General features: G+C 60.0%; 434 protein-coding genes, 3 tRNA genes, 4 pseudogenes and 2 riboswitches (2 of these 443 running past the window's edge). Of the genes and pseudogenes, 252 read left to right on the top strand and 189 right to left on the bottom strand.

Annotation, left to right across the window (positions count from 1 at the left end):
- The 5 genes from QOL81_RS04775 to dhbA form a co-directional block, all read left to right on the top strand.
- On the top strand, positions 1–1,352 hold the 3' portion of the coding sequence (locus QOL81_RS04775) for an anion permease (RefSeq protein ID WP_004940821.1). 112 nt of this gene lie to the left of the window's left edge; only the last 1,352 of its 1,464 coding nucleotides appear in the window; its start codon lies off the left edge, out of view; it ends in the stop codon at positions 1,350–1,352.
- A gap of 146 nt (positions 1,353–1,498) precedes the next feature.
- Positions 1,499–2,728: a bifunctional glucose-1-phosphatase/inositol phosphatase gene (gene agp, locus QOL81_RS04770; protein ID WP_283439688.1), complete on the top strand. Its 1,230-nt coding sequence runs from the start codon at positions 1,499–1,501 to the stop codon at positions 2,726–2,728.
- A gap of 161 nt (positions 2,729–2,889) precedes the next feature.
- Positions 2,890–3,582 carry a 4'-phosphopantetheinyl transferase family protein gene (locus QOL81_RS04765; RefSeq protein ID WP_187322571.1) on the top strand — a complete coding sequence of 231 codons (693 nt, stop codon included), beginning with the start codon at positions 2,890–2,892 and terminating at the stop codon, positions 3,580–3,582.
- A 189-nt stretch (positions 3,583–3,771) separates the two neighbouring features.
- Positions 3,772–4,962 (top strand): isochorismate synthase, encoded by a 1,191-nt coding sequence (locus tag QOL81_RS04760; RefSeq protein ID WP_283439687.1) that lies wholly within the window; start codon positions 3,772–3,774, stop codon positions 4,960–4,962.
- A 100-nt stretch (positions 4,963–5,062) separates the two neighbouring features.
- On the top strand, positions 5,063–5,821 hold the full coding sequence (dhbA, locus tag QOL81_RS04755) for a 2,3-dihydro-2,3-dihydroxybenzoate dehydrogenase (protein WP_283439686.1): 759 nt from the start codon (positions 5,063–5,065) through the stop codon (positions 5,819–5,821).
- A 1-nt stretch (position 5,822) separates the two neighbouring features.
- Here dhbA and rarD read toward each other — a convergent pair whose 3' ends face one another.
- The gene (rarD, locus tag QOL81_RS04750) at positions 5,823–6,701 is read right to left on the bottom strand and encodes an EamA family transporter RarD (RefSeq protein WP_283439685.1); all 879 of its coding nucleotides are present in this window, start codon (positions 6,699–6,701) and stop codon (positions 5,823–5,825) included.
- 139 nt (positions 6,702–6,840) lie between these two features.
- Between rarD and alkB the strand changes: the two genes are divergently transcribed.
- Positions 6,841–7,488 (top strand): DNA oxidative demethylase AlkB, encoded by a 648-nt coding sequence (gene alkB / locus QOL81_RS04745; RefSeq protein WP_049199131.1) that lies wholly within the window; start codon positions 6,841–6,843, stop codon positions 7,486–7,488.
- On the opposite strand, the gene QOL81_RS04740 is transcribed toward alkB, so the two are convergent.
- Positions 7,471–8,406 (bottom strand): LysR family transcriptional regulator, encoded by a 936-nt coding sequence (locus QOL81_RS04740; RefSeq protein ID WP_060439549.1) that lies wholly within the window; start codon positions 8,404–8,406, stop codon positions 7,471–7,473. The genes alkB and QOL81_RS04740 overlap by 18 nt on opposite strands.
- A gap of 85 nt (positions 8,407–8,491) precedes the next feature.
- Here QOL81_RS04740 and QOL81_RS04735 point away from each other — a divergent pair, with 85 nt between their 5' ends.
- The 3 genes from QOL81_RS04735 (at position 8,492) to nadS (ending at position 9,844) form a co-directional block, all read left to right on the top strand.
- Complete coding sequence (locus QOL81_RS04735; RefSeq protein ID WP_283439743.1) at positions 8,492–9,121, top strand: alanyl-tRNA editing protein; 630 nt, start codon at positions 8,492–8,494, stop codon at positions 9,119–9,121.
- Positions 9,122–9,186: 65 nt separating this feature from the next.
- A complete protein-coding gene (locus tag QOL81_RS04730) occupies positions 9,187–9,510 on the top strand; it encodes a type II toxin-antitoxin system RelE/ParE family toxin (RefSeq protein WP_283439684.1) in 324 nt (107 codons plus the stop codon).
- A gap of 37 nt (positions 9,511–9,547) precedes the next feature.
- A complete protein-coding gene (gene nadS / locus QOL81_RS04725; protein WP_060420390.1) occupies positions 9,548–9,844 on the top strand; it encodes a NadS family protein in 297 nt (98 codons plus the stop codon).
- A 7-nt stretch (positions 9,845–9,851) separates the two neighbouring features.
- On the opposite strand, the gene QOL81_RS04720 is transcribed toward nadS, so the two are convergent.
- Positions 9,852–10,094 carry a hypothetical protein gene (locus QOL81_RS04720; protein ID WP_025303447.1) on the bottom strand — a complete coding sequence of 81 codons (243 nt, stop codon included), beginning with the start codon at positions 10,092–10,094 and terminating at the stop codon, positions 9,852–9,854.
- A gap of 303 nt (positions 10,095–10,397) precedes the next feature.
- Here QOL81_RS04720 and QOL81_RS04715 point away from each other — a divergent pair, with 303 nt between their 5' ends.
- Complete coding sequence (locus tag QOL81_RS04715) at positions 10,398–11,306, top strand: WaaZ-like lipopolysaccharide core biosynthesis protein (protein WP_283439683.1); 909 nt, start codon at positions 10,398–10,400, stop codon at positions 11,304–11,306.
- A complete protein-coding gene (locus tag QOL81_RS04710; RefSeq protein ID WP_060439553.1) occupies positions 11,284–12,507 on the top strand; it encodes an O-antigen ligase family protein in 1,224 nt (407 codons plus the stop codon). The genes QOL81_RS04715 and QOL81_RS04710 overlap by 23 nt, the downstream gene beginning before the upstream one ends.
- Here QOL81_RS04710 and QOL81_RS04705 read toward each other — a convergent pair.
- The 9 genes from QOL81_RS04705 to QOL81_RS04665 all read right to left on the bottom strand — a co-directional run bounded on the left by QOL81_RS04705 (position 12,431) and on the right by QOL81_RS04665 (position 21,529).
- Positions 12,431–13,546 (bottom strand): glycosyltransferase family 9 protein, encoded by a 1,116-nt coding sequence (locus tag QOL81_RS04705; RefSeq protein ID WP_087763152.1) that lies wholly within the window; start codon positions 13,544–13,546, stop codon positions 12,431–12,433. The two genes, QOL81_RS04710 and QOL81_RS04705, sit on opposite strands and share 77 nt — an antisense overlap.
- A gap of 134 nt (positions 13,547–13,680) precedes the next feature.
- Complete coding sequence (locus QOL81_RS04700) at positions 13,681–14,874, bottom strand: ABC transporter substrate-binding protein (protein ID WP_102984416.1); 1,194 nt, start codon at positions 14,872–14,874, stop codon at positions 13,681–13,683.
- Between the two features lie 30 nt (positions 14,875–14,904).
- Complete coding sequence (locus QOL81_RS04695; RefSeq protein WP_283439682.1) at positions 14,905–15,933, bottom strand: CobW family GTP-binding protein; 1,029 nt, start codon at positions 15,931–15,933, stop codon at positions 14,905–14,907.
- Complete coding sequence (locus tag QOL81_RS04690) at positions 15,930–16,241, bottom strand: hypothetical protein (RefSeq protein ID WP_283439681.1); 312 nt, start codon at positions 16,239–16,241, stop codon at positions 15,930–15,932. The genes QOL81_RS04695 and QOL81_RS04690 overlap by 4 nt, the downstream gene beginning before the upstream one ends.
- Before the next feature lie 17 nt (positions 16,242–16,258).
- Positions 16,259–17,005, bottom strand: a complete 747-nt coding sequence (locus tag QOL81_RS04685; protein WP_283439680.1) for an SDR family NAD(P)-dependent oxidoreductase — start codon at positions 17,003–17,005, stop codon at positions 16,259–16,261.
- A gap of 14 nt (positions 17,006–17,019) precedes the next feature.
- Positions 17,020–17,799: an SDR family NAD(P)-dependent oxidoreductase gene (locus QOL81_RS04680; RefSeq protein WP_141959684.1), complete on the bottom strand. Its 780-nt coding sequence runs from the start codon at positions 17,797–17,799 to the stop codon at positions 17,020–17,022.
- 42 nt (positions 17,800–17,841) lie between these two features.
- A complete protein-coding gene (locus tag QOL81_RS04675) occupies positions 17,842–19,182 on the bottom strand; it encodes an MFS transporter (RefSeq protein ID WP_087763148.1) in 1,341 nt (446 codons plus the stop codon).
- A 35-nt stretch (positions 19,183–19,217) separates the two neighbouring features.
- Entirely contained in the window at positions 19,218–20,099 is an 882-nt protein-coding gene (locus QOL81_RS04670) for a polysaccharide deacetylase family protein (RefSeq protein ID WP_025303429.1), read from the bottom strand.
- 62 nt (positions 20,100–20,161) lie between these two features.
- A complete protein-coding gene (locus QOL81_RS04665) occupies positions 20,162–21,529 on the bottom strand; it encodes an amidase (protein WP_283439679.1) in 1,368 nt (455 codons plus the stop codon).
- A 346-nt stretch (positions 21,530–21,875) separates the two neighbouring features.
- Between QOL81_RS04665 and QOL81_RS04660 the strand changes: the two genes are divergently transcribed.
- Positions 21,876–22,886 (top strand): GntR family transcriptional regulator, encoded by a 1,011-nt coding sequence (locus QOL81_RS04660; RefSeq protein WP_087763146.1) that lies wholly within the window; start codon positions 21,876–21,878, stop codon positions 22,884–22,886.
- Positions 22,887–22,900: 14 nt separating this feature from the next.
- On the opposite strand, the gene QOL81_RS04655 is transcribed toward QOL81_RS04660, so the two are convergent.
- A complete protein-coding gene (locus tag QOL81_RS04655; RefSeq protein ID WP_283439678.1) occupies positions 22,901–23,536 on the bottom strand; it encodes a flavodoxin family protein in 636 nt (211 codons plus the stop codon).
- Positions 23,537–23,651: 115 nt separating this feature from the next.
- Between QOL81_RS04655 and QOL81_RS04650 the strand changes: the two genes are divergently transcribed.
- The 3 genes from QOL81_RS04650 (at position 23,652) to QOL81_RS04640 (ending at position 25,629) form a co-directional block, all read left to right on the top strand.
- The gene (locus QOL81_RS04650; protein WP_070914582.1) at positions 23,652–24,548 is read left to right on the top strand and encodes a LysR substrate-binding domain-containing protein; all 897 of its coding nucleotides are present in this window, start codon (positions 23,652–23,654) and stop codon (positions 24,546–24,548) included.
- A 69-nt stretch (positions 24,549–24,617) separates the two neighbouring features.
- On the top strand, positions 24,618–25,205 hold the full coding sequence (locus QOL81_RS04645; protein ID WP_033635168.1) for a nitroreductase family protein: 588 nt from the start codon (positions 24,618–24,620) through the stop codon (positions 25,203–25,205).
- A 130-nt stretch (positions 25,206–25,335) separates the two neighbouring features.
- Positions 25,336–25,629, top strand: coding sequence for a DUF2623 family protein (locus tag QOL81_RS04640; protein ID WP_038878018.1), 294 nt, complete (start codon positions 25,336–25,338; stop codon positions 25,627–25,629).
- 13 nt (positions 25,630–25,642) lie between these two features.
- Here QOL81_RS04640 and QOL81_RS04635 read toward each other — a convergent pair whose 3' ends face one another.
- Positions 25,643–26,212 (bottom strand): helix-turn-helix domain-containing protein, encoded by a 570-nt coding sequence (locus tag QOL81_RS04635; protein WP_060420404.1) that lies wholly within the window; start codon positions 26,210–26,212, stop codon positions 25,643–25,645.
- 38 nt (positions 26,213–26,250) lie between these two features.
- Here QOL81_RS04635 and QOL81_RS04630 point away from each other — a divergent pair, with 38 nt between their 5' ends.
- Positions 26,251–26,769 (top strand): GNAT family N-acetyltransferase, encoded by a 519-nt coding sequence (locus tag QOL81_RS04630; RefSeq protein ID WP_060420406.1) that lies wholly within the window; start codon positions 26,251–26,253, stop codon positions 26,767–26,769.
- 17 nt (positions 26,770–26,786) lie between these two features.
- On the top strand, positions 26,787–27,227 hold the full coding sequence (locus QOL81_RS04625; RefSeq protein ID WP_060420408.1) for a DMT family transporter: 441 nt from the start codon (positions 26,787–26,789) through the stop codon (positions 27,225–27,227).
- Between the two features lie 57 nt (positions 27,228–27,284).
- Here the strand turns inward: QOL81_RS04625 and QOL81_RS04620 are convergent.
- Positions 27,285–27,360: transfer RNA gene (locus QOL81_RS04620), tRNA-Asn, on the bottom strand.
- A gap of 337 nt (positions 27,361–27,697) precedes the next feature.
- On the opposite strand from QOL81_RS04620, the gene nac reads away from it, so the two are divergent.
- A complete protein-coding gene (gene nac, locus QOL81_RS04615) occupies positions 27,698–28,621 on the top strand; it encodes a nitrogen assimilation transcriptional regulator NAC (RefSeq protein WP_049196750.1) in 924 nt (307 codons plus the stop codon).
- Positions 28,622–28,657: 36 nt separating this feature from the next.
- Here the strand turns inward: nac and QOL81_RS04610 are convergent, their stop codons facing one another.
- Positions 28,658–30,121, bottom strand: a complete 1,464-nt coding sequence (locus QOL81_RS04610; RefSeq protein ID WP_070914583.1) for an AMP nucleosidase — start codon at positions 30,119–30,121, stop codon at positions 28,658–28,660.
- Between the two features lie 138 nt (positions 30,122–30,259).
- A complete protein-coding gene (gene opgB / locus QOL81_RS04605) occupies positions 30,260–32,563 on the bottom strand; it encodes a phosphatidylglycerol--membrane-oligosaccharide glycerophosphotransferase (RefSeq protein WP_070914584.1) in 2,304 nt (767 codons plus the stop codon).
- A gap of 286 nt (positions 32,564–32,849) precedes the next feature.
- Here opgB and QOL81_RS04600 point away from each other — a divergent pair, with 286 nt between their 5' ends.
- Positions 32,850–33,590, top strand: coding sequence for a transporter substrate-binding domain-containing protein (locus QOL81_RS04600; RefSeq protein WP_070914585.1), 741 nt, complete (start codon positions 32,850–32,852; stop codon positions 33,588–33,590).
- Here the strand turns inward: QOL81_RS04600 and QOL81_RS04595 are convergent, their stop codons facing one another.
- From QOL81_RS04595 to QOL81_RS04580, 4 genes are read right to left on the bottom strand one after another with little or no spacing between them, the layout of a single operon-like run.
- Positions 33,591–34,526, bottom strand: a complete 936-nt coding sequence (locus QOL81_RS04595) for an ABC transporter substrate-binding protein (RefSeq protein WP_060420414.1) — start codon at positions 34,524–34,526, stop codon at positions 33,591–33,593.
- 35 nt (positions 34,527–34,561) lie between these two features.
- Positions 34,562–35,329 (bottom strand): ABC transporter permease, encoded by a 768-nt coding sequence (locus tag QOL81_RS04590; protein ID WP_060420416.1) that lies wholly within the window; start codon positions 35,327–35,329, stop codon positions 34,562–34,564.
- Positions 35,326–36,066 carry an ABC transporter ATP-binding protein gene (locus QOL81_RS04585; protein ID WP_060420418.1) on the bottom strand — a complete coding sequence of 247 codons (741 nt, stop codon included), beginning with the start codon at positions 36,064–36,066 and terminating at the stop codon, positions 35,326–35,328. Before QOL81_RS04585 ends, QOL81_RS04590 begins: the two co-directional genes overlap by 4 nt.
- A complete protein-coding gene (locus QOL81_RS04580) occupies positions 36,063–36,746 on the bottom strand; it encodes a TenA family protein (RefSeq protein WP_060420420.1) in 684 nt (227 codons plus the stop codon). Before QOL81_RS04580 ends, QOL81_RS04585 begins: the two co-directional genes overlap by 4 nt.
- Positions 36,747–36,808: 62 nt before the next feature.
- Positions 36,809–36,911: riboswitch (TPP riboswitch) on the bottom strand.
- Positions 36,912–37,061: 150 nt separating this feature from the next.
- On the opposite strand from QOL81_RS04580, the gene QOL81_RS04575 reads away from it, so the two are divergent.
- The 4 genes from QOL81_RS04575 to gap all read left to right on the top strand — a co-directional run bounded on the left by QOL81_RS04575 (position 37,062) and on the right by gap (position 41,021).
- Positions 37,062–38,084, top strand: a complete 1,023-nt coding sequence (locus QOL81_RS04575) for an LLM class flavin-dependent oxidoreductase (protein WP_060420422.1) — start codon at positions 37,062–37,064, stop codon at positions 38,082–38,084.
- Positions 38,085–38,097: 13 nt separating this feature from the next.
- A complete protein-coding gene (locus QOL81_RS04570; RefSeq protein ID WP_060420424.1) occupies positions 38,098–38,832 on the top strand; it encodes an SDR family NAD(P)-dependent oxidoreductase in 735 nt (244 codons plus the stop codon).
- 126 nt (positions 38,833–38,958) lie between these two features.
- The gene (locus QOL81_RS04565) at positions 38,959–39,933 is read left to right on the top strand and encodes a GlxA family transcriptional regulator (RefSeq protein WP_060420876.1); all 975 of its coding nucleotides are present in this window, start codon (positions 38,959–38,961) and stop codon (positions 39,931–39,933) included.
- Positions 39,934–40,010: 77 nt separating this feature from the next.
- A complete protein-coding gene (gap, locus tag QOL81_RS04560; protein ID WP_060420426.1) occupies positions 40,011–41,021 on the top strand; it encodes a type I glyceraldehyde-3-phosphate dehydrogenase in 1,011 nt (336 codons plus the stop codon).
- A gap of 54 nt (positions 41,022–41,075) precedes the next feature.
- On the opposite strand, the gene QOL81_RS04555 is transcribed toward gap, so the two are convergent.
- Positions 41,076–41,151, bottom strand: a tRNA-Asn gene (locus QOL81_RS04555).
- Between the two features lie 99 nt (positions 41,152–41,250).
- Positions 41,251–42,051, bottom strand: coding sequence for a DgsA anti-repressor MtfA (gene mtfA / locus QOL81_RS04550; protein WP_038872331.1), 801 nt, complete (start codon positions 42,049–42,051; stop codon positions 41,251–41,253).
- A 92-nt stretch (positions 42,052–42,143) separates the two neighbouring features.
- Between mtfA and QOL81_RS04545 the strand changes: the two genes are divergently transcribed.
- A tRNA-Ser gene (locus tag QOL81_RS04545) sits at positions 42,144–42,233 on the top strand.
- 159 nt (positions 42,234–42,392) lie between these two features.
- On the opposite strand, the gene QOL81_RS04540 is transcribed toward QOL81_RS04545, so the two are convergent.
- Positions 42,393–43,142 carry an AraC family transcriptional regulator gene (locus QOL81_RS04540; RefSeq protein ID WP_070914586.1) on the bottom strand — a complete coding sequence of 250 codons (750 nt, stop codon included), beginning with the start codon at positions 43,140–43,142 and terminating at the stop codon, positions 42,393–42,395.
- A 219-nt stretch (positions 43,143–43,361) separates the two neighbouring features.
- Between QOL81_RS04540 and QOL81_RS04535 the strand changes: the two genes are divergently transcribed.
- From QOL81_RS04535 to QOL81_RS04515, 5 genes are all read left to right on the top strand, one after another.
- Complete coding sequence (locus tag QOL81_RS04535) at positions 43,362–45,452, top strand: TonB-dependent siderophore receptor (protein WP_230458207.1); 2,091 nt, start codon at positions 43,362–43,364, stop codon at positions 45,450–45,452.
- A 21-nt stretch (positions 45,453–45,473) separates the two neighbouring features.
- Entirely contained in the window at positions 45,474–46,313 is an 840-nt protein-coding gene (locus QOL81_RS04530) for an iron-siderophore ABC transporter substrate-binding protein (RefSeq protein ID WP_230200944.1), read from the top strand.
- Entirely contained in the window at positions 46,306–48,291 is a 1,986-nt protein-coding gene (gene fhuB, locus QOL81_RS04525) for a Fe(3+)-hydroxamate ABC transporter permease FhuB (RefSeq protein ID WP_070914587.1), read from the top strand. Before QOL81_RS04530 ends, fhuB begins: the two co-directional genes overlap by 8 nt.
- Before the next feature lie 28 nt (positions 48,292–48,319).
- Positions 48,320–49,945: a cyclic peptide export ABC transporter gene (locus tag QOL81_RS04520; protein ID WP_283439677.1), complete on the top strand. Its 1,626-nt coding sequence runs from the start codon at positions 48,320–48,322 to the stop codon at positions 49,943–49,945.
- Between the two features lie 162 nt (positions 49,946–50,107).
- Positions 50,108–50,740 (top strand): ECs1377 family protein, encoded by a 633-nt coding sequence (locus QOL81_RS04515; RefSeq protein ID WP_038872328.1) that lies wholly within the window; start codon positions 50,108–50,110, stop codon positions 50,738–50,740.
- 57 nt (positions 50,741–50,797) lie between these two features.
- On the opposite strand, the gene QOL81_RS04510 is transcribed toward QOL81_RS04515, so the two are convergent.
- A complete protein-coding gene (locus QOL81_RS04510) occupies positions 50,798–51,232 on the bottom strand; it encodes a DoxX family protein (RefSeq protein ID WP_060420434.1) in 435 nt (144 codons plus the stop codon).
- A 1,676-nt stretch (positions 51,233–52,908) separates the two neighbouring features.
- Here QOL81_RS04510 and QOL81_RS04505 point away from each other — a divergent pair.
- From QOL81_RS04505 to QOL81_RS04420, 18 genes are all read left to right on the top strand, one after another.
- Positions 52,909–53,874, top strand: a complete 966-nt coding sequence (locus QOL81_RS04505) for a type VI secretion system protein TssA (protein WP_060420436.1) — start codon at positions 52,909–52,911, stop codon at positions 53,872–53,874.
- 24 nt (positions 53,875–53,898) lie between these two features.
- Positions 53,899–54,456: a type VI secretion system contractile sheath small subunit gene (tssB, locus tag QOL81_RS04500; RefSeq protein WP_038872309.1), complete on the top strand. Its 558-nt coding sequence runs from the start codon at positions 53,899–53,901 to the stop codon at positions 54,454–54,456.
- Positions 54,453–55,979, top strand: coding sequence for a type VI secretion system contractile sheath large subunit (tssC, locus tag QOL81_RS04495; protein WP_019456177.1), 1,527 nt, complete (start codon positions 54,453–54,455; stop codon positions 55,977–55,979). Before tssB (QOL81_RS04500) ends, tssC (QOL81_RS04495) begins: the two co-directional genes overlap by 4 nt.
- A 231-nt stretch (positions 55,980–56,210) precedes the next feature.
- A complete protein-coding gene (locus tag QOL81_RS04490) occupies positions 56,211–56,735 on the top strand; it encodes an Hcp family type VI secretion system effector (protein ID WP_004935369.1) in 525 nt (174 codons plus the stop codon).
- 81 nt (positions 56,736–56,816) lie between these two features.
- The gene (locus tag QOL81_RS04485) at positions 56,817–57,263 is read left to right on the top strand and encodes a type VI secretion system baseplate subunit TssE (RefSeq protein ID WP_038872306.1); all 447 of its coding nucleotides are present in this window, start codon (positions 56,817–56,819) and stop codon (positions 57,261–57,263) included.
- A gap of 11 nt (positions 57,264–57,274) precedes the next feature.
- Positions 57,275–59,116 carry a type VI secretion system baseplate subunit TssF gene (gene tssF, locus QOL81_RS04480; protein WP_055317104.1) on the top strand — a complete coding sequence of 614 codons (1,842 nt, stop codon included), beginning with the start codon at positions 57,275–57,277 and terminating at the stop codon, positions 59,114–59,116.
- Positions 59,109–60,137 carry a type VI secretion system baseplate subunit TssG gene (gene tssG / locus QOL81_RS04475; protein WP_060420438.1) on the top strand — a complete coding sequence of 343 codons (1,029 nt, stop codon included), beginning with the start codon at positions 59,109–59,111 and terminating at the stop codon, positions 60,135–60,137. The genes tssF (QOL81_RS04480) and tssG (QOL81_RS04475) overlap by 8 nt, the downstream gene beginning before the upstream one ends.
- 16 nt (positions 60,138–60,153) lie before the next feature.
- Complete coding sequence (tssH, locus tag QOL81_RS04470) at positions 60,154–62,739, top strand: type VI secretion system ATPase TssH (RefSeq protein WP_060420440.1); 2,586 nt, start codon at positions 60,154–60,156, stop codon at positions 62,737–62,739.
- A 64-nt stretch (positions 62,740–62,803) separates the two neighbouring features.
- Positions 62,804–65,065: a type VI secretion system tip protein VgrG gene (vgrG, locus tag QOL81_RS04465; RefSeq protein ID WP_060420442.1), complete on the top strand. Its 2,262-nt coding sequence runs from the start codon at positions 62,804–62,806 to the stop codon at positions 65,063–65,065.
- Positions 65,066–65,077: 12 nt separating this feature from the next.
- Positions 65,078–67,303 carry a DUF2169 family type VI secretion system accessory protein gene (locus QOL81_RS04460; protein WP_283439676.1) on the top strand — a complete coding sequence of 742 codons (2,226 nt, stop codon included), beginning with the start codon at positions 65,078–65,080 and terminating at the stop codon, positions 67,301–67,303.
- Positions 67,293–68,447 carry a pentapeptide repeat-containing protein gene (locus QOL81_RS04455; protein WP_283439675.1) on the top strand — a complete coding sequence of 385 codons (1,155 nt, stop codon included), beginning with the start codon at positions 67,293–67,295 and terminating at the stop codon, positions 68,445–68,447. Before QOL81_RS04460 ends, QOL81_RS04455 begins: the two co-directional genes overlap by 11 nt.
- The gene (locus QOL81_RS04450) at positions 68,440–69,054 is read left to right on the top strand and encodes a DUF3540 domain-containing protein (protein WP_019456420.1); all 615 of its coding nucleotides are present in this window, start codon (positions 68,440–68,442) and stop codon (positions 69,052–69,054) included. The genes QOL81_RS04455 and QOL81_RS04450 overlap by 8 nt, the downstream gene beginning before the upstream one ends.
- A gap of 6 nt (positions 69,055–69,060) precedes the next feature.
- Positions 69,061–69,426 carry a PAAR-like domain-containing protein gene (locus tag QOL81_RS04445; protein ID WP_038872288.1) on the top strand — a complete coding sequence of 122 codons (366 nt, stop codon included), beginning with the start codon at positions 69,061–69,063 and terminating at the stop codon, positions 69,424–69,426.
- A gap of 9 nt (positions 69,427–69,435) precedes the next feature.
- Positions 69,436–69,942: a type VI secretion lipoprotein TssJ gene (locus QOL81_RS04440; RefSeq protein ID WP_060439596.1), complete on the top strand. Its 507-nt coding sequence runs from the start codon at positions 69,436–69,438 to the stop codon at positions 69,940–69,942.
- 1 nt (position 69,943) lies between these two features.
- Entirely contained in the window at positions 69,944–71,302 is a 1,359-nt protein-coding gene (tssK, locus tag QOL81_RS04435; protein WP_038872282.1) for a type VI secretion system baseplate subunit TssK, read from the top strand.
- Positions 71,299–72,810 carry a type IVB secretion system protein IcmH/DotU gene (gene icmH / locus QOL81_RS04430; RefSeq protein ID WP_089186149.1) on the top strand — a complete coding sequence of 504 codons (1,512 nt, stop codon included), beginning with the start codon at positions 71,299–71,301 and terminating at the stop codon, positions 72,808–72,810. The genes tssK (QOL81_RS04435) and icmH overlap by 4 nt, the downstream gene beginning before the upstream one ends.
- Before the next feature lie 35 nt (positions 72,811–72,845).
- Positions 72,846–76,325 (top strand): type VI secretion system membrane subunit TssM, encoded by a 3,480-nt coding sequence (tssM, locus tag QOL81_RS04425; protein ID WP_060439600.1) that lies wholly within the window; start codon positions 72,846–72,848, stop codon positions 76,323–76,325.
- Between the two features lie 25 nt (positions 76,326–76,350).
- Positions 76,351–76,704 carry a DUF6277 family protein gene (locus tag QOL81_RS04420; protein WP_004935323.1) on the top strand — a complete coding sequence of 118 codons (354 nt, stop codon included), beginning with the start codon at positions 76,351–76,353 and terminating at the stop codon, positions 76,702–76,704.
- Positions 76,705–76,968: 264 nt separating this feature from the next.
- Here the strand turns inward: QOL81_RS04420 and QOL81_RS04415 are convergent, their stop codons facing one another.
- Positions 76,969–77,196 carry a hypothetical protein gene (locus tag QOL81_RS04415; RefSeq protein WP_019453435.1) on the bottom strand — a complete coding sequence of 76 codons (228 nt, stop codon included), beginning with the start codon at positions 77,194–77,196 and terminating at the stop codon, positions 76,969–76,971.
- Positions 77,197–77,434: 238 nt separating this feature from the next.
- Here QOL81_RS04415 and QOL81_RS04410 point away from each other — a divergent pair, with 238 nt between their 5' ends.
- The 18 genes from QOL81_RS04410 to QOL81_RS04325 all read left to right on the top strand — a co-directional run bounded on the left by QOL81_RS04410 (position 77,435) and on the right by QOL81_RS04325 (position 100,843).
- The gene (locus QOL81_RS04410; RefSeq protein WP_038872271.1) at positions 77,435–77,725 is read left to right on the top strand and encodes a hypothetical protein; all 291 of its coding nucleotides are present in this window, start codon (positions 77,435–77,437) and stop codon (positions 77,723–77,725) included.
- A 704-nt stretch (positions 77,726–78,429) separates the two neighbouring features.
- Positions 78,430–79,005, top strand: a complete 576-nt coding sequence (locus tag QOL81_RS04405) for a helix-turn-helix transcriptional regulator (protein WP_060420452.1) — start codon at positions 78,430–78,432, stop codon at positions 79,003–79,005.
- A 106-nt stretch (positions 79,006–79,111) separates the two neighbouring features.
- Positions 79,112–79,981 carry a hypothetical protein gene (locus QOL81_RS04400; RefSeq protein ID WP_060420454.1) on the top strand — a complete coding sequence of 290 codons (870 nt, stop codon included), beginning with the start codon at positions 79,112–79,114 and terminating at the stop codon, positions 79,979–79,981.
- Positions 79,982–80,015: 34 nt separating this feature from the next.
- Positions 80,016–85,802 carry a non-ribosomal peptide synthetase gene (locus QOL81_RS04395; protein ID WP_283439674.1) on the top strand — a complete coding sequence of 1,929 codons (5,787 nt, stop codon included), beginning with the start codon at positions 80,016–80,018 and terminating at the stop codon, positions 85,800–85,802.
- Position 85,803: 1 nt separating this feature from the next.
- Positions 85,804–86,631: a Cof-type HAD-IIB family hydrolase gene (locus tag QOL81_RS04390; RefSeq protein WP_060420458.1), complete on the top strand. Its 828-nt coding sequence runs from the start codon at positions 85,804–85,806 to the stop codon at positions 86,629–86,631.
- A gap of 105 nt (positions 86,632–86,736) precedes the next feature.
- A complete protein-coding gene (locus QOL81_RS04385) occupies positions 86,737–86,970 on the top strand; it encodes a hypothetical protein (RefSeq protein ID WP_038872255.1) in 234 nt (77 codons plus the stop codon).
- A 78-nt stretch (positions 86,971–87,048) separates the two neighbouring features.
- Complete coding sequence (locus QOL81_RS04380) at positions 87,049–87,447, top strand: hypothetical protein (protein WP_060439610.1); 399 nt, start codon at positions 87,049–87,051, stop codon at positions 87,445–87,447.
- A gap of 71 nt (positions 87,448–87,518) precedes the next feature.
- Positions 87,519–88,997 (top strand): PhoPQ-activated protein PqaA family protein, encoded by a 1,479-nt coding sequence (locus QOL81_RS04375; protein ID WP_149571209.1) that lies wholly within the window; start codon positions 87,519–87,521, stop codon positions 88,995–88,997.
- A 645-nt stretch (positions 88,998–89,642) separates the two neighbouring features.
- Positions 89,643–90,182, top strand: a complete 540-nt coding sequence (locus tag QOL81_RS04370; RefSeq protein ID WP_038872246.1) for a fimbrial protein — start codon at positions 89,643–89,645, stop codon at positions 90,180–90,182.
- 56 nt (positions 90,183–90,238) lie between these two features.
- Positions 90,239–90,922, top strand: coding sequence for a fimbrial biogenesis chaperone (locus tag QOL81_RS04365; RefSeq protein ID WP_084827581.1), 684 nt, complete (start codon positions 90,239–90,241; stop codon positions 90,920–90,922).
- A 55-nt stretch (positions 90,923–90,977) separates the two neighbouring features.
- Complete coding sequence (locus QOL81_RS04360; protein ID WP_197657834.1) at positions 90,978–93,560, top strand: fimbria/pilus outer membrane usher protein; 2,583 nt, start codon at positions 90,978–90,980, stop codon at positions 93,558–93,560.
- A 43-nt stretch (positions 93,561–93,603) separates the two neighbouring features.
- Complete coding sequence (locus QOL81_RS04355; protein WP_197657835.1) at positions 93,604–94,545, top strand: fimbrial protein; 942 nt, start codon at positions 93,604–93,606, stop codon at positions 94,543–94,545.
- A gap of 136 nt (positions 94,546–94,681) precedes the next feature.
- Positions 94,682–95,041 (top strand): hypothetical protein, encoded by a 360-nt coding sequence (locus tag QOL81_RS04350; protein WP_060420470.1) that lies wholly within the window; start codon positions 94,682–94,684, stop codon positions 95,039–95,041.
- Positions 95,042–95,114: 73 nt separating this feature from the next.
- A complete protein-coding gene (locus QOL81_RS04345) occupies positions 95,115–96,410 on the top strand; it encodes an HlyD family secretion protein (RefSeq protein ID WP_060439614.1) in 1,296 nt (431 codons plus the stop codon).
- The gene (locus QOL81_RS04340) at positions 96,397–98,514 is read left to right on the top strand and encodes a peptidase domain-containing ABC transporter (RefSeq protein WP_100396942.1); all 2,118 of its coding nucleotides are present in this window, start codon (positions 96,397–96,399) and stop codon (positions 98,512–98,514) included. Before QOL81_RS04345 ends, QOL81_RS04340 begins: the two co-directional genes overlap by 14 nt.
- Before the next feature lie 95 nt (positions 98,515–98,609).
- Positions 98,610–98,810, top strand: coding sequence for a hypothetical protein (locus tag QOL81_RS04335; RefSeq protein WP_016927170.1), 201 nt, complete (start codon positions 98,610–98,612; stop codon positions 98,808–98,810).
- Between the two features lie 86 nt (positions 98,811–98,896).
- On the top strand, positions 98,897–99,295 hold the full coding sequence (gene gspS, locus QOL81_RS04330) for a type II secretion system pilot lipoprotein GspS (RefSeq protein WP_060420474.1): 399 nt from the start codon (positions 98,897–98,899) through the stop codon (positions 99,293–99,295).
- A 114-nt stretch (positions 99,296–99,409) separates the two neighbouring features.
- Complete coding sequence (locus QOL81_RS04325) at positions 99,410–100,843, top strand: EmmdR/YeeO family multidrug/toxin efflux MATE transporter (RefSeq protein ID WP_060439618.1); 1,434 nt, start codon at positions 99,410–99,412, stop codon at positions 100,841–100,843.
- Positions 100,844–100,899: 56 nt separating this feature from the next.
- Here QOL81_RS04325 and QOL81_RS04320 read toward each other — a convergent pair whose 3' ends face one another.
- Complete coding sequence (locus QOL81_RS04320) at positions 100,900–101,163, bottom strand: FaeA/PapI family transcriptional regulator (RefSeq protein WP_060420478.1); 264 nt, start codon at positions 101,161–101,163, stop codon at positions 100,900–100,902.
- A gap of 774 nt (positions 101,164–101,937) precedes the next feature.
- Between QOL81_RS04320 and QOL81_RS04315 the strand changes: the two genes are divergently transcribed.
- From QOL81_RS04315 to QOL81_RS04270, 10 genes are all read left to right on the top strand, one after another.
- Positions 101,938–102,462, top strand: a complete 525-nt coding sequence (locus tag QOL81_RS04315; protein ID WP_060420481.1) for a fimbrial protein — start codon at positions 101,938–101,940, stop codon at positions 102,460–102,462.
- A 128-nt stretch (positions 102,463–102,590) separates the two neighbouring features.
- Positions 102,591–103,094: a fimbrial protein gene (locus QOL81_RS04310; protein WP_080432905.1), complete on the top strand. Its 504-nt coding sequence runs from the start codon at positions 102,591–102,593 to the stop codon at positions 103,092–103,094.
- A 56-nt stretch (positions 103,095–103,150) separates the two neighbouring features.
- Positions 103,151–105,691 carry an outer membrane usher protein gene (locus QOL81_RS04305; RefSeq protein WP_060420486.1) on the top strand — a complete coding sequence of 847 codons (2,541 nt, stop codon included), beginning with the start codon at positions 103,151–103,153 and terminating at the stop codon, positions 105,689–105,691.
- Between the two features lie 33 nt (positions 105,692–105,724).
- Positions 105,725–106,483, top strand: a complete 759-nt coding sequence (locus QOL81_RS04300; RefSeq protein ID WP_060420489.1) for a fimbria/pilus periplasmic chaperone — start codon at positions 105,725–105,727, stop codon at positions 106,481–106,483.
- A 30-nt stretch (positions 106,484–106,513) separates the two neighbouring features.
- Entirely contained in the window at positions 106,514–107,122 is a 609-nt protein-coding gene (locus tag QOL81_RS04295) for a fimbrial protein (RefSeq protein WP_060420492.1), read from the top strand.
- 9 nt (positions 107,123–107,131) lie between these two features.
- Complete coding sequence (locus tag QOL81_RS04290; RefSeq protein ID WP_060420495.1) at positions 107,132–107,623, top strand: fimbrial protein; 492 nt, start codon at positions 107,132–107,134, stop codon at positions 107,621–107,623.
- Between the two features lie 15 nt (positions 107,624–107,638).
- Positions 107,639–108,130, top strand: a complete 492-nt coding sequence (locus tag QOL81_RS04285) for a fimbrial protein (protein WP_060420498.1) — start codon at positions 107,639–107,641, stop codon at positions 108,128–108,130.
- 14 nt (positions 108,131–108,144) lie between these two features.
- Positions 108,145–108,699 (top strand): fimbrial protein, encoded by a 555-nt coding sequence (locus QOL81_RS04280; RefSeq protein ID WP_369819288.1) that lies wholly within the window; start codon positions 108,145–108,147, stop codon positions 108,697–108,699.
- Positions 108,700–108,738: 39 nt separating this feature from the next.
- Positions 108,739–109,581, top strand: a complete 843-nt coding sequence (locus QOL81_RS04275; protein ID WP_060420501.1) for an MrpH family fimbial adhesin — start codon at positions 108,739–108,741, stop codon at positions 109,579–109,581.
- A gap of 121 nt (positions 109,582–109,702) precedes the next feature.
- Positions 109,703–110,308 (top strand): helix-turn-helix transcriptional regulator, encoded by a 606-nt coding sequence (locus QOL81_RS04270; RefSeq protein WP_060420504.1) that lies wholly within the window; start codon positions 109,703–109,705, stop codon positions 110,306–110,308.
- A gap of 44 nt (positions 110,309–110,352) precedes the next feature.
- On the opposite strand, the gene QOL81_RS04265 is transcribed toward QOL81_RS04270, so the two are convergent.
- The 4 genes from QOL81_RS04265 to pqqU all read right to left on the bottom strand — a co-directional run bounded on the left by QOL81_RS04265 (position 110,353) and on the right by pqqU (position 115,608).
- The gene (locus QOL81_RS04265; protein ID WP_038872213.1) at positions 110,353–110,532 is read right to left on the bottom strand and encodes a hypothetical protein; all 180 of its coding nucleotides are present in this window, start codon (positions 110,530–110,532) and stop codon (positions 110,353–110,355) included.
- Positions 110,529–110,714 carry a hypothetical protein gene (locus tag QOL81_RS04260; protein WP_060420507.1) on the bottom strand — a complete coding sequence of 62 codons (186 nt, stop codon included), beginning with the start codon at positions 110,712–110,714 and terminating at the stop codon, positions 110,529–110,531. The genes QOL81_RS04265 and QOL81_RS04260 overlap by 4 nt, the downstream gene beginning before the upstream one ends.
- A gap of 229 nt (positions 110,715–110,943) precedes the next feature.
- Positions 110,944–113,316 carry a glucose/quinate/shikimate family membrane-bound PQQ-dependent dehydrogenase gene (locus QOL81_RS04255; RefSeq protein ID WP_060420510.1) on the bottom strand — a complete coding sequence of 791 codons (2,373 nt, stop codon included), beginning with the start codon at positions 113,314–113,316 and terminating at the stop codon, positions 110,944–110,946.
- Positions 113,317–113,463: 147 nt separating this feature from the next.
- Positions 113,464–115,608, bottom strand: coding sequence for a TonB-dependent receptor PqqU (pqqU, locus tag QOL81_RS04250; protein ID WP_060420512.1), 2,145 nt, complete (start codon positions 115,606–115,608; stop codon positions 113,464–113,466).
- A gap of 527 nt (positions 115,609–116,135) precedes the next feature.
- Here pqqU and QOL81_RS04245 point away from each other — a divergent pair.
- The gene (locus QOL81_RS04245; RefSeq protein WP_283439673.1) at positions 116,136–126,152 is read left to right on the top strand and encodes a non-ribosomal peptide synthetase; all 10,017 of its coding nucleotides are present in this window, start codon (positions 116,136–116,138) and stop codon (positions 126,150–126,152) included.
- 130 nt (positions 126,153–126,282) lie between these two features.
- The gene (locus tag QOL81_RS04240) at positions 126,283–127,272 is read left to right on the top strand and encodes an aldo/keto reductase (protein ID WP_060420518.1); all 990 of its coding nucleotides are present in this window, start codon (positions 126,283–126,285) and stop codon (positions 127,270–127,272) included.
- Here the strand turns inward: QOL81_RS04240 and QOL81_RS04235 are convergent.
- Positions 127,269–128,162, bottom strand: coding sequence for a LysR family transcriptional regulator (locus QOL81_RS04235; RefSeq protein WP_060420891.1), 894 nt, complete (start codon positions 128,160–128,162; stop codon positions 127,269–127,271). The genes QOL81_RS04240 and QOL81_RS04235 overlap by 4 nt on opposite strands.
- Positions 128,163–128,335: 173 nt before the next feature.
- On the opposite strand from QOL81_RS04235, the gene QOL81_RS04230 reads away from it, so the two are divergent.
- On the top strand, positions 128,336–128,731 hold the full coding sequence (locus QOL81_RS04230; protein WP_041035762.1) for a (R)-mandelonitrile lyase: 396 nt from the start codon (positions 128,336–128,338) through the stop codon (positions 128,729–128,731).
- 6 nt (positions 128,732–128,737) lie between these two features.
- Here the strand turns inward: QOL81_RS04230 and QOL81_RS04225 are convergent, their stop codons facing one another.
- The 3 genes from QOL81_RS04225 to gabD all read right to left on the bottom strand — a co-directional run bounded on the left by QOL81_RS04225 (position 128,738) and on the right by gabD (position 131,119).
- Positions 128,738–129,106, bottom strand: a complete 369-nt coding sequence (locus tag QOL81_RS04225; RefSeq protein ID WP_172668132.1) for a glyoxalase superfamily protein — start codon at positions 129,104–129,106, stop codon at positions 128,738–128,740.
- A gap of 22 nt (positions 129,107–129,128) precedes the next feature.
- Positions 129,129–129,542, bottom strand: coding sequence for a GyrI-like domain-containing protein (locus QOL81_RS04220; protein WP_041035758.1), 414 nt, complete (start codon positions 129,540–129,542; stop codon positions 129,129–129,131).
- A 101-nt stretch (positions 129,543–129,643) separates the two neighbouring features.
- Positions 129,644–131,119 carry an NADP-dependent succinate-semialdehyde dehydrogenase gene (gabD, locus tag QOL81_RS04215; RefSeq protein WP_060420548.1) on the bottom strand — a complete coding sequence of 492 codons (1,476 nt, stop codon included), beginning with the start codon at positions 131,117–131,119 and terminating at the stop codon, positions 129,644–129,646.
- A 211-nt stretch (positions 131,120–131,330) separates the two neighbouring features.
- Between gabD and QOL81_RS04210 the strand changes: the two genes are divergently transcribed.
- A complete protein-coding gene (locus QOL81_RS04210) occupies positions 131,331–131,546 on the top strand; it encodes a glycogen synthesis protein (protein WP_049201387.1) in 216 nt (71 codons plus the stop codon).
- Between the two features lie 38 nt (positions 131,547–131,584).
- On the opposite strand, the gene QOL81_RS04205 is transcribed toward QOL81_RS04210, so the two are convergent.
- Together QOL81_RS04205 and QOL81_RS04200 are read right to left on the bottom strand one after the other, a co-directional pair.
- Positions 131,585–132,499, bottom strand: a complete 915-nt coding sequence (locus tag QOL81_RS04205) for a pyridoxamine 5'-phosphate oxidase family protein (protein ID WP_283439672.1) — start codon at positions 132,497–132,499, stop codon at positions 131,585–131,587.
- Positions 132,500–132,503: 4 nt separating this feature from the next.
- Entirely contained in the window at positions 132,504–133,121 is a 618-nt protein-coding gene (locus QOL81_RS04200) for a glutathione S-transferase family protein (protein WP_060439647.1), read from the bottom strand.
- Between the two features lie 98 nt (positions 133,122–133,219).
- On the opposite strand from QOL81_RS04200, the gene QOL81_RS04195 reads away from it, so the two are divergent.
- The 5 genes from QOL81_RS04195 to QOL81_RS04175 all read left to right on the top strand — a co-directional run bounded on the left by QOL81_RS04195 (position 133,220) and on the right by QOL81_RS04175 (position 138,112).
- Positions 133,220–134,131: a LysR family transcriptional regulator gene (locus tag QOL81_RS04195; RefSeq protein ID WP_047730355.1), complete on the top strand. Its 912-nt coding sequence runs from the start codon at positions 133,220–133,222 to the stop codon at positions 134,129–134,131.
- A 147-nt stretch (positions 134,132–134,278) separates the two neighbouring features.
- Positions 134,279–135,076 carry an alpha/beta hydrolase gene (locus tag QOL81_RS04190; protein ID WP_283439671.1) on the top strand — a complete coding sequence of 266 codons (798 nt, stop codon included), beginning with the start codon at positions 134,279–134,281 and terminating at the stop codon, positions 135,074–135,076.
- 1 nt (position 135,077) lies between these two features.
- Positions 135,078–135,449 (top strand): RidA family protein, encoded by a 372-nt coding sequence (locus QOL81_RS04185; protein ID WP_060420560.1) that lies wholly within the window; start codon positions 135,078–135,080, stop codon positions 135,447–135,449.
- Positions 135,450–135,506: 57 nt separating this feature from the next.
- Entirely contained in the window at positions 135,507–136,694 is a 1,188-nt protein-coding gene (locus QOL81_RS04180) for an amino acid aminotransferase (protein ID WP_060439655.1), read from the top strand.
- A 20-nt stretch (positions 136,695–136,714) separates the two neighbouring features.
- Entirely contained in the window at positions 136,715–138,112 is a 1,398-nt protein-coding gene (locus QOL81_RS04175; protein ID WP_060420565.1) for an amino acid permease, read from the top strand.
- A 37-nt stretch (positions 138,113–138,149) separates the two neighbouring features.
- On the opposite strand, the gene paaY is transcribed toward QOL81_RS04175, so the two are convergent.
- The 13 genes from paaY to paaA form a co-directional block, all read right to left on the bottom strand.
- Complete coding sequence (gene paaY, locus QOL81_RS04170) at positions 138,150–138,746, bottom strand: phenylacetic acid degradation protein PaaY (protein ID WP_060420568.1); 597 nt, start codon at positions 138,744–138,746, stop codon at positions 138,150–138,152.
- Between the two features lie 12 nt (positions 138,747–138,758).
- Positions 138,759–139,697 (bottom strand): phenylacetic acid degradation operon negative regulatory protein PaaX, encoded by a 939-nt coding sequence (gene paaX, locus QOL81_RS04165; protein ID WP_060420571.1) that lies wholly within the window; start codon positions 139,695–139,697, stop codon positions 138,759–138,761.
- 79 nt (positions 139,698–139,776) lie between these two features.
- A complete protein-coding gene (gene paaK / locus QOL81_RS04160; RefSeq protein WP_049201370.1) occupies positions 139,777–141,084 on the bottom strand; it encodes a phenylacetate--CoA ligase PaaK in 1,308 nt (435 codons plus the stop codon).
- 15 nt (positions 141,085–141,099) lie between these two features.
- The gene (gene pcaF / locus QOL81_RS04155; protein ID WP_038872173.1) at positions 141,100–142,305 is read right to left on the bottom strand and encodes a 3-oxoadipyl-CoA thiolase; all 1,206 of its coding nucleotides are present in this window, start codon (positions 142,303–142,305) and stop codon (positions 141,100–141,102) included.
- Complete coding sequence (paaI, locus tag QOL81_RS04150; protein ID WP_047730362.1) at positions 142,302–142,742, bottom strand: hydroxyphenylacetyl-CoA thioesterase PaaI; 441 nt, start codon at positions 142,740–142,742, stop codon at positions 142,302–142,304. Before paaI ends, pcaF begins: the two co-directional genes overlap by 4 nt.
- Complete coding sequence (locus tag QOL81_RS04145) at positions 142,739–144,268, bottom strand: 3-hydroxyacyl-CoA dehydrogenase (RefSeq protein WP_060420574.1); 1,530 nt, start codon at positions 144,266–144,268, stop codon at positions 142,739–142,741. Before QOL81_RS04145 ends, paaI begins: the two co-directional genes overlap by 4 nt.
- A gap of 2 nt (positions 144,269–144,270) precedes the next feature.
- Positions 144,271–145,062, bottom strand: a complete 792-nt coding sequence (paaG, locus tag QOL81_RS04140) for a 2-(1,2-epoxy-1,2-dihydrophenyl)acetyl-CoA isomerase PaaG (RefSeq protein ID WP_060420577.1) — start codon at positions 145,060–145,062, stop codon at positions 144,271–144,273.
- A gap of 3 nt (positions 145,063–145,065) precedes the next feature.
- Entirely contained in the window at positions 145,066–145,839 is a 774-nt protein-coding gene (paaF, locus tag QOL81_RS04135; protein WP_060420580.1) for a 2,3-dehydroadipyl-CoA hydratase PaaF, read from the bottom strand.
- Positions 145,840–145,847: 8 nt separating this feature from the next.
- Positions 145,848–146,906, bottom strand: a complete 1,059-nt coding sequence (gene paaE / locus QOL81_RS04130) for a 1,2-phenylacetyl-CoA epoxidase subunit PaaE (RefSeq protein WP_060420583.1) — start codon at positions 146,904–146,906, stop codon at positions 145,848–145,850.
- A 13-nt stretch (positions 146,907–146,919) separates the two neighbouring features.
- Complete coding sequence (gene paaD / locus QOL81_RS04125; RefSeq protein ID WP_060420586.1) at positions 146,920–147,417, bottom strand: 1,2-phenylacetyl-CoA epoxidase subunit PaaD; 498 nt, start codon at positions 147,415–147,417, stop codon at positions 146,920–146,922.
- 9 nt (positions 147,418–147,426) lie between these two features.
- The gene (paaC, locus tag QOL81_RS04120; RefSeq protein WP_060420589.1) at positions 147,427–148,185 is read right to left on the bottom strand and encodes a 1,2-phenylacetyl-CoA epoxidase subunit PaaC; all 759 of its coding nucleotides are present in this window, start codon (positions 148,183–148,185) and stop codon (positions 147,427–147,429) included.
- An 8-nt stretch (positions 148,186–148,193) separates the two neighbouring features.
- Positions 148,194–148,481 (bottom strand): 1,2-phenylacetyl-CoA epoxidase subunit PaaB, encoded by a 288-nt coding sequence (paaB, locus tag QOL81_RS04115; protein ID WP_004935173.1) that lies wholly within the window; start codon positions 148,479–148,481, stop codon positions 148,194–148,196.
- 21 nt (positions 148,482–148,502) lie between these two features.
- Positions 148,503–149,441, bottom strand: a complete 939-nt coding sequence (gene paaA / locus QOL81_RS04110; RefSeq protein WP_060420592.1) for a 1,2-phenylacetyl-CoA epoxidase subunit PaaA — start codon at positions 149,439–149,441, stop codon at positions 148,503–148,505.
- A 317-nt stretch (positions 149,442–149,758) separates the two neighbouring features.
- On the opposite strand from paaA, the gene paaZ reads away from it, so the two are divergent.
- Positions 149,759–151,825 carry a phenylacetic acid degradation bifunctional protein PaaZ gene (paaZ, locus tag QOL81_RS04105; RefSeq protein ID WP_060420595.1) on the top strand — a complete coding sequence of 689 codons (2,067 nt, stop codon included), beginning with the start codon at positions 149,759–149,761 and terminating at the stop codon, positions 151,823–151,825.
- Between the two features lie 43 nt (positions 151,826–151,868).
- Here the strand turns inward: paaZ and kdoO are convergent, their stop codons facing one another.
- Together kdoO and QOL81_RS04095 are read right to left on the bottom strand one after the other, a co-directional pair.
- Positions 151,869–152,762 carry a Kdo hydroxylase KdoO gene (kdoO, locus tag QOL81_RS04100; RefSeq protein WP_060420598.1) on the bottom strand — a complete coding sequence of 298 codons (894 nt, stop codon included), beginning with the start codon at positions 152,760–152,762 and terminating at the stop codon, positions 151,869–151,871.
- A gap of 494 nt (positions 152,763–153,256) precedes the next feature.
- The gene (locus tag QOL81_RS04095; RefSeq protein ID WP_060420601.1) at positions 153,257–154,810 is read right to left on the bottom strand and encodes a sensor domain-containing diguanylate cyclase; all 1,554 of its coding nucleotides are present in this window, start codon (positions 154,808–154,810) and stop codon (positions 153,257–153,259) included.
- A 161-nt stretch (positions 154,811–154,971) separates the two neighbouring features.
- Here QOL81_RS04095 and QOL81_RS04090 point away from each other — a divergent pair, with 161 nt between their 5' ends.
- Positions 154,972–155,166 (top strand): hypothetical protein, encoded by a 195-nt coding sequence (locus QOL81_RS04090; RefSeq protein WP_060420604.1) that lies wholly within the window; start codon positions 154,972–154,974, stop codon positions 155,164–155,166.
- Between the two features lie 15 nt (positions 155,167–155,181).
- On the opposite strand, the gene QOL81_RS04085 is transcribed toward QOL81_RS04090, so the two are convergent.
- Positions 155,182–155,601 (bottom strand): VOC family protein, encoded by a 420-nt coding sequence (locus tag QOL81_RS04085; protein ID WP_047730371.1) that lies wholly within the window; start codon positions 155,599–155,601, stop codon positions 155,182–155,184.
- Positions 155,602–155,778: 177 nt separating this feature from the next.
- Positions 155,779–156,699, bottom strand: coding sequence for a Kdo(2)-lipid IV(A) acyltransferase (locus QOL81_RS04080; RefSeq protein WP_060420607.1), 921 nt, complete (start codon positions 156,697–156,699; stop codon positions 155,779–155,781).
- Between the two features lie 627 nt (positions 156,700–157,326).
- On the opposite strand from QOL81_RS04080, the gene QOL81_RS04075 reads away from it, so the two are divergent.
- From QOL81_RS04075 to QOL81_RS04065, 3 genes are all read left to right on the top strand, one after another.
- Positions 157,327–157,524, top strand: a complete 198-nt coding sequence (locus QOL81_RS04075) for an ElaB/YgaM/YqjD family protein (protein ID WP_033635087.1) — start codon at positions 157,327–157,329, stop codon at positions 157,522–157,524.
- Positions 157,525–157,538: 14 nt separating this feature from the next.
- Positions 157,539–157,787, top strand: a complete 249-nt coding sequence (locus QOL81_RS04070) for a GlsB/YeaQ/YmgE family stress response membrane protein (RefSeq protein WP_019453501.1) — start codon at positions 157,539–157,541, stop codon at positions 157,785–157,787.
- Between the two features lie 95 nt (positions 157,788–157,882).
- Entirely contained in the window at positions 157,883–158,275 is a 393-nt protein-coding gene (locus QOL81_RS04065) for a YidB family protein (protein WP_049201337.1), read from the top strand.
- A gap of 3 nt (positions 158,276–158,278) precedes the next feature.
- Here the strand turns inward: QOL81_RS04065 and QOL81_RS04060 are convergent, their stop codons facing one another.
- Entirely contained in the window at positions 158,279–159,211 is a 933-nt protein-coding gene (locus QOL81_RS04060) for a LysR family transcriptional regulator (protein ID WP_283439670.1), read from the bottom strand.
- A gap of 110 nt (positions 159,212–159,321) precedes the next feature.
- On the opposite strand from QOL81_RS04060, the gene QOL81_RS04055 reads away from it, so the two are divergent.
- Positions 159,322–160,374 (top strand): SDR family oxidoreductase, encoded by a 1,053-nt coding sequence (locus QOL81_RS04055; RefSeq protein WP_197826939.1) that lies wholly within the window; start codon positions 159,322–159,324, stop codon positions 160,372–160,374.
- Between the two features lie 44 nt (positions 160,375–160,418).
- On the opposite strand, the gene QOL81_RS04050 is transcribed toward QOL81_RS04055, so the two are convergent.
- The 3 genes from QOL81_RS04050 to QOL81_RS04040 form a co-directional block, all read right to left on the bottom strand.
- Positions 160,419–161,426: an NAD(P)H-quinone oxidoreductase gene (locus QOL81_RS04050; protein ID WP_070914609.1), complete on the bottom strand. Its 1,008-nt coding sequence runs from the start codon at positions 161,424–161,426 to the stop codon at positions 160,419–160,421.
- 154 nt (positions 161,427–161,580) lie between these two features.
- Positions 161,581–161,790, bottom strand: coding sequence for a hypothetical protein (locus QOL81_RS04045; RefSeq protein WP_004935132.1), 210 nt, complete (start codon positions 161,788–161,790; stop codon positions 161,581–161,583).
- 509 nt (positions 161,791–162,299) lie between these two features.
- Entirely contained in the window at positions 162,300–162,677 is a 378-nt protein-coding gene (locus QOL81_RS04040; RefSeq protein WP_060420619.1) for a hypothetical protein, read from the bottom strand.
- A 378-nt stretch (positions 162,678–163,055) separates the two neighbouring features.
- Here QOL81_RS04040 and cspE (QOL81_RS04035) point away from each other — a divergent pair, with 378 nt between their 5' ends.
- Both cspE (QOL81_RS04035) and dsrB read left to right on the top strand, forming a co-directional pair.
- Positions 163,056–163,268 (top strand): transcription antiterminator/RNA stability regulator CspE, encoded by a 213-nt coding sequence (gene cspE, locus QOL81_RS04035; RefSeq protein WP_049201327.1) that lies wholly within the window; start codon positions 163,056–163,058, stop codon positions 163,266–163,268.
- Between the two features lie 320 nt (positions 163,269–163,588).
- Entirely contained in the window at positions 163,589–163,789 is a 201-nt protein-coding gene (gene dsrB / locus QOL81_RS04030) for a protein DsrB (protein WP_038877309.1), read from the top strand.
- Between the two features lie 219 nt (positions 163,790–164,008).
- Here the strand turns inward: dsrB and rcsA are convergent, their stop codons facing one another.
- The gene (rcsA, locus tag QOL81_RS04025) at positions 164,009–164,638 is read right to left on the bottom strand and encodes a transcriptional regulator RcsA (protein WP_033635078.1); all 630 of its coding nucleotides are present in this window, start codon (positions 164,636–164,638) and stop codon (positions 164,009–164,011) included.
- Between the two features lie 794 nt (positions 164,639–165,432).
- Here rcsA and QOL81_RS04020 point away from each other — a divergent pair.
- Positions 165,433–166,074: a GNAT family N-acetyltransferase gene (locus QOL81_RS04020; RefSeq protein WP_213873390.1), complete on the top strand. Its 642-nt coding sequence runs from the start codon at positions 165,433–165,435 to the stop codon at positions 166,072–166,074.
- Positions 166,075–166,085: 11 nt separating this feature from the next.
- Here QOL81_RS04020 and QOL81_RS04015 read toward each other — a convergent pair whose 3' ends face one another.
- Positions 166,086–167,501 carry a pyridoxal phosphate-dependent decarboxylase family protein gene (locus tag QOL81_RS04015; protein WP_070914612.1) on the bottom strand — a complete coding sequence of 472 codons (1,416 nt, stop codon included), beginning with the start codon at positions 167,499–167,501 and terminating at the stop codon, positions 166,086–166,088.
- Positions 167,502–167,603: 102 nt separating this feature from the next.
- Here QOL81_RS04015 and QOL81_RS04010 point away from each other — a divergent pair, with 102 nt between their 5' ends.
- Positions 167,604–168,479 carry a LysR substrate-binding domain-containing protein gene (locus tag QOL81_RS04010; protein WP_213873338.1) on the top strand — a complete coding sequence of 292 codons (876 nt, stop codon included), beginning with the start codon at positions 167,604–167,606 and terminating at the stop codon, positions 168,477–168,479.
- Here QOL81_RS04010 and QOL81_RS04005 read toward each other — a convergent pair.
- Entirely contained in the window at positions 168,476–169,861 is a 1,386-nt protein-coding gene (locus QOL81_RS04005) for a CoA transferase (protein WP_187322536.1), read from the bottom strand. The genes QOL81_RS04010 and QOL81_RS04005 overlap by 4 nt on opposite strands.
- A 61-nt stretch (positions 169,862–169,922) precedes the next feature.
- A complete protein-coding gene (locus tag QOL81_RS04000) occupies positions 169,923–172,106 on the bottom strand; it encodes a glycoside hydrolase (protein WP_213873337.1) in 2,184 nt (727 codons plus the stop codon).
- Between the two features lie 501 nt (positions 172,107–172,607).
- Here QOL81_RS04000 and QOL81_RS03995 point away from each other — a divergent pair.
- Positions 172,608–173,306 (top strand): MgtC family protein, encoded by a 699-nt coding sequence (locus tag QOL81_RS03995; RefSeq protein ID WP_025303346.1) that lies wholly within the window; start codon positions 172,608–172,610, stop codon positions 173,304–173,306.
- A gap of 243 nt (positions 173,307–173,549) precedes the next feature.
- Positions 173,550–176,249, top strand: a complete 2,700-nt coding sequence (mgtA, locus tag QOL81_RS03990; protein WP_038876668.1) for a magnesium-translocating P-type ATPase — start codon at positions 173,550–173,552, stop codon at positions 176,247–176,249.
- Positions 176,250–176,297: 48 nt separating this feature from the next.
- On the opposite strand, the gene QOL81_RS03985 is transcribed toward mgtA, so the two are convergent.
- The 7 genes from QOL81_RS03985 to fdhD form a co-directional block, all read right to left on the bottom strand.
- Positions 176,298–177,071 carry a DUF3307 domain-containing protein gene (locus tag QOL81_RS03985; RefSeq protein WP_070914616.1) on the bottom strand — a complete coding sequence of 258 codons (774 nt, stop codon included), beginning with the start codon at positions 177,069–177,071 and terminating at the stop codon, positions 176,298–176,300.
- A gap of 2 nt (positions 177,072–177,073) precedes the next feature.
- Positions 177,074–177,670 carry a hypothetical protein gene (locus tag QOL81_RS03980; RefSeq protein ID WP_283439669.1) on the bottom strand — a complete coding sequence of 199 codons (597 nt, stop codon included), beginning with the start codon at positions 177,668–177,670 and terminating at the stop codon, positions 177,074–177,076.
- A gap of 213 nt (positions 177,671–177,883) precedes the next feature.
- Positions 177,884–178,063, bottom strand: a complete 180-nt coding sequence (locus QOL81_RS03975; protein ID WP_060420648.1) for a hypothetical protein — start codon at positions 178,061–178,063, stop codon at positions 177,884–177,886.
- A gap of 95 nt (positions 178,064–178,158) precedes the next feature.
- Positions 178,159–179,268, bottom strand: coding sequence for a YbdK family carboxylate-amine ligase (locus tag QOL81_RS03970; RefSeq protein WP_283439668.1), 1,110 nt, complete (start codon positions 179,266–179,268; stop codon positions 178,159–178,161).
- A gap of 72 nt (positions 179,269–179,340) precedes the next feature.
- Positions 179,341–180,303, bottom strand: coding sequence for a Dyp-type peroxidase (locus QOL81_RS03965; protein WP_047730421.1), 963 nt, complete (start codon positions 180,301–180,303; stop codon positions 179,341–179,343).
- 34 nt (positions 180,304–180,337) lie between these two features.
- Positions 180,338–181,255, bottom strand: a complete 918-nt coding sequence (locus tag QOL81_RS03960) for a bestrophin family protein (RefSeq protein ID WP_060420654.1) — start codon at positions 181,253–181,255, stop codon at positions 180,338–180,340.
- Positions 181,256–181,312: 57 nt separating this feature from the next.
- Positions 181,313–182,155: a formate dehydrogenase accessory sulfurtransferase FdhD gene (gene fdhD, locus QOL81_RS03955; RefSeq protein ID WP_060439688.1), complete on the bottom strand. Its 843-nt coding sequence runs from the start codon at positions 182,153–182,155 to the stop codon at positions 181,313–181,315.
- 307 nt (positions 182,156–182,462) lie between these two features.
- Here fdhD and QOL81_RS03950 point away from each other — a divergent pair.
- The 9 genes and pseudogenes from QOL81_RS03950 to umuC all read left to right on the top strand — a co-directional run.
- A pseudogene (locus QOL81_RS03950) lies at positions 182,463–182,654 on the top strand (S24/S26 family peptidase); the annotation flags it as partial.
- A 213-nt stretch (positions 182,655–182,867) separates the two neighbouring features.
- The gene (locus QOL81_RS03945; RefSeq protein ID WP_157800463.1) at positions 182,868–183,239 is read left to right on the top strand and encodes a hypothetical protein; all 372 of its coding nucleotides are present in this window, start codon (positions 182,868–182,870) and stop codon (positions 183,237–183,239) included.
- Between the two features lie 302 nt (positions 183,240–183,541).
- Positions 183,542–183,721: pseudogene (locus QOL81_RS25785) on the top strand (SOS response-associated peptidase family protein); the annotation flags it as partial.
- A 188-nt stretch (positions 183,722–183,909) separates the two neighbouring features.
- Positions 183,910–184,344 carry a translesion error-prone DNA polymerase V autoproteolytic subunit gene (gene umuD, locus QOL81_RS03935; protein WP_283439667.1) on the top strand — a complete coding sequence of 145 codons (435 nt, stop codon included), beginning with the start codon at positions 183,910–183,912 and terminating at the stop codon, positions 184,342–184,344.
- Between the two features lie 95 nt (positions 184,345–184,439).
- Positions 184,440–186,977, top strand: a complete 2,538-nt coding sequence (locus QOL81_RS03930) for a TonB-dependent receptor (RefSeq protein ID WP_369819298.1) — start codon at positions 184,440–184,442, stop codon at positions 186,975–186,977.
- 167 nt (positions 186,978–187,144) lie between these two features.
- Positions 187,145–187,657, top strand: a complete 513-nt coding sequence (locus QOL81_RS03925) for a sigma-70 family RNA polymerase sigma factor (protein WP_025303329.1) — start codon at positions 187,145–187,147, stop codon at positions 187,655–187,657.
- A gap of 17 nt (positions 187,658–187,674) precedes the next feature.
- Positions 187,675–188,592 (top strand): FecR domain-containing protein, encoded by a 918-nt coding sequence (locus QOL81_RS03920; protein WP_283439666.1) that lies wholly within the window; start codon positions 187,675–187,677, stop codon positions 188,590–188,592.
- 270 nt (positions 188,593–188,862) lie between these two features.
- A complete protein-coding gene (locus QOL81_RS03915) occupies positions 188,863–189,573 on the top strand; it encodes an energy transducer TonB (protein WP_283439665.1) in 711 nt (236 codons plus the stop codon).
- Positions 189,574–189,753: 180 nt separating this feature from the next.
- The gene (gene umuC, locus QOL81_RS03910) at positions 189,754–191,040 is read left to right on the top strand and encodes a translesion error-prone DNA polymerase V subunit UmuC (protein ID WP_283439664.1); all 1,287 of its coding nucleotides are present in this window, start codon (positions 189,754–189,756) and stop codon (positions 191,038–191,040) included.
- 8 nt (positions 191,041–191,048) lie between these two features.
- On the opposite strand, the gene QOL81_RS03905 is transcribed toward umuC, so the two are convergent.
- The 5 genes from QOL81_RS03905 to QOL81_RS03885 all read right to left on the bottom strand — a co-directional run bounded on the left by QOL81_RS03905 (position 191,049) and on the right by QOL81_RS03885 (position 195,875).
- Positions 191,049–191,465 carry an RbsD/FucU domain-containing protein gene (locus QOL81_RS03905; RefSeq protein WP_063990307.1) on the bottom strand — a complete coding sequence of 139 codons (417 nt, stop codon included), beginning with the start codon at positions 191,463–191,465 and terminating at the stop codon, positions 191,049–191,051.
- 49 nt (positions 191,466–191,514) lie between these two features.
- Positions 191,515–192,276 (bottom strand): SDR family NAD(P)-dependent oxidoreductase, encoded by a 762-nt coding sequence (locus QOL81_RS03900; protein ID WP_060420684.1) that lies wholly within the window; start codon positions 192,274–192,276, stop codon positions 191,515–191,517.
- 20 nt (positions 192,277–192,296) lie between these two features.
- On the bottom strand, positions 192,297–193,532 hold the full coding sequence (locus tag QOL81_RS03895; RefSeq protein ID WP_170310536.1) for an MFS transporter: 1,236 nt from the start codon (positions 193,530–193,532) through the stop codon (positions 192,297–192,299).
- A gap of 270 nt (positions 193,533–193,802) precedes the next feature.
- A complete protein-coding gene (locus QOL81_RS03890; protein ID WP_060420687.1) occupies positions 193,803–194,840 on the bottom strand; it encodes a LacI family DNA-binding transcriptional regulator in 1,038 nt (345 codons plus the stop codon).
- Between the two features lie 159 nt (positions 194,841–194,999).
- Positions 195,000–195,875 (bottom strand): cupin domain-containing protein, encoded by an 876-nt coding sequence (locus tag QOL81_RS03885; protein WP_060439696.1) that lies wholly within the window; start codon positions 195,873–195,875, stop codon positions 195,000–195,002.
- Positions 195,876–196,012: 137 nt separating this feature from the next.
- Between QOL81_RS03885 and rclC the strand changes: the two genes are divergently transcribed.
- The 5 genes from rclC to sbmC all read left to right on the top strand — a co-directional run bounded on the left by rclC (position 196,013) and on the right by sbmC (position 199,893).
- Positions 196,013–196,585, top strand: a complete 573-nt coding sequence (rclC, locus tag QOL81_RS03880) for a reactive chlorine resistance membrane protein RclC (RefSeq protein WP_149571171.1) — start codon at positions 196,013–196,015, stop codon at positions 196,583–196,585.
- A gap of 68 nt (positions 196,586–196,653) precedes the next feature.
- On the top strand, positions 196,654–197,037 hold the full coding sequence (locus tag QOL81_RS03875) for a DUF302 domain-containing protein (protein ID WP_060420898.1): 384 nt from the start codon (positions 196,654–196,656) through the stop codon (positions 197,035–197,037).
- 37 nt (positions 197,038–197,074) lie between these two features.
- Positions 197,075–198,412, top strand: a complete 1,338-nt coding sequence (gene rclA / locus QOL81_RS03870; protein ID WP_197826949.1) for a reactive chlorine resistance oxidoreductase RclA — start codon at positions 197,075–197,077, stop codon at positions 198,410–198,412.
- Positions 198,413–198,559: 147 nt separating this feature from the next.
- Positions 198,560–199,402 carry a tryptophan 2,3-dioxygenase gene (gene kynA / locus QOL81_RS03865; protein WP_025303311.1) on the top strand — a complete coding sequence of 281 codons (843 nt, stop codon included), beginning with the start codon at positions 198,560–198,562 and terminating at the stop codon, positions 199,400–199,402.
- Between the two features lie 23 nt (positions 199,403–199,425).
- A complete protein-coding gene (gene sbmC / locus QOL81_RS03860) occupies positions 199,426–199,893 on the top strand; it encodes a DNA gyrase inhibitor SbmC (protein ID WP_060420699.1) in 468 nt (155 codons plus the stop codon).
- 166 nt (positions 199,894–200,059) lie between these two features.
- Here sbmC and QOL81_RS03855 read toward each other — a convergent pair whose 3' ends face one another.
- The 39 genes from QOL81_RS03855 to QOL81_RS03665 all read right to left on the bottom strand — a co-directional run bounded on the left by QOL81_RS03855 (position 200,060) and on the right by QOL81_RS03665 (position 241,908).
- On the bottom strand, positions 200,060–200,812 hold the full coding sequence (locus tag QOL81_RS03855; protein WP_102984475.1) for an Ivy family c-type lysozyme inhibitor: 753 nt from the start codon (positions 200,810–200,812) through the stop codon (positions 200,060–200,062).
- Positions 200,813–201,069: 257 nt separating this feature from the next.
- Positions 201,070–201,420, bottom strand: a complete 351-nt coding sequence (locus tag QOL81_RS03850; protein ID WP_072265415.1) for a hypothetical protein — start codon at positions 201,418–201,420, stop codon at positions 201,070–201,072.
- A 22-nt stretch (positions 201,421–201,442) separates the two neighbouring features.
- Positions 201,443–201,982, bottom strand: a complete 540-nt coding sequence (locus tag QOL81_RS03845; RefSeq protein ID WP_127554720.1) for a hypothetical protein — start codon at positions 201,980–201,982, stop codon at positions 201,443–201,445.
- Positions 201,933–202,463 (bottom strand): hypothetical protein, encoded by a 531-nt coding sequence (locus tag QOL81_RS03840; protein ID WP_154618172.1) that lies wholly within the window; start codon positions 202,461–202,463, stop codon positions 201,933–201,935. The genes QOL81_RS03845 and QOL81_RS03840 overlap by 50 nt, the downstream gene beginning before the upstream one ends.
- Positions 202,464–202,562: 99 nt before the next feature.
- A complete protein-coding gene (locus QOL81_RS03835) occupies positions 202,563–204,491 on the bottom strand; it encodes a type VI secretion system Vgr family protein (RefSeq protein WP_060420708.1) in 1,929 nt (642 codons plus the stop codon).
- Positions 204,492–204,634: 143 nt separating this feature from the next.
- Positions 204,635–206,080 (bottom strand): serine/threonine protein kinase, encoded by a 1,446-nt coding sequence (locus tag QOL81_RS03830; RefSeq protein ID WP_070914626.1) that lies wholly within the window; start codon positions 206,078–206,080, stop codon positions 204,635–204,637.
- A 49-nt stretch (positions 206,081–206,129) separates the two neighbouring features.
- Positions 206,130–208,784 (bottom strand): type VI secretion system ATPase TssH, encoded by a 2,655-nt coding sequence (gene tssH, locus QOL81_RS03825; RefSeq protein WP_070914627.1) that lies wholly within the window; start codon positions 208,782–208,784, stop codon positions 206,130–206,132.
- 56 nt (positions 208,785–208,840) lie between these two features.
- Positions 208,841–209,911, bottom strand: a complete 1,071-nt coding sequence (gene tssG, locus QOL81_RS03820; RefSeq protein WP_283439663.1) for a type VI secretion system baseplate subunit TssG — start codon at positions 209,909–209,911, stop codon at positions 208,841–208,843.
- Complete coding sequence (gene tssF, locus QOL81_RS03815) at positions 209,908–211,794, bottom strand: type VI secretion system baseplate subunit TssF (RefSeq protein ID WP_060420717.1); 1,887 nt, start codon at positions 211,792–211,794, stop codon at positions 209,908–209,910. The genes tssG (QOL81_RS03820) and tssF (QOL81_RS03815) overlap by 4 nt, the downstream gene beginning before the upstream one ends.
- 4 nt (positions 211,795–211,798) lie before the next feature.
- Positions 211,799–212,374 carry a type VI secretion system baseplate subunit TssE gene (locus QOL81_RS03810; protein WP_038876749.1) on the bottom strand — a complete coding sequence of 192 codons (576 nt, stop codon included), beginning with the start codon at positions 212,372–212,374 and terminating at the stop codon, positions 211,799–211,801.
- A 2-nt stretch (positions 212,375–212,376) separates the two neighbouring features.
- Positions 212,377–213,198, bottom strand: a complete 822-nt coding sequence (locus QOL81_RS03805; RefSeq protein ID WP_060420720.1) for a type VI secretion system accessory protein TagJ — start codon at positions 213,196–213,198, stop codon at positions 212,377–212,379.
- A gap of 15 nt (positions 213,199–213,213) precedes the next feature.
- Positions 213,214–214,200 carry a double-strand break repair protein MRE11 gene (locus tag QOL81_RS03800; protein WP_084827629.1) on the bottom strand — a complete coding sequence of 329 codons (987 nt, stop codon included), beginning with the start codon at positions 214,198–214,200 and terminating at the stop codon, positions 213,214–213,216.
- Positions 214,201–214,228: 28 nt separating this feature from the next.
- On the bottom strand, positions 214,229–215,002 hold the full coding sequence (locus tag QOL81_RS03795) for a PP2C family protein-serine/threonine phosphatase (protein ID WP_015378289.1): 774 nt from the start codon (positions 215,000–215,002) through the stop codon (positions 214,229–214,231).
- Complete coding sequence (gene tagH, locus QOL81_RS03790; protein WP_060420725.1) at positions 215,002–216,738, bottom strand: type VI secretion system-associated FHA domain protein TagH; 1,737 nt, start codon at positions 216,736–216,738, stop codon at positions 215,002–215,004. The genes QOL81_RS03795 and tagH overlap by 1 nt, the downstream gene beginning before the upstream one ends.
- Positions 216,739–216,981: 243 nt before the next feature.
- Positions 216,982–217,329: a T6SS amidase immunity protein Tai4 family protein gene (locus tag QOL81_RS03785; RefSeq protein ID WP_207188331.1), complete on the bottom strand. Its 348-nt coding sequence runs from the start codon at positions 217,327–217,329 to the stop codon at positions 216,982–216,984.
- 18 nt (positions 217,330–217,347) lie between these two features.
- Positions 217,348–217,806, bottom strand: a complete 459-nt coding sequence (locus QOL81_RS03780; RefSeq protein ID WP_060420901.1) for a T6SS amidase immunity protein Tai4 family protein — start codon at positions 217,804–217,806, stop codon at positions 217,348–217,350.
- A 159-nt stretch (positions 217,807–217,965) separates the two neighbouring features.
- Positions 217,966–218,325, bottom strand: a complete 360-nt coding sequence (locus QOL81_RS03775) for a T6SS amidase immunity protein Tai4 family protein (RefSeq protein WP_060420730.1) — start codon at positions 218,323–218,325, stop codon at positions 217,966–217,968.
- Positions 218,322–218,807 carry a type VI secretion system amidase effector protein Tae4 gene (locus QOL81_RS03770; RefSeq protein ID WP_072265414.1) on the bottom strand — a complete coding sequence of 162 codons (486 nt, stop codon included), beginning with the start codon at positions 218,805–218,807 and terminating at the stop codon, positions 218,322–218,324. Before QOL81_RS03770 ends, QOL81_RS03775 begins: the two co-directional genes overlap by 4 nt.
- 60 nt (positions 218,808–218,867) lie before the next feature.
- Positions 218,868–219,350, bottom strand: coding sequence for an Hcp family type VI secretion system effector (locus QOL81_RS03765; RefSeq protein WP_038876771.1), 483 nt, complete (start codon positions 219,348–219,350; stop codon positions 218,868–218,870).
- A 195-nt stretch (positions 219,351–219,545) separates the two neighbouring features.
- Positions 219,546–219,974, bottom strand: a complete 429-nt coding sequence (locus QOL81_RS03760) for a T6SS amidase immunity protein Tai4 family protein (protein ID WP_060420904.1) — start codon at positions 219,972–219,974, stop codon at positions 219,546–219,548.
- A 26-nt stretch (positions 219,975–220,000) separates the two neighbouring features.
- Positions 220,001–220,492 carry a T6SS effector amidase Tae4 family protein gene (locus QOL81_RS03755; RefSeq protein ID WP_060420731.1) on the bottom strand — a complete coding sequence of 164 codons (492 nt, stop codon included), beginning with the start codon at positions 220,490–220,492 and terminating at the stop codon, positions 220,001–220,003.
- On the bottom strand, positions 220,489–220,872 hold the full coding sequence (locus tag QOL81_RS03750; protein ID WP_060420734.1) for a Rap1a/Tai family immunity protein: 384 nt from the start codon (positions 220,870–220,872) through the stop codon (positions 220,489–220,491). Before QOL81_RS03750 ends, QOL81_RS03755 begins: the two co-directional genes overlap by 4 nt.
- A gap of 67 nt (positions 220,873–220,939) precedes the next feature.
- A complete protein-coding gene (tssC, locus tag QOL81_RS03745; RefSeq protein ID WP_019452990.1) occupies positions 220,940–222,445 on the bottom strand; it encodes a type VI secretion system contractile sheath large subunit in 1,506 nt (501 codons plus the stop codon).
- Positions 222,446–222,448: 3 nt separating this feature from the next.
- Positions 222,449–222,985, bottom strand: coding sequence for a type VI secretion system contractile sheath small subunit (gene tssB, locus QOL81_RS03740; RefSeq protein ID WP_047730442.1), 537 nt, complete (start codon positions 222,983–222,985; stop codon positions 222,449–222,451).
- Between the two features lie 121 nt (positions 222,986–223,106).
- Complete coding sequence (gene tssA / locus QOL81_RS03735; protein ID WP_060420740.1) at positions 223,107–224,138, bottom strand: type VI secretion system protein TssA; 1,032 nt, start codon at positions 224,136–224,138, stop codon at positions 223,107–223,109.
- A 23-nt stretch (positions 224,139–224,161) separates the two neighbouring features.
- Positions 224,162–224,881 (bottom strand): type VI secretion system-associated protein TagF, encoded by a 720-nt coding sequence (tagF, locus tag QOL81_RS03730; RefSeq protein WP_060420743.1) that lies wholly within the window; start codon positions 224,879–224,881, stop codon positions 224,162–224,164.
- Between the two features lie 18 nt (positions 224,882–224,899).
- Entirely contained in the window at positions 224,900–228,535 is a 3,636-nt protein-coding gene (gene tssM, locus QOL81_RS03725) for a type VI secretion system membrane subunit TssM (RefSeq protein WP_283439662.1), read from the bottom strand.
- Positions 228,535–229,737 carry a DotU family type VI secretion system protein gene (locus tag QOL81_RS03720; RefSeq protein WP_080432899.1) on the bottom strand — a complete coding sequence of 401 codons (1,203 nt, stop codon included), beginning with the start codon at positions 229,735–229,737 and terminating at the stop codon, positions 228,535–228,537. Before QOL81_RS03720 ends, tssM (QOL81_RS03725) begins: the two co-directional genes overlap by 1 nt.
- Positions 229,738–229,758: 21 nt before the next feature.
- Positions 229,759–231,105: a type VI secretion system baseplate subunit TssK gene (gene tssK, locus QOL81_RS03715; RefSeq protein WP_033638522.1), complete on the bottom strand. Its 1,347-nt coding sequence runs from the start codon at positions 231,103–231,105 to the stop codon at positions 229,759–229,761.
- 40 nt (positions 231,106–231,145) lie between these two features.
- Positions 231,146–231,676, bottom strand: a complete 531-nt coding sequence (tssJ, locus tag QOL81_RS03710) for a type VI secretion system lipoprotein TssJ (RefSeq protein ID WP_060420751.1) — start codon at positions 231,674–231,676, stop codon at positions 231,146–231,148.
- A gap of 29 nt (positions 231,677–231,705) precedes the next feature.
- On the bottom strand, positions 231,706–232,206 hold the full coding sequence (tagV, locus tag QOL81_RS03705; protein WP_019452982.1) for a type VI secretion system accessory protein TagV: 501 nt from the start codon (positions 232,204–232,206) through the stop codon (positions 231,706–231,708).
- 47 nt (positions 232,207–232,253) lie between these two features.
- On the bottom strand, positions 232,254–232,646 hold the full coding sequence (locus QOL81_RS03700) for a DUF4150 domain-containing protein (protein ID WP_004934933.1): 393 nt from the start codon (positions 232,644–232,646) through the stop codon (positions 232,254–232,256).
- Between the two features lie 16 nt (positions 232,647–232,662).
- On the bottom strand, positions 232,663–233,298 hold the full coding sequence (locus QOL81_RS03695) for a DUF3540 domain-containing protein (protein ID WP_283439661.1): 636 nt from the start codon (positions 233,296–233,298) through the stop codon (positions 232,663–232,665).
- 30 nt (positions 233,299–233,328) lie between these two features.
- Positions 233,329–234,396 carry a pentapeptide repeat-containing protein gene (locus tag QOL81_RS03690; RefSeq protein WP_060420755.1) on the bottom strand — a complete coding sequence of 356 codons (1,068 nt, stop codon included), beginning with the start codon at positions 234,394–234,396 and terminating at the stop codon, positions 233,329–233,331.
- Positions 234,393–236,939: a DUF2169 family type VI secretion system accessory protein gene (locus tag QOL81_RS03685; protein ID WP_283439660.1), complete on the bottom strand. Its 2,547-nt coding sequence runs from the start codon at positions 236,937–236,939 to the stop codon at positions 234,393–234,395. The genes QOL81_RS03690 and QOL81_RS03685 overlap by 4 nt, the downstream gene beginning before the upstream one ends.
- Before the next feature lie 173 nt (positions 236,940–237,112).
- Positions 237,113–237,613, bottom strand: coding sequence for a hypothetical protein (locus tag QOL81_RS03680; protein ID WP_060420760.1), 501 nt, complete (start codon positions 237,611–237,613; stop codon positions 237,113–237,115).
- A 102-nt stretch (positions 237,614–237,715) separates the two neighbouring features.
- Entirely contained in the window at positions 237,716–238,105 is a 390-nt protein-coding gene (locus QOL81_RS03675; protein WP_038876796.1) for a DUF3592 domain-containing protein, read from the bottom strand.
- 12 nt (positions 238,106–238,117) lie between these two features.
- Positions 238,118–240,463, bottom strand: coding sequence for a type VI secretion system Vgr family protein (locus tag QOL81_RS03670; protein ID WP_060420763.1), 2,346 nt, complete (start codon positions 240,461–240,463; stop codon positions 238,118–238,120).
- Positions 240,464–240,975: 512 nt separating this feature from the next.
- Complete coding sequence (locus QOL81_RS03665; RefSeq protein WP_283439659.1) at positions 240,976–241,908, bottom strand: LysR family transcriptional regulator; 933 nt, start codon at positions 241,906–241,908, stop codon at positions 240,976–240,978.
- Positions 241,909–242,005: 97 nt separating this feature from the next.
- On the opposite strand from QOL81_RS03665, the gene pcp reads away from it, so the two are divergent.
- Positions 242,006–242,653: a pyroglutamyl-peptidase I gene (gene pcp / locus QOL81_RS03660; RefSeq protein ID WP_283439658.1), complete on the top strand. Its 648-nt coding sequence runs from the start codon at positions 242,006–242,008 to the stop codon at positions 242,651–242,653.
- Positions 242,654–242,687: 34 nt separating this feature from the next.
- On the opposite strand, the gene curA is transcribed toward pcp, so the two are convergent.
- The 3 genes from curA to ydgT all read right to left on the bottom strand — a co-directional run bounded on the left by curA (position 242,688) and on the right by ydgT (position 244,637).
- Positions 242,688–243,719 carry an NADPH-dependent curcumin/dihydrocurcumin reductase gene (curA, locus tag QOL81_RS03655; RefSeq protein WP_060420772.1) on the bottom strand — a complete coding sequence of 344 codons (1,032 nt, stop codon included), beginning with the start codon at positions 243,717–243,719 and terminating at the stop codon, positions 242,688–242,690.
- An 85-nt stretch (positions 243,720–243,804) separates the two neighbouring features.
- Positions 243,805–244,224, bottom strand: a complete 420-nt coding sequence (gene uspC, locus QOL81_RS03650) for a universal stress protein UspC (RefSeq protein WP_187322523.1) — start codon at positions 244,222–244,224, stop codon at positions 243,805–243,807.
- Between the two features lie 197 nt (positions 244,225–244,421).
- The gene (ydgT, locus tag QOL81_RS03645) at positions 244,422–244,637 is read right to left on the bottom strand and encodes a transcription modulator YdgT (RefSeq protein WP_004934895.1); all 216 of its coding nucleotides are present in this window, start codon (positions 244,635–244,637) and stop codon (positions 244,422–244,424) included.
- A gap of 1,348 nt (positions 244,638–245,985) precedes the next feature.
- Here ydgT and flhD point away from each other — a divergent pair.
- The 17 genes from flhD (at position 245,986) to QOL81_RS03560 (ending at position 262,755) form a co-directional block, all read left to right on the top strand.
- Positions 245,986–246,336: a flagellar transcriptional regulator FlhD gene (flhD, locus tag QOL81_RS03640; protein WP_033643537.1), complete on the top strand. Its 351-nt coding sequence runs from the start codon at positions 245,986–245,988 to the stop codon at positions 246,334–246,336.
- Positions 246,336–246,920, top strand: a complete 585-nt coding sequence (gene flhC, locus QOL81_RS03635; protein ID WP_019452971.1) for a flagellar transcriptional regulator FlhC — start codon at positions 246,336–246,338, stop codon at positions 246,918–246,920. The genes flhD and flhC overlap by 1 nt, the downstream gene beginning before the upstream one ends.
- Positions 246,921–247,065: 145 nt before the next feature.
- Positions 247,066–247,953, top strand: coding sequence for a flagellar motor stator protein MotA (motA, locus tag QOL81_RS03630; protein ID WP_197836927.1), 888 nt, complete (start codon positions 247,066–247,068; stop codon positions 247,951–247,953).
- Positions 247,950–249,029: a flagellar motor protein MotB gene (gene motB / locus QOL81_RS03625; RefSeq protein ID WP_283439657.1), complete on the top strand. Its 1,080-nt coding sequence runs from the start codon at positions 247,950–247,952 to the stop codon at positions 249,027–249,029. The genes motA and motB overlap by 4 nt, the downstream gene beginning before the upstream one ends.
- The gene (gene cheA, locus QOL81_RS03620) at positions 249,026–251,047 is read left to right on the top strand and encodes a chemotaxis protein CheA (protein ID WP_060420780.1); all 2,022 of its coding nucleotides are present in this window, start codon (positions 249,026–249,028) and stop codon (positions 251,045–251,047) included. Before motB ends, cheA begins: the two co-directional genes overlap by 4 nt.
- 32 nt (positions 251,048–251,079) lie before the next feature.
- On the top strand, positions 251,080–251,580 hold the full coding sequence (gene cheW, locus QOL81_RS03615) for a chemotaxis protein CheW (RefSeq protein ID WP_025303271.1): 501 nt from the start codon (positions 251,080–251,082) through the stop codon (positions 251,578–251,580).
- A gap of 195 nt (positions 251,581–251,775) precedes the next feature.
- Positions 251,776–253,446, top strand: coding sequence for a methyl-accepting chemotaxis protein (locus QOL81_RS03610; protein WP_070914636.1), 1,671 nt, complete (start codon positions 251,776–251,778; stop codon positions 253,444–253,446).
- A gap of 76 nt (positions 253,447–253,522) precedes the next feature.
- The gene (locus QOL81_RS03605) at positions 253,523–255,139 is read left to right on the top strand and encodes a methyl-accepting chemotaxis protein (protein ID WP_047730456.1); all 1,617 of its coding nucleotides are present in this window, start codon (positions 253,523–253,525) and stop codon (positions 255,137–255,139) included.
- A 37-nt stretch (positions 255,140–255,176) separates the two neighbouring features.
- Complete coding sequence (gene cheR / locus QOL81_RS03600) at positions 255,177–256,049, top strand: protein-glutamate O-methyltransferase CheR (protein WP_025159837.1); 873 nt, start codon at positions 255,177–255,179, stop codon at positions 256,047–256,049.
- The gene (locus QOL81_RS03595; RefSeq protein ID WP_015378262.1) at positions 256,049–257,098 is read left to right on the top strand and encodes a protein-glutamate methylesterase/protein-glutamine glutaminase; all 1,050 of its coding nucleotides are present in this window, start codon (positions 256,049–256,051) and stop codon (positions 257,096–257,098) included. Before cheR ends, QOL81_RS03595 begins: the two co-directional genes overlap by 1 nt.
- A 102-nt stretch (positions 257,099–257,200) precedes the next feature.
- Complete coding sequence (cheY, locus tag QOL81_RS03590) at positions 257,201–257,590, top strand: chemotaxis response regulator CheY (protein WP_004934862.1); 390 nt, start codon at positions 257,201–257,203, stop codon at positions 257,588–257,590.
- Positions 257,591–257,600: 10 nt separating this feature from the next.
- The gene (gene cheZ / locus QOL81_RS03585) at positions 257,601–258,245 is read left to right on the top strand and encodes a protein phosphatase CheZ (protein WP_004934858.1); all 645 of its coding nucleotides are present in this window, start codon (positions 257,601–257,603) and stop codon (positions 258,243–258,245) included.
- A gap of 125 nt (positions 258,246–258,370) precedes the next feature.
- On the top strand, positions 258,371–258,604 hold the full coding sequence (gene vapB / locus QOL81_RS03580) for a type II toxin-antitoxin system VapB family antitoxin (protein WP_041035628.1): 234 nt from the start codon (positions 258,371–258,373) through the stop codon (positions 258,602–258,604).
- Positions 258,604–259,002 carry a type II toxin-antitoxin system tRNA(fMet)-specific endonuclease VapC gene (gene vapC, locus QOL81_RS03575; protein WP_033640020.1) on the top strand — a complete coding sequence of 133 codons (399 nt, stop codon included), beginning with the start codon at positions 258,604–258,606 and terminating at the stop codon, positions 259,000–259,002. The genes vapB and vapC overlap by 1 nt, the downstream gene beginning before the upstream one ends.
- Before the next feature lie 126 nt (positions 259,003–259,128).
- Positions 259,129–260,280 (top strand): flagellar biosynthesis protein FlhB, encoded by a 1,152-nt coding sequence (flhB, locus tag QOL81_RS03570; RefSeq protein WP_047730459.1) that lies wholly within the window; start codon positions 259,129–259,131, stop codon positions 260,278–260,280.
- Positions 260,273–262,351, top strand: coding sequence for a flagellar biosynthesis protein FlhA (gene flhA / locus QOL81_RS03565; RefSeq protein ID WP_038876828.1), 2,079 nt, complete (start codon positions 260,273–260,275; stop codon positions 262,349–262,351). Before flhB ends, flhA begins: the two co-directional genes overlap by 8 nt.
- A complete protein-coding gene (locus QOL81_RS03560; protein WP_187322520.1) occupies positions 262,351–262,755 on the top strand; it encodes a flagellar protein FlhE in 405 nt (134 codons plus the stop codon). The genes flhA and QOL81_RS03560 overlap by 1 nt, the downstream gene beginning before the upstream one ends.
- A gap of 2 nt (positions 262,756–262,757) precedes the next feature.
- Here QOL81_RS03560 and QOL81_RS03555 read toward each other — a convergent pair whose 3' ends face one another.
- From QOL81_RS03555 to flgA, 5 genes are all read right to left on the bottom strand, one after another.
- Positions 262,758–263,060 carry a helix-turn-helix domain-containing protein gene (locus QOL81_RS03555; RefSeq protein ID WP_038876832.1) on the bottom strand — a complete coding sequence of 101 codons (303 nt, stop codon included), beginning with the start codon at positions 263,058–263,060 and terminating at the stop codon, positions 262,758–262,760.
- Positions 263,057–263,428, bottom strand: a complete 372-nt coding sequence (locus QOL81_RS03550) for a type II toxin-antitoxin system RelE/ParE family toxin (RefSeq protein WP_033647787.1) — start codon at positions 263,426–263,428, stop codon at positions 263,057–263,059. Before QOL81_RS03550 ends, QOL81_RS03555 begins: the two co-directional genes overlap by 4 nt.
- 228 nt (positions 263,429–263,656) lie before the next feature.
- Positions 263,657–264,091: a flagella synthesis protein FlgN gene (locus tag QOL81_RS03545; protein WP_033634998.1), complete on the bottom strand. Its 435-nt coding sequence runs from the start codon at positions 264,089–264,091 to the stop codon at positions 263,657–263,659.
- A 40-nt stretch (positions 264,092–264,131) separates the two neighbouring features.
- The gene (flgM, locus tag QOL81_RS03540; protein ID WP_019452957.1) at positions 264,132–264,443 is read right to left on the bottom strand and encodes a flagellar biosynthesis anti-sigma factor FlgM; all 312 of its coding nucleotides are present in this window, start codon (positions 264,441–264,443) and stop codon (positions 264,132–264,134) included.
- A gap of 129 nt (positions 264,444–264,572) precedes the next feature.
- Entirely contained in the window at positions 264,573–265,226 is a 654-nt protein-coding gene (gene flgA / locus QOL81_RS03535; RefSeq protein ID WP_060420907.1) for a flagellar basal body P-ring formation chaperone FlgA, read from the bottom strand.
- A 160-nt stretch (positions 265,227–265,386) separates the two neighbouring features.
- Between flgA and flgB the strand changes: the two genes are divergently transcribed.
- From flgB to flgL, 11 genes are all read left to right on the top strand, one after another.
- Entirely contained in the window at positions 265,387–265,800 is a 414-nt protein-coding gene (gene flgB, locus QOL81_RS03530; protein ID WP_033634995.1) for a flagellar basal body rod protein FlgB, read from the top strand.
- A 5-nt stretch (positions 265,801–265,805) separates the two neighbouring features.
- Positions 265,806–266,210, top strand: a complete 405-nt coding sequence (gene flgC / locus QOL81_RS03525; protein WP_004934826.1) for a flagellar basal body rod protein FlgC — start codon at positions 265,806–265,808, stop codon at positions 266,208–266,210.
- A gap of 12 nt (positions 266,211–266,222) precedes the next feature.
- Positions 266,223–266,900 (top strand): flagellar hook assembly protein FlgD, encoded by a 678-nt coding sequence (gene flgD / locus QOL81_RS03520; RefSeq protein WP_016927297.1) that lies wholly within the window; start codon positions 266,223–266,225, stop codon positions 266,898–266,900.
- 54 nt (positions 266,901–266,954) lie between these two features.
- Entirely contained in the window at positions 266,955–268,178 is a 1,224-nt protein-coding gene (gene flgE / locus QOL81_RS03515) for a flagellar hook protein FlgE (protein ID WP_004934822.1), read from the top strand.
- A 12-nt stretch (positions 268,179–268,190) separates the two neighbouring features.
- A complete protein-coding gene (locus QOL81_RS03510; RefSeq protein ID WP_060420794.1) occupies positions 268,191–268,946 on the top strand; it encodes a flagellar basal body rod protein FlgF in 756 nt (251 codons plus the stop codon).
- Between the two features lie 18 nt (positions 268,947–268,964).
- Positions 268,965–269,747: a flagellar basal-body rod protein FlgG gene (gene flgG, locus QOL81_RS03505; protein WP_004934819.1), complete on the top strand. Its 783-nt coding sequence runs from the start codon at positions 268,965–268,967 to the stop codon at positions 269,745–269,747.
- Positions 269,748–269,830: 83 nt separating this feature from the next.
- Positions 269,831–270,532: a flagellar basal body L-ring protein FlgH gene (gene flgH, locus QOL81_RS03500; RefSeq protein WP_004934817.1), complete on the top strand. Its 702-nt coding sequence runs from the start codon at positions 269,831–269,833 to the stop codon at positions 270,530–270,532.
- A 10-nt stretch (positions 270,533–270,542) separates the two neighbouring features.
- Positions 270,543–271,643 carry a flagellar basal body P-ring protein FlgI gene (locus QOL81_RS03495; RefSeq protein ID WP_004934816.1) on the top strand — a complete coding sequence of 367 codons (1,101 nt, stop codon included), beginning with the start codon at positions 270,543–270,545 and terminating at the stop codon, positions 271,641–271,643.
- Positions 271,643–272,587, top strand: coding sequence for a flagellar assembly peptidoglycan hydrolase FlgJ (flgJ, locus tag QOL81_RS03490; protein ID WP_049200258.1), 945 nt, complete (start codon positions 271,643–271,645; stop codon positions 272,585–272,587). Before QOL81_RS03495 ends, flgJ begins: the two co-directional genes overlap by 1 nt.
- Before the next feature lie 285 nt (positions 272,588–272,872).
- Positions 272,873–274,522, top strand: coding sequence for a flagellar hook-associated protein FlgK (gene flgK, locus QOL81_RS03485; protein ID WP_060425883.1), 1,650 nt, complete (start codon positions 272,873–272,875; stop codon positions 274,520–274,522).
- 59 nt (positions 274,523–274,581) lie between these two features.
- Positions 274,582–275,541 (top strand): flagellar hook-associated protein FlgL, encoded by a 960-nt coding sequence (gene flgL, locus QOL81_RS03480; protein ID WP_060420803.1) that lies wholly within the window; start codon positions 274,582–274,584, stop codon positions 275,539–275,541.
- Positions 275,542–275,813: 272 nt separating this feature from the next.
- Here flgL and sra read toward each other — a convergent pair whose 3' ends face one another.
- The 14 genes from sra to fliF form a co-directional block, all read right to left on the bottom strand.
- A complete protein-coding gene (gene sra / locus QOL81_RS03475; protein ID WP_087763075.1) occupies positions 275,814–275,948 on the bottom strand; it encodes a stationary-phase-induced ribosome-associated protein in 135 nt (44 codons plus the stop codon).
- Between the two features lie 359 nt (positions 275,949–276,307).
- Positions 276,308–277,090: a flagellar biosynthetic protein FliR gene (gene fliR / locus QOL81_RS03470; protein ID WP_033632754.1), complete on the bottom strand. Its 783-nt coding sequence runs from the start codon at positions 277,088–277,090 to the stop codon at positions 276,308–276,310.
- A gap of 2 nt (positions 277,091–277,092) precedes the next feature.
- Positions 277,093–277,362: a flagellar biosynthesis protein FliQ gene (fliQ, locus tag QOL81_RS03465; RefSeq protein ID WP_004934803.1), complete on the bottom strand. Its 270-nt coding sequence runs from the start codon at positions 277,360–277,362 to the stop codon at positions 277,093–277,095.
- A gap of 21 nt (positions 277,363–277,383) precedes the next feature.
- On the bottom strand, positions 277,384–278,145 hold the full coding sequence (fliP, locus tag QOL81_RS03460; protein ID WP_261990632.1) for a flagellar type III secretion system pore protein FliP: 762 nt from the start codon (positions 278,143–278,145) through the stop codon (positions 277,384–277,386).
- Complete coding sequence (gene fliO, locus QOL81_RS03455; RefSeq protein ID WP_060425879.1) at positions 278,142–278,546, bottom strand: flagellar biosynthetic protein FliO; 405 nt, start codon at positions 278,544–278,546, stop codon at positions 278,142–278,144. The genes fliP and fliO overlap by 4 nt, the downstream gene beginning before the upstream one ends.
- The gene (fliN, locus tag QOL81_RS03450) at positions 278,546–278,962 is read right to left on the bottom strand and encodes a flagellar motor switch protein FliN (protein ID WP_038876868.1); all 417 of its coding nucleotides are present in this window, start codon (positions 278,960–278,962) and stop codon (positions 278,546–278,548) included. The genes fliO and fliN overlap by 1 nt, the downstream gene beginning before the upstream one ends.
- Positions 278,955–279,959: a flagellar motor switch protein FliM gene (gene fliM, locus QOL81_RS03445; protein WP_025303254.1), complete on the bottom strand. Its 1,005-nt coding sequence runs from the start codon at positions 279,957–279,959 to the stop codon at positions 278,955–278,957. The genes fliN and fliM overlap by 8 nt, the downstream gene beginning before the upstream one ends.
- Positions 279,960–279,964: 5 nt before the next feature.
- Positions 279,965–280,450, bottom strand: coding sequence for a flagellar basal body-associated protein FliL (gene fliL, locus QOL81_RS03440; protein ID WP_004934797.1), 486 nt, complete (start codon positions 280,448–280,450; stop codon positions 279,965–279,967).
- Positions 280,451–280,615: 165 nt separating this feature from the next.
- A complete protein-coding gene (locus tag QOL81_RS03435; protein WP_283439656.1) occupies positions 280,616–281,848 on the bottom strand; it encodes a flagellar hook-length control protein FliK in 1,233 nt (410 codons plus the stop codon).
- The gene (gene fliJ, locus QOL81_RS03430) at positions 281,845–282,291 is read right to left on the bottom strand and encodes a flagellar export protein FliJ (protein ID WP_033647768.1); all 447 of its coding nucleotides are present in this window, start codon (positions 282,289–282,291) and stop codon (positions 281,845–281,847) included. Before fliJ ends, QOL81_RS03435 begins: the two co-directional genes overlap by 4 nt.
- Before the next feature lie 21 nt (positions 282,292–282,312).
- Positions 282,313–283,674, bottom strand: coding sequence for a flagellar protein export ATPase FliI (gene fliI / locus QOL81_RS03425; RefSeq protein ID WP_004934781.1), 1,362 nt, complete (start codon positions 283,672–283,674; stop codon positions 282,313–282,315).
- Entirely contained in the window at positions 283,674–284,378 is a 705-nt protein-coding gene (gene fliH / locus QOL81_RS03420) for a flagellar assembly protein FliH (RefSeq protein ID WP_038876881.1), read from the bottom strand. The genes fliI and fliH overlap by 1 nt, the downstream gene beginning before the upstream one ends.
- Positions 284,371–285,363: a flagellar motor switch protein FliG gene (gene fliG / locus QOL81_RS03415; protein WP_060420814.1), complete on the bottom strand. Its 993-nt coding sequence runs from the start codon at positions 285,361–285,363 to the stop codon at positions 284,371–284,373. The genes fliH and fliG overlap by 8 nt, the downstream gene beginning before the upstream one ends.
- Positions 285,360–287,066 carry a flagellar basal-body MS-ring/collar protein FliF gene (gene fliF / locus QOL81_RS03410; RefSeq protein WP_149571144.1) on the bottom strand — a complete coding sequence of 569 codons (1,707 nt, stop codon included), beginning with the start codon at positions 287,064–287,066 and terminating at the stop codon, positions 285,360–285,362. Before fliF ends, fliG begins: the two co-directional genes overlap by 4 nt.
- Before the next feature lie 314 nt (positions 287,067–287,380).
- Here fliF and fliE point away from each other — a divergent pair, with 314 nt between their 5' ends.
- A complete protein-coding gene (fliE, locus tag QOL81_RS03405) occupies positions 287,381–287,695 on the top strand; it encodes a flagellar hook-basal body complex protein FliE (RefSeq protein WP_025159836.1) in 315 nt (104 codons plus the stop codon).
- Between the two features lie 117 nt (positions 287,696–287,812).
- Here the strand turns inward: fliE and QOL81_RS03400 are convergent, their stop codons facing one another.
- Positions 287,813–288,412, bottom strand: coding sequence for an FMN-dependent NADH-azoreductase (locus QOL81_RS03400; RefSeq protein ID WP_087763073.1), 600 nt, complete (start codon positions 288,410–288,412; stop codon positions 287,813–287,815).
- 129 nt (positions 288,413–288,541) lie between these two features.
- Between QOL81_RS03400 and QOL81_RS03395 the strand changes: the two genes are divergently transcribed.
- Positions 288,542–289,471: a LysR family transcriptional regulator gene (locus tag QOL81_RS03395; protein ID WP_060420822.1), complete on the top strand. Its 930-nt coding sequence runs from the start codon at positions 288,542–288,544 to the stop codon at positions 289,469–289,471.
- A 478-nt stretch (positions 289,472–289,949) separates the two neighbouring features.
- Here the strand turns inward: QOL81_RS03395 and QOL81_RS03390 are convergent, their stop codons facing one another.
- The 4 genes from QOL81_RS03390 to fliD form a co-directional block, all read right to left on the bottom strand.
- Positions 289,950–290,810, bottom strand: coding sequence for a helix-turn-helix transcriptional regulator (locus QOL81_RS03390; protein ID WP_060420825.1), 861 nt, complete (start codon positions 290,808–290,810; stop codon positions 289,950–289,952).
- Positions 290,811–291,118: 308 nt separating this feature from the next.
- The gene (gene fliT / locus QOL81_RS03385; RefSeq protein ID WP_038876898.1) at positions 291,119–291,487 is read right to left on the bottom strand and encodes a flagella biosynthesis regulatory protein FliT; all 369 of its coding nucleotides are present in this window, start codon (positions 291,485–291,487) and stop codon (positions 291,119–291,121) included.
- Positions 291,487–291,897 carry a flagellar export chaperone FliS gene (gene fliS, locus QOL81_RS03380; protein WP_038876901.1) on the bottom strand — a complete coding sequence of 137 codons (411 nt, stop codon included), beginning with the start codon at positions 291,895–291,897 and terminating at the stop codon, positions 291,487–291,489. The genes fliT and fliS overlap by 1 nt, the downstream gene beginning before the upstream one ends.
- Positions 291,898–291,929: 32 nt before the next feature.
- Entirely contained in the window at positions 291,930–293,345 is a 1,416-nt protein-coding gene (fliD, locus tag QOL81_RS03375) for a flagellar filament capping protein FliD (protein WP_060420827.1), read from the bottom strand.
- On the opposite strand from fliD, the gene QOL81_RS03370 reads away from it, so the two are divergent.
- The 8 genes from QOL81_RS03370 (at position 293,339) to tcyN (ending at position 299,784) form a co-directional block, all read left to right on the top strand.
- The gene (locus QOL81_RS03370; RefSeq protein WP_249105950.1) at positions 293,339–293,509 is read left to right on the top strand and encodes a hypothetical protein; all 171 of its coding nucleotides are present in this window, start codon (positions 293,339–293,341) and stop codon (positions 293,507–293,509) included. The two genes, fliD and QOL81_RS03370, sit on opposite strands and share 7 nt — an antisense overlap.
- Before the next feature lie 117 nt (positions 293,510–293,626).
- Positions 293,627–294,862, top strand: a complete 1,236-nt coding sequence (locus tag QOL81_RS03365; RefSeq protein WP_060420830.1) for a flagellin FliC — start codon at positions 293,627–293,629, stop codon at positions 294,860–294,862.
- Positions 294,863–295,044: 182 nt separating this feature from the next.
- Positions 295,045–295,767 (top strand): RNA polymerase sigma factor FliA, encoded by a 723-nt coding sequence (locus tag QOL81_RS03360; RefSeq protein ID WP_004934752.1) that lies wholly within the window; start codon positions 295,045–295,047, stop codon positions 295,765–295,767.
- 55 nt (positions 295,768–295,822) lie between these two features.
- Positions 295,823–296,332 carry a flagella biosynthesis regulatory protein FliZ gene (fliZ, locus tag QOL81_RS03355; protein WP_025303240.1) on the top strand — a complete coding sequence of 170 codons (510 nt, stop codon included), beginning with the start codon at positions 295,823–295,825 and terminating at the stop codon, positions 296,330–296,332.
- A gap of 125 nt (positions 296,333–296,457) precedes the next feature.
- Positions 296,458–297,450 (top strand): D-cysteine desulfhydrase, encoded by a 993-nt coding sequence (locus tag QOL81_RS03350; protein WP_025303239.1) that lies wholly within the window; start codon positions 296,458–296,460, stop codon positions 297,448–297,450.
- Positions 297,451–297,565: 115 nt separating this feature from the next.
- Complete coding sequence (gene tcyJ / locus QOL81_RS03345; RefSeq protein ID WP_049197982.1) at positions 297,566–298,366, top strand: cystine ABC transporter substrate-binding protein; 801 nt, start codon at positions 297,566–297,568, stop codon at positions 298,364–298,366.
- Positions 298,366–299,028: a cystine ABC transporter permease gene (tcyL, locus tag QOL81_RS03340; RefSeq protein ID WP_025303237.1), complete on the top strand. Its 663-nt coding sequence runs from the start codon at positions 298,366–298,368 to the stop codon at positions 299,026–299,028. The genes tcyJ and tcyL overlap by 1 nt, the downstream gene beginning before the upstream one ends.
- A gap of 3 nt (positions 299,029–299,031) precedes the next feature.
- Positions 299,032–299,784, top strand: a complete 753-nt coding sequence (gene tcyN, locus QOL81_RS03335; protein WP_060424097.1) for an L-cystine ABC transporter ATP-binding protein TcyN — start codon at positions 299,032–299,034, stop codon at positions 299,782–299,784.
- 29 nt (positions 299,785–299,813) lie between these two features.
- Here tcyN and QOL81_RS03330 read toward each other — a convergent pair.
- Positions 299,814–299,909: pseudogene (locus QOL81_RS03330) on the bottom strand (type II toxin-antitoxin system HicB family antitoxin); the annotation flags it as partial.
- Positions 299,910–300,120: 211 nt separating this feature from the next.
- Positions 300,121–304,092, bottom strand: a complete 3,972-nt coding sequence (gene putA, locus QOL81_RS03325; protein WP_055312424.1) for a trifunctional transcriptional regulator/proline dehydrogenase/L-glutamate gamma-semialdehyde dehydrogenase — start codon at positions 304,090–304,092, stop codon at positions 300,121–300,123.
- A 571-nt stretch (positions 304,093–304,663) separates the two neighbouring features.
- Between putA and putP the strand changes: the two genes are divergently transcribed.
- The 6 genes from putP (at position 304,664) to lpxO (ending at position 312,350) form a co-directional block, all read left to right on the top strand.
- Positions 304,664–306,148, top strand: a complete 1,485-nt coding sequence (gene putP, locus QOL81_RS03320; RefSeq protein ID WP_283439655.1) for a sodium/proline symporter PutP — start codon at positions 304,664–304,666, stop codon at positions 306,146–306,148.
- 245 nt (positions 306,149–306,393) lie between these two features.
- Positions 306,394–307,239, top strand: a complete 846-nt coding sequence (efeU, locus tag QOL81_RS03315) for an iron uptake transporter permease EfeU (RefSeq protein WP_060423658.1) — start codon at positions 306,394–306,396, stop codon at positions 307,237–307,239.
- Positions 307,240–307,259: 20 nt separating this feature from the next.
- Positions 307,260–308,396: an iron uptake system protein EfeO gene (gene efeO, locus QOL81_RS03310; RefSeq protein ID WP_047730479.1), complete on the top strand. Its 1,137-nt coding sequence runs from the start codon at positions 307,260–307,262 to the stop codon at positions 308,394–308,396.
- A gap of 11 nt (positions 308,397–308,407) precedes the next feature.
- Positions 308,408–309,706 carry an iron uptake transporter deferrochelatase/peroxidase subunit gene (efeB, locus tag QOL81_RS03305; protein WP_283439654.1) on the top strand — a complete coding sequence of 433 codons (1,299 nt, stop codon included), beginning with the start codon at positions 308,408–308,410 and terminating at the stop codon, positions 309,704–309,706.
- Positions 309,707–310,424: 718 nt separating this feature from the next.
- A complete protein-coding gene (gene phoH, locus QOL81_RS03300) occupies positions 310,425–311,213 on the top strand; it encodes a phosphate starvation-inducible protein PhoH (protein WP_015378226.1) in 789 nt (262 codons plus the stop codon).
- A gap of 234 nt (positions 311,214–311,447) precedes the next feature.
- On the top strand, positions 311,448–312,350 hold the full coding sequence (lpxO, locus tag QOL81_RS03295) for a lipid A hydroxylase LpxO (RefSeq protein ID WP_025303230.1): 903 nt from the start codon (positions 311,448–311,450) through the stop codon (positions 312,348–312,350).
- Positions 312,351–312,386: 36 nt separating this feature from the next.
- Here lpxO and chaA read toward each other — a convergent pair whose 3' ends face one another.
- Together chaA and QOL81_RS03285 are read right to left on the bottom strand one after the other, a co-directional pair.
- On the bottom strand, positions 312,387–313,490 hold the full coding sequence (chaA, locus tag QOL81_RS03290) for a sodium-potassium/proton antiporter ChaA (protein WP_060424093.1): 1,104 nt from the start codon (positions 313,488–313,490) through the stop codon (positions 312,387–312,389).
- Positions 313,491–313,784: 294 nt separating this feature from the next.
- Complete coding sequence (locus tag QOL81_RS03285) at positions 313,785–314,603, bottom strand: siderophore-interacting protein (RefSeq protein WP_070914671.1); 819 nt, start codon at positions 314,601–314,603, stop codon at positions 313,785–313,787.
- 130 nt (positions 314,604–314,733) lie between these two features.
- Here QOL81_RS03285 and chaB point away from each other — a divergent pair, with 130 nt between their 5' ends.
- From chaB to cbl, 3 genes are all read left to right on the top strand, one after another.
- Positions 314,734–314,961, top strand: a complete 228-nt coding sequence (gene chaB, locus QOL81_RS03280; protein WP_049202016.1) for a putative cation transport regulator ChaB — start codon at positions 314,734–314,736, stop codon at positions 314,959–314,961.
- A 249-nt stretch (positions 314,962–315,210) separates the two neighbouring features.
- On the top strand, positions 315,211–315,906 hold the full coding sequence (locus QOL81_RS03275) for a gamma-glutamylcyclotransferase (protein WP_049202018.1): 696 nt from the start codon (positions 315,211–315,213) through the stop codon (positions 315,904–315,906).
- 302 nt (positions 315,907–316,208) lie between these two features.
- Positions 316,209–317,162 (top strand): HTH-type transcriptional regulator Cbl, encoded by a 954-nt coding sequence (gene cbl / locus QOL81_RS03270; RefSeq protein ID WP_033634950.1) that lies wholly within the window; start codon positions 316,209–316,211, stop codon positions 317,160–317,162.
- 42 nt (positions 317,163–317,204) lie between these two features.
- On the opposite strand, the gene QOL81_RS03265 is transcribed toward cbl, so the two are convergent.
- Together QOL81_RS03265 and QOL81_RS03260 are read right to left on the bottom strand one after the other, a co-directional pair.
- Positions 317,205–317,396 carry a hypothetical protein gene (locus tag QOL81_RS03265; protein WP_033634949.1) on the bottom strand — a complete coding sequence of 64 codons (192 nt, stop codon included), beginning with the start codon at positions 317,394–317,396 and terminating at the stop codon, positions 317,205–317,207.
- A gap of 73 nt (positions 317,397–317,469) precedes the next feature.
- Entirely contained in the window at positions 317,470–318,033 is a 564-nt protein-coding gene (locus QOL81_RS03260) for a hypothetical protein (RefSeq protein ID WP_197657888.1), read from the bottom strand.
- A 279-nt stretch (positions 318,034–318,312) separates the two neighbouring features.
- Between QOL81_RS03260 and QOL81_RS03255 the strand changes: the two genes are divergently transcribed.
- From QOL81_RS03255 to QOL81_RS03225, 7 genes are all read left to right on the top strand, one after another.
- Positions 318,313–319,881: an ABC transporter substrate-binding protein gene (locus QOL81_RS03255; protein WP_049271726.1), complete on the top strand. Its 1,569-nt coding sequence runs from the start codon at positions 318,313–318,315 to the stop codon at positions 319,879–319,881.
- Positions 319,881–320,936 (top strand): ABC transporter permease, encoded by a 1,056-nt coding sequence (locus tag QOL81_RS03250; protein WP_060424087.1) that lies wholly within the window; start codon positions 319,881–319,883, stop codon positions 320,934–320,936. The genes QOL81_RS03255 and QOL81_RS03250 overlap by 1 nt, the downstream gene beginning before the upstream one ends.
- Positions 320,933–321,802 carry an ABC transporter permease gene (locus tag QOL81_RS03245; RefSeq protein ID WP_060424085.1) on the top strand — a complete coding sequence of 290 codons (870 nt, stop codon included), beginning with the start codon at positions 320,933–320,935 and terminating at the stop codon, positions 321,800–321,802. Before QOL81_RS03250 ends, QOL81_RS03245 begins: the two co-directional genes overlap by 4 nt.
- Entirely contained in the window at positions 321,792–322,634 is an 843-nt protein-coding gene (locus tag QOL81_RS03240; RefSeq protein ID WP_060424083.1) for an ABC transporter ATP-binding protein, read from the top strand. Before QOL81_RS03245 ends, QOL81_RS03240 begins: the two co-directional genes overlap by 11 nt.
- Positions 322,631–323,302, top strand: a complete 672-nt coding sequence (locus QOL81_RS03235) for an ABC transporter ATP-binding protein (protein WP_060424081.1) — start codon at positions 322,631–322,633, stop codon at positions 323,300–323,302. The genes QOL81_RS03240 and QOL81_RS03235 overlap by 4 nt, the downstream gene beginning before the upstream one ends.
- Before the next feature lie 132 nt (positions 323,303–323,434).
- Positions 323,435–325,009 (top strand): ABC transporter substrate-binding protein, encoded by a 1,575-nt coding sequence (locus QOL81_RS03230; RefSeq protein ID WP_070914675.1) that lies wholly within the window; start codon positions 323,435–323,437, stop codon positions 325,007–325,009.
- A 230-nt stretch (positions 325,010–325,239) separates the two neighbouring features.
- A complete protein-coding gene (locus tag QOL81_RS03225; protein WP_197657889.1) occupies positions 325,240–326,850 on the top strand; it encodes a hypothetical protein in 1,611 nt (536 codons plus the stop codon).
- Here the strand turns inward: QOL81_RS03225 and QOL81_RS03220 are convergent.
- Entirely contained in the window at positions 326,847–327,515 is a 669-nt protein-coding gene (locus QOL81_RS03220) for a prepilin peptidase (protein WP_060424076.1), read from the bottom strand. The genes QOL81_RS03225 and QOL81_RS03220 overlap by 4 nt on opposite strands.
- A gap of 425 nt (positions 327,516–327,940) precedes the next feature.
- On the opposite strand from QOL81_RS03220, the gene QOL81_RS03215 reads away from it, so the two are divergent.
- The gene (locus QOL81_RS03215) at positions 327,941–329,452 is read left to right on the top strand and encodes a YchO/YchP family invasin (RefSeq protein WP_283439653.1); all 1,512 of its coding nucleotides are present in this window, start codon (positions 327,941–327,943) and stop codon (positions 329,450–329,452) included.
- On the opposite strand, the gene narL is transcribed toward QOL81_RS03215, so the two are convergent.
- Positions 329,449–330,099, bottom strand: coding sequence for a two-component system response regulator NarL (narL, locus tag QOL81_RS03210; RefSeq protein WP_016927346.1), 651 nt, complete (start codon positions 330,097–330,099; stop codon positions 329,449–329,451). The two genes, QOL81_RS03215 and narL, sit on opposite strands and share 4 nt — an antisense overlap.
- A 10-nt stretch (positions 330,100–330,109) precedes the next feature.
- The gene (gene narX / locus QOL81_RS03205) at positions 330,110–331,894 is read right to left on the bottom strand and encodes a nitrate/nitrite two-component system sensor histidine kinase NarX (protein ID WP_283439652.1); all 1,785 of its coding nucleotides are present in this window, start codon (positions 331,892–331,894) and stop codon (positions 330,110–330,112) included.
- Positions 331,895–332,245: 351 nt separating this feature from the next.
- On the opposite strand from narX, the gene QOL81_RS03200 reads away from it, so the two are divergent.
- From QOL81_RS03200 to QOL81_RS03070, 27 genes are all read left to right on the top strand, one after another.
- Positions 332,246–333,640, top strand: coding sequence for a NarK family nitrate/nitrite MFS transporter (locus QOL81_RS03200; protein ID WP_060424071.1), 1,395 nt, complete (start codon positions 332,246–332,248; stop codon positions 333,638–333,640).
- Between the two features lie 773 nt (positions 333,641–334,413).
- On the top strand, positions 334,414–335,313 hold the full coding sequence (locus QOL81_RS03195; protein ID WP_283439651.1) for a transcriptional regulator: 900 nt from the start codon (positions 334,414–334,416) through the stop codon (positions 335,311–335,313).
- Between the two features lie 181 nt (positions 335,314–335,494).
- The gene (locus QOL81_RS03190) at positions 335,495–336,457 is read left to right on the top strand and encodes an NAD-dependent epimerase/dehydratase family protein (protein WP_060424066.1); all 963 of its coding nucleotides are present in this window, start codon (positions 335,495–335,497) and stop codon (positions 336,455–336,457) included.
- A 174-nt stretch (positions 336,458–336,631) separates the two neighbouring features.
- Entirely contained in the window at positions 336,632–337,681 is a 1,050-nt protein-coding gene (wecA, locus tag QOL81_RS03185; RefSeq protein ID WP_060424063.1) for a UDP-N-acetylglucosamine--undecaprenyl-phosphate N-acetylglucosaminephosphotransferase, read from the top strand.
- Between the two features lie 45 nt (positions 337,682–337,726).
- Positions 337,727–338,860 carry a polysaccharide export protein gene (locus tag QOL81_RS03180; protein ID WP_060424060.1) on the top strand — a complete coding sequence of 378 codons (1,134 nt, stop codon included), beginning with the start codon at positions 337,727–337,729 and terminating at the stop codon, positions 338,858–338,860.
- Between the two features lie 27 nt (positions 338,861–338,887).
- Entirely contained in the window at positions 338,888–341,068 is a 2,181-nt protein-coding gene (locus tag QOL81_RS03175; RefSeq protein WP_060424057.1) for a polysaccharide biosynthesis tyrosine autokinase, read from the top strand.
- Between the two features lie 4 nt (positions 341,069–341,072).
- Positions 341,073–342,371, top strand: coding sequence for a flippase (locus tag QOL81_RS03170; protein ID WP_038876976.1), 1,299 nt, complete (start codon positions 341,073–341,075; stop codon positions 342,369–342,371).
- The gene (locus QOL81_RS03165; protein WP_060440674.1) at positions 342,352–343,200 is read left to right on the top strand and encodes an ATP-grasp fold amidoligase family protein; all 849 of its coding nucleotides are present in this window, start codon (positions 342,352–342,354) and stop codon (positions 343,198–343,200) included. Before QOL81_RS03170 ends, QOL81_RS03165 begins: the two co-directional genes overlap by 20 nt.
- A gap of 6 nt (positions 343,201–343,206) precedes the next feature.
- Positions 343,207–344,361, top strand: a complete 1,155-nt coding sequence (locus QOL81_RS03160) for a hypothetical protein (RefSeq protein ID WP_102984511.1) — start codon at positions 343,207–343,209, stop codon at positions 344,359–344,361.
- Between the two features lie 3 nt (positions 344,362–344,364).
- Entirely contained in the window at positions 344,365–345,270 is a 906-nt protein-coding gene (locus QOL81_RS03155) for a glycosyltransferase family 2 protein (protein ID WP_038876980.1), read from the top strand.
- A gap of 1 nt (position 345,271) precedes the next feature.
- Positions 345,272–346,327 (top strand): glycosyltransferase family 4 protein, encoded by a 1,056-nt coding sequence (locus QOL81_RS03150; protein WP_283439650.1) that lies wholly within the window; start codon positions 345,272–345,274, stop codon positions 346,325–346,327.
- Between the two features lie 7 nt (positions 346,328–346,334).
- Positions 346,335–347,078 carry a glycosyltransferase family 2 protein gene (locus tag QOL81_RS03145; protein ID WP_060424048.1) on the top strand — a complete coding sequence of 248 codons (744 nt, stop codon included), beginning with the start codon at positions 346,335–346,337 and terminating at the stop codon, positions 347,076–347,078.
- An 11-nt stretch (positions 347,079–347,089) separates the two neighbouring features.
- On the top strand, positions 347,090–348,949 hold the full coding sequence (locus QOL81_RS03140) for a carbohydrate binding domain-containing protein (RefSeq protein ID WP_502950663.1): 1,860 nt from the start codon (positions 347,090–347,092) through the stop codon (positions 348,947–348,949).
- A 292-nt stretch (positions 348,950–349,241) separates the two neighbouring features.
- Positions 349,242–353,003 carry a nitrate reductase subunit alpha gene (locus tag QOL81_RS03135; RefSeq protein ID WP_197785851.1) on the top strand — a complete coding sequence of 1,254 codons (3,762 nt, stop codon included), beginning with the start codon at positions 349,242–349,244 and terminating at the stop codon, positions 353,001–353,003.
- Positions 353,000–354,544, top strand: a complete 1,545-nt coding sequence (gene narH / locus QOL81_RS03130) for a nitrate reductase subunit beta (protein WP_197757032.1) — start codon at positions 353,000–353,002, stop codon at positions 354,542–354,544. The genes QOL81_RS03135 and narH overlap by 4 nt, the downstream gene beginning before the upstream one ends.
- On the top strand, positions 354,541–355,263 hold the full coding sequence (gene narJ, locus QOL81_RS03125) for a nitrate reductase molybdenum cofactor assembly chaperone (RefSeq protein ID WP_060439744.1): 723 nt from the start codon (positions 354,541–354,543) through the stop codon (positions 355,261–355,263). Before narH ends, narJ begins: the two co-directional genes overlap by 4 nt.
- Before the next feature lie 2 nt (positions 355,264–355,265).
- Complete coding sequence (gene narI, locus QOL81_RS03120; RefSeq protein ID WP_025303199.1) at positions 355,266–355,943, top strand: respiratory nitrate reductase subunit gamma; 678 nt, start codon at positions 355,266–355,268, stop codon at positions 355,941–355,943.
- 273 nt (positions 355,944–356,216) lie between these two features.
- Positions 356,217–357,224, top strand: a complete 1,008-nt coding sequence (locus QOL81_RS03115) for a 3-oxoacyl-[acyl-carrier-protein] synthase III C-terminal domain-containing protein (RefSeq protein ID WP_060424041.1) — start codon at positions 356,217–356,219, stop codon at positions 357,222–357,224.
- A complete protein-coding gene (locus tag QOL81_RS03110; protein WP_089186086.1) occupies positions 357,221–358,237 on the top strand; it encodes an NAD-dependent epimerase/dehydratase family protein in 1,017 nt (338 codons plus the stop codon). Before QOL81_RS03115 ends, QOL81_RS03110 begins: the two co-directional genes overlap by 4 nt.
- On the top strand, positions 358,230–359,036 hold the full coding sequence (locus tag QOL81_RS03105) for an MBL fold metallo-hydrolase (protein ID WP_060439746.1): 807 nt from the start codon (positions 358,230–358,232) through the stop codon (positions 359,034–359,036). The genes QOL81_RS03110 and QOL81_RS03105 overlap by 8 nt, the downstream gene beginning before the upstream one ends.
- The gene (locus tag QOL81_RS03100) at positions 359,033–360,319 is read left to right on the top strand and encodes a F390 synthetase-related protein (protein WP_060424034.1); all 1,287 of its coding nucleotides are present in this window, start codon (positions 359,033–359,035) and stop codon (positions 360,317–360,319) included. The genes QOL81_RS03105 and QOL81_RS03100 overlap by 4 nt, the downstream gene beginning before the upstream one ends.
- Positions 360,316–360,933 carry a phosphatase PAP2 family protein gene (locus QOL81_RS03095; protein WP_084827675.1) on the top strand — a complete coding sequence of 206 codons (618 nt, stop codon included), beginning with the start codon at positions 360,316–360,318 and terminating at the stop codon, positions 360,931–360,933. The genes QOL81_RS03100 and QOL81_RS03095 overlap by 4 nt, the downstream gene beginning before the upstream one ends.
- Positions 360,930–362,063 carry a sterol desaturase family protein gene (locus tag QOL81_RS03090; RefSeq protein ID WP_169318512.1) on the top strand — a complete coding sequence of 378 codons (1,134 nt, stop codon included), beginning with the start codon at positions 360,930–360,932 and terminating at the stop codon, positions 362,061–362,063. Before QOL81_RS03095 ends, QOL81_RS03090 begins: the two co-directional genes overlap by 4 nt.
- On the top strand, positions 362,056–363,138 hold the full coding sequence (locus tag QOL81_RS03085) for a fatty acid desaturase family protein (protein ID WP_197826974.1): 1,083 nt from the start codon (positions 362,056–362,058) through the stop codon (positions 363,136–363,138). The genes QOL81_RS03090 and QOL81_RS03085 overlap by 8 nt, the downstream gene beginning before the upstream one ends.
- The gene (locus tag QOL81_RS03080; RefSeq protein ID WP_060424024.1) at positions 363,135–364,220 is read left to right on the top strand and encodes an acyl-CoA desaturase; all 1,086 of its coding nucleotides are present in this window, start codon (positions 363,135–363,137) and stop codon (positions 364,218–364,220) included. The genes QOL81_RS03085 and QOL81_RS03080 overlap by 4 nt, the downstream gene beginning before the upstream one ends.
- A gap of 106 nt (positions 364,221–364,326) precedes the next feature.
- Positions 364,327–364,551, top strand: a complete 225-nt coding sequence (locus tag QOL81_RS03075) for a hypothetical protein (RefSeq protein ID WP_004934623.1) — start codon at positions 364,327–364,329, stop codon at positions 364,549–364,551.
- Positions 364,548–364,814, top strand: coding sequence for a hypothetical protein (locus QOL81_RS03070; protein ID WP_060424021.1), 267 nt, complete (start codon positions 364,548–364,550; stop codon positions 364,812–364,814). The genes QOL81_RS03075 and QOL81_RS03070 overlap by 4 nt, the downstream gene beginning before the upstream one ends.
- A gap of 9 nt (positions 364,815–364,823) precedes the next feature.
- On the opposite strand, the gene QOL81_RS03065 is transcribed toward QOL81_RS03070, so the two are convergent.
- From QOL81_RS03065 to QOL81_RS03055, 3 genes are read right to left on the bottom strand one after another with little or no spacing between them, the layout of a single operon-like run.
- A complete protein-coding gene (locus QOL81_RS03065) occupies positions 364,824–364,976 on the bottom strand; it encodes a DUF2474 domain-containing protein (protein ID WP_071605360.1) in 153 nt (50 codons plus the stop codon).
- A 14-nt stretch (positions 364,977–364,990) separates the two neighbouring features.
- Positions 364,991–365,998 carry a cytochrome d ubiquinol oxidase subunit II gene (gene cydB, locus QOL81_RS03060; protein ID WP_049202081.1) on the bottom strand — a complete coding sequence of 336 codons (1,008 nt, stop codon included), beginning with the start codon at positions 365,996–365,998 and terminating at the stop codon, positions 364,991–364,993.
- Positions 365,999–366,000: 2 nt separating this feature from the next.
- Positions 366,001–367,401: a cytochrome ubiquinol oxidase subunit I gene (locus QOL81_RS03055; RefSeq protein ID WP_004934615.1), complete on the bottom strand. Its 1,401-nt coding sequence runs from the start codon at positions 367,399–367,401 to the stop codon at positions 366,001–366,003.
- A 144-nt stretch (positions 367,402–367,545) separates the two neighbouring features.
- Here QOL81_RS03055 and QOL81_RS03050 point away from each other — a divergent pair, with 144 nt between their 5' ends.
- The 6 genes from QOL81_RS03050 to QOL81_RS03025 all read left to right on the top strand — a co-directional run bounded on the left by QOL81_RS03050 (position 367,546) and on the right by QOL81_RS03025 (position 374,708).
- Positions 367,546–368,964 (top strand): aminotransferase-like domain-containing protein, encoded by a 1,419-nt coding sequence (locus QOL81_RS03050; protein ID WP_060424120.1) that lies wholly within the window; start codon positions 367,546–367,548, stop codon positions 368,962–368,964.
- 187 nt (positions 368,965–369,151) lie between these two features.
- Positions 369,152–370,807 carry an ABC transporter substrate-binding protein gene (locus QOL81_RS03045; RefSeq protein ID WP_060424019.1) on the top strand — a complete coding sequence of 552 codons (1,656 nt, stop codon included), beginning with the start codon at positions 369,152–369,154 and terminating at the stop codon, positions 370,805–370,807.
- A 48-nt stretch (positions 370,808–370,855) separates the two neighbouring features.
- Positions 370,856–371,812, top strand: a complete 957-nt coding sequence (locus QOL81_RS03040; protein WP_048234726.1) for an ABC transporter permease — start codon at positions 370,856–370,858, stop codon at positions 371,810–371,812.
- Between the two features lie 4 nt (positions 371,813–371,816).
- Complete coding sequence (gene opp4C / locus QOL81_RS03035; protein WP_060424016.1) at positions 371,817–372,767, top strand: oligopeptide ABC transporter permease; 951 nt, start codon at positions 371,817–371,819, stop codon at positions 372,765–372,767.
- The gene (locus QOL81_RS03030; RefSeq protein ID WP_060424013.1) at positions 372,764–373,750 is read left to right on the top strand and encodes an ABC transporter ATP-binding protein; all 987 of its coding nucleotides are present in this window, start codon (positions 372,764–372,766) and stop codon (positions 373,748–373,750) included. Before opp4C ends, QOL81_RS03030 begins: the two co-directional genes overlap by 4 nt.
- On the top strand, positions 373,740–374,708 hold the full coding sequence (locus QOL81_RS03025) for an ABC transporter ATP-binding protein (RefSeq protein WP_060424011.1): 969 nt from the start codon (positions 373,740–373,742) through the stop codon (positions 374,706–374,708). Before QOL81_RS03030 ends, QOL81_RS03025 begins: the two co-directional genes overlap by 11 nt.
- Before the next feature lie 2 nt (positions 374,709–374,710).
- Here QOL81_RS03025 and QOL81_RS03020 read toward each other — a convergent pair whose 3' ends face one another.
- Entirely contained in the window at positions 374,711–375,685 is a 975-nt protein-coding gene (locus tag QOL81_RS03020) for an alpha/beta hydrolase (protein WP_100395664.1), read from the bottom strand.
- Between the two features lie 665 nt (positions 375,686–376,350).
- Between QOL81_RS03020 and QOL81_RS03015 the strand changes: the two genes are divergently transcribed.
- From QOL81_RS03015 to ompC, 6 genes are all read left to right on the top strand, one after another.
- The gene (locus tag QOL81_RS03015; protein WP_060424005.1) at positions 376,351–377,565 is read left to right on the top strand and encodes an aspartate aminotransferase family protein; all 1,215 of its coding nucleotides are present in this window, start codon (positions 376,351–376,353) and stop codon (positions 377,563–377,565) included.
- Between the two features lie 52 nt (positions 377,566–377,617).
- Entirely contained in the window at positions 377,618–378,652 is a 1,035-nt protein-coding gene (astA, locus tag QOL81_RS03010) for an arginine N-succinyltransferase (RefSeq protein ID WP_038877029.1), read from the top strand.
- The gene (gene astD, locus QOL81_RS03005; protein ID WP_283439742.1) at positions 378,652–380,124 is read left to right on the top strand and encodes a succinylglutamate-semialdehyde dehydrogenase; all 1,473 of its coding nucleotides are present in this window, start codon (positions 378,652–378,654) and stop codon (positions 380,122–380,124) included. The genes astA and astD overlap by 1 nt, the downstream gene beginning before the upstream one ends.
- A gap of 52 nt (positions 380,125–380,176) precedes the next feature.
- Positions 380,177–381,517, top strand: coding sequence for an N-succinylarginine dihydrolase (gene astB / locus QOL81_RS03000; RefSeq protein ID WP_070914722.1), 1,341 nt, complete (start codon positions 380,177–380,179; stop codon positions 381,515–381,517).
- A 10-nt stretch (positions 381,518–381,527) separates the two neighbouring features.
- Positions 381,528–382,511 carry a succinylglutamate desuccinylase gene (astE, locus tag QOL81_RS02995; protein ID WP_060424002.1) on the top strand — a complete coding sequence of 328 codons (984 nt, stop codon included), beginning with the start codon at positions 381,528–381,530 and terminating at the stop codon, positions 382,509–382,511.
- Positions 382,512–383,079: 568 nt separating this feature from the next.
- Entirely contained in the window at positions 383,080–384,162 is a 1,083-nt protein-coding gene (ompC, locus tag QOL81_RS02990) for a porin OmpC (RefSeq protein ID WP_084827681.1), read from the top strand.
- Between the two features lie 241 nt (positions 384,163–384,403).
- Here the strand turns inward: ompC and QOL81_RS02985 are convergent, their stop codons facing one another.
- Together QOL81_RS02985 and QOL81_RS02980 are read right to left on the bottom strand one after the other, a co-directional pair.
- On the bottom strand, positions 384,404–384,628 hold the full coding sequence (locus QOL81_RS02985; RefSeq protein WP_060423997.1) for a biofilm development regulator YmgB/AriR family protein: 225 nt from the start codon (positions 384,626–384,628) through the stop codon (positions 384,404–384,406).
- A gap of 121 nt (positions 384,629–384,749) precedes the next feature.
- A complete protein-coding gene (locus QOL81_RS02980) occupies positions 384,750–384,941 on the bottom strand; it encodes a YdfD/YebW family protein (RefSeq protein ID WP_038877040.1) in 192 nt (63 codons plus the stop codon).
- 228 nt (positions 384,942–385,169) lie between these two features.
- On the opposite strand from QOL81_RS02980, the gene lysM reads away from it, so the two are divergent.
- From lysM to QOL81_RS02955, 5 genes are all read left to right on the top strand, one after another.
- Positions 385,170–385,616, top strand: coding sequence for a peptidoglycan-binding protein LysM (gene lysM, locus QOL81_RS02975; protein WP_016927389.1), 447 nt, complete (start codon positions 385,170–385,172; stop codon positions 385,614–385,616).
- 264 nt (positions 385,617–385,880) lie between these two features.
- A complete protein-coding gene (locus QOL81_RS02970; RefSeq protein WP_016927390.1) occupies positions 385,881–386,036 on the top strand; it encodes a hypothetical protein in 156 nt (51 codons plus the stop codon).
- 23 nt (positions 386,037–386,059) lie between these two features.
- Positions 386,060–386,224, top strand: coding sequence for a hypothetical protein (locus QOL81_RS02965; RefSeq protein ID WP_164491940.1), 165 nt, complete (start codon positions 386,060–386,062; stop codon positions 386,222–386,224).
- 107 nt (positions 386,225–386,331) lie between these two features.
- Complete coding sequence (locus QOL81_RS02960; RefSeq protein ID WP_060423995.1) at positions 386,332–387,273, top strand: pirin family protein; 942 nt, start codon at positions 386,332–386,334, stop codon at positions 387,271–387,273.
- 433 nt (positions 387,274–387,706) lie between these two features.
- Positions 387,707–388,054, top strand: coding sequence for a DUF1304 domain-containing protein (locus QOL81_RS02955; protein ID WP_283439741.1), 348 nt, complete (start codon positions 387,707–387,709; stop codon positions 388,052–388,054).
- 21 nt (positions 388,055–388,075) lie between these two features.
- Here the strand turns inward: QOL81_RS02955 and QOL81_RS02950 are convergent, their stop codons facing one another.
- Positions 388,076–388,462 (bottom strand): helix-turn-helix domain-containing protein, encoded by a 387-nt coding sequence (locus QOL81_RS02950; protein WP_004927697.1) that lies wholly within the window; start codon positions 388,460–388,462, stop codon positions 388,076–388,078.
- A 447-nt stretch (positions 388,463–388,909) separates the two neighbouring features.
- Positions 388,910–389,122 (bottom strand): YccJ family protein, encoded by a 213-nt coding sequence (locus QOL81_RS02945; RefSeq protein ID WP_004927694.1) that lies wholly within the window; start codon positions 389,120–389,122, stop codon positions 388,910–388,912.
- Between the two features lie 183 nt (positions 389,123–389,305).
- Here QOL81_RS02945 and QOL81_RS02940 point away from each other — a divergent pair, with 183 nt between their 5' ends.
- Complete coding sequence (locus tag QOL81_RS02940; protein WP_025303170.1) at positions 389,306–389,545, top strand: DUF2766 family protein; 240 nt, start codon at positions 389,306–389,308, stop codon at positions 389,543–389,545.
- Positions 389,546–389,585: 40 nt separating this feature from the next.
- Here the strand turns inward: QOL81_RS02940 and QOL81_RS02935 are convergent, their stop codons facing one another.
- Positions 389,586–389,819: a YobH family protein gene (locus tag QOL81_RS02935; protein ID WP_038877047.1), complete on the bottom strand. Its 234-nt coding sequence runs from the start codon at positions 389,817–389,819 to the stop codon at positions 389,586–389,588.
- Between the two features lie 176 nt (positions 389,820–389,995).
- Between QOL81_RS02935 and mgrB the strand changes: the two genes are divergently transcribed.
- Both mgrB and QOL81_RS02925 read left to right on the top strand, forming a co-directional pair.
- The gene (gene mgrB / locus QOL81_RS02930) at positions 389,996–390,139 is read left to right on the top strand and encodes a PhoP/PhoQ regulatory lipoprotein MgrB (RefSeq protein WP_016927395.1); all 144 of its coding nucleotides are present in this window, start codon (positions 389,996–389,998) and stop codon (positions 390,137–390,139) included.
- 81 nt (positions 390,140–390,220) lie between these two features.
- Positions 390,221–390,499, top strand: coding sequence for a YebO family protein (locus QOL81_RS02925; protein ID WP_060423990.1), 279 nt, complete (start codon positions 390,221–390,223; stop codon positions 390,497–390,499).
- Between the two features lie 39 nt (positions 390,500–390,538).
- Here the strand turns inward: QOL81_RS02925 and fos are convergent, their stop codons facing one another.
- Positions 390,539–390,946 (bottom strand): fosfomycin resistance glutathione transferase, encoded by a 408-nt coding sequence (fos, locus tag QOL81_RS02920; RefSeq protein WP_038877053.1) that lies wholly within the window; start codon positions 390,944–390,946, stop codon positions 390,539–390,541.
- Positions 390,947–391,116: 170 nt separating this feature from the next.
- Between fos and QOL81_RS02915 the strand changes: the two genes are divergently transcribed.
- From QOL81_RS02915 to QOL81_RS02905, 3 genes are all read left to right on the top strand, one after another.
- Positions 391,117–391,419 carry a phage protein NinX family protein gene (locus tag QOL81_RS02915; protein WP_038877055.1) on the top strand — a complete coding sequence of 101 codons (303 nt, stop codon included), beginning with the start codon at positions 391,117–391,119 and terminating at the stop codon, positions 391,417–391,419.
- Between the two features lie 74 nt (positions 391,420–391,493).
- The gene (locus QOL81_RS02910) at positions 391,494–391,730 is read left to right on the top strand and encodes a DUF4060 family protein (RefSeq protein WP_004927680.1); all 237 of its coding nucleotides are present in this window, start codon (positions 391,494–391,496) and stop codon (positions 391,728–391,730) included.
- Between the two features lie 175 nt (positions 391,731–391,905).
- Positions 391,906–393,267, top strand: a complete 1,362-nt coding sequence (locus tag QOL81_RS02905; protein ID WP_038877059.1) for an amino acid permease — start codon at positions 391,906–391,908, stop codon at positions 393,265–393,267.
- 47 nt (positions 393,268–393,314) lie between these two features.
- Here the strand turns inward: QOL81_RS02905 and QOL81_RS02900 are convergent, their stop codons facing one another.
- The gene (locus QOL81_RS02900; RefSeq protein ID WP_044031054.1) at positions 393,315–393,605 is read right to left on the bottom strand and encodes a hypothetical protein; all 291 of its coding nucleotides are present in this window, start codon (positions 393,603–393,605) and stop codon (positions 393,315–393,317) included.
- Between the two features lie 222 nt (positions 393,606–393,827).
- Between QOL81_RS02900 and QOL81_RS02895 the strand changes: the two genes are divergently transcribed.
- The 4 genes from QOL81_RS02895 to cspE (QOL81_RS02880) all read left to right on the top strand — a co-directional run bounded on the left by QOL81_RS02895 (position 393,828) and on the right by cspE (QOL81_RS02880) (position 395,912).
- The gene (locus tag QOL81_RS02895) at positions 393,828–394,862 is read left to right on the top strand and encodes an MBL fold metallo-hydrolase (RefSeq protein ID WP_283439648.1); all 1,035 of its coding nucleotides are present in this window, start codon (positions 393,828–393,830) and stop codon (positions 394,860–394,862) included.
- Between the two features lie 446 nt (positions 394,863–395,308).
- Positions 395,309–395,476: a hypothetical protein gene (locus QOL81_RS02890; RefSeq protein ID WP_154618193.1), complete on the top strand. Its 168-nt coding sequence runs from the start codon at positions 395,309–395,311 to the stop codon at positions 395,474–395,476.
- Between the two features lie 68 nt (positions 395,477–395,544).
- Entirely contained in the window at positions 395,545–395,661 is a 117-nt protein-coding gene (locus QOL81_RS02885; RefSeq protein WP_002211058.1) for a DUF2627 domain-containing protein, read from the top strand.
- Positions 395,662–395,702: 41 nt separating this feature from the next.
- Complete coding sequence (gene cspE, locus QOL81_RS02880; RefSeq protein ID WP_002221949.1) at positions 395,703–395,912, top strand: transcription antiterminator/RNA stability regulator CspE; 210 nt, start codon at positions 395,703–395,705, stop codon at positions 395,910–395,912.
- A 52-nt stretch (positions 395,913–395,964) separates the two neighbouring features.
- On the opposite strand, the gene QOL81_RS02875 is transcribed toward cspE (QOL81_RS02880), so the two are convergent.
- Entirely contained in the window at positions 395,965–396,681 is a 717-nt protein-coding gene (locus QOL81_RS02875) for a purine nucleoside phosphorylase YfiH/LACC1 family protein (protein WP_283439647.1), read from the bottom strand.
- Positions 396,682–396,842: 161 nt separating this feature from the next.
- Here QOL81_RS02875 and rlmA point away from each other — a divergent pair, with 161 nt between their 5' ends.
- The gene (gene rlmA / locus QOL81_RS02870) at positions 396,843–397,661 is read left to right on the top strand and encodes a 23S rRNA (guanine(745)-N(1))-methyltransferase (protein ID WP_084827685.1); all 819 of its coding nucleotides are present in this window, start codon (positions 396,843–396,845) and stop codon (positions 397,659–397,661) included.
- Positions 397,662–397,725: 64 nt separating this feature from the next.
- On the opposite strand, the gene mntP is transcribed toward rlmA, so the two are convergent.
- The 5 genes from mntP to manX all read right to left on the bottom strand — a co-directional run bounded on the left by mntP (position 397,726) and on the right by manX (position 401,895).
- On the bottom strand, positions 397,726–398,295 hold the full coding sequence (mntP, locus tag QOL81_RS02865; RefSeq protein ID WP_004927615.1) for a manganese efflux pump MntP: 570 nt from the start codon (positions 398,293–398,295) through the stop codon (positions 397,726–397,728).
- An 11-nt stretch (positions 398,296–398,306) separates the two neighbouring features.
- Positions 398,307–398,490, bottom strand: a riboswitch (yybP-ykoY riboswitch).
- 218 nt (positions 398,491–398,708) lie between these two features.
- Complete coding sequence (locus QOL81_RS02860; RefSeq protein WP_159318113.1) at positions 398,709–399,167, bottom strand: DUF986 family protein; 459 nt, start codon at positions 399,165–399,167, stop codon at positions 398,709–398,711.
- A 54-nt stretch (positions 399,168–399,221) separates the two neighbouring features.
- Positions 399,222–400,064, bottom strand: coding sequence for a PTS mannose transporter subunit IID (locus tag QOL81_RS02855; protein ID WP_033634889.1), 843 nt, complete (start codon positions 400,062–400,064; stop codon positions 399,222–399,224).
- A 15-nt stretch (positions 400,065–400,079) separates the two neighbouring features.
- Positions 400,080–400,880, bottom strand: a complete 801-nt coding sequence (locus QOL81_RS02850; RefSeq protein ID WP_033634888.1) for a PTS mannose/fructose/sorbose transporter subunit IIC — start codon at positions 400,878–400,880, stop codon at positions 400,080–400,082.
- Between the two features lie 55 nt (positions 400,881–400,935).
- A complete protein-coding gene (gene manX / locus QOL81_RS02845; protein WP_033654424.1) occupies positions 400,936–401,895 on the bottom strand; it encodes a PTS mannose transporter subunit IIAB in 960 nt (319 codons plus the stop codon).
- A gap of 562 nt (positions 401,896–402,457) precedes the next feature.
- Between manX and QOL81_RS02840 the strand changes: the two genes are divergently transcribed.
- Entirely contained in the window at positions 402,458–404,002 is a 1,545-nt protein-coding gene (locus QOL81_RS02840) for a TerC family protein (RefSeq protein WP_049195011.1), read from the top strand.
- A 16-nt stretch (positions 404,003–404,018) separates the two neighbouring features.
- Here QOL81_RS02840 and QOL81_RS02835 read toward each other — a convergent pair whose 3' ends face one another.
- From QOL81_RS02835 to pabB, 4 genes are all read right to left on the bottom strand, one after another.
- Positions 404,019–405,605, bottom strand: a complete 1,587-nt coding sequence (locus QOL81_RS02835) for an EAL domain-containing protein (RefSeq protein ID WP_283439646.1) — start codon at positions 405,603–405,605, stop codon at positions 404,019–404,021.
- A 268-nt stretch (positions 405,606–405,873) separates the two neighbouring features.
- The gene (sdaA, locus tag QOL81_RS02830; RefSeq protein WP_060423975.1) at positions 405,874–407,238 is read right to left on the bottom strand and encodes an L-serine ammonia-lyase; all 1,365 of its coding nucleotides are present in this window, start codon (positions 407,236–407,238) and stop codon (positions 405,874–405,876) included.
- 446 nt (positions 407,239–407,684) lie between these two features.
- On the bottom strand, positions 407,685–408,263 hold the full coding sequence (locus QOL81_RS02825; RefSeq protein ID WP_060423972.1) for a CoA pyrophosphatase: 579 nt from the start codon (positions 408,261–408,263) through the stop codon (positions 407,685–407,687).
- Positions 408,260–409,633 carry an aminodeoxychorismate synthase component 1 gene (gene pabB / locus QOL81_RS02820; RefSeq protein WP_060424112.1) on the bottom strand — a complete coding sequence of 458 codons (1,374 nt, stop codon included), beginning with the start codon at positions 409,631–409,633 and terminating at the stop codon, positions 408,260–408,262. The genes QOL81_RS02825 and pabB overlap by 4 nt, the downstream gene beginning before the upstream one ends.
- Positions 409,634–410,162: 529 nt before the next feature.
- On the opposite strand from pabB, the gene QOL81_RS02815 reads away from it, so the two are divergent.
- Positions 410,163–411,164, top strand: a complete 1,002-nt coding sequence (locus QOL81_RS02815) for a glycosyltransferase (RefSeq protein WP_060423969.1) — start codon at positions 410,163–410,165, stop codon at positions 411,162–411,164.
- Positions 411,165–411,234: 70 nt separating this feature from the next.
- Entirely contained in the window at positions 411,235–411,480 is a 246-nt protein-coding gene (locus QOL81_RS02810; RefSeq protein ID WP_049202444.1) for a YoaH family protein, read from the top strand.
- Between the two features lie 34 nt (positions 411,481–411,514).
- On the opposite strand, the gene purT is transcribed toward QOL81_RS02810, so the two are convergent.
- Entirely contained in the window at positions 411,515–412,693 is a 1,179-nt protein-coding gene (gene purT, locus QOL81_RS02805; protein ID WP_060423968.1) for a formate-dependent phosphoribosylglycinamide formyltransferase, read from the bottom strand.
- 246 nt (positions 412,694–412,939) lie between these two features.
- Between purT and cspE (QOL81_RS02800) the strand changes: the two genes are divergently transcribed.
- The 5 genes from cspE (QOL81_RS02800) (at position 412,940) to yebF (ending at position 415,869) form a co-directional block, all read left to right on the top strand.
- Positions 412,940–413,149, top strand: coding sequence for a transcription antiterminator/RNA stability regulator CspE (cspE, locus tag QOL81_RS02800; RefSeq protein ID WP_004927572.1), 210 nt, complete (start codon positions 412,940–412,942; stop codon positions 413,147–413,149).
- Between the two features lie 147 nt (positions 413,150–413,296).
- Entirely contained in the window at positions 413,297–414,679 is a 1,383-nt protein-coding gene (dbpA, locus tag QOL81_RS02795; protein WP_060423966.1) for an ATP-dependent RNA helicase DbpA, read from the top strand.
- An 88-nt stretch (positions 414,680–414,767) separates the two neighbouring features.
- Entirely contained in the window at positions 414,768–415,091 is a 324-nt protein-coding gene (locus tag QOL81_RS02790; RefSeq protein WP_060423963.1) for a YebG family protein, read from the top strand.
- A gap of 39 nt (positions 415,092–415,130) precedes the next feature.
- On the top strand, positions 415,131–415,439 hold the full coding sequence (gene yqfB / locus QOL81_RS02785) for a N(4)-acetylcytidine aminohydrolase (protein WP_060423960.1): 309 nt from the start codon (positions 415,131–415,133) through the stop codon (positions 415,437–415,439).
- Positions 415,440–415,509: 70 nt separating this feature from the next.
- Positions 415,510–415,869 carry a protein YebF gene (gene yebF / locus QOL81_RS02780; RefSeq protein ID WP_060423958.1) on the top strand — a complete coding sequence of 120 codons (360 nt, stop codon included), beginning with the start codon at positions 415,510–415,512 and terminating at the stop codon, positions 415,867–415,869.
- Between the two features lie 56 nt (positions 415,870–415,925).
- On the opposite strand, the gene QOL81_RS02775 is transcribed toward yebF, so the two are convergent.
- From QOL81_RS02775 to mdtH, 5 genes are all read right to left on the bottom strand, one after another.
- Positions 415,926–416,489, bottom strand: coding sequence for a lipoprotein (locus tag QOL81_RS02775; RefSeq protein WP_004927555.1), 564 nt, complete (start codon positions 416,487–416,489; stop codon positions 415,926–415,928).
- Between the two features lie 152 nt (positions 416,490–416,641).
- Entirely contained in the window at positions 416,642–418,282 is a 1,641-nt protein-coding gene (locus QOL81_RS02770; RefSeq protein WP_283439645.1) for an ABC1 kinase family protein, read from the bottom strand.
- Between the two features lie 35 nt (positions 418,283–418,317).
- Positions 418,318–418,965: a glutaredoxin 2 gene (grxB, locus tag QOL81_RS02765; protein ID WP_197826980.1), complete on the bottom strand. Its 648-nt coding sequence runs from the start codon at positions 418,963–418,965 to the stop codon at positions 418,318–418,320.
- A gap of 127 nt (positions 418,966–419,092) precedes the next feature.
- Positions 419,093–419,341 (bottom strand): hypothetical protein, encoded by a 249-nt coding sequence (locus tag QOL81_RS02760; protein ID WP_048234303.1) that lies wholly within the window; start codon positions 419,339–419,341, stop codon positions 419,093–419,095.
- A gap of 72 nt (positions 419,342–419,413) precedes the next feature.
- The gene (gene mdtH, locus QOL81_RS02755) at positions 419,414–420,619 is read right to left on the bottom strand and encodes a multidrug efflux MFS transporter MdtH (RefSeq protein WP_060423950.1); all 1,206 of its coding nucleotides are present in this window, start codon (positions 420,617–420,619) and stop codon (positions 419,414–419,416) included.
- Positions 420,620–420,964: 345 nt separating this feature from the next.
- Between mdtH and rimJ the strand changes: the two genes are divergently transcribed.
- From rimJ to murJ, 4 genes are all read left to right on the top strand, one after another.
- Positions 420,965–421,549, top strand: a complete 585-nt coding sequence (gene rimJ, locus QOL81_RS02750; protein ID WP_025159814.1) for a ribosomal protein S5-alanine N-acetyltransferase — start codon at positions 420,965–420,967, stop codon at positions 421,547–421,549.
- Between the two features lie 9 nt (positions 421,550–421,558).
- Positions 421,559–422,203 (top strand): YceH family protein, encoded by a 645-nt coding sequence (locus QOL81_RS02745; protein ID WP_169318497.1) that lies wholly within the window; start codon positions 421,559–421,561, stop codon positions 422,201–422,203.
- On the top strand, positions 422,196–423,116 hold the full coding sequence (locus QOL81_RS02740; RefSeq protein ID WP_197826982.1) for a Gfo/Idh/MocA family protein: 921 nt from the start codon (positions 422,196–422,198) through the stop codon (positions 423,114–423,116). The genes QOL81_RS02745 and QOL81_RS02740 overlap by 8 nt, the downstream gene beginning before the upstream one ends.
- A 106-nt stretch (positions 423,117–423,222) precedes the next feature.
- Positions 423,223–424,758 carry a murein biosynthesis integral membrane protein MurJ gene (gene murJ, locus QOL81_RS02735; protein ID WP_033647656.1) on the top strand — a complete coding sequence of 512 codons (1,536 nt, stop codon included), beginning with the start codon at positions 423,223–423,225 and terminating at the stop codon, positions 424,756–424,758.
- Positions 424,759–424,820: 62 nt separating this feature from the next.
- On the opposite strand, the gene argS is transcribed toward murJ, so the two are convergent.
- Positions 424,821–426,551: an arginine--tRNA ligase gene (gene argS, locus QOL81_RS02730; protein WP_060423941.1), complete on the bottom strand. Its 1,731-nt coding sequence runs from the start codon at positions 426,549–426,551 to the stop codon at positions 424,821–424,823.
- A gap of 827 nt (positions 426,552–427,378) precedes the next feature.
- On the opposite strand from argS, the gene QOL81_RS02725 reads away from it, so the two are divergent.
- Positions 427,379–427,945 carry a VOC family protein gene (locus QOL81_RS02725; RefSeq protein WP_060423939.1) on the top strand — a complete coding sequence of 189 codons (567 nt, stop codon included), beginning with the start codon at positions 427,379–427,381 and terminating at the stop codon, positions 427,943–427,945.
- Here QOL81_RS02725 and QOL81_RS02720 read toward each other — a convergent pair.
- Positions 427,942–429,090, bottom strand: a complete 1,149-nt coding sequence (locus QOL81_RS02720; protein WP_060423937.1) for a MalY/PatB family protein — start codon at positions 429,088–429,090, stop codon at positions 427,942–427,944. The genes QOL81_RS02725 and QOL81_RS02720 overlap by 4 nt on opposite strands.
- A 101-nt stretch (positions 429,091–429,191) precedes the next feature.
- On the opposite strand from QOL81_RS02720, the gene cutC reads away from it, so the two are divergent.
- Positions 429,192–429,950, top strand: coding sequence for a copper homeostasis protein CutC (cutC, locus tag QOL81_RS02715; RefSeq protein ID WP_047730909.1), 759 nt, complete (start codon positions 429,192–429,194; stop codon positions 429,948–429,950).
- A 178-nt stretch (positions 429,951–430,128) separates the two neighbouring features.
- A pseudogene (locus tag QOL81_RS02710) lies at positions 430,129–431,384 on the top strand (IS3 family transposase).
- 12 nt (positions 431,385–431,396) lie between these two features.
- On the opposite strand, the gene QOL81_RS02705 reads toward QOL81_RS02710, so the two are convergent.
- Positions 431,397–433,217, bottom strand: a complete 1,821-nt coding sequence (locus tag QOL81_RS02705; protein ID WP_087762684.1) for a putative phage tail protein — start codon at positions 433,215–433,217, stop codon at positions 431,397–431,399.
- Positions 433,218–433,653: 436 nt separating this feature from the next.
- Here QOL81_RS02705 and QOL81_RS02700 point away from each other — a divergent pair, with 436 nt between their 5' ends.
- Both QOL81_RS02700 and QOL81_RS02695 read left to right on the top strand, forming a co-directional pair.
- Positions 433,654–434,058 (top strand): YuaE family lipoprotein, encoded by a 405-nt coding sequence (locus tag QOL81_RS02700; protein ID WP_060425843.1) that lies wholly within the window; start codon positions 433,654–433,656, stop codon positions 434,056–434,058.
- On the top strand, positions 434,055–436,016 hold the full coding sequence (locus tag QOL81_RS02695; protein ID WP_283439644.1) for an FKBP-type peptidyl-prolyl cis-trans isomerase N-terminal domain-containing protein: 1,962 nt from the start codon (positions 434,055–434,057) through the stop codon (positions 436,014–436,016). The genes QOL81_RS02700 and QOL81_RS02695 overlap by 4 nt, the downstream gene beginning before the upstream one ends.
- A 36-nt stretch (positions 436,017–436,052) precedes the next feature.
- On the opposite strand, the gene cmoB is transcribed toward QOL81_RS02695, so the two are convergent.
- The 5 genes from cmoB to QOL81_RS02670 all read right to left on the bottom strand — a co-directional run bounded on the left by cmoB (position 436,053) and on the right by QOL81_RS02670 (position 439,806).
- Positions 436,053–437,024, bottom strand: coding sequence for a tRNA 5-methoxyuridine(34)/uridine 5-oxyacetic acid(34) synthase CmoB (cmoB, locus tag QOL81_RS02690; protein WP_060423921.1), 972 nt, complete (start codon positions 437,022–437,024; stop codon positions 436,053–436,055).
- Positions 437,021–437,764: a carboxy-S-adenosyl-L-methionine synthase CmoA gene (gene cmoA, locus QOL81_RS02685; RefSeq protein WP_049202466.1), complete on the bottom strand. Its 744-nt coding sequence runs from the start codon at positions 437,762–437,764 to the stop codon at positions 437,021–437,023. The genes cmoB and cmoA overlap by 4 nt, the downstream gene beginning before the upstream one ends.
- Positions 437,765–437,866: 102 nt before the next feature.
- The gene (locus tag QOL81_RS02680) at positions 437,867–438,262 is read right to left on the bottom strand and encodes an MAPEG family protein (protein ID WP_004932387.1); all 396 of its coding nucleotides are present in this window, start codon (positions 438,260–438,262) and stop codon (positions 437,867–437,869) included.
- Between the two features lie 102 nt (positions 438,263–438,364).
- A complete protein-coding gene (locus tag QOL81_RS02675) occupies positions 438,365–439,180 on the bottom strand; it encodes a DUF72 domain-containing protein (RefSeq protein WP_100395852.1) in 816 nt (271 codons plus the stop codon).
- Between the two features lie 47 nt (positions 439,181–439,227).
- Positions 439,228–439,806 carry a hydrolase gene (locus QOL81_RS02670; RefSeq protein ID WP_060424110.1) on the bottom strand — a complete coding sequence of 193 codons (579 nt, stop codon included), beginning with the start codon at positions 439,804–439,806 and terminating at the stop codon, positions 439,228–439,230.
- A gap of 214 nt (positions 439,807–440,020) precedes the next feature.
- On the opposite strand from QOL81_RS02670, the gene QOL81_RS02665 reads away from it, so the two are divergent.
- The 7 genes from QOL81_RS02665 to ruvB all read left to right on the top strand — a co-directional run bounded on the left by QOL81_RS02665 (position 440,021) and on the right by ruvB (position 445,650).
- Positions 440,021–440,251 carry an FmdB family zinc ribbon protein gene (locus QOL81_RS02665; RefSeq protein ID WP_320204121.1) on the top strand — a complete coding sequence of 77 codons (231 nt, stop codon included), beginning with the start codon at positions 440,021–440,023 and terminating at the stop codon, positions 440,249–440,251.
- Positions 440,252–440,325: 74 nt separating this feature from the next.
- A complete protein-coding gene (gene aspS / locus QOL81_RS02660) occupies positions 440,326–442,110 on the top strand; it encodes an aspartate--tRNA ligase (RefSeq protein WP_060423918.1) in 1,785 nt (594 codons plus the stop codon).
- The gene (nudB, locus tag QOL81_RS02655) at positions 442,110–442,556 is read left to right on the top strand and encodes a dihydroneopterin triphosphate diphosphatase (protein ID WP_019452808.1); all 447 of its coding nucleotides are present in this window, start codon (positions 442,110–442,112) and stop codon (positions 442,554–442,556) included. The genes aspS and nudB overlap by 1 nt, the downstream gene beginning before the upstream one ends.
- Before the next feature lie 20 nt (positions 442,557–442,576).
- Entirely contained in the window at positions 442,577–443,320 is a 744-nt protein-coding gene (locus QOL81_RS02650) for a YebC/PmpR family DNA-binding transcriptional regulator (protein ID WP_033647638.1), read from the top strand.
- 57 nt (positions 443,321–443,377) lie between these two features.
- Positions 443,378–443,899: a crossover junction endodeoxyribonuclease RuvC gene (ruvC, locus tag QOL81_RS02645; RefSeq protein ID WP_004932367.1), complete on the top strand. Its 522-nt coding sequence runs from the start codon at positions 443,378–443,380 to the stop codon at positions 443,897–443,899.
- 112 nt (positions 443,900–444,011) lie between these two features.
- A complete protein-coding gene (gene ruvA, locus QOL81_RS02640) occupies positions 444,012–444,626 on the top strand; it encodes a Holliday junction branch migration protein RuvA (protein ID WP_060423916.1) in 615 nt (204 codons plus the stop codon).
- A gap of 19 nt (positions 444,627–444,645) precedes the next feature.
- Positions 444,646–445,650: a Holliday junction branch migration DNA helicase RuvB gene (gene ruvB, locus QOL81_RS02635; protein WP_038877130.1), complete on the top strand. Its 1,005-nt coding sequence runs from the start codon at positions 444,646–444,648 to the stop codon at positions 445,648–445,650.
- A 219-nt stretch (positions 445,651–445,869) separates the two neighbouring features.
- Here ruvB and znuB read toward each other — a convergent pair whose 3' ends face one another.
- A complete protein-coding gene (gene znuB, locus QOL81_RS02630) occupies positions 445,870–446,655 on the bottom strand; it encodes a zinc ABC transporter permease subunit ZnuB (protein ID WP_038877132.1) in 786 nt (261 codons plus the stop codon).
- Positions 446,652–447,410 carry a zinc ABC transporter ATP-binding protein ZnuC gene (znuC, locus tag QOL81_RS02625; RefSeq protein WP_004932357.1) on the bottom strand — a complete coding sequence of 253 codons (759 nt, stop codon included), beginning with the start codon at positions 447,408–447,410 and terminating at the stop codon, positions 446,652–446,654. The genes znuB and znuC overlap by 4 nt, the downstream gene beginning before the upstream one ends.
- Positions 447,411–447,488: 78 nt before the next feature.
- On the opposite strand from znuC, the gene znuA reads away from it, so the two are divergent.
- The 3 genes from znuA to lpxM all read left to right on the top strand — a co-directional run bounded on the left by znuA (position 447,489) and on the right by lpxM (position 450,895).
- On the top strand, positions 447,489–448,433 hold the full coding sequence (gene znuA / locus QOL81_RS02620) for a zinc ABC transporter substrate-binding protein ZnuA (RefSeq protein WP_060424108.1): 945 nt from the start codon (positions 447,489–447,491) through the stop codon (positions 448,431–448,433).
- Positions 448,434–448,454: 21 nt separating this feature from the next.
- Positions 448,455–449,777, top strand: a complete 1,323-nt coding sequence (mepM, locus tag QOL81_RS02615; protein WP_038877136.1) for a murein DD-endopeptidase MepM — start codon at positions 448,455–448,457, stop codon at positions 449,775–449,777.
- A 149-nt stretch (positions 449,778–449,926) separates the two neighbouring features.
- Positions 449,927–450,895, top strand: a complete 969-nt coding sequence (gene lpxM / locus QOL81_RS02610; protein ID WP_015378127.1) for a lauroyl-Kdo(2)-lipid IV(A) myristoyltransferase — start codon at positions 449,927–449,929, stop codon at positions 450,893–450,895.
- Positions 450,896–450,944: 49 nt separating this feature from the next.
- Here the strand turns inward: lpxM and QOL81_RS02605 are convergent, their stop codons facing one another.
- The 3 genes from QOL81_RS02605 to QOL81_RS02595 form a co-directional block, all read right to left on the bottom strand.
- Positions 450,945–451,826 (bottom strand): leucine-rich repeat domain-containing protein, encoded by an 882-nt coding sequence (locus QOL81_RS02605; protein WP_169318492.1) that lies wholly within the window; start codon positions 451,824–451,826, stop codon positions 450,945–450,947.
- Positions 451,827–451,911: 85 nt separating this feature from the next.
- Complete coding sequence (gene pyk, locus QOL81_RS02600; RefSeq protein ID WP_019452801.1) at positions 451,912–453,354, bottom strand: pyruvate kinase; 1,443 nt, start codon at positions 453,352–453,354, stop codon at positions 451,912–451,914.
- 190 nt (positions 453,355–453,544) lie between these two features.
- Positions 453,545–454,417: a MurR/RpiR family transcriptional regulator gene (locus QOL81_RS02595; RefSeq protein ID WP_038877144.1), complete on the bottom strand. Its 873-nt coding sequence runs from the start codon at positions 454,415–454,417 to the stop codon at positions 453,545–453,547.
- A 448-nt stretch (positions 454,418–454,865) separates the two neighbouring features.
- On the opposite strand from QOL81_RS02595, the gene zwf reads away from it, so the two are divergent.
- The 4 genes from zwf to mdtI form a co-directional block, all read left to right on the top strand.
- Positions 454,866–456,341: a glucose-6-phosphate dehydrogenase gene (gene zwf, locus QOL81_RS02590; RefSeq protein WP_019452799.1), complete on the top strand. Its 1,476-nt coding sequence runs from the start codon at positions 454,866–454,868 to the stop codon at positions 456,339–456,341.
- Positions 456,342–456,495: 154 nt separating this feature from the next.
- Positions 456,496–457,137 carry a bifunctional 4-hydroxy-2-oxoglutarate aldolase/2-dehydro-3-deoxy-phosphogluconate aldolase gene (locus QOL81_RS02585; protein WP_060439782.1) on the top strand — a complete coding sequence of 214 codons (642 nt, stop codon included), beginning with the start codon at positions 456,496–456,498 and terminating at the stop codon, positions 457,135–457,137.
- A 552-nt stretch (positions 457,138–457,689) separates the two neighbouring features.
- Positions 457,690–458,058 carry a multidrug/spermidine efflux SMR transporter subunit MdtJ gene (gene mdtJ / locus QOL81_RS02580; RefSeq protein WP_004932327.1) on the top strand — a complete coding sequence of 123 codons (369 nt, stop codon included), beginning with the start codon at positions 457,690–457,692 and terminating at the stop codon, positions 458,056–458,058.
- Positions 458,045–458,337, top strand: the 5' portion of a protein-coding gene (mdtI, locus tag QOL81_RS02575) for a multidrug/spermidine efflux SMR transporter subunit MdtI (protein WP_016927446.1). 37 nt of this gene lie beyond the right edge of the window; only the first 293 of its 330 coding nucleotides appear in the window; the start codon lies at positions 458,045–458,047; its stop codon lies beyond the right edge, outside the window. Before mdtJ ends, mdtI begins: the two co-directional genes overlap by 14 nt.

Raw genomic sequence — 458,337 nt, 5'->3', positions numbered from 1 at the left:
TCGCCATCTTCGTGGCGATGATCGTCGGCATGATTCTGGAGCCGATCCCGGCCACCGCCATCAGCTTTATCGCAGTGACCGTCAGCGTGCTGAGCGCCAACTGGGTGCTGTTCGGCGCGCAGGAGCTGGCGGAGCCGGGCTTCAAGGCCGGTAAAGAGGCGCTGAAATGGGGGCTGGCGGGCTTCTCCAGCACCACCGTCTGGCTGGTGTTCGGCGCCTTTATCTTCGCGCTGGGCTACGAGGCCACCGGGCTGGGGCGGCGCATCGCGCTGTTCCTGGTGAAGTTCATGGGCAAGCGCACGCTGACGCTGGGCTATGCGGTGGTGATCATCGATATCCTGCTGGCGCCGTTCACGCCGTCCAACACCGCGCGCACCGGCGGCACGGTATTCCCGGTGGTGAAAAACCTGCCGCCGCTGTTCGATTCCTTCCCCAACGATCCCTCTTCACGCCGCATCGGCGGTTACCTGATGTGGATGATGGTGGTCGGTACCAGCATCAGCTCCTCGATGTTCGTCACCGGCGCCGCGCCGAACGTGCTGGGCATCGAGTTCGTCGGCAAGATCGCCGGGGTGCACATCAGCTGGATGCAGTGGTTCCTGGCGTTCCTGCCGGTCGGCCTGCTGCTGTTGATCATAGCGCCGCTGATCTCCTACTACCTGTACAAACCGGGCGTGACCCACAGCAGCGAAGTGGCCGCCTGGGCGGATACCGCGCTGGGGGAAATGGGCAAGCTGACGCGCAAGGAATACACCCTGATCGGCCTGGTGCTGCTTAGCCTGTGCCTGTGGGTGTTCGGCGGCAAAATGCTGGACGCCACCGCGGTGTGTCTGCTGGCGGTGTCGCTGATGCTGGCGCTGCACGTGGTGTCGTGGAAAGAGATCACCAAATATTCCAGCGCCTGGAACACGCTGGTTAACCTGGCGACGCTGGTGGTGATGGCCAACGGCCTGACGCGTTCCGGCTTTATCGACTGGTTCGCCCAGACCATGAGCACCCACCTGGACGGCTTCTCGCCGAACATGACGGTGGTGGCGCTGGTGCTGGTGTTCTACTTCGCCCACTACCTGTTCGCCAGCCTCTCGGCGCACACCGCCACCATGCTGCCGGTGATCCTGGCGGTCGGCAAAGGGTTGCCGGGCGTGCCGATGGAGCAGCTGTCGATGCTGCTGGTGCTGTCGATCGGTATCATGGGCGTGCTGACGCCGTACGCCACCGGCCCGGGGGTGATCATCTACGGCTGCGGCTACGTGAAGTCGAAAGACTACTGGCGCCTGGGCGGTATTCTCGGCGTGGTGTATATCGCCGCGCTGCTGCTGATCGGCTGGCCGATCATGAGCCTGTGGTACTGAGTTGAAGCCACGCGGCCACCGCCCGGTGGCCGCGGTTACGATCCTTTCCCGTGAACCCTGTCACACACTTGTCACACTAACCCCGCCATCATACTCGGGCAAACGCTAACACCTTAAAAATAATCATTTTCCGGGAGCCTCTGCGGATGAGAAAAAAAACGCTATTGCTGTGCCTGCCTTTGTTATTCACCGGGAGCGCGCTGGCGGACGCCGGCGGTTATCAGTTGGAACAGGTGCTGGTCATGAGCCGCCATAACCTGCGCGCGCCGCTGGCCAACAACGGCAGCGTGCTGGCGCAGTCTACGCCGAAGGCCTGGCCGGCCTGGGAAACGCCGGGCGGCCAGCTGACCACCAAGGGCGGGGTGCTGGAAGTGTATATGGGGCACTACTTCAACGGCTGGCTGAAGCAGACCGGCCTGTTGCCGCAAGAGGGCTGCCCGACCGCCGGCAGCGTGTACGTCTACGCCAACAGCCTGCAGCGCACGGTCGCCACCGCGCAGTTCTTCAGCAACGGCGCGTTCCCCGGCTGCGACGTCAGCGTGCACCATCAGGACAAGATGGGCGAGATGGATCCGACCTTCAACCCGATCATCACCGACACCAGCGAGGCCTTCAACCAGCAGGCGCTGGCGGCGATGAACGCCGCGCTGGGCTCGCTGAAGCTGGACGCCTCTTACCAACAGCTGGCGAAGATCATCGACTACAAGGATTCCGCCGCCTGCAAGACCGACAAACACTGTGACCTGACCAAAGAAGCCAGCGTGATGAGCGCGGTGCCGGGCAAAGAGCCGGGCGTCTCCGGCCCGCTGCGGGTGGGCAACTCGCTGGTGGACGCCTTTATGCTGCAGTATTACGAAGGTTTCCCGATGAAAGAGGTGGCCTGGGGCAAAATCGCCACCCCTCACCAGTGGCAGCAGCTGGCGCAGCTGAAAGACGGCTATCAGGACTCGCTGTTCACCTCGCCGGTGGTGGCGCAGAACGTCGCCAAGCCGCTGCTGACTTACATCAACAACGCGCTGCTCGGCGAGCGCAAATCGGACGCGCCGAAGCTGACGGTGCTGGTCGGCCACGATTCCAATATTGCCTCGCTGCTGTCGGCCATGCAGTTCCAGCCGTATCAGCTGCCGCAGCAATACGAGAAAACGCCGATCGGCGGCAAACTGGTATTCCAGCGCTGGCGCGACGCGCAAAACGACCGTGAATTGCTGAAGATCGAGTACGTCTATCAGTCCACCGAACAGCTGCGCAAGGCGACGCCGCTGACGCTGCAAACCCCGCCGCAGCGGGTAACGCTGGCGCTGAAAGGCTGCCCGATCGACAAGGACGGCTTCTGCGCCTGGAGCGATTTCGAAAAGACCATGAAAGGCATCTTGTAATGCCCAGCCTCTCTCCCGCGCGCGGGGGAGAGGCCTCTCCCCATCCCGGCTAACGCGCCGCCACGCAGGCCTTAACGCCATTTATTTTGCCCAGGGTCATTGTTGCAGGCCGTTTCGGGGGCTAACATCATCAGCCTGCCTGTTTATCATGGATACCGCCGTTGCCCACTTTTATCCGCAATATCGAATTTTTCACGCCGGACGGCTATCCGGGCCAGGTGGCGCGCTGCCATTTTGCGCTGGCGGAGTATCGTGACGAGCGTTTTCCCGAGGCGGGCTTTGCGCTGCCGGATCATCTGGCACGTGCGGTGCCGAAGCGCCGCGCGGAGTATCTGGCCGGGCGTGTTCTGGCGCGGCAACTGTTGGCGCCGCTCGGTTTTGCCGACTTCACCCTGGCGCGCGGCGAAGATCGCGCGCCGCAGTGGCCACCGGGCATCGCCGGGGCGCTGAGCCATAATTCGGATACCGCGCTGTGCGCCGTGCACCGCGAGAGCGGGCTGGGCGGCGTGGGGCTGGATGTGGAGACGCTGCTCTCCGACGTGCGGGCGGAGGAGCTGTGGGGGGCGATCGTTTCCCCGGCGGAGCGCGAGGCGTTGCTGCGCGAGGCGCTGCCGTTCAATGAACTGCTGACGCTGACGTTTTCCGCCAAAGAGAGCCTGTTCAAGGCGCTTTATCCGCAGGTGCGCTGTTACTTCGATTTTCTCGATGCGCGCATGGTCGCCGTGGATATGCAGCGGCAGACGTTTGTATTAGCGCTGCTTAAGACGTTGACGCCAGATTGCCCCGCCGGCCGCCGGTTTAACGGGCGTTTTTGGCGTGAAGGTGACGATGTCACGACTTTTATTTTCTGCTAAAACACAATAATAACAGTGTGTTATTTCTTACTTTGCCGTAACGCGGATTTGCCGCAGCGGGCGGAAAGATTCATTCATCGGAGATTGACCCACGGTGGGGATCCGGTGTAATTTATCCTCCTTTTATAGCTAATGATAATTATTCGCATAAACATTATCATTGGTAAGGCGCAACAAAGGAGTGGTCTAGTGGCGACACTGACGACAGAAAACCAAACCTTCCCCGGGTTTGTGTACGCCGAACAATCGACCTTTTTGTACCGGTCCGAATTCCGTTCCCTCTCCGCCGATGGCGTGTTCGAGCGTATCGAGACGCCGGCGTTCGGCGGTGAGCAGGAAGGCAGCGCGCTGGCGCAGCATATCCGCCAGGCGCTGGCGCGCGCCAAAGCCGCCGGCCAGGAGACGCCGGTGGTGGTGGGCGCCATTCCGTTCGATACGCGCCGGCCTTCCAGCCTGTACGTGCCTGAAAACTGCCAGTTTGTCGCCAACGACAGCTTTACCCGCGCCGCGCGCCCGATGCTGCAACAGCCGCATCGCCTGGCCGCCTGCACCAGCATTCCGGACGAGCCGCGCTTCAAGCATGCGGTGGCGGAAGCGGTCAGCCGCTTTAAACAGGGCAAGCTGGACAAGGCGGTGCTGTCGCGCATCCTCGACATTGAGCTGGAGCAGCCGGTGGCGGGCCACCAGATCCTCAATAACCTGATGGTGCAGAACCCGACCGGTTATCACTTTTCCCTGCCGCTGGCCGATGGCGGCGTGCTGATCGGCGCCAGCCCGGAACTGCTGATCCGCAAGCAGGGCGGCGAGATCCACACCAATCCGCTGGCGGGCTCCGCGCGCCGTCAGGACGATCCGCAGCAGGATCGCCTCGGCAGCGAGCGCCTGATGCGCTCGACCAAAGACAAATACGAACACAAGCTGGTGATCGACGACATTCGCCGCCACCTGGCGCCATTGTGCGCCAGCCTGAGCGTGCCCAGCGGCCCGTCGCTGCTCAGCACCGGCACCATGTGGCACCTGTCCACCCGCATTCGCGGTGAGCTGCTGAACCCGAATCTCAACGTGATGCAGCTGGCCTGCCTGCTGCATCCGACGCCGGCGCTGTGCGGCTTCCCGACCGAGAGCGCCCGCCAACTGATCGTCGATCTGGAACCGCACGATCGCGGCCTGTTCAGCGGCATCGTCGGCTGGTGCGACGCCAACGGCGACGGCGAGTGGGCGATCGTCATCCGCAGCGGCCTGCTGCGCGGCAACCGGGTACGGCTGTTCGCCGGCGCGGGCATCGTCGCCGCTTCGACACCGCAGTCCGAGTGGATGGAAACCGCCGCCAAACTGGGCACCATGCTCAACGCTTTCGGCCTGAACAGCGGCGCGCTGTAGGCCTCTTTGCGGCGCAGTGCGCGCCGCGTCATACGCTTTCGCAGGAGACAACGATGAACAACAACATGACCCGGCAGCGTGCCCGGATGGCGGTGTGCGCATGAGCATTCAAATGGATTTCACCGGCAAACGCGTGTGGGTGACCGGCGCGGCGCGCGGCATCGGCGAGCAGATCGCCCGGCATTTTTTGACGCAGGGCGCCGAGGTGGTGGGATTTGACCGCGAGTTCGCCAACCCGGATCTGCCTTACCCTTGCGTGACGCTGGACATCAGCCGGCCGGAGCAGGTGGAGGCGGTGTGCCGCCAACAGCTGGCGGAGAACCCGCGACTGGACGTGTTGGTCAACGCCGCCGGCATTCTGCGCATGGGCAATACCGAAGATCTGAGCGTGGATGACTGGCATCAGTGCATCAACGTCAACGCCTCGGGGGCGTTTTACCTGTTCCGCGCCGTGCTGCCGCACTTCAAGGCGCAGCGCAGCGGGACGATCGTCAGCATCGGCTCCAACGCCGCGCACGTGCCGCGCGCGCAGATGGCGGCCTACTGCGCCTCCAAGGCGGCGCTGACCAGCCTGAACCACTGTGTGGGGTTGGAGATGGCGCCGTTCGGCGTGCGCTGCAATCTGGTGTCGCCGGGCTCGACCGACACGCCGATGCAGCGCGGCATGTGGCAGACCGACGACGCGCAGCAACGCACCATCGCCGGCTTCCCCGAGATGTTCAAGCTGGGGATCCCGCTGGGCAAAATCGCCCGCCCGGATGAGATCGCCAACGCGGTGTTGTTCCTGGCCTCCGATTTGGCCAGCCACATCACCATGCAGGACATCGTGATCGACGGCGGCGCCACGCTGGCCGCCTGAGTCAGACCCGCTGGCGGCGCAGCAGGTGCTGCGCGCCTTCCGCCGCCAGCAGCAGCACCGCCAGCCAGATCGCCAGATAGGTCGGCCATTCGCTTTGGCCGATGCTTTCGCCGAGCAGCAGCGCGACGATCACCAGCAGCACCGGTTCCACATAGCTCAGCAGGCCGAACAGGCTGAACGGCAGCAGGCGGCTGGCGAGGATGTAGCACACCAGCGCCACGGCGCTGATGACGCCGAGCAGCGGAATGCGCCAATACAGCTCGGCATTGATCTGCAGCGCCGCTGCGCCGCCGTCGCCGAAGGCGAACCAGGCCGCCGGCAGCAGCATCAGCGCCAGCTCGCACCACAGCCCGCCGAGATTGTCGGTGCCGAAACGCCGCCGCAAAATAAAGTAGAGCGGATAGCCCAGCGCCACCACCAGCGTCGGCCACGAGACGCCGCCCGCCTGATACAGCTCATTGCCCACCCCCACCATGGCGCACGCCACCGCCAGCTTTTGCAGCAGCGACAGCCGATCGCGGTAGATCAAACGGCCCGCCAGCACCATGGTCAGCGGCAGCAAAAAATAGCCGAGCGACACGTCGAGCGCCTTGCCGTGCAGCGGCGCCCACAGGAACAGCCACAGCTGCACCCCCAACAGCGCCGAGGTGAGCAGCAGGCCCAGCAGGCGCTGCGGCCGTTGGCCGATCCAGGCCAGCGTGTCTCCCACCTTGCGCCAATCGCCGGACAACGCCATAAACAGCGTCAGGAACGGCAGCGTCAGCAGCGTGCGCCAGCCGTAGACCTGCTCGCCGTTCAGCGGGGTGAGGGTAGAGGTGAAGTAATACATCGCGCCGAACAGGATGGAGGCGACGACCGAAAGAGTGATGCCCTTAATCACACGCATTCCTGGTGAGTGATTGATTTTATGGCGGCTACTGTAGAGAAATTTGCCGCCAACGACAATGGCATTGCCGGGCGCTGGACAATCGGCGGCGGCGGGTTACAATGATTACTGTGTATTCATACAGGCTTTGGCGATGACAATCGATCTTTTTGAAGACGCGCTGCCGCCGCCGTGGCGCGAAGAGATCGCCCCCGGCGCGGTGGTGATGCACGGCTTCGTGCGCGATCACGGGCCGGAACTGCTGGCGGCGGTGCAGGGCGTCGTCGCCCAGGTGCCGTGGCAGCATTTGACCACCCCCGGCGGGCACGTGATGTCGGTGGCGATGAGCTGGTGCGGCAACGGCTGGACCAGCGACAGCCGCGGTTACCGCTATTCGGAACGCGACGCGCGCAGCGGTAAACGCTGGCCGGCCATTCCCCCCATCCTGATGGCGCTGGCGGACGAAGCCGCGCAGCAGGCGGGCTTCGGCCCCTTCGTGCCGGATTCTTGCCTGATGAACCGTTACGATCCGGGCAGCAAGCTGTCGCTGCATCAGGATAAAGACGAGCACGACTTCGGTGCGCCGATCGTCTCGGTGTCGCTCGGGCTGCCGGCGGTGTTTCAGTTCGGCGGGCTGCAACGCAGCGACCGGGCGCGGCGCATCCCCTTGGCGCACGGCGACGTGGTGGTATGGGGCGGCCCGGCGCGGCTCTGTTTTCACGGCATCCTGCCGGTCAAGGAAGGCTACCACTCGCTGGTGGGGCCGCACCGCATCAACATCACGCTACGCAAGGCGCTTTAGCTGTGGCTCCTGCGCCAGGCAGGCGACGAGATAGTCGATAAACACCCGCAGTTTGGGCGGCAGATACTGGTTAGGCGCGTAGAGTAACCACAGGCCGCCGTGATAGCTGCTGAGGAAATCCCATTCCGGCAACACCTGCACGATCTCGCCGTCGTCGAGCGCCTGGCGGGCGGTAAAATACGGCAGGCTGCCGATGCCGATATGCTGTTTCACCGCGTCCAGCCGCACGCCGGTGTGGTTGGCGGCGTAGCGGCCGCGCACGTTGACCGTCACCGTTTTGCCGCTGCGGCGGAACTTCCATTGCGCGTCGCTCGGCGTTTCGCCCAGATAGATGCAGCTGTGCGCCGCCAGATCGTGCGGGTGCTGCGGCGTGCCGTGCTGCACCAGGTAGTGCGGCGTGGCGCACAGCAGATGGTCTATTCTCATCAACTGGCGGCCGATCAACCCGGGCGACGGGCGATCGGTGATGCGCAGCGCCAGATCGACCCGATCGTCGATCAAATCCATGTAGCGATCTTCCAGCCGCAGCCTCACGTCCACCTTCGGGTAGCGGCGCAGGAACTCCGGCATGTGCGGATGCAGCACGAAGCGGCCCACCGCCTTGGGCACGCTGACGCTGACCAGCCCTTCGGGCTCCACGGCGCCGCGCCCGCCGATCGCCATGACCGCGTCGGCCGCCGCCAGCAGGGTGCGGCAGTGCGCAAACGCCTCTTCGCCGCTTTCGCTCAGTCGCAGTTTGCGGGTGGTGCGGTGCAGCAGCTGCAGCGCCAGCGCCTGCTCGAGCTTCGCCACGCTGCGGCTGACGGCGGAAGGCGAGGTGCCCAGTTTACGGGCGGCGGCGGAAAAGCTGCCGCTCTCTACCACCTGAACGAAAACGGCCATTTCGGGCAACAGGGCGTAAGAAAGATTTGTGCTCATGACGCAAAGGTCCATTGTGATGGCGGCGGATTATCCCTCGATTATGACATGAATATAATGGCTCTTCGAACCGAGGAGAAAAATGATGACCGAACGACGTTATTACTACAGCGACGATGTACAGGGCCAGGCGCAGGTGTTGAGCTGCGCGCCGGCCGAGGCGGGCGCTTACGCCGTGGTGCTCGACGCCACGCTGTTCCACCCGCAGGGCGGCGGTCAGCCGTCCGACGTGGGGACGTTAGGCGGCGTCGTCGTGCTGCGGGTGCAGCAGCAAGGGGATACCGTGCTGCACTTTACCGCCGCGCCGCTGCCGCTCGGGCCGGTTACGATGCAAATCGATGAAGCGCAGCGCCGCCTGCACGCCCGCTGGCACTCCGGCGGGCATCTGATCGGCTGGCTGGGAGAAACCCGAGGCTGGCGGCCGGTCAAGGCGCATCATTGGCCGGGGGAAGGGCGCATCACGTTTACGCCAGGGCCGGATGCGCAGACGGTAGAAGCGGACTTTTTGCAGGCGGAGCTGGCGCGTTTGATCGCCGCCGATTTACCCCGCCGCCAACAGGCGGTGGAGGGGATGCGCCAGGTCGGCTTCGGCGAACTGCCCGCCTACGGCTGCGGCGGCACCCATGTCGCCACGCTGGCGGAGGTGGGGGCAATTGCGATCACCGGCGTAAAGATGAAGAAAGGGCAGCTGATCGTGCAGTATGAGCTGGGGTGAACCCCCTTGATTATCGTACCCCGTACGAGTAGGCTGGAGGGAACGCCTCGCAGGAGGCGATGATAATGGACTATCTGGAGTTTATCGAAACGACCGTTTTCAGCCGAAAGCGGGCTGAATTGATGAAGGATGATGACTTTCAGGCTTTCCAAAGCTATTTGCTGTTGAACCATCATGAAGGGGATACGATCAGCCACACGGGCGGATGCAAAAAGATACGCTGGGGGCTGGACGGAAAGAGAAAACGCGGCGGCGTAAGAGTGATTTATTATCTGACGGCGCCCAGCGGCCGAGTCTATTTATTGTTGATATACCGTAAAAATGAAAAGGATGATTTATCCGGACAGGAAAAGGCGATATTGAGATCCATCGTTCAACAACTTGATTAACGATGGCGAAATGGCGTGACGAAGGAATTAAAGCATTATGAAAAAAGAACTTTTCGACGATTTGGTCAGCAGTATGAACGAAATGGTGGCGATCGAAAAGGGTAAGATGACGCCAAAATCCGAGCATGTTCACCGTCATGCTATTCCAGACGTCAAGCTGCTGCGCAAATCCCGTGGGATGAAGCAGGCGGAGTTTGCCAAGGCTGTGGGGGCCAGCGTGGGACTGGTGCAAAGCTGGGAGCAGGAACGCCGCATACCCTCGGGGTCGGCACTGAAACTTCTGCTGCTGATTGAGCGTAACCCGGCATTGCTCGATGAGTTGCTGGTGATTTAAATCATACTCAGCGCCCGGCCTGCCGCAGCTGGGTGCAGAACGCGCATTGGCATCCCGCTACCGGCACCGCCGCGCAGCTGCCGATGTTCACCGGCTGGGCGTCCATGGCGTGAAAGCCGTAAAACAGATTTTCGATGTTTTGTTCCGCCGCGCGCGCCTGTTCCGGGCGCGGTTCGGGCACTTTTGACTGAAACGCCGCGGCCTTGCCGGCCAGCAGGCTGAGAAACAGCAGCGACAGCTGGATTTTCATCGTCGTCTTCCTTTGGCTGAAGTTGTGATACGTTATAACAAAACCCCATCAATGCCAAGCGGCGGTGCCGCTGTCACTCACGTTATTTTTACGCGCTGCAACAGTTTCTCATTCAATTAACACTTCGACATAGCTCTTGTCGATACGCTGACTAATAATTCAAATTACAAAAATTGCCTCATTAAACGAATATTTAGATACTCGCTGTGCGGCCTGGCCAGTGCTGACACGTTTTAAATTCTGAGCATACAGAAAGATGCCTCTGTAGGTATCGTCACGCACTCTGGATAGGACATCGCCACCATGGGCTCTTTTTTTAAGCAGGTCTACCGCTATTCCCACGCGCGCCCTTATCGGCATAACGAAAACCTCTGGCCCTATGTGAAGATCGCGCGCGGCGAAGGCGGTGAAATCGCCGCCTTATGGTACAAGCACCGGCCGGTGCCGATCGTCCCGTTGAGCGAACTGCGCAGCAGCTGCCGGGGGGAGGCGCTGCTGACGGCTACCGGCCCGTCGGTGAAGGCGCTGCGCTTCGAAAATATTCCCGCCATGCCCGCCATCGGGGTCAACGGCGCCTATTGCCTGCATCGGCAGGTGGATTTTCGCTTCTACGTCATCGTGGATATGGGGTTTATCGACAGCCGCCCGGAGATCGTGCGCGACGTCATTCAACGGCCTGAGCTGACGCTGTTCACCACCGTGCACGGCGTGGCGCGCATTCTCGATCGCTTTGGCCCGGCGGCGATCGGTTGCCGATTGGCGATCGTCGAAGACGCGGCCTGCAAGATTTACCGCCCCCGGATCGACAGCGGCGCGCTATGGGAGCACTACTGCCGGGAAAACGGCGTGGTCTTTGCCGCCGAGAGCCGCATGCTCGGCTTTAGCCAGGATATCCGCTGCGGCATTTTCGATGCCGGCACCGTGGCCTATTGGGCGCTGCAAATTATCGCCTATCTCGGCTTCAAGCAGCTGTTTATCGCCGGGCTGGACATGAACAACTTCCACCAGCCGCGCTTTTACGAAACGGAGCAGGATCGGTTGCCCACGTTCCTGGCGGACAAGGTGGAGTCGCTGGTGATCCCCGCTTTTCGACACGCCGGCGCGATCATGAAAAAGCAGCAGATCGCGATAAAAAACCTCTCCCTGCACAGCGCTATCGGCAGCGATATCTTCGAGAAGGTGGACGGCAATGTTTACTTTCAGCAAGCCTGAGCGGTGTTATCGCTTCGGCAGCGCGCTGTTTTTAGCCTTCGCGTTTTTCAGCGCGATCTTTTGCGGGCAGACCCGCGTCAACAACCTGTTTCATTTGGCGGCGCTGCTATGGCTGGCCGCCGTATTCACCTGGCCGCCGCTGCGGCGGCAGCTGTGGGCCAATCGTCAGGCGCGCTGGGGTGGCGGGCTGGCGCTGATGTTTTTGCTTTATTATTCCCTCAGCGCGCTGTGGGGCGAGACGCCGGGCGACATGCCGTCGGCCCTGACCCACAGCGCCTATATCCTGCTCTACCTCGCCTGGCTGGTGACGCTGCTCGACGGTGAGCGGCGTCACCAACTGCAGTGGGCGATGCTGGCCGGCATGACGGCGCTGTGTCTGTATCTGACGCTGGTCGACGCCCCGTCGATTTATCATCTGCGAGAAACCACCGCCCGCAATCCGGGGCCGAGCAACGTGATCGATCTGGCCGGTTACGCCGCCATCGCCATTTTGTTGAGCCTGATGATTTTCCGCGATACCGGGCAAAAAGCGGCGCTGTGCTTTATCCCGCCGCTGCTGGCATTCATGGTGCTGACGCAAAGCCGCGGCCCGCTGATCGCACTGGCGCTCGCGGTGGTAGTGGCGATGCCTTATCGACACCGGCCGGGACGGTGGCTGTGGTTTCTGTTGCCCGGCGCGCTGGCTGTGGTTCTTGCCGTCGTTTACAGCGCGATCGGCGAAATGTTGCTGACGCGTTTTGGCGAGCTGTATCAACAGAGCTTTGTTCGCATCAGCATTTGGCGCCACAGCCTGGCGCTGATCGAACAGGCGCCGTTCTTCGGCTACGGCTTTGATAAGCAGCTTAACTTTCTCAATTACACCGGCGAGCTGAACCACACCACGCACAGCCTGTACCTCGGCGCGTTGCTGAAGGGCGGCTGCGTGGGTTTCCTGTTGCTGCTGGCGCTGCTGGGATATGGCGCGCGGCTCGCCATCGCACACTGGCGCGCAGGGCGGCGCTGGGAGGCGGGCCTGTTTCTGTTTATGCTGGTGTTCTACAGTTCGCAGGGCATGTTTGTGATCGCCAATCCGGCGGAGTTTTGGTACCTGTTTTGGCTGCCGCTGGCGCTGCTGCTGTCGCAGCCTAAACGGCGGCCGATCGGGACTGTGCAGACGACAGCGCCGCCAGCGTCTTCTCCCACACCTGTTCCGCCGCGATAATACTAAGCGGTTGGCGGCGCTCAGCGGCACTCAGCGCGGCGCTGTCAACCGGCACGTGCATCACCTGATGCCGTTCGCTGTCCTGATAGGGGCCGGTATGCCGCGGGTTAGCGGTGACGAACAGGCTGACGGTGGCGGTTTTCAACGCCACGGCGAGGTGAAGCGGCCCGGTATCGCCGGTTACCAGCACCTGCAGATTGGCGATAGTCGCCAGCAGTTGCGGTAACGTGGTCGCGCCGATATGGCTTACCACCCGCTGTTGCTGTTCCTCGCTCAAACCTGCCATAAATTCCCGTTCGAGGCTGCGCTCCGCCTTGCTGCCAATCAACGCGATCTGACAGTCGGGGGAGTGCGCCAGCAGCCGTTGCGCCAGCTCAACAAAGCGATCGACCGGCCAGCGGCGCAGCGTTTCGGAGGCGCCCATCTGAAAGCCGATCAGGATCTTGCCCGCCGGTTTCGCCAGCGCGGGAAAAGCGACCGGGATGAACATGTCAGGATTGTCGGTACGGCACCCCAATTGCCCCACCATATCCAGCTTGCGCTGAATCAAATGGCCGTCGCTGCTGTGGCTGACGCCGGTCAGCCAGCGCTCCATGCCGCTCGGTTTGTTGCCGTAAACGTCTTTGAACAGGTATTGGCAACCGGCGGCGATGGCGACCAGCACGTCGTAAGGCGCCTTCGAGTGCAGGATGACCGCCAGCTGTGGCCGGTTTTTTCGCAGGCGCCGGATAACGGCCAACATGTCTTTGGCCTTGTGGTCCCAGTAAATCACGTCATGAAAGCAGGGGCTGCCTTCGACCAGCTGCCGGTTTTTATGGCTGGAGACCAGCGTGATTTGCGCGCTGGGATAGCGTTCGCGCAGTGCGCGGATGGCGGGCGTATTGAACATCAGATCGCCGAGGGCGCTGGTGGAGAAAATCACGATGCGTTCAAAGGATTGCTGCGGATCGAAGCTCGCTGCGGGCCGGAAATTGCCCGCGATGCGGGTATAGAGACGTAAACCGGCGTTGGCCGCCGCTATTTTCCACTGTTTAGACATTGCAGTTCGCTTCCGCTTGAGATCGGCGGCCACCGTCTGGCGCCGCGTCGTATCATACAAGCGCGGCAACGGCGGGCCAATGGCCCGCAACAGATTGCGACAGATGCTAACGTTATGTTTGCAATTGCTGCCGGTCAGGCGCGAAGAAAATCCTGCCAGCGTCGTACCAGATAGTTATGTTCATCCATCACGGAGTTCCAGACGGCAATGTGACTCATGCGCTGCTCATAGCTACCGCCATCGCGGATTTCTCCTTTAGCGATGAGCGGGTTGCCGTAAGCGTCCGGCAAATCTTCACTGGCGGCTTTGCCGGCATACCAGTAATCCCATTCGGCGGCCGACAGGTAAGGCCGGCTGCGCTGGGGATTGGAAATATAGTACCCCTGCCTGGCCATCACTGCGCCCGGCCATCCGGATTGCCACCAGTTGAGGTAAGCGTAGGCGGCGTCGAGCGTTTTACCGGTGGCGCAGCGTGAAAGCGACAGGCCGCCGTACCAGGCGCGGTAGCCTTCACGCGGTGTCGCCAGCCGGTAATCTTTTTGCCGCGAGTGATGACGAAAATACGTCGGTGCCCACAGGCTTTGGATATTGACGCGCGGATCGTCAATCAACCGGCAGGCTTCGTCCTGGCTGGTCCAAAATGCGGCGAAGTGCCCCTGGCGATGCAGCAGGGACAGTACGTCGGTCAGGCTGTCTATCTCCTCCAGGCTGAGGTTGCCGACGTTGGCGAAACGCGCGAGCCCTGCGCCTTGCGCAGCCAGAGCCGCATCCAGCCCGCCCATCGCCGCATCGTCCTGCAGCGCCGACTGGCCGGAAAATGCCGGGTGCAGCAACCATCCCCAGCTTTCTTCTTCGTCGTGAAGCGCAGGCGGCAAGCGAGCTTCATGATAGGCGAAGCTGTCGGCGTTATGCGTCAGCGGCAGCATGCTGATGTGATCGGTGGGCCGGCTGTTCAGACTACGGTCATGTTGGACATACAGGCGGTTTACCGGCACGCTGCCGTCACCCAATCGCCCGCCGGGAAACAGGGCGCCGAGTTTAGGCAAATCGTTAATCTCGTCCCAGTAAGCCAACCTTTTAATTTCCAACGGCTGGATGGCTCGTGCTGGCCAGACAAAATCCACGTTGTGAAACCATTGGTCGTAGAGATCGTAACGCTCCGGGTGCATAACGGCGATACGCTGGGCGTCTTGCACATCGTGAATGTGATATTCGATATGCAATCCCAGGTCCTGCTCTGCCCGTTGACGCAACAGTTCGAGCAAGGTCACCGAAGTACCCAATACCCGTAACGTAGGGCGACCGCGGGGAGAAGGTGTCGAGGTCATGAGGTGGCAGCTCCGTCAAAGGGGGGGCCATCAGAAGGATGGCTGCGTAAAAGGGTGTAGAAAACGTTGAAATGCGTTCTGCAGCCGCTTGGGGTCAAGGCCGCGCAGAATGAAGACCAACTGCGTGTGCCGCTGGCCGTCCGGCCAGGCGGCAAGATGTTCCGGGGGATGCAGACTGTGCTGCACGCCGTGGATCACCACCGGCGTATCGCTTTCCAGCACGTTCAGCATGCCTTTTATCCGCAGTATAGATTGCCCGTGACAATGCAGCAGCATCGACAGCCAGACGGTGAAAGCCGACCAGTTTATCTGTTGCTCGAAGGTGATGATACAGGTCTCGGTGGTAGGGTGCGTCTGCTGTCCTGGCGGGCTGTGACGTGTTGCCCCCTGTTTGGGGGGAACGGCCGGCCAGCGCCGAAAGCGCATAGGCACCTGTGGGCGGGATGGGGTATCGAACAGACTGAGATCGCCCTTGGCCAATTGGTGGCTCATGGCGGTTTGCGCGAGCGGATTCAATTGCTGCAGGTACGCCAGTAACGCAGGCCCTTCGTCGGCCGGCACGCGATCGGTCTTGCTCAGCACCAGCCAATCGGCGGCGCTGACCTGGGCCAACCATTCGGGATGATGGTTGGCTTGCTGCCAGGCATGTTCGCTGTCGATCAGCGTGACCATGGTACCGGGAACGAAATGGTACTGTAACTGCCGGTCCTGCAGCAGTGTGGCAAATATCGGTGCCGGATCCGCCAGGCCGGTGGTTTCCAGGATCACTTTGTTGAATGGCGGCACCTCGCCACGTTGACGGCGTTCATGCAGCGCCAACAACGCCTGTTTCAGCTCGCCGCGGATCGCGCAGCAGACGCATCCTCCGGGCAACAGCACGGTGTCCGGTGCTATCTCCCCCAGCAGCAAATGGTCGATGCCGACCTCACCGAATTCGTTGACCAGCAGGGCGACATCATCCAGGTTCTGCCCTGCCAGCAAACGTTGGAGCAAGGTGGTTTTACCGCTGCCCAGGAAACCGCTCAACACGTGTACCGGCAGTTTATCTTCTGGGTTCATGGCGCCTCCGCAGAAGAGATGAGGGCGGTGAGATAGCGTTCATCGAGCGGGTCAATCGGCCGTTTCAGCAGCCGTTCGGCCTCTTGCCAAAGCTGATCCAGGCGGGTAACGATCGCCTGCTGCCCGGTAGCGCCGGCCAGCAGCCAACTGCTGCCGTGGATGTCGCTTAGCGTCAGTTTTAAGGGGGCCAGAGCGCGATTCAGTATCGCCAGCTGTTGCAGCCGACGCTGGCGCATGGGCAGGCCAGAATGCCGCAACGGATCGCTCCATTGCGGCGTATCGTTCAACAGTCCGCAGAGTCCGCACATCGTTCGGGGTTCTCCTCTCAGGGCATCACATCGCCGGCGTTAGGCCCCAGCGTTTGGCCGACGAACAGGTTGCCGCCCGGCTCACTGGCCAGCAGCAGCGCCACCGGCGCGATTTCCTCGGCGAGGCCGAACCGTCCCAGCGGCAGTTCATTCGCTTTGGCCTCTTTCCAGGCGTCGCTGATGCCGGCTACCAACGGGGTCATGATCGGGCCGGGGGCAATGGCGTTTACCAGCACATTGTCGCAGGCTACTTCAAGCGCCAGCGACTTGGTGAAGCCGATCACGCCGGCCTTGGCGGCGGCATAGTGGCTCAGTTCGGCGCCGCCTTTAATGCCCAATTGCGAAGCGATATTGATGATGCGCCCCCAGCGTTGTCGGCGCATATAAGGCAGGGCGTGCTGCGAAGCGAGGAAAACGCTGCGCAGATCGACCGCCATCATCTCGTCCCACATCTCCAGCGTCAGTTCGCTGCAGGGTGCCTGGGTTAGCATGCCGGCGTTATTAATCAGAATGTCGATACCGCCTAACCGCTGCAGGCATGCCTCCACGCCCCGTCGGGCGCCCTCCGGTTTGCCGACGTCGGCGACGGTGCCATGGCAGGTTGCGCCCTCTGTCCGACAGCGTTCGACGATAGCGTTCAGCCCGGCGCCGTCGCGGTCGCTCAGCATCAGCGCCGCCCCCTCCCTGGCAAACGACAGGGCAATCGCGGCGCCTATGCCGCTGGCGGCGCCGGTGATCGTTGCGCGGCGGTGTTTCAATATCATATTTTCCTCCCCGCTCATTCTGGCCAGCGAACCGTCAGGCCGCCGTCGATAATCAGGCTTTGCCCGGTGATGTACGAGGCTTCGTCGCCGGTCAAGAAGCGTATCAGGGCGGCGACCTCCTGCGGCCGTCCTACGCGCCCCAGCGGAATGCCTCGTGCGGCTTTGGCCAGGCCCGCCGGCCCCAGCGAGTGGGTTTCATCCAGCGACTGCGGCGTTTCAATCAAACCGGGGATCACCGCGTTGCAGCGAATGCCGCGCGGGGCTAACTCCACCGCCAGTGAACGACAGATGCCGGGGATACCGGCTTTAGCGGCGGCGTAGTGGGCATGATCTTGCCAGCCGTAGACCCCACCGGCGATGGAGGATACCGCCACCAGGCTGCCGCCGCCGCGCATCTGGCCGATCGCCGCGCGAAACAGCCGCATCACGCCGCTGAGATCAACATTGAGCATTTCATGCCACTGTTGGTCGCTCATCTCTTCCAGCGGTGAGCGGCGCAGCAGGCCGGCGTTGGCCACCGCATAGTCGACGCGGCCGAAGTGTTCTGCCGCGCGCAGGGCAAAGGCTTCCACCGAGGCGGTGGAGGCCACGTCCAGTTCCAACCACAGGGCATCGCCGCCGGCGCTGGCGACGCGCTCCGCCGCTTGCCGATAGTCATGCGGATCCTGGGGAAAATAGCCGGCGGCGATCCTGACGCCACGGCGAGCATACTCTTCTGCCAGGGCCAATCCTATGCCACTGGCTGCACCGCTGATCAGCGCCACCGGTTGAGATGAAGATAATTTTTCAGTCATAAACGAGTCCTCGAACATGAGGGGACTCCCCCCCTCGATGACTTAGTGCACGCTGTGCGGCGCCACATGGCGGGCGAACAGCATGATGATGCCGGAAGCGAAGCAGGGCACGGCGCCGAACCACAGCGCGGCGGTTTGCCAATGGCCGCCGTCACTGAGCACGGTGGTGGTACCGATGCCGGCGATAATGGCGCCGATCGGCCCCATCGCGCCGATAAGCGCCCCGGCCGTGGCGCGGATGGCGGTAGGGAAGCTTTCGCTGATGAAAAACAGCGCCGCCGCATAGGGGCCGATCAGAAAGAACAAACCGATGCTGTACAGCGCGACGATCGTCGGGAGGTTGCTGGGGCAGAAAAGCATCACGGCGAATGACACGCCGCCGATCATCCAGCCGACGGCGATGGTATTGCGGCGACCGAAACGATCGCCTAACCAGCCGTGCGTCAGGTAGCCGCAATAACCCACCAGGTTGGACAGCACCAGAATCAGCAGCGAGTTGGCGAAGGAGACGCTGTGCACTTTAGTCAGAACCGTCGTGCCGAGCACGCTGAAGATTTGGATGGCGAACCAGTTGATCAGCACGGCGCCGCCCAGCACCAACGTGGCGCGCAACGAAGCGCCGCGGAATGCGGCTGACAGCCCGGCATGCTGATGCGCGTCATAATCGACCTGGTAATCGCGAGCGACCTGCCGAGCTTGCTCGACATCACCGAGATGGCGCAGTTGATGGATGTGCCGGTGGATTTGAAACTGCGGGGTCTCTTTCAGTTTCAACGCCAGCAACGCGATGATAAACGACGGCAGTGCGGCGAAAATAAAACTGCCTTGCCAGCCTATGATCGGCATCAGTAATGCTGTCAGCGCCGAAGCGACCAGCGCGCCGACCGGCCAGCCGCCCTGGACCAGACTGTAAATGAATCCCTTGCGGCGATTGAGGGCCGGATCGTCGAGAGCGGCGTAGATCTCGGTGAGGTAGGTGGCGTTAACGGTTTGTTCCGCGTAACCCAGCCCGGCGACGGAACGGATGCCGATCAGCGCACCTTTCCCCCAGGCACCGCCGATCGCAGTCAGCAGCGAGCAAACGGCGGCGCCACCGACGGTAACGACGATGCCCAGCCGCCGGCCGAGTTTGTCGACCAGCGGGCCGATAGCCAGCGCGATGATCGCGCCGCCTACCGCCACCCAGGTGGCCAGTTCGGCCTGTTCTACTTCGCTCCAGCCAAAGTGATCGCCGATTTCCGGCAGCAATGTGCCGAAAAGAATGAAATCATAGACGGCGAAGACCCAGGCGAAGAAGGCGATCCATGTTGCGAATTTGGCGTCCCTGATGGTTAATTGCTGGGGTTGCCAGCCGTTGACCGTTGTCTTTTTATAGAGGCTCATGTTTGCTGTCACTCATGCGGTGGAAAGCGGCAGTTTCAGACTTTGCGCGGCATACGGCGCAGGTAGTCGTCGGCGATTTCATCAAAGGTCACGAAGCGAACCCCTTGATGGCTCTGGATATGTTTGATCAGGCGCTCCAACATCAACAGCACCTGCGGGCGGCCGGAGACGTCGGGGTGAATGGTCATGGTGAAGACGGCATAGTCGTGCTCGCGGTAGACCCAGTCGAACTGATCGCGCCACATTTCTTCGAGATGGCGAGGGTTGACGAAGCCGTGGCTGTTGGGGGATTTTTTGATGAACATCATGGGTGGCAAATCGTCCAGATACCAGTTGGCCGGGATCTCCACCAAATCGGTCTCTTCACCGCGCACCAGCGGTTTCATCCAGCTGTCGGGATGTTGGCTGTAGTTGATGCGGGTCCAGCTGTCGCCGACGCGAACATAATAAGGGTGGAAGTCGTTGTGCATCAGGCTGTGGTCATACTTGATGCCTTTCTTCAACAACAGTTCGTTAGTGACGTTGCTGAATTCCCACCAGGGCGCGACATAGCCGGTAGGGCGCTTGCCGGATAATTGTGTCACCAGCTCAATACAGCGATCGAGGATTGCCTCTTCTTGCGCCGGCGTCATGGCGATCGGGTTTTCGTGGCTGTAGCCATGCACGCCGATTTCATGCCCGGCATCCGCGACCGCTTTCATCTGTGCCGGGAAGGTTTCGATGGAGTGACCGGGAATAAACCAGGTGGTGCGCAGGTTGTGATCGGCGAACAGCTTAAGCAAGCGCGGCGCCCCCACTTCACCGGCGAACATGCCGCGTGAAATATCGTCGGGTGAATCTTCACCGCCGTAAGACCCCAGCCAACCGGCAACGGCGTCCACATCGACGCCGAATGCGCAAAGTATTTCTTTAGCCATGTCGTTATCTCCTTAGTGTGCGAACAATCGCGAGAGCCGGCCGCAACAGCGGCCTGCGTGGGTTAATTCTGTTGCGTCAACCGATATTCGATACTGAGTGCCATTCGGAGCAGACGCTCATCGTCGCCGGCCGGCAGCGACAGCAGTGCGCTGGTCGCCAGACCATCGCCATCATGGCCGGTAGGCATGGCAATCCCCGGCATGTCCAGCAGGCTGCCTGGCATGGTGAGCCGCAAGGTGGCCAGATTGGCTTGGGCAAACAGCGCCGCGTCGTTTTCCAGTGCGGCCAGCGGAGGGGCGACGTGGGCGACGGTCGGCGTTATCAGCAGCGCACCGGCCAATTCATCGCGCATTTGCTGCTGCCAGCCGGCGCGCTGGCGCAAAAACTGCGCCAGCAGATCGGCGGGGAGCGTTTCCGCCGCCAGTAAACGGCTGCGCACGCGCGGATCCATACTCTCGGCCAAGGGGCTGTGCAGGCGTTCCCGATGCTGTTCCAGCGCTTCTGCGGCGCCCGGCCACCCTCGTTCGGCTATCCAGATGAGCGCCTGACGCAGCGCGGCGACCGGACGCTCGTCAATACGTGCGCCGGCCGCGCTCAGGTGCGCCAGAGCCGCCTGCAAATTTTGGCGGACTGCGGGTTGTACATGCGGATCGTGCAAGACGTCGGGATCGACCCGCAGCGTCATGCCCGTGAGCGGATAGGGCGACAGCGGATGGGGTGCGGGTACCAGCACCCGGTCGAGAGCGATCGCGTCGCGAACGCTGCGGCAGAGGGGGCCGAGGGTATCCAGGCTGGGGGACAACGGAAAAACGCCGTGCCGACTATAGCGTTGGCGACTGCTGCGGTAGCCAATCAGTCCGTGAAAGGCGGCGGGTATGCGAACGGAACCGGCGGTATCGGTCGCCATGGCTATGGGGACGATACCGCGCGCGACCGCGCTGGCCGAACCGCTGGACGATCCGCCTGGTGCGCGAGCCGTGCCGTGGCGATCCAAGAGAGCAGGGGTGCCGAAGTGTGGGTTAAGGCCAAGACCGGAATAGGCGAACTCGTTGAGATTGGTTTTGCCGATGCTGACCAGCCCGGCCTTCTGAAGCTGCGCGATCGTCGCCGCATCGTGTGTCGCCGGCGGGGCGGTGGCTCGGGTCGCGGACCCGGCGCTGGTTTGCGTTGCGGCCATATCGAACAGATCTTTCACGGCCATGGGAATCCCATCCAGCTCGCTGAGCGGCGCATTGCGGCGCCAACGTCGGGTCGCTTCAGCCGCTTCGCGGCGGGCGCGATCCGGGGTCAGACAGATGAAAACCGTTGGCGCTTCGGCGGCTGATGACAACGCGTGTTCCACAAGTTCGCTCGGTGTCAGCGTTCCTTTGCGAAACGCGCTCGTCAGCTGAATGGCATCAGGGAGGGCATGCCAAGGCGTGTGATTCATAGAATTACCCTAAAATGTATGTTTTGGTAAAAGGTACATTTTAAGGTAGCAAGCTGAATGCCAGGTTGTCATTATCCTTGGTTAAAATTCGTGCTGAGTTGTGATCGAAATGATAAATAACGCGTTATTTAGGCTGAAAAAGGTGATGGGTAGCGCGTTTTTCGTTGGTCGAGCACGGTATTGAAAATGTATTTTTATTTAAATTAGCCGTTATGGTGCAAACCAGGGGGCAATTGCCCTCTGGAGGGGCAATGACGGGATAACAACGAGTGAGCGCCAACTTGGTGGGTGGAGTGTGCCATAATGCCAGTCACTCCATGGGGAACGGTGGTTGAGTGACGAGCTAATGGAAAAAACGAGAGTGGAGAAAAGCAGCGGTGAAGTGCGCGCCGGCGCGCGTTATGAAATGATCCGACAAACCCTGGATGAGGCCATTCGTGCGGGGTCGGTGCCCGCAGGATTGGTATTGCTTGAAGGGCCGCTGGCGGACATGTTCGGTACCAGCAGGGTACCGGTTCGCAAAGCGTTGGGGCTGCTCCATCAAGAGGGGCTGATAGCGCGTTTCGAAGGCCGAGGTTTTATCGTGACGCCTGAAGGGGGCGAAGTAGAGCCGCAGCGTTTGCCGCTTAACCGAGCCGTGTTGGGATTGTGCTCGCAGGAAGAATTGGTGGATACCCGTAGCACGAGTGAGAAGGTATTCAGCGATCTGCAGGAGGCGTTGTCTACCTGCATGGTGTTTGGCCACTACCAGGTCAATGAAGCCAGCGCGGCGGAATTTTATAATGTCAGCCGCAGTGCCATTCGCGAAGCGTTGATGAGGCTGCGCGATCAAGGGCTGGTAGAGAAAGAGCCCTATGCGCAATGGCTGGCCGGGCCACTCACCGCCCGAGAAATCACCGATCATTATGAAATTCGAGCCTGTCTGGAGCCCGCGGCCTTGCTCAAGGCGGCACCCCATCTCTCGCGCCAGCATGTGTTAGACAGCCTGGAACGCCTGACTCAGCTGGAACAGGGCACATTTTCCCTGGCGAGCCTGGAGCGGGTAGAGGAAGACTTGCATATCCATTGTCTGGCGCCGGCGGGGAATAAAACCCTGCTGGGGGTGTTGCGTCAAAGCCAGTCGCCGCTCATCGTCACGCGTATTTTCTACGATATGCTGGGGATTAAGGTTGAGGAAGCGATGTTGAATGAACACCGCCTGGTGTTGCAGATGTTGTTGCAGGGTGCCAACGACGCGGCGGCGCTGGGGCTGCAGGAGCATCTGCGTCGCGCACAGATGCGTACCTTGCAACGGCTGAAGGTCATTTCGGTATTGCCGGAACCCGCCTTGCCGCCTTATCTGTTGCGGCTGAGTTAGGCCGGGCGCCGCGCTTACTCCTCCCAGACCTGCGTACTGCGCGGGCTGTCCATCTGATAATCCGAATAGGGGCGAGTGAAGAACTCGCGCCCCAGTTCGCGGGCGGCCTGCAGCGGATTGCGCGGATCGCGGGCGATCTCGCCGCGCTGGTTGCCGGCGCCGTGCACCATGCCGACGAACGCGGAATGGGTGTAGCGGCTGAACTCCTGGATCTGATGCACGATGCCCAGCGCCGCGCCGGGGTAGGTCTCTTCCGACGCTACCGCCAGCCCGATACGCTTGCCGCTCATGCGCTGGTGTACCTGTTCCGCCTGAGGGTAGGCGTTGGAATAGAAGCTGAACGAGCGATCGAAAAAGGCTTTGGTTTGCGCCGACATGCCGTACCAGTAAATCGGCGTGCAGAATACCGCGCCATCGGCCGGCAGGAAGTGCTCCAGGAACAGCTCGGCGTAGCGATCGGCCGGCGGCGACGTGTGGCGTTCATCGCTCAGAAAACCGCTCAGGTAATCATCGAGAAAGTGCAGGCTGGCGGACGAGCCGGCTTCGGCGGCGCCCGCCAGGATCGCCTGCGCCAACGTGGCGCTGTTGCCGTCGCGGCGCGGGCTGCCGACTAGCACCACCAGACGTTTGGATTGATGAGTTGTATTCATGTCATGTTCCTCGGTATGAAGTGGATTCAGCCCTACTCTAGAAACAAGTGCCGGCGGGCGACAAATGACCGCTTTTCTGCCAGGATGATTTCAACTCATCTCAAGAGGCTTCGCCATGTTTGCCACGCTGCCCGTCAACGCATTACGCACCTTTGAATCCGCCGCTCGCCTGCGCAGCTTCAAGCTGGCGGCGGCCGAGCTGGCGGTGACGCCGACGGCGATTTCGCACCAGATCAAAGCGCTGGAACAGCAGTTGGGGTTTGCGCTGTTCGAGCGGGTGCCGCGCGGCGTGCGGCTGACGCCGAAGGGAGAAACGCTGTTTGCCGGGGTGCACGGCGCGCTGCTGGACATCGCCGCCACGCTCGAGGGCCTGCGGCCGCAGCCCAGCACCGGGTCGCTGTGCGTCTCGGTCACGCACTCTTTCGCGGCGCTGTGGCTGGTGCCGCGCCTGGGGCGTTTCTACCAGGCGTACCCACACTATCTGGTGCGCCTGGAGGCCTGCGCCGAGGTGATCGATCTGCAGCAGGACGCCAGCGTGGACGTGGCGGTGCGTTACAGCCGCGCGCAGTATCCCGCGCTGCATCAGACGGCGCGGCTGGAGGAAAGCTTTGGCGTCTACGCCGCGCCGGATCTGGCCGCCGCCGAGCCGGAAAACCCGGTGCTGATCACCGTCAAGTGGGGGGATTCGGCGCTGTACGACAGCGGCTGGCGCGACTGGTGCCGGGCCGCCGGCGTAGACTGGTGGCAGCGCCATGCGGCGATGCGCAGCTATCACGAGGAGCATTACGCCCTGCAGGCAGCGGTGGCCGGGCAGGGGCTGGTGCTCGCCAGTTCGGTGATGGTGTCCGATATGGTGGACAACGGTCTGTTGGTGGCGTACCGGCCGGAGGTGCGCGTACCGGGCGCCGCCTACAGCGTGCTGTGCGCGCCGGGGCGCGAGCGGCATCCGCCGGTCAGGGCGTTTCTCGCCTGGCTGCAGCAGGAGCTGTCGCAGGGCAATGGCACGAAATAAAAGTTTTATCGTCCTAAGCTGTGGGAATATCAGCGAACTTTTGTTTTTACTTCACTGCGAGAACCTATCATGAGCCAGCCAAGAACCTCCGATTACCCGATTGATGCGCAATTTATCGAACGCTGGTCGCCGCGCGCGATGGCCAACGACGCCATCGACGATCAAACGCTGCTAAGCTTTTTTGAAGCGGCGCGCTGGTCGCCATCGGCCTACAACATTCAGCCGTGGCGCTTTGCCTACAGCAAGCACGGTTCCGACAGCTGGGAGAACTACCTGGAATTCCTGATCGACTTTAACCGCGGCTGGGCGCAACACGCCTCGGCACTGGTGGTGATCGTCTCCAAAACCACCAGCCTGAACGGCGAGCGGCTGGTGGACAACCCGACCCACGCGTTCGACACCGGCGCCGCCTGGGCCAGCCTGGCGCATCAGGCGCACCTGAAAGGCTGGTTGACCCACTGCATGAGCGGCATTCACCACGACAAGATTAAGGCGGCGCTGCAGCTGCCGGACGACTATGCGGTGCACGCCATGGTGGCGATCGGTAAACCGGGCGACAAGGCCCGCCTGCCGGATTTCCTGCAGGAAAAAGAGGCGCCGTCGGGCCGCCTGCCGCTGGGCAAGACCGTCAGCGAAGGGCTGAATTTCACGCTGTGATTGCCCGCTTTCCCTCAGGCCCGCTTGGCGGGCCTTTTTTATGCGGCGAGTAAAACTTAGGGAGTATGTTCTCGTTCGCCCATTCGCTGTATATTTTATTATATAGCGATGGCGTAATGAGGAGGAAACCGTGGGTGACCATTTTGGCAAAGGGCTGTTGGCGGGGCTAAAGGCGGAAAACCTGAAGCCGGAGACGGAGCTGTCGCGCTTTTGCTCCGACTACAAGCGCGGCTTTGTGCTCGGCTATGCGCATCATTTGGCGCAGCGCTGCGGCGACGAAAACCGGGCGGCGTTCGAAGCCGGGCAGCTGAGCCGCGCCTATGGCCTCGGCAGTGAGCCGATGAGCGAGTTCTTTTCCGGCGGCGACAGCCGGCTGGCGGAGAAGTTTTTCCGCGCCGGCTATAACCGGCCGACGCAGGGCTAGCGCGGGCGGGGCGTCAGGCGGCGCTCAGCACCGCCACCATATACACGCACGGTTGGTCGCTCTGGTTTTCAAAGCGGCAGTCCGCCGGCGGGCCGAGCTCCAGGCAGTCTCCCTCGGCCATGTCATGGCGCGCGTCACCTTCCACAAAGACCAACTCGCCGGATAAGACCCAGATCAGCTGGCGCTTGAAGGCATACACCGAAGCCGGCATCGGGATCGTCGCGCCGGCCGGCAGTTCGATACGCACCAGATCGAGCGGCAGATCGGTGCGCGGCGAAACGTGGCGCCGCACGTAGCCGCTCTCCGGATCGACCCAGATCGGTTGATCTTCCCGGCGCAGCAGCCGGCCTTCCTGCGTTTCCGCCCGGGCGATCAGCTTGGACATGCTGAGGCCGAACGCCCCCGCCAGCCTGCCCAGCAGCATCGCCGTCGGGCTGCTCTCGCCGCGCTCGATCTTATGAACCATCGCCCGTGAAACGCCCGCCTGCTCAGCCAGATCGGACAGCGACCAGTGGCGCGCCTCGCGTTCAATGCGAATGCGTGCGCCGATCAGCTGATTTAGATTGTCTAATTTAATATTCATATCGTAGTATTATAGTGGACAATTGGCCGGGGTAAACCATGATTATACGAAATGCGACGCTCAACGATAGCGCGGCGATTGCCGCCATCTATAACGACGCGGTGTTGAACAGCACCGCCATCTGGAATGAACAAACGGTGGATGCGGCCAATCGCGCGGCGTGGATCGGCGAACGGCAGGCGGCGGGCTACCCGGTGCTGGTGGCGGTGAACGGCGCGGACGAGGCGATCGGCTACGCGTCGTTCGGCGACTGGCGCGCCTGGGACGGCTATCGCCATACCGTAGAACACTCGGTGTATGTCCATCAGGCGCATCGCGGTGAAGGGATTGGCAAAGCGCTGTTGATCGCCCTGATCGCACGGGCGCGGGAGATCGGCAAGCACGTGATGGTGGCCGGCATCGAATCCGGCAATCAGGCCTCCATTCAGCTGCATCTGGCGCTCGGGTTCCGCGAGGTGGGGCGCATGGAGCAGGTGGGCGCCAAATTTGGCCAATGGCTGGATCTGACCTTCCTGCAGCTGACGCTCGACGAGCGGGCCACGCCGCCCGCACGCTGATCCCGGGAGACAGAGCGATGAATATGCTGTTGCTGCTGGTGGCGGCGGGAATGGGGCTGGTGGTGCAGAATCTGCTGATGGTGCGCATTACTGAAAGCGTCTCGACCATCCTTATCACGCTGGTGATCAACTCCAGCGTCGGTTTGCTGCTGCTGGTGGGGTTGCTGCTGGCCAAAAACGGCCTCGACGCGGTGGCGGAAGTGACCGGCGCCGCCAGGTGGTGGATGCTGCTGCCGGGGCTGCTGGGATCGCTGTTCGTGTTTGCCGGTATCCTTGGCTACCAAAAACTGGGGGCGGCGGCCACCATCTCGATCCTGGTCGCCAGCCAGCTGTGCATGGGGCTGCTGGTGGACGTCTACCGCGCCGGCCCGGCGGCGCTGCGCGAGAATCTGCCGGCGCTGTTCGGCGCCCTGCTGTTGGTGGCGGGCGCCTATCTGGTGGCGAAACGCAGCTTTTGACGGCGGCTGAAATACAAAAAGCCCGCTCGGGTTTCCCTGAGCGGGCTTCTCTAAATATGGCTCCTCTGACTGGACTCGAACCAGTGACATACGGATTAACAGTCCGCCGTTCTACCGACTGAACTACAGAGGAATCGTGTGAACGGGGCGAATAATAGCGGGGCGGTTGCGGCTTGTAAAGCGTGAAAGCGCCCGATGCGTTCGTTTGCTGCAAGATTGCCCAACCTGCTGCTTTTTCTCGCTTTTGTCGCTTATCCCGCGCGCAGCGCCGCCGAATTGCCCTCTGGTCGGCGCCGTTGCTTGCCTGTGGTGCAACGTCTGCCCTGCGCGGTGGCGCTCGCCGCCCGACGAACGGCCGTCGGCCGCCGTGTATCCCGCTTCCATGGCCGTTTACCGACTCTGGCCCGGATCTTGCTGCGGTGCCTGACCGGATTTCGGCATTCTCAATTTAGCGGCTCGCTGGAGGCACTATGAATTTCAGACGTCTGAAGTACTTCGTGAAAATCGTTGATATCGGCAGCCTGACCCAGGCGGCGGAGGTGTTGCATATCGCCCAGCCGGCGCTCAGCCAGCAGCTGGCGACGCTGGAGGGGGAGCTGAAGCAACAGCTGCTGATCCGCACCAAGCGCGGCGTACAGCCGACCGAGGCCGGCAATATTCTCTATGCCCACGCGCAGACCATTCTGCGCCAGTGCGAGCAGGCGCAGAGCGCGGTTAACAGCGCCGGGCAGGCGATGAGCGGCCAGGTGTCTCTCGGGTTGGCGTCGGGCAGCACCGCGGCGCAGCTGGCGCTGCCGCTGCTGCAGAGCCTGCGCGATCAGCAGCCGGGTATCCTGCTCAGCCTGCATGAGAACAGCGGCGCGGCGCTGGCCGGGCAGGTGGCCAATCAGACGCTGGACATGGCGATGGTCTACGGCGCCAAGATGCCCGCCGGGCTGCACGCCATCGCACTGATGCGGGAAGATCTCTATCTGGTGGCGACGCGCGCGGTGCCGCATCCCGGCAACAGCGTCGAGCTGCTGGACGTGGCGCGGCTGAACCTGTTCCTGCCGCGCGAGGGCGATGCGGTGCGCAACCTGCTGGAAGAGGCGATGGCGCTGCGCAAGCTGGCGATCAACGTGGTGGGGGAGATCGAATCCTCGGGCGCGCTGAGCGCCGCGATCGCCGGCGGGCTGGGGGCGACCGTGCTGCCGGAATCGGTGGCACGCGCGATGATCGGCCCGGCCAAGGCCTGGATGGCGCGCATCAATGCGCCGACGATGTCGGTGCCGCTGGCGCTGTGCATGTCGGGCCAACAGGCGCTGTCCGCCCCAGCGCTGCTGGTCAAAGACATGCTGCTGTCGATCGCCGGCGGCCGCAGCCAGGAGAAACGCGCGCTGGCGCTGGTGCGTTGAGGAAAAAACGGCCCGCCGCAGCGGGCCTGATAACCGTTATCGGAACGGCGGTTCGTTGAAGGTGCGCAGCTTGCGCGAGTGCAGGCGGTCGCCCTCGGCGCGCAGCAGATCGATGGCGCAGATGCCGATCTGCAGGTGCTCGGAGATCGCCCCCTCATAGAAGCGGTTGGCCTGGCCCGGCAGTTTTATTTCGCCGTGCAGCGGTTTGTCGGAGACGCACAGCAGCGTGCCGTACGGCACCCGGAAGCGGTAACCCTGAGCGGCGATGGTGGCGCTCTCCATGTCGACCGCCACCGCGCGGCTGAGGTTGAAGCGCCGCGCCGAAGCGGAATAGCGCAGCTCCCAGTTGCGATCGTCGGTGGTGACCACGGTGCCGGTACGCAGGCGCTGTTTGACCTCTTCGCCGGGCATGCCGCTGACCATCTTGGTGGCGTCGTACAGGGCGCGCTGCACCTCGGCGATGCTCGGGATCGGAATATCCGGCGGCAGCACCGCATCCAGCACGTGATCGTCGCGCAGATAGGCGTGGGCCAGCACATAGTCGCCGATCGACTGGCTTTCGCGCAGGCCGCCGCAGTGGCCGATCATCAGCCAGGCGCTCGGGCGCAGCACCGCCAGGTGATCGCAGATGGTTTTGGCGTTGGAGGGGCCGACGCCGATGTTGATCAGCGTGATGCCCTGGCCGGTGCGCGAAATCAGGTGATAGGCCGGCATCTGGTGGTTTTTCCACGCCAGATCGGACACCGCCTGTTCGGGCGCGCTGGTTTCCGGCGTGATATAGGTGCCGCCGGCGCTGGAGAGCGCGATGTACGGGCTGGCCGGATCGGCGATTTGCGCGCAGGCCCAGCGCACGAACTCATCCACATAGCGGGTGTAGTTGGTGAACAGCACGAACGGCTGGAAGTGCTCCACCGGCGTGCCGGTGTAGTGCCGCAGCCGCGCCAGCGAGAAATCCGCGCGCAGCGCATCGAAATGCGACAGCGGGAAATGGTTGTCGGTGGTGTGGTACAGGCCGTCGGCGGTTTCGTCACCGATCTGCGCCAGCTCGGTGGTGGGGAAATGCTGCGCGATGCCGGCGCTCATCGAGCGATCGAGCGCCAGGCTGGAGCCGTCGATCACGTAAGGGAACGGGATCTCCTGCTGCGACGGCGCCACTTCGATATGGGCGGCGTAATCGTGCTCCAGCATCGCCAGCTGTTCGGCCAGATAGTGGCGGAACAGCTGCGGCCGGGTCACGGTGGTGCTGTAGCTGCCGGGATGGGTGAAGCGGCCGAAGGCGCGGGTTTTGCTCGGGCCGGATTGCTGCCCGTCCCAGCTGACGCGCAGTTCGGGATACACGAACAGCCCGGCGGCGCGCGCCTGCACATCCGGCAGCGTGCCGTGGCTGATAAAGTCGCCGACCGCCTGACGCAGCGCGTCTACCGCGGCGTCATACAGGGCTTCCAGTTGATCGAGTGCCTGATCGGCGCTGAGGCCGCTGCGAGGTGGGGCATAGCTCATACTTTCTCCTTGGATGTCCCGGCTCTGTGGCGGGGTTGCGGCGTTTTACCGTCACAGGTTAGCCGAAGAAGGGCGTAAAAGCTTGGTCGAAATGACGGGCGCGGCAAAGAAAATACCGCGCCCGTGAAGGCGCGGGGATCAGGAGGCGGGGTCGGCCGCCTCGACCTTCAACGACACCAGGCCGATGCCCAGCTTCTTCGGCGTAAAGCCGCCGCTGGCGCTCTCTTTCGGCTCGGTGGGGGCCGGCGGGGTAATGCTGATCTTCTGCGCGCCGCGCGGGTTGTCGAAGCGCAGGGTGACGGTGCTGTCCTGTTCGCCGAGCGACACGAAGCGCTCTTCGTCGCCGACGCGCACCGAAATCGGTTCGCCGACGTTATTGCCGTAGGCGCGGGCGCGCAGCACCAGATCGAAGCGCTTCGGCAGCGGATCGACGTAATCGATGTCGACCGCCGGCGCCAGGTTGGCATCGGACCAGCGGCCCCACTCCTCGACGCCGGAAACGCCGGTGATGGCTTTCACCTGCTCCGGCAGGCCGGGCAGCATGAACTCGATGCTGTCCGCCCGGTACTTCATCGCCGCGTCGTCCACCTGCAGGCGAGCAACGGCGTTTTGATAATCGGCGACGCTGTCCGCCGCCGGGGCGGTAAAGCTCACCTTGCCGCGGAAGCGTTCGCCGCTGGCCTGCACGATCTGCGGCGGTGAGGCCAGGGTGCCGGAGGCCACGCAGATGTCGGTGCTTAGCGCCAGCTGCGGTGCCCAGACCCGGCCGATCTCGTAGCATTTATCGACCCAGACGAATTTTTCCCCCGCGCCCAGCCCGGCCAGCTGCTTGCGCAGCGGGGTGGAGAGGTAGACGTTGAACATCGGTTCGATGCGGTTATCGCCTACCCGCAGAATGAACGGCACCTTGTAGGTGACGCCGGAGAAGCTGAAGCTGCGCTGGCGCGTATCCACGCTGTAGTCGCTGATGCGGTTCGGCAGGCCCCACTGGTTGATCACCGCCGGTTTCCAGCCGTTGATCTTCTCTTCGATGTTCAGGAACACCGTAGACAGCGACGGCGCCGACAGGCTGCTGCGGCCGAGGCCGATGTAGTTGTCGCCGCCCATCACGTCCAGCACCGTGGCGCCGTTGTCCAGCGTGCTGCGCTTCTCGTTGCGCTGTTCCGCCAGCGGCCGGGTGCCGTCGATGATGAAGAACAGGTTGCGGCGCTTCTGTTTGGTCAGGATATCGTAGGCGGTGTTGTTCATCGCCAGATGATCGGAGGACACCACGATCACGGTGTTGCTGAAATAGGGCGAGCGTTTGATCTTGTCGATCAGCGCGGCGATGTGTTGCTGGCTGCAGGCCACCGCGCTTAGCGAGCGATTTTCTTTATTCTGCCAGGCGTAACTTTTCTTGCTGCAGCCGGCGGAGATAAAGCCGTCCGGGTGATGGGTGTCGACGGTCAGGGTAAACAGCGAGAACGGTTGGCGCTGCCTGGACAGCTCGACGAACTTGCCGTACACCACGTCCAGCACGCTGTCGTCGTACCAGCCCCAGTCGTTTTTGTAGCTCGGATCGGCGACCTGTTCGCGCAGCTCTTTGAAGCCGTAAACGTGGTCGAAGCCGTGGGATTTCAGGAAGGTGTCTTTACCGGCGAACGCCAGCTCGGCGCCCTGATAGAAATAGTTGCTGTAGCCGGCGGCCTTCAGCACGTCGCCCAGGCAGACGTTCTCCGGGTAGAAGGTGGAGACCGCGCTGGAGGCGTTGCCGTCGAAGGGCGCGAACAGCGGAATGCCGCACTGCGAGGCGACCATGCCGGCGATGGTGTAACCAGTGCCCGGCAGCTGCTGGGTGTTGCTGAAATCGATGCTGTCCGTGCGCAGGGCGTTCAGCTCGTCGGCCAGGCCGGGAAACAGCTCGGTATCGAAGTAGGTGCGCTCCAGACTCTCGGCATAGATGTACACCAGGTTCGGCCGCTTGCCCTGTACGGTCTTTTTCGGCGCCTTGTAGTAGGTGGTGAAATCGGCGGTATCGCCGACGATCTGGCTCTTGACCAGCAGCGAGATGTCCTGAAACGCCGGGGTGGTGCCGACCGAGAACAGCGCCAGCAGCACGGCGACGACGCTGTAGGCCACGCTGCTGCCTTTGGCCTTGCGGCGCAGCAGGCTGCGGGCCAGCACCGCGAAGATAAGCCCCAACGCCGCCAGCAGGCCGATAAACGGCAGCACGTATTTGCTGATGCCCGCGCCTTTGAGGCTGCTGGTGACGGTGTAAATCACCGCGTCGGTGATGCCGTCGCCGGTGAAGTAGTTGCTGGCGATCAGGATGACGTTCAGCACCAAATAGCTGCCGAGCAGCGTCAGCAGAATGGCGAACCACCAGCGGTTGGCGGCGGCCCGGGTGCGATAAATCAAAATCGACGCCAAAAAGAGAACAAACGAAACGACTGCTAAAACCATCCGCCAAACCTTGTCTGATTGAAATAAAACCGTTGCTGCCCTGGTTTGCGCCGCCGAGCGTGCCGCGGCGCGAAAAGTGAAGGGTATAGCCTATTGCCGGCGGCGGAACAACGCGCGATCTCCCGCTACGGCCGACGAGCGGCGGCTATTGTACATTTTTATGACAATAGTGTGACGTTAATCACGCCGACGGCGGCCTCGGCGGCGAAAGCTTGCTGGTCGGAGGTTTCGCTCTACGCTTAATGAGCGCCACGACGGTGCGCCCATCAGCCATTCAGGAGGAAGTATGCAGACGATTCCCGCCGCGGTACTCGACGATCTGGCCCCGCAAGGCGTGTTGCGCGCGGCGATCAACTACGGCAATCCGGTGCTGGCACAGGCCGGGGCCGGTGGCAAACCGCAAGGCGCTTCGGTGGAGTTGGCCGCCGCGCTGGCCCAGGAACTGGGCGTGGCGCTCGAACTGGTCACCTATGACGCGGCGGGCAAGGTGTTCGCCGACCTGGACAGCGGCGCCTGGAACCTGGCGTTTATGGCCATCGAGCCGGTGCGCGCGGCGCAGATCGCCTTCAGCGAGCCCTACGTGATCATCGAGGGAACCTATCTGGTGGCGAACGACGCGCCTTACTTTGAGGTGGCGCAGCTCGACAGGCCGGAGGTGCGCATCGCGGTCGGCCAGGGGGCGGCGTACGATCTGTTTTTATCGCGCACGCTGCAGCAGGCGCAGCTGGTGCGGGCGGCAACCTCCGCCGAGGCGATCGCGCTGTTTTTCGAACGGGGGCTGGAGGCGGCGGCCGGCGTGCGCCAGCCGCTGTTGGCCGCTGCGGCCGCCCATCCCGGCTACCGGGTGCTGGAGGGGCACTTCACCGCCATCCGGCAGGCGATGGCGGTGCCGCGGCAAAAAACTCAGGGCGCCGCCTACGTGAACGATTTTATCGAGCGCTACAAGGCCAACGGGTTGGTGAAGGCGGCCTTGCAGCGCAGCGGCCAGGGCGAGGTGACGGTGGCGCCACCGGCCGCCTCGGCGTGATCAGTCCAGCTCCACCGCGTACTGTTCCACCGGCGTGATTTTCTTGATCAGCTTGTTGTCGAACAGGAACTGTTCGTAAGCCTGGTAGCGTGCCCGATCCAGCTTGGCCGGATCGCGTGCGAACAGCGGCAGGCTGGCTTGCCACGCCTGTTTGTTCAGCTCGGTATTCAGCTCCGGGTGCGCCTTGGCGAACGCCAGCCAGGTGTCCTGCGGGTGCGCATGCAGGTAGTCGCTGCCTTGCTTCAATGCGGCGAGGAACTTGCGGATTTTCGGCTCGTTCACCGCATCGCGGTGGGCGACGATGATCAGCTCGTCGTAGGCCGGCACGCCGTAATCTTCGACGTTGAACACCACCGGCGTCTTGCCCTGCAGCTTCAGCTCCAGCGCTTCGATGTTGCGGTAGCCGCCGATCACCGCATCGACCTGGCCCGCCAGCAGGGCGCTGGTCAGCTGGAAGTTGACGTTGATAAGCTTGATGTCCTGCGGCTTGAGGTGCTCGTGTTCGACCATGGTGGCCAGCGTCGCCTGTTCGATGCCGCTGACCGAGTAACCCACCGTTTTGCCCTTGAGATCCGCCGGCGACGTGATGTTTTTATCCAGCGCGATCACCGTATTCAGCGGCGTGTTGATCAGCGTGCCGACGCGCATCAGCGGCAGGCCCTGATCGGCGAAGAAATGCAGCTGCGGCTGATAGGTGATGGCGAGGTCGGCCTGTTTGGCGGCCACCAGCCGCGGCGGCAGCGCCGGATCGGACGGCGGCACGATCTTGACGTCCAGCCCTTCGGCCTTGAAGGCGCCGATCTGCTCGGCCACCATAATCGGCGCGTGATCGGGGTTGATATACCAGTCGAGCACCAGCGTCAGCTTTTCGGCCGCGCCGGCCTGGCCGGTGATGGCGGCGCCGAGCAGCAGCCCGCAAACGGTTTGTTTGATCATGGTCGTTCCTTTATCCCTGGTTATGGTTGCAATCATCAGTCGTTTTCCGGCGCCCAGGCGATCAGGCGCCGCAGCAGCGCATCCACCGCAGCCCACAGCAGCACGGTCATCAGCACCAAAATAAACAGCGCGGCGAAGCAGACGTCGGTCTGCATGCGCGCGTTGGCGTTCAGCATCACGTAGCCCAGCCCTTCGGCCGAGCCGACCCATTCGCCGATGATGGCGCCGATCGGCGCGACGGCGGCGGCCATGCGCAGGCCGGAGCCGAAGGCCGGCAGCGCCGCCATCAGCCGTACGTGCCGCAGCTGCGCCCAGCGCGAAGCGCGCATCGTGCGTGCCAGATCGAGATAGTCGTTGTTGACCCGGCGCAGCCCGTCGAAAAAGGCCGACACCACCGGGAAGAAAATGACCAGCACCGCCATCGCCACCTTGGCGCTCATGCCGAAGCCGAACCACAGCACCAGCAGCGGCGCCAGGGCGAACACCGGTATCGCCTGGCTGGTGAGCACCAGCGGCATCAGCCAGCGCTGCAGGCGCGGCGAGAAGATCATGCACAGCGCCAGCGCCGCGCCGAGCAAGACGCCCAGCGCCAGCCCGCTGACGATCTCCGAAGCGGTGACCAGCGTGTGCCAGGCGAAGTAGCCGCGCCCGTCCCACAGCGCCTGCGCCACCGCGCTCGGCGTGGGCAGCAGAAAGGCCGGAATGCCGCTTTGCGCCGCCAGCCACCACAGCAGCAGCAGGCCGGCAAACACCGTCAGCCCACGCCGCAGGCGGGTAAGCCCACGCTCTTTGGCAATCTTCATTGCGCGGCCCTCACCAGCTGTTGCAGCAGCTCGGCCTGGCTTTTCAGCAGGTCGGCGTCATCCGGCGCGCGCGGCGGTTGCCCGCTGATGCGGTGGGTATCGTCGAGGCCCAGCGGCCAGGGCGACAGCACCAGCAGCCGGTGGCTCAGGCGGCAGGCCTCCATCGGATCGTGGGTGATCAGCAGCACGGTGTTTTGCGCCAGCAGTTCGGCGGCCAGGCTCTGGATCTCGGCGCGGGTAATGGCGTCCAGCGCGGAAAAGGGTTCGTCCATCAGCACGATCGGCTGGTGTTCGTAGAGCGTGCGGGCGATGGCGGCGCGCTGGCGCATGCCGCCGGACAGCGCGGCGGGCAGGCTGCGGCCATGCGCGGCCAGGCCCACGCGCTCCAGCAGGTGCGCCACCCACGCCCGATCCGTCACTTCGCCGCGCAGCCGCGAGCCGAGGGCGACGTTCTCCTCGACGGTCAGCCACGGGTAGAGCAGGTCTTTTTGCCCCATGTAGGCGATGCGCCCGGCGATCGGCAAACCGTCGCTGCCGGTCACCGTGCCCGAGGTAGCCCGTTCCAGGCCGGCGATGATCTTCAGCAGGCTGGTTTTGCCGGCGCCGCTGGCGCCGAGCAGGGCGACGAAGCTGCCGCCGACGATGTCGAAGCTCAGCCGGTCGAAGACGATTTGCTGACCGAAACGCAGGCTGAGATCCCGCACCTGGATGCCGGGCGGGAGAAGCGGGGAGGTCATGAGGCGTTCAGCCCCATCTGCCAAAATGCCGATTCCAGCTGGGTGGCGGTGGTGAAAATCTGCGCCAGCTCGGTGAAGCGGCCTGGTGCGCCGCGCTGGTGGCCGACGGTTTCCAGCAGCTCGATGGCGGCACGCACGCCGGCCAGATAGCCCTCGTCGCCGTAGTTGCGGATCCAGGAGGCGTAAGGATTGCCCTCCATTTTGGTGGCGGGGTCGTGCAGCAGCCGCAGGCCGATTTCGGCATAGCCGGCCACGCAGGGCAGCAGGCCGGCCAGCAGGTCGAGGGCGTCGCCGGCATGGCCGATATCCAGCACGTAACGGGTGTAGTTCATGGTCTCCGCCGCTTCCGGCTGGGCGGCGATCTGCGCTTCGCTCAGCCCCCATTCGGCGCAATAGGCCACGTGCAGCGGCAGTTCGGCGACGATGCCGTTGAGCGACGCCGTGGCGGCGCGCATTTCCGGCAGGGTGCGTAGCTTGCTGACCAGCAGCGCGTAGGCGCGGGCGAAGTGCAGCAGGAACAGGTAGTCCTGGGTCAGGTAGCGGCGAAAAGCGCGTTCGGGCAAGGTGCCGGCGGCCAGCTGCTGCAGAAACGGGTGATCGACGTAATCTTGCCAGTGGCTGCCGGCATGTTGGCGCAGCCGGCCGTAAAGGCCGCTTTCGAACAGGGTGGTGATGGACATGGGACCTCCTTGAGTCAGTGGAGATCCGGGCACGCTGGGGTATGAACAGGCAACGGGTGAGAGTGTTGTTGCCTAACCGTCCCTTCGCTGGCATGACCCAGATCAGGTTCAAAGGGTTCGGCTTGCGCCATCTCAGCCCGTAACAGGACACCCCTCGGAGCTGCTTGTTATACGACATTTGTTTTTTGATTACAATCGCCGGGCAGCGCGGCGGCAATCGGTTCGTTTAGTGCGATCGGGGGCGATTTTGCTGGCGCAGAGCGCGCGATTTTTGTCACTGTAGGCCGATGATTTTGCCTTTGAGGACGATTCCCGATGAAAAAGATTGGTTTTCTCTCGTTTGGCCACTGGTCGCCTTCCGCCCAGTCCGGCACCCGTTCCGCGGCGGATGCGCTGCTGCAGTCCATCGATCTGGCGGTCGCCGCCGAAGATCTGGGGGCGGACGGCGCCTATTTTCGCGTACACCACTTTGCACGCCAGCTGGGGTCGCCGTTCCCGCTGCTGGCCGCCATCGGCGCCAAAACCCAACGCATCGAGATCGGCACCGGCGTGATCGACATGCGTTATGAAAACCCGCTGTACATGGTGGAAGACGCCGGCGCGGCGGACCTGATCGCCGGCGGGCGGCTGCAGCTCGGCATCAGCCGCGGCTCGCCGGAGCAGGTGATCGACGGCTGGCGCTATTTCGGCTATGCTCCGGCCGACGGCGAGACCGACGCGGACATGGCCCGTCGCCATACCGAAGTGTTCCTGGAAGCGCTGCGCGGCGAAGGGTTCGCCGAGCCCAATCCACAGCCGATGTTCCCGAATCCGCCCGGGCTGCTGCGGCCGGAGCCGTTTTCCGCCGGGCTGCGCGATCGCATCTGGTGGGGCGCCGGTTCGAACGCCACCGCCGTCTGGGCGGCGAAGCTCGGCATGCACCTGCAAAGCTCGACGCTCAAGAACGACGAGACCGGCGAACCCTTCCACATCCAGCAGGCCAAGCAGATCCGCGCCTACCGCGCCGCCTGGCAAGAGGCCGGCCACGCGCATGAGCCGCGGGTTTCCGTGAGCCGCAGCATCTTCGCGCTGGTGGATCAGCGGGATCGCAACTACTTCGGCGGCGGTGGCAAGGAGGGCGATCAGCTCGGATATATCGACGCGCAGACCCGGGCGATCTTCGGCCGCAGCTATGCCGCCGAGCCGGACGTGCTGATCGAGCAGCTGGCGCAGGACGAGGCCATCGCCGAAGCGGATACGCTGCTGCTGACCGTGCCTAACCAGCTGGGCGTGGATTACAACGCCCACGTGATCGAATCGATTTTAACCCATGTCGCGCCGGCGCTCGGCTGGCGCTAAACGGAGGAGTGACATGTCACGCATTTTCATTACCGGTTCGGTAGACGGGCTGGGCCGCGCCGCCGCGCAAACGCTGTTGGACGAAGGGCATCAGGTGATTTTGCATGCGCGTGAGCCCGGCCGTTTGGACGCGGTGCGCGATCTGCTGGATCGCGGTGCGCAGGCGGCGATCGGCGATCTGTCCGATGTGCAGCAGATCCGGCAGCTTGCCGAGCAGGTCAATCGCCTCGGCCGCCCGGACGCGGTGATCCACAACGCCGGTATGTTTACCGGGCCGCAGGTGATGCCGGTGAACGTGATTGCGCCTTACCTGCTGACGGCCCTGATCGAACGCCCCAAGCGCATCGTCTACCTGAGCAGCAGCATGCACTTTGACGGAGCGCCGGAACTGAACGGCGTAGACTGGCTCGGCGGCGCTGCGGGCTCCTATTCGGACAGCAAGCTGTTCGTCACCGCGCTGGCCGCCGCCGTGGCGCGCCTGTGGCCTGACGTGATCAGCAGCGCGGTCGATCCCGGCTGGGTGCCGACCAAAATGGGCGGCGCGGATGCGCCCGACGATCTGGCGCTGGGGCATGTGACGCAGGCGTGGTTGGTGACCAGCGATGAGCCGCAGGCCCTGGCGTCCGGCGGCTATTGGCACCATCAGCAACGGTTCGATCCCCACGCGGCGGTACACGACGAGGCGTTTCAAACGGCGCTGCTGGCGCAGTTGGCGCGCGCCGGCGGGGTGAACCTGCCGCAGGCTTGAGGGCAGTGCTTTGTTGGCCCGTCGGCGCTTGCCTGCGGGCTTTTTTATGCCCGCAGGGTGAACCGGCGAGGCTTTTCTTATACAGTGGCTGTCTGACCTGTTTTGCTCGTTCTTCTTATTATCGCCATGCATACATTCCTGATTATCGTCCCTGAAGGGGGCATGCTGTTCGAAGCGGCGGGTATCGCCGATATCCTGATGCAGGCTAACCGTCTGAGCCCTGCCGAAGCGCCGCTGTATCAGATCGCGGTCGCCACCACGCAATCCCATCGGGTGGTACACGGCCTGTCCGGGCTGGGCCTGTTGGCCGACCATCGCCTGGCGGATCTCGATCCGGCCCTGCCGCGCGATACCGTCATTGTTGCCGGCAAGGGGGCGACCGAAGAAGAGGGCGCCCTGGTGGCGGATTGGCTGCGCCGCGCGGCCCCGCAGGCGCGCCGTATTGCTTCCGTTTGCGGCGGGGCTCTGCTGCTGGCCGAGGCCGGATTGCTGGACGGGCGGCGGGCGACCACTCACTGGCGGCTGGCGGAAACGCTGCAGGCGCGCTTCCCGCGGGTGCAGGTCGAGAACGGCCCGATCTACGTGCAGGACGGTCCGATTTGGACCTCCGGCGGCGTCAGCTCCGGCTTCGACCTGACGTTGGCGCTGGTGGAGGACGACTACGGCTTCGTGCAGGCGCGCGAAGTGGCGCAGGATCTGGTGATGTTTCTGCGCCGCCCCGGCGGGCAGGCGCAGTTCAGCCGCTACCCGCTCAACCAGGCCAAATCGCCGGGCCCGATCCGCGACCTGCAGTCCTGGATCCTGGAAAACCTCGCCGACGATCTCAGCGTCGATCGGTTGGCCGAACGCGTGGCGATGAGCCCGCGCAACTTTACCCGGGTGTTCACCCGCGAGACGGGCATTTCTCCCGCCAAATTCGTCGAAGAAGGGCGGTTGCATACCGCCAGGCAGCGCCTCGAGCAGAGTGCGGAGGGCATCGAACAGATCGCGCTGGCCACCGGTTTCGGCAACGGCCTTAACCTGCGGCGGGTGTTTGAGCGCAAACTGCAGCTGACCCCGAGCGAATACCGCGAACGCTTCCACGCGCGCAATTTGGCGTAAATTGATCGGTAAACGTCATTTACGCCGCCTCGTGGCAGGGCTAGATTTGAGGCAAAGCCCAAAACGAGGAGAGCATCATGGTGAAAGTAGGCATCAACGGCTTCGGCAGGATCGGGCGCAACGTGCTGCGCGCGGCGCTGGGGCGCAGCGATTTTGAAGTGGTGGCGATCAACGATCTGACGGACAGCAAGACGCTGGCGCATCTGCTGAAATACGACACGCTTTCCGGCACGCTGGCGGCCAGGGTGGAAGCCGGCGACAACCAGCTGCTGCTGGACGGCCGGCCGATTCAGGTGTTTTCGCAGCGCGATCCCGCCGAGATCCCGTGGAGCAGCGTGGGCGTGGACGTGGTGATCGAAGCGACGGGCTTCTTTACCGATAAAGCCAAGGCGGAAGTGCACATCACGCACGGCGGCGCCAAGCGGGTGATTATCTCGGCGCCGGCCAAGAACGACGATATCACTATCGTCATAGGGGTTAACGACCAGCTCTACGATCCGGCGCTGCATAAAGTGGTCAGCAACGGCAGCTGCACCACCAACGGGCTGGCACCCGCCGCGCAGGTGCTGCATCAGGCGTTCGGCATCGAATACGGGCTGATGAACACCACCCACGCCTATACCAACAGCCAGGCGCTGCACGATCAGCCGGAAAAAGATCTGCGCGGCGCGCGGGCGGCGGCAGAGTCTATCGTGCCTTACTCCAGCGGCGCGGCCAAGGCGCTCGGCAAGGTGATCCCGGATCTCGACGGCCGCCTGACCGGTTACTCGCTGCGGGTGCCGGTGCCGGTCGTCTCGATCGTCGATCTGACGGTGACGCTGAAACGCCCGGCGACGGTGGAGGAAATCAACGCCGCTTTCCGCGCGGCGGCGGCGTCCGGCCCGCTGAAAGGAATTTTGGGGTACAGCGATGAACCGCTGGTGTCGAGCGACTATCGGGGCGACGCGCGTTCATCGATTATCGATGGTTTGTCTACGCTGGTCATCGGCGGCAACCTGGTGAAAGTGCTCGCCTGGTATGACAACGAATGGGGGTTCTCCAATCGGTTGGTCGATCTGGCGCTGCTGATGGAAAAGCGCGGGCTGTAAATGCCCGATAGCAAAAAGCCCGCTTAAGTTTCCTTAAGCGGGCTTCTCTAAATATGGCTCCTCTGACTGGACTCGAACCAGTGACATACGGATTAACAGTCCGCCGTTCTACCGACTGAACTACAGAGGAATCGTGTGAACGGGGCGCATGATATCCAGCGGCCCCGGGTGTGTCAACGCTAAATTGCCTTGAGTGGTGCGACTGCTCGGTATCTGAGCAATGTGTCCGTCAATCAGCCCATTGCGCGTCGTTTTCCGCCTGGCTGCGCAGCAGGCGCGCCAGCGGATCCTGGCGGTAGAAGCGGCAAAAGTGCTGATACAGCGCCGGGAAGCGTTCGGCCAGCAGCTCGGGGGCGCTGAAGAAATACTCCGACAGCACGGCGAAGCACTCGGCCGCATCGGTGGCGGCGTAGGCATCCATGCTGGCGGCCTCTTCACCGACCATGTCTATCTCGTCCTGCAGGCTTTCCATCGCGGCGTGCAGATCGTGCTCCCAGGCGGCCACCTCGCGCAGCGGGATCGGCGGCACGCCGGTAGCGACGCCGCCGTTGCGCATATCCAGTTTGTGCACTGCTTCGTGGATCACCAGATTGAAACCAGAAAGATCGAAAGAGTCCTGCACGTCTTGCCAGTTGAGCACGATCGGCCCCTGTTCCCAGCTTTGGCCGGACTGCACCACCGGCCCCGAGTGCACCAGGCCAATTTCGTCCTGCCATTCGTCTTCCACCACGAACGGAGTGGGATAGAGCAGAATTTCGTTGAAGCCGTCGAGGCACTCCGCGCCGAGTTCCAGCACCGGCAGGGCGAACAGCAGGGCGATGCGCGCCTGCATTTGCGAGGTGAGCTGCAGCCCCTGCAGCGGCACGATGCGCTTTTGCTGCAAGATCTGCCCGGCAACGGCCACCAGCCGCTGCTGCTCCTGCTCATTCAGCGGCGAGAGCAGCGGGATCGCCAACGCGTCCTGCCACTGGGCCTGAGTGTCTGCCTGGGGTTGAGAGGGTTGAGTCGCTTTCCACGGCCATTTAATCATCAGGTTGCTCGTAAACTCATCACTTGAACGTTCAGCGGTATGCTAATGCTGTAAAAATGCCGTAAAAGCGGGCATGATAGCAAGCGTTGTTAGGAGAGATGCCGGAGCGGCTGAACGGACCAGTCTCGAAAACTGGAGTAGGGGCAACTCTACCGGGGGTTCAAATCCCCCTCTCTCCGCCACTATTCAATCACTTACGAATAAATCTTTCAACGATCCCCATCACAGATAGCGCTGGCCTGGCGCCAAATCACTGAACGACAATCCACTGCCTGCCGTTGATTTTCAGCGTGTATTCGCGCGCCATATTGGCATTCCGTCATCTGAAGCTTGCCCGACTTTCACGCTTCCAGCGCGCTGTGAATATAGCGTTGCGGCGATACGCCCAGTTTTTTGCGAAACATGGCGATGAACGCGCTAGGGCTGGCGTAACCCAGTTCGTGGGCCAGTTGACCCACGGCTACGCCGCGCGCCAGATTGCATACCGCCTCCAGCAGGCGAATTTGCTGGCGCCATTCGGAAAAGCTCAGCGCGGTCTCTTCGCGAAACAGCCTCGCCAGGGTGCGTTCGCTGGCGCCGACCTTTTTCCCCCACCAGGCGAGCGTTTCGCCATGGCCCAATTCGCGGCACAAAGCATCGCATACCTGGCGCAGGCGCCGGTCGCTCGGCAGGGTCACGTGACACAGTTGGCCTGTCTGCATGCGTTGAAACTCATCGCTCAGCAGATTTTGAATGAGCGTAAGCCGTTCGGCGGAAATGGCGTTTTCAAGCCCGGCGGCAATCAGGGGATGTAGCAGGGGAGTGGCGCTCAACCCCTGGGGGCGTGCGCCATAGCGACGAGAAAAGGGCGGCGTAAAATAGATGTTGTGCGTCACGACGTCATTGATGGCTTCCAAACCGTGCGGTGTGCCGCTGGGGAGCCAAATGGCGCGGCCCGGCGAGAGCAGCCAGATATGCTGCGCGGTGGCGATTTTCGCCACGCCGCGCAGCGGCAAAATCAGCTGCCCCTGCTCATGCTGATGGACGGGCTCTTGGCTGCCGGGGCTGTAGCTCAGTTGACGCAGGCCTTCAATACCGTGATGGGATGTCATGTTTACCTGCCTCTGTCCGGTTCTCACCATTTGTGCCTATTGCTGCGATAACGGACAACGTTTGTCCGTCTGGCGACATCCTGACTGTCGGTAGCGCCATTCTGCCATGAACGGGCTTCTCTTTTAAAGTTGAATAATTATCATTTCCATCAAATTCTACTAACAGTCGGAAAGGCGAAGAGACAGATGGGCAAATTTTTCAGGGAAAAACCGTTGAAAGTGCTGGTATATACGATAATCGCAGGCTATAGCGGGCAAGCCTTTACCGCGGATGGCGGGCAGAATACCACAAAAGAAGAGACGCTGGTGGTGAGCGCGGCGGCGTCTCAGGATCAGGATGACGAGAGCACGCTGGTGGCGCACGGCGCCGCCTCCGCGACGAAGTCAAACCAGCCGATTAGCCGCACTTCACAGAGCATCTCTGTGGTGACGCAAGCAGAGATTGACGCGCAAGCGGCGAAAAACGTCCCGCAGGCGCTGCGCTATGTTTCCGGCGTCAACTCGGAGAGCGCCGGACCGGATACCCGTTTCGACACCATCATCGTGCGCGGTTTTGAAGCCGACGAATACCTTGATGGCCTGCGGCTGCCGCGCGAAGCGTGGTGGAGCCGTCCGGCGTGGGATCCGTTCCTGCTGTCGCGCATCGAAGTGGTCAAAGGCCCTTCCTCGGTACTGTATGGCCAGGCGAATCCCGGCGGGATCGTCAACCTGGTCAGCAAAACGCCGCAGGCGTCCCCGTCCGGTGAGGTGTATGTCAGCGCGGGCAACGAAAACCAGTTTGGCGCCGGCATAGACGCTACCGGGCCGCTGAACGATAACGGCACGCTGTTGGGGCGCGTGGCGGGGACCTTTTTTGATACCGAAACCCAGGTCGATCATACCCGCTATCAGCATTATGACATCGCGCCGTCGCTGACGTGGCAGCCGGATGCGCACACCAGCCTGACGATTATTTCGCAGCTGCGCAAAGATCCGGACAGCGGATTTTACAACCAGATGCCGCTTTCCGGCACCTTGACGCCCAACCCGTACGGCCACATCTCGACCCGTTTTTATGGCGGCCAGCCGGGCTTCGACAAGTACGAACGCCAGCAGGGCAGCATCGGTTACCAGTTCCGGCACGATTTCAACGATACGGTGACTTTCCGCCAGAATCTGCGTTACCTCAGCAGCACCGGCGACTATCTGATGGTCTATCCATGGGGTGTGCATGCGGATGCGCCGCTCATCGATCGCTATTCGATGAACCTGAAGGAGAGCATGACCAACTTCGCGGTGGATAACCAGGCTGAATTCCACTTTGATACCGGTCGGGTGAAACATACGCTGCTGACCGGGATCGACCGGATGCATACCTCGGTGCGCAGCCAGTCGGGCTACGGCGACGCCAGCCCGATTAACTTCCTCAACCCGGACTATAGCGTGCCGGTGGCCATACCGCCGCTCGATAGCAGTACGCACAATACGCTCGATCAAACCGGGCTCTATCTCCAGGACCAACTCGAACTGGGGAGCTGGATCCTGAACCTGGCCGGCCGTTACGACGCGGCGAAAACCAAAAGTATCGATCTGCTGAACGACGCTCGTACCGAGCGCAATGACTATGCAACGAACGGGCGCGCCGGACTGCTGTACCACTTCGATAACGGATTGGCGCCTTACATCAGCTATTCCACTTCGTTTGTGCCGAGCAGCAGCAATGACTTTTACGGCCACGCCTTTAAACCGACCGAAGGCAAGCAGACGGAAGTGGGGTTGAAATACGATCCGGTCGGGCTGGATGCCTTGTTTACCCTGGCGTTGTACGACCTGCGGGAAACCAACGTGGCGACCGCCGATCCCGATCACCCGAACTTCAGCGTGCAGACCGGCGAAGTGCGCTCGCGCGGAGTTGAGCTTGATGGCCGCATCAATATCACGCCGGCGTGGTCGGTGCTGGCATCGTACAACCTGACCGATCCGAAAGTGCTGAGTGCCAACGACGATACGCAGGGCAAGCGTCCGGTGGGCATTGCGCGCAATACCGCCAAGCTCTGGAGCCAGTATGCCTTTGACGGCGCGCTTGACGGTGTGACGCTGGGCGGCGGCGTGCGCTATGTCGGCACCAGCTACGCCACCACGGACAACAGCCTGAAGGTGCCGGCGGCCACGGTCTACGATGCGCGCGTCGGCTATCAGTGGCGCCAATGGCAGCTGGCGCTGAATGCCGCCAATCTCGGCAACAAAACCTATCTGGCTTCCTGCTCCAACAATGGCTGCGAGTATGCGCTGAAACGCCAGTACATCGCGACCCTCAGCTATAAGTGGTGACCGATGCTGTCGCGACGCAGGTTGTTGACCGCTCTCCTGTTGGCCCCGCTTTACGCGCGGGCTGACGCCGGCCGGCCGCCGCAAAAGCTGGCCGTGTTGGATTGGGGACTGACGGAAATTCTGTTGGCGCTGGGGGTGACTCCGGCGGGCGTCTCGGCGCCGGATTGGTATCGCAAGCTGATCCCGACGCCTGCGCTGCCTGCTTCGGCGTTGGATCTTGGCCTGCTGTTTCAGCCCAATCTGGAAACGCTGTACGCACTGCGGCCGGACGCGATTGTCATCACGCCGCAGCATGCGTTGCTGAAGCCGGCGCTTGAACGCATCGCGCCGACGATCGCGCTGCCGACTCATGGGCTGGCGGAACTCATCAGCGCCGCCCGGCAATTGGGCGAACGGCTTCAGCGGCAGCCTCAGGCCGCGCAGATATTGGCCAGCCTGAACGGCAAGCTGAGCCGCGCCTCGCTGCTGGCGCGGCAGGTTGAACGTCCGGCGCTGCTCGCCGCCCCGGTAGATGCGCTGCACCTGCGGGTCTACACCGCAGGCAGTCTTCCCGGCGACGTATTGGCCGCCTGCGGGCTGCGCAACGGATGGCATGGCGGCGCGGGAGCGGAAGGCAGCGTGCTGGTGGAGCTGACCCGCATTGCCGATCTGAATGCGCGGCTGATGCTGTTGACGCCTGACGATCAGCGGGAGTCGGTGTCTCAATGGCGCCAAAGCCCGCTGTGGCAACGTCTGCCGCTGACCGCAGCGCACAACCTGAACCTGATAGAAGAAAACATCAGCGATGCCGGCGCCCTGATAACCGCTGGGCGCTTTGCCGATATTTTTACCGGGATGATGATGAGGTGGCGTGATGCATGAATCTTTTTCCCGCCGTCTTTCCTGGGGGGTAATCGCCGCGTTGTGGCTGACGTCGTTGCCGTTGGCGCTGACCGATATTCATCGGCAGGGCGGCATTGTCGCGTTGTTCTCCGAGCATAATCTCGATCCGGCGGCCATTATCCTGCATAGCATGTGGTTGCCGCGTCAGGGTATGGCGATGGTGGGGGGCGCTACGCTGGGGCTGTGCGGCTGGTTAATGCAGCGTGCGCTGCGCAATCCCTTGGCGGAGCCGATGACGCTCGGCATGACCGCCGGAGCGACGTTGGCGATGGGGCTGGCATCGTTGTGGCTGCCGTCGCTGCTGGTCGGCGCGCGCACCGCCGTGGTGATTGCCGGTGAGATTGCGGCGCTCGCGTGCGTGCTGGCGCTCAGCTGGCGTCAGCGCATGTCGCCGCTGGCGATGGTGCAGGCGGGCATCATGATCAATTTGTGGTGTGGGGCACTGACTTTGCTGATCGCCATTATCAACGATCGCTTTTTACTTCAGGTGCTGATGTGGGGAGGCGGTTCGCTGGCGGTGGAAAACGGGCAAATTCTGCTGCGGATGTTGCCGTGGCTCGCGGTCTGCGTAATGGGCCTGTTGTTCTTGCTGCGCCCGCTTGAACTGCTGCAACTGCCGGAAACCGTGGTCAGCAGCCTTGGTGCATCGCCGGTGCGCATCCGCGCCGCCGCGGTGCTGCTGGCGCTGACCATGAGCGCCCTCATCATTAACGCCGTCGGCGTCATTGGTTTTTTGGGGCTCGCAGCGCCCCACCTTGCGCGCTTTGGCGGCGCGCGAACATCCCGGCAAATGGTGCTGCATACGGCGCTCATCGGTGCGGGCCTGCTGTGGCTGACCGATCTTTGCGTCTCTCGCGTGTCGCTGGAGAGCGGCCAGCTGCTGCCCGTCGGCATGCTGACCGCCCTTACCGGCGGCCCGTTGCTGATGCTGTTGGCGCGTTTTGCACGGCAGCAAAGTATCGATCTTGCGCCGCCGTTGCCGGTGTCGCAGATCTCGCATCAACGGCGGTTCATCTGGTTGTCGGCCGGCATTCTGGCTGCGGGGATCGTGGTCTCTTTATGTTTCGGCCACGGATTGCAGCATTGGCACTGGGCGGAAAGAGGGGAGCTGGCGAACCTGCTGCCATTGCGATTGCCACGACTGCTGGCGGCGATGAGCGCCGGTGCGCTGCTGGCGGGGGCCGGCGTGTTGATGCAGCGGGTGAGCGGGAACCCGCTCGCCAGTCCGGAAGTGCTGGGTATCGGCGGTGGCGCGGCCATGGGGGTTACGGCCTTCGTGTTTTTGCTTCCCGCTGGCGGCAGTGGCTGGCTGCTGGCGAGTAGCCTGGGGGGCGCGCTGATAAGCCTGTTGCTGACGTTGTGGAACAGCCGTCGCAGCGACTTTAATCCGCAGCGGGTATTGCTCAATGGTTTGGCGCTGAATGCACTATGCCAGGCCGCGGTCAGCATCGTTATGCTCAACAATCTTGCCGCAAGTGCGGTGTTGTTGCCGCTGATGACGGGCAGTACCTATTACGTCGGCGCGTCGTTGGCCCAAGGTGTGTTTGTCATCACGCTGCTTCTCCTGGCGCTGATGCCGCTGTTCCGCCGCTGGCTGGTGCTGTTGCCGATGGGTAACGTCGCCGGCGCGCTCGGGGTGCCACTGCCGCGCGCACGTTTCAGCGTGTTGGCGATGGCGGCAGTCATGACCGGGCTTGCGACGTTGCTGGTCGGCCCGGTGTCTTTCATCGGCCTGCTGGGGCCGCATCTGGCGCGCAAGATGGGCGCGAAAGGGCCACTGATGCAGCTCTATACCGCCGTGCTGTTGTCATCCGCCATCATGACCGTTGCCGACTGGCTGGGGCGCAATGCGCTCTACCCGCGCCAGCTGCCGGTCGGGTTGGTGGCGTCGCTGATCGGCGTCCCCCTGCTGGTATGGCCGTTAATTCGTAATAAGACATCCCGGTCAAAACCATAAAAAGTGTGAGTATGAGCAAGGAATTTGCATGTCGGTATTAATGATGTTGTTTCGTATGGTGCGCGGTTGGGTACTGCTCGCCGTGGTCGCCGTGGTCGCCGGTGTCGTCAGCGGGCTGTGCAATGCCTCTTTGCTGGCGATGATCAATCACGGTCTGACGCAATCCAATGAGGCTTCATGGCTGAGTCCGGGAGGCGATTTTGCGTTACTGACGCTGTTGATGCTGGCGGCGCGCGTGGTTTCTCAAACCACGTTTATGGCGCTGGGACAAAAGGTGAAGGCGCGCTTGCGCAGCGAACTGGTGCAAGACGTCAGCGAAACGCGCTGGCTGCTGTTGGAGAAAGCGGGGATGGCAAGAACGCTGTCCGTGCTGACACAGGATCTCGATACGCTGGTGGTGTTTTTCGTCAACCTGCCCAATCTGCTGATTTTTGGCGCCGTTATCGTTGGCTGCCTGATTTACCTTGGCAGCCTGTCATTGAGCGTATTGGCGCTGGCATTGGCGGTGATTGTCTGCGGCAGCCTGGGCTACCGCGCCGCGCACGGCCCCGCGATGCGTTTGTTGCGCCGATCGCGTCAGCGGGAAGATACGCTGATTCAGCAATGCAAAAAATTGTTTGACGGTGCGAGGGAGTTTCGGCTTAACGCGGTGCGCCGCCGTCAATTCGTCAGCGGTGAACTGGCGCAAAATATTGACGCGGTTCGCCGGGAGAGAACCCGCGGTTATGTGTTGTACGGTTTGGCGAGCAGTTGGGGAAGCGCGCTGTTTTTCGCTTTCATCGGCCTGGTGTTGTTCAGCTTGCGCGACGGGCTGGCTTTGGACGAGCGGGCGCTTACCGGCTATATCATGGTGTTTCTGTATATGATTGTGCCGGTCGAAGGGCTGTTATCCGCGCTGCCCACCCTGGCCGGTGCGCGGGTGGCCATGCAGCGGGTACAGTCGCTGCGCGTGCAACTCAGGCCCGAAGTTCCACAGCGCCATTTTACGGCCCCTCCTTTTGCTTCGTTAGCGTTGGATAATGTCCGTTACCAATATCAGAACGAAGAAGGGGAGCATTTCACCCTTGGCCCGCTGAATATGCACATTGCGCCCGGTGAACTCATTTTTATCGTCGGTGGCAATGGCAGCGGCAAGACGACGTTGGCGAATCTGCTGGTGGGAATTTATCCTCCCGATAACGGCGCGATTTTGCTTAACGGCGAGCCGGTCAGCGACGATCTTCTGGAAATATACCGTCGGCATTTTTCGGTGGTGTTCAACGACTTCTTTCTTTTTGACGATGTGGCGTTCGTCACTGAGCGCACGCCAAAGCAGGTCGAACATCTGCTGCGCCTGCTGAAGTTAAGCCATAAAGTCAGTTTTGCCCACGGCCGTTTTTCAACAATCGCGCTCTCTCAAGGGCAGAGAAAACGGCTGGCTTTACTGCAGGCGTGGTTGGAAGAGCGCCCGGTTTATCTGTTTGATGAGTGGGCCGCCGATCAGGATCCGGAGTTTAAGGCGGTGTTTTATCTTGAACTCTTGCCGATGCTGAAGGCCGAAGGCAAAACGGTCATCGCGATTACTCACGACGATCGCTATTTCTACCTGGCGGATCGCATCATCAAGCTGGAATCGGGGCTGGTGGTCCCATCGACGCATGGCGTGCCGTCATGATGCGCATTGCTTTCACCCAGCACGATATTGGGCTTTTTTCCCTCATGCTTGATGATTCGCCCCGGCTTTCCTCTGCGCAGTGAACGCGGTGATAGTGTACTGTTGCCCGCGGGTAAGGTAATTTGCTGATGGCAATGACGACTGACGCGGGGGCTAACGGGCATGAACGAGAAAATCGACTATCACATCGAGAAATACCATTTCGCGCCGCTGGATGAGGCCCCCAGGCTCGCGCACCAGTGGAGCGAGGTGCTGAACGAGTGCCGCGAGACGCAGGCCGGAGCGGAGGAGCGTCTGCGCATTGCGCTGCTCAACGTGGATTATGTGACCAGTTTCGAACTGCCTTTCCGGTTATTGCTGGTGCGGGCGCCGCAGCTGATCGCCGGAATACGTGAGGAGCTGCCGCTCAGCCAGAAGAATGTGGTGTTCAACGGCAAGCGTTTCGGCTGCGTCTACAGCCTGAAAAGCGATTTGAGCGGCGTGCCGGAGGCCTTTCAGTACAGCCTGTCGACCCGCATTCACCGCCGGGCGGCATCGGGCGTGGACGCGCTGCCATACCGGGAAATCGCCAAGGCGCTCAAGGCGCCGCGTGAGCGGCTCAGGTTGGCGCTCGAGCAAGGGCTGCCGGTAACGGCGCTGGACGGATTGTTCTGGTTCGGCATCCAGCGCATTGCCGCCGAGGTGCGCAGGCTAAGAAAAACCGGCATGGCGATCGTGACGGCGGAAACGGAGATCTTCGACACCCTGACCGGCACGACGCGCAAGGTCCCGGTGTACCGCCTGGCCGAGAGTTAATTGTCGTTTCCGCACAAAGGAGGTTCGAATCAGGAACCTCCTTAATTATGGTATCGCTTACCGATAGGCTTCATTGCGCGCAATCGCGTATTTGCCGCTGCCCAGCAGCAGGATGGCAAGCCCGCCCATAAAGAACACCAGTTCGTTTTCAATGCCCCAGGCGCCGACGTCGGTAACGGTGAACACCTTGCCAGTGCCCACCATCAAAAACGCCACCACCAGCGTAAAGGCGTAAACCAGCGCGGCGGGGCGGGTGAACAGCCCCAAAATGATCAGTATCGGCGCCAGGATCTCGCCCACGTACACGCCATAGGCGATGAAGGCGGGCAGCCCCTGTTCCTGCAGCGCGCCGGCGATCCAGCCGACGCCATGCTGAATTTTCGCTACGCCGTGAAACAGCATCAGCCCGCCGAAGGTCAATCTGAGCGCCAACTTGCCGGCGTCCGGGCGATCAAAAAGACGAGTGAATGCCGCATTCAGTGATTTAACCATGGCCTTTTCTCCTGAATAGGAATGATTTTCAATCAATGTACCAGTCAGGTGAATGCGAAAGATGTCCTGGATCAGTAAAACGGTGGGCTTCGCGCCGACTTTTCGCGTGAGGTGGAGGGATAGTTGAAAGGCGGCGGCTCTCTCAGGGAGCGCACGTTCAAGGCGGCAGGTGAGGTTGCGCTCCGCTTTTTCACCCGCAATAACATTCTCACACCGGCTGAACGTAGGGTGAAAAAAGTCTCTGGGCCGTTTTCACGCGTTACCTGGTTATGCGGCTGCACATTCTTTTTATGTCTGTTTTTACCCCCGGAGTCGCGGCGGCGGCACCGTGTGAGGATGGCGGCAACATAAAGATCAATAAGGTTTTTTTCCTTAATAATAATCGACGACGCGCGTGTGATATAACCCTATAGGGTTAATCTTGTTTTTATTTTGTACTGCTAACTAATTAGCGGTTCTTTTTCGCCATCTTATTGGGAATTATCTTGCTTATTTTGTTTTGCGAAAGTTGATCCTGTGGGAAGGAATGTTGCCCGTTGCATTTATTTCCGATTTTTTCCTTGTTTTTTGATGTGAATTCAACGGTGAAGAGATTTCGACTCATTTTATGAGTGGCATTATGAACGGCTGTAAACTTTGGTGAACTATTTTTATCAGACTAAAAATAATAGAAATACTGATTTTTCAAGCTATTGAATTGTTTAATAATTGTATATTATTTTGTTAATTTTTTATTAAAAAAATAATATTTTTCCTTGATATTGGTTTTGGCTTTGCTAGTATCAAATTAGTGGTCTTATCAGTTAGGAAAACATCCCTTGAGCATGGAGTGGATCGCTGGCCATAACGGGGTTATCGCCGTCACAAGATTGAAGTGGTTATTTTGCCGGCAGGTGAAATGATATTATTTATACCACTTTATCGAACCCGGCGATTTTTTAGATGCTGACTCAGTGCTGGCCTGGCGTAAAAGAATACGTCGGTGAATGGGGGATGAATCTTAAGTTAATCTGATCATTACCCTGGGTTAACTATAAAAAATGTGCTTTATCAACCCAGCTGTTTGCGCGCCAATACCGTGTTAGGTGCGCCACGGCGGAATGTTAACTCAGAACCTAAGCTTTAAAATTAATAATCAAAACTCTCGCCAAATTGTTTATTTTCACACCAGGTTTCGCATTTGTAAGTACTGAGTGCTGGAAATGAAAGTCACACTGTCATCGTGTTCTCATGATCATTGCGTGCTACGCGATCGCAAGAAACGAATGACTGTCATGCTTGTATGAAAAAATTTCACTATTTACCATAGTTACCATTTGATTGTTAAATTATTTGTATTCTGATGTTTTATTGGAATTATCCTACCAACGGAGAAACGTTGTTTTTAGGGCATTTTTTGATTTTTTTCCTATTATTAGCTTGCATAATTATTGTCTGTAACTTATTGATTTTAAAATGAAAAAATAAATATGTAAATGTAAAATAGTTTAAACCGATCACTGAGTTTTTATTGATAGGTTTAATCTATTATTGTTGTTAATATTAATACATCTAAACAATTTGCGGGCTTGGTGACGACTAATTACGCTAAAAGGACTCTGGGAAAGACTGGCGAATGTAAAAGCCCATTTTTATAGGCTTTATGTTTGTAGTGCTGATGAAAAGGATATCAGGCCATGAATGAAGTCATCTCAACAGCAGTTAACGGCGTCGAATTTGACCCTCGATACAGTGAAATTGAATTCACGTTATCGGAATTTGACAGCCAAACCGATCCGCTGAATGCCGTGGATAATGCACGCGACATCAATTGGCATGCTATTCGCGAGCAATCCGCCGCCTTACTTGAACAGTGCTTCGATTTACATGTCGTGCTGTGGTTTATGCGCGCTAACCTTCATATCGATGGTTTTTCGGCTGTCTATCAAGGCATCACGACTATCGACGGCAAATATGCCGAAGAGGGGAGCACCATTTTCCCTCAGGCCGATATGGAGCCGGCGACGGACAGCTTCCATGCGGCCGCGTTAGGCTGGCTCGCCACCTCGTCCTGCCTGCACGAAATCAAAAACAGCAAGATCTTCCCCGATACGCCGTTAACCACCGATGAACTGCTCAATATGCGAATGGACGAGCAGGAAGGCAAAAGCCTGCATTTTTCGGAAGTGGTGAAGGTGTTGGGGCAGGCTGACAGCTATTTTGCCGGCAGAAATATGCCGTCATTAAAAGAACAGCTGTCGCAGGGAATCGACGCCCTGGAGCGCGTGGAAAACTACGCCAACCTGCAGGCTGAAGATTACCGGCTGGACTGCCGCCAGGTACGCGACTATTTAGCGCTCTTCAGCCGCCAATTACTCTCTCTCGAACAGCAGGAATTGCCGGAGGAGATCGGCGCTGCGCCGGCCGACGCGGAAGCGGCGGAGGCGCCGGCCACCCTGCCTGGCAAATATATCCGTTCCCGGCAGGATGTCATCTTGCTGTTGGACCAGGTTTTGGACTATTTCCAAAACTATGAGCCCAGCCATCCGGCCCCCATTCTTATTCGACGTTCACAAAAAATGATCGGTATGGACTTCGCGACGATTGTTGAGGAGCTTTTGCCGGAATCTCTGGCCTCGTTAAATCAATTGTCCGGGAAGTAATTTTTCTCACAAAGGAGTTTTCCAATGGCTAAGGACTCAAGCTCTCAGAAATTTATCGGTAAAAATAACGCGCCCCGCGTGCAAATTGAATATGACGTAGAGCTCTACGGTTCACAAAAGAAAGTAGAGTTACCTTTTGTCACGGGGGTCATGTCCGATCTCTCTGGGCATCGGAAAAAACCTTTGCTGCCGATCGAAGAGCGAAAATTCCTGACGTTCGATCAGGACAATTTCAACGATCGCATGCGGGCCATTAAACCTCGTCTTCAATTTTACGTGGAGAATACCTTGAGTGAGGACGATGCGCTGCTGGACGTGGAATTAGAGTTTGAATCGATGGAGGATTTTTCGCCCGGCGCCATCGCCAAACGGGTTCCGCAGATGCAACGCCTGCTGGAGGCCCGCGAACATCTCACGGAACTGATCACGTATATGGATGGCAAATCCAGCGCGGAAGAGGTGGTGAAGAATCTGCTGGAGAAGCCCGATTTTCTGCATCGTTTGGTGACGGATGCACGTAAAACGGTCGCGGATGCGGAACAGGATGTGCAGGATTCCGGGAATAAAGGAGATGAGGAATGAGAGCGAGGCAACGACGCTATTCAGCTAAGCAGCAGGCAACGGCGGTCGCTGAAGTTGAAACGCAGGAAACGGAAAACGAGCTTGACGGTCTGCTCAAGCGTTCGTTCCGGCCCAGAACGAACGAGGCCTCAGAAGCGGTTCGTCGGGCCATCGGCACGCTGTCCGAATATGCCAACCAGGGCAAGGTCAAGGTCAGCCAGGATGTCGTATTGACCATTGAATCGCTGATCGCCCAGATCGACGAGCAGCTTTCGCAGCAGATGAACAATATCTTGCACCATAAGGAGTTCCAGAAGCTGGAGTCCGCCTGGCAAGGTCTGAGTTATCTGGTCGACAATACCAACGTCAGCGAAACGCTGAAGATTCGGGTATTGAACATCAGCCAGGATGAGCTGACGCGCAATCTGCGGCGCTACCGAGGATCGGCCTGGGATCAAAGCCCGGTGTTCAAACAAATTTATGAACAAGAGTATGGCCAGTTTGGTGGCGAGCCGTTCGGCTGCATCATCGGCGATTTTGAGTTCGATCACAGCCCGATGAGCGTGACGCTGCTGACGGAGCTGGCGAAAATTTCCGCCGCCTCGCACTGTCCGTTTATTTCCGCCGCTTCGCCGTCGCTGCTGCAGATGAGCAAGTGGAACGAATTGGGCAACCCGCGGGATATCGGCAAGATTTTCACCACGCCGGAATACGCTTCCTGGCGCCGCCTGCGCGAAAGCAACGATTCGCGTTATCTGGTGCTGACCATGCCGCGTTTCCTGTCGCGTTTGCCTTACGGTGCGAAGACCAACCCGATCGAAGAGTTCGCTTTCGAGGAGGCCGTCAGGCCGGATATGGATGATGATTTCTCCTGGGCCAACTCGGCGTATGCGATGGGCGTCAACATCAACCGCGCCTTCCATGAGTACGGCTGGTGTTCGAAAATCCGCGGCATCGAATCCGGCGGCTCGGTGGAGGAACTGCCCGCCTACGCGTTCCCTTCCGATGAGGGCGGTTATGAGCTGACGTGCCCGACGGAGGTCGCCATTTCCGATCGGCGCGAGCAAGAGCTGTCAGACGCCGGGTTCTTGCCTTTGGTGTATCGCAAACATTCTGATTTCGCCGCCTTTATCGGTTCTTGCACCATGCATGCCCCGGCGAAATATGAAGATCCGGATGCGACGGCCAACGCCAAGCTTTCCTCCCGGCTGCCGTACATTTTTGCCACGTGCCGCTTTGCACACTATTTGAAATGCATCGTACGCGACAAAATCGGTTCTTTCCGTTCCAGAGACGATATGCAGCTGTGGCTGAATGACTGGCTGATGAATTACGTGGATGGCGATCCTTCCGTGTCGACGGAAGCGACGAAAGCGCGTCGTCCCTTGGCCGCCGCCGAAGTTCGCGTTGAGGATGTTGAAGACGATCCGGGTTATTACCGCGCACATTTCTATTTGCGCCCGCATTACCAGTTGGAAGGCATGACCGTGTCCTTGCGATTGGTATCAAAACTTCCGTCAGCCAAAAAAGATGGGAGCAGATAAGTCACGGCTGGTCATTGGTTTGGATATTGCCGACGTTAATTATTAAATGGCGTGGGTGAGAATTGATATTTCATTGAAATTTAGCGGCGTTATTCTCTGCGTCATGGCTATTTATTAATGGCTAATGGGTTCCCATTGTCGCTATTTCAATGATTGCGTAGGCAATATAACGACTTATCTGAGTAGACATTTCAATTAACGTAGTAGGACCTATCAGTCAAGGAGACAAAAATGAGCACTAAAGCTTTAGTAGACTATTTTTTGAAGATTGAAGGTGTTGACGGTGAATCCCCTGACCAAACTTATCCGGGATGGATTCAGCTGCAAGCCTGGCAATGGGCGGAGGAAAATGCCGGGCGCTGGGGATTCGGCAGCGGCGGTGGTTCCGGCAAAGTCGAAATGAAAGACTTTGAATTCCGTATGGTGAGCAATAAGGCTTCGCCGAAGCTGTTTCTGATGTGCGCCACCGGCGAGCATATTCCTCAGGCAAAACTTGTTTGCCGTAAATCAGGCCAGGGTCAGCAAGATTTTATTGCCGTGACCTTCAGTAACTGCCTGGTTTCCTCATTCAAGACCGTGGGTAATATGCCGCTGAACTCCACCATCGGTACTGAAATCGATACCGTGCTGCCCACCGATGTTATCAAGCTGAATTTCGCACGTATCGAAGTTGAGTACAAAGAGCAAAACAACGATGGCTCCATGGGTGCGGTGATTAAGACGGGGTATGACCTCAAGCTTAACGCCCGCATCTGATCATTGATGTCGTAACACTTATTGCAGGCCGTCTGCCCGCAGATCTTGCGGGCAGACACACTCATTACCGCGAGGTGTTAAATGAAAGCGTCATTACCCATGCTATTCGATAAGCTCAGCGTGAGAAGTCAAAGCGGCAGCGCCGATAATTGGCGGCGCGTCCTGGTGCGCGATATCGAATTCTTATTGAATGACGCATCGCGCAGCGCAGATTTAAAACTTCACGATTATGCGCACAGCGAAAGCTCGGTATTGAATTATGGCCTGCCGTCGCTGAGCCAACGAATACCGATTAATACCGATCCGCTAACGCTGGCGAGACATATACAAAGAATCATTACGTCTTTTGAGCCACGGCTGGATCCGAAAACGATTCGCGTGGTGCCGGTAGTGAATGAGCGTCAATCGTATGTATTGGCGATCTTATTCGATATCTATGGCACCTGTTCATTACCGGGTGACGAAATGCTGGTGAATTTGCGCATAGCTCTTGATTATTCCTGTGGCGCCGTACACGTATTTGATTAATAGAGGTGACTATGTTCAGTGAGCGTTTTCTCCAATTATATAATGATGAGCTGCGTTATTTTCGCGAGGCCGGCCGTCAGTTCGCCTCTTCGCATCCCCAGGTCGCTCAGCATTTAGGCATGCATATCGACGGCGTGCTGGATCCTTTCGTCGAGCGCCTGTTGGAGGGCTCTGCTTTTCTTTGCACCCGCATCCAGGAAAAGCTGAACAACGAGCAGCCAGAATTCGCCTTGCAAATGCTTTCGCGCCTGGCGCCCTTGTGGTACACGCCGGTTCCCGCGATCGCCACCGTCGCGATTAAGCCCGATCTCTCTTTTCCCCAGTGGCATAGCCAGGTCGACCTGCCGCGCGGGAGCCGAATGACCCTGAACGATATCTCGCTGAACAACAAACCCGCCACGTTCACCACGGCGCGGCATATTAAAGTGCAGCCCGTTGAGATTGCGCTGGCGGAATGCGAAATCCTGCCGCCTCACCATTTGCCCGACGGCGCCGCCAGGCATATGCAAGACTGTTCGGCCTACGTCAGAATCGGCCTGACCACGCACGGCGTGTTGCCCGTCTCGGAACTGGATCTCGAGCCGTTGCACCTGACGTTGGCGGAAGATACGGTGCGGGCCAACCAGCTGATGGCCGCGCTGCTTAATCGCACCTTGCGCATCGTGCTATGGGCGAAAAACGACGATCGGCCGGTCATCAAAGTCTTGCAACCGGAAAGCCTGCGTCTGGGCGGCGTCGGCGACGAAGAGGCGCTGTTGCCCACCGCGGTGGGGGAATTGCCCGGCAACCGCCTGATGCGCGAGTACTTTGCGGCGCCGAGCCGCTTCTTCAGCCTGGAGCTGCATGGCGTGCGGGACTTTCTGCGCCAATGTGAACGCGTCCATGAATTCGAGATTTTGTTCGCGCTTGAGCAACGCCCGCTAACGCTGATCGGTCGCGTCAACGCCAGGGATTTTCATCTTTTCGCGACCCCGGTCATCAACCTGTATCGCCGCCATTGCTCGCCGGTGCTGCTGACGGGAGAGCGCACGGAGCATCAGCTGGTGGTCGATCGTTTGAACACCTCGCTGTATGAGATTCATAGCGTCAAACAGGTGAAGGGCATGCTGCCCGACGGCAACCCGGTGATTTTCTCTTCGCTGCAGGCCGACGTGCACTACGACTGCGAGCGGGAGCCGGCCGGCTATACGTTACACCGCCGCCGGGAACCGTCCCCATCCAAATACAACAACCCGCACCTGCCCAACGAAGATACCTTTATCGCCATTTCGCCGGGCAAAAGCGGCATCGACATCGATGACATCACGTCGCTAAGCGTCGAGGCGCTGGTCTGCGAACGGCATCTGGTGCCTGCGCACCTGCAGCAACCGCATTTTCAGCTGGAAACGGCGATGCCGATCCACCAGGTGGAGATCGTCCGCTATCCGAGCAACCCTGTCGCGGTGCCGAACATCAGCCAGGCGTGGCAAGCGATCCAGATGCTGGCCTCCAATCCTTTGCGCCATGCGCGCCCTGACGTGCAGGATTGCTCGGCGCTGTTGCGCGACTGGCTGTCGTTGTTCTGCCATCAGGATGACTCCAGCCAGCGCAAACGCATCGCCAGCATCAAAAACGCCTGGGTGGAGCACCACTTCGAACGCAATCAGGGGCCGGGGCCGCTGGCCTGGATCCGCGGGGCCGAGATCGCCGTCAACCTAAGCGCCAACCATCATGCCGATCACGGCGCCTATCTGTTCGGCAAAATATTGCACCACGCGCTGAGCCAATACGGCGATCTGAACCAAACGTTGAGCATGAAGCTGTTGCTGGATGGGGAAACCCACGCCGACTGGGGGGCGCTCTACTATGGCTGATATGTCGCTGATGCGCGAAACGGCGCTGTCATTGGAACAGGCGCCGGCGCCGGGGGCCCAAGGCGAAAGCGTGGGCCAGGCCGAAATCCGCGGGCTGTCCAATCGGCAGGATTTCTTCGAGCTGTTGCGGCGCATCGAGCGTGCGCAGCCGGATGCGCCGCGGCTCGGCGTCTCCAACGATCGCAGCCGCGAAAGGCTCTGCATCACTCAGCCGGCGGATATGGGCTTTGCCTCGCGTGAAATCGCCTCCATCGTACAACGCCCTACGCAGGTGCTGATTCAGGCGCGGCATTTCGGCATGTTCGCCCCTTACGGCCCGCTGCCGATCCATGTGACCGAGCATGCGCGCACCGAAGTCATCGCCAGGCGTAATCAGGCGTTCCAGCAGTTCGTCGGCATCGTCAGCCAGCGCTTCGCCGTACTGCATTACCGGGCCTGGGCGCAGCTGAAGGCGATGATCGGGCATGACCATGACGATGACAAAAACCCGTTCTTGCATCATCTGCGGCAGACGGTGGGCGTCGACACCACGTTGGCCGTGAACCCGCATATCCAGAGCCTGCGCGAAGCCTACCCCGGCATTTATCTGCCGGGCCGCCGCTCGCTGCGCCAGCTTAACAAGATGCTGGCGGCCTACTTCGCCGTTCCCATCGAAATTACGCCGCGCTACGCCAAATGGATCGACGACGGCAAAAAAAACGGCAGCCAAAAGCTGGGCAAGCTAGGGAGCACGCGCATCGGTAGCCGCTTTTTCGATGCCCAGTACGGCGCGCATATTCAAATCGGGCCGCTGGGGGCCCCGCATTATCAGCAGTATCAGCGCGGCAGCCGGCGGCTGCAGGCGCTGGTGAGCATCTGCCATGACTTCACGAGCCATCAGCTGATGTTGGACGTCAGCCTGCTGATCGCCACGGAGCCGGGCATGGCGGCGCAGCTGGGCGGCAAGTCGCTGAGTAAAGACAGCTGGCTGAAACCTAAGACAGGGACGTTTAGGCAGCTGGTTTATCAATCAACAACTTAATATAAGGAAATTTAAGGTGTATCAACGAGAACGTCTTTTTTCGCGATTGGGCCACTTTGCTTATCAGTCCTTCGTTGAAGCCACCAAGCTGTGCCGGACCTTCAGGCACGAATACGTGGAGCTTGAACACTGGCTGAAAGTCCTGGTGGACAAAGAACGCGGCGATTTGCCGCTGATCCTGGCGCACTACGCGATCAATATTCAGCGCGTAAGCGATGCGTTGGATCGCATTCTCCATACCTTGCCAAACCGGACGAATGCGGTGGTGGATCTGTCGACGCAGTTGGAAACGGTGGTGGAAAGAGGGCTGCTGATGAGCCAGCTCGCCGAAACGCCGTCCGGCGGCGTGCGCACCATCCATATCCTGGTCGGCATTCTGCAGGATCCCACGCTGCAGCGCAGCCTGTACCGGCTGAGCGAAGAGTTTAAAAAACTGCCGATCCCGCAGCTGTTCGACGACTACCCGGCGATTCTGGCGGAGTCTGTCGAACACGAGGAGGAGGAAGAAGAAAGCTACGGCGCGCTCGGCGAGGCGCCGGATGCGCCCGAGACGGTCGAGATACTCGATAAATGGTGTGCGGACCTGACTCGTCAGGCGCGCGACGGTGAAATTGACCCGGTGATTGGCCGCGAAGCGGAGCTGCGCCAGGTGATCGACATTTTGCTGCGCCGTCGGCAGAACAACCCGATTTTGGTGGGCGAAGCCGGGGTCGGCAAAACGGCCGTGGCGGAAGCGCTGGCCTGCAAGATAGCCCAAGGGCAGGTGCCGCCGCTGCTGCAGGGCGCCCGGCTGCTGTCTTTGGATCTGGGGCGCATGCAGGCCGGGGCGAGCATGCGGGGCGAATTCGAATCGCGCCTGAAAGCGCTGATCGACGCCATTGCGCATTCGGCCGTGCCGGTGATTTTGTTCTGCGACGAGGCGCATACGCTGGTGGGCGCCGGCGGGCAGGCCGGCACCGGCGACGCCGTCAACCTGTTGAAACCGATGCTGGCCAGGGGCGCGCTGCGCATGGTGGCGGCGACCACCTGGTCGGAATACAAACAGTTCATCGAGCCGGATGCCGCGCTGACGCGCCGTTTCCAGTACGTGCTGGTTTCAGAGCCGGACGAAGAGAATGCGGTGAACATGATGCGCGCCATCGCCCCGCATTTTGCGCAGCACCACAGCGTCAAGATCCGCGAGTCGGCGCTGCAGGCGGCGGTGCACTTGTCGCTGCGCCATCTGCCGTCGCGGCAGCTGCCGGACAAGGCCATCAGCCTGCTGGACACCGCCTGCGCGCGGGTGGCGCTGAGCCAACATGCGCAGCCTGAAAAAATCGAGTCGCTCGAGGCCGGGCTGGCGGTGAAGCGTACCGAAATGCACGGCCTGCAGGAAGAAAGCAAATTCGACGATCTGGCGCTCACCCGCATCAGCGAATTGCAGCAGACGCTCAGCGAGATGGAAGGAGAGCTGGATGCGCTGCGTCAGCGGCAGGCGCAGGAGCAGCAGGCGGTCACCACCTTGCTCGATGCAGAGCAGCAGTCGCCGGATCGTTTGCCGCAGCTGGCTACCGAGTTGGGCGAGCTGCAGGGCGGCGGTCTGCCGCTGGTGTATCCGTGGGTGGACGATCGCGTCGTGGCGGAGGTGCTGTCGGATTGGACCGGCATCCCCACCGGCCGCATGCTGCAAAGCGATCTGGACAATGCGCTCAACCTCAACCAACTGCTGAGTCGCCAGATTTTCGGCCAGCAGACGGCGATCGACGAAATCGCGCAGGCGGTGAGGATCTCCCGCGCCGGCATCCAGGCGCACGATCGGCCGTTGGGCGTTTTCATGCTGTCCGGCCCGAGCGGCGTCGGCAAAACGGAGACCGCGTTCGCCCTGGCGGAGGCGATGTACGGCGGCGCGCATAACCTGATCGTCTTCAATATGAGCGAGTTTCAAGAGTCGCACACCGTCTCCACGCTGAAGGGGGCGCCGCCGGGCTATGTCGGCTATGGCAAGGGCGGCAAATTGACGGAGGCGGTGCGGCGCAAACCCTATTCCATCGTGCTGCTCGACGAATTCGACAAGGCGCATCCCGATATCCATGAAGCGTTCTATCAAGTCTTCGACAAGGGCGTGATGGAGGACGGCGAGGGCCGCATGATCAGCTTCCGCCAGTGCTTTATTTTGATGACCAGCAACATCGGCGCCGGCGAAATAGAAGCGACGCTGGCGGAAACGCCGGAGCTGAAAACCGAGGCGCTGCGCCCGATGCTGCACGACGTCTTGGCGCGCTTTTTCCCGGCGGCGCTGTTGGCGCGCATGAACGTCATTCCTTACGTGCCGCTTTCCACCGAAGCGATAACCCATATCGCCACCAAACAGATTTCACGTTTACAGCAGCGTTTGCACAAAGAAGTGGGCGTGTCGCTGGTGCTGGAGGGCGACATCCCAGGCTGGATCGCCAAACGCATCAGCGCCCATCCATCGCGCGGAAGAGCGGTCGAGTCGCTGCTGCAGCAGGCGATCTTGCCGCCGATCAGCAATGAAGTGCTGCAGCGCAAACGGACGGGACAGGAACTGCAAAATATCCAACTCATGGTCGAGAACGATAGCTTAAGTGTTTATTTCGACTGATTTTTAATTTACCGCCGGCCCGCAAACGCGGGGCGGGGTTCGATATCGGATCAGAGAGGTTGTTATGCCTTTAATCGAAATTGATAACCCGGTGTTAGCCGAATTAAATGCGTTTCCACTCAGCTTCACCACCCAAGAAGGGTTGTCGAGCAACTCGCAATATTCGCTCGAATTCGAATGCGAACAGGCGGACGTGGATTATGAATCCTTGCTGGGTGAAGGGATCCGCATCCAGATAGAAAGGCCGGATTTCGGCTCGCGGCCTTTCTATGCTTACGTGATCGGCGCGTCCGATGCGGGGCAGCATCAGGATAAGTTCGTGTACAAACTGGAGCTGAGCACCTGGCTGTGGTTTTTGATGCAGAACCGCAACAGCCGTATTTTCCAGGATCTGAACGTGCTCGATATCATCGAGCAAATCTTCTCTCGCTATGGCTTTGCCGACTACCGTCTGGATATTCAAGGCACCTATCCGACGCGTGAGTATTGCGTGCAATTTTCCGAAACGGATTTTGCGTTTATCAGCCGCCTGCTGGAAGACGAAGGCATCTGGTATTACTTCGATCACGCCGAGGATAAGCACACGCTGGTGATCACCGACCGGCAGGATTTCGACGATCTGGATTTCGGTTACGCCGTGTTGCCGTTCATGCCGGACAGCGAAGAAAACCGCGCCATCCGCGAAGGGATCCAGCGCATCCAGCGTTCCCGCAAAGTGCGTCCGAATGAAATCGTGCTGCGCGACTTCGACTTCCAGAACCCGCGCAAGAACCTGCAAACCAAGGTGGAAGAGAGCCGCCTCGGCCTGCAGAACACGCCGCTGGAGTGGTACGACTACGCGGCGGGCTATGTGGATACTGAACGCGGCGAGAATCTGGCGCGTTTGCGCCTGGAAGAAATGCAAAGCGACGGCCACCTGCTGTTTGGCGAGAGCAACGCCGTCGGGTTGATGGCCGGCAAGGACTTCTCCTTGATTTTGCACCCGGACGCCAACCGCAACCGCCGCTTCAAACTGACCCGCTGCGACTATGTGTTCGTGCAAGATGGCCCCGACAGCAGCAGCGACGGCCGCAACGTGACCTGCCGTTTCAACGCGTTGAACGACGACGTGGCGTTCCGCCCGCTGCGCGAGACGCCCAAGCCGCAGATGCCGGGCATCCAGAGCGCCACCGTGGTCGGCGCGCCCAATTCCGAAGTGCATACCGACAAGTTTGCGCGCATTCGCGTGCACTTCCACTGGGATCGCTACAAAACCACCGAGGAAGACAGCTCGTGCTGGATCCGCGTGGTGCAGGCCTGGGCGGGGAAAGGCTGGGGCGTGATCGCCATGCCGCGCGTCGGCCAGGAAGTGTTGGTGACCTATGTCGACGGCGATCTCGATCGCCCGATGGTGACAGGTATCGTTTATAACGGCGATAACCCGCCGCCTTATCAACTGCCTGAATACATCAACTACTCGGGGATGGTGTCGCGCTCGCTGCGCTTCGGCAAACCGCAGCATGCCAGCCAGCTGACCTTCGACGACAACCGCAACAACGAACGCGTCATGCTGCACGCCGAACGCGATCTGCAAACCACGGTCGAGCGCAACCAGGCCACCGAGGTGGGGATGGACAAGTTCGACATCATCCGCCGCACCTTTACGGACTGGTTCACCAACCACGTTTCTTACAAGGATTATGTCTTCAGCATTACCGGATTTAACGCGTCGATCACCGGCGTCAGCGCCTCACTGACCGGCGTCAGTCTTAGCGCCACCGGGGTCAGCACCTCGTTTACCGGCGTCAGCACCTCGTTCACCGGCGTGAGCACGTCGTTTACCGGCGTCAGCACGTCGTTCACCGGGTTGAGCACGTCATTTACCGGGCAGAGCACCAGCTGCACCGGCGTCTCCAACTCGATGACCGGCGAAAGTAACTCCTTCACCAGCATCAGCAACAGCATGACCGGCGAGAGCAACAGCTATACCACGGTCAGCACCAGCCAGACCGGCAGCAGCACCAGCTTTACCGGCGTGAGCGTGAGCACCACCGGCTCATCGACCAGCACCACCGGCTGCAGTATCAGCACCACCGGTTCCTCGACCAGCACCACCGGCTGCAGCATCAGCACCACCGGCAGCAGCGTGAGCACCACCGGCAGCAGCGTCGGCACCACCGGCAGCAGCGTCAGCAGCACCGGCAGCAGCGTCAGCAATACCGGCAGCAGCGTCAGCAATACCGGCAGCAGCACCAGCACGACGGGGGTGTCCATCAGCTACACCGGCGCGTCACTGTCCGAGACCGGCGTCGATTTGAAAAAAGTCGGGATGCAAAGCAAAAACTAACGAGGCGCGGCAATGAGAATCATACGGCCACAGCAATTGGTAGTGATTAAAGGGGGTTACCAGATCGGCGCAGACAGCCGGCTCGGCATCAGCGTCGTGGCCGGATGCTACCTGTCCCGACCGGAACACTTCGTGAACGAAGCCGAAATCTGGGAGGCGTGGAAGCGTGCGCCGCTCAGTCTGCCGGTGTTGGACGTTGCTGAGCCGAAGCCGTTCGCCGAATACCTGATCGCCGGCCATGCCGGCGTCGGGCAGCCGGTAAAAACGCTGGACGTCAGCGCCGACATCGGCGGGCTTAAGCGCCGTTGGCGGGTGGAGGGCGAGGGGCGACGCGGCGCGATGGGGGCGGAACCGTTCCTCAGCGTGCCGCTGGACCACACCTCGGCCTGGGGCGGTAAAGACAGCAAGGAGAACCCGGTGGGGCGCGGTTGCAATGATGGGCTGCGGCCGCTGCTGATGACCTTGTCCGCCGAGGGTTCCGCACAGGAGCGTTCCCCGCTGGCGGCGCCGGCGCCGGTGCCGCACGAGTTTTCGCTGCGCAAGGCGCATATCGATAAGGTGGCGGGCCAGATCGCGAGCAAAGCCTACCTCGAGAAGGCGTTTCCCGGGCTGCCGGCCGATATCGATCGGCGCTATTACCAGATGGCGCCGCCGGCGCAGTGGCTGCCGGAAGCGGCGTGGCCGGATAGGGTGCCCTTCGAACTGCAGGGCGTCGGCGCGCAGAGCCAGGCGATTCGCGGCGAGCTGCCGGCGGTGCGCGGGCGGGCATTCATACGCCGCCACGATAGCGAAGGCCTCGAGGAAATCGAACTGCAGCGAAAAACGCTGTGGTTCCTGCCCGACAGCGACATGGCGCTGATTATTTTCACCGGCAACGCGCCGCTGACGCATCTTCTGGACGAGTCCATCGAGTCCCTGATGCTGGCGTTGGATCGTTGCGACGCGCCGCGCCCGTTCGATTATTTCCGGCAGGTGCACCATAAACGCAGCGACGACGACGCTTCGCCTTTCGAGTTCCTGTTCGATCCGGATCTGATGCCGGCGGAGATGGGGCTGAACGTCATCCAGGCGGCGTCGGATCACCCCAGCGATCTGCGTTACGATCCGTCGCCCACGTCTTTGGGCGACTCTGCCGTTTTCTATCAACGCATTCGCGAGGCGATTGCCTTGCACCAGCAACAGACGACGGCGGAGCCCGCTACCGTGACGCTGCCCGATTTGCCGGATCTGCCTGCCGAAGAGGGTAACGACGCGTTTTTCCCCGCTAGCGCGACCGTGGAGGGGAAAACCTTCACCGGATTGCGCGGCCCTGCGCTGTCGGACAAGCATTTTCTGCAATGCCGTTTTGAGCGCTGCGACTTTTCACAGGCCGTTCTGGAGAACTGCACCTTCGAAAACTGCGTTTTTGATGCGGTCAACCTGACGCAGGCGGCGCTGCGCCGGATCCGCATGGTGTCGTGCACCCTGCAAAAGCCGCTGATGGCGGAAAGCGTATGGCAGGAGGCGGTCCTCGAAAAAGTGACGCTGGAAGAGCCGCAGGGGCAAGGCATGCGGGCCGAGGGCGTGAAGCTCGATTACTGCGTCTTCGAGCGGGGGGATTTCACCGCGAGCCGCTTTGAGCGCGGGGCGATTGGCAACGGCATGTTCAACGGCTCGACGCTGATCCGCGCGCAATTCCTGCAAGGGGAGCTGGACGCCTGCGTCTTCAACCGCTGTCTGGCCGAGGGGGCGGTGGCGCTGGATATGGCGTTAACCAAGAACTCGTTTCTTGGCGGCAATTGGCGCGGCGTGCGCTTCGAACGTTGCCGAATCGAGAGCATGACGGCGGGGATGCAGGTGAATTTCTCCCACGGCGTGTTCAGCGACTGCGGCTTCACCAAAGTGGGGCTGAAAGCGGCGCGTATGGAGAGGTGTCAGCTGCAGTACAGCGTTTTCACCGAATGCAATTTCGACGAGGCCGACCTGACGGCTTGCGCGATCGTCGGCTGCGACCTGGCCGGCGTGCGGTTTAAAGACAGCGTGCTGACGCACGCCCGCTGGCAAAACAGCAGCGCCCAGCAAGCGATGTTTTATAACGCCGATTTGCGCGATGCGGGATTTGAGCAGTGCAACCTGGCGGCGGCGAATCTGGCGATGACCTGGCAGGACGCCGGCACCCGTTTCAGCGGGTGTTTGCTGGAGCGGGCGTGCTGGGTACCGCGCAGAATTATTCAGGGGGACTATGCGCATGAAAACTGAAAGCCGCGTGATTCAGCAGGCCCTGCCTGACACCGAGGTGATTGAGCTGGAGGTCGCTCAGGCGGTGTCGCAGACGCCGCCCCTGCCGCGAACCTTCAAAAAGCGGCGCTTCCACGATCGCGAGCTGAAAGGGCTGACGCTGAGCGACTGTTTTTTTATCGACTGCCATTTCGAGCGCGTCACGTTTGAAGGATGCGATTTGCGGGCGGTGCGCTTTGAGGGCTGCACCCTGAACCAGGTCAACGTGGTCGGCGGCAGCTTGCTGCGCCTGTCGTTCAACGAATGCCGGTTTGACAACCTGACGCTGCAACGGGGGCTGCTGTGCAATCTGGCGTGCAACGACACCACGCTGCGTGGGTGCTACATCGGCGACTGTCTGCTGGACGACTGCAGTTTGATCCAGTGCGAGGTCAACGGGGCGGAAGTCGAGCGCAGCAGCCTGGGGCACCTGGCCGTGCAGTCCAGCATCCTGACCAACCTGATGTTCCAACAGGACATCATTCAGGACGCCAATTGGTATGCCTGCCAACTCACGCAGTGCCTGTGGCAGGCATCGACCCTCGAACGCCACATCATGGGGAGTTGCCGGCTGGAGAAATGCAGCTGGCAGACGATCGAGGGGCAGGCGCGCATCTGGTTCACCTGCCGCCTGTCGGGCTGCAACCTGGCCCAGCTGAGGCTGCAGGGCGCCAGCTTTCACCGCAGCGAGCTGGAAGGGTGCTCGTTCGCCGACAGCGATCTGACGTCGGCGATCTTTGCCGAAGCGCAGGCGCTGCGCTGCGATTTCGAGCGCGCGACGCTGACCCTGGCGCAGGCGCAGAAGGCCCGGTTCAGCGAATGCGCGATGAACGGCGCCCACTGGGGGCGCGCCATGCTGACGCAGGCGGAGTTCAGGGCGTGCGATCTGGCGCTGGCCAACATGGAGCTGGCCGAGATGCGGGAGGCGAACCTGATGGAACAGCCGTTGACCGCCGCCCAGCAACAGAGCGCCCGCCTGCATGGGGCGAAGCGTCATCGCGCCGAAAATGTGCCGCTTACCGCCGATCCGTTCTTGAGTGCGATCGACGCCTGGTATGCGCATCAACAACCGGGACCGCGGCAACCGTCGTATCAACGGCCAACAGGAGTAAGCAGATATGTATAAGTCCAGAAGAGAGCATCAGAAGGTCTATGCCAACGCCAGGGTGACGCCTTTGCAGTTGGTGCGCAGCGCTCCGCTTGCCGAACAAGGGGGGCGCAAGGTGGTAACGCTGGCGGCCGACGCCAATGGCGGCCTGTATGTCGATGGCATGCGCGCCCACTGCCTGGCGGTCGCCACCAGCTGCCTGGTTCAGCCGCTGGCGGGCGATCGCGTTTGCGTCATCGTCGACGGTGACAAATTGGTCATTACCGAGATCCTGTCGCGGCAACAGGCGCACGCCGTCATGACGCTGGACAGCCGCAGCGCCAACTTGCGCATCGTGGCGCCGGAGATCGAACTGCAGGGCGGCAAGCGGCTGACGTTGCGCAGCCCGCACTTTACGCTGCTGACGCGCAGCAGCCGCTGGGTCGCCGAAACGCTGCACCAAATCTCTCAACGCCTGTTTGTGCGCAGCAAGCACGCAAGCCGGCGGGTGGAGGAAACCGACGAGGTGCTGGCGAAGCACATCATTCAGGATGCCCGGCAATCCCTCGTCATCAACAGTGAAATTGGTTCCCTGAAGTCTTCGGCGGTGCTGAAGATCGACGGCGGCCAGATACATATGGGGTAAGTCATCATGACCGCAGCCAACAACAACACGGCCGGGATCAGCTTCGCCGGCTGTGACCCGATGATCCCGGCGCCGGGCCCGAATACCGCGCCCAACAATACCGGCATACCGAACGTGCCTAACTATTTCCTTTGCGGCGGCAATGAACAGAACATCGGCAGCATTCGCGTGGCCACCGTCGATTCGGGCGGGGTGATCGGCGCCGCCTCGGGGACGCATTCGGCACAGATGCAGCCGATGCAGGGGTCGGGGAAGTATTTCACCGGCGGCATGCCGGTCACGCGGTTAGGTGATTCCAGCACGACGAACAACAACAACATGGTCGCCACTCAGGTCGCGCCGAGCCAGACCAAATGTTTCGTTAATGCATAGGAGTTCAGCATGGTGAAAACGCTCCGGGGGATCGCGGCAGGGGGACTGTTGGCGGTGGGGATGCTGAGCGGGTGCAGCTGGTTTTCTCACGACGAGGCTGCCGATGCGGGGCGTCGATTGCGGTTTATCGATGTCGAGGTGACCGCCAACGACAACGTGAACCCGAATGCGGCCGGGGAGGCGCAGCCGGTCAAGGTGTGCGTCATCGAAACCAATCGCTCGGGGTGGATGCCCGAGGGGATTGGCGATGGCGCCCCTTGCCGGGAGACGGCACCGTCGGAAGGGGCGCTGAGCCGGCACCAGAGCATTTTGCAACCGAGGGAGACGCTGCGTTATCGCTTCGAGGTGCCGGCGGGGCAAGAGCGATGGGTCGTCGTGGGGGCGGAATTTCAGCAAATCAGCGGGGTATTGCCGCTCGCCGAGCAAAAATCGCCCGCGCAGGCTGATTCGCAAATGAAGGTGATGGTGGGGATGACGTCACTCAGCATAGTGACTAACGACAAAATGGATGAATGACATGTTACCTAAACAACGCGTCGCCTGGGTAGAAGGCATGTTGATGGAACCGCAGCATTTCCAGCAGCAGGAACGTTTTTTCGAGCACTTGATTGAAGCGCGCTTGCGCAGCGTCGAAACCTTTACCTGGGGGTTCCTGACGCTGGAAATCGACAACGGGCTATTGGAGCAGGGCAAGTTTGCGCTGAAGAAAGCCAAGGGCGTTTTCCCCGACGGCACGGCGTTCAGCATGCCTGAGGATATTCCGCTGCCGCCTCCGCTGGTGCTGGGAGAGGGCTGCCAGGGGAAAGTGGTATGCCTGTCCGTGCTGATGGACATTGCCGGCAATGCCCAGATCGATCTTATCCAGGATGAGCGGAAAAGCAGCCGTTTTCGCACCATGGACGCCGACGTGCCGGATCGCAACCACGGCGTCAGCCTGGAGGGAACGCCGCGCGTGTGCACGATGCAGCTGGGGAGTCTGGTGACGCGGCTAAGTCTGGAAGATGCGGTCAGCAGCGCGGAAAGCGTGCTGCCGGTCGGCTTCGTGCGCGAACTCACCAGCGATCGTCGGGTGCTGCTGGATGAGCGCGCCCTGCCGCCGATGTTGGACTTCCGCGCCATCGGCTGGCTGCCCGCGTTCACCACCGAATTGCTTGGGCTGATCAGCCAGCGTCTGGAGTCGGTGTTCCGCCCGGACGTGCACATGACGATCGGCGGGCTGTCCGAGCTGTTGGAATTGCTGCTGCTGCAAACCCTGAGCGAGTTCAATTTGCGCATCAGCCAACTGTTGGCCAGCCCGCAGGTGCATCCAGAAACCCTGTTCGACACGTTGTTGAGCCTGCTGGGGCGGCTCAGCATCATTCCCGGCGGCGAGCGGCTCTGGGACCGGGCCGACTTGGTGTATCTGCACGATGAGCCGCACAACTGCTATTTCCAGCTGTTCGCCTCGATTCGCCGCGCGCTGTCGCTGGTGATCGAAGCGCCGGCGGTGGCGCTGCCGTTTATCGATCGCGGCGACAGCATCTACCTGTGCCCGAACGACTCGCAGCTGCGGCTGGAAAAACTGGTGTTTGCCGTCAGCTGCGGTTTGTCCATCGAGCATCTGCGTTCGTACTTCCCCGCGCAGGTCAAGCTGGGGCCGGTCGAGAAAATCATTCAGCTGATCGATCTCCAATTACCGGGCGCTCGCTTGCTGCCGATGGCTTCGCCGCCGCGGCACATACCGTATTACCCGAACAGCATCTATTTCGAGGTGGATCATGCCGACCCGATTTACAAGGAAATGATGGGCGGCTCGGCGATGGCGCTCAGCATCGTGGGTGATTTCCCGGACCTGCGTTTTGACGTCTGGGGATTAAGGCAAGGGAGGGTGGGATGAACGAATTCGAGAGGAAAATCCGCGAGGCGATGGCGGTAACGCGCAACAACGCGACCCCGCGTCTCCCCACGTCCGGCTCGGTGGGCAAAACCACGGCGGAAATCGCCGCGCTGTCCTTCGGCGCGCGGGCGTTGGCCGCCAAGCTGCGGCCGGGAAGCGCCGGGGTGGCGGCGCCCCCCGAACCCAAACCTTATGAAGCAGAAACCGCCGTCCCGGAAAGCGTCGAACCCGCGCCTGGCGATCGCCAGGCCGATGCGGCGCCGACCTCGAGCGGGCTGTTTGGCCGCGCCGCGCTGAGCAAGCCCGGCGTAATGATGGGCCACTGGGACAACCCGCTGATCGCCGCCGCCATTCCGGTATTGCTGCAGGTGGAGCGGGTGCGCGATCAGAAACAGCTGAACCCGGCGGCGGTGCGTGCGCAGATCGTGCGGGAGATCCAACAATTCCAGCAGACGTTGCTGGCGGATCACGTTGCGCCGGGCGATGTGGACAAGCTGGCCTATCTGCTGTGTTCCTACGTGGACGAGTGCTGCATGAGCACGCTGGAGTCCGGGGAACTGAACCTCAGCCTGCTGGTGGAGTTTTATCGCGATGCCTGGGGCGGGGAAAAATGCTTCGAGCACCTGCAAGAGTATCTGGCCGCCTCGCCGCGCAACAAGGAGATCCTGGCGTTTTACGATCTGATCCTGTCGCTGGGGTTTGAGGGGCAGTTCCACGTGATGGAGCGCGGCGCGGTGCTGTTGGCCGACGTGCGCAATCGCCTTGACGGTTATCTGTACAGCCAGAATCCGACGCAGACGCTGGCCGATGCCGAACCGAGCAAAGTGGTGCGCAAGGCCACCCGTATCACGCCGCTCAAACTGCTGTGCTACGGCCTGGCGATAGCGCTGCTGGCGTATGCCTCGGCCGCCTGGTATCTGCATGACCAGTCCCGCGCGCTGCGCAACGCCATTCTGGCCTGGACGCCGCCGCAGCCGCGCAAAATCAACATTATGGAGACGCTGCCGCAGCCGCTGCCGCAAATCCTCAGCGAAGGGTGGCTGGAGGTGCGCGCCGATCCGCGCGGCTGGCTGTTGATCTTCACCTCCGACGGCGCCTTTGCCACCGGGCAGTCGAAGCTGTCGGAAGAGTTTAAAAAGAAACGCAATATTGAGCGTCTGGGGGAAGCGCTGGCGCCGTGGCCAGGCGATCTGGAGGTGATCGGGCATACCGACAACAAACCGTATCGCAACACCTCCAACAACTCCAACCTGAAACTGTCGGAAGCCCGCGCGCAGACGGTGGCCGACAAGCTGCGGGAATCATTGGCCAACAGTAAATACAACCGCACCGTGACGTCGGTCGGCAAGGGCGATCAGGAGCCGCTGGACGACAACGCGACGGAAGAAGGGCGCCGCCGCAACCGCCGGGTGGACATCCTTTGGAAAATCGGCGAGAGGGAGATGGCTTCACCGTCTGCCACGTTGAATCAGGCAGGGGTAGCCGCCGAGGTCCCCGAGGATAACTAAGACATCCGTCGGCGTAGAGATAATAAGGAAATTATATGATACGTAGATCATTCATATTGGTGATTGCCTTGCTGCTGTGTGCGGTGGTGTGGTGGATTGGGCCGCTGATCGCCATCGGCACCTACCGGCCGCTGCTGTCGGTCTGGGTCAGAGGCATCATCATCGCCCTGATCCTGTGCTGGGCGCTGTGGCCGTTCGTGGCGACGTTTTTATCCTGGGTGTTCCGCCACGCGCGGGCGCCGGCCCCGGCTAAAAGAAAAACCGCGCAGCGAGATCGCGTGACCTCGCGTTTTTACGACGCCTTGCGCACCTTGCAATACGTCGGCACGTCGAAGCAGCGCACCCCCTGGCAGCGTTTCAAATACCGCCTGACGCGCCGTTATATCAGCGAAAAGCCCTGGTTCCTCGTCATTGGGCCGCCGGGCAGCGGCAAAACCTCGCTGATCGGCGAAAGCGGCGAACGTTTCTTGCTGGCTGAACACTATGGCCTGCAGCAGACCGTGGACGTCGGGCCGACCCAGGATTGCAACTGGTGGCTGGCGGAGAACTCGGTGTATGTGGACACCTCCGGTGAATGGCTGCAGCTGAACGGCCTTGGCGAAGACGGCGCCAGGGCGCGCGATACCCTGTTCAAACTGATCCGGCGCCACCGCCGCCATCCGGGCATCGACGGCATCATGCTGTGCCTGGATGCACGCTGGCTGCTGCATGCCTCGCTGACGGAAAGAAAATCCGTCGCCGATGCGCTGCGCGTGCGCCTGCTGGAAATGGCCTCATGGTTCCGCTGCGAGCTGCCGGTCTATCTTACCATCAGCCACCTCGATCAACTGGTCGGCGGCGAGACCTTCCTGTCGATGCTGGGCGACGACCTGTTGCAAAAAGGGATGGGGTTCAGCCTGAACCGGGCCGAACAGGGCGAAACCCCGTTCGAGCAGTATGAAGATCTCTACCGGGAGATGGTGGCGCGCGTCAGCCATCACGTGCTCGAACTGCTGCACGATGCGCCGGACGGCCAGAACCGCCAACAGCTGCTGTTCTTCACCGAGTCGTTGGGATCGCTGGGCAACCCGCTGTATTCGCTGCTGGAGCAGATTTTCCCGCAAACGCCGGTGGGCTACGCCTGCCATTTGCAGCAGGTATGGCTGGGCAGCACCATCGCCTTGCCGCCGCAGGGCGCGATTTATAACGCGGAAGCGGCGGATATCTATGAAGCCCGTCCCACCGGGCGCATTTACCACCCAGAGCTGAATTACGCCAGGCAGGAGCGCGGGGTGCTGCAGCAGTCTTCTCACGCCAGGCCGCTCGGCAGCCGCATGAGTTCCCTGGGCCGCTATGTGCTGGTGCTGGTGCTGCTGGCGGTCTCTTTTAACCTGCTGGCGATGCGTTACCTGTGGGAGAGCGATTACATCTCTTACATTGCGGCGCGCTTTGACGAAACGAAGCGCATCGTGCGCGAAATACCGGTCACGAACCGCGTCAGCGACGATGTCATCTCCGCCTATGAGCAGTTGGGATACATGAACGCGCAGCTGGGCGGTGAGGTTTCGCCGGTGCCGAATCCCTATTTCGAGCACAAGCTGATCAACAGCGCGGCGCAAAAGACCTACCAACGCCATTTGCTGCAGATCTTCTGGCCGGCGGTGGAAAACTATATCGCGGACGAACTCAAGAATGACGTTTCGGCGTCCAATAAGGACGTCTACGGCACGCTGAAAGTGTATCTGATGATGGGTGAACCCTCGCACCGTTCTGCCGAGGCGCTGGTCGACTGGTTCATGACGCGCTGGGATAGCTTTATGCCGCAGGGCTACACCGACATGAACAAAGGCATTTTCGCTTACCACCTGCGGGAAATGTTCTCTCTGCCGAATGCGCCGGTCATGAAAATGAACGGTGACCTGCTGCGCCTGGCGCGGGTGAAAGCGATGAATATTCCGATGCAGGTCAGGGTGGTGCGCCGCATCGAAGAGAAACCGCTACCGGCGGCGATCAACGACATTTCATTGGCCGACGCCGCGGGGCCGAACGTGTCATTGATGCTGCGCCGCAAGAGCCAGGCGACGGTCACCGATACCGCCGTGCCGGGGTTCTATACCCGCGCCAGCTACCGCGATGTCTTCCTGGCACAGCTCGATGACGCCGCCAAAGACATGATCGAAGAAGAGTCCTGGGTGCTGCGCGACAGCGCGGAAGGGAAAAACGCGGTGAACTCGCTGGCCTCGGCGCAGAAGCTGGCCGACGAGGCGAGGAAGCTTTACCTCATCGAGTATGCGGACAAATGGGATGCTTTCATGCGCGACGTGCGCGCCCGGCCGGTCAACGGGCTGGAGGATGCGGCGATATTGGCGCGCCAGCTGTCCGATCCTTCATCCCCGCTGGCCAACCTGGTGCGTTTCGCCGCGCGTGAAACCAGCATGACCGGCACCAACCAGGGCGATGCGGCGAGCTGGTTCGATCGCCAGCGCAATCGTATTGAACAGCAGCGGCGTGACATCCTCGGCGAGATTTCCGGCGAGCGCGCGCGTTTTCGTCTCACGCCGGAACGCGCGGTGGAAGACCGTTTTGAGCTGCTTCGCCGCCTGGGGTATCAGCTGTTGCAGACCACCAACGCCAGCAACGATCCGCTGAGCCGCAGTTTCGAAGCGCTGTACAGCCAGCTGACCACGCTCTCCACCTCATTGCGCGGTGGCCAGGTGGTGCCCGCCGGCGGCACGCTGAAGCGGCTGCAGCTGGATGCGGCGCGTCAGCCGGAACCGGTGCGCAGCGTCATGATGGATCTGTTGCAGGTCGGCGACAGCCAAACGATCCAGCAGAGCCAGAAGAACCTGAGCAAAGGCGCTTCATCGCTGGCTTCCGGGCTGTGCAAGGGCAGCATCAGCGGGCGCTATCCGTTCTCGCGCAACGCCAGAGCGGAGGTCGGCATCGAGGACTTCTCGCGCATGTTTGGGCAGAACGGCGCCATGCAGCAGTTCTTCGATGAAAACCTGGCCGCTTACGTGGATGTCAACGCGCAGAAATGGAATGCCAAACCGGGGTCTGAGGGGATCGTCAATGCGAGCACGCTCGGCGCATTTGAAAATGCCCGTTTGATTCGCGACACCTTCTTCACCGCCGGCGACAAACTCTCGTTTTCCATGTTCATCAGGCCGCTGTCCCTGACGCCGACCATCACGGAAGCGACCCTGGACATCGATGGGCAGGTGATTAACTACAGCCATGGTTTTAGCCAACCCACGCGTATCGACTGGCCCGGCCCGAAAGGCGGCAGCTATGTTCGGCTGACCTTCCGCACCGGCACCGGCCAGATCCAGGTCGCCAGTTTCGACGGGCCCTGGGCCCTGTTCCGGATGTTCGACGCCAGCAATCCCGTGCCGCTTTCCAGCGACAGGCGAGAGCTGACGATGTCGATGTCTTCGGTGGTGGGCGTGCTCAAACTGGAACTGCGCTCGACGATGAAAGATTTCCCACTTTGGTCACGGGCGTTGCGAGGATTCTCGTGCCCGAAAGCGATGTAAACACAACCGTAAAGAGGTGATAAACATGTTAGATCCAGCCAAAATTTTAGAAACCATGAAGGCCGGCGGCAATTTGGGCACCAACTCCCAATCGTCGCTGAGCCAGCCGTTTATGCAAGGCGTCAGCAATATTCAAATGTCGGGGCCGGATGCGGCCAAGTCGGTCATGAGTAACGTGACAAAATCTTGCGATGATATGTTCGGCAATATGAAGGGCATTTTTAATGGGCTGCAGTCGAATGTGAACGCACACCAAAAAATGCAAACGGGCGAACAGCCGAAAGATTTTAATGTTTCTATGGACGATCTTCGCCCGGCGATTGCGAAAGGGTTCCCGCACGAAATGGCGGACTTCTTTTCCAAAGTGCCGAAACTGTAATCTGCAACTCGGTGGGTAATTTACCGGGGGGCCGAAATGCCCCCTGGTATTCACAAGGAGAGGTGAGATGATCAACGAATGGATGTTAAAAAATGCCAACAAACGCATGGGCTTTTTTATTGTGGTGATCCCCAGCCTGTTTTTTTGGATGATGCTTTTTCTGACCTTTTATCTTTTTTGATTCTTTGAGGTAAAAAAAAAGCACCCGCTAAGGTGCTTAAAGTGAAACGAATTAAAAAAATAGGAAGGGATGAAAATGCGTTATTACAGTTTTGAAATGATCTGCAATCCGCTGGAGATCAGCGCATCGACGGCCAGACCAATACCTTTACCGATGGTGCCGACAACGGTTTTGGCATCCGGGTTAACACCGGCAATCGCGGAAATGGTATCAATACCGGTTCCCACTGCACTGCCAATCAGTGTCCCTACGTCACCAAAAAAACCAGCACCGTTCACTTGTTCAATTTCAATTGCGGATAGTTCTTTCATGATTGAAACTCCTTTTTCAGTTAGCCCTTTACTTCAGGCAATTTCATTATTGCAAATCAGGTCTTTTTTTCAACAGAAGTATTACTATTTTTTATACTATTCTGTTGTCTGTTATTTTAATTTCGTATCGTTAGAGTATATATTGCCGAAGCCTGATTTTCGTCTCCCCCGTTCGTGCTGAATGAGGGATGCCGGTTTTTATTTTCAATCTGAATGACCTATATCTGAAGGGGAATTTATGAAGGTTTTGACGACACCGGAAAGACCTTTCCGCTATGAAGATCTGGCGGAAAAAATTGTCACCGAGGCCAGAAGCCGCTTGGGCTGCGCCGCTCTGCGGTTTTTAGACTGCCTGATCCAGGGATATGGCCCGCCGGTGATTGTCTTTGATATCTATAATAATCACGGTAAGTTGCAAACGGTGAAACTGATTCTCCCCATCGGAAGTCATAAGCAGTTAAAAAAAGATCACCTCGGGCTGATCGCCTGCCTGGAGGCTAAAAAACTGGTGAGATTAAAAAAGATATAAACAATGTTCCGCATCGGCAACGCCGACTGAGTTCTTCTTGTTTTTCGTCACACCGCTGAATAATCTCTGTCCCTGCCTGGATTCTCTTATATCCGCGGACGATGCGTTCGCCTTTTTTCAACCCATCAACGCATTTTTTTGGAATCACTTATCGTCATAAAGTGTAGCTTTTCTTTATGCATTTTTTTTACAATAGGATTAATATGGTTATAGAGGGTTTTTTAATATGGCCAGCCAGGATGACGGCACATCTCGAGATAAAGCATTATCCCGCCTTTCTTCTAAGTAAAGTCCTAATACATAATCGGATGCTCTTAACAATCAATACAGAGCCGTGTTATGTTCTATATTATGTTTTTTTTCGATATTTATCTGGATATATTGCGCTCTTGGAGTAAAATTAACTTATCAGAGAAAATTCTTGGCACCGTATCACGGATGGCAATGATGCACTATAAATATAACTTACGGTAACCCATTACCTTGTAAAACGCGGTACTTCCCCGCGTCTTGCTTTTGTGTGCTCTCCAGGGCTGATGAGTTTATATCATTATATATAAAATACACTTTTTGCGAGGCGAAGACGTTTCCGCATCGCATATAACGCTTTTTTATTAAAAAGCATCTCAAAACTAAAAAATAATCACAGCAATCATATTGCAGTAAGGAGAGTGGGCAAGCGTAGTCAAAAGGGAGGTTTGTTAATGGAGCGCGTCAATATTGCTATCGTCGATCAAAATCAATTTTTCAAGCTTGGGTTGGGGCTCGCCTTGCAAGAGGGTTTTCTCCAGAATGGTGTCAAGGCCAAGATCACGGGAGAGGAACGGGCCAACATTATATTCCGGGCACCGGATAAGCGGGTGTCCATCAATTTTTGCCATACCCAGCTTTTGCAGGGCAATTTTTCTTCTATTCCGCTCTATTTTTCAATACTGGAGCATAAAACGATTTTTCCAAAAATCCATTGCAATCTAGAGGCCGGAAGCATTACGCGCAAAGACGGCGTGGCGGCGATCGTGGATAAGGTCATGGTTTGCTATCGCAAGAAAAACAGTTTGGTTTCAAGCTATTGCCCACGTTGCCGCACCCAGTTGACCTTTAGCGAAGGGAAGGTGTGCCGTCTGATTCATCTGGGATACTCGCAAAATCAAACTGCGATGTTGCTCGGCATCAGCCCGAAAACGGTCAGCATTCATAAACGCTCTGCGATGAGAAAACTGAATATCGATAACAATATTGAATTCTTGCGCTGGTTAAAAATGCACAGCGACTCTTGTTAATGGAGAGGGGGAAAGTGACGATCTGATTCGGTATTTTTACCGGCGCAGGCGGCGATCGTTCATGGTTGCCGCCTGGCATGGAATAGGTTTTATAGGGAGATAAAACATGGCTGATTTTGTAAGGGAAACGGTTTCCAAAAATCATTTCAAATTATTACAGGATCTTTATGGCAGAGATCTGGGCGGGGAACGTTTCCTGCACTGGAAGCATCTGCTCGATCCGCATTGTGGCGCGCCAAGGGAGAAGACGGGCATATTTTACAAGGATCGGGAACGTTATCTCGGGATGTTCGTTTCCAGCTTTTATCCCTTTAAGATCAACGGTGTTAATGTCAATGTCAATATGCTTGGCGATCTTGGCATCCATCGTCAGGTAAAGTCCGCCACCGTACTGAAAGATTTTTTCCTGCAGGCCAGACGGTCGGACGTGGCGGCGGATATCTGCTTTTCCGATGACAGGAAGATCCGGGTTTACGAAAAAATATTTAGAAAGTATTTAACAACCAATACCCAAATCTATCCTTATGTCGAATTAACCTTAAAGCCTGACAAGTTTATGGCATTTCGTTTTGCTGAAAGTGGGCTCGCACAGCAGGCAAGCTTCATCAATAATTTAGGGCGGGAAAAAGATCGCCGCGCCTTTGAGTATATTGAAAAACACCCCCTGTACCATAAAATTCATTATATCAACAAAGGCAGCCACTACGCCGTGATTGGCTGTTCTCATGAATGTGCCGAACTCTTGGATATTTCCAACCCTTCCAGGGAGTGTTTTTCCTGGGCCATCGGTGTGTGTCGGCATCTGCATAACCGTTGCAAAGTAATGATCCCCCTCGCTTTTTATAAGTCGGTTTGCGCTCAGGCGGCGGAGGTCATTTCAGAAAAACGCATCAACATGCTTATCGGCTATTACTCACAAAAGATAAGCGATCTGATGCCGAAAGAGGTTTGGGTATGCCGCATGGATCGCCGTTAAGCAGGGCTTGTGTCTTCTAAATGGAGTGTTTGTCATGGAAGAAATTCCTGTATCACCCTACTCAAAAGTTTTTATCGATGAATATGATCGCCATCCTGAAGGCTGCAATTACAACGTATTGGTGCTGCAGCGAATTGAGGGCGCGCTGGATCCCATCCGGTTGCAAGCCGCGCTGAATGCGCTGGTGCAAGATCATGTACTGCTGAACAGCCATATTCATGAACAGGATGGCGAGCTGTATTGGCGCCGCAATGACGCAATCCATCCGTTGCAGCATTACACGGACCGCACGCTGCTGACGCAAGTGATTCGCCGGCCCTTCGATATTTACCGCGGGCCGCTTTATCGCTGGGCGCTATTCGCCGAGGGAGAGCGGCGCTATACCTTGGCGTTGGTCGGCCACCATCTGGTGATTGACGGCGCCTCTTCCGACGAGTTTTTCTCCCTGGTGAGCCAGTACTATCGCCAACAGCGGCTGGCGACGCGCGTCGAGGCGGCCGAGATCGCCGCCGTTAACCGGCAACTGCAGCAGGAGGTGAAGCAACTGGCCGCCGATGGGGCGCTGGCGCATTGGCGCGCCGAAGCGGAAAGTTTGGGCGCGCTCGAGGTGCCGTTTGAGCGAAGCGGCGCTGGCCGTGAAGACGAAGCGGGCGAGCTGCGCTTCCACTTTCCCAAAGCGCAATGGAAAGCGCTGAAACAGGCCTCGGGGATTCGGCGAGTGAATGATTTCCTGGCGCTGCTGGTGCTGTGGGGCATCTTGATGGCGCGCAGCGGCAATCAGGAAACGGTCTACATCAGCTATCCGGTGTCGATAAAGAAGGGGCAAAAATTTGCGCTCGGCGGCCATGTGAACACCAGCGTGTTGCCCCTCTCTTTGCGTGACGGCGCGAGTTTTTCCGACGTTTATCGACGGGCGCTGGCATTTATTACCGCCGCGCCGCCGCAGTCGCGCCAACGTTTTAACCAGCTGCCCACGCAAGAGGTGGTGCGGGCGTTGGGGATCCGCGCGTTACCGATCTCCTTTGCCCAAACCAACTTGCGCGATGCGGCATTGCCGCTGGCCGATTGCGCCACCTGGCCGCTATTCGAAGCCAATCACGATATGGCCAGCGCGGCGCTCTCGCTGGAATACGAAGACCGGGCCGATATTGATGCGTTGCAGTTCCGGTTGCGCTTTCGCCAGGGCATGTTTGACGAGGAAGACATGCGCGACTGCGCGGCGCATTTTACTCGCCTGATGCAACAGGCGATGAGCGCGCCTGACGCCCCGTTAAGCCACATGGCCTTTTATCCCGCCGCCGACAGGTCGCCGCCGGATAATGAAAGTCTCCCGCTGCCAGGGGAGACCCTCAGCGCCCGTTTTGAAGCGATCGCGCAACGCTACCCGGAAAACATCGCGCTGGAGTATGAGGGGCTGCGCGTCAGCTACCGTGAGTTGAACGGCATGGCGAACAGCCTGGCGCGCGAGATCGTGCTTCGCTATGCGTCGCTGACCGGGGCCGAGCCCCAGGTCGACGCGCCGATCGCGCTATACAGCGAAAAAAGCCTGGAAATGGTCGTGGCGCTGCTGGCGGTGCTGAAAACCGGCGCGGCCTATGTGCCGATCTCCTGCCATTATCCCCAGGCGCGTATTCAACATATTCTTGCGGAAACGCGGGCGGCCTTGGTGATTGCCGGGCCCTCTATGCAGACGGCGGCGGAAGCGTTGGCGGCGATGATGCCGCATCCCCAGGCCGTGCTGACACTGGGCGATCTGAGCCGCCTGCCGCATGAACGGCATAATCTGCCGGTGGTCACCGCCGCCGAACGGCTTGGCGCGATCATTTATACCTCGGGGTCGACGGGAGTGCCGAAAGGCGTGATGCTCGAGCAGCAGGCGATGTGCGGGTTGGCGACCGCGTCCGGCATCGCGATTACGCCCGAAGATGTCTTGTTGTTCCTGTCCAGCCCGGCGTTCGACGCGGCGACGTTCGAAGTGTGGGGCGCCTTGCTCAACGGCGCCAAACTGGTGGTCATCCGCGACACGGAAGATATCGCCGGCGATGTGCCGCAGCTGGAAGCGCTGCTGCGTCGGCAGCAGGTGTCGATTCTTTGGGCCACGCGCAGCTTGTTCGATCATCTCTACCTCAGCAACCCCGATCTGTTTGCCGGGCTGCGCTATCTGCTGGTGGGCGGGGAGGCGCTGACCGCCACGCTGATGCAGCGCTTGGTGCGGCAACCTCACCGTCCGCAGTGGGTCATCAATGGCTATGGCCCCACCGAATGCACCACGTTTACCACGATGTACGCTATCGCTCAGGACGAAGCGCGCAGCAGCATTCCCATCGGCAGGGCGATACCGGGGCGTGAGCTCTACGTGCTGGATCGCTGGCGGCAACCGCTGCCGCCGGGCTTGGCCGGCGAGTTGTATATCGGCGGTTCGGCGCTGGCGCGCGGTTATCTCAACCAGCCGCAGCAAACCCAGGCGAGTTTCATCGAGTTGCACGGCCGGCGCTTATACAAAACCGGCGATCGGGTGCGTTGGCTGCGCGACGGCAATCTGGAATATCTCGGCAGAAATGATTGCCAGGTGAAAATTCGCGGATTCAGGATTGAACTCAGCGAGATAGAAAATGCGATCAATGCCCTGGAGGGCGTCGAGAAAGGCGTAGTGGTGGATGTCGTCCATCGGGAGAGCAAGCGCCTTGCCGCCTATTTGCTGATGGCGCGGGGCGTGGCCTGGGATCCTGCCGAGCTGCGCTCCCGGCTTGAGCGCAGTTTGCCGGATTATATGGTGCCGTCCAGCTATGTCGAGATTGACGAGATACCGCTGACGGTTAACGGCAAGTTGGATCGCTCGGCCTTGCCCGCGCCGCAATTCGCGCAAAGCGGGCGTTATGCCGCGCCGGAGAACCCGCTGGAGGCGCTGATTTGTTCCCTGTGGTCGAACATTCTTGGCGTGGAGACCGTGGGCATCGACGACGACTTTTTCCGATTGGGCGGCGATTCGATCCAAAGCATTGTGTTCACCAGTGAATTGAGCAAGTCGGGTTACCACAGCAACTCGCGTGCGGTGTTCGAAACCAGAAATGCGCGGGCTCTGGCCCAGCGCATTCTGCGGCAGCAAGACGCGGTTACCGCGCTCAACGAACAGGGCGAACTGCAGGGCGAATTCGAGCTGCTGCCGATTCAGCGCTGGTACCGTGAGCTGGCGCCGAATCGCAGCGCTTTCTTCAACCAGACTTTTTTGGTGCGGGTACCGCCGATGTCCGCCGAACAGGTCGCCGATCTGGTGGCCGCGCTGGCGGATCAGCATGACATGCTGCGCGCGCGTTTTAGCGTCGACGACGCCGGCGTCATCGTGTCGCAGCGCTACCTGTCAGCGGCCGACGGCGGCCCTTCATGGGGCTACTATGACCTGGCGCTTTGTCGCCAAAGCCGCGCCGAGCTGCTGCGTCAATGGCAATCGGGGTTTGATCCGGCGGCAGGGCCGATATGCCGCTTCGTTTACATCTTTGACAGCCGCGCCCCCGGCTACGCACTGATGTTCTGCGCGTTTCATCATCTGATCGTCGATGTGGTTTCCTGGCGCGTCATCGTCAGCGACCTGCAGCGGTTGCATCAGGGGGAATCGCTGCCGGCAAAAGGCACCAGCTACCGCCAATGGGGAGAACGGTTAAGGCAATACGCGGCAACCCGGCAAGACCAATGCGCTTACTGGCTGGCGATGATCGCCGGGCAGCCCGATTACGCCACGCTCAGCGGCGTGGTGCAGGCCCCTGAATTTTGCCGCTTCGAGTGCGATGTGGCGTTGACCGCGCTGCTGATGGACGGTTGCCATCAGGCCTACAACACCTCGGTGCGCGAAGTGCTGTTAGCGGCCCTGGCGCCGGTGCTGCAGGCATGGCACGGCAGTGCGGACAGTTACCTCACGCTGGAACACCATGGCCGCGATATCAATGACGATAAGATCCGGCTTGAGGGCACCGTCGGCTGGTTCACCGCCTTGATGCCCTTGCGCATCACCGCGCACGAGTGCCAAAAAACCACGCTGCGCGCCATCAAGGACCGGCTGAGAAAGATGCCTGACCACGGTATCGGTTATTCGGCGCTGAAATACGCTTCAGCGCCGGGCGATGAGGTGCCGGCTTGCCTGCGGCGCCACCGCCTGCCGGCCATTTCGTTCAATTATCTCGGCGCGTTCAACGAGCAGGCCGACGACGCGTTATGGGCCTTGATCGACCAAACGGCGGATTTGGAAAATGGCGCGATGCCGGTCAGCGGCAACGTATTGGATCTGGTGCTTTATGTTCACGACGATCGGCTAAGCATCGTCATGTCAGGTTTGCTGCCGCATGAAACGCTGTCGCGGATCGGGTCGCACTATGTCGACAGCCTGTCGGCGCTGGTCGAGCACTGCTGCCACGAAGCCAGCAACGGCGTTTGTCTCGCCAGCCCGGGTGACTTCCCCCATGCCGACGTCAGCCTCGCCGAATTGGATCGCTGGCAGCAAAAGCATCGTCTCGCCGCCGTTTTCGAAGCCACGGTAACCCAGCGAGAGTTGATGTATTTCAACCGACTCAACCGCGAGTATCAGATCGACCAGGCGGTTTATGAGATCGCGGGGCCGTTGCAGCCCGAGGTGTTGAATCAGGCATGGGCGCTGGCGCTGCAGCGGTTTGAAATGCTGCGCGCCGGATTTGACGATCAAACCCGCCGCGGCCGGCCCAACGTCTTTATCTGCGAGACGCTGCAGGCGCCGATCGCGATGGACGATTGGTCGGATGCCGCGCCAACCTCTCTGGAGGAACGGATGGAGGCGCTGCTGGCCCGGGAGAGGGAGACCGCGTTTGAGCTGGATGCGCCGCCGTTGATTCGCTGGCGCCTCATCAGGTTGCATGCGGACGAGCACTATCTGGTGCAGACCTTTAACCACATTCTGTTTGATGGATGGTCGCTGGGGGTCTTGTTCGGTCAGTGGTTCAACGATTACCTCGCCCTGTTGGCGGGCCGGGTGCCGGCGCTGGAGATTAACCGATTCGAGCCTTTTGCCGCCCATGTGCGCACGCACGGCAATGATCCTGAGGCGCGGGCCTTCTGGGCAGACTATTTGCGGGATGCGCCGGTCAATCAACGCTTGCCGCTGACTGCCGCACCGCAGCTCGTACCGCAGGGGCGCCGGATGCGTCAGCATGGCGACGAATTCTCCAGCGCGCAGATGGCGCGCCTCACCGCGTTTTGTCGGCGGCAGGGGATCACGGTCAACCAACTGACGCAGCTGGCCTGGATGCTGGCGCTGGCCGAGGCGCTGGCTTGCGATGATATCGCCATCGGCACGACCATGAGCGAGCGCCCGGCCGACATTGAGCAGGTGCAGACGCTGTTTGGCCTGTGTGTCGCAAGCCCGGTGCTGCGGCTGCGGGCGATTCGCCGCCGCCCCCTTTATGAGCTGCTGGATGACATCGCGGATTCACAAACCTTCCGGCAGAAATACGCCTTTTCCGAACTGAATCGATACGACGAGAATTGGGTGCCCACCTCGCCGTTCGGCAGCCTGTTCGTGTTCGAAAACATGCCGAAACCGGCGATGGATCCACGGCTGCCGTTTCAGTGCCGCGTGATGGATATCGTCAGCGGCAGCAATCACCAAACGGTGCTGTGCCTGTTCCCCGAGGCGGAACGGCTCGCCATTTCACTGTTTTATGATTCCCACGAGATCGCTCGGGAAAACATCGTCGAATTGGGCCGACGTTTTCTGATTATTGCGCTCGCGATCGCCAATCTCCCGCCCGACAGCGACATCTGCGCTGAGGACGGGATTATCCAGGCTGAGGAGGCATGATATGTGGCTGGCAGTCGACGGCAAAATAAAGTACCGGGCGATCGTGAGCGATCTTGACGGCACCTTGCTCGATCCGTCCGGGAATTTATCCGATGTGACGGTGGAAACGCTCAACATTTTACAGCGTCGGGGGTTGGAAATCGTCATTGCAACGGGGCGCTGCGATGCGGATGCGCGCGGGATCGTGGACGGGTTGGGGTTCTCGCCGGTGATCGTTTCTTGCAACGGCGCGATGGTCAACATCGAAGGGCAGGCGGTGGCGGATAGAAGCTATTTTTTGCCCGCAGAGCTGCAAACCGGGCTGATCGATTTTTTATTCGCCAGCCCGTTCCACGTGACCCTGTTCACCCGAGAGGGCTGGATGATGGCCGAAGAGAACCCGCATTTTTCTGACTACGTCAAAACGTCGGGCGTGGCCTGCCGCTATGTCGAGCCTGAGGCCATGAAGCGGCAGCGGATATTGAAGGTACTGGTGCATGGCGACGCGGCGCCGATCGAGACGCTCTTTGACCAGGTCAACCAGGCCTTCGGCAAAACGCTGTCCATCTGTAAGTCCTCCACGGAAACGATAGACATCATGGATAAGCATATTTCCAAGGCCAGAAGCGTGGCCGACTATTTGAATTCCAAACAGATAGCGATGCGCGATTGCCTCTCTTTCGGCGATGCGATGAACGATCTGGACATGCTGCGCTGGGCCGGAACGGGCGTGGTCATGGGCAATGCCATGAGCGAATTGAAACGCGCTCTGCCGTTGAATCCGGTGGCGTTGCCCAATAGCCGCAATGGCGTCGCAGACTATCTCTGTCGTGAATTCGGTCTGTTCTGACGTTTTCACCGGGCGAGGTTTATTGGCAGACAAAAGGAGGTGAACGAACAGTGAGGGTTTCATTTTCTCAAAACGGAACACTTAGATTAATGCAAAGGAGCGAGTATGAAAGAACTGACTGAAGCAGAAGTTATGGCGGTATCCGGCGCGGGCATCGCTTCCGACGCCGGCAAAATCCTGGGTACGGGTATTGGCGCCATCGTGGATGCCGGCACCGGTCTTTTCGGTATCCATGCGGATGCGTCAAACGCCGGCGCAAAACTCGGTGAAGGCATTGGCGCCGTCATCGATGCCGGGATTAGCGCGTTCTCGCAGTTGTTTGGCCGCAAATCCTCTTGAGCCTCTAATGAAAAGTGCCCGCAAGGGCACTTTTAAATCAACCGCGAGCGCGGTGCAGGGAACGGGGCGGGAGGATGAATGGCAAATAAAATCATGCTGATTATGGTTATCAATCTTTTTGTGGCGGTGGCATTGGCGGTGTTTAACGTCATCTATATCCAAAAGAAGATGGATATCCGCTACCCCAGTGACGCCACCCCCTTTCAGGTCGCGGAGAAAGCGCAGGCCAGAATCCTGTCTATGAGACAGACCGCGGTGTTTTTAAACAACAATCCCGTGGTGGCGTTTACGTTGGAAATTACTGCCAAGCGCAGGCAGTTCACCCTGACGGATCATCGCGAGGTCGTGCTCTACGTCGCCATGAGTCGTTATCAGGAGAACCGCATTTATAGCGTGCTGGTGGGGGAAAACGAGAACGATGTGATGTTCGAAAAAGACAGCTTCGGCTACCCGATATTATTTCATCACGCCTCGTGAGGCTGTTGATGCCCGTTTGCCGCCGCGCCGGCCTGCGAGGGCGGGGCAACGCTAACTATCGTGGGGGAAAAATGTTAAAGATCTCCGCTTATATTACCTTGATTTGGCTGGCGTTGGCCGTCTGCCGGTACGCCGCGGCCAAGGAGGAAGACACCTGCTTCGCCGATGAGCACCCAGCATTACAGACGGTGATCCCTTGCTATAACCAGCAACTGGCCACGCTGCCCCTGTCATTTTCGTTAAAAAGCGTGGAGAGCGGCCAACACACGGAAATTCGTCATTATCGGCTGATGTCGCAATCCTGGTCGCCGCAAGACGCGATCCGGCCGACGCAGTGGTGGCACGACGTGGACATTTATATTCCCAACGGGGCATTCACCGGTAAAGCGTTGCTGGTGATGAGCGAAGACTGCGCGTGCAGCGCCGCCGGCCCGGGAACGTCGGGCAATCAAAAGCCGGCGTTTTCAGCTGAGGCGCTGGCGGCGCAGAGCAAAACGGTGGTGGTGGTGGTCAATCGGCTGCCTTACCCGTACCTGGAATACCAAAATGAGGGACGGCGCCGTTCAGGGGCGGATAGCCGGGCGAGGGGATGGCGATTGTTCCTGGATGATGCCGATGAATATTTGATGATGCCGCTGCATATCCCGATGACGGCGGCGCTGTCGCAAACCATGACGCTGGCGCAGCGCGAATTGCGCCAGTGGGGGATAGACAAATTTATCGTCGCGGGCGTGTCTGAGGGGGGAACCACGGCCATGCTGACGGCGCTTTCAGATGAGCGCATCGATGCCGTGGCCGCCATTTTCCCTGAGGGGATCGCGGCGCGGCAGGTGATGAAGCATACCTATCGCACGTATGGCGGGCGTTGGCCTTTGGCGTTTCATCCTTATTACCAACTGGGCATCGATCGGCGCATAGAGACCCCGGCGTTTGACAAGCTGATGCAGATTGAAGATCCCATCGAATATCCCCCTCTGGCCGAGCGCGGGCGGCCTCCGGCACCGAAGTATTTCATCGTCGCCGGCGGCGACGAACGCTATCCGCCCGACAGCACGCGGTTTTATTTGAATAAGCTGCCGGGGGAGGTCTCGATGCGAGCCATCGCCGGCGACGAGCGCACGGTCCCCGAACGCGCTGTTCTGGCCTTGGTCAACCGTCGTCAGCGTGATATTGCGCTACCGACGATCGAGGTGCAGAGCAACGCCTCAGAGACGGCGCTGCGCACGCTCCGCTTTTCCGAGCCGCCGATCAGGGTGTTGCGCTGGACTGCGCATAACCGCACGGCCCGAGATTTTCGCTACTCGTGCGGCGTGCGTTATACCTCGGCGCCGCTGGAGGCGAACCGCGGTGAATTTCGGCTGAACGCCCCTGCACAGGGTTGGGAGGCCACCTTTATCGAAGCCGAGTTTAGCGACGGGTATATCGCGACCTCGCCGGTCTTTATCACCCCTGACGACCGCTACCCGATCGCCGCACCGGCGGGCGATGGCCTGGCGTGTGAAACCTTACCGGGCCGAGGGCTGGGGGAGGATTATCGCCATGACGATTAATCCCACTGAAAATAAGACGGAAAAGCGTTTACTGTGAATTGAACGTCAAGAGAACGCGGCTACATCGCTGAATTAACCTGCGTCAGAAGGGAACCGTTGATGATCGGCGGCGCCCTTTCTGCAGCATGATTACGCTGATTTATTGTCGGCGTTTTCTTATTTAAGAGAAAACTTCCCTTCATATTTCACCTCTTCTGAACGCTTAATCGTTATTGCCCTATCCGGTTTCGCCGTCGACGCGCCGCAGCCCCTTAGCAAGAATCAAAAAACTCTCCAGTCATTGGCTCCCGCGCGGCGTCTTTCATTTTTGTGACAACTCATCCTTACGCACATTCATTGAAGAGGAAATGAGTGGTTTATCTTGTGGATGGTGTATGAAGCATGCTGATAAACCTTTCCTTTTCGGCCAGAGGAATGAATCAAGAAACGCTTTTTTTTTGGTTTTTTTAAAATAAAAATAAGAATGATGCCAATTCGATTCGGGGTAATTATCTTTTCTCATCTTTACATTGATTTTATGTATTGCTAAAGAGGGAAAGCCAAGCATAATTAACTGTGAAAGGGGCGGAGCTCCTATTCGCCTTATCACGGATTAGCCGTGATAGGAATATTTTTAAGTTTGTCCAATCAAAAGGAGAAGTACCCATGATGGAAAAAAAAGTGATTATGTTGGCATTGGTTGCGGCGAGTTTTTCGAGTGCTTTGCCGGCCCTGGCGGCAGACGGGCAGGTTAATTTTACCGGGAATATTGTTGATGCCGCGTGCAAGGTCACAAATGACTTGAGTAATCCATTAAATGTTGTTCTGGGCGATGTGGCCCGAACGGCATTTGCGGGGGGCAAGGGATCCACTTCCTCGGCGACTAAATTTACGCTGGAAGTGACGGATTGTCCGGATACGGTAAAAAGCGCCACCGTTAAGTTCGACGGCGCGGCCGATAATGGTGACAACAACGTATTGCAGCTGACCCAGGAAACGGATGTCGCCACGGGCGTTGGCATCCAGCTGTCTGATATTTCTAATAATGTTCTTCCGCTTTACACGGCCTCAACGGCCTATCCGCTGGCTTCCGGCAGCGGCGTGAAAAACAATCTTGATTTTACCGCGCGTTATATTTCCACGCTTGCAGATGTGACTGCCGGTAAAGCCAATAGCGTCGCGACCTTCACGCTGAATTACAACTGATAATATTTTCTTGCCCGCTGGTTTCCAGCGGGCCGTATTGCCTCGGAGATAATATTATGCGGTTTAATTGCTGCAGTGCCCTAATGGGATTCATTTTATTATTATTTTTTTCTACGGCGCAGGCCGGTGTGGTTGTCGGTGGAACGCGAGTAATTTTTAACGGTGAAAAAAAAGAAGCCTCAATCAGCGTCGACAACCCGGACAACGAACCTTATTTAATCCAGTCCTGGCTGGATAATCAACAGAGCGGCGTGGATAAGATAGCCTTTATCATTACGCCGCCTTTATTTCGTCTGGATGGGCATCAGGAGAATATGCTGCGCATCGTCCGCGTCGGCGATGACTTGCCGAAGGATAAAGAGAGCCTGTATTGGATGAATATAAAGTCCATTCCTTCGACAGAACACACGGGTAAGTCGAACACGTTGCAAATCGCGGTAAAAACGCGCCTCAAACTGATTTATCGCCCTGCGGCGCTGCTCAAACAGGTTCCCGAGGATGTGACTCAACGGTTGACGTGGCAGCGCGTCGGCAAGGAATTAAAACTCACCAACCCCACGCCGTATTATATGAATTTTCATTATGTTCGCATCGGCGGGCGCGAAATGAAAGAGGTGACTTATATCGCGCCGATGAGTAGTGAAATGTTTTCATTGCCGGTTTCTGGCGCGTCGTCGGTCAGTTGGAAATTAATTAACGACTACGGCGGCACCGGCAAGGAGCATCAGTCAGGTATTTAACCGCCAGGGGATAGGCGGCAGAAGGGAATAACGAATTCAATAATGGAGCTAATGAATGATAACTCGTCAGCGTAGAGCAGCGAAGCGGGATGCTTGGCTGAAGCGCATCGTCTTATTCACGGCAACCACGGCGGTATGCGGCAACATGGCCAACCCTGCCTTTTCCCGTGACTATTTCAATCCGGCGTTGCTGGAAACGGGGCGTTCGGGCCAACAGCCTGTTGACCTGTCGGTGTTTGAAAACGGCAACCAGGTGCCCGGCAAGTATCGGGTGGATATTTGGGTGAATGACATGCTGATGGAGACGCGTGATGTTCGGTTTGTCATCAAGCCCGGCGGCGACGATAAAGCCGGCCTGCAGCCTTGCCTGACGGGGGAGGATTTACAACGGCTCGGCGTGAAGATCGAGCGGTTTCCCGCATTGAACCGCGCGGAAGAGTGCGCGAATTTGGCCGCCATCCCGCAGGCCTCGGCGCAATTTCAATTTAACCGCCAGCGGCTGGTGCTGAGCATTCCCCAGGCGGCGTTGGAAAATCGGGTGCGTGGTTATGTACCGCCCGAACTGTGGGACGAAGGGATGCCGGCGATGCTGCTTAATTACGGTTTCACCGGCAGCAACAGCAAGGGGCGCGATCGTTTTACCCAGAGCGCAAGCAGCTACTACCTCAACCTGCGGCCGGGGTTCAATCTGGGGGCCTGGCGGGTGCGGAATTACACCACCTGGAGCTACAACAGCGGCGGTGGCGGGCGGCAGTCGGAAGATCGCTGGGACACCGTCTATACCTACGCCCAGCGCAATATCATCAGCCTGAAGAGCTTGCTCACGCTCGGTGAAAGCAGCACTCCGTCCGATGTGTTTGACAGCGTGTCGTTTCGCGGCGCGCAGCTGGCCTCCGATGACGACATGTTGCCGGAAAGCCTGCGCGGCTATGCGCCGGTGGTGCGCGGCATTGCGCGCAGCAACGCGCAGGTGGTCATTCGCCAAAACGGTTATGTCATCTACCAGAGTTATGTCGCGCCGGGCGCGTTCGAGATTTCTGACATGTATCCGACCGGCGGCAGCGGCGATTTGGACGTGACGATCAAAGAGGCGGACGGCAGCGAACAGCATATGACCGTGCCTTTTGCCAGCTTGCCGGTATTGCAACGCGAAGGGCGCCTGAAATACGCACTGACGTCCGGCCAATATCGCACTTACGATCACAGCGTGGAGAAAAAGGTTTTCTCGCAGGGCAGCCTGATTTACGGCTTGCCGGCCGGCTTTACCCTCTATGGCGGCGGGCAATTCGCCGGCCCGTATCAATCCTTGGCCTTGGGGGTGGGTAAAAACCTGGGCGAGTTCGGCGCCCTGTCGGTGGACGCGACTCAGGCCTGGGCGAAACAGGAACATCAGCCGAAAAGCGACGGCCAGTCGTGGCGCGTGCGCTACAGCAAAAACATCGTAGCGACCGGCACGAACTTCGCCATTGCCGGCTACCGCTATTCGACCAGCGGCTATTATGGGCTGCAGGAAGTGCTGGACACCTACCGCAGCGGCAACCGCTACGCCCTGACAGACCGCCGTAAAAACCGCGCCGAGATTACGCTCAACCAGAATTTATGGGAGGGGGCGGGGTCGCTTTCCCTCAGTGCGGTCAGCGAAGATTACTGGAATTCCGAGCGCAACATGCAATCGCTGAGCGCGGGTTACAACAATAGCTGGAATGGCATCAGTTACGGTTTTAACTACAGCTACAACCGTAATTCACAGGCGATTTACGGTGACTCAGACCGGGGACAACGGCGTATTTACGATCGCGACCAACTGTTTGCCTTCAATATCAGCGTGCCGTTGGAGAAATGGCTGAGCAACACCTACGCCACCTATAGCCTCAATACCAGCCAAAAAGGCAATACCAGCCATACGGCGGGGCTCAACGGCACGGCGCTGGCCGGCAACAACCTCAACTGGAGCGTACAGGAAGGGTATGGCAATCAGGGCCAGGGCAACAGCGGCAATGCCAACCTTGACTGGCGCGCCACCTACGGCGAACTCGTCGCGGGATACGCTTACGATCGCAGCCAACAGCGCGTCAACTATGGCGTGAAAGGGGGCGTGATTGCCCACGAAGACGGCGTCACCTTCGGCCAGCCTTTTGGCGAGACGGCCGCCCTGGTGACGGCGGCCGGCGCCAGCGATGTGGCGGTCGGTAACCAGGTCGGGGTGAAAACCGATTGGCGCGGCTATGCCATCGTTCCTTATGCCACCCCTTATCGCAACAACTCGATTCGTCTTGATGTGGAGAGTTTGCCTGATGATGTCGATCTCGCGCTGACCAACCAGTCGGTCACGCCTACCCGCGGCGCGGTAAGCCGGGCGAATTTCAAGGCGCACGTCGGCAAAAGGATCCTGATGAGAATCACGGATCCACACGGGGTGCCTCTCCCTCTGGGGGCCAGTGTCCGCGATGCGGATCATTCGGCGCAGCCGTTCCTGATTGGCGGGGATGGGTTGGTTTATCTGTCCGGCATGGCGGAACAAGGTCGGCTCATCGTGCAGTGGGGGCGAAATGCCGAGCATCAGTGCCGCATCAGCTATCAACTGCCGGCGGAGAAACCCGCTGCAGGGATCCAAACCCTCGATGGCGTTTGCCAATAGATCTCGCTCCGTATCCATCATGACTTGTTAAGTGAGAGTGAAAATGAACGTTTTTATCAGGATATTCGGTTACGGCGCTCTGCTATGGCTGGCGACGCTGACGACGGTGGCGTATGCCGGCACCTGTACCACCAACGCGAAAACCATCCGCATGGGGTTGCTGACGCTGGCCGTGGATCCGCGTATTGAAATCGGCGAACAGTTGGCTGTCCGTACGGAAAACAGCATCAGCGGCACGACGTTTTCTTTTCTTTGCTCGGGATCGGTGGCCTATCGTTCCATGTCGCCGCTGACGCCGAGTGCGCTGCCCGGCGTGTTTGAAACGGGCATCGACGGCGTAGGCGTGACGATTTCGGACCTGTGGCAGAGCAATAAGAACGTGCCTTTCAATACGGCGATTTCGCCCAACCTGCTGACGCCGTGGATCAACCGCAATGATGTCAGGCTGACGTTTATCAAAACCGGCCCGATTAAAACCGGCGGTGATATGGGGGGGAAGATTATCGCCAGATATTATCTGGACTCGACCTCGGTATTGGATTTGAGCATTTCCGGCATGAAGGTCATTCAGAAAAGCTGCCTGGTGGATTTGAATTATAAAAATCAAACGGTGGACTTAGGCAGCCCAAAACGCAGCGAATTTAATGGGGTCGGCAGTAGCGCGGTGTCTTCCGAACGTAACTTCTTCGTGGTCCTGCAATGCCAGGAAGACAATATTCCGGTACAGGTGACGTTTGAAGCGGCCGGAAATTCGCCGGGCGTAGGCATGATCGCTATTGCCGACGGTTCTGATGCGGCAAAGGGCGTTGCCGTGGAAGTCTTGGACGAGAACCGTAATCCGCTCACGTTTTCCCGGCCGATTAACTATCACACCGCTGCCGAAAAAGAGATCAGAATTCCCTTAATGGCGCGTTATAAGCAGACGGGGGACATTAGCCCCGGGCAGGCCGATGCCGTCATGACATTCACCATTACGCAGAATTAAGGGAGCCGTATCAAAAATATAATGCCGTCTTTTCCCGCGGCATTATTGGTGGCATCCGGCGCTGCAGGCCGATGCCAATGCAATGACAACACGCATGTATGGCTGTGTTTGTCCGTTTAAATATGGAGATTAACCAATGAAAGAACTGTCTGTTATCGAAATGAATGAAGTGTCAGGCGCCTATTCCTGGGATATGAGCAATGGGCTGGCCGGCCTGATTGGCAGCGCCGTCACCAATGCCGCGGAAGCCGTTTCGTCCGTTGCTTTGGGCGCCGCGGTCGGCAGCATGGCGGGCGCCGTCATCGGCGGTAAACATGGCGGCGACGGCGGCGGTCTGCTGGGCGTCGGCTCCATTGGCCAGGGCGTTGGCATGGTCGCTGCGGGTATTCTGGGTGGCGTGGCCAGCGGCGTGGCCGCGGCCGTTGTTGGCTGGGATACCACCCTGGAATACTCCAAAAAAGGCCTCGATGGGCTGATTAACGGCACCATCAGCTAAATCAATATTGCTGTCCAAGGCCGCAGCGCTCGCGCTGCGGCTGTCTCCCGGTCAGGCATGCGCAGGTCTTCCTATGAGTGATAATAAGAGTAGAAATATTTTCCGCCAGGAGGCGGTCAATTATCAACGTCAAAGATGGACCGGCAGAGCGCTGCTGATTTCCGGCGCGTCCAGCTCTGTGATTGCCGTGACGTGCCTCGTTTTTATTCTTATTTTGGCGAGCGCGCTCTATTTTTGTGAATATACGCGCAGGGTGGATGTCGAGGGGGAGGTGATCAGCATTCCGCATTCGACGAACGTTTTTTCTTCCCAATATGGCTATGTGAATCGGTCTTTCCACCAGGCCGGTGATGTGGTGGAAAAAGACGAGCCGCTGTATATCATCGATGTTTCCAGAAGCACGGCCTCGGGTAATGTCAGCCATATTGCCGCGGGTGAAATCAACAAGCAGATCGGCAATCTGGATTCGATCATCAGCAAGCTGAAAAAAAACAAAGACGCGATGCTGGAGAACCTGAGAAAACAGATCGACAGCTATGAGATAGCGTATAAAGAAACGGAAAAACTTAACCTCAGTGCCAGAGACGGCATGGAAAAAATGAGGGAGAGTTTGAAAAACTATGAGCATTACCTGACGAAAGGGCTGATTACTAAGGATCAGTTGAATTATCAGCGTTCGCTCTTTCAGCAACAGCAGAGTTCCTATCAGGCGCTCAACAGCCAAAAGATTCAGCAGAATATCCAGCTGTCGCAGCTGCGCAGCGATCTGCTGATTCGCGCCGCCGATTACGACAATCAAATATCGCAAAGCGAATCGCAACGCAGCGAGCTGCAACGCCAATTGGCGGAATCCAACGCCGGCGACCAGGTGATTATCAAGGCGCCGCTGAAGGGGAAAATCGAGTCGCTGAGCGTGACCGCCGGGCAGGTGGTCGAGAGCGGCAGCAGCCTGGCGCAGATCAAGCCGATTGAAAACATCAAATATTACCTGGTGTTGTGGCTGCCGAATAACAGTTTGCCCTACGTGAAAATCGGCGATGGCATCAACATTCGCTACGAGGCTTTTCCCTCGGACAAGTTCGGCCAGTTTCCGGGGCGCATTGAATCCATCTCTTCGGTTCCGGCTTCTCCGCAGGAGATGGCGGAATACAGCAGCGGCAATAAAAGGGAGCGGAACGCCTACTACAAAGTGTTGGCGTCTATCAGCGACACGCAATTCAGCGACAAAGGGAAATATCTGGAGATCAGCAGTGGGCTGCAGGCCAGGGTGATTGTGTTCCTGGATAAGAAACCGCTTTATCAATGGGCGGTCGCGCCTTTGTATGACATAAAAAACAGCGTGGTGGGGAGAGTCGATGAAGGATCATAATCTTTTTGAACGGATCAACGAAAAGTTAACGTTCTCTCTGCGTAAACGGGTGCCGAGCATCTTGCAGTCGGAGTCATCGGAGTGCGGCCTGGCCTGCCTCGCGATGATCTCTTCTTATTACGGATTTAATGTGGATATGCTGAGCCTGCGACAGCGATTCGGCATTTCCACCCAGGGCGCGACCCTGGGCACCCTGTCACAAATCGCGGCGCAAATTCAGCTGAAGACGCGGGCCTTGTCGCTGGACATCGATGAAATCAATCAGCTGAAAACGCCCTGCGTATTGCATTGGAACATGAACCATTTCGTGGTGCTGGTTAAGGTTCAGCGCGCGGGCTTTGTGATTCACGACCCTGCCTTCGGGCGCCGAGTGATTGGCCTGCAAGAGATGTCGAACCATTTTACCGGCATTGCGCTGGAGCTGTGGCCCGACAAGGCTTTTCAGCAAGAGACCTTAAAAACCCGTTTACGCCTGCTGGATTTGATGAAAAATATCGAGGGGCTGCCGGGGACGCTGCTCAAGATTTTTGCCTTATCGCTCGTCATTGAGTCGGTCAACCTGCTGCTGCCCGTGGGGACCCAGCTCGTGACCGACCATGTCATTCAGGCTCATGACTACAGCTTGCTGACGGTCATCTGTTTGGGGCTGATCTTCTTCACCCTGTTTCGCGCCGTGGTCAGCATCGCCAGGGCCTGGATTTCCATCGTGCTGGGGACGCTGACCGATATCCAGTGGAAGACGACGCTGTTCGAACATCTGCTGAAGCTGCCGCTGGACTTTTTCGAGAAACGGCACCTGGGGGATATCCAATCGCGGTTTTCCTCATTGGATGCGATCAGAACCACCTTTACCAATAATATCGTCGGCGGGATCATCGACGGCATCATGACGGTCGGCTTGTTCGTGATGATGATGGTCTATGGCGGCTGGCTGGTCTGGGTGGTGTCAGGCTTCACCCTGGTCTACATCCTCATCAGGATGATGACCTACCGCACCTACCGCCAATTCTCGGAGGAACAAATCGTCAAGGCGGCCAAGGCCAACTCGCATTTCATGGAGACGCTGTACGGTATTTCCACGGTCAAAGCGCTGGGCATCAAGGAAACGCGCTCCAGCTATTGGCTCAATTTGAATGTCGATGCCGCCAATACCAATATCAAAATCACCCGTTTCAATATGATGTTCGGCGGGATCAATACCTTTATCACCACGCTCGATCAGGTGGCGATACTTTGGCTCGGCGCCATGATGGTCATCGACAATTCTATGACGCTCGGCATGTTCATGGCGTTCAACGCCTATCGCGGCCAGTTCTCGCAGCGGGCTTCCAGCCTGATCGATCTGGCGATCGGCCTGCGCATGCTGTCGCTGCACAATGAGAGGATATCCGACATCGTCTTTACCGATGCGGAGGCGGAGTCCGCGCCGCGGCAGGTCTTCGAACCGGGCAAGGGGGTTGCCGTTGAGGTTAAAAACCTCACCTATCAATATGACGCGCTGTCCCGGCCGATCTTTAAAGACCTGGATATCCGCATCGCCGCCGGCGAGAGCGTCGCCATCGTCGGGGCGTCAGGCGTGGGGAAAACCACCTTGCTGAAGGTCATGTGCGGCTTGCTCAACCCGACCTCGGGAGAGATCCTGGCCGACATGATGGATATCCATAAAATCGGCGTGAATAACTACCGCAATGCGATCGCCTGCGTGTTGCAGGACGACCGGTTATTCTCCGGCTCGATCGCGGAAAACATCAGCGGCTTCGAGGTCAACGCCAATAAAGAGTGGATTGTGGCCTGTGCGATGCACAGCAACATTCACGAGGAAATCATGCAGATGCCGATGGGGTACGAAACCCTGATCGGAGAGTTGGGGAACGGCATCTCCGGCGGGCAAAAGCAACGTCTGTTTATTGCACGCGCCCTCTACCGGCGACCAAGCGTGCTGTTTATGGATGAAGCGACCAGCCATCTGGACGTTGAGAATGAATTGGCGATCAATCGGGCGATATCTTCGCTGAATATCACGCGCGTGATTGTCGCCCACAGAAAATCGACGATCGACTCGGCGGATAGGGTGGTGGCGCTGGGGGCCGCGAGCGGCGGCTAACGCTCGCCCGGCAACCCAGGCTGTCCCCGCGGCCAAAATCGCGGTAAAATGCAGCAGTTGACCTTATCGCACGCCATCAGGCCGCCGTACTCGCTATGAAAATGCGCAAACCGCGCCGTCCGCCCGGGCGGTGGATCTATTACATCCTGCATGAAGACATGCTGTGGCCCTGCCCGGTCAAATGGGAGTGGGAGAGCGGCTATAACGCCTGGCTGCCGTTTTACTATTCCCCCACGCTGGAGTTCGTCGCCGGCAACCCCGCCCGCGCCACCAAGGTCAGCAGCGGTCGGCGTTAAGCGGGCAGCGCGTGCTGCTCGCCTTGCCGCCCGGCATCCGCTCACCTAAGATCATTGCATCACCCACAGGTTTTCCGGGAGCTCCCATGTCTACTCTGTTTCGCACTTCTCTTTGCGGCGCGGTGGCGTTGCTGCTGCTGGCGGGCTGTCAGCAAACGGCGCATAAACCGACGCCGCCGCTGCAGGCGCAGTTGGATCACATCGCTTCGATGCTGGCCGGCGGGCACTTCCTGCGCGTGGACTGCGGGCGCAGCGATGTGCCGGACGATGTCAAATTGCAACGCACCGCGATGCGAGCGGCGCAGCATCGCGGCTGGGATACGCAGGCGGCAGGGTATCGGCAGCTGCCGGCGCTCACCCAGGCGCGCTACCTGACTCTGCAGCAGGACAATCAGCTGCTGACGGACAAATGCACCACGCTCAGCCGCAGCACCGCACGCTTTATCGCGGCGGCGCAGGCCGATCAGGAAGACTACATGGAGTAGCGCGACGGTGTGCCTTTCGGGCGCTCGTCGCGGGCGCCCAAAAATTCTTTGCAGGATAACGATTTATCGCTCATCATTTGAAATGATGTTTCACTTTTATCCATCGAGCCCACCTTGAACCTGTATGCCGCCCTGCGTCAGCGCGTGGAAAATACGCCCTGGTACGCCAAACGGAAAAGCTACCGCGTGCTGTTCTGGCGCGAAATCACGCCGCTGGCGGTGCCCATTTTTCTGGAGAACGCCTGCGTTCTGTTGATGGGGGTGCTGAGCACCTTTCTGGTGAGCTGGCTCGGTAAAGAGGCGATGGCCGGGGTGGGGCTGGCGGACAGCTTCAACATGGTGATCATCGCCTTTTTCGCCGCGGTAGATCTCGGCACCACCGTGGTGGTGGCCTTCAGCCTCGGCAAGCGCGATCGTCGGCGCGCGCGCGCGGCGGCGCGTCAGTCCCTGGTCTTGATGACCGGCGTGGCGCTGCTGTTGGCGGCAGGCATCCATCTGGCGGGCGAACCGATCATCGATGTGATCGCCGGGGCGGCCTCGCCGGAGGTGAAGGCGCTGGCGCTCTCTTACCTGCAGACCACGGTGTGGAGCTACCCGGCGGCGGCGATTGCGCTGATTGGCAGCGGCGCATTGCGCGGCGCGGGCAACACCAAGATCCCGCTGCTGATCAACGGCGGCATGAATATCCTCAATATCATCATCAGCAGCATTCTGATTTACGGCATGCTCGGCTGGCACGGGCTGGGCTTCGTCGGCGCCGGGCTGGGGCTGACGATTTCCCGCTATATCGGTGCCATCGCCATTCTCTATGTGCTGGCGATCGGTTTTAACCCGGCGCTGCACATCACGCTGAAAAGCTATTTCACGCCGCTGAAGATGAGCATCCTGTGGGAAGTGCTGGGGATCGGCATTCCCGCCAGCGTCGAATCGGTGCTGTTCAACGGCGGCAAGCTGCTGACGCAGATGTTCGTCGCCGGCATGGGCACCAACGTGATCGCCGGCAACTTCATCGCTTTTTCTATCGCTTCGCTGATCAACTTGCCGGGCAACGCGCTGGGCTCTGCCTCGACCATCATCGTGGGGCGGCGGCTCGGCAAAGGCGAGATCGGCCAGGCGGAGCGGCAGCTGCGCCATATTTTCTGGCTGTCGACCCTCGGGCTGACCGCCATCGCCTGGGGCACGGCGCCGCTGGCCGGCGTCTTTGCCGCGTTCTATACCTCGCAGGATGACGTAAAAACGGTAGTGAAAACCCTCATCTGGCTCAACGCCGCCTTTATGCCGATCTGGGCTGCTTCCTGGGTGTTGCCCGCCGGGCTGAAAGGCGCGCGCGACGCCCGCTTCGCCATGTGGGTGACGATGCTGGGCATGTGGGGCTGCCGCGTGGTGGCCGGCTATGTGCTGGGCATTGAACTGGGCATGGGCGTGGTGGGCGTCTGGCTGGGGATGTTTCTCGATTGGGCGGTGCGCGGCGCTTTGTTTTACTGGCGCATGGTCAGCGGGCGCTGGCTGTGGAAATATCCGCGGGTCAGGCGCACGGACGCCGGATAGTCTCGTCCGTGCGAAGCCTGCCGGTAGCCTGGGGGACACCGGCAGGAAAAACGCGTTCAGAGGGAAGGGTACCAGCGCAACGACTTATTGACCGGCCCCGGCGTGACCAACACTTTGCCCCGGCCGGCCAGATTCAACAGCAGGTTGCGCGCCTGATAGATGGTGATGTCGTTAGACTCGGCCAGCTGGCGAGTGGTGGGCCACTCGCCGGGGGGCGGGGGGGCCGCACCGTTGGCCACAGGGCAGAGGCGGTGCAGCGTGGTTAATAAATGCTGCTGCAGGTTTTGTAATTCTTGTTGTTTTGGCGTGCGTTTTATCATGTCAGCCTCCCTTAAGCCTCAGCCGAGTTTTGATATAACGGTAAGCGTCTCCCGGACAATAATGCTCTGTTCCGGCAATACCCTTCTTGAACCGGTCGCGAACGCCTGCCTGAACCCGATATTTCCGTTGCGATAATCCCGCGGCACTCACCGATCAGAAGGGGTAACGGGGTGGCTAAATGCTCAGCCTGCTGTATGTAATGGCTGTAATTCATATCTTTTCTCCATTATTTACTGCCCGGTGCCGGTTTTTACCGGACCGAATTGATAAGCCTCCCTTTCCTTTTCCGGATCATTATAACGCAAATAGAAAAAAGGCGATCAATAATGTCGCATGATATATATTTTACGAGATAATTGACTGGCGTTGTTAATTTTACGATCTGTTGTTTCGCAAAAATATATTTGCCCTGTGGTTTTTGGGCTTATATCTCGTATTTATTGCTTTTGCTGGAAATGACTTTTCAAATTGTCGCGGTTTTTGTAACAATATTCGGGCCAAGACAAGCGAATAAGTTAAATCTTAGTGTAATTTTCATGATGGGTAGTAAATTTTGTGGAAATTTAAAGATTTGATTTTTTTCTTTCTCGTCAGCGTGAGTTTTGCTGAATACCTAAAATGGGTAATGATGAAATAAAATACGCGGTTTAATTATCGTGAGGGTTTGCTTTGTCTGCGGATAATACCGTTTTCATTCTGGATTATATAAATAACTGTTAAAGGAACGGGAGCGATCCTGCGCTTTTTACATAAATTAAAGGAATAAGTGAATTATGAAACTGAACAAAATCATGCTGGCAGCGGCTCTGGCGTTTGGCGTTTCTTCTCTGGCGCATGCCGGCGATCAGGGGCATGGCAAAGTGACGTTTACCGGTTCCATTATTGATGCGCCTTGCTCCATTTCTCCTGAGACCGTGGACCAGACCGTGGATATGGGCCAGGTTTCCAACGTTGCGTTGAAAAATGGCGGCAAATCGGCGCCACGCCAGTTCGATATCAAACTGGAACAGTGCGACAACTCGACGCTGAAAACCGTCACGACCACCTTCGAAGGCAAAGCCTCTGCCGCCAACAAGGATCTGCTGGGCATCGTCGGCACCGCCAGCGGCGCCAGCATCGCCATCACCGACACCGCCAGCAATCCGATCAAGCTGGGCACCGCCACGGCTCCGCATAACCTGGGTGCCGGTACCAACACGCTGCGCTTTGCGGCTTACCTGCAGGGCGACGGCGCTTCCGCCAGCGTGGTTCCGGGTGATTTCACCGCCGTAGCCGACTTCAAGCTGGCTTACCAGTAAGCCTGCGCCATTGGCGTGACTTTTTGCATGCGGGGGTTCCCCGCATGCATTTTTCCAAGATGGAAGGGCAGTTGTCAGGAGGTTCAGTGCGCCGATTTATTCACCCTTTAGTGTCTCCTTGCATATTGATGGCCACGCTGATGAGCCCGGCCGTGTCGGCGGCGCCCAGCTCTCAAGGCTGGGGGCGCGTAAATATGCAAGGAGCCATTATTGATACCGCTTGCGCGATCGCCGCCGGCAGCCGCGAACAGACTATCGATATGGCCGTAATGCCGACGGGAAATATGATGCGTGACGGTTTGGGCAATACACATGCCTTCACCATTGAATTAATCAACTGCACGCTTGAGCGCCCGAAGCCGAATTTACCGGACTGGCGGCAGTTTCAGGTGGTTTTCGACGGTGATGCCGAGGGCGATTTATTCGGCGTGCACGGCGAAGCGAAAGGCATCGCGCTGCAAATATCCGATGGCCTGGGGAATATTGCCGCGCCAGGTCGGCCGTTGCCGCTTGGCGATATAACGCCAGGCAGCATGTCGCTTAATTATTCCATAAAGCTGGTTGCCAATAATCAACCGATGCGTGCAGGGGATTATTTTTCCGCCGTGCGTTTTAAGCTGGATTATTACTGAGCGCTGCGATTGCGGCGAGCCGCAACGCCAGAATTATACGATATAAGGTTAGGGATATGATGTTGTCGCCTGCTGGGAAGCTATTTCGTTTTCAGGTGCTGGGGTTATGTATCACGCTGGCGCTGGGAAGTTCATCAACGTGGGTATATGCCGAAGACGGTATTCAGTTTAATGCCGACATTTTGGACGTGAACGATCGCAAAAATATCGACCTAAGCCAATTTTCCCGCAGTGGATACATTATGCCGGGAAGTTACAGCATGGTGGTTCATCTCAATAAAAGCGAGTTACCCGAGCAGAAAATCCCTTTTTATCCGCCGGACAACGAACCTGACGGCAGCCGCGCCTGCGTCGGCAAAGCGCTGGTCGATCAGCTGGGGCTGAAATCGGCGGCGATGCAAACGCTCACCTGGTGGCATCAGGGAGAGTGTCTGGATGAGTCCAGCCTGAAAGGGATGGTGTCGCGCGGCGATCTGGCGACGGGCGCGCTGTATTTAAGCGTGCCGCAGGCCTACCTGGAATACAGCTCGGAAGACTGGGATCCGCCGTCGCGTTGGGATGAAGGCATTCCGGGCCTGCTGTTCGATTACAACGTCAACGCCCAGAGCCGGCAGCAGCAGCAGGGCGGTACGCGGGGGTACAGCGTCAGCGGCAACGGCACCGCCGGCGCCAACCTCGGCGCCTGGCGCCTGCGCGCCGACTGGCAGGGGCAGGTGAACCATCAGACCGGCAGCGGGCAATCGACCGACAAACGGTTGGACTGGAGCCGTTACTACGCCTATCGGGCCGTTTCCGCGCTGCGCTCGCGCCTGACGTTGGGTGAGGATTATCTGGATTCGGGCATTTTCGACAGCTTCCGCTTCTCCGGCGTGAGCCTGGTGTCGGACGACAACATGCTGCCGCCTAACCTGCGCGGCTATGCGCCTGAGGTGGTCGGGGTCGCCAAAACCAACGCCAAGGTGACGATCAGCCAACAGGGGCGGGTGATCTATGAAACTCAGGTGGCGGCGGGGCCGTTTCGCATTCAGGACATCAACGACGCCATCAGCGGCGAACTGGACGTGCGGGTGGAGGAGCAGGATGGCAGCGTGCAGGCGTTCAAGGTCAACACCGCCAGTATTCCGTACCTGACGCGCCCCGGCTCGTGGCGCTTCAAGCTGGCCGCCGGCAAACCTTCGGACTGGCAGCACCATTCGCGCGGGCCGCTGTTCGGCACCGGCGAGTTCTCCTGGGGCGTCAGCAACGGGTGGTCGCTGTATGGCGGGGCGCTGCTGGGCGGCGACTATAACGCGCTGTCGCTGGGGATAGGCCGCGACCTGATGATGTTCGGTGCGCTGTCGTTCGACGCCACTCAGTCACGGGCGCGGTTGCCGCAGCGGGATGAGACGCTGAGCGGCGGCTCTTATCGCGTGAGTTATTCGAAAACCTTCGACGAGCTGGACAGCCAGGTCACCTTCGCAGGCTATCGCTTCTCGGAGGAGGACTTCATGAGCATGGGCGAATACCTTGATGCGCGCTATTACGGCAGCCGGGTCGGCAACAACAAGGAGATGTACACCATCACCTTCAACAAGCAGTTCCGCGACTGGGGGCTGAGCAGCTATCTCAACTACAGCCACCAGACCTATTGGGATCGTCCGTCCAACGATCGTTACAACCTGACGCTGTCGCGCTATTTCGATCTCGGCGAGATAAAAAACCTGAATCTGTCGCTGTCGGCCTACCGCAACCGCTACAACGAAACCAACGACGACGGCGTGTACCTGTCGCTGTCGATGCCGTGGGGCAACGGTGCCACGCTCAGCTACAACAGCACGGTGAACCGCAATGACAACACGAACCGGGTGGGGTACTACCAGCGAGTCGATGAGCACAACAACTATCAGCTGAGTGCCGGCAGCTCGCGCCGCGGCGCCAACCTGAGCGGCTACTACAACCACGAGGGCGATGCGGCGCGCCTGAGCGCCAACGCCAGCTATCAGGAAGGACGCTACAGCGCCGTGGGGCTGTCCGCGCAGGGCGGCATGACGCTGACGCCGGAAGGCGGCGCGTTGCACCGCGTCGGCATGATTGGCGGCACGCGCCTGCTGCTGGACACCAACGGCGTGGCCGGGGTACCGGTGCGCGGCTACGGCAGCACCGTCAGCACCAACCGCTTCGGCAAGGCGGTGGTGGCGGACGTCAACAGCTACTACCGCAACAAGGCCAGCATCGATCTGGACAAGCTGGGCGACAACGCCGAAGCCACCCGCTCGGTGGTGCAGGCCACCCTGACCGAAGGCGCGATCGGCTACCGTCAGTTTGACGTCATCGCCGGCGAGAAGGCAATGGCGATCGTCAAACTGGCGGACGGCAGCACGCCGCCGTTCGGCGCCACGGTGCTTAACGCCCGTAAACAAGAAACCGGCATCGTCAACGACGGCGGCAGCGTCTACCTGAGCGGCATCAACGCCGGCGAGATCATGACGCTTCACTGGAGCGGCGCGGCGCAGTGTCAGGTGCAGCTGCCTGCCACGCTGCCGGCCGACATGCTCACGCGTACGCTGCTGCTGCCTTGCCGGCCGATCGCCGCGGCGCCGGCCGAGCCGGTTGAATAAATTCATCATCCTGAATTTGGAGTTATCGACAACATGCAAACTTTTTCTCTGAAAACCGCGGCGGTGCTCGTGTTGCTGGGCGCCACGGTGTCGCAGCACGCGCAGGCGGCGATCGCGCTCGACCGCACCCGGGTGATCTTCGACGGCGGCCAGAACTCGGTCAGCCTCAATCTCAGCAACCAGAACAAACAGCTGCCGTACCTGGCGCAGGGCTGGCTGGAGGACGAGCAGGGCAACAAGATCCAGAGCCCGCTGGTGGTGTTGCCGCCGGTGCAGCGCATCGAGCCGGGCAAACCGAGCCAGATCAAGATCCAGGCGCTGCCGGCGGCCAAACAGCTGCCGCAGGACCGCGAGACGCTGTACTACTTCAACCTGCGCGAGATCCCGCCGAAGAGCAACAAGCCCAATACGCTGCAGATCGCGCTGCAGACGCGCATCAAGCTGTTCTACCGCCCGGCCGCTATCGTGCCGAGCCGTACCGACATGGCGACGCCGTGGCAGGAGCAGTTGACGCTGACACGGCAAGGAGAGCGCTACCAGGTCAATAACCCGACGCCGTACTACATCACCATCGTCGATGCGGGCAGCAAAAAGGGCGGCGAGGGCGTGAAGGGGTTTGAGCCTTTCATGATCGCGCCGAAAAGCCAGGCGAGCCTGACCGTCGGCGCAGCGGCGCTGGGCGGCAGCCCGGTGCTGACCTACATCAACGATTACGGCGGCCGGCCGCAGCTGAGCTTCAGCTGCAGCGGCACGAGCTGCAAGGTGGTGCCGGAGAAGCGGACGGCTTCATAACCCGCGCTGTGAGCCATTCAGGGGTAAAGGATGAAACGAGAACGGAAAAAAATCGGCGCAGGCGCGTTGCTGCTGGCGCTCAGTCTGGGCGTGATAGCGATGCCGCCGGCGCAGGCTGACGAGGTGGACAACTGGCAGGTAGAGGGCGCCAATGGCGTGCTGCAGGTGTACGGCGCGCTGACGGAGAGCGCCTGCCGGTTGGAGATGACCAGCGCGCGGCAGGACATCTGGCTGGGTGAGACCGGCACCGCACGGTTGCGGCAGGTCGGCGATCGCGGGCAGCCGGTGGCGTTCGAACTGCGCTTGCAGGATTGTCTGCGCACCCCGGGCGGCCAGCGTGATGCGCGCACCGGCGCGTTGACCTGGGCGCCGAATCAGCCGGCGGTGACGGTCAGCTTCGGCTCGACGGCGGACAGCGACAACCCGCAGCTGGTGAAAGCGCAGGGTACCACCGGGCTGGGGCTGCGCCTGCTGGACGGCCGCGGCCGCGACGTTCGTCTGGGCAGCCGCGGGCAACCGCTGCTGTTGACGCCGGGGCAAGATGCATTGAGCTACAGCGTGACGCCGGAGCGAACCGCGGCGCCGCTGATGGCCGGCGCGTATCGGGCGACGGTGGATTTTAGGCTGAGTTATGACTGAGGCGAGGCGATGGCACAGAAGATAACGCGTTGCCGGGCAGCGTTCTGGCTGGCGGGGATGCTGGCGCTGGGCCAACTGCCGGCGCAGGCGACCACGGTGAACGTGCGGGTCACCGTGCTTTCGCCCCCCTGCATCATCAACGGCGGGCGCCCGATTGAGGTGGACTTTGGCGATGAGGTGATGACCACCCGCATCGACGGCGCCAATTATCGGCGGGCGGTGAATTACACGCTGACGTGCAGTGGGCAGAGCAGCAACGGGCTCAAGCTGCAGGTGCAGGGGGCGGCGAGCGGTTTCGACGGCCAGCTGCTGCGCACCAGCAAGGACGGGCTAGGCATTGCGCTGCTGAACGGCGGCCGCCGCTGGCCGGTCAATCAATGGCTGAGCTTTACCTATCCGGCCGCGCCGACGCTTGAGGCGGTGCCGGTGAAATCGGCTTCCGCCAGGCTGACGGCGGGCGAGTTCACCGCCGGCGCCACCATGAAGGTGGATTACCAGTAACGCGGGAGCGAGAGCATGAAACAACGTTTTACGGCGAGCGTGCTGCTGTGCGCCGCGATGGCGTGCCCTTTCGCCTGGGCGGAAAAAACGGTCGACATGCAGTTTCGCGGCACGCTGATCGCGCCGCCGCCCTGCACCCTTAACGACGACGGGATCATCGACGTGGACTTCGGCGATCGCGTCGGCATCAACAAGGTTGATGGCGTGAACTACCGACAAACCATCGGCTACCGCATTCGCTGCGAACCGGGGATCGGCAAATGGGACATGTTGCTGAGCCTGACCGGCACCGCCGCGACGTTCGACGAAGCGGCGGTGCAAACCAATCGGCGCGCTCTGGGGATCCGCATTTACCAGAACGCCCAACCGTTCAAAGTGGGCAGCGCACTGCCCGTCGATCCCGCCAAACCGCCGTTGCTGGAAGCGGTGCCGGTCGGCAAACCGGGCGAAGCTTTGACGGAAGGCGCATTCGAGGCCGCGGCGACGCTGCGGGCCGACTACCAATGAACAAGGAGGCGCGCGTGAAAACAATACAAGCCCGCCGCCGGCCAGGCGGCCACGGAGCCATCGGCCTGCTGTTGCTGACGCTGGGCGTGAACGGCGCGGCGCACGCGGTGGACAACCTGCGCATGCACGGAGCGCTGGTGGCGGAGCCTTGCGTCATCCAGCCGGGCGACGAAGACATCGAGCTGGATTTAGGCACGCTGGTCGACAAATACCTGTACCTGAACCAGCGCACGCAGGGGCAACCGTTCGAGCTGCGGCTGACGGAGTGCGATCTCAGCCTGGGCAAGACGGTCTCGATCACCTTCAAAGGCACGGAGAATGCGCAGCTGCCGGGGCTTTTGGCACTGGCGGCGAGCAGCCAGGCGCGCGGGATCGCCATCGGCATGGAAACGCCGCAGGGGCAGCCGTTACCGCTCAACAGCGCCGGCGGCAAGTACCCGTTGCAGAACGGCAGCACGGTAATCGGCGTGCAGGCTTATGTGCGCGGCGAACCGGAAGCGATCGCGAAGCGAACTATCGGTCGCGGCGCTTTCAGCGCCATTGCGACTTTCAGTCTGGATTACCAATGAGCGCCGGGCTCCGGCACCACAGAATAAGGATATGACGCGATGCAGCGTGTTCACTTCAGATGGATGTACTTACTGCTTGGCCTGCTGCCGGGGCTGTGCTCGGCGCAAATATACTCGTACGTGACCAAGAGCACCGGCTCCCCCAGCAACGCGTCCTATGAATTTGTGCTCGAAAGCTGGGATACGGACGATTCGTCGCCCAATCCCTGTTTCCAGCAGGCTCAGTGCGCGATTGGGATTAACCACCGGCATACCAGTTCTAACACCGGCGGTAATGCAGGCGTGTCGCCATCCGCTTATGTCGTCGGTTCGGCACGTTATCCGCAAATTACCAAATTGGCGACGATGGGCGAGCTCAGTCGCTTTTACCAGAGCATCAATGCGCTGCCAATAAAAGGCTCGACTTTCCACAATGGCGAAGCCATTACCCAAGAGTGTGTTGGGCTGTTTTACAACACTCGTTCAGGCTCTGGGGTCGGTGACAGCAATGCGATCCTGATGCCCGGTAGCATCTGCGGCATCGTACCGCCGCCGGTCGGCGTGTGTGGCATCGATGAGCAACAGCTCGATCTGAACCACGGTGTGTTGTCGGACACCGAACTGACGGGCAACACGGCGCGCGGCAGCCTGCGCGTGGTGTGTTCGCAGAAGATGACTATCGTCATGTATATCCGCGTCGGCAGCAATGGCCGCCTGGAGCTGGGGAATTCCGGTGTCTACAGCACGCTACGGGTCAATGGCGCTCTGGGTAACCAAGGTTACCAGTTCACTGCGGATCCGCGTGGCGTCACGGTGCCAATCACTTCCACGCTCGGCGTGACCGGAACGGTCAAGGCCGGCGATTACTCGGGGCAATCGGTCGCCATTCTGGCGCTGCCGTAGCCGCATTACCCCCGCCGCGCGCCGGTGCGATACCGCGTTATGTCGTTGAGCCGCCCGCCATCGGGGGGATGGCTCACGCTCGGCGGCGGCCGGGAAGGATTATTTCAAAGGGAGCGTGCCGATGGAAAGCACCATCACTCTGGCGTTTATCGATAATGACCGTTTCTTTATCGAAGGATTGCAGCGGCTGCTGCTGGCGTATTTTTCGCGCCGAGGTATGCGGGTTCAACTGCTGGACGCCGCACAGGCGCACCGGGCGGATATGGTGTTCCAGTCCGTGGAGCGAGACTGGCAGGCGCGTTTCTGCCTGCGTTCAGTGAGCGGCAGCCGACCGATCAACTTTGCGCTGCGTGAGCCGGGCGATATTCGTTGGCGCGATAAGCCGCGTTGCATCAGCGAAACGGGGGTGATCTTCCGCAATGACTCGCCGGACAGCGTAGTCAGACAGCTGGACCTGGCGCTGGCGGCGCGGGCGCAAAGCGGGGCAGCGCACCGCTGCCATTGGTGCGAACGGCAGCGCATTACCCGCCGCGAGCAGGACGTGATGCGCTATCTGGCCTGTGAATTGCCGCAGACCACCATTGCGCGCAACCTGCACCTGAGCGTGAAAACCGTCAGCAACCACAAACAGGCGGCGATGAGAAAACTGGGTTTCAAACGCAACGCGGATCTCTACCACTGGCTGCGAATGGGCGGGTTGAAAACCGTAGAGCGGCCGCGAGGGTGACGGCGCGGCTCAGGCGCCAGACCTACGCCTGAGCCGCTGCGGCGTCAATACAGCAGGGTCATCGCGCTGAAGAACAACAGCGTCAACGCGATGATGATGACGTTTTGCGTGGCTTTGCGCACCAGCTTACCGGCGCTCAGACGGCTGTCGATGACGTAGAGCAGCGGCACCATCAGTAGCACGTAGGCAAACATCAGCATGGCGGTAAAAGGCTGCACATTCATTCCGGCGGCTCCTGTGGGTCATCTTGGCCGATCAGGTGCACCAGCACGGCCTCTGTTTGATGGGGAAGCCCGACAAAGGGCGAATGGACGGGGTGAGCCGGCTCGAACGGCAGGCCGGCGCGCCGCGTCTTCACCGCCGCTTGCAGGATCTTCTTTTGGTGTCTTTGCGTGTGGTCGACCATGCGCCTCCGAATAGGGCCGCCCGCAGGCGGCCGACTGCCATATTGCCCATTAAGGTGGAGAAGGATTGCGGGCCACTGCCGGGGCCACGCACTCATAATATTGCGAATGATAATTATTATCAATAATGAAAATGAAAAAATTAAGGGTATTGCGGGCGGCGCATCAGGCGGGGCGTAAAAAGAAAAAGCACGCCTTGCGGCGTGCTTTGCAGGGTATTACCGGTGGCGGTTACTTCTGATCGGGCAGCGCGTAAGCGACCACATAGTCGCCCAGCTTGGTGCCGAAGGAACCGTGGCCGCCGGCGTAGATCAGGACGTACTGCTTACCGTTGACCTCATAGGTCATCGGCGTCGCCTGGCCGCCGGCCGGCAAGCGCGCTTCCCACAGTTTCTCACCGTTGGTCACGCTGAAGGCGCGCAGGTAGTTGTCTGCGGTGGCGCCGATGAAGAACACGTTACCGGCGGTGGTCACCGGGCCGCCCAGCATCGGCATGCCCATTTTGAACGGCAGTGGCAGCGGGGAGCTGTCGCGCACGGTGCCGATGCGTTTTTTCCACACGATGTCGTTGGTTTTCAGATCAACGGCGGAAATGTAACCCCAGGCCGGCTGTTTGCACGGCAGGCCGAACGGTGACAGGAACGGGTTCAGGGTAACGCCGAACGGCACGCCATACTGCGGCTGGATACCGGTTTCGGTACCGCTGCCGCCCTTGTCGCCTTCCGGCGGCTCAATCGGGTTGCCTGGGCCGCGTGGGATCAGTTTGGACACGAACGGCAGCGCGATTGGGTTGGCGATGGCGATTTCGCGATCGGTATCGACGGCCAGCCCGCCCCACTCGAACATGCCGAGGTTACCCGGGAACACCAGCGTGCCCTGCTCGGAAGGCGGGGTGAAGGTGCCTTCATAACGCAGGCTGTGGAACATCACGCGGCAGACCAGCTGGTCATAGATGGTCGCGCCCCACATGTCTGCACCGGTCAGTTTCTTCTCAGGGCGGAAGGTCAGCTCGGAGAACGGTTGGGTCGGTGACAGGCGATCGCCTTTGGCCGGCCCCTGCGGTACCGGTTTCTCCGGCGCCGGCACCACCAGTTCGCCGTTGGTGCGGTTCAGCACGAAGATGTTGCCGGTTTTGGTCGGCACGTAGATGACCGGCACTTTTTTACCGCTCTTGTCGGTAATGTCCGCCAGGGTCGGCTGCGCTGGCACGTCCATGTCCCACAGGTCATGGTGAACCGTCTGATAGAACCAGGCCAGCTTGCCGGTGGAGGCGTTCAGCGCCAACAGGCCGCTGGCGTAGCGCTCCATTTCCGGGGTGCGGTTGCCGCCCCAGATGTCCGGCGTGGCGACGCCCATCGGCAGATAGACGATATCCAGCTTGGCGTCATAAGCGGCCGGTGCCCAGGAGTTCGGTGAGTTCGGCACGAAGTGATGCTCGTCCGCCGGGATGGCGTTCGGATCTTTCGCGCCCGGATCGAAGGCCCACAGCAGCTTGCCGCTGTTGACGTCGAAGCCGCGGATCACGCCGGAAGGCTCACGGGTGGAGTAGTTGTCGGTCACGGCGCCGGCGACGACGATCACTTTATCGGTGATCACCGGCGGCGAGGTCGGCTCGTAGTGGCCCGGCGTCGCATACGGCATGTTGCTCTGCAGGTTCAGTTCGCCGTTGTTGGCGAAGTCCGGGCACGGTTTGCCGGTTTCGGCGTCCAGCGCGAACAGGCGGCCGTCGTTGACCGGCAGAATGATGCGGCGTGCGCACATCGCCGGTGCTGCGTTGCCGGCAGCGTCTGCGGCGGCAGCGGTTTCGTGGTAAGACACGCCACGGCAGGTGATGTGCTGGAAGGTCGGGTTGTACTTCAGCTGCGGATCAAACTTCCATTTTTCTTTACCGGTGGCGGCATCCAGCGCAAACAGCTTCTGGTGCGGCGTACACATGTAAAGGGTATCGCGGATCTTGATCGGCGTGACTTCGTTGGTGATTTCACCCGGATCGTTGGCGGTCTTCAGATCGCCGGTCTGGAAACGCCAAACCTCTTGCAGCTGGCCAACGTTTTTGTCGTTGATCTGGCTCAGCGGCGAGTAACGGGTGCCTTCCTGGGTGCGGCCATAGGCCGGCCAGTCGGCGCCGGTGGTGTCTTTAGGCTGCACCTGCGCGGCGTCGAGGGTGCCGTTGATCTCTTGCGGATCGTTGAACACGGCATAGGCCAGCGCAATGACGGTGATGACCAGCGCGGCGCTCAGCGCACCGTAGGCGAACTTGCCGTTGGCGACCAGCTTACGGTAGATAAACGGCAGCACCAGCCACAGGCCGAAGAAGAAGGTGACGTCCAGACGCGGCGTCAACGCCCAGAAGTCCGGGCCGACTTCCCACAGGGCCCAAACGGTGGTGCCCAACAGGAACACGGCGTACAGCAGCAGCGCGGTGGCGCGGCGGCGGAACAGCAGCCAAGAGGTCGCCAGCAGCACCAGCCCGGCGATGATGTAATACAGCGAACCGCCCAACTTGGCCAGCCAAATGCCGCCGCCGAGCAGATAAAGCCCGCTCAGGGCGGCAAACAGCGCCGTTATGACGATAAGCGGCGATAGTGACGCTTTATTTTGCATAGCAATACCCTTACCAAAAATGAAAGTCCCCGATTTAGAGATTAAGCCAAATCGGAAAAAACACGCGGTTTCTCCCTAATATTTCAGCGGGAAGCCGCTAGGGTGACGTAAAACCCATCCCGTCTTTTAACCTTAAGGTGCTTTGCCTTATTCAAAGCGGTAAGACAAGGTGGCGCCGCCACCCCAGTTGCGACCCGGCGCCGGCTCGAAATAGCGGCCGTTGCCTTCGTTGACGATCACCGAACCGACGTAACGGCGATCGAACACATTATCTACCCGGCTGAACACGTCCAGCGCCCAGCGGTTCCAGGTAAAGCGATAGCCGGCGTTTACGCCGGCCACGGTGTAAGAGGGGGCCTGCGCGCTGTTGGCGTCGTTGGCCTGAATGTCGCTCATGTAGCGCAGCTCCGCGCCGGCGTGCCAGCCTTCCGGCGGCGCAAAGGCCAGCGAAGCGTAGCCCATGTTGCGCGCGATGCCCGGCAGGCGATTGCCGGCGGGAATGGTCTGGGCCGGGGTACAAACGGCTTTGCCGCACATATCGCTGCGGTAGGTGGCGTCCAGCAGCGTCCAGGCCATATGCAGGCGCCAGTCCAGCGCAAACTCTTGATCCAGCGCCAGCTCCAGGCCGCGCCGCCGGGTTTTGCCGGCGTTGGCATAGCTGGTGCGTCCGCCGCTGCTTTCCGCTACCACCAGCTCGTTATCGGTATCGGTCTGGAACAGGGCCGCGCTCACCAGGCCGTTGCCGAGGCGCAGTTTGCTGCCCAGTTCGACGGTATCGCTGGTGGAAGGCTGTAGGCCGATGTTGAGGCCTGACTGGCCGTCGGGACGGTAGGAGAGCTCGTTGATGGTGGGGGTTTCAAAGCCGCGGCCGGCGGAGAGATAAACGTTCCACGCCGGATTGATCTTGTAGTTGAGCGAGCCCATCGGCAGCCACTGGTGGTAGCGTTTGCTGCCGCTGTCGTCGCCGTTGCGCGGCGTGATGTAGTAGTCGGTCGAGTCGAAGCTGACCGTGCTGTAGCGCAGGCCGGCGTCCAGCGTCCAGTGCGGCGTCAGTTGCCAGGAGGTTTGCAGGTAAGGATCCAGGTTCCAGATGCGGTTCTTCTCGTTGCGCCGCTGGTCGCCTTTCTCGCCGTAGTCCACTGTGCCGTCTCGCAGAATAAAGTTTTCGAACCCCTGGCGGCGTTCGGTCATGGTTTCATAATCCAGACCGCCGATCAGTGTTACCGGTAACGATGCGAGAGTATCCTCATGCTTCCAGCGAGTGTCAATGCCCTGATATTTTCTTTCCAGCACGATCACCCCGCCGGCGTGGGTGGGGTTGAGCTGCGGCCCCATCGGGATTGATTGGTATTGCGTGGTGTGGCGCTCGCCGTGGTAGGCGGTCAGGGTCAGTTCATCGCGCTCGCTCATCTGGCGTTGATAGCGCAGGCCGGCCTGGGTCTGGTCGAGCGATTTGCGGGTGTTGTATTGATCCGCGCGCGGCGCCTGGCGCGGGTTGGCCTTCCATTCCGCCTCGGTCAGGCCGCCCGGATCGCCGGCGTCAATCGAGACGCTGTTGAACATCAGCGTCAGGGTGCTGACGTCGTCCAGCCGCACGCCGAGCTTGCCGTTGCCGAGGTTTTTCCGCGCGGCGCTGTGATCGCGGTAGCCCTGGGTGGTAAAGCGGGTGCCGGAGATGGCGTAGTTGACGTCGCCGGCCTGGGTACCGTCGCCGGTGGCGCCGGTCGCTTTCACCCCGTAGCGCCAGGTGTTGTCGCTGCCGAAATAGCCGCCGGCTTCCAGCGTCGGCGGCTGGGTGCCGGTTATCGTATCAACATTGATAACCCCGCCCGAGGCGTTGCCGTACAGCGCGGAATAAGGGCCGCGCAGCACCTCGATGCGTTCGACGGAATTGATGTCGATATTGGAGGTTTGCCCCTGGCCGTCGGGCATGGTGGCGGGAATGCCGTCGACGTACATGCGCACCCCGCGCACGCCGAACATCGAACGGCTGCCGAACCCGCGTATCGACATCTGCAGATCCTGCGCATAGTTTTGCCGATTTTGGATCTGCAGGCCCGGCACGCTGCCGAGGTTTTCCGACAGGTTAATCTGCGGCGCGGCGTTGCGCAGGGTTTCGCCGTCGATCACGCTAACGGAGACCGGCGACCCCAGCTCGGTCAATCCGGTGGGTTGCGCCATCACCACCAAGGTGTCGCTGTCTTTTTGCTCCGCCGCCAGGGCCGAGCCGATACAGATCGGCTGCAGCAATAACAGGGTTGCCGGGGTCAAGGCGGGACGTTTTTTATTCATCAGATAATTCTGCCAATAATGCTGAAAGAGTTGCCCGCAAAGGGGCGAAAATAGCCATTTTTGACTCCCTGTACTGGCATTCAATGGGAAGGAAACTGCATCCTGCAAAGAGTATAGGATATTCCGACATCGTGCGCTTTGGAATAGCGCAGCAGAAAGAGGTGTGTTTTTAATTAAGAAAATTCTCTATTCAATAGTGATTTTCTGGGCGTTTTTAAATTACCATCACTTATCTTAAATATAATCCTATTTGTTTTTTTAATTTGTTTCTTTCATTTATTTTATTAATGAATGTAATGTGGTTAATCCATTGGTAGAAAATAAAAATAAATCCTATTTGGTTGTTTTTTATGATGTTTATTTATTTGTATTTTTGTGGCTTTATTTTTTATAAAAATAAAATAATATTCGCACTTATGTTTTTAGCTTTTCAGCTAACAGCTCAATCGCATAACGACCACGCTATTTATTTAATGCATAAGTAGTGGTTGATATATTTTGGGAATATATTAAAAGGGAATTGCTTTATGAACGTGCTCATCGCTTCACCCTATACCCACACGTTTTGGAATGAGTACGTGCTCAATCCACACTCCTGCGAGTACAACCTGGTGCTGGATCAGACGATTGAGGGAGAGCTGGACGTCGGACGATTGCGCGCGGCGATCGACGGGGTTTGCCGGGACTATATTCTGTTTCACCACGTTTTGGATGACAGTTCCTCGCCACTGCACTGGGTAAAGACGGCAAAAAAAATTGCGTTGGAAACGCTCGATGCCGATTGTGATATCGGTAAGTTAATCAACACGCCGTTCGATCTCCGGGAAGGGCCGCTGTGCCGCTTCTACCTGATTGAGCTGGCCCCTCAGCGCTATAACCTGATCATTGTCGTTCATCACATCCTGATCGACGGCCTGTCGGGGCAGGAGTTCTACAGCGCCGTTTCCGCCTATTACAATCGCGGCGCGGCGGTGGCGCCGCCGCAGGCGGATGAAACGGACATCTGCACATTGTACGAGCGTTATGAGGCGGATGTCGCGACGTTGAAGCACGAGTTCGGCTCTGCGTCATTCTGGGGCAGCCTGCTGGCTGAATGCGCTCCGCGCGTGGCGTTGCCTTATCTTCCCGGCGCAGCCCCCGAAGCGCCCGGTGCCGGTGAAGTGCGCTTTAGGTTACCGTTCGCCGAGTGGCAGGCGCTGAAATCCGGCGTCAGGTATGCCAATCCTTTCCTGATATTCAAAACGCTGTGGGCGTTGCTGATCGCCCGGCAATCCGCGCAGGAAACGGTGCATATCGGTTATCCCGTCGCGCCGGAGGGCGGCGAGGCGCTGTTCTTCGGCGCACAGGTCAATACCGCCGTGTTCCCCTTGACCCTCGCCCCGGGGGCCACGTTCAATCAGCTGTACCGCGCGACGCTGGCCTACAGCAAAGCGCTCAAGGCGGCAGGCAAGCTGCGGCACAGCCAGTTGCCGGTTTATGACATGCTGAGCCTCAGCCCGGTGCGTCAGCTGAACGTCAACTTTACCCAGGCTTACCTGAAAGATGCGCCGCTGGCGCTCGACGGTTGTCGCATCGGCGTCAATCATCGCTTCAACGTCGATCTGGCCGGTTCGGAACTGCTGCTGGAGTACCAGCCTACCGAGCAGGCCTTTGAGTTTCGTCTGCGCTACCGCCCCGATCTGTTCGACGCGACCCAAATGACGGAGATGGCGGAGCAGTATCTCTGGCTGTTGCAGCGCGCGTTAACCGAACCGGACGCGCCGATTGCCGCTTGGCCACAGCTGACGGCGCAGCAGGTTTTACGCTGCCGCGACGGCTGGGAGAGCGGGCCGGCAACGGCCGATGCGGAAGCGACGCTGCTCGAGGGCGTGGCCAGACAGGCGCGCCGTCACCCGGAGCGCATCGCCGTGACCGATGCCAAAGGATCGCTCAGCTACCGCCAGCTGGCGCAGCGCAGCGATCGTCTGGCGCTGCGGCTGCGGGCGGAGTATCAACGGCTGTGCGGCGTGGCCATGCCGCCGGAGACGCTGATCCCGCTGTATCTGCAGCGCAGCGCGGAGGCGGTGGTGGCGATGCTGGCCATCATGAAGGCGGGCGGTGCCTATGTGCCGCTGGATCCCGCCGCGCCGGCACAGCGGCTGGATTATATCCTGCAAGAGGTCAACAGCCCGATCGTCTTGACCGAAAACGCGTTGCAGGCTGCGGCGCAGCGATTGGCGCCAGGCGGTCTTTGCCTGTCGGCAGATGAACCGCTCGCCGACGCGGATGCCGCAGCCTTGCCGAGTGTGGACGCCCGGCAGTTGGCCTACGTGATTTACACCTCCGGCACTTCCGGGCGGCCAAAAGGCACGCTGTGCGAGCACCGGGGCGCGGCCAATATGGTGCGGGGCCACACGCAGCGTTTGTTGTGCAATGAGCCGGATGCGCTCAACTGCCTGCAGTTCGCGTCGCTGGCGTTTGACGCGCACGTCTTCGAAGTGTTCGTGGCTCTGGACAATGGTCACCGGCTGTTCATCGCGAGCGAAGCGCAGCGGCGGGATCCGGCGAAGTTGTGCGAACAGATGGCGGCCTGGGGCATCGAGGCCTGCTTCCTGCCGCCGGCGCTGCTTGGCACCTTGCCTGAACTTCCGGCTTCGGTGCGCTATCTCGCGACCGGCGGTGAGGCGACCGCGCAGGAAGCGCTCGACCATTACCTGGCCAGCGGCATGCAGGTCGCGAACATGTATGGCCCGACCGAAGCCTCGGTCAGCGCCAGCCTGAATATCTATCGCCGCAACGGCGCGCGCAATATCGGCCACGCTATCGCCAATATGCGTTGTTATGTGATTGACGAGAAAGATAATTTGTTACCGTTGGGCGTAGAAGGCGAGCTGTGCCTGGCCGGCGTGGGGTTGGCGCGGGGATACCTGAACCTGCCGGCGCTGACGGCGTCCACGTTCGTCGCCAACCCATTTGAACTGCGGGAACCGTACCGGCGCCTGTATCGCACCGGTGACAGAGTGCGGCGCTTGGCCGACGGCGGTCTGGAGTATCTCGGGCGGCACGATCAGCAAATCAAGATCAACGGCTATCGCATCGAATTGGGCGAAATAGAAATGCAGCTGCGTGCGCTGCCTGAGGTGGCCGAGGCGGTGGTGAGTCTGCGTCCCGGCACTACGGACCAGCTGGCGGCCTGGTATGTGCCGCAAGCTGGCGCGGAGCCGGAGGCCGGCGACATCTTGCAACGCCTGGCGGCGCAGCTGCCGCACTACATGTTGCCTTCGGCGATGCGGGCGCTGGCGGCGCTGCCGCTGACGGTGAGCCGCAAGGTCGATTACCGGGCATTGCCGGAACCGCTGCCGGTCGAGCCGCAAACGGCGTTTCGCCGGCCGGGCACGCCGCTGGAGACCCGTCTGTCGGCGCTGTTCAACCGGCTGCTGGGGGGCGATGTTGGCGTGGACGACAACTTCTTCCGCCTCGGCGGCAACTCCATTATGGCCATCAGGCTGTGCCACGAAGTGAATAAACTGCCGGGGGCAAAGATCTCGGTACTGACGTTGAATCAGCATCCGACGGTGGCCGCATTGAGCGAGCACATCGCCGCCCAACGGCAGGCGCCGCCGGATGAGCTGCCGATCCTCTCCGGCGGGCTGCGGGAGGCGCCGCTGTCGCTTCAGCAGTCGCGGCTGTGGTTTGTTCAGCAACTGTCGGTGAATGCCACGCATTATCTGTCGCCGGTGCTGCTGCGGCTGCCGCCGGATGTCGATGACGAACGCTTTGCGGCGTGTCTGCAGGCGATCGTCGAGCGCCACCAGATCTTGCGCAGCCTGATCCGCCAGAATGACCGGGGCGAAGCCAGTCAGTGGGTCAGCGACACCGTGCTGCCGGTACCTTTGCTGACGCTGAGCGCCGATGAATTTGACGCTGCGCTGGCGCAAGCCTGCAGCCAGCCGATGGATTTGACGCGCGAGCTGCCGCTGCGCGCCACGCGCTACCGTTATCGCGATGCGGCGGAGCGGGAAACGACCGTTTGCCTGTTGGTGTTCCATCACATCGTCTTTGACGGCTGGTCGCTTGAGGTGCTGTTGCAGGAATTGGACGCGCGCTATCGCGGGACGTGGCGTGAGGCGACAGAGCCGGCGTTGCAATACCTCGACTATGCGTGCTGGCAACAAGCGCCGGAAAATGTGCAGCGCCGGGCGGACGAATTGGCCTTTTGGCGGCAAGCGCTGGCAGGTTGCCAGCAACTCGATCTGCCGTTGGACTTTTTGCGGCCGGCGGTCTTCGACGAGCGCGGTGACAACAGCGAAGTACCGTTGCCGGCGGCGCTGGTGAAGGCGCTGGATGCGCTGGCACGCAGAGAGGGGGTGACGCTGCATGCGGTGATGCTGGCGGGGTTCATGCTGCTGTTGTCCCGCTACAGCGGCCAGAACGATGTCATGGTCGGTACGCCGCTGGCGAACCGCAACCGCCCCGAACTGGAGAATCTGATTGGGTTCTTCGTCAATACGCTGCCTTTACGCCGGCGGCTCGATCCGCGTCATCGCGTCGCCGAGTTTGTGCGGCAGGTGGCGGCCACGACGCTGCAGGCGCAGCAGCATCAGACGCTGTCGCTGGAAGCGCTGGTGGACGATCTGGCGCTGCCGCGCGATTTTTCTCGCCATCCGCTGTTCCAGGTCATGTTCGCGCTGGAGAGCGAGGGCGGCGCGCAGGCGCGCCCGGACTGGCTGTCGGTGGTCGATCTGAGCGCTTATGAGCGCACCGCCAAGTTCGACCTGACGCTCACGCTGACGCCGCAGGGCGAGCAGATGCGTGCGCGCTTCAACTTCGCTTCGGCGTTGTTCAGCAAGGCGTCGATGGATCGGCTGGCCGGCTACTATCTCGCCGTATTGCAGCAGATGGCTCACCACGACGACTGGCCGCTGGAAAACATCCGCTTGCAACCGCAAAGCCAGGCGCTGCCAGCCGGATCCCCCTTCGGCTATGCGTTTGAACGCAGCCTGCAACAGGATTTCGTGCAGCATGCGCGGCGCAATCCGCAGGCCGTGGCGGTAGTCGACGAGCAGGGGGAGATGACTTACGGCGAGCTGCACGAGGCGGCGTTGACGCTGGCCACTCAGCTGCGCGTGCAAGGACGGGTGACCGGCGACGCCATCGCCGTCATCGCCGGCAAAGGGCGCCGGCAGCCGGTAGCCCTGCTGGCGGCGCTGATGTGCGGCAAGGCGTTCTTGCCGATGGAGGCGGCATGGCCACCGCAGCGGCGGCTGAAAGTGATGGCGCAGGCCGGCATCAATACGCTGCTCAGCGATGCACCCTGGGCCTGCGCCGAGATCAACCTGATCGAACTGAATGCCGCAGGGCTGGCGGCGCAGCTGCCGCTGCCGGAACAGCGCCTGCCGGCGCTGGATGCCGGGCCTGACAGCCTGGCCTATATCATTTTCACCTCAGGATCGACCGGCACACCGAAGGGCGTGGCGATCGAACATCGCAGCGCGGTGAACATGCTGGAGGGCGTGCGGCGGTATTTCGGCCTCAACGAGCGGGATCGCAGCCTGGCCCTCAGCGCGTTGAGCTTCGATCTGGCGATCTTCGACATTTTCAGCCCGCTGAGCGCCGGCGGTGCGGTCGTGATGCCGGCCGAGCGGGACAGGAGCAATCCGCAGGCCTGGTATCAATTGATGATGGCCCATCGGGTGACGCAATGGCTGAGCGCACCGGCGCTGATGGAGCTGTTGCTGGATTACGTGAACGGCGCGGGGTTAACGGCAGGGCCGGCACCGGCGCTGCGGGCGGTGATGGTGGGGGGCGACTGGATCGCCACCTCGCTGCCGGAACGCTGCCTGGCCTGGGCGCCGCACGGCCGTTTTTGCAGCGCCGGCGGCGCTACGGAGGCGGCGATCTTCACCATGCTGTACGAGGTCCCGCGCGGTCAGAACATTCGGTCGGTCAGCATTCCTTACGGCAAACCGTTGCCGCACCAGCGTTGCTATATCCTGGACGCCGGGCGACGGCCCGCCGCGCCGGGGGTGCGAGGGGAAATCTATCTGGCGGGTGAGGGCTTGGCGCGCGGGTATTACGGCGATCCGCAACGCACCGCCGAGAGTTTCTTCTGGCATGACGAGCTGCAGGAGCGGGTGTACCGCACCGGCGACGCGGGCCGATGGCTGGAGGATGGCAACGTGGAGTTCATGGGGCGCCTCGATCAGCAGATCAAGCTGAACGGCTATCGCATCGAGCTGGGGGAGATAGAACATGCGGTGCTCGCCTATCCGGGCGTGACCGCCTGTTGCTGCGTGCTCGTCACGCAACCGCAGCCCTGCCTGGCCGCGTACTACGTTGCCGATGAGACGATCGCCCCCCAGGCGCTGGCTCAGCACTTGAGCAGCCAACTGCCTCCGTACATGGTGCCGCAGGCGCTGATGCAGCTGGCGCAGCTGCCGCTGACCGAAAACGGCAAGATAGCCCGACAGGCCTTGCCGCAGCCGGAAAGGGCGGTGCGTGAGTTCGTCGCGGCGCAGGGCGAATGGGAGAACGCCTGTCTGGCGGTGTGGCGCGATTTGCTGCAGCGGCAGGATATCGGCGTGGAGGACAACTTCTTCTCGCTGGGGGGCAACTCTCTTCTGGCTATTCAGGCCTGTTATCAGATCGGCCGGCGGCTGGCGCGTGAGGTAACGCTGAGCGAGCTGGGGCGGTTCCCGACGATCCGTTCGCTGTGTCGCGTGTTGCAGCAACAGGAGCAGGGCGCCGCGCCGGTGTCGATCCCGCCGCTGCGGCAACGCGAGTATCCGCTCTCTTCTTCACAGCTGCAGCTGTGGTTTATCGAGAATCTGAACGGCGGCGGCAATCTTTACCATGTGCCGATGCTGTTCCGTCTCGGCGACGAGGTGTGTCTGGCGGCTTACGAGCGCAGTTTACAGGCGGTCGTCGCCCGGCATCAGGTTTTACACAGCCTGATTGTCCAGATGCCATCCCAAAGCGCCGTATCCCGAGCCTGTGAACTGACGCTTTCGCTGGAGCGCGTGACGTTGGAGGCGGCGCACTGGCCGGACAGGCTGCGGCAGGATATCGACCGGCCGTTCGCGCTGGGGGCGGAATTGCCGATCAGGGCGGCCGTTTACCGGGTGGCGCAGCCGGATGGCGGGTGGGTGAATTACAGCCTGATTCTGGTGCATCACCTGGCGTTTGACGGCTGGTCGCAGCCGGTGCTGCTGCAGGAGCTGGACGTGCTGTATCAGGCGCAGCGGCAAGGGCGAGAGGCCGGGCTGGCGGCGTTGCCGTTGCACTATGGCGACTATGCCGTCTGGCAGCGGCGCTGGCTGGATTCCGTTCAGGCGGATGAGGCGAAAGCCTATTGGCGCCAAGCCCTGGCGGGGTGGCAGGCGCTGGAAATGCCGCTCGATTTCGTGCGGCCGGCTCGCTTCGATCATCGTGGCGCCAACCACGTCATCGCGCTGCCGGAGGCGCTGGTGGTGCAGGCGGCGCAGTTCGCCCGGCAGCAGGGCGTCACGCCGTTTGCGCTGTATCTTGCGGCCTTTAATTTGCTGCTCGGTTACTTCAGCGGCCAGCAAGACATTCTGGTCGGTACGCCGGTTGCCAACCGACCGGCGGCAGAGACCCGCTCAGCGATCGGATTCTTCGTCAACACGCTGCCGCTGCGCTCGCAAATAGACGATGCGGCGTCGCTGAACGATTATGTGCATCGCGTCTTTGACGGCGTGCTGCAGGCGCAGCGGTATCAGAATTTGCCGTTGGATCAGCTGATCGAACTGCTGCAGGTGCCGCGCGATCTGTCGCGCCATCCGCTGTTCCAGGCGCTGTTCGCGCTGGAGGAGGTGGGGGCCGCGCCGGCCTGGCTGGCGCCGCAGGATCTGCTGGCGCACTACCAGGCGGCCAAATTCGATTTGACGCTGAGCATCCAGTCGGCGCCGCAGGGCGGGCGGGCGATCTTCAACTATGCCACCGCCTTGTTTGCACCGGCTACGCTGGCGCTGCTGGGGGAGTATTATCTGACGATCCTCACGCAGATCGTCAATCACGGGGAGCAGCGCGTCAGCCAGTTGGCGCTGATCTCGGAGAGTGAAATGGCGCGGCAGCGCGCCTTCCATCAATCCTGTCCGCCGGCCTACGATTTCGAACGCGCCATCCATCATGACTTCATCCGTCAGGCTGAGCGCGATCCGCAGCGGGTGGCAATCGTCGATGAATGGGGCGAGCTGAGCTACGGTGAGCTGTATCGGCGGGCGCTGACGCTGTCGTTGCAGCTGCGTGAGCACGCGGACATGCGCGCCGAGACCATCGCAGTGATGGTGGACAAAGGGCGGGCGCAAATCATTGCGGTGCTGGCGATCCTGATGGCCGGCAAGGCCTATTTGCCGCTGGACGGTGCCTGGCCGGAACGCCGCCGCCTCGATATCGTCGCGCAGTCGCAGACCCGGGTGATTCTGAGCAGCCGGGAGTGGGGGGCCAGCGGCGAGGCCAGGCTGTTGACGATCGATCCGCAGGGGGCCGTCATGGGGTTGCCGCCGGCTCCGCCGGGCGAGGCTGTTTTGCCGGCACCTTCCGCGTTGGCCTATGTGATCTTCACCTCCGGCTCTACCGGCGCGCCGAAAGGGGTGGCGATAGAACATCGCGGCGCGGTGAACAGCATCATCGATACGTTGCACCAGCTGGAACTCGGCGCGGACGATCGCGGGTTGGCGCTCAGCGCGTTGAGTTTCGACATTTCGGTGTTCGATATTTTCGGCCTGCTGTCGGTGGGGGGCGCCATAGTGATGCCGTCCGAAACCGAACGCTACCAGCCTGAGGCCTGGCATCGGCTGTTGATGACCCAGGGCGTAACCTTCTGGAATTCCGCGCCTTCAGTGATGACGCTGCTGGTGGAGCAGTTGGAGTCCGCCGCGTCGCAGGCGCAGTGGCCGCAGCTGCGCAATGTGGTGCTGGTGGGCGAGGTGATCTCCCGCCAACTGCCGGCGCGTATTCGCCAATGGCGGCCAGGGTGCCGGATCGTCAGCGCCGGGGGCGCGACCGAGAGCTCCATTTGGTCGATCCTGTACGACATCCCGGAAACGCCGATCCTGGCGCCCAGCGTGCCTTACGGCCAGGCGATGGCGCATCAGCGCTTTTACGTGCTGGATCGCCATCAGCGCGTACTGCCGCCTTGCTTGCCGGGAGAGCAATACATCGGTGGGGCCGGCGTGGCGCGCGGCTATTACCGCAATCCGTCGCTGACCGAAGAGAAGTTCATCTACCATCCGGAACTGGGGGAGCGGCTTTATCGCACCGGCGACGCCGGCCGCTATTTGCCGGACGGCAACCTGGAGTTCCTCGGCCGTATGGATTTTCAGGTGAAAATCAACGGCTACCGCGTTGAGCTGGGAGAGGTCGAGCAATGTGCGCTGGCGTTCGGCGCGATCAAATCCTGCTGCGCGGTCGTGCTGTCGGAGGCGCATCGGCAGCGCCTGGCGCTGTATTACGTCAGCGAGGCGCCGCTGGATGAATCGGCGCTGCTGGCCTTTATGAGCGGGAAACTGCCGTTGTACATGCTGCCTGCGGCGCTGATGCGGCTGGACGCTCTGCCATATAACTCCAGCGGCAAACTGGATCGCAAGGCGTTGCCTGCGCCGGCGGCGAGCGAACCGCAGGCCTATGTCGCTCCCGCGAACGAGCTGGAACAGCAGCTGTGCGCGCTGTGGCAGGCGGCGCTGCAGTGCGGGCAGGTCGGCATGACGGACGATTTCTTCCTGCTGGGCGGCACCTCGATCAAGGCCATTTCCCTGTGTGTCGGCATGGGGGAACTGATGGCCGGGCCGGTGCCGGTGGTGCAGCTGTTGCAAAGCCGCACCCTGAAAAACCTGCTGGCCGCCAACGAACGCCGCCTGGTCTTGCCGCTTAACCGTTGGGCAGAGGGCGCGCCCGTCGTATGGATGATCCACCCGGCGCTGGTGGGGGCGGAAGCGTTTCACGCTTTCGCTCAGCCGTTGCAGGGGCGATTCAACTGTTACGGCGTCGACAACCATAACCTTTACCATCAACCGGCCATCGACTCGCTCGGCGATCTGGCCGAACGGTATCTGAACGACATGATCGCCGCCGGCCTGCTGCAAGGCGCCGGGCCGGTGCGCATTCTCGGTTGGTCGCTGGGGGGCATCATCGCGCTGGAGATTGCCGCCCGGCTGGAGGCGCGCGGCTGCCGTAACGTGCAACTGTATCTGCTGGACAGCTTCTACCGGCAGGCCACGGCGGAGTTGCCTTTGGAGCAGCTGTTGCCGGCGTTGGGCATCGAGGGCGAGGCGGCGACACGCGCCATGGCCGCAGGGCAGGCGGAGCGACGGCTGTCTGAGGGGAGTCTGAGCCGCAGGCTGCAAACCACGAAGGTGACGTTGTTCAAGGCGATGGAGGGTAACCCGCAGTTGCCGGAAGCGGTCACGGCGCCGCTGCTGGCGGTGAAAGATAATGGGCTTGGCGCCGCCTGCGAGCGGCTGCAGGTCATCCCGCTGGCTTGTCATCACCACAACATCCTGCTGTGTGAGGCGAAGATCGGGCAAGCGCTTAACGAGAGTCTCTGATTCATGAGCCTGGCTCATAAGCCCAAGCGTATTTCGCCCCATAGTCATGGCGGCGGTTGCGTTTTACAGTCATCACACCGGAGCGGCTCCGCGCCAGGCGGGGCCGGTATCAATCAGCGGGAGAGTGAAGATGCAAACACGCAAGTTGGGGCGAGAAGGGCTGGAAGTATCGGCGTTGGGGTTGGGCTGCATGGGGCTGAGTTTTGGCTACGGCCCGGCCACCGACAAACGGCAGGCGATCGAACTGATCCGCGCCGCGGTTGACGAGGGGGTGACGCTCTTCGATACCGCCGAGATTTACGGTCCGTTCACGAACGAGGAGCTGCTGGGCGAAGCGCTGGCGCCGGTGCGCGATCGGGTCGTCATCGCCACCAAATTCGGTTTCGATCTGCCGCAGCCGGCGGGGCAACAGGTGTTGAACAGCCGTCCGGAGCATATTCGCCGGGCGGTGGAGGGTTCGCTGAAGCGCCTGCGGATAGAGACGATCGATTTGCTGTATCAGCACCGCGTCGATCCCGAGGTGCCTATCGAGGAGGTGGCCGGTACGGTGCAGCAACTGATCCGCGAAGGGAAAGTAAAGTATTTCGGCCTGTCGGAAGCCGGTGCACAAACCATTCGGCGAGCTCACGCGGTGCAGCCGGTCACGGCGCTGCAAAGCGAATATTCGCTGTGGTGGCGCGAGCCTGAGCGTGAAATCTTGCCGACGCTGGCAGAGCTGGGCATCGGTCTGGTGCCGTTCAGCCCGCTCGGCAAGGGCTTTCTCACCGGCGCCATTACCGAGAACACCACTTTCGACAGCGGCGATTTTCGCAACGTGGTGCCGCGCTTCAGCGCCGAGGCGCGCCGGGCCAATCAGGCGCTGGTGGATGTGCTGGGGCAGATAGCGCAGCGCAAGGGCGTGACGCCGGCGCAGATCGCTCTGGCCTGGCTGCTGGCGCAGCAGCCGTGGATCGTGCCGATCCCGGGAACCACCAAGCGTCACCGGCTGGAAGAAAACCTCGCGTCGGCGGCGGTCGCGTTGGCGGCGGACGAGCTGGGCGAGATTGAGCGCGCGCTCTGCGCGATCGACGTGATCGGCGATCGCTACCCGGCGCATCTGCAGAAAAACGTCGGGCGTTAAGCCCCGCGCCGCAGCGCCTCAATCAGCAGCGCAAAGGCGGTGGTGTGCTGCCTGCGGCTCGGATAATAGAGGTAATAGCCGGGAAACGGTGGGCACCAGTCGTCCAGCGCCATCTGCAGCCGGCCGTCGGCCAGCGGCTCGGCGACGGTATCTTCCGGCACGAAGGCGATGCCGAGGCCGAGCTGCGCGGCGTCGATCCGCTGGCGCAGGCTGTTGAAGGTCAGTTGCCCCTCCACCCGCACTTTAATCTCCCGGCCATCGCGGGCAAATTCCCAGGCATACAGCCCGCCGAGGGTGGGGAGCCGCATATTGATGCAGCGATGGTTTTGCAGCGCTTGCGGCGTGGCAGGGAGGCCGTAACGGGAGAAATAGTCAGGGGAGGCGACGGGCACCATGCGCATGTCCGGCCCGATGCGCACCGCGACCATGTCCTTCGCCACCTGTTCTCCCAGCCGGATGCCGGCGTCGAAACGCCCGGCGACGATGTCGGTCAGGCTGTTGTCGACGGTGATTTCCACGTTGATATCCGGGTAATCGACGAGAAAAGTGCGCAGCACCGGCCACAGCACCGCATCCACCGCGTGTTCGCCGGCGGTGATGCGGATGTTGCCGGCGGGCCGATCGCGCATTTCACCCAGCGCGTTCAGCTCGCTTTCAATCTCCGCCAAGCGCGGGCCAATGCTGTTGAGCAGCCGCTCACCGGCTTCGGTGGGGGCGACGCTGCGGGTGGTGCGCGTGAGCAAGCGCAGCGCCAGGCGCTCTTCCAGCCCACGAATGGCGTGGCTGAGCGCCGATTGGGAAACCCCAAGCTGCGCCGCCGCTTTGGTGAAGCTGCGCTCCCTGGCCACCATCAGGAAAGCGATCAGATCGTTAAAGTTTTCTTTCAACATACCGGCACCGAAGAGGAAGGTGAGCGCACTGTCGCGCGTAGATTTATGAATTGAGCTCATAGCTCCTTGCGCATTTTACCCGCTAGTCGCCGGAAAAGCATGGCGCTATCTTGGCATCACTGACTCATGACGATCAGCGCCGGCGGTGAGAGCCGGCGCGGAGGACACGACAGATGAAAATACAACGCAGCGGTTCGATCCCATCACAGCGCGGTTCGGCGGAATATTTTACCGGGCAGGTGCGCATCGACGCGCCGTTCGCCGGTGACGCGCCGGCCAGGGTGGGCGGCGCGACCGTCACCTTTGAACCCGGCGCCCGCACGGCCTGGCATACGCATCCGCTCGGCCAGACGCTGATCGTCACCCAGGGGCGCGGGTGGATCCAAATGTGGGGCGAGACCACGCAGGAAATGTACCCCGGCGATATCGTCTGGATCCCGGCAGGCGTCAAACACTGGCACGGCGCGACGCCGGACACCGCCATGACCCATATCGCCATCGCCGAAGCGGTGGACGGCAGCCCGGTGACCTGGCTGGAGGCGGTCAGCGAGGCGGAGTACCGGCAATAAGGCCGCTCAGGCCTCGTGGCTCTGCTCGCAAAACCGCAGGCGGTTGCCGAACGGATCGGTCAGGTTTAGCTCTTTGCCCCAGTCGACAACCTCCAGCCCCGGCCGGGCAAAGCGGTAGTTTTTGGCCGTGAGCTCCCGGTGCAGCGCGTCGATATCGTGCACCGGGATGAAAATAGCGGCGCCGGGCGTGCTATCGCCATAGTGTTCGCTCAGGTGCAGCGTCAATCCGGCGCGGGTCACCTGCATGTACAGCGGCAGATCTTCGCTGAAACGGTGCTCCCACTCCAGCGTGAAGCCGAGAAAGTCCAGATAAAACTCTTTGGCCTTGTCGACCGCAAAAATGCGCAGGATCGGAATGGCAGGGGAGAAGGTGATCATCGTCGATCTCACTGTTACGTTAGCGGCAGCCGATATGGATATCGACCGCCTCGGGGCCGGTATAGGCTTCGAAGTCGGTCAGGAAGCGGCGTTCGATTTCCGGGTGTTGCTCGAAGTAGGCCCAGATGGCTTGCCAGCCTGCGATAACCGCCTCCGGCATGGCGCCACGGGCCTGGAACACCAGATAGCGGCCGGGTTGGATGTGCAAACCGCTCTCTGCCGCGCTGCCGGCGGTGACGTCAAACGGCCCGCCGGCGTCGGAGGCGTAGTTGGAGTAGACCCCATAGACCGGCGTGGCGGGCGAGGTGGCGAAAAAGTCTGACCACAGCGCCGGGATTTTTGCCGTCTCGGGCCGGGTTTCGTCCTGATTGGTGGTTCTGACCGTTTGGCCGGCGACGTAAAAGCCGGGCAGCTGTATCACGAGAGGTTGCATACTGGAAATTCCTTTTAACCGTTCGAACGAGAGGCCTAAAGGTAGCAAAGGCTTTCCGGATCCGCCAGACAGGGCCCCCGCAGACGCGGAGGCCGATCGCATCAAGCGCCCAAACCGCCAAGGCACAGGTATTTGATCTCGAGATAGTCCTCGATGCCGTATTTTGAGCCTTCGCGGCCCAAACCGGAGTGCTTCATGCCGCCGAACGGCGCCACCTCGGTGGAAATCAGCCCTTCGTTGATGCCGACGATGCCGTACTCCAGCGCTTCGGCCACGCGCATCACCCGGCCGATGTCGCGGCTGTAGAAGTAAGCGGCCAGGCCGAACGGCGTGTCGTTGGCCAGTTCGATGGCTTCCGCTTCCTGGTTGAAGCGGATCAGGGGCGCCACCGGGCCGAACGTTTCCTCGCGGAAGATTTTCGCCGTGCGCGGTACGTCGGTCAGGATGGTCGGGGTGAAGAAATTGCCGCCCAGCGCGTCAGGCTTGCCGCCCAGCAGCACCGAGGCACCGTGCTCGACGGCGTCGGCGATATGCTCGCGCACTTTCTCCACCGCGTCCGGGTTAATCAAGGGGCCGATGGTGACGCCGTCATCCAGGCCGTTGCCGACTTTCAGCTTGGCGACGGCGGCTTTCAGTTTGGCGGCGAAGGCGTCGTACACGCCGTCCTGCACCAGAAAACGGTTGGTGCAGACGCAGGTCTGGCCGGCGTTGCGGTATTTCGAGGCGACCGCGCCGGCCACGGCGGCGTCCAGATCGGCGTCGTCGAACACGATAAACGGCGCGTTGCCGCCCAGCTCCATACTGGTTTTCTTGATGGTGGGCGCACACTGGGCCAGCAGCTGCGCGCCGACTTCGGTGCTGCCGGTGAAGGAGAGTTTACGCACGTCCGGGTTGGCGGTGAGCTCGCCGCCGATGCCTTTACTGGGGCCGGTGATCACGTTGCACACCCCAGCGGGCAGCCCGGCGCGCTCCGCCAGCACGGCGATCGCCAGCGCCGAGAACGGGGTCTGGCTGGCAGGACGGATCACCCCGGTACAGCCCGCCGCCCAGCCGGGGCCGGCTTTGCGGGTAATCATCGCCGCCGGGAAGTTCCACGGAGTGATGGCGGCGAACACGCCGATCGGCTCTTTCTGCACGATGATGCGGCGGCCCGCCTGGGGCTGCGGAATGGTGTCGCCGTAGACCCGCTTGCCTTCCTCGGCGAACCATTCGATAAAGGAGGCGGCATAGGCGATCTCACCGCGGCTTTCGGCCAGCGGTTTGCCCTGTTCCGCCGTCATGATGCGCGCCAGATCCTCCTGATTTTCCATCATCAGCTCAAACAGCCGCCGCAGTTTGCCGGCGCGTTCTTTGGCGGTCAGCGCACGCCAGGCGGGCAGCGCCTTCTTGGCGGCGGCGATGGCGCGCGCGGTTTCTTCGGCACCGAAGGCCGGCACATGGCCAACCAGCTCGCCGTTGGCGGGGTTATGGATGGCGATCGCGTGGCCTGCTTTGGCCGGCAACCATTGCCCGTCGATGTAATTGGCCTCGCGGAACAGCGTGGGGTCCTTGAGGGTAGCGCTGATGCTGGTGCTCATTGGTCTCTTCCTTTGCTGAGTTCAACAGAATGGTCTATCCCATACGGCTACCCTTTACCCTAGCAAACTTTGCCGTCGCCGTTTGCCAGCATGGCGACAAGATGAGCGTTTTCTTCATGCGCACCTTCTGTACAAAAAATATCCGCCGCCGGGCCGATACTGAAAGAGCAGGCATATGACCCTTTTCGATGTGATTAAAAGGAGTGTGCGAATGATGAAATCAGTGGACAGACATCTCGCGGCCTACGGCAGCGAAATGGATTTTTTGGCGTCGAGTATCGCCCTGATGGAATGGCAAGGGCGGCAGATTGACGCCGGGCAGGTGGCCGGCAATATGTCGGAACAGCAAAGCCGCCTGTTCTTTGCGCGGTTGAGTTATTTTCGTCAGCTTTATCAGGCCGCAGCGGCGGCCGAACACAGCCTGTAATTTCCCGATTCAGCCCCGCCGCAGCGGGGCTTTTCATTTCAGCGGTGCCACACTCCGGTCGCCAGCGTCGCCGGTGAATACTCCAGATCGCGTCCCCGCCACGGCAGCGCCGCCGCAAAACGCCAGGCGCGGTGAACGTCAAACCGCCAATAGCGTTCCGCCCCTTCAACGCCGGGATCCCCTTGCGCCTGCCAGAGGATCTGCGTTTTTCCTTGCAGGTGCAGCACGTCGCCGCGATCGAAATCGATGAACAGCAGCGCCGCCCGCGGTTCGGCCAGCAGGTTGCCCAACGTATTCATATAGCGGTTGCCGCGAAAGTCCGGCATCCACAGCGTGTCGCCTTCCAGATGGATAAAGCCGGGGCGCCCGCCGCGATGGGAAATATCGACGCCGCCCTGCGTCAGTTCCAGGTGCGCACCGCTGGCGACGAAGCTGGTGTCTGCGGTGCGGATCAGCGCCTGCGCCGCCGCATCGAGCGACGCTAAATGCTCAACCGGCTGTGGCCGGCTCTCCACCGGGTAGAGTTCGCGGCGCTGAATGTACTGCGGGCAGTTGCCGAAGCTTTGGAGAACGACGATCTCCACCCGGTTTTTGTCGGTGCGGCCGACGGTGCCGTTGGCGCGGTTGCGCCGCCGGTTGCTGAAGTCGAGCCCGAGCGCGCCGACCGGTTTGCCGGGCAGCAACAGCGCCTGGGCGGGATCGTCGCTGCGGCGCGGCGCGCTGATGCGCAGGTGCGTGTCGTCCGGCGTGCGTAAAAATCCGGGCGGGCCGCTGAACAGGGTGGCGATGGGCCAGCCCTGGTCGTCCAGCGTGGCGACGAACAGGTAGGGCAGTGCGGCAAAAAACGCACGGTGCTGATCTGGCATCGCGGGGTAGATGCCTCCGCCTACGCGATCGAAACCGGCCAGCGTCTGCGCGCGCAGCTCATCGGGGTGGAACCGTTGCGGGATCATGGCGTCAGCTCGCCGCCGGTGCCGGCAGGGCCGGCATGGCGAAGAAGCCAGGAAGCGCCGCGATGCTCGCCACCCAACGCCGTATGGCGGGGTAAGGCGCCAGCGAAATGCCGCCTTCGGCCGCGACCGCCACATAGCTGTAGCAGGCCAGATCGGCGATGGTCGCCTGTTCACTGGCCAGATAGCCGCGCTCGCTCAGGTGCTGTTCCATCTGCGGCAGAAAACGATCGCTGATTGCCCGCGCCGCCTGATAATCCTCCGGCACCGCGAACTGGGCGATCAATCGGCAGGAGGCCGGGCCGTAGCGGACTTCGCCGGCGGCTTTGGAAAGCCAGGCCTGCACCCGTGCCGCCGCCGCCGGCTGTTCAGGCAGCCAGTGGCTGTCCGGCGCATAGCGTTTCGCCAGATAAACCAGAATGGCGTTGCTGTCGGCCAGCGTCAGATCGCCGTCCTGCAAGACCGGGATCTGGCCAAACGGGTTGAGCCGGCGAAAGGCCGCGCTCTGCCGCACGTCCGCCGAGGCCTCTACCCATTCATAGGGCAGCGCCAGCATGCGCAGCAGCAACGCCACGCGGTGAACGTGGCCGGAAAGCGGGGTGCCGTAGAGGGTGATGGTGGACATGGCGTTTCTCCTCAGTGTTTTTTTTCAGCATACTCTTGCGGTGAATGAGCGGAATCCGGCAATGTGGAAATTGATAATTTCACTTATCGGAAGAGTCTATGGATCGGTTAGACGAGTTGGCCATCTTCGTGGCGGTGGTGCAGCAGGGCAGCCTGGCGGCCGCCGGGCGCAAACTACGGCGTTCGGCGCCGGCGATCACCCGGGCGATCGCCGCGCTGGAACAGCGGTTCGGCACCCGGCTGGTGGAACGTACCACCCGGCGGCTGGCGCCCACCGAGGCGGGCGTGCGGTTGCTGGAGCGCGCGCAACAGCTGCTGCAGGATTATCAGGCGGTGGTGCAGGATACCGCCGAAGCGCAGCTGAGTGGCTTGCTGCGCGTCACTTCGCCGGTGCAGTTCGGCCGCCGCTACGTGGCGCCGGTGGTGATGGCGTTTCTCGATGACTACCCGCAGATGCAGATCGAAATGGTGTTGAACGATCGCAATCTCGATCTGATTGACGAAGGGCTGGATATCGCGGTGCGCATCGGCCATCTGCAGGACTCTTCGCGCGTGGCACGGCGGCTGGGGCAGGTCAGCCGGGTGACGGTCGCTAGCCCGGCTTACCTGGCGCGCTGCGGCGAGCCGCGCTCACCGGCGCAGCTGGCGGAGCATGCCACCATCGTCGGCACTCAGCGGCCGTCGCTGCGTGAATGGCGCTTCGGCCCGCAGGAAAACGGCGAGCGGGTGCGCTTGGCCCCCCGACTGTTGCTCAACGATGTGGAAGCGCAACTGCTGGCGGTGCGCGCCGGCAAAGGCATCGCCCGCCTGCTCTCGTATCAGGTGGCGGACGATGTGGCCGCCGGTACGCTGGTGCGGCTGCTGGCGGACCATGAACCGTTGCCGATGCCGGTGCAGCTGGTGGCGCAGCAGGCGCAGCGCATGCCGCTGAAGGTGCGTGCCTTTTGGGATTATGCGTTTGAGCGGCTAAGCGCATTGCCGCAAATTCAGCCGGACGGGCGGGGAAAATAAGCGCAAAAAGTTTCATGGGTTAAACTTTTTCGCCGCCGGTGTTGTTTTATTTTACCGGGCGCGCATTGCTGATAGACCCATCTTGACAATAATGTTGCCGGTGCTAATAGTTAATTCATATTTTAAATGATAAACGAAGTTTAATATATGAAACTACTTGCGGGGAGCTATGACAACGGCGCTGCGGTGGATAATGAAGACGCTATTTTGGCTTCATTTCAGACCCGCAGTGCGGCTATTTATCATCAGACGAAACATGAAAAGAATATTGCGTATGGCGAAAGCGAACGCGAGACGATGGATTGGCTCTATTCTGCAAAGCAGCACCAGGGGACGTTAATTTTTATTCACGGCGGCTATTGGCAATTCTGCGATAAGGCGGATTTCGCCTTTATCGCTGCCGGGCCGTTGGCGTTGGGTTTTGACGTGGTGCTGGTGGAATATGCGCTGGCGCCGGCGGTTAATCTTGACGCTATTTGTCGCCAGGTGGGGGCGGCGCTTGATGCTATTCGGCGCCGTCTGCCGCCGCACTATGCCCATCCGGTGCATCTGTGCGGCCATTCCGCCGGCGGGCATCTGGCGGCGTTTTGGCAGCAGCATGCGTTGGTGGAGGCGGTCTTTCCCATCAGCGGCCTGTTCGAACTGGCACCGCTGCAAGAGAGCTATGTCAATCGGGCGCTGCAGCTGACCGAGCGGCAGATTGAAACGCTAAGCCCGGCGCGCCACCCGCCGACGCGCAGTAAGCCGCTCACGCTGTATTACGGCGCAGCTGAGCTGCCGGAGCTGATCGGTCAGTCGCAACACTATCACGCGGCGCTGCGCCAACGCGGGTTGCCGGCCGAACTGGTCGCGGTGCCCGGCGCCAATCATTTCACCATTCTGGATGCGTTGTTCGCCGCCGACGGCGCGCTGCTTCGCCAACTTGACCACCACGGGAACCACTGATATGCGCGAGATCGTAGAGACCGGGCTGCCGGACATCGGCCAGCCTTTTTCCTGGGCCACCCGGGGCGGCGGCATGCTGTTTACCGCCCATGGCCCGGTGCGGGCGGACGGCAGCATCGAGACCGGCGCGCCGGAGCAACAGATTGCGTTAACCTTCGATAACCTGGCGCAGACGTTGAAGGCGGCGGGCAGCCACAGCGATAAGGTACTGCAGGTGATCGTTTATCTTACCGACGTCAACGACGTTAAATTGCTCGATGATATTTACCGGAAATACTTTAATTATCCTTATCCCAATCGTTCCACGGTTATTGTCGAAAAACTGGTGGTGCCGGGAATGAAAATAGAAATCACCGTCAGCGCCATCGCCTGATTTAATTTTTATTAAGTCTGTCTTCATATTAATTCAATAACGAGTTAAGGATGCGTCATGTTTAAACAGATTGCACCTTCTGCAGCCGATCCTATTATGTCGCTGATGGAAGCCTATTTGCAGGACCCCAATCCGAAAAAAGTGAATTTAGGCATTGGACTCTATTACGACCGGCAGGGGAATATTCCGCTGATGCAGGCGGTGGAGGCCGCCGAGCAGCGGTTGCTGGCGCTGCGTCGCCCGCACGGTTATCCGCCGATCGAAGGTTCGCCACAGTTCGCTCGCCAGGTGCAGGTGCTGCTGTTCGGCGAGCAACAGGCGGCCGAGATCGCCACGGTGCAGACCGTCGGCGGCTCCGGTGCGCTAAAGTTGGCGGCGGATTTTTTGCGCCACTTTCTGGCGCGCGGTGACATTTGGGTGTCCGATCCCACCTGGGCCAATCACTGGGCGATATTTGAAGGCGCCGGGCTGCGGGTGAATACCTATCCCTACTTTGACGAAGCGGCGGGCGGCCTGCGTTTCGCCGCCATGCTCGACGCGCTGGACAGCCTGCCGCCCGGCAGCGTAGTCCTGTTGCATCCTTGCTGCCATAACCCGACCGGCACCGATCTGACGGCGGAGCAGTGGCGCGCCACGCTCGCCGTGCTGCAGCGGCGTAAGCTGCTGCCGCTGTTCGATATCGCCTATCAGGGCTTCGGCGACGGGCTGGAGGAGGACTGCTTGGCGTTGCGCGAAGCGCTGAAAACCGATCTGCCGTTTTTGGTCTGCAACTCGTTTTCCAAAAACGTGGCGCTGTACGGCCAGCGGCTGGGCGCGCTGTCGGTGCGCTGCGCCGATGCGGAAAACGCCGCTAACGTCAAAGGCGCGTTAAAAACGCTGATCCGCCGCAGCTACTCCTGCCCGCCGACGCACGGCAGCCAGATCGTGGAAACCCTGCTCGGCGACGCCGAACTCGGTGAGCTTTGGCGCAATGAGCTGGCGGAAATGCGCGTGCGCATCAAGCAGATGCGTGAGCAGCTGGCCGCCGGCCTGGCGCGGGGAGGTTCTTCGCTGGATCACCGGCGCATACGCGATCAGCGCGGCATGTTCAGCTATACCGGCCTGAACGAAGCGCAGCTGCAGACCCTGCGGCAGCGCTATGCCATCTATCTGGTTTCGCCCGGCCGCATGTGCCTGCCGGGGCTCAACCCCGGCAATATCGACTACGTGACCGCCGCCATTCTCGACGTCACCCGTACCGCCTAACTTCGCTCGGGAACACAGCCATGCCACAGATGAATGATTTTGAGCATATCGCCCGCCGTCAGGACGGGTTGAACAAGCATCTTACCGCCGGGCAGATGTCGATGCTGGCGATCGGCGGCGCCATCGGCACCGGGCTGTTTCTCGGCAGCGCCTACGCCATTCAGATGGCGGGGCCGTCGGTATTGCTGAGCTACCTGATCGGCGGCGTTATTGCGCTGCTGTTGATGGGCAGCCTGGCGGAAATGACCTCCGAACACCCGACGCCCGGCTCGTTCGGCGACTACGCCGAATTCTATCTTGGCCCGCTGTTCGGTTTTCTGGTGCGTTATTCCTACTGGTCTTGCGTGGTGCTGGCGGTGGGCACCGAAGTTACCGCCATCGGCATGTACATGCAGTTCTGGTTCCCGGCGACGCCGACCTGGCCGTGGGTGCTGCTGTTCTCGGCGGCGGTGATCGTCATCAATGTGATCGGCGTGAAGTCGTTCGGCCAGGTGGAATACGCGCTGTCCACCGTCAAAGTGACGGCGATCGTGGCGTTCATTCTGATCGGCATCGGCATTCTGGCGTTCTCGGGCAACCCGGCCTACGGCCTGCGCAACCTGACCGCCGGCGGCTTCATGCCGTTTGGCGTCAAGGGCATGTGGTTCGCGGTGATCGTGTCCATTTTCAGCTATCTGAGCATTGAAATGATCGCGGTGGCCGCCGGCGAGGCGAAAAATCCGGTGATTGCGGTGAAGGCGGCGTTCAAGGGCACCATCGTGCGGCTGTTCATCTTCTACATGCTGTCGATCGCCCTGATGCTGGCCATCGTACCCTGGCGGCAGTCCGGCACCGGCGAAAGCCCGTTCCTGATGGCGATGAACGTGATCCATCTGCCCGCCGCCGCCGGTATTTTCAACTTTATCGTGCTGGTGGCGGCGCTGTCGGCGATGAACAGCCAGCTGTATATCACCACCCGCATGATGTTCTCGCTGTCGCGCGCCGGGCAGGCACCGGCGGCGTTGGGGCGCGTCAGCCGGCGCGGCATTCCGGTCAATGCGCTGGCGATGTCGTGCATCGGCATCGTGGTGTCTATCGTGCTGAGCCTGGTGGCACCGGAAACGTCGTTCGCCGCCATGATGTCTATTTCGGTGTATGGCGCCTGCTTTACCTGGCTGATGATTTTCGTCACCCACCTGTTCTTCCGCCGCCGGCACCGGCAGACCCACCTGAAGTTCCGCATGTGGGGGTTCCCCTATACCACCTTGCTGGGCGCCGGGCTGATGGCGGCGCTGATGATCTCGACGGCGTTTACCGAATTTTTCCGCATGACGCTGTGGTTCGGTATTCCGTTCACCTTGCTGCTGGTGGTGGCTTATCACGTCCAGAGCCGCCGCGCGGCCGTGCCGTCGCCGTTCAAGGCGCCGGAGGTGGAGTAATAAGGGAAGGGGCTGAGGCGTGCCTCAGCCCCGGGGATTACAGCTGGCTTTTCGGGATCAGGTGGTCGCCGAAGCTCAGGCGTTGGCGGCCCGGTTCGATTTCGGTCAGCGGCGCCACTTCGTGCAGCGAGGATTTGCAGCGCTGTACCAGATCCTGATACTCGCGGGTGCCGGCGATCTTCCAGGCCAGCTCCTGTTCGGTCAGATCGCGCAGCACGCGTGCCGGGCTGCCGACCACCAGCTTGTTGGCTTCGATCACCGCCGCGGCTTTGACGAACGCCATCGCGCCGATGATGGTGTTCTCGCCGATCTCCGCGCCGTCCATCACCACCGCGTTCATGCCCACCATCGCATTGCGGCGAATGCGGCAGCCGTGCAGGATGGCGCCGTGGCCGATATGGCCATCTTCTTCCACCACCGTGTCCTGCTGCGGGAAGCCGTGCATCACGCAGTTATCCTGAATGTTGGCGCCGTCACAGATCACCAGGCGGCCAAAATCGCCGCGCAGGCTGGCATTCGGGCCGATGTACACGTGCTTGCCGACGATCACGTCGCCGATCAGCACCGCCGTCGGGTGCACGTAACTGCTGGGGTCGACGACCGGCGTCAGGCCGTCAATCTGATACACAGGCATAGCGTGAGTTCCTTAAAATGTAGGGTCGCGCGGCAGGCCGCCGAAGCGCCGATAGTAGCCGGCGGCCGGCGCGGGCAGGGCGCCGATGGTGGTTTCCGCCAGCGCGCTGACATACTCCGTCGCGGCGCGATCGACCTGCTGATAAAGATTGATGCACAGGTTGCGGGCGATCTGGCCCTCCCACTGCGCGGGCAGCAGCGCGTCCGGCAGCAGCGGATCTTTCAACACCACGCGACGGAAGAAGTGAATCAATAATAGCTTAATCTGGAAACAGCGCAGCGGCGTCAGCGCCGACGGATCGACTTCGCGCAGCAGCGCCATCAGCGGCCGGAAGGAGACGATAAACTCGTGATAGCCGGCCGCCACTTCGTTTAGCGACCAGCAGTCGGCCACCAAGTTCTGCAGGGTTTGCTCGGAGCGGTTATAGGGATAATCGGCGCGGAAGTAAATCACCTGCTCGCTGGCGTTCAGCTCGCCGAGCAGCGCCGTCACGTCGGTTTGCGCATGGGTGGGGGCGGCCATCAGGTTGCTGGCGATTTGCCCGAACCCGAGCCAGCCCAGCTCTTTTTTCAGCCGCGCGCGCTCGTTTTTTTCGGCGCTTTCCAGCAGCAACAGCTCCCACTTGCCGTCCCAGGCGGGCTGCTCGCGCAGATAGATTTTCGATTCGGCGTGGCGGAACTGGCGCATCCCCTGCTCGGTCACGCGGTAGAAGCTGCGGCGGCCTATTTTCTCCACCGCCAGCCAACCCTCTTTCTGCAGGCGGAACACCGAGGTGCGCACGAAGCGATCGCCGAAGCCAAAGGCCTCCAGCAGCGCGCTCAGGCTGCCGAGCCACACTTCGCCGCCGCGGTGGCTGAGCGCGTCGCCGTACAGCGAAATGATCAGCGAGGTGCCGCTGATCGGCTGCGCGTCGACGGCATGGCGAATGAACTCATCCAGTTTATGTTCCATATTTTTCCATGGGTTAGCCTTCGATGAGCCATAACATTACGCCTAATTTGGGGCGGCGTCATCCGTGACGCCGTGCGTCTCAGCGCGGCCGCAAATCGACCACGCGCTGCGCTTTGCCTTCCGAGCGCGGAATATCGCCGCAGTTGGCGATGCTGACGTCGGTGCTGACGCCCACGATCGATTTGATGTGGTGGCGCAGCTGGTGGCAGATGTCGCAACGCTGCTGGTGGCTGAGGCTGAGCGCCGACTCCTTGAGCTCGACGCGCACCGCCAGCGTGTCCAGGTGCCCGCTGCGGCTGACCTGCAGCTGGTAGTGCGGCGACAGCTGCTCGAACTGCATGATCTGCTCTTCCACCTGCGACGGGAAGACGTTGACGCCGCGGATGATCAGCATGTCGTCGGAGCGGCCGGTGATCTTGCCCATGCGGCGCATCTGGCGCGCGTCGCCCGGCAGCAGCCGGGTGAGATCGCGGGTGCGGTAGCGGATCACCGGCAGCGCCTCTTTGGTCAGGGTGGTGAACACCAGTTCGCCGTGTTCGCCGTCCGGCAGAGCAATGCCGGTTTCCGGGCAGATGATCTCCGGCAGGAAGTGGTCTTCCCAAATGGTAGGGCCGCCGCCGCTCTCCAGACACTCCATCGCCACGCCCGGCCCCATCACTTCCGACAGGCCGTAAATATCCAACGCCTTGATGCCCATGCGGGTTTCGATCTCGTGGCGCAGGGCTTCGGTCCAGGGTTCAGCACCGAACACGCCGAGCCGCAGCGAGCAGCCGCGCGCGTCGCCGCCCATCTTGCGCTCCAGCTCGTCGATCAGCGTCAGGCAATAGGACGGCGTCACCATGATGATGTCGGGTTTGAAATCGAGGATCAGCTGCGCCTGGCGTTCCGTCTGGCCGCCGGACATCGGGATCACCGTCGCGCCGAGCCGCTCTGCGCCGTAGTGTGCGCCCAGGCCGCCGGTGAACAGGCCGTAACCGTAGGCGACGTGCACCTTGTCTTTGGCGGTGGCGCCGCCGGCGCGCAGACAGCGGGCGACGATATCGGCCCAGTTATCGATGTCGCGTTGGGTGTAACCCACCACCGTCGGGCGGCCGGTGGTGCCCGAGGAGGCGTGGATGCGCACCACCTGTTCCATCGGCACCGCGAAGGTGTCGAACGGGTAGTTGTCGCGCAGATCCTGCTTGGTGGTGTAGGGGAAGCGCGCCAGATCGCTCAGCTGTTTGAGATCGTCGGGGTGCACGCCGGCCTGGTCAAATTTGCGTTTGTACATCGGCACATTGTCGTAGGCGTGGTGCAGCGTCCACTTCAGACGCGTCAGCTGCAACGCTTCAATCTCATCGCGCGAGGCGAATTCGATCGTTTCGAGGGGCTGTGGATTTATTGTCATGGTTAGCCTCAGGGGTCAGACACGCTCAATGATCATGGCGATGCCTTGGCCGACGCCGATGCACATGGTGCAAAGCGCGTAGCGGCCGGCTCGCCGTTCCAGTTCAAACAGGGCGGCCAGCGCCAGGCGCGCGCCGCTCATGCCCAGCGGATGCCCCAGGGCGATCGCGCCGCCGTTGGGGTTGACCTGCGGGGCATCGTCCGGCAGGCCAAGCTGGCGCATCACCGCCAACGCCTGGGCGGCGAACGCTTCGTTCAGTTCGATAACGTCCATCTGCGCCAGGCTCAGCCCGGCGATTTCCAGCACCTTGCGGGTGGCCGGCAGCGGGCCGATGCCCATCAGCCGCGGCTCCACGCCGCAGGTGGCGGTGGCAACGATGCGCGCGCGCGGCGTCAGCCCCTGGCGCGCCGCCATCGCTTCGGAGGCGACGATCAGGGCCGCCGCACCGTCGTTCAGGCCCGAGGCGTTGCCGGCGGTGACGCTGCCGGGCTGACGGAACGGGGTTTTCAGCGCCTGCAGCTGATCAAAGGTGGTGTCGGGGCGCGGGTGTTCATCCTGGCTGAACAGCGTCACCGCGCCTTTTTTGCCGGTGAGGCTGACCGGGGCTATCTCCTGCGCAAGGTGGCCCAGCGCCTGCGCCCGGGCGGCGCGCTGCTGGCTGCGCAGCGCAAAGGCGTCCTGATCGGCACGGCTGATGTTGAACTGCGCCGCGACGTTTTCGGCGGTCTCCGGCATCGAATCGGTGCCAAACTCGGCCTGCATCCGCGGATTGACGAAGCGCCAGCCGAGGGTGGTATCGTACAGCTGCGCCTGGCGGCTGAAGGCGCTGTCGGCCTTGCCCATCACCAGCGGCGCGCGGGTCATCGATTCCGCGCCGCCCGCCAGCAGCAGCCCGGCGTCACCGGCCTTGATGCTGCGCGCCGCCATCGCCAGCGCATCCAGGCCCGAACCGCACAGGCGGTTCACCGTGGTGCCGGACACGCCGACCGGCACGCCGGCCAGCAGCAGCGCCATGCGTGCCAGGTTGCGGTTGTCTTCCCCGGCCTGGTTGGCGCAGCCGAGGATCACGTCGTCCAGCTGCGCCCAATCGACCTGCGGATGGCGTTCCAACAGCACGCGCAGCGGCAGGGCGGCGAGGTCGTCGGCGCGCACCTGGGCCAGCGCGCCGCCATAGCGGCCGATCGGGGTACGCACGCCGTCGCAGATAAATGCCTGATTCATGCCTGATCTCCTAAAATGCTGTGGCCGAGGCGGTGTGCGCGGCCGCGGAACCAGGCGACGGTTTTGCCCCGTTGGTTAACGATTTCGACGTCATACAGCCCGGTGGCTTTGCCCTGATGGCGCATCTCCGCGCTGGCGGTGAGGCGATCGCCGGCCAGCGCCGGGCGGACGAAGTCGATGCTGCAGCCGGAGGCCACCGCCGCCAGCCCCTGGCTGTTGCAGGCGTAGGCGAAGGCGGTGTCCGCCAGGCTGAACAGCTGGCCGCCGTGGCAGGTCTGGTGGCCGTTGAGCATCTGCGGGCCGACGGTCATGCTGACCTGAGCGTACCCGGCGTCGACGGCATCGATGTGCATCCCCATCGCCTGAGCGCAGGTATCTTGTTGGAACATCTGTTCGGCGCAGCGCTGAGCCAGCGCGCGCGGCGTATTGGCGTTCATCGTTCGGCTCCTGGGAAAGAGGCGGGGGAAGCGTAGCGGCGCAGCAGCGGCATCGGGCGATAGCGCGCTTCGCCGTAATAGCGTTGCAGGTTTTCCAGCGTCGCCAGAATGTGGCGCCAGCCGAGCGCGGCGCCCCAGGCAAGCGGCCCGCGCGGATAGTTGACGCCGCGCAGCATCGCCAGATCGGTATCTTCGGCGTTTGCGACGCCTTTGTTCACCACGTCGAGCGCTTCGTTGGCCAGCATGGCCAGGGTGCGCATCGTCAGCAGGCCGGGGTAATCCGGCAACGGAATGACCTGCTTGCCGAGGGACTGCAGCAGGCGAATCGCTTTGGCATTGTGTTGCGCATCGTTTTGCGCCGCGCAGCTGATGGCGATGGCGGAGGCGTGCGCATAGTCGGCACAGAGATCGAACAGCACCACGGGCGTTCCACGTTCGTCGGCCAGTTGGCCGGCGGTTTTACCATTGGTTAACATCAGTGTAACGTCGTCGATCGTGACGTGTGGGCTGGTCTGGCCAGGTTGTTTGATCGCCCCCGCATTTTCGCTTAACAGCTGCGCCAAATCGGCCAGCGAAGACCAGTCGCCGTGCAGCGTAACGCGTTGCGGCAGTGCGGCCTGCGCCGGTGGCGCAAAGGCGATCGCGGCGGCGGATCGCGGGGCGTCGTAGCGGTAGAAACCGCGGCCGGATTTACGGCCGAGGTGCCCGGCGGCCACCAACTCCTGCTGCACCAGTGAGGGCGTGAAGCGCGGATCCTGATAGAAGGCCTGATACACCGATTCGGTCACGGCGTAATTGACGTCCTGGCCGATCAGATCGGTCAATTGCAGCGGGCCCATGGCGAAGCCGCCGGCGTCGCGCAATACCGTATCCAGCGTGGCGGCGTCGGCCACCTGTTCCTCCAGCGCGCGCAGGGTTTCGGCATAGAACGGCCGCGCCACGCGGTTGACGATAAATCCCGGCGTCGAGCGGCACACGACGCTCTGCTTACCCCAGCGCTGTGCCAGGGCCTGCAGCGCGGCGAGGGTCTCGGCGCCGGTCTCCAGGCCGCTGACGATCTCCACCAGCTTCATCAGCGGCGCCGGGTTGAAGAAGTGCAGCCCGGCCATGCGGGCCGGGTGTTGCAGTGCCCCGGCGATGGCGGTGATCGACAGCGAAGAGGTATTGCTGGCGAACAGCGTCGTGGGTGCGCAGAGCGCCTCCAGATCGCGGAACAGGCCCTGTTTGATCGCCAAATTTTCCGCCACCGCTTCAATCACCAGCGTGCAGTCGGCCAGCTGCTCGAGCGAGTCGGCGCATTCGAGGCGCGCCAGCAGGGCTTCGGTGGGCGCGGCGTCGGCCTTGCCGTCGTCGACCCGCTGGCGCAGGCGGCGAGCGAGATCGTCGATCGCGCGCTGGGCGGCGGCGGGCGCGATATCGAACAGCCGCACCGGGTGGCCGGCGGCGGCGGCCACCTGGGCTATGCCGATACCCATGGTGCCGGCGCCGATCACCGCCACCTGGCCGTTAAGAAGGGGCGCGTTCATGGCTATTTCCCGCTGAAGTTTGGCGTGCGTTTGGCAAAGAACGCGCTGACGCCTTCGCGATAGTCGTCGCTGCGGCCGCCCAGGCGCTGCAGATCGCGCTCCAGATCGAGCTGCTGATCGAGGCTGTTGGTGGCCGAGCTGTAGAGGGCTTTCTTGATCAGCCCCAGACCGTAGGTCGGCTGGGTGGCCAGATGGCGCGCCAGCGTTTGCGTGCGGTCGGCCAATTCATCCGCCGGCACCACCTGCCAGATCATGCCCCACGCCAGCGCCTGTTGGGCGCTGATTTTGTCACCCAGCATGGCCATGCCCATCGCGCGGGCGTGGCCGGCCAGCCGCGGCAGGAACCAGCTGCCGCCGGAGTCAGGTACCAGCCCAAGACGGCAGAACGACTGAATGAAGCTGGCATTGTCGGTGGCGATGACGATATCGCACGCCAGGGCCAGCGCGGCGCCGGCGCCGGCCGCCACGCCGTTGACCGCGCACACCACCGGCTTCGGCAGGGCGGTCAGGCGACGGATCAGGGGGTTGTAGAAACGTTCGACCGACAGGCCGAGATCCGGCGCCTGTTGATCGGCGCTGACGTTGCGATCGTTGAGATCCTGCCCGGCGCAGAAACCGCGCCCGGCGCCGGCGATCAGCAGGCAGCGCACGCTGTCGTCGCGCTCGGCTTGCGTCAGCGCTTCACTCAGCTGGCGATGCATCTCGTCGTTAAAGCTGTTGAGCCGATCCGGCCGGTTAAGGGTCAGCGTCAACACGCCGGCGTCGAGATGGCTGAGAATCAATGCGTTATCCATAAATCAGCGCCCCTGATAGTTTGGCGTACGTTTTTCGAAAAAGGCGGCGATGCCTTCGCGGCGATCGTCGGTGGCGGCCAGGGTGACGAACTGCTGACGCTCCATCGTCAGCCCCTGGCTAAGGCCGATTTCCTCGGCCTGTTTCAGCGCCTGTTTGGCGGCGCGCAGCGCCAGCGGCGCCTGACGGCTGATGCGATCGGCAATCTGCTGCGTGCGTTCCAGCGTCAGGGCATCGACGCACACTTCGCTGATAAGGCCGGCCTGCAGCGCGGTGCGGGCGTCGATGGGCTCGCCGGTCAGCACCATCTGGTTGGCGCGCGACTTGCCGACGCAGCGGATCAGACGCTGGGTGCCCCCGGCGCCCGGCATCAGGCCGAGGGTGATCTCCGGCAGGCCGAAGCGGGCGCTTTCGCCGCCGATGACGATGTCGCAGGCCAGCGCCAGCTCGCAGCCGGCGCCCAGGGCATAACCGTTCACCGCCGCCAGCAGCGGCTTGCTGAACTGCGCCAGCCGCTGCCACAGCTGCGGACGGCGATCCGCCAGCGCGGCCGGCAGATCCTGCTGTTGCAGTTCGCGCAGATCGGCGCCAGCGGCGAAGAAGCGCACCGCACCGGCGATCACTACGGCGCCCACGCCGCTGTCGGCGTCGGCCTGCTCCAGGCGAGCAACCAGCTGTTCCAGGCACGGCGTGCTCAGAGCGTTGCGCGCCTCCGGGCGATGCAGCGTCAGCGTGACCACGCGGTGCTGCTGCTGATGCAAAATAAAGGGGGTGTCCATCGCGGCTCCTAGACGTCGAAGTCCAACACCACGCCGTCGCCTTTCGGCCACGACTGGCAGCTCAATACGTAGCCTGCCGCCAACTGATCCGGCTCCAGGCTGTAGTTGACGCCCATCTCCACCTGGCCGGCCTTCAGACGGCATTTGCAGGTGGCGCATACGCCGCCTTTGCAGGCGTAGGGCAGGTCGGCGCCCTGGCGCAGCGCGGCGTCGAGAATGCTGTCGTCCTGTTCGCCGACCTCGATATCCAACCGGCGGCCGTCGAGCAGGATCGCCACCCGGGTGGCGTTGCGATCGCCGCTGCTTCGCGGGCGGACGACCAGGCCGCTGGTGTTGAAGCGTTCGCTGTGGATGTGGTTGGCCGGGACGCCGGCCTGTTCCAGCACGGTTTGTGCGTCGTCCATCATCGATTCCGGCCCGCAGATAAAGGCGTGGTCATAGTCGCGGAAATCCAGCAGCGCGCCGCCGATCGCCGTCAGGCGTTCACGGTCGATGCGGCCGCTGAGCAGCGGGCTGTCGAGACTTTCCTGGCTGAACAGATACAGCTGCTGAAAACGCTGCGGGTAGCGGTTTTTCAGATCCGACAGCGCCTCTTTGAACATCATCGAACGGCTGTTGCGGTTGCCGTAGATCAGGGTGAAGCTGCTGCCCGGTTCGAGCAGCAGCGTCGCCTTGATGATCGACAGCATCGGCGTGATGCCGGAGCCGGCGGCGATCGCCAGGTAGTTGCCGTGGCGCTCTGCCTGCGGCTGGTAGCCGAAGCGCCCCTGAGGCACCATCACCTCCAGCGCGTCGCCGACCTTCAGCATGCGGTTGACGAAGCCGGAGAAGCGCCCCTGGTCAATCGCCTTCACGCCGATCTGCAGCAGGCCTTCCTGCGGCGAACTGCAGATGGAGTAGCAACGCCGCAGCTCTTCGCCGTTGACCAACGCCTTGAGCGTCAGGTGCTGGCCGGGGGTATAGCGGTATTGGTTTTGCAGCTCTTCGGGCACCCGCAGGGTGATGGCTACGGCGTCCGGCGTTTCGCGCTCGATGGCGGCGACGTTCAGGCGATGAAAGACCGTCATGGTGTCAGCGCTCCTATATGCATTTGAAATAATCGAACGGTTCCCGGCAGTCGCAGCAGCGGTACAGCGCTTTACAGGCGGTGGAGCCGAACTCGCTGACCTTCTCGCTGTGGGTGCTGCCGCAGCGCGGGCAGGCTACCGGGCCGTGGGCGTGCGGCCGATCGCAGGTGTGCCCCTGCGGGGGCGCTACGCCGTATTGCCGCAGCCGCTCGCGGGCGTCGGCGTTCATCCAGTCGGTGGTCCAGGCCGGGCTGAGGCGAATGTCCACCTGCACCGGGCTGAAGCCGGCGGCCGCCAGCCGCTGCTCGATGGCGTTGAGCAAAAATTCGGTGGCCGGGCAGCCGGAATAGGTTGGGGTGAAGGTCACGCGCCAGCCCGCGCCGTCGCGCGCTACGTCGCGCACCATGCCCAAATCGGTGATCGACAGCACCGGCAGTTCGGGATCGCTGATCTGCTGCAGGCAGTGCCAAATCTGCGGGATTTCGGCGGGTTGCAAACGGGTGACGTTCATCGTGGCCTCCTACCATTGACCGTTTGGATAGGCGCGCTGCAGGAACTGCATTTCCGCCAGCAGCGGGCCGAGGTGTTCGCTGTGCCGGCCTTGCTTGCCGCCGTGCCGGAACGCCTGCTCGGCAGGCAGCGCCAGCGTCGCCTGGCGCAGCGTCTCTTCCACCTGCGCTTGCCAGGGGGCCTGCAGTTCGCGTGGATTGACGGCGATGCCTTGTTCTGCCAGTTCTAGCTCCAGCGCGTCGGCGTGGAACAGCTCGGCGGTGAACCGCCACAGGTTATCCAGCGATTGCTGGATCTTGCGGTGGCTGACGTCGTTGCCGTCGCCCAGGCGGATCATCCAGCCGTGGCTGAAGCGCAGGTGATAATCGGCCTCCTTCAATGACTTGGCGGCGATGGCGGCGATCTGCGCATCGCGGCTGCGGCTCAGCGCCTGGTGCAGCTGTACGTGGTAGGCATCGAGCAGGAACTGACGCACCAGCGTGTCGTTGAAACCGCCGTTCGGCTGCTCCGCCAACAGCAGGTTATGAAACTGGCGCTCGTCGCGGCCGAAGGCCAGGCTGTCTTCGCTGCAGGGCGGGCCGGCCAGTTCGGCGGCGTAACCCAGAAAGTTGCGCGCCTGGCCGAGCAGATCGAGCCCGATGTTGGCCAACGCCAGATCGATTTCCAGCTCGGGCGCGTGGCCGCACCAGGCGCACAGGCGCTGGGCGAGGATCAGAGGCGTGTCGCCCTGGCGGAGCAAATAGCTGATGCGCGGATCGTTAACCGTCATGGTCGCCTCTACATGTTCTTGATGCCGTCGGGAATGGTGTAAAACGTCGGATGACGGTAGATCTTATCTTCGGACGGATCGAAGAACGCGCCGCGATCTTCCGGCTGCGAGGCGATCAGATGGCGCGACTGCACCACCCAGATCGAGCAGCCTTCGTTGCGGCGCGTATAGGCGTCGCGGGCATTTTCCAGCGCCATTTGGTCGTCGGCGGCGTGCAGGCTGCCGACGTGGCGATGCGCCAGCCCTTGTTTGCTGCGGATAAACACTTCATACAGCGGCCATTCAACGTGGCTCATGATCTCGTTTCCTTATGTTGGCTATGCGGCGGAGGCGGCGTTTTTCGCGGCGTGGGCCATGGCGCCGTCGCGTACCCAGGCGCCGTCTTCCCAGGCGCGGCGTTTGGCCTGCAGGCGTTCGTGGTTGCATTGACCGCGCCCTTTGATCACCTCATGCAGTTCGCTCCAGTCGATCTCGCCGAAGCGATAGTGGCCGGCGGCCTCGTCCCAGGTAAGGTTCGGGTCCGGTGCCGTCATGCCCAGCGCCTCAAGCTGCGGCACGGTGTTGTCGACGAATTTCTGCCGCAGCTCATCGTTGCTGTGGCGTTTGATTTTCCACGCCATGCTCTGGGCGCTGTGAGGGGAGTCGGCGTCGCTCGGGCCGAACATCATCAGCACCGGCCACCAGAAGCGATCGATAGCGTCCTGCAACATGGCGCGCTGCGTGTCGCTGCCGTTGGCCATCGCCATCACCGCCTCGTAGCCCTGGCGCTGGTGGAAGCTTTCCTCTTTGCAGATTTTCACCATCGCCCGCGCATAGGGGCCGTAGGACGCGCGGCACAGCGCCACCTGGTTGACGATGGCGGCGCCGTCGACCAGCCAGCCGATCACGCCGATATCCGCCCAGTTGAGCGTGGGGTAATTGAAGATAGAGGAGTACTTCATCTTGCCGTCGAGCATCTTTTGGTAGATGTCCTGGCGCGAACAGCCGAGGGTCTCGGCGGCACTGTAGAGGTACAGACCGTGGCCGGCTTCGTCCTGCACCTTGGCCAGCAGCACCGCCTTGCGGCGCAGCGTGGGGGCGCGCGTCAGCCAGTTGGCTTCCGGCAGCATGCCGATGACTTCCGAGTGGGCGTGTTGGCCAATCTGCCGAATCAGGTTCTGACGGTAGGCGTCCGGCATCCAGTCTTTGGCCTCAATGGCGATGTCCGCCGCGATCTTGTCGTCGAAATGCTGCTGATACTGTGCGTCAGTTGTCATGCTTGCCTCTTGGTGATTCGTATTTTTCACATTAAACATAAAAATGTGAATCACTTTAACTAACCATAAGGCTACAAACTGATAACAAAAAGATCAAACGTAATTCATGTGGTTTTGCGAGGTTACTCACAAGGTGATTTGTTATTTTGTTGATTTTATTTGATAAATAAAGTGATTGATTCCTTGTTTATAGCAGGTCAAATGCCCTGAAAGCGCCTTTTGTTTTCTTTTTGTTAAAATTTGGTTTGGCGCAGACTGGCATTTATATGATACGTAATTAAGCTATATGGTGAAAATTTATGAATTTCGGAGGGCACATGCAGCAGTTACACAGTTATCTTTCTGGCGCCTGGGTGTACGGGCAGGGAGAGGGGCGCGAGATCCGCCATGCCGTGACCGGCGAGGCGCTGTACCAGGTTTGCTCCGACGGCCTGCCGTTGGCGGCGAGCCTGAGCTATGCGCGCAGCCACGGCGGCCCGGCGCTGGCGCACATGACGTTCCAGCAGCGCGCCCAGATGCTGAAAGCGGTGGCGAAACACCTGCTGGCGCACAAAGAGGCGCTGTATCAGATTTCCTATCAAACCGGCGCGACGCGCAGCGACGGCTGGGTTGATATTGAGGGCGGTATCGCCACGCTGTTCGCCTATGCCGGCATGGCCGGCCGCGATCTGCCGGACGATACCCTGTGGCCGGAAGACGAGCTGATCCCATTGTCGAAACAGGCGCAGTTCGCCGCCCGCCACGTGCTGACCTCGCGCCCCGGCGTGGCGCTGCACATCAACGCCTTCAACTTCCCGTGCTGGGGCATGCTGGAAAAACTGGCGCCGACCTGGCTGGCGGGCATGCCGGCCATCATCAAGCCGGCCACCGCTACCGCGCAGCTGACGCAGGCGATGGTCAGGCTGATCGTCGACAGCGGGCTGGTGCCGGAAGGGGCGCTGCAGCTGGTTTGCGGCGGCGTCGGCGACATGTTTGCGCACCTGGATTACCAGGATGCGGTGACTTTCACCGGTTCGGCGCAGACCGGACAGCGGCTGCGGGCACACCCGCGCCTGCTGGAGAAATCGATCGCGTTCACCATGGAAGCGGATTCGCTCAACTGCTGCGTGCTGGCGGAAGACGTGACGCCGGAGATGCCCGAGTTTGCGCTATTCATCAAAGAAGTGTGCCGTGAAATGACCGCCAAGGCGGGGCAGAAATGCACCGCGATCCGCCGCATCATCGTGCCGGCGGCGCAGGTGGCGGCCGTGCGTCAGGCCTTGTTGCAGCGCCTGGCGGGGGTGACGGTGGGCGATCCGCAGCTGGAACAGGTGCGCATGGGGGCGTTGGTCAGCCACGAGCAGCGTGATGATGTGCAAAGCAAGGTGGATTTCCTGCTGCGCAACGGCTGCGAACCACTCTGTGGCGCGGCGCAGGATAAGCTGGAAGTCCTCGGTGACGGTGCGCGCGGCGGGGCGTTTTATCCGCCGACCCTGCTGTATTGCGCCGATCCGCTCACCCATCAGGCTGTGCACGGCACTGAGGCCTTCGGCCCGGTGGCGACGCTGATGCCGTATGCGGATACCGAGCAGGCGATCGCGTTGGCGTTGCTGGGGCAGGGCAGCCTGGCGGGATCGCTGGTGACTGCCGATCCGGCATTGGCCAAGCGCTTCATTCGCGCGGCGGCCTGCGCCCACGGCCGCATGTTGATTTTGGATGAGCAGGCGGCGGCGGAGTCCACCGGCCACGGTTCGCCGTTGCCGATGCTGGTGCACGGCGGCCCGGGGCGCGCCGGCGGCGGTGAAGAGCTGGGCGGGCTGCGCGCGGTGAAGCACTATATGCAGCGCACGGCGATCCAGGGCAGCCCGGCGATGCTGGCGGCCATCGGCGGCGAATGGGTGCGCGGCGCGCCGGTCGTCGAGCATCCGGTGCATCCGTTCCGGAAATACTTCGAGCAGCTGCAGCTGGGCGACAGCCTGTTGACCGCGCGCCGCACCGTGACCGAAGCGGATATCGTCAACTTCGCCTGCCTGAGCGGCGACCATTTCTACGCGCACATGGACAAGATCGGCGCCGCCGACTCGCTGTTCGGCGAACGGGTGGCGCACGGTTACTTTGTGGTGTCCGCCGCGGCCGGGCTGTTTGTTGACGCCGCCGTCGGGCCGGTGATCGCCAACTACGGCATGGAGAATCTGCGCTTTATCGAGCCGGTGAAGATCGGCGATACCATTCAGGTGCGGTTGACCTGCAAAAAGAAAATCCGCAAGCCGCAGAAAACCGCCGAAGATCGCCCGCACGGCGTAGTGGTGTGGGATGTGCAGGTGTTGAATCAGGAACAGCAGCCGGTGGCGCTGTACAGCATTCTGACGCTGGTGGCGCGCCAACAGGGGGATTTCGAGGCGTGATGCGCGTTTGCCGCCGCCGGTAACGCCGACGGCGGCAAATCAGTCAGATCAACGGCTGGCCGCGCAGCTGTTCCAACACTTTCAGCGGTGAACGTTGCGGATCCTGCATTTTATTCACCGGCAGCAGGAAGGTCTGTTCCAGCATAAACTGGCCGCCCATCGCGGCGTGCGGCGTTTGGTCCGAGAAGCAAATCCAGCTGCTGCCCGGCGGGAACGCCAGCGCCAGCTGTGGGCCACGCTGCTGATAATCGCCATCGGCCTTCATGGCGTCATGCAACTGCAGCATCAGGTGGTCATAATGGCTGCGGCGGGTTTTGGTGATGCGCACCTGGTGCTGCAGCCAGCTGCTTAACGCAGAATAGCGGGCCAGACGCGGCATAAAGCGTTCAGCCAGCTCAGGGAACGGCTCGCCGACCCGCCATTGGCGATGTTCACCGTGCGGATTGATGTTGGTGAAAATGCGCAGAATGCGTTCGCCGTAGTTCGGGCGCGACGGGAAAGCGTCGACGTGCAGCCGGCTGTCGTCTTTGCGCCAGGAGCTATTGGCGCGCCAGGCGGAGACCGGATGCAAACGCAGGCTGCCGGTTGGGTGGTGCAGCGCCTCCTGATACTCGGGCAACAGCCCGGCGATCAGCTGACGGCACGACTGGTAATAGCGCTCCAGCAGTTGCTGAACCTGCTGCCGGCGTTCCGCGACGGCGACGCCGGTCAGCTTGCCGGACAGCGGCTGATAGCTGATGTTCTTGCGCTTCGGATCGACCAACGCCGGATCCAGCAGTGGCATTTCCTGCTCAGACAGGGTGAAGGCCAGCTCGGGCAGAAACAGCACCTTGCCCTGTTCCAGTTCGCTGACCGCGCTGGAGGCTTCTTGCGCCGCCCATTGTCGCAACGGCAGCGTCAGAACGGCCCGTTCACGCGTAATATCGCCAGTAGGCATGAGATCTCCTTGCAAATCTATATCGCTTTATTCCCGTCTTTCAGGTTGCCGCGTGGTTGGCTGCACTGGCTTGCGCAGTGGCTGGCTGGAGCGGCGCCAGAAATTTTTGCGCCGGTCGCCCAATTGCAACGTGAAATTTGCGGGTTCTATTATGGATGTATCAGCAGGGCGCAGTGCGCCGAAGCGTGCGATGGCTTCCTGATATATAGAATAGTCCTGATAAGAGTATCACCGGCAACGCCAATAAATAGTAAACGGGGGCTAAACGGGGCCTGGCGTAGGCACGAATAATCAAAAATGGCACGAATGGGTTGTTGAATGGCACAATTCTTATCTTATTGAATTATATTGTAAATTAATATTCTGCTTATTTATTGGCGTTATTTCATTCAGAGAGCGGGGCGAGTCGGTGAAATAATGTTGCGGAGGGAAACTATTTCATTTTTGCCGGGTGAATAAATCGGGCCGCCAAATTTTGGTGACCCGATGATTGCTTAAGCGCCGTAAATGCAGTTTTTGCCTTTTTTCTTGGCCTGATACAGCGCGCTGTCCGCCTCATTGATAAAGCTGATCGGCGTATCGTTGTACATATGCGGCACTTTGGCGCAGATGCCGATGCTGATGGTAACGATGCCGTGCGGGTTGCCCTGATGCGGAATTTTCAGATCGCGCACCGCCTGGATGACGCGTTCGGCGAAAATCAGCGCGCCCTGCACGTCGGTATCCGGCAGGATAATCCCCATCTCTTCGCCGCCGTAGCGCGCCAGAATGTCGTTGCTGCGGCACGCCAGCCCCTTCAGCGTTTGGCCGATTTGCTGCAGGCACTGGTCGCCGGCGACGTGGCCATAGCTGTCGTTGTACTGCTTGAAGTAGTCGATATCCAGCATCAGCAGCGCCACGCTGCGGTAGTTGCGCGAAGCCCGCGCCAGCTCGTTCTTCAGCGCGATATCAAACTGGCGGCGATTGGCCAGACCGGTCAGGCCGTCCAGCAGCGCCAACTCTTCGAGCATCTGGTTGATGCTGGTCAGCTGATCGCGGGTGCGCATCAGCTCGGCTTCGGTTTGCATGCTGTGCTTGATTTGCCGCAGCAGCACCATGCCCATCGCCAACAGGATCATCAGCAGAGAGAGGCCGCCGGCGGCAAACAGGCCGGCGTCGGTGCGCCAGTCCGCCAGCGCGTCGCGCTTCGACAGCCCGGCGGCGATCACCAGCGGAAAGCGATTGACCCGCGAATAGCCGTAGATGCGCTCCACTTTGTCGTACAGCGAGGTGATGGTGGCGTTGCCGAACTCCGAATGCGGTAAAATTTCGCTGAACAACACGCCCTTGGCGATGTTTTTACCGATCGAGGCCGCTGAGTAAGGGCGACGGTAAAGGATGGTGCCGTCCGCCAGCAGCAGGTTCAACGAGGCGTCGGTGTTGAGGGCGAAGCTGTCGTAAAACTGGCGGAAATAATCGACGTACAGCGTCGCCAGCACCACGCCGCCAAAGCTGCCGTCCGGGTTGTTGAAGCGCCGTGATACGGGGATGATCAGATCGCCGCTAGTGCGGCTGCGGATCACCTTGCCGATGTACAGACCGCCGCCGTCGCGGTTTTGATGGTATTTGAAGTAATCACGATCGGCGTTGTTGGCGTTCTTGATGAACTTGCCCGAGGAGGTCGCCAGCCAGCGGCCGCGCGCATCGTAGATAAACAGCCCATGCAGCTGCGGCAGATTGCCAACCTGCGTCTGCATGACGCGCTGCAGCCGCGTCAGCTGCGATGGGCCCAGCCCGTCGTTCTGGAGACGTTCGGTCAGATCGAGCAGATTGCCGTCTACCTGCATGAAGGTATCGTCGGCGTGCTGCGCCAGCGAGCGGGCGAGGTTGGCGGATTCATGCTCGGCGCTGCGCAGATCGCGCTGGTGCGCGTTCCAGATTTGCCAGCTGTTAAAGAGGATCAGCGTGGCGGCAACGATGATGACAAACACGCCGGCCTGAAATAATAATGGGGAGCTTTTAACGCTGCGCGGCGGCACGGCATCCTGTATGGGTTGCTGCTGAGTCATGTCACCCTTGTGGTTTGATTACTATTCAATTTGAGTTAAGAGCAATCCTATATTTTATGCATAAATGCGCCAGACCTCTAGCCCTTAACGAGGCGATACGGAGAAAGGCATGCCGCAATCTGCCTCTGCGGCGGTGCGGACAAGACGGAGTGGGGGAGTCAATGTCGGATTACATCATTATCGCTTTACTGACGCTGGCGGTGTATTACCCCCTTACGCTGGGGGCGCTGGCGGTGATGATGTTCTTTGCCTGGCGTCGGCGCCGGTCGCCCTATTGGCGGTTGGGGTTGGTGCTGTTGACGCTGCTGTTCGTGCTGTTCGCCAAGGCGGCGTATGACTGGCACCGCTATAGCTAGCGGCGCCATGGCGGGTTATTCGACGTTGATCATCCAGTTGACGCCAAATTTATCGGTCAGCATGCCGAAGCCTTTGGCCCAAAAGGTGGCTTGGTAAGGCATCGTCACCTGGCCGCCCTGCGCCAGATTATCGAACAGCTTGCGCCCTTGCTCCGCATCGCTGGGGTTCAGCGACAGCGAGAAGCCTTTATGGGAAGCGCCGCCGCTGTCGTCCTGCGGACAGCCGTCGGAGGCCATCAGCACACCGTCACCGATCAGCAGGCGCGCATGCATGATCGCCTCCGGGTTGACGTCCTGTGGACCGCCTTGCCGAGCCTCTTCGGGCATGTCTTTGTAACGCATGACCATTTCAATTTTGGCATTCAACTGCTGCACGTAGAAGTTAATCGCTTGCTCACAGTTACCGCTGAAAAACAGATAGGGTTGTACCAGCATGACATTGACCTCGGTTGTGACCCGACAGGCAACGACCGGCCCGCGGGCAGGAAGAAATGGTTGCTGGCGGCAATGATTGCCGTCGGTGACTTATTAGTGTAGTTCCCTTGGCGAAGAATGCTTGTGCGAGGCGAGCGCGCCTTCGCCAGCGGTGTGGCGGGCGAAGGCACGAGGGCGTTAATACAGCGAAGGTTCGCCGGGCGGACGGGTTTTAAACCGGCGGTGCAGCCACATGTACTGATCGGGTGCCAGCAGCACCTGTTCTTCCACCACGCGGTTCATCATGGCCGCCGCGCGCGTTTCATCGTCCAGCGGGAAGTCCTTCAGCGGCGGCTGTACGATCAGCTCATAGCCCTGCGCATGCGGCAGTCGGCGCGGCACGAAAGGCACGATCGACGGCCGCCCCATGCGCGCCAGGATAAAGGTACCGGTTGTCGTGGCGGCGTTTTCAACGGCGAAGAACGGCGCAAACACGCTGCTTTGCGGGCCGTAATCGTGATCCGGCGCGTACCACAGGATTTCCCCCTGTTTCAGGTTGCGGATCATGCCTTTGATATCTTTACGATCGATCATGAACTTATTCGAGCGCAGCCGGCCGCGGGTCTGGACCCACTCCATCAGCTTGTTGTTATGCGGGCGATGCACGCCGATGCCGGGATTTTGCATGCCGAAAATGCGCGCGCCCAGTTCCAGCGTCAGGAAATGCAGACCGATCAGCAGAACGCCTTTGCCGTCCTGGCGTGCCAGCTGCATGTTTTCCATGCCGCTCACCTTGAACCAGCGGGCGATGCGCCAGTCGGGCCAGAACCAGGCCATGCCGACTTCGAACAGGCCCATGCCGACGGACTCAAAATTTTTGACGATCAGCGCCTCGCGCTCGGCGGCGGGCATTGCGGGGAAGCAGAGTGCTAAATTGCGGCGCGCTATTTTTACCCGGCGTTTCATCAGGCGCATGGCTATTCTGCCGAGGCCGTGTCCAAGCCGATATATGAGCGGGTAGGGCAGTAACACCAAGAGATAGAGCATTCCTAGCCCTATCCACAGCAACCAATAACGAGGGCGCAAGAATTCGCGCTCAAAGCGTTGGTTTGAAAGCATTTTTCCTGTTCTTCCTTTTCTTTCCCAATGGGACCTTAACCCAAATTGTTATACGGCGAATGATAGAACATTTGGTGCTAAATAGGGTTTTCCATTAATGCTTTTTTTTGCGCTTTATTTAGCAACGCACGGATAACGGGGCAAGTTAGGATTTTTACCGAGGAAAAGGAGGATATTTACCGCTATTTCAACCGGCTGACGCAATTGAAAAATAAAGACACAATTAAGCGCATCGCAAAAGTGACAACCGCTATGTAACCTTAGAGAAACAGTAACGCGGCGGAACCGTCCCAAACGGCGGCCAGCGCGTACAGCAGTGCGAGAATCAGGATGAACGGGGCATTGAACATGGGCGTTTCCTCCCGGAGATTTGTTTAAAGTTTAGTCTGTCGAGATGACAGCAGGATGAAATTAGATCGTTTTTTGTACGGTGAAATTCAGACGGACGGAAATGGGTAAACCGCTGATTTTTTACTATAGTCATAGTGTGAAGTTGTGCGTTTGTCGCCGTAAGCCCTGCATTGAGCGGCAGCGGGCAGATTGCCCGGAGCAAGATCGCGGGGCGGGCGGTGCCGGGCGTGAAACATGTGACGCAATTCTCAGAGGGTTGGTCTGTAAGGATTTGACATGTCATATGAAAATGACGATCTAAACGGTGTTGAGCAACCGAGCGACTACGTGAAAACCACCGCCTGCGAAGTGCGCAGCGGTGTAAAAGCGGCGCTCGAGCAATCATGTGCCTGCATCAAGGATAATCCTTGGGCGGGGATAGGCGCCGGCGCCGTCGTGGGCCTGGTAATAGGATTTCTGTTAGGCAAAAGGTAATAGGGAGAGTAAAGATGGGCATCATTTCCTGGATCATTTTTGGTTTAATCGCCGGTATCCTGGCCAAATGGATTATGCCGGGCAAAGACGGCGGCGGGTTTATTATGACCGTGGTACTGGGGGTCGTGGGCGCCGTGGTCGGCGGCTATATCAGCACCTTCTTCGGTATGGGTCGCGTTGACGGCTTTAACCTGGGCAGCTTTGTGGTGGCGGTAATCGGTGCCCTGGTGGTGCTTTTTGTCTACAGGAAGATCAAAGGCTAAGCAGCCGTTGCTCAACAGGGTCGCCGCGGCGGCCCTTTTTCGTGAAATCAATCCGGCGGTGCGGCGCGGGCCGTATCGGCTGAAAGGGGAATATCATGGGTCTGTTCGATAGCGTATTGGGTAACATTCTGGGCGGCGGCGCCAACGGTGGCAAAGGCATCGATTACATCGCCATTATGCAGTGGGTTGAGCAACAAGGTGGCCTGCAGGCCATTTTGGACAAGTTCCGTCAGGGGCAGTTCGGCGATATCGTCGGCTCCTGGCTCGGCAATGGCGAAAACCAACCGATTACCGGCGATCACGTACAGCAGGCGTTGGGTAGCGATGCGATTAATCAGCTGGCTGAAAAGCTGGGTGTCGATCCGGCTCAGGCCTCCAGCACCATTGCACAGTTCTTGCCAACGGTCGCGGATGCCGCTTCGCCAAATGGCGAAGTGCAGCAAGACAGCAACGAACTGGGCGACATGGTCGGCAAACTGTTCAAATAAGGCTTATGCTCCCGGCGTCTGGCCGGGGGCATTCACTCCGCTAATTCCCTCGATCGCCATCAACGCCTGTTGCAGATGCGCCACCCAGGCGCGCACTTTCTCCGGAATAAATCGTAATGCGGGATAGACCGCGTGCAGCGCCATGGGCGGATAGCGGTATTCCGGCAATACGGGCACCAGCGCCCCTGTCGCCAGCTGCTCGCCGATCAACGGCCGCTGAGCGCCGCCGATACCAAGCCCTGCCTCGATGGCCGTCAGCAGCGATAGCGTATTGTTGGCGCGGAACGTGGGCCGCAGCGCCACTATTTCGGGGCCGTGCGGGCCGATCAGGGTGAGCGTATCCCCGTCGTTCAATCCGCTGTAGCGAATGTGCGCATGTTTTGCCAGCTCCGCCGGCGAGCGTGGCGCGCCATGCTCTGCCAGATACGCCGGTGACGCCACCAGCAGGCGTTGCAGTTCGCCCAGCCGTTTCGCCACCATGCCGGGCGCGTGCAGTTCGCCGAAGCGTAGCGCCACGTCGATGCCTTCGCCGATCACGTCGGCGCGCCGATCGTCCAGCAGCAGCTCGATGGTGAGGTCCGGGTGGCGCTGCTGGAAAGCGATGGCCAGCGGCGTGACGTGCCGCTGGCCAAATCCGGTCGGTGCGTGGAGGCGCAGGTTGCCCTGCAGCCGGTGGCGCTGGCCGTGCAGCGCCTCTTCCGCTTCGTCGACCGCCGCCAGAATCGCTTTGAGGCGTTGATAATAACCGCTGCCGGCCTCGGTCAGGGAGACTGCCCGGGTGCTGCGAAACAGCAACTGCGCGCCCAGTTCCTGCTCCAGACCGGCGATTTGCTGACTGACCGCTGGCTGCGTCAAGCGCAGATCGCGAGCGGCGGCCGACAGGCTGCCCAGCTCCGCCACCCGCACAAAGGTTTTCATTGCGTTCAGCTTATCCATAGCGATTTTGCCTATAAATATTTCTTATTAGTGTTAGTGGAAAGTCTCGTCTACCGCAAGGGTCGCTAATCAATAACACTCAGGGCCTCGACAACCCGAGGAGTAACAAGATGAATGCAAAGCGGCAAGCGTTAGTGATCGGCGCCAATGGCGTGATTGGGCGCCGATTGATTGAGGAGCTGACCGGCCAGGGCTGGCCCGTGGTGGGTGTCTCGCGCCGGGGTGGGGAACCGGCGCCTGGTGTGCGTCACCTGCGGGTGGATCTGCTGGATGCGGAGGCAACGCGCGACGCGCTGCGGCCGCTGAGCGCGATTAGCCACGTCTTCTATGCCGCCTATCAGGATGCGCCGGATTGGGCGGGCCTGGTGGCGCCCAATCTGCAGATGTTGCAACACGTCGTCGAGGGGCTGGAGCCGCTCGCGCCGGCGCTGGAGCATATCAGCCTGATGCAGGGCTATAAGGTGTATGGCGCTCATTTGGGGCCGTTTAAAACGCCGGCGCGCGAAAGCGACGCCGGGCATATGCCGCCGGAGTTTAACGTGGCGCAACAGCAGTATCTGGCGCAGCGTCAGGCCGGCAAACGTTGGCACTGGAGCGCCATTCGCCCGAGCGTGGTGGGGGGCTTCTCCCTCGGCAATCCGATGAACCTGGCGTTAAGCATCGCGGTTTACGCGTCGATCAGTAAAGCGCTTGGGCTGCCGTTGCGTTTCCCCGGCAAACCGGGCGCTTACCACAGCCTGCTGGAAATGACCGATGCCGGGCTGTTGGCGCGCGCCACGCTCTGGGCGGCGACCGAACCGGCGGCGGCCAATCAGGCGTTTAATATCAACAATGGCGATCTGTTTCGCTGGAGCGAGATGTGGCCAAAAATCGCCGCTTACTTCGGGCTGGAATGCGCGCCGCCGCTGCCGATGCCGTTGGAGAGCATGATGGCGGACAAAGCGATGCTGTGGCGAGAGTTGGTGCAACGGCACCAATTGACCGAACCGGACTATCGCGCGGTGGCCGGCTGGCGTTTCGCCGACTTCGTCTTTTCCTGGGACTATGACATGTTCGCGGACGGCAGCAAGGCGCGGCGTTTCGGTTTCGATCAGTTTGTCGAAACCGAAGCCATGTTTTTCTCGCTGTTCGATGAGTTCCGCCGCCGCGGCATCATTCCCTGAGCGCGGCATCGGTTTACCCGCAGCGCAGGCTGCGGGGAACGGTTTCAGAACGTCAACATGATCTTGCCGATGTGCTCGCTGGACTCCATCAGCGCATGCGCGGCGGCGGCCTGCTCGAGCGGGAAGGTTCTAAAAATTTGCGGCTTCAGCACGCCGCGCTCCAGCAGCGGCCAAACCTTCTCGTGCAGATCGGCGGCAATCTGCGCTTTGTCCGCGACGCTGCGTGAGCGCAGCGTTGAACCGGTATGGGTCAGGCGTTTCAACAGCAGCGGCATCAGATTGAGCTCTTTTACCACGCCATTTTGCGTGCCGATTTGTACGATGCGGCCTTCCATCGCCGCGGCCTGATAGTTCTTGGCCAGATAGTCGCCGGCGATCAGATCGACGATCACATCGGCGCCTTTGCCGTCGGTGGCGTCTTTGGTGCGTGCGACAAAATCTTCGCTGCGGTAGTTAATCGCCACGTCGGCGCCCAGCGCCAGGCTGGCCTGGCGCTTCTCTTCGGAGCCAACGGTGGTGATCACCTGCGCGCAGAAGGCTTTTGCCAGCATGGTGGCGACCGTGCCGATGCCGGAGGTGCCACCGTGGATCAACACGGTTTCGCCGGCTTTGAGGTGGCCGCGCTGGAACACGTTGACCCAGACGGTAAAGAAGGTTTCCGGCAGCGCGGCGGCCTCGGTCAGGCTCAGGCCCGCCGGCACCGGCAGCGCATTGCTTTCATGCACGGTGCAGTATTCGGCATAGCCGCCGCCGGCGATGAGGGCGCAAACCCGATCGCCGAGCGCGAAGTGGGTCACGCCTTCACCGATGGCGACGACTTCGCCGGCGATTTCCAGGCCGGGGATATCCGAAGCGCCGGGCGGTGGCGCATAGTTCCCCTGGCGCTGCAGCACGTCGGGGCGGTTAACGCCGGCGGCGGCGATTTTCACCAGGAGTTCGCCCGCTTGCGGGACGGGCACCGGGCGTTCGGTGACGACCAGAACCTCGGGAGCACCCGGTTGGCTGATCTCAATGGCTTTCATCGTGCCGGGCTGCGCTGCATTTGTTGACATGCTCATTCTCCTCATCGTGGCGGACGTGGTTATCCAGGCGGAACGCCCGCAATAAAGTCTGCTGTTAGCTTAGCGAAATCGAATGAGGTGCGCGTGGTCGAATAGAGCGGTTTTGCGAGGAAGGGAGGACGCCGCCGCGATGGGCGGCTGGATATCAATCGTTAGGGGGGATGCGGAACCCTTTTAACGAGACGATAAAGTGTTCTTTCCCTTTGGAGATCTTGGCGCCTTTATCGCACCACAGGCTGGCAAGCTGGAAGAAGTCATCGCTGCCGATATCGTAGGCCAGTTCGATTTTCTTGGCTGTGCCGGCGCGGATGAGCTTTTCTGCTTCCTGATGGTTTGCAGCTTTAATTATGGTCATGGGCGAAATCCTTGGTGTTAAGCCAGAGCGGATAATCGCGAATCATCATATGGCCATAGTGTGACAATTTTGTGATGAAAACATGACGGTCCACGAAGGCGCGGCGTGCGGCGTGCCGCGCCTTCGCGGTGTAAACACGTTATCGATTACCGATCGTGCGGGCGAACGAATGTACTTTTCTTCTGAGATTTTAAGTGTTTATAGAGCGAATAGCCCGCAATGCCGGCCAAGGCAGCCAAGAGGGCAAGGGATCCTGTGGCCATGAACATCACCTCCGAATAAGAATGGCAAGGAGGCGTATTTGTGACATTCATCACTTTACGGGGCAATGAGAGCAATCTGTAATCGGGAAACGGGCATGAGGGAGGAGCAAAAAAAAGCGCCTATAGGGAGGCGCATAAAGATTTGCAACACAGCTTGTTGTGTTCAACACCAGGAGGAGTGGTGAACTGGCGCTATTTTATGCAGCGGTGAGGGCGGCTGATATAGGTATTACTCCGAAAGCGCCGCTACCACTCATAGCCCAACTGAATGTTGTAATCGGGATCCTGATTGGTGGAGTAAGGATCGGATTGGCGGCGGCGATCGGTTTTCTTCACCGGGCCTTCATAGGCGGGATAAGGTTTGGCGCGCGGCTTGCTGCAGCCTGGATGATCGCATTCGATATCGACGCGAAAACCGTTCTTGTCGCGTGCCTCTGCCCAGGTAATCGGCGGTTTCGCCGCCTTGGGGGTCGGCCCCGGCGGAGCCACCGGTTTTGGGGGCGGGGAAACGCTGGGCTCTGGGGGCTGATAATTCAGCTCCAGCGCGCCCAGCGGGGCGCTGCAAGCGGCAAAGGCCAGCAGGGCGGTAACGCTGGCGGCCGGTAATGTGAGCCATCTCGGCATGGTGAATCTCCCTGAATGATTTCTTTGTGCAACTATAAAACAGCGTAACGATAATTACTATCATTTGTCTTGACCGGTAAGGAGAAGACGCTCGGCGATAGCGTCGACAAACAGGGTCAAATCCTGTGCGTTTAGCCGAGGTAAACGGCACGACGAGGCGAAAAGAGTTGCTATTGCCGCCCGCTCGTGAGTTAATGCTTACCGGCCTGTGGTACAGACCTATTTATGCACGACATTTTGAGTAAAGTAGTTCAAATTAAAAGCGTTATCCCGGATAGCCCTTCTCTGACGAATTTCCTTTCCAGTGCCTCCATAAGTAACTGATGACCGGCTATATCGCCCATAGCGGCTTACATTTATTATTGAAGGAAGATAGACATGTCTAACCTGATCAAAGGTCAAGTGAAGTGGTTCAACGAAGCTAAAGGTTTTGGTTTCATCACCCCAGCAGACGGCAGCAAAGATGTATTCGTACACTTCTCTGCTATCCAGGATCAAGGCTTCAAGACCCTGGCTGAAGGCCAGAACGTACAGTTCTCTATCGAGAACGGTGCGAAAGGTCCATCTGCGGCTAACGTTACCGCTATCTAATTGGCGTCTACCGCTGATTGAAAAAAACCCGCTGCGGCGGGTTTTTTTATGCCTGCAATTCGGCGGTGCGCAAAAAAAAGCCCGCAAGTCTGCGGGCAAAAGTTCCTTGTTACTTCTTCATTTGCGAGCGCTTCTCTGGGGGGGAAACGCCTGAAGACAGGCTACGCGAGGCCGGCTTAAGATTCTGCGGCCAAACCGTTAAGAAAGTGAAAATCCGGGCGGCGGCTACGCTGAGAGCGAGGCCGGATTGGTGCGGGGCGGTGTCCTTCCCCCTGGGTTTTGTCATACACTGATGCCAATCGCAAATGATGGGGAACGGTATGCAGGTTAACGATCGAGTGACGGTAAAAACAGACGGCGGCCCGCGGCGCGAGGGCGTCATTCTGGCCGTAGAGGTATTCAACGAAGGGACTATGTATCTGGTTTCTCTTGAAGACTATCCGGCGGGCGTATGGTTTTTTAATGAAATCGACAGCCGTGACGGGACGTTTGTGGAGCCATGTCGCGAGCATGGGCAGTAACATCGGTTAATCTCATTAATTTGCTAATGAAATTGTCCATTTTGAGATTATTTCATTACGGTAAGATTTTTTTTATCGCCGGCAAAAAAATACCCGCTGCGCTAGCGGGGGGATAGCGCAGCAGGTATTCTTTTGGTGGTTCCAGTATCCGATATCCCGGTGACTTTATCCCCGGATATTTAACGGCCGACAAAACAGAGTGGGGGCATTCTCTGCGGCTCAACGGCTATTGACAAATATTCCACTGGTCAGCGTATCGGTCAAACGAACAACGTGGTAAATGATCTGCTTGTTGTGCGTCTTTATTTTCCGCTTGATGTTTCCCTTGTGGGAGGAGACCGTTTTGGCCTTTATTTGCATCTGGTCTGATATCTGGATGGTGCCTTGACCGGACATCCACATGCGTAACATGTTCGATTCGGTCTGGCTCAGCGTTACCGGCGTTTGGTCCAGAGAGGACTTCTCCGCCCGTAGGGACGTTCTCTCGAGATAGTGACTAAGTAGCTGATTCATAGTCTCTGGTTTGATGGATTTTGACGATATGATGACGTTCTTGCGAACATATAAATAATCGTCGAAATGTACATTGGTAATAGCCATGAAGATGAAGAATAACGTATCCGGGTGCAGTGAAATCACCCGTTTTATTCGCTCGGTGGCGTTTGCTTCGTGGATGAAGCAGTCCTCGTTAATAAACACCAGGCTCGGATTCAACTTGCTGCATTTTTCATGCAGGCTGTCAATATCCTCGATGGCATTAATATGGCGTTTTTTCACGCCATGCGAAGTCAGATAGTCGGTTAATCCCAATCTGGTATAGCTACATGAATCCATGATGATCGTTGGCATATCGCACCCCCACTTAAATCCGTTTTACTGCGGTAATATGAGAAAAAGCCTAAAAAGCCGAAAGGCAAAATGGAACAATAATTCAGTGTAGCCAGTGTTCTATCAATAAACACGACGGCACTCAATGATATTTTCATACTAAACTTATTAATCACATGAATCTATAAGTTTGGCTTAAGTCAGCGAGATTTGCTGCCCGCTCGGCGTTGACGCGATCGGCCTGACTTGCGCTTGGCGCCCGCGCTTGCTGACATTACTTGCCGAGATTCTGTTCATCATGTCACGAAACAAAATTTTAGTTTGCTAGGAAAAGTCTTAAAAAAAATTCATGTGTTGGCTTTTTGAAGTTTTTCAGTGCGCTTTTTGAGCGCTTAAAAAGTGTTCTTTTGGTTTCTTTGTTTTTTTAACGATAAAAATCATTAAGTTGAATCTTATCCTTCCTCACCTGTTAATGATAATCACTTCTTTTTTTATCATAACAACCAACAAAAGTTAACGTTGTGGCTGAAATGTGTAGCTTAATTGTTGCTATAAATCACCGTTTTACAATGAGTTATCTGGATATTTATTTTGATTGAAATAATTTTGGTGAATATTTAACGGTGATTGAGTTGTTTTTCTAAACTATCATCCTGTTGCCCGCGCCAGCGGGGCGGGGGGCAGGTCGGAGTTGTCTCCGGCCCGCGTTGGTTTTAACTTGCCTTTCCACCTTTCAAAAGCAGGATGTCGCAGTGAGACAGAATCAGTATGGGCAGCCAATAGGCGATGCCCTTCCTCATTGGCAGCCGGCAGGCCTGCCCGGGCACAGGTTGCTGCAAGGGCGGTTTTGCCGCCTTGAACCCCTTAGCCTTGAGCGCTGGGGGGATGAGCTCTATCGGGCTTACCAAACCGCCGAGGACGACCGAGACTGGACCTATCTGTTTTGGGAACGGCCGCAGACGCGCGAGGATTTTCAGCGTTACCTCCAGGCTCAGGCGTCCAGCGCTGACAGAAACACGATGGTGGTGGTCGATCAGGCGAACGGGCGCGCCGTGGGGACCTGCGCTTTTTTGCGCATCGATCCCGGCAACGGCGTGGCCGAACTGGGCACCATCAACTGGTCGCCGCTGATGAGGCGCAGCGCGCTGGGCAGCGAGGCGATTTTCCTGATGCTGCGGCATCTGTTTGACGATCTTGGCTATCGGCGCTGCGAATGGAAGTGCGATAGCCTCAATTTGCCTTCGCGCCAGGCCGCCGAGCGTTTGGGGTTCCGGTACGAAGGCACTTTCCGCCAGGCGGTTGTCGTCAAAGGGCGCACGCGTGACACCGATTGGCTATCGATCATCGACGCGGAATGGCCGGCGCGAAACGCCGCCTTTGCCGCCTGGCTGTCGCCGGATAACATCAGCGATGACGGGCGGCAAGCGCGGCGTTTGCAGGCCTTCCAACTCGGATAGCGCCGCGCGCCTTAGGCCGTCTCTGGCAGACAGTGGCGCAGCGAGTCCAGCGCCAGCCGGATGTCCCGTTCCTCCGTCATCCAGTTGACCAGCGCGGCGCGGATCCCCGGCTGATGGTTATAGGTCGTTGGGGTGCAACGCACCACGCCGTGCCGGTTAAGGCGCTCGAGAAAGCGATCGCGCGCCGCTTCGCTGTCGCCCAGCGGGCGGCTGAGCGCGAAGCACACCACGTTCAAATTCACCGGCGCCAGCAAATGGAAGCCGTCGTCGGCCGCTAACGCCGCGCCCAGCGCCTGCGCCAATCGGACGTTGCGCTCGACGATATCCCGTATGCCGCTGCGGCCATAGGCTTTCAGCGTCAGCCAGAGCGGCAGGGCGCGAAAGCGCCGCGAATTTTCCGGCGTCAAATGCAGATAGTTGTCCGGCCGCGGCGTCGGCGCTTCCAGGTAGGCCGAATGGTTCTGAAATACCTGCATCTGCAGATCCAGATGGCGGGTAAATTGGATCGCGCTGTCATAAGGCACGTTCAGCCATTTGTGCGCATCGACGGTGATGGAGTCCGCCTGTTGCCAGCCTGCGAGTCGCGGTGCATACAGCGGCGAACAGGCCGCCACGCCCCCGAAGGCCGCATCGACATGCAGCCAAAACGGATAACGCTCCCGCAGCGCCAGCAGACGCGGCAGATCGTCGAAAGCGACGGTGTTGACCGTGCCGGCGCTGGCCAGCACCAACGTGGGGCGGCCCTCGCCGGCGGCGAGCTGCCGCTCCAGCGCCGCCATATCCATGGCCTCAGACTCCGGCAGGCTGGCGACGGTCGTCAGCGCGTCGCGGCCGATGCCGAGCATGCTGAGCGCCTTTACGCTGCTGGCGTGCGGATTGGCCGCCAGCACCCGGATGGGCCCCAGCGCCGCCAGGCCCCGTTGGGCAATATCCACGCCGTGCTGTTGGCCCAGCCACTGCCGGCCAATGGCCAGCCCGGCGAAATTGGCCATGGTGGCACCGCTGACCAGGCTGCCGCTGAACGCTTCCGGCAGGCCCAGCAGGGATTTCAACTGCGTCACGGCGGCGAGCTCGATCGCCGCGGCGATCGTATCATGGCTGAGCTGGCTATTTTGGTCTGTCACGCTAACCAGCCAGTCCGCCGCGACCGCCGCCGGGGTGCCACCGCCGGTGACGAAGCCGAAATAACGCGGGCCGGCGCTGGCGGAAATGCCCGCCTGATAACGCTGCCAAAAGTCATCCAGCGCCGCCAGGGCGCCTTCACCGTTTTCCGCCAGCCGATCGTCACCGGGTTGCAGCTGCTGTTGCGCGAGCGGTGGGCAGACCGATCGCTGCTGCAGCCCGGCCAGAAAATCTTCCGCCAACTGGCGGGTGTGGTCGAGGATCTGCGGAAACTGTGTAAGATCCTGTTGTAAACGTGGGTGCATGGCGGCTCCGAAAGCATCAGGGATAGATGGCATAAACATAGAACAGTTGCCTGCGGGTCAAAATCGATGAAAAATAACCTTTTTGGATAACCCGGCTAACCAGTGATGAGTGAACGCCTTCCCCTGCATGTCTTGCCGACCTTCGTTATCGCCGCCAGGTTGGAGAATTTGCGCGCCACGGCGCAGCAGGTGCATTTAACGCATGGTGCGGTCAGCCAGCAAATCCAGCTGCTGGAGCAGGCGGTCGGCTACCCGCTGTTTGAACGGCGCGGGCGCGGTGTGCGTCTGAATGCGGCCGGGAAAGAGATGCTGGCGGCGGTAGAGCCGGCGCTGCAGGCGCTGCAGCAGGGCGTTGCCCGCGCCAGGCGCGCCGCGGCAAGCCAGACGCTGCGTATCAGCGTGCTGCCGTCTTTTGCCCATTACTGGCTGTTGCCGCGCCTGCCGGCCTTCCATGAAGCCTGCGCCGATATTGCGCTGGATATCGATGCGTCGCTGACATTGCAGGATTTGTCGCAGCGCGGGTTCGATGCGGCGATCCGCATCGGCAACGGTCAGTGGATGGGGCTGCAGGCACAGCGTATCGCGTCGGGCGATGTGCTGCCGGTCGCCTCGCCGGACATGGCGCGGCAGTGGGGAACGGCATTCGAGAACGGCGGCGATGTTCCCTTGCTGGAGCACGACGTCAGCCCCTGGCGCGACTGGTTCAATGCGCAAGGGCGCTCGCTGTGCGGGCGGCAACAGGCGTTGTTCAACGATGCCGGATTGTTGATTCGCGCGGCCGAGCAGGGGTTTGGCATCGCGCTGGCGAAAAAGTTGCTGGTGCAGGATGCGATCGCCGCCGGGAGGCTGGTGGCGCTGGCCGCGCCCTGTCGCCTGAGCGATGACGACGTTTATCTGGTGTGGCCGCAGACCGCCGGGTTGACGCCGGCGGTCTTGCGGTTGCTGCAGTGGCTGCAGCAACAGTTGGCGGCTATTTAACGGCGCAGCCAAGCCGGCTGCGAGGTGCCGAGCGCGGTCGCCGGCAGCGCCCATTGCAGCGCCGTGCCCTGCAGGCTTAACGGGGCGCGCAGACGTTGTGCGGCGCCCCAGTCGGTCAGTTCCGTTTCCGGGTTTTCGTCGGCGGGGCCGGCCGGCGTCAGGGCTTGCGGCCGATAATGCGCCGGATAGGGATGCGCCAGCAGCAGTTGCGCCGTGCGCGCCAGCGACAGCCTTGCGTGGTAGCCGGTGCCGCGGCTCAGGCGCTGCGCCATACCGGTCAGCACCGCCGCCGCCATCAAATAGCCGGTGGCGTGGTCCAGAGCCTGTACCGGCAGCGGCACCGGCAAACTGGCGCTGCGCCAAACCATGCCCGCCTCCGCCAACCCGCAGCTCATCTGCACCAGGCTGTCAAAACCGCGCCGGGTGCGCCACGGCCCGCTCCAGCCGTAGGCATTCAGACAGACGTCGATCAGGCCCGGCGCCAGCGCGCGTCTTTCCTCCGTGCCATAGCCCAACTTCTCCAGCGCCCCGGCACGGTAGCCATGTACGATCACGTCGGTGTTTCTCAGCAGATGTTCAAACGTATGGCGATCGTGCGCATTGGTCAGGTTGAGGCGCGCGCTGCGCTTGCCCAGCATCACCTCGTGCTCGACGCCGGGCTCATCCCAACCGTAAGGATCGATGCGCAGCACGTCGGCACCCAAACCGGCGAGAAAACGGGTGGCGATCGGCCCGGCGAGAATGCGCGTCAGATCCAGCACCCGCACGCCGTGCAGCGGCCGGGCGATGGGCAGCGCCCAACCCGGCGGCGGCGCTTCCGGCTGCAGCGAGGTGTGGATCAAGGGTTCGAGCGCGACGCTCTTGCCCTGAATATGTTGCCGCCACGCGGCCGCCGAGCGCATTTGGGCCGCACAGCCGCCGGCTTCGATCACTGCTTGCTCCAGCTCGCTCTTTTTCCAGCTCAGCACGCGCGCCGCCAGCGTGCCTTTGTCCGATGCCGGGCCCAGCACCTGTTCCACCGCTCGCCGATGGTGCGGCGCATTGGTATGCAGGCGTATCCAGCCGTCTGCTGTCTCGTAGTCGCCGGCCAGGGCGTCCCAGACCGCAGGCAGCGTCCAACCCAGAGGACGCAGCGTCCAGCCAAACCAGAGCGAGGCCAGGCGTTGATCGACCCAGACCTGCGGCGCTTCGGTTGCCTTGCGGCGAAGCAATTCGGCGCAGGCCAAACCGGCGGCGCTCCAGGCGGCGGTAGCCAATTCGGTGACGGGAAAAGCCGAAGGCAATGCGCCGGTACCGCTTACGGTTAACCGGTCGCAGGGCGCCGGGCGTTGCTCCAGGCTTTGCCAAATCTCGTCGAGCAGAGTGTGGATCAGAGGCGTCATCGGCCACTCCTTGCGGGTCGTCGGAAATATAGCCTAGCGTAGCCCACCGCCGGCGACCTTGCTAAGGCGCAACGTCGAACGTGCGGCCGTCGGCCAGTTGGGCGCGCAGGCTGTGGGCCGCTACGCCGGCGAACGGCTGCTCGCTGAAGTTGGCGGTCAGCGTCGACCCGTCGCTAAACGTCGTCTGTTGCACCCAGCCGTCCCGATCGAGCCAGCGGAAGTCGGTCAGCGCTTTGTCCCACAGGGCCTGATGCAGCGGCCGGAAGGCGGCGTCGGCGCGTTTGATCGCCGGCAGGCGGGCCGCCAGGGTGGCGCGGCTCAGATGGAACATCGGCGCAGTGTTGTACAGCTGGCTGAGCAGACTGCGGGTGGTCTGAACGTCGCTGAACTTCAGATTGTCGTAATTCCAGTGGTGGCTGCTGACGATCGCATCGTGGAAAACGGCCTGGTACAGCGGCAGGCGGTAACGCGGATCGAATTCGACGGTGCGGTAGGGCTGTTTCACCTTGGCGGGGCGGAAGAAAAACGCCGGTTGGGCGTTGGGCCACCAGGCGCCGAGATAATAGGGCGAGGATTTATCCTGATTCATCTGTTTATCGCCCCAGCCGAATCCCCAGGTTTCCATGCCGTGGGCGAACATCAGGCTGCGGGCGGTCACCGCATTGCCGTCCTCCGAGCCGAGCGGCAGCTTAAGGGTGGCGCTGAACCAGGCCAGCCTGGCGTTGCGCGCTTCGGCCATTTGCGCCGCGCCGGTCGGGTGGTCGGGCTGATAGTCGTCGGAGACCATGCCGGTGCCGTCCACGTCGAGAAACAGGCTGTTCAACCCGGCCAGTTGCACCAACTCGCGCATGCGCCGTTGAGAATAGGGCAGGACGCAGCCCGGATTGAGGTAGTAACCCTGTTTGCCGAAGCCGGGTTTCTTGCTGCCGTCGGCGCGCACGATGGCGCAGGTTTCCCGCAGCGCCGTCGGCAGTTGCGCGGTGAGCCAGCTGTCGTTCACGCCGCGTGGAATGGCGGTATCGTAGGAGTCGTAGCTGGCGATCAGATAGCCGGCCGCTTTGGCGGCGGTTACCGCCTGCGGGTGCAGGAAGGCGGCGGTCCAGTTATCGGTGCCCAACCACAGGCGCGGCAAACCCGCCTGCCGCAGCGCATCGATCACCGGTTTGGCCAGCCCTTGCCCCCAACGGTCCACCGGGGTTAACCAACGCCCCAGCTCTCGCTGTGCCCGCTCCCGCACCGCAGCGGCCTGGCGCTGCTGTGCCTGCAGAAAATCGGCGTCATCCGGCGTGGCGCCCAGCGGAATTTGTGCCGTCAACGCCTGGTTGATGCCGTCGATCAGGGGCTGTTGCTGCCAGCCCTCCGGTGTTTTGCCCGTCAGCTGCAGCAGGAGCTTTCTGCTCTCGGTATCCATTTGTTGCCGCAGCCCGGCGGCGGCCGGAGAGGCAAGGTAGAGCAGCAACCCCGGCCAATCTTTGACGTCTTCCGCCGCCAGCAGTTTGTCGCCCCACAGGTAGACATGGGTGGCACCGATCAGCTTTTCGCCTTCGGGCGCCTGCTTTATCTTCTCGCGCAGGCTGCTGAACTGGCCGCTTTGTTGCAAATAGTCGCGGTAGCGGCGGGCGCCGGACAGCGGGGTGTCGCCGACGTGCAGCAGCACCTCGAATGCCTGCTGTTGGTTGAAGCGGTTGAACTGATGTCCGGCGCGCATCTCCAGCTTTTCCTGCGCGGCGGCGAAGGTGACCCGGTTGCTGAACGGCGTCAACATCAGCCAGCTGTAGACCTTGCCCTGGTATTGCTGGCTCCACAGCGGCAGCTTCAGATCCCAGTTGGTATCCAGCGGCGTCATTTCCGCCGTCAGGTAATGGCGCCAGACCGCGTCGTCGAGCGGAATGCGGCTGCCTTCGCCGATCGGCAGCAACAGCGTTTCCGCCTGCGGCGGCAGGCGGTACCAGTTCAGAAGCTGTGGCCGGTCGCTGCTGAAGCTCAGGCGCAGATCGCCGTCCTCCAGCCTGGCGCTAACCTTGACCGCGCTCTGTGGCCAGCGCCAGCTGGCGCGTTGTGGCGACGCAGTGAGATCCGCCACCGGTTGCGCGGGCTGCGCCAGATTGACCGGCACAGCGCCGGCGGCAACGCGCAGCGTGGCGGGATCGAGTTCAAACTGCACGTCGCCTTGCTGCAGCAGCAGGGCATCGGCGGGAAAGCTGACGAGCAGCGCGAGCGCGAGCGGGGAAAGCCGGTGTTTCATCGGGGGCGTCCTTGAAAGATGAAGGGGGACAGTTTACCGATAAGCGCACTGGCGCCCAACGTTGTCGCTGCCTATTTGTGACATCGAAATATGATCGCGGTATTCCAGTTTATTTTTCGTTTAATAAATTAGCCTTTACTTCATTACCTGACGTCACTATACTCAGCCAAAATTTCGGTGGAGAAACCCAATTGGACAGTTGTAGTTGTAATAAAACAAATAAGGCAAGCTGACCAATTCTCTTCTGATTTGTTGCTTGCCGTTATCGGCGGGCAGCACCCCTCTCCAGTTATTCCTGAGCTGTGCATACCCGAATAAAAAACGTGTCCTGAGGCCTGGCGGTTTCAGGTGAATTGAGTTGGACGTTATTATGGTATTCTGCAGCCACAGCCTTTTCCCTCCAGGCACAGCACGCTGATTCGCTGATTTATTTTCGGCGCGACTTTGCGTGTGCTAAACAGCACATGATTTTATCTCCTGCGGTTAATTAAGGGGACAGTCATGGCTATGACTCCTTTCGTTTTAAATTTATTGCTGGCAATGTGCCTGGGCGCAGTGATTGGCGCCGAGCGCCAGTGGCGCCAACGTATGGCCGGCCTGCGCACCAATGCGCTGGTAGCGACCGGCGCGGCGGTCTTTATTCTCAGCTCCATGTCCACCGATCCGGCCAGCGCCGGCCGCGTGGCCGCGCAGATTGTCTCGGGTATCGGCTTCCTCGGCGCCGGCGTTATCATGCGGGAAGGGCTGAACATTCGCGGCCTCAACACCGCCGCCACGCTGTGGTGTTCGGCGGGGATCGGCGTCCTGTGCGGCCTGGGCCAGCATTGGGATGCGGTGGTCGCCACGCTGGTGATCCTGTGCGCCAATATCCTGCTGCGCGAAGCCGCGCAGCGCATCAACCTGCAGCCGCACCAGCAGGCGACCGATCTGGAACTGTGCTATCGCATTCAGGTGACCTGCGGCGAACAGGATGAAATTCTGGTGCGTACCCTGATTCTGCAGGCGCTGAACGGCGTCGCCTTGCGGCTGCAGTCCTTGCGCAGCGCCGATATTTCCAGCCCGGGGCAATTGGAAGTGTGCGCGGAAATTACCGCTACGCCGGCTGCGCAAAAAGAAATTGAGGGTATTGTCTGCCGCGTCAGCCTGGAAAAAAGCGTGAGTGCCGTTCGCTGGCGCGTCGCATCTGAATTACCGGTCTGATTAATTATATAAATATTTACTAACTTGATTATATGTTCAGGTTTATTCAGGCACGCCTGAATAACGCGGAACATTAAGGAGGCGTTATGGACGATGACCCCGGAAGGGAAATGATTTCTGCGTGGCTGACAGGGTAATCACGCTATTCAGTCACGCTAATTAAAAAATTCCACTCTGCGCACAGTCACCTGTTTATCGGGCGGGATATCCCTGTGCGCAGAACGAAAATAAGAGAATAGCGTTATGACTCAGATTAATGAAAGAACGCGTCGCCGTGATAAAGACGCGGTGACCTACGCCATTGCGCAAGAGGCGACCAACAGCATCGCCCAAACGCTGGCGAACCTTAAGTGCAACCGCAACGGCTTGACCCAGGACGACGCCGATGAGCGGTTGGAGCAGTTCGGCGCCAACCAGGTCGCCCACGACAAGGCGCCGCATGCTTTGATTCAGCTGATCAAGGCCTTTAACAACCCGTTTATCTTCGTGCTGATGGTGCTGGCTGCGATCAGTTTCTTTACCGATTATTGGCTGCCGCGCCAGAGCGGTGAAGAAACTGAACTCACCGGCGTTATTATCATTCTGACCATGGTCACGTTGAGCGGGCTGCTGCGTTTTTGGCAGGAATACCGCACCAACAAAGCGGCGGAAGCGCTGAAGTCGATGGTGCGCACCACCGCCACGGTGCTGCGCCGCAGCAGCTACAGCGCGCATCCGCTGACGCTGGAAGTGCCAATCCGCGAACTGGTGCCGGGGGATATCATTCAGCTCTCCGCCGGTGACATGGTGCCGGCCGACGTGCGTCTTATCGCCTCGCGCGATCTGTTCATCAGCCAGGCGATTTTGACCGGCGAAGCGATCCCCATCGAGAAATACGATGCGATGGGCAACGTGGCGCAGAAGTCGAGCGACGGGGAGGTATCCAGCGAGAACGCGCTGCTTGAGCTCTCCAATATCTGCCTGATGGGCACCAACGTCGCCAGCGGCACCGCCACGGCGGTGGTGGTGGCGACCGGCGGACGCACTTACTTCGGCTCGCTGGCCAAGTCGATCGTCGGTTCGCGGGCGCAAACCGCGTTCGATCGCGGGGTGAACAGCGTCAGCTGGTTGCTGATTCGCTTCATGCTGGTGATGGTGCCGGTGGTGTTGCTGATCAACGGCTTCACCAAAGGCGACTGGAGCGAGGCGGCGCTGTTCGCACTGGCGGTGGCGGTTGGTCTGACGCCGGAAATGCTGCCGATGATCGTCAGCTCCAACCTGGCGAAAGGGGCGATCGCCATGTCGCGCCGCAAGGTGGTGGTGAAGCGCCTGAACGCCATTCAGAACTTCGGCGCCATGGACGTGCTCTGCACCGACAAGACCGGCACCCTGACCCAGGACCGTATCATTCTCGAGCACCACATCGACGTCACGGGCGCCAGGGATAACGAGGTGCTGCACCTGGCCTGGCTGAACAGCTTCCATCAGAGCGGCATGAAGAACCTGATGGACCAGGCGGTGATCCGCTTCGGGCGCGGCAAACCGGGGATCGAAGCCCTGGGCCGTTTCAGCAAGGTGGATGAGCTGCCGTTCGACTTCGTGCGCCGCCGGCTGTCGATCGTGGTGGCGGACGAAAATGGCAAGCAGCAGCTGATCTGTAAGGGTGCGGTAGAGGAGATGCTGGAGATCGCCACTCACGTGCGTGAAGGCGACAAGACGCTGGAACTGGACGACGCGCGCCGTGCGGCGCTGCAGGCGCTGGCCCGCGAGTATAACGAAGACGGTTTCCGCGTGCTGGTGCTGGCGACGCGCGAGCTGGACGCGCAACGCCCGGCCGACCCGCTGAGCGTGGCTGACGAGCGCGACATGGTGGTGCAAGGGCTGCTGACCTTCCTCGATCCGCCGAAGGAGAGCGCGCAGCAGGCGATCGCCGCGCTGCAGGAAAACGGCGTGACGGTGAAGGTGCTGACCGGCGACAACCCGGTGATCACCTGCAAAATTTGCCGCGACGTTGGGCTGGAACCGGGTGAACCGCTCTCCGGGCTGCGAATTGAACAGATGGATGACGAAGAACTGGCGCGCGAAGTGGAGCAGCGCACGGTCTTCACCAAACTGACGCCGCTGCAAAAATCGCGGGTGCTGAAAATGCTGCAGGCCAACGGCCATACCGTCGGCTTCCTCGGCGACGGCATCAACGATGCGCCGGCGCTGCGCGACGCCGACGTCGGCATTTCGGTCGACACTGGCACCGATATCGCCAAGGAGTCGGCGGACATCATCCTGTTGGAAAAGAACCTGATGGTGCTGGAAGAGGGGGTGATCAAAGGGCGCGAGACCTTCGGCAATATCATCAAGTACCTGAACATGACCGCCAGCTCCAACTTCGGCAACGTGTTCTCGGTGCTGGTGGCCAGCGCCTTCATCCCGTTCCTGCCGATGCTGGCGATCCATCTGTTGATTCAAAACCTGATGTACGATATTTCCCAGCTGTCGCTGCCGTGGGACAAGATGGATAAAGAGTTCCTGCGCAAGCCGCGCAAGTGGGACTCCAAAAACATCGGGCGCTTTATGCTGTGGATTGGGCCGACCTCGTCAATCTTCGATATCACGACGTATGCGCTGATGTGGTACGTGTTCGCCGCCAACAGCGTGGAACACCAGGCGCTGTTCCAGTCCGGCTGGTTCATTGAGGGGCTGCTGTCGCAAACGCTGGTGGTGCATATGCTGCGCACCCAGAAGATCCCGTTCATTCAGAGCACCGCGGCGCTGCCGGTGTTGCTGACCACCGGGTTGGTGATGGCGCTCGGCATCTACATTCCGTTCTCGCCGCTCGGTGCCCTGGTTGGCCTGCAGCCGCTGCCGTGGGAATACTTCCCGTGGTTGGCCGCTACGCTGGTCAGCTACTGCGTGGTCGCGCAGTTGATGAAGCGTTTCTATATCCGCCGCTTCGGCGAGTGGCTCTAAGCCGCCTCGGCGTTCACTTCGGGGGCGAAATTCTTCGCCCCCGCACCCCTACAGCAGTTTGTTGACCAGCAGGCCGAGCATGATGGTCAGCGTGAAGGAAAACAGCGTGCCGAGCAGCACATACTCGGTGCGCATCTTATCGTCGCTCTGGCGCAGATCGCCGAAACGAAAGATAGATTTGGCCGCCAGCAAAAAACCGATCGCCGGGATTTGCCCCAGCAACACAAAGGTCAGGATCAGCGTTCTCTCCAGATAGCCAATCTGTTTGCCCGCGCGCAGCAGCGAGTCGTTGTCGGCCTTGGCCGAAGGCGGCATTTGCGGCGTCCAGCGCGCCAGCAGCTGCCCGATCAGCAGGCTCATCGGCAGATAAATCAGACTGTAGGCCACCAGCACCAGGCCGGTTTGCCAACGCCCCAGTTGCCGCCCCAGCGCAGCGAGCAGTTCACCGGCGTTCGGCGTCAGCCCCAGCCACAGCAAGGCGATCACCGCCAGATGCAATCCCTGATCGAGCAGGAAACTGCGGGCCGGGCTCAGGCGGCTCATCGCGGTGACTTTCAGCAGATCGATCAGGTAGTGGCTGACGGCGATGACCAGCAGGCTGGCCAGCACCTGAAGTGAGGAAAGCCCGCCGTGCAGCAGGCCGAAACCGGCCACCACCCAGGCGGCCAACACCCCGTGCAGCAACGCGTGCAACACCAGAAAACGTGAACGTGCGCGATGTTGGATTTTATCTTCCACCCAACTCAGCGGCTGCAGCGGAAAATCCGCCAGCAGATGGACGAGCAACAGCCAGGCCAGCAAGGGCGCATAGGTCAGATCCATAGTCAGACGATCCTGTTAATGGCGTGAATAAACCGCATGATTTCCTCGTAGGCCGCGCGTTTTAGCGCGGCGGAGACCGTGGAGGCGGCTTTCTGCAGCTGCTCCGCCACGGCGGCGCCGCTGTCGGCGAACATTCTCGCCTGAACGATGCGCGCTTCGGCCTGTGACAGGCGGCCAATCACATGATCTAACATCGGCAGCAGATCGCTGACAATGGCGTTTGTCCGATCGTTGTCGGTTTTCAGAGCCAGCCGGCAATTTTTTGCCATGGCGTCCAGCGCGCTGCCGGAGTTGATAAAGGCGCTGCCGTAACCGGCGGCGTCGGGCCGTTGGCTGCCCAGCCCGATGGCGATGCGCGCATCCCAGTGCGCGGCACCCATCGCCCGCAGCGCGAGGCGAATGTACACCGCCAGCAGCAGCCCGTCCTCCGGGGCGGCCCGCGCCTGAAAGGCATCGCCGCGAAAGATTTCCACCTGATGCAGCCGCCCGTCGCGCCGTAGCCGATCGAGCAGGCTATGCAGCCCATTGAGGTAGTTGACGGTGTCTGACCGGCGAGAATCGACCAGATCGCCGCTGATAACGCTGATTGGCGTCGGCATGGCGTGTTCCGTTGTTTGCAGAGGGATGACTATAAATTCGCACCTGGATACGAATATGTCAATAATTCGCCTGTGGATACGAATTTATCAGGTTTTCGCCTGTGAAGACGAAATGAAGCAGAGTGGGGAGTGGGGGATGAACGGCCGGGAATGCGCGGGCCTGTCAGGCTCGCCACCGGCGGCGTAGGGGGAAAGTGGCCGGCGACCGGCCGTTCAGAAGCTTTTAACCAGCACCTCACGCGGCATTTCGCTGCCGTGTTTCAGCAGATGCTCAAACGAACGTTCGCTGTTTTTCAGCTGCTGCAAAAACTCTTGCGGCGACAGATCGTGTTTTTTGCCGCTCATGTAAGCCAGCGCCAGTTCTTTTGCCTGATAGCGGGAGAAGTTGTACATGGTGTCCTCGATACGGTGAATGTCAGTGCTCACGATTGTAGCGAAAGAGCACATAATGAACAGTGGCTTTAGCGTATGGAATCGATAGCTGAAACTTAACTTGCCGGCTGCAACAGCTCGTCGCACAGGCGCTTGATCACCTGAGCCTGCGGCAGGCCGTTGTGCAACATCTGACGGATATGCTCCGAATCGCTGATGCCCTGGCGGACATGGCGCTCGACCGCCTGCAGCACGGCCCGATCCTCCTGCCGTTCGGCGCAATCGCTCAGCGCTTCGAGCGTGTGCAGGATGTGGGCGGTCAGGCTGCTGCGGCGCAGCGTCGCGGGATCGACGTATTCGGCGGCGAAACCGCTGCGATAGGCGTTGATCTTGTTGTAATGGGTGAAGGCATCGTATTCCGGCGCGATCGGCGTCCGGCGCCGCAACAGAAAATCAGCCAGCAGACGGCAGTAACCGACCAGCAGCACGGCGTGCGCGAGGCGCAGCGGCGTATCGCAGATGCGGATCTCCACCGTACCCAGCTCCGGTTTCGGCCGCGCATCCCAGTAAATATCCTTGACGCTTTCAATCACGCCGGCGGCGTTCAGCCGTTCGTAGTAGGCGTTGAATTCGCGCCAGCTGTAGATGTGTTCCAGGCATCCGTAGTTGGGGAAGGAATTCTGGGCGCTGAAACGGGAGCTGGCAAAGTGCGTGTCGACGCCCTGATACAGCGGCGACGATGCGCTGAGCGCGATCAGCTGTGGAAAATAGGGCGTCAGCGCATGGCACAGGTACATCGCCTCGTCCCCATCGTTGACGCCGAGGTGAATGTGTTGACCGAATACGCAGGCCAGCTTGGAGAGATAGCCAAAGCGGCTGGCCAACTGCCTGTAGCGCGCGCTGTCGCTGATGACCTGTTTGCGCCAGTCGTTGCTGAGATGGCGGCCGCCGCCGCAGACGTCGCAGCCCAGGCGCTGTGCGCTGCGCCGGACGGTATCCGTCAGGGTGCGCAGCTCGGCGTGCAGCTCATCGAGATCGCGGTGCACTGAGCTGTTCAGCTCCACCATCGATTGGGTGAGCTCGTGTTTGACGCGCCGGCGGTCGCCGATCTCGCTGACCACCCGGTCGGCCCGATCCGTAAGATCGTAGTGTTCGGCATCGACCAGCTGCAGCTCTATTTCGGTGCCGATAGAGAGCCTTTCCGAACGTTTGAATGTGAGCGACATGGTGCCTCCCCCTCAATACGCAACGTTAATTCAGTATACGTCGCGGGGGGAGGCTTTGCCGCCGAAGGGACGTTAGTGCAGTTCGGCCCCGCTGCGGTCGGCCAGCGCTTCCAGCAGCGGAGCGGAAGGCACGAAGAACAGGGTGCCGGTCACCGCGTGGCTAAAATCGAGCAGCCGATCGTAGTTGCCGGCTGGGCGGCCGATAAACATGTTTTCCAGCATCTGCTCGATCGGCTGCGGGGAGCGCGCATAGCCGATAAAGTAAGTGCCGAATTCGCGCAGGCCGGGGCGGCCGAACGGCATGTTGTCGCGCAGAATTTTCACCTCGTTGCCTTGCTCGTCGGTGATGGTGGTCAGCGAACTGTGCGATGACGACGGTTTGACCGCTTCATCCAGCTCGATGTTGGACTGCTTATGGCGGCCGATGATCTTCTCCTGCGTTTCCACGCTGAGCGAGTTCCAGCCCTGCATATCATGCAGGTATTTTTGCACCAGCACATAGCTGCCGCCGCTGAACGCCGCGTCTTCGTCGCCGATCACCGTGTAGTCGAAGGCTTCGTGCCCCTCCGGGTTCTCCGTACCGTCGACGAAGCCGATCATGGCGCGCTGATCGAAGTAACGGAAGCCGTGCACCTCTTCAATGACCGTCACGGCGTCGCCGAGCTTGCCGACCAGCTGCGAGGCCAGTTCGAAACACAGATCCATTTCATCGGCGCGGATGTGCAGCAGGATGTCGCCGGGCGTGGCGACGGCGACGCGTTCCCCGCTGCCGATCGGGCTGAACGGATGCAGCTGGCGAGGGCGCGGCGCGCCAAACAGCGTATCCCAGGCTTCGGAGCCGAAGCCGCAGACGCAGGTGAGGTTGCCCGCCGGCGCGCGTTTGCCGACCGAGCGCACCACGGCGGCGATGTCGCCGCACCAGGCGCGCACCGCCGCCAGATGGGCGGGAACGGGCGACAGGGTGGCGACGATGAAGATGGCATGGCGCGTCACCGGCGTGAATACGGCTTGCGGCGGGTGATTATTTGCATTCATTGCATTCGGCTCCAGTGTGTTCGGGTGAAATAGGTCAAATCAAATTAAAGTGCTCGTCGGGTTTCATCGGCGGCGGCAGCGGGCTTTGGTCGTTCATTTCCAGCAGGTTGCGCTCGATGGTGTTGCAGATGGCGTTTAACGGCAGATGGTTGGCCGATACGCCGAACGGATCCTCCAGCTCTTCGGCCAGTGAGTCCCAGGATAAGAAGGTATAGGAAATGAACACCGAAACAAACGGTGTCATGTAATGCAGGTCGGTCACCAGGGCAAAAGGCAACAGGCTGCAGAACAGGTAAACGGTGCGCTGCAGGATCAGGGTATAGGCGAACGGCACCGGCGTGCTGGCGAGCCGTTCGCAGCCGCCGAGGGCATGGGACAGTTCGCTCAGCTTGTTGTCGAGCAGCTCGAAGGTGATGTCGCTCAGCAGCCCCTGGCGGCGCAGCTTGCCGATCTCCTGGCCCAGCATCAGCAGGATGCGGTTGGTCGGCATCGGGCTGGCGATCACTTCCGCCAGCTCTTTGCTGGTGAGGTTGTGGTACAGATCGGCGGTCGGATCGGTGGCGCGCAGCTGATGCTTCAGGCTCCAGCTGAAGGCGATCAGCAGCTTGGCGACCTTCTGATGCACCGCCGGTTCGTCCGGCAGCAGGCTTTTGATCTGGCGCAGCAGGGATCGCTCGGTAATCAGCAGCGAGCCCCACAGGTTGCGCGCTTCGACAAAGCGGCTGTAGCCGGCGTTATTGCGAAAGCCGAGAAAAATGGCGATGGCGATACCCAGCAGGCTGAACGGCGCGATGGTTAAATGTACGCCGAGCTGCTCGTACCATTGATAGCTGATCACCGCCACTATCGACATCAGTACGTTCAGCGACAGACGAAAGGTGATCTTTGACAGCACGGAACCGTGCCAGGCGAACAGGCGAATAAACCAGTTCTGGTTCGGGCGAATGATCATGACGTGGGGCTTCCTGGTGTTCTGCTATTGAGAATAGTCGATTCTTGTCCGGCGGCGTTAGGCCGCCGGCGTCGATTGCCAGAGCCGCTGCGGATGCGTATAGACGGTAGCGCGCCCCGGCTTGCTGAAGCCCACCAGCGTCAGGTTGCTGCGCTCGGCCACCTCGACCGCCAGGCGGGTGGCGGCGGAAACGGCGAACAGGATCTCGACGCCGCACATGGCGGATTTTTGCACCATTTCATAGCTGGCGCGGCTCGACACCAGCGCCGCCCCCTGCAGCCACGCCTGTTGGCTGCGGTAGCCCAGCAGTTTGTCGAGCGCCACGTGGCGGCCGACGTCTTCACACCCGCCGCTGAGTGCGCCGTCCGGCTGGATCCAGGCCGCCGCGTGGGTGCAGCCGGTCAGTTTCCCCACCGTTTGCACCTCCTGCAGCTGCGCCAACGCCCGGTCGAGCAGGGCCAAATCGAAGCGTTGCGTGAAGGGCAGCGGCGCGATGGGTTGGGCGACCTCCTGCAGCTGCTCCACCCCGCAGACACCGCAGCCGGTGCGGCCGGCCAGGCTGCGGCGCTTCTCTTTCAGCTGCATAAAGCGGCGGCTCGAGAGTTCCACATGCACTTCAATGCCGTTGCAGGCCGGCTGTTGGCGAATGTCGTAGATATCGTCGGGGGAGGCAATGATGCCTTCGGACAGCGAAAAACCGATGGCGAAGGCCGCCAGATCTTTCGGCGTCGCCATCATCACCACGTGGGAAATGCCGTTGTACACCAGGGCGACCGGCACTTCTTCCGCCAGCCAATCCTGTTGCGCCTGAGCCAGATCGTTGCGCTGCCAGACCGCGTGGCGCGACAGGCATTCCTGTTTGATATCGTCGGTTTCTACGAGGAGTAGGTGCTTGTTCATAACGTTCTCGTGACCGTCGGTGACGAGGCGCCGACGGGAGTGAATTCTTATTAGCAGGTGTGGGGATTATACAGGATCCTGATCCCGCTCGCGTAGGGAATGACGCTCTGCCGGTGGCCCCGCCAGGTTATCCACAGTTTTGGTGGATAACGTGTGTGCAAGGGGCGGTGAAACGCTTAGCAGGCGTAAAAAAAAATCGCTCAGAAAATTATTATATTACGCGGGAAAGCGCGATCCGCAGGGGGATAGGGGGTTGCACGCGTTCGCATTTTGTTTATGTCTTACTGTGTAAATATACAGTTTGGTTATGATTATGCTGAGCAATTCAAGGTTGTATGCTTTTTCACCAGGTGACCCCCTGACGTTACCGCTGTTTGCCGATCGCGTGGCCTGCGGCTTTCCTTCCCCGGCGCAGGACTATGTCGAGAGCAGGCTGGATATCGGCAAGCTGCTGGTGCGGCACCCCAACGCCACCTACTTCGTGCGCGCCAGCGGCGAGATGGAGCGTGCAGGATGGATCAGGCACTACCGACAGATTAAGAAACTGAGCATCCGAGAAACAGCAGACGCGACAGGCTACAGTACTTCCCAAGTTTGTCGCATTCAGGCCTTCTATAAAGAAGTTGAGACTGATTAAAAAGCAGCCTTAATGTACAATAATTTTCGATATCCAAACTGACCCCATGAACAATCAATGAGTTAGAGGTAAAAGATGATTTCATACAAAAAAACCATACCTGCTCTTGTCATATTCGCTTTATCTAATGCTGTGGCATATGCGAATGATTTCGACAAATCAAACGAAGCGATGGCAATTTCAGCAATAGGTTTTTCTGGCTCAAATGCTCGTGTTGCATATGATGTTTGTGGGGCACCCAATGAGAAAATTGATAAATATAAAAAACAAATAAAAGACTCATTAACTAGAACATTAAAGTATGAACAGTCAGGATTCGATACGCATTGGGATAATGGTTGGAAAAATGCTGATTTTTTGGTTAAGTCATTAAGTAATGATGAAGCCTATAAAAAAGAATATTGCCGAGAGGTTTTAGATGGAATTAATAATCCTGAAATGAATTAAGGATTATTCCTTATTCGGGGTTCTACGCCGGAACTCCAGATTTTTCCGTCCGCTAAAATTATCCCCGGTTGAGCAGCTTTATACCGTCAGCTCGCAGTGGACCATCAGGGGAAATGTGGCGGTACAGCGTTTGTCGGGTTATCCCAAGCTCCTGGCATAACGTACTGACTTTCGTCTCTGGCCGTCCCATTGATGCCATTGCCAGTCGCAATTTTATTGGCGTCATTTTGTAAGGCCGTCCGCCGTTCCTCCCGTGAGGCAAGGCCTGCCGCTGTTCTTTGCGGCGCTGTACGCAGCAGAGACCGACGGCCGCGCGCGACTGGCTCGACACCCGCTTAGTCCCGCCCTCTGGTCAAATGCAGGCTGACGTGTACAGCCTGCAGGCAGAGGATTTCGTCTGGCAACCGGTATCGCCCGCCGTCGGCGCCGTTCGCAATGACAATCCCTCACTCATCCTGCCCATCGATACGCCAACGGTCTGAGTGCCGCATTATCCACAGTTTTGGTGGGTATCATGTGTGTAAACACACGCGAAGAACGCCAAAAGCTGCAGGAAAAATCACTCAGAAAATTATTATATTACGCGGGAAAGCGCGATCCGCAGGGGGATTGGGGGTTGCACGCGTTCGCGTTTTGTTTATGCTTAACTGTATAAATATACAGTTTGGTTATGATTATGCTGAGCAATTCAAGGTTGTATGCTTTTTCACCAGATGAACCCCTGACGTTACCGCTGTTTGCCGATCGCGTGGCCTGCGGCTTTCCTTCCCCGGCGCAGGACTATGTCGAGAGCAGGCTGGATATCGGCAAGCTGCTGGTACGGCACCCCAACGCCACCTATTTCGTGCGCGCCAGCGGCGAGTCGATGATCGACGGCAATATCCAGGATGGCGATCTGCTGATCGTCGACAGCGCCCTGACGCCGGAGCACGGCAATATCGTGATCGCCGCGGTGGACGGGGAATTCACCGTCAAAAAGCTGCAGCGCCACCCCGACGTGCGGCTGTTGCCGATGAATCCCGCCTACGCGCCGATCGTGTTCGACGATGAGGCGCAGCTGGAGATCTTCGGCGTGGTGACTTTTATCGTCTACGCGGCGCGGTGACTTCGGTCCTTTTTTTCATTTTTTTCTGCCCGATCTTTTCGTTGGCGTGACCTCTCTACTGAGTTTCCAGTTCAATACACTCAGGGGAATCCTTCATGGCCATAAAAAACAAGAACGGCGCAGGGCGTACGTTCACATCAGCCAAACGCATGACCGGGAAACGCGTCGCTATCGGGATAGGATGCGCACTATCGGGCATGCTCACCTCCGCGATGGCGGCGCCCGGTGCATCGGCACCACCCTCGGCGGTTGAACAGCCCGCTATCCTTTCCTTCGCCATACCCGCCGGTGACCTGGCGCCCGCCTTGCAGACGGCGGCCGCTAAGGCCGGCGTGATAGTGATTTTCACGCCCGAACAGACGCGTGGAAAAAGCACCGCGGGTCTGCAGGGACATTACCGCCTCACCGACGCGTTCGATACGCTGTTGGCGGGCAGCGGATTGCGCGCTCAGCAAACCGCACAGGGATATCGGTTGGTCGACGCCGGGCCGGTTCAGCCTTTGACGATACCGGAACTGTCGGTGGTCGGCGGTTTGTCCGACAGCGTCGCCGCCGGCCGTTCGGTACTGGATAAAGAAGACATCGAACGCGTACAGGCCGATAACATCGCCAGTTTGCTTGATCGCTTGCCCGGCGTAGGGATGGCGGGATCGCCGCGCCCGGGCGGCCAAAGCCTGAATATCTGGGGCATGGGCGACATGGAAGATGTGAAGGTGGTGCTGGACGGGGCGCCGAAGGGATTTGAGAAATATCGGCAGGGTTCGGTATTCATCGAACCCGAACTGCTGAAAAAGGTTGAGGTCGATAAGGGGCCGCACAATCTGTTGAACGGCAATGGCGGCTTTGGCGGGACCATTACGCTGGAGACCAAAGATGCCGGGGATATGCTGCTGCCGGGCGAAGATTTTGGCGGCTTGCTGAAGTACAGCTACCACACCAACGATCGCCAGGGCATTTACAGCGGCGCGTTGTACGGCCGTACGCCGGAAGGATTTGCCGACGGTTTGATCTACATGAGCAAGCGTGACGGCGGCAACCTGAAGCGGCCGGACGGCACGCGCTTTGCCTATTCCGCCAACGATCAGGCTTCCTACCTGTTAAAAACCAATATTTATCTGAGCGAGGCGCAAACGCTGACGCTGTCGGCGATGCGCTCCGATTCCGATGGCTGGCAGCCTTTTGCCGCCAAGCGGGACGATATCGCCGCGCCCAGCCAGGCGGATATCGATAAATATGGCCGGGAAGAAGCGTGGCGCCGCATTCTGGTGTATCGCGACCAGACAGACACCAATTACTCGGTGAAATGGAATCTGGCGCCGGAAGCGCAGCCGTTGCTGAATCTGACGCTGTCTTACGCCTATTCGAAGACAGAGCAGCATGACAAGCGGCCGGATTCCGCTTCAAAGTTCAGCTATCTCGGTACGTTGGGCAATGAAAGCTGGGTGAACTATACCGATCGGCAGTTTGACGTCAGCAATGAAAGCCGTTTCGCCAGCGGGCCGCTGGAACACAAGCTGTTGCTCGGCGCGCGTTGGCATAAACATCAGCGGGATACCCTGATGTATTACCCCTCGCAGGTGAAAAACGCCAGTTACAACTACGGCTATTTCCAGCCGTATTACATGCCGGCGGGCGAACAGGAAACCCGCAGCGTTTATCTGCAGGATGCGGTCAGCTTCGGCAGCCTGACCGTGACGCCGGGCGTGCGTTACGATCACGTGACCAACACCGGGCAACCGAACCGAGCTCCGCGCTATAACGACAGCGATCCGCTCGTGGGCCATGATTACAGCAGCGTGACCTATACCGGCTGGTCGCCGCATTTGGGCGTGATGTGGAAAGCGACGTCGAATCTGTCCCTGTTTGCCGACGTCAGCCGCACCTGGCGCGCCCCGGTGATTGACGAACAGTATGAAGTGCAATACGCCGCTTCCAGCGTGCCCGGCACCAGCCGCAGTCTGCAGGTGGAACGCATGACGGGCGTTCGCCTCGGCGCGGTGCTGGACTTCAACGATGTGTTGATGGCGAGAGACAGCCTGCAGATCCGCACTACGCTGTTCCGCAATCGCGGCAAGGACGAGATTTTCTACCGTCGCGGCGTAGTGTGCGACGCCGCACGGCACGGTGGCCAATGTGGGCAACCGTTGTCGAACTATCGCAACTTGCCGGGCTATACCATTGAGGGCGTGGAGCTCGAATCGTTTTATGACAGCGAAAGCCTGTTCGGCAGCCTGTCGTTCTCCTCGATTCGCGGCAAACGCGACGCTTCACCACGCGATCCGTGGGGCAGCGAAACCTGGATTGCCGAAATTCCACCCGTTACGGCACACGCGATGCTGGGCATGAAAGTGCCGCAGTGGGACATGGCCTTCGGCTGGACCGGCGATTTTGTGCGTAAACAGGATCGTTCACCGGCCGACGGCGATCCGATGGCCGTTGTCTGGGCGCTGCCGAAAACCTCGGGTTATGCATTGCACGGCCTGTTCGCCTCGTGGCAGCCCAGCGGTTTGCAGGGCTTCGAAGCTCGCGTCGCGGTGGACAACCTGTTCAACCGTGATTATTACCCTTACCTGGGCGAATCGGTGTCCGGCGTAGGGCGTAACATCAAGTTTAGCGTTAGCCAACGTTTCTGAATATCCTGCTGACAGGGGCCATTTCGGCCCCTTTTCACGTTTTCTCTCCCGTATTTCCCTACTTTTTCGCCGTTTATAAATCATCAGCAATCGCTTGACACAGAAGTTACAATTTTAAAATAATAATAATTATCATTTTCAATCTCATTATCAATTGGTGTCACCGAATGGCAAGGAAAGAGGCCGCGGCAGCCAACGGGTTTGCTCAACAGCTTTACCTTGAGCACCACAGTTGGCTATGCCATTGGCTGAGACAGAAGGTCGGGTGCGCGCATCACGCCGAAGACCTGGCGCAGGATACGTTCATCAGTATTTTACTGAGCCCGCAGTTGCTTGCCATTCGGCAACCACGCCCCTTCCTGGCGACCGTGGCGCGCCGGCTGGTGGCGAATTATTACCGGCGTAAAACAATCGAAGAGAGCTATCTGCAGGCCTTGAGCGAGCTGCCGGCGATCGAGGCTCCCTCGCCGGAAGTCCGTCAACAAACCCTCGAAATGCTCGAACAGTTGGATCAGGCGTTGGACGGATTGCCGGCGCACGTCCGCGAGGCCTTCCTGTTGGCGCACCTGCAGGGCATGCGTTATTGCGACATCGCTGAACGTTTGCGGGTGTCGACCAGCTCGGTGAAACAATATCTGCAGCGCGCCAATTTGCACTGTTTCTTTGCATTGGCGGCGTAACGGCAAGTGCGGAGCCCATGATGGAATCGGATATCGATCGGCAGAGCGCGCGTGAGGCCGCCGACTGGTTAACCCAGCTGATGTCGGAAGAGGCAAGCGACGCGGATAGGGAAAACTGGCGGCGTTGGTATCAGGCGAAACCGGAAAATGAACGCGCCTGGCGGCATATCGCCGCGTTTTCATCCCGTTTTTCTCTGCTTAACGGGGCGGCGGCGCAGCGTAGTCTGTCGCAGTTGCCAAACCCACAGCGCCGTCGGTTGCTGAGAAGCCTGGCGGCCATCGGCGTGGTGGGGTCGGTTGGCATCGGTTCTGGCGCGCTGCCATGGCGCCCCTGGCTGGCGGATTACCGCACGGCGGTGGGGGAGCAGCAAACCGTCGCGTTGGCGGATGGTGCGCAGTTGATGCTGAACACGCAAACGGCGGTCAACGTCAGCCGTCAGCAGGCCGCATTGCTGGAAGGTGAAATGATGGTGAATCTGCCGCCGGAAAGCGGCGCGTTGACGGTGAGGCTGCCGCAGGGCGAGATCGTGGCGCAGGCTGCTCGCTTCAGCGTTCGCCTGCGGGAAACCTACAGTGATATCGCCGTTTATCTTGGCCGCGTCACGATCCTTTCGCCGGCGCATCGGAACGCGGTGCTCAACGCCGGTCAGGGCGGCAGATTAAGCCGGCAAGGCATTGGCGAGCCGTATCGCGTGACGCAAGAGCCCGGTTGGCGGCAAGGCATGCTGCTGGCCGACAACATGCGGCTGGACGACTTCCTGATGGAACTGGGGCGTTATCGTCAGGGCGTTATCCGCTGCCGGCCGGAGGTCGCCGGCCTGCGGCTCTCCGGCGCGTTCCCGCTGGCTGACCCCGAGCGCGTCATTGCGGCTCTGCCCGGTGCGCTGCCGGTTAGGGTAAATATGCTGTCAAAATACTTCATCACCGTATCCTAAAGTTTTTTACTCTGCTATTTGTATTTTTCCTTCTTGATTGGCCTTTTTTTTCTCTTTCCCTGCCCGGTACCGCGTGCCTAAACGACTTTTCTGACATGCCCCGACCGTCGTGACCGTTGCGTACGTTGGTCGGTTTCACGCTTAACCTGAGTATCGTTTTCCATGTTGAATCACAACGTATTACCTGCCGATTTATCTTTACCGCCTACAGGCGGGCGATTGCGCTGGGCTACCGCCAATGTGTTGGCGTTGGGTCTGCATGGTGCGTTGTTGCTTGGCCTTGGTTATCACCTGGTGCCACCGTTGCTGCCCGCGGCGCAACCGATGGTGTTGATGATGGTTGCCGAGCAGGCGGAATCGACCCCCAACGCAGAGCCGATGCCAACCGGCGTGCGCCAGGTGCAGGCGGTGGCGCAACGGCAGGCCAATCGGGAACCGGAGGCGGCGATGCCTCCGCTGATTCATGCGCCGCGTGCGACGGAGCGGCAGAGCAAGGCTAAAGGACAACGGAACGCCCCCATCAGACCGAAAACGGAACCGCCGCGCCCAAGGCAGGAGGAACAGGAAAAAATAGCGTCTGCAAGCTCAAGAGCATCAAGCACCAGCGCGCCGCCGTCTCTGGATGGAAAGCGTGTTGCCGCGCCGCAAACCAGCGTGGCGTCGCAGCTGAGTCAGGATGCCTCGGTCTGGAGCGGCCTACTGTTGGCGCATTTGAGCCGTTTCAAACGCTACCCGGCTCTGGCGGTACGCCAGCAGCGCCAGGGGGTTGTTCAGGTTGCCGTGACGTTGGATCGACAGGGGAACGTGCTGGGTGTGAAGCTATTGCGATCGAGTGGGGTTGCTTCGCTCGACCGGGAGGCGCTTCAGTTACCGCAGCGCGCTTCTCCACTGCCCGCACCCGGCAACGAGATCGCAGCGGGGCAGGCGGAATTCAGCGTGACCATTCCGATTCGTTTCGATCTGCGTGAAGTTCGCCATTAATGAAAAACTCGGCTCCAGGTAAACGGAGGCTGAGTTAAAAGCCAAAGCGCATCAAACGGATAGCAGCGATGGGGTGGTTTCTACTTGATCGTCGCCAGAAAAATACAAATACTGTATGTATGAACAGTAATCTGGTGCCGTTATGAATAACAACCCACTGACGATGAAAGGTCGGCAACCATGTTCGCCCTGGTAGACGTCAACAGCTTCTATGCCTCCTGCGAGACCATCTTTCGGCCCGATCTGCGCGGGCGGCCGGTGATCGTGCTGTCCAACAACGACGGCTGCGTGATCGCCCGCAGCGCCGAGGCGAAGGCGCTGGGCGTGCCGATGGGCGCGCCTTATTTCAAAATCAAAGAGGAGATGCGCCGCCGCAACGTCGCGGTGTTCTCCTCCAACTACGCGCTGTACGCCGACATGTCCCGCCGGGTGATGGACACGCTGGAAGAGATGGCGCCGGCGGTGGAGATCTACTCGCTGGACGAAGCCTTTCTGCGGCTGGACGGCGTGGCGCATTGCGAAGCGCTGGAGCCGTTCGGCCAGCGGGTGCGCGATCGCATCCGGCGCGAGCTGCATTTGACGGTCGGGGTCGGCATTGCGCCGAGCAAAACGCTGGCCAAACTGGCCAACTTCGCCGCCAAGAAATGGCGCGGTACCGGCGGTGTGGTGGATTTATCCGATCCGGCGCGCCAGCGCAAACTGCTGGCGTTGCTCCCGGTGGAAGAGGTGTGGGGCGTGGGCCGCCGCCTGACTCGCCAGCTGCAGGCGATGGGCATTCACACCGCGCTGCAGCTGGCGGACTGCGATACCCGGCTGGCGCGTAAAACCTTCAGCGTGGTGCTGGAGCGCACGATACGCGAGCTGCGCGGCGAATCGTGCCTGCAGTGGGAAGATGAGGCGGCCGCCAAAGAGCAGATCATCTGCTCCCGCTCGTTCGGCCAGCGGCTGACGCATTACCCGCACATGCGCGAGGCGATCTGCAGCTACGCCGAACGCGCCGCCGAAAAGCTGCGGCAGGAAAAGCGCTACTGTCGCAACGTGTCGGTGTTTATCAAAACCAGCCCGCATTCGGCGGGCGAGGGGTATTACAGCAATATGGGCACCGCCCGGCTGCAAACGCCGAGCAACGACAGCCGCGACATTATCGCCATGGCGGTGCGTGCGCTGGAAAGCATCTGGCAGGAAGGGCGACGTTACCTGAAGGGCGGCGTGGTGCTGGGGGATTTCAGCGCCGCCGCCATGGCGCAGATCGATCTGTTCGACGACTGCCCGCCGCGCCGCAACAGCGAGCGGCTGATGGCGACCCTCGATCGCCTGAATCAGGAGGGGCGTGGGCGCGTGTGGTTCGCCGGGCAGGGGATCGTCAAGCCGTGGCAAATGAAGCGCGACATGCTGTCGCCGGCCTACACCACTCGCTTGGCGGACATTCCGGTGGTGCGGCTGGGGACGTTTTCAGACGAAAAATAATTCGCGTGTCACACCACCGGCGCCACCGTCAGCAGCAGGTTGGCGAAGCGGCGCTGTTCGCCGGAGGCGATCACCAGCAGCGTCCGATCCGATTTGACCGCGGCGTAAAACGCCTCACGCGGCAGGTGTTCGACCGGGCACTGCGCCGGCAGCAGCTGTCGGTATTCGGCTTCGATGGTATTGGTGAAGTCTGGCGGGCAGGCCATCAGAGTGGCGCTTTCCACGTTGATGCAGGCCAGCAGTTTTTCCAGGATCGGCGGGGCGGCGAGCGTGCCGGGCGCCAGGTTCAGATAGACCACGGTGGCGTCTTTCGGCGCGTGGGTCACGCAGGCGTAGTTGCCGTCGGCGATCAGCACCTGAGTTTTATGCCCGCATTGCGCCAGCGCGGCGAGCAGCGGCGGGTGGGTGATGGCGGATTTGATCATAAAGCGATTCCTGAATGAGAGGGCGGCAGCCGTGCCGCCCGCGGTTGAACTACATGCGGTAGATGCCGCCGTTGATGTCGAGGGTGGCGCCGGAGATGAAGCCGTCGTATTCCGCCGCCAGGAAGGCGATGGCGCGCGCCACGTCGTCCGGCGTGCCTGCGCGGCCCAGCGGGATGGCGCGAACGGTTTCCTCCGCCGATGCTTGGGTGGTGTGGCGATTATGGAAGCGGGTGCCGAGGATCAGGCCGGGGGCCACCGCGTTCACCCGGATGCCGTATTCGCCCAGCTCCGCTGCCAGCGAGCGTGTCCAGGTGAGCACCGCACCCTTGGTGGCGGAATAGACCAGCGAGCCGGAGTGCCCGCCGGCGCGGCCGGCCTGCGAGGCCAGGTTGACGATACTGGCGCCGTTTGCCGCCTTCAGGAACGGCAGCGCGCTCTGGGTCACGTTCAGCATGGTGGTCATGTTCACGTCGATTACGGTTTGCCAAAAGGCGCGCTCGATCTCGCCCAACCATTTGCGCCCGACGATGCCGCCGACGTTATTGACCAGAATGTCGATGCCGCCGAGAAACTCGGCGCCGGCCGAGACGCAGCGCAGCGTTTCGTCGGTATCGATGAGATCGGCGTAGCCGTAAGCGGCCTTTTGCCCCAATGAATGGGCCAGCGCCACCAGCGCTTTGGGGCCGCTTTCGTCGCTGTGATAGTGAAAATAGATGTCGCAACCGGCCTTGATCAACCGCTCTGCGGTGGCGCGGCCGATGCCCTGTTCCGCCCCGGTGATAAAGACCTTTTTGCCTGCAAGATCGCCCATGATTGACTCCTTATTGTTCGTTAAGCATTGATGACGCCTTCACGCTGTTTCGCGCAGTAGAAAATGCAGATCAACCCGGTGGCCAGCAGGCACGAGGCCAGGAAAAACAGCCCCGGCGCGCTGCTGCCGGTCAGATCGTTCAATACGCCCACCGCATAAGGCGCGACGAAGCCGCCGATATTGCCGATGCAGCTGACCACCGCCAGCCCGGCGGCCGCGGCCGCGCCGGTGGAAATGTTGGCGGGCATGGATAAAAACGGCGGTACGGCGGTGTAGATGCCGATGGCGGCGATGCACAGGAACGACAGCGCGACGAGCGGATCGTATTTAAAAAATGTCACCGCCCCCATCAGGCCGATAGCGGCGACCACCATGCTGAGGCCGGCGAACACGCCAAGCTTTTTGGTTTTGCTGGCCCACAGGCTCCACGGGTACACCAGCAGCGCGGCCAGTCCGTAGGGAATGAGCGCCAGCAGGCTAACGCGGAAGATATCGCTGCCGGAAAGGGCGGTAATGATCGACGGCAGCCAGGTGCCGAAGCCATAAATGCCGCACACCATGCCGAAGTTGAGCAGTGCGTAGAGCAGGTATTTCTTGTTTTTAATCCCTTTCAGGAAGTCGCCCAGCGTGATTTTAGAGCCGGATTTGGAGCGGCCGGCGTTGCTCATCAGCCAGGCCTTTTCCTCCACGTTCAGATAGCCGACGTCCTTGGGCGAGTTCTTGATCAGGAACGGGATCAGCAGGCCGATGACGATCGGCGGCAGCCCTTCGAGGATAAACAGCAGCTGCCAGGGAGCGAACCCGAACCAATCATGCTGAATATTGAGAATAAAGCCGGAAATCGGCGAGCCGACGGCGTTGGACAGCGGCTGGACGATGATGAACATGCCGAGAATTTTGGTGCGGTATTTTTCCGGGAAGAACACCGTGAAGTAATACACCACCGAGGGAAAGAATCCGGCTTCGCACACGCCCAGCATAAAACGGCAGATATACAGCTCCAGCGGCGTGCGTACAAAGCCGAGCAGGGTCGCGAAGATGCCCCAGGAAATTAATATTCTGGCGAACCAGATGCGCGGGCCGAATTTAATGGTGCCGGCGTTGCTGGGTATTTCAAACAGAAAATACCCGATAAAGAAAATCCCGGAGGCGAAGCCGAAGGCCGAGGCGGTCAGGCCCAGGTTATCTTCCAGCGCTTTGGCGGCGTAGGCCATGTTATTGCGATCGAGAAAGGCCAGGAAATACAATAAAATCATGAGGGGGACAATATGCAGCGTCAATTTCTTGATAGCGCTGCGTTCAATATCCTGCGGCTTGCTTATTTTCATTTTGATATTTCCAATGTGGTTAATCGGAATAATAGAGGCCCGGCCCATAACCCTGAGCTGAACGTTAAATAACGGCACGACGCTGATTCATTGAGGCGCGGGCATCCCTTAAGCGCGACGGCCTTTTCCTTTGTTTTTGGCTGACACCGATCCGGACGATGCCGCTGCGCATCGCCTGGGAAGACGCTGTTATTTCAGTTAGCCGGCGGCTTTGACCGAGCGCCGGCTGATGACCGTCGGCGGGAAGAGAAACTCGCCGGGCGGTTGCGCATCATTGTTGATGCGGCCGATCAGGCGCTCGACCATCAGCTGCGCCATCTCCGCCAGCGGCGGCCTGACGGACGTCAGCCCCGGTTCGGCCAGGCCGGCCAGCGCGATATTATCGATGCCGATCACCGAGATGTCTGCGGGTACCTGGACGCCGGCGGCGCGCACCCCCACCATCAGCCCGATGCCCAGCGCATCGTTAATCGCCACGATACCGTCCGGGCGCGGCGTCAGCGCGAGCACGCGCGGCGCCAGCGTCAGCCCCAATTCAAACATTTCCGTGTCGCCGTAGGCGCTGTTGGCTTTGCCTTCGATCACCCGTTGGCGTTCGCTCAGGCTGTGCCCCAGCGCACTCAGAAAACCGTCGATTTTGTGGCTGCGCCCGACGGTGAGCGTCGCTTCGGTGGCGAACACGATGTGTCGGCAACCGCGTTCGAGCAGGTGCTGCGCGGCCAGGCGCCCGGCGGCGACATTGTCCATCGAGACGCTGTCGAACAGCGGGGTATCGATGGCTGCCCGTTCGGGAAACGGATTGTCGTAGCTGACGATCTTCATGCCCCGCTCGGCGGCCCGAACAAAATGGGTCTGGCGAATGTCGCTCGCCGCCACGATGATGCCGCGCACGCCATGCAGGAACATATCGTCGATAAACGCGGCCTCTTCCTGTTCCTGGCGGTACGCGTTGCCGAGCAAGACGCGGTAGCGGTGAGCCCGCGCCGCACCGTCGATCGCATGCGCCAGCGCCGAAAAGCTCGGGTTGACGATCGACGGCAGCAGCAGGCCGATGATCTTAGCCTGCGGTGCGGGCACCGCCGCCGCCCGGGCCGGCCGGTATCCCAGGGTCGCCATCGCTTGTTCGATGCGCTCACGGGTCTGCGCGCTCATCTGGTGGCTGCGGTTATTCAGCAGGTTCGACACGCTGCTGATGGACACGCCGGCCAACCGTGCGACATCACGAATATTTGCCATTTGCCGATACCTTGCTGCCTGCCATTAGCCTGCAATCTATAAGGGAAGCCGGCCGCAGGCAAGCCACAACCGGGGCACCGCGCGCATGGGATCGCGCATTTGTGAGAATCATCAGGCGGCGGCCACGTTGTTTACTAAACAGTAAGGCGGGGCGGGAGGTTATGCCGAGATGGGGCACATGTCCGGCGGTGTCTCGGCGGCCTGCTGGCGGAATTTTCCCGGCGTCAGGCCGAAGTGGCGGGTGAAGGCTTTATGCAGCGCCACCTCCGACGAGTAGCCGGCCTGTTCGGCGATACGGCTCAGCGGCAACGCCTGGCGCGCCAGCAGCCGGGCCGCCAGCTGCATGCGGATGGCGGTGAGGGCCTGCAGCGGCGTTTGCTGCGTGACCTGACGAAAGACGCGGGCGAAGTTGGCGCGCGACATATGGGCCCGTTCGCTCAGTTCCACCAGCGTCCAGGGGTGTTGCGGGCGGCGCAGCATCTGTTCAACCACGTTGCCCAACTGCGGATGCAGCAACGCGGCGACCAGATTGCCGCTCTGATTCGGCTGGGCCAGCCAGGCGCGGATCGCCAGCGCGAACAGCAGCGCCATGGTCTGGCTGACAATGGCGTTGTGCCCCTGGCCCTGTTGGCTGAACTCATCGCTCAGCAGCTGGCCGGTCGCCTGCAGCAGCGCCAGCTGCCCCTGTTGGCGGCTGTTGAACAGCAAACATTCCGGCAGGCTCGCCAGCAGCGGCGATGCGCTGTGCGGCAAGATTTGCACGCCGCACAGCAGGTGCGTGGCGCTGTCGGCCCCCTCCGGCAGCAGGCGATGGGCGGAGTTGTGCGGCAAGAACAGCAGGCTGCCTTGCTCCAGCGGTACCGGGCGGCCGCCGGGGATCTCCAGCCGACAGCTGCCCGCCAGCACCATGTGCCAGCGGATCTGACTCCACTCCCCGGCGGCATGCGGCGAGCGCCACTCGCCGCTGAAATGGCAATCACGCGCCACGTAACCGCGCATGTCGTTAAGCATCAACAGTTGGCTGAGCGGATCCATTTTGAGACTCCTGGCTAAGAAGCTGATTGTTTCGGCAATGGGCCGGCGTAATGCGAAGCACTAAGATCGGTTCGATAGTGCAGCGATGCGGAGGGCGCCGCTGCGATGCATGAGTTATCAATGACATGGAGCCGGTAATGAAAATACTATTCTTTCTGAGCAAGGGCGACAAGCTGGGATTAACGCTGATTCGCCTCAGCATCGCCATCGTCTTCTTATGGATTGGCTTGCTCAAATTCATCCCTTACGAAGCGGACAGCATCACGCCGTTCGTCGCCAACAGCCCGCTGATGTCGTTTTTCTATGACATGCCGCAGGACTATCAGGCGCACCTGACGCACGAAGGCGAACTGAACCTCGACGCCCGCGCCTGGCAGCAGGCCAACAATACCTATGGCTTCTCCAACGGCCTGGGCGTGGTGGAGGTGGCGATCGCGCTGCTGGTGCTCGCCAACCCGTTCTCCAAATGGCTGGGGCTGTTGGGCGGCATGCTCTCCTTTTGCACGCCGCTGGTGACGCTGACCTTTTTGATCACCACCCCGGAGGCCTGGGTGCCCGCGCTGGGCGATGCGCATCACGGCTTCCCTTATCTCTCCGGCGCCGGGCGCCTGGTGCTGAAGGACACGCTGATGCTGGCGGGTGCGGTGATGATCATGGCGGATTCGGCGCGCAGTGTGCTCGAGAAACAGTGGCGGGGGAAGGTCGCATGAGCGTCATGAACCGGGCCGTGGCCGGCAGCCTGATGCTGCTGGCCTGTTCTGCAGTGGCGGAGGGGACAATGGGGCAAGAAACCCGAACGGTAGAGAGCGCCTACGCTTATCAGGAAACGCGTCAGCGCATTATCAGCACGGCCGAGCAGAAGGGCGTGACGCTGTTTGCCGAGTTCGATCACGCGAGAGCGGCGCGTGAGCATCATCTGACGATGCCGCCCACCACGGTGCTGGTGCTGGGCAACCCGCTGGCGGGCACGCCGCTGATGCTGGCGCGGCCGGCGTTGGCGCTGGATCTGCCGTTCAGGGTGCTGATTGCGCAAGACGAACGGGGCAAAACGCAGGTCAGCTACCACCCGGCGGAAAGTCTGAAACGGAGCGCCGGGGCCGACGAACGACAGATCGCGGCGCTGAGGCCGCTGGAGCGGTTAGTTGAGGCCGCAATACGCTGATAGAACGGCGATGAACATCACGAGACGAGGCGACACAATGTACGATTATCAGGCGATTATCATCGGTTTTGGCAAGGCCGGCAAAACGCTGGCGGCCTTTCTGGCCGGGCAGGGATGGCGCGTGGCGATGGTGGAAGCGTCGGTGCAGATGTATGGCGGCACCTGCATCAACATCGGCTGCATCCCGACCAAAACGCTGGTGCACGATGCCGAGCTTCACGGGCCGGGTGAACAGGCGTTCAGCCAGGCGATGGCGCGCAAGCGGCAGGTGACCGGTCTGCTGCGGGAGAAAAACTACCAAAACCTGGCGGGGCTTGAACAGGTCACGGTGATCGACGGACGGGCGGAGTTTATCGATCCGCACCGCATCAGCGTGCAGGGTGCGGCGGGAACGCAGGTGCTGAGCGGCGAGCGCATCTTCATCAACACCGGGGCCGTCAGCCGCTGGCCGGCGATCGACGGGTTGGATCGTTCGCAGCGGAGTTACGACAGCACCGGCCTGCTGCAGTTGACGCAGCGGCCCGCGCGGTTGGGCATTATCGGCGGCGGTTATATCGGGCTGGAGTTCGCTTCGATGTTCGCGCAGTTCGGCAGCGCCGTAACGGTATTCGAAGAGGCGGGCGCGTTGCTCGGCCGGGAAGACCGCGATATGGCGCAGGCGATACAGCAAATCCTGAGCGACGCCGGGGTGAGCTTCACGTTTAACGCCGGCGTGAAGCAGGTGCGCGATGTGGAAGGGGGCGTTGAGGTGGTGCATCAGGGCGGCGTGCAGTCGTTCGATGCGCTGCTGGTGGCGGCCGGGCGCGTGCCGAACACCGCCGGTTTGCAGCTGGCGCGCGCCGGAGTTGAGACGGATGAGCGTGGGGCCGTGCGGGTGGATGCGCAGCTGCGCAGCAGCGTGCCGCATATCTGGGCGCTGGGGGACGTCAACGGCGGGCCGCAGTTTACCTATATCTCGCTGGACGATTTCCGCATTGTGCGCGACAGCCTGTTCGGCGCGGGTAAACGCAGCACGGCCGATCGCGGCGCAGTGCCTTACTCGGTGTTCATCACACCCAGCTTCTCGCGCATCGGCCTCAGCGAAGATCAGGCCCGGCAGCAGGGGCGCGACATTAAGGTCGCCACGCTGCCGGCGGCGGCGATCCCGCGCGCCCGCGTGTTGGGCGACACGCGCGGCCTGCTGAAGGCGGTGGTCGATGCGCAGACCGGCCAGATCCTCGGCGTGGCGCTGCTGTGCCGCGATGCCCACGAGATGATCAACATCGTCAAAACGGCGATGGACGCCGGGCTGCCCTATACCCGGCTGCGCGATCAGCTGTTTACCCATCCGACCATGAGCGAGTCGCTCAACGATCTGTTTGGGTTGATAGGGTAAAGCGGGGCGAGAGGGGCGGCGCAGATGAGTGAGATCTGCGAAGCACCTCTCGTTTATCGCCCTTCGGGGCGGCGGGTTCTGTACTATTGTTTTCTCTTTGCGGCACGTTCCAGGCCGATGGGGCGCTGGGCGCAACGGAGATCACAGATGAACAAACGGGAATTAGAAAGCGCGATTGTCACCGATTTTTCCAAACGCATGAGCTACGGCGACTACCTGTGCCTGGACTCGCTGCTGGACTGCCAGCACCCGCTCTCCAACCCGCCGCATCATGACGAAATGCTGTTCGTGATACAGCACCAAACCTCCGAACTGTGGATGAAGCTGATGCTGCACGAGCTGCAAGCGGCGGTGCGGCTGGTGCAGCAGGACAAACTCAGCCACTGCTTCAAAATCCTTGCGCGCGTCAAACAGATCCAACGGCTGCTGTTCGAACAGTGGGCGGTGCTGGAAACGCTGACGCCGTCGGAATACGTCGAGTTTCGCGACGTGCTGGGCAGCTCGTCGGGCTTCCAGTCGCATCAATACCGCTCGATCGAGTTCCTGCTCGGCAACAAGAATGCGGCGATGCTGGCGGTGTTCAGCAGCGATGCGGAAAAACACGCGGCGCTGAAGGCGATCCTCGAAGCGCCGAGCCTGTACGACGAATACTTGCTGTACCTGGCGCGCCACGGCCTGCCGATCCCGCAGGAGTGCCTCGAGCGCGACTGGACGCAGCCCTACCAGCGCAACCCGGATCTGCTGCCGGCGTTCAAAGTGATCTACGACAACCCGCAAACCTACTGGGAAGCCTATGAAATGGCGGAGAAGCTGGTGGATATCGAAGAGAGCTTCCACCTGTGGCGCTTCCGCCATATGAAAACGGTGGAGCGGATCATCGGCTTTAAGTCGGGCACCGGCGGTTCCAGCGGCGTCAGCTTCCTGAAAAAGGCGTTGGACCTGACCTTTTTCCCCGAGTTGCTGGACGTGCGCACCGAAATTGGCGCCTGAAATAACGTGGGAGGATAAGGGCAATGAGCGTGAGGATTATCGATAAGGCGGCGGAGAAGGTGGTGGGGGTCAGAGTCGTGGGGCCGTATCCGCAGACGATCCCGCAGGGCTCGCAGCAACTGCTGGCATGGCGGCAGCGCCACGGCGTGCCGTTCGGCAAATGGCTGGTACTGTATTGGGACGATCCGGCGGAAGTGGCGCCGGAAAAGCTGCGTGCCGACGTAGTGATAAGCGTGGCGGACGATTTCGCGCTGCCGGCAGGCAGCGAGGGCGTGACCGTGCAGACGCTGCCCGCCGGGCAGTATGCGGTCTACCACGTGCGCATCAGCGATGGCGATTTCGAGCGGGTGTGGGGCGAGTTCTATCAGAAGCTGCTGCCGGCCAGCGGCTACCAGCCGGTTGAGGGGGTGAGCTACGAACACTATCTCAACGACTGCGAAGCCGACGGCTATTTCGACCTCGATATTTACCAGACGGTGAAGAAGTGGTGAGGGTGGGGTGATGCGCAGAAAGGCTGAATCGATAGTATGTGCCGATTCAGCCTGTGATTGTCATTCCTGTTCGATGAAGGAGCGGCGGAAAGATGGGGGATAATCCCGATGGCGGTATTTACATATCGGCCAAGGCCCATCTTACTGCTTGGAGATTATTCGGTGACTATTTCACCCACTCCCCTTTCTGATTCATTAATATTTTACCATCCTTTATGACTGTCAGGGTGTTATCAGTTTTACTGAGCATATAAGTTGTTGATGCGTTTTTAAATTCATAACCAATGATTGGGCATGGGGCTGTATTGCAATCAGCTCGTGTCGCTTTGCCCTGTAAAGTTAAAGCGGCGCCATCTTTTTTACGTTTTCCATAGTAAGTTGCATCATTACAATCGCCTTTACTGGAGCAAATGGTCGTGAGTTTGATAGAGAATGACTGCGTATCAAAATATTCTTTTGTCGCCCTCATCTTTTTTCTTTCGTTGATTGTGGCGAATTGCATGTTTTTGAAGCGTTCAGCCCAATGCTGAATCTCCTTATTCATGGGGGCATCTTTATCAGAAGATTTGTAATTTATGACATCAGAGTCAGGTACAACCCAGGCAGCATAAATTTTCCCATCGGGATTGATGACCAAAGCAGAGGCACTTTCCAGGTAAAGATCCTTCAGCCAGCCTTCAGCAAATACCCCCCCGCCAGGGACTGAATGAGGTTCACCGAAAACATCAAAATTGCTGATGTATTTCTCATAGTCCTGACCCAGTGTGCTTTTGAGACTGTCAGTGACTGCTTTATCGTTAACAAGCCCGCTTACTGTGCTAATTTTGTTATATTGCAACAGGTTTATCGCTGCTGTGGATTCAATGGAACAGAGTAAAGAAGCAGTAAATAATGCAGGTAATAAGATCTTTTTGAACATAAATCACTCGCTTGATAACTTTAAAAATTCTTCTGATGGAGTGAGGTTAGAGGCTTGGTCTGGTAGGCGGGAGTTGTCCGCCGTCATTGTGTTGAGTGTTATAAAAACAAGAGGAGGTGTGTATTTTTATCATCTCGTTCCCCATGTCAGAATAATTGATGACACGCTGGACTGAATCGATGGGATATATCGATTCAGCCTGTGATTGTTATTCCGCTTGGTTTAAGCATCGTGAGCAGACGAGTGAGAGTAAAAATTTATTTTTCTATCGGATCTATACCCGTACTGTTTTCCTTTAGTCGGTTGCTATCTACCCATCCCTCAACTTGTTCTCCTTTACGATTGAAGTACATAACGTAATAGTAACCGTGGTAGTCGAGGTAAGCATTGACCTTATCGTTAGGTATAATAAATACCTTACTTCTTTTACATCTTAAGTCGGGGGCAGAGTGAAAATATAAACGTCCTTTGCCGATAACAGAAAACCCATTATTTGAGTTTTCAATATGCGTTGAGTGAGTCTGAGCTGCTTGGTCTAGTGTGCTGCAGTTGACGGCCGCCATGGTGTTGAATGTGATAAACAGTAAAAAGAGAAGTGTTTTGTTCATATAAGCCGTCTTTACGGGGAACTCATTCCAGGTTAAATGTGACTTTACTCAGGCAGTCTGGGTTTCTTTCCGCAAAACTAAATGTAATCGTTTTACCGTGCTCATCAGGTGGGGTCGTAAGGCTGGTTACTTCATCCACGGAGTGGCCCCGAGGAAAGTCACTGAATGTCAGGTTTGGGTAGTGCTTTTTGACCGTTTTTAGCTCGATACAATAACCGGAAAGATCCATGGAAAGTAAAACTATCTTGTTGCCTGATGACTTGTGGGTTCTAAATGTCAGTTGGGTGACTTTTACATCTGCGCTGATAGAGAATCCGGAAGATCTATAGAATTTAACATATTCATTCTCATCATAATTGTCTAACGGCTGCGGAATGAGTGTGTCTAACTTTGGATGGGGAAGAGAAAGTTGATGATTAATTTTTTCAATAAACTCCCATAGATTTGTGTTTTCCATATTACCACCTTGTGCAAAACATAAGCTTGATGTGAGTAGAGTGGATAAAATAAATTTATTTTTTAGAGACGTATTTATCATACCATCCGCCATAATAGTCTTCATACAGCTCACCCGTGTTTGAGGTGCGTTCCCCTCGGCCAAAAATCCTACCTATACTCTCTTCAGCTTGTTGCCGTGTCTTTGTACCACTCTTTAGATTCTCATAAATTTCATTGTAGGCCGCTTGATTTTCAGGGTTGCCAGCAATACCGATGTCAGTACCCGTATTAGCGAAAATTTCGCGTTGAACCTCAATGTTTTTAAGCGTTGCGGCCCCTTCATCACGTAACATACTGTTGAGGTAGGTCTCACGAGATGTCAGATCCGTTTTTGGCGTGTAGAGAGCATGTCCGCTCTCATGAGCGAGGGATTGCACGGTCTCAAGGGGATTATGCAAATGGTTGCTATCAATAACAATCACTTGATCTTGGCGTTCGACAAAGGTTCCTTTTCCCATTGTACCGGGTTTAATCCCCCAGCCTTGAGCTTTGAGTTTATCTAGATCGCGGCTCAACGTCGGTGACTTTGCCGCCAGCTCATTCACCTCGTTGCTAAAAGGGGTTACAGCGGCAGCCGGTTTAGCCGGCGCCGCTGCCGCCGCCCGGGGGGCGGCGTTAACCGGCTTTCCCGGCGTACCACTTGGCTACTCTTTAGGGAACAGCTGATCGACGGCGCCCTGGATCGCCGCCTGATGGCCGCCGCCCGGTGCGGCGGTGCGTGCGGCGCCGCCGGGCTGGTTGAGATCCAGCTGGCCGCCGGTATTGATCGCTCCGTCCTCTTTCACCGTGATATTGAAGCTGGTGCCGGTGATGTTGATTTGGCCGTTCGCCAGCAGCTCGATCACGCTTTCGCCGCACTCCAGCCGCAGCGATTCGCCGGAGCCGAGGGTAAAGGCGTTAACCACGGCGTCGCTGCGGGTTTTGCCGGTCAGCGCGGAGGCATCGCCTTTGACACCGGTGGCTTGATTGAGCACCACCCGTTTGATCTGGTTGCCGCCCACCAGGTGGGTATGGTCGTTATTGATGGTGTGGCTCTCATCGTTTTTGACCTGGGTGTCCATGTTGCGTTCCGCCTGGATCCACACCTGTTCGGCGCCGGCCTTGTCTTCGAAGCGCAGGGCGTTGGCATTGTCGGCGGTGCCGTCCTTGGTGCGGCTCATAAAGCCCATCTGGGTGGCGGCGGCCGGCAGCGCCCACGGCGGCATGCTGGCTTCGTTATAAACGCGCCCGGTGACGATCGGCCGATCCGGATCGCCGTTGATAAAGTCCACCACCACTTCGTCGTTGACGCGCGGGATCTGCACGCCGCCGTAGCCCTGGCCGGCCCAGGCGCTGGAGACGCGCACCCAGCAGGAGCTGCCGTCATCCTTCGGCCCGAAGCGGTCCCAGTGGAATTTCACCTTGATGCGGCCGTATTTGTCGGTCCAAATTGATTCGCCGGCCGGGCCGACCACCCGGGCGGTCTGCGGCCCGTGGGTTTTCGGCCAGGTGGCCTGCTGCGGCGGGTGCCAGGGCACGTCCGCCGGCAGCACGATGAAGTCGATACGGTGTTCGCTGCTTTGATCATCGCCGCTGGCATAGCGGTTCTCTTTCAGATGGTAGTTGGCCTGCAGCGTCAGGTACTCGCGATTGTCGTCGGCGTGCGGGGCGTTATACAGCGTAAAGGTGCTGCCGGGAGCGATGCCCAGCGCGGTGGCGGTGCCCCGGATCTGCTGATGTTCGGCCTGCCAGGCTTCCTGGCGCACGCGGGCGTAGAACTCCCCCTGCTGATGCTCGGTGTAGCGGCCCGGCCAGTCGTAGACGTCAATCTGCCCCGGCGTCGGCGAGACCGGGTTTTGCCGCGCCTGGAACAGCCAGGCGTTCGGCTTGCGGAAATCGTAGTCGTCCAGGCTGTAGATGCCCGGCGTGACGCGATCGGACAACGTCCACTGGCTGATGCCTTCCTCGCTGGTGCTGCCGCCGGACGGCGTCAGGTGATAGGGGATCATCTCGTAGCCGGGATAGGGCTGGTGGTGGTGGGGCGCATCCCCGAGCACCAGCGTGTGTTTGCCCATCTCATGTTTGAAATAGTAATAGATGCCCTCCAACTCCATCAGGCGGCTGATGAAGTTGAAGCTGCTTTCGTTGTACTGCACGCAGTAGCCCCACAGGCGATAGTCGCCGGTCAGCTGATCTTCCAGCTGCACGTTGTGCTCCGCCAACAGGGTCTTGACGATCTGCGGCACCGTCTGTTCCTGGAAGATGCGGAAGTTGCGATCCTTGGTCATCGGCCACAGATCCGGCTGCACGTGCAGGCTATACACCGCGTAGCGGGTGCCGCCGATCTCTTCGCTGCTGACGGCGATGGCGGTGATCTTGCCGTTCAGGTAGCGCGGGGCGCTGAGAAAGCCCTGAGTCGGGATCTCCAGCGTCAGCGGTTGGCCGAGCAGCGCTTTGCGATCGAGCCGCGCGTCGGTGCTCAGCAGTTCAATAGAGAAGTCGAAAGGGGTGGAAAGCGCTTCGATGCCGTCCAGTGAGCGGAACAGCAGCTGCTCCTGGCCCAGCGGCGTGTGCGCAATAATGCGATCCAACATGAGAACGTCCTCTGTGATTGACGTCGTGTTCTGCTTACCCCAGCGTTGCAGCGGCCTTGCCGCGCGGCCAATGAGGGTGGGCAGCGGTGCGTCAGTCTCATGAAATAGGGGAAACCCCGCCGCGGCGGGGCTTCAGAACGGAATTAACCGGCGGTGGCCGGATTGACCAGCCAGGTGCCGGCGGTGTCGATGCTGAGTTGCTGCCGGCGGAGCCGATCGTTGTGGCGGATCTCCAGCTGATAACGGCCCGGCGCCAGATTCAGGCTGGCGAAGCCGTTTTCACCCGGCGTTACCTGCTGCGGCTTGCCGTCGAGGCTGACCTGTTCGCCCGGCTGCAGTTTGAAGTACACCAGCGCCACCGGCTGCGGTGGCGGCGCCGCCTTTTCTGGTTCCACCGGCGCAGATGGCGCGGTTTGCGGCGCGCTCGGCTGCTCCGTCAGAGTTTTCTGCGCCGGTGACGCCTCGGTATTTTGCGCTACGGCCTGGGCATTGTCTTTGCCGCCGCTCAGCCAGGCGACGGTGCCGATCACCAGCAGTGCCGCGACGCCGGCGCCGGCCATCATCGGCCGCGAGAATCGGGTGCTGCGCGCGGTAACGGCGCCGGCGGCTGCGGCTGCAGCGGCCGGGTTGGCGGCGACCAGCAGGTTCTCCGGCGCGCCGGCCGGCGTGCTGATGATTTCGTTTTCATCGGCGATCGGCAGATGCAACAGCTCGGCCATTTCATCGATGGTCTGCGGGCGGTCTTCCGGCTTCAGCGCCAGCGCGCGGTCGACGGTGCGCAACAGCTCCGGCGAGTAACCGGCGGGGCGACGCTCGGCCAGCGGCTGATAGCTGTCTTCGATGCTGCGCACCACGCTGACCGGCGGCGGCGAACCGACGATCAGCGTGTGCAGCACGGCGCCCAGCGCGTAGATATCGGTCCAGGGTCCCTGTTCGCCGTCGCTGTTCTCGGTGTACTGCTCGATCGGTGCGAAGCCCGGCTTCAGCATGATCTCCGTTTCGTCCGACAGGTTGCCGATCTCTTTGCGCGCCGACCCGAAGTCCAGCAGCACCGGCAGCTGGCTCTCCTGAATTTGGATGTTATCCAGCGAGATGTCGCGGTGCAGGTAACCTTCCTGATGGATGGTGTTGATGGCGCTGAACAGCGGCGGCAGCAGCCGACGGATCCACGCCTCGTCGATTTTCTCCGGCTGCTGCGCCTGCAGGTTCTTCAGCGTGGTGCCGCTGTAGAACTGGGTGCCCATGTAGGCGGTGCCGTTCTCTTCCCAGAAGCGCAGCACGTGCAGCAGGCCGGGGTGCGAGAAGCGGGCCAGCAGGCGCGCCTCCTGAATAAAGCTGTTCAACCCGGCCTGGAAGGTTTTGCCGAAGCGCTCGCCGCGCAGCCCGATGCTGAGATCGTCGTTGCGTTTCGCCAGCGAGGTCGGCATGTACTCTTTGATAGCGATGGTGCGTTCCAGTTGGTGATCGTAGGCGCGATAGACGATGCCGAAGCCGCCTTCGCCGATCGCTTCCTGGATCTCGAATTCGTTGAACCGATAGCCGCTCGGCAGGCTGTTCGAATTCGGTTTGGTTATCCCGGTTCCCGACATAGTGATGACTCTCTGTGTTCAAAGGGCCGCCGTCTCGGCGGCCGCGGCGTTATGCCTGAAATTGACAAATGAATTCGTGGTTCTGCAGCGCGATATGCAGCTGGCGATAGCGCTGGTCGTTGGCGCTGCCGGTCAGCAGGGTGTGGCTGATCTGCGGCAGCAGGGTGTTGGTCAGGATGGCGTCGACCATGCGGCCGCCGGACTCCACCTCGGTGCAGCGGCTGACGATCTGCTCGATGACCGCGTCGTCGAAGGTGCAGACGATGTCGTGATTCTCCGCCAGGCGACGCTGGATGCGCCCCAGCTGCAGGCGCACGATGTTGCCCAGCGTGGCGTCGGTCAGCGGGTAATACGGCACCACCAGCAGGCGGCCGAGCAAGGCGGCCGGGAACACCGACAGCAGCGGCTGGCGCAGCGCGCCGCTCAGCGCTTCCGGCTCCGGCAGCAGCTCCGGATCGCTGCACAGCCCGGCGATCAGCTCGGTGCCGACGTTGGAGGTCAGGATGATGATGGTGTTGCGGAAATCGATATGGCGGCCTTCGCCGTCCTCCATCCAGCCCTTGTCGAACACCTGGAAGAAGATCTCATGCACGTCCGGGTGTGCCTTCTCGATTTCGTCCAGCAGCACTACGCTGTATGGGCGGCGGCGCACCGCCTCGGTCAGCACGCCGCCTTCGCCGTAGCCGACATAGCCGGGGGGCGCGCCTTTCAGCGTCGAAACGGTGTGCGACTCCTGGAATTCGCTCATGTTGATGGTGATGACGTTCTGCTCGCCGCCGTACAGGGTTTCCGCCAGCGCCAGCGCGGTTTCGGTCTTGCCGACGCCGGACGGCCCGGCCAGCAGGAACACCCCGACCGGCTTGTTCGGATCGTCCAGCCGCGCCCGCGAAGTGCGCACCCGGCGGGCGATCAGATCCAGCGCATGGCGTTGGCCGATCACGCGCTGGTTCAGGGTGTCGGAGAGTTGCAGCACCGCCTCAATCTCGTTTTTCACCATGCGGCCCAGCGGGATGCCGGTCCAGTCGGCCACTACTGCCGCCACGACGTTGGCGTCGACGGCGGCGAAGATCAGCGGCGCCTCGCCCTGCAGCGCGCTCAGCTGCTGCTGCAGTTCGCCCAGCTGGGCGCGCAGCGCGTCGGCGTCAGGGCGTGCCTGCGTCTCTTCTTCAGTAGACTCTTCTTCCTGCCGGTGCAGCTGGGCGCGCAGTGTGATGATCTCTTGGATCAGCGCCAGCTCCTGCTGCCAGCGGTCGGTCAACTGTTCCAACTCTTGGCGCAGCGCGGTCAGCTGGGCTTCAATCTCCTGCGGGCGCAGGGGATCGCCGATGCCCACCTTGGCCTCGCGGCGGGCGATATCCAACTCTATCTGCAGCGCATCGATGCGGTGGCGGCAGTCTTCGACCTGGGCAGGCTCGGCGTGTTGGCTGACCGCCACGCGCGCGCAGGCGGTATCCAGCAGCGCCACCGCCTTGTCCGGCAGCTGGCGGGCCGGAATATAGCGATGCGACAGCCGCACCGCGGCGTCTACCGCTTCATCCAGCAACAGCACGCGGTGGTGTTGCTCCAGCGGGCTGACGGTGCTGCGCAGCATCAGCAGCGCCTTGTCTTCGCTTGGCTCGTGTACCTGCACCACCTGGAAACGGCGGGTGAGCGCCGGATCCTTCTCGATGTATTTCTTGTATTCCGACCAGGTGGTGGCACCGAGGGTGCGCAGCTGGCCGCGCGCCAGCGCCGGTTTCAGCAGGTTGGCGGCGTCGCCGGTGCCCTGGGCGCCGCCGGCGCCGATCAGGGTGTGAATTTCGTCGATAAACAGGATGATCGGCGTCGGGCTGGACTGCACTTCGTCGATCACCGCCTGCAGCCGTTTTTCAAACTCGCCTTTGACGCCGGCGCCGGCCTGCAGCATGCCGATGTCCAGCAGGCACAGCTTCACGTCGCGCAGCTGCGGCGGCACGTCGCCGGCCACGATGCGCAGCGCCAGGCCCTCCACCACCGCGGTTTTCCCGACGCCGGCCTCGCCGGTCAGCAGCGGGTTGTTCTGGCGGCGGCGCATCAGGATATCGATGATTTGCCGGATCTCTTCGTCGCGGCCGGCCACTGGATCGATCTCGCCGTTGCGCGCTTTGGCGGTCAGGTCCTGGGCATACTGCGCCAGCACGCTTTCACCGCTGCGCGGCGCGCCGGATACGTTCTCGGCGCTGCTTTCCGCCGGCGCATCCTGGGCGTTTTCCGCCGAGTGGGCGGTGATGGCGGCGAACTGTTCCATCAACAGATCGGCGTTGATGCGCTCGAACTGCGGGGAAATGGCCTTCAGCAGATGGCGCAGGCTGTAGGTTTTCAGGATGCCGAGCAGCAGGTGGCCGCCGCGGATGCGCGCCGCGCCGAATTTCAATGAGCCATAGACCCAGGCGCGTTCTACCGCGCTGTCGATGTGCTCGGACAGATCGGAGATGGCGCTGGCGCCGCGCGGCAGGCGGTCGAGCGCCTCGACGATGTCGCGCGCCAGCTGCGCCTCGTCCAGCGCGAAGTGGCGGACGATCTGCTGCAGATCGCCGTCCGGCGATTGCATCAGCTGATGCAGCCAGTGCGCCAGTTCGACGTAGGGGTTACCGCGCAGCTTGCAAAACGCCGTCGCACTTTCCAGAGAGGTGAATAACAGGCTATCCAGTTTGCCAAATAATACCGAGCGGCTGATTTCAGACATGGTTTTCCTCAGGTCTCAGAGTGGCCTGGCGCCGCAGGGCGCCGGCCGAAATAGGGTCAGAACGGATTTTCCAGCGGTTCAGGGCTGAAGATCAGATCGTCGAGATCGCGTTGCCGCCGATCGTCGGCCAGCCAGCTGCTCAGGCCCAATCGTTGCGCGCCGCCGAGCTGGAGGCCGTGCGCCTGTTCCTTCGCCAGGATCAGACGGACTTCCCAGACGAACTCGATGCCCAGGTATTGGCGCACCCAGTCGCGCAGCTGCCGGCACAGGTCGGCGCCGGGCAGGAAGCGGTCATAGTCCCGCTGCGGCATCGGCCCCAGCTCGATGCGGAATTTGTGCTGAATATCGCGCACCGCGATGCCGAGAAAGGCCGACTCGCCGAGCCGCGGTGCACCGAGCCCGGCCTTGAGCCGCGCCTGCTCGCGCGGCTCCACCCGCAGCCAGTGCGGCACGTTCTCGACAATGCGCACCGGCACCTTGAAATACTGCTGCAAAATCTTGCTCAGGCCTTCCGGATCGCGGCTGTGGCGAATCAGATGACCGGCCATAAAATGTTTGGCGTGGGCGTTGATGCTGTCGCGTTCCTGCTGCGCCGGCTGGCCGATGCCGATCAGGCTCGACAGGTATTCGTCGAAGCGCCGGTTGTCCGGGCGATCCAGCGACACCGTCGGCTGCGCGTCGGCCCAGGCGCGGTAAAACAGCAGCGTCAGCCGGTGATGGAACAGGTTGGTGAACGCCAGCAGGGTGGTGTCCTGATGGTGGTACACCCGTTCGCGCACGTATTCGGTCAGGTGCAGCGGCAGCGGTCCGTTGGGGCCGAACAGGCCGAAGCTGAAGATCGAGACGTCGTGCAGCGGGCTGTTGGCGCGCGGCGCCACCTGCGCCAGCGTGGAGGGCGCGAACGACAGCGACGGCTCCTGGCCCAGGCGCAGCATCTCGTGACGCGGCAGCGGCGCGCGCCCCAGCAGGTAGGGTTGGCCGCCCTGGGCGTCGATACGGCGCAGCAGCTGAAACAGATCGTGCTTGTAAGGCGCGCTGCGCAGCCGCGGCCAGAAGTCGTCCGGCAGGCGATACAGCGCGTTGATCTGCGGCGGCGCCAGTTCGGTGGCAATCATCTCCGCGCTCATATCAGCGTCCTTTTGCCCATGCGCGCCTGCCAGTGGGCGATTTCGCCGCGCTGCTGGCTGGAGAGCGTCATCTCGGTGAAGGTGTTCATCGCCACCAGGCGTGAGAACAGGCGCTCCAGCACGCTGCCGAGCAGGTAAGGGCTGTTGCCGGAGAACGCCTGCTCATCGACCGTCAGATCGATGGCGATGCCGCGTGCGAACACGATGGGGCCCGGCTCCGGCACTCGCCGATAGACCGGCCGCAGGTTGCAGTGGCGCACGCCCTGGATCTGTTTGGCGATCGCCGGTTCGCTCAGGTTGCCGTACAGCCCCATCAGCTGGCGCAGGCTGGCGGCGCCCTGTTCCGGATCGCCGTCCATCATGCTGAGGTAGTTCAGCTGCAGCTGGCTGATCAGCCGCCAGGTGATCATGCCTTCGGCCAGCGCCGGGCGCGGCGGAGTGGGGCCTTTGCGCAGCGAGACCTGCTTGATCGGGATCGAGTCGGGCATCACGAAGTTGCCCTGATCCTGTTGCAGCAGCATCAACGGCAGGTCGCGGCTGGTGCACAGCACGTCGGCGGTGAGGTATTTCAGATCGCTGTGCCACGGCGATTGCCGCTCGTCCACCAGCGACACGAACACTTCCGAACCGGCATAGCCGGTGCGGGTGCCGTAGCGGCGGGCGTGCTCCGACAGCGTGCGCTGTTCGCGCCGCAGCGAGAAGTAGGCGCCATAGTTGCCGTCGTCCGCGCTCAGGGTGCTGTAAAACGGCCGAAACTCTTGCTCGTAGCGTTTTTCGCTGGCGCTGCCGCCGAGCCGCTGCACCGAGAATACTTCGTAATCCAGCGGCCGGATATTGTCGACCACCAGATGGTATTCGTGGTTTTTTTCGTTGATCGCGATGCGTTCGGCGACCTTCGGAAACAGGTTGATCACCGGCGTGCAGTGCAGCGCCAAATGGGCGGCGTCGACCACCCGTTCCAGCGCGGCGTCGTGCCGATCCAGCAGCACCACGATCTCGAACTGGCGCAGCGCCTTTTTCCCTTCGCGCACGCTTTGCAGCAGCGGGCGCAGGCCGTTGACGCTGAAGAACTGGAAGCGCGTCGGGAAGGCGAAGTACTCCTGCAGCAGCCGGTAGCCTTCGAAGTTGCGCAGGTCGTTGGGCAGCAGCGCCTGTTCGGCGGCGAAGCCCTCCTGCCGCAGCCCGTCCAGCGCCAGCGCGCGCCGCTGTGGCTGCGCCTCCACCGTTTGGCAGACAAGCCCGACGCTGTGCTGCATCAGCAGTTCCAGCAGCTGCTGCGCCTGCATGTCCGGCCCGGCCAGGTAAAACATCAGCTGGTCCAGCTGCAGGTTGTTGAGCGTCACGCTTTCGTAGCACTCGAGACGAATGCGCAGCGCGCTGACGCAGCCGCTGTGCTGCAGCCCCAGCGAGGCCAGCGGGATATCGGCCGGAATGCCGCCCAGCTCGACGCCGGCGATGCGCACCGGCTGCAGCGTGACGTCATGAGCGGTGGTATAGCTGCAGGTGATGCCGCTTTTCTTCAGCGTCTGGCTATCCATCATGGTGCCGCGCGGCACCACGAAGCCGTTGCTGATGTCGCCTTTGCTGCTGTCCGGCTGCAGCTCGGCGATCGCCATCGACGGCGTCGGCGACAGGTAATTGGGGTAGATGATCTCCAGCAAGCGCTGAGAAAAGCGCGGGAACTCGGCGTCCATTTTCAGCTGCACGCGCGAGGTGAGGAAGGCGAAGCCCTCCATCAGGCGCTCGATATAGGGATCCGCCACGTCGATGCCGCGCATGCCGAGACGGCCCGCGACCTTCGGGTACTGTTCGGCGAACTCGGCGCCCATCTCACGCAGATAGGCCAGCTCGCGGTTGTAATAGTCTAAAAGTTTACTGTCCATCGCCTTACCCTATGTCTTTCAGATCGAAGTGGCCGTTTTCCAGATCCACGTCGGTACGGAACAGAAACTCCAGCGGATAGGGCACGCACCACAGGCGGCCCTTGATTTCGATCGACAGCACGTTGTGCAGCTCCAGCGAGCCGGTGTCCGAGATGCAGCGCACCTGCAGCCCCTCGGGCAAAATGCGCGGTTCGAAATGGAGAATGGACTCGGTCAGCGCGCGCTGAATGTCGAGCCATTCGATATCCGACATGCGCTTGCCCGCCAGCGAGGCGATGCCGTAATTCAGGGTGGAGCGCCGCACCTGCGGAAAGTCGCCGAGATCCAGATTGGATTCGCTGTTGACGCAGTTGAACAGCCACTGCAGATCGCGCAGCACCCGGCGGCGCAGCTCGCTGTGCGACACCAGGTTGCGCACCTGTGCTTCCTGCTTTTTCTGCGGTTCGTCGTCGGTCAGCATGTCGAGCAGCACCGGCTGCATTTTGTCGCGCGACGTCAGGCGCTCGCTGTCCTGACGATAGCGATAGCCCTGGCGGCGCAGATCGCCGCCGTCGTAGTGGGGTGGGCGCTTATCGTTCATGTTCAGGCGCTCGCGTCGAAGCTCAGCTGCCGCAGGCTGTGCAGCGGGAATTCGTCGCTTTCGCTGAGCCAGGTTTTCAGGCCCAGCCCCGCATAGTGGGTGCCGTCGCCCAGCGGTTCCCATTCGGTGCGTTTGCCGAGCAGCAGCGCGTCGTCGCTGCCTTCGGCCAGCGGATAACGGGCGGGCAGTTGGCACACCTGTTCGCGGCCGTCGGTGAGGCGCACCAGCGCGTGGCTCCACACCAGATCGATGGCGCTCTGCGGCGCCTGGAACTGGATCGCGGCGATGTCGGCAAACGGCAGCCAGTAGTAAACGCCGTTCAGCGCCAGCTCGCACACCGGCCCGAGGCGGCCGTCACCGTCGGTCAGCCAGTCGAAACTCAGCTGCCGTTCTTGGTCGCCTTCGGCCAGCGTTAACCGCCCGGCGCCGGCCGGGGCGGCCTCCAGCGCTTCGTCACGCAGCGCCTGGGCCTGTTCGGCTGCGCCTTGCGCATCCTGATGCAGCGCCTGCACCATCAGTTTCAGCCAGGGCTGATCCTGCCGCAGCAGCGCCGGCGCGGCCGTGCCGGCGAACACCGCCTGGCGTTGCAGCTCGGCGTTGACCGACTGCATCAGCAGCAGCGTGGTCGGTTGGGCGATTGGTTTCAGCGCCTGCCAGGATTTCAGCTGCGCGTTGGCGCGCATCCAGTTGCCACTCAGGCACAGCAGTTGCACCAGCGCGGCGCGCAGGTCGGCATCCGCCGGTTTTCCCTTGATCTCGTTTTCGACGGCGGTGATGGCCGCGCCGATCGACTGGCCTTGCAGCATGCTTGCTAATGATTTCACAGGCTTTCCTTATGATCAGTGAGTGGCGCCGTTAACCGACAGGTAGCTGCCGCTGGCGGGATCGACCCGGTCTGCGGCCAGCTTTTCCACCAGCTTGAAGGTAAGCGGAGCGGGGGCGCTCAGCAGCGGTTGCCAGGCGGTTTGCGCCTGCTGCAGGCGCTGTTTGACCTTGTTCTCGTCGGCGGCATCGACGCGCGGCATTTCAACGATCGCTTCGCCGTTGAACGCCCAGGCGTGCAGCTTCGGTTCGAAGCTCAGCAGCAGGAAGCTGCCCGGCGCCTGCGGGTTACCGCCCAGCACCAGCCGTTGGGCGTTGGCGCTGACGACGGTCAGCGGGCGATCGCCGCCGTTAATCTGCGCCAGCGGATAGCCCTGCAGGAACCACAACGTCGGCGAGAGGGTTTGGCCGCCCTGTTGCAGCGTGACTGCGCCGCTGCCCTGCAGCCAGCCGTCCTCGCCGCAGCGCAGCGCGTCGCCGGCGGGAATGAACAGCGCGCCGCCGTTGGCGTCGTCATGCCAGAAGGTGCGGAAGTGGCAGCCCTGCGGCAGGTTGAAACGCTGAGGCGGCGCGGTGTCCGCCTGCGGAGAGGTCACGGCTACCGCCGCAGGGATCGCCGGCTGCGGCGGGGTTTCCGGCTGCTCGACGGCCTCCTGTTTGACCACCGGTTTCCAGCCGCGAGCTTTGGCGGCTTCGCCGCTGGCCAGCTTTTCACCGCGCTTGTCGGTCAGCGTCCAGGGCAGGTGGCCGGCTTTCGGGCACTGCTTTTCCAACAGATTGCCGACGCGCGGCAGAAAGTCGTTCAGCACCGCCGGATCTTGGCTTTGCGCCGAGACGATGCGCAGCGGGATGCTCTTGCCGCACCAGCTTTCGGGATTGCTGTTTTTGACGTCATCGATAAACACTTCCAGCTTCTGGCTGGGGGAGTAAACCAGGCGATAGTTCATCGCCTGCGCGGTCGGTACCGCCATCAGGGCGACGAGCCCCGGCATCCAATATTTCATAGTGAACCTTGCTGTGAATGTGCGCTGCTCAGTCGCGGCTCAGAAACCGTTCCGCATCCGCCAGCGAATGCAGCAGGGTGGTTTCCTGCGGTGAGCCAATCCAGACGGCGATAGCGCTGTAGTTATCGCTGTTATTGTTTTTCTTCCATGCCTGCTGCATCAGGGCGATCCACTCGCTGGGGGAGTTGACCATGTGCAGCGACTGTTCCAGTTCGGCCTGGCTGAAGCTGTGCCAGAAGCCGTCGGTGCACAGCAGGAAAACGTCGCCGTCTTCCAGCTGCAGCACGTCGCTGTAGGTGGCGTCGCGCTCTTCGTTCAGCCCCAGCGCGAAATACAGCAGGTTGCTGTTGATGCCGTTGGTCTGATAACCGGCGTCCTGCATCTGCTGGATCAGGCTGTGGTCGGTGGTGACGGCATGCAGGTAGCCGCGGCGGAACAGGTACAGGCGACTGTCGCCGGCGTGCGCCCAGTAGGCCAGCTGGTAATCGCGATCGATAAACAGGCTGACCAGCGTGGTGCCCATCTTGCTGTATTCGTCCGACTGCCGCTGCTGCTGGTGGATGGCGGCGTTGGCGCGCGTAATGTGCTGGCGAATGCTTTGGGCGTTCAGGTGCTTTTCGCCGTCGAAGTTTTGCAAAATGGTGTCGCGCGCCAGTTTGGCGGCGATATCGCCGCCCGGAAAGCCGGCGATGCCGTCGCACACCACGAAGCAGGCGGCGCGGTTGCCGAGCACCTCGCCGGTCTGATCCTGGTTGGAGGCGCGGCCGCCCTGGTTGGAGGTAGAGGCTATGGTGATATTCATTACGCGTCCGGTTTGGTCTGTGAGTCTTTGTATTGATTCACTTCAACGTCATAGGCGTGCAGGAAGGCTTCGCCGAACAGGGTGTGGAAATCGTCCTCGATTTCGCCGGAGGTTTGCTGATAGTTCTTCACGAAGTAGTCCCACAGCGCAGCCTTGCGGTTAGCGGGCAGCGACAGACGCGGCGCCACGCCTTCCTTGCGCGCTTCCTCTTCGAGGCGCTCCGGGTTGAACGACTGCAGCATGGCGGCGATGATGGCGCGGATGCCGGCGATCATCCCCAGTTGGTGCGCCTGCAGGTCGATCAGCGCATCGCGCACCGCCTGCTCCGGCGGCATAAAGCCCGGCATCTGGCTGCCGAACATCTGCATCAGCACCGTTTTGCCCGAAGGCAGCAGCTTGAACGGGTTGTTGGCCTCGTCGAGGATCATGGTCATCTCGGCCTTCACGCCGCGCTTGAGGATCGAGCGGGATGAAAGCAGGGCGACGGTGCCCTGCGAGAACAGGCTCAGCAGGCGGCCGGCCTGGCGGATCTGCCGTTCGTCGAAGTGCGGCTGCGGCTGCAGATCGTCGAGGCCGATGCCTTGCAACAGCGCCGTCAGCAGCGGCCCCTCTAAGGTGTCGCCATTCGGCGCGGCGGCGTGCTGCCGTTGAGCGGACTGGTAGGCGACCGGATCGATGCCAAGGCGGTTGCCCTGGCGCGGGCGCGGCGGTTGCGCAGGCGGTTCCTGCTGGTTGAACTGCGGCACGGGTTGGGGCTGTGGCTCAGGCGTCTGCACGGGTGGCGGCGTCGGCTCTGGGCGTGGCGCTTGCGGTTGTGCGGCGATCGGAGGCGGAGACGGCGGCGCGGGCGGCTGTACCGGCTCGTCCGGTTGAGCCAGCGGCACGGCGCCGCCCATCAGCAGCCCCAGCGGATCGTTGCTGTTTAGCGTCTCGGGCGACGCGGGAGCGGATGAACCGCCGAACAGCGCCAGCGGATCCAGCTCTTGCTCCGGTTGCTGCGCATTCTGAGCCGGGGTTGCCGGCCGCGCTGGCGCAGCCTGCTCCGCCAGCAGCGCGCTGGGGGTGGTATCGGCCAGGATGTGTTCGCGCTCAAAGGTGGTGTCGGTGTTGAACAGCGCCGCCGGATCGGTTTGCTGCTGCTGCAGCTGGCGCAGATCGACATCGCCCGCCAGCTGTGCCAGCGGATCGGCCGGGTTCAGCTCGCGAGCGGGGGTATCCAGCAGCGGGTGGTTGCCAGGATTGGCGACCGGCGGCGGCGTGACGGCGGCCGGCGCATTCGGGGTAAATTCTTCCACCAGGCTGTCCCAGATTTCGTTGGGGATGGGCGCGGCGGATTTTTCTTTGGCGGCGGCTGTTGGGGCCGCAGCAGCGGCAACGGCGGCGGCCTTGGCCACCGGTTGAGCCTGTGGCGCGGCGTGCTGGTGCAGCGCGCTGACTTCAATCTGGTAATCGTCGATGCCGAGCACGTCGCCGTCCTGCAGTTCAACCTGGCGGCCACGTTCCAGCGGAATGTCGTTCAGCAGCACGCGGGTAACGTTGCCGCGGTTGGTGATGCGGCATTCGCCGTCAGCGGAAATATGCACGATCGCCTGCAGGCGGGAAATGGCGCGCTCTTCGTCCGGCAGCACCAGGTTGTTGTCCACGCTGCGGCCGATGGTGCCGCCCGGCGGCAGAAAATCGCAACTGCTCTGCGGCGGAACCTGGCCGCTTTTATTTTTTACAATGGAAAATCGCATAAGGCATTCCTGCTGATTAGGAGGTAGTGCAATAATTAATGATTCGATCTTTGGCTTGCCAAAATTGGCGGATATTTTGGCAAGCCGTTAAGTTGTTTCTTAACTCGTTCACTAAGGCTTGTTGTAGTCTTAATTTTACGAAATGCTTTTGTTATTAATTGAAATAATTATGGAATAAGAAGGTGAAATGAAATTCCGTTGAACATCTCAAGGGTAACGGCTCTCTCATAACTAATTCTGATATCAGTTGTCGTCTTTCCCTTGGTACTTCTTGATGATGGCTTGCAACGCTTGGCTATGTACAAGATCGATGCACTTTGCCATCGTCATCGGCTCCCCAGACATGCTGTCATAGTGCTTTGCCAGAAATTCTTTTGCCAGCGCCCTGACAGCGGTATGCGCTTCCAGAGAATAATCGCCGAACTCCATGTAACCCCTGGCGGTGGCGGCGGCATCGTTTTTGACTTCTTTTGCTGAGTACCCCTCGGCGATACAAACGCTAAGCGCGTAGTTTTTGAGGTATTCGGCAGGGGAGTAGTCAATTTTTGTTGCTGCATTAGCGTTCAACGTTACGGCTATGGCCACAGCCAGTAAGATTCTTTTCACTGGTTATTTCCGAGACGGTTTTTCATTCACTCTAACCGGATTGTCTTTCACCCAATTATCATTAGGGCTCTGTACATAGTCTTTCGCGAGTTTGTCAAGATCTTCACTATGGTACATATCCATGCACTTCATTAAGTCTAAGCGGCTTTTTCCGTCCTTAGCATTGTAATTCTTTTGCAAGTACTGCTTTGTCAGTGCAATTATAGGGGATTCTTCATCACGAATTGCATAGTATGACCAAGCATCGATTCCATTCGATGAGGCAATTGCATCTTTGCTGGCTTCTGGTGATGTCTTATAAGCGACGGAAATGCAGTAGGTTAGAGCAATATCCTTGTAGTTTTGCAAATAGCTTCTGTATGCCGCTTGCGGCGGCCACTTTTCAATCGACTCTTCTTGATTTTTCTGCGCTATAGCGCAAGTGGCATATAGACAAAAAAAGGAGATAAGGATTCTTTTCATCTCAACACTCCAAAATCCGTATGGTTTGTGCAGAGTAATAGATAACCAGCGCATGAGTATCTCAATGCTTGATGGCTAATACCCAGTGAAAATAATTAATAAAACTCTAATTTGCTTAAGTTGATGATTTTATAAAATTGCAACCTACAATATTAATTATTAATTAGAGTAACGTTTGAAGATGGCTTTAGCCTCACTGGAACTCTGAAGCGAAAGGCAATCTAAAGTATGATAACTTCCTTTAACTGAGCCTTGACTATTTTTATTTGCGTACTGTTCAGCCAGTTTTTCGCCTTGTTCGAATGCATCCATGGGGAGTTTACTGAATTCTAAATAGGCGGAAGCGGAACGGAAAGCATCTTGCTTGGTTTTTTCTGAGTCAGTAGACTTCCCAATACAGCGGCTAACCAGCCAATTTTCATAAATTTCGCTTTGAGGTAAGTTTTCTATTTTTATATCTTCCGCAAGCAGCATAGGGGAAACGAGAAGAAGAGCAAGGGCTATGTGGGTAGTCTTCATTTTAATATCCAAAGTGATGCGACTTCAGGAACAAAAGATCCATTCTCAGGATCCCCCATGAAATGACAAGAGTCAGAGCAAATGTCACCGTTCCATAATGTGACATGTCCTCTGGCATTTCGCCAGCCATTTCCTTGTATAACCATTATCCCTTTTTTACCTGAAAATTTAACTGGTGTAGGGGATTTCACCGTGATATCAGGCTTGCCGAAGTTCTTTTCTAAAAAGAGAATCATATCGTTAACACGATAAAGATACCATTTTTTATCTTTACCAGACACAGTCGCATAACCGGAGTTAGAGGGAATTGGTATGCCTGTATAGTTGAGTACATAACTCATTCGAATAGGACAAGCATTTTCAAAAATACCGTTCTCAATATTGCTTTCTACTTTTCCACCAATCAATGCACCCACTTTTTTTACATTGATATTGACTTCAGAAAAACGAATCCATGCGGGCCCAAATAGAGGTTTTTTCATCCTGACTCTCCATTGTATCCATGTTATGAACCCCCGGCCGTAACCGGGGGGGCATGCAGATTAAGCTTCGCGGTTTTCCTTGATGTTCCAACCTGCGCTGCTTTCGGCGCCTTTGCCGCCTTTGTCGCTCTGCTCCCAGTATTGCTGTTTCACTTTCGCCGCCTGGAAGGAGTAGGTGACACCCACGGTGTCTTCGCCGCCTGCGCCGGTGTACTGCACGGCGGTGACCAGCACGTCTTCCAGGGTGATTTTTGCGTATTCAACCTGGCTACCACCCGCCTTACAAACCGACAGCTCAATCTTGGTCAGGTGTTTGCCGCTTGAGCAGTGTTTCAGCAAGGCCGGGGTTGACTTGTCGATCAGCGCGTTGACGTGCAGATCGTTGAAGCACACTTTGCCGGCGCCACCGCCGCCGCCAACGCCCATATTGCCCGGTTGAGAAGCGCCCCAGGAGAAAGAAGTAATGTCGGTCCAGCCTTTGTGATTCGAATCTTTGGATTCGCCGCTGGCACCTTCAACTTTCAGGAACATATCAATAGCCATAGTTTCTTCACTCTTTATTAAGGGTTAACAGTAGTATTAACGTTACGTTGAAAAACTCAGGTAATAGCAGCAGGAATTGCAAGTGTGGTAATGCATTACCAATTTATATCCTTGTGCCATGCACCTTCTTAAATACCGAAAACTATCGGTACGGGTTACCGAGCCACTATTAAGTGCTAATGGCTCAATGCTTAATTATTTCGCGTTATCTTGATTCCACGTGCGATCTGGATTGCCTGCAATGAGCTGTCGGGAAAGCTTGTCCAATTCAGAACTATGGTACAACCGCAGACAGTTCAAGGTGACGCCTTGACTCCTGTCTTTAGTTTCACTGTGAAACTCATTGATTCTGGATTTATATTTTCCGATGAGAACATTGATTTTCTCATCACCTGATTCGATGTCGAATGGCATCCATTCTCTCATCGCATTCGCCGTTCTGGCTGCATCAAGAGAGAATGCCTTATCCGAATCGGAGACCTGTGCCAGGCAGCGAGACAATGCCAGTTCTTTTACGACCTGGTGATAAGGCAGCTGTTTGATAAATGCCACAGGATCCTGATTTGGCGCTGCTTGCAACCTTAATGAGGCGATAAGCAAGCATGCAGTTAAACCAAACCTCATGCTTTTACTGGTCAGCCGATGGAACACTAGCTTAATTCCCAAAACCAGACTTCTTTGCAGTTAAAATAGCAATGGGAATGGCAGGTCAATAGCGAGTTTTCTGGTTCGATAAGATCAATGTGTCCGCCATCATAGTTGGTTATTTTATTGAAGAACACGACGCCTTTTTTATTGCCGATACCCTTCTCTGCATCTGGAGCATTAAAGAAAATGTTGGCTTTGCCAAAACTACTGGAGCGATGCAACTGATCGGCCAGCAGTTTGGCTCCAGGCTCAATCGTTTTACCCTTATAGGTGCCTTTTTTGATTGGCAGACGGCCTTTGAAGCTGATGCCGGCTTTCAACAGCGCCAGGCTCATGCGGACGGCACAGGTATTGGCATAACCAGGGTTTTGCTTTAGAAGCGTATCAAGCTCATAACCAATCTCGGCGTAAACGGCTTCTGCTGCCAAATATCCCGGGCTAGAGTAATCAGAGGAGTAATGGCTGCTTTTTAGCTGACGATATAAAGGTTTCATGCTTTGCCTCCTTTGCAGGGGAAGCGAGTCGCCAGAGCCTCTTCAATCAGGGGGGCAGCCCTTTCGTGTAGGCGCGCAGCGGGAAGTTTATTAAAGAATTCGAACACAAACTCCTGCAGAGTGACAGTTTGTAGCTGGCTGTATTGGCACCAGCTTTTTCCTTCCGTCGCGTCCAGCACGCCCAGCAAATAAATCCGCGCTTTCTCTTTTTCCTGTTTATCTGCACTGCGATAGAAACGGAAAAAGTCGCTGCCTGGCAGATTGACATCATCGGACGTCAAATGCGCTATCGATGCCTGCTCTGCGAAAGCTGGCGGCGCGGCGGAGAGCGAGCAGACGACAGCCAACAGCGATGCCAGATAAAACCGTTTTGTCTTCATCTTTCTTTCCCTGTGATGAGGTTGATGTATCAGCCAGGCCGCACTATCGCGGCCTGACTTCAGTCCATCAGGACGCGTCGTTTTGCTTCAGCGAAGGCAGCTTCGACACCAGGCGCAGGGAGACGGTCAGGCCTTCCAGCTGGTAGTGCGGGCGCAGGAAGAACTTGGCGCTGTAATAGCCCGGGTTGTCTTCGATCTCTTCCACCTGCACTTCCGCCGCAGCCAGCGGTTTGCGCGACTTGGTTTCCTGCGAGGAGTTGGCCGGATCGCCGTCCACGTAGTTCATGATCCAGTCGTTCAGCCAGCGTTCCATGTCGTCGCGCTCGCGGAAGGAGCCAATTTTGTCGCGCACGATGCACTTCAGGTAGTGCGCGAAGCGGCAGCAGGCGAACAGGTACGGCAGGCGCGCGGAAAGCTGGGCGTTGGCGGAGGCGTCGGCATCGTAGTATTCCGCCGGCTTCTGCAGCGACTGCGCGCCGATAAAGGCGGCGAAGTCGGAGTTTTTGCGGTGCACCAGCGGCATAAAGCCGTTTTTGGCCAGCTCGGCTTCGCGTCGATCGCTGATGGCGATCTCGGTCGGGCACTTCATGTCCACGCCGCCGTCGTCGCTCGGGAAGGTGTGGCACGGCAGGTTTTCCACCGCGCCGCCGGATTCCACCCCGCGAATGGCGGTGCACCAGCCGAACTCTTTGAACGAACGGTTGATGTTGGCGGCCATGGCGTAGGCGGCGTTGGTCCAGGTGTAATTGCCGTGGGTCGCGCCGTCGGTTTCTTCTTCAAAGTCAAACTCGTCCACCGGGTTGGTGCGGATGCCGTAGGGCAGGCGCGCCAGGAAACGCGGCATCACCAGGCCCAGGTAGCGCGCGTCTTCCGACTCGCGCAGGCTGCGCCAGGCGGCGTACTCGGTGTTCTGGAAAATCTTGGTCAGATCGCGCGGGTTGGACAGCTCCTGCCAGGACTCCATCTGCATCACGCTCGGCGCGGTGCCGGCGATGAACGGGCAATGCGAGGCGGCGCCGATCTTGGCCATTTCGCCCAGCAGCTCCACGTCCTGCGGGCTGTGATCGAAGTAGTAGTCGCCCACCAGGCAGCCGAACGGCTCGCCGCCGAACTGGCCATACTCTTCTTCGTAGACTTTCTTGAAGATCGGGCTCTGGTCCCAGCCCACGCCTTTATAGCGCTTCAGCGTGCGGCCCAGCTCCTGTTTGGAAATGCTCATAAAGCGGATCTTCAGCATCTCGTCGGTTTCGGAGTTGTTGACCAGATAATGCAGGCCGTGCCAGGCGCCTTCCAGCTTCTGGAAGTCGTCGTGGTGAATGATCTGGTTGATCTGCTGCGACAGCTTTTCGTCGATTTCCGCGATCAGCGCCTGGATGGTGCGGTAGGCGTCGGAAGAAACGGTGACGGTGTTTTCCAGCGCCTGTTGCGCCAGGGTTTTCACCGCGTTCTCGACCGCTTCTTTGGCCTGATCGGTCTTCGGCCGGAACTCTTTGTTCAGCAGCGCGCTGAATTCATCGCTGGAAAAAGTCTCGGTGGTCTGCAACGCATTTTGTTGCTGAGGCGAGTTGCTCATCGATTAATCCTCACGCTCGTTGTTGTCGTCGTTAACCGCCGGCTTCGGCGCGTCGGTCAGGGATTGCAGCAGCGCCGGGTTTTGCAGGATCTTGGAGATCAGCTCTTCGGCGCCGTTCTTACCGTCCATATAAGACAGCAGGTTGGAAAGCTGGGTGCGGGCGTCCAGCAGATTGCCCAGCGAGTCGACCTTGCGGGCGATAGCGGCAGGGGAGAAGTCTTCCATGCTTTCGAAGGTCAGATCGATGTTCAGCTTGCCTTCGCCGGTCAGGGTGTTATCGACCTGATAAGCGACGCGCGGCTTCAGCGATTTCATGCGCTCGTCGAAGTTGTCGACGTCGATCTCCATGAACTTGCGTTCTTCCACGCTGGCTTGCGGATCGACCGCTTTCCCCACCAGATCCGCCATCACGCCCATCACGAACGGCAGCTGGATTTTGCGCTCTGCGCCATAAATTTCGACATCGTATTCAATCTGTACGCGCGGCGCGCGGTTGCGGGCGATGAATTTCTGCCCGCTGCGGGATTTCGAGTTTGACATGATTTACTCCATCTAATGGCGATTGGGAACGCGCCTCGTCCGGCTGGGAGAGTCAGGTTCTGATTCGGGTCTGCGCCGGGGCAGACGGTATCGGATGCGTCAAGAGAACAAAGGTCGGCGGCTAGCTGTTCTCCTCGTGGTCGGGGCGACCGAGAATGGTCTCCAGTTGGTTAAGCCCATCGGGCGCCAAATCGCGGACGATTTGCATAAAGTCCAACGTAATCAGCCGCTGGACCCGATCGATCATCAGCGGCGCCGGGTGGCTCGGCTCATGAAGACGAAAATAGTTTTTCACCTTGTCCAGCATCAGCTGGGCGTCGTCGCGCGACTGGATCTGCGCGCTGCGCCAGTTCAGCGGTGCCGTGGCGTTTTGCATCGCAGCCGGTTGTTGCTGGGCGGCGGTTTCCGGCGGGGCGTCGGGTTCGGCGGCGGCCGGGGCATCGCTCTGGCCGGCGAGCGCCACCAGAGAAAATACCTTGGTCAGCGCGCCCATTTCCGGCAGGGCGCTTTCCCCCAGATGGCGGGTCACTTCACTGCGAATGGCGCCCAGGGTGTGGGCGATGTGCGTCACCAGTGCGCCTTCGGGGCGGCCCTGCTGCGCCAGCTCATCCTGCAACCGTGCGCGGCCGCCGGGAAAGTTGGGGCACTCTTGCTTGCTGCCGTCGAGCAGGGCGCCGGCATCGCGCAGCGAGATTTCACCGGCGGCGCTTTTCAGCAGCGGCGCGGTGCGCACGCTGGCGGCCAGCGCGGCTTTGTCGCCGAGGTCGGCCAACGCATTGATGCGAAACAGCGGGTCGGCTTCGCCGTCGAACTCCAATGCCGGTTGCAGAGCATCCCAGTAACGGAGTATCGACTGGTGGATCAGCGTCAGCCCGTCGGCGTAGCCCGGCAACCCGCGCAGCTGGGTCCAGGCGCGGGTGAGATACAGCATGACGCGCAGGTCTTTGGTGCGCGCCAGCAGCGAGGTCGCGAGGCGTTCGACCTGCACCCAATCCGGCGCTTCTTCCGGAATGATGGTGCTGCCGAACTGCTGTTCGGCCTTGCCTGTGGCGGCGCGCGCCATTGCCAGAAAGTCGGCGTCGTATTCCAGGTTGTCGCCGCAGGGATTGTCCGCGTCAACCGGGGCCAGCAGGGTATCGGTGTCGATAGCCATAGAATTTCCTTCAACGAACGATGTTAATCAAACATTTGCGGGTACTGGCCGCCGCGGCCGGGGCGTGCCCAGCCGTTGGGCTCGAACAGCAGTGAAAACAGCTGCACGGTGAGGTTGCCGCTGTGCACGTGGGTGTAGAGCGGGTGTCCGTCGGCCTGATTGGTCCACCAGAAGCTGGTGTACTGCGCCGGATCGAAACAGTCGGCGGCCTGTTGCCAGCCGAGACCCGGCACGTCCGGATGCTGAAAACCGATAATCGACAATATCTCGGAATCCGTTTCCGCCGGTGGGCTGGGCAGCGCCGGGATTGCCTGCAGCGTGCGGTCGATCTGTTCGGCGGAGAAGCCGTTGCGCACGCCGTTCAGCAGGGTATGGCCGAGCTGCTGGTACCAGCTCGCCGCCATGTTCAGCTGTTGCGGGCGCCATTCTTGCAGGCTGAACAGGCGTAGCGCGCAGATCGGGTAGCGCCGCCCGACGCGATCGCGCGCCGGCAACAGGCAGCCCATCTGCACGTACGGGCTGCCGAGCGTGGCGGGGATCACGAAGTTCCACACCGGTGCGTTGCTGAACGGGTGGCCGTTTGGCCCCTGCGCATCGCGCTGCAAATTCACCAGCCCGTTATGGAACCAGTGGGCCCAGTTGTTGACCACCGGATCGGGCAGGCGGCGCTGCAGAAAATCGCCGGCGGAAGGAAGTTTTCCGTACCAGCCGAGGCTCGTCGGGGCGCTTGAATCAGTGCTCATGATCATGTCCTTTCGGGGCTACGGGCACGAGAAGGCCGGCAGTTGGAACGGATTACGGATGCTGTTGGGCGTGAACTCCAGCGTGACGCGATGGCCGTCGAGATTGAACGTCGCCTGGCGGCCGAGGCCGCCGGTGCCCGAGGATTGCGCCATGTCCACCAGGCGGTTCAGCGCCCATGGCCCGCTGGTCACCAGGCTGGCGGTGGTGCCGTTGGCCAGCGCCAGCTGCAAATGCACCTGGTTGGTATTGCGGGTGCCCGGCCAGCTGACCACCAGCGGTACCTGAGGGCCATGGCTGTATTTGAACAGTTGGCCGTCGATATCCAGCGTCAGGTTGAGGATGTCGTTATCCATCCGCACCGGCCGCACGGTCACGCGGTACGAGGGCGTCGCGGTACCGTTGGCGAAGAAGGCGTCGCGGATGCGCTGCGCCTGCTGGAACGAACGCAGGATGTCTTCGCCGCCGGGCAGCGTCTTGCCGTCCACGCCGGGAGTAAAGCGCCAGTTGGCGCGGGTGGTGTCGACCTTGCCCTGCAGATTGTCGCGGAAGAAACTGTCCATCAGCCCGCTGTTCGGCGCGAACATGCGCGCCAGATCGTCCGGCGTCACGTCCTGGCGCGCCCGGGCCACCAGCGGATAACGGCCGGCGATCGCCTGGCGGCAGAAGCTGCCGACCTCGAAGCTGATGCGCTTTTTCACGTTCTCCATCTCTTTACGCTGGGTGTCGCTGCTGGCGCCGATCGCCAGCGACAGCAGCATCTGTTTGAACGGCACCGGCAAGCGGCCGGATTCGGCCTGCAGACGCGGGATGATGTCGCTCGGCGGTGCCGACATGCCGCTGTTGGCCGCGCCCTGTACCGCCGTCAGATAGCTGTACAGCTCATCGACCTGCTTCAGCACGCTGTCGAAAGGGATCGCCTTATTGCCTTCGCCCTGGCTTTGCGCCAGCTCCAGCAGCGGCGCGAAGTGCGCCATCACCAGCTGTTCCGGCTGGGCCGACACATCGCCGTCGGCGTTGGCCGGCCGGTTGGTGAACAGCGCTTCCAGCGTGCGGTTGGCGTTTTGATTCAGCCTGTCTTCGGTTTTGGCCAGCAGCGAACGGGAATCGGCGTCGCTTTTCTCGTCGCGCAGGGTGACGTTTTTGCTGACGTTGACCAGCAGGTTACGCATCGGCGACGGGTTGCCGGAGAGTAGCCGCGCGCTGCTGATGCGCTGGGTCAGGTTGCCGATGTTGGCCAGCTGGATATCTCCCAGCAGCGCATCCCAGGCGCTGATGAAGTCCTGCATGTACAGCTGGCGGATGGTCTTGGTCAAATCGGCGCTCTTCTGCTCCGGCGCCTGGCTGTTCAACACCCAGACGTCTTCCTTGCGCAGCGTGTCGGTCACCGGGTCGATATTGTCGCTGAACGCTTTCCAGTACCCTTGTGAGGTGAACAGGCCCGGCACGCCGTCGGTGACCGGTTTGCCGCTTTTGCGGCTGAACGCCAGCTCGGTTTGCGGGCCGGCCAAATCGACCAGGCTGACCGGCTTGATGTCGGTCTGTTTCAGCAGCAGACGTTTGAGGCGGCCATAGACGCGCTGCGACAGCGGCGCCCGATTGATGGCGGCCTGCGCCTGCGCCACCAGCGGTTCGTCTTTGGCGTAAGGCGAGGCCTGGATCTGCGTATCCAGCAGCTGGCTCAGGTGCCATTCGATCTGCTGCAGCTGTTTCTGCGTGCTGCCCTGCGGCAGGTTGCGCTGCAGGTTGAGCATCACCCAGGCGCGCAGGAATTTGCCGTCGTACTGCTTTGGCAGATACAGCATCTGATAGGCCTTCAGCGCTTCGTAGCTGAAGTCCGCATCGCCGTGGTTGTCGTTGCGCAGCGTGGTGGCGATCTGTTGCGCCACCTGCGGCAGCAGCAGTTCTTTCAGCGCTTTTTGGTACAGCGCATTGCCGGCGTCGCCCACCTGATCGCCGCGGAACAGCCCCATGCGGTAGGTGAACGGCGGATCGTCTAGCGAAAAGTTCTGGCTGTCCGGCAGGTGCAGCAGGCTATTGAGGAACGGCAGCAGCGAGAACATGTCGCCGTTACCCAACTGCGTCAGGTTTTGCCCCTGGCGCTCGACGCCGGGCACCTTGGCGGCCACTTCCGCCAGATAGGCCTTGTTGTTGCCGTAGCTGGTGAACCAGAGCATCGCCAGCACCGCCAGGATCACCGCCAGCGCGATGTAACCCGCCCAGTGCAGGGCGCGATTGCGGTATTCCCACCAGCGGTTGCTGCCCGCCAGCCCGGATTCCTGGAAGACCACCGATTCCAGCGTCTCTTTCAGGAAGAAGCTTTGGCCTTTGGCCGCCGGGATCGGCGCTTCCTGGCCCACGCTGTCCCAGGCCGCGTTGGCCTGCGCCCCTGAGTTTGCCGTCGGCAGCTGCAGGTAGCGGTTCAGCTCGCCCATCACCCGGTCGAACGGCAGGCCTTCCTGCGTGCCGCTGGTGAAATAGATACCGCGCGGGGTAAAGCGGGTTTCAAAACTGGAGGTGGCGAACACCTGTTCCAGGTATTGACTGAGCAGCGGGCGCAGGGCAGCGAACTCCTGCGGGAACAGGTAGCTTTCAGCGCGCTGGCGCGCGTCGTGCTCCATCAGCAGCGTATCCGGCAGCGCCGCGTCCAGCCGCTGTTGCAGCAGGGCGTATTGCTGTTCGAAGGCGGCGTTCAGATTGAAGTCCGGCTGCCGCGAGCGCTCGTAAGGGAAGGTGAACCCCCAGATCTGGTCGCGCTGTGCTTTGTCGAAGCTGCCGAAGTAGGCCATAAAGCCGTTGAGCAGGTCGGTTTTGGTCACCAGCACATAGACCGGGAAGTGAATGCCCAACTGCTCGTGCAGTTCGATCAGGCGTTTGCGCAGCGCGCTGGCCTGGGCGGCACGCGCTTCGGCGCTGTCGCTCAGCAGATCGGCCACGCTGATGGTCACCATCACGCCGTTGATCGGCTGGCGGGTGCGGTATTTTTTCAGCAGCGCGACGAAGCTTTGCCACTCGCCGGCATCTTCTTCGCGCTGGCTTTCCTGCGTGGTGTAGCGGCCGGCGGTGTCGAGCAGCACGGCGTCGTTGGTAAACCACCAGTCGCAGTTGCGGGTGCCGCCCACGCCGCGCAGCGCGGCTTTGCCGAAGCGATCCGCCAGCGGGAAGTGCAGGCCGGAGTTGACCAGCGCGGTGGTTTTACCGGCGCCGGGCGCGCCGATGATCACATACCACGGCAACTGGTACAGATATTGGCGGCTGAAGCGGGTCATCCAGCGATGTTTGCCGCCCTCCTGGCCCGGTGCGAAGCGCGCCTTCTTCAGCAGCTGCGCCGCTTCGTCGAAGCGCTGCGCCAGCTGTTCGTCTTGTTTAATCTCGGGCTTGCCGTCTTCCGCCGGTACCGCTTCGGCGGCGCGCAGGTTGCTTAGCAAACGGCTGTTGAACCAGGCGCTGTAAAGGCGCGGGATCAGGCGGCACAGGAACCAGATCAGGTAGATAACGCCGATGGCGATCTGGCGGTTGAGTTCCGGCTCCAGCGGGCGATAGTCGCCGATGGCCACCAGCGGGCCGATCATCCAGATGATGAACGCCAGCGCGGTGATGCCGACAAAGCCCCACAGCAGGCGGCTGGTGATGATGGAGAATAACGTACTGAGCATTACTTTCCGGTTCCTTGCGGCAAGCCGTTGATTTCCGCCTGGGTATTTTCCGGGGCGACCAACAGCGTAATTTCTACCCGGCGGTTCAACGCGCGGTTCACTTTGTTATCGTTCGGCGCGACGGGGTTGCTTTCGCCGCGGCCCTCGGCCTTGACCCGCTGCGGGTTGGCGAGGTGCTTTTGCAAGCGGGCGCTGACCGCTTCGGCGCGCGCCAGCGACAGCTCCCAGTTGGAGGCGAAACGGGCGCTGCGGATCGGCACGTTGTCGCTGTAGCCGGTGACCAGGATCTTGCCGCTGACGCCGTTCATGGCGGCGGCGATGCGGTCGATGACCGGAATATAGTTGGCGCGCACCGTGGTGGCGGCGGAGTCGAACAGCCCGTCGCCTTTGAGGATCACCACGCTTTGCTGCGCTTCGTCGCGCACCACCACCAGCCCTTCGGCGATCTCTTTGCGCAGGAAGCTTTTCAGGCTCAGCGTCGGCGGCGCGGCCGGCGCCGGGTTACCGATCGCCACCTGCGGCAGATTGGTTTGGTAAATCGCCGCCAGCACCGGGCTGGTGTTGTCGCCCAGCCGCCAGTTGAGGGCGATGAACAGCAGCGAAGCCAGGAAGCCGGTCAACGCCACGCAGGCCCACAGCGGCACCAGCGGGCGCCACAGCTTCTGCTGTACCGGCAGATCCAGCGAATGAGGCGACAGCGGCGGGGCATAACCGCCGCGCACCGACCGGATCAGCTGCAGCAGGCGCTGCTTCATGGTTTCCAGCTGCGAGCGGCCGTTTTCCATCACCCGGTAGCGGCCTTCAAAGCCCAGCAACAGGCAATAATTGATCAGCTCCAGCAGGTTGATGTGCTCGCGCGGGCTTTGCGACAGCTTGGCCAGCAGCTGGAAAAACTTCTCGCCGCCCCAGGTTTCGTTATGAAAGGTCACCAGCAGCCCGCTGCCGGACCACACGCTGTTGCTGCCCCACGGGGTCAGCGCCGCCGCTTCATCCAGCGCGGTGCACAGGCAATAACGCGCGCCGATGATCACTTCGTAGGGCAGGTTGGCGCGTTGGCCGCGGATCTCGAAGCGGCGCATTTCGTCGATCAGCTGTTGGCGCAGCTGCGCCGGGTTGGCGTGCGTGGCCGACTGGCGGATCTGCGAAATGGCGTTCAGCAGCGGGTTGGCGGCGTCCACCAGCGGGTTGGCCGCCGGCGCCATGCTATTTTCCTGAGTCATAGGTTACCGGTCCGTATGGCTGCGAATCGCCCAAAATTCCATGTCCAGCCCCGGGAATTCGCCGGCCAGGTGCAGGGCGAAGGCGCTGGATTTTTCCATCTGTTTCCACAGGTCGCCGCCTTTTTCCAGCTCGAAGTAGGTGTAGCCGGCGTGATAGGGGATCTGGCGCGGCGCGGCGGGCATGGTGCGCAAACCGATGCCCGGCAGCTGCAGCTGCACCAAATCGCGGATGCGCGTGACCGGTGCGATCTTCATCTGTGCCGGGAAATGGGTCAGCAACACCTCGGCGGCCACGTCGGCGCGCACCGCCAGCACGAAGCCGAAATCGCGCATCATTTTGGCGTCCTGCACGGTGGCGACGTTCAGCCCGTGGGAGCGTTCGACCAGCGTCAGCTGAATGGCGTTGTCTTCCAGCACCACCGACAGCCCCTGACGCAGCAACAGCATCAGCTTGCCGAAGCACAGCGCCAGGTTGTCGTGGTCATACACCGGCAGGCGCCCTTCCGGGGTGCGCTGCGCCGAGAAGCTGGCGAGCTCGGTGGCGAACTGCAGCCAATCGGCGAACAGACGCTCCGGGTGCAGATGGTCGAGGTGGTAGGCGTGGCTCACCTGACCAAGATGGCGGTTGATCAGCTGCAGCAGCATGAAATCGACCATTTCGGAACTGCCGCCGCGGCCCGGCTGCAGCAGGCGCTGGCTCATCTGCTGGCTGCGCTGTTGCAGCAGGCCCTGCAGATCGTTGATGAAGGTTTTCAGTACCGGGTTGCCCTGGCAGTTCAGCATCGGCGGGATCTGCGCGGTATCGAGGCGCAGGCTGTTGTCGCCGCGTTTTTCCAGCACGCGGGTCACGCCGAGCGCGGTCCATTCGGCGTTGAGTTCGCTCTCCAGCATCAGCCGCAGGCGCAGGCGGCCGAACTGCAGCGCCGCGCTGCCCACCGAGACGGCGTTGAGATCGTCGACTTCGTTCTCGTAAGCCAGATAGCGCGCCAGCGCCTCCGGGCTTTCCTGAAAGATCACGTCTTCACGCCCCGCGCGATAGGTCGGCAGGGCCAGCACCACGTTTTCACCGGTCTTGTTTTCGGCGATGGTCAGCGGCGCGGGTGCCTGCTGGGCGCCGGCGAAGCGAAACGGCGTGCCGTCCGGCATGATGCCGCTGGCGGCGTTGAGCGCAATCTTGCCCTGGCGCAGCAGCGTTTGGTCCAGATCCAGGGTCAGGAACCCCCAGAAACAGCCGCTGTGGGCCTGGCCCCAGTTGCGCATATAGCCTTCGAGATAGTTTTCCGCCTGCTGGAAATGGTGAGGGCGCAAAAACATTCCCTCAGTCCAGACAACCTTATGAGCATCTTTCATCATCACACCTATAGTTACTTCGCTTCAGCGCAGCGGTAGGTCAGTCGACCTTTTTTACGGGGCGCAGGCCATTCACGCCCGCGACGATATGCGCTTCCAGCTCATCCGGCGAGAATTGCCATACCTTGTAGAAATTGGTTTCGGTGGGTTCCGGCAGCGGCAGTGAAATGCGCCAGGTCTTGCCGTCCAGATTTTGATACTCGGCGATTACGCCGATGTAGCGCGCATCCAACGCGCTTTGCCCGCCGAGCTTCTTGCCGGCCTGGCCCGGCGTCAGGAAGAACTGATCGCTGTCCAGCAGGCTGTTGCCGAGCACGCTTTTGGCGTCGTTTTGCAGACTGAAGAAGTCGGCATCCATAAATTCCGCATCCGAACGCAGCAGCAGCACGCGGATTTTGATCGGCGCCGGTTGCGCGCCGGCGGCGGCGTTGACCTGGCGATCGGCATCGAACACCAGGCTGTAACGCGACGGCACGCTTTTGGCGGAAGACATGCAGCCGCCGAGCGCCAACGCGCCCAGCAGCAGAAACAGCATCCCGCACCAGCGGGAAGCGATAGGAGTCGTCATCATGGGAATCTCGTCGCCCGCAGGCGTGCTGACTACTGGAGGATCCAGGTAGCTGAACCAGCGTTTTTACACGCCTTGCTGTCGCCGCCGACTTTGACGCAGTCCTGTTTGGCGGCGCGTGCGCGGCGCGGCAGATCTTTGCGCAGCGTCGATTTGTAGCGCGCTTCCGGTACGCCGGCGTTGGCCTGGATATACCCCACCAGATCGCCACCGCGGATGGCGGAGATCGCCAGCCAGTTGTTTTCCACTTCGCCCAGCGCGTAGAACGCGGCGGCGTTGTCCAGGCTGCCGACGGCGGTGCCGGTATAATTCGGGCTGCTCATGATGCTGGCGGCGTACAGGCTGCGGTACTCCTCACCGATCGGTTTGAACTGCTTCGGCGCGCTCACCGCGGCGCGGTGCTGCAGCGTGACGCCGTTGACTTCACTGCTGACGATAGCGTCGTTATTGAGTGCCGGCGGCGGTGGCGGCGGGGTGGAACAACCGGCAAGCGTCAGGGCGGTCAACAGCGTCAGGGTAATCCGTGTTTTCACAATGTCCTCTTTTCTTGATTGAATGGCTGTGTAATAAGGCGCCGTCATCAGGGCGCAAGCAGCAACACTTTTAATTGGCTCGGCACGATGCGCATGCCGAGCGCGTTGGTGGAATTCTGCAGGCTGAGGCTGGTCAGCCGGGTGGCCGGGGTGCCTTTGAGCAATACGGTAAAGGCGCCGGTCAGGTGGCGGGACGGCCCCATCACCGTCCCGGAAGCGACGCCGGTGGCCACGCCGGGGTTGTCGCCGTTGGTCAGCGGCGTCACCGTCGCCATGTTGTGCGCCGGGGTGCCGACGAACAGAATGTTGAACGCATTCGGGATGGCGGTCGGCGCCAGGGCGATATCCGGGTAGGGCACGGGCACCGGCGCCGGGCTTGGCGTCAGACAGACGTCGGGAAACGCCAGGTCCACGCCGATCATTTGGCTGTTGGCAAACATAAAAGGCCTCCGCAGGTTATCCGACGTGGATTTGTTCCGAATCCAGCTTGGTGATGTCTTTTGAGGTAATGAGCGTGTTGCGGGCATGAATGCGGGCGTAGTCTTCCGCCTGATAATCCAGCTGCCCGGCGCGCACGTGCTCGGTTTGGCGCACTTTACGGAACAGCGAATGGCTGATCTGGCTGACCGAATGCCACAGCGACTCGCAGCGCTTGCCGACCAGGCGGCTGATACTGACGAAGGCCGACAGTTCCTCGCCGCTGTATTTCATCTTGTCGACGTGGCAGTCGCCGCTGTTGGCCTGCAGCGTCATGGCGTCGCCGCTCAGCTTTAGTGCCTGCGCGCTGTGCAGCGACAGTGAACCGCTCGGCGTTTCAATTTGCAGATCGCCTGTGACGCAGAGCCGCGCTGCGCTTTGCGGCTCCGCACGTTCGAGAACGGTGATCGCCCACAGCTGGTGGCCGCAGCCGGCGACCAGCACGTTATCGCCGAGGGCCGGCGTCAGCAGGCAGCTCGCCGCCCGGCGGCAATGCCAGCCGCGGCCTTCGCACTCCACCACCAGGCTGCCGTCCGGCAACAGGTTGACGACCTGGCCGGCGGCCTGCTGGGGCGGTGCGATGTTGACGGCGCGAGTTGTGTTGGCAACGCTCATGGTGATCCCCTCGTGAAGTGGTCAATGCATTCAGATTCGGCTCTGGCGCTGTGCGCTCCAGGTTTCGGCGGCGTACAGTTCTTCGTCGCGCTCGAGAATTCCGCTGCGATCGCCCCAGCGCGTTTGCTGCTGGTGGGCGCGGTGCATGCGGGTGCGCATAAAGCGCGCGCGCCGGAAATCGGCGGCGCCGATGTCGGCATAACAGAAATCGGCGTAGGTCAGGTCGCTGTCGCTGAAATCACAGCGTGCCGCACGGCTGCGCTGGAACACGCATTGATACAGGCGCGCCTGGCTGAAGTTGGCGGCATCCAGCGTCGCTTCGCTGAAGATCGCCTGATCGAACTGCCCGCTGCGGCACTGCGCCTGAGTCAGATTGGCCTCCAGCCACAGCGACTGTTGCGCTTGCACGCCCGTCAGGTTGGCACGCCGCAGCGAAGCGCCCTTGAAATTGCTCTGGCGCAGCGTCGCCTGGCTGAAATCGACGTCGTCCAGTTGGTTATCGGTAAACTGGCAGGCGATGAGGCGCTGCCCGGCGTAACTTTTGCCGCGATGGTCACATTCGAAAAACGTGACGCGGTCGAAATCTACCCCTTCAAACTCGGTTTTACAGAGGTTTAATCGAAAGAACGTGACAAGGGATAGCCGCGCATGATTCAACGCGGCGCCGTCGAGCGGGCTTTCGTAAAAGGTGGTGCGATCGTGCTGAGTGGCGGAAAAGTTCGCGCCGGCCAATTGGCATGACATCCAGTGGCTTTGATTGAGCGGCAGTCGGCTGAAGTCGCTCTGTTCAAGCCGGCAGTCGTTGAACATCGTCAGTTCGATATGGCTCTCGCAGAAGCGGCCGCCCGGCATGGCGCACTGATTGAAGGCCGTTTGCTTCAGGTTCGCTCGTGCAAATTGCGAGTGTTCGAGCCGGCAATCGCTGAAGACGCTGTCGCGCAGATCGCAATCGGAGAAGTTCACGCCGCTCAGGTTCAACTCGTTGAACATGCCGCCGGCCAAATCCATACCGGCGAATGACAGGCCGTGCAAATCCTCACCGGCAATCAGCTCGCCGCGTTTCACGCGCTGGCGTATCTGCTCAGGTTTTGAGGTCATACTTCCTTCCCGTTATGGCGAGGCAATGTTTTCACCCTGGCGGTATAGGCACCGTCGAGCCGGGTCGCCCGATCCACCTGCGACTGCGACAAATCGGCCCGGAACAGATTGGTGCCCTGCAGGTCGGCGCCTGACAGCACGCATTTTTGCAGGATCGCTGCGATGAAATTGGCGTCGCGCAGGTTGGCCTGGGACAGATCGCTGCGAATGAACAGGCTACCGCTGCCGTTGGCCTGACGGAAATCGGCCTCGTTCAGCCGGGTTTCCGACAGGTCACAGTTATCAAGGCGCGCACGGCTGAAATTAGCCCGCTGCAACGGCATTTGGCGCAAATTGCACTGGTTCAGCGTCGCGTCGCTGAAATCCGCCTGCGGCAACAGCGTCTTCGCTGCGAAGGCGCAGGCGGTGAGGCGTGCGGCGCGGAAGCTGAGGCTTTGCGTCTCGGTATCAACCCAGGCGCAGCTCTCCAGCCGCGCCCGATCGAAGTTCACCGCCAGCAGCCGGCATTTGATGAAGCTGACTTTGTCGAGCCGGGCGTGGCTGAATATCAGCTGCTCCAGCTGCAGTTCCATCAACGTAATGTTGGCCAGCGTGGCGCGGTTGAAGTCACACTGCCCGAGCAAGGTTTCGTATCCCAGCAAATCGCGCAATGACGCCATCGTGAAATCGCAGCGTTGAAACAAGGTTTGTTGAATGTTGGTTTCGTGCAGCTGCGCGCCGGCGAAATCCGTCGCTTCGCATTTCGCCAGGGCCAAAGAGGCGTGGCTCAGATCCGCCTGCTGCAAGACGGCGCCGCTGAGATCGGCGCGCGCCAACATCGCCTCGCGAAGGTCACAGCCCACCAACCGGGTTTGGCGCAGATTGGCGTTTTCCAGCAACGTGCCGCGCAAGGTGGCATGGCTGAGGTCCATGCCGGACAGATCGGCGCCGGTAAGGTCCAGGCCGCTGAGATCTTTATCGCGCTGCATCGCAGCGGTGACGCGTTGGCGAATGATTTGCGCCAGATCGCCGCTTAAACGCAGCGCCGGGTTTTGCGCCTGTGCCGACATTAAATACATCTGGTGCAGCGCGCGCTCGCTTTCCCCCAGCTGCTTGTCGCTAAACGCGTCGGGGCGTTGACGCGCCTGTTGAAACAGCTGGTCGCGCTGCTGTTGGTAGCTTTCCGCGCCGGAAAGGCCGGCGGGGCCTGGGCCGTCAATATCAATGCCGTTTGCCTGCGCGCCATCAAGGATTTCACGGTAATGCGCTTCAGCGCGCTGTTCCATGCCGTCGACAAACTCGGCCAACCTCTCCAAAGAGGGCATCGGTTCCGCTGGCGGCGCGGGAAACATGTCGTCGATGTCTCGGCCTTCGCGCTGCAGACGTTGGCGGTGTTGTTCGCGTTGGTGATGTTCGTAGGCGGCGATGTTTTCCACCATCGGGCTTTGCTGCGTCGGCGTTTCCGTATCCAGCCAGGGGCCGATACAGCACTCCGGCAGCAAATCTTTTTCACGAAAAGCGTGCAGAGCGCCATGCTCTTTATCAAGCCGCTGATCGAGCACCTGCCGATAATGAGCGACGCTGCGGCTTTTACCCTCAATTTCCAGCGCCGGCATGAGCTGCATGACGTCTGCGGCATCGTCTTCATTGATGGGAAGGTTGCCCTGGTAGATCAACAGCATTTGTTCGCGATGGGGAAAGAACCACACGGTGGTGTGGCGCATCGTGATTTCCCCGAAATGTGCTTCGCCGCCGCGCAGCCGGTTGATGAAGCAGCGTGCGCGCCACGGCGGTAAATGCCCTTGCTGCATCGGCTCCGACGGATGCATGTTCCATATCCGGTAGGCGGCCTGGGGCGGTAGAGTGTCGCGTTGGGGAAACTGCTGATCGCCGTCCGCCATGTTGAACAGGCGCCAGTCGATGTCGTTGGCGAAGCCGGGAAAGCCGTTTTTCAACCAGTCGGCGTCGTAGTTTTTACCAATGTGGGAGAAGCGACGCGGCCAGGTGATATCCAACGCGTCAAAGCTTGCCGGTTGTGCGCTATGCCGAGGCGACGTAAGGCGCCCCTGCAGCGGCTCGACATTGGGTAGGCGATGGATACGGCCTTGCGGAAATGTTTCTGGAGTGGCGCCGATGCCGTGTGGATTATCGGCGAACTGGGTGCCGCCGTAAGCCCGGCGCCAGTCCAGACGCATTTCTGCAAAAGGAAGGGGAGTGGAGGGACGATCGTTGATCCAATGGCGATCGCCGAAAACCACCAGCGTTTTCTCCAGCGAATCCAGCTGGATCTTCACGGCGCAGGCGGTTTTGTCTTGCTGATGGTGGGTGTAGGCGTTGCCGGTGGCGAGAAACTCCGCACAGGCTTTCGGGATAGCCAGGTCGAGCACGCCGCCGCTCAACGTGAGTTCTTCGGCAGCCAGCTGCCACAGCTCCGGTTCGGGGCGCAGGCGCGGGGAAGCCCCCATATCGGCCAAGGCCAAAACGGAAACGCCCAGATGATTTTGCCCTTGCCAAGAGAAGGGGCGATGAAGCGCGCTTAGGCGCAGAGGTTTTACGACTTTCATTGTGTGTGTAAAGCTTCCTGTGGATATCAGCCGGCAGCCAGGCTGCTTGCTCAAAAACAATCCGTTTTTCGGTTTAATAGATATCAGGCTATGTCACAACAGATGAAGAAAACGATGCGGCGTTCAGCGCCGATCGTTAATGCGGGGAGCGAGCCCCGCTTCGAAATGGATGATCAAGAGGACAGCGCGCTGTCTTTCCCGTTTATTCCGCGAACCAGCAGCACGGTGGCTACGGACAACGCCGCGGCGATCGTCTTGGCGATAAATTGGCCGGCGCTTTCCAGATGATAGGGCGCAAAAAAGCCGATGTCGGCGGTGCCCAGAATCAACAGCGCGGCCAGTACGGCAAAACAGCCCAGCTCTATCGCCAGTGCCAGTCTGCCGGGGGCCGCCGCACCCAGGTAACTCATCAAAAAACCGGGCAGGATCAGGAACCCGATCAGTTCTGCGGGCGCATTCACCGCAGACATCACTTGTTGGTTGTATTTCAGGAGCGCCAGCATCAGCACGACAAAGATCAGCAGCCGCACAGGTAACGCCGCTGCCCGGCTTGCCGACAAAAAGATTTTGCCGATCGCGGCGAGCAAGACGCAGCCAACCAGGATGCCAAAGAAGGTAAACAGGATTTGTCCCCAAAGACTGTCCTGCGTCGAAAAGGCAATAAACGCGCCCATCGTGACACTTCCTTATGCAAGGTGATTTAGCGAACTGATGGACGACAAGTCGCTTTCAGCACGTAGAAACCGGATCGCGTCGATTGAAAGGTATATTTTCGCTCAAAGCCGGGAAAGCTCTTCGATCACCGCTTTCTTGGGGTTCTTCGGGTCGTACTTTATCGCGGTGAAATGACCCGGCTGATATCGCGGCAGATCCACGACGCTGATCGGGCCTTTCGCCACCGCCGTATGGTTCTTTCCGTCTTGGGCGATGTACTTGATCTCGACTTCACAGACCGGTCGGTTGCCGTCCCAGAGATTGGTCTGGCGAATGCTGACGATTTGCCCGGAGGCGGAAACGCCGTTTTCCATCACGCTGAGAGAAGAACCGATATGTTTGAAATAGCCCCAGATATCGACCGTGATGAATTTGAAAAAACCCACCAGGCTGAGGATAGGGGCCAATAAAATCAAACCGATGACGGTGAAGATATTTTTGGCTTTTGACATGGGCATCCCTACTTATAAAAAGATCGCCAGCGCCTTGCTGCTCAATCGCAAAGAACCGTTGGTTATCAAGGCCCCAAGCTGCGTGAACGTCATGGGATCGTTGCTTAGCTTGAAATTGGTTTTGCTGATCGAAAGCGGGTTATGGGAAACATCGAACATCGTGTGCTTGACGCTCAGCCCCGTTAAGGCAAGGTTGGCGCCTATCGCGGTCCACTTATAGCCATGGCAGTTGTCTTTCCAGGTGGGCGCCGAAATAGAAACGCCGTCCTCGCTGGTAATGTTGATGGTTTTTGCCGTGATGGTGAGCGAACCGCTAATGGCCGTTTGCTGATCGTTTTTGTAGGTTTCTTTGACATTCCCCGTGATATCGGTGGTCTGGCCGCCAGCCTCCACCGTCAGCGTTTGACCGCCTGCGGTGACCGTAGTGGTTTGCCCGCCGGCGGTGATGGTGGTGTGCTGGCCGCCGGCGGTGATGTTGACCGTCTGCCCCTTGTTGATGGTGCTGGTCTGTTGCCCCTCGGTAATGTCGAGGGTCTGATTGCCTTTCACCGTCACATGTTGCGTCTGCGTGATGTCTTGCGTCTGCGCGCCGTCAAGCTTGAAGGACTGATTGCCGGTGATGTCAATCTTATCGCCGCCGTCGATAATCGTCAGGTCGCGGCCGCCTTTGATGTTCACCGTCTGGTGAGCGTTCAGGTTGGCGGTTTCGAGCCCATTGACGGTGGTGGTGCGTTTTGCTTTGTACAGGAATGTGGCGTCGCCAGTGACGGTGTCGTCCTGCAGGCGGCCGATGGAGGTGGTGCGACTGCCGTCAATGTTGACGTTCTTGTCGTTTTCCACCGTCATATTCATGTTGCGTTCGGCGTGCATGTCGAAAGATTCGTTGCCGGGCGCGTCTTCCAGGAACAGGAAGCTGGCGTTATCGGTGCCGCCGCCTTTGCTGCGGCTCATAAAGCCCATTTTGGTGGCGTCGCCGGGCAGATCCCACGGTGGCATGCTGTCTTCGTTGTAAACGCGGCCGGTGATGATCGGGCGATCCGGATCGCCGTTGATAAAGTCGACCACCACTTCCTCACCCACGCGCGGGATCTGAATCCCGCCGTATTTCCAGCCGGCCCAGGCGCTGGAGACGCGCACCCAGCAGGAGCTGGTTTCATTGCCGTTGCCGTGGCGATCCCAACGGAACTTGAGTTTCACCCGGCCATATTTATCGGTCCAGATGCTTTCGCCTTCCGGGCCAACCACTTCGGCGGTTTGCGGGCCATGGGTTTTCGGCCAGGGCGTGGTGCGCGCGGGGCGCCAGTTGATGCCCGCCGGGACGACCTGAAATTCGGTACGTTGCTCGCCGGCGTCGTTATCATTGCTGGCGTAGCTGTTTTCCTGCATGAAGTAATGCGCGCTGACGACCAGGTAGGCCTGGTTGTCTTCCGTGCGCGGCGCCTGGCTCAGTTGGAAACGGTAGCCGGGGGCAATGCCCTGCGAACTGCCTTCGCCGCTCATCTGTTCATGCTGCGCTTCGAACTCCTGCTGGCGAACCTTGACGTAAAACTGGCCATGGGCGTGATCGGTATAACGCCCGGGCCAGTCGAACACCTCGGCTTTGTCCTGCGCGAACGAGGCGGGATTCTGCCGGGCCTCCAGCAACCGCGCGCGCGGTTTGCGAAAATCGTAGTCGTCCAGGCTATACAGGCTGGGCGTAATGGCGTCCGAGACGCTCCAGCTGTTGATGCTGTCTTTATTTTCCACCAGGCCGCCTTCCGCGAGCTGATAGGGAATGCTGGCGTAGCCGGCGAGTTCCTGATGTGCCGACGGCGCATCAGCCAGCACCAGCGTATGGCCGTCTTGCTGGTGCGTGAAATAGTAATAGATGCCTTCGTGTTCCATCAGGCGGCTGATGAAGTCGAAATCGCTCTCCTGGTACTGCACGCAGTATCCCCAGATGCGGTAGTCGTAGCTCAGGCGATTATCGATTTTCACCTGATACTGCCCCAGCACCTGAGTCAGGATGTCGGGAATGGTCTTTTCCTGGTAGATGCGAAAGTCGCGGTTTTGCGTCAGATACCACAGCGTGGGGCGCAGCACGGCGCGGTAGATATAGTAACGGTTGCCGCCGGCTTCTCTTCCGGAGAGCGTCATGCGCGTGATATTGCCGTTGAGATAACGCGGCGCCAACGGATTGCCCCGCAGCTCCAGCGTGATTTTTTGTCCCAGCAGTGCTTTCAGATCGAGCCGATTGTCGGGGCTGAGCAGCTCGACGTCGAATTCGAACAGCCCGGCCAGTTTTTCCTCACCGGAAAGGCTTCGGAACAACAGCTGATGGGCGGGCAAAGGCGTGTGCGCAATGATAAGGCGATCCATACTATTCCCCGGTTTAGGCATAGCTACCGCACGAGAGTTGACGCGCGATCCCGATGGCGTATCTGTCACGAATTGAGACAGGAACTGACGAAAGATTTAACAAAGTTTACACAAAGGCACGATTTGTGCAGTCTACAATAGAGCTCTGCATTTGCAAAATAGCCTTGTGGATCAATGCTCAATTCGTTAACTTGCTCACGATCTTGCTTTTTATTATCTAAAACATATAGATGCGAGCAGGTCATTTTTTATCTCAAATTATTGGGAAATTGGTAATACCAAAAAGTAAATCTGTAACACTTAAACCAACGTGTTTATAAAACAACTCTTTTTTTTCGTAAAAAAAGTCACTGACTGTTTTTTATCCTTACCATTTGCCAGTTAAAGATGATCAAATATATAAATTTGTCGAATGTGAATTCGGATGATTCCTATTTGGTGGGCGAAAAAAGGCCCAGCGACAGGGCCTGAGGTGCGGGTTTGAACGGTTGAAAATGCAGCGAGTGCCGGCGTTAAGCCGGGCAGAAATCGAAGGGAATTTGGCCGATCAGTTCGCAGAGCCAGATTAAGGCCGGGTCGCGTTGCGCCTGCCGGCCGGCGATCAGTTCAATGGGAAAGGGGGCGATGGCCAACTCGTCGGGCAGCGGGAGAAAACGTACGCGTTGCGGATCGGAAAAGCGTCGAGCCACGCTGGCGGCCAGGGTGGCGATCAGATCGCTGTCGGCGACCACGGCCGGCAGAGCGACAATATGCGAAAAGGTTACGGCGACGCGCCGCTGGCCGCCGATTTCCGCCAGGCGACGGTCGACCAATCCTCTGGCAGAGCCGTCGTCGGCCGGTGCGTACAGCCCGTGCGGCAGGCTGAGATAGCGCGCCAGATCCCAGCTGCCATCCGCCAGCTGTGGGTGCGAACGGCTGGCGATGCACACCAGATGCTCTTCAAACAACGTGCGCACATAGTGGCTTTCCGTACCGGAAAGATGCCCTCCCAGCGCGATGTCCACCTCGCCACGATCCAGCTGCCGGTAAATATTGTGACGATCCAAGCGCGAAACGCGAATATCAATGCCGGGCGCTGTCTGACGCAACCGACTGATGATGGCGGGCAACAGCAAGATATCGGCATAGTCGCCGGCCGCCAGCGTAAAGCGCCGTTGCCCGGCGGTGGCCGGATCGAAACGGGCAGGGGGTGCCAATGCCAGGTGGATCTGTTCAAGCACCTGCCGTATCTGCGGCATAAGCTGATGGGCGCGCGGCGTGGGCGCCATGCCGCCGCCGCTGCGAACAAACAGCGGATCGTTCAGCAGCGTGCGCAGCCGCGCCAAGGCATTGCTGACGGAGGGCTGGGCGCGGTTGAGACGCCGGCCTGCGGCGGTCACGTTGCGCGTCTGATACAACGCCTCGAACACCACCAGCAAGTTGAGATCGACGTTGGCTAAATTCATTTTATGAATACTCTATATACAGATAATCCATTTCCAGAATCATACTGCGTTCTCTAGGCTGGTGGCACACGAATTTGGCCTTCAGTCAGGAGAAATGATGAACAAAGTCTTGGTTACCGGCATTGAGCCGTTCGATGGTGACGCGGTGAACCCTTCCTGGCAGGTCGCGCAGGCATTGGCCGGTGAGCAGATCGCCGGCGCGGAGATCGCGGTGCTCGAGCTGCCCTGCGTATTGGGCCAGGCCAATCTGCAGTTGATCGCTGCGATCGAGGCATTGCAGCCGCTGGCGGTGATTTGTCTGGGGCTGGCCGGGGGCCGTGCCGAGATATCGCTGGAACGGGTGGCCATCAATATGATCGATGCCCGCATTCCCGACAATGCCGGTAAGCAGCCGATCGACGTACCGGTCGTCGCCGGCGGGCCAGTGGGCTATTTCAGTACGCTGCCCGTCAAGGCCGCGGTGCAGCAGCTGCGCCGGCAGGGGATCCCGGCGGGGGTGTCTTATACGGCAGGCACTTATAACTGCAACCATATCTTTTACGGTCTGCGGCACTATCTGGAGACGCAGCACGCGAAGGTCAGGGGGGGATTCGTGCATATTCCGTACAGCCACACGCTGGCGGCGGCGCATCCGGGCAAGCCGAGTATGGCGCTGGCGACGATGGTGGAAGCGGTGCGCACTATCGTGCAGGTGACGCTGACGGTAGAGGAGGATGCGCGATTCGGCGACGGTGCCGTGCATTAAAAGCAGGGCGTGGTGTACCACGCCCTGTTACCGGTTACTCGTCGGCGACGCGGATCACCAGTTTGCCGAAGTTCTTGCCCTGCAGCAGACCGATAAACGCCTGCGGCGCCTGTTCCAGCCCGTCCACGATGTCCTCGCGGAACTTGATTTTCCCCTGCTCGACCCAACTGCTCATCTGTTGCAGGAACTCATCAAAGCGAGAGCCGTAGTCGTCGAAGATGATAAAGCCTTGCATACGAATGCGTTTACGCAGGATCAGCCCCTCCAGCAGCGGCAAACGGTCCGGCCCGGCGGGTAATCCGGTGGCATTGTAATGGGCAATGATGCCGCAGACCGGAATGCGGGCTTTGGCGTTCAACAGCGGCAACACGGCGTCGAACACCGCACCGCCGACGTTTTCATAATAGATGTCGATGCCCTGCGGGCAGGCAGCGGCCAATTGCTCGGCAAAGTCGGGCGCGCGGTGATCGATGCAGGCGTCGAAACCCAATTCTTCCACCACATAGCGGCACTTTTCCGCTCCGCCGGCAACGCCGACAACGCGGCAGCCTTTCAGCTTCCCGATTTGGCCGACCACCGAACCGACTGCCCCGCTGGCGGCGGCCACCACCAGCGTTTCACCCGCCTGCGGTTGGCCGATATCGAGTAACCCCATGTAAGCGGTAAACCCTGGCATGCCCAGCACGCCCAGCAGGCGGGAAGGGTGCGGCAGGTGCGGGCCGAGGTTGCGCAGGCCGCTGCCGTCGGACAGGGCATAATCCTGCCAGCCGTCATAACCCAGCACCCAATCGCCGACGTTGAAGTCGGGATGCTGTGAGACCGCCACGCGCGAGACCGTGCCACCCACCATCACCTGACCGATCTCGACCGGCGGCGCATAAGAAGGGGCATCGCTCATGCGCCCGCGCATATAAGGATCCAGCGACAGATAAACGGTACGCAACAACAGCTGTCCCGCGCCGGGCTGCGGCACGGGGACGGTGTCGAGACGAAAGTTCGCCGCCGTCGGTTCGCCGTGGGGGCGCGAGGCCAGCAGGAAGCGGCGGTTCTGTTGAGAAGGGGACATCGAGAGCTCCTTTGCATTGCGACAAACAAGGTTCGTTAAGCCTAGTTCAGGGGCGGCAAGGCAACGTTACCGAATGTGCTTAGCCTTAGAGCGGGACGATCAGTACGTCAATATGGCTGATATTGATGAAGCGGGCGGCGGAACAGGAGACTTTGTTCATCATGCCGTCGCGGTGATTGCCGCACAGCAGCAGGTCGAACGGCCTGCTGCGGCTGGCGTATTCCAGGCTGTCACCCAGTTCGCCGTGCACGATCAGCATATCAGCAATCGGGTAACCGGCGCGTTGACGCAGCTCTTCCATAAACTGCCGGGTTTCCTCCTCCATCAGCGTGCGCAAATCGCCCAGCATCGGCCCGGCGAAATTGTTGTACATTTCCGGGTTGGCGAGGGTGCTTAACAGGGTGATGTTGCCGGCGTAGGGGCGGACGATAGAGACGGCCTTTTCCACCAGGCGGTGGCTGTCAGGCGCGACGGCGACGGTGACCAGAACGTTTTGATACCCCATATCCCACTCCTTGTTGTTTCCGCCGTGTTTCAGGCTGCCGCGTCGGTGGCCTTAGAGAACATGCTGCGCTCGGATAAAGGGTAGAACCTGATGGGCGTAATAAATGTGTTTCGCATCACGCGCGGCAATAAAAGCGGCGTTTGCCCGGTTATATAGCAATAAAAGATAAAACCGTTGCCGCACGTAATTTCGCTGAATTAAAGCACCTGCGCCCACAGCGTTTTCGGCACCTTGCCCAGATCGAACAATTTACCGGCAACCAGCTCGGCGCGACGGTGGTCGGCGGCGCGGTACATGTTGCTCATTTCTGTATCATTTTCAATGGAATAGTTCAGTTTGTCGTACACCTTTTCCAGGCTGTCCAAAGAGGAGCATTTACGGAATGTCAGCAAATATTCGAGCGTATCGGTCATGATTAAAATATAGCCTGTTAATAGTTAAAGCCGGGTGAATAACACATCAGCGGCTCACGGCGACGCCGCCGAGGCAGTGATGTACGACCTGACAAAAATCATTTCAAGTAGATAAATTGCACTGGGTAATAATGAGGCGTCGCCTGCGGCGGCGCTTCGATAAATCATAATATGCAAGTGCGTCATCAGCAATCTCATCCTGCTGATAAATGAAGAAATAGGGAAAGTCTCAGGGCGAGGCTGCGCGGATGACGGCAGAAGCGCCGCTGTTCCTGCTGCGCGCCAGTTCGCGCTGTCGCTTTTGCGGCGTTTTTTTCACCCGCCCTAAGAGGCGCAACGGCATTACGCGGTGTTTGTCATTGCCGCTTGCGTTGAGGTTTCGCCTCCCTGACGCTGAAGATTGGGGAGAGTAAAACAAAACTGCGTTTTATTTTATCGCAATGAAAGGATGGAAACGGGGGCGGGTTAATAATCTATTCACCTGCGGAATAATTATAACGGCGACAGAAAAGAAATAAAAAAGCATTAAAGTTTTAGGGTGTGCTGCCGATATGCCGTTTTAGGGGTGATTTAACGTAAAAAGACCATTCTTTCGCCGTGCTGATACGGAAACATATCGTTACGTCTGTTTGCTTGTTCACTACGCCAGCGAATCATTGATAAGCCTTAATCACCTGATGGTGAAAATTAGAACAGCCTCAAGCGGGGGGCTTAAGTCAAATCTGATAGCTAATAACCTTATAGTTTACAGTGGTTATTTTTCAGCTTGGATATTTTTTAGCGGCTTAACTGGTTATTTATGCTGAGTTTGTCGGCTACATGCAGATTTTTGTTCTGTTATTTTGGTTTGGTGATGCTTTTGTTCGAATTGATCTAAAAAAGATAATTTTTTGGCTGATAAACATTGTTTTTAAGACGTTTTTTTACCTGTGTCTGTTTTGTGAGCAAAATGGTGGTCAATAAATGTGCGTATTTGGGGGTATTTGGCTTAAATATTTTTTATTTTTGTGATCTATGTCACATTGTATTTAAAATTGCCTCTCACTTACATTGTGTGTGCTAATGGTTCGGGGGTAGAGTTGCGCTGCTTTAGGAATAATCTTATTAAATTTGTAAAAATAGTTTCATGGTGACTAAACACTATCGAAGCAGAATGCTGTACATCCATACACGTTGGTTTACGCTCGTAGCAAATACTGAACAGTGGTCGAATTTAGCGATTGGCGAAAATTATAGCAGTCGTTTTTGAGAGATTAATTTGCCAACTTTGGGAAACAACCCAGGTCACGGGCGATAAAATTTATCACCCAGCGTATGTTTTTAAACATAGTCTGTCGGGATGGGGAATATGGGTACGTCTGAATTACTTAAGCATATTTATGACATCAATTTGTCATATTTACTTTTAGCACAGCGTTTGATCAACGATGAAAAAGCGTCCGCGATGTTCCGCCTTGGTATCGATGAAACCATGGCCGACGCGTTGGCGCAGCTGACTTTACCGCAAATGGTCAAACTGGCCGAGACCAACCAGCTGGTTTGCCACTTCCGCTTTAACGATCACCAGACCATCGAACGCCTGACCAAAGAGTCGCGCGTCGACGATCTGCAACAAATCCATACCGGCATTTTGCTATCAAGCCATTTACTGCAAGAGCTATCGAGTAAAGACGCTAGCCCGACGAAGAAAAGAGCCTGATGATGGTTGAGAAAAGTATTGTTCAAGAAGCCAAGGACATTCAGCTCGCCATGGAGCTGATTTCACTGGGAGCCCGTTTGCAGATGCTGGAGAGCGAAACCCAGCTCAGCCGCGGGCGCTTGATTAAACTTTATAAGGAGTTGCGCGGTAGCCCGCCGCCAAAAGGGATGTTGCCGTTCTCAACCGACTGGTTTATGACCTGGGAACAGAATATTCACTCGTCGATGTTTTACAACGCCTACCTGTTTCTGATGAAAAGCGGGCAGTGCAGCGGGGTGGAAGCGGTGATTAAAGCCTATCGCCTCTATCTGGAGCAGTGCCCCCAGCAGGCCGGCGATGCGCCGCTGCTGGCGCTGACCCGAGCCTGGACGCTGGTGCGTTTCGTCGACAGCGGCATGCTGCAGCTTTCCGCCTGCAGCTGCTGTGGCGGCGCATTTATCACCCACGCGCACCAGCCGCTGAACGGTTTCATCTGCAGTTTATGCCAACCCCCATCCCGCGCCGTAAAAAGACGTAAACTTTCGCCGCAACTGGCCGATATTATTCCTCAACTGCTGGACGAGCAGGTCAAACGCGCCATTTGAGCCGCCACATTGCCGGCTCTCGGCAATGAATACCGACGTGTGATACGCAGGGGCGGCATGCCGCCCCCAGACACGCAGCCTGGTCTGTCGCGCCAGGGCGCGTTTGCCCCACCTTCCATCCACATTGTTAATTTAAGGAATGCGTGTGCTAGTTATTTTGGGTTATCTCGTGGTATTGGGTGCGGTGTTTGGCGGCTACCTGATCGTGGGCGGTCATCTCGGTGCGTTATATCAACCGGCGGAGTTTCTGATTATCGGCGGGGCGGGGGTCGGCGCTTTCATCGTCGGCAACAACGGCAAGGCGATCAAGGCTACGCTGCGCGCGCTGCCGCGGCTGATGCGCCGTTCCAAATACAACAAAGATCTGTACATGGATCTGATGGCGCTGTTGTTCCGCCTGCTGGCCAAATCGCGTCAGCAAGGCATGCTGTCGCTCGAGTTCGACATCGATAATCCACAAGAAAGTGAAATTTTCTCTAATTATCCGCGCATCCTTGCCGATAACACCCTGGTGGAGTTCATTACCGACTATTTACGGCTGATGGTGAGCGGCAATATGAATGCGTTCGAGATCGAAGCGCTGATGGACGAAGAGATCGAAACATACGAACAGGAAAGTGAAGTGCCCGCCGGCAGTCTGGCGATGGTGGGCGACTCCTTGCCAGCGTTCGGTATCGTCGCGGCGGTGATGGGGGTGGTGCACGCCCTGGCTTCGGCCGATCGGCCGGCAGCGGAACTGGGCGCGCTGATCGCTAACGCCATGGTCGGTACTTTCCTCGGCATTTTGCTGGCCTACGGCTTTATCTCGCCGCTGGCCACGTTGCTGCGCCAGAAGAGCGCCGAAAACGTCAAGATGATGCAGTGCATCAAGGTCACGCTGCTGTCGAGCCTGAACGGTTACGCGCCGCAGATCGCCGTCGAGTTTGGCCGTAAAACGCTGTACACCACCGAACGTCCTTCTTTCGTTGAGCTGGAAGAACACGTGCGCCGCGTGAAAGCGCCGGCGCAGCAGGCGACGGAAGAAGAAGCATGAAACAGAATCATCCGGTCGTTCTGGTCAGAAAGCGCAAGTCGCATCATGCCGCCCATCACGGCGGCTCCTGGAAGATCGCTTATGCCGACTTTATGACGGCGATGATGGCGTTCTTCCTGGTGATGTGGCTGCTGGCGATCGCCAGCCCGCAGGAGCTGACGCAGATCGCCGAATATTTCCGCACGCCGCTCAAGGTCGCCCTGACCAGCGGCGACAAGAGCAGTTCCGAAAGCAGCCCGATCCCGGGCGGCGGCGACGATCCTACCCAGCAGCACGGCCTGGTGAGAAAGCAGGTTGACTCGGCGGACTCGCGCGCTGAAGAGCTGCGCCTGAACAAGCTGCGCGAAAAGCTGGACGAATTGATTGAGTCCGACCCGCGCCTGAAGGCGCTGCGACCGCATCTGTTGATCAACATGATGGACGAAGGGCTGCGCATCCAGATTATCGATAGTCAGAACCGGCCGATGTTCAAAACCGGCAGCGCGCAGGTCGAGAGCTATATGCGCGATATTCTGCGGGCGATAGCGCCGATCCTTAACGACCTGCCGAACAAGATCAGCCTGTCCGGCCACACTGATGATATCCCTTACGCCACCGGCGAGCGCGGCTACAGCAACTGGGAACTGTCGGCCGATCGCGCCAACGCCTCCCGGCGCGAGCTGATCGCCGGCGGCCTGGCGGAAGGCAAAGTGCTGCGGGTGGTGGGCATGGCGGCCACCATGAGCCTGAAACAGCACGGTGCCGATGACGCGATTAACCGTCGCATCACCGTGCTGGTGCTGAATAAGCAAACGCAAGAAGGCATCGAACACGAAAATGCCGAAAGCAACGCGATGGATATCGCCCAGCCGGCTAGCCTGAAGCAGCTGGCGCCATCGGCGACTGCGCCGGCCAGTCAAACGCCGGAACCCCAGGCGGTAACGCCGACCGATCAAGCGACGCCGCCGCCGGCGGCGGACCCTGTCGCTCAATCGCAGGCATCCCCGGCGATAGCCCCGGCCGGCCAAGCGCCGGAACAACCGGCGGCCGCACCCGCACCGACTAACCGCGACTCACAGCCAGAGGTGACCCCGTGAGCATGGACATTAGCGATTTTTATCAGACCTTCTTTGATGAGGCGGACGAGTTGCTGGCCGACATGGAGCAACACCTGCTGGAGTTGGATCCGCTGGCCCCCGATATCGAGCCGTTGAACGCCATTTTCCGCGCGGCGCACTCGATCAAGGGCGGTGCGGCGACCTTTGGCTTTTCGGTGCTGCAGGAAACGACCCACCTGCTGGAGAACCTGCTGGACGGTGCAAGACGCCAGGAAATGAGCCTGAGCACCGAGATTATCAACCTGTTTCTGGAAACCAAAGACATTATGCAGGAGCAACTGGACGCCTATAAAACCTCGCAACAGCCTGATGCCGAAAGCTTTGAATACATTTGCCAGGCGCTGCGCCAGCTGGCGTTGGAGGCGCAACAGCAGCAGGAGGCGCCTGCGGCTCAACCGGCCGTTCAGCAGCCTGTCGTGAAGCCGGCGGCTGCGCCGGCGGCGATCGAAGGCGGCATGCGCATCAGCCTGAACGGGCTGAAAGCCAGTGAAATCCCCTTGATGTTGGAAGAGCTGGGCAACCTCGGCGAGGTTAAAGACCCTCATCAGACGGAACACAGTCTGGACGTGACGTTGCTCACCTCCGCCAGCGAAGACGACATCAGCGCCGTGCTGTGTTTCGTGCTGGAGCCGGAACAAATCAGCTTCTCGACGCCGACGCAGAGCGAACCGGCCGTTGCAGAAGCGAGCTTACCGGCAGCGGTCGCCGCGCCGGAACCTGCACCTGCGCCGGTCGCGAACGCCGCGCCGCCTGCCGCCAAACCGGCCGCCGCTCCGGCGGAAGCGCCGAAAGCGCGCGCCAAGGCGAGCGAGTCCACCAGCATTCGCGTGGCGGTGGAAAAGGTGGATCAGCTGATCAACCTGGTGGGCGAGCTGGTGATCACCCAGTCGATGCTGGCGCAGCGCTCCGGCACGCTCGATCCGGTGAACCACGGCGACCTGTTGAACAGCATGAGCCAGCTGGAGCGTAACGCGCGCGATCTGCAGGAGTCGGTAATGTCGATCCGCATGATGCCGATGGAATACGTCTTCAGCCGCTATCCGCGCCTGGTGCGCGATCTGGCTGGCAAGCTGAACAAGCAGGTGGAGCTGACGCTGCAGGGCAGTTCCACCGAACTGGACAAAAGCCTGATCGAACGCATTATCGATCCGTTGACGCACCTGGTGCGCAACAGCCTCGATCACGGTATCGAAGAGCCGGCCACCCGCATCGCCGCCGGCAAGTCGGCGGTGGGCAATCTGGTGCTGTCGGCCGAACACCAGGGCGGCAACATCTGCATTGAGGTTATCGACGACGGCGCGGGCCTGAACCGCGAAAAAATTCTCGCCAAGGCCGCGTCGCAAGGGCTGGCGGTGAGCGACAGCATGAGCGATGAAGAGGTCGGCATGCTGATCTTCGCACCGGGCTTCTCCACCGCCGAGCAGGTGACCGACGTTTCCGGCCGCGGCGTCGGCATGGACGTGGTGAAACGGAATATTCAGGAGATGGGCGGCCACGTCGAGATCCGTTCGCAGGCCGGTAAAGGCACCACCATCCGCATCCTGCTGCCGCTGACGCTGGCGATCCTCGACGGCATGTCGGTCAAGGTGAACGACGAAGTCTTTATCCTGCCGCTGAACGCGGTAATGGAATCGCTGCAGCCGCAGGCAGAAGATCTGCATCCGCTGGCCGGCGGCGAACGCGTGCTGCAGGTGCGCGGCGAATATCTGCCGCTGGTGGAGCTGTATCGGGTATTTGAAGTGGAAGGCGCCAAAACCGACGCCACGCAGGGCATCGTCGTTATCCTGCAAAGCGCCGGCCGCCGCTATGCGTTGCTGGTGGATCAGCTGATTGGCCAACATCAGGTGGTGGTGAAGAATCTGGAAAGCAACTACCGCAAAGTGCCGGGCATCTCCGCCGCGACCATTTTGGGCGACGGCAGCGTGGCCTTGATCGTCGATGTCTCGGCGTTGCAAACCTTGAACCGTGAAAAGCGTCTGACGGACGCCGCCGCATAATAATGAGTTTATTGATTTAAAAGGTGAATGATATGGCAGGATTGGCAGCCGTCAGCAAATTGGCTGGCGAAACGGTAGGGCAAGAGTTTCTGATTTTTACCCTGGGCAACGAGGAGTACGGCATCGACATCCTCAAGGTGCAGGAAATTCGCGGCTACGATCAGGTGACCCGTATCGCCAACACGCCGGCGTTCATCAAGGGCGTCACTAACCTGCGCGGCGTGATCGTCCCGATCATCGATCTGCGGGTGAAATTCTCGCAGCAAAGCGTGTCTTACGATGAAAACACCGTGGTGATCGTGCTGAACTTTGGCCAGCGCGTGGTGGGCATCGTGGTCGACGGCGTTTCCGACGTGCTGTCGCTGACCGCCGAGCAGATCCGCCCGGCGCCGGAGTTCGCGGTGACGCTGGCGACCGAATACCTCACCGGTCTCGGTTCGCTGGGCGAGCGCATGCTGATCCTGGTGGATATCGAAAAGCTGCTGAGCAGCGAAGAGATGTCGCTGGTCGACAGCGTGGCGAAAAGCGTCTGATTCATGACCCGAGGGGGCAGGGCGCTGCCCCCTTCATCCATCACTCTTCCTGACCTGTCGCGACGCCGCCGACCGAGCCCGGAACCCCTACTAAAAATAGTTACTTTCCCGCATAAAGTTTTGCCGTACGGCGCCGATAACTCTCACATTCAACGTCATCAGAGCCTGTCTGCGCGGGCTTCAACAAGGGAAATCATGTTAAATCGTATGAAGGTGGTCACCAGCCTGTTGCTGGTGTTGGTGCTGTTTGGCGCCTTGCAGTTGATTTCGGGCGGACTCTTTTTCTCCTCGCTGAAAAGCGATAAGGAAAACTTTACCGTCCTGCAAACTATCCGCCAGCAGCAGCTGCAGCTGAGTGAAAGCCGCGTTGACCTGCTGCAGGCGCGCAACTCCCTGAACCGTGCCGGTATTCGCTACATGATGGATACCAATAAGATCGGCAGCGGCGCCACCATTGATGAACTGCTGGGCAAAGCGAAAGAAGAGCTGGCCGAGGCGGAAAGACACTATGCCGCTTACGAAAAAATCCCTCAGGATCCGCGTCAGGATCCCCAGTCGGCAGAGCGCGTTAAGCAACAGTACGACATTCTGTACGGCGCGCTCTCCGAACTGATCCAACTGCTGGGCGAAGGCAAGATTAACGCCTTCTTCGATCAGCCTACGCAGAGCTACCAGGACAACTTTGAGCAGAGCTACAACGTTTATCTGGAGCAAAACGGCAAGCTGTATCAAATCGCGGTCGACGGCAGCAACAGCTCCTACAACTCGGCCATTTGGACGCTGATCGTGGTTCTGGTGGTGGTGCTGGCGGTGATCGTACTGGCCTGGACCGGCATCCATCATATCCTGGTGCGCCCGCTGAACCGCATGATTGACCACATCAAACAGATCGCCGCCGGCGACCTGACTCAGCAGATCGTCGTCACCAGCCGCAACGAAATGGGCGTGCTGGCGGCCAGCCTGAAACACATGCAAAGCGAGCTGATCGAAACCGTCAGCGGCGTGCGTCAGGGCGCGGACGCCATCTACAGCGGTGCGTCGGAAATCGCCGCGGGCAACAACGATCTCTCCTCCCGCACCGAGCAGCAGGCCGCTTCGCTGGAAGAAACCGCCGCCAGCATGGAACAGCTGACCGCGACGGTGAAACAGAACGCCGAAAACGCCCGTCAGGCTTCACAGCTGGCGCTGAGCGCCTCCGAAACTGCGCAGAAAGGCGGCAAGGTCGTGGCCAACGTGGTGCAGACCATGCACGACATCGCCGGCAGCTCGCAGAAAATCGCCGATATCACCGGCGTGATCGACGGCATCGCCTTCCAGACCAACATCCTGGCGTTGAACGCCGCGGTGGAAGCGGCGCGCGCCGGCGAGCAGGGCCGCGGCTTCGCGGTGGTGGCAGGTGAAGTGCGCAACCTGGCGCAGCGCAGCGCGCAGGCGGCGAAAGAGATCAAAGGCCTGATCGAAGACTCGGTCAGCCGCGTCGATATGGGCTCCGTGCTGGTAGAAAGCGCCGGCGAAACCATGGGCGACATCGTCAACGCCGTTACCCGCGTGACCGACATCATGGGCGAAATCGCGTCGGCTTCTGACGAGCAGAGCCGCGGTATCGATCAGGTTGGCCAGGCGGTAGCGGAAATGGACCGCGTGACCCAGCAGAACGCCTCGTTGGTGGAAGAATCCGCCTCGGCGGCGGCAGCGCTGGAAGAACAGGCCAGCATGCTGACCCAGTCGGTGGCGGTATTCCGCCTGAGGTCGGAAGGCCAGGAAGAGTTTAAAGCGCCTGCCACCAGCAAGGCGACGGTAACACCGGTAATCAATCATAAGAAAATGAACGCCAGCGATCTGCAGGATAACTGGGAAACGTTCTGACTGGTATCGGGCCTCTCTCGCAGAGGCCCTTTTCCCTACGTAGGCCGGTCGCCGGCCGGCTGCAAGGAGGTTCACAGTGTTTAACCGAATCCGTATCTCTACCAGCTTGTTCCTGTTGTTGATGACCTTCTGCGTTCTGCAGTTGGCCAGCAGCGGCCTGTCGTATTCCGCGTTTCGCTCCGATAACCACAACCTCGACATCATCACCCTCGGCAGCCAGCAGCGCGATTCGCTCAGCCTGAGCTGGGTGTCGCTGTTGCAGGCGCGCAATACGCTGAACCGCGCCGGCACCCGCGCGGCGCTGAAACTGCCGCAGGAGCAGGTGAACGAATTGATGAGCAGCGCCCGCAGTTCGCTGCAGAAGGCCGATCTCTATTTCAATCAGTTCATGGCGGTTGAGCGCAGCAGTGAGCAACAGAGTCAGCAGACGGCAACGACCAAGGCCAGCTACGAGCGGCTGCGCGGCGCGCTGCGCGAGCTGATCGGCTTCCTGGAGAAGGGGGAGCTGCAGGCATTTATGGATCAGCCGACGCAGAAAACCCAGGACCTGTTCGAGGCCGACTTCGTGCAGTACCTGCAGCTGGTCAACGGCGACATCAGCGAAGCCAGAGACGCCAACCAGTTCTCCTTCACGCTGGCGGGCCTGATGCTGGCGGGGGCGGTCTTGATGCTGATCGTGGTGACCGGCAGCGCCATGTGGTGGCTGCGTACCATGCTGGTGCAGCCGCTGAACCAAATCCGCAGCCACTTTGAACGCATCGCCGCCGGTGATTTGGCGACGCCGATTCAGGTGTATGGCCGCAATGAAATCAGCATGCTGTTCGCCAGCCTGCAACGCACGCAGCAGTCGCTGATCGGTACCGTCGGCGCGGTGCGCGACGGGGCGGAGTCGATTCTGATCGGCCTGCAGGAGATATCCGAAGGCAATAACGATCTCTCTTCCCGCACCGAGCAGCAGGCCGCTTCGCTGGAAGAGACCGCCGCCAGCATGGAACAGCTGACCGCCACGGTGAAACAGAACGCCGACAATGCGCGGCAGGCCTCTCAGCTGGCGCGCGACGCCTCGGCCACCGCGGCCAAGGGCGGCGAACTGGCCGGCGACGTGGTGACCACCATGCACGATATCGCCAACAGTTCGCAGAAAATCGGCGCCATCACCAGCGTGATTGACGGCATCGCTTTCCAGACCAACATTCTGGCGCTCAATGCGGCGGTGGAAGCGGCGCGCGCCGGTGAACAGGGGCGCGGTTTCGCCGTGGTCGCCGGCGAAGTGCGCAACCTGGCGAGCCGCAGCGCGCAGGCGGCGAAAGAGATCAAGGTGCTGATCGACGAATCGGTCAGCCGCGTCAAACACGGCTCGGTGCTGGTGGAAAACTCCGGCGCCACCATGCAGGACATCGTGCGTTCGGTGACCCGCGTGACCGACATCATGGGCGAGATCGCGTCGGCTTCGGATGAACAGAGCCGCGGCATCGAGCAGGTGACGCAGGCGGTGACCCAGATGGATCAGGTCACCCAGCAGAACGCCGCGCTGGTGGAAGAGTCCGCTTCGGCCGCCACCGCGCTGGAAGAGCAGGCCATTACCCTGGCCGACGCGGTCGCGGTATTCCGTCTGGCGGACGATAACTTCGTCGCGCCAGGTAACAGCAACAACGCAGTTTCACCCGTGGTAAAGGAAGCCCAAGATTGTTAAACCGCATAAGCAGCACGTTTTTCCCCGGTGAGGTGGCATGAAACAGGCGCCGTCAACTTCTAACCGGGATACTGCGTCGATGTTGACGCAAATGGTGCAGCGCCTGCCGCTGTCGGACGTGCATTTTCGCCGTATCAGCCAGTTGATTTATCAACGCGCCGGCATTGTGCTGGCGGAGCATAAGCGCGAGATGGTTTACAACCGCCTGGTGCGCCGTTTGCGGCTGTTGGGATTGCACGATTTCGGCGACTACCTGGCGCTGCTGGAAAGCGACCCGAACAGCGCGGAGTGGCAGGCGTTTATCAACGCGCTGACCACCAACCTGACGGCCTTTTTCCGCGAGGCGCATCACTTCCCGATCCTGGCGGAGCACGCGCGCTCGCGGCCGAACGGCTACAGCGTCTGGAGCACCGCGGCCTCGACCGGCGAAGAACCGTATTCGATCGCCATCACGCTGAGCGATGCATTGGGCCAACGGGCCGGCAGTTGCCAGGTTTGGGCCAGCGATATCGATACGCAGGTGCTGGAAAAAGCGGAGGCGGGCGTTTACCGCCAAGAAGATCTGCGCACCCTGACGCCGACCCAAATGCAGCGCTATTTTCTGCGCGGCACCGGGCCGCATCAGGGGCTGGTGCGCGTGCGGCCGGAACTGGCGGCGCGGGTGAACTTTCAGCCGCTGAACCTGCTGGCGCCGGAGTGGGCGCTGCCGGGGCAATTCGACGCCATTTTTTGCCGCAACGTCATGATCTATTTCGATAAGGCGACGCAGGAGCGCATCCTGCGCCGCTTCGTTCCCTTGCTTAAGCCGGGGGGGCTGATGTTTGCCGGCCACTCCGAGAATTTCAGCCAGATCAGCCGGGATTTCTACTTGCGTGGGCAGACCGTGTATGGGCTGACCAAGGAGAGGTAATGAGTAAAATCAGAGTGTTATGCGTAGACGATTCGGCACTGATGCGCCAGCTGATGACGGAAATCGTGAACGGCCACGCCGACATGGAGATGGTGGCGACCGCGCCGGATCCGTTGGTGGCGCGCGATCTGATCAAAAAATTTAATCCTCAGGTGCTGACGCTGGACGTCGAGATGCCGCGCATGGACGGGCTGGATTTCCTCGAGAAGCTGATGCGCCTGCGGCCGATGCCGGTGGTGATGGTCTCTTCGCTGACCGGCAAAGGCTCGGAAATCACGCTGCGCGCGCTGGAACTGGGCGCGGTGGACTTCGTGACCAAACCGCAGCTCGGCATTCGCGAGGGCATGTTGGCCTACAGCGAGCTGATTGCCGAGAAGATCCGCACCGCCGCCAGAGCACGCCTGCCGCAGCGTTCCAGCAGCCCGGCGCCGGCGATCCTCAGCCATGCGCCGCTGCTGAGCAGTGAAAAACTGATCGCCATCGGCGCTTCCACCGGCGGCACCGAAGCGATCCGCCAGGTGCTGCAGCCGTTGCCGGCAACCAGCCCGGCGCTGCTGATCACCCAGCACATGCCGCCGGGTTTCACCCGTTCGTTCGCCGAGCGGCTGAACAAGCTGTGCCAGATCACGGTGAAAGAAGCGGAGGACGGCGAGCGCGTACTGCCGGGCCACGCCTACATCGCTCCGGGGGATCGTCACCTGGAGCTGACGCGCAGCGGCGCCAACTATCAGGTGAAGCTGCATGACGGCCCGGCGGTCAACCGCCATCGCCCCTCGGTCGACGTGCTGTTCCGCTCGGTGGCGCAATATGCCGGCCGCAATGCGGTGGGCGTGATCCTCACCGGGATGGGCAACGACGGAGCGGCGGGGATGCTGGAGATGCACCGCGCCGGGGCCTATACCCTGGCGCAGAACGAGGCGAGCTGCGTGGTGTTCGGCATGCCGCGCGAGGCGATCGCCAGCGGCGGCGTCAGCGAAGTGGTCGAGCTGGACAGGATGAGCCAGCGCATGCTGGCGCAGATCGCCGGCGGCCAGGCATTGCGCATTTGATTTTAGTCCGCAGGGTCTTCCCGGCGGCGATATGACCCAGGTTCGCCGCGCGGCGGCCTGCGGTTTTGCATCATTAAACGGTTAACTATTTCAGGAGTAACAATGGCAGACAAGAACCTCAGATTTCTGGTTGTGGACGATTTCTCCACCATGCGCCGCATCGTCAGAAATTTGCTCAAAGAGCTGGGCTTCAACAACGTCGAAGAAGCTGAAGACGGCGCGGATGCGCTGAACAAGCTGCGCGCCGGCGGTTTCGACTTTGTGGTGTCCGACTGGAACATGCCGAACATGGACGGGCTGGAGCTGCTGCAAACCATCCGCGCCGATAGCGCGCTGGCCGCGATGCCGGTACTGATGGTGACGGCGGAAGCCAAGAAAGAAAATATCATCGCGGCGGCGCAGGCCGGCGCCAGCGGTTATGTAGTGAAACCTTTTACGGCGGCGACGCTGGAAGAAAAGCTCAACAAGATTTTTGAAAAATTGGGCATGTAAGGAGAGGGCGATGAGAGACATTCCAATGCCTGCCAGCGATGCAGCGACCGCGGGAGAGATCATCTCCCGCATCGGCCAACTGACCCGAATGCTGCGCGACAGCATGCGCGAACTGGGGCTCGATCAGGCGATTGCCCAGGCGGCAGAGGCGATCCCGGATGCGCGCGACCGTCTTGACTATGTCGTAACCATGACGGCGCAGGCGGCGGAACGGGCGTTGAACTGCGTGGAGGCGGCGCAACCGCGCCAGGCGGAGCTGGAATCCGGCGCGAACGCGTTGAAAGGGCGCTGGGACGAGTGGTTCGCCAACCCCATCGAACTGGACGACGCGCGTTCTCTGGTTAACGACACGCGCCAGTATCTGGATCAGGTGCCGGGCCATACGGCCTTCACCAATGCCCAACTGCTGGAAATCATGATGGCGCAGGACTTCCAGGATCTGACCGGCCAGGTGATCAAGCGCATGATGGACGTGGTGCAGGAGATCGAAAAGCAGCTGCTGATGGTGCTGATGGAAAACATGCCGGAGCAGCCGGTGAAGGAAAAACGGCCGAACGACAGCCTGCTGAACGGCCCGCAGCTCGACCAGAACGGCGTCGGCGTGATCGCCAACCAGGCGCAGGTCGACGATCTGCTCGACAGCCTCGGTTTCTGAGGCTTTTCGGGGCGCGCGACGGCGCGCCCCGAAAGTTGCGCGGTGTCCCGCAAAGATTAATGTATATAGCATTGCTATATACATCATGGCGGTTATAATTTGTACTCCAGTTAAAGGAGGTCGCCATGACGTTAGGTTCTGTCTTTACCAATAATCGGACACAGGCTGTACGCTTGCCTGCAGAGGTGCGTTTCCCTGATACCGTTTCTAAAGTGACCGTCCGCGTAGTGGGCAAAGAGCGCATTCTTGCCCCCCTGGAGAATACCTGGGATAGCTTCTTCTGTGCGGAAAATGAGGTGAGCGATGATTTCCTCAATGAACGTGCCGGGCAGCACCAGCGCGAGCGGGAAGATTTTTGATGTTCAGCCATATGCTGGACACCAACATTGTTATCTATGTCATTAAGCGCCGCCCGCTGGAAGTGCTGGAGGCATTCAATCGCTATGCAGGTAAAATGGTCATTTCGTCGATCACCTATGGCGAATTGGTTCACGGGGTGGAGAAAAGCGCTCGCCCAGCGGTGAACGCCAGAGTCGTTGAGGATTTTGTCTCCCGATTGGACATTCTCGATTACAGCGCCAAAGCAGCATCGCACTACGGCAACATCCGGGCTGCGCTGGAACGCCAGGGAACGCCTATTGGCGTAAACGATCTACATATCGCCGGGCATGCGCGCAGCGAAGGATTGATCCTGGTGACCAATAATCGACGCGAATTTGAGCGCGTTGAGGGTTTGCGGCTGGAAAATTGGTTGTAACCTCTCCCTGATGGTCTCATCCCCTAAATAACCCGCCTTTTCCCCCGTTGTTCCGTCAATGACATCGCCAATTTTTTGGCATGCTGACCGCCATTCTTTACCCTCTCGACACAGGAACGGCGTTTCGTGGCTGAAGACAGCGATCTGGAAAAAAGCGAGGCCCCCACGCCCCACAGGCTGGAGAAGGCGCGTGAAGACGGCCAGATCCCGCGTTCCCGCGAACTGACCTCGGTACTGATGCTGCTCTCGGGCCTCGCGATCATCCTGATGTCCGGCAGCAACATGGCGCAACAGCTGGCGGCGATGCTCACGCAGGGGTTGAACTTCGACCATGGCATGGTCAGCAACGATAAACAGATGCTGCGCCAGCTGGGCATGTTGCTGCGCCAGGCCGTACTGGCGCTGTTGCCAATCATGGCGGGGCTGGTGCTGGTGGCGCTCGCCGCGCCGATGCTGTTGGGGGGCATTCTGTTCAGCGGCAAGTCGATCAAATTCGATTTGAAACGGCTGAACCCGTTGTCCGGGTTGAAGCGCATCTTTTCCAGCCAGGTGCTGGCCGAGCTGCTGAAAGGGATCCTGAAAGCGACGCTGGTCGGCTGGGTGACAGGCCTCTATCTCTGGCATAACTGGGCGGCAATGCTGCATCTGATGACCCAGCAGCCGCTCGACGCGTTGGGCAATGCGCTGCAGATGATTCTGTTCTGCGGTTTTCTGGTGGTGCTGGGATTGACGCCGATGGTGGCGTTCGACGTGTTCTACCAGCTGTGGAGCCACTTCAAAAAGCTGAAGATGACCAAGCAGGATATTCGCGACGAATTCAAAGACCAGGAAGGGGACCCGCACGTTAAGGGACGTATTCGCCAGCAGCAGCGGGCGATCGCCCGGCGCCGCATGATGGCCGATGTGCCCAAGGCGGACGTGATCGTCACCAACCCGACGCACTACGCCGTCGCGTTGCAGTACAACGACAAAAAAATGAGTGCGCCGAAAGTGCTGGCCAAGGGGGCCGGCGAAATCGCCTTGCGCATTCGCGAACTCGGTGCGGAGCACCGCATCCCGATGCTGGAAGCGCCGCCGCTGGCGCGTGCGCTGTATCGACACAGCGAGATTGGACAACATATTCCGGCCACCCTGTATGCCGCGGTCGCCGAAGTGCTGGCCTGGGTGTACCAACTGCGCCGCTGGCGGCGCGAGGGCGGCCTGATCCCGAAAAAACCTGAACGTTTACCGGTGCCGGAAGCACTGGATTTTGCAAGAGAGAGTGACTCTGATGGCTAATTTGGCCTCCCTGCTTCGTTTGCCGGGCAATTTTAAAGATACGCAGTGGCAGGTGTTGGCCGGCCCGGTGTTGATCCTGTTGATCCTGTCGATGATGGTGCTGCCGTTGCCGGCGTTTATCCTCGACCTGCTGTTTACCTTCAACATCGCGCTGTCGATCATGGTGCTGCTGGTGGCGATGTTCACCCAGCGCACGCTCGAATTCGCCGCCTTCCCGACCATTCTGCTGTTCTCCACGCTGCTGCGTTTGTCGCTCAACGTCGCGTCCACGCGCATCATCTTGCTGGAGGGGCACACCGGTTCCGCCGCCGCCGGCCGCGTGGTGGAAGCCTTCGGGCACTTCCTGGTGGGCGGCAACTTCGCCATCGGTATCGTGGTGTTCATCATCCTGGTGTTGATCAACTTCATGGTCATCACCAAGGGGGCCGGGCGTATCGCCGAAGTGGGCGCGCGTTTCGTCCTGGACGGCATGCCGGGTAAACAGATGGCGATCGACGCCGATCTGAACGCCGGGTTGATCGGCGAGGACGAAGCGAAGAAACGCCGCGCCGAAGTCACCCAGGAGGCCGATTTCTACGGCTCGATGGACGGTGCCAGTAAATTCGTGCGCGGCGACGCCATCGCCGGCCTGATGATCATGGTGCTGAACGTGGTCGGCGGCCTGTTGGTCGGCGTGGTGCAACACGGCATGGAGCTGGGGGCGGCAGCGGAAAGCTATACGCTGCTGACCATCGGCGACGGCCTGGTGGCGCAGATCCCGGCGTTGGTGATCTCTACCGCCGCCGGCGTTATCGTCACTCGCGTCGCGACCGATCAGGACGTCGGCGAGCAGATGGTGGGCCAGCTGTTCAACAATCCGCGCGTGATGCTGCTGAGCGCCGGGGTACTGGGGCTGTTGGGCCTGGTGCCGGGCATGCCGAACCTGGTGTTCCTGCTGTTTACCGCCGCTTTGCTGGGCCTGGCCTGGTGGCTGCGCGGCCGTGAACAACAGGCACCGAAAGCGGTGGAGGCGCCGGTGATGCCGGACAACCCACAGGCCGCCGAAGCCAGCTGGGCCGACGTGCAGTTGGAGGATCCGCTGGGGATGGAGGTGGGTTACCGGCTGATTCCGATGGTCGATTTTCAACAGAACGGCGAGCTGCTGGGGCGTATCCGCGGTATTCGCAAGAAATTCGCGCAGGACATGGGGTATCTGCCGCCGGTGGTACACATTCGCGACAACCTGGAACTGCCGCCTGCCAGCTACCGCATTCTGATGAAAGGCGTCGAGATCGGCAGCGGTGAAGCGCAGCCGGGCCGCTGGCTGGCGATCAACCCCGGCAATGCCGTGGGTGAGCTGGCGGGAGACAAAACCGTCGATCCGGCCTTTGGGCTCGAGGCGGTGTGGATCGACAGCGCCTTGCGCGAGCAGGCGCAGATCCAGGGCTTTACCGTGGTGGAAGCCAGCACCGTAGTGGCGACGCACCTCAATCACCTGATCGGCCAGTTCGCCAGCGAGCTGTTTGGCCGCCAGGAAACCCAACAGTTGCTGGATCGCGTGTCGCAGGAGATGCCGAAACTGACCGAAGACTTCGTGCCGGGTGTGGTATCACTGACCACGCTGCACAAGGTGCTGCAAAACCTGCTGGCCGAGCGTGTTTCTATCCGCGATATGCGCACCATCGTCGAAACGCTGGCGGAGCATGCTCCGGCGCAAAGCGATCCTTATGAGCTGACCACCGTGGTGCGGGTAGCGCTGGGCAGGGCGATCACGCAGCAGTGGTTCCCGGGCAACGGCGAGATTCAGGTCATCGGTTTGGATACCCAACTGGAGCGCCTGTTGTTGCAGGCGTTGCAGGGCGGTGGCGGCCTGGAGCCGGGGCTGGCCGATCGCCTGCTGGATCAGGCGCGCCAGGCGCTGCAGCGGCAAGAGATGCTCAGCGCGCCGCCGGTGCTGCTGGTCAACCATGCGCTGCGGGCCTTGCTGGCGCGCTTCCTGCGCCGCAGCCTGCCGCAGATCGTGGTGTTGTCCAACCTCGAAATCAACGACGATCGCCAGATTCGCATGACGTCGACCATTGGAGCCGCCTGATGAAACGCTTTCTGTTCGTGTTGTGTTTGCTGGCGCCGTTAACCGCCGGTGCGGTGTCCGGTTCCTGGGTGGCCGAAGGGGGGGGCGTGACGTTGGAACAGGGCGGCATGCGCGATGAGTCCGCCGGTTTGCGGCCGCCGAACGCGTTGCCGGATGCCAATGCGCGCATCACCAGCGTCAGCTGGCGCTACCGTTTACTGGGGCCGGAGCCGGTCGGGCTGCAGGCCCAGCTGTGTACGGTGAACCGCTGCATTCCGCTCGGCGGCGGCAGCGGCAGCAGCAACGGTTTGCAGGGCGAACCGGCCAATGCGGAATTGCGCTTTGTCTATTACGTGCAGTCGCAAGGCGGGTTGAATCCGCCGCTGCGCGTGATTGGCAATCAGGTCATCGTCAATTATCAGTAGGGTCAGGCCAGAATTTGCAGGCCGTTGCGTTCCACCAGTGACAGCAGCTTCATTGCGGCGGAGTTCGGTTGCGCTTCGCCGCGCTCCCATTTTTGTACCGCCTTTTTACTGACGTTGAGATACAGCGCAAACACCGGCTGACTGACGTTTTCCCGTTCGCGCAGCGCGCGGATCTCGGCCGGCCCGAACTGTTTCACCGGCCGCAGACACAGCATGTCGAAGGTGCGCATGGTCACGTCGTCGACGAAACCGGCGCGGTGCAGGCCCTGAACTTCCTGGTGGATCGATTTCAGCATCTTGCTCATAGTTGTAACCTTATTAATTCCCCGCAGTTGACCAGCTGATACAGTCTGAATGGTGAATAATCCAGATACAGCGCCGCCAAATGCCGCCAGGAAATTAACTCATCCTGATTGATGTTGTCTCTTTCGTTTTTGGCAAAGCCATACATGAAAAAGATCCTGCCTTCATCTGCCGTTGCGATTAATACCCGATACCCGCGCCGTTTTCCACTCCCCATCCGGGCGATGCGTTTTTTGTAAACGCAACCACCGAGATTGGCGTCGTACAACTGATTTTGCATCTCTCGCGCCGCTTTCACTATCGTGGCGTCACTGATGCGTTCGTCGCCGGCAAATGTCTGGAAGGCTTTTGTGAGATAAATGTCGGTCATTCACTCTCCGTGTGAAAATATACCCTTAGTGGGTATAGATCAAGATGTTTAACGACCGAGCTAAGATGACGAAATAGGGAGTGATGAGGAACAGGCAAATATCCGTTCTGCGCAGCCTGGCGCATAACGTTAAGGGAATTCAGAAAGCGATAAGAAGAAAATGCGAGAGGGCGCGCATAGCCGGGTAAACCCGCGCCCGGTGGTGCGCACACCGGGCGAAATCAGGGCTTAGACGCCGATTTTTCTGCCGAGCAGGCTGCCGGCGTGCGACTGGCCGTCCGGGCCATACAGCGATTTGTTGTTCTTGCTGAGGATCGCCAGCGCCTGAGCGTTATGGTCGATCTGCTGATTGAGCAACAGGCCATTGTGCTGATTCTTCTCGCGCAGCGTTTGGCTCAGCAGCTGAACGCGTTGCCAGCGATCGGCCAAGGGCGCATGGCTGGCGTAGGGCGCGCGTTGCCCGCAGGCTTTTTCCTGCCCCAGGCGCTGTTGCTCGAGGTAGGCGACCGTCGCCAGCAGTTGGCTTTTGGCATCGGTTACGCGCTGCAGCGCCACGCCGGGCAACTGGCCGGAACACAGCAAGTCGTGCTCTTCCTCCAGCACGCCATTGAGCGCCTGCAGCGTTTCCAACAGTTTATCCAGCAGTTGTGCCAGGTTTTCCATAGTGATGACTTATCCTTTACCGCTACTCGCCGCCGCGCCGTCAGTCGCGCCCGGCGATCCATTGAATGTCGCTCTGCGCGTCTTGCAGCAGCGCGTCGGCGATTTTGCCGGCGTCCATCTTCAGTTCGCCGTTGCGGATCGCCTGCTTGATGGCCTCGACCCGGCCCATATCGATATCCTGGGTGCCCGGCTGCATCAGGCGCGCCTGCGCCTCGCTCAGTTTGACCTGTGTGCCGCTGACGGCCGTTTCGGCCACGGCGGCCTTACGCGGTTGGAGCGGGTTGTCGGCCGGGGTTTCACGCGGTTGCACAGTGGAAACCGGCTGTAACCGCTGGGTGCGATCGATACTCATGGTCCATCTCCGTTTACGCCGTGACCGCTCGGGGGCGACGACGCTGCAATGAAAGTTTTGCGGCCCTGGTGGCCAATAAAATGCTGCTTGATTTGTCTTATCGGCAAGGTTTGCGGAACCTTTACTTTTTTATAACGTAATGCGAATCGCGCCGTCGTCCCCGACCACGCCGCTGACGATCTGCCCGGACGCCATGCGCACGCGCACGCTGTCTTCGGCGGCGGCGTTGTTCATCGCCTTGCCCGCACCGCTGATGTTGAACCCTTCGCCCTGCGCGGTGACCTGTACCGGTTGCCCGGCTTTGATAATCCAGGCGCGGCGCAGCATGGCGAGGGTCAGCGGTTGGCCGGGGCTGATATTGCGCAGGCTGACGGCGCCTAACGCTTTGCCCGCTTCGGTCAGCGCGCGCGGCGGCAGGGTATCGAGCCGGCCTTCCTTCAACGCCAGATCCGCCGCGGTCAACCGGCTGCCGGCGCTGATGCCGCGCGCCGAAACCAGATAGCGGCCGAACACCTGCACCTGCGTCTGGATAAAACGCCGCTCCTGGCCACAGCGCGCCGAAATGCTGACGTTGCCGCCGATCCGCGCGTTGGGCGGCAGCGACAGCTGGGGCAGTTCGCAGGCGGGCCATTGGGCCGGCGGCGTGCGCACCCGCACTTTCACCTGTACCGGCTCGCCGGTGAACTTGCCTTTGATGAAGCTTTCGATTTGCGTCGCCAGATCGTCGGCGCGCGCGTTCAGACTGCACAGCAGGCCGATAAGCAGCAGCATTTTACCTTTCATCGTCATCTTCTCAAGCTTCATCGGGATACGCGTAAGTGTACCCGCAGCGCGCGCAGGCTAAGCAGATAAATAGCGCCCCATTTTGCGTCTATTCCCGCGATAGGGTGGCGCTGGGGACGTTTATCCTGTCGACTCCAAATTCTAACCTCGCGGAGGGAGCATGCTCGACAAACTGGACGCGGCTCTGCGCTTTGGCCAAGAGGCGCTGAACTTGCGCGCCCAGCGGCAGGAAATTCTGGCCGCCAACATCGCCAACGCAGACACACCGGGTTATCAGGCGCGGGATATCGATTTCGCCAGCCAATTGAACAAAGTGCTGGAACAAGGGCGCGTCAACGGCAACGGCATGTCGCTGAACCTGACGGCGGCGCGCCACATCCCGGCGCAAACCCTGCAGCCGCCGCAGCTCGATCTGTTGTACCGGGTACCGGACCAGCCGTCGATGGACGGCAACACGGTGGACATGGATCGCGAACGCACCAACTTTGCCGATAACAGCCTGAAATATCAGACCGACCTGACGCTGCTCAACGGGCAGATCAAAGGGATGATGTCCGTGCTGCAACAAGGATAAGGCGCATGTCTTTACTGAACATTTTTGATATCTCCGGCTCGGCGTTATCGGCGCAATCCCAGCGCATGAACGTCAGCGCCAGCAACATGGCCAACGCCGACAGCGTGACCGGCCCGGACGGCGAGCCTTACCGCGCCAAGCAGGTGGTGTTCCAGGTCGCGGCGGCGCCCGGGCAGCCGACCGGCGGCGTGCGCGTCGCCCAGGTGGTGGACGATCCGGCGCCCGAGCGTCTGGTGTACCAGCCGGGCAACCCGCTGGCGGACGCCAAGGGCTACGTGCGCATGCCGAACGTCGACGTCGTGGGGGAAATGGTCAACACCATCTCCGCTTCCCGCAGCTACCAGGCCAACGTCGAGGTGCTCAACACCACCAAGTCGATGATGATGAAAACCCTGACGCTGGGTCAGTAACCGGAGGTTCCCATGGCTATTGCCGCAACCACTAACGAGTCGTTGGACAACACCGTCATCGGTAACAACAGCAAAAATACCAACAGCCAGGATCTGCACAACAGCTTCCTGACGCTGCTGGTGGCGCAGTTGAAAAACCAGGATCCGACCAATCCGATGCAGAACAACGAGCTGACCTCGCAGCTGGCGCAGATCAACACCGTTCAGGGCATCGAAAAACTCAACACCACGCTGGGCTCGATCTCCGGCCAGATCAACAGCAACCAGTCGCTGCAGGCGACGGCGCTGATCGGTCATGGCGTGATGGTGCCGGGCAACAACATTCTGGTCGGCAGCAAGGATGGCAAGGTCAGCACCACGCCGTTCGGCGTGGAACTGGAGCGCGCCGCCGATCAGGTGACCGCCACCATCACCAACGCCAGCGGGCAGGTGGTGCGCACCATCGAAATCGGCGGCCTGACCGCCGGCGTACACGCCTTCACCTGGGACGGTTCGCTGGATGACGGCTCCACCGCGCCAGACGGCGCCTACAAAGTGGCGATTAACGCCAAAGGCAACGGTGAACAGTTGGTGGCGCGTAGCCTGCACTTCGGGCTGGTGAACGGCGTGATCCGCGACGGCAACGGCGCCAAGCTGGATCTCGGCCTGGCGGGCAACGCCACCCTGGAAGACGTGCGACAGATCTTATAACCCTAAGCATCAGGCTCAATCGGACGATAGCCTGACCACTATTCGGAGAATAACATGGCCTTTTCTCAGGCAGTCAGCGGCTTGAACGCGGCAGCAACCAACCTGGACGTGATCGGTAACAACATCGCCAACTCCGCGACCGCGGGCTTCAAATCCGGCAGCGTGTCCTTCGCCGACATGTTCGCCGGTTCGCAGGTTGGGCTGGGCGTTAAAGTGTCCGGCATCACCCAGAACTTCAAGGGCGGCACCACCACCGGCACCAGCCGTGCGCTGGATGTGGCCATCAACGGCAACGGCTTCTTCCGCATGCAGGATAAAGACGGCGGTATCTTCTATACCCGCAACGGCCAGTTCAAGCTGGACGAGAACCGCAATCTGACCAACATGCAGGGCCTGCAGCTGACCGGTTACCCGGCGGCCGGTTCCCCGCCGACCATCCAGCAGGGTGCCAACCCGGTGCCGCTGAGCATTCCTGAAGGCATGATGAACGCCAAGGCGTCTACCTCCGGTGAGATGGTAACCAACCTGAAGTCCACCCATAAAGTGCCGGAGAACAAGACGTTCGATCCGACCAAACAGGACAGCTACAACTACGTCAACACCATCACCGCCTACGACTCGCTGGGTAACGCGCACAACATCAACGCCTACTTCGTGAAGACGGAAGACAACAAGTGGCAGGTCTATACCCAGGACGGCAGCGCAGCGCCAGTGAACGCCGGCACCATGGAGTTCAGCACCAGCGGCAACCTGGTGAAAACCACCAGCACCAACGGCGCGCCGGGCGAGTTCAGCATGGTGATCCCGATGACCGCCAAAGACGGCGCACCGGCGCAAAACTTCACCCTGAGCTTCGCCGGCAGCATGCAGCAGAACGTGGGCAGCGACTCGGTGAGCAAAGTGGCGCAGGACGGCTATGCCGCCGGTGAATACACCAACTTCCAAATCAACAACGACGGCACCGTCGTGGGCATCTACTCCAACCAGCAGACTCAGGTGCTGGGCCAGATCGTCATGGCCAACTTCTCCAACCCGGAAGGGCTGGCGTCGCAGGGCGATAACGTGTGGCAGGAAACCGGTGCATCCGGCCAGCCGCGCGTCGGTCTGTCGGGCGGCGGCGGCTTCGGTAAGCTGACCAGTGGCGCGCTGGAGTCTTCCAACGTCGATCTGAGCCAGGAGCTGGTGAACATGATCGTCGCACAGCGTAACTACCAGTCCAACGCCCAGACCATCAAGACGCAGGACTCCATCCTGCAGACGCTGGTTAGTCTGCGCTAATAGGGCCGAGTCATGGATCACGCGATTTATACCGCGATGGGCGCGGCGCGCCAAACGCTGGAACAGCAGTCCATCACCGCCAACAACCTGGCCAATGCGTCGACGCCGGGCTTTCGCGCCCAGCTCGCCGCGTTGCGCGCGGTACCGGTCGACGGGCCGAGTATGGCGACGCGCACCTTGGTGACCGCGTCGACGCCGGGCGCCGACATGAGCCAGGGGGCGCTGAACTACACGTCGCGTCCGCTGGACGTGGCGCTGCAGCAGGACGGTTTCCTGGCGGTGAGCCTGCCGGGTGGCGGTGAAGCCTATACCCGCAACGGCAACATTCAGATCTCCTCCACCGGGCAGTTGACGGTGCAGGGGCTGCCGGTGATGGGCGACGGCGGCCCGATCGAGGTGCCGCCGTCGGCGGAGATCACCATCGCGGCCGACGGCACCATTTCGGCGCTGAACGCCGGCGATCCGCCGAACACCATTGCGCAGATCGGCCGCCTGAAGCTGGTGAAAGCCGATGCGCGCGAAGTGATGCGCGGTGACGACGGGCTGTTCCGCCTGACGCCGGAAACCCAACAGCAGCGCGGCAATCAGTTGCAAAACGATCCGCTGGTGCGGGTGATGCCGGGCGTGCTGGAAGGCAGCAACGTCAAGCCGGTGGAAACCATGGTCGACATGATCGCCAACGCCCGCCGCTTTGAAATGCAAATGAAGGTCATCCACAGCGTGGATGAAAACGAACAGCGTGCCAACTCACTGCTCTCAATGAGTTAAGCAGCAAGGAAATAACCGATGATTCCATCCTTATGGATTGCCAAAACCGGTCTGGACGCGCAGCAGACCAACATGGACGTGATCGCCAACAACCTGGCGAACGTCAGCACCAACGGCTTCAAACGCCAGCGTGCGGTATTTGAAGATCTGCTGTACCAGACCATGCGTCAGCCGGGGGCGCAGTCCTCCGAGCAGACCACGCTGCCTTCCGGCCTGCAGATCGGCACCGGCGTGCGTCCGGTGGCGACCGAGCGTCTGCACAGCCAGGGTAACCTGTCGCAGACCAACAACAGCAAAGACGTCGCCATCAAGGGGCAGGGATTCTTCCAGGTGATGCTGCCGGACGGCACTCAGGCCTATACCCGTGACGGGTCGTTCCAGATCGATCAGAACGGCCAGCTGGTGACCTCCAGCGGTTTCCAGGTGCAGCCGGCGATCACCATTCCGGCGAACGCGCTGTCCATCACCGTCGGCCGCGACGGCATCGTCAGCGTCACCCAGCAGGGGCAAACCGCCGCCCAGCAGGTGGGCCAACTGACGCTGACCACGTTCGTCAACGACAGCGGTCTGGAGAGCGTGGGCGAGAACCTGTATCAGGAAACCGAAAGCTCGGGTGCGCCGAACGAGAGCACGCCGGGGCTGAACGGCGCCGGTCTGCTGTATCAGGGTTACGTGGAAACTTCCAACGTCAACGTGGCGGAAGAGCTGGTCAACATGATCCAGACTCAGCGCGCTTACGAGATCAACAGCAAAGCGGTATCGACCTCCGATCAGATGCTGCAAAAGCTGACGCAACTGTAATCTGTCATTGACGGGCCCGGCTTGCCGCGCCCGTCATTCTCTTTCGTGAAACAAAGGCGATACCCGTGGTAACCACATATTCGATGGCAATCCTGCCGCGGCAGGGACAACGCTGGCTGGCGGGAATGGTGATGCTGACGCTGAGCGGCTGCGCCTATATCCCGCACAAACCGCTGGTGGACGGCGCGACCACGGCGCAGCCCGCGCCGGCCAGTGCGCCGATGCCGAACGGCTCGATCTTCCAGACGGTGCAGCCGATGAACTACGGCTACCAGCCGCTGTTCGAAGACCGCCGTCCGCGCAACGTCGGCGACACCCTGACCATCGTGCTGCAGGAAAACGTCAGCGCCAGCAAGAGCTCCTCCGCCAACGCCAGCCGCAACGGCGCCAGCAAGTTCGGCGTCGCCACCTCGCCGCGTTACCTCGACGGCCTGTTGGGCAATGCGCGCGCCGATATGGATATTTCCGGCGACAGCACCTTCGGCGGCAAGGGCGGTGCCAACGCCAACAACACCTTCAACGGCACCATTACGGTGACGGTCAACCAGGTGCTGGCCAACGGCAACCTGCACGTGGTAGGGGAAAAGCAGATCGCCATCAACCAGGGCACGGAATTCATCCGCTTCTCCGGCGTCGTCAATCCGCGCACCATCAGCGGCAACAACTCGGTGACCTCGACGCAGGTGGCGGACGCACGTATCGAATACGTCGGCAATGGCTATATCAACGAAGCGCAGACCATGGGCTGGCTGCAGCGCTTCTTCTTAAATGTTTCACCGTTCTAAGGATTGACTGATGCTGAAAAAATGGTTTATCGCGCTGTGCGTCGGGCTGGTGTGCTTGCCGGCGGCGGCGGAGCGCATCCGCGATCTGGTGACGGTGCAGGGCGTGCGAGACAACGCCCTGATCGGCTACGGCCTGGTGGTGGGGCTGGACGGCTCCGGCGACCAGACCATGCAGACGCCGTTTACCACCCAAAGCCTGAGCAACATGCTGTCGCAGCTGGGCATCACCGTGCCGCCGGGCACCAACATGCAGCTGAAAAACGTGGCGGCGGTGATGGTGACCGCCAAACTGCCGCCGTTCTCGCGCGCCGGGCAGAACATCGACGTGGTGGTTTCTTCGATGGGCAACGCCAAGAGCCTGCGTGGCGGTACTCTGCTGATGACGCCGCTCAAAGGCGTGGATAACCAGGTTTATGCGCTGGCGCAGGGCAACGTGCTGGTCGGCGGCGCTGGCGCGGCGGCCGGCGGCAGCAGCGTGCAGGTCAACCAGCTGGCGGGCGGGCGCATCAGCAACGGCGCCACCATCGAGCGCGAGCTGCCGACCACCTTCGGCAGCGGCGGCGTTCTCAACCTGCAGCTGAACGACGAAGATTTCACGCTGGCGCAGCAGATCAGCGACGCCATCAACCGCCAACGCGGCGGCGGCACCGCGACGCCGCTCGACGCCCGCACGATCCAGGTGCTGGTGCCGCAGGGCAACAGCTCTCAGGTGCGCTTCCTGGCGGAGATTCAAAACATCACCGTCAACGTCGGGGCGATGGATGCCAAAGTGATCATCAACTCGCGCACCGGTTCGGTGGTGATGAACCGCGATGTGATCCTCGACTCTTGCGCCGTCGCCCAGGGCAACCTGTCGGTGGTGGTCGATCGGCAGAACACCGTCAGCCAACCGACGACGCCGTTCGGCGGCGGCCAGACGGTGGTGACGCCAAACACCCAGATCTCGGTGCAACAGCAGGGCGGATCGCTGCAGAAGGTGAACGCCAGCGCCAACCTGAACAACGTGATCCGCGCGCTGAACGCGCTGGGTGCCACGCCGATCGATCTGATGTCGATCCTGCAGGCGATGCAGAGCGCCGGCTGCCTGCGCGCCAAACTGGAAATCATCTGATGGCCGGCGATCTGATGGCGATGTCGGGCGCGGCCTATGACGCCCAGGCGCTGAATGGCCTCAAGCGCGATGCGGCGGCGGACCCGCAGGGCAACCTCAAGCAGGTGGCCCAGCAGGTGGAAGGCATGTTCGTGCAGATGATGCTGAAAAGCATGCGCTCTGCCTTGCCGCAGGACGGGGTATTGAGCAGCGATCAAACGCGGCTCTATACCTCGATGTACGACCAGCAAATCGCCCAGCAGATGTCGCAAAAAGGGCTGGGGCTGGCCGACATGATGGTCAAGCAGATGAGCAACGCCAACACGGTGCCGAGTGAAACGGCGGGCCTGTCGCCGATGGCGCTGGACAACGAGGTGCTGCAAACGCTGCCGAACCAGGCGCTGGAGCAGATGGTGCGTCGCGCGATGCCGAAAGCCCCGCCGGCCGCCGCGCCGCTGTCGCTCAACAACGGCAACTTCGTCGCTCGCCTGTCGATACCGGCGAAGGTCGCCAGCCAGCAGAGCGGCATTCCGCATCAGCTGATCGTCGCGCAGGCGGCGCTGGAGTCCGGTTGGGGGCAGCGCGAGATCCCGACCTCGGACGGCACGCCGAGCTACAACCTGTTCGGCATCAAGGCCGGCGGCAGCTGGAACGGGCCGGTGACGGAGATCACCACCACCGAGTTCGAACAGGGCGCGGCGAAGAAGGTGAAGGCGAAGTTCCGCGTCTACGGCTCGTACGTCGAGGCGATCGCCGATTACGTCAAGCTGCTGACCAACAACCCGCGCTATGCCGACGTGGCCGCCGCGCGCAGCCCGGAGCAGGCGGCGCACGCGCTGCAACGCGCCGGCTACGCCACCGACCCGCAGTACGCCAGCAAACTGGTCAGCGTGATTCAGCAGATGAAGAACGCAGGGGAACAGGCGGTCAAAGCTTATACCCACGATCTGAAAGATTTGTTCTAAATCCCCGTCAGGCTTGACGCCGCAGCGGCGTTGACCGCACAAGCTCGTCCCCGGTCACTTGGCTTAACCAGGCTCCCGGGGACGCCCTTGCTTGTCGCCCTGCTGCGACGCCAATTATTGAGGGGATAGGCGGTAATGAAGGCTGGCTGGATGCTGACCGCATTGCCGCTTTTTTTCCTCAAGTTCTTCTCATTTTTGCCGATAACCGAGACAGGCTGAGCGAACAGGCTCAGCAGCTCAATTAGAACCCTGTGGGCCACCGGCGCCGCAGCATAAGGAATTCCGATGTCCAATAGCTTAATCAATACCGCAATGAGCGGGCTGAATGCGGCTCAGGTGGCGCTCAGTACCGTCAGCAACAACATCTCCAACTACAACGTGGCGGGCTATAACCGCCAGACCGCGATCCTGGCGCAGAACGGCGGCATGGCCACCATGAGCGGCTTTATCGGCAACGGCGTGACCGTCACCAGCGTCAACCGCGAGTACAACCAGTTCATCACCAACCAGCTGCGCGGTGCGCAAAGCGCCTTCGGGGCGCAAAACGCCTATTACGAGAAGATTTCGCAGATAGACAACCTGCTGGCGAGCAAAACCAACCCGCTGTCGACCAACATGCAGGATTTCTTCACCAACCTGCAGAACCTGGTGAGCAACGCCGGTGACGACGCCGCGCGCCAGACGGTGTTGGGCAAGGCCAACGGCCTGGTGAACCAGTTCAACAACACCGACAAATTCCTGCGCGACATGGACAACGGCGTCAATCAGCAGATCAGCGATACGGCGCAGCAGATCAACAGCTACGGCCAACAGATCGCCAAGCTGAACGACGAGATCACCCGTTTGCGCGGCAGCGCCGGCGGCGAGCCGAATGCGTTGCTGGATCAGCGCGATCAGCTGGTTACCGAGTTGAATCAGCTGGTGGGCGTGCAGGTCACGCAGCAGGATGGCGACGCTTATACCGTCTCCTTCGCCAACGGTTTGACCCTGGTGCAGGGCAGCAACACTTATCAGGTGGAGGCGATGCCTTCCAGCAGCGATCCTTCCCGCCTGACCATCGGTTATAACCGCGGCAATGGCGCCAGCGAAGTGCCGGAAGGCCAGATCACCAGCGGCAGCCTGAGCGGCGTGCTGAAATTCCGCAGCGAGACGCTGGACGGCGTGCGCAATCAGCTGGGCCAGTTGGCGTTGGCGATGGCGGACAGCTTTAACCAGCAGCATCGCGCCGGTTTCGACCTGAACGGCGACGCAGGCGGCGACTTCTTCAGCTTCAGCGGCGGCCGGGTGGTGGATAACACCCGCAACACCGGCGACGCGTCGCTGTCGGTCGCTTACACCGACACCGGCAAGGTGAAGGCCAACGATTATCGCGTCGAGTTCGACGGCAGCAACTGGCAGGTCAGCCGCCTGCCGGACAACGTGAAAGTCAACGCCACGCCGGGCACCAGCGCCGATGGCAAACCGACGCTGAACTTCGATGGGCTGGAAGTGAGCATCGACGGCAATGCGCAGGCTAAAGACAGCTTCACCGTGAAGCCGGTCAGCGACGTGGCGGGCAACCTGAAAGTGGCCATCACCGATTCGTCCAAGATCGCCGCCGCCGGTAAAGACGACAGCGGCCGAGGCGATAACGAAAACGCCAAGAAGCTGCTGGATCTGCAGACCAAAAACCTGGTGGACGGCAAGGCGACCTTGAGCGGCGCTTACGCCGGCATCGTCAGCGGCGTCGGTAACCAGACCGCTGCCGCCAAGGCCATCGCCACTTCGCAGGCCAAGATCGTGACGCAGCTGGGCGCGCAACAGCAGTCGATGTCCGGCGTTAACCTTGACGAAGAGTACGGCGAGCTGCTGCGTTTCCAGCAGTACTACATGGCCAACGCGCAGGTGATCCAGACCGCCAGCTCGCTGTTCGACGCGCTGCTGAATATTCGTTGATTTCATTGTTAACCGGCGCCGATAACGGCGCCGGTCGCTCAGAGTAAGGAACCCACAGCATGCGCATGAGCACCAGCATGATGTACCAACAGAACATGAACGGCATCACGGGCAACCAGTCGCTGTTCATGAAGGCCGCCGAGCAGCTTTCCTCGGGCAAGCGGGTGATCAACCCGTCCGACGATCCGCTGGCGGCGTCGCGCGCGGTGATGTTGTCGCAGTCGCAGGCGGAAAACAGCCAATACACGCTGGCGCGGACTTTCGCTCGCCAAAGCGTGTCGATGGAAGAAACGGTCTTGGCCGGCGCGACGTCCACCATCGCGGACATGAAGGCGCTGATCGTCAGCGCCGGCGGCACCGAAAGCGATAACGACCGCCAGTCGTTGGCCACCCAGCTGCAGGGGCTGAAAGATCAGCTGCTGAACCAGGCCAACAGCACCGACGGCAACGGCCGCTATATGTTCGGCGGATACGTGAACGACAAGGCGCCGTTCGTCGACAACGGTGGCACCGTCAGCTATCAGGGCGGTGACAAGACGGTTCAGCAGAAAGTGGACGCCAACCGCACCATGACCATCGGCCATACCGGCAACGCGGTGTTCATGTCGTTGACCAGCAACCCGAAGCCTGAGCCGGACGGCAGCGCGCCGGTCAGCAACGTATTCGAGAGTATCGATATCGCGCTGAACGCGCTGAAAACCCCGCTGCAGGGCGCCGATGAGGCCACCAAGCAGCAGGTGAACGATGCGCTGGCGAAAGCCAACCGCGGCCTGGACAACTCATACAACAACGTACTGAGCGTGCGCGCCGAGCTGGGCAGCCAGCTGCAGGAGATGGATCAGCTGGACAGCATCGGCAAAGAGCGCGACATGACCAACCAGGTCCAGATGAGCGCGTTGACGGATGCCGATCTGGCCGAGTCTATTTCGTCTTACTTTATGCAGCAGGCGGCGCTGCAGGCGTCGTATAAAACCTTCAGCGATATGCAGGGCATGTCGCTGTTCCAGATGAACCGTTAAGAGCAAGACCCCGTTGCCTGACCGCGACGGGTTTCCCTTTAGTGCGCTTAGAAAACGTCCTCTCCGCCCCGCGGGGAGGAAGGCTTCTTGAAACCGGGCGCACTCGTTTGGCGCGTCACTCGTTCTCCCACTACTGACTGAGTGACGCGCCTTTTTTTCATCAGGGAAGAAATAATACGATTGTCACCCCTGTTTAATGCGCAACGGCATGATTGAAATCAGTGGCGGAAAAATCGCGATGGATATTATTTCCCTGACGATAAATAGTGGTGCTATTTCTTTTTCTTCTCTACTTTCCATTTTCCGCCGTCGGCCGTCTCGGTAAAAGAAACTCTAAACTTGTTGCTTTTCCAGTGGGTCAAACCGAATAACCGGCGTGCTTTGCGGTTGCTTTTCGCTTTAATCATGATCTCGCTCCTGTGGTTAGCAAAGGTCGATGCTGCGCCCTGCAGCCGGCAGGCTGCCGGACGCATTTATTCTGGGTGTAAGTTATCTGTCGCGCATTTAACAATGCGTGACTGCGTTATTCTTATTTTTTACTCGAGATAAACGTACTTTATCGCTGCGAAAAATAAGGAGGTGCAAGGCGATATTTTTTTGTTACCGGGTCTATTCTAGGTCGGGGTTTTATTTATTCAAGCCACCGGAGACATTTGAACCTTAATCCGGATAAAAGGCGTTTCTCAGGCTTTTGTCCCAAGAAAGCGTTTTTATTGCCATTTTGTCTCAGGCGAAAACGGGGGGAAGGAAGGGGCTGCGCAGGGGCTTAGAAGGTCATGCCGCCGATCACCGCCGCCAGCCGATCGAAGATTTCACCGAACAGATGCTCGCAGAACGGGGCTAACATCGGCATCATCATGCCCAGCGTCATGATGCCGAAGGTCATGGTGACCGGGAAGCCGATCACGAAGACCGACAGCTGCGGCGTCATGCGGTTGAGCAAGCCGAGCGCCATGTTCAGCGTTAACAGCAGGCAGATCAGCGGCAGCGCCAGCATCATGCCGTTGATGAAGATCAGCGAGCCGACCTGGGTCAGTACCAGGAAGCCGTTGCCGTTCAGCGGCTGCGTCTGGATAGGCAGGGTGTGGAAGCTGTCCGCCAGCAGCGAAATCAGCCACAGATGGCCGTCGAAGCTGAGGAACAGCAGCATCGCCAGCAGGTTGAGCAGGCGCGCCAGCACCGGCATGTTCGGGCCGCCGCTGGGATCGAAGAAGGTGGCGAATGACAGGCCCATCTGCATGCCGATCACTTCGCCCGCCAGGCGCACCGCCGCGAAGGCGAACTGCATGGTCAATCCCAGCGCCACGCCGATCAGAATCTGTTGAATCGCCAGCCACAGGCCGGCGGCGGAGAAGATCGGGATATTGCTGGCGGGCAGCGTCGGCGCGATCAGGATGACGATCAGCCCGCCAAGGCCGATTTTGACCTTTTTGCTGATTTGCTTTTCGCTGAATATCGGCGCGGTGCTTATCAGCGCCAGAATGCGCAGCAGCGGCCAAAAATAGTGGCTGAGCCAGACGGTGAGCTGGGCGCTGTCGAAGGTGAGCACGGTTAGCCGATCAGGGTGGGCAGGTTGCTGAACAGGGTGCGCATGTAGTCCAGCAGCAGGTTCAACATCCAGGGGCCGGCGATGATGATGGTGGCCACCACCGCCAGAATTTTGGGGATGAACGACAGCGTCATTTCGTTGATCTGGGTAGCGGCCTGCAGCAGGCTGACCACCAGGCCGCTGATCAGCGCCGCCAGCAGCAGCGGCGCGGCCAGCGCCAGCGCCACTTTCATCGCCTCGGTGCCGAGCGCCATAACCGATTCAGGTGTCATCTCGCGTTCTCCGATCGGGGGTTACGAATAGAAGCTCTGCGCCAGCGAACCGAGCAGCAGCTGCCAGCCATCGACCAGCACGAACAGCATCAGCTTGAACGGCAGCGAGATGGTGGCCGGCGGTACCATCATCATCCCCAGCGCCATCAGCACGCTGGCGACCACCAGGTCGATAATCAGGAACGGAATGAACACCGTAAAGCCGATCTGGAAGGCAGTTTTCAGTTCGCTGGTGACGTAGGCGGGCAGCAGGATGCGCATCGGCACCGCCTCCGGGCCGGCCAGCGGCGGCTGATTGGCCAGCCTGGCGTACAGCGCGAGATCGGTTTCGCGCGTTTGGCGCAGCATGAATTCGCGCAGCGGCTGCGCGCCTTTATCCAGCGCGACCTCCAGCCCGATCTTGTCCTGGCTGAACGGCAGGTAGGCGTCCTGATAGACCTTGTCGAACACCGGCGACATGATGAAGAAGGTCAGGAACAATGCCAGCCCCAGCATCACCTGATTCGGTGGCGCCGACGGGGTGCCCAGCGCGTTGCGCAGCAGCCCGAGTACGATGATGATGCGGGTAAAGCTGGTCATCATCAGCAGCATGGCGGGCAGGAAGGTCAGCGAGGTCAACAGCACCAGCGTCTGCACCGGCAGCGACCAGCTTTGGCCGCCGTTGGCCAGCGGCTGACTGATCAGCCCCGGCAGTTGCGCCAAAGCCGCCGGGCTGATGAACAGCAGGGCGGCAGGGAGACAAACCGCCGGACGGCGGACGAGGGTATGAAGAGTCGAGGTCATGCCGATTTTTCCGGGCGTTTCAGAACTTTTTGCATCAGTTGGCGGAAGTCCGCCGGCGTCGCCGCATCGGCCGCACCCTCGTCTTTCGGCGGGGCGGGCAGGGTGTGCAGCGGGGTGATCTGCTGGGCGGTGACGCCCAATACCAGCAAGGTATCGTCGACTTCCACCACCACCACGCGCTCGCGCTGCCCGACCTGGCAACTGGCGCGCAGGTTGAGCAGCTTGTTGTTGCGCGCCTGCGGAGCGAAGCCCAGCCGGCGGAACAGCCAACCGGCCAGCAGGATCAGCAGCAGAATGCCGCCGAGCGCGCTGCTGACCTGCATCAACACCGAACCGGCCGGCAAGGCCGGCGCGGCGGGTTGTTGGGTACTTTGGACGGTAACGGGCGCCGCGACGGTCATCAGCGGCTCAGTCGACGCATGCGTTCGGACGGGGTGATGATGTCGGTGATGCGCACGCCGAACTTGTCGGCCACCACCACCACTTCACCTTGTGCGATCAGGTAACCGTTGATCAGGATGTCCAGCGGCTCGCCGGCCAGGCCGTCCAGCGCCACCACCGAGCCTTGCGACAGGCGCAGCAGCTCTTTGATGGTCATCTTGGTGCGCCCCAGTTCCACGGTAAGCTTGACCGGAATATCCAGGATCAGGTCGATATCCTGCAGGCTGCCGAGCGCATCCTGAGCTTCCAGCGACTTAAACACCCCTTCGGTGCTCGCGCCGGATTTCTCTGTCGACTGCTGCTCGTTAAACGCATCAGCCCACAGATCGTCTACGGATTCCTTTCCTTCGCCAGACGGTTGCTTAGGATCACTCATTGGGCTGTTCCTCACTCAGAGCATTCAAAATAGGGTTAATCAAATGTTCAACACGCAGGGCATATTGCCCGTTCAACGTGCCGTATTGGCTGGTCAGAACCGGTACGCCGTCCACATGGGCGATCAGGCGTTCCGGCTTGTCTATCGGTAATACATCGCCCGGCTGCAGCTTCAGGACTTTCGACAGCCGCATTGGGATATCGACGAAGTTGGCGATAAGCTCCAGTTCGGAGTGCTGCACCTGCTTCACCAACGTTTCGCGCCAGTGGCTGTCTTCCTGCCGCGAATTTTCCAGCGGCGGGTTGGTCAACAGCTCGCGCAGCGGTTCGATCATCGCGAACGGAATGCAGATGTTGAACTCGCCGGTCAGCGCGCCGATCTCCACCTGGAACGGCGTGGTGACCACGATGTCATTCGGCGAGGTGGTGATGTTGGTGAACTTCACCTGCATTTCGGCGCGCACGTACTCTACGTCGATCTTGTAGATGGCGCTCCAGGCGTCGCCGTAGGCGTCCAGCGCCAGGCGCAGCATGCGCTTGATCACCCGCTGTTCGGTCGGGGTGAACTCGCGGCCTTCGACCTTGGTCGGGAAGCGGCCGTCGCCGCCGAACAGGTTATCGACGGCGATGAACACCAGGCTCGGCGCGAACACGAACAGGGCGGTGCCGCGCAGCGGGTTCAGATGCACCAGGTTCAGGTTGGTCGGCACCGGCAGGTTGCGGGCGAACTCGTGATACGGCTGGATTTTGATCGGGCCGACGGTAATGTCCGGGCTGCGGCGCAGCAGGTTGAACAACCCCATGCGGAACTGCCGGGCAAAACGTTCGTTGATGATTTCCAGCGCGTGCAGACGCTCGCGCACCACGCGGCGCTGGGTGTTCGGATCGTAAGGCTTGACCTCGCTCTCTTTGCCGACTATCGCTTCGGGTTCATCACCCGCGCTGTCGCCGTTGAGCAAGGCGTCGATCTCTGCCTGTGAAAGAATGCTATCGCCCATAGTGATTACCGCAGTATGAAGGCGGTGAACAGCACGTCGCTGACCACCTGCTTCGGTTGTCCCTTAACCAGCGGCGGGCTGAGCACGTCCTTAATCTGCGCCACCAACTGTTGCTTCCCTTGTTCATTGGCCAGCTGGCTCGCTTCCTGACGGGAGAGCAGCATCAGCAGACGGCTGCGCACTTCCGGCAGAAAATCGTTCAGCTGGCGGCGGGTACTTTCGTCCGGCAGACGCAGCGTGAGGCCGATGTACAGCACGCGATCCGGGTTGTTGTCCGGCGTCACCAGGTTGACGGTAAAGGTGTCGAGCGGCATGAACACCGGCGCGGCCGGCGGTTGCTGTTTGGCAGCGGCCGGTTCGGCACCGTTTTTATGCTGTTGCAGCAACCACCAGCTGTAGCCCGCGGCGCCACAGGCGACGACGCTGATCAAGACCAGCAGGATGACCAGAAGGGGGCGTTTCGGTGCTGCCGGAAGGGAGTTCTGAGACATAGCGAAATCTAATTCCTGTTGTTCCACCCGCGGCCGGCGAGGCGGCGGGCATAGCGCGCGGCAAGGCCGCACGCATGACATGTAAAGGTATTATCGCGTCTATTGCGGCGTGCAATAGCCTGAATAGACGCGCAAATGGGTGCCAGCTTGGGCGTTTGCGGCGGCTTAGGCGAAAATATCGACGCCGTTGACCGCGCTGGCCATACGCTGCAGCGCCGCCGGTGCGCTGACGCCCTCGGCGGCTGCGCCGTCACCGCCATGATGTTCAGCATAGCTGGAACGCCCCTGGCCGTTGGAAGCCTGCTGTTGCGCCTGCTGCTGCCATTGCGGAGTGGACTCGCCGCCCACGCTGCTCTGCCCCAGGTTGATACCGCTCTCCGCCAGCGCGTGCCGCAGCTGCGGCATCGCCGCTTCCACCGCCGCACGCACCTGACCGTGAGCGGAGGCGATGTGCAGCTGCGCCTGCTGATCGTCCAGTTTCAGCGTGATCTGCAAGGCGCCCAGTTCCTGCGGGTGCAGGCGCAGCTCGGCGCTTTGCTGGCCGTTGCGGTGGAACATCAGCACCTGCTGGTTCAACGCCTGCTGCCACTCCGGGCTGCCCAGCTGCGCGTTGAGCTGCGGCGCAGGCGGTGCGGTCACCAGTGCGCTGGCAGGAGCGGCCGTTTGCGTTGGGCTGGCGGCGGCCAGGGCGACGGCGTGGTTGAGCGTCGGTGGCTGCTGCGCATCGCTCGCCGGCAGCGGCTGTGCGGTGCTTGCCCGTTCGCCGTTGGTCGGTTGCGGGAGCGCCGCCTTGGCATTATCGCCGTCGGTAGCCGACGTTTTCGCCCCTGTTAGCGAGGGAGCGGGGGATGCCGAGGAACGCGCGACGGTTTTATCACCGGCCGCCGCGATGTTCAGCAGGCCATTGCCGGGCTGCAGCGCAGTCGCTTCGTCAGCGCTATCCACCGGCAGCGAACGTTGGCCTTCGGCCGGTTGCGCCTGGGCGACGATCGCGGCCGGCAGCATGGCGTACAGCGCCTGCAGCGTTGCGGCATCCAGCTCTTTGGCGGCGGCGATCGGCGGCTGCGCCGGTTTGTCGCCGGCGGCGGGCGCTTCGTCCTCGGCGCCCTCAGGTGAAAGCGCGTCGGCTGAGGCCGTCTGGCCCGGCAGCAGGCCGCCGCGCTCGCCGAAAGTGGCTAGCAGTTGATTGAGCTGGTTGCGGCTCAGGGCCGGGGCGCGTTCTTCGTCCGCGCTCAGCGCGACCGGCGGCTGTTTGCCGTCGGCGGCGGGCGCGAAACGGGCGCCGAGCAGCTGGGCGAAAGCGGACGACAGCTGGCTCTCATCCAGCGCCGACGTCAGTTCGGCCAGGCCGCCGGCGTCGCCGGGTAAGGCCAGGCCGGGCAGGGCGTTCAGATTCATGGGTTGATATTCCTTTGTGCACTGCGTTGAGCGAACTCATCCATCAGTTTTTGATCCCGTTTGTTCTCCTGCTGCTGCTCCGCCGTCAGAGCGCGGGTATGCAGGGTCTCGAAAGCGTTCAGTCGCTGTTGTTTGTCTTGCCATTGCTTCACCGCATGATCCACTTTCTGCCCCCACTGCAGCAGCTGCTGGCGGTGTTGGTCGATGGCCTGTTCCAGCGTGCCGATAAACTGCTGGTAGTTTTGCCAGCGTGAGCTGTCCATGCCGTCGCAGAGCGTATGATTCAGCTTCTGGCGGTATTCGTCCTGATAGTTGAGCAGCATCGACAGCTGCTGCTCTGCCGCCTGCTGCGCCTGCCGTACCTGGCCCAGCTGTTGCGCGGCCTGTTCCACCGCATCCTGCGCCAGATCTCGCAGGGTAATCAGGGGGGATTGTGATTTCATCGCTGTGCGCCTCTGGTGACGTTAAACAATCAACTGCTGCAGCTGTTGACAGGCTTCATCATAGCCGCTGCGTTCAAAGATGCCCTGTTGCAGGTAAGCTTCCATCTGCGGATACAGCGTCATCGCTTTGTCCAGCAACGGATCGCTGCCCGCCGCGTAGGCACCGACGCTGATCAGATCGCGGTTGCGCTGATAGCTGGCCAGCATCTGTTTGAAGGTGCGCACCCGGCGGTAATGCTCTTCGTCGATCAGCGACGTCATGGCGCGGCTGATTGACGCTTCGATGTCGATCGCCGGGTAGTGGCCGGCTTCCGCCAGGCGCCGGGACAGCACCACGTGGCCATCGAGAATTGCGCGCGCCGAGTCGGCGATCGGGTCTTGCTGATCGTCCCCTTCGGTCAACACGGTGTAGAAGGCGGTGATGGAACCGCCGCCGCTGATGCCGTTGCCCGCGCGTTCCACCAGCGCAGGCAGCTTGGCGAAGACCGACGGCGGATAGCCTTTGGTCGCCGGCGGCTCGCCGATGGCCAGGGCGATCTCACGCTGCGCCATGGCGTAGCGGGTGAGGGAATCCATGATCAGCAATACATGCTGCCCGCGATCGCGGAAATCTTCGGCGATGCGGGTGGCGTAGGCCGCCCCCTGCATGCGCAGCAGCGGCGACACGTCCGCCGGCGCGGCGATCACCACCGAGCGCGCCCGGCCTTCGGCGCCGAGAATGTTCTCGATAAAGTCTTTGACCTCGCGGCCACGCTCGCCGATCAGGCCAACGACGATCACATCCGCCTGGGTATAACGGGCCATCATGCCGAGCAGCACGCTCTTGCCGACGCCGGAGCCGGCGAACAGGCCCATACGCTGGCCGCGGCCGACGGTCAGCAGGCCGTTGATGGTGCGCACCCCCACGTCCAGCACCTGCTCGATCGGCGTGCGCTGCAAGGGGTTGAACGGCGCGGTGATCAGCGGCGCGCGGTAACCGGTTTCCGGTGAAGGCAGGCCGTCGAGCGGTTTGGCGCTGCCGTCCAGCACCCGTCCCAACAGGGCCGGGCCGAGCGGCAGCTGTTTGCCGGCGCTTTGGCCTTCCGGCGCGATGCGGGCGTAAACCCGCGCGCCCGGCACGATGCCTTCCACTTCTTCCAACGGCATCAGGAACAGCCGCTGGCCGTTGAAGCCGACCACTTCGCTTTCCACTTCCTGCACCTCACCGGCGTCGTGCCGTTCGATGAGGCAGGTCGCGCCGAGCGGCAGCTGCAGGCCGGTAGCCTCCAGCACCAGCCCGGTCGCACGGGTCAGGCGACCATAGCGGCGCACCGTCGGCGCGCGCGCGATGCGTTTTTCCAGCGTATCCAGAGAGCTCAGCCAGCGGCCGAGACGCGCGGTCATCAGACTTCTCCCGGTGCCGCCAGGCGGCACAGTTCATGCCAGCGCGTCGCCAGACTGGCGTCGAGATCGCCTTCCTCGGCGCTGACCTTGCAGCCGCCCGGGTGCAGCTCGCCGTCCGCCAGCAGGCGCCAGCCGTGCAGGCTGAGGGTAACCCCCAGCTGCTGCTCGACGCGCGGGTAGTCGTCCGGGTGCACCCGCAGCTGCGGCTTGCCGTTGAACATCGGTTCCTGTTGGATCAGCTGTTGGATCTGCGCCAGCAGGGCGGTGCCGTCGCATACCGGCGGCTGGCCCAGCACCTGTTTGGCGGCGGTCAGTGCCAGCTGCATCAGCCGTGAAGCGATCACGCTGTCGAGCGCGTCCAGCGTGTGCTGGAATTCGGTGACCAGCTGCTGCCAGTGGGCAGTCAGCGGCTGCTGCTGCTGTTGCGCTTCCAGCAGCCCTTGCTGGCGGCCTTCCTCCAGACCAGACTGAAAACCGGCCTCATAGCCTTTTTGCTGGCCGTCGGCATAGCCCAACTGCTGGCCCTGTTGCTCCGCCTGCAGGCGCAGCGTCGCCAACTGCTGCTGCAATTCGGCCTGTGCGTCCGGCGACGGATCGTCAAGTTCGAGATCCGGCAACTGCGGCAGCTCGACAGCCGGTTTCTGTTCGCCCAGGTCGTTGAGCGACCAGGGCTGCCAGGGCAGGGTGTTAATGCGATCAGACATAGGTGTCCTCGCCGCCGCCGATGATCATTTCGCCGCTTTCCGCCAGGCGTCTTACCACCAGCAGAATGGCTTTCTGCTCGTTCTCCACCTGCGACATGCGCACCGGCCCACGGTTGGCCAGATCGTCGCGCAGGATGTCGGCGGCGCGTTGCGACATGTTCTTGAGGAACTTCTCGCGCAGCGGCTGCTCGGCGCCTTTCAACGCAATCAGCAGCGACTCGCCTTCCACTTCTTGCAGCAGGCGTTGGATACTGCGATCGTCGACCTCCACCAGGTTTTCGAACAGGAACATCTCGTCGATGATCTTCTGCGCCAGCTCGCCGTCGTATTCGCGCATCGCGTCGATGACCGCTTCTTCCTGCTGGGTTTTCATCAGGTTGATGATCTCGGCGGCGGTGCGCACCCCGCCCATTTTGCTGCGCTTGAGGTTCTGGCCGTCGAGCAGATTGTTCAGCACTTCGGTCAGCTCCGCCAACGCCGCCGGCTGTACGCCGCCGAAGGTGGCGATACGCAGCATCACGTCGTTGCGCAGGCGTTCGTCGAACAGGGCCAGGATATCTGCCGCCTGGCCGCGTTTGAGGTGCACCAGAATGGTGGCGATGATCTGCGGGTGTTCGTCGCGGATCAGATCGGCAGCGCTCTGCGGCTCCATAAAGTTGAGCGTTTCCATGCCGGTGGTGGTCTCGCGCGATTCGAGAATGTCTTCCAGCAGGCTGGCGGCGCGCTCTTCGCCCAGCGCTTTGACCAGCACCGAACGCAGGTAGTCGCTGGCGTTGACGCTCAGCGCCGCGTATTGCTCGGCGTCGTCTTCAAACTCGGTCAGTACTTCGCCGAGCTGTTTGTGCGAAACCTGGCTCATGCCGGCCATGGTGCCGCTCAGCAGCTGTACTTCGCGCGAGGAGAGGTGTTTGAACACCTCCGCCGCGCGATCTTCACCCAGCGTCATCAGCAGGATGGCGCTTTTGTCGGTTCCGGTCAGGCTCATATCTCGTTACTCATCCATTGGCGGATTACCAGAGCGACCACGCGTGGGTCTTTGTCAGCCAGATCGCGGATCCGCTGGCTCTGGACTTCTGCGCTGACGCGCTGCTGCGATTTACGACGCTGCGCCAGCTCCTCGTTGCTCGGTTTGCTGCTGTCGACCGGTTTGGCGGCAGGGGCGTTGGCGGCGGCGACGGCGGCCTGTTGCGCCGCCTGGCGCTGTTGCAGCTGCGGCCGCACCAGTTTGCGCCACAGCAGCCAGGCCACCAGCAGCACCAGCAGATAGCGGCCCGCGTCGATCAGACGATCGATAAACGACTGGCTTTGCCAGAACGGCAGTTCGCCACCGGTCACCTGACTGTCGGTAAACGGCGTGTTGACCACGTTCAGGGTATCGCCACGGCTGCTGGAGTAGCCCATCGCTTCACGCACCAGCGCTTCGATCTGCGCCAGCTGCTCTTTGCTCATCGGCTGCGGTTTGCCGTCTTTATCGGTGCCCAGATAGTTGACGACCACGGCGACCGACAAACGCTGCACGGTGCCGGCTTTTTGCTGGGTATGGCGAATGGTGCGGTCGAGCTCGTAGTTGGTGGTCGCGTCGCGACGGGTATTTTGCGGTACGCCGCTGGCCGCCGCGCTGCGGGTGGTCGCGGCGTTTTGCGCGGTGGCGTTGGCGTTGGCATTGTTGCCTGCGGCGGTGGCCGGCTTGGCGGTCTCAATCGGCGCCGTGGCCGGCGCGCTTGGCTGATTGGACAGTGCGCCCGGCACGCCGCCTACCTGTGGCCCGCCGATCTGCTCGCTCAGGCTGGTTTGCTGAGAGCGGATAGCGGCTTTGTCAGGCTGTTGGTTAGGTTGGTACTGTTCATCGGTTTGTTCGCGAGTGGCGAAGTCGATTTGCGCCGTGACCTGCGCGCGCACGTTGGCGCTGCCGACCACCGGGGCGAGGATCGCTTCGATGCGGCGCTGGAAGCCGTTTTCCACTTCGTTGGCGTATTTCAGCTGCGAGGCGTTGAGATCGCGCCCGGTGCCGTCGGACTGCGTCAGCAGACGGCCAGCCTGATCGACCACGGTCACATTGCCCGGCGGCAGGCCGGCGACGCTGCTCGACACCATATAAACGATGGCGTTGATCTGGCCATCGTCCAGCGCACGGCCGGGTTGCAGGGTCAGCGTTACCGACGCGGAAGGGGATTTTTGTTCGCGCACGAACAGCGAAGGTTTAGGCAGCGCCAGGTGAACGCGGGCGTTTTGTACCGGCCCCAGCGATTCGATAGTGCGCGACAGCTCGCCCTCGAGGGCACGCTGATAGTTGATCTGCTCGCTGAACTGGCTGATGCCGAATTTTTCCTGATCCAGCAGTTCGAAGCCGACGGCGCCGCCTTTCGGCAGCCCTTGCTGCGCCAGGCGCAGGCGGGTTTCATGCACCTTTTCCGCCGGGATCAGCAGCGCTGCGCCATTCTCGGCAAAGCGGTAAGGGATATTCATCTGCGTCAGCTGGGTGACGATGGCGCCACCGTCGCGGTCGTTCAGATTGCTGTACAGCACGCGGTAGTCGGGACTTTTCACCCACAACAGCAGCGCGACGACGATCGCGATCGCGGCGGAAGCGGCGACCAGCAACGGAATTTTCGGGTTGGCGCGCAGACGATTCCAGATGGCCTGCAGGCCGTTGTCGCGGCTTTCGCCGGCGGTTATCGAAGCACTCATTTTAGGTCTCGTCCTTCAATGGCGCTCACGATCCCGTACGGGCCGCTGAGCAGCTCCCTGCCAGGCTGATGAACGGTATGGTTAGCGTTGTGTGACAAAACAGACTCCCTGATACACATATCTTCTAAATAGCGGCGCTCCCATTTCTGGGCAGGCCATTATTCGCCTTATCAGACGATTCTGATTGCCCGATAAGCCGGGTTTTTTGCAGTTAATTAGCCGCTTTAGCTCTGAAAACGCTGTGCTAGGGTGTGCATCATTGGAGAAGTGCAGGGTGAAACGTCACCCGGCGAGACGAGATGATTGAGGACCAGATGGCGATTCAGGGCATTGAAGGGGTACTGCAGCAGATGCAGACCATGGCGGTTCAGGCCGGCAAAATGGGGCAGAATGCGGCGCCACAGGGCGTCAGCTTCGCCAGCGAACTGACCGCGGCGCTCGGCAAGATCAGCGAGACCCAGCAAACGGCGCGCAAGCAGGCGCAGGATTTTGAACTGGGCGTGCCGGGCATCAGCCTGAACGATGTGATGGTCGATCTGCAGAAATCGTCGGTCTCTTTGCAACTGGGCGTGCAGGTGCGCAACAAGCTGGTGGCGGCCTACCAAGATATTATGAATATGCCGGTGTGACGTTCGGTCTGTGCCACCTGTCAGAGCCGGGTCCGTCGCCAAAAGCGACGGATCTCGACGGCTAACAGGAGGGCAAAAGGGCCGATGACAAACAGAGTCAGCAACATCGAAAAGGCCTCAGTCCGCCAATTCCGCAATCCGTTCGTGGGCGTTCGCCAGTCCCTGTGCGAGGCCGTGCGGTTTCATATCCAGCCCTTCGGCATAGATAAATTGCACGTCGCCGATCCCCATCAGCCCCAGCACCGACCGCAGGTAGGGCGTCACGGCGTCGGTCGGCTGGCCGGCGTGTACGCCGCCGCGTGAGCTGAATACCAGCGCATTGACGCCCTCGACCAACCCGACCGGGTAGGTGGCGGTATAGTTGAACGTTACCCGGGCGCGGGCCACCAGATCGAACCAGTTTTTCAGCTGGGTCGGTACGTTGAGGTTGTACATTGGCGCCCCGACCAGCAGCAGATCGCTCCCTTTCAGTTCGGCAATCAGCCGATCGGACAGCGCCACCGCCGCTTGCGCGCGTGGACTGGTGTTTTCCGCGCCGCGCAGCGCACTGAACAGCTCGCCGTCCAATACCGGCAGATCCAACGCCGTCAGATCGTGCTCGACGATCTTATCTTCGTGCCCTTTGGCCCGACGTTCCGCCAGATAGCGGTCAATCAGGTTATTGGTCTGTGAGTCGTTTCCCATAATGCTGGATTTGAGCACCAGTATTTTTTTCATGTGGTTGTCCTCTGACGATCATCTGTGGTTTTCACCGGGAATTCCGGAATGACTGCAGGTTATCATTGCTTGATGTTCACCAGTGGTGATAGGTTTTCACTTAATTGATTCCAATTTGGAAACGGTAAAATGAAAAGCGATCTCAGCGCGCTGCCGGCTTTTGTCGCCGTGGCGGAAGGCGGCAGTTTTGCCGCCGCCGCAGAAAAACTGCATCTGACGCGCTCCGCGGTCAGCAAAATCGTGTCGCGGCTGGAGGCGCGGCTCGGCGTGATGTTGTTTATGCGCACTACGCGCAGCCTGAGCCTGACGGATGAAGGGGCGCTTTACTACGAGCACTGCCGGCAGGCGTTGGCGAACATACAGGCGGCGGAAAATCAGCTGGACAGCGGCAAGATGCAGGTCAGCGGCCGGCTCAGGGTCTCGGTGCCGGTGTTGTTCGGCCACCTGTGCATCGCCCCCTTGCTGACGGCGCTGGCGAATGAGCATCCGTTGTTGACGCTGGAAATCTCGTTCAGCGATCGCAGGATCGATCTGGTCGATGAGGGGTTCGATCTGGCGGTACGCATCGGCGAGCTGGCGGACAGCGGCAGTCTGGTTGCCCGGCGCCTGGGTGAACACGGCATGCTCCTGTGCGCTTCGCCCGACTACCTGCGGCGCAGCGGAGAACCGAGCACGGTGGACGCGTTAAGCCGACATCAGGCGGTGGGGTATCTGCACGCGGGGGCGGTGTTGCCCTGGCAACTTCGCGGCGAAAACGGCGAGCTGCAGCCGTTCAGGCCACCGGCCAAGATGATGATGGATGATATGCAGGGGATCGTCGATGCCGTTTCCGCCGGTGCCGGTATTGCCTGGCTGCCGGAGTGGCTGGTCCGCGATCGGCTGGCGGCGGGGACGTTGGTGGAGATCATGCGCGGTGAGTCCAGCCTCAGTTTTCCGGTGAATGTGGTATGGCCCTATATGCCTTACCAGCCGCTCAAGGTGCGGCTGGCGGTGGACAAACTGGTGGCGGAGCTGCCGGGAAAATTGGCGCTTGTGGCGCCGTCGGTATCACAACGCTAAGGGCCGGAGCCGCAACTGACAGGAAACGGGCGCTAATGTAACGAATAGAGGGACGAAAACGGCGCTGTCAGGCTTATTGAATGCCCAGGTGACCGTTTATTATGGCCTGATTAGTAGGGTTATTATTCGAGGCAGGTCAATGAGCACGAAAAGCGAATCCAGATGGCGTCTGATCAGTATTTTAATGCTGACGGTACTCGCCGTATTAATTGGCATTTTGGTTAAACTGGACTGAAGTCTGACCAGGCGATAAAAGCCTGGCCATTTTATTGTGCGGCAAGTAAGCGCATCATGTCTTCTTCATACAGCAATGCTAAAAGCCACAGCCCCAACAACATTATTGCCAGAGAAAATAATCGCTTTTCATTACGCATCGTTTAATTTGCTCTTCGGCGGTTCGACGTTGCGTAGCCTATCTCAGCGTTGTGACAACTGTTAGGAACCTGTGCTAAATAAAGCCATTTTGTTGCGCGTCTATTTATGTTTCTCCGGCGGCTATCGCTTCGGCCCCCAGGGGGCCAGGTTCCATAATCCTTTGGTGGCCGCGAATGGCGGTAGGCGCAAAGCCGAAGCGCTTGCGAAAACGTTCGGCGAAACGCGACGCGCTTTCATAGCCGACATGTTGTGCGATGGCGGATATCGGCCAGTCGGTGGATTGCAGCAGGGCCAGCGCACTGCTCATGCGCACGTCGATCATCAGGTTGCGCAACGCGGTATTTTCCATCGACAGTTTGCGGCGCAGCATCACTTCACTCATCGACAGGCTCTCCGCGACTTTGGCCGCGGTCCAAATGCTGTGCGGATCGGTTGCCAGGCAGCGGCGCACGCGTTGCGTCAGGTCTTTGGCTTCGTTGTGGATGAAGCGAATGCCGAACTGGGCCAGCCACAGCAGAATTTCCAGCATTTTGTGCCGCACGATGATGGTGGGAAAACGCTGCCGGAGCGCCAGCGCCAGGCTGGTGGTCTCAAAGCTGTGCTTCAGGGCGCAGGGCAGATTGCGCAGCGCCAGGACGGCATCGAACGGCATCGGCGCCGGCGTTTCCTCGGCCGGAGGCTGAAGAGTGAGCAGCAGAGGGTCGCAGGTCAGCAACTGACAGCTGAACACGCCCTCTTCGGAGGGGCCGTTAATAATATCCACCGTTTGTCCCCCGTCGATAATCAACAGCTCGCCGGGATGAGCCACCACTTCGTGTTGTTGCCAGCGTACGCGCTTATGGCCTTGTTGTATCAGATACAGATGTGGTTGCTCAAAATAGACTGAAGGGAATAATAATTCAGTATGCTGAACGATGTGCGCTGAGGCACCAATTCCTGGACAGAGATTAATTGTACGTTCCATCGATATTCATTTCGCAGCCATTATCTGGGAATATCTTTACGCTTTGATCCGCGTTGGAGCAACATTTTTCCATGGGCTGTGAAACACAGCGGCGTGTTTTATCTATCAAAAATCAATTTCCTGCTGAACAGAAAACGTCCGTGTCGGGATGATGCTTATCCATTAAAGTGAGAGCCAGGCTCGAAGCGCGCATTTTACCAATTACCCATAAACTGAATAATTCAAATGCCATAGATTAATATCCTAACGTAACCCGAGAGTAATAGCGCATGGTGCTATTTAATCCATTTTCGTCAGTATTGTCGATCTTATCGGACCTGTGGTTCCCCCAGCAACAGCGCGCGGTCATGAAATTGGCCGTAGGTATTGTTGACCACGTTCTGGCGCGTGGACTGCTCGATCAGCGTTTTCAACTCATCCATGCGTTGCTGTAACAGACGCTTGAGCTCGGTTTCGTTGTCGAGGATCTGTTGCAGCTTATTGCGCAGCATCTCCTGCAGTGCCATAGACGGGCCGGCTTGCCCGGTAAAGGCGGCGGTTTTTTCCACCGCCGTCACGTAGGCGAATTCGAGTTCGACGAGCTCTTCCCAGCGCCCGGTTTGCGCCAGCGCGATCATCTGGCTGCTCAGGCTGTAAATTTGTTGATAAGCGGCTAACAGCTGCTGTTGACGTTCCATTACACGGCGTCCTGCGAAGGTTGGTAGTTGGGGCCGATCTGGCGCCAGGCATCGGCGATGTTCTCCAGCAGTTTGACCACTTCGGCGATTGCCGCCTCGTCGTTATGCAGGTTGGCCTGCATTAACCGACGCTTCATGTAGTCGTACAACGCCGCCAGGTTTTCGGCGATCTCGCCGCCCTGTTGAGGGTCGAGGCCGCCTTTCAGGCCGTTGTCGATGATGTTGATGGCTTTGGACAGCGCCAGGCCTTTGCCGGCGATATCGCCCTGGTTCATCAGGATGCGTGCGCGAAGCAGGGCGCTGAGCGCCCCGTCGAACAACATCACGATTAACTGGTGCGGGCTGGCGCTCATGGCGCCGCTTTCCAGACTGACCTGTGCATAGGCCTGAGTGCCGCTTCTGTTATACATGTTGTTTCTTTACCTGTTACCTGGTTAAGGGATCACTTTGCAGAGAATTGCTGTTGTAAATAGTTACCCGTGCTGCTCAATTTGGACATCATGGTATCCAACTGAACGAACTGCTGCTTGTAACGGTCGATGGTGTTCTGAATGCTGGCCGTGACCGTGGTGATCTGGATGTTCAGGCGATCGAGGTTGGTATTGATGCTCTTGGTCGAGTTCTCGATGATGCCGCCGGCCTTGATGTAACTTTGGATATCGTTGTGGATCTGGGTGGCCATACCGGTGTCTTTGCCGTTACCTGCGAAGAAGTTGGCGACCTGCTCCGGTTTTTCGTCGATGGCTTTGTTCAGCTTGGTGCTGTCGATTTCCAGCTTGCCGGTTTTGACGTTGGTGGTGATGCCGAGGTTGCCCAGGCCTTTCAACTCCGGGTTGTCCTGCGCCGAGCTGAGGGCGCTTTTGATCGAGGACTGGATACCGCGCAGGGTGTTGTCACCCAGCAGCGCACCGTTCTTGGCATTCTGCGCTTCGCCGCTTTTGACCGGCGTGTATTTGGTCAGCGAATTGAAGGTGTCCAGCAGCGAGTTGTAGTTATCCACCCACTCTTTAATCTTGTCGGCGCTGCCGCTCTTGTCGATGCCGATCACTAGGTTTTGCGGTTCGCCGGCCTTGGTGGTGGTTTTCAGATCGAGCGTTACGCCCTGCAAGGCATCGGCGATCGAGTTGGTGCTGCGCTTGATTTTCGTGCCGTTGACGACGATTTCCGCATCCTGCCCAGGCACGGTTTGTTTCATCGCGGTGCTGCCATCTTTAGGCGGATTTTTAGGATCGTAGTTGAGGATGGCACCGAGCTTGTCGTCGTTATTGACCTGCACCGCAATGGTGTTTTTTTCGCCGGGCGTGGTGGAGCTCAATGCCAGTTGATAGTCATTGTCGCCGACGCGCATGATGCTGGCAGTGACGCCGGATTTCGATTTGTTGATGGCGTCGCGCATCTCGACCAGCGAAGTCTGATCGTCACCGAGCGGGATCTTGGTCTCTTTCGGCGGGTTACCTGCCGTAATAGATATGGAACGATCGCTGCTGCCCGGGGTGCCCAGCTTGGCCTGCTGGTCGGCGATCGGCGTCTGAGTGGTCAGCGTTTGCGGCTGTGCCAGTTTCAAGACCTCAATCGAATAGTTGCCCGGTACCGACTTGTCGGTGGTGGTCACGGTAAACTGATCGTGCTTGGTGGCGGTGGTGTTGTTGAAGAACTCTGGCTTGGCCAGGTCTTTGCTCAGATTGTCAAACTTCTCCAGTGCGCCTTTCAGCGTGCCGTAAGCGGTTAGCTGGGCGTTGTAGCTGGTCTGCTGGGTGGTGTACGGCGTCAGGCGCTGTTGTTCCGCTTTGGTCAGCTTGTCGAGCAAACCGTTAAGGTCGAGTCCTGAGCCGATGCCTAATGAACTGATCGATGCCATTCGTGTTTCTCCTTGGTAATGACTTTATTCGCTTTACGCGTTATCGGCCCAGTGATGAAAAAGTTTACCGAAAAAAACAAAAAAACGATGGCGCAATAGAGGAGGGAAAAACCGCGTTATTTCTGCCATTGCCCCTGGCGCAAAAAATTTTAAAAAATTGCTAAAGGTTGTTAGGGGAGGGCCGATACCTGAGGGGACGGTGGTTGACGCCGTGGGCAAACAAGCCCGAACCTTTTAACTGTGTTGCGAAGAACGCAACTGACTCGTAAGGAAAGCAAACAATGGCACAAGTAATTAACACTAACAGCCTGTCGCTGATGGCGCAGAACAACCTGAACAAATCTCAGTCTTCTCTGGGTACTGCGATTGAGCGTCTGTCTTCCGGTCTGCGTATCAACAGCGCGAAAGACGATGCTGCGGGTCAGGCGATCTCCAACCGTTTCACCGCGAACATCAAGGGTCTGACTCAGGCTTCTCGCAACGCCAACGACGGTATCTCCCTGGCGCAGACCACCGAAGGCGCACTGAACGAAGTTAACGACAACCTGCAGAACATCCGTCGTCTGACCGTACAGTCTCAGAACGGTTCCAACTCTTCCAGCGACCTGCAGTCCATCCAGGACGAGATCTCTCAGCGTCTGTCTGAAATCAACCGCATCTCCGAGCAGACTGATTTCAACGGCGTGAAAGTACTGAGCGCAGATCAGAAACTGACCATCCAGGTTGGCGCGAACGACGGCGAAACCATCGATATCGAACTGAAAGACATCAATGCTAAAACTCTGGGTCTGGAAAAGTTCAGCGTGGCCGATGGCATTGATAAAACCAAAGTAGCTGCCGCTGCACCTGCTACCGTGAAAACCGGCACCAGCGTGGCAATCAACACCGGTACCGTTCAAGCCGGTGGTAAAGATATTGCCAGCTATGAGAAAGTTGGTGACGATGTATTCGCTATCAACGCCGATGGCGACTACTACAAAGCAACTTTCGATAAAGCGACCGGCGACCTGAAATCCGTTGGCACCAAAGAAGCCACTAAACCAACCGGCGGCACTGCGGTAACCAGCATTGAGAAAGAAGTGGCTCCTACCGGTCCTGATGCGGCTAACCTGCGCTCTTACGACAACGGCAAATCTTACGTGATCCAGGAAGGTACCGGTGCCGATGCCAAATACTTCAAGGCGACCGTAGACGCAGCCGGTAAAGTGACCAAGGGCGCTGAGCAGTCCACCGAGCCAAAAACTGCCGATCCGCTGGCAACCCTGGACAAAGCGCTGTCTCAGGTTGACTCCCTGCGTTCTTCCCTGGGTGCGGTACAGAACCGTTTCGATTCTGTTATCAACAACCTGAACAGCACCGTTAACAACCTGTCCGCTTCTCAGTCCCGTATCCAGGATGCTGACTACGCGACCGAAGTGTCCAACATGAGCCGTGCCAACATCCTGCAACAGGCTGGCACCTCTGTTCTGGCACAGGCTAACCAGTCTACTCAGAACGTGCTGTCCCTGCTGCGTTAATCGTCTCTCCCGATTAACTGTCGCAAAGAAACCCCGCTTCGGCGGGGTTTTTTTATGCTCGCGCACCGCGCGGTTATTACATGGCGCAAATAAAGCCCGTTTTGTGCGACTGTTCAGCCGATTGGCATTCCGCCCCCTACGCATAATAGCGCTGACTCTCTTATCCGCAGGTTTAAGACATAGTGAGCGATCTGTATACCGCCGAAGGCGTGATGGACAAAAATTCTCTCTGGCTGCGCTACGTCCCGTTAGTGCGCCACGAGGCGTTGCGCCTGCAGGTCAGGCTGCCCGCCAGCGTGGAGCTTGACGACTTGCTGCAGGCCGGGGGAATCGGGCTATTGAACGCCGTTGAGCGTTATGACGCCCTACAAGGAACCGCCTTTACCACCTATGCGGTGCAACGCATTCGCGGCGCGATGCTCGACGAGCTGCGCAGCCGCGACTGGGTGCCGCGCAGCGTGCGGCGCCATGCGCGCGAAGTCGCGCAGGTGATGCGGCAACTGGAACAGCGTTACGGCCGTCCGGCGAGCGAGACGGAAGTGGCGCAGACGCTGAATATCTCGCTGGATGAGTACCGTCAAATTCTGTTGGACACCAATAACAGCCAGCTTTTCTCCTACGACGAATGGCGCGAGGAGCATGGCGAGAACGCGGAACCGATGCTGGAAGGGCATGAAGAGGCCAACCCGCTGCATCACCTGTTGGAAGGCAGCCTGCGCCAGCGGGTGATCGACGCCATCGAGGCGTTGCCGGAGCGCGAAAAAATGGTGCTGACGCTGTATTACCAGGAAGAGTTGAATCTCAAAGAGATCGGCGCCGTGCTGGACGTCGGGGAATCCCGCGTCAGCCAACTGCACAGTCAGGCGATCAAACGGCTGCGCGCGCGGCTGGCGAACGATACCTGACGGCGGCCCACCGCCCCTCAACTCGATGACTCATGCGACAATCGGACTGCCCTTTATGCCAGGAATACTGTTGAAGAAACGGCCGCTTAGCCGTTACCTGAAAGACTACAAGCACAGCCAAACCCATTGCTCCCAGTGCGGCAAACTGTTGGACCGCATGGCGCTGGTGTTTCGCGGCAAGATTATCAATAAAGAAGCCATCGCGCGCATGGATCAGCCGATCGACGATGCGGTCTGGCAAAACGTGCAGCACGAGCTGACCGCGCTGTGCCGCTTCTGCAGCGAGATCTCCTGCAACAGCCACCCGAGCTATTTCGACATCATGGCGTTCAAACAGTATCTGTTCGAGCAGACCGAGATGAGCCACAGCACCATCCGCGAGTATGTGGTGCGGCTGCGCCGGCTGGACGAAATGCTGGTGGCGCGCAACTACCCGGCGGATAAATTCGCCAGCAGCGCCAGCCATCAGCGCATCATCGACGATCTGCCTACCGCGGCGCACAACAACTACCGCATTGCGCTGCGCAAATACGATCAGTATCTCGCCTGGCAGCGCAGCTACTGAGACTTTTCCCCGGCCGCTGGGCCGGGGCCTGCTGTTTCCCCCGTGATAAAGGATGATTATTCAGTTCACATCTGCTAAATCTATCGGTTATCAGATGTTGATATTCGATTCCCTGGGGGGAAGTAGTGAACCTGCAACAACAACTGGCGCAATTTCCGCGTCTGGATCTGGTTGGCACCGCCACACCGCTCGAAAAGCTGTCCCGTCTCTCCGATTACCTCGGCCGCGAAATCTACCTTAAACGTGACGATGTCACTCCTATGGCCATGGGCGGCAACAAGCTGAGAAAGCTTGAGTTTTTGGCCGCCGACGCGCTGCGTCAAGGTGCCGATACGCTGGTCACCGCCGGCGCCATTCAATCCAACCACGTGCGCCAGACGGCGGCGGTGGCGGCGAAACTGGGCCTGCACTGCGTCGCGCTACTGGAAAACCCTATCGATACCCGCGCGGAAAACTACCTGACCAACGGCAACCGCCTGTTGCTCGGCCTGTTCAACGCCGAGGTGGTGATGTGCGAAGCGCTGCACGATCCGCAGCAGCAGCTGGCGGAGCTGGCGACGCGCCTTGAGGCGCAGGGCTTCCGGCCTTACGTGGTGCCGGTGGGCGGTTCCAATGCCCTGGGCGCGCTGGGATACGTACAGTGCGCATTGGAAATCGCCGAGCAGAGCCAACGCAGCAACGTGGCGTTCAGTTCGGTGGTGGTGGCGTCCGGCAGCGCCGGCACCCACGCCGGGCTGGCGGTGGGGCTGCAGCAGCTGCTGCCGGAAACCGAACTGATCGGCGTGACCGTCTCGCGCACCGTGATCGATCAGCTGCCGAAGGTGGAGCAGATCCAGAAAGCTCTGGCCTGTTCGCTGAATATCGACGAACTGGCGCCGATCGCGCTGTGGGACGATTACTTCGCGCCACAATACGGCATGCCGAACGAAGAGGGCATGGCGGCGGTGCAGCTGCTGGCGCAGCAAGAAGGCGTATTGCTGGATCCGGTGTACACCGGCAAAGCGATGGCCGGTTTGATCGACGGCATCGCCCAGCGGCGCTTCCGCGATGAAGGCCCTATTCTGTTCGTTCACACCGGCGGCGCGCCGGCGCTGTTCGCCTACCATCCACAGGTGTAAACACCGCTTGTTATTCCATTTTGAACTATATTTATAAAGTTATATTCCTTTATGCGGGCGGTCGCACTGTTAAAGTGCTGATATCAAAAAAGATAAATAACACACAGGGGTGTTTATGATGTTTGCAAAAGTTCGTCGTCAATGGCTGTTGGGCGTGGTGGGCGTCGCGTTGGCCGCCGGTTTGGCGACCCAAACCTACGCTGCCGACAATCTGCTGCAGCAGGTGAAGCAGCGCGGCACGCTGATCGTCGGCCTGGAAGGCACCTATCCGCCGTTCAGCTTCCAGGGGGAAGACGGCAAGCTGACCGGTTTCGAAGTGGATTTCGCCAACGCGCTGGCGGAACACCTGGGCGTGAAGGCCAAGCTGAACCCGACCAAGTGGGACGGCATGCTGGCTTCGCTGGATTCGAAACGCATCGACGTGGTCATCAACCAGGTGACGCTCTCCGATGAGCGCAAGAAGAAATATGACTTCTCCACCCCTTACACCGTTTCCGGTATTCAGGCGCTGGTGAAAAAAGGCAACGAAGGCACCATCACCAAGCCGGAAGACCTGAAGGGCAAGAAGGTCGGCGTGGGCCTGGGCACCAACTATGAGCAATGGCTGCGCGCGAATGTGCAGGGCGTGGACGTGCGTACCTACGACGACGACCCGACCAAGTATCAGGATCTGCGCGTTGGCCGCATCAACGCCATTCTGGTGGATCGCCTGGCGGCGCTGGATCTGGTGAAGAAAACCGGCGATACGTTGGCGGTAGCCGGCCCGGCGTTCTCTCGTCAGGAGTCCGGCGTGGCGCTGCGCAAGAACAACCCAGAGCTGCTGGCCGCGATTGACCAGGCGATCGCCGAGATGCAAAAAGACGGCACGATGGCGAAGATCTCCGAGAAATGGTTTGGCGCGGACGTAACTAAATAATGCACGAAAGTATTCAACTGGCGCTGGATTCAGCGCCATTTTTATTGAAGGGCGCAATACTGACGCTTCAGCTCAGCCTGGGCGGCATGGCGTTGGGGTTGCTGCTCGGTTTTCTGCTGGCGCTGATGCGCCTTTCGCCGCTGTGGCCGCTGTCGTGGCTGTCGCGTATCTACGTGTCGCTGTTCCGCGGTACGCCGTTGATCGCCCAGCTGTTTATGATCTATTACGGTCTGCCGCAGTTCGGCATCGAGTTCGATCCTTTCCCGGCGGCGCTGATTGGCCTGTCGCTCAATACCGCCGCCTACACCTCGGAAACGCTGCGTGCGGCGATTTCGTCGATCGACAAAGGGCAGTGGGAAGCCGCCGCCAGCATCGGCATGACCCGTTGGCAAACCCTGCGCCGAGTGATCCTGCCGCAGGCGGCGCGCACCGCCTTGCCGCCGCTGGGCAACAGCTTCATCGGCCTGGTGAAAGACACCTCGCTGGCCGCCACCATTCAGGTGCCGGAACTGTTCCGTCAGGCGCAGCTGATCACCTCGCGCACGCTGGAAGTGTTCACCATGTACCTGGCGGCATCGCTGATTTACTGGGTGATGGCGACCCTGCTTTCCGCGCTGCAAAACCGTCTGGAAGCCCACGTTAATCGCCAGGATCAGGAGTAGCGCATGAGTGCCATTGAAGTTAAGCAATTGACCAAGCAGTTCAAGGGTCAGACGGTACTGCATGGGATCGATCTGGCGGTGGACGCCGGCGAAGTGGTGGCGATCATCGGGCCGAGCGGCTCGGGGAAAACCACCTTATTGCGCTGCATTAACCTGCTGGAGGAGCCGGATTCCGGCACCATTCGCGTCGGCGATATCCTGATCGACGGCAGCAAGCCGCTGAGCAAACAGAAAAATCAGGTACGAGCGCTGCGTCAGCAGGTCGGTTTCGTGTTCCAGAACTTCAACCTGTTCCCGCACCGTTCGGTGTTGGAAAACATCATCGAAGGGCCGGTGGTCGTCAAGGGCGAGGCGAAGGCCAGCGCGGAACAGCGCGCTCGCGCGTTGCTGGCCAAGGTGGGACTAAGCGGCAAGGAGCAGGCTTATCCGCGGCGGCTGTCCGGTGGCCAACAGCAGCGGGTGGCTATTGCGCGCGCGCTGGCGATGCAGCCGGAGGTGATTCTGTTCGATGAGCCGACGTCGGCGCTCGATCCCGAGCTGGTGGGGGAAGTGCTCAATACCATGCGCTCACTGGCGGAAGAGAAACGCACCATGGTGATCGTCACCCATGAGATGAGTTTTGCCCGCGACGTGGCGGACCGGGTTATCTTTATGGACCACGGCCGCATCGTTGAACAGGGCCCGGCCAAAGCGCTGTTCGCCAACCCGCAGCACCAGCGTACCCAGCAATTCCTCGACAAATTCTTGAATCAATAAGACGGCGGGGGAGCTTCCCCCGTTCGCATTCACTCCTTTTTCAACAATGCGTTTCGCGCGGCGGCGGCGAGAAATCCGCTGCGGCTACCGTATCCCGGATGTTGCCGAACCCGAGAGTCAATGCGACGAGTAGCGTTCTGCCACGGTTTGCAAGCAGACTAATTCGTTCTGAGTTCACCCTGTTGTTATCGCCCATGAGGCGCCGCATCCTCATGCCAGGATAGCAAGACGCTAACGGCTGACCGGGCTGCGGGCAATAAAAAACCCTGCACAAGTGCAGGGTTTGCGTAGCGGTGAGCCAATCAGGCGGCCATGCACGGCCGCCTTGACGATGCGTTAACCGATGGTCATCAGGCTGGCGTTACCGCCGGCGGCGGCGGTGTTGACGCTCAGCGAACGCTCGATCAGCAGGCGTTCCAACAGGATGTTGGTTTCACCGTGAGCGAAGCCCTGCACCGAGACGATGGCGCCGCCGCGCTGCGCGATCTGCTCGCACAGGGTGCGCAGCTGGTCGGCATCGCCGTGGTAGATGGCGGCGTCGAACTCGACCTTGTCCTGCTGCCAGTCTTTGCTGAAGGCGATGCGCGCCTGCACATCGTTCGGCAAGCGGCGGAACAGATTGCGCTGCAGTTCCGCTTCCGGCCACAGCGCGCTGCTGCCGACCGCCAGCACGGCGGCCAACTGGATCAGCGCGTCGGCTTCGTTATCCGCCAGGCACAGCACGCGTTCACGCGGCAGCAGGGCATAGGTATTGCGCTCGCCGGTCGGGCCCGGCAGCGGACGTACGGTGCCGCCCTGGCCCAGCTCCGCATAGCGCTGCGCCAATGCCGCCAGTTCGCCGTGTTGGCTGGTGACCGCCCATTTCTCCAGCGATTGCAGCGCGCCCAACAGCTGCGGCCGCGCGGTGGCTTCCATCGGGCGCTCGTCGTCCTGACGGTGCAGCGTACGCTGCAGCGCGTCGTCCGGACGGTTAGCCAGCAGACGGTACAGGTACAGCGGGCCGCCGGCTTTCGGGCCGGTGCCCGACAGGCCTTCGCCGCCGAACGGCTGCACGCCGACCACCGCGCCAACCATGTTACGGTTGACGTACAGGTTGCCGACCTTGGCGCGTTCGGTCACCCGGGCGATGGTTTCATCGATACGGGTGTGAATGCCCAGCGTCAGGCCATAACCGGCGGCGTTGATCTGATCGACCAGCGCGTCCAGATTGTTGCGCTGGAAGCGCACCACGTGCAGCACCGGGCCAAAGATCTCTTTTTGCAGCTCGTCGAAGCTGTCGAGTTCGATCAGCGTCGGTTTGATGAAGGTGCCGCGCGCCCACTCTTTCTCATCCTGCGCGCTGCCTTTGGCGGCCTGGTACACCTTGCGGCCTTTGGCGCGCATCGCCTGGATGTGGCGTTCGATGCCGGTTTTGGCTTCGGCGTCGATCACCGGGCCTACGTCGGTAGACAGGCGCTCCGGGTTACCCATGCGGCATTCGGCCATCGCGCCGCGCAGCATTTGCAGCGTGTGCTCGGCCACGTCTTCCTGAATGCACAGGATACGCAGCGCGGAGCAGCGCTGGCCGGCGCTGTCGAAGGCGGAGGCCACCACGTCGGTGACGACTTGTTCGGTCAGGGCCGAAGAGTCGACGATCATGGCGTTCAGGCCGCCGGTTTCGGCGATCAGCGGCGTCGGACGGCCTTGCGGATCCAGGCGACCGGCGATGCTGCGCTGCAGAATGCCGGCGACGTCGGTGGAACCGGTAAACATCACGCCGCGGACGCGGGCATCGTTGACCAGCGTTGAGCCGACGGTTTCACCCTGGCCCGGCAGCAGCTGCAGCACGCCTTGCGGAATGCCGGCTTCCAGCAGGATGCGCACCGCCTGCGCGGCGACCAGCGGCGTTTGCTCGGCCGGTTTGGCCAGCACGCTGTTGCCCGCCGCCAGCGCCGCGGCGATTTGGCCGGTGAAGATCGCCAGCGGGAAGTTCCACGGGCTGATGCAGACTACCGGGCCCAGCGGACGGTGGCTGTCGTTGGCGAAATCGTCGCGCACCTGGCCGGCGTAGTAGTGCAGGAAGTCCACCGCTTCGCGCACTTCGGCGATGGCGTTGTTGAAGGTTTTACCCGCTTCACGCACCAGAATGCCCAGCAGGCTTTGCAGCTGACTCTCCATCAGCTCGGCGGCGCGTTCGAGGATCGCGGCGCGCTCCGTCGGCGGCGTAGCGAACCAGATTGGGCCGGCGGCCGCGGCGGCGTCGAGCGCACGGCTGACTTCGCCTTCGGTGGCTTCACGCACGTAGCCGACCACATCGCCCGGCTCGGCCGGGTTGATCACCGGTTGCTCCACGCCCTGATCCAATTCGGCGTCGATGATCGGTTCCGCGCGCCACGGATGGCTGGCGCTGGTGAGCAGGGCGCTGGAGAGCGAGGCCAGACGCTGTTCGTTGGACAGATCCAGACCGCTGGAGTTAGTGCGTTTCTCGCCGTACAGCTCGCGCGGCAGCGGAATGCGCGGATGCGGCAGGCCAATCTGGCCTTCGCTGGCTGCCAGCGCTTCCACGGCGCTGACCGGATCGGCCACTAGCTCGTCGAGCGGCAGGGTGGCATCGGCGATGCGGTTGACGAACGAGGTGTTGGCGCCGTTTTCCAGCAGGCGGCGCACCAGGTAAGCCAGCAGCGTTTCATGGGTGCCGACCGGCGCATAGATGCGGCAAGGGCGGTTCAGTTTGCCGTCGGCCACTTTACCCACCACCTGCTCGTACAGCGGCTCACCCATGCCGTGCAGGCACTGGAACTCATACTGGCCAGGGTAGTAGTTGTTGCCGGCCAGATGATAGATGGCGCTCAGGGTATGGGCGTTGTGGGTCGCGAACTGCGGATAAATCAGGTTCGGCACCGACAGCAGCTTGCGGGCGCAGGCCAGGTAGGAAACGTCGGTATAGACCTTGCGAGTGTAGACCGGGTAGCCTTCCAGGCCGTCCATCTGGGCGCGTTTGATTTCGCTGTCCCAGTAGGCGCCCTTCACCAGACGGATCATCAGGCGACGGCGGCTGCGTTGCGCCATGTCGATCACCGCGTCGATGGCGAACGGACAGCGTTTTTGGTAGGCCTGGATCACGAAGCCGATGCCATTCCAGCCGGCCAGCTGCGGTTCGAAGCACAGCTTCTCCAGCAGATCGAGCGAGATCTCCAGGCGGTCGGCCTCTTCGGCGTCGATGTTGATGCCGATATCGTACTGGCGTGCCTGCAGGGTCAGCGACAGCAGGCGCGGGTAGAGCTCTTCCATGACGCGTTCGTACTGCGCGCGGCTGTAGCGCGGGTGCAGGGCGGACAGCTTGATGGAGATGCCGGGGCCTTCATAGATGCCGCGGCCGTTGGAGGCTTTGCCGATGGCGTGGATCGCCTGCTGGTAGGAAACCAGGTAGGCCTGCGCGTCGGCTTCGGTCAGGGCGGCTTCGCCCAGCATGTCGTAGGAGTAGCGGAAGCCTTTTTCTTCGAGCTTGCGCGCGTTGGCCAGCGCTTCGGCGATGGTTTCGCCGGTCACGAACTGTTCGCCCATCAGGCGCATCGCCATGTCCACGCCTTTGCGGATCAGCGGTTCGCCGCTCTTACCGATAATGCGGTTCAGCGAACGGGACAGATTGGCTTCGTTATGTGTGGACACCAGCTTGCCGGTGAACAGCAGGCCCCAGGTCGCGGCGTTGACGAACAGCGACGGGCTGCGCCCGAGGTGCGAGTGCCAGTTGCCGTTGCTGATCTTGTCGCGGATCAGGGCATCGCGAGTCGGTTTGTCCGGAATGCGCAGCAGCGCTTCCGCCAGGCACATCAGCGCCACGCCTTCCTGCGAAGAGAGGGAGAACTCTTGCAGCAGGCCTTGCACCATGCCGGCGCGGCCGTTTGCACTTTTTTGGTTACGCAACTTCTCGGCGATGCCATAGGCCATTTTGTGAGTGGCCTGTGCAAGATCGGCGGGTAATCGCGCCTGTTCGAGCAACATCGGCACCGCTTCGGTCTCCGGGCGACGATAGGCAGCGGTGATGGCGGCGCGGGTGACCGACTGCGGCAGAATTTGTTCGGCAAAATCGAGGAATGGCTGGTGTGACTCTTCCTGCGCTTGCGGCATAATGTCGTCCGCTTCAGGCTGGCCCGCAGCGGCCAGCGCTGGAATTTCAGGAATATCGGAACCGCTCTCGAGACGCTCGAGGTAATTAAAGATGGCCTGCTTGATGAGCCAGTGCGGCGTGCGATCGATACGCTGTGCGGCGCTCTTGATCCGGTCGCGTGTTGCCTCGTCGAGTTTCACGCCCATTGTGGTAGTGCCCATGCCAATCCAACTCCTGTGTTTAGAACCTATCCCATCAGGCTAGACAAACAGCAGGCCGGAAAGCCTGTTGGGATAGGTTCGTGAGATGTGTGGTGTCAAGAATGCAGACAATATCCTGCATGTTGCAACTTTGTGCAACCTTGTTAAATCAGGCTGATGAGCGAAGTGTGAGTTTCATCGATTTTTTAACATGGCCAGTTGGCACGAATGTTGCGTTATTGAGCGAATGCGGCGGGGTTTATGCTGCCGCAGACGCTTTACCTTGCGGTATATAAGGGTAATAACCAGGTGCAACTCATTTTGCTTGTCGTGAGTGCAACCTTTGAGCCCGGTAAATGTGACGCAGGGTAAACTTTGTGTAACTTTGTTGTTAAATATCTTGTTGGTTGATGAAAGGCTCATCTAGGATAACCGACGGTCAACAATTACGGGCAGAAACTATTTTACCTGCACTTGCTCGCAGGCTGCGCCACGTTCCGGCGCGGCGGCCAGTGAAATGCATTGCGCGTGGATTTACCGGCGCCGGCTTGGCCGGAGCGAAACGCGAATAATAATGAAAGTGGAGAATTAAATGACAATGAGCACACCTATGCTGGTGACCTTCCTGGTGTACATTTTCGGGATGGTGCTGATCGGCCTGCTTGCCTACCGGGCAACCAACAACTTTGATGACTATATTCTCGGCGGCCGCAGTTTGGGCAGCGTGGTGACCGCGCTGTCCGCCGGCGCTTCCGACATGAGCGGCTGGTTGCTGATGGGCCTGCCGGGCGCCATCTTCCTCTCCGGCATCTCCGAAAGCTGGATCGCCATCGGCCTGACCATCGGCGCTTACCTGAACTGGAAGCTGGTGGCAGGAAGGCTGCGCGTACATACCGAAGCCAACAACAACGCCCTGACGCTGCCGGATTATTTCACCAGCCGCTTTGAAGACAACAGCAAGCTGCTGCGCGTGATCTCGGCCATCGTCATCCTGGTGTTCTTCACCATTTACTGCGCCTCCGGCATCGTAGCCGGCGCGCGCCTGTTCGAAAGCACCTTCGGCATGAGCTACGAAACCGCCCTGTGGGCCGGCGCCGCGGCGACCATCCTCTATACCTTTATCGGCGGTTTCCTGGCGGTAAGCTGGACCGACACCGTGCAGGCCAGCCTGATGATTTTCGCGCTGATCCTGACGCCGGTGATCGTGATCTTCGCCGTCGGCGGCATCGATACCTCGATGCTGGTGATCCAGGCGCAGAACCCGGCCAACCTCGACATGCTGAAAGGGCTGAACTTCGTCGCCATCCTGTCGCTGCTGGGGTGGGGCCTGGGCTACTTCGGCCAGCCGCACATCCTGGCGCGTTTCATGGCGGCGGATTCTCACCGCACCATCCGCAGCGCGCGTCGCATCAGCATGACCTGGATGATCCTGTGCCTGGCCGGCACCATCGCCGTCGGTTTCTTTGGTATTGCTTACTTCGCCAACAACCCGGATCAAGCCGGTAACGTGTCGAAGAACGGGGAACGCGTGTTCATCGAACTGGCGATGCTGCTGTTCAACCCATGGGTAGCGGGCGTGCTGCTGTCGGCGATTCTGGCGGCGGTCATGAGTACCCTGAGCTGCCAGCTGCTGGTGTGCTCCAGCGCGATCACCGAAGACCTGTACAAGGCGTTCCTGCGTAAAGGCGCCAGCCAGCGCGAGCTGGTGTGGGTCGGCCGCGTGATGGTGCTGGTGGTGGCGTTGATCGCCATCGCGCTGGCGGCCAACCCGGAGAACCGCGTGCTGGGCCTGGTGAGCTACGCCTGGGCCGGTTTCGGCGCCGCCTTCGGTCCGGTGGTGCTGATTTCGGTGATGTGGTCGCGCATGACCCGCAACGGCGCGCTGGCCGGTATGCTGGTCGGTGCGGTGACGGTGATCGTCTGGAAACAGTACGAATGGCTGGGGCTGTATGAAATCATCCCGGGCTTCATCCTGGGTTGCCTCGCCATCGTGGTGGTGAGCCTGATGGGCCGCCAGCCTTCCGCCACCATGACCGAGCGTTTCGATCAGGCGGAAGCCGAGTACAAAACGGTGTAACGCCGTTCGATGTCAGTCGGTAAGGGGCGCGCAGAGCGCCCCTTTTTTTTGTCTGCCGATCGCCGTCATCCAGCTGTAACACCTGGCGACATTTGATTAGAAAAAATCACCGTCATGCCTCTTGTATTTATTCTTGGCAGAATGATAATCACTCTCGTTGGTTTTTACGTTTCTTTACATAGTTGCCGCGGCTCATTTCGCAACCACCGTCTCTGCCGCCGCGGTCTTTTCAGGGGTGATTATTTATGTTCGTTCCCTTTCTTATCATGTTCCGTGAGGGGCTGGAGGCCGCGCTGATCGTCAGCCTGATCGCCAGCTACCTGAAGCGCACGCAGCGCAGCCAATGGCTGGGCGCGGTGTGGATCGGCGTGATTGTCGCTGCGGCGCTGTGTCTGGCGCTCGGCATCTTCATCAATGAAACCACCGGCGAGTTCCCGCAGAAACAGCAGGAGCTGTTCGAGGGCATCGTGGCGGTGGTGGCGGTGGTGATCCTCACCTATATGGTGTTCTGGATGCGTAAGGTGTCCAAGTCGGTCAAGGTGCATCTGGAAGGGGCGATCGATCAGGCGCTCAGCGCCGGTAAAGGGCAGGGTTGGGCGCTGGTTGCGATGGTGTTTTTCGCCGTGGCGCGCGAAGGGCTGGAGTCGGTGTTCTTCCTGCTGGCGGCGTTCCAGCAAGACGTGGGCGCCGCGGCGCCGATCGGCGCGGTGCTCGGCCTGGTGGCCGCCATCGTGCTGGGCATGATGATTTATTGGGGCGGGGTGAAGCTGCACCTGGCCAAGTTTTTCAAATGGACCAGCCTGTTCATTCTGTTCGTCGCCGCCGGCCTGGCCGCCGGGGCGATCCGCGCCTTCCACGAAGCCGGCCTGTGGAACCACTTCCAGGACATCGCCTTCGATTTCAGCAGCACCCTGTCGACCCATTCGCTGTTCGGCACCCTGCTGGAAGGCATTCTCGGTTATCAGGAAGCGCCGACGGTCAGCGAAGTGGCCGTCTATTTCCTGTATCTGATCCCGGCGCTGATTTTCTTTTTCCTGCCGCAGCGCGCGGAGCCGGCAGCGGCCCCGGCGCAACGTAAAATCAATCATTAATGTTTAATAGGGAATCTCGTATGTCTACTCCGTTATTTCGCCGCAAGGCGTTGCACGCAGCATTACTGGCTATCCCGGCGTTTGCGCTGAGCATCGACGCGTTGGCGGCGGACGTGCCGCAGGTCAAAGTCACGGTCAACGACAAGCAGTGCGAACCGATGCAGCTGACGGTGCCGGCCGGCAAGACGCAGTTTGTGGTGCATAACACCAGCCAGAAAAACGTCGAATGGGAAATCCTGAAAGGGGTAATGGTGGTGGAAGAGCGCGAAAACATCGCGCCGGGCTTCACCCAGAAAATGACCGCCACGCTGGAAGCGGGCGAATACGACATGACCTGCGGGCTGCTGAGCAACCCGAAAGGCAAACTGACCGTCACCGCGGCAACCAACGGCGCCACCGACGGCAAACCGAACGCGTTGGATCTGGTTGGCCCGATCGCCGAATACAAAGTCTACGTTATCAAAGAAGTCGACGGGCTGGTGAAACAGACCAAGCTGTTCACCGACGCGGTGAAGGCCGGCAACGTGGAACAAGCGCGCAAGCTGTACGCGCCGACCCGCCAGCACTATGAGCGCATCGAGCCGATCGCCGAGCTGTTCTCCGATCTGGACGGCAGCATTGACGCCCGTGAGGACGACTACGAGAAGAAATCGGCGGATCCGAACTTTACCGGCTTCCACCGTCTGGAGAAGGCGCTGTTTGCCGACAACTCGACCAAAGACATGGGCAAATATGCCGATCGTCTGTATCACGACACCGTTGAACTGCAAAAACGCGTGGGTGAACTGACCTTCCCGCCGAGCAAGGTGGTGGGCGGCGCAGCCGGGCTGATCGAAGAAGTGGCGGCCAGCAAGATCAGCGGTGAAGAAGACCGTTACAGCCGCACCGACCTGTGGGATTTCCAGGCCAACGTCGACGGCGCGCAGAAGATCGTCAACCTGCTGCGCCCGCTGTTGGTCAAGGCCAACAAGCCGCTGCTGGACAAGATCGACGCCAACTTCAAAACCGTCGACACCATTTTGGCGAAGTACCAAACCAAAGAGGGGTATGAGTCCTATGAGAAGCTGACCGATGCCGACCGCAATGCGTTGAAAGGGCCGATCACCACGCTGGCGGAAGACCTTTCCCAACTGCGCGGCGTATTGGGTCTGGACTGAGGCATAAGGTTATGAGCAACAAGGCAGGCCCGAATAACGGGCCTCACCCGCACTCTCAGGAGGCGGCATCCCCTTCACGCCGCCGTTTGCTGCAGGGGCTGGGGCTGAGCGCGCTGGCGCTGGGCGGCAGCCGCCTGGTGCAGGCGGCGGACAAAGCGGCGGAGCCGTTGGCGGCGCCGCAGGATGAGCGCTGGCAGAAACAGCCGTTTTATGGCCGCCATCAGGCCGGGGTGCTGACCCCGCAACAGGCGGCGATGATGCTGGTGGCGTTCGACGTGCTGGCGACCAGCAAAGCGGATCTGGAGCGCCTGTTCCGGCTGTTGACCGACCGCATCGCGTTCCTGACCCACGGCGGCAAGGCGCCGGAGGTGGACGCCAAATTGCCGCCGCTCGATTCGGGGATCATGGGGCCGGAGATTTACCCGGACAACCTGACCATCACCGTCTCGGTCGGCGCATCGCTGTTCGACGAACGCTTTGGCCTGCAGGCGCAAAAGCCGCTGCGGTTGCAGAAAATGACCCGCTTCCCCAACGATGCGCTGGACGCCGGGCTTTGCCACGGCGATCTGCTGCTGCAGATCTGCGCCAACACCAATGAAACGGTGATCCACGCACTGCGCGACATCATCAAGCATTCGCCGGATCTGCTCAGCGTGCGCTGGAAGCGGGAGGGATTCATCTCCGCGCATGCGGCGCGCAGCAAAGGCAAAGAGACGCCGATCAACCTGCTGGGCTTCAAAGACGGCACCGCCAACCCGAAAACCGACGACAAACCGCTGATGGATAAGGTGGTGTGGGTCGGCGACAACGTCGGCGAGCCGGCGTGGACGGTGGGCGGCAGCTACCAGGCGGCGCGCATTATTCGCTTCCGCGTGGAGTTTTGGGATCGCACGCCGCTGCAGGAGCAGGAAACCATTTTCGGCCGCGAAAAGCACAGCGGCGCGCCGCTCGGCATGAAGCATGAACATGACGAGCCGAACTACGCGAACGATCCCGACGGCAAGGTGATTCCGATGGACGCGCACATCCGGTTGGCTAACCCCCGCACGCCGGAAAGCCAAAGTAACCTTATGTTGCGACGTGGCTACAGCTATTCCCTTGGCGTTTCCAATGCCGGGCAGCTGGAAATGGGGCTGCTGTTCGTCTGCTATCAGGCCGATCTGGAAAAAGGATTCCTGACGGTGCAAAAAAGGCTCAACGGCGAAGCGCTGGAAGAATACATCAAGCCGATCGGCGGCGGATATTTCTTCGTATTGCCGGGGGTGAAAGAGGGCGGCGACTATTTGGCCAGCGGCTTGCTCAAGGCCTGAGTGCGCAATGACGAGGCGGGATCTTCCGCCTCGTTTTACGTTGGCTTGCCTATTGTGCGGGACATTAAGCGACGGAGTTCAATTCAATCCGCCGCCTGCGGATTAAAAAATCTGAAGGGCCCGCCGACTTTGGGTTGTGCAAATTTTAATCGATAAACTAAAGTGTCATTCGCGGCTTTTAATTGTAATTAATTGATATTTATATGATAAAAATTTTTCTGGAATGACGTGCCGAGCGTGATATAGTGTTTTTGCGCTAACTGAAAACAAAAGATATAAAATTTTTTTACATTTTAGTAACGCGACAGGATTGAATGTCATTATACTGTAATCATCTGGCGGTAGTTTTCACACGGTGCACAGCTTGAAGCTGTAAATATCACTGCGGGGATCGCTAATGGTAAAGTCCTTGGTTGGGCTGGAAAGAAAAAATAACACATCTCCCCTGATTTCTCGTTGTAACGAGGGTTCTCTCTCCGACTCTCTTTTACCGGCAACCCCGCACTCTTATCGCTATCGAACCTCATCACTTTTTACTCCACGTTTTTTAATGCAGTCCGCGTTGTCCCGTGAAGACACGGCGCTTAAGCGTTGCCGTCGATTCACCTTGTCCCTTGGCTCTTATTGGCTCGGAGGAGGCCAAAACCTAATACGTGTGTGAAACATAATCGCGCGGCCTGGCCGTTGCGGTAGGTGAAACAAACTGTAAGGTGCCACTATGGGTAGACAGAAAGCAGTGATCAAAGCACGTCGTGAAGCGAAACGCGTTATTCGTCGTGACGCTCGTAGTCATCGCCAGCTGGAAGAAGAGTCTGTGACCTCGCTGGTGCAAATGGGGGGAGTCGAGTCTATCGGCATGGCGCGAGACAAGCGCGATAGCTCACCCATCGAGGCTAGAACCGAAGCTCAGGGTCATTACTTATCAGCCATAGAGAATAAGCAGCTGATCTTCGCCACCGGCGAAGCCGGCTGTGGCAAAACATTCATCAGCGCCGCCAAGGCGGCGGAGGCGCTGATCCATAAAGAGGTGGATCGGATTATCGTTACCCGTCCTGTTTTACAGGCGGATGAAGACCTTGGCTTCTTGCCGGGTGATATCTCCGAGAAATTCGCGCCTTATTTCCGCCCGGTGTATGACATTCTGGTGCGCCGTTTAGGCTCTTCCTTTATGCAGTACTGCCTGCGCCCGGAAATCGGCAAGGTAGAGATTGCGCCGTTCGCTTATATGCGTGGACGCACCTTCGAAAATGCGGTCGTTATCCTGGATGAAGCCCAGAACGTGACCGCCAGCCAGATGAAAATGTTCCTGACCCGCCTGGGCGAAAACGTGACGGTTATCGTCAACGGCGACGTGACCCAGTGCGACTTGCCGCGCGGCGTGAAATCCGGCCTCAGCGACGCGCTGGAGCGTTTCGAAGAGGACGAGATGATCGGCGTTATCCGCTTTGAGAAACAGGACTGTGTGCGCTCTGCTTTGTGCCAGCGCACGCTCAACGCTTACAGTTAACCTATCCGCTAATGGAAAGGCCGCTTCGGCGGCCTTTTTTATCTCCGCAATTTCCCCTCTCGTTTAACCTTTGTGTAAATTATTGTGGTTTTTTGTATAGATTTTCGTTGAGTTAGCGTTAATGATTAATGGGTTCCAGATTGGCGCGCAACTTGCGTGCGCCGCCAAAAGGACACTATCTGGGGTGTGCGCCGCGCGGCGCATTGAGCGTGAGTTCCTTGATGCGATTCAAACATGAAATATATCATTCTGATTTTGCTTATTTTATGCGTCGTCTATGTGCATTACCGCGGGCGGGTTCGCTACAACGTGTGGCGACAGCTGTCTGACCATTCCACCTTTACCGCACCGCTGAACGTCTTTATGTACCTGTTTTCCCGCGTGCCGACCACGCCGTACCTGAAGCCGGAGCAGTTCCCTGAGCTGGCGGTACTGCGGGAGAATTGGGAAACCATCCGCGACGAAGGACAGAAGCTGATGGAGATCCAGCAGATCAAAGCGTCCGATCAATTCAACGACGCCGGGTTCAACTCGTTCTTCAAGACCGGCTGGAAACGCTTTTATCTGAAATGGTATGAGGACAGCCATCCTTCCGCTATGACCCTGTGCCCGCAGACCACGGAACTGCTGCGCAGCCTGCCTTCGGTCAAGGCGGCGATGTTCGCCGAACTGCCGGACGGCAGCCGTTTGCCGCGCCACCGCGATCCTTACGCCGGTTCGCTGCGTTATCACCTGGGGCTGATTACCCCCAACGATGACCGCTGCTTCATCGAGGTGGACGGCGAGCGCTACAGCTGGCGCGACGGTGAAGGCGTGATGTTCGATGAAACTTACCTGCACTACGCGGAAAATCAGAGCGGGCAGAATCGTCTGATCCTGTTCTGCGACATCGAACGGCCGATGCGCTACCGCTGGGCGCAGGCGGTGAACCACTGGCTGGGGCGCAATCTGATGAGCGCCGCCACCGCGCCGAACGAAGAGGGCGATCGCACCGGCGGCGTCAACAAGATGTTCAAATACATCTATGCGATACGCCGGGTGGGGAAACGCCTGAAGGCCTGGAACCGCACCGGTTATTACATCATCAAGTGGATTTTGTTCGGGGGGATCGCCGCGGCGATATTCTTCTCGGTATAACGAAGACAGGGGCGCACGGTGTGCGCCCCTTTTTGATCAGGCGAAGATAGTCATCATGTAGGCGGCGAACAGCGCCAGGTGGGCGGTGCCGTTCAGCACGTTGGTGCGGCCGGTCGAGAACGACAGCTGGCACAGCAGTAACACCGTCAGCATCACCACGATATGCGGCGTTTGCAGCCCGAAGATCAGCGTCTGCCCGGTCAGGGTGGCGATGATGGTGACCGCCGGTACCGTCAGGGAGATGGTCGCCAACACCGAACCGAAGAACAGGTTCATGGCGCGTTGCACCTGATTGTTCAACACTGCGCGCAGCGCGCCCAGCCCTTCAGGCGACAGGATCAGCAGCGCAACCAGGAAACCGGTAAACTGCGCCGGCGCATTCATCTTGGTCAGCAGGCCTTCCAGCGGATTGGCGTTGAACTTGGTGACGGCGATAACCGCGATCAGGTGCACGACGAGCCAGGCGGCATGCCAGGCGCTGCTGTGCGAAGAGGGTTTGCCGTGATGCGGGTCGCCATCGTCGTCTTCATGCTCATACACGAACAGGCTCTGGTGGGTTTTGGTCTGGATCACCAGGAACACGCCATACATGGCGGCGGAGATCAGCGCCACCAACAGCGCCTGCCCGGTGCTGAAGTTACCGCCCGGCAGCGCGCTCGGGAACACCAGCACGATCACCGCCAGCGGGAAAATTGCCATCAGATACTGTTTAATGCCGCCCAGGTTGACGTACTGGGTGGCGAACTTGCGCCCGCCGAGCAGCAGCGCGAAACCGACCAGGCCGGCGGAAACGATCATGATGATGGAATACAGCGTGTCGCGCATCAGCGCCGGCGCGGCGTCGCCGGTGGCCATCAGTGCCGAGATCAGGCTGACCTCGAGGATCACCACCGACAGGCTGAGGATCAGCGAGCCGTAGGGTTCCCCCAAACGGTGGGCGAGCACGTCGGCGTGGCGCACCACGCTGAAGGCGCTGCTGAGGATCCCCACCAGCGCGAGAATATTGATGCCGACGATCAGCGGAAAGTAAGTGGTGCTGCTCCACAGATTCAACACCACCAGCGCGGCGATGGGGAAGATCAGCGAGTATTCGGTGTGGCGAGATTTGGTGGATCGGCCAGGATCGTGTTGCGACTTCATGAGGGTGGCACTCCTTCTCAAACAGCGTAGCCCGTCAGCGCCGGTCGCCGTGATGCGGCAACTCTGCGTTTCCAGTAGGTATTTTATATTAGGATACACCCACGGCGCCGGTGTGATGTTGTTTTTATCTGAGAAAGCAATTGCTTGCTTTATGTGATCAGGGTAACAAAAAAACCGCACGGGGTGCGGTTTTATTTACTTACTTTTACGCAATAACGCCAATTTTTAACGTTAGATATGAGAAAAGTCGTGTTTACTTATTTAGCATGCGGTTAATCAAGGAAAATACAGCCGTTAGTCGTCAATATTATCCATGATTTCATGCCGTTTATTGTGGTAACCCTCTTCATTTAGTCCCTCACGCCAGTAAGGTACGGCATAAAGACGATTACGATCGCATTGGCGTTCGCGACGCAGGTAACGGCGCAGCTCTACCACCAGGCGATCTTCACCGGCGAGCCAGAAGTGCGTTTCGCCCTGCGGCAGGGATTGCGCGCGGAAGCGGGCGATCAGGTCGTCGGTGTTCTCCGTGCCGCCAACGATCCAATTCATCTCAACGCCGGCCGGTTTTCTCAGATCAATCACGTCGGCGGTGCTGTCGACGCGGACGAAAGCGCGCCCGGCGCTGTGCGGCGGCAGATTCTCCAGCAGCGCGGCCAGCGCAGGCAGTGAGGAGGGATCGCCCGCCAGGCAGTAGAAATCGGCCGCCGGCAACATCGGTTTGGGGCCGCCCGGGTTGCTGATGCCGATTTTATCGCCGGCCTTCGCCTGGCGCGCAAAGTCGACCGCCGGGCCCTGGTGATCGTGGATCGCGAACTCGATGTCCACCTCCGCCTGTTCCGGGCGCACGGCGCGAATGGAATAGGTACGCACGATCGGGCGCACGGCGTCCGCCGCCCAGCGGGGGCCGTTTTCGGTCAGCGTCGGCAGATCCGGCTGGGTTTGGCCGGCGAGCGGCAAAAAGACCTTGATGTGCGCAGCGGCGGCGTTGGCCGGGTAGTAGCGCAGATCGGGTGCGGTAAAGGTGATGCGGCGCAGGTGCGGCGTAATGTCCTGTACGGCGCTGACGGCGATCAGGTAGGGGGCGCGTGAGCGAGGGGCTTCGGTAGTCACGGGGATCTCCTTATAGTTCGTTTGGCGGTGAGTATATCATGCCGTTTGATAATGAGAATTGTTTGCTCATTGAGGCGCAACGGCGTGTGAGCTAGGCTTAAGCTTCACGGAATACGCACGGGAGGACGTGATGCCCTATCAAGACACGAACGACTTGCCGGACAATGTGAAGCATGTACTGCCGGCCCATGCTCAGGCGATCTATAAAGAAGCGTTCAACAGCGCCTGGCAACAATACCGGGATCCTGAAGACCGACGCGGTGACGACAGCCGGGAGGAGACGGCGCACAAAGTGGCCTGGGCAGCGGTCAAGCAAAGCTATCGCAAGGGCGACGATGAGCGTTGGCACAAAAAGTAACGCTTTATGGCCTGATAAAATCGCGCGGACGTTATGCTGACCCGGCAATTAATATTATTGCTGCTCAGTACAAATACTTTTCCACGTTAACACCGCTTTGCAACTTGATTGCGCGGCGGGAAAAGAATATGTTCATTATTAATCGGCGCGGTTATTGAATTAATAAAATTCCGCACCTAAAAATAAAATTGCAAAGGTTCAGTAGTGGCGAGGGAGGACGAGAAATCGTATTCCCGGGAGGTTGTAACAGTGTTAACGCGAGATTTTCTGCAAAAAGCGGATTGCAAAACCGCATTCGGCGCTATTGAGGAGTCGCTGTTGCTGACGCCTGAACAGCGCGCAGCCTCGTTGGATTGCACGTTATCGCGCCGGCCGGATCACAGCCCGGTTTGGGTATTCGGTTACGGTTCGCTGATGTGGAACCCGGTTTTTGAATCGGAAGAAGTGCGGCCTGCCATGTTGCAGGGCTGGCACCGGGCGTTCTGCATGCGCTTGACCGCCGGGCGCGGCACGCTGCATCAGCCGGGGCGCATGCTGGCGCTGAAAGAGGGCGGCCAGACCACCGGATTGGCCTTCCGTCTGCCGGAAAGCAAGCTGCGCGAAGAGCTGGAGCTGCTGTGGAAGCGCGAAATGATCACCGATTGCTACGTGCCGACCTGGTGTGAGCTGCAGCTTGAGGGCGGTGAGGTTGTCACTGCGCTGGTGTTCGTGATGAACGCGCAGCACCCGCTGTTTGAAGCAGACACCAGCCACCAGGTGATCGCGCCATTGATCGCCAGCGCCAGCGGCCCGCTGGGCACCAACGCGCAATACCTGTTTGCGCTGGATAACGAGCTGAAGCACCACGGCATGCAGGATGATTGCATCGGCGATCTGGTGCGCTATGTACAGCAATGGTTGCAGCAGAACCGGCCCGGCGCTTTCGGGGCGGAGGCCACGGCCTGAGGCGTTGGCAGGGTGGCAAACAGTGAAGGGCTCAGCACGCTGAGCCCTTTTTCATATATCTAATACCTCTATTTAATAACTTTATTCTGCATGATTATCTAAGGCGCTTTCTTTGTGTGGTTATTTATCTCGTTATTTTTAAAGCCATTCATCATTTTCCCCCGTCGTCATCCCCCAAGAGTAACGATAAATAATTCACTTAGTATTAAATTGCATAACTAAAGGCTATTTTTTATTTGTTCAGCCCCGCAGGACTCCGTATCAATATGGAAAACGCTACCGCAAGAAACAGGGAGACGGGGATGAACTTTCAACAATTAAAAATTATTCGCGAATCGGCGCGCTGCAACTACAACCTGACCGAGGTCGCCAATACCTTATTTACTTCGCAGTCCGGCGTCAGCCGGCATATTCGCGAGCTGGAAGAAGAGCTGGGCATTGAAATATTCATTCGTCGCGGCAAGCGGCTGCTGGGTATGACCGAACCCGGCAAAGAGCTGCTGGTGGTAGCGGAACGCATTCTCAACGACGCCAATAACATCCGTCGCCTGGCGGACGTCTTCAGCAGCAACGATTCGGGGCAGCTGCATATCGCGACGACGCATACCCAGGCGCGCTACAGCCTGCCGGGGGTCATCAAAGAGTTTCGCGCGCTTTACCCGCGGGTACGGGTGGTGCTCAATCAGGGCAGCCCGGAGGAGATCGTTTCGATGCTGGCCGCCGGCGAAGCCGATATCGGCATCGCCAGCGAACGGCTGATGAGCGACGAATCGCTGGCGGCGTTCCCTTACTATCGCTGGCATCACACCATTCTGGTGCCGGAAGGGCACGAGTTGACGCGTCAGCCGCAGGTGACGCTGGAGATGCTCAGTACCTTGCCGCTGATCACTTACCGTCAGGGGATTACCGGGCGCGCGAAGCTGGATGCGGCGTTCAAAGCGGCGGGTCTGACGCCGGACATCGCGCTCAGTGCGCAGGATTCCGACGTGATTAAAACTTACGTCGAGCTGGGGTTGGGCGTGGGTGTGCTGGCGGACATGTCATATGAAAAAGAGCGCGATCGCGGGTTGGTGAGCCTCAACGCCGAGCACCTGTTTGAACCCAATACGGTATGGCTGGGCCTGAAACGCAGCCAGCTGCAGCGCAACTATGCCTGGCGTTTTATCCAGCTGTGCAACCCGACGCTGTCGCTGACCGAAATCAAGGACAAGGTCTTCTCGTCACAGCTGGATGCGGTGATTGACTACCAGATTTAGTCGGACAGCTGGGCCCCGCCGGATTGCCACGGGGAAGGGGGATTAGTCGTCGGTACGTTCGATCAGGTGACGTTTACTTTTTCTGAACGGGCCGATGGCTTCCCATTCCGGGAGTTCTTCAGGCGGACGCGGGTTGGCCATCTCCCAGCGATGGTGTTGGCGCAAAATCTCGATGGCGATGCGTTTTTGCTCTTGAATGGAGAGCGTAGGGTCGGTCAGATCCTTATTTTCCATTTTGGCTTCCTTTCTGCTCGTTATTTATACGCACCTTATCACATTTGGCCCCGTACTTTTCCAGCGATTGTATTTACTTTTTCAGTGCGTTGAAGCTGGTTTTACATGTCATGGTACCGGGTATTACTTCAAAGGCGGCCTGACGAGTATACAGCGCCAACACGCGGTGATTGATTGCGTGGCTGATAAGTATGTCCGGCGGAGGCACCGGCGTCAGCCTCTGCTCTTGCAGGTTCAGGCCATACAGATACAGCACCTGCAAGCAGTTGCGCAGCATATTGCCTTTCAGGGGATGTTGCGCTTCACGCAGGGAGAAATTCTCCAACGCGACAAGTTCGATAACGTTCTCTGCCTGGAGATAACGGCACAGGCAAAAGCCGGCGCGGCTCAGCGGGCTGGCCATTTGCCGATAGACGAAAGCGAAACTCATCGGCGTTTGGGCATGATATTTAAAAAGAGAGCGCCAATTTAACGTATGCCCGTTTTTTCTGCCTTTTTGCCAGCGCCGGTCTTGTACCGTCAGACGAGTCATAAACAGATCCGACTCAAGCAGGACGCTGTTCATGTCTGCCAGTGTTTGCTCTATCGCTCTCTCATGCCGGTGTGAGACGCCATTTTCTGGTGGATGGTTTTCCATTTTCCCGTCCCTTGGGTGACCGAGCTCACGTTAATCACCCAATGAAACAGGCTCAAACCCCGCGTTTCACCGCTGCGAACTGCGCCGCAAAGACAGTTATCCATTGCGGCCAGGTGCCGTGAGAGTGCGATCTGGCGTGCAATACTCTCTCTAATAATCAAAACCCCATCTATATACATAAAAAGAATATCTATAGTGATTTAAGTACCTTCAGCTGCCGATCGTGCTCGCATACACTCGCGAAATTATTATAAATTCCATCTGCTTGGAGAGTTTCAGATGAAAGCGCTCGTTCCTTCTTTGCTGTTTTTAGCCGTGGCGGCCAGCGTTAACGCGCAGGCGGCGACGCCGGCCAACACGCTGGTGATCGCGCAGTCTATCGATGACGTGGTCAGCTTTGACCCGGCCCAGGGATTTGAGTTGACCACGGTGCAGTCGTTCAACAGCCTGTATCAGCGTCTGATCCAGTCCGATCCGCACAACCCTATCGATCTGAAACCGACATTGGCCAGCAGCTGGCAGGCCGGCGCCGACAATCGCAGCCTGACTTTCAGCCTGCGCCCGGACGCCAGGTTCGCCAGTGGCAATCCGCTGCGGCCGGAAGACGTGATCTTTTCGCTTTCGCGGGTGGTGAAACTGAATCTGGAGCCGTCGTTTATCCTGACGCAGCTGGGCTGGAACGCGAAGAACGTGGAGCAACACCTGAGCAAGGTGGATGACCACCAGGTAAAAATCAGCTGGAGTGAAAACGTCAGCCCGGCCTTCGTGCTCAGCCTGCTGTCGGCGCCGGTATCGTCGATCGTCGACGCCAAAGAGGCGCTGGCGCACCAGCAGGGCGACGATCTGGGGCACCAATGGTTGAACAGCCACTCCGCCGGCAGCGGCCCTTATAAAATCCGCACCTATGTGCCGCACGAAGTGGTGGTGCTGGACGCCAACCCAGGCTCGCCGGAAGGGGCGCCGACGCTGAAAACCATCCTGATCAAAAACGTGCCCGATCCGGCCGCGCGCCGCTTGCTGATCGAGCAGGGCGATGCCGATATCGCGCGCAACCTGGGGGCAGACCAGATGGCGGCCTTAAAGGGCAAGCCGGGCGTCAAACCCCTGGCGATTCCTTACGCTTCGCTTTATTTCCTGCAGTTCAACGCCAAGGCGTCACCGGCGCTCGGCAATCCGGCGTTCTGGGAGGCGGCGCGCTGGCTGTTCGATTACAAAGGCATCGCCGACGATCTGCTGAAAGGGCAGTTCCAGAGCCATCAGGCATTCCTGCCGGACGGTTATCTGGGGGCGCTCAAGGATCAGCCGTACAGCTTCAATCCGCAAAAAGCCAAAGAGATACTGGCCAAAGCGGGACTCAGCAACGTCAGTTTCCGTCTGGACGTCAACAACCAGCCGCCGTACCTGGATATCGCCCAGGCGCTGCAGGCCAGCTTTGCCCAGGGCGGCGTGAAGGTGGAACTGGTGCCGGGCATCAGTTCGCAGGTCTCTACCAAGGTGAAAGCGCTTAACTACGATGCGACGCTGACCTCCTGGGGGCCGGATTATTTCGACCCTAACACCAATGCCGCAGCCTTCGCCTACAACCCGGAAGACGGCAGCAAGACGCTGGCCTGGCGCGCCAACTGGCAGATCCCGGCGCTGAGCAAGCTGACGCTGGCCGCCACCGCGGAAAACGACACCGCCAAACGGGTGGCCGACTACCAGCAACTGCAAAAACAGGTGCAGCAAAGCTCGCCGTTCGTCATCGGCCTGCAGGCGCGCAGCCTGATCGCGGTGCGTGACAACCTCAAGGGTTATGTGCAGGGCATCAACCCTGACATGGTGTTCTACAGCAAGGTCAGCAAGTAATGGCCGCTGAACTGTCCGCCAGCGCCGGGGCGGCCCGGCGGTATTGGCGCTGGGGCGGGCGGCTGCTCGGCGGCGCGCTGTCGCTGGCGCTGACGTTGCTTGGCCTGCTGCTGTTCACCTTCATGCTGTCGCACCTGGCGCCGATCGATCCGGCGCTGCAGGTGGCGGGCGATCACGCCAGTGAAGCCACCTATGCGCAGGTGCGGCACGAGCTGGGATTGGATCAGCCGTTGCCGGTGCAGTTTTGGCGTTATCTGGTGCACCTGGCGCACGGCGATTTGGGCATTTCGCGCATCACCGCCCAGCCGGTGTTGAGCGATCTGCTGCGTACCTTCCCGGCGACGGTGGAGCTGGCCACCTGCGCCATTATCCTCGGCGCCCTCGGCGGCATTACGCTGGCGTTTCTGGCGGTGCTCAGGCCGGGCAGCTGGCTGGATAACGCGGCGCGTCTGCTGTCGTTGATCGGTTATTCGGTACCGATTTTCTGGCTGAGCCTGCTCGGGCTGCTGCTGTTCTATGCCACGCTGCACTGGTCGGCGGGGCCGGGGCGGCTTGACGACATCTACTTGTACAGCATGGAGCCGCGCAGCGGTTTCGTGTTGATCGACAGCTGGCTGTCCGGCGATCGCGAAATGTTCTACAACGCCATCGGCCACCTGTGGCTGCCGGTCGTGGCGTTGGCGCTGCTGTCGATGGCGGGCATTACCCGATTGCTGCGGGCGGCGATGCTGGAAGAGTGCAACAAGGAATACGTGACGCTGGCGCGTTCCAAGGGGGCCGGGCGCCTGCGCATTCTGCTGCGCCATGTGTTTCCCAACGTGCTGGGCACGCTGATCACCGTACTGTCTCTCTCCTATGCCAGCCTGCTGGAAGGGGCAGTATTGACCGAAACGGTGTTCGCCTGGCCCGGCGTCGGGCGTTATCTGACCTCGGCGCTGTTTGCTGCTGACACGCCGGCGATCCTCGGCGCCACGTTGCTGATCGGCACCTGTTTCGTGCTGTTGAATGCGCTGGCCGACGCCTTGACCTATTTAGTGGATCCGCGAACCCGATGAGCCAATATCTCTCTGAACACGAACCGCAAAGCGAGCCGGCCGTCGGTTGCCGCCGCGGTCGGCGTCTGACCACGCTGACGCTGGGCGCGGCACTGGTGGCGATTTTGATCGTCACCGCGCTGCTGGCCCCGTGGCTGGCGCCTTTCGATCCCAATCTGCAGCATATCGAGCTGCGGCTATTGCCGCCTTCCGCCGCACATTGGCTGGGCACCGACGGCTTCGGCCGCGATTTGCTCTCCCGCGTGATTTACGGCGCGCGGCCGACGCTGATTCTGGTGTCGCTGATTCTGGTGTTGACCATACCCATCGGCCTGCTGGTCGGCATTGGCGCCGGTTATCTTGGCGGCTGGGTAGAGCGTATTTTGATGCGCCTGACCGACATTTTCCTGTCGCTGCCGAGCCTGGTGATCGCGCTGGCGTTTGTGGCGGTCATGGGGCCGGGGCTGATGAACGGCGCGCTGGCGCTGGCATTGACCAGCTGGCCGGCCTTTGCCCGCCAGGCGCGGGCCGAAACCCTGGCGCTGCGCCGCAGCGACTACCTGGCGGCGGCGCGCATGCAGGGCATCAACGGGCTGCGGCTGATGGTCGGCCACATTTTGCCTTTATGCCTGCCGAGCGCGGTGGTGCGCGCGGCGCTGAGTCTGGGGGGCATCATCCTGTCCGCTGCCGGTCTGGGGTTCCTCGGCATGGGCGTCGCGCCGCCGACCGCCGAATGGGGCTCGATGGTGGCCGAAGGCAGTAAAGTGATTTTCGACCAATGGTGGGTCGCCGCCGCGCCGGGCGGGGCGATCCTGTTCGCCAGCCTGGCGTTTAACCTGCTGGGCGATGGCCTGCGCGACAAAATGGATCCTCGTCATGGGCACTGATAACACCTTATTGACCATCGAACGCCTGGCGATCGGCGTGCCGGGGCCACAGCCGGTGGCGCTGGTGAAGAATATTTCGTTCAGCATGGGGCGGGAGCGGCTGGCGCTGGTCGGTGAGTCCGGCTCCGGCAAGTCGTTGACCGCGCGTGCGCTGATGGGGCTATTGCCGCCGCCGTTACAGCTGCAGGCGCAGCGCCTGACGTTGGGCGGTGAAGACTTAACGCGCCTGAGCGAGCGCCAGTGGAGCCGGCTGCGCGGCGACCGGGTGGCGATGGTGATGCAAGACCCCAAGCATGCGCTGAATCCCAATCAGCCGATCGGTCGTCAGGTGGAGGAACCGCTGGTGCTGCATGCGAAGCTGAGTCGCGCCGAGCGGCGTGAAAAAGTGCTGGAGATGCTGGCGGCGGTGGGCTTGCCCGATCCGGCGGCGCTGTGCCGCCGCTATCCGCATCAGCTCTCCGGCGGCATGGGGCAACGGGTGATGCTGGCCATTGCATTGATCAACGATCCGCAGCTGCTGATTGCCGACGAACCGACTTCGGCGCTGGATCACCAGATGCGCGATCAGGTGCTGCAGCTGATAGACAATCTGGTGGCGCAACGCAATATGGGCCTGATCCTGATCAGCCACGATTTGCAGCAGGTGGCGCACCACTGCGAGCGGGTACTGGTGATGTACAAAGGCGAGCTGTTGGATCAGCTGCCGGCGGCAGAGCTGGCGCAGGCCACGCATCCTTATACCCGCACGCTATGGGCGTGTCGGCCGAGCCGCGAGACGCGCGGCAAACCGCTGCCGGTGCTGGATCGCGCACTGCTGGAGACGTTGAAATGAGCGTGATTGCACTGGAAAACCTGAGCGTCAGTCACCGCCAGGGTTACGAACTGCGCACCGTGGTGCATGAGGTTAACCTGCGCATCGAACCGGGCGAGTGTTTCGGGCTGGTGGGGCCTTCCGGCTGCGGCAAGTCCTCGTTGCTGTGGGTGCTGGCCGGGCTGAATGGCAGCTGGCAGGGCGGTTTTGAATTGTTGGGGCGGCGGCTGCAGCCGGGGCAGGCGTTTACCGGCGAACTACGGCGCGAGGTGCAGATGGTGTTTCAAGATCCCTATGCTTCGCTACACCCGAAACACCGGCTGTTGCGTACGCTGTCGGAGCCGCTCAAACTGCTGAAGGAAAGCGACATCGAACGTAAAATCAGCGCAGGTTTTCGCCAGGTGGGGTTGGATCCGCGCCTGTTGGATCGCTACCCGCATCAGCTGTCGGGCGGCCAGCGGCAGCGCGTGGCGATTGTGCGCGTATTGTTGCTGCGGCCGAAGCTGCTGTTGCTGGATGAACCGACTTCGGCGTTGGACATGTCGGTGCAGGCGGAGATCCTCAACCTGCTCAACGAGCTGAAACAGGCGGGCGATCTGACTATGGTGCTGGTCAGCCACGATGCGGACGTGATTGACCACATGTGCGATCGTTCGGTGGCGATGGCGCACGGCCGCATCATCGTTTGAACCTATGCCCGCCAACGCGGCGGGCATATCCATCTTGGTAATAAATAAAGCAATTTATCGTCGTTCTTCCGTTAATTCTTACCCCCTACACTCGACAAACAGCGCAACCGCGTGATTGTGGAGAGTGTATCGATGAAACGGTTAATCCCAACTTTATTGTATGGCGCGCTGGCGGCCGCTTTCGGTGCGCAGGCCGCCACCCCGCAGGATACCTTGGTGGTGGTCAGTTCTCTGGAGGGCATTATCAGCCTCGATCCGGCGGAGAGTTTTGAAACCGTCAGCTCGGCCAATCTGGTCAACCTTTATCAGCGCCTGGTGGCGCCGGATCGCGCCGCGCCGCAAAAGCTGGCGCCGGACGCCGCAGGCAGTTGGCAAGCGGGCGTCGATGGCCGCAGCCTGACCTTTACCCTGAAACCGCAGCAACGCTTCGCTTCCGGCAATCCGCTGCGGCCCGAAGACGTCATTTTCTCGCTGGTCCGCGCGGTGAAGCTGAACAAGGCGCCGTCGTTTATTCTCGGCGAGTTTGGCTGGACGCCGGATAACGTTGAACAGCAGCTGAAGAAGGTGGGAGATAACCAGGTGCAGCTCCGTTGGCCCGCCAACATCGGCAGCGAGCTGGCGTTGCGGCTGCTGACGGCGAACGTGGCCTCGATCGTGGATGAGAAGCTGCTGAACGAGCACGCGCAGCAGGGGGACTACGGCAATGCCTGGCTGCGCAGCCATTCCGCCGGCGGCGGCCCGTATCGGGTAAACAACTATGTGCCGCACGAGGCGCTGCTGTTCGGCCGCAACGACTTTGCGCCGTCGCCGGCCAGACTGAAAACGGTGTTGTTCAAGAACGTCAGCGACGCCGGCACCCGCCGTTTGTTGCTGCTGAAAGGGGATGCCGACGTGGCCTACGATCTGGGGGCCGATCAGTTCGACTCGCTGCGCAATGTGCCGGGCGTACGCATCGAGCAGGCCGATGCGCCCCGGGTCTATTACCTCGGTTTCAACACCGGCAGCAAAGACAACCCGGCGCTGGGCAATCCGGCACTGTGGCAGGCGGCGCGCTGGCTGGTGGATTATCAGAGCATCGCCGAGCAGCTGTTGAAAGGGCAATATCGGGTGCATCAGGCCTTCTTGCCGCAGGGATTGGACGGGGCGCTCGACGATCGGCCGTTTAGGCTCGACGTGGACAAAGCCAGACAGATCCTGCGCGAGGCCGGCATCGCCGAAGGGACGCGCATCAGTCTGATCGTCATCAACCAGCCGCCGTATACCGACATCGCGCAGGCGTTGCAGGCCAGCTTTGCGCAGGCCGGGCTGCGGCTGGATATCCAGCCGGTGGTGGAGAGCGATCTGTGGGGCAAGATGCGCGGCCGCGATTTTCAGGCAATCTTCACCTACTGGGGCGCCGACTACCTGGATCCGAACACCAACGCCAGCGCCTTTGCCTACAACGTGCCCGGTGGGCCGAAAACCCTGGCCTGGCGCACCCAGTGGGGCATTCCCGCCATCAGCGCGGAAACGCGTGCCGCGGCCGCGGAGGGCAACAGCGCCGCGCGCAGCGCACGTTACGTCACGTTGCAACGTGAACTGCAGGTCAGTTCACCTTATGTGGTGGCTCTGCAGGGGCAAACGCTGGTGGCATTGCGGGACAACGTTGAAGATGCCCGGGTGGATATCGCCAACAGCATGCTGTATCTGGACCGGGTGAGTAAGTAGCGACCGCGCCGCGCGCCTGGCCGGGCTTCTGGCGCGCCAAAGGCCGACAGCGTGTGAAATCGCCTGCTGTTGCAACCGCGAAGCGCGAGAGGTTGTATCAAGGTGAAATAAAATGAAATTTCATAACGTGCTCATGTGGCGGTGATAGATTGGCGCTGAAAGGCGGCGTTGTTTACGCCTTTCAGCGCGGTCGTTCGCAATGATGCGAACACATCACGTCAGGAGAGATTATGGACAATAACGGAAACGCTTCAGTGGAGCGCGCAGCAACCTTGCTCGCCACCGGCGAGGTTGTGACGCCGGAACAGTTTTATCAGGACAGCGACGGAAGCAACTGGGGGCCGGCGATCAACAAAGCGGCGGCGGCGGCGCTGCAAGCCGGCGGTACGTTATCCCTGGGCAAACGGGTGTATACGGTCGCCGGGCACGTACTCATTCAGACGACAACGGACATCTACGGCGGCATCGGTTTGCGGGTGGTCGGATTGGGGCGGGCGACCAAAATCGTCAAGACCGCAGACAGCAGCTATACCAATGAACAAGGCGAAACCAAGAAAGCGGTGATCGTGGTGAAAGGCTTCGCCAATCTGACGCTGCACGGCTTGACGTTACGGGATGATACCGGCGCAGACGATACCCACGGCGTATGGTTCAGCGATCTCAATATGACGAAGTTTGATATCCGTGACATCTACACCCAGGTTGGCGGTTATTCGCTGTTTGTGTCGGGCGACATGTTCATTAACTGGCTGGTGAACGTGCAGATGGAAGCTAACGCCAATCGCCCGGGCGATGGGGTGCTGTGGATGAACAAGTCCGGCACCACCAATTTTATCGACGGGCTCTACGCCGCTCGCGCCAAAGGCACCGCGTTCAGAATTTCAGGGTTTTACTCTACGGTCGGCTCGTTGGCCGCGGATGACTGCATCGGCGATATCTACTATTTCAAAGATTTTAACGGCACGATCAATTCATTGGGCTGCGAGAACCGCAATACGCAGCGCGCCGCCAGTGTCAGCGTGCTGTCCACCAACTTTGCCCAGGGCACGATAGGCAATATCAATATCCAGGACGCGCAGAACGTGGAGAGCGGGGGCGTGCTGTGCCGGTTCATCAACGAATCCCGTTGGGATATCGGTCAGTTGAATCTTTACAGCGGTTCGAAAACGCCTTTCCCGGTGGCGATCGCCGCCTGCAACAACAATACCGAGGTAACCTTCAGTAACGTCTATAACGGCGGCGTCCCGGTGGCCGGCAAAAGCACCGTCGACGTTACGTCGTTTTTAAGCGGGGTCGAAGCGATGTACAGTCTGGGTGAGCGGGCTATTGCCCCTTCCTCCACCAGCAATCATTTGCCGCGCAATATCTCGAAACAGCCATCGTGGACTTTGTTAGGCACCCTGACCGCGCCGGATCGGCAACCCACAACGCACATTACGCTTCAGCAGGGCGTAAGCACCAAGGTGCTGGCGTGCGATTTATATATCACGTTCGACCTGTCTTCGCAGGCGACCGCCTTTGTCGTCAATAGAGGCAGCTATAGCGCGAAAAGCGCCTTTATGTTGCGGCGCACCGGGCCGTTGAGCTGCGAAATATATTATCGCGTCGAGAAGGATTTCGGCTTTGGCAGTTATCAGGTGCAGACTACGCGCGGCAGTTACTGGCGGCCGGACGGCGTTTCGTTGAGCGCGCCCCCCTCCGATGCGTTGGAAATCCGTAGCGACGAGATGTTATCCACGACGAGGCTCACGGCGGTCCAGCCACTGGCCAATCCGACAACGGCCAGCACGGCAGAAGTGGCCGGATTACTCAATCGGCTGATCGAGGCGCTGAAGACCTAACCGAACAACGTCAGCGCGCTTTGGTCGGCGCCCATCAAGAGCTGCAGCCAGCCGGCCGCCGCCAAGGCGATACCGAAAGGTTGCGGCGTTCGCCAGCCGCGGCGCGGGTGCCGGCCGCGCGCCGCCGCCAGGCCTAACCCGAACGCCGCCGCCAGGCAGACCAACAGCGGCAACGTCGTCCAACCGAGCCAGGCGCCCAGCGCCGCCAACAGTTTGAAATCGCCCTGGCCGATGCCGTTACGCCGCCGCACCTGCCGATAAAGCGCGTTGAGCAGCCACAGCGCCCCGTAGCCGGCTGCCGCACCGATAACCGCATCATCCAGCGGTGCCCAGCGGGCGTCAAGGTTGCACAGCAGCCCGCCCCACAGCAGCGGCTGGGTTAGCCGGTCCGGCAGCCATCGGTGGCGCCCGTCGAGCCAGGCCAGGGCGATCAGCAGCGCCGCAGCCGGTGGCAACCACAGCCGGTGCGCTGCCGAAAGGTCGAAAGGCAGCGTCGCCAACGCCAATCCCAGGGCCGTCAACAGCAGGCTGCGGCGGCGCAATCTCGGTAGGTTGGCGCGTACGGCTACCGTTCGCTCCAGCCGGGTGATAAGTGAGAAGGCGAGCAGGCCGGCCGACAGCAGCGCGGTGAAAAACAGCACGTGCCACAGTGAGGAAAGAAACATCAGGGTTCCGTCAGTCGTGAAAAAGATGTTTAAAATAACGGCAAAATGCGTATTTCACCGGGGTGAAATGCGGCGGCCTGCGGGATATGCGCGGTTGCGCGCAGCACGGCCTTACGTATTGCATGGCAAAACAAGCCGCTACGTGTCGGCTCGCAGCGTTACTGCACGTTTTATCGGCAAAATCGGCGCTAAAAGAGTGTGAATTCACCTGCGCTCGGAGGGGGGCGAGTCAAGGGTGTGATGTGACGGCGTCACTCTGGCCGATTGGGGTTTATCCTATTGTTTCTGTTCGCCAAGCCGTTAGGCTTTAAGGGAGAGGCGTCCCCGCCAGGCCGGGACGTAAGGTTTTTCAGATCTGTCGCGGGAAAGGCGATAGCCAAGCAGTGGGTTGGCGCGATCCAGGAGGGAGAGAAGCCAACGGTGTCATGACAGACGTGATTCAGACAGGATTTATCAAGACCCAAAAACGATTTTGGCGCCGTCGCCAGGAGGCCTGGCTGGCTGGGCCGCTGATGTGGCTGGCCGGCATGGTGCCCGTGTGCGCCGAATCCCCACCGGCGCCGGACGCCGTTATTTCTTCCGAACAGCAAGCCGCGGATCCGGCCGAGAACTTGCCGGATCTGGGCGGTGCGCCCGACGACGCCGCGCGTGAAAAACAGTGGGCCGAGATGGCCAAACAGCTCGGCGAGAAAGATCTGAACAACGTTTCACGTCAGCAGATGCGCAGCCGCGCCGAGGATTATTTGCTGGGCCAGGCGGCCGACACGCTGCAGCAACAGGCGCAGGAACTGTTGTCGCCGCTGGGCACTGCCCGGCTATCGCTGAAGATGACCGGCGAGGGCGATTTTACCGGCAGCAACGGGCAGTTATTCAGCCCGCTGTACGACGTTGACGGATTGTTGACCTACAGCCAGATCGGCTGGCTGCAGCAAAGCGCCGGGGCGCTGGGTAACTTTGCGCTGGGGCAGCGCTGGATCGTCGGCGACTGGCTGCTGGGCTACAACACGGCGCTCGAGAGCGATTTCGCCCGGCAGCGCAATCGCGGCAGCGTCGGTGCGGAAGCCTGGGGAGACTACCTGCGTTTCTCCACCAACTATTACTACCCGCTGTCGGCGCTGTCGCAGCAGCCCGGCGACGGGGTGTTCTTCAGTCGCCCGGCACGCGGTTACGACATCACGACGCAAGGCTACTTGCCGTTTTACCGCCAGATCGGCGGTTCGCTCAGCTATGAGCAGTACCTGGGCGACAATGTCGATCTGTTCGGCAGCGGCAAAAAGCAAAATGATCCGCGCGCGATGCAACTGGGGCTCAATTACACCCCGGTACCGCTGGTGACGATGAAGGCGCTGCATAAGATTGGCGCGGGCGGGCAGAGCCAGGAGCAGGTTGAATTGGCGTTGAGCTATCGGCTCGGGGTGCCGCTGGTGAAGCAGATTTCGCCGGAGTATGTGGCGCAGGCCAAGTCGCTGCGCGGCAGCCGTTACGATCCTATCGAACGCAAGAACGTGCCGGTGCTGGAGTTTCGCCAGCGCAAGACGCTGCAGGTGTTCCTGGCCACGCCGCCGTGGAGCCTGCAGGCGGGAGAAACCGTGCCGCTGGTGCTGGAAATCAAGGCGTTGAACGGGATTTCTCATGTCAGTTGGCAGGGGGATACGCAGGCGCTGAGCCTGACGCCGCCGCACAACGCCAACGATCCGCAGGGTTGGACGGCGATCGTGCCGCCGTGGGACGACGCGCCGGGCGCCGCCAACAGCTACCGGCTGTCGGTCACGCTGGAGGACGATAAACAGCAGCGCGTGACCTCGAACTGGATAGCGCTGAAAGTGGCGCCGCCGCTGACCGCGACCTCCGGGGAAGACGCGGGCCTGCCGCCGATCAAAACCCTGACGCCGCCGCCCATTCCGGCGCAAACCGGGCCGCTGTACGGCGGCGATTAGCCGTTTTTACCCTGCAGCACCCACACGGCCGCCTCGACGCGGGATTTTAGCTTCATCTTCTTCAGCAGGTGTTTGACGTGTACCTTGACGGTGCTTTCGGTGATGGTCAGGCGGCGGGCGATCAGCTTGTTCGGCAGCCCCTGAGCGATCAGCTTCAGGATATCTCGCTCGCGCGGCGTCAATTGCTGAATATCGCGATCGGCGCTGGGGCGGTTTTCCCGCAGGCTGGCGGCGAGGATCGGCGTCAGCGTCTCGCTGAGCACCATCTGCCCGGCCGCGGCCTGATGCAACGCCTTCAGCAGATCCTCCGGCTCCATGTCTTTCAACAAGTAACCGTCGGCGCCGCGCTTGAGCGCGCTGACGACGTCGTCTTCATGGTTGGACACGCTGAACACCACGACTCGCCCTGACAGGTCGGTCTGGCGCAGGCGATCCAGCGTTTCCAGCCCGTTGATGCCGGGCATGTTCAGATCGAGCAGGATCAGATCCGGATCGTGCTGTTCCGCCAGCGTGACCCCTTGTTCACCATTGCTGGCTTCAGCGATGACCTGCAGGCGAGCGTCCATGCCAATCAGCTGTTTTACGCCGTTGCGCAGCATCGGGTGGTCGTCGATCAGTAAGATTGTGGCGGCGGTTTCTGTCGTCATGGTGTCTCCGTTAGTCGATGGCGTGGTTATCCGGCGTGAAGCTGACTCGCACCTCGGTGCCGCCGCCGCTGCGCGGTAAAATGTCGCAGCGGCCGTGCAGGCTCTTGGCGCGATCGCGCATGATGATCAAGCCGTAATGGTCGGGGCGAGACGTCTCGGCCGGCAGGCCGCGTCCGTTGTCGCATACGCTCAGGGTCACTTCGCCCCGTTTATTGATGACCTGAATGCTCACCTGGCTGGCGGCGGCATGCTTAAGGATATTGCTGAGCGCCTCGCGGGCGATCTGCAGCAGGTGAATGGCCTGGTAGGCGGGCACCGTGCGCGGCCCCAGTTGGTAATCGAGATGGATGGTCAGGCCCAGTTTGGGATTGAACTCCGCGACCGTCGATTGCAACGCCGCCAGCAGGCCCGGCTCGGTCAGCTGCAGGCGGAAGGTGGTCAGCAGCTCGCGCAGCTGGCGATAGGCGCCGTTCAGCTCTTCGCGCATCTGCTGCACCAGCGCCTGACTGGCGGACGAGAGCGTTTCGCCCTGCATCTGCAGGCAGGCGATCTGCATTTTCAGGCAGGAGAGCGATTGGGCGATAGAGTCGTGCAGCTCGCGGGCGATCGCCGCCCGTTCTTCCATCAGCATCAGCTGCTGCTGGTGGTCGACCTGACGCTCGATGGCCAGCACGCTGGTCAACTGCTCCACCAGGGTGCTGATCAACTGGCGGTGCTCATCGTTCAGCGGCTGTTGCGGCGCATGTTGCGCCACGATCACGCCGTAGTCGCCGAGCTTGTCGCTCAGGCTCCAGCTCAGCGACGGGTTGTCGGGATGCTGGCGGTCGCTGTCGTTCAGGCAGGCGCTGCACACCGGATTATGGCAATGCTCCGGCCGCAGCGGCTGGTTGCCGCTCAGCTGCAGCAGCGGCTCCCGGCTGTCGTTTTCATACAGCCGTACCTGAATGGCGCGCAGCGGCGTCAGGGTTTGCAGTTGATTGAGCAGCGGCGTCAGGCGACTGCACAGCGGTTCGCTGGCGTGCAGCAGGCGGCTGGCGCGATAGAGGAAGCTCAGCACCTGATTTTTCTGCTGCAGGTCGGCGGTCTTCTCGGCCACGCGCTGCTCCAGCCCGCTGTAGGTGGCCGACAGCTCGTCGGACATGGTGTTCAGCGCGCCGCCGAGCGACGCCATTTCATCCTGGTGGCCGCGCTGCGCGAAGCGGCGGCTAAAGTCGCCGCGGCCCACCGCCAACGCCATCTCCACCAGCTGTCGCCACGGATGCAGCAACCGGCGGCGCAGGTAGCAGGTGGTGCCGATCAGCAGCAGCAGGGTCAGCGCGATGAAGCCGGCCTGCACCAGCGTCACCATCAGCAGGCGGCGCTCGGTTTGCCTGTCGATATCCGAGACCAGCTTATCCAGCAGCTGCACGAAGTGCGCCACCTGCGGCGCGGCATCGGCCGGGCGCTGCGCGCTGCGCAGGCGAGGTTGCAGGGTCTGCTGCCAATAGTCGCGCAGGGCGTCGAAAGGTTGCGTCAGCCCTTCCTGTTCCACCGAACGCTGCAGGTCGGGGCTGTTTTCGTCGCGCTCCAGTTCGCGGATCAACGTTTCATGCCGCTCATCGAGCGGCACCTGCGCCAGCAGCCGGTAGCTTTGCATACGCAGCGATCCGGCCTTGTTGATGGCGTGCGCATTGCCCTGAATGCTCTGCGACATCCAGGCGGAAATCCCCATGCCGGCCACGCCCAGAATGCCCGACAGCAACATCAGCAGGGCGACCTGATTCACGATCGAAAGCGGGGCCAACAGGCGTTTCATAAGCGCGGATTCCTGGCGTTTGGCGCCGCTGAGGCTCAGGGGCGAAGGCGGCGACGGGGGTAAACAAGTAACGATTCAGCCGTATTTTTGATTATCCCTGAGCATAACCCCATACCTCGAATGAAGTACCCATTAGTTTCCGGCGGGGGGGCAGGACGATGAAAGCGATGCAGGTTTTATTTTCAATGCATTGATTTTAATTGATTTAATTTTTAATTGTGGCGTACCCCTAAGGGGATGAGGGCGCTATTTGCGGCGCCAACTACTTGCATTCGGGTTGATATACATCAACTTTGCCGCCGGGGCTGCCCCCTAGGGTGTGCGGAATGATCCCCCGTGTCTGAGGTTTTTATGTCGCAACTTGCAACGCCTTCATCAAAGAAAACCGGTGCGCTGATTCAGGACTGGCGTCCTGAAGACAGCGCCTTTTGGCAGCAGCGTGGCCATCGTATCGCCACCCGCAACCTGTGGATTTCCATTCCCTGTCTGCTGCTGGCCTTCTGCGTCTGGATGCTGTTCAGCGCCGTCGCGGTCAACCTGAACAAGGTGGGCTTCAATTTCACCACCGACCAGCTGTTCCTCCTGACGGCGCTGCCGTCGGTTTCGGGCGCCATTTTACGCGTGCCGTATTCATTCGTGATCCCGCTGTTTGGCGGCCGCCGCTGGACCGCCATCAGCACCTGTTTCCTGCTGGTGCCGTGCCTGTGGTTGGGATTCGCGGTACAGGACAGCAGCACGCCGTACAGCGTGTTCGTCATCATTTCCCTGCTGTGCGGCTTCGCCGGCGCCAACTTTGCCTCCAGCATGGCCAACATCAGCTTCTTCTTCCCGAAAGCGCGTCAGGGCGGTGCGTTGGGGCTTAACGGCGGGTTGGGAAATCTGGGCGTCAGCGTTATGCAGCTGGTCGCGCCGCTGGCGATCTCTTTCAGCCTGTTCGGCCTGTTTGGCGGCACGGCGCAAAATCAGGCCGAGGGAGGCCAGCTGTGGCTGGAAAACGCCGCCTGGATCTGGGTGCCGTTCCTGCTGGTGGCCACGCTGGCGGCCTGGTTCGGCATGAACGATCTGGCGGCGGCCAAGGCATCGTTACGTCAGCAACTGCCGGTGCTCAAGCGCGGGCATTTGTGGATGCTGAGTTTGCTGTACCTCGCGACCTTCGGATCTTTCATCGGTTTCTCCGCCGGCTTCGCCATGCTGTCGAAGACGCAGTTCCCGGACGTGGTGATCCTGCATTACGCGTTCTTCGGGCCGTTCCTTGGGGCGCTGGCGCGACCGGTTGGCGGTGCGCTGTCTGACCGCTTCGGCGGCGTGCGGGTGACGTTGATCAACTTTGTGGTTATGGCCGTTTTCGCCGCGCTGTTGTTCCTGACCTTGCCGAGTGCGGGGGAGGGCGGTTCGTTCATCGCCTTCTACGGCATCTTTATGGTGCTGTTCCTCACCGCGGGGCTGGGCAGCGGCTCGACTTTCCAAATGATTGCCGTCATTTTCCGTAAAATCACTGTCGATCGCGTCAAAGCGGCCGGCGGCAGCGATGAAAGCGCGCAGCGTGAAGCGGTGACGGATTCTGCCGCCGCATTGGGCTTTATCTCGGCGATTGGCGCGGCCGGCGGTTTCTTCATTCCCCAGGCGTTCGGCACTTCGCTGGCGATGACCGGTTCGCCGGCGGGGGCGATGAAAGTGTTCCTGGTGTTTTATATCCTGTGCGTGGTGATCACCTGGGCGGTGTATGGCCGCAAGAAAAAGGCCTGAGTATCAAACGGCTTTCTCTATCCCTTCCCGACAGGGGAGGGATATTTCGTTCATTCCGAGTCATCTCTTCTCTCTTCCTCAGTGAAATTTTCTGTCTTTAGGTAAAATTCTCATCCCCGATTACCGTTTTTTTCTTTTTTTATAGCACTATCTCTCAATGTCAGAATGCTTTCGCGTAAACGGATTATATTATTTGCACGGTTTTTTCTTTTTATTGAGAGTATTCCTGCATTAAATCATTAATGCCTTTCCCGCAGGTTAAATGAAATTTCCGGGAGGGTGAGGCATAATTAGTGCGATTGTTATAAGATCATCTATAGGGTTTTGTCTTAGATGCTGCGCCCATCCACTGGAATGAACCCTGGGGTTAAATCAGACAACTCTCATTCTGTTTTTTCCGGCTTTTTGTAGTCTATCTGGCAATCAGATTAGGTGGAAAAACAGGATGAATTCACGTGGCGGAATGAAATTTCACAATTTTATTCGATTAACAATCAAACAACACTGCTGGCTTTTTCTTTTAAAATCAATGAGGTGCTAGTTTGAATTTTACGGTAATCATGAAAGAAATCCATGTTGCCAACAGGGAAAAAGAGTCGTTTGGATAAACATAACATCCTTAATCAGGCCTAATGTAAAAAATGAAATCAGAAAATTTTTATAAAAGCCAATATCCAATGGATGCAACCTGTTGAGTTTACATTTAATTTCTTGAACATTTTTTGATATTTCTATACAAAGTGTGCAGGACAGGCACGCTAAGGAAATTAAAAGTGAATCTTGATAAAAGAATAAAGATTAGGAATCTCGATGTTCTGACTCCTGCCGGGGAGAAATTCCGTCTGCGTTGGAAGGAGTATCAAATTCTTTCGCTGCTTGTCGCCAGATCACCAGAACTGGTTACCCGAACGGAAATTATAGAAAATATCTGGAAAGGAACGTATTGTTCAGATTCAACGATAAATCAAACAATTAAATCTATTCGTCAGAAAATTAGCGACGCGGAACATACGCTTATCAGAACCATTCCTCGTTTGGGTTACAAGGTGGAAAATCAAGCCGTTTTTCACTTTATATCCGAAGATGAGGACTACGCTGACGACGATATATTAAATGACGGCAATGATATTGGCGCTGATATTCAAGCGGAACTTTCCGAAAATGAAAGTGAATCGCCTGAAATCAACGAAGAGAAAATAGATAAGCCGCGTAAATCGCCCCTTGTTGCTGCGCCTGTCGCAACGATGGAATCAGCCAAAGCACCGGTGCAGGAAAAGAATCCGGCGGCAGTGCGTCGCTTTTTCAGCATGCCTGCCAGCCGCGTAGTGAAATACCTGACGGTATTCGCTTCGTTGCTGGTTATTTCACATTTTTCATATGTGCTCGGTAACCAAACTCGCCCGCCGGTGATCAATGATATTCAGAACAACACGCGCGTTGTGTTGACGCTGACGCTGAATAATCCCCATACCAACAGCCCGCAAACCCTGTTCTGCCTGTACCAGGGCGAGAGCATGGATCAGGCGACCATCGAATGCGTCGACCCTAAGCAAGGGCAGCTTAAATTGCCGGTAAAATATGAGACTTCTTCTACGCCGGGTAAAGGTCGGATTAATCTCATATTGCCGAATAAAACCTTGCAATATCAAGTTGCTTACGATGTTAAAAATTAACGCTGAATGAGGTTTTATCTTTAGCGATAATTTTACATTTGATGAAATCTTTTATTTCATTATTTGTTATTTGAAAGCCAGGTTCGATTTGTCCAGTCTGGAACTCATTACCTAACGCATATTAGCGCCCTGTTTCCATTGCGGTGACAGGAATAATGAGAAACCTGCTGAGTGACAAATTATGGATAAGCGTAAAGTAGCTATTATCGGGGGTTCCGGTTTTATCGGAACACGCCTGGCGAAACGTCTCAGTGAGCGCGACGACCTGACGTTGGTCATCGTTGACAAGCAACCCAGCGCACATTTTCCGGCGCTCTATCAGTATGGCGATGTGACGCAGCCCCAGACCTTGCAAGAACCGCTGGCGGGCTGTGATGCCATCATTAATCTGGCGGCGGAACATCAGGACAATGTCGATCCTATTTCGCTCTATTATCAGGTCAATGTCGAAGGCGCACGCCATGTCTGCATGACCGCCTCCGCATTGAATATTCGCCAAATCATTTTCACCTCCTCGGTTGCCGTTTACGGGTTCGTTGAACAGGAAACCGATGAAGGGGGGCGTTTCGAGCCCTTCAATCATTACGGCAAATCCAAGCTCGAAGCGGAATATGTTTATGAAGCCTGGCGCAAGGCGGATAGCGCAAACAAATTGACCATCATCCGCCCGACGGTGGTTTTCGGGGAAGGCAACCGCGGCAACGTGTATAACCTGTTCCGCCAGATCGCCAGCGGCCGATTCGTGATGATTGGCAGCGGTAATAATATGAAGTCGATGGCCTACGTTGAAAATATTGCCGCGCGGCTGGAACATGCGCTGGATCAACAGTCAACGTATCAGGTCAGCAACTACGTCGATAAACCGGACTTTACGATGAATCAGTTGGTCGACGTTATTTCCTCTTCGCTGGGCAGAGAAAATAAGACGATTCGCATTCCCTATGCCGTAGGCATATGCGGCGCAACCGCCTTGGATGTTGTCAGTAAAATAAGTCGCAAAAAATTCCCAATCAGCCGCGTAAGAGTGCAGAAATTCTGCGCCAGAACGCAATTTAAAAGTAGTGTGCGGAATAATTTCGTGGCGCCGGTAGAACTTGATTCGGCAATCGAAAGAACCATTAAGCATGAGTTTTCTGAGAGATAACTTAACCGCACGCTGGCGTTATTTACCTATTTCCGCCGACAAGCGGATAAATCTGCATTTTTCAGGATTAATTCATGCTGACTTATATCCTGGCAGGATCAATTTTGTTTTTGTTAATAGCGCATTGGGAGCTGTAACTCAAGGGCGGTAGCGTGCTTATTCGCTGGAGGAACGATGTTATATCAACTGAGCGTGATATTTGTGCTGGCGGTCGCCTGGGTGCTTATTGCCCGCCGGGCCGCTTTGGTGGTGGGGTTGGTGGATAAGCCCAATGCGCGCAAGCAACATCTGGGGCATATTCCGCTGGTCGGCGGCATCGCCGTGTACCTGACGCTGACGCTGATGACGCTGTGGCAACCCGCCTGGCTGCCCGACAGCGCCGTCTATCTGTTGTGTGTCACGGCGCTGGTGGTGTTGGGCGTACTGGATGACCGCTTTGATCTGCCCGTGGCGCCGCGCGTCATGGTGCAGGGAGGGATCGCGCTGGCGATGATGCTGGCGGCAGGGATGCAGCTTTCCTCGCTGGGCTATGTCTGGGGCCATCAGGAAGTGATGCTCGGTTATGGCGCGCTGCTGCTTACGCCGCTGGCGGTCTGGGGGGCGATCAACGCCTACAACATGGTCGATGGCATCGATGGGCAGCTGGGCGCCTTGTCCTGCGTCACCTTCGTGGCGTTGGCCATCCTGTTCGGATTGGGCGGCCGGGAAGACCTGGCGCTGTGGTGTCTGGGTCTGATCGTCGCGCTGGCGGCTTATCTGCTGTTTAACCTGAGCCTGTTCGGTGCGCGCAACAAGATCTTTATGGGAGACGCCGGCAGCATGGTGATCGGCTTCAGCGTGCTGTGGCTGGTGTTGCTGGCGACGCAGGGGCCGCAGTCGGTGATGCGCCCGGTCACCGCGCTGTGGTTGATCGCCATTCCCCTGATGGACATGGTGACCGTGATGGTGCGCCGCCTGTTGCGCCGCCAAAGCCCCTTCAAAGCGGGCCGCGATCACTTACACCATATTTTGATGCGCCGCGGGCTCAATGCACGCCAGGCGCTGGCAATGAGCACCATGCTGGCGGTGACGCTGGCCTGCGTCGGCATTTGCAGCGAAGTGTTGAAGCTGCAGGAAAGCCTGATGCTGGTGGCGTTTCTGCTCTGTTTCTGCGGTTATTTCGCCATGCTGCGTGAACCGCGCCAGGCAACGGTACTCCGCGATAACCCCAGCGTTGGCCGATAATCCTCTCACGGGCTGCGGCAGCAGCCCGTCTATCACGGTACCTCCATGAATCTTCATTTGGCCCTTTTGATGCCGTTGGTCTGCACCTCCGCGCTGTTGAGCGGTTGTACGGTGGTCCCCGGCTCGCATTTACCGACCAGTGGAAAAGCCATCGTCGTGCAGCAGGACGACGATTTCGATTTGAATAACCAGGTACAGGTCTATCGCATGTCGCCGATGCTGCTGCAGAAAATGCGGCGCGTAGAACCGGTCGCCCGGCCGAACCCGGCGCTGGATCAGCGGTTGCAGAGTTATCAATACCGCATCGGCGTCGGCGACGTGTTGAACGTCACGGTTTGGGATCACCCCGAGTTGACCACGCCGGCCGGGCAGTACCGCAGCGCCAGTGACACCGGCAACTGGGTGCATGCGGATGGCACGATCTTTTATCCCTATATCGGGCGCGTGGCGGTGGTGGGCAAGACCGTCACCGAAGTGCGCAGCCTGATTGCCGGCCGTCTGGCGCAGTATGTGGAAAGCCCGCAGGTGGACGTCAGCATCGCCGCTTTCCGCTCGCAGAAGGCTTACGTGACCGGCGAAGTGAAAACCTCCGGCCAACAGGCGATCACCAACGTGCCGTTGACCATCCTGGACGCGATCAACGCCGCCGGCGGCCTGACGGACAACGCCGACTGGCGCAACGTGGTGCTGACCCATCAGGGCAAGGAGCGGGCTATCTCGCTGCAGGCGCTGATGCAGCGCGGCGACATCAGCCAGAACGCGCTGCTGCAGCCGGGCGACATCCTCTACATCCCGCGCAATGACGAACTGAAAGTGTTCGTGATGGGCGAGGTGGGTAAGCAAGCGACGCTGAAGATGGATCGCAGCGGCATGACCCTGACTGAAGCCCTCGGATCTTCCGAAGGGATCAGCCAGACGGTGGCGGATGCGACCGGGGTATTCGTGATCCGGCCGAGCGGCGGTAAAACGCCGCAGCGGCTGGCGACGCTGTATCAGTTCGATCTCTCCGATGCCAGCGCGCTGGCGATGGGCGCTGAATTTCAGCTGGAACCTTACGACGTCGTGTACGTCACTGCGGCGCCGGTCGCGCGCTGGAACCGTTTGATCAGCCAGCTGGTGCCGACCATCAGCAGCTTTAACGATCTCAGCGAGGCTACCTTGCGCGTGCGCAACTGGTAACTCCGCAGGGTGAATAAGGAACAGAAGATGAAAAACAATGCGCTGTCCGTGATGGTGGCCGAACAAGATGAAAAGCTGGAGTGGGAGCGCCTGATCGGTCCGCTGTGGGATAACCGTTGGCGGATCGCCGCCGTGACCGGTTTGGCCGGCGTGCTGGGTGTTGCCTACGCCCTGCTGGCCACCCCGGTATACCAGGCCACGGCGGTGGTGCAGGTGGAGAAGCAGCTGTCCGGCGATTCGCTGTTGCGTGAAACGCTGGACAGCTCGATGGGGCAAAGTTCGGCGACGGAGGATGAGGTGACGCTGGTCAAGTCACGCTACGTGCTGGGCAAAACGGTGGACGCCCTCGGCCTGACGGTGCGCGTCAGCCCGGACTATTTCCCGGTGTTCGGCAAAGGCTTTGCCCGGCTGAGCGGCGAAAAGCCGCCGGTCCTGGACATTGCCACGCTGACGACGCCGGAGGACATGCTGGACGAGACGCTGACGCTGACGGTGCGCGACGGACAGCATTACGAATTGAGCCATGACGGCGACAAACTGTTCAGCGGTGTGGTCGGGCAGCCGGTGGCGCAGGGCGGTTGGAACATGACCGTCTCGGCGCTGGACGCGGCGCCGGGCGCCAGCTTTACCGTGGTCAAAGTCGCGCGTCAAAAAGCGGTGGACGATCTGCGTAAATACCTGGACGTGGTGCCGGGTGGCAAGGACAGCGGCATCATGACCTTTACGCTGCCGAGCGAAGATCCGCAGAATGCCGAGGCGATGCTGAAGAACATCACCGACAACTATCTGCAGCAGAACGTGGATCGCAAAACGGAAGAGACGCAGCGTATGCTGGCGTTCCTGCAAGAGCAGCTGCCGCAAACGCAAACCTCATTGAACAACGCCGAAACTCAGCTCAATCAATTCCGCCAGCAAAACGACTCGGTGGATCTGTCGCTGGAAGCCAAATCGGTGCTGGATACTCAGGTGCAGCTCGAGGCCCAGCTCAACGAGCTGACCTTCAAGGAAGCGGAGATCTCCAAGCTCTATACCCGTGTACACCCGGCTTACCGGGCGCTGCTGGAAAAGCGCGCCACGCTGGAGGCGGAAAAGGCTCGGCTGGGTAAACAGGTGCAGACGCTGCCGAAAATGCAGCAGGAGATCCTGCGCCTCACCCGCGACGTGCAGGTGGATCAGCAGGTTTACATGCAGCTGATGAACAAGCAGCAGGAGCTGAGCATCAGCAAGGCCGGCACGGTGGGCAACGTTCGCATCATCGACGAGGCGGAAACCGCTATCCGGCCGATCAAGCCGCAAAAGGCGTTGATCGTGCTGTTGGCGCTGCTGCTGGGCGCGGCGGGCGCCGCCTCGGTCGTGCTGTTGCGCGCGGCTTTCCATCGCGGAATCAATGACATCGATACCCTGGAGAGACGGGGCATCAACGTCTACGCCACCGTGCCGCTGTCGCCGTGGCAGGTGAAGCGCAACCGCGAACAGCGTCATTTGCTGCCTAAATCCGGCGGCCGGCGCTTGCCGATCCTGGCGGTGGCCGAACCGACGGATCTGTCGGTGGAAGCGATCCGCAGCCTGCGCACCAGCCTGCATTTCGCCATGATGGAGGCCAAGAACAACATTCTGATGGTCTCCGGTGCCAGCCCGGAAAGCGGCAAGAGCTTTACCAGTACCAACCTGGCGGTGGTGGTGGCGCAGGCCGGGCAGCGGGTGCTGTTGATCGACGCCGATATGCGCAAAGGCTTCCTGCACCGCTGGCTGGCGGATGACGGGCATCAGGGCCTGTCCGATCTGCTGGTGGGCAACGTGATGGCGGAACAGGCGGTGCGGAAAACCGCCATCGCCAATCTGGACTTCGTGCCGCGCGGCCAGGTGCCGCCGAACCCGTCCGAACTGCTGATGCACCGCCGTTTCGCCGATTTTCTGCGCTGGGCCGGGCAAAACTACGATCTGGTGCTGATCGATACGCCGCCGATTCTGGCGGTGACGGATGCGGCGATCGTCGGCAATCACGCCGGCACCTCGCTGCTGGTGGTGCGTTTTGAGGTCAACACCGTCAAGCAGATCGAAACCAGCATGCGCCGTTTCGAACAGAATGGGGTGGGGATCAAGGGCGTGATCCTCAACGGCATGGTGAAGAAGGCGGCAACCGACATGAGCTACTACAACTTCGCCTACCCAAGCCATCGGGAAGATAGCCCGCAGGCAGGGGAATAAGCGGGTGAAGGCCATTATCACCAATGCCCTGTGGCTGATGCTCGAACGCGTTTCGCTCAGCCTGTCCGGCATCTTCGTCTCCATTTACGTTGCGCGCTATCTGGGGCCCGCGCAGTTTGGCGCGCTCAACTATCTGTTGGCGACGATTGCCATCGTGGTGCCACTGGTACAGTTGGGCGCCGACAGCATCATTTTCAACCGCGTCGCCCGCCGACAACCGAGCGGCATTCGCCTGATGCTGGCGTCAATACGCCTGCGCCGTTGGCTGTTCCTGGCGGTGACGCTGCCGATACTGACATGGAGCTATTTCAGCCAATCGCCCGCCAGCCAACTGATGACGCTGTTGCTGCTTGTCAGCGCCTATTTCTCGATTCAGGACGTGTACAAGATTTATTACGATGCCCGCCTGCAGTCGAAACGCAATACGCTGATCAACAACCTGGCGCTGCTGCTGTCGATCGGGCTGCGGCTGGCGCTGGTGAGCGCCGCGCTGCCGCTGGTGTGGTTCGCGGTGCCCTACATCCTCAGCAGCGCCGTACCTTACCTGGCGCGCCTCTGGTTATTCCGTGGCGAAGCTGCGGCCTCGCCGCGGGTTACGCCGCGCCAGGCCGGGCGCTATGGCCGTTATTTGCTCAAGGTGGGCCTGCCGCTGGCCATCTCCAGCCTGTCGATAGTGATCTATACCCGCATCGATCAAATCATGCTGGGCAATCTGGTCGGCGAGCAGGCGGTAGGCTGGTTCAGTGCCGCCACCACCCTCAGCCAAGGCTGGGTGTTCGTGCCGATGGCGCTGATCACCTCGTTGATGCCGGGCATTGCCAGCTGTCGCGATCCGTTGGAGCAGGAATACCGTATCCGGGTGCTTTATCTGGTGGTCTTGGGCCTGTCGTTGCCGGTGTTGCTGGGCCTGTGGTGGTTCGCTCACCCGGCCATTGCGCTGCTGTACGGTGCCGCTTTCCAACCGGCCGCCAGCATCCTGGCCATTTGTACGCTGACCTCGCTGTTCTCGGTCATGGGGACGGTTTCGTACCGCAGCATCGTGCTGTTCGCCGGCTATCGCTTTATCGCCATCAAGATGCCGTTGGTGGCCGTGGCGAACGTGGTGATGAATCTGCTGCTGATCCCGCGCTACGGCCTGATCGGTGCGGCGGTGTCTACGCTGCTGGCGGAGTTCATTTCGTTCTTCGTGCTGAACAGTTTATTCCGTGGCGGAAAAATTACCCGACTGCAGCTGACCTGTTTTTACTGCTTGCCGCGTCTTGTCAGCAAATTAAGGAGAGAACATGTTAAACATCCTGGTTAAAAACATTTCCAAGCGCCTGCCCGATGCCTGGCACCATCAGGTTAAATACGCGCTCTATTTCAAGAAGCTGCCGCACCTGTCAAAACCGACCGGCTTCAGCGAAAAGATCATGCGTCGCAAAATTTATCCGCGCAGCATCTACACCACCTTGTCGGACAAGTTCAAGGTACGTGAATTTATCGCCGGTCTGTGGGGCGAGGAGTATCTGGTGGAGCTGTATGCGCATGGCACTGAGCTCAGCTACGACATGTTCAGGCAATTGCCCAACGCCTTCGTGCTGAAGGCCAACCACGGCAGCGGTTATAACCGGTTGGTGTTCGACAAGCAGCAGGTGAGCTACGCGGAGTTGTACGATCTCAGCAACGCGTGGATGCGCAGCAACTTTTACGAGCAGAGTCGCGAAAAGCATTATCTGGATATCGAACCCTGCATCATGGTGGAGCGCCTGTTGCTGGATGGCGAGCAGGTGCCGAACGATATCAAGTTTCATTGTTTTAACGACAATCATGAAATTCGCATGTTCATCCAGGTGGACTATCAGCGTTTCGGCACTCATCGGCGCGATATTTTCGATATCGACTGGAACCGCACCGAAATCCGTATCAGCTTGCCGAATGCCGACGAACCGATGCCGCGCCCTACGCGGCTGGACGAAATGACGCGTTTGGCTCGCCAGACAGCGCAGCAGTTCTCTTATGTCCGCGTGGATTTCTACCAGGTCGGCGAGAAGGTGTATTTCGGTGAGTTGACGTTTACGCCTGGCGCGGGGTTAAGCAAGCTGATGCCGAAAAACATTGAGCAGGAATGGGGCAGTTATTTTACTGAGTAAACACTTATGCAAAGAGTCGCCTCCAATTTTCAAATGCATGCCAACGCCGGTTATAATCAGTCGCGGGATTTAGTCAATCAATCCATCGTATTGACCTTTCTGCTGATGTTTTTCGTGAAAACCTTCCTGACCTCGGGATCGTTCAACAGCGAGCTGATTAATAAAACCGTGATGGGGCTTAATGGCCTGATGTTGCTCTATGTCGGTTATGCATTTTTTATCGCTACGCTGGCGGAAAAAGCGGTTGCGGGTTTTTTGGCTCTGTTGTTTCTGGTTAATATTGCCACCGGGCATGGGGATTATCTGTTTGGCGCGGTATTCAGCACGGCGGTGATCATTTTATTTCGCCGCATAGACATGGGACGTGGCGCTGAAATGTTTGCCATCGCCTTTGTGGTGGCAGGGTTGCTGATGGTCATTCCCTATAGCTTTTACACCAATGGGTTTGTTTATCTTGATGAACGTTACGGCAACAGATTAACGCTGGGTTTCGATAACCCGAATACCCTGGCGTATTATTCTTTTGCCTTGTTCGCCACGCTGCTGTGCCTGATCGACCATGCGAAACTAACGCGTGGAATGAAAAATATCGCGTCGTTGGCGGTGTCGGCGTTAATTCTCCCGGTGCTGATGTATTCCTATTCTCGCACCTGTTTTATGCTGGCGTTGTTGATGTTATTGCTGTTTTGGCTGGCGCCGCTGCTGCGTGTCGCCCCCAATAGAAAAGTCTGCATCGTGCTGACGTTGGTTATTGTCGGCTTTCAATTCGCCAGCGTTATGCTCTGGGGCAGCAATCCTGCATTGGATGTCCTCTTGAACCAGGCGTTGACCGGGCGAGTCTGGTTCTCCTGGCAGATGTTTCAGTCGGTGGGGCTACCCAATCCGCTGTTCGGCATGAATATAGAACCTTATAAACCCGTCGATTTCTTCTTCATTGCCATGTTTTATTCGGCCGGTGGCCTCGCCTCTGTCGTCATGCTTTTCTGTTATTTTCACCTGTTGGGTAACATGCGCAAGCTGAGTCGGTTCATGCGCTGGGTGGTGGTGGTTTTCCTGTTAACAACGTTGACGGAAACCTATTTTTTGGTCCCGGTATTTAACGTGTCGTTATTGTTGCTTTGCCGTGGAAAAGAAATGATAAATTCTAAATTAGAGGGTTAAGAAATGGATTTCTCGATCGTGATCCCTATTTACAATAGTGCACGCTATCTGCCTAAAACTCTGAAGCGGGTTTTCAACGCTTGCCAGGGGTTCGACTATCAGGTGATTTTGGTTGATGATTGCTCTGACGAGGATGATATTAAATATATTCGCCAGATAGCAGCAACCAATAGCAATGTGATGCTGCACGAGAAAAAAAAGAAGAGCAATGCGGCGGTATCGCGTAACTTAGGCATCAAGTTGGCGCAATCGGAGATCGTGTTTTTTCTCGATTCCGATGATTACTTCACAACCAACTATATTATCCGCCGCATGAATAAACATGAAGATCGCCATATTGATATTATCTTCGGTAACTATGCGGAGGTGAGCGGCGATTCGGTACGTGACTTCAACTTCCACTACAAATCCGGTTCTTCCGGCGAAGATTTTCTTTTTCTGGAAATGGGCGATATTCGTTCATCCACCATCAGCATACGTAAAAAAAGCGATCGCCGCTTTTTATTTCCCGAGTTCCTCAATAAGCATCAGGATTGGGGCTTTTTGGTCAATGCCACCAATTTGGGCGCGCATGTGGCGCACGACGCCGGCGGAGGGGTGTTTCTCGACGTAGGGCGCTACGGGCGCATGACGGCGAAGCTTAATCTGGAGGCCAGCGATCGCTTTATCAATACCTTCCTCAGCCCCAGCGATCGCCATATCAGCGGATTCGCCTGCAAGCACCTGCTGGCCTCGCTGTATTCGGAGAACGCCCAGGCGTTCAATTATTACTCGTCGCGCATCGTGCGGCGCAGCCTGAGCGGCAAGTTCAAGATGATCAAATGGTATGGCGATTGTCTGGCGCGGTTGGGGTTGTTCTCGGTTGGCGGCCGGCTGCTGCGCAATGTGCGCCAGGGATTCAGGAGATGATATGCAACCACGCAAGGTAATCATCGTTATCGAAAATATAGCGGGCAAGGGCGGAACTGAACGGGTCGCCAGCGGTTTGGCCAATGCGCTGGCGCGTCTGCCGGGTTACGAGGTGGCGCTGTTTTCGCTGTTTGGCGAGCGGAGCTTCTTTCCGCTGGCGAACGACGTCCGGTTGCGCTGCGGCGGCGGCGATTCGCTGTTCTGGCCATGGCGGCTGGCGATGGCCCTGCGGCGTGAACGCGCGGACGTGATCATTACCGTTTCCATGGGGAAACTGTCGGTGGTAATGACGCCTTTTCTGCGTTTGTTCTGTGCCCGCAGCCGGCTGCTGCTGAGTGAACACGTCAGCTTTCACCAGTATCCGCGCGTATTTAAGTGGTTGAAGTTGCTGGTTTACCGGCTGTGTGACCGCGTAATTTTTCTGACGCGGCAAGATAGCGACGCCATCGCCCGCTGGGTGGGGGCTGGGAAATGTCGGGTGATCGAGAACGTTTCACCGTTCGGCACGCAGGCGCCGACGCCGACGCTGCAGAAAAAGGTGGCGCTGGCGGTGGGGCGATTGAGCAATCAGAAAGGCTTCGATCGTCTGATCGCGTTGTGGCAAGGAGTGGCGGCGCAGGCGCCGGATTGGCGGCTGCTGATTATTGGCGACGGTCCGGAGCGCGACGCATTGCGGCGGCAGATTGAAGACGCCGGGTTGGAGCGGCAGGTGAACCTGCTGCCGGCCACCGCCGACGTGGCGGCCTATTATCGCCAAGCCAGCCTGTATCTGATGACTTCTCGCTATGAAGGGTTGCCGATGGTGCTGATCGAAGCCATGAGTTTCGGCCTGCCGCTGGTGGCCTACGACTGCAAGACCGGCCCGGCCGAGTTGATAGACGATGGTGTCAACGGCTATCTGGTGCCCGATGACGACGCCGCCGCCTTCAGCGAAGGGGTGATCAAACTGATGCTCGATCCGGGTTTGCGCGAGCACTTTTCTCTCGCCGCGTTAGAGAAGTCCCGTCGTTTTTCTCCCGAACGTATTTATCCCGAGTGGCAACAGCTCACCGAGTGAGGACAGAATGGAAAAGATATCCGTGATAATGCCGGCCTACAATGCGGCGCACTCTATTAAAGAGTCGATTCTAGGCGTGCTGAATCAGCGATTTACCGATTATCACCTGTATGTGATCGATGATGCGTCCACCGACGATACTGCCGAGGTGGTGCGGCCGTTTATCCACGATCGCCTCACCTACATACGCAATGAGCATAACCAGGGCGTGGCGGAAACGCGCAACATCGGCATTGAGGCGGCGAAGGGCGACTATATCGCCTTCTGCGACAGCGATGACGTATGGCTCCCCAACAAGCTGTCGCGCCAGGCGAGCATTTTGCAAACCCGCCGCTACGACGTGGTGTGTTCCCATTATTACACCTTCGAAGACGACCTGAAGTTGATCAAAAACACCCGGGGTGCGGATGAGCTTATTGGCTATCAGGACATGTTGAAAAGCAACTGGATCGGCAATCTCACCGGCATCTACAACCAGAAGCGCATCGGTAAGGTGTATCAGCAAAAAGTGGGTCATGAGGACTATTTGATGTGGCTGGCGGTGCTGCAGAAGGCGCGTAACGGCCTGGCCTACTGCATTCCCGAACCGCTGGCCTGTTACCGATTGTCTACCCATTCGCTGTCGGGCAACAAAATCCGCGCCGCGGACTGGCAATGGCGGATTTACCGTCAGCATTTGGGGCTGTCTTACCAGAAATCCTGCTATCTGTTCGCCACTTATCTGTTCAACGCCGTGGTGAAAAGGAAATGACCATGAAGGGGATGTATCAGATGGCGGCTCTGAGCTGTTGCGCCTGGTGGAGCGCTTCGGCTCTGGCGCAGAGCTGCCAACCCAATCTGTTGGCCAACCCCGGCTTTGAGCAGGGGCTTAGCGGCTGGCGTGCGCAGGGCGCACAGGCCGACGGCGATGCGCACAGCGGCCGTGGCAGTCTGCGTTATGACAATGCAGATGCCGCGCAGTACCGCACCTTCAGTCAGATGCTGCGGGTTGCGCCCGGGCAGACGATCGATTTCGGCGTCTGGCTCAAGACCCATGGCGTACGCGGGCAAAGCCGCGACGGCGGCGCCGGGGTTTATCTGCAGAGCTTCGATGCGCAGGGGCGCTTTCTGGAAGGCAGCTATCCGGCAGGGGTGACCGGCGACAGCGGCTGGCAGCAGGTGAGCGCCAGCTATACCGTGCCGCCGCAGGCGGCGCGAGTCACTTTTGGCGTCTATCTGCGCAAGGGGAGCACCGGTACCGCCTGGTTTGACGACGCCTATGCGTGTGCTCGAGCGTCTACGCCGGCGTTGTATCAGCTCGGCGCGTCGGCGCAGGGGAAGGTCGACACGCTGTTGGTCACTCCGCAGCCGCAGCGTTTGCAAGTCGACAGCGAATTGCTCAATGCCGAGGGGCAGGTTGTTCACAGTAGCCGCGACCGTTATCAGGTTGAAGGGCAGCGCCGGATCGAATACCCACTGCCGACCGGCCTGGCCCAGGGGGAATATCGCCTGCGTCAGCAGGTCACCGGGCAGCAATCCCAGCCGGCACAGGGCAGCGAGCTGTCTTTTCGCGTCGGGCAGCCTGCGGCCAAAGTGGCGATCGACAGCGAAGGCTTTACCGTGCGCGATGGTCAACGGCTTTTCCCGTTGGGTATTTACGCCAACGTGGCTACCGATGAGCATTTGGAGCGCATCGCATCGGCGGGATTCAACACGGTGCTGAATTATGATTATGGGGAGAAGAAAGATCCTTACGCCTTTTTCCGCAACGCACGCCAGCGCGGGCTGCTGGTGATTTACTCCGTCAAAGATCAGTACCGCGGCAGCCGCTTCGCGCCGCCCGCGCGCGGTGGCGATTACGCGGCGCTGACGGCCTGGTACGTGCAGCGCTTGCGCTCTCAGCCCAACCTGCTCGCCTGGTACATCAACGATGAGCTGGGGCCGGAATATCTCGATAAGATCGAGGAAAAAAACCTGCAAATAAAGCAGCTTGACGGCGATCATCCCACCTTCCAGGTGTTGAACAAAACCGGGGAGTTGGACGCTCACTTCAACAGCAGCGACATTTTGGCGACCGACCCATACCCGGTGGGGAACGATAGCGATCTGACGCGCACCACGCGTTATACCGAACTCACGGTGCAGGCCGCCCGCCAGTCGCGCGGGGCCTGGGTGGTGATGCAAATCATGGATCACGCCGCTTATGACGCCCGCCGTAAGCCACATCCGCCGTCAGAGGCGGAAATCCGCAACCAGGCCTGGCAGGCGTTGATCGGCGGCGCCAAGGGGCTGTTGTTTTATTCCTATACCGATCTGTTTTACAAGCGCAAAACCGGCCGCTTCGACCAACGGGAGTTTGACGCCACCTGGCGCGGTGTGGCTGCCGTGTCGCAGCAAATCGCCGCTTTCACCCCTTATCTGCTGACGGGAAAATCGACGCCGCTGGCGGGAAGCGATCCGCAAATGCCGGCGCGGATGTTTATTCTGGGCGATCGCGCCTTGCTGCTGGTAGCCAATCCTTACTATCGAGAGGGAAGCACCCGGTTGCGCCTTCCGGCGGGCTGGCGGCAGCAGGAAGGGGGGGCGGAGATCGCGCTGGCGTTGCCCGCCGTGGGCACCGCGACGCTGTGGCTCCAGCGCTGAATGCGTCGAGTTAACGTCACGCGGGAGGTCTCTCCCGCGTCCTACCCCCAAATACCCCGCCTTGCCTCCCTTCCGCCAGCCTTTGTCATGACAGCCTCTTTTATTCATTTAAATTCAATCGATTAACATCATATCCCGCACCTATACTTTGGTGGTATTTCTCACCCGATACGCGCGTCGCCTCCCACTTTCTCTTGATCGCAATCAATTTGCCGCCGGTTGGCCGTCAGTAGGCTGGCGGCAGATTGAGCATGTCTTCTTATAACGACAAGAGCCTTCAGGAGCATTCCGGATGAGCAAATTTTTAGACCGTTTCCGCTATTTCAAGCAGTTGGCGGAGCCTTTTTCTGGCGAGCACGGCCAGACCTTGAACACCAACCGCGACTGGGAAGACGGCTATCGCAGCCGTTGGCAGCACGACAAAGTGGTGCGTTCCACCCACGGCGTGAACTGTACCGGTTCCTGCAGTTGGAAGATCTACGTGAAGAATGGCCTGGTGACCTGGGAAACCCAGCAAACCGACTACCCGCGCACCCGGCCCGATCTGCCCAACCATGAACCGCGCGGCTGCCCGCGCGGCGCCAGCTACTCCTGGTACCTGTACAGCGCCAACCGGCTGAAATACCCGCTGATGCGCAAGCGTCTGCTCAAGCTGTGGCGCGAGGCGAAAGCGCAGCACAGCGATCCGGTCGCGGCCTGGGGCTCTATCGTCGGCGATGCGGAAAAAGCCAAAAGCTACAAGGTGGCGCGCGGCCGCGGCGGCTTCGTCCGCTCCAGCTGGCAGGAGGTCAATGAACTGATCGCCGCCGCCAACGTCTATACCGCCAAAACCTTCGGCCCGGACCGTATCATCGGCTTCTCGCCGATCCCGGCGATGTCGATGGTGTCCTACGCCGCCGGCGCCCGCTACCTGTCGCTGATCGGCGGCGCCTGCCTGAGCTTCTACGACTGGTATTGCGATCTGCCGCCGGCCTCGCCGATGACCTGGGGCGAGCAGACCGACGTGCCGGAATCCGCCGACTGGTACAACTCCTCCTACATTATCGCCTGGGGCTCCAACGTGCCGCAGACGCGCACCCCGGACGCCCACTTCTTTACCGAAGTGCGTTACAAGGGCACCAAAACCGTGGCGGTGACGCCGGACTACGCCGAAGTCGCCAAGCTGTGCGACCACTGGCTGAATCCGAAGCAGGGCACCGACAGCGCGATGGCGCTGGCGATGGGCCACGTGATGCTGAAAGAGTTCCATCTCGATCGCGAAGTCGGCTACTTCCGCGACTACGTGCGCCGCTATACCGACATGCCGATGCTGGTGCTGCTGGAAGCGCGTGAAGGCGGCCATTACGCCGCCGGCCGCCTGCTGCGCGCCGCCGATCTGGTGGACGGGCTGGGCCAGGAAAACAACCCCGAGTGGAAAACCGTCGCTATCGACAGCCGCAGCGGCGATCTGGTGGCGCCGCAGGGCTCCATCGGCTTCCGCTGGGGCGAGAAGGGCAAGTGGAACCTGGAACAGCGCGAGGGCAAGTCGCAACAGGAAGTCGAGCTGCAGCTCAGCCTGTTGGGCATGCATGACGACGTGGCCGAGGTGGGCTTCCCGTACTTCGGCGGCGCCGACAGCGAGCATTTCAACAGCGTGGCGCTGGACGAGATCCTGCTGCACAAGCTGCCGGTGAAACGCCTGCAGCTGGCGGACGGCAGCGAAGCGCTGGTGACCAGCGTGTACGACCTGCAGCTTGCCAACTACGGCCTCGAGCGCGGGCTGGGCGACGCCAACTGCGCCGCCGACTATGATGAGGTCAAGGCCTACAGCCCGGCCTGGGCCGAGCAGATCACCGGCGTGTCGCGCCACAACATCATCCGCATTGCCCGCGAGTTCGCGGAAAACGCCGAGAAGACCCACGGCCGTTCGATGATCATCGTCGGCGCTGGCGTCAACCACTGGTATCACATGGACATGACCTACCGCGGCCTGATCAATATGCTGATCTTCTGCGGTTGCGTCGGCCAGAGCGGTGGCGGCTGGGCGCACTACGTCGGCCAGGAAAAACTGCGGCCGCAAACCGGCTGGCTGCCGCTGGCGTTCGGCCTCGACTGGCAGCGCCCGCCGCGCCACATGAACAGCACCTCGTTCTTCTACAACCATTCCAGCCAATGGCGCTATGAAACCGTCGGCACCGACGAGCTGCTGTCGCCGCTGGCGGACAAGTCGCGCTTCGGCGGCAGCCTGATCGACTTCAACGTGCGCGCCGAGCGCATGGGCTGGCTGCCGTCGGCACCGCAGCTGGGCACCAACCCGCTGCGCCTGGCGGAGCAGGCCCGTGCGGCCGGTCAGTCGCCGGTCGAGTTCACCGTCGATAGCCTGAAAAACGGCACGCTGGGCTTCGCCGCCGAGCAGCCGGACAATCCGCAGAATTTCCCGCGCAACCTGTTTGTCTGGCGCTCCAACCTGCTGGGCTCCTCCGGCAAGGGCCATGAGTACATGCTCAAATACCTGTTGGGCACCGAAAACGGCATTCAGGGGAAAGATCTCGGCCAGCAGGGCGGCGTGAAGCCGCAGGAAGTGGAATGGCGCGAGCAGGGCGGCGAAGGCAAGCTGGATCTGGTGGTGACGCTCGATTTCCGCATGTCGAGCACCTGCCTGTACTCCGACGTGGTGCTGCCGACCGCCACCTGGTACGAAAAAGACGACATGAACACCTCCGATATGCACCCGTTCATCCATCCGCTGTCGGCGGCGGTCGATCCGGCCTGGGATTCGAAGAGCGACTGGGAGATCTACAAGGGCATCGCCAAGGCCTTCTCCGAGGTGTGCGTCGGCCATCTGGGTCAGGAAACCGACGTGGTGACCCTGCCTATCCAGCACGATTCCGCCGCCGAACTGGCGCAGCCTTACGGCGTGCAGGACTGGAAGAAAGGCGAGTGCGATCTGATCCCGGGCAAAACTGCGCCGCACATCATCGCGGTGGAACGCGATTACCCGGCCACCTACGAGCGCTTCACCTCGCTGGGGCCGCTGCTGGACAAACTGGGCAACGGCGGCAAGGGCATCAGCTGGAACACCCAAACCGAGGTCGACTTCCTCAAACAGCTTAACTACGTCAAGGCCGACGGCCCGGCGGCGGGGCGGCCGAAGATTGAGAGCGCAATAGACGCGGCGGAAGTGATCCTGTCGCTGGCGCCGGAAACCAACGGCCAGGTGGCGGTAAAAGCCTGGGAGGCCCTGAGCAACGTCACCGGCCGCGATCACCGGCATCTGGCGCTGAACAAGGAAGACGAGAAAATTCGCTTCCGCGACATTCAGGCGCAGCCGCGCAAAATCATCTCCAGTCCGACCTGGTCCGGTCTGGAAGACGAACACGTTTCCTACAACGCCTGTTACACCAACGTGCACGAGCTGATCCCGTGGCGCACCCTCAGCGGCCGTCAACAGCTGTATCAGGACCACGAGTGGATGCGCGCCTTCGGTGAAAGCCTGCTGGTATACCGGCCGCCGATCGACACCCGCGCCGCGCAGCCGTTGCTCAACAGCAAGCCGAACGGCAACAAGGAGAAGGCGCTGAACTTCCTGACGCCGCACCAGAAGTGGGGCATTCACTCCACCTACAGCGACAACCTGTTGATGCTGACGCTGTCGCGCGGCGGCCCGATCGTCTGGCTGAGCGAAGACGACGCCAAAGATCTGGGCATCGCGGACAACGACTGGATCGAGGCCTTCAACGCCAACGGCGCGCTGACGGCGCGCGCGGTGGTCAGCCAGCGTATCCCGGCCGGCATGACCATGATGTACCACGCGCAGGAGCGCATCGTGAACCTGCCGGGCTCGGAGATCACCAGCCAGCGTGGCGGCATCCATAACTCGGTGACCCGCGCCTGTCCGAAGCCGACCCACATGATCGGCGGCTATGCGCAGCTGGCCTACGGCTTCAACTACTACGGCACCGTCGGCTCCAACCGCGACGAATTCGTGGTGGTGCGCAAGATGAACCGCATTGATTGGTTGGACGACGAAGGCAACGACTACGCGCAGGGCAGTCAGCAGGAGAACAGCAAATGAAAATTCGTTCGCAAGTCGGCATGGTGCTGAATCTGGACAAGTGCATCGGTTGCCACACCTGTTCGGTCACCTGCAAAAACGTCTGGACCAGCCGTGAAGGTATGGAATACGCCTGGTTCAATAACGTGGAAAGCAAGCCCGGCGTCGGGTATCCGCACGCCTGGGAAGATCAGGAAAAATGGAAGGGCGGCTGGATACGTAAAATCAACGGCAAGCTGGAACCGCGCATGGGCAACCGCGTCGGCGTGCTGGCGAAAATCTTCGCCAACCCGGACGTGCCGGCGCTGGACGACTACTACGAGCCGTTCGATTACGACTACCAGCATCTGCATACCGCCAAACAGGGCAAGCACCAGCCGGTGGCTCGCCCGCGCTCGCTGATCACCGGCCAGCGCATGAACAAGATCGAAAGCGGCCCTAACTGGGAGGAGATCCTCGGCGGGGAGTTCGAAAAACGCTCGCAGGACAAGAATTTCGACAACCTGCAGAAGGCGATGTACGGCCAGTTCGAAAACACCTTCATGATGTACCTGCCGCGCCTGTGCGAACACTGCCTCAACCCGGCCTGCGTCGCCACCTGCCCGAGCGGGGCGATCTACAAGCGCGGCGAAGACGGCATTGTGCTGATCGACCAGGACAAGTGCCGCGGCTGGCGCATGTGCCTGACCGGCTGTCCGTACAAGAAAATCTACTTCAACTGGAAGAGCGGCAAGTCCGAGAAGTGCATCTTCTGCTACCCGCGCATCGAAGCCGGGCAGCCGACGGTGTGTTCGGAGACCTGCGTCGGCCGCATTCGCTACCTCGGCGTGCTGCTGTACGATGCCGACCGCATCGAGCAGGCGGCGGCGGTGGAGAACGACAAGGATCTGTACCAGAACCAGCTCGATATCTTCCTCGATCCGCATGATCCGAAGGTGATTGCTCAGGCGCTGGCGGACGGCGTGCCGCAGGGCGTCATTGAAGCTGCCCAGCAGTCGCCGGTGTACAAAATGGCGATGGACTGGAAGCTGGCGCTGCCGCTGCACCCGGAATACCGCACGCTGCCGATGGTGTGGTACGTGCCGCCGTTGTCGCCGATTCAGTCCGCCGCCGACGCCGGCGAGCTGGCGCACAGCGGCGTGTTGCCGGACGTCGAGAGCCTGCGCATTCCGGTGCAGTATCTGGCGAATCTGCTGACCGCCGGCGATACCGAACCGGTGCTGCTGGCGCTGAAGCGCATGCTGGCGATGCGCCACTACAAGCGGGCGGAAACCGTCGACGGCGTGGTGGACACCAGTGCGCTGGAGCAGGTTGGGTTGAGCGAAACGCAGGCGCAGGAGATGTACCGCTACCTGGCGATCGCCAACTATGAAGATCGCTTCGTGGTGCCGTCGAGCCACCGCGAGCTGGCGCGCGAAGCCTTCCCGGAAAGCAAAGGCTGCGGTTTCAGTTTCGGCGACGGCTGCCACGGCAGCGACGGCAAGTTCAACCTGTTCAACAGCCGCCGTATCGACGCCATCGACGTGACCGCGAAAACCGCGCGGCCGGAGGATGCCTCATGATCAGCCTGAAAGTGATCGCCCGCCTGCTGGATTACCCGGAGCAGGTCCTGTTTGACCATCAGCAGGCGCTCATCGAAGCGCTGGAGCCGGCCAGCGAGCTGGATCTGCACCACAGCGCGCAGCTGATTCTGTTTATCCGCCGCCTGTGCGCCCGCCCGCTGCTGGACGTGCAGGCCGACTATTGCGAGCTGTTCGATCGCGGCCGCGCCACCTCGCTGCTGCTGTTTGAGCACGTGCACGGCGAGTCGCGCGATCGCGGCCAGGCGATGGTTGACCTGATGGCGCAGTACCGCGCCGCCGGGCTGGAGATCGACAGCCGCGAGCTGCCGGATTTCCTGCCGCTGTATCTGGAGTATCTGGCCAGCCGCAGTGCGGCGCAGGCGCGTGAAGGGCTGCAGGACATCGCGCCGATCCTGGCGCTGCTGGGCGCGCGCCTGCAACAGCGTGAAAGCCCGTATGCGGTGTTGTTCGATCTGCTGCTGGCGCTGTCCGGCAGCGAGGTGCAGGCCCAGACGCTGGAGCCCCAGGTGGCGCAAGAGGCACGTGACGATACGCCGCAGGCGCTGGATGCGGTGTGGGAAGAGGAGCAGGTCAAGTTTCTCGGCGAACAGGGCTGCGCCTCCGCCCAGCAGACGGCGCACCAGCGGCGCTTCGCCGGCGCGGTGGCACCACAGTATCTGGACCTGACGGATGCGTTAACCGGAACCAAAGGACGCTAATCATGCAATTTTTGAATCAGTTCTTCTTCGATATCTACCCTTATCTGGCCGGCGCGGTATTCCTGATCGGCAGCTGGTTGCGTTACGACTACGGGCAGTACAGCTGGCGCGCCGGCTCCAGCCAGATGCTGGATAAAAAGGGCATGCGGCTGGCGTCCAACCTGTTTCACATCGGCATTATCGGCATCTTCGCGGGCCACTTCCTCGGCATGCTGACGCCGCACTGGATGTATGAGGCCTTCCTGCCGATCGACGTGAAGCAGAAGCTGGCGATGATCGCCGGCGGCGCCTGCGGCCTGATGACGCTGATCGGCGGCGCGCTGTTGCTGAAGCGCCGGTTGACCAACCCGCGGGTGCGCGCCACCAGCAGCTTCGCCGACATCATGATCCTGACGTTGCTGGTGGTGCAGGTGTGCCTCGGCCTGCTGACCATTCCGTTCTCCGCCCAGCATATGGACGGCAGCGAAATGATGAAGCTGGTGGCCTGGGCGCAGGCGGTGGTGACCTTCCACGCCGGCGCCTCTGCGCACCTGGAAGGCGTGGCGATTATCTTCAAACTGCACATGGTGCTGGGCATGACGCTGTTCGTGCTGTTCCCGTTCTGCCGCCTGGTGCATATCTGGAGTGCGCCGGTAGAGTATCTGACCCGCCGTTACCAGCTGGTGCGCAACCGCCGCTGAGCCTGACCCCGCCGCCGCCGATCGCCAGCGGCGGCGCTATTCCGATAATTCTCCCGCCGTCTGCCCATTCTCGCCGCCTTGCCGTAAACTGAATATCTCAGTAATGTTACGCTTATGCTTCCGCCGACGGACGTCGGCCCGCGCCAGCTGATAACAAGAGATACCGCCTTGATGAAAGGCCTTTTGGGACATAAAAACCGGGGATGATCCGCATAGCCTTTGCGCCGTGCGGGAGAATCGCTTTATGGATAGTCAGGTTAATCAATAACAATAATGACCACACAATGTCGCTCACCCGAGCTGTTGCCTCTGAAAATCATTGCCACCGGGGCCGCGTTGCCGCCCAACCGCGTGGCCTCCTCTACGCTCGATGCCCGCCTGGGGAAACCGGCCGGCTACGTTGAAAAACGCTCGGGCATCGTTTACCGCTATCACGCCGCCGACGATGCCAGCCAGGCCGATCTCGCCGCCGCCGCGCTGCAAGACGCGCTGGCCCGCAGCGCCATTCCGGCAGCCTCCATTGACCTTTTGATCTCCGCCTCGGCGATAGCGGTGCAGGCGCTGCCGTGCACCGCCGCGCATATTCTCAAGGTTGCCGGGCTGGCACCGGGTACGCCGGGCTTCGACATCAACAGCAGCTGCGTCAGCTTTATCTCTGCGCTGCAGGTGGCGGCGGGGCTGTTGAACGCCGGGACGTATCGACGTATCGCCATCGTCTCGGCGGATCTCGCTTCGCGCGGCATCGACTGGCAGCACGAAGAGTCGTCGCTGATCTTTGGCGACGGCGCCGCCTGCGCCATCGTGGAGCGCGGTGACGGCACAGGCGGCATCCTCGCCAGCCTGGTGGAAACCTATCCCGCCGGCAGCGAACTGTGCGAGATCCGCGCCGGCGGCACGCGCCGCAACCCGCGCGCCGGCATGTGCGAGCAAGACTTCCTGTTTCATATGCAGGGCAAGCCGCTGTTCCGTCAGGCGTCGGCGCTGATTGAGGACTACCTCGACCGGCTGCTGAGCGCCAGCGGCTTGACCCTGGGGCAGATCGCCACCGTGGTGCCGCACCAGGCCAGCCATTTGTCGCTCGAACATATGCGCAAACGGCTGCACGTCTCCAGCGAGGCGCTGGTGGACATCTACCGCCATCACGGCAACCAGGTGGCGGCTTCTATCCCGACCGCGCTGCATGCCGCCGTGACCACCGGGCGCTTCAACCCCGGCCAGCCGGTGATGCTGATCGGCACCGCCGCCGGGCTGGCGCTGGCCGGCATGGTGTTGCTGCCATGAGGGTGCTGGTGACCGGGGCGACCAGCGGGCTGGGGCGCAACGCGGCGGAGTGGTTGCTGGAGGCCGGGCATCAGGTGCGCGCCACCGGCCGCGATGAGCGGGCCGGCGAAGCGTTGCGCCAGCTGGGCGCCGAATTTTACTCGCTCGATCTGGCGCAGGCCACGCCGCAGCAGTGCCGGGAGCTGGTGACCGACTGCGAGTGGGTGTGGCACTGTGCGGCCAAGTCATCGCCCTGGGGCAGCAAAGCGGAATTTCACCGCATCAACGCCGCAGCGACGGACAAGCTGGCGGAGGCGGCCGGGCGCTGCGGCGTGCGGCGCTTCGTGCATATCTCCACGCCGGCAATCTACTTCGATTTTCAGCCGCATTACGATCTTGATGAGGGTTATCGCGCCCGGCGCTTCGCCAACCACTATGCCGCCAGCAAGCACGCCGCCGAGCAGCGGCTGTTGGCGCAGGCGAAGATCTACCCGCAAACCACCTATATTATGCTGCGGCCGCGCGGCCTGTTTGGCCCGCACGATCGGGTGATCGTGCCGCGGCTGTTGCAACAGCTCGAACGCGATCGCGGCGTGCTGCGGCTGCCCGGCGGCGGGCAGGCGTTGCTGGATCTGACCTTTGCTCCCAACGTGGTGCACGCCATGGAGCTGGCCAGCCGGCAACGCGGATTGCCGTCCGGCGCCGTGTACAACATCACCAACCACCAACCGCAGCGGCTGGCGGAGATGCTGGATGCGCTGCTGCGCCAGGAGCTGGGGCTGCGTTACCGGCTGCAGGCCGTTCCGTATCCGCTGCTGCAGGCGCTGGCCGGCGGCATGGAGTTGTGGGCAAGCCTGAGCGGCAAGGAACCGCTGCTGACGCGCTACAGCGTGGCGGCGGTGCATTTTGACATGACCCTGAGCCAGACTCGCGCGATCGAAGAGCTGGGCTATCGGCCGCGTTACTCGATGGAGGAGGGGATCCGCCTGACCGGCGAGTGGCTGCGGCAGCAAGGAGGCATACCGCATGGCTAAGGTCACCGTATTTGAAGTGGGCTATTGCACGCATATCGGCTGTATGGCGCTGCGCGGCGCCGGGTTCCGGGTGTGTAAATTCCCGGCGCGCGCCTATCTGCTGGAGGTGGGGCAGCGCCGCTGGCTGTGGGATACCGGCTACGCGCATTATTTTCAGCAGCACACGCAGTCGGGGGTATTCAGCCTTTACCGCCGCATGACGCCGGTCTATTTCGATCCCGCCGAGTCGTTGGCGCATCAGCTGCGCGAAGCCGGTTACGCCGAAGGCGACATCCAGGCGCTGATCGTCTCGCACTTTCACGCGGATCACATCGCCGGGCTGCAGGATTTCAGCCACCTCGACTTTATTTGCTCCGGCGAAGGCTGGCAGCAAACCCGTGGGCTGCGCGGTTTCGCGGCACTCAAGCGCGCCTTTATTCCCGGCCTGATCCCGGCGGATTTCGAGAGTCGTCTGCAGTTTATGGAGGCTTTTCCCTCGGTGGCGTTGCCCGCGCTGCTGGCGCCGTTCGATCGCGGTTACGCGCTGCCGGGCAGCGAGGGGCAGATCGTGCTGGTGCCGCTGCCGGGGCATGCGGCCGGCCATATCGGCGCCTTTATTCTCACCGACGCCGGCTGGACGCTGTTGGCCAGCGACGCCGCCTGGTCGCCGCAGAGCTACCAGACGCTGCGCGGGCCTTCGCGCCTGGCCAATCTGGTGATGGACGATGCGGCGGCGTACACCCGCACGCTGGAACGGCTTAACCAACTGTGGGCGGGCGGCCAGGTCAACATTTTGCTGTGCCACGAGGGGGACCTGTGATCCCCTTCATGACCCTGTGGCACTATTTCCGCGCCCGGCGCCTGCGCTTTGGCGATCGTGCGGCGCTGGAGGCGCATCAGGCCCGGCAGCTCGCGGGCTTTGCCCGCCGGGTGCTGAGCAAGAGCCCCTATTTTCAGCGCTTCAGCCGCCGGCCGTTCGCCGAATGGCCGCAAATGGACAAGGCGCTGATGATGGCGCAGTTTGACCGGATGAATACCGCCGGGCTGAGCCGGGAAGCGGTGCTGGCCTGCGCGCAGCGCAGCGAGGCGGATCGCGATTTCACGCCGAAGATCGGGCGCTACAGCGTCGGGTTGTCGTCTGGCACCTCCGGGCAGCGCGGCGTGTTTGTCGTCAGCCCGCGCGAACAGCAGGTGTGGGCCGGTGGCATGCTGGCGAAGATGCTGCCGGACGGGCTGTTGGCCGGCGAGCGCGTAGCCCTGTTTCTGCGGGCGGACAATAATCTCTATCACAGCGTAAACAACCGTTGGCTGAGCCTGGCGTTTTACGATCTGCTCGCGCCGTTCAGCGAGCATCTGCCCGCACTGGAACGGCAGGCGCCCAGCATCATCGTGGCCCCGGCGCAGGTGCTGCGTGCCCTGGCGCTGGCGGTGCTGGCCGGGCAGGTGAAGCTGCCGGTCAAAAAAGCGATCTCGGTCGCCGAGGTGTTGGAAGAGCAGGATCGCCGCCTGCTGATGCAGGTGTTTCCGGCGGTCGGCGAAGTGTATCAGGCCACCGAGGGGTTTCTTGCCGCCACCTGCGCGCACGGCACGCTGCATCTGAACGAAGAGTTTTTGCATATCGAACCGCAGTGGATCGACGAGCAGCGTTTTACGCCGCTGATCACTGATTTCACCCGCAGCACGCAGCCGATCGTGCGTTATCGGCTGGACGATGTGCTGGTGCTGCGCAAGGAACCCTGTCCGTGCGGGCAACCGACGCGGGCGATTGCGCGTATCGAAGGGCGGCGCGACGATCAGCTGATGTTACCCGATGCGCAGCGCCAACCGCAGGCGGTGTTCGCCGATGCCTGCAGCCGGACGATCGCCAATGCGTTGCCGCTGACCAGCGATTACCGCCTGATCCAGCGCGGCGAGCACCGGCTGGAGCTGATCGCCGATTGCAGCCTGGCGGCGTTGGCGCACTGCCAGGCGCAGCTGATCGCGCTGTTCGCTCGCCAGGGCATCGCCACCGATCGGCTCGAATGGCGGTTGACGGCGCAGGCGGTGTTACCGCAGTTCGATCGCAAGCGGCGACGCATCGTGCGCCAGGCGGAGGAAGCATGAAAAAGATGCTGTTCAGGCTAGGGCACATGTTGCTCGGCTGGGGGACGGTCGGGGTGGTGTATAGCCTGACCGATCGCCTGCAGGGGGCGGGAACCCTGCTGCCGCCATCGGCGCTTGACCGGGCGATCCCGTTTAATCCGGCGGCCATTTGGCTCTATCTGTCGTTCTTCCTCATCGTCCCGGCGGGCTATTTGCTGGCGCCGCTGCAGCGAATCAAATGGCTGACGCTGGCGATGCAGCTGACGGCGCTGGGCGCCGGGGCAGTTTACCTGCTGTGGCCGACCACCATGGCCTATCCGCAGAACGAGGGCGTTGGGCTCAGCGCGCAGCTGCTGGCGGCGTTAACGCAGGTGGATTCGCCGCAAAACTGCCTGCCGTCGTTGCACATGGCGCTGACGGTGCTGGCGGTGTGGGCGCTGAGCGACGGCGAGCGCAAAGTGCGGACGGCGCTGTGGATGCTGTGGGGCGTGGCGATCGCGTTCTCCATTCTGCAGCTGCGCCGCCATTTGTTTGTCGATCTGGCCGGCGGTGCGCTGCTGGCGCTGTTCGCCGGCTGGCTGGCCCTGCGCATAGAGGCCCTACGCCGGCGCGTGGTTAAAGGAGAAGTAGGATGAGCGATCTGGCGTTGCCGATAGTGTTCATGCTGTTCATCGTGGTGGCCGAGGCGGTGGCGCTGCAGTGGGGGCGCCGTGAGCCGGTCAACTGGCACGATCTGGTGTTCAACCTGAACTCCGGCCATATCATGCTGTGGCTGTTCCGCGGGCTGGAGATCACCTGCTACGGCTACGTGGCCGCGCATTTCAGCCTGGGGCTGCTGGACGCCTGGCCGCCGCTGCTGATGTGGCTGTTCGCCCTGCTGGCGTGGGACTTCGGTTTCTACTGGCTGCATCGCCTGCACCACCGCTTCCGCGTGCTGTGGGCGGTACACGTGGTGCACCACCAGGGGGAGCACTTCAACCTGTCGCTGGGGGTGCGCAACTCCTGGTATTCGTCGTTCACGTCGATCCCGTTCTTTTTGCTGCTGGCGCTGGCGGGCGTGCCGCTGTCGGTGTTCGTCACGGTGTCGATTTTTCACTACAGCATTCAGCTGTTTAACCACAATGCGCTGACGCCGAAGCTGGGCGTACTGGAAAAAATCCTGGTCACGCCGGCGCACCACCGGGTGCACCACGTCAAGGACATGGCGTATTCCAATAAGAACTTCGGCGGCAGCTTTATCTTTTGGGACAAGCTGTTCGGCACGTTCTGCCCGGCGCTACCGACCACGCCGTTCAGCTACGGCGTCAGCGGCGATCGGCCGTCCGCCAATCCATTTTGGGCGAGCAATCTGCCGTTCCTGCGCTATTTCCGTCTGGCCTGGCGCCCGGCGCCGGGCCGGCCGCGCGACCGCCGTTCGGCGCTCAGCGTCTTCAGCGGCGCCATGCTGTTGTTCTCGCTGGTGGTCGGTTACGTCTACCAATACGGTTACGGTTACGGCGACATCAGCTGGCCGCAAATGGCGCTGCTGGTGCTGCTGGCGTTGGGCTCGGTGGCGCTGGGCGGCATGACGGAAGGGCGGCCGTGGGCGAGCGCCGTTTGGCTGCTGATCGCGCTGGGCATGCCGCTGCTGTTTATCGGCTATCTTGGCTGGCCGCAGCGCTATTGGCATATCGCCATGGCCGCCGTGGCGCTGCATGCCCTGTGCGTGGCGCTGGGCTGGGGGCGAGTGGCCGCACCGGCCGCCGTGGAGGAACCGCATGGCTGACTTATTACCGCCGCTGCGTTTCCCCACCGATGGCGAGCAGGCGTTTCACCGCGATCTCAAGCGCGCGGCGCACGCCTGCCTGGCGGGCGATCATCGCTATGCCGATACCGCGCGGCTGGCCAAGGCCACGCTGTTGCTGGCGCTGTGCGTCGGGTTTTATGCCCTGAGCCTGATGCAGCATCAGCCCTGGGCGTTTTTCCTCTGCTATTTCCTGTTCGTGGCCATGGGCATGCTGCTCAACGTCAACGTCAATCACGATGCTTCGCATAACGCCTTCTTGCGCGCGCCCTGGGCCAATCGCCTGGTGGGGCGGTTGGTGACGCTGCCGCTGGGCGTCGATCCGGACTATTGGCGCACGCGGCACGTGGATTACCACCACGTTTACGCCAACGTCGAACACTACGATCTGGACACCGAAGAGAACGGCTTTTTCCGCCAGACGCCGTTCCAGCGCTGGCGGCCGCATATGCGCTATCAGCATCTGTACTGGCCGCTGATCGCCGCGCTCTCGCTACCCTACATCGCGTGGATTTTCGATTGGTCCGATCGGCTCGATAAAACGCCGCTGCGGGAAAAACGCGTGCTGGCGGGGCGCGGCGGTTGGGCGCTGTTCGTGCTGTGCAAATTGCTCCATGTGGCGCTGGTGCTGGTGGTGCCGCTGATCCTGTGCCATCTGCACGGCATCGGTTGGGGCTGGGTGCTGTTGGCTTACGCGCTCAGCCAGATGTTTGCCTCGCTGCTGGTGGTGTTCCTGCTGCTGGGCACCCACTGGGCGCAGGCCGAGTTTTACCCGGCGCCGGCGGGCGACAGCATGCCGCACGGTTGGTACCGGCACAATTTCGCCACCGCCTGCGATTGGCAGCCTGAGCCGCGCTGGCTGGAACACCTGACCGGCGGGCTGAACTATCACCTCACCCACCACCTGTTTCCCGGCTGGAATCACCGCCACTATCCGGCACTGGCCGCCGCGGTGGCGGAAGTGGCTCAGCGGCATGGCATGGCATATCGCTGCATCGGCTATCGCGAACTGCTGGCGCAGCAACAGCGCTTCTTGCGCCTTATGGGGCAGCCATGAAACCGCTGCGCCCGTTAGCCTATCGGCGCGATGACGGCGGGCTACATCGCGCGCTGATGCAGGCCGCCCAGCATTATTTGGCGGCCAACGGCGATCACCGCTTCGCCGACGGCGGCATGCTGGCGAAGGTGGCGCTGCTGTTGGCGCTGTGCGGCCTGTGTTACGGGTTGAGCCTGCAGCAGCAAAACGGCTGGGCGTTTTTCGCCTGTTATTTCGGCTTTATCTTTATTGGCATGTTCCTGACGGTGAACGTGGTGCACGACGCCTCGCATAACGCGTTTTTCCGTCGGCCCTGGGCCAACCGCTGGCTGAACGCCCTGGTGAGCGTCCCGCTGGGGCTGGATCCCGACTGCTGGCGCGTGCGCCACGTGTTGTTTCACCATGCCCATAACAATATCGAACATTACGACCCTGACATCGACGCCAATGGCGTGCTGCGGCAAACGCCGTTCCAGCGCTGGCGGCCCTTTATGCGCGCCCAGCGTTACTATTGGCCGCTGGTGGCGGCGCTGACGTTCCCGTACTACATCTGGCTGTTCGACTGGCTGGACCGGGCGGGCCGCACCCGCGTGGCGGCGCGCATGGCGCAGCAGGGCGTGCGCGGCTGGTGCGGATTTCTGGCGGGCAAGGCGGCGCACCTGCTGCTGGCGCTGGCGATCCCGTGCTGGTTGCTGCCGCCGGCCATCGGCATCGGGCAAATTCTGCTGGTCTATTTGCTGAGCCAGATGCTTTCTTCATTGCTGTTCGTAATGTTGATCATCGGCACCCACTGGGCCAAAGCCAATTTTTATCAGGCGCCGGCGCAGGGTGCGATGCCGCACGGCTGGTATCACCATGTGTTCGCCACGACCTTCGACTGGCTGACCCGGCCGCGCTGGCTGGGATACTGGCTCGGCGGGGCGAACCTGCATTTGACGCATCATCTGTTCCCGCACTGGAGCCACCGCCATTACCCGGCGCTGAGCCGCATCATCGGCGAGGTGGCGCCGCGTTTCGGCATCGACTACCGCCTGCTGGAGCTGGAGGAGCTGTTGCGCCTGCAGCAGCGCTTCCTCAGCGCGATGGGGCGCAAACCGCATTAGCGTTGCATGTGGATTGTGCGAGGCGTTACGCAGTTCACTAATTGAACGATATTTGCCCTTCCAGTAGACTTTCCCCCTGTGAATCAACGGCCACAGGAGGTGGACTATGCGCAGCTTGCCGATTCGGTTATCCAATGAAATCGACGACAGTTTGAACGATATTGCCCGGCGTCACGGGATGGCCAAAACCGACGTCATACGGCTGGCGTTTGCTTTAATGACGATTGCCGACCGTGAGTGGATGAAACAGGATGGTTCCCGCCTCGGTATCGTGCGTGAAAGCGACGAGGGGCTGGAGGCAGTCGCCGTGGTGGTGGGGATTTTTCCATGAAGCCGCAAAATGAGCGCCCGCAGCTCGATGCTGAAAGGTTGTATTTGGATCCTTCGCTGGTCTTCGACGAAATGGAGCGGCTGCGCCTGGCGCGCCAGGTGCTGTGCGGGATATTTGCGGTCAGCGTGGGCGTATTCGCCGCCCACGCGTATTGGGACAAAAATGAAGCACTGAGGCAAGCGTTCGAACTGGTGAAGATCGGCGCCTTGCCGCTGGTCACGCTGGTGGTATCCTTCTACTTTCCCAACAGCGCGGCCAGATAAGGCGCCGCGTCAATGCGACTTCATGCCCGCCGCGGTCATCAGCAGGCGGAACAGCGAGGCGACCACGAACAGCCCCAGCACGCTGGCGCTCCAGATGATCACCAGCCAACCGATGCGTTTCCACCAGGGCGCCGGCGCGGCGGTTGCCGTTTTATCTTGCATAGCGTCCTCCCTTCTCAGTGATAGCCGTGTTCATGGCTGATCTTGCCGCGGAACACGTAGTAGCTCCAGAAGGTGTAGACCAGAATGATCGGGATGATGAACAGCGCGCCCACCAGCATAAAGCCGAGGCTCTGCGGCGGGGCGGCGGCGTCCCACAGGCTGATGGCCGGCGGGATCAGGTGCGGCCAGATGCTGATGCCAAGCCCGCTCAGGCCGAGAAACACCAGCAGCAGCGTCAGCATGAACGGCGAGTAGTGCGCGCCGCGTTTCACCCCACGTTGAATCCCCCAGGCGCTGAGCAGCACCAGCACCGGCACCGGCAGCAGCCAGAACAGGTTCGGCAGCGTAAACCAGCGGGCGGCGATTTCCGGATGCGCGATCGGCGTCCAAATACTGACCGCAGCCAGCACCAGCAACAAGATCGCCAGCAGCGGTGTTGCCAGGTGATACATGCGCGCCTGCAGGTCACCGGCGGTTTTCATCACCAGCCAGGTACAGCCGAGCAGGGCGTAGGTCACCACCAGCCCCAGCCCGCAGAACAGCGCAAACGGCGTCAGCCAGTCCAGCGCGCCGCCGGCGTAGGTGCGGCCTTCGACCGGGAAGCCGTTGATCACGGCGCCTACCACCACACCCTGGCTGAAGGTGGCGAAGATTGAGCCCCAGATGAACGCCTTGTCCCAGATATGGCGTTTCTCCGGCTTCGCCTTGAAGCGAAACTCGAAGGCCACGCCGCGGAAAATCAGCCCGATCAGCATCAGCGTCAGCGGGATCGCCAGCGCGTCGAGGATCACCGAGTAGGCCAGCGGGAAGGCGCCGAACAGCGCCGCGCCGCCCAGTACCAGCCAGGTTTCATTGCCGTCCCACACCGGGGCGACGGTGTTCATCATCAGATCGCGGTCGCCGCTCTCTTTCACCCACGGAAACAGGATGCCGATGCCCAAGTCAAAACCGTCCATCACCACGTACATCATGGTGCTGAACACGATGATCACAAACCAAATCAGCGGAAGATCGATGCCCATGTTCAGCTCCTGTCGTCCAGAGTGTCGTTGACCGCGGACAGCGGACGTGCCGGGCGGCCCTCGGTATTGTCTTCTTGGTGTTCATGCGGCTGCGGCCCTTTGCGGATCAGGCGCATCATGTAGGAATACCCCACGCCGAACACCGAGCAGTAGACGATGATGAACGCCAGCAGGCTGATGCTCATGTGCAGGTCGCCGTGCGCGGAGACCGCGTCCTTGGTGCGCAGCAGGCCGTACACCACCCACGGCTGGCGGCCGATCTCGGTGGTGAACCAGCCCGCCAGCAGCGCCAGCAATCCGGAAGGGCCCATCCACAGAATGAAGTACAGGAACGGACGCGACTGATACAGCCCGCCGCGCCAGCGCAGCCACAGGCTCCACACCCCGGCCAGAATCATCAGCATGCCCAGCCCGACCATGATGCGGAACGACCAGAACACCACGGTGGAGTTGGGGCGATCTTCCGGCGGGAAGGATTTGAGCGCCGGCACCTGTTCGGTCAGGCTGTGGGTCAGGATCAGGCTGCCGAGGTACGGCACTTCCAGCTTGAAGCGGGTCTCTTCGCGCTGCATGTCCGGCCAACCGACCAGGATCAGCGGCGTGGCTTCGCCCGGCGGGTTTTCCCAGTGGCCTTCAATGGCGGCGATCTTCGCCGGCTGGTGTTTCAGCGTATTCAGGCCGTGCGCGTCGCCGATCAGCGCCTGCACCGGCGCGACGATCAGCGCCATCCACATCGCCATCGACAGCATCTTGCGCATCGCCGGGGTATCGCGGCCGCGCAGCAGGTGCCAGGCGGCGGAGGCGCCGACGAAGAACGCCGAGGAGAGGAAGGCGGCGGTGGACATGTGCAGCAGGCGGTACGGGAAGGACGGGTTGAAGATCACCTTCAGCCAGTCGACCGGCACCACCTGGCCGTTGATGATTTCATGCCCCTGCGGCGTCTGCATCCAGCTGTTGGAGGCCAGGATCCAGAAGGTGGAGATCAGCGTGCCGAGCGCCACCATACAGGTGGCGAAGAAGTGCAGGCCGGGGCCGACGCGGTTCCAGCCGAACAGCATCACGCCGAGGAAACCGGCTTCGAGGAAGAAGGCGGTCAGCACTTCATAGGTCAGCAGCGGCCCGGTAATGCTGCCGGCGAACTCGGAGAAGAAGCTCCAGTTGGTGCCGAACTGATAGGCCATCACCAGCCCGGACACCACGCCCATGCCGAAGTTAACGGCGAAAATCTTTGACCAGAAATGGTAAAGCTCGCGGTAGGCTTCATTGTGCGTTTTCAACCATAACCCTTCCAGCACCGCCAGATAGCTGGCTAAACCGATGGTGATGGCGGGGAAGATGATATGGAAAGACACGGTGAAGGCGAACTGTATTCTGGCGAGTTCCAGTGCATCAAGACCCAGCATGGCGCCTCCTAGGGTTGAACATAAATTAACCTCTTGAGTATAGCTGTCATTTTTATGTGAAATACTTGGCGTTAAGTTAAGCACGGAGTACAGTGACTATAATAGTGACAGTTATTTTACTTTTTCATATAACAGTTAATGGTTATGACCCGATACGAGCAGCTTGCGCAGCAGATTAGAGAACAGATCCAGAACCGGGTGTGGCGGGCGGGCGACAAGCTGCCTTCGCTGCGCGAGAGCGGCAAACGCGCCGGATTGAGCCTGATGACGGTGGTGCAGTCTTACCAACTGCTGGAGAGCCAGGGGTGGATCGTCGCCCGGCCGCAGTCGGGCTACTACGTGGCGGCGCGTCCGCAGCCGCTGCCCCAGCCTTCGCGCGGCGAGAAGCTGTTGCTGAGCGAGCAGGTGGACATCAATGCCTTTATTTTCGACGTGCTGCAGGCCTGCAAGGATCCGGATATCGTGCCTTTCGGTTCGGCCTTTCCCGACGCCACGCTGTTTGCCCAGCCGAAGCTGGCGCGGGCGCTGAGCAGCGTAGCGCGCAAGTTCACGCCGCACAGTTCGCTGGCCAACCTGCCGCCGGGCAACGACGCGCTGCGGCGGCACATCGCCCAACGCTATGCGCTGAGCGGCATGCAGGTCGCGCCGGACGAAATCGTCATCACCGCCGGGGCGATGGAGTCGCTCAGCCTCAGCCTGCAGGCGGTGACCCAGCCGGGCGACTATGTGGCGATCGAGTCGCCGGCGTTTTACGGCGCGCTGCAGGCGCTGGAACGGCTGCGGTTAAAGGCGGTGGCGATCGCCACCCATCCGCAGGACGGCATCGATCTGGACGCGCTGCAGCAGGCGGTGGAACAGTATCCGATCAAAGCCTGCTGGCTGATGACCCACTTCCAGAACCCGCAGGGCGCCACCCTGCCGGAGGCCAACAAGCAGCGTCTGGTGGCGCTGTTGCGCGACCGACAGATTTCGCTGATTGAAGATGACGTTTACGGTGAGCTGTACTTCAGCGCGGAACGGCCGCTGCCGGCCAAGGCGCTCGACAGCGGCGGCCAGATCCTGCATTGCTCGTCGTTTTCCAAATGCCTGGCGCCGGGCTTTCGCGTCGGCTGGGTGGCGGCGGGGCGTTATGCGCAGCAGATCCAGCGTTTGCAGCTGATGAGCACCGTTTCCACCAGCGTGCCGACCCAAATGGCGCTGGCGGATTATCTGCTGCACGGCGGCTACGATACCCATCTGCGGCGGCTGCGGCGGCTGCTGGCCCAGCGCCAAAGCGCGATGCGTCAGGCGATCGCCCACCATTTCCCGCCGACGGTGAAGGTCAGCCAGCCCGACGGCGGATACTTCCTGTGGCTGGAGCTGGATCCGGCGCTGTCGTCGATGGAACTGTACCGGCAGGCCCTTTCCCGGGGGATCAGCATCGCGCCAGGGCGCATGTTTACGACCGGCGACCATTTCAACCACTGCTTCCGCCTCAACGCCTCTTTTGAATGGAACGATCGGTTTGAAGAGGCGATCAAAACCTTAGCCAAACTTATTCGGGGGCTGGCGGCGGCAGGCTGAATCGCATTTTGCACGGCGCTTCGCCCCAGAAAAATTCATAATGCTTTTTTCGGCAATGGAATGCCGGTTTCGTTGTTAGACAGCCCTCCAGCCGCCCATTACTCTGCGATAAATTTTGTCACATTTTTATCAACGGGAAGACGAGGGGCAGCGGGTGAGTGGAATAAAAAATAGGCTAAACAAACTGTTGCGCTATCGGCTAACGCCGCTGGCGCTGGTCTGCGCGCTGGGGCTGAGCGCCGGCGTGCAGGCGGAAACGCTGGCCGAAGGCATCACGCCGGCCAGCGACGCTGCTCGGGTACCGGCCGCCGCCAAGCTGCGTAAAGACACCGTGGTGGCGGGCATCTCGGAGCCGCAGGGGATTTTCAACCCGTATCTGTTCACCAACGGCTGGGACGAGAACGTGACCGACGTGATCTTCAGCCGCCTGATCGGCCTGGACAGCCAGGGCAAGCCGGAAGGGCGATTGGCGGAGTCCTGGCAGGTCAGCCCCGATAACCTGACCTACACCATCAAGCTGCGGCCGAATCTGGTCTACAGCGACGGCTCGCCGCTGAAAGCCGACGATATCGCCTTTACCCTGACGCTGCTGCACGATCCGGCCTATGACGGTGACACCGACATCACGCCGGCGCACATCCAGGGCGGCGCCGAGTATAAAAACGGCACCGCCGCCGGCATCAGCGGCCTGAAGGTGATCGACGATCGCACCATTCAGATCGTCACCACCCAACCGGGCGCGACTACGCTGCAACTGATCGGCGGGCCGGTGCTGTCGCGGGCTTACTACGGCAAAGACTATCAGCGCGGCAAGCTCGACGGCGTGCGCGCCTTCAACGGCAAGCCGCTCGGCAACGGCCCCTATATTTACGACAAGTACGTGCCGGGGCAGGAGATCCGCTTCCACGCCAACCCGAACTTCTATCTCGGTGCGCCGCCGATGGCGCGCTTTATCTACCGCGTCACCAACCCGGCCACCAACTTCCAGCTGTTCCAGACCGGTGAGACCGACTACGACGCCTTTACCGCCAAGCCGGACGATATCGAACAGCTCAAGCTGCTCGGCTTCGCCAATATCAACCTCTACAGCTCAAGCGATTACAGCCGCATCGACTTTAATCTCAAGCGCCCGGCGCTGCAGGACAAACGGGTGCGCCAGGCGCTGATCTACGGCCTGGATCGGCAAAAACTGATCGCCGTGGTATACCAGGGTTACGGCAAGGTCGCCAACCAGCCGATCTCGCCGATCTCCTGGGCCTATGATGCGAACGGCATCAATCCCTACGCTTACGATCTCGACAAGGCCGGGAAGCTGTTGGACGAGGCCGGTTGGCGAGTGGGCGCGGACGGCATTCGGCAAAAAGACGGTAAAAAGCTGGAGCTGACGCTGCTGGTGACCAAAAAGCTGATCAATGACGCGCTGGTGCCGATCGCCAAGGACAACTACCGCCGGCTCGGCGTGGTGCTGAAACCGCAGGTATTGGACTTCAACGCGCTGCTGGCGCAGCGCAAGGCGGGCAATTACGACCTGGCGTCCCTCAGCACCAGCACGTTGAACGATCCGCACGATGGCGTGCGCGATTTCATCAGTCGCGAGAGCGAGACCGGTTATCACAATCCGCAGGTAGACGCGCTGATCGCCAGGGCCAATGCCACGCTGGATATCGCGCAGCGTAAGCCGCTTTACCATCAGCTGTATCAGGCGCTGGCGGACGATCCGCCGGTGATCCTGCTCGGCAACCGCGAGATTTTGAGCGCCAGCAGCGCGCGCGTCACCGGCTTTAAACCGGATATCTACAACGGCTTGGTCGGCAGCCTGCCGAACGTCAAACCGGCGCCGTAACGCCCTGACGCCGCCGCGCCACTCCGGGCGGCGGCGATGGAATTCGCGATGAGAAATTTTATCCTGCGCCGTCTGTTGCAGACGATCCCGATGCTGCTGTTGGCTTCCTTGCTGATTTTTTGCATCTTCGCCCTGGCGCCCGGTGACTTTATCGACGGCAACATCAACCTGACCGCGCAACGCGCCGCCGAGCTGCGGGCGCTGTACGGGTTGGATCAGCCGTTGTTCAGCCGCTACCTGCACTGGCTCGGCCGGCTGCTGCAGGGCGATCTCGGTTTTTCGCTGCAGTATCAGATCCCGGTCAGCACGCTGCTGAACCAATACATCTGGAACTCGTTCCTGCTGGCGGCGGTGGCGATGGTGCTGTATTGGGGCATCGCGCTGGCGGTGGGGGTGATCTCGGCGATGAAACCCTATTCGCTGTTCGATCATCTGATCACCGTGGCGGTGTTCGCCGCCATGTCGTTTCCGACGTTCTTCCTGTGTCTGCTGCTGATCAAATGGTTCGCCGTCGATCTGCACTGGCTACCGGCGGGCGGCATGCTGCGCACCGGAAGCGAAGCGAGCGGGCTGGCGTGGGCGCTGGAAGTGGCGGCGCACCTGCTGCTGCCGGTGCTGGCGCTGGTGATGCTGCAGGCCGGCAGCCTGACGCGCTATTTCCGCGCCAGCATGCTGGACGTGATCCGCATGGACTATATCCGCACCGCGCGCGCCAAGGGGCTCAGGGAGAAAACGGTGATCCTCAAACACGCGCTGCGCAATGCGCTGTTGCCGATCGTCACCCTGCTGGGGTTCGAGCTGCCGGGATTGTTCTCCGGCGCGCTGATCACCGAAAAAATCTTCAACTGGCCGGGCGCCGGGCATATCCATATCGATTCGCTGGCGGCGCGTGATTACCCGGTACTGATGGGATTCACGCTGTTTCTGGCAGCCTTGACCATTCTCGGCAATCTGCTGGCGGACATTCTGTACGCCTATGCCGATCCGCGCATTCGTTTGAGGTAACGCTATGTTGGCTACGTTGTTTTTCGGCCGCCGCCGCCGCTGGCGTCAGGCCCAACTGCCCGCGCTGGCGCAACTGTCGCCGCCGCCCGCCGCGCAGGCCTGGCGACGACTGCGTCGCCACCGGCCGGCGATGATCTCGCTGGCGTTGCTGGTACTGTTGGCGTTGCTGTGCCTGATTGGGCCGTCGCTGTCGCCGTGGCGCGACGACGCCGGCGATGTGCTGAATATCAATCAGGCGCCGAGCGGCGCGCACTGGTTGGGCACTGACTTTCTCGGCCGCGATATCTGCACCCGGCTGCTGCTGGCGGGGCGGATATCGCTGACCATCGGCCTGGTGTCGATGCTGCTGTCGGTGACGCTGGGCTATGTGCTGGGGGCGCTCGCCGGTTATTTGGGCGGCGTGGCGGACAGGCTGATCATGCGCTTCGCCGATCTGCTGATGACCATTCCCGGCCTGCCGCTGCTGATCATCATGGGGGCGATGCTGACCGAGCTCGACGTCTCGCCGGACTACCGCATCTACATGGTGATGATCATGCTGAGCCTGCTGGGCTGGCCGTCGCTGGCGCGGCTGGTGCGCGGCCAGATCCTGTCGCTGCGCGAGCGGGATTTCATGCTGGCCACCGAGGTGCTGGGGCTCTCCACCCGGCGGCGTCTGTTCGGCCATCTGCTGCCCAACACCGTGCCGATTTTGGTGGTGGTGGCCACCATGGCGGTGGCTAACGCCATTCTCAGCGAATCGGCGTTGAGCTACCTCGGGCTGGGCGTGGTGCCGCCGACGCCATCGTGGGGCAACATGATGGATGCCGCCAACAGCCTGATCGACTTTCAGCGCCGCCCCTGGCTGTGGATGCCGCCGGGGCTGGCGATCTTCGTCACCGTGGTGGCGATCAATATCTTGGGCGACGGTCTGCGGGACGCGCTCGATCCGAAAATGAACGGGGTAACACGATGAGCCAACCGCTGGTGGCGTTCGATCGACTGTCGGTGTCGTTTCAGGGAGAGCAAGGGCCGGTGCGGGCGGTGCAGCAGGTCAGCCTTGAGCTGCAGGCCGGGCAAACGCTGGGGATCGTCGGCGAGTCGGGCTGCGGCAAAAGCGTGACCGCCATGGCGCTGATGGGGCTGCTGCCGCAGCCGTTGGCGCAGGTAGACGGCGGTGAAATTCGCTTTGAAGGGCAGAACCTGCTGTCGCTACGGGCATCAAAGATGGCCGATCTGCGCGGCAACCGGCTGGCGATGATCTTTCAGGAGCCGATGAGTGCGCTCAATCCGGTGTTGACCCTCGGCGAACAGCTGGTGGAGCCGCTGATTCGCCACCTGGCCCTGTCGCCGAAAGCGGCCTGGGGTCAGGCGATTCAACTCTTGACGGAAGTGGGGTTGGCGCGCGCGGAGGCGCTGATGCGCTGCTACCCGCATCAACTGTCCGGTGGCATGCTGCAGCGCGTGATGATCGCCATGGCGATCGGATGCCGCCCGGCGCTGCTGATCGCCGATGAGCCGACCACGGCGCTCGACGTCACGGTACAGGCGCAGATCCTGGCGTTGCTGCGCGAGCAGAGCCGGCGACACAACATGGCGATGATCTTGATCACCCACGATCTCGGGGTGATCGCCCAGATGACGGACCGGCTGGCGGTGATGTACGCCGGGCGCGTCGTCGAGCAGGGCACGACCCGGGAAGTGTTGGCCGAGCCGCGGCATCCTTATACTCAGGGGCTGATCGCCTCGCGGCCGGTGCCGGGCCAGCGGCTCCGCCGTCTGTATTCCATTCCCGGCCAGGTGCCGGATCTGGCGCGCTTGCCTGAACACTGTGCGTTTGCCGAGCGCTGTGCGCAGGCCTCCGCTCGCTGCCGCGATGGCATTCCGCCGCTGTACGGCACACCGCAGCGCCAGTCCGCCTGTTTCCTCAACGCGGGAGGGCGCCCGCATGTCGATTGAACCTCTGGTGGAAGTGAAAGGATTAAAGAAATATTTCCCGCTGCGCGACGGGCTGTTCGGGCGAACCACCGGCCAGCTGAAGGCGGTGGACGACGTCAGCTTCAGCATTCGCAAGGGCCGCATTTTCGGGCTGGTGGGCGAGTCCGGCAGCGGCAAAACCACCGTTGGCCGCACGCTGCTCGGCCTGCACGACAAAACCGCCGGCGAGGTGATGTTCAAAGGGCAGGCGTTGGATAGCCTGAGCAAAGAGGCGTTGCGCGCCCTGCGGCCGAAAATGCAGCTGGTGTTTCAGGATCCGTACAGCTCGCTGAATCCGCGCCTGCGCGTGGGCGACGCCATCGGCGAAGCGCTGTTGCAGCACGGCCTGGCGAGCAAGGCGGAACTGCGCGAGCGGGTGCTCGATACCCTGTCGATCTGCGGGCTGTCTCCACAGCATTACGGGCGGTTTCCGCATGAGTTTTCCGGCGGCCAGCGCCAGCGCATCGGCATCGCGCGCGCGCTGATCCTGCAGCCGGAGTTTATCGTCGCCGACGAACCGATATCGGCGCTCGACGTGTCGATTCAGGCGCAGATCATCAATCTGTTTTCCGATTTGCAGGAACGGCAGGGGGTGACGCTGCTGTTTATTTCGCACGATCTCGGCGTGGTAGAGCACCTGTGTCAGGACGTGGCGGTGATGTACCTGGGGCAGATCGTCGAGAGTGCCGACCGCGATGCGTTATTTCGTCGGCCGCTGCATCCCTACACGCAGGCCTTGCTGGCGGCGGTGCCGACGCTGGATGTGCATCGCTCGCTGCCGCGGGCAGCAAGCGGCGAGCCGCCCAATCCCGCCAACCCGCCGCACGGCTGCCGTTTCCACCCGCGCTGCCCGCAGGCCACGGCGCAGTGCCGTGAACAGGCGCCGCGCCTGCGCAGCGTGGCGCCCGGTCATCAGGTGGCGTGCCATGTGGTCGGCTAGCGTCAGGACAGGTAGTGCTTCAACGCGCGCCCGGCCTGGTGGATCGCCGAATGCACCGCCGGGACGTGGGCGAGCGGATTCAACAGGCCGTAGTCGTGGATCAGCCCGTTATAGCGGGTGGAGGTGACCTCGACGCCGGCGGCATCGAGCAGACGCGCGTAGGCTTCGCCCTCATCGCGCAGCACGTCCAGCTCGGCGGTTTGCACCAGCGCCGGCGGCAAACCCCGCAGCTGTTCCGGTGTGGCGTTGAGTGGCGAGGCGTAGATGTCTTTGCGCTGCGCCTTATCGGGCGCGTAACTGTCCCAAAACCACTTCATCATGTTGCGAGTCAGGAAATGGCCTTCGGCGAACTGATGATAGGAGTCGGTATCAAACTGGGCGCGGGTGACGGGCCACAGCAGGATCTGGCAACGCAGCGCCGGTATGCCTTTCTCTTTGGCCATCAGGCTGACCACCGCCGCCATATTGCCGCCGGCGCTGTTGCCGACCACCGCCAGCCGCGAACCGTCGACGTTGATCTTCTCGCCGTACTCGGCCACCCATTCGGTGGCGGCGTAAGCCAGGTTGATCGCCTCAGGGTAGCGCACCTCCGGTGAACGGGGATAGTTGACGAACACCGCCACCGCGCCTGAGCTGTGCACCAGATCGCGCACCAGCCGTTCATGGGTGGGGAAATCGCCCAGCACCCAGCCACCGCCGTGAAAGAACATGAATACCGGCAACGCCTCTTTGACCCTGGCCGGCCGCACCAGCTGCAACAGAATATCCTGACCTTCTACGTGAATGGTTTTCTCGCTGATCTCGACCTCGCGCAGCGGCACCTCGACGCTGCGCTGCGCGTCCTCCAAGACCCTGCGCGCCTCTTTGGGCTTCATCTGTTCCATGGGTTTACCGCCGCCGGCATTCAGCGCGTCGAGAAACGCGCGGATGTCGTGCTGGGCGTGCGGCTGGCTGAGATCGACGGTTTTCTTGGGCATGGTGACTCCTTGTGCGCAGAAGAGAAGGGGCGGTCAGGATCACAGTGTAGACGCTGGCGCACAAAGCAGGAGCCACGGTCAGCGCGGCCCTGTTTCGGGAGCATGGCGGGGGAGATCTCTGCGTCGCTGCCGCGTTGCACAATTTTGGCGCACCGCTGCACCCGATGGGGGCAAAAAGCGTGATAGCGAGCAAAGGGGGGGAAATTATTTTTGCGAGCCCGATCAGAAATCCTGAAGTTTTTCGTAATTGAATAGGATTTCGCGCGCAATGATGATTTTAGGCCTTATTTTTTAATTTATGCATTACCAATGCATAGAAAATGAATAAATATTCATTATAAGCCGTTGTTTTAACGTAAAAAATAGCAAAATACGGCAAAAATCCCGTTTTGGCACGATAGCTGCTCTACACTCTTTATCAAACGACATGTATTTTAACTGCTCGTTAACATTTACTCCCCGCTCAGGGACCGGATATACGCCATAAATAGTGAAAAACCGATTTTATGTAACAGATTTGTTTCTAAATCAGCGGTAAGGGACAGCATTTTCTCCGCCGGGAAAGTCGGTTTTGAACAACGGTTTTTTTGCATTGTGGCGGCCTAGCCGGGCTTGAGCGGTCCTTACAGTCAAAATTCAGCCTTTGCTGAGATTATGAGGTCACTATGGAACAGCCAATCGCAGTTACCCGCCAGTCTTTCGATGACTGGATGGTCCCGGTTTATGCCCCTGCCGATTTTATTCTGGTGCGGGGAGAAGGATCGCAGGTGTGGGATCAGCAGGGTAAGTCTTACATCGATTTCGCCGGCGGCATTGCGGTTAACGCGTTGGGGCATGCGCACCCGGCGGTCAAGGCGGCGCTGGTGGAGCAGGCGGGCAAACTGTGGCATCTGGGCAATGGCTATACCAACGAACCGGTGCTGCGCCTGGCCAAAAAGCTGATCGACGCCACCTTCGCCGACAAGGTGTTCTTCTGTAACTCGGGCGCCGAAGCCAACGAAGCGGCGCTGAAACTGGCGCGCAAGCATGCGCACGACCAGCACGGCGCCGGTAAAGATCAGATTGTGGCGTTCAACAACGCGTTCCACGGCCGCACGCTGTTTACGGTGTCCGCCGGTGGCCAGCCAAAATATTCGCAGGACTTTGCACCGCTGCCAGGCGGCATCACCCATACGCCGTATAACGATCTGGCCGTGGCGGCCGAGCTTATCAACGATCGCACCTGTGCGGTGATCGTCGAGCCTATCCAGGGCGAAGGCGGCGTGCTACCGGCGGAAGCCAGTTTCCTGCAGGGGCTGCGTGAACTGTGCGATCGCCATAATGCGCTGCTGATCTTCGACGAAGTGCAGACCGGCGTCGGCCGCACCGGCCACCTGTATGCCTACATGCAGTACGGCGTGGTGCCTGATGTGCTGACCACGGCCAAAGCGCTGGGCGGCGGCTTCCCGATCGGCGCCATGCTGACCACCGATGCGCTGGCGAAAACGCTGGGCGTCGGCACCCACGGCACGACCTACGGCGGCAACCCGCTGGCGACGGCGGTGGCGGGGGCGGTGTTCTCCATCATCAACACCCCGGAAGTGCTGGAAGGCGTCAAACAGCGTCACCAGTGGTTTATCGACGGGCTGAACGACATCAACCGCCAGTATCCGATTTTCGCCGAGATTCGCGGCGGCGGTTTGCTGATCGGCTGCCAATTGACGAAAGACTATGCCGGCAAAGCGAAGCAGATCACCCAGCTGGCCAATGAAGAAGGCGTTATCGCGCTGATCGCCGGCCCGGACGTGGTGCGTTTCACGCCGTCGCTGATCATCCCTGAGCAGGATGTGAAAGAGGGGCTGGCGCGATTCGCGCGCGCCGTGGCGCGCATTTGCAGCTAATCAGCGGGCTGCGCCTTCACCGGCGCAGCCTGATTCAGAAGAGGTTCGCATTATGATGATTATTCGCCCTATAGAGCGTCGCGATCTGGCGGATTTACTGACGCTTGCCGGTAAATCCGGCATCGGTCTCACTTCACTGCCGCAAAATGAAGATACCCTGTCGGCACGCATTGAGCGGGCGTTAAAAACCTGGCAAGGCGAACTTCCGCAAAGTGACCAGTGTTATTTGTTCGTGTTGGAGGACAGCGAGCGCCGGCAGGCGGTGGGTGTCTGTGCGATCGAAGTGGCCGTCGGCCTGGCGGAACCCTGGTACAGCTTCCGCGTCGGCACGCAGGTGCACGCTTCCAAACAGCTGAACGTCTATAAATCGGTGCCGACGCTGTTCCTCAGCAACGACCATACCGGCCATTCGGAGCTGTGCACGCTGTTCCTCGATCCGGATTATCGTCACGGCGAGAACGGCAAGCTGCTGTCGAAGGTGCGTTTCCTGTTTATTGCCGCGTTCCGCGAGCGCTTCTCACGGCGCCTGATCGCCGAGATGCGCGGTTTCTCCGATGAAAACGGCCGTTCGCCGTTCTGGGAGAGCGTCGGCCACCATTTCTTCTCCATCGAGTTTGCCAAGGCGGACTACCTGAGCGGCACCGGGCAGAAGGCGTTTATCGCCGAGCTGATGCCGAAACATCCGCTGTATGTCGATTTCCTGGCCGAAGACGCGCAGAAGGTGATCGGCGAGGTGCACCCGCAAACCCTGCCGGCGCGCCGCTTGCTGGAGGCGGAAGGCCTGAGCTATCAGGGCTACGTCGATATCTTCGACGGTGGCCCGACGCTGGAAGCCGAAATCGACCACATCCGCGCGGTGAAGCAGAGCCGCCTGGTGAAAGTGGTGCTGGATGACACGCCGATGCGCGCCGATGCGCCGGTGCATCTGGTGGCCAACGACAACTATCAGAACTACCGCGCACTGTTGGTCAATGCCGATCTGTATGACGACCGCCTGCATATCAACGCCGCCACCGCCGCGGCGCTGGGCGTCGAGCAGGGCAGCCCGGTGCGGGTGCTCCCCCTTATTGCACAGGAGAAAGCATGATGTCCCATCCAGCACTGTTGATTAACGGCGTCTGGCGGCAGGGCCGCGGCGCCGAGTTCGGCAAAGCCGATCCGGTCGGCAACCAGCCGCTGTGGCGAGCCAACGCCGCCGACGGCGATGACGTTGCCGCCGCCTGCGAAGCCGCGCGTGCCGCGTTCCCGGCCTGGGCACGTACGCCGTTCGAGCAGCGTGAACAGCTGGTAAAACGCTTCGCCGCCTTGCTGGAAGAACACAAGCAGTCGCTGGCGGAAACCATCAGCCGCGAGACCGGCAAACCGCGCTGGGAAACGCTGACCGAAATTCAGGCGATGATCGGCAAGGTGGGCATTTCGCTGCAGGCCTATCAGACGCGCACCGGCTTTAGCCAGACGGCGATGGCCGATGGCGCTTCGGTGCTGCGCCATCGTCCGCACGGCGTGCTGGCGGTGTTCGGGCCTTACAACTTCCCCGGCCATCTGCCGAACGGCCATATCGTGCCGGCGCTGTTGGCCGGTAACTGCGTGGTATTCAAACCGAGCGAGCTGACGCCCCTGACCGCCGAGGAGACCCTCAAGCTGTGGCTGCAGGCCGGTCTACCGGACGGGGTGATCAACCTGGTGCAAGGCGGCCGCGAGACCGGCGAAGCGCTGGCGGCCAGCGCGGATATCGACGGCCTGCTGTTCACCGGCAGCGCCGGCACCGGCTATCACCTGCATCGCCAACTGGCGGGGCAGCCGGAGAAGATCCTGGCGCTGGAGATGGGCGGCAACAACGCGCTGATCGTCGACGGTTTCGACGATCGCGATGCGGCGGTCAACCTGGCTATCCAATCGGCGTTTATCTCCGCCGGCCAACGCTGCACCTGTTCACGCCGTATTCTGGTGAAGCAGGGGGCCGAAGGCGATGCCTTTATCGCGCGTCTGGTCCAGGTGGCGGGCGAACTGCGGGTCGGCCGCTGGGATGCCGAACCGCAGCCGTTCATGGGCGGGGTGGTGTCGGCAGCCGCAGCGGAAAACATGCTGAAAGCGCAGCAGCACTTGCTGGCGCTTGGCGGCAAATCGCTGCTGACCATGCGCCTGCTGGAGCCGGGCAGCTCGCTGCTCAGCCCGGGCATCGTCGATCTGACCGGCGTGGCCGGCGTACCGGACGAAGAGTATTTCGGGCCGTTGACCACCATCGTGCGTTACCGCGATTTCGACGAGGCGCTGCAGCTGGCCAACCGGACGCGCTACGGCCTGTCGGTGGGGCTGGTATCGCCGCAGCGCGAGCTGTTCGAGCGATTGCTGCTGGAAGCGCGCGCCGGCATCGTCAACTGGAACAAGCCGCTGACCGGGGCGTCCAGCGCGGCGCCGTTCGGTGGCGTGGGTGCCTCCGGCAACCATCGCCCAAGCGCCTTCTATGCGGCGGACTATTGCGCCTGGCCGATGGCTTCGCTGGAAAGTGAAAGCCTGTCGCTGCCGGCGACGCTTTCGCCGGGCTTGGCGTTCCGTTAATCGTCTGCGGCGGCGCGCCGGCGTCGCCGCACGCTATCCCCAGGGGATGAACATGTCAGGATATGAAGTCAATTTCGACGGTTTAGTGGGGCCGACGCACCACTATGCCGGGTTGTCGTTCGGCAACGAGGCGTCGACGCAACATCAAAACAGCGTATCGAACCCGAAGCTGGCGGCGAAACAAGGCTTGCTGAAAATGAAGGCGTTGGCCGATCTCGGTTTCCAGCAAGGGGTACTGCCGCCGCAGGAGCGCCCGCATTTGCCGATGCTGCGTCGCCTGGGCTTCAGCGGCAGCGATGAGGCGGTGCTGGCGCAGGCGATGCGTCAGTCACCGCGCCTGCTGTCGGCGCTCAGTTCGGCGTCGTGCATGTGGACCGCCAATGCGGCCACCGTGTCGCCCTCGGCGGACAGCGCCGACGGCAAGGTGCATTTCACCGCTGCCAACCTGAATAACAAATTCCACCGCGCCATCGAAGCGGAAACCACCACCGCCGTATTGCGGGCGATGTTCAGCGACGATCGGCATTTCGCCCACCATGAAGCACTGCCGCAGGTGGCGTTGTTCGGTGACGAAGGGGCGGCCAACCACAACCGTTTGGGCGGCGACTATGCCAAACGCAGCGTGCAGGTGTTCGTCTACGGTCGGCAGGAGTTCGGCGGCGAAACGGCGCCGGCGCGTTATCCGGCGCGCCAGACGCGCGAAGCCGGCGAGGCGATCGCTCGCCTGCACCAGCTGGACGAACAGCATACGGTCTTCGTGCAGCAAAACCCGGCGGTGATCGATCAGGGCGTGTTCCATAACGACGTGATTGCGGTCAGCAACCAGAACGTGCTGTTCCACCACCAGCAGGCGTTTTACCGCCAGCAGCAGGCGCTGGATGAAGTGCGCCGCAAGATGGCGACGCTGGACAGCGAGCTGGTGGCGATCGAAGTGCCGACGGAGCGCGTCTCGGTGGCGGACGCGGTGGCGACCTACCTGTTCAACAGCCAAATTCTTACCAAGCCGAACGGCAAGATGATGATCGTCGTGCCGGAGGAGTCGCGTCAGCACGCCGGCGTGTGGCGTTATCTCAACGACATGGTCGGCAGCGGCGGCCCGATCGAGGAAATTCGCGTGTTCGACCTGCGTGAAAGCATGCGCAACGGCGGCGGCCCGGCCTGCCTGCGGCTGCGGGTAGCGCTTAACGAGCAGGAGCTGCGGGCGGTTAACCCGCGCGTGATGATGAACGAGCGGCTGTTCGCGACGCTGAACGAATGGGTCGACCGCCATTATCGCGATCGCCTGACGCAGGATGATCTGGCCGATCCGCTGCTGCTGCGCGAAGGGCGCGAGGCGCTGGATTCGCTGACGTCGATCCTCGGTCTCGGCTCCATCTATCCATTCCAACGCTAAGGGAGGCGGCATGATCGATCTACTGCCCCTGACGCTGGAAGGGAACGAACCCGTCGAATGGCAAGGTGAAACCCCGCAGCTGCGCTGGCGCTGGCAGGGGGAAGGGGTGCTGGAGCTCACGCCGCGGCAACCCTACCGCCAGGCGATGGTGATGTCGGCGGGGGTGCACGGCAACGAAACTGCGCCGATCGAACTGCTCAATCAGCTGGTCGGCGACCTGCTGGCCGGCCGGTTGCCGCTGAGGGTGCGGCTGTTGGTGGTGTTGGGTAACCCGGCGGCGATGCGGGCCGGCAAGCGTTATCTGCACAGCGATATGAACCGCATGTTCGGCGGCCGCTACCGCAACTTCGCCGCCAGCGGCGAAACCGTGCGTGCGCAGCAGCTGGAGCGTGCGCTCGCCGCCTTTTTCGATGGGGAACAGGCGGCGCGTTTCCATTACGATTTGCACACCGCCATCCGTGAATCGCGTTTGCCGCGCTTTGGCATTCTGCCTTTCCAGAAACGCCCGTACAGCGAGCCGATGTTGAAGCTGCTGGATGCGGCCGATCTGGATGCGCTGGTGGTACACAGCGCGCCGGGCGGCACGTTTAGCCATTATTCCAGCGAACATCTCAATGCGGCGAGCTGTACGCTCGAGTTGGGCAAGGCGCGGCCGTTCGGCAGCAACGATCTGCAGCAGTTCGCCGCCATCGATCTCGCTCTGCGGGCGGCGGTCAGTGAAGGGCCCCTGCCGGTGCGTGCGGCCGATGAGATTCGGGTTTTCCGCGTGATGCACTCGTTGATCAAGCACAGCGAAGATTTCAAGCTGCACCTGGGCGATGACACGGCCAACTTCACCGAACTGAAACCGGGCATGTTGCTGTGCGAGCAGCCGCAGGAGGACTATCGCGTGGGCCAGGAGGGCGCGTGGATACTGTTCCCTAACCCCAATGTGGCGTTGGGCCTGCGCGCCGGTATGTTGTTGAACGAAGTGCCCCGCTCTACGCTGTATTGATTTATCCACGGCGGCGCCGTCAGCGCGCCGCCGTTATTCCCTTGATTATTTTATTCTGCTATTTCCCGCTATTTTAATTGGCGTAAGGCGAATTTTATTCGTTCCGAAGAGATTCCCTTATGTGAATGAATAAAAGGCGGTGTCAGATGATTAGCTGAAAGTCTTAATTGCCTGGTGAATTTGTTAAGATAAAAATGTGAAATAAGTAACGTTTTTAATAACCATGCTAATTTTGTTGTTACTTTGGGATCGTGCAGAAAGCACACAAAACGAAACCAAAATGCACTACATTGGTGCATTGCACCATTTTGGTTATAACTTATGTGATAAAATATTCTTATATTCAATGAGTTGTGCAATTCCTTTGTTGTAATATTTGGTTACAAATAAACATGCTTTCTCCTCGTTGTTTCATGAACTTTTTGATTTTAAGTTTTGATTCATGATGCTAATGTCACATCACCCCCGCATTAGGGGAGCTCATAAAATACCAAAAGATAAAATCACAGCCCAAAATATAAATTGGGCGTGACGGGCAGGGTTCTAATTATAATATCTAGGAAAATAAATGATGAAACGCAGTGTATTAGCCTTAGCTGTCGCCCTCGGGGCGGTCACCTCCTTCGCCAACGCGGCTGAAATCTATAATAAGGATGGCAATAAACTCGACCTGTACGGCCGCGTTGCTGCCAAACACGTTTTCAGTAAAGACAAGGGTGAAGACGGCGACAAAACTTACGTTCGTCTGGGCTTTAAAGGCGAAACCCAAATCAACGATCAGTTGACCGGTTACGGCCAGTGGGAATATCAGGTTGCTTCCAACCACGACGAAGCGCAGGGCACCACCGGCACCAAAACGCGTCTGGGCTTCGCCGGCCTGAAGTTCGCCAACTATGGCTCGTTCGACTACGGCCGTAACTACGGCGTGGTGTACGATGCCGAAGCCTACACCGACATGCTGCCGGAATTCGGCGGCGACTCCTACAGCTACACCGACAACTACATGACCGCGCGCTCCAACGGCCTGGCAACCTACCGCAACCGTGACTTCTTCGGTTTGGTGGAAGGCCTGAACCTGGCGTTGCAGTACCAGGGTAAAAACGACGGTGACGGCCGCAGCGTCAGCAAGCAAAACGGCGACGGCTACGGCATGTCTCTGGACTATCAGGACATCGGCGGCAGCGGCATCGGCGTAGCGGCGGCGTTCTCCGACTCCAACCGCACCAGCGCTCAGAAAGCGCTGCAGTACGGTAAAGGCGACAAGGCCACCGCCTGGACCACCGCGGTCAAATACGACGCCAACCAGGTGTACCTGGCGGCCATGTATGCCGATACGCGCAACATGACGCCGATCAGCGGCAACGGCGTTTCAGGCTTCGCCAATAAAACGCAAAACTTCGAAGTTGTGGCTCAGTACCAGTTCGAAAACGGCCTGCGTCCGTCCGTGGCCTACGTACAGTCCAAAGGCAAGGACATTGAAGGGATTGGCGATGTCGATCTGGTGAAATACGTGGAAGTGGGCGCGACTTACTACTTCAACAAAAACATGTACACCTACGTCGACTACAAGATCAACCAGTTGAACGACGACAACAAACTGAAGCTGAGCACCGACGACATTGTTGCTGTCAACCTGACCTACCGCTTCTAAGTTTCCATCATTACCTTCATCCTGTGTCGGGATCGGTAATCAGGCAGGGCGCAAGCCCTGCCTTAGCTTGATGACAAAGGAGGAAAAAGCGTGGTTTTTCCTCCTTTGTGGTTATCAGCCGAAAATCAATGAATTGATTTTCCTTATTTTAAAATGTGGTCTTCGGTAAACCTGCCAATGTCATCAGGTTTGTCATTAACCTCAGGCAGGGCGCAAGCCCTGCCTTCGTTTTTTCAGGTGCTCAGCCTTTTGGCGCCAATCCCACCAGTTCGATGGCAGAACGCAGCGCGGCGAAACGTTGCTGATCCTGCTCGCGTTCTATCTCCGTGACCAACTGTGAAAGAATATTGCTGCCGGAGACCTTTTTATGGTTTTTGATTAACTGCAACACCGCATCGCCCAACGCCAGGCTGACGTTGCGCAGCAGAATTTCATAATGCTCGTTGGAATGAGCTGATGCTGACATGACCTTTCTCTGTCTCTCTTCTTCGGGAGCCGCAATTTAGCAAAACAGCGGCCTAAAGCCTCGGAGGCAGACGAAGTTTCCGATGAAATCAGAAATTCCTCAGCACCGGACGGGGAAGGCGTTAAAAATCCGAATATTCGCTGGCCGGTAACCAAAAGCCGTCGATAAACTCTTCCATGGGATAACAACCGGCGTGGCGCAGGTTCTGTTCCTTCATCGCGATCAGGCATTGCGGTTCGTCGCGCAATATATCGACCACCATTTCACTGCAGCCGCCATCCAGATAACAGACAAACATCACCAATGCGTACATCGTTGCATGCCTCCTTCGTCGAACCGCCCTGTAGGCAACAGTGTAGGTAAAAAAGCGCGATTTTTCAGCATCATTGCGTGATAAATCGCCATCGAGACGCCGCTGACGGCACTTTCGGAATTCTCTAACCATTTCTGACGCCGGGAGCGGATGGCATATCCTTTTGACGATGCTAAGCTTAACAAGCCTTACTTCAATGCATCAGTGCAACCATCAAAAGGAGTGAATATGGGCTTGTTTAACTTCGTCAAAGAAGCGGGCGAAAAACTGTGGGATACAGTCACCGGCAATGCCTCCGCCGAAGATCAAAGCGCCAAACTCAAGGAGCATCTCGATAAGAGCGGCCTGCCAGGCACCGACAAAGTCGATGTGCAGGTGGTCGATGGTAAAGCCGTAGTGACCGGCGATGCCGTCAGCCAGGAGCTGAAAGAGAAGATCCTGGTGGCGATCGGCAACGTGGCCGGCATCAGCGGCGTGGAAGACAAGGTGGCGGTGGCGCAATCCGACGCCGAGAGCCGTTTCTACACCGTGAAGAAGGGCGATACGCTGAGCGCGATCTCCAAAGAGATGTACGGCAACGCCAATCTGTACAACAAGATTTTCGAAGCCAACAAGCCGATGCTGTCGAGCCCGGACAAGATCTATCCGGGGCAGGTATTGCGTATCCCGCAATAATCTGTCGCTCTGCCAGAGCCCGGTTGCGTACCGGGCTTTTTTTTGTCCTCTGTAATCGCCGTCTCTTATTCCCTTGCTATATCAATGTCGGTTACATCTACCCTGTGTACCCGCTCGCTCGCCGGCAGGTGCGGTGTTGACCCTGATGGGGAAAGTTGATAGCGTCATGCCCCGGTTGAGGCCGGAACGCCCAAGGCGGCAACGTTAACGCCTTATACTGAGGGGCCTTTTGCCCCGCCAAACAGCAATGCAGCAGTTGAACGAGTGAAAACCGATTTAGTGAAACAACAGCGTAACGCCTCAACGGATAAAAACTATCGAGAAACCTTGGGTGATGCGCAATTTGCTATCGTCGTGTTGGCGGTGGCGTCCTGCTCACTGATTATCTTTACGCTGGCGGTCACGCTGTGGGTGACCTGACGCGATTAACTAGGGGAGATAAAATGGAGCCTAATCTCCATGATGAAACCAAACTGCTGGCGATTATCGGCCTGTTGGTTTCCGTGCTGCTGGTGGTATCAATTCTCTTTGGCGTGACCTATTTCTCCGATCTCAGGCACGCGCACGACGATGTTGACATCAAAAGCTGCTATATCAAAGCGTCCTAATCCGCGCGAATGCGCCTGAGCGCCGCCGATCTGTGAGGTGAGCTGTCCTGTGTTAAGCTGGGACGGTTATCCCTTGGCGAATCGGCGCCATTCAGGAGGTCTTTGCGATGAGTCAGTCCCGTCCTACGCTCTCTTCACCCTCACGCGAGTGCCCCGTCGTTGACGGCGTGCGCCAGATCCAGCGTATTGCCGTGCGTAACGCCGAAGTGGGGGGCATTCCGATCAACCGCGCGCTGCCAACCCGGGAAAGGCGCACCGTCGGTGCCTGGTGCTTTCTCGATCACGCCGGGCCGACGGTATTCAACGGTACCTCGCCCGGCATGGATGTGGGGCCACATCCGCACATCGGTCTGCAAACGTTCACCTGGATGATCGAAGGCGAAGTGCTGCACCGCGACAGCCTCGGCAGCGAGCAGGTGATCCGTCCGGGCCAGGTCAATCTGATGACCGCTGGGCACGGGATCGCACATACTGAACAGTCGGTGGGCGAACCGAGGCGATTGCATGCTGCACAATTATGGATAGCGTTGCCGGCCGAACATGCCGACATGGCACCGCGTTTCGATCATTATCCTGACTTGCCGCAGTGGCAGAATAACGGCGTGAATCACCGTTTGCTGGTCGGCGAATTTGACGCTTATCGTTCGCCGGTATTTACCCTTTCGCCATTAATCGCCATAGATATGGAATGGCAGGAAGCGGCGACGGTGCAATTGCCGCTGCGCGATGACTATGAAATCGGCTTCTTGCCGCTGATGGGAGAATTCGAACTTAATGGTGAAACCTTTTCACCTGACGAGTTTGCCTATTTGGGCATGAAGAATAACTCTATCGAGTTAAATGCACGGAAAGGCAGCCGGGGATTATTAATTGGTGGCGCGCCGTTAAACGAAGAGATTCTTATCTGGTGGAATTTCGTTGGTCATACCAAGGCTGAAATTACTCGGGCCCAGCATGATTGGGAACAAGGGGCGCCGCGTTTTCCGCCGGTGAGCGGTTATTCCGGCGAGCGGATGACCGCGCCGCGCCTGCCCTGGGGCGATGTTTGATAGCGTTAGGATATAATCGCCGCGATTATTCGGCTTATTTCGCTCTAATAAGGCGAAATTACTGTGATCGCGGCTCCAGCTTTACCACAGAATAAGGTTTATCGGCAGAACAGTGATCTGGCGCATATAATGACAATGAGAAGAAGTTTAGGATAATCCTCAGGAAGTCAGGTTGTCTCCCGTTAGTCAGATGTCAGTGAGGTCATTATGAGCCAGGTACTCTATCGTGCAAGACTGTCCCATGTCGTGATTGCCACGGCGCTGTTTTGGGTCTCTGTCGCGGCATTGTTGGTCGCCGTATTAAACTAACCTCAAAAAATGACTCCTGCATAAACCCGCTTCGGCGGGTTTTTTTATCGCCGTTGTCTGGCGATAGAGGCTACGCGATTATACTTAATGACATCTTCAATAAGCGATAGGGACACTCATGAAGCTGTTTGCCGATATTTTGCTGTTGCTCATCGCGGTGCTCCATCTTTATATCCTGGTGCTGGAAATGTTCCTGTGGCGTGCGTCGCTCGGCAGACGCGCCTTCGGTACAACGGCGGAGTTTGCCGCGGCCACGCGGGTATTGGCCGCCAATCAGGGGCTGTACAACGGTTTTCTGGCGCTGGGGCTGGCATGGGGCTACTGGCGTGAGGACATGGCGCTGCAGCTGTTCTTTCTCGGGTGCGTGTTGGCGGCCGGGGTGTTCGGCGGGCTGACCGCCAGCCGCAAGATCCTGTGGGTGCAGGCGCTGCCGGCCTTGATCGCGATGCTGGCGGTATGGGGGGCGCGTTAACCCGCCGGTTTACGGCGGGCGTCAGGCGGATTTTTGGTGAATGACGTGCAACGGCGGGTCGATGTGCAGATCGACGCTCAAATCCTGACGGAAATCATAAGGCGTGATATTAAAACGCTTTCTGAACATGTAGGTGAAGTGGGACTGTGAGCCGAAGCCAAAGTCCAGGGCGATATCGAAGATCGACGCTTCACTGCTGCGCAGTTGGTAAACCGCGCCGGCCAGACGGCGTTCGCGAATGTATTTGCCCAGCGAAATCCCTGTCGCTTCTTTGAACAGCTTCTGCATGTGCCACAGCGAGTAGCCGGAGTACTCGGCCAGCTCTTCGAGATGGATCACTCGTCCAAGGTGAGTTTCGACCCATTTGCTGAGGGCGCAGACCAATGAGAGATGGTGTTCTTGTATCATCAGTGCGTCAGTGTGAGATCTACATAGCGGTGAAGTATACACAACTTGCCGCCGCGGACAAAAACGCCGCCGGTGACGGGGGGCAATTATTCGGAAAAACCGTTCAACCACAGCTTGTCAGTAGAAAGGAAAAACGGCTAATCTGAGACTGTCGCCGCCGCGGTGGGTGACGCGGAAAAGGCCACAGCAAGTAACCGCCAAAACAGAGTCAGCCGTAACAACTCAACGTTGATGGGGTGATCGCATGTTAATGACAGTGATTATTACTCTGGTTGTAATCGTGGGCGTCGGCGCTTTTATGGCGATGCCGGTGATGAGCATGAAAAATGCGGAAGGTGTGGGAGGTGAAGAACCGTGAGAGCAAGAGACATTGCACGCCGCTGAGCGGGGCGATCGCGAATCGGGAAAGCCTGGGTCAGAAACCCGGGCTTTTTGTTGCGTAGCCGCTCAAACGTTTTTCCGCTCGACGGTTTCCTCTCCCCAATAAAGCTGATCGGCGGTGGTTTTGGCAAAGGCCTTCTCCAACGCTTCGTCGCTGCCTTCTTCCCAGATCTTCTGTGCCAACACTTCGTCGTTCCCTGCCAGTTCAAAAATAGCTTCGGCGATTTCCACCGAAGTTTCACGCACTGTCGCCCAGGATTTCACATTGTGATTCGCCATAACTTTCTCCTGTTGGTTGTGGCTTACGGGTGGTTTTTGCCACCGTCATGCTGCAAGTATAGGCTAATCCGCCGCGGGCTTTTGCCCGGCGGTGCGCAGAAGGGGGAAAAAGGCGGGGAGAGCGGGCAATGGTGCAGGCGGCGTGCTATTCTGTGCGGCGTTTGAATCAAGAGGAAAATTATTATGTCTGACATGCTGAGCAACGAGCAGGAACTGGCTTCCGATCTGGTCGCTTGCCAACTGGTCATCAAACAGATTCTGGACGTTATCGACGTGATTGCGCCTACCGAAGTGCGTGACAAGATGGCGGGTCAGCTTAAAAGCATCGATTTCTCCACGCATCCTGCAGGCGCCGATCCGGTGACTCGCCGCGCGATTGACAAGGCGATTGCGCTGATCGAGATGAAGTTCACCCGCAGCTGAGGCGGGGCCGCCGCAGGGCGGCGGCGTCGGGCGGTGGCGGTTAATCCACCACCGTTTCGATTTTCTTGAACAGCGGGCAGTCGGCTACGCCGATGAAACCGTTGTCGCCATTGACGTACTGGGCGATCGCCACGTTGCGCGCCGTCAGGTATTTGCACTGCAATCCCAACCCGCCAACGTTCTTGTTGCTGCCTATCAGCACGCCGTAACCCGAGATCAAAAAGCCGCCGTAAATGACCGCCAACACCAGTACCCACTTAATCAATCTGCTCATTGTGCTTCCTCATTGTCCCTGAGGGCCCATCTAGCCACGACAACGGCATGACGGCAAGGGTAACAGTCTGAAAACCGGGCGATAGCCAGAAATCTAAACGACAAGTTAAACTTCGTTTAACTTCGCTGTGATAACATGCGCGATAGATTACCCAGATAACAATGAGGCTGCTAAATTTGTTGCGAAAAAAAATCCTCGTGATAATGACGGCCGTCGCTGCCTGCCTGTTTTTCTACCTGTTGGCGCTGGACAGTTATTGCGACGACGGCGGAAACTTTGCGCTGGGCATCTGCTCGGTAACGCGCTTCGTGCCCTGGTAAGCAATTTTTGGCAGGGATGTTCGCACGGCCGCCGCGAGTGTTAAGATGGCGGCCTGAATGTCGCAGTAGATAGGGTTGTCCATGTACGATTTAGGTTTTGGCCAGAACGGCCTGTTGTCGCTGGCCCTCGCCGCCGTGGCGTTGCTGGTTGGGCTGTGGGTTTGGTTTCTGGTGAACCGCGCCAGCGTGCGCGCCAACGAGCAGATTCGTCTGCTGCAGGAGATTGCCGAGCAACAACGCCAACAAACGGCGCTGTTGAAACGCTTGGCGCACCGTGCACGCGCTGATGGCGGCGATGCTGCTGACGACGACGATCTCAGCCCCGCGCTGGATTTCAAAGGTTTTATCCCCGAACGTTAAGCATGATGCTCCGGCCGGCGGCAGCGCCGCCGGGGCGCCTCAGTAAAACACCATGCCCTGATACGGTTTTTCCCGGCATGCCGCCAGGCGGCTGGCCAGATCGCCGGCATGGATCTCCAACTGGTGCCCGTCAGGATCGAGAAAATAGAGCGATTCGCCTTCGCTGCGATTGCTCTTCCACTCTTTGACGCCGTTCTGGCGCAGCCGCTCGCTGACCTGCTCAATGTGTTCCGGCGCTACGCTGAAGGCGTAATGGGTGTAATCGCGCGCGCTTTGTTGCGCCCGGGCCTCATCCCGCGACAGACACAGCCACAACGCCCCCAACGAGAGATAAGCGCCGCCCTGCCAGCGGGCGTGCGGGGTAAACCCCAACAGATGGCGATAAAATTCGAAGCTGCGATCGAGATCGCTGACGGCGAGCGTCAGGTGATTGAGGCCGGTCAACATGCATGCATTTCCTGGGCGCTGAACAGAGGGAAAAGTGTACGCAGGCGCTAAGGAAAGATAAAGGGGGCAAAGCATTAGTAGAGATAATGTGAAAACCGGCGGCGCTGTCATAAAACTGTCGTACAGACATCGTAATGTAGCGCGAACCTTACGAAAGATGGATAAAGCCGATGATTAAATGGTACGAAGAAAGCGATGCCGAAGTGAACCGCAGCATCGCGCTGCTGACCGGGGAGAACCCGGACAAGTGGTATCCCTACGGTGGTGTGAAAGGTAAAGATTACTGCAAGAATCCCTCCGATGCCTGGCCGATCATTTGCGCCAACAAAATCAGTCTGAACCCCGATAACCAAAGCGACAGCCCGCAATGGCAGGCGCGCATGAGCACCCAGGGCGGTGAATGGCAGGCGGACAGCGTCAGCCCGCTGCGCGCGGCGATGATCTGCTTCCTGATGAGCCGGCAGGCTAACTGATTCGAACAATACCGGTGATTGGTAAGAGTTTCTCCTTTTTCTAATAACAGAGCTGTCGTTGGCGGAGGCTGTTTATGAAGCGCATTATCAAAGGTGATAAAAACTTGTCTCATCTGGTGATTGCCCATGCGGCGATCGATCGTCATGCCGAAAGCTTCGGCCAGCGCCGTCAGGGCTGGCCCTCGACCTACCTGATAAAATATCAAAACGATCGCGTGGCGGTGGAAGTGGTCACGCGTAGCCAATCTTATGTCGCCACGCTGATGATCGGCGCGCGCAACCTGACCAAACTGTGCGGAATGCCCGGCTAAACGCCGCTCTTATCCGCTTTCTCACGGTAAAAAAATCGCGCTCCGGCCCGCCGTCTCGGGGCGCTTCTCCTTGATGCTCACGGGGTTAAGTGTTAAAAAGCCGCCCGCAGATACATTTATTGATTGGTGAAATCTTGGCCGATAACGGCAAGGGTGTACGCCATATGAGGATAAGATGGGCGGTCAGCATCAGGACACTCCGCTAAAACGCGGTTTAAAAAACAGACACATACAGCTTATTGCCCTCGGGGGCGCCATCGGTACCGGTTTATTTCTCGGCATTGCGCAAACCATTAAAATGGCCGGCCCCGCCGTGCTGTTGGGCTACGCCATCGGCGGTTTTATCGCGTTTTTAATCATGCGCCAGCTGGGCGAAATGGTGGTGGAGGAGCCGGTCGCCGGATCTTTCAGCCACTTTGCCTATAAATATTGGGGCGACTTCGCCGGCTTCCTTTCCGGCTGGAACTACTGGGCAATGTTCATTCTGGTCGGCATGGCGGAATTGACCGCCGTCGGCATCTACATTCAGTACTGGTGGCCGGAAATCCCCACCTGGGCCTCCGCCGCGCTGTTTTTCGTGCTGATCAACCTGATTAATCTGGTGAACGTGCGTCTGTACGGCGAAACCGAGTTCTGGTTCGCCATCATCAAAGTGGTGGCGATTGTCGGCATGATCGTGTTCGGCGCCTGGCTGTTGGTCAGTGGCAACGGCGGGCCACAGGCCAGCATCACCAACCTGTGGCAGCAGGGCGGCTTTATGCCGCATGGCTTCTCCGGGCTGGTGATGGCGATGGCGGTCATCATGTTCTCGTTCGGCGGGCTGGAAATGGTCGGCATCACCGCAGCGGAAGCCGCCGATCCGCGCCGCAGCATTCCCAAAGCCACCAATCAGGTGGTGTACCGCATTCTGATCTTCTATATCGGCTCGCTGACCGTGCTGCTGTCGCTCTATCCGTGGGGGCAAGTGGTGGAGGGCGGTAGCCCGTTCGTACTGATCTTCCATGCGCTGAACAGCAATCTGGTGGCGACCGTGCTCAACGTGGTGGTGTTGACCGCCGCGCTGTCGGTCTACAACAGCGGCGTTTACGCCAACAGCCGCATGCTGTTCGGGCTGGCCAGCCAGGGCAATGCGCCGCAGGCGCTGACGCGCGTGAATAAACGCGGCGTGCCGGTATTGTCCATCGCGCTGTCGGCGTTGATTACCTCGATTGGCGTGCTGATCAACTACCTGATGCCCGGCAAGGCGTTTGAGCTGCTGATGGCGCTGGTGGTGTCAACGTTGGTGATAAACTGGGTGATGATTTGCCTGGCGCACCTGAAATTCCGCGCCGCCAAGAATCGCCAGGGCGTCATCCCCAGCTTTAAGGCGCTGTGGTATCCGTTCGGCAACTACCTGTGCCTGGCGTTCCTCGGCCTGATTCTGGTGATTATGTATTTCAGCGAAGGGATCCGCATTTCGGTGTTGCTGATGCCGGTGTGGATTGCGGTGCTGTGGTGCGGGTTTATGCTGACGCGCCGTAAAGGCGCCAAGCGCTAATCGGTATGCGGCGGAGGCGTAGTCTGCGCCTCCGCTTCTTTTCTACGTCAGCCGCGCGGCATAAAGGCGCGCCCCTCACCGTGACCCCGCCCCAGCAGTTTCCGGCACAGCAGCAGCAGGGTGCTGATCACGTCGATGGCGACCACGCTGAGCATCAGCAGGGTCAGCATGAAAAACCCGAGCAGCGAACCGCCCAGCAGAACCAGTGGCGCCGGTACGCGCAGACGGCGCAGCTTCATGGCGAAATACATTTTCCAGTATTGCTTCTGCGCCAGCAGCGCGCTGCGAATACGGCGCCCCAGGCCGATGCCTGATTTGCGGGATGTAGAACGACTCATAACTTCTCCTTTTCTGTATGCCCTACAAGTCAATCACAAAGATCTTAAGAGAGTCTTAACGGGCTCTTGGCGGCCCTGGCTGTCTCACCGGAGTGAGACAACAGCATACGGCAAAAGGTCCCGCAATGCAGCGCACGGCTGACGAAGTGCGAGTCTCGTCGGGTTTGTTACACTGAAAGTCACGCCCATGCAGGGGGCGCAGCGGTCAGGAGAAGGGGCTGGATGAAGAGAATCAATCGTTACTACGATGCGGCCAAGGCGCATCACACGCCGGAGGGATTTCGCAACCCGGAACCCTCTCAGCGCCAAGAGGGCGACCTGCAGCGTTGGCAGGATGAGCGCAAGCGGCAGGGGCTGCCCAGGCCGCCGCAGCAGGGCTACGCGCAATTTACCGAACGCTGGTGGCAACCCGCCGATCTCAGCGGCAGCGATGACAGCATCTGGTGGCTGGGGCATGCATCCATGCTATTGCGGCTGGGTGGCCGCTATATCCTGATCGACCCGGTGTTGTCCGAACGCGCCTCGCCGCTGAGCTTCTTCGGGCCGAAGCGCAGAACGCCGGCGCCGCTGATGGTGGAGCAATTGCCGGCGGTGGATGCGGTGCTGATCTCCCATAATCATTATGACCATCTCGACAGGCGCACGGTGCGGCAGCTGGCGCGGCGCTTCCCACAGGCCGAGTTTATCGTGCCGCTCGGCTTGAAGCGTTGGTTCCGCCGTTATCGGCTGAAGGTGCATGAGCTGGACTGGTGGCAGAGCCTGTCGTTAGGTGGGCTGACGGTCTATGCCACGCCGGCGCGGCACTGGAGCATGCGCACGTTGTGGGATCGCAATCGCTCGCTGTGGTGCGGTTGGGTAATCCATCATCCGGCGCTGCGGTTCTATTTTTCCGGCGACAGCGGCTATTCGGCGCGGTTGGCGGAAATCGGTCAACGGTTGGGCCCGTTCGACGTGGCGGCACTGCCCATTGGCGCCTATGCGCCGCGCTGGTTCATGCAGGAGCAACATATGGATCCGCAGCAGTCGGTGGCGCTGTATCGCGAGCTGAATCAGCCGCGAGCCATTCCCATCCATTGGGGGGTATTCGAACTGGCGGATGAATCGCTGGACGAACCGCCGCAGCAACTGAACCTGGCGCTGAGCGAGGCGGGGCTGGAACAGCATCAATTCCATCCGCTGAAGATTGGCGAGCGCATCGCGTTGCAGGACTCGCAGCAGGCGTTGTCTATCCGCCCGGTGGTAGAGAGGAAAGAATAAGATCAACGGTTTGAAAGCGTGGCAGTAATTAGCAAAATTGATAAGTGCGGGGTGGGATTCAAATAACCACCCGATTTTCCGGATTTAATTCAATGCCGCACTTTCGCTATTCATAAGGTTATTCCGGTTATTCAGATTTAGGGTTTTCGGATTATTTAGGATGAAGCCACCGGCCAGCGGGGGAGGCGTCAGGACGTTGCATGCTTATGCAGCCGTTGGTCGGCGTGTCAGCGCGGTTGCCGGCTCTCGTCACGCTCTGGCGCATGCCGTGCGGTGACAGGGCTGAAGGCCGATGGTGAATGCGCTTTCCGACGGTAAAGGGGCGGAGGAGCATTGAATAAATTGGCCCCCGTTCATCGATATTCAAATGTTGCATATGACATTCCATAAAGATTCAAATTTTTTAACGCTATAAGCGACGAAAAAGCGAAAACGTCGAGAAGGAGATGCGTCAAAACGATGAAAGTTTTGTTAAAACGCTATCAGAATGCGGGGTCTGGCGCAGCCAGTTTGGCAAGCAGAAAATAGCCGATGCTTCAACATCTTTTGGCCTATTTAAGCAAATGTGGCTCTCGACCGTTTCAAATATGTGCGACATGTCGTTCAGTGATTAAAAATGGCTTGCCATCGCATACAGAGTATGTGATAACGCATCTGGGTAAAACGAGGTACAGTTCTGTATATGTGTGGCATTTTCAGTAAAGAAGTTCTGAGTAAAGACGTTAGCGTTGAATACCGCTTCTCTGCCGATCCTTATCTTAGTGCCTCAAGCAGTAACGACTCTAGTTTGTCTATGTAACGCCCTCGGGCGGTTTAAACAATCCAAAGGAAATACTCAAGATGGCAAAGATCAAAGGTCAAGTTAAGTGGTTCAACGAGTCTAAAGGTTTCGGTTTCATCACCCCGGCTGACGGCAGCAAAGACGTGTTCGTACACTTCTCTGCAATCCAGGGTAACGGCTTCAAAACCCTGGCTGAAGGCCAGAACGTTGAGTTCGAAATCCAAGATGGCCAGAAAGGCCCATCTGCAGTAAACGTTACTGCTATCTAATCAGCGTCAGCTGTACAAAAAGCCCGCCTTCGAGCGGGCTTTTTCGTTTCCGTCATCCGGCGGCGATGATGATGCCGGCGTACTGGTTGCGGCCTTTGATCCCCGGATGCGTCGGATCCTGCGCGCGCCGGTGGCTGTTGCGGCGATAGCTGGTGTATTTGAAGCGCTGTGGCCGCTGTGGGTCGACGTCCGGCGTGCAGATGGTGCAGCTGCCTGCGCGGTCAACGGCGGCGAAGCCGAGCGCCGCCAGCTTGTATTCGGCAATCGCGGCCAAATCCAGATGCCGGTAATGTGGGCTGATCAGCGTGGCGGGCAGCGGCAGGCGCTGTTTAAAATTTTCCACCAGCGCTTCATCGACTTCGTAGCAGCACGGGCCGGCGGCAGGGCCGATAGAGGCCACCCAATCGGCGGTGTCGCCGTCCTGGCGAATGCGCGCTGCCATCTGTTCCAGAATGCCGTCCAGTAAACCGCGCCAGCCGGCATGAGCCGCGGCGATGGCGCCCCCGTCGCGGCGGCTGAACAGCACCGGCAGACAGTCCGCCGTCAGTACGCTGAGCAGAATGCCGCGCTGGCGGGTATAGAAACCATCGGCCTCGCCGCACGCCTGCGCCGGTTGCAGCACGTCGACGATACGGGTGCCGTGCACCTGCTTCTTTTCCGGTAGCGTGGCGCTGTAGGGCAGCAGATGCCCGGGCAGCAGCGCGAGTTTGCTGCCGAAGCCGTGCTGAATGTGGGGCACCGCATCGAGCAGCGCGGAACGATCGCTCATAAGTTATTTTCACCTGCGTGAGAAAACAGACTCTCAGTGTAGCCAGCTTTTTCCCCGCTTGACCAGGCGTTGTTGGCGGCGAAAGCGAGCGGGGATGCGCCTTGCATCGAGCCGACGCCTTCTTTAGACTAGCCGCGCCCTGTCTTTCTGGAAGCCCATTCATGTCTTATCAATGCCCTCTGTGTCATCAACCGCTGCATTTTTCATCGCAACACTGGCGTTGCGACGGCAATCATCAGTTCGATCAAGCCAAAGAAGGCTACGTCAATCTGCTGCCGGTGCAGCACAAACGATCGAAGCAGCCGGGAGACAGCGCGGAAATGATGCAGGCACGGCGCGCGTTTCTCGACGGCGGTTATTATCAACCGCTGCAGCAGCAGGTGGCCGAGTGGCTGGATTTGGCGCTGGCGGCCGATGCAGGCGCGTTGTTGGACATAGGCTGTGGGGAAGGGTATTACACCGCCGCCGTGGCCGCACGGCTGGCGCAGGCGCGCAATATGGCGGTCTATGGGCTGGACGTCGCCAAGGTAGCGATCCGCTACGCCGCCAAACGTTATCCTGCGGTCTCGTTCTGCGTCGCCTCCAGCCACCGTCTGCCGTTCGCTGACGCGGCGCTGGATGCGGTCTTGCGCATTTATGCGCCTTGCAAGGCAGAGGAGCTGGCGCGGGTGGTGAAGCCGGGTGGCGTGGTGGTGACGGTTTCGCCGGGCCCGCGTCATCTGTACCAGCTGAAAGAGCAGGTCTACCAGCAGGTGCAGCTGCATGCCGAGCAGGACGAACAGTTCGACGGTTTCGAGTGCGAGCGTAAAGAGGCGTTGGCCTATACGATGACCCTGCCGGGTGCTCAGGCCGCCAACCTGCTGCAGATGACACCGTTCGCCTGGCGTGCTACGCCGGAGGTGCAGCAGCGACTGGCGCATGGCGGCGAGTTCGTGTGCGAAACGGATTTCGCGTTGGCGCTGTACCGACGCCGCGCTTAACAGGCGCACCGAGCCCAGAAACAAAAAAACCTGCCGCGGCAGGTTTTTTTGCAGAGTGAGCGCCTCAGGCCAGGTAGCCGAGGTGCTCCAGCAGAATGTTGACGCCGATACCGATCAGCACCACGCCGCCGAGGATCTCGGCGCGTTTGCCCAGCAGCGGGCCGATAAAGCGGCCAATCATCATGCCCAGCGTCGCCATGATCATGGTGGCGCAGCCGATGGCCATGGCGGTATGCACGATATTCACCTGCAGGAAGGCCAGGCCGACGCCGATAGCCATCGCGTCGAGGCTGGTTGCGATAGCGGTGGCCACCAAGATCCAGAAGCCGTGGCGTTTGACCTTCTCTTCCTCATCGGGCCTGTTGCGCACCCCTTCGACGATCATGCGCATGCCGAGAATGAACAGCAGGGAGAAGGCGACCCAGTGGTCCCATTCCATGATGTATTGGCTGGCGAACAGACCGATGGCCCAACCGATGAGCGGGGTGATCGCTTCGACCACGCCGAAGATCAGGCCGGTGCGGATCGCTTCGCGGAAACGGGGTTGATGCAGGCTGGCACCTTTGCCGATCGACGCGGCGAAAGCATCCATGGACATGCCAAAAGCGAGAATGAGTGTTGCTGAAAGGTTCATGTGAAATAGCCTCGGCCGGGTGGCTCCATATACACGTAACCCACCCCCAACCAAACGACGGAGTTACGTGTCTATGGTCTCGCCAACCTTACCTGGCTGCCCGCACCACGTTTCATACGGCGAAACGAGTATGTTGATACGGGCGTTTCTGGCGTTTTATTCTCCAGAAACCGGCTACTCCCCAATGACGGCGCAACCATACCATATTATTTCTGCCATCGACAACTTTATTCTAGAGTCATGTTCGCTCTTAATTGAGACTCGTTTTCATTAATCTAAGTTCATGCGGGAATATAATGTAGACGTGGGTAACAATGTTGCGGAAATAATAGTCAGAGTGAAAATGGCGCTGCCGATTAATTATCCACAAGCAGCGCAAGGTTTGAGCGAAAGTAAAATGAGTTTTTCTTTATCTATTGATTATCAATGAAAAAGTGGTAAATCTTCTCCAGGTCATCCAAGTGCGTCACCTGAACCAACAGCCGGCGCTGTTCCAGGTCGACGGCCAGAATGCCATCCTCCGATAAATTCATGGCTTTAATGCGGTTATATTCGACAAACACATTGGCGAAGAAAAATCCGTGTGCTTTAAACACCATCTTGGGGGCGCGAATATAAGAGATATAGATCGCGAGCAGCGCCAAAGAAATAAGCAAATAGGTGGTTAATACCGCACCGTTGGTGGTGACGTTGCGGTAAATCAGAATGGCGATCAGGCCGACGAAAATCAGGCTGTCGAGGCGATGGCGGCGTTTGAGCGCCACTTTCAGCCGCGTTTTACCTTTCAGCAGGTCCATGCCGAATTCGTCGTACAGCGAATACAGCAACAGCAGGGCGATAAACAGCATCAGTACGGCGTCGGTCAGTGACATCTCTTGCTCCACACATAAAAAAGCCGGGGGTTGCCCCCCGGCCGATTCGAACGATTACAGGCCCAGCAGGCCAATCCAATAGCCAAAGATGCCGATGACGAAGAAGCCGATGATGATCCACAGCGCATTGACTTTTTTGCGCAGCAGCCACATACAGGCGAAGGTCAACAGCAGTGGCACCAGGCCCGGCATCAGCTGGTCGAGGATGGTCTGCACCGTGGTGACGTTGGTATGCCCGGTCTGGTCGGTGATCTTGGACACCACCAGCGGGATATTCACGTGCGTCCACTTGTTGACCAAGGCGCCCATAACAAACAGGCCGAGAATGGACGCCCCTTCCGTCAGTTTTTGCAGGAAGCCGCCGCCCATGTCGTTGACGATATCCACCCCTTTACGGTAACCGTAGGCCACGCCGTAGTAGCGGGTCAGCAGGCGCACCAGGTTGAACAGCACGAAGAACAGGATCGGCCCGAGCAGGCTGCCACTCATGGCGATGCCGGCGCCGAGCGCGGCGAACACCGGCCGCACGGTGCCCCAGAAAATCGGGTCACCGACGCCCGCCAATGGCCCCATCAGACCGACCTTGATGCCGTTGATCGCACCGTCGTCGATCGGCGCGCCGTTGGCGCGTTGCTCTTCCATCGCCATGGTCACGCCGAGCACCGGCGCCGCCACGTAAGGGTGGGTGTTGAAGAACTCGAGGTGGCGCTTGATCGCCTGTTTGCGATCGTCATTGTTTTCCGGATACAGGCGACGGATCACCGGTACCATCGAGAAGCAAAAACCCAGCGCCTGCATGCGCTCGAAGTTCCACGACCCCTGGAACAGGTTGGAGCGCAGGAATACGCCGCGAATATCGGCCGGCGTGAGTTTCTTTTGAGCAGTTGTATCAACCATTTCTCTCACCTATTCCTAGTCGAGTTCGTTATCGAGATCGTTCGCATTAGCCGGGCCGGCCTGGACAACCTGGGACTTGTTGTATTTCGGGCTGAGCTGGATATACAGCACGGCCATCACCACGCCGATGACGCCGAGCGCCACCAGGTTGAAGTTGGTGAAGGCGGCGGTCACGAAACCAAGGTAGAAGAACGGCATCAGGTAGCCGGCGCGCATCATGTTAATCACCATCGCGTAACCGACCACCACGATCATGCCGCCGGCGATGTTCAGGCCGCTGGTGACCACTTCCGGGATCGAGTTGAGCAGGGCGTGTACGCCGGCGGTGCCAACCGAGATGGCGACGATGACCGCCGGAATGGCGATACGCATCGCCTGCAGCAGCAGGGCGCCGATGTGGATCCAGGTGATGGCCCGCAGGCTGCCGCGCTCCGCCGCGCTGTCCGCCGCGTGCTGGAAGGCCACGGTGAGGGTACGTACGATGATGGTCAACACCTGGCCGGCCGCCGCCAGCGGAATGGCCAGGGCGATACCGGCGCCGACGCTTTGCCCGCCGGCGATGACCAGAATGGTCGAGATGATGGACGCCAGGGCGGCATCCGGCGCGACTGCCGCACCGATGTTCATCCAGCCCAGGGCAATCATTTCCAGCGTACCGCCGATAATGATGCCGGTTTTCATATCGCCGAGAATGAAGCCGATCAGGGTACAGGCGACCAGCGGACGGTGGAACTGAAACTCGTCGAGGACGGAACCCATCCCGGCGATACAGGCAACGATAAATATCAGCACAATCTGAAGAGTGGTGATCTCCATTGCACTTCTCCTATGACCAAAAAGCTCTGAGTAAAATAATCAGCGGCTGGCGCCACTAATTGAGTTTGTTAATCAGGTCCATCATTTTTAGCCGGCTGTCGGACGAGACCTTACGCACCTCCAGCTCGATACCGCGATCGTTCAGTTTCTTAAACGCTTCGATATCTTTTTCATCGACGGAAACGGCGTTGTTCACCTGGGTTTTCCCCTGGCGGAACGCCATGCCGCCGATATTGACGGATTGAATATCCACGCCGCCTTCCACCAGACGCAAGACGTCGGTCGGGTTGGTAAACAGCAGCATTACGCGGTCGTTGGCGTACTTCGGGTTGTTCCAAACGCGGATCGCCTTCGCCACGTCCACCACGTGAGCGGTGACGCCCGGCGGGGCGACCTGGGTCAGCAGGGTTTTGCGCACATGGTCGGCGGCGACTTCATCGCTGACGACGATAATGCGGCTGACGTTGGTTTCTTTGGTCCAGCGGGTGGCGACCTGGCCGTGAATCAAACGGTCATCGATGCGCGCCAGGCCGATTTTCATGTGGTCGTTCGGCCCCAGCGGCGCCTGAGGGGCAGCGGCTTTGGCGACGGGTGCTGCGGGTTTTGCGGGTTCTTCCTGCGGTTTTTTCAGCGCTTTCACGCCTTCGCGGCCGGTTTCCAACGCCAGCGCCACCAGTTCATCGAAGGCGGGGTTGTCGTCCCGCGCCATGAAGGTTTCCACCAGCATCGGAATGTTGACCCCGGTGACGACCTCATAGTTTTCTTTGTCGACCGCAATGCGGCTGGCGGCGTTGAACGGGCTGCCGCCCCAGGTATCCACCAGGAACAGCACGCCGCCGCTGGTATCCAACCCACTGATTTTTTCGTTGTACTTGACGATTAACGTTTCGGCATTCTCACCGGGAACGAAGTCTATAAAGGCGACGTTGTCCTGCTCGCCCAATAGCATCTCCGCCGTTTTCAGCAGTTGTTCCGCTGCAGCCCCGTGTGTGCCGATGATAATAGCTATTGCCACTCGCTACCTCCTCGTTGAACTCCAGGCGCGGTTTGTGTCGTTTCTCCGCGCCGTCTTGGCAGTCACTTCCGCGGTTCAGATACATTATGGTAGAAAAAAAGAAACGCACGCCTAACATTTCTCACGCAGTTTCAAATGCCTGTGCGTGATGCTTCACGAACGCGACATTTATTTTAGTGAGTGAAAAAATATTTTTTGTGACGCTGCTCCGTTATTGAATGCTCGGATAAATCTTAGCTGTCGCAGATGATACGGCGCGGCGCCATGCTAAACCGCCGTTGAAAAAGCCGCTTTGTCCCCCAGAAAAATCCTGATACAGTAATTTCCTCTTTCATCACTAAGGAGTGAAGGGCCTCAGCCCTCCCTATGGACTGTCACCGAAGTTACTGTTTTACCAGGTTTCACCCGCCACCTGCTGGCGTTGCATATGCTGTTCGGCCATTCGGCCATCTCCCGGTAACCCCATCCCGTCACTTTGCTATTGTCGACTGCGCCCATGCAGCGGCGGCATCGTCACGTCTGAGCGGTGTGCGCTCATTCCCACTTTTCTCTGGAGTCTGATATGGAATTTTTAATGGACCCCTCTATTTGGGCGGGGTTGCTTACGCTGGTGGTGCTGGAAATCGTGCTGGGCATCGACAACCTGGTGTTCATCGCCATTTTGGCCGACAAGCTGCCGCCGAAGCAGCGCGATAAGGCGCGCATCATTGGCCTGTCGCTGGCGTTGCTGATGCGTTTGGGCCTGCTGTCGGTGATCTCCTGGATGGTAACCCTGACTACGCCGCTGTTCAGCGTCGGCGATTTCAGCTTCTCCGGCCGCGATTTGATCCTGCTGTTCGGCGGGGTGTTCCTGCTGTTCAAGGCGACCATGGAGCTGCACGAACGGCTGGAAGGGCAGACGCACCAGGACGGCGCCAACCGCGGTTACGCCAAGTTCTGGGCGGTGGTGGTGCAGATCGTGATCCTTGACGCGGTGTTTTCGCTCGATGCGGTGATTACCGCCGTGGGTATGGTGAACGATCTGCCGGTGATGATGGCGGCGGTGGTGATCGCGATGGCGGTGATGCTGTTGGCGTCGAAGCCGTTGACCAACTTCGTCAACGCGCACCCGACCATCGTGGTGCTGTGCCTGAGTTTCCTGTTGATGATTGGCCTTAGCCTGATCGCCGAAGGCTTCGGTTTGCACATTCCTAAAGGCTACCTGTATGCCGCTATCGGCTTCTCGATCCTGATTGAATTGTTCAACCAGATCGCGCGTCGCAACTTCATCAAGCATCAAGCGCGTCGCCCGATGCGCGAGCGCACCGCGGAAGCGATCATGCGCCTGATGGGGCAGCAGCGTACACAGCAGACGGACGATGCGGTCGCCTTGCCGAGGGATGAAACCTTTGCGGCGGAAGAGCGCTATATGATCAGCGGCGTGTTGACGCTGGCCTCGCGTTCATTGCGCAGCGTGATGACGCCGCGCACCGACATTTCCTGGGTCGACTGCGAGCGCTCCCGCGAGGAGGTACGCGCACAGCTGCTGGATACGCCGCACAGCCTGTTCCCGGTGTGTCGTGATTCGGTGGATGAGATTGTCGGCGTGGTACGCGCCAAGGATCTGCTGGTGGCGCTGGAGCAGGGTGAAGACATCGCCGAGTTCGCCGCCCGCACGCCGCCGATCGTGGTGCCGGAAACCATGGACGTCATCAAGCTGCTGGCGGTGCTGCGTCGCGCCAAAGGGCGTCTGGTGGTGGTCACCAATGAGTTCGGCGTCGTGCAGGGGCTGGTGACGCCGCTGGACGTGCTGGAAGCGATTGCCGGTGAATTCCCGGACGAGGACGAAACGCCGGACATCGTGGCGGAAGGCGACGGCTGGCTGGTGAAGGGCGGAACCGATCTGCACTCGCTGGAACAGGCGCTGGCCTGCGATGATCTGGTCAGCCCCACCGCCGACTACGCCACCCTGGCGGGGCTGCTGTTGGCCCACTACGGGCAGATGCCGGTGGCGGGAGATACCATCGAGCTGAACCACCTGCGTTTCGATATCGTTGAGGTGTCCGAATACCGTATCGAACTGGTGCGCGTTACCCGCGTCGCCCTGGACGATCCGGCGCACGCGTAACCCTCCCGCCGGGGGCTCAGGCCTCCGGCGGATCCTCTTCCGCTTTCCTGACGCGCGATTCGTACTGCTGCAGCCACAGCGGGAAAACATGAATCGGCATCGGCTTGGCGAAATAATACCCCTGCAGGGCATTGACCTCGCGTGAGCGCAGATAGTCGGCCTGTTCCTCCGTTTCCACCCCCTCTGCCACCAGTTTCAGCTTCAGGCGCTGCGCCAGCGTAATGATGGTGTCGGTCACCGTGGCGTTGACCGCATCGGTGCCGATGGCGGCGGTAAACCCGCGATCGATCTTCAAGACGTCCGGACTGAGGTTTTTCAGGTAGCTCAGCGAGCTGTGGCCGGTGCCGAAATCGTCGATGGCCAGCATGATCCCCATGTCTTTCAGCGTGCGGATCTGGTCATACTGGATCGCCGACAGCGCGGTGCGTTCGGTCAGCTCCAGCATCAATGAGGGCATCGGGTGCGCCGGCAGCCAAATCTGGCGGATATCGTCGATGATGTTGAGCGTTTTAAAGTGCTCGGCGGCGACGTTGATGCTGATGTAGAAGGACGGTCGTGGCGGGAACAGCTGCAGATTTTCCGTCACGGTGTTCATCAGGTAGCGAGTGAGCGGAATGATGAGCTCATGCTGCTCGGCCAGCGGAATAAACACGTCAGGCGAGATCCATCCTTGTCGCTTCTTTTTCCAACGCAGCAGCATCTCGACGCCAGCGCAGCGCCCGGTGTCGCTGTGGATGATAGGCTGACAGTAGACGCGGAACTCCCGATGAGTGATGGCATGGCCGATGTGGTAAGACAGGCTCATGCGGTTGGCGGTGAGCAGATAGACCACATAGGCCGCCAGCAGGCTGATCAACAGCGCCAGCGGGATATGGCGCGGCAATGCGGACAGCGCCAGCATGCCGATCTGTGGGCCGAACAGTGAAATCGAGAACGGGTACAGCGCGGAGCCGGCGGTGTAGCGCAGGTCGTTGGTCAGGGTGTCGCGGCTCAGGATTTCGCGGCGGCCATATTCCAGGCTGCTGTCGTCCACGTTCAGGACCACTCGCTGAACGTAAGGCTCTTGCGGTTCGAGTAAAAAGTTGGACAGCAGCTCGATATTGAATACGTGCAGCACGCCGCTGGTTTTATCACGGGGGGATGGCGTCCACATCACCAGCGTGGGCAGGCCTTTGCTGACCGCCAGTGAGGGGCGCAGCGCCAGCCTGGCGTTGCTGTCGACGAAGGTGGGCATCACCGCGGCCAGCTGATAATGACGGGTGCCAAACAGGCTGGAGCAGTAAATAACACCGTTTTTCACCAGCAACATCGCGCGTAGCGCCTGATTTTGCGCGGCGCGAAAGCGCAGGGTCGATGAAACGTTTTCGCAGGGTTGGTCCAGCATGTCCATACTGCGTTCCGCCTGCATCTGCGCTGGCGTCAGCAATTGGTTGATCTTGCCGACGGTGCGGGTAGCCAACGTCTGCTGGCTCTGCTCGATGCTTTTGACCTCTTGATAGTAACGGGTATACAGCGATACCAACAGAATAGCCACGCCCACCGCTCCGGCCAGCAGCCAACGGTAGTAACGATATCGGGACGCGGCGAGGTGGGCCATCAACATCCGGTAAATCCTTGTTCGGTAATCCAGCTCCGAGTCACAGTCAGGCCATAGATCCTTAAGTTGCGCTCGGCTAATTCTAGCCTGAGGTTATACAAGATTGATGGTAACTCAGTAAATTATTTCAGTATGGTAAAACAGAAGGCCAATTTGCAGGCTAACCGCCCGATCGATGAGAAAAATGCAGGATATTTTCTGGTGACATTGTCACTAAAAGCGGTCAATGAATTGATTACCCATAAAAAACCCCGCCGGGCGGCGGGGTTGTCTGTCAGTCGCATTGCACCTTGATCGCCAGGCCGCCGCGTGACGTTTCGCGGTACTTGGCGTTCATGTCTTTGCCGGTTTCGTACATGGTCTCGATCACCTTATCCAGCGAAACGCGCGGCTCGCTGGTGCGGCGCAGGGCCATGCGGGCGGCGTTGATCGCCTTGACCGAAGCGATGGCGTTGCGCTCGATGCACGGTACCTGTACCTGGCCGGCAACCGGGTCGCAGGTCAGACCCAGGTTGTGTTCCATGCCGATCTCCGCCGCCACGCACACCTGTTCAGGGCTGCCGCCCAGCAGCTCGGCCAGACCGGCCGCCGCCATGGAGCAGGCCACGCCGACTTCACCCTGGCAGCCAACTTCGGCGCCGGAAATGGAAGCGTTCATCTTGTACAGCGCGCCGATGGCGCCTGCCGCCATAAAGTAGCGGATATAGATATCCGGGCTGACGGATTCGATGAAGTGATCGTAGTAAGCCAGCACCGCGGGCACGATGCCGCAGGCGCCGTTGGTCGGCGCGGTGACCACGCGGCCGCCGGCGGCGTTCTCTTCGTTCACCGCCAGCGCGAACATGTTGACCCAGTCGATTACGTTCATCGGATCGTTGGACAGTTTGTCCGACGCCACCAGCATGCGGCGCAGCGCGGAGGCACGGCGCGGCACGCGCAGCGGCCCCGGCAGCACGCCTTCGGTGTTCAGACCGCGATCGATACAGGCACGCATGGTTTGCCAGACGTTACCGAAGTAGGTGTCGATCTCTTGCTTGCTGTGCAGCGCCAGCTCGTTCTGCATCACCATGCCGGACAGCGACAGGCCGGTCTCGCGGCAGTGGTCGAGCATTTCGCGCGCGGAGTTGAACGGATAAGGCATTTTCAGCTCTTGCTCGCCGGCCTTGCCAAAGTTCTCCTCGTCGACGATGAAGCCGCCGCCGATGGAGTAGTAGGTCTTGCTGTACACTTCTTTCTCGCCGGCGAAGGCGTGGATCTGCATGCCGTTCTCATGCAGCGGCAGGTTGTCGCTGCGGAAGACCATGCCGCCGTCGCGCGGGAAATCGACTTCATGCAGGCCGTTGGCCAGCATCAGGCGTTGACGTTGCTCTACATCGCGAATAAAACCCGGAATGCTATCGATATCGACGGTGTCCGGCATATTGCCGGCCAGGCCGAGAATGATGGCGATATCGGTATGGTGACCTTTACCGGTCAATGAGAGTGAGCCGTAAACGTCTACGGCAACACGCGTGATAGAAGGCATCAGGCCTTTATTTACCAGATCGTCGACAAACTGTTTGCCGGCTTTCATCGGTCCAACCGTATGAGAGCTGGACGGGCCGATGCCGATCTTAAACATGTCGAAAACGCTAATCACGCTAAAACTCCTTAAAGAGACGTATTGTTATGGCTGCGGCGGTTAAAAACCGCGCAGGGAACAGCGATATTGTAAAAGGGCCGTACGGGTTCGGCTGCCTTTTTCGCATGAAATTAAATAATCCGTGGTGTCGCTTTTTTTGCTGATTACCCGGGGCGAACCCTTAAGCGGGGTATCCGCTTTCGCCTAAGCTCCATTAACGGTAATCGCGCCAGCTTTCCGTGCTGAACGCCGCCGGCTTAATCCCTGTTTCTACAGTGGTTTATCTCGGACGGTGGTATTTTACAGGTATTTCGTAAGGTTTAAGAGAGGGTTTACAGTTTTTTTAAAACCATTCAACCGGAACGGTAGTTGAAAAAGCGATCAAATGAAGTGATTTCGATCGCTTTACCTGCAGCGGACGTCGACGGCCATGCCAGATTGCGAGTCAGATCACGCAATGCGGGTCAAATACTGACCTGCTGCGCCAGGCGGCGAATAATGGCGGCGGTCAGCCCCCAGATAAACTGGCTGTGATACCAGGAGAGGTAAAGGCGGTGCGTGTGGCCGGCGCGATGGATATCCAGCGGGTAGTAACGCGACAGGGTCAGCGCTTCCCGCAGGGGCATCTCGAACACGTCCGCCACTTCGCCCTCGTTGGCGTGGAACTGCACGTCCGGCGGGATGAGGCCGACGATGGGCGTGACCTGAAATCCGGTGCTGCTGTCGAGCGGCGCCATTTGGCCGAGGACGGTTACCGCGTGTGGCGGTATCGCCACTTCTTCCTGCGCTTCCCGCAGCGCCGTGACGATCGCCGACCCGTCTTCGGCATCGGTTTTCCCGCCGGGGAAGGCCACCTGGCCGGCATGTTTACGCAGCGAATCGGCACGGCGGGTCAACAGCAAGGTGGGCTCGGCGCGGCAAACGATCGGGATCAGCACCGCCGCCGGGCGCACATTGTGCGAGATCTGCGCCGCCTGCGGTAACTGCAGTTGAAAACGGCTGATAAAGGCGTGCAGTGAGGCCGGTGAATTCGATGGGATCACGACAGGGAGTACTCCCCAAGCTGCGGCAGAATACGACCAACCTTGTCGAAGGTTTCCTGGTATTCCGCCTGTTCCTGGCTGTCTGCCACGATGCCGCCGCCGGCGGAGCAGTGGATGCGGCCGTTTTCGGTGACGAGCGTGCGGATGGTGATGTTGGTGTCCATGGTGCCGCAGGCGCTCAGGTAACCGATGCTGCCGCAATAGGCGTTGCGACGCTGCGGCTCCAGCTCTTCGATGATTTCCATCGCCCGCACCTTGGGCGCGCCGGTGATCGAACCGCCGGGGAAGCAGGCGCGCAGCAGCTCGGTGGCCGAGGCCTGCTCCGGCAGGGTGGCGGTAATGGTGCTCACCAGGTGATGTACCGCCGGGAACGGCTCCACGACGAACAGTTCCGGCACCCGTACGCTGCCGGGCTGGGCGACGCGGCCGATATCGTTGCGCAGCAGATCGACGATCATCAGATTTTCAGCGCGGTCCTTGGGCGAATCGGCCAAACGGCGAGCCTGTGCGGCGTCTTGTTCTGCGTCCGCCAGCCGCGGCAGCGTGCCCTTGATCGGGCGGGTTTGGATACGCTGCTGCTCCAGCCAGAGGAAACGCTCGGGAGAGACGCTCAGCACGCTGTTGTGCGGCAGCCGCAGGAAGGCTGAGAACGGCGCACGGTTGCAGGCGCTCAGTCGGCAAAACGCCTGCCATTCGTCCCCCTGGTAGTCGGCGGAGAATCGCTGTGCCAGGTTAATCTGGTAACAGTCGCCGCTGCGCAGGTAGTGCTGAACACGTTGGAACTTCTCGCCGTATTGCCGCCGCGTCATATTGGCATGCCAGCCGCTATGCAGCGTGAAAGGGCGCTCCGCCGGCGCGGTTTGGCGAGTGAGCCAGCGCCAGCGCTGCTCCACATCGCCATAGCTGAGCAGCGTCAGGGTTTGCAATTGGTGGTCGGCGATAGCTGCCCAGTCGTAAATGCCCACCGCCATGTCCGGCAACGCGAGGTCGGCTTCGGCCAACTGCGGCAAGGTTTCCACTCGGCGCCCAAGATCGTAGCCGAACAGTCCCAGGGCACCGCCCTGAAACGGCAGATCCGGGTTAAAGGCCGGCTGCCAACCTTGCTCTGCCAACTGCTGCTGCAGCAGGGAAAACGGATCTTCCTTCGACTGAGTAGTGACGCCGTCACTTTCAATTACCGTGTCGGGGCCACGCGTGGTGAGCGTAACGCGCGGCTGTGCGACCAGAATATCGAAGCGGTTATGCGAGTGATCGGCAAAGCCCGAATGCAGCAACATCGCCCAGGGCTGTGCTGAAAGCGGGGCGAAAAGCGTCATCAGGGCACTGCGGCTATAGGGCAAAGACTTTATGTTTGGGGCGGTTACGCTCATGAACGTCAAAAAACCTGGCTGTGAAGACGGCAATGTCTGGGCGTTAGTGTGCCATAGACGGCTAAGGCATGCATGTTTTGCCATGCGAGACATGCAGCACAGTTCACATAAACGGCAGTTCAATAAACCTGAAATAAGGCATTTTTTGCGCCATTCATTATACTTCGGTATGTTAAAAATTTAACGTCAAATAAACTGGAAGCCTGCTTTATCGAGGGCGCAAGACCCGAGAAATATAAAAACGATTCGTTAATTTCATTAATTTATTGTTACCCATGGTTATTAACTGGGTGATGCGGGAAAGTTTTGCCTGTGTTTTGTCGCGCGGGCCACTCAGTGAAATGGATGCCTGATTTGACACTGTTTTTCTTGCTGAAAGCATGAAAAGACAAAACAAGATAAATCTTATTTAGCCTGTTGCGGAAATCTGAGCGCCTTAGGCCTATTTATCCCCTCTGGCGCTGAATGGATTGATATTTTTAAAAAAATAAAATTATTATTTTGTTACATTATCATTGAAGAGCCGCCTATGTCGTTAATGCTGAGCGTCATCGTCCCGATGCACAATGCGGGAGAATTATTAGAGCCTTTCCTGGCTTCGTTGCTGGCCCAACGCGAACAACGCCTGGAGGTGATCATCGTCAACGATGGTTCTACCGACGGTTCAGGAGAGACCGCGCACCGTTACGCGGCGGCGCATCCGCATATTCGGGTCATCGATCAGGCCAACGCCGGCGTTTCTAACGCGCGTAATGCCGGGCTCGCCGTGGCCCGGGGAAAATACGTGGCGTTTCCCGATGCCGACGATCTGCTGGCGCCGGACATGTATTCCACGCTGCTGGAGCAGGCGGAGCTCCACCAATTAGACGTGATGCAATGCAATGGCGAGCGCTATTTCGCCAGTGAAGACGAATTACAGCCGATTTTTCCCGAGGCACGTTTACAGACCACCGACGTTATCGCCGGCGTACAGTGGTTCGAACGTGCATTGAAATCGAGAAAATTTATTCACGTTGTATGGTTGGCAATATATCGCCTCGATTTTATCCGCCGGCATCGGCTTTATTTTGAACCGGGATTACATCATCAGGATATTCCCTGGACGACCGAGGTCATGTTTAATGCCCAACGGGTCAAATATTTAAGTACGCCGCTGTACCGTCAACGGGTACACGACAAGTCGATCAGCAATCGTCGCCGCACCGGCAAAGCAAACGTGGATTATCAACGCCACTATATGAAAATCGTCGAAATGCTGGAGCGGCTCAATTTGCGCTATGCTGGCAGCATTGCCATTCGTCCGGCTTTTCATTGGCAAATTACCCGTGAAGCGTTGGGCATTTGCCACAGCATTCGCCGTGAGCCGGATCCGGTCGCCCAGAATCAGATTACCGAAGAGTTTTATCAGCGCGGCATCGACAGAGCGATGTTCGCCAACGCGCGCGGCGTGAAGCAGGGGTGGCATGTCATGCTGTGGCGGCATCGCCTGAAGCAGTGGCGCAGCGATAATGGCTGTTCGCAACCGGCCTGAGGCACAAGACGTTGGGATCCGTCGCGTTAGCGCGTATACTCCTTCTCCCTTTTGCCGGAGAGAACGACACATGCATGCAGGTATGCCATTACTGAGTCACGCGGAGCAGCAGGAAGCGGCGGATCGCATCCATCAACTGATGGAGCAGGGCATGAGCAGCGGTGAAGCCATTGCTCGCGTTGCGCAGGAAATTCGTGAGAAGCATCAGGGCGCTCAGGTTGCGGTACTGTTCGATGACGATGATGAAGACGAGCAGCATGATGCCGCACCGGAGGCGTCGCGGGATGACGATGCTGAAGAAGACGAAGACTATTGATGTTATCGGGGCCGCGCAAGCGGCCCCGTCAGTTTCAGCCGTTGACCGCCACGGCGGCGGCGGCTTGTTTCGCCAGCTCCACCGCCTGTTCCGTCGTGCTCGCCGTTGCCAGCGCTACGCCCAGACGACGTTGCCCGGCGATCTCCGGTTTGCCGAACAGGCGCAGCTGGTTGTGCCCGCACAGCGCATTTTCCAATCCGCTGAAACGCACATCGCTGCTGGTGAGCTGCGGCAGGATCACTGCCGAAGCGGAAGGGCCGAACTGGCGGATGGCGCCGATCGGCAACCCGAGAAAAGCGCGAACGTGCAGGGCGAACTCGGACAGATCCTGTGAAATCAACGTGACCATGCCGGTATCGTGCGGGCGCGGTGACACCTCGCTGAAGATCACTTCGTCGCCACAGACGAACAGCTCCACGCCGAACAGCCCGAAACCGCCCAAGGCTTTCACCACTTTCTCCGCGATAGCCTGGGCCCGGCTCAGCGCCGTCGCCGACATCAGTTGCGGCTGCCAGGATTCGCGATAGTCCCCATCCTCCTGACGATGGCCGATCGGCTCGCAGAAGTGCACGCCGTCCACGGCGCTGATGGTCAGCAACGTAATTTCAAAATCGAATCTTACCAGCCCTTCGACGATCACCCGGCCGCCGCCGGCGCGGCCGCCCTGTTGGGCGTAATCCCAGGCGCTTTGCAGTTGTTCAGGCGTGCGGATCAGGCTTTGCCCCTTGCCGGAAGAGCTCATCACCGGTTTGACGATGCACGGATAGCCGATGTGTTCGACCGCCTGCTGGAAAGTCGCCTCGCTGTCGGCAAAGCGATAGCTGGAGGTGGGCAGGCCAAGCTCTTCCGCCGCCAGGCGGCGGATGCCTTCACGGTTCATCGTCAGGCGGGTGGCTTCGGCGCAGGGCACTACGCGGTGGCCCTGGCGTTCAAGTTCGACCAGCATGGCGGTGGCGATCGCTTCGATTTCGGGAACGATATAGTCCGGCCGCTCTTGTTCGATAACGGCTTTCAGCGCGTCACCGTCCAGCATATTGATGACGTGGCTGCGGTGCGCCACATGCATGGCGGGGGCGTCGGGATAGCGATCGACGGCGATCACTTCCAGACCGAGGCGCTGGCATTCAATGGCGACTTCTTTACCCAGCTCCCCGGAGCCGAGCAACATAACGCGGGTGGCGGAAGGGCGCAGGGCGGTTCCAATCGTTAACATAGTTTCGTACCTGGATCGGTGAAAGTAAGCGGATTGATGATCGGCGGGCAGTATATACGAAAACGATTGCGTGCGCAGCCGCCGCGCCAAGTTTGTTGCTAACTGACTGTTTTTATAACAAGCAGAAATATTTGCCCTGCATGGGCGATTGTGCGTTAATAAGCGACGGCGAAAGAAGGCCTACATATAGCAAGGTTTTCGCGTCTCGTGCCGTCAAGGCAGGTTTATCAAGTAAAGGAAACACAAATGAGCAAGATCACTGGTCACGTTAAATGGTTCAACGAAAGCAAAGGTTTCGGCTTCATCACGCCTGCCGACGGCTCTAAAGACGTTTTCGTTCATTTTTCCGCTATCGTTAGCGATGGTTTCAAGACCCTGGCTGAAGGCCAGCAGGTTGAGTTCTCCATCCAGGACAGCCAACGTGGCCCAGCCGCAGCCAACGTCGTTGCTATTTAACGACTGAGCCGCCAAGAAACCCGCCGCCGGCGGGTTTTTTTATGCCCGCTGCCCGTAACGCCGCCCATCTCTGTTATCATTTACCGCTGATTCGGCGCCAGCCTGCGGGCGCGCCGCCATTCCATTCGTCATATAAGAGTTATCGCCGTGAGCACAGTTTCTTTTTCTTCCCTGCCTCTGCCAGCCGAACAGTTGGCCAACCTCAACGAACTGGGGTACGCCAAAATGACGCCGGTGCAGGCCGCCGCGTTGCCCGCCATCCTGCAAGGGCGAGACGTGCGCGCCAAGGCGAAAACCGGTAGCGGTAAAACGGCGGCGTTCGGCATTGGTTTGCTGAATAACATCGTCGTTGCTCAGGTTGCCACGCAGGCGCTGGTGCTCTGTCCCACCCGCGAGCTGGCCGATCAGGTGAGCAAAGAACTGCGCCGCCTGGCGCGCTTCACGCAGAACATCAAAATCCTGACGCTGTGCGGCGGCCAACCGATGGGGCCACAGCTCGATTCGCTGGTGCACGCGCCGCATATCGTGGTGGGAACGCCGGGCCGCATCCAGGAACACCTGCGCAAGAAAACGCTGTTGCTGGACGAGCTGAAGGTGCTGGTGCTGGATGAGGCCGACCGTATGCTGGACATGGGCTTCGCCGACGACATCGACGATGTGATCAGCTACACGCCGCCGCAGCGTCAGACGCTGCTGTTTTCCGCTACCTACCCGGCGGGTATCGAACGCATCAGCGAGCGCGTTCAGCGTCAGCCGCTGAGCGTCGAAGTGGACGATGACGAAGCGCAGACCGCCATCGAACAACGTTTCTATGAGACCACGCGCGATCAGCGGCCGGCGCTGCTGGTGTCGGCCATTCGTTATCATCAACCCGCGTCCTGCGTGGTGTTCTGCAATACCAAACGCGATTGCCAAACGGTGCTTGAGGCCCTGGAGGCCCGCGGTATCAGCGCACTGGCGCTGCATGGCGATCTGGAGCAGCGCGACCGCGACCAGGTGTTGGTGCGTTTTGCCAACCGCAGTTGCCGGGTGTTGGTAGCGACCGACGTCGCCGCTCGCGGGCTGGATATCAAAGAGCTGGAGCTGGTGGTTAACTACGAACTGGCGTTCGATCCTGAAGTGCATGTGCACCGTATCGGTCGTACCGGCCGCGCCGGCATGAGCGGGCTGGCGATCAGCCTGTGCACGCCGCAGGAAATGGCGCGGGCGCACGCGATTGAAGACTACCTGCAGATGACCATTGCCTGGGCGCCGGTGTCCGAGCTGAGCGGGGCCGCCAACGGTTCGCTGGAGGCGGAGATGGTGACGCTGTGCATCGACGGCGGCCGTAAGGCGAAGATCCGCCCCGGCGATATCCTTGGCGCGCTGACCGGCGATGCCGGGCTGACGGCGGCGGAAGTGGGCAAGATCGACATGTTCCCGGTGCATGCCTACGTCGCGATCCGTAAAGCCAGCGCGCGCAAGGCGCTGCAGCAGCTGCAACAGGGCAAAATCAAAGGCAAGAGCTGCAAGGTGCGGCTGCTGAAATAAGCCGAAGGCGGGTGGCGGTTTGCCTTCCCGCCGCTATCTATTTATACTGTATATAATTACAGTTATTTGAGTATTTGAGGACGCACACATGGCGGTTGAAGTTAAATATGTGGTGGTGAGAAACGGTGAGGAAAAAATGACTTTCGCGAGCAAGAAAGAAGCCGACGCCTACGACAAAATGCTGGATTTGGCGGATAACCTCGGAGAGTGGCTGCAACAGGCGCCGCTGAACCTGGACGACGAACAGCGCGAAGGGCTGAGCTTCTTCCTGGCAGAGAATAAGGACGCACTGGGTCTGATTCTGCGCGGCGCATCACCGGCGGAAACCGGCAAAAAACCGACGGAAGCGAAAGCGAAAAAAACGGTCTCTAACTCAAAAGAGGGATCTGCGTCAGAAAAGCAAGCGGCATAATGACTTATGTTGCGGTGTTGTGATGAAAAAGGATCTAAAATGAGCCGTGAAATAACTTTCTTCAGCCGCTTTGAGCAAGACATTCTGGCTGGGCGCAAAACCATCACCATTCGGGATGCCAGTGAGTCGCACTTCGAACCGGGCGAGGTATTGCGCGTAAGCCGCAATGAAGACGGCGTATTTTTCTGCTTTATCGAAGTGCTGTCGGTAACGCCGGTGCGCCTGGATGCGCTGACCGAACGCCACGCACAGCAGGAGAACATGTCGCTGAGCGAGCTGAAGCAGGTGATCAAGGAAATCTATCCGGGCCTGGATGCGCTGTTTGTCATCGAGTTCGTCAAACGGTAACTCTTTGCCGAAACCCTGTTGTGAGCCAGGGATGGGCGCCCGGATAGCGCTAATCACAACGGGAGGACATATGAAAAAAACGGGTTTGGCTATCGCCTTGTTGGCCATGATGGGAGCATCGACTGCGGTGTGGGCGCAGGATCAAGAGCAACGCACCGCCAAGGTGGGGCAGTGTGCCGGTCTGCAGCCGGCGGATATTGCCGCTCAGGTCAAGCGTGATTTCTTGCAGAACCGCATCACGCGCTGGGAGGCGGACAAAAAGCTGCTGGGCACCGCAACCCCGATCGCCTGGGTCAGCCCGGATGCCATCACCGGCAAGGATCAGGTGTGGCAGGTGCCGCTGACGGTGCGGGGTACCAAGATGGATAAAACCTACAACGTGACGCTCAACTGCAACACCGGCGAGATTGCCTACAGCGCGCCGCAGTAATACTTTCCCGCAATAAAAAGCCCGCCGCTCGGCGGGCTTGATACATCAAGACGCGGTCAGTCGCTAAACGGGATCACCAACTCACCCGGTTTCACTTCCAATCCCTTCGCCAGTTTTTTCGCCAGCGCTTCGGTTTTGCTGTTGTCAGGATTCAGCACATAAGCCGGCTTTTGGTCGAAGTAAGATTTCAGCGACTGGTTCAGGTATGGCGTCAGCGCTTTCATTACCGTCTGCATTTTTTCCGGCTGCACGCTGTAATCGGTCAACTCCATATCCTTCAGGTAAATGGCGCCCTGTGCACGGTCGTAAACCGGCTGTGCTTTCAGCGTCAGCTTCAGGTCCGCCGCCTGCGGGCCGAGAATCGACGTGATGTTGACCTTGGCGTCGCCGGAAAGGGTGACTTTACCCGGCTCGCTGCGGCCGATCTGGCTTTGCAGCTGCGTCAGCACGATGTTGGCGTCCACCAGGCCGGGCACGCCGATCTGCTTCTGATAATCATTGTGTTTCTGCAGGTAATCATTCACTTCCTGCTCGCTCAGGGTGTATTGGGTCAGTTGATTGCAACCGGCCAATACGCCGGCGAACAGCAGGGCGGCTGCGCCCATCAGGATCTTCTTCATTAATGCCTCATTGCGACTGCTGGCGAAAAGTGCTGCAGATAATTGATTAATCATTATAAACGTTCCGCCTGCGCGTGAAAACGGCAGGCGGCGATGTGCAGAGGATAGTGCGCGCAAAAGCGGGCGAGACCTATCGGATAACGCCGAAAGCGTCAGCGCCGCAGCCGCAGCGCCAAGAGAATCACGCCGGCCAGGCAGGCTGCGCCCCCCAACAGCGGGAACAGCGGAATGCCCCACAGTCGCAGCGACGAATGCATCAGATAAGGCGCCAGCCCCAGGGCAAAAGCGGCGGTGACGATGGCGATGGCCAGGGTGACGGCGGCGCGTTCCAGCGCTTTGCTCAGCTGGCCGAGGTTACTGACGTTGATATCGGCATTGAGCCGCCCGCGTTTTAGGCGGCGAACCAATAGCCGCAGCGTTTGCGGCAGCTCTTCTCCGGCATCGAGCGTTTCCCCACCCAGGGCCAACAGCCGCTGGCGCACGGCGTCGGGGGCGTAGCGCTGCAGCACCGTTTGTTGCAGCATCGGCTTGAGCGTGGCCACGATGTCGAAGTTTGGATCCAGACGATGCAGCACGCCGTCGGCGGTGATTAATGCCTTGAACAGTAGCACCAGATCGGGCGGCAGCGCCAACTGGTGTTCGCGCGCCATCACCAGCAGGTCGGTCAAGGCTTTACCCAGCGTCAGGGTGGTGGCGGCCTGTTTGTCGAGAAAGTTTTGTGCCGCCAACTCCAGATCCATCAGGTCCAACGGTTCGCTGTCCGACCAGGCGATCAGCGTGTTGACGATGCCTTCGGACTGGCGATCGGCGATGGCCTGCAGCAGCAGGAGCAACTGGTTGCGCCGCCGCTCGGACAGCTGGCCCACCATGCCGAAGTCGATAAAACCGACGCGGTCACCGCTCAGTGCCATGACGTTGCCGGGGTGCGGATCGGCGTGATACAGCCGATGCTCCAGCACCATGCTCATAAAGGCGCGGGCGCCGCGTTGCGCCAGCAGCGGGCCGTCAAAGCCTGCCGCCGCCAGCTGTTCAGGGCTTTCCGGCGCGGTGCCGGGCAAGTATTCCTGCACTAACAGGCGGGGAGAAGAGTATTGCCAATAGATTTTTGGCACCATCACGTCGGGTTGACGCGCGAACATCCCGGCAACGCGGTCGCAGTTATGCCCTTCGTGGGTCAAGTCCAGCTCGTGATTGAGCGCCGTTGCCAACGCTCGGACCATCTGCCGCGGCCGATAGCGCGCCAGCGCCGGGCTCTGCTGCTCCACGGTCTCCGCCAGCGAGGCCAGCAGCCGCAGATCGGCGTGGATGGTTTTCGCCAGACCGGGCCGCAGCACTTTTACCACCACTTGCTCGCCGCTGTGCAAGCGTGCGCGGTAGATTTGCGCCATCGACGCCGCGGCCAGCGGCATGCGATCGAATTCGGCAAATCGCTGTTCCGGCTCGCCCCCCAGATCGGCGATGATTTGCGGCGCCAGCGTTTCCCATGGCAACACCGCCGCCTGGCTGTGCAGGCGATCCAGTTCGTCGGTCCAGGCCGGGTCCAGCAGATCAGAGCGCGTGGCCAGGATCTGACCGAATTTGACGAAGGTGGGGCCCAGCGCTTCGAGCGCTTCGCGCAGACGCTCAGGCAGGGTTTGTGCATCCTGCGGGGCAGATTCACCGCGGGCGCCGCGCAACAAGGCTCCCAGGCCCAGCAGGCGCAGAACGTCTTGCAGACCATAACGAATCAGAACGGAGGTTATTTCCTTCAGCCGCGCCCGGTCGCGAGCGGTGGCGAGCACCATTTTCAACATCAGTACGCCATGTCCTTATTTGTCATTCTCGAACGTTATTGTTCCATATCCAGCAGCAACGGCACCTCGCTGCGCTGCGCCATGCGGTTGCGGTAGGCTTCCACGTTGTCCGGCAGCGCAACCCCGGCGACGATCGATAACGAGCGCAACAGCGGGAACAGGTGAATGTCGTCCTCGGACAGCTCGCCGTTTACCGCGTCGGCGGAGACGATCAGCGACGACAGCGCTTGCAGGTCGGCTTCCAGTTCGGCGATCAGATCGGCACTGTTGGCGAGATGTTCGGCAAAATCACCGATAGCCGCCTGTTTTTTATCGATAAAGTAACGGCGGGCGCTGTCGGTGGCGAACTCTTCGAAATCGGCATGCGCAATACGCGGCAGCAGCAATTTGGCGCTGTAACTGCCGACCCGCTGCAGCCACTCGGCAATGGCCGGGTTGGTGCTACCGGTCAGCACCGGCTTGCCGTCCAGGCTATCGACATAGCGCACGATATCCAGGCTTTCCGGCATCGCTTCGCCGTCGTCTTTGATCAGGATTGGCACCATTTTTGTGCCAATCAGGTTGAATGGGGTCGTCTCGTCGTCGTTGAGCAAGGTGACCAGCCGAATCGGCTGGCGCTTCAGGCCGAAAATCATACGGGCTTTAACGCAGAAGGGGCAATGATCGTAAATGAACAGTTTCATGCTTGCTCCGGGTTGTCAGGTTTTAACAGCAATAGTTACCACAGCTTACCGAGGCTGTCTTGAAGCGCGTGTGTTGGATGGTGCGTTATTGCGACATTGCCCGCGCAACAGGCGCGGGCGAGGGGCGTTATTTCTTGGCCGGTACCGAATTGAGCACATCGATCAGGTGAATGCGGGCCTGTTCCAGATCGACCTGATCGCGCTCGTTGGCGGCGGAGACGACCTGCAGCTGTTTGATGATATCGCTTTTCAGCGCGCTGTCGCTGGCGATGATGTGGGCCAGCGCTTTTTCCACCAGGGTGGAGCGCGCATAAATCATGCGCAGGTTCAGTATCATATGTTCGAGCAGTTGCGGTAACTTCGCTTCTTCAATCATGCCGACGGGCTCCTGTGGGGTTTTTACTAACAGGATAGCAGCTGTTGCCGATTCGGCCGGATTTCTATGGCGTTAACCGCCGCGCAGCATCATCGACGCGTTGCGCCGCGGGCTGAATTGCCAGTACAGCGCCAGCAGCGTGGCAAAACCGACGGCCCCGAGCAGCAACCAGGGCAGTTCCGGCATATTCATCGCCCGTCCGGTATCGTACATCCAGCCGCCGCCGGTATAGCCCAATGCGCCGCCCAGCGCCAAACCGAGGCGGCTGAAGCCCATGTAGCTGCCGCGCGCACGCGGATCGGCCAGCGAAGCGCTCAGCGTTTCGCGCGCCGGCTCGGCGATGATCGAGCCCAGATAGAAGCAGCAGATCAGCGTGAAGACCCCCTGCAGGCTGGTGGCGAGACCGATCGGCAGCAGGCTGAGCGTCATCAGCAGCAGGCCCGCCATCAGGCGCTGTTCAAGCCGGAAGTGTTTTTCTCCCCAACGCGCCAACGGATAGAGCAACGACAGCGACAGCGCCGCTTCGATCGCGTACATCCATTTCACCGCCGCCGGTGAACCGGCAATTTCGTTGACCACGATCGGCATCATCAGCATCACCTGTACCGCCAGCATGTAGTAACCGGTCAGCGTCAGGACATAGGTGAGGAAGCGGCGATCGCGCAGAACCCGCAACAGGCCTTCTTTCATCGGCACGCGCACGGTGGAGATGCGGTAAGCCGGCAGTAACCAGGCATTCCAACCGGCAGCCAGCACGAAGATCGCCGCCCCGACCCAGCAGACAAAGTGAAAATCGTACTGCAGCAGCCAACTGCCGATCAGCGCGCCGACCACCGCGCCGGCGCTGTCCTGCATCATCAGCAGCGAGAAAAAGCGGCCGCGCTCGTGCGGACGGGTCAGTTTGATCACCAAAGCGGTGCGCGGCGGATCGAATAACGTGCCGCCGAGGGCGGAAAGCGCGCAGGAGAACCACAGGATCCAGGGCTCATCGGCCATCGCCATGGTGGCGAACCCGGCGGCGCGCAGCAACATGCCGGTGACGATCATCGGCTTGGCGCCGAAACGATCGGCAATGGCGCCGCCAAAGATGCCGAGCCCTTGTTGCAACAGCTGGCGCAAACCCAGCGCGATGCCGACGATCAGCGCCGCCCAGCCCAGCTGATCGACGAAGCGGATCGAAATAAGCGGAAAGACGACAAAGAAGCCTAACACCACCAGCAGGTTATCGAGCAACAGAAAATATTTACCCAAGCTGCGCGCTTGCGACACCAGAGACATGCTTCACCATGAGCAATTAAGAAAGAAGGGGAGACAGCCGTTCCATTCTCTACCCAATTCCCGTACGGCAACAGGGGCGGCATAGATAATATTTTTTTATCGTCAAGGTGTTACCTGAGCTGCAAAATTGGCGGAAAAACGCCGTAAAACGCGTATTCGGCGATTTACTGAGCGGCCGGGATTTTACCTCGGGGGCGGGCTACGGTTATATTGAATGCAGGGAAGCGCAGTTCTGCAGCGCTATTGGCAAAATAAAACCATGGCGAAAGATCGGCACAGGATAATGATCCGCTCGGCTTCCTAATAAATACTTCTTATCGAACCGTTTTGACTGCGGGGGAAATGATGTTCGGCTATCGCTCTGCATCGCCAAAAGTACGTCTTACAACCGACCGGATGGTGGTCCGTTTAGTGCATGAACGGGATGCCTATCGCCTGGCGGATTATTATGCTGAGAACCGGACCTTTCTCAAACCCTGGGAGCCGGTGCGCGACGAAAGCCACTGTTATCCTTCCGGCTGGCAGGCGCGCCTGGGCATGATCACCGAAATGCAAAAGCAGGGCAGCGCCTACTATTTTATCCTGCTCGATCCGGAAGAGCAGGAAGTGCGCGGCGTGGCGAACTTCAGCAACGTGCTGCGCGGTTCGTTTCATGCCTGTTTCCTCGGTTATTCGCTGGGGGAGAAATGGCAGGGGCAAGGGCTGATGTTCGAAGCCTTGCAGTCCGCTATCCGCTATATGCTGCGCCAACAGCGCATGCACCGCATCATGGCCAACTATATGCCTCACAACCAGCGCAGCGGCGCACTGCTGACGCGTCTGGGATTCGAACGTGAAGGTTACGCCAAGGATTACCTGCTGATCGACGGCAAGTGGCAAGACCACGTTTTGACGGCATACACCAATAAAGAGTGGTTACCCCCACGTTGAGGCCAAACGATGAAATATGAATTGAACGCCAAAGAGGCGCGGGTCATCGGCTGCCTGTTGGAAAAACAGGTCACGACCCCTGACCAATACCCGCTTTCGCTTAACGCCATTACCCTGGCGTGCAACCAAAAAACCAACCGCGAGCCGGTAATGGATCTGAGCGAAAGTGAAGTGCAGCAACTGCTCGATCTGTTGCTGCGCAAACATTTCCTGCGCACCCTCAGCGGGTTCGGTAACCGGGTAGTCAAGTACGAACAGCGGTTTTGCAACTCCGAGTTCGGCCAACTGAAACTCTCGCCCGCCGAACTGGCGGTGATCGCCACCTTATTGCTGCGCGGCGCGCAAACGCCGGGCGAGCTGCGCACCCGCACCAACCGGATGCACGAGTTCAACGATGTCAGCGAGGTCGAACAGGTGCTGCAGCAGCTGGCTACGCGCGAAGATGGCCCGTTCGTGGTGCGCCTGGCGCGTGAGCCGGGCAAACGCGAAAGCCGGTTCATGCACCTGTTCAGCGGCCAGATTGATGAAGCGCCGGCGGCGCTTGAGTCTGAGGTCGACGGCGACCTGAGCGCCAGGGTCAGCGCATTGGAAAACGAAGTATCGGAATTGAAACGGCTGGTGCAACATCTGTTGGCGAGGGAAGCGAATGACTAAATTGCGTGTGGGCGTGGTGGGATTGGGCAGTATTGCGCAGAAGGCTTACCTGCCAATCCTCGGCCAGGCGGCGGATTGGACGCTGGTGGGCGGTTTTTCGCCCAATCAGCAAAAAGCGCAGCCGCTGTGCGACAGCTACCGCATGGCCTGTTTCTCCCGTCTGGACAGCCTGGCCGAACAGTGCGACGCGGTTTTTGTCCACAGCAGCACCGCCAGCCATTTTTCCGTGATAGGCGAGCTGCTGAACCGCGGCGTGCACGTTTACGTCGATAAGCCGCTGGCGGAAACGCTGGAGCAGGGTGAGCAGTTGCTCGAGTTGGCCGAGCGGCGAGGCAAAAAGCTGATGGTGGGGTTCAACCGCCGTTTCGCGCCGCTTTACCGGCAGCTCAAACAGCAAATGAATCAGCCGGCTTCCATTCGCATGGACAAACATCGGACGGACAGCGTCGGCCCGCACGATCTGCGTTTTACCCTGTTGGATGACTATCTGCACGTGGTGGACACCGCGCTGTGGCTGGCGGGCGGGCGCGAGCAACTGCTGAGCGGCCGTTTGCAGGCCAACGCCGCCGGTGAAATGCTGTATGCCGAGCACCACTTCGCCTGCGGCGACACGCAGGTGACGACCAGCATGCATCGCCGGGGCGGCAGCCAGCGTGAAAGCGTGCAGGCGGTGACCGACGGCGCGCTGTATCAGTTGACCGATATGCGCCACTGGCAGCGTGAAGATGCGCAGGGCGTGTTGGAACAGCCGGTGCCGGGCTGGCAAAGCACGCTGGTGCAACGCGGCTTCGACGGGGCGGTACGGCATTTCCTTAATGCCGTCGCCAACCAGAGCGCGCCGGAAACCGGCGGCGAACAGGCGCTGGTCGCCCAGCGGGTGGTCGAGCGTTTGCTGCGGGATAACTCTATGTAACATATGGCGGTAGCTATTCTTTTCCGGATGCGTAAACTGAGCCGATTGTTTCACTGACGCCTGCTGTTGCAGGCGTTGATATTTACGGTACCTATCAGACAACCACATGAACCTACTCAAATCCTTGGCTGCCGTCAGCTCGATGACGATGTTTTCGCGGGTGTTGGGCTTTGCCCGCGATGCAATCGTCGCGCGCGTGTTCGGGGCCGGCATGGCAACGGACGCCTTCTTCGTGGCGTTCAAACTCCCTAATCTGTTACGCCGTATCTTTGCCGAAGGGGCATTTTCGCAGGCCTTCGTGCCGATCCTGGCCGAATACAAGAGCCAGCAGGGTGAAGAGGCGACGCGCACTTTTATCGCCTATGTCTCCGGGCTGTTGACGCTGGTGCTGGCGGTGGTGACGGTGCTGGGGATGCTGGCCGCGCCCTGGGTGATCTATATCACCGCGCCGGGCTTTACCGATACGCCCGACAAGTTTGCCCTGACGTCGGCGCTGCTGCGCATTACATTCCCCTATATTCTGTTGATCTCACTGGCGTCGCTGGTGGGGGCGATCCTCAATACCTGGAACCGTTTCTCGATCCCGGCCTTTGCGCCAACGCTGCTTAACGTCAGCATGATCGGCTTCGCGCTGTTCGCGGCCCCGTATTTCAATCCGCCGGTGCTGGCGCTGGCCTGGGCGGTGGTGGTGGGCGGCGTGCTGCAGCTGGGGTATCAACTGCCGCACCTGCGCAAGATCGGCATGCTGGTATTGCCGCGCCTCAAGCTGGGCGATGCCGGGGTCTGGCGCGTGATGCGCCAGATGGGGCCGGCGATCCTCGGGGTGTCGGTCAGCCAAATCTCGCTGATCATCAACACCATTTTCGCTTCGTTCCTGGTGTCCGGCTCGGTGTCCTGGATGTACTACGCCGACCGCCTGATGGAGTTTCCTTCCGGCGTGCTGGGCGTGGCCTTGGGCACCATCCTGCTGCCGTCGCTGGCCAAAAGCTTCTCGAGCGGCAACCACGACGAGTATTCGCGCCTGATGGATTGGGGGCTGCGCCTGTGCTTCCTGCTGGCGTTGCCGAGCGCCATTGCGCTCGGCATTTTGGCCAAGCCGCTGACCGTTTCGCTGTTCCAGTATGGCAAATTCAGCGCCTTTGACGCGGCGATGACGCAGCGTGCGCTGGTGGCTTACTCGGTAGGGCTGATGGGGCTGATCGTGGTTAAAGTGCTGGCGCCGGGCTTCTATTCGCGGCAGGACATCAAAACGCCGGTCAAGATCGCCATCATTACGCTGATTATGACGCAGGTGATGAACCTGGCGTTTATTGGCCCGCTGAAGCATGCCGGCCTGGCGCTGTCGATCGGTTTGGCGGCATGTCTGAACGCCTCGCTGCTGTATTGGCAACTGCGCAAGCAGAAGATTTTCCAGCCGCAGCCGGGGTGGGCGCTGTTCCTCACCAAGCTGGTGATCGCCGTGCTGGTGATGTCGGCCGTGTTGATTGGCGCGATGTGGCTGATGCCTGCCTGGGATCAGGGCAACATGCTGGAGCGTTTGCTGCGCTTGGCTGCGGTGGTGGTGGCCGGTGTGGTGGCGTACTTTGGCGTGCTGGCCGGGTTGGGCTTCCGCCCGCGCGATTTTGCTCGCCGGGTCGCCTGAGCCAAAGGCAAGCGTAAAAAAAGGTCGCCTGGGCGACCTTTTTGCTTTCTGGGCGGCGCAGTTTACATGCGTTCGACGGTTTCGATGCCCAGCGTATCCAGACCAGTTTTCAGCGTTTTTGAGGTCAGCAGCGCCAGCTTCAGGCGGCTCTGACGCACTTCTTCGCTGTCGGCGTTCAGGATCTGGCAGTGCTCGTAGAAACCGGAGAACAGGCCGGCCAGATCGTACAGGTAGCTGCACATGACGTGAGGCGTGCCTTCACGCGCGACGGTGGTGAGCACTTCTTCGAACTGCAGCAGACGGGTGGCCAGCGCAATTTCGCGCTCTTCGGTCAGCGTCAGCGGCAGCGTCAGGCTGGTTTCGTCGATGCCGGCGCGTTTGAATACCGATGCCACACGGGTATAGGCGTATTGCATATAAGGCGCGGTATTGCCTTCGAAGGCCAGCATGTTATCCCAGTCGAAGACGTAGTCGGTGGTGCGGCTTTTCGACAGATCGGCGTATTTCACCGCGCCGATGCCGACCACGCGGGCCACGGTTTTCATTTCGTCTTCCGGCATGTCCGGGTTTTTGCCGGCGATCAGCTGTTCAGCGCGTTCGATGGCCTCATCCAGCAGATCGGAGAGCTTCACCGTACCGCCCGAGCGGGTTTTGAACGGCTTGCCGTCTTTGCCCAGCATCATGCCGAACATGTGGTGTTCCAGCGAGACGGACTCCGGCACGTAACCGGCCTTGCGCACGATGGTCCAGGCCTGCATCAGGTGCTGATGCTGACGGGAGTCGATGTAATACAGGACGCGATTGGCACCCAGGGTTTCGTAGCGATACTTGGCGCAGGCGATATCGGTGGTGGTGTAGAGGTAGCCGCCATCCTTTTTCTGGATGATGACGCCCATCGGATCGCCGTCCTTGTTCTGGTATTCGTCGAGGAACACCACGGTAGCGCCTTCGCTTTCCACCGCCAGCCCTTTGGCTTTCAGATCGGCGACGATGCCCGGCAGCATCGCGTTATACAGACTTTCGCCCATCACGTCGTCTTCGGTCAGCGTGACGTTCAGGCGGTTATAGGTCAGCTGGTTTTGCGCCATGGTGATGTCGACCAGCTTGCGCCACATTTTCAGGCAGTACTGATCGCCGCCCTGCAGCTTCACGACGTAAGCGCGCGCGCGTTCGGCGAACTCGGCATCTTCATCGTAATGCTTCTTGGCTTCGCGGTAGAACTGTTCCAGATCGGACAGGCCCATGTCGCTGGCGTTTTCATTCTGCATTTTTTCCAGGTAGGCAATCAGCATGCCGAACTGGGTGCCCCAGTCGCCGACGTGGTTGGCGCGGATCACTTTATGGCCCAGAAACTCCTGGGTACGTGCCGCGGCGTCGCCGATGATGGTGGAGCGCAGGTGGCCGACGTGCATCTCTTTCGCCACGTTCGGCGCGGAGTAGTCGATAACGATAGTTTGCGGCTCAACCGGTGCGATGCCCAGTTTCGGTGCGTTTAGCACTCGATCGGCCTGGCGCGCGACCCAGTCGCTGTTCAGGAAAATGTTGATAAAGCCGGGGCCGGCGATTTCCACTTTAGCGGCGACGTCGCCGAGATCCAGCAGTTGCACCACTTTTTCCGCCAGTTGACGGGGTGGCATGCCCAGCTTTTTGGCGACGGACATCACGCCATTGGCCTGGTAATCACCAAACTGCGCCTTGGCGGATGGGCGGACCTGCGCTTCGCAATCGGCTGGCGCGCCAGCGGCGATCAGCGCCTGGCTGACTTTATCTGAAAGAAGAACCTGAATATTCACCGGGTTACCTTAATGACGAACGAGGGGCTGAAGCCAACCCCTGTGGGATTCAACGGTGGCGGGCGCGATGGGCGGCCTCCACAAAACAGCCTGCGATTGTAACCGATCTGACGGAGCCCGTCAGCAGTTGGCGCGGCCGCAGCGATGAAACTGTTGTCGGGTGCGGCGCGTTGATGGCCGGAAGGTGAAAGCAGAATGACCTGACAGAATGTACGAAGGGGAGAGTTGCAAAGCTAGCGCTTTTTATTGCGGCGACCGGCATCCAGCGTGTTGCCGCTGCGTGATTTGAAATGACGGTAGATGGCGTATACGGCGATAATTATCAACACCAAGGATATCGTCAGCAATAACATAATGATCATCTCGAATTTAAATTTCCTCCAAAGTAGCTGAGTTGCCTCGATGAATCAATTGCTCGGTGTTAAATTAAGATAATCCTTAGGTTTTTATCAGTTTTTGGATTTTATTGTCTTTTTTTACAATGGGTTGAGTATCGTGTTTTGTGCGGCTTTGATGAGTGGGAAAGACTTCAGTAAGCCAACCTATTCAATCAGTTTGACCTGCATGCCATGTACGATTTTGTGTAAAATAACTTAAATCCTTGCGTCATGATAAAAGGGTTTAATGAACTGCGAAAAATGTTATTTTTTATTTTTTTGTTGATTTTATAAGCTGTCATATTAATAAGTTCTCAGGTTTCTATTCCCCATGCACACAGTCGAAAATCATTCTGAACGGCAACCGAAAAACCTCGCAATGCTGGCGAGCGCTGTCGCCTCCGTGTAAATTACGGCGTTTCACATGCGTTCCGTTGTTTTGAGGTTTCTATGACCACCCCCTTGCAGGCCATTGCCGAGCTGGACGACCTGGTGCTCGACCTGCCGCGTTTCGAGCAGGCATTGCATCAATTTGCCGCCAAATTGCGGCTTGATCTGGCCGCGTTTACCGCCGATCACATCTCTCTGCGCTGTCATCAGAACGCCACTGCCGAACGCTGGCGCCAGGGGCTGATGCAGTGCGGGACACTGCTGTCCGAGTCGATGATCAACGGGCGACCTATCTGTCTGTTCGATTTGTCGCAGCCGCTGGCCGTGGGGCCGTGGCAGATAGACTGCGTCGAGCTGCCGTATCCCGGGGAGAAACGCTATCCGCACGAAGGTTGGGAACACGTCGAATTAGTGCTCAGTGGCGATCCACAGACGCTGCACGCCCGGGCGTTGAGCTACCTTGCCGATGAAGCGCTGCTGGCCCCGGGGATCAAACTGAAGCAAAGCTCGCCAAAAGGCGAGGGCGAGCGGCTACCGAACCCGACGCTGGCCATCACCGACGGAACGGTGACGATAAAGTTTCATCCTTATTCCATTCGAGATATCGTCGCCAGCGAACAAGGTTAGCCGGGCAGTGCCGCACAGGCTCGCGCCATGCGATCGAGCGCTTCATCGAGCAGGGCCCACCGGCAACCAAAGTTAAGCCGCACAAAGCGCCGATCGCCGAAATCCAAACCGGCGCTTAATCCTACGCCCGCGCGTTCGAAGAACTGATGCGGGTTGTCCACCGGTAAAGCGCTGCAATCGATCCACGCCAGGTAGGTGGCTTCGATTGGCAAAACCGTCAACCCCGGCATGGCGTTGATGCGCTCGATCAGCCGATCGCGATTGGCACGTAGATAAATCAGCTGCTCGTCCAGCCAGGGCTGCCCGTATTGATAAGCCGCCTGTGCCGCCACCAGCGCCAGCAGATTGACCTCCGGCACGATGCCGCTGCGCGCGCGTTTCAGCCTTTGTCGCAGCGCTTCGTTGGGAACGATCGCCAGTGAAGCGCCCAGCCCGGCAAGATTAAACGTTTTTGACGGCGACATCAGCGTCACGCTGCGTTGGGCCGCATCGTCATTCAGGGTAGCAAAAGGGGTATGCCGCACGCCGGGTTCAAGCAGCAGCTCGCAGTGGATTTCATCGGAACAGACGATTAAATCGTGCTCGCGAGCGAACTGATGGTGCTGCAACAGCTCATCCCGGCGATAAACGGTGCCACCGGGGTTCTGCGGGTTGCACAGCAACAGGAGCTTCTCGTTGCCGCTAAGCCGATCACGCATCGCGGGGAAGTCCAACACCCAGCGTTGGCCTACCGCCGTTAGCGGCACTGAGAGGTGCTTACGCCCGGCGAATTTGGCCGCTTTGCGGAACGGCGGATAAATGGGAGAGGGGGCCAGCGTGCTCTGGTGTTCTTCGGTGCAGGCACGCACGCACAGGTTCAGGCCGCATACCAGCCCAGGCAGGAAAATGATCCATTCAGGCTTGATGTGCCAGCCGTAGCGCTCTACCATGCGGCGGGTAAAAACCTCAATAAGATCAGGGGATGGGTGAGTGTAGCCGAATACGCCGTGCGCCACGCGACGCTGCAAGGCTTCGATCACCGCCGGCGGCGAGGTGAAATCGCTGTCGGCGACCCAAAGCGGAATAATGTCTCGGTCGCGATATTTATCCCACTTAACGCTGTCACTGTGACTGCGGTCTACCCATTGATCAAAATTGAATGCCATAGTTACAACCCTGAGCCGGTTTATGCCTAAGCATGAGCCTACGTGAGAAATGAAGAAATGAACAATTGCCGCCGTATGTTGGCCGTTATCTGGGGGTGACAATGATAAAACTGGAAGTTTGTTGCTTTAGCGTCGACTGCGCGCTGACGGCCGAACGGGCAGGCGCCGATCGTATCGAGTTGTGCGCCAGCCAGAGCGAGGGGGGATTGACGCCGAGTTATGGCACGCTGCGTCTGGCGCGCGAGCGGGTGGCGATCCCGGTGCATCCGATCGTTCGTCCTCGCGGTGGCGATTTCTGCTACGGCGCGGTGGATTTCGAGGTGATCAAACAGGATCTCCGCCAGATCCGCGAGATGGGGTTCCCCGGCGTAGTGGTCGGCATGCTGGACGAAGAAGGGCACATCGATCTGCCGCGCATGCGCGAAGTGATGAAGCTGTGCGAGGGCATGGCGGTGACGTTCCATCGCGCGTTCGACATGTGCCAGAACCCGATGGTGGCGTTGGAACAACTGACCGAGCTGGGCGTAGCGCGCATTCTAACCTCCGGCCAACAGCAGAACGCCGAACTGGGCCTGCCGCTGCTGCGAGATTTGCGCCAGGCCAGTCACGGCCCGGTGATCATGGCGGGTGCCGGCGTGCGCCTCAGCAATCTGCACAAGTTTGTCGACATCGGTCTGCATGAACTGCACAGCTCTTCCGGCCATCTGGTACCGTCGACCATGCGTTACCGCAAGGCGGGCGTCACCATGTGCTCCGATAACGAGTTTGACGAATTTAGCCATTATTGCGTGGATGGCGAAATGGTGGAGGCGATGAAAAACGCGCTGGCCTTGGTTGATCCCCTGGCGCAAAGCGCATAATCACGCAGCTAACCGCGTTTGAAAACCGGTTTCCGGGCCGTAAGACCCCTTTGCGTGTCACTGAGCTCTCGGCGATCGCGCAAGTACCAGGCCCCGGCGTTTTGCCGGGGCTTTTTTTATGTCTTTGACCCGTCCTGAATAGCGTTGACACGTTTTCGACTTAAATCCGGAGAACGTGATAATGGCCGAGTTTAAACGCACACAACGCGACTATCCTTTGTCTTTTAAAATTGCTGTTGTTGAGCAGGTTGAAAAAGGCGAAATGACCTACAAACAGGCTCAACTGCGCTATGGTATTCAGGGACGTTCGACCGTTCTGACTTGGTTACGCAAGCATGGCCACCTTAACTGGGCCCCAGGTCTTCCCTCTCTCTCCAGCCGGGAGTTGCCCATGAGCCAACCGTCTGCCCCTTTAACTCCTGAGCAAAGGATCAGGGAACTTGAAGAACAGCTTGAGCTGGTCACCCAGAAAGCGGAGTTCCTGGATGCTGTCGTTAACGTGCTGAAAAATGACTATGGGATCAGTGTCATAAAAAAGCGGCCAGGCAAGTCCTCACGCAAAAACAGCCCCAAAAAATAACCATTACCCGGGCCTGTCAGTTCCTGGGACACAGCCGACAAGCCTGATATCAGCACAATACACGGCTTAGTAAGCAGCGGGCTCGTGATGTCCGGATCGTCGATTTTGTTAAAACGATAAGAGTACGTCAGGCGCGTATCGGGACCCGTAAGTCGCATTATCTACTGAATAAACAATCAGATGATGGATTGCATGTCGGACGTGACCGGTTGTTCTCTCTGCTGAAGGAACGCCGGCTGCTGGTGCCAGTCAGACGGGCGTACCATAAAACAACGGACAGCCATCATCGTTTTCGGCGACATCCCAATTTATTAAAAACGGGACCGGAACAGGTGGTGGTCAGGCGACCAGAACAGGTATGGGTAGCAGATATTACCTATCTGCCAACCCGGAATGGCATGGTCTATCTGAGCCTGATAACGGATGCCTGCTCAAGGAAAATAATGGGCCATCATGTACACAGCGATCTGCGTACTGACAATGTCGTGCAGGTTCTGAAACAGGCCTTAAAGCAGAGAAAAACGACTCAGCCACTGATCCATCACTCGGACCGTGGAATACAATATTGTTCAGCAGGTTACCAGTCAATCCATGAAAAATACGGGCTAATATGCTCAATGACAGATGGCTATGACTGCTATCAGAACGCATTGGCGGAAAGGGTGAACGGGATACTAAAGACGGAGTTTTTGCTATCACGCCCGGCAGATCTGGAGCAGGCAAGAAAGATGGTGAGGGAATCGATAGAAATTTACAACGGAGAGCGGCCTCACCAGTCGCTAAAATATAAAACGCCCGATGCGGTGCATCAGGCGTTTTACAGGCATAAAAGTGTCAACCTATGCCAGGACTAGTCATGTGGATGATTAGTGCTGTGCATCGGGCGAGAAGTTGAAGACTTCGCCCGGAGTAATGCCGCAGTTTAAAACGCGCACCGCATTATTGCCATTTCCGGGATTGATCAGGATATCGTGGATAGTGCGATTGTTGTTCATGACAAAACGCGCGTAGTAAAGGTTGCCGATGCGTATCCAGGGAATAGCTTCATTGCTCTCGACAGTGTCGGTATAGTTATCGTTGAACGAGCGGGCCCAAATGCCAGTCGAAGCTTGCGCGGTAGATTGATCGCCGATAGAGGATGCGATGGCCCAGAATGTTCTCAGTCCCATGCTCCGATGAATACGTTGACCTAAACCTTTATAAGCCGGGTTATCTCCATTGGCGGTCAGGATATTGCTATCCGCCGTCAGATTTCCGTCAATAAACCAGCCTACAGGCTGTTTGTCAGCACCGATGGCGATCATATTGCTGTTCGTCAAACAATTTAGCGGAGCCGCATGTAGCTGGTAGCTGCGTTGCGCAATGCTCAGTGTGCCTCTAAGAATGTTGTAACCCGCTTCATTGTTCAGACTGCCGTTCGTCCACATTGGCATGACGGTGTTGCTGAATGAAAGTTGATACCCGCCGTTCGCTTCGAAGCGAACGGCCTGAGGAGAGAGTGAACCCTTCGGTCCATTAGCGGTAGCGAAGTTAACATTGCTGATTTGCACTGGGGTGATATTTGATTGGCCAGTAGACTTTCTTAATACCAGGAAGCCCCCAACGGTATCACCATAGTCATTAATATAAGAACCGTTGGCGATTTGAATATTGGCGGAGGAATCCGAGTCGATATCAATTCCGGTACCATTTCTGTCAGCCATGAAATTGCTCAGGCTAAGGCCGCCTAAATAGGAGGTTCCTTGTGTTGTAGTTTTGATAAAGATCTTTTTGCCATAAGAGAACACATTCACCATAAACGTATTGTCGTGGCGATCGAGATTGAAAGCACAAGAACCGGTTACAGCGATAGAGGCAGTCACCGCGTTTTCTGTCGGGCGCACGACGTTGGCATTGACGTGAACATTGGTAAATCTGTTGATGTCCCTGCTTTCATAAACCCTGTAGTCGCAGCGTACTGCCCAACCGTAGATATTCTCAAAGTTGTTGGCTTCTCCACGAGCTTCAACAAAATCATAGGCGCCTACATAACGGCAGTTGGCGACTGACAGAGCGCCGGTTGCGGTAATGGTGGCCCCGTATGGAACAAACGCCTCCGGCTGGGTGGCAGTATATTTCTGATCTGGATAGAGGAACGACCAACCATCAAAGACAACGTTCTTATCGCAGGCGAAACAAACCGCACCTGCCGGCTTTTTGATGATGAAAGCACTATCGTCCGCAAGGCCTGCCCGATTAGGGCCATTGTTTGTAAGACTTGCAGGGCCTTGAGCAAGACCGCGGCGGGATCCTCTGACTGTGATGCCATTAGCGACGTTGATAGGTTGAGTGCTGGTCAGCAGATATTGAGCATTTTCCGAAGCATAGACCACTTTGTTTTTTAAACTCGCGGCATAGTTTAATGTCGCGCTGATTGCTGCGTCAGAGGTGGAAGTGCCACTAGGATCAGCGCCGAAGTGATCGAAAGTCAGTTTCTGATCCAGTCGTTTCCAGCGGGCTCCTCCCGTTGTAACCACCACGGTACCGTTATTGTCCGCACTGGTTGTATCCGTTTTCGCATAATAGAATTCGCCGCCGCCGGTGAAATGTCCGGGGGTGTGAGAAACTAAAAAGACAATCTGGTCATCTGTAACTGGCGTCAGATTACGCAATTCACTGATGTTATTAACACTAATCATATTGTTCATGAAATTTCTCCTGTTGGTTGGCAACACGATTCTCAATCAGGATGGACGTTTCAAAAAGTCGATGAGGTTTGCTGGGTGCTGATACAGCGTGAAGTTCAGGCCGCGGCAATTGGAGCATGCGTTGGCCTGGTACCTTGTCAAGACGCAGCACCGTTTCAACGCTGTTATTCGGTCGGCGGCCCCATCTCTTCTTGCGATCGCCATGCCCTGCTGATAAGTTTGTGAGTTAAAATCCTTTAAATATCATAATATTAAATGATTTTTTGGTATGTATTTCCGTGGTGAATGGTTTGCGTTCTGCCGCTCGTCACCGCGCCGGTATTTTTACCTGTTCATCGCCTGCCTTATGGCCGGAACATCACAGCATCAATTGAGGAGAGCCGTCGGCGCAGCCGCAGGGCGCGTTAACGGCGGACTAAACAAGGAGATAACGATAATGACCCGAACGGCACACTGTTTGAGCGCGGCGCTTTTACTGACGTTGGCCCTGACCGGCTGCCAGACCGCCAAGCGACCTGTTTCTACATTAAGCCAGCCGCCCAGCGCAGAAGAAATTGCGGAACAAGACAAACGGCAGCGTGAGGCCGAGCGCATGCAGCAGTGCCAGCGCGAGTTGGATGCCATGCGCGGCATGGATAACGAAAAATACCAAAAATTCAAACGCGAATTCGATACCTTGATGGGCGGCGCCGCGCAGTATGCCGGGGTACGCCAGCGGGTCAACACGGGCACGCAGGAAACCGTCGACGCCCTGTATCGTTATCGCACCAGCCGTCTTTGCGCGGACATCAGTTCTGCCATGATGACCGGCCTGGCTGAGCGCGGAGAACGCGCCCAATGACCCCTCGTGCAAGAAAGGCCTTACTGAGCCTGATGATACCGCTGGCGTTTGCGCCGGCGGTGGCCGGGGCGGATGACGATGTGCCGGCATTATTGCAGTTTGCCGAGCGTTACCAGCGGCAGGACGCGCCGGCAGCCGAGACCGTGGTTACCCCATCCCAGGAAAGCCAAAAGCCGGCGTCCCGGCCGGTTCAAGCTCGTGAAACGAGCTCACAGAGAAAGCAACTGGCTCAGTTGCAAAAGACGCTGCGCGAGAAAGAGACTCGATTGGAGCAACAGCAAGCCGCTCTTCAATCCCTGCAACAGGAGTTGACCGCGTTGCGGGTTGCGTCGTCCCTGACCGCTGCCGATAAACCGACACCGGCGCCTGATTTGAGCGCGTTGAGCGACTTCGCCAGCGGCGTACGACAGGCGCTGAACCTGACGCCGCAGGAGCGCAAGGCTCAGGCGCAGATCGCCGAAGCGCAGGCGGCGTTAGCGCGGCAAAAGCAGCAAACCGAGGAGCGCGACCGGCGCATTGCCTTGCTGGAACAACGGCTGGCGGCGTTGCCTGAACAGGCGGATAAGGCTTGGCAGGAGAAACTGGCGGCGGCCCAGACCACCAACGATAAAGCGCGCCAGCGTTATGAGCAGGATAAAAAAGCGGCCGCCGCTGAGCTGGAACAGCAGAAGGCCGAGGCTGCCAGGCTGACGGGCGAACTGCAGCAGCAGCTGGCGCAGCTGCAAAAAGAGCAGGAGGGCCAACGGCAGCAGGGTGGGCAGCAAGAGAAAAGCCTGAAGACGGCGCTGGCGCAGCAAAAGGCCGAAGCCGCCAAGGCGACGGGTGAACTTCAGCAGCAGCTGGCGCAGCTGCAGAAAGAGCGTGATGATCAACGCCAACAGGTTGAGCAGCAAGAGAAAAGCCTGAAGACGGCGCTGGCGCAGCAAAAGGCCGAAGCCGTCAAGGCGGCGGGTGAACTTCAGCAGCAGCTGGCGCAGCTACAGAAAGAGCGTGATGGTCAACGCCAACAGGCCGAGCAGCAAGAGAAAAGCCTGAAGACGGCGCTGGCGCAGCAAAAGGCCGAAGCCGCCAAGGCGACGGGTGAACTGCAGCAGCAGCTGGCGCAGCTGCAGGAAAAAAACAAGACGCAAACCGAACAAGCTAAAGCGTTGGAACAACGTTTGGCGGTGGTAACGGCGGAAAGCGCGCAGGCTGCGCAGCAGCGGGATAAAGCGACACTGCAGGCGGATAAAACGGCAACGGAGCTGGCGGCCGCCCATCAGGCGCAGCAAGCTTTGCAAGACGAGCTGAGCGGGCTGAGATCGCGGGCCAAATGGCTGCCTGATGCGCAGGCGCTCAAGAAAAAGCCGGAACAGCAGAGCTATGCTGCCGGTGTCGCTTTGGGACGCGATATTCAAACGATGCTGGCGGAGCGTAAAAATTGGGGCATCAATCCCGATAAAACCCTGCTGCTGGCGGGCGTGATCGATACCTTCAACGGCCATTACCAACTAAGCGATGCACAGTTGACCCGCGCGCTGGCGGAGTCGGAAAAAACGGTGAACGACGCCAGAAACCAGGCGGCGAAGGTGCAGACCAGCAAGGGCGAGGCGTTCGTCACCGAGTTTAAAAAGAAGAAAGGCACGCAGAAGTCGCCTGCCGGTTTCTGGTATCGCATCGATTATGTAGGTGATGAAGCCATTAAGGAAAACGCACGGGTAGACATTGTGGTGAAAGAGAGCTTAACCGACGGCAGCGTGATTCAGGATATGGATCGCAGTGGGAAGGTGATGTCACAGCCACTCTCTGCCTATCCGCCGTTGTTCCGCGAGGCGATCGGCCATCTGAAAAATCATGGCTCTCTGACAATGGTGGTGCCGCCGGCGTTGGCGTACGGAGAAACGGGCTATGCGCCGCAGATCCCGCCGAACGCGACCATGGTGTATGAGCTGCGGATTGTCGATGTCGACAACGGGTAAATTCGGGCCGGCTCAGGCCGGCCCGATTAGCGAACGCTAGGGTTTTTTGGCGGTCAGCACGGCGCGCAGGGGCGCCGGATAGCCTTCGATCGTTTTGCTGCGATCGTTCGGATCGAGGAATTCGGCCAGTGACTCGCTGGTCATCCAGTCGGTGCGGCGCTGCTCTTCGAGGCTGGTGACGCACATATCGGCGATCTTCACGTCGACGAAACCGCACTTCTCCAGCCAGCATTTCAGCGCTTCGGCGGAAGGAATGAAATACACGTTGCGCATCTGTGCATAACGATCGCCCGGCACCAGCACCTGGTGGCGATCGCCTTCCACCACCAGCGTTTCCAGCACCAGCTCCCCTTCAGCCACCAGCTGATTTTTCAGCTGATAGAGATGATCGAGCGGCGAGCGGCGGTGATATAGCACCCCCATTGAGAACACGGTGTCGAACGCCGCCAGATCCGGCAACTGCTCGATGCCGAGCGGCAGCAGGTGGGCGCGCTGATCGCCACCCAACAGCTTGCGCACCGCTTCGAACTGGCACAGGAACAGCTGCATCGGATCGATGCCGACGGCAAAGTGTGCGCCGGCGCCGATCATGCGCCACAGGTGATAGCCGCTGCCGCAGCCGACGTCGAGAATGGTGCGGCCGGCTAGCGGAGAAATGTGCGGCAGCACGCGATCCCACTTCCAGTCGGAATGCCATTCGGTATCGATATCGATGCCATACAGCGAGAACGGCCCTTTACGCCATGGCATCAGGGTGCGCAGCATTTTCTCGATGCCCTCGAGCTGGCCCGGCGACAGGCCGGGCTCCATCTCGGCGCGCACGCCGTGCAGCAGATCGAGGCGGGTTGGGGTCAGCGTCGGCAAATGTTCCACCGAGTTAAACCACTGTTTGAATTTGCCGTGCAGCGATTCGCGTTGCCAGGCGCTGAGCTGCGCAGGCAGGGTGTCCAGCCAATGGCTGAGGGGGCTTTTGGCGATGCGCTGATAGAAATCACCGAACTCGATCATTGCGCATCCCCCGCTTTCAGGGCGATCAACGAACCGAAGTTGAAGCATTGGAACCACACTTCGGCATGCTCGAACCCGGCTTGATGCAGGCGCGCCTTATGTGCCTCTACCGAGTCGGTCAGCATCACGTTTTCCAGCATGCTGCGTTTTTGGCTGATCTCCAGCTCGCTGTACCCATTGGCGCGTTTGAAATCGTGATGCATGTTGAACAGCAGTTCGCCGACTTCGGCGTCTTCAAAGCTGAACTTCTCCGACAGCACCAGTGCGCCGCCCGGGCGCAGGCCGCGATAAATTTTCTCCAGCAGGCGCAGGCGATCGGCCGGTTCGAGGAACTGCAGCGTAAAGTTCAGCACCACCATCGAGGCGTTCTCGATGTCGATGTCGCGAATGTCGGCTTCGATGACGTCAACCGGCGTGTCGGCGCGGAAGGCGTCAATATGGCGGCGACAACGTTCCACCATCGCCGGCGAATTGTCGACGGCGACGATATTGCAGCCGGGCACCTTGATATTCCGCCGCATCGACAGCGTTGCCGCGCCCAGCGAGCAGCCCAGGTCATACACCCGGCTGTCGGGTTGCACAAAGCGTTCGGCCAGCATGCCGATCATCGAGATGATGTTGGAATAGCCGGGAACGGAGCGTTGGATCATGTCGGGGAACACTTCGGCAACGCGTTCGTCGAAGGTCCAGTCGCCCAATTTGGCGATGGGGGCGGAGAAAAGGGTATCGCGGTTTGGCATAGCGGCAAATCAGTTCAGAATTCGAAGCTGCGTAGTCTAACAGAAAAGCGCAAAAAAGCGGAGCGGAAGCAGGCGGCGCGGCCGCCTGATGATAAAACGGGATCAATGCAGGCTAAAAATCAGATCCCAGGGTAGATAGAAGATATTTGCCAGAACCATCAACAGCAAAGAGATATAGGTCGCGGCCATGCCTGAACGGCGCCAGCGAACCTCGCGGTTGCGCAAACCGTAGTAATGCACCAGCCGCCCGGCCATCAGCATCAGGCCGCAGAGGTGAATCATCCAGATTTCCGCGCCGTTCATCTCCATGATCACCAGCAATACGGCAGCGATCGGAATGTATTCAACGGCGTTGCCATGCACGCGGATGGCGGTCTGCAATTCGTAGAAACCGCCGTCGCCGTAGGCTACGCGGTACTGCATCCTTAATCTGACTACGTCATAAGAGAGTTTGATCAACAACAATGCGCCGAGCACCACATAAAGCGCGCTTACCATTTTTAACTCCGTTCCCTAACCAAAACTGGCAGCCAGCATCATAGCCGTCATTGTATTCACTGTCGCGGGGAAATATTTGATGTTATTGGTCAGATTAATAGGTCAAAACAGTGCATCCTGTTCCGGCCAGTCCGGCGGCGCAGGCAAATCGGGGATCGCCAGGCGCAGCTGCTGCCAAATTTTTTGCGCCTGCTGGGGCGAATCGCCGTTGTCCGGCGTATGAATAAACAGATAAGGCTGATGCTGTTGCTGCCACAGCGGCAGTTTTTGCTGCCAGGCTTCGAACCAGCGCAGGTTGTCGGCCAGCTGATCGCCGCCGATAAAGCGCACCAGCGGTTGGTCGGCGGTGACCAGGGCATGCACCGGCAGCTTCGGTTTTTTCTGCTGCGCATCGCGCACGGCGGCGGTATGGGGGGCGGCGTGATGCACCGGGCGGCTGTCGAGGATCACCCGATTGATGCCGCGCTGGTGCAACCCCTGATTCAGCGCACGCTCTGCCTCGCCCTTGGCGAAAAACGCCGGATGACGCACTTCAACACCGTAGGTGAATTCTTTCGGCAGGCTTTCGAAGAATTGCCACATGCGCGGCAGCTCGTCAGGGCCGAAGGCGGCGGGCAGCTGCAGCCACAGTTGGCCGATGCGCTGATGCACCGGGCTCAGGCAGTGGTAAAACGCCTGCAGCTCGGCGGCGCAGTTACGCAGGGCCGCCTTGTGGCTGATGTCCGACGGGAATTTGAAGCAGAAGCGAAAATCGTCGCCGGTCATGTCGCGCCAGCGCTGCACGATTTCCAGCTTCGGCAGCGCGTAGAAGGTGGTGTTACCTTCCACGCAGTTGAAGTAGCGGCTGTAATCCGCCAAGTCACGCAGCCCGATGCGGTTCCAGGCCGCATGTTGCCACTGCGGCAATCCGATGTAGATCACGGCGTCGTCTTCCTTTACTGAGATCATCAGGCTACAACTTAACGTTACCGCTCGAGCGCGGCAAGAATTTCGCCGGTGTCGCGCACCCGCGCCAGACGTGGGAAGATGTGTTCGAACGCGAAGCGGTGCATTTCCGCGTTCTGCGCGCTGCAGACGTCTTCGGCGATCACCAGTTCATAGCCGTGTTCCCAGGCGGCGCGAGCGGTGGACTCTACGCCAATATTGGTGGAGATGCCGCCCAGCACCACGGATTTGATGCCGCGGCGGCGCAGCTGTAAATCCAGATCGGTGCCGTAGAAGGCGCCCCATTGGCGTTTGGTGACCAGAATATCGCTGTCATTGACCGCCAGCGGTGCGGGGAACTCCCACCAACTGACCGGCAAGCCGCCGGCGGGCGCGGGAGCCGGTTTGTCCACCGGCTGTTTCAGCGCTTCGGCGAAGGTGTCGGACCAGCCGACGCGCACCAGCAGCACCGGCGCGCCCAGCAGACGAAAACGCGCGGCCAGCAGGGCGGCGTTCGCCACTACCTGGTCGGCGCTGTGCGGGCCGCCGGCGTAGGGCAGAATGCCGTTTTGCAAATCGATCAGCACCAGAGCGGTGGTTTGGGCGTCAAGTTTCAGCATGGATTTCATCTCGTTGCGAAGTGGATAAAAACTGTTCGGCGCGCCAGGCGAGCAGCGTACGGCGCAAACCGGGGGAGAATCAGGCTACGTGAAAAAACTGTCGCAGGTTAATGGGAAATTTGTTAATCGATGTGTTGATTCGAACGAAAACGCGCCATTTAGTGCAGTAACAATGCTGTGTTCGCACTTATCGGGCGGATGAATTTCCTTTATAATGACTCCCTTTTTTCAACACTCTTTAATCCAACGACCTATGCCGATTTATGAATATGCATGTGGTGCTTGCAACCATCGGTTAGAGAAATTGCAAAAATTTTCCGATGCGCCGCTGGCAGACTGCCCGGCGTGTGGGCAGCCCGCGTTGACCAAGTTGATCTCGTCCTCCGGTTTCCAGCTTAAGGGTACCGGCTGGTATGCGACGGATTTTAAACCGGGTAACAAGTAGAATTTATCAGATAACAGCCGCGCGACAGGGGCGCAGTAGCCCGGCGCGGCATCGGCTGTGTAAAAGGATAGCGTATGCGTACTGAATATTGCGGGCAGTTGAATCTGTCCCACGTGGGCCAGGAAGTCACTCTGTGTGGTTGGGTCAATCGTCGTCGCGATCTCGGCGGCCTGATCTTTATTGATATGCGCGACCGCGAAGGCATCGTGCAGGTGTTCTTCGATCCGGACCAGAAAGTGGCGTTCGACAAGGCCTACGACCTGCGCAATGAGTTCTGCATCCAGATCGTCGGCACCGTGCGTGCGCGTCCGGACAGCCAGATCAATAAAGATATGGCCACCGGCGAAGTGGAAGTGTTCGCCCACGCGCTGGAAATCATCAACCGCTCCGAGCCGCTACCGCTGGACTCCAACCAGGTCAACAGCGAAGAAGCGCGCCTGAAATACCGCTACCTGGATCTGCGTCGCCCGGAAATGGCCGAGCGTCTGAAGACCCGCGCCAAAATCACCAGCTTCGTTCGCCGCTTCATGGACAGCCACGGCTTCCTCGATATCGAAACGCCGATGCTGACCAAGGCGACGCCGGAAGGTGCCCGCGATTACCTGGTGCCGAGCCGCGTGCACAAGGGCAAATTCTACGCGCTGCCGCAGTCCCCACAGCTGTTCAAACAGCTGCTGATGATGTCCGGCTTCGATCGTTACTACCAGATCGTCAAATGCTTCCGTGACGAAGACCTGCGTGCGGACCGTCAGCCTGAATTCACCCAGATCGACGTCGAAACCTCCTTCATGACCGCCGATCAGGTACGTGAAGTGATGGAGAAACTGGCGCGCGAACTGTGGCTGGACGTGAAGGGCGTGGATCTGGGCGATTTCCCGGTCATGACTTTCGCCGAAGCGATGCGTCGCTTTGGCTCCGACAAGCCGGACCTGCGTAACCCGCTGGAGCTGGTGGACGTGGCTGACCTGGTCAAAGACGTCGAGTTTAAAGTCTTCTCCGGCCCGGCCAACGACGCCAAAGGCCGCGTGGCGGCGATCCGCGTACCGGGCGGCGCACAGCTGACCCGCAAGCAGATCGACGAGTACGGCGCTTTCGTCAACATCTACGGCGCCAAAGGCCTGGCGTGGCTGAAAGTCAACGACCGCGCCGCCGGCATGGAAGGCGTGCAGAGCCCGATCGCCAAATTCCTCAGCGCGGACGTGCTGGAAGCGGTCCTGGCGCGCACCGATGCGCAGACCGGCGATATCCTGTTCTTCGGCGCCGACAGCTTCAAGATTGTCACCGATGCGATGGGCGCGCTGCGTCTGAAGCTGGGTCGCGATCTGGCGCTGACGCAACTCGACAGCTGGGCACCGCTGTGGGTGGTTGACTTCCCGATGTTCGAAGAAGACGAAGAGGGCGGCCTGGCGGCCATGCACCACCCGTTCACTTCGCCGCGCGACATGAGCCCGGAAGAGCTGGCGGCAGCGCCGGTCAACGCCATCGCCAACGCCTATGACATGGTGATCAACGGTTACGAAGTGGGCGGCGGTTCGGTGCGTATCCACCGCAGCGAAATGCAGCAGACGGTGTTCAGCATTCTGGGCATTAACGAACACGAACAGCGCGAGAAGTTCGGCTTCCTGCTGGACGCGTTGAAGTACGGTACGCCGCCGCACGCCGGCCTGGCTTTCGGCCTGGATCGTCTGGTGATGCTGTTGACCGGCACCGACAACATCCGCGACGTCATCGCCTTCCCGAAAACCACCGCGGCGGCCTGTCTGATGACCGACGCACCGAGCTTCGCCAACCCGGCGTCGCTGCAGGAGCTGGCGATCAGCGTGGTAAAGAAAGCCGGTGCGGAACAAGAGAGCGAGTGATGAGTTACAAGCGCCCTGAATCTATCCTGGTAGTGATTTACGCGAAATCCAGTGGTCGGGTGCTGATGTTACAGCGGCGCGACGATACCGAGTTCTGGCAGTCGGTCACCGGCAGCCTGGAACAGGATGAGTCGCCGCCGCATGCCGCGCAGCGTGAAGTCATGGAAGAAGTCGGCATCGATATCGAAGCAGAGCACCTGCCGTTGTTCGATTGCCAGCGCTGCGTGGAGTTTGAACTCTTTGTCCATTTGCGACATCGCTATGCGCCGGGAACCACGCGCAATAAAGAGCACTGGTTCTGTCTGGCGTTGCCCGAGGAGCGCGATCCGGTGATTACCGAGCATCACGCTTACCAATGGCTTGAGGCGGCCGAGGCCGTGAAGTTAACCAAGTCATGGAGCAATCAGCAGGCGATTGAAGAGTTCGTGATCAATTCAGTCCAGTAGTTTTTTTCGGAGATTTTTTTATGGCAGGTCATAGTAAGTGGGCCAACACAAAGCACCGTAAAGCGGCGCAGGACGCCAAGCGCGGTAAAATTTTCACCAAGATTATTCGTGAGCTGGTCACGGCCGCCAAGCTGGGCGGCGGCGATCCGGATTCCAACCCGCGTCTGCGCGCGGCGATGGACAAGGCGCTGTCGAACAACATGACGCGCGACACCATGAACCGTGCCATCGCGCGCGGGGTGGGCGGCGATGATGATACCAACATGGAAACCATCATCTATGAAGGTTACGGCCCTGGCGGCACCGCCGTCATGATCGAATGCCTGAGCGACAACCGCAACCGCACCGTGGCGGAAGTGCGCCACGCCTTCACCAAATGCGGCGGCAACCTCGGCACCGACGGTTCCGTGGCTTACCTGTTCACCAAGAAGGGCGTGATCACCTACGCACCGGGCCTGGATGAAGACACCGTGATGGAAGCGGCGCTGGAAGCCGGTGCGGAAGACATCGTGACCTATGACGATGGCGCGATCGACGTGTTCACCGCCTGGGAAAGCCTGGGCGCGGTGAAAGACGCGCTGACCGCGGCGGGCTTCGAAGCCGAAGCGGCGGAAGTGTCGATGATCCCATCGACCAAGGCCGACATGGACGCGGAAACCGCGCCTAAGCTGTTGCGCCTGATCGATATGCTGGAAGACTGCGACGACGTGCAGGAAGTTTACCATAACGGTGAAATCTCCGACGAAGTGGCGGCGACGCTGTAATCCGGTAAAACGGGCGCCGCCGTTCGGCGGCGCCGTGCATGCAAGGTGGATGTAGATATGGCGATCATACTCGGTATCGATCCCGGCTCACGCGTCACCGGCTATGGCCTTATCCGCCAGCAGGGGCGTCAGTTGAGCTATATCGCCAGCGGCTGCATCCGCACGGTGGTGGACGACATGCCGACGCGGCTGAAGCTGATTTACGCCGGCGTCAGTGAGATCATCACCCAGTTTCAGCCCGATTTCTTCGCCATCGAACAGGTGTTTATGGCCAAGAACCCGGATTCGGCGCTCAAGCTCGGCCAGGCGCGCGGCGTCGCGATCGTGGCGGCGGTGAATCAGAATCTGGAAGTGTTCGAGTATGCGGCGCGGCAGGTCAAACAGACCGTGGTCGGCACCGGCGCGGCCGAAAAGGCGCAGGTACAGCACATGGTGCGCTCGCTGCTAAAACTCTCGGCCAACCCGCAGGCGGACGCCGCCGATGCCCTGGCCATCGCTATCACCCACTGCCACCTCAGCCAGAACGTGCTGCGGATGAGCGAAGGGCGGTTGAACCTGGCGCGCGGGCGTTTGCGCTGACGCAAAGCGATGATTGCTCAGGCTGGATATTCATCCAGCCTTTTTTATGTTATAAGCTTTACCAGCAACGGCATGGCAGGGCGCCATGCCCGGTCATTCTGCAGGAGGGTAAATGATAGGTCGTCTCAGAGGAAATATTCTGGAAAAGCAGCCGCCGTTGGTGTTACTGGAGGCGAACGGCGTGGGCTATGAGGTACACATGCCGATGACCTGCTTTTACGAGCTGCCGGAACTGGGGCAAGAGGCCATCGTGTTTACCCACTTCGTGGTGCGTGAAGACGCGCAGCTGCTGTACGGTTTCAACGACAAGCAGGAGCGCGCGCTGTTCCGCGAGCTGATCAAGGTCAACGGCGTCGGGCCGAAGCTGGCGCTGGCGATCCTGTCGGGCATGTCCGCGCAGCAGTTCGTCAGCGCGGTGGAGCGCGAAGAGATCACTGCACTGGTCAAGCTGCCGGGCGTGGGCAAAAAAACCGCCGAGCGCCTGGTGGTAGAGATGAAAGACCGTTTCAAAGGGCTTAACGGCGACCTGTTCAACAGCAGCAGCGAGATCAGCCTGCCGTCTGCCACCGACAAAGCGCCGGATGTGGACGCGGAAGCCGAGGCCGTTTCGGCGCTGGTGGCGCTGGGCTATAAGCCGCAGGAAGCCAGCCGCATGGTCAGCAAGATTGCCAAGCCGGGCGCCGACTGCGAAACCCTGATCCGCGACGCGCTGCGCGCCGCCCTGTAAGGCCGAAAAGGGGTAGATAATGATTGAAGCCGATCGCCTGATTTCCGCCGAACCGATCAACGAAGAAGAGATCCTCGATCGCGCCATTCGTCCCAAGCTGCTGACCGAATACGTCGGCCAGCCGCACGTGCGCGAGCAGATGGAGATCTTCATTCAGGCGGCCAAGCAGCGCGGCGACGCGCTCGACCATCTGCTGATCTTTGGCCCGCCAGGGTTGGGGAAAACCACCCTGGCCAACATCGTGGCCAACGAAATGGGCGTGAATTTGCGCACCACTTCCGGCCCGGTGCTGGAGAAGGCGGGCGATTTGGCGGCGATGCTGACCAACCTCGAACCGCACGACGTCTTGTTCATCGACGAAATTCACCGCTTGTCACCGGTGGTGGAAGAAGTGCTGTATCCGGCGATGGAAGACTACCAGCTGGATATCATGATCGGCGAAGGGCCGGCGGCGCGTTCGATTAAGCTCGATTTGCCGCCGTTCACGCTGGTGGGTGCCACCACCCGCGCCGGCTCGCTGACCTCGCCGCTGCGCGATCGCTTCGGCATTGTCCAGCGGCTGGAGTTTTATCAGGTGGCGGATTTGCAGCACATCGTCTCGCGCAGCGCCGGGTGCCTGGGGTTGGAACTGTCCGACGAGGGTGCCCATGAAGTGGCCCGCCGTGCGCGGGGGACGCCACGTATCGCCAACCGCCTGTTGCGCCGGGTGCGCGACTTCGCCGAAGTGCGCGCCAACGGGGTGATCAGCGGTTCGGTGGCGGCGCAGGCGCTCGATATGCTCAACGTCGATGCCGAAGGCTTCGACTATATGGATCGCAAACTGCTGCTGGCGATTATCGACAAGTTCACCGGTGGTCCGGTCGGGCTGGACAACCTGGCGGCGGCGATCGGCGAAGAGCGCGAAACCATTGAGGACGTGATCGAGCCGTTCCTGATCCAGCAGGGCTTTATCCAGCGCACGCCGCGCGGCCGCCTGGCGACGCAGCATGCCTACCGGCACTTCGGGCTCGAGCGCGAAGCATAAGTTTTCCACCCGTCATAAAAAAGGGCCGCATCTGCGGCCCTTGACGTTAATGTTGAACTTGATGACGTTACCGGGTCTATAGAAGGCGCACATAAAAAAGGAAAATCAATTCATTGATTTTCGGCTGCTCACCACAGAGGAGGAAAAACCGCGTTTTTTCCTCCTCTGTCAGCAGTAGAAAGGGCCGCATCAGCGGCCCTTGTCATATCCCGGTTTTAATCAGGCCTGCTGTTTTTTGAACAGGCTCAGCGTGAACAGCACGGCGGCGCAGAGCACCACCGAAGGGCCGGCCGGCGTATCGTAAAACGCCGAGAAGGTCAGGCCGCCGGTGACGGCCACCATGCCGAGCAGTACCGCGACGCCGGCCATCTGTTCCGGCGTGCGCGCGAAGCGGCGAGCGGTGGCGGCCGGAATGATCAGCAGTGAGGTGATGATCAGCGCGCCGACGAATTTCATCGCCAGACCGATGGTCAAGGCGGTGACCAGCATCAATACGGTGCGTGCGCGCACCAGGTTAACGCCGTCGACGTGCGCCAGCTCCGGGCTGATGGTCATCGACAGCAGATCGCGCCACTGCCACCATAGCACCAGCAGCACCACGGCGACGCCGCCGGCGATCATCAGGATATCGCTCAGCGTGACCGACAGCAGATCGCCGAACAGGTAGGCCATCAGATCGACCCGCACGTTAGACATCAACGCCACCACCACCAGCCCGAGCGACAGGGCGCTGTGGGCCAGAATGCCGAGCAGGGTATCCACTGAAAGCTGCGGGCGGCGTTCCAGCCACACCAGGGCCAGAGCCAGCAGCAGCGTAATGGCGATCACCGCATAGAAGGGATTGATGTCCAGCAGCAGACCAAAGGCGACGCCGAGCAGCGAGGCGTGCGCCAGGGTATCGCCAAAGTAGGACATGCGACGCCAGACCACGAAGGAACCCAGCGGCCCGGCGGCGCCAGCCAACAACACGCCAGCCAGCCAGCCGGGAAGTAACAGTTCAATCATGCTTCGCGGCTCCCGGTTTTCTTCAAGACAATTCTTCCCTGCAGGTCGTGACGGTGGTTGTGATGGTGGCGATACACCGCCAGTTGCTCTGCGCCGCGGTTGCCGAACATGGCGATGAATTCGGGATGCATCGACACCACCTCCGGTGCCCCGGAGCAGCAGATGTGCTGATTGAGGCACAAGACCTCGTCGGTTTTCGCCATCACCAGATGCAGATCGTGCGAGACCATCAGCACGGCGCAGCCCAGCTCTTTACGCAGCTGATCGATGAGATCGTACAGCGCCAGCTGGCCGTTGACGTCCACCCCTTGCGTGGGTTCGTCCAGCACCAGCAGCTGCGGTTTGTTCAGCAGCGCTCGCGCCAGCAGCACGCGTTGGTTTTCGCCCCCGGAGAGCTTTTGCATCGGCTGGTCGAGCAGGTGAGCGGCGTGCACGCGCTTGAGCGCCGGCAGAATGTCGGCTTTCTTTACGCCGGGCTTGAGACGCATAAAGCGGCTGACGGTCAACGGCAGGGTGGCGTCGAGGTGCAGCTTTTGCGGCACGTAGCCAATGCGCAGATCGGGCTCACGCTCCAGCGTGCCGGCGGTCGGTTTGACCAATCCCAGCACCACGCGCACCAACGTAGACTTGCCCGCGCCGTTCGGGCCCAGCAGCGTGAGAATACGGCCGGGTTGCAGGCTGAGGGAAATGTTCGACAGCACCTTGCGGCTGCCGAAGGCGACGGAGATATTTTTTAGCGTTATCAGTGTAGACATCTCGAGATTACAGGTTGCAGAACGAAGCGAATGTTATAATATCACGCCTTGTTGATGAAAACGATGGGATTACTGATGATGGCAAAGAAAAATAAATGGCTGCAGCGCACGCTGCTGGCCAGCGCACTGTTGATGGCCGGCCCGCTGAGCAGCGCTTCCGCTGCGGTGGTGACCTCGATTCGTCCGCTAGGCTTTATCGCATCGGCCATCGCCGACGGCGTGACGCCGACCGAGGTGTTGCTGCCGGACGGCGCTTCACCGCACGATTTTGCGCTGCGCCCTTCCGATATCCAGCGTTTGCGCTCTGCGGACCTGGTGCTGTGGGTTGGGCCGGACATGGAGGCGTTCCTGAACAAGGCGCTGGTGCCGATCTCGGCAACCCGCAAACTGGCCATCAGCGAACTGCCGGCGGTGAAGCCGTTGCTGATGAAAGGCGAAGATGACGACGATCATGATCATGCAGGCGAAGCGCATAACCATGCCGATGACGATCATGGGCATCATCACGGCGAGTACAATATGCACGTTTGGCTGTCGCCGGAGATAGCAAAAGTGACCGCGATCGCGATTCACGACAGATTGTTGGAACTTATGCCGCAAAATAAGGACAAATTAGACGCAAACCTGCGCCAGTTCGAGAATCTGCTGACGCAAACTGACAAAAATGTTGGTAACATGCTTACGCCTGTGCAAGGTAAGGGTTATTTTGTTTTTCATGATGCTTACGGCTACTTTGAGAAACACTACGGTTTGAGTCCGCTGGGCCATTTCACCGTCAATCCCGAAATTCAGCCTGGAGCACAGCGCCTACACCAAATTCGAACACAGTTGGTTGAGCAGAAAGCGGTATGCGTTTTTGCTGAGCCACAATTCAGGCCGGCCGTAATCAATGCCGTCGCCAAGGGTACCAAAGTGCGTTCCGGAACGCTGGACCCGCTGGGCATCGGCATCGCGCTGGGGAAGGACAGCTACGGGAAATTCCTGACTCAGCTGTCAAACCAGTACGTGAGCTGCCTGAAGTAAAGCTTATGAGGATAATATCGAGTGCAGCAGATAGTCCGAACTATCGCTCTGGCGTATAACAACCTGCCACGGCCCCACCGCGTCATGCTGGGGTCGCTGACAGTCGTCACATTGGCCGTCGCTGTTTGGCGGCCTTTTGTTTACCACCCAGAACACAACCCCATTGCCAAGAGCGTCGAGTTAGAATCCAGCCAGATGCGGTCATTGCTCCCCGAAGCCAGTGAACCGATTGATGCCGACCAACCCACCCCCGATGACGAAATCCCGCAGGATGAGCTGGATCAAAAAGATGCCGGCGACGATGGCGTGCATGAATATGTGGTTTCCACCGGCGACACCCTCGGCAGCATTCTGACGCAGTACGGCATCGATATGTCGGATGTCACCTTGCTGGCTTCGCAAAACCGCGATCTGCGTAATCTGAAGATCGGCCAACAGCTGTCGTGGACCGTCAATGATGCGGGCGATCTGCAGCAGTTGACCTGGGAAGTTTCCCGCCGCGAAACCCGCACCTATGACCGCGTCGGCAATAGCTTCAAAGAGTCGAAAGAGGCACAGCAGGGTGAATGGCGCAACAACGTGATCAGCGGCCGGGTCAACGGCAGCTTCGTCAGCAGCGCCGGCGACGCCGGGCTGAGCCGTAACGAAATCAATGCGGTGATCAAGGCGCTGCAGTGGCAGCTCGATTTCCGCAAGTTGCGCAAAGGCGACCAGTTCTCCGTGCTGATGTCGCGCGAGCATTTCGACGGTAAGAAATCGCAAAGCCAGCTGTTGGGCGTGCGTCTGCGCACCGGCGGCAAAGATTACTATGCGATCCGCGCCGAAGACGGCAAATTCTACGATCGCCAGGGCTCTGGCCTGGCGCGCGGCTTCATGCGTTTCCCGACCATGAAACAGTTCCGCATCTCCTCCAACTTCAACCCGCGTCGCGTGAACCCGGTGACCGGCCGCGTGGCGCCGCACAAGGGCGTCGATTTCGCCATGCCGGTCGGCACGCCGGTGCTGGCGGTCGGCGACGGTGAGGTGGTGATCGCCAAACGCAGCGGCGCGGCGGGCAACTATGTGGCGATCCGTCACGGTCGCCAGTACACCACGCGCTATATGCACCTGAAAAAACTGCTGGTGAAACCGGGCCAGAAGGTGAAACGCGGCGATCGCATTGCGCTTTCCGGCAACACCGGGCGCTCCACCGGGCCGCACCTGCACTTTGAACTGTGGACCGGCCAACAGGCGGTGAACCCGCTGACGGCCAAGTTGCCGCGTTCCGAAGGGCTGAGCGGCAAAGACCGCAGCGATTATCTGGCGCAGGTGAAGGAAGTGGTTCCTCAGCTGCAGCTGGATTAATACCCCCTTTTTCCGGCGCTTCGGCGCCGTCAATTTCATCGGCCTGATTGCGGGCCGATGCTGTTTTATCTGGGCGGTTCGCGGTTGTTAATTGCAAAATCGGTGATGGCAATTATGATTAGCCGAATCGCTAAGCAAAGAGCATGTGCATGCAAAACGAGAAGAAATCGAACGTAGAGTTCATCCCGCAGTTTCAGAAAGCCTTTTTATATCCGCGCTACTGGGGCGTGTGGTTGGGAACCGGCCTGATGGCCGGCATTTCGCTGGTGCCTGCGCGCCTGCGCGATCCGGTGCTGGGGGCGGTCGGCAAACTGGCCGGCAAGCTGGCGAAGGGCGCACGCCGTCGTGCCCGCATCAATTTGCTTTATTGCTTGCCGGAGCTGCCGGAAAGCGAACGTGAGCACATCATCGACCAGATGTTCGCCTGCGCGCCGCAGTCGATGGTGCTGATGGCGGAACTGGCCTGCACCAAGCCGGAGAAAGTGCTCAAGCGCGTGCGTTGGCACGGTGAAGAGGTGCTGGACAAGATCCGGGCGGAAGGGCGCAACGTCATTTTCCTGGTGCCTCACGGCTGGGCGGTGGATGTGCCGGCGATGCTGATGGCCGCGCGCGGCCAACCGATGGCCGCGATGTTCCACAATCAGCGTAATCAGCTTATCGACTACCTGTGGAATGCCGTGCGGCGTAAATTCGGCGGCCGCATGCACGCGCGCAACGACGGCATCAAACCGTTTATCAGTTCGGTGCGGCAGGGGTATTGGGGCTACTACCTGCCCGATCAGGATCATGGCGCGGAGCACAGCGAGTTCGTCGATTTCTTCGCGACCTATAAGGCGACGCTGCCGGCGGTAGGCCGGTTGATGAAAGTGTGTCGTGCGGCGATCGTGCCTTTATTCCCGGTGTACGACGGCAAAACCAGCATGCTGGACATTTATATCCGCGAGCCGATGGATGACCTGGCCGAAGCCGACGATCCGCGCATTGCCCGCCGCATGAACGAAGAGGTGGAAAATCTGGTGGGCCCGAACCCGGAGCAGTACACCTGGATCCTCAAACTGCTGAAGACGCGCAAGGAAGGGGAGATTGAACCTTACTCGCGCGACGATCTGTATCGTTAATCCTGTCTACCGCTAACGCCGGCCGGGCCACAACCCGACCGGCGTATCTTCAGATGTGCACCATACAGCCGCGAGCCCGCAGGATGTCGACGACTTTAGGCGTGCGGGTGAAATCATTCCAGCGCAGGTCCAGCTTGCGCAGGCGGCTCAGTTCGCCGAGGCTTTCCGGTAGGTCGCTCAGGCGGTTGGCGCGCAGGTCCAGACTTCTCAGCGCCGTCAGCTCGCCGATATTTTCCGGCAGACGCGTCAGCTGATTGAAACGCAGGTTCAGCTCGCTCAACCGCGGCAGCCGACAGAAGGCCTGCGGCAGCTCGGCGATGGCATTGTTAGCCGCATCGAGTATCTCCAGCTCACCGAGCTGAGCCATTTCCGCCGGCAGTGTGGTCAGGACATTTTTCATGATATGCAGTTCGCGCAGCGCGCGCAGTTGCCCGATTTCGGCGGGTAGGCTGCCGATGCGATTGTTGTATAAACGCAGCTCTTGCAATGCCGCAAGCCTCGGTATCGCCTGAGGCAAAACGGCCAGGCGGTTGTCGGTCGCATTGAGATAGATGAGTTGCTGCAGCTGCGCCAGCGAGCGCGGCAGCTCGCTAAAGCCGTTATCGCTCAGATAGAGGTATTTCAACCGATGCAGCTGCCCCAGTTCTTCGGGGAGTTCGCTTGCGCGATTGTGGCCAAAATCGAACATCTCGAGCTGTTGCAGCTGGCCAATCTCCGGCGGCAGGCGGTCGAGCTGATTACAGGAGATATTCAGCACCCGCAGATTTCGGTGCCGGAAGATCGAGGCGGGGAAAGCCGTCAGCTGATTGTCGTACAGGCTAATCTTGCGCAGCGCGTGGCCGGCTAACGGCGACTCGTCGAGCTGCGTCAGGCCGTGGCCGTCGAGATCGAGCTCATCACCGCTCGCTGCGGGAGTGTGTTGGTGGAGCATGGCGTTCTCCGTCTTTTATGGCGGTGTCAGGGCAAAAAAAATGCCGGCCAACGTGAGCCGGCCGGCATTTCGTCTGCGGCGTGGATTACTCGACGCGCAGGATACGGCTGGTATTGGTGGTGCCGACGGTTTCCATCACGTCGCCCTGGGTGACGATCACCAGATCGCCGGAGACCAGGAAGCCTTTGTCGCGCAGGCGATTGACGGCTTCATTGGCGGCGATCACGCCGTCTTTGTGGCTGTCGAAATACACCGGCGTCACGCCGCGATACAGCGCGGTCAGGTTCAGCGTGTGCTCATGACGCGACATGGCGAAAATCGGCAGACCGGAGCTGATGCGCGACATCATCAGCGCGGTGCGGCCGGACTCTGTCATGGCGATCAGCGCGGTAACGCCTTTCAGGTGGTTGGCGGCATACATCGAAGACATGGCAATCGCTTCTTCGATATTGTCGAACTGCACGTCCAGGCGGTGTTTGGAGACGTTGATGCTTGGGATCTTCTCGGCGCCCAGACAAACGCGCGCCATCGCCGCCACGGTTTCCGCCGGGTATTGGCCGGCGGCGGTTTCCGCCGACAGCATAACGGCGTCGGTGCCGTCCAGCACGGCGTTGGCCACGTCCATGACTTCGGCGCGGGTCGGCATCGGGTTGGTGATCATCGACTCCATCATCTGGGTCGCGGTGATCACCGCGCGGTTCAGGGTACGGGCGCGGCGGATCAGTTTCTTCTGAATGCCGACCAGTTCCGGATCGCCGATTTCGACGCCGAGGTCGCCGCGGGCAACCATGACCACGTCGGAGGCCAGAATAATGTCGTCCATCGCTTCGTCGCTGCAGACTGCTTCGGCGCGCTCAACCTTGGACACGATCTTGGCGTTGCAGCCGGCGTCGCGCGCCAGGCGGCGAGCATAGTTCAGGTCTTCACCGGTACGCGGGAAGGAGACCGCCAGGTAATCGACGCCAATCTTGGCGGCGGTCACGATGTCTGCCTTGTCTTTCTCGGTCAGCGCTTCGGCCGACAGGCCACCGCCGAGTTTGTTGATGCCCTTGTTGTTGGACAGCGGGCCGCCGACGGTGACTTCGGTAAACACTTTCATGCCCTGAACTTCGAGCACTTTCAGCTGAACGCGGCCGTCGTCGAGCAGCAGGACATCGCCTGGCACCACGTCGGCAGGCAGGCCTTTATAGTCGATACCGACTTTTTCTTTATCGCCTTCGCCTTTTGACAGGTTGGCGTCCAGCAGGAATTTATCGCCCACGTTGAGGAAGATTTTGCCTTCCTTGAAGGTGGATACGCGGATTTTCGGCCCTTGCAGATCGCCGAGGATAGCGACGTGACGTCCCAGTTTGGCGGCGATTTCACGCACTTTGTCAGCGCGAGCCTGGTGGTCTTCCGGGCTGCCGTGGGAGAAGTTAAGCCGAACTACGTTGGCGCCGGCGGCAATGATCTTTTCCAGATTATTGTCGCGGTCTGTAGCCGGACCCAGGGTGGTAACGATTTTGGTTCTTCTGAGCCGTCTGGACATGTATTACTCCGTTGACTGGTGAAGCAAATATTGGTGTTGCGATAAACGTCGGATAACGAAACCAGGCGTGAAATGTAATTTTACAACACTGATATTTCACCCGGGTTACCCGCATGAGCATATTAACAGGGTACAGCCTCTGATGCCGTCATTCAAATGTCTGTTGAACGGCGATTTTTTCTTCGTCAGGTCACGAGTCAAAACTGTTGGGAATGACCACCCCTTTATCAAAGCGCGATTCTTTGAGCGCTTCTTTGACCCGCTTCAAGTTATCTCTGAATTTAGCCCCTCTGCGCAAGGTAAATCCGGTGGCGAGCACGTCAATGAGCGTTAATTGCGCGATCCGCGACACCATCGGCATGTAAACGTCGGTGTCTTCGGGCACATCGAGCAGCAAAGGAAGGGTCGCCGCCTGAGCGAGCGGGGTGTCGCGCGAGGTGATAGCCAATACCGTCGCGTCGTTTTCTCGCGCCAGGTGGGCCATCTCCACCAGATTCTTGGTGCGGCCGGTGTGTGAGATCAACACCACCACGTCGCCTTCGCCGGAGTTCATGCAGCTCATGCGTTGCATGACGATGTCATCGAAGTAGACCACCGGGATATTGAAGCGGAAAAATTTGTTCATCGCGTCGTGCGCTACCGCCGCGGAGGCGCCCAGGCCGAAGAAAGAGATCTTTTTTGCCTGGGTGAGCAGGTCAACCGCACGATTGATTGCGGCAATATCCAAATTTGCCTTTACTGTATCCAGGCTGGCCATGACCGATTCGAAGATCTTGCTGGTATAGGAATCGACGCTGTCGTCTTCCTCAACGTTACGGTTTACGTAGGGCGTGCCGTTAGCCAGGCTTTGGGCGAGGTGCAGTTTGAAATCGGGAAAGCCTTTGGTATCAAGGCGGCGGCAAAAGCGGTTGACGGTAGGTTCGCTGACGTCGGCCATGCGCGCCAGCGTGGCAATGCTGGAGTGAATGGCGGTCTGTGGGGAGGCCAGGATCACCTCGGCGACTTTCCTTTCAGATTTGCTCAGGAGTTCCAGATGGCTCTGGATTTTGTCCAGCGTATTCATATAACGAGAGTCACTCATGGTTTTATCCCTGTGGCTTTCAAGCAACAGCGCCGAATTTCGCCCGTGTTCGCCGCGCACGCAGACGCCAAACGAGCGGCTGTAACCTGGAATCGATAGGGTATGTCGATTTCAAACAAAGGAGAAATCAATGCCGGTTTAGTGAAAATATACTACGTGCTGGTAACCGTTGGCAGTCTCGACAGGGCGTATGCAGGCTTTTTTCACCAGAATATGACCTGTGTCTAACTTTCATAATGGTAACAGAGCGTCAAAAAAGACGAAAAATTACAGTTTTGCCCGCCTGTGCGGGCTCTGGCGCGCATTGGCGCTACCACTGGAATCTTGAGGTCTTTTTTCCTGCTTCTGCGCCGGGTTTGCTGGCCGTAGTCAAACAGAGTACATTAGTAATGTAAGAAAATTACAAATATCCTGCAACGAGGAGATGAACATGGCGGTAACCTCTACAGCCCAGGCGTGTGACCTGGTTATTTTCGGCGCGAAAGGTGATTTGGCGCGCCGTAAGCTGCTGCCTTCCCTGTACCAGTTAGAGAAAGCCGGACACATCCACCCGGATACGCGGATCATCGGCGTCGGCCGCGCGGAGTGGGATAAAAAAGCGTATACCGAAGTGGTCAAGGAAGCGCTTGGCACCTTCATGAAAGAAAAACTGGATGACGAACTCTGGGCCACGCTGAGCGCGCGCCTGGACTTCTGCAATCTGGACGTCAACGACAGCAAGAACTTTACCAAACTGGGTAAAATGCTGGATCAGAAACATCGCACCACCATCAACTACTTCGCCATGCCGCCAAGCACCTTCGGCGCCATCTGCAAAGGCTTGGGCGAAGCCAAGCTGAACCATGAGCCGGCGCGCGTGGTAATGGAAAAACCGTTGGGCACCGATCTGGCGTCCTCCCGCGTGATCAACGATCAGGTGGCGGAGTACTTCAACGAATCCCAGGTTTACCGTATCGACCACTATCTCGGCAAAGAGACGGTGCTGAACCTGTTGGCGCTGCGTTTCGCCAACTCGCTGTTCGCCTCCAACTGGGATAACCGCACCATCGATTCGGTGCAGATCACCGTGGCGGAAGAGGTGGGCATCGAAGGGCGTTGGGGTTACTTCGACCAGGCCGGCCAGATGCGCGACATGATCCAGAACCACCTGCTGCAGATCCTGACCATGATCGCCATGTCGCCGCCGGCGGATCTGACCACCGATCGTATCCGCGACGAAAAGGTGAAGGTACTGCGCTCGCTGCGCCGTATCGATCAGACCAATGTACGGGAAACCACCGTGCGCGGTCAGTACACCGCCGGTTTCGTCCAGGGCAAGAAAGTGCCGGGTTATCTGGAAGAGGAAGGGGCGAACAAGAGCAGCAGCACCGAAACCTTCGTCTCCATCCGCGTGGATATCGACAACTGGCAGTGGGCCGGGGTGCCGTTCTACCTGCGTACCGGTAAACGTCTGCCGACCAAATGCTCGGAAGTGGTGGTGTACTTCAAAAACCCGCCGCTTAACCTGTTCAGCGATTCTTACCAGCAGCTGCCGCAGAACAAGCTGACCATCCGCCTGCAGCCGGACGAAGGCATCGAAATTCAGGTGTTGAACAAGGTGCCGGGGCTGGATCACAAGCACCGTCTGCAGACCACCAAGCTGGACCTGAGCTTCTCGGAAACCTTCAACCAGGAGCACGTGGCGGACGCCTACGAGCGCCTGCTGCTGGAGACCATGCGCGGCATTCAGGCGCTGTTCGTGCGCCGCGATGAAGTGGAAGAAGCCTGGAAGTGGGTCGACTCCATCATGGACGCATGGAAAGCCGACAACGAGGCGCCTAAGCCTTATCAGGCGGGCACCTGGGGGCCGGTGGCCTCGGTGGCGATGATCACCCGCGACGGCCGTTCCTGGAACGAGTTCGAGTAATGCGCAATGCCGGCAGCCTGTCTGCCGGCTTTTTTTTGCCTGCGATCTGCGCGTGGGCCACATCACTTACGGTACGGCCGGACGTCCGCGCATTTGCGCGGAGCCCTGTGGCAGGGGCGTGCCATTGTTAACCGCGAGTAATGGAGAAATAACGATGAAAAACTGGAAAACCAGCGCCGAGCAGATCCTGACGGCGGGACCGGTGGTGCCTGTTATCGTGATCAACAAGCTGGAGCAGGCGGTGCCGCTGGCGAAAGCGCTGGTTGCCGGCGGCGTGCGGGTGCTGGAGGTGACGCTGCGCACCGCCTGCGGGCTGGAGGCTATCCGCGCTATTGCCAACGAGGTGCCGGAGGCCATCATCGGCGCCGGTACGGTGATCAATCCGCAGCAGCTGCGGGAGGTGACCGAGGCGGGGGCGCAGTTCGCCATCAGCCCGGGGCTGACCGAAGCCTTGCTGCAGGCGGCGACGGCGGGGCCTATCCCGTTGATCCCGGGCATCAGCACCGTTTCCGAGCTGATGCAGGGTATGGATCACGGCCTGCGCGAATTCAAATTCTTCCCGGCGGAAGCCAACGGCGGCGTGAAGGCGCTGCAGGCGATCGGCGGCCCGTTCCCGCAGGTGCGTTTTTGCCCGACCGGTGGCATTACGCCAAACAACTACCGCGATTATTTGGCGTTGAAGAGCGTGCTTTGCATCGGCGGTTCCTGGCTGGTGCCGGCGGATGCGCTCGAAAACGGCGACTATGCGCGCATCACTGAACTGGCGCGCAGCGCCGTCAGCGGGGCTGCGTTGTAACCCGCACCGCGCCTGGGATTGGCGCTTATTTGCGCACTCGCGCATATCGCAAGGCTCAACCCTTTGTTGAGCCTTTTTTAATTTATATCATGATTAACTTTCTTATTTTTAACCCGTTTTTTTCTGCTTTTTTATGAAAACGGCAGTTTGCTTTCTCATTTTGGCTGTGGTAAAAATATCTCAGTCGAAAATTTTACTTTTATGAGGATATTGGGCAAATCGCACGGTGTGCGGCTGATAATAGAGAACTATTATGATGACTATTAACGGAACTACCCTCAGAACCTCTACTTGCCAACTCTTCCTGTCTGCGATCCTTGCCAGTGAGCATCACTGGTGCAGCGAGCTATAGCGTCTTTCTCCCTTAACCGGTGCAGGTGGCGGGCTTAGGCCTTCACGCTACCGTTCAGCCGGGCAAACATTCTTTTTGCGTTTGGGTCAGTTTATCCCCAGGGATCTCTGCGTCTTGCGCGCCGCAATACGGCCGTTCGACGAGATAAATCGGGATAAATATGCCTTGGCGCGCGTTATTCGCCGTTTGGGAGAAAAATTATGATTTATTGGATCTTTTTAGGTTTGGCCATCATGACCGAAATCATCGGCACCTTGTCGATGAAATACGCCAGCGTCAATGGCGGCATGATCGGGCACATCGTGATGTACGTGATGATCACCGCGTCTTATGTGTTGCTGTCGGTGGCGGTAAAACGCGTGGCGCTGGGCGTGGCCTATGCGCTGTGGGAAGGCATCGGCATTCTGTTCATTACCCTGTTCAGCGTGCTGTGGTTCGACGAGCCGATCTCGGCGCTGAAGGTGCTGGGCCTGGCTACGCTGATCGCCGGCATCATGCTGGTGAAATCCGGCACCCGCAAAGAGCGAAAACAGGTCAGCCCGCGAGGTGACAACCATGCAACAGTTTGAGTTGTACCACATTGGGTTCCTGGGACTGGCGATCGTGCTGGAAATCATCGCCAACATCTTCCTGAAGATGTCGGACGGCTTCCGTAAAATTTGGCTGGGGCTGCTGTCGCTGCTGTCGGTACTCGGCGCGTTCAGCGCCCTGGCGCAGGCGGTGAAGGGCATCGATCTGTCGATCGCTTATGCGCTGTGGGGCGGTTTCGGTATCGCCGCCACCATCGCCGCAGGCTGGATCATGTTCGGCCAGCGGCTGAACGCCAAAGGCTGGATTGGCCTGGCGCT

The sequence above is a fragment of the Serratia sp. CC22-02 genome, from assembly GCF_900182895.1.
In the GTDB taxonomy this organism is placed as follows: domain Bacteria; phylum Pseudomonadota; class Gammaproteobacteria; order Enterobacterales; family Enterobacteriaceae; genus Serratia; species Serratia nevei.
Note: the sequence above shows the minus strand (reverse complement) of the source record. Positions and strands in the feature narration are given on the sequence as shown.

Coding starts and splice junctions, on each gene's coding strand:
- agp (WP_283439688.1), top strand. CDS start 1,499: ATGAGAAAAAAAACGCTATTGCTGTGCCTGCCTTTGTTATTCACCGGG.
- dhbA (WP_283439686.1), top strand. CDS start 5,063: ATGAGCATTCAAATGGATTTCACCGGCAAACGCGTGTGGGTGACCGGC.
- alkB (WP_049199131.1), top strand. CDS start 6,841: ATGACAATCGATCTTTTTGAAGACGCGCTGCCGCCGCCGTGGCGCGAA.
- QOL81_RS04740 (WP_060439549.1), bottom strand. CDS start 8,406: ATGAGCACAAATCTTTCTTACGCCCTGTTGCCCGAAATGGCCGTTTTC.
- QOL81_RS04735 (WP_283439743.1), top strand. CDS start 8,492: ATGACCGAACGACGTTATTACTACAGCGACGATGTACAGGGCCAGGCG.
- QOL81_RS04730 (WP_283439684.1), top strand. CDS start 9,187: ATGGACTATCTGGAGTTTATCGAAACGACCGTTTTCAGCCGAAAGCGG.
- nadS (WP_060420390.1), top strand. CDS start 9,548: ATGAAAAAAGAACTTTTCGACGATTTGGTCAGCAGTATGAACGAAATG.
- QOL81_RS04720 (WP_025303447.1), bottom strand. CDS start 10,094: ATGAAAATCCAGCTGTCGCTGCTGTTTCTCAGCCTGCTGGCCGGCAAG.
- QOL81_RS04715 (WP_283439683.1), top strand. CDS start 10,398: ATGGGCTCTTTTTTTAAGCAGGTCTACCGCTATTCCCACGCGCGCCCT.
- QOL81_RS04710 (WP_060439553.1), top strand. CDS start 11,284: ATGTTTACTTTCAGCAAGCCTGAGCGGTGTTATCGCTTCGGCAGCGCG.
- QOL81_RS04705 (WP_087763152.1), bottom strand. CDS start 13,546: ATGTCTAAACAGTGGAAAATAGCGGCGGCCAACGCCGGTTTACGTCTC.
- QOL81_RS04700 (WP_102984416.1), bottom strand. CDS start 14,874: ATGACCTCGACACCTTCTCCCCGCGGTCGCCCTACGTTACGGGTATTG.
- QOL81_RS04695 (WP_283439682.1), bottom strand. CDS start 15,933: ATGAACCCAGAAGATAAACTGCCGGTACACGTGTTGAGCGGTTTCCTG.
- QOL81_RS04690 (WP_283439681.1), bottom strand. CDS start 16,241: ATGTGCGGACTCTGCGGACTGTTGAACGATACGCCGCAATGGAGCGAT.
- QOL81_RS04685 (WP_283439680.1), bottom strand. CDS start 17,005: ATGATATTGAAACACCGCCGCGCAACGATCACCGGCGCCGCCAGCGGC.
- QOL81_RS04680 (WP_141959684.1), bottom strand. CDS start 17,799: ATGACTGAAAAATTATCTTCATCTCAACCGGTGGCGCTGATCAGCGGT.
- QOL81_RS04675 (WP_087763148.1), bottom strand. CDS start 19,182: ATGAGCCTCTATAAAAAGACAACGGTCAACGGCTGGCAACCCCAGCAA.
- QOL81_RS04670 (WP_025303429.1), bottom strand. CDS start 20,099: ATGGCTAAAGAAATACTTTGCGCATTCGGCGTCGATGTGGACGCCGTT.
- QOL81_RS04665 (WP_283439679.1), bottom strand. CDS start 21,529: ATGAATCACACGCCTTGGCATGCCCTCCCTGATGCCATTCAGCTGACG.
- QOL81_RS04660 (WP_087763146.1), top strand. CDS start 21,876: ATGGAAAAAACGAGAGTGGAGAAAAGCAGCGGTGAAGTGCGCGCCGGC.
- QOL81_RS04655 (WP_283439678.1), bottom strand. CDS start 23,536: ATGAATACAACTCATCAATCCAAACGTCTGGTGGTGCTAGTCGGCAGC.
- QOL81_RS04650 (WP_070914582.1), top strand. CDS start 23,652: ATGTTTGCCACGCTGCCCGTCAACGCATTACGCACCTTTGAATCCGCC.
- QOL81_RS04645 (WP_033635168.1), top strand. CDS start 24,618: ATGAGCCAGCCAAGAACCTCCGATTACCCGATTGATGCGCAATTTATC.
- QOL81_RS04635 (WP_060420404.1), bottom strand. CDS start 26,212: ATGAATATTAAATTAGACAATCTAAATCAGCTGATCGGCGCACGCATT.
- QOL81_RS04630 (WP_060420406.1), top strand. CDS start 26,251: ATGATTATACGAAATGCGACGCTCAACGATAGCGCGGCGATTGCCGCC.
- QOL81_RS04625 (WP_060420408.1), top strand. CDS start 26,787: ATGAATATGCTGTTGCTGCTGGTGGCGGCGGGAATGGGGCTGGTGGTG.
- nac (WP_049196750.1), top strand. CDS start 27,698: ATGAATTTCAGACGTCTGAAGTACTTCGTGAAAATCGTTGATATCGGC.
- QOL81_RS04610 (WP_070914583.1), bottom strand. CDS start 30,121: ATGAGCTATGCCCCACCTCGCAGCGGCCTCAGCGCCGATCAGGCACTC.
- opgB (WP_070914584.1), bottom strand. CDS start 32,563: ATGGTTTTAGCAGTCGTTTCGTTTGTTCTCTTTTTGGCGTCGATTTTG.
- QOL81_RS04600 (WP_070914585.1), top strand. CDS start 32,850: ATGCAGACGATTCCCGCCGCGGTACTCGACGATCTGGCCCCGCAAGGC.
- QOL81_RS04595 (WP_060420414.1), bottom strand. CDS start 34,526: ATGATCAAACAAACCGTTTGCGGGCTGCTGCTCGGCGCCGCCATCACC.
- QOL81_RS04590 (WP_060420416.1), bottom strand. CDS start 35,329: ATGAAGATTGCCAAAGAGCGTGGGCTTACCCGCCTGCGGCGTGGGCTG.
- QOL81_RS04585 (WP_060420418.1), bottom strand. CDS start 36,066: ATGACCTCCCCGCTTCTCCCGCCCGGCATCCAGGTGCGGGATCTCAGC.
- QOL81_RS04580 (WP_060420420.1), bottom strand. CDS start 36,746: ATGTCCATCACCACCCTGTTCGAAAGCGGCCTTTACGGCCGGCTGCGC.
- QOL81_RS04575 (WP_060420422.1), top strand. CDS start 37,062: ATGAAAAAGATTGGTTTTCTCTCGTTTGGCCACTGGTCGCCTTCCGCC.
- QOL81_RS04570 (WP_060420424.1), top strand. CDS start 38,098: ATGTCACGCATTTTCATTACCGGTTCGGTAGACGGGCTGGGCCGCGCC.
- QOL81_RS04565 (WP_060420876.1), top strand. CDS start 38,959: ATGCATACATTCCTGATTATCGTCCCTGAAGGGGGCATGCTGTTCGAA.
- gap (WP_060420426.1), top strand. CDS start 40,011: ATGGTGAAAGTAGGCATCAACGGCTTCGGCAGGATCGGGCGCAACGTG.
- mtfA (WP_038872331.1), bottom strand. CDS start 42,051: ATGATTAAATGGCCGTGGAAAGCGACTCAACCCTCTCAACCCCAGGCA.
- QOL81_RS04540 (WP_070914586.1), bottom strand. CDS start 43,142: ATGACATCCCATCACGGTATTGAAGGCCTGCGTCAACTGAGCTACAGC.
- fhuB (WP_070914587.1), top strand. CDS start 46,306: ATGCATGAATCTTTTTCCCGCCGTCTTTCCTGGGGGGTAATCGCCGCG.
- QOL81_RS04520 (WP_283439677.1), top strand. CDS start 48,320: ATGTCGGTATTAATGATGTTGTTTCGTATGGTGCGCGGTTGGGTACTG.
- QOL81_RS04515 (WP_038872328.1), top strand. CDS start 50,108: ATGAACGAGAAAATCGACTATCACATCGAGAAATACCATTTCGCGCCG.
- QOL81_RS04510 (WP_060420434.1), bottom strand. CDS start 51,232: ATGGTTAAATCACTGAATGCGGCATTCACTCGTCTTTTTGATCGCCCG.
- QOL81_RS04505 (WP_060420436.1), top strand. CDS start 52,909: ATGAATGAAGTCATCTCAACAGCAGTTAACGGCGTCGAATTTGACCCT.
- tssB (WP_038872309.1), top strand. CDS start 53,899: ATGGCTAAGGACTCAAGCTCTCAGAAATTTATCGGTAAAAATAACGCG.
- tssC (WP_019456177.1), top strand. CDS start 54,453: ATGAGAGCGAGGCAACGACGCTATTCAGCTAAGCAGCAGGCAACGGCG.
- QOL81_RS04490 (WP_004935369.1), top strand. CDS start 56,211: ATGAGCACTAAAGCTTTAGTAGACTATTTTTTGAAGATTGAAGGTGTT.
- QOL81_RS04485 (WP_038872306.1), top strand. CDS start 56,817: ATGAAAGCGTCATTACCCATGCTATTCGATAAGCTCAGCGTGAGAAGT.
- tssF (WP_055317104.1), top strand. CDS start 57,275: ATGTTCAGTGAGCGTTTTCTCCAATTATATAATGATGAGCTGCGTTAT.
- tssG (WP_060420438.1), top strand. CDS start 59,109: ATGGCTGATATGTCGCTGATGCGCGAAACGGCGCTGTCATTGGAACAG.
- vgrG (WP_060420442.1), top strand. CDS start 62,804: ATGCCTTTAATCGAAATTGATAACCCGGTGTTAGCCGAATTAAATGCG.
- QOL81_RS04460 (WP_283439676.1), top strand. CDS start 65,078: ATGAGAATCATACGGCCACAGCAATTGGTAGTGATTAAAGGGGGTTAC.
- QOL81_RS04455 (WP_283439675.1), top strand. CDS start 67,293: ATGAAAACTGAAAGCCGCGTGATTCAGCAGGCCCTGCCTGACACCGAG.
- QOL81_RS04450 (WP_019456420.1), top strand. CDS start 68,440: ATGTATAAGTCCAGAAGAGAGCATCAGAAGGTCTATGCCAACGCCAGG.
- QOL81_RS04445 (WP_038872288.1), top strand. CDS start 69,061: ATGACCGCAGCCAACAACAACACGGCCGGGATCAGCTTCGCCGGCTGT.
- QOL81_RS04440 (WP_060439596.1), top strand. CDS start 69,436: ATGGTGAAAACGCTCCGGGGGATCGCGGCAGGGGGACTGTTGGCGGTG.
- tssK (WP_038872282.1), top strand. CDS start 69,944: ATGTTACCTAAACAACGCGTCGCCTGGGTAGAAGGCATGTTGATGGAA.
- icmH (WP_089186149.1), top strand. CDS start 71,299: ATGAACGAATTCGAGAGGAAAATCCGCGAGGCGATGGCGGTAACGCGC.
- tssM (WP_060439600.1), top strand. CDS start 72,846: ATGATACGTAGATCATTCATATTGGTGATTGCCTTGCTGCTGTGTGCG.
- QOL81_RS04420 (WP_004935323.1), top strand. CDS start 76,351: ATGTTAGATCCAGCCAAAATTTTAGAAACCATGAAGGCCGGCGGCAAT.
- QOL81_RS04415 (WP_019453435.1), bottom strand. CDS start 77,196: ATGAAAGAACTATCCGCAATTGAAATTGAACAAGTGAACGGTGCTGGT.
- QOL81_RS04410 (WP_038872271.1), top strand. CDS start 77,435: ATGAAGGTTTTGACGACACCGGAAAGACCTTTCCGCTATGAAGATCTG.
- QOL81_RS04405 (WP_060420452.1), top strand. CDS start 78,430: ATGGAGCGCGTCAATATTGCTATCGTCGATCAAAATCAATTTTTCAAG.
- QOL81_RS04400 (WP_060420454.1), top strand. CDS start 79,112: ATGGCTGATTTTGTAAGGGAAACGGTTTCCAAAAATCATTTCAAATTA.
- QOL81_RS04395 (WP_283439674.1), top strand. CDS start 80,016: ATGGAAGAAATTCCTGTATCACCCTACTCAAAAGTTTTTATCGATGAA.
- QOL81_RS04390 (WP_060420458.1), top strand. CDS start 85,804: ATGTGGCTGGCAGTCGACGGCAAAATAAAGTACCGGGCGATCGTGAGC.
- QOL81_RS04385 (WP_038872255.1), top strand. CDS start 86,737: ATGAAAGAACTGACTGAAGCAGAAGTTATGGCGGTATCCGGCGCGGGC.
- QOL81_RS04380 (WP_060439610.1), top strand. CDS start 87,049: ATGGCAAATAAAATCATGCTGATTATGGTTATCAATCTTTTTGTGGCG.
- QOL81_RS04375 (WP_149571209.1), top strand. CDS start 87,519: ATGTTAAAGATCTCCGCTTATATTACCTTGATTTGGCTGGCGTTGGCC.
- QOL81_RS04370 (WP_038872246.1), top strand. CDS start 89,643: ATGATGGAAAAAAAAGTGATTATGTTGGCATTGGTTGCGGCGAGTTTT.
- QOL81_RS04365 (WP_084827581.1), top strand. CDS start 90,239: ATGCGGTTTAATTGCTGCAGTGCCCTAATGGGATTCATTTTATTATTA.
- QOL81_RS04360 (WP_197657834.1), top strand. CDS start 90,978: ATGATAACTCGTCAGCGTAGAGCAGCGAAGCGGGATGCTTGGCTGAAG.
- QOL81_RS04355 (WP_197657835.1), top strand. CDS start 93,604: ATGAACGTTTTTATCAGGATATTCGGTTACGGCGCTCTGCTATGGCTG.
- QOL81_RS04350 (WP_060420470.1), top strand. CDS start 94,682: ATGAAAGAACTGTCTGTTATCGAAATGAATGAAGTGTCAGGCGCCTAT.
- QOL81_RS04345 (WP_060439614.1), top strand. CDS start 95,115: ATGAGTGATAATAAGAGTAGAAATATTTTCCGCCAGGAGGCGGTCAAT.
- QOL81_RS04340 (WP_100396942.1), top strand. CDS start 96,397: ATGAAGGATCATAATCTTTTTGAACGGATCAACGAAAAGTTAACGTTC.
- QOL81_RS04335 (WP_016927170.1), top strand. CDS start 98,610: ATGAAAATGCGCAAACCGCGCCGTCCGCCCGGGCGGTGGATCTATTAC.
- gspS (WP_060420474.1), top strand. CDS start 98,897: ATGTCTACTCTGTTTCGCACTTCTCTTTGCGGCGCGGTGGCGTTGCTG.
- QOL81_RS04320 (WP_060420478.1), bottom strand. CDS start 101,163: ATGATAAAACGCACGCCAAAACAACAAGAATTACAAAACCTGCAGCAG.
- QOL81_RS04315 (WP_060420481.1), top strand. CDS start 101,938: ATGAAACTGAACAAAATCATGCTGGCAGCGGCTCTGGCGTTTGGCGTT.
- QOL81_RS04310 (WP_080432905.1), top strand. CDS start 102,591: ATGGCCACGCTGATGAGCCCGGCCGTGTCGGCGGCGCCCAGCTCTCAA.
- QOL81_RS04305 (WP_060420486.1), top strand. CDS start 103,151: ATGATGTTGTCGCCTGCTGGGAAGCTATTTCGTTTTCAGGTGCTGGGG.
- QOL81_RS04300 (WP_060420489.1), top strand. CDS start 105,725: ATGCAAACTTTTTCTCTGAAAACCGCGGCGGTGCTCGTGTTGCTGGGC.
- QOL81_RS04295 (WP_060420492.1), top strand. CDS start 106,514: ATGAAACGAGAACGGAAAAAAATCGGCGCAGGCGCGTTGCTGCTGGCG.
- QOL81_RS04290 (WP_060420495.1), top strand. CDS start 107,132: ATGGCACAGAAGATAACGCGTTGCCGGGCAGCGTTCTGGCTGGCGGGG.
- QOL81_RS04285 (WP_060420498.1), top strand. CDS start 107,639: ATGAAACAACGTTTTACGGCGAGCGTGCTGCTGTGCGCCGCGATGGCG.
- QOL81_RS04275 (WP_060420501.1), top strand. CDS start 108,739: ATGCAGCGTGTTCACTTCAGATGGATGTACTTACTGCTTGGCCTGCTG.
- QOL81_RS04270 (WP_060420504.1), top strand. CDS start 109,703: ATGGAAAGCACCATCACTCTGGCGTTTATCGATAATGACCGTTTCTTT.
- QOL81_RS04265 (WP_038872213.1), bottom strand. CDS start 110,532: ATGAATGTGCAGCCTTTTACCGCCATGCTGATGTTTGCCTACGTGCTA.
- QOL81_RS04260 (WP_060420507.1), bottom strand. CDS start 110,714: ATGGTCGACCACACGCAAAGACACCAAAAGAAGATCCTGCAAGCGGCG.
- QOL81_RS04255 (WP_060420510.1), bottom strand. CDS start 113,316: ATGCAAAATAAAGCGTCACTATCGCCGCTTATCGTCATAACGGCGCTG.
- pqqU (WP_060420512.1), bottom strand. CDS start 115,608: ATGAATAAAAAACGTCCCGCCTTGACCCCGGCAACCCTGTTATTGCTG.
- QOL81_RS04245 (WP_283439673.1), top strand. CDS start 116,136: ATGAACGTGCTCATCGCTTCACCCTATACCCACACGTTTTGGAATGAG.
- QOL81_RS04240 (WP_060420518.1), top strand. CDS start 126,283: ATGCAAACACGCAAGTTGGGGCGAGAAGGGCTGGAAGTATCGGCGTTG.
- QOL81_RS04235 (WP_060420891.1), bottom strand. CDS start 128,162: ATGTTGAAAGAAAACTTTAACGATCTGATCGCTTTCCTGATGGTGGCC.
- QOL81_RS04230 (WP_041035762.1), top strand. CDS start 128,336: ATGAAAATACAACGCAGCGGTTCGATCCCATCACAGCGCGGTTCGGCG.
- QOL81_RS04220 (WP_041035758.1), bottom strand. CDS start 129,542: ATGCAACCTCTCGTGATACAGCTGCCCGGCTTTTACGTCGCCGGCCAA.
- gabD (WP_060420548.1), bottom strand. CDS start 131,119: ATGAGCACCAGCATCAGCGCTACCCTCAAGGACCCCACGCTGTTCCGC.
- QOL81_RS04210 (WP_049201387.1), top strand. CDS start 131,331: ATGATGAAATCAGTGGACAGACATCTCGCGGCCTACGGCAGCGAAATG.
- QOL81_RS04205 (WP_283439672.1), bottom strand. CDS start 132,499: ATGATCCCGCAACGGTTCCACCCCGATGAGCTGCGCGCGCAGACGCTG.
- QOL81_RS04200 (WP_060439647.1), bottom strand. CDS start 133,121: ATGTCCACCATCACCCTCTACGGCACCCCGCTTTCCGGCCACGTTCAC.
- QOL81_RS04195 (WP_047730355.1), top strand. CDS start 133,220: ATGGATCGGTTAGACGAGTTGGCCATCTTCGTGGCGGTGGTGCAGCAG.
- QOL81_RS04190 (WP_283439671.1), top strand. CDS start 134,279: ATGAAACTACTTGCGGGGAGCTATGACAACGGCGCTGCGGTGGATAAT.
- QOL81_RS04185 (WP_060420560.1), top strand. CDS start 135,078: ATGCGCGAGATCGTAGAGACCGGGCTGCCGGACATCGGCCAGCCTTTT.
- QOL81_RS04180 (WP_060439655.1), top strand. CDS start 135,507: ATGTTTAAACAGATTGCACCTTCTGCAGCCGATCCTATTATGTCGCTG.
- QOL81_RS04175 (WP_060420565.1), top strand. CDS start 136,715: ATGCCACAGATGAATGATTTTGAGCATATCGCCCGCCGTCAGGACGGG.
- paaY (WP_060420568.1), bottom strand. CDS start 138,746: ATGCCTGTGTATCAGATTGACGGCCTGACGCCGGTCGTCGACCCCAGC.
- paaX (WP_060420571.1), bottom strand. CDS start 139,697: ATGGAACATAAACTGGATGAGTTCATTCGCCATGCCGTCGACGCGCAG.
- paaK (WP_049201370.1), bottom strand. CDS start 141,084: ATGACAATAAATCCACAGCCCCTCGAAACGATCGAATTCGCCTCGCGC.
- pcaF (WP_038872173.1), bottom strand. CDS start 142,305: ATGAATCAGGCATTTATCTGCGACGGCGTGCGTACCCCGATCGGCCGC.
- paaI (WP_047730362.1), bottom strand. CDS start 142,742: ATGAACGCCAATACGCCGCGCGCGCTGGCTCAGCGCTGCGCCGAACAG.
- QOL81_RS04145 (WP_060420574.1), bottom strand. CDS start 144,268: ATGAACGCGCCCCTTCTTAACGGCCAGGTGGCGGTGATCGGCGCCGGC.
- paaG (WP_060420577.1), bottom strand. CDS start 145,062: ATGGATAACGCATTGATTCTCAGCCATCTCGACGCCGGCGTGTTGACG.
- paaF (WP_060420580.1), bottom strand. CDS start 145,839: ATGGACACCCCCTTTATTTTGCATCAGCAGCAGCACCGCGTGGTCACG.
- paaE (WP_060420583.1), bottom strand. CDS start 146,906: ATGACGGTCTTTCATCGCCTGAACGTCGCCGCCATCGAGCGCGAAACG.
- paaD (WP_060420586.1), bottom strand. CDS start 147,417: ATGAACGTCACCCGTTTGCAACCCGCCGAAATCCCGCAGATTTGGCAC.
- paaC (WP_060420589.1), bottom strand. CDS start 148,185: ATGACGGTTAACGATCCGCGCATCAGCTATTTGCTCCGCCAGGGCGAC.
- paaB (WP_004935173.1), bottom strand. CDS start 148,481: ATGAGCCACGTTGAATGGCCGCTGTATGAAGTGTTTATCCGCAGCAAA.
- paaA (WP_060420592.1), bottom strand. CDS start 149,441: ATGACAACTGACGCACAGTATCAGCAGCATTTCGACGACAAGATCGCG.
- paaZ (WP_060420595.1), top strand. CDS start 149,759: ATGCAGCAGTTACACAGTTATCTTTCTGGCGCCTGGGTGTACGGGCAG.
- kdoO (WP_060420598.1), bottom strand. CDS start 152,762: ATGCCTACTGGCGATATTACGCGTGAACGGGCCGTTCTGACGCTGCCG.
- QOL81_RS04095 (WP_060420601.1), bottom strand. CDS start 154,810: ATGACTCAGCAGCAACCCATACAGGATGCCGTGCCGCCGCGCAGCGTT.
- QOL81_RS04090 (WP_060420604.1), top strand. CDS start 154,972: ATGTCGGATTACATCATTATCGCTTTACTGACGCTGGCGGTGTATTAC.
- QOL81_RS04085 (WP_047730371.1), bottom strand. CDS start 155,601: ATGCTGGTACAACCCTATCTGTTTTTCAGCGGTAACTGTGAGCAAGCG.
- QOL81_RS04080 (WP_060420607.1), bottom strand. CDS start 156,699: ATGCTTTCAAACCAACGCTTTGAGCGCGAATTCTTGCGCCCTCGTTAT.
- QOL81_RS04075 (WP_033635087.1), top strand. CDS start 157,327: ATGTCATATGAAAATGACGATCTAAACGGTGTTGAGCAACCGAGCGAC.
- QOL81_RS04070 (WP_019453501.1), top strand. CDS start 157,539: ATGGGCATCATTTCCTGGATCATTTTTGGTTTAATCGCCGGTATCCTG.
- QOL81_RS04065 (WP_049201337.1), top strand. CDS start 157,883: ATGGGTCTGTTCGATAGCGTATTGGGTAACATTCTGGGCGGCGGCGCC.
- QOL81_RS04060 (WP_283439670.1), bottom strand. CDS start 159,211: ATGGATAAGCTGAACGCAATGAAAACCTTTGTGCGGGTGGCGGAGCTG.
- QOL81_RS04055 (WP_197826939.1), top strand. CDS start 159,322: ATGAATGCAAAGCGGCAAGCGTTAGTGATCGGCGCCAATGGCGTGATT.
- QOL81_RS04050 (WP_070914609.1), bottom strand. CDS start 161,426: ATGTCAACAAATGCAGCGCAGCCCGGCACGATGAAAGCCATTGAGATC.
- QOL81_RS04045 (WP_004935132.1), bottom strand. CDS start 161,790: ATGACCATAATTAAAGCTGCAAACCATCAGGAAGCAGAAAAGCTCATC.
- QOL81_RS04040 (WP_060420619.1), bottom strand. CDS start 162,677: ATGCCGAGATGGCTCACATTACCGGCCGCCAGCGTTACCGCCCTGCTG.
- cspE (WP_049201327.1), top strand. CDS start 163,056: ATGTCTAACCTGATCAAAGGTCAAGTGAAGTGGTTCAACGAAGCTAAA.
- dsrB (WP_038877309.1), top strand. CDS start 163,589: ATGCAGGTTAACGATCGAGTGACGGTAAAAACAGACGGCGGCCCGCGG.
- rcsA (WP_033635078.1), bottom strand. CDS start 164,638: ATGCCAACGATCATCATGGATTCATGTAGCTATACCAGATTGGGATTA.
- QOL81_RS04015 (WP_070914612.1), bottom strand. CDS start 167,501: ATGCACCCACGTTTACAACAGGATCTTACACAGTTTCCGCAGATCCTC.
- QOL81_RS04005 (WP_187322536.1), bottom strand. CDS start 169,861: ATGACGCCTCTGATCCACACTCTGCTCGACGAGATTTGGCAAAGCCTG.
- QOL81_RS04000 (WP_213873337.1), bottom strand. CDS start 172,106: ATGAAACACCGGCTTTCCCCGCTCGCGCTCGCGCTGCTCGTCAGCTTT.
- QOL81_RS03995 (WP_025303346.1), top strand. CDS start 172,608: ATGGCTATGACTCCTTTCGTTTTAAATTTATTGCTGGCAATGTGCCTG.
- mgtA (WP_038876668.1), top strand. CDS start 173,550: ATGACTCAGATTAATGAAAGAACGCGTCGCCGTGATAAAGACGCGGTG.
- QOL81_RS03985 (WP_070914616.1), bottom strand. CDS start 177,071: ATGGATCTGACCTATGCGCCCTTGCTGGCCTGGCTGTTGCTCGTCCAT.
- QOL81_RS03980 (WP_283439669.1), bottom strand. CDS start 177,670: ATGCCGACGCCAATCAGCGTTATCAGCGGCGATCTGGTCGATTCTCGC.
- QOL81_RS03975 (WP_060420648.1), bottom strand. CDS start 178,063: ATGTACAACTTCTCCCGCTATCAGGCAAAAGAACTGGCGCTGGCTTAC.
- QOL81_RS03970 (WP_283439668.1), bottom strand. CDS start 179,268: ATGTCGCTCACATTCAAACGTTCGGAAAGGCTCTCTATCGGCACCGAA.
- QOL81_RS03965 (WP_047730421.1), bottom strand. CDS start 180,303: ATGAATGCAAATAATCACCCGCCGCAAGCCGTATTCACGCCGGTGACG.
- QOL81_RS03960 (WP_060420654.1), bottom strand. CDS start 181,255: ATGATCATTCGCCCGAACCAGAACTGGTTTATTCGCCTGTTCGCCTGG.
- fdhD (WP_060439688.1), bottom strand. CDS start 182,155: ATGAACAAGCACCTACTCCTCGTAGAAACCGACGATATCAAACAGGAA.
- QOL81_RS03945 (WP_157800463.1), top strand. CDS start 182,868: ATGATTTCATACAAAAAAACCATACCTGCTCTTGTCATATTCGCTTTA.
- umuD (WP_283439667.1), top strand. CDS start 183,910: ATGATTATGCTGAGCAATTCAAGGTTGTATGCTTTTTCACCAGATGAA.
- QOL81_RS03930 (WP_369819298.1), top strand. CDS start 184,440: ATGGCCATAAAAAACAAGAACGGCGCAGGGCGTACGTTCACATCAGCC.
- QOL81_RS03925 (WP_025303329.1), top strand. CDS start 187,145: ATGGCAAGGAAAGAGGCCGCGGCAGCCAACGGGTTTGCTCAACAGCTT.
- QOL81_RS03920 (WP_283439666.1), top strand. CDS start 187,675: ATGATGGAATCGGATATCGATCGGCAGAGCGCGCGTGAGGCCGCCGAC.
- umuC (WP_283439664.1), top strand. CDS start 189,754: ATGTTCGCCCTGGTAGACGTCAACAGCTTCTATGCCTCCTGCGAGACC.
- QOL81_RS03905 (WP_063990307.1), bottom strand. CDS start 191,465: ATGATCAAATCCGCCATCACCCACCCGCCGCTGCTCGCCGCGCTGGCG.
- QOL81_RS03900 (WP_060420684.1), bottom strand. CDS start 192,276: ATGGGCGATCTTGCAGGCAAAAAGGTCTTTATCACCGGGGCGGAACAG.
- QOL81_RS03895 (WP_170310536.1), bottom strand. CDS start 193,532: ATGATTTTATTGTATTTCCTGGCCTTTCTCGATCGCAATAACATGGCC.
- QOL81_RS03890 (WP_060420687.1), bottom strand. CDS start 194,840: ATGGCAAATATTCGTGATGTCGCACGGTTGGCCGGCGTGTCCATCAGC.
- QOL81_RS03885 (WP_060439696.1), bottom strand. CDS start 195,875: ATGGATCCGCTCAGCCAACTGTTGATGCTTAACGACATGCGCGGTTAC.
- rclC (WP_149571171.1), top strand. CDS start 196,013: ATGAAAATACTATTCTTTCTGAGCAAGGGCGACAAGCTGGGATTAACG.
- QOL81_RS03875 (WP_060420898.1), top strand. CDS start 196,654: ATGGGGCAAGAAACCCGAACGGTAGAGAGCGCCTACGCTTATCAGGAA.
- rclA (WP_197826949.1), top strand. CDS start 197,075: ATGTACGATTATCAGGCGATTATCATCGGTTTTGGCAAGGCCGGCAAA.
- kynA (WP_025303311.1), top strand. CDS start 198,560: ATGAACAAACGGGAATTAGAAAGCGCGATTGTCACCGATTTTTCCAAA.
- sbmC (WP_060420699.1), top strand. CDS start 199,426: ATGAGCGTGAGGATTATCGATAAGGCGGCGGAGAAGGTGGTGGGGGTC.
- QOL81_RS03855 (WP_102984475.1), bottom strand. CDS start 200,812: ATGTTCAAAAAGATCTTATTACCTGCATTATTTACTGCTTCTTTACTC.
- QOL81_RS03850 (WP_072265415.1), bottom strand. CDS start 201,420: ATGAACAAAACACTTCTCTTTTTACTGTTTATCACATTCAACACCATG.
- QOL81_RS03845 (WP_127554720.1), bottom strand. CDS start 201,982: ATGAAGACTATTATGGCGGATGGTATGATAAATACGTCTCTAAAAAAT.
- QOL81_RS03835 (WP_060420708.1), bottom strand. CDS start 204,491: ATGTTGGATCGCATTATTGCGCACACGCCGCTGGGCCAGGAGCAGCTG.
- QOL81_RS03830 (WP_070914626.1), bottom strand. CDS start 206,080: ATGTCGGGAACCGGGATAACCAAACCGAATTCGAACAGCCTGCCGAGC.
- tssH (WP_070914627.1), bottom strand. CDS start 208,784: ATGTCTGAAATCAGCCGCTCGGTATTATTTGGCAAACTGGATAGCCTG.
- tssG (WP_283439663.1), bottom strand. CDS start 209,911: ATGAGCGCGGAGATGATTGCCACCGAACTGGCGCCGCCGCAGATCAAC.
- tssF (WP_060420717.1), bottom strand. CDS start 211,794: ATGGACAGTAAACTTTTAGACTATTACAACCGCGAGCTGGCCTATCTG.
- QOL81_RS03810 (WP_038876749.1), bottom strand. CDS start 212,374: ATGAACGATAAGCGCCCACCCCACTACGACGGCGGCGATCTGCGCCGC.
- QOL81_RS03800 (WP_084827629.1), bottom strand. CDS start 214,200: ATGAAATATTGGATGCCGGGGCTCGTCGCCCTGATGGCGGTACCGACC.
- QOL81_RS03795 (WP_015378289.1), bottom strand. CDS start 215,002: ATGAATATCACCATAGCCTCTACCTCCAACCAGGGCGGCCGCGCCTCC.
- tagH (WP_060420725.1), bottom strand. CDS start 216,738: ATGCGATTTTCCATTGTAAAAAATAAAAGCGGCCAGGTTCCGCCGCAG.
- QOL81_RS03780 (WP_060420901.1), bottom strand. CDS start 217,806: ATGAAAAGAATCCTTATCTCCTTTTTTTGTCTATATGCCACTTGCGCT.
- QOL81_RS03775 (WP_060420730.1), bottom strand. CDS start 218,325: ATGAAGACTACCCACATAGCCCTTGCTCTTCTTCTCGTTTCCCCTATG.
- QOL81_RS03770 (WP_072265414.1), bottom strand. CDS start 218,807: ATGAAAAAACCTCTATTTGGGCCCGCATGGATTCGTTTTTCTGAAGTC.
- QOL81_RS03765 (WP_038876771.1), bottom strand. CDS start 219,350: ATGGCTATTGATATGTTCCTGAAAGTTGAAGGTGCCAGCGGCGAATCC.
- QOL81_RS03760 (WP_060420904.1), bottom strand. CDS start 219,974: ATGAGGTTTGGTTTAACTGCATGCTTGCTTATCGCCTCATTAAGGTTG.
- QOL81_RS03755 (WP_060420731.1), bottom strand. CDS start 220,492: ATGAAACCTTTATATCGTCAGCTAAAAAGCAGCCATTACTCCTCTGAT.
- QOL81_RS03750 (WP_060420734.1), bottom strand. CDS start 220,872: ATGAAGACAAAACGGTTTTATCTGGCATCGCTGTTGGCTGTCGTCTGC.
- tssC (WP_019452990.1), bottom strand. CDS start 222,445: ATGAGCAACTCGCCTCAGCAACAAAATGCGTTGCAGACCACCGAGACT.
- tssB (WP_047730442.1), bottom strand. CDS start 222,985: ATGTCAAACTCGAAATCCCGCAGCGGGCAGAAATTCATCGCCCGCAAC.
- tssA (WP_060420740.1), bottom strand. CDS start 224,138: ATGGCTATCGACACCGATACCCTGCTGGCCCCGGTTGACGCGGACAAT.
- tagF (WP_060420743.1), bottom strand. CDS start 224,881: ATGAGCACTGATTCAAGCGCCCCGACGAGCCTCGGCTGGTACGGAAAA.
- tssM (WP_283439662.1), bottom strand. CDS start 228,535: ATGCTCAGTACGTTATTCTCCATCATCACCAGCCGCCTGCTGTGGGGC.
- QOL81_RS03720 (WP_080432899.1), bottom strand. CDS start 229,737: ATGGCGCCGGCGGCCAACCCGCTGGTGGACGCCGCCAACCCGCTGCTG.
- tssK (WP_033638522.1), bottom strand. CDS start 231,105: ATGAAAGATGCTCATAAGGTTGTCTGGACTGAGGGAATGTTTTTGCGC.
- tssJ (WP_060420751.1), bottom strand. CDS start 231,676: ATGATGACGACTCCTATCGCTTCCCGCTGGTGCGGGATGCTGTTTCTG.
- QOL81_RS03700 (WP_004934933.1), bottom strand. CDS start 232,646: ATGTTTGCCAACAGCCAAATGATCGGCGTGGACCTGGCGTTTCCCGAC.
- QOL81_RS03695 (WP_283439661.1), bottom strand. CDS start 233,298: ATGAGCGTTGCCAACACAACTCGCGCCGTCAACATCGCACCGCCCCAG.
- QOL81_RS03690 (WP_060420755.1), bottom strand. CDS start 234,396: ATGACCTCAAAACCTGAGCAGATACGCCAGCGCGTGAAACGCGGCGAG.
- QOL81_RS03685 (WP_283439660.1), bottom strand. CDS start 236,939: ATGAAAGTCGTAAAACCTCTGCGCCTAAGCGCGCTTCATCGCCCCTTC.
- QOL81_RS03680 (WP_060420760.1), bottom strand. CDS start 237,613: ATGGGCGCGTTTATTGCCTTTTCGACGCAGGACAGTCTTTGGGGACAA.
- QOL81_RS03675 (WP_038876796.1), bottom strand. CDS start 238,105: ATGTCAAAAGCCAAAAATATCTTCACCGTCATCGGTTTGATTTTATTG.
- QOL81_RS03670 (WP_060420763.1), bottom strand. CDS start 240,463: ATGGATCGCCTTATCATTGCGCACACGCCTTTGCCCGCCCATCAGCTG.
- QOL81_RS03665 (WP_283439659.1), bottom strand. CDS start 241,908: ATGAATTTAGCCAACGTCGATCTCAACTTGCTGGTGGTGTTCGAGGCG.
- pcp (WP_283439658.1), top strand. CDS start 242,006: ATGAACAAAGTCTTGGTTACCGGCATTGAGCCGTTCGATGGTGACGCG.
- curA (WP_060420772.1), bottom strand. CDS start 243,719: ATGTCCCCTTCTCAACAGAACCGCCGCTTCCTGCTGGCCTCGCGCCCC.
- uspC (WP_187322523.1), bottom strand. CDS start 244,224: ATGGGGTATCAAAACGTTCTGGTCACCGTCGCCGTCGCGCCTGACAGC.
- ydgT (WP_004934895.1), bottom strand. CDS start 244,637: ATGACCGATACGCTCGAATATTTGCTGACATTCCGTAAATGCTCCTCT.
- flhD (WP_033643537.1), top strand. CDS start 245,986: ATGGGTACGTCTGAATTACTTAAGCATATTTATGACATCAATTTGTCA.
- flhC (WP_019452971.1), top strand. CDS start 246,336: ATGATGGTTGAGAAAAGTATTGTTCAAGAAGCCAAGGACATTCAGCTC.
- motB (WP_283439657.1), top strand. CDS start 247,950: ATGAAACAGAATCATCCGGTCGTTCTGGTCAGAAAGCGCAAGTCGCAT.
- cheW (WP_025303271.1), top strand. CDS start 251,080: ATGGCAGGATTGGCAGCCGTCAGCAAATTGGCTGGCGAAACGGTAGGG.
- QOL81_RS03610 (WP_070914636.1), top strand. CDS start 251,776: ATGTTAAATCGTATGAAGGTGGTCACCAGCCTGTTGCTGGTGTTGGTG.
- cheR (WP_025159837.1), top strand. CDS start 255,177: ATGAAACAGGCGCCGTCAACTTCTAACCGGGATACTGCGTCGATGTTG.
- QOL81_RS03595 (WP_015378262.1), top strand. CDS start 256,049: ATGAGTAAAATCAGAGTGTTATGCGTAGACGATTCGGCACTGATGCGC.
- cheY (WP_004934862.1), top strand. CDS start 257,201: ATGGCAGACAAGAACCTCAGATTTCTGGTTGTGGACGATTTCTCCACC.
- cheZ (WP_004934858.1), top strand. CDS start 257,601: ATGAGAGACATTCCAATGCCTGCCAGCGATGCAGCGACCGCGGGAGAG.
- vapB (WP_041035628.1), top strand. CDS start 258,371: ATGACGTTAGGTTCTGTCTTTACCAATAATCGGACACAGGCTGTACGC.
- vapC (WP_033640020.1), top strand. CDS start 258,604: ATGTTCAGCCATATGCTGGACACCAACATTGTTATCTATGTCATTAAG.
- flhA (WP_038876828.1), top strand. CDS start 260,273: ATGGCTAATTTGGCCTCCCTGCTTCGTTTGCCGGGCAATTTTAAAGAT.
- QOL81_RS03560 (WP_187322520.1), top strand. CDS start 262,351: ATGAAACGCTTTCTGTTCGTGTTGTGTTTGCTGGCGCCGTTAACCGCC.
- QOL81_RS03555 (WP_038876832.1), bottom strand. CDS start 263,060: ATGAGCAAGATGCTGAAATCGATCCACCAGGAAGTTCAGGGCCTGCAC.
- QOL81_RS03550 (WP_033647787.1), bottom strand. CDS start 263,428: ATGACCGACATTTATCTCACAAAAGCCTTCCAGACATTTGCCGGCGAC.
- QOL81_RS03545 (WP_033634998.1), bottom strand. CDS start 264,091: ATGGAAAACCTGGCACAACTGCTGGATAAACTGTTGGAAACGCTGCAG.
- flgM (WP_019452957.1), bottom strand. CDS start 264,443: ATGAGTATCGATCGCACCCAGCGGTTACAGCCGGTTTCCACTGTGCAA.
- flgA (WP_060420907.1), bottom strand. CDS start 265,226: ATGAAAGGTAAAATGCTGCTGCTTATCGGCCTGCTGTGCAGTCTGAAC.
- flgB (WP_033634995.1), top strand. CDS start 265,387: ATGCTCGACAAACTGGACGCGGCTCTGCGCTTTGGCCAAGAGGCGCTG.
- flgC (WP_004934826.1), top strand. CDS start 265,806: ATGTCTTTACTGAACATTTTTGATATCTCCGGCTCGGCGTTATCGGCG.
- flgD (WP_016927297.1), top strand. CDS start 266,223: ATGGCTATTGCCGCAACCACTAACGAGTCGTTGGACAACACCGTCATC.
- flgE (WP_004934822.1), top strand. CDS start 266,955: ATGGCCTTTTCTCAGGCAGTCAGCGGCTTGAACGCGGCAGCAACCAAC.
- QOL81_RS03510 (WP_060420794.1), top strand. CDS start 268,191: ATGGATCACGCGATTTATACCGCGATGGGCGCGGCGCGCCAAACGCTG.
- flgG (WP_004934819.1), top strand. CDS start 268,965: ATGATTCCATCCTTATGGATTGCCAAAACCGGTCTGGACGCGCAGCAG.
- flgH (WP_004934817.1), top strand. CDS start 269,831: ATGGCAATCCTGCCGCGGCAGGGACAACGCTGGCTGGCGGGAATGGTG.
- QOL81_RS03495 (WP_004934816.1), top strand. CDS start 270,543: ATGCTGAAAAAATGGTTTATCGCGCTGTGCGTCGGGCTGGTGTGCTTG.
- flgJ (WP_049200258.1), top strand. CDS start 271,643: ATGGCCGGCGATCTGATGGCGATGTCGGGCGCGGCCTATGACGCCCAG.
- flgK (WP_060425883.1), top strand. CDS start 272,873: ATGTCCAATAGCTTAATCAATACCGCAATGAGCGGGCTGAATGCGGCT.
- flgL (WP_060420803.1), top strand. CDS start 274,582: ATGCGCATGAGCACCAGCATGATGTACCAACAGAACATGAACGGCATC.
- sra (WP_087763075.1), bottom strand. CDS start 275,948: ATGATTAAAGCGAAAAGCAACCGCAAAGCACGCCGGTTATTCGGTTTG.
- fliQ (WP_004934803.1), bottom strand. CDS start 277,362: ATGACACCTGAATCGGTTATGGCGCTCGGCACCGAGGCGATGAAAGTG.
- fliP (WP_261990632.1), bottom strand. CDS start 278,145: ATGACCTCGACTCTTCATACCCTCGTCCGCCGTCCGGCGGTTTGTCTC.
- fliO (WP_060425879.1), bottom strand. CDS start 278,546: ATGACCGTCGCGGCGCCCGTTACCGTCCAAAGTACCCAACAACCCGCC.
- fliN (WP_038876868.1), bottom strand. CDS start 278,962: ATGAGTGATCCTAAGCAACCGTCTGGCGAAGGAAAGGAATCCGTAGAC.
- fliM (WP_025303254.1), bottom strand. CDS start 279,959: ATGGGCGATAGCATTCTTTCACAGGCAGAGATCGACGCCTTGCTCAAC.
- fliL (WP_004934797.1), bottom strand. CDS start 280,450: ATGTCTCAGAACTCCCTTCCGGCAGCACCGAAACGCCCCCTTCTGGTC.
- QOL81_RS03435 (WP_283439656.1), bottom strand. CDS start 281,848: ATGAATCTGAACGCCCTGCCCGGCCTGGCCTTACCCGGCGACGCCGGC.
- fliJ (WP_033647768.1), bottom strand. CDS start 282,291: ATGAAATCACAATCCCCCCTGATTACCCTGCGAGATCTGGCGCAGGAT.
- fliI (WP_004934781.1), bottom strand. CDS start 283,674: ATGACCGCGCGTCTCGGCCGCTGGCTGAGCTCTCTGGATACGCTGGAA.
- fliH (WP_038876881.1), bottom strand. CDS start 284,378: ATGTCTGATCGCATTAACACCCTGCCCTGGCAGCCCTGGTCGCTCAAC.
- fliG (WP_060420814.1), bottom strand. CDS start 285,363: ATGAGCCTGACCGGAACCGACAAAAGCGCCATCCTGCTGATGACGCTG.
- fliF (WP_149571144.1), bottom strand. CDS start 287,066: ATGAGTGCTTCGATAACCGCCGGCGAAAGCCGCGACAACGGCCTGCAG.
- fliE (WP_025159836.1), top strand. CDS start 287,381: ATGGCGATTCAGGGCATTGAAGGGGTACTGCAGCAGATGCAGACCATG.
- QOL81_RS03400 (WP_087763073.1), bottom strand. CDS start 288,412: ATGAAAAAAATACTGGTGCTCAAATCCAGCATTATGGGAAACGACTCA.
- QOL81_RS03395 (WP_060420822.1), top strand. CDS start 288,542: ATGAAAAGCGATCTCAGCGCGCTGCCGGCTTTTGTCGCCGTGGCGGAA.
- QOL81_RS03390 (WP_060420825.1), bottom strand. CDS start 290,810: ATGGAACGTACAATTAATCTCTGTCCAGGAATTGGTGCCTCAGCGCAC.
- fliT (WP_038876898.1), bottom strand. CDS start 291,487: ATGGAACGTCAACAGCAGCTGTTAGCCGCTTATCAACAAATTTACAGC.
- fliS (WP_038876901.1), bottom strand. CDS start 291,897: ATGTATAACAGAAGCGGCACTCAGGCCTATGCACAGGTCAGTCTGGAA.
- QOL81_RS03370 (WP_249105950.1), top strand. CDS start 293,339: ATGCCATTCGTGTTTCTCCTTGGTAATGACTTTATTCGCTTTACGCGT.
- fliD (WP_060420827.1), bottom strand. CDS start 293,345: ATGGCATCGATCAGTTCATTAGGCATCGGCTCAGGACTCGACCTTAAC.
- QOL81_RS03365 (WP_060420830.1), top strand. CDS start 293,627: ATGGCACAAGTAATTAACACTAACAGCCTGTCGCTGATGGCGCAGAAC.
- fliZ (WP_025303240.1), top strand. CDS start 295,823: ATGCCAGGAATACTGTTGAAGAAACGGCCGCTTAGCCGTTACCTGAAA.
- tcyJ (WP_049197982.1), top strand. CDS start 297,566: ATGATGTTTGCAAAAGTTCGTCGTCAATGGCTGTTGGGCGTGGTGGGC.
- tcyL (WP_025303237.1), top strand. CDS start 298,366: ATGCACGAAAGTATTCAACTGGCGCTGGATTCAGCGCCATTTTTATTG.
- tcyN (WP_060424097.1), top strand. CDS start 299,032: ATGAGTGCCATTGAAGTTAAGCAATTGACCAAGCAGTTCAAGGGTCAG.
- putA (WP_055312424.1), bottom strand. CDS start 304,092: ATGGGCACTACCACAATGGGCGTGAAACTCGACGAGGCAACACGCGAC.
- putP (WP_283439655.1), top strand. CDS start 304,664: ATGACAATGAGCACACCTATGCTGGTGACCTTCCTGGTGTACATTTTC.
- efeU (WP_060423658.1), top strand. CDS start 306,394: ATGTTCGTTCCCTTTCTTATCATGTTCCGTGAGGGGCTGGAGGCCGCG.
- efeO (WP_047730479.1), top strand. CDS start 307,260: ATGTCTACTCCGTTATTTCGCCGCAAGGCGTTGCACGCAGCATTACTG.
- efeB (WP_283439654.1), top strand. CDS start 308,408: ATGAGCAACAAGGCAGGCCCGAATAACGGGCCTCACCCGCACTCTCAG.
- phoH (WP_015378226.1), top strand. CDS start 310,425: ATGGGTAGACAGAAAGCAGTGATCAAAGCACGTCGTGAAGCGAAACGC.
- lpxO (WP_025303230.1), top strand. CDS start 311,448: ATGAAATATATCATTCTGATTTTGCTTATTTTATGCGTCGTCTATGTG.
- chaA (WP_060424093.1), bottom strand. CDS start 313,490: ATGAAGTCGCAACACGATCCTGGCCGATCCACCAAATCTCGCCACACC.
- chaB (WP_049202016.1), top strand. CDS start 314,734: ATGCCCTATCAAGACACGAACGACTTGCCGGACAATGTGAAGCATGTA.
- cbl (WP_033634950.1), top strand. CDS start 316,209: ATGAACTTTCAACAATTAAAAATTATTCGCGAATCGGCGCGCTGCAAC.
- QOL81_RS03265 (WP_033634949.1), bottom strand. CDS start 317,396: ATGGAAAATAAGGATCTGACCGACCCTACGCTCTCCATTCAAGAGCAA.
- QOL81_RS03260 (WP_197657888.1), bottom strand. CDS start 318,033: ATGGAAAACCATCCACCAGAAAATGGCGTCTCACACCGGCATGAGAGA.
- QOL81_RS03255 (WP_049271726.1), top strand. CDS start 318,313: ATGAAAGCGCTCGTTCCTTCTTTGCTGTTTTTAGCCGTGGCGGCCAGC.
- QOL81_RS03250 (WP_060424087.1), top strand. CDS start 319,881: ATGGCCGCTGAACTGTCCGCCAGCGCCGGGGCGGCCCGGCGGTATTGG.
- QOL81_RS03245 (WP_060424085.1), top strand. CDS start 320,933: ATGAGCCAATATCTCTCTGAACACGAACCGCAAAGCGAGCCGGCCGTC.
- QOL81_RS03240 (WP_060424083.1), top strand. CDS start 321,792: ATGGGCACTGATAACACCTTATTGACCATCGAACGCCTGGCGATCGGC.
- QOL81_RS03235 (WP_060424081.1), top strand. CDS start 322,631: ATGAGCGTGATTGCACTGGAAAACCTGAGCGTCAGTCACCGCCAGGGT.
- QOL81_RS03230 (WP_070914675.1), top strand. CDS start 323,435: ATGAAACGGTTAATCCCAACTTTATTGTATGGCGCGCTGGCGGCCGCT.
- QOL81_RS03225 (WP_197657889.1), top strand. CDS start 325,240: ATGGACAATAACGGAAACGCTTCAGTGGAGCGCGCAGCAACCTTGCTC.
- QOL81_RS03220 (WP_060424076.1), bottom strand. CDS start 327,515: ATGTTTCTTTCCTCACTGTGGCACGTGCTGTTTTTCACCGCGCTGCTG.
- QOL81_RS03215 (WP_283439653.1), top strand. CDS start 327,941: ATGACAGACGTGATTCAGACAGGATTTATCAAGACCCAAAAACGATTT.
- narL (WP_016927346.1), bottom strand. CDS start 330,099: ATGACGACAGAAACCGCCGCCACAATCTTACTGATCGACGACCACCCG.
- narX (WP_283439652.1), bottom strand. CDS start 331,894: ATGAAACGCCTGTTGGCCCCGCTTTCGATCGTGAATCAGGTCGCCCTG.
- QOL81_RS03200 (WP_060424071.1), top strand. CDS start 332,246: ATGTCGCAACTTGCAACGCCTTCATCAAAGAAAACCGGTGCGCTGATT.
- QOL81_RS03190 (WP_060424066.1), top strand. CDS start 335,495: ATGGATAAGCGTAAAGTAGCTATTATCGGGGGTTCCGGTTTTATCGGA.
- wecA (WP_060424063.1), top strand. CDS start 336,632: ATGTTATATCAACTGAGCGTGATATTTGTGCTGGCGGTCGCCTGGGTG.
- QOL81_RS03180 (WP_060424060.1), top strand. CDS start 337,727: ATGAATCTTCATTTGGCCCTTTTGATGCCGTTGGTCTGCACCTCCGCG.
- QOL81_RS03175 (WP_060424057.1), top strand. CDS start 338,888: ATGAAAAACAATGCGCTGTCCGTGATGGTGGCCGAACAAGATGAAAAG.
- QOL81_RS03165 (WP_060440674.1), top strand. CDS start 342,352: ATGTTAAACATCCTGGTTAAAAACATTTCCAAGCGCCTGCCCGATGCC.
- QOL81_RS03160 (WP_102984511.1), top strand. CDS start 343,207: ATGCAAAGAGTCGCCTCCAATTTTCAAATGCATGCCAACGCCGGTTAT.
- QOL81_RS03155 (WP_038876980.1), top strand. CDS start 344,365: ATGGATTTCTCGATCGTGATCCCTATTTACAATAGTGCACGCTATCTG.
- QOL81_RS03150 (WP_283439650.1), top strand. CDS start 345,272: ATGCAACCACGCAAGGTAATCATCGTTATCGAAAATATAGCGGGCAAG.
- QOL81_RS03145 (WP_060424048.1), top strand. CDS start 346,335: ATGGAAAAGATATCCGTGATAATGCCGGCCTACAATGCGGCGCACTCT.
- QOL81_RS03140 (WP_502950663.1), top strand. CDS start 347,090: ATGTATCAGATGGCGGCTCTGAGCTGTTGCGCCTGGTGGAGCGCTTCG.
- QOL81_RS03135 (WP_197785851.1), top strand. CDS start 349,242: ATGAGCAAATTTTTAGACCGTTTCCGCTATTTCAAGCAGTTGGCGGAG.
- narH (WP_197757032.1), top strand. CDS start 353,000: ATGAAAATTCGTTCGCAAGTCGGCATGGTGCTGAATCTGGACAAGTGC.
- narJ (WP_060439744.1), top strand. CDS start 354,541: ATGATCAGCCTGAAAGTGATCGCCCGCCTGCTGGATTACCCGGAGCAG.
- narI (WP_025303199.1), top strand. CDS start 355,266: ATGCAATTTTTGAATCAGTTCTTCTTCGATATCTACCCTTATCTGGCC.
- QOL81_RS03115 (WP_060424041.1), top strand. CDS start 356,217: ATGACCACACAATGTCGCTCACCCGAGCTGTTGCCTCTGAAAATCATT.
- QOL81_RS03110 (WP_089186086.1), top strand. CDS start 357,221: ATGAGGGTGCTGGTGACCGGGGCGACCAGCGGGCTGGGGCGCAACGCG.
- QOL81_RS03105 (WP_060439746.1), top strand. CDS start 358,230: ATGGCTAAGGTCACCGTATTTGAAGTGGGCTATTGCACGCATATCGGC.
- QOL81_RS03095 (WP_084827675.1), top strand. CDS start 360,316: ATGAAAAAGATGCTGTTCAGGCTAGGGCACATGTTGCTCGGCTGGGGG.
- QOL81_RS03090 (WP_169318512.1), top strand. CDS start 360,930: ATGAGCGATCTGGCGTTGCCGATAGTGTTCATGCTGTTCATCGTGGTG.
- QOL81_RS03085 (WP_197826974.1), top strand. CDS start 362,056: ATGGCTGACTTATTACCGCCGCTGCGTTTCCCCACCGATGGCGAGCAG.
- QOL81_RS03080 (WP_060424024.1), top strand. CDS start 363,135: ATGAAACCGCTGCGCCCGTTAGCCTATCGGCGCGATGACGGCGGGCTA.
- QOL81_RS03075 (WP_004934623.1), top strand. CDS start 364,327: ATGCGCAGCTTGCCGATTCGGTTATCCAATGAAATCGACGACAGTTTG.
- QOL81_RS03070 (WP_060424021.1), top strand. CDS start 364,548: ATGAAGCCGCAAAATGAGCGCCCGCAGCTCGATGCTGAAAGGTTGTAT.
- QOL81_RS03065 (WP_071605360.1), bottom strand. CDS start 364,976: ATGCAAGATAAAACGGCAACCGCCGCGCCGGCGCCCTGGTGGAAACGC.
- cydB (WP_049202081.1), bottom strand. CDS start 365,998: ATGGGCATCGATCTTCCGCTGATTTGGTTTGTGATCATCGTGTTCAGC.
- QOL81_RS03055 (WP_004934615.1), bottom strand. CDS start 367,401: ATGCTGGGTCTTGATGCACTGGAACTCGCCAGAATACAGTTCGCCTTC.
- QOL81_RS03050 (WP_060424120.1), top strand. CDS start 367,546: ATGACCCGATACGAGCAGCTTGCGCAGCAGATTAGAGAACAGATCCAG.
- QOL81_RS03040 (WP_048234726.1), top strand. CDS start 370,856: ATGAGAAATTTTATCCTGCGCCGTCTGTTGCAGACGATCCCGATGCTG.
- opp4C (WP_060424016.1), top strand. CDS start 371,817: ATGTTGGCTACGTTGTTTTTCGGCCGCCGCCGCCGCTGGCGTCAGGCC.
- QOL81_RS03030 (WP_060424013.1), top strand. CDS start 372,764: ATGAGCCAACCGCTGGTGGCGTTCGATCGACTGTCGGTGTCGTTTCAG.
- QOL81_RS03025 (WP_060424011.1), top strand. CDS start 373,740: ATGTCGATTGAACCTCTGGTGGAAGTGAAAGGATTAAAGAAATATTTC.
- QOL81_RS03020 (WP_100395664.1), bottom strand. CDS start 375,685: ATGCCCAAGAAAACCGTCGATCTCAGCCAGCCGCACGCCCAGCACGAC.
- QOL81_RS03015 (WP_060424005.1), top strand. CDS start 376,351: ATGGAACAGCCAATCGCAGTTACCCGCCAGTCTTTCGATGACTGGATG.
- astA (WP_038877029.1), top strand. CDS start 377,618: ATGATGATTATTCGCCCTATAGAGCGTCGCGATCTGGCGGATTTACTG.
- astD (WP_283439742.1), top strand. CDS start 378,652: ATGTCCCATCCAGCACTGTTGATTAACGGCGTCTGGCGGCAGGGCCGC.
- astB (WP_070914722.1), top strand. CDS start 380,177: ATGTCAGGATATGAAGTCAATTTCGACGGTTTAGTGGGGCCGACGCAC.
- astE (WP_060424002.1), top strand. CDS start 381,528: ATGATCGATCTACTGCCCCTGACGCTGGAAGGGAACGAACCCGTCGAA.
- ompC (WP_084827681.1), top strand. CDS start 383,080: ATGATGAAACGCAGTGTATTAGCCTTAGCTGTCGCCCTCGGGGCGGTC.
- QOL81_RS02985 (WP_060423997.1), bottom strand. CDS start 384,628: ATGTCAGCATCAGCTCATTCCAACGAGCATTATGAAATTCTGCTGCGC.
- QOL81_RS02980 (WP_038877040.1), bottom strand. CDS start 384,941: ATGTACGCATTGGTGATGTTTGTCTGTTATCTGGATGGCGGCTGCAGT.
- lysM (WP_016927389.1), top strand. CDS start 385,170: ATGGGCTTGTTTAACTTCGTCAAAGAAGCGGGCGAAAAACTGTGGGAT.
- QOL81_RS02965 (WP_164491940.1), top strand. CDS start 386,060: ATGGAGCCTAATCTCCATGATGAAACCAAACTGCTGGCGATTATCGGC.
- QOL81_RS02960 (WP_060423995.1), top strand. CDS start 386,332: ATGAGTCAGTCCCGTCCTACGCTCTCTTCACCCTCACGCGAGTGCCCC.
- QOL81_RS02950 (WP_004927697.1), bottom strand. CDS start 388,462: ATGATACAAGAACACCATCTCTCATTGGTCTGCGCCCTCAGCAAATGG.
- QOL81_RS02945 (WP_004927694.1), bottom strand. CDS start 389,122: ATGGCGAATCACAATGTGAAATCCTGGGCGACAGTGCGTGAAACTTCG.
- QOL81_RS02940 (WP_025303170.1), top strand. CDS start 389,306: ATGTCTGACATGCTGAGCAACGAGCAGGAACTGGCTTCCGATCTGGTC.
- QOL81_RS02935 (WP_038877047.1), bottom strand. CDS start 389,819: ATGAGCAGATTGATTAAGTGGGTACTGGTGTTGGCGGTCATTTACGGC.
- QOL81_RS02925 (WP_060423990.1), top strand. CDS start 390,221: ATGTACGATTTAGGTTTTGGCCAGAACGGCCTGTTGTCGCTGGCCCTC.
- fos (WP_038877053.1), bottom strand. CDS start 390,946: ATGTTGACCGGCCTCAATCACCTGACGCTCGCCGTCAGCGATCTCGAT.
- QOL81_RS02915 (WP_038877055.1), top strand. CDS start 391,117: ATGATTAAATGGTACGAAGAAAGCGATGCCGAAGTGAACCGCAGCATC.
- QOL81_RS02910 (WP_004927680.1), top strand. CDS start 391,494: ATGAAGCGCATTATCAAAGGTGATAAAAACTTGTCTCATCTGGTGATT.
- QOL81_RS02905 (WP_038877059.1), top strand. CDS start 391,906: ATGGGCGGTCAGCATCAGGACACTCCGCTAAAACGCGGTTTAAAAAAC.
- QOL81_RS02900 (WP_044031054.1), bottom strand. CDS start 393,605: ATGAGTCGTTCTACATCCCGCAAATCAGGCATCGGCCTGGGGCGCCGT.
- QOL81_RS02895 (WP_283439648.1), top strand. CDS start 393,828: ATGAAGAGAATCAATCGTTACTACGATGCGGCCAAGGCGCATCACACG.
- QOL81_RS02890 (WP_154618193.1), top strand. CDS start 395,309: ATGCGTCAAAACGATGAAAGTTTTGTTAAAACGCTATCAGAATGCGGG.
- QOL81_RS02885 (WP_002211058.1), top strand. CDS start 395,545: ATGTGTGGCATTTTCAGTAAAGAAGTTCTGAGTAAAGACGTTAGCGTT.
- cspE (WP_002221949.1), top strand. CDS start 395,703: ATGGCAAAGATCAAAGGTCAAGTTAAGTGGTTCAACGAGTCTAAAGGT.
- QOL81_RS02875 (WP_283439647.1), bottom strand. CDS start 396,681: ATGAGCGATCGTTCCGCGCTGCTCGATGCGGTGCCCCACATTCAGCAC.
- rlmA (WP_084827685.1), top strand. CDS start 396,843: ATGTCTTATCAATGCCCTCTGTGTCATCAACCGCTGCATTTTTCATCG.
- mntP (WP_004927615.1), bottom strand. CDS start 398,295: ATGAACCTTTCAGCAACACTCATTCTCGCTTTTGGCATGTCCATGGAT.
- QOL81_RS02860 (WP_159318113.1), bottom strand. CDS start 399,167: ATGTCACTGACCGACGCCGTACTGATGCTGTTTATCGCCCTGCTGTTG.
- QOL81_RS02855 (WP_033634889.1), bottom strand. CDS start 400,064: ATGGTTGATACAACTGCTCAAAAGAAACTCACGCCGGCCGATATTCGC.
- QOL81_RS02850 (WP_033634888.1), bottom strand. CDS start 400,880: ATGGAGATCACCACTCTTCAGATTGTGCTGATATTTATCGTTGCCTGT.
- QOL81_RS02840 (WP_049195011.1), top strand. CDS start 402,458: ATGGAATTTTTAATGGACCCCTCTATTTGGGCGGGGTTGCTTACGCTG.
- QOL81_RS02835 (WP_283439646.1), bottom strand. CDS start 405,605: ATGTTGATGGCCCACCTCGCCGCGTCCCGATATCGTTACTACCGTTGG.
- pabB (WP_060424112.1), bottom strand. CDS start 409,633: ATGAGCGTAACCGCCCCAAACATAAAGTCTTTGCCCTATAGCCGCAGT.
- QOL81_RS02815 (WP_060423969.1), top strand. CDS start 410,163: ATGTCGTTAATGCTGAGCGTCATCGTCCCGATGCACAATGCGGGAGAA.
- QOL81_RS02810 (WP_049202444.1), top strand. CDS start 411,235: ATGCATGCAGGTATGCCATTACTGAGTCACGCGGAGCAGCAGGAAGCG.
- purT (WP_060423968.1), bottom strand. CDS start 412,693: ATGTTAACGATTGGAACCGCCCTGCGCCCTTCCGCCACCCGCGTTATG.
- cspE (WP_004927572.1), top strand. CDS start 412,940: ATGAGCAAGATCACTGGTCACGTTAAATGGTTCAACGAAAGCAAAGGT.
- QOL81_RS02790 (WP_060423963.1), top strand. CDS start 414,768: ATGGCGGTTGAAGTTAAATATGTGGTGGTGAGAAACGGTGAGGAAAAA.
- yqfB (WP_060423960.1), top strand. CDS start 415,131: ATGAGCCGTGAAATAACTTTCTTCAGCCGCTTTGAGCAAGACATTCTG.
- yebF (WP_060423958.1), top strand. CDS start 415,510: ATGAAAAAAACGGGTTTGGCTATCGCCTTGTTGGCCATGATGGGAGCA.
- QOL81_RS02775 (WP_004927555.1), bottom strand. CDS start 416,489: ATGAAGAAGATCCTGATGGGCGCAGCCGCCCTGCTGTTCGCCGGCGTA.
- QOL81_RS02770 (WP_283439645.1), bottom strand. CDS start 418,282: ATGTTGAAAATGGTGCTCGCCACCGCTCGCGACCGGGCGCGGCTGAAG.
- grxB (WP_197826980.1), bottom strand. CDS start 418,965: ATGAAACTGTTCATTTACGATCATTGCCCCTTCTGCGTTAAAGCCCGT.
- QOL81_RS02760 (WP_048234303.1), bottom strand. CDS start 419,341: ATGATTGAAGAAGCGAAGTTACCGCAACTGCTCGAACATATGATACTG.
- mdtH (WP_060423950.1), bottom strand. CDS start 420,619: ATGTCTCTGGTGTCGCAAGCGCGCAGCTTGGGTAAATATTTTCTGTTG.
- rimJ (WP_025159814.1), top strand. CDS start 420,965: ATGTTCGGCTATCGCTCTGCATCGCCAAAAGTACGTCTTACAACCGAC.
- QOL81_RS02745 (WP_169318497.1), top strand. CDS start 421,559: ATGAAATATGAATTGAACGCCAAAGAGGCGCGGGTCATCGGCTGCCTG.
- QOL81_RS02740 (WP_197826982.1), top strand. CDS start 422,196: ATGACTAAATTGCGTGTGGGCGTGGTGGGATTGGGCAGTATTGCGCAG.
- murJ (WP_033647656.1), top strand. CDS start 423,223: ATGAACCTACTCAAATCCTTGGCTGCCGTCAGCTCGATGACGATGTTT.
- QOL81_RS02725 (WP_060423939.1), top strand. CDS start 427,379: ATGACCACCCCCTTGCAGGCCATTGCCGAGCTGGACGACCTGGTGCTC.
- QOL81_RS02720 (WP_060423937.1), bottom strand. CDS start 429,090: ATGGCATTCAATTTTGATCAATGGGTAGACCGCAGTCACAGTGACAGC.
- cutC (WP_047730909.1), top strand. CDS start 429,192: ATGATAAAACTGGAAGTTTGTTGCTTTAGCGTCGACTGCGCGCTGACG.
- QOL81_RS02705 (WP_087762684.1), bottom strand. CDS start 433,217: ATGAACAATATGATTAGTGTTAATAACATCAGTGAATTGCGTAATCTG.
- QOL81_RS02700 (WP_060425843.1), top strand. CDS start 433,654: ATGACCCGAACGGCACACTGTTTGAGCGCGGCGCTTTTACTGACGTTG.
- QOL81_RS02695 (WP_283439644.1), top strand. CDS start 434,055: ATGACCCCTCGTGCAAGAAAGGCCTTACTGAGCCTGATGATACCGCTG.
- cmoB (WP_060423921.1), bottom strand. CDS start 437,024: ATGATCGAGTTCGGTGATTTCTATCAGCGCATCGCCAAAAGCCCCCTC.
- cmoA (WP_049202466.1), bottom strand. CDS start 437,764: ATGCCAAACCGCGATACCCTTTTCTCCGCCCCCATCGCCAAATTGGGC.
- QOL81_RS02680 (WP_004932387.1), bottom strand. CDS start 438,262: ATGGTAAGCGCGCTTTATGTGGTGCTCGGCGCATTGTTGTTGATCAAA.
- QOL81_RS02670 (WP_060424110.1), bottom strand. CDS start 439,806: ATGCTGAAACTTGACGCCCAAACCACCGCTCTGGTGCTGATCGATTTG.
- QOL81_RS02665 (WP_320204121.1), top strand. CDS start 440,021: ATGACTCCCTTTTTTCAACACTCTTTAATCCAACGACCTATGCCGATT.
- aspS (WP_060423918.1), top strand. CDS start 440,326: ATGCGTACTGAATATTGCGGGCAGTTGAATCTGTCCCACGTGGGCCAG.
- nudB (WP_019452808.1), top strand. CDS start 442,110: ATGAGTTACAAGCGCCCTGAATCTATCCTGGTAGTGATTTACGCGAAA.
- QOL81_RS02650 (WP_033647638.1), top strand. CDS start 442,577: ATGGCAGGTCATAGTAAGTGGGCCAACACAAAGCACCGTAAAGCGGCG.
- ruvC (WP_004932367.1), top strand. CDS start 443,378: ATGGCGATCATACTCGGTATCGATCCCGGCTCACGCGTCACCGGCTAT.
- ruvA (WP_060423916.1), top strand. CDS start 444,012: ATGATAGGTCGTCTCAGAGGAAATATTCTGGAAAAGCAGCCGCCGTTG.
- ruvB (WP_038877130.1), top strand. CDS start 444,646: ATGATTGAAGCCGATCGCCTGATTTCCGCCGAACCGATCAACGAAGAA.
- znuB (WP_038877132.1), bottom strand. CDS start 446,655: ATGATTGAACTGTTACTTCCCGGCTGGCTGGCTGGCGTGTTGTTGGCT.
- znuC (WP_004932357.1), bottom strand. CDS start 447,410: ATGTCTACACTGATAACGCTAAAAAATATCTCCGTCGCCTTCGGCAGC.
- znuA (WP_060424108.1), top strand. CDS start 447,489: ATGGCAAAGAAAAATAAATGGCTGCAGCGCACGCTGCTGGCCAGCGCA.
- lpxM (WP_015378127.1), top strand. CDS start 449,927: ATGCAAAACGAGAAGAAATCGAACGTAGAGTTCATCCCGCAGTTTCAG.
- QOL81_RS02605 (WP_169318492.1), bottom strand. CDS start 451,826: ATGCTCCACCAACACACTCCCGCAGCGAGCGGTGATGAGCTCGATCTC.
- pyk (WP_019452801.1), bottom strand. CDS start 453,354: ATGTCCAGACGGCTCAGAAGAACCAAAATCGTTACCACCCTGGGTCCG.
- QOL81_RS02595 (WP_038877144.1), bottom strand. CDS start 454,417: ATGAATACGCTGGACAAAATCCAGAGCCATCTGGAACTCCTGAGCAAA.
- zwf (WP_019452799.1), top strand. CDS start 454,866: ATGGCGGTAACCTCTACAGCCCAGGCGTGTGACCTGGTTATTTTCGGC.
- QOL81_RS02585 (WP_060439782.1), top strand. CDS start 456,496: ATGAAAAACTGGAAAACCAGCGCCGAGCAGATCCTGACGGCGGGACCG.
- mdtJ (WP_004932327.1), top strand. CDS start 457,690: ATGATTTATTGGATCTTTTTAGGTTTGGCCATCATGACCGAAATCATC.